Below are 450115 nucleotides of genomic sequence, written 5' to 3'. Positions count from 1 at the left end.
CCACCGCATCGGCCGCACCGGCCGCGCCGGCCGCAGCGGCGAGGCGATCCTGTTCATCACCCCGCGCGAAAAGAACCTGCTCAAATCGATCGAGCGCGCCACCCGCCAGCCGATCGGCATGCTGGAGCTGCCGACCATCCAGGCCGTCAACGACGTCCGCATCGCCAAGTTCAAGTCGCAGATCAGCGAAACGCTGGCCCAGGGCGAGCTGGAACAGTTCCAGTCGCTGATCGAGGACTTCGAGCGCGAACAGAACATCCCGGCGATCGAGATCGCCGCCGCGCTGGCCAAGATGGCGCGCGGCGACGTGCCGCTGCTGTTGGATAAAAAGCAGCAAGTGGCCGCCGCCACCTGGGACGAGCGTCCGGGCCGCCAAGTGGGCTTTGAACGCAACGACCGTGGCGACCGCGGTGACCGTTTCGAGCGCGGCGACCGCGCCGAACGTCCGGATCGCAGCGAACGCTTCCCGAAAAAGGAGCGCATCGTGCGCGCCGCCGATCCTGGCATGCAGACCTTCCGCATCGAAGTGGGCTACCAGCACGGCGTCAAGCCGGGCAACATCGTCGGTGCCATCGCCAACGAGGGCGGCATCGACTCCAAGCACATCGGCCGCATCGAGATCTACGACGACTACAGCGTGCTCGATATGCCGGACAACCTGACCGGCGACGTGCTCGATCATCTGGCCGGCATCAAGGTCGCCGGCCAGCAGCTGCGTATCAGCCGCGATGGCGGCGAGGGCGCACCGTCTTCGGCGCCAGCGCCGGTTGCGGCCCGTCCGGTACCGGCGCGCGCGCCGGCCGCCAAGGCCGCACCATCGGCAGCACCATCGGCCGCGCCGGCAGCTTCGCCGCTGGCCAAGGCCACGCGTGTGGAATCGGCCGAGGTGGAAGCGGAAGCCGCGCCGAAGAAGAAAAAGGACAAGCCGGGCAAGGTCACCCTGCCGATGAGCGCATTCCGCATCGAAGTGGGCAGCAACCATGCGGCCACGCCGTCCAACATCGTCGGCGCCATCGCCAACGAAGCGGGACTGGAAGCCAAGCATATCGGCCGCATCGAGATCTTCGACACCTACAGCATGCTGGAGCTGCCGGACGGGATGCCGCCGGAACTGTTCAAGCACCTGGGCAAAGTGTGGGTCGGCGGCGCGCAGCTGAAGATCAGCCACGCCGAGCGCATGCCGCCGGAGTCCGGCAAATCGACGCCGCCTAAAAAGCCGGCGCCGGGAGCCAAGGACAAGTTCAAGAAGAAGTATTGATCGCTTAGTTCCAGATCGTTTCACACCACAGGGCCGCAAGGCCCTGTTTTCATATGGCCCCCGCACGTGCACGCGCACGGTGCGCCCCGGCCGCCCCTTGCACCACAAGCACGCCTGGCACCAGCTCCGGCGGGTCCATCTGGCATCGTTTTCATAGGAGCGCACCTGCTGGCCCGTTTATTGCATTGAGGACGAGGTAAGCCGACAAGCCGTTGAGCAAGGAGCACGGAATGACCCCATTGTTTCTACACTCCCGCACACGAGGCCCCGATGCTGCTGCGGAATGACCTGCTGCACTACACGCACCCGTCTCCGCGCACCGTCCGCGTCCTGTGGATCGCCCCCGAGCAAAGCCACGCCTACGTGTTCGACGTGGCGGCGCGGTCGGCCGACGTCGAGCTGGTGGAGCTGCCGGCGCTGCACGCCGACATCCGCGCCGGCCACGCGCGCGTGCTGGCCACCGATCCCTACCTGATGGTGGTCAGCCAGGAGCTGCTGCCGCCCAAGCACCTGCAGCTGCGCGCCCGCGCCTGGCAGATCGTCGAGGCGCTGGTGGCGCTGGAGCCGGGCATCTACGAAGCGCGCCTGCGCGGCCAGCTGGTCGCCCAGGCCACCGCCACGCACGGCGTCTCCCATCCCACCATCTACCGCTACCTGCGCCGCTACTGGCAGCGCGGCCAGACACCCAACGCGTTGCTGCCCGACTACGCCAACTCCGGCGGGCGCGGCAAGGTGCGCCAGGCCTCGGCCGGCGTCAAGCGCGGGCGCCCGCGCAAGAACGGCGCCGACGACGGTCCCGGCATGAACGCCGACGAGGAAATCCGCCGCACCTTCCGGGTCGCCATCGCGCACTACGCGGCCGGCCACCCCAGGTTCTCGCGGCTGCGCGCCTACCAGCAGATGCTGGCCGACTTCTTCGGCGGGCGCCGCATCGACGCCGACAGCGGCCGCGTATTGCCGGCGTCCGGTGCGCAGGCTGCCACGCTGCCGACCTTCGGCCAGTTCAACTACTGGCTCGATCATGACGACGACCGGCCGCCGGAAGTGGCGCGCCGCAGCGCCATCGCCGCGCGCGGCTCCCGGGCCGCCGGCTTCGGCGACCACGCGCACCCGCATCCGCAGGCCTTCGACCCTGCGGCGCTTGCCGGCCGCCCCGGCGCCGTCTTCCACCTGGACGTGGTGCGCGCCGAAGTGCAGCTGGTCTCGCGCGCCGACCGCCACCAGACCATCGGCCGGCCGCTGGTGTACGTGGCGGTCGATGCCTTCAGCCGCATGGTGGCCGGCGTCTATGTCGGCATGGGTGCGCCCAGCTGGCAGCACGCCATGCTGGCGCTGGCCAACTGCGGCGCCGACAAGCAGCGCTACAGCCAGCAGTTTGGCCGCAGCATCGAGGCCGGGCAGTGGCCCAGCCGCCACCTGCCGGAAACCCTGCACACCAACGCCGCCCTGAGCGGCGGCGCCCAGCGCGACACGCTGCTCAACAACTTCAACCTGCGCTGCGTCGCCGCCGACGAGGGGCCGGACGAATGGAAGGCGGTGCTGCAAAAGCGCTTCCTGCTGCTGCCGCCGGAAGCCGACGGCGCCGCCTGCCGGCTGGACGGTGTGCTCGACCTGGACCAGTTCACCCGCATCGTCATCGACTCCATCCTGTACCACAACAACAGCTGCCGCTTGCCCGACGCCGGCCACGCCACGCCGCGCGAGCTGTGGGAGTGGGGCGTGGCGCAGCGCGGCGGCAGTCTGAGGACCTACCCCGAACAGCTGCTGCGCTGCAGCCTGATGCCTGCCGCGCTGGCCACCGTCACCGGCGACGGCATCGTGCTGTTCGACAGCGCCTACACCTGCGCGCGCGCCATCGACGAGCGCTGGTTCGAGCGCGCGCGTCTGCGCGGGCAGTGGCCAGTGCGCGTCGCCTACGATCCGGCCGACATGGACATGATTTATTTATTGGACGCCAACGTACCCATGCAGTTCCACGCCTGCCACATGGTCGACGGCAGCAGCCCGCAGCGCCACCTTGCGGCGGCGGAAATCGCCTGCCTGCCACGGCCCATCCCCGCCGTCTCCGCAGCGCCCCTACGTAGCACTACGCACGCTTTCGCCAGCTTCGCTAACTGATTTCCCAAGCCGATAGCACGCGGCGCTGTTCAGCGCCGTGCATACCACTTCCCGTTAATTCAGTGCACGCATCCTGCTGGTGCGGCGCGCCGTTTTCGCTTTACCTGAACCGTGGTGGCGACAAATAAAGTCTGTCGCCGGAAGTGCGTTGTCCGATGTCGTATCGCCTTATTCCATAAGGATCGCTTCAACGGCGAAGCATGTTTATTTTGCTTGAATCCGTGGCACGGCGATTGCTTGATGAGGACTATGGATTCGCAAGTCACCGGAGGAAGTCGATGGATGGTAAAACAGTAAAATCGTTTAAATCGTTTAGTGCATTGACGCGCAGGGATTTCCTGTATCGGGCAGCTGCGGTGGGCGGCACCGGCCTGCTGCTCAATACCATGAACGCCTGGGGTATGGGCATAGGCTCGACCGCCTCCGAGCCGCCGGCCTTGAGCGGCAGCGGCAAAGGCAAGAAGGTGCTGATACTGGGCGCCGGCCTGGCCGGCATGACCGCCGCCTACGAACTGGGAAAGCTGGGTTACCACTGCCAGATCCTCGAAGCGCGCGCCTTCGCCGGCGGCCGCTGCCAGACCGCGCGCAAGGGCTTCAGCCTGACCGAGCTGGGAGGCGAAAAGCAGACCTGCGATTTCGACGACGGCCAGTACATCAACCACGGCCCGTGGCGCATCCCGCTGCACCACCAGTCGACGCTGCACTACACGCGGCTGTTCGAGGTGCCGCTGGAAGTCATGGTCAACGATAACGACCATTCCTTCGTCTACTCGGAAAACGCCGGCCCCTACGCCGGCAAGCGCATGCGGGTGGCCGAGATCAAGGCCGACATGCGCGGCCACGTCTCCGAACTGCTGGCCAAGTCGGTCAAGAGCAAGCAGCTGGACGCCGAACTGACCGCCGACGACCAGCGCCTGCTGCTGGACTACCTGGCGCATGAAGGCCAGCTGGCCGGCGCCGACCTGCAATACAAGGGCCGCAGCGGCCGCGGCTTCGCGGTCAATCCCGGCGCCGGCGTCTCGCCGGGAGCGGGCACGCCGTCCGACCCACTGGGATTCAAGGACCTGCTGGCCTCCAAGCTGGGCAACGTCTACAGCGCGGTGCAGGATTTCCCGATGCAGAACACCATGTTCCAGCCGGTCGGCGGCATGGACGCCATCGCCAAGGCGTTTGAAAAGCGCGTCGGCAAGAACATCCGCTACCGCTCGGAAGTGCAGACCATCCGCCAGAACGACAAGGGCGTCACCGTCACCTACAAGGACACCGGCAGCGGCAAGGCCTCCAGCATCAGCGCCGACTACTGCCTGGTGGCGATGCCGCTGTCGGTGCTGCGCCAGATCGATACCGACTTCTCGGACAAGTTCAAGAAGGCCGTCGCCACGGTGGCCTACGCGCCGGTCGGCAAGATCGGCCTGCAGATGAAGCGCCGCTTCTGGGAAGAGGACGAGCACCTCTACGGCGGCCACGTGCTCACCGACCTCAAAGGCATCAACACCATCTCGATGCCGTCCTACGGCTGGCAAAAGAAGAAGGGCGTGCTGCTCGGTTATTACCAGTACCAGACGGCCGCGATCGAGATCAGCGCGCTGTCGCCGAAGGAGCGCGCCGCGTTCGCGCTGGAGGCCGGGCAGAAGATCTTCCCGCAGTACACGGAGAACTTCGAGACCGCGTTCTCGGTCGCCTGGCACCGCGTGCAGTACAACCTGGGCGGCTGGGCCGAGTGGACCGACAAGACCCGCGCCGCCGCCTACCCGATCCTGGTGGAGGGCGAGGGCCGCGTGCTGCTGGCCGGCGAGCACCTGAGCTACCTGACTGGCTGGCAGGCCGGCGCCATCGAATCGGCGTGGCAGCAGATCGCCAAGATCCATGAAAGGGCCAGCGCATGAAGGAAGTATTGATCAAGGCGGCGATGGCGATCATCGCCGTGCTGGCCGCCGGCGCCACCGCGCCGTCGCGCGCGCAGCAGATGGATGGCAAGGCGCTGTTCCTGAAGAACTGCGCGGCCTGCCACCAGGCCACGGGCAAGGGCATACCGGGCGCCTTCCCGGCGCTGGCGGGGAACAAATTCGTACAGGGGAAGGGCGCGGAGGTCGCTGCGGTGCTGCTGAAAGGGCGGGGCGGCATGCCCGACTTCAGCGACAGCCTGAGCGACCAGGAGATCGCCACCGTTCTCAGTTTCGTGCGCAGCAGCTGGGGCAACCAGGCCTCGCCGCTGAGCGAGCCGGAGGTGCTGGCGCTGCGCGATGTACTGCAAGTCGACCATTTTAGCAACGGCCAGATGTCCAACAAACACTGAAAGAAGAACGCATGAATAAAGCACTCGTTTCCCTGTTGATCCCGGCCGCACTGGCGCTGCTGCCGGTCGCCGCCGGCGCCGCGCCCAAGGCCGCCGCCGCTGACATCGTCCGCCACAAGATCCCCGGCTCGGACTTCCCGATCGCCCTGGCCGTCACGGTGCCGTCCACCGCCACCATCCACTTCGTCAGCGGCCAGGTGCCGGCCATCGCCGACGCCAGCGCCGCGCCGGATTCCGTGGCCGCCTTCGGCGACACCAAGACCCAGTCCGAATCGGTGCTGAAGAAGATCAAGGAAGTCCTGGAGGGCATGAAGCTCGACATGACGGACGTGGTCAAGATGACCGTCTACCTGGTCGGCGATCCGGCCAAGGGCGGCAAGGCCGACACCAAGGGCTTCATGGAGGCCTACACCCAGCACTTCGGCGGCGCGCAGACCAAGCTGCCGGCGCGTGCCGTGGTGCAGGTGGCGGCCTTGAGCAATCCGGGCTGGCTGGTGGAAATCGAAGTGGTAGCAGCAAAAAAATAATTACGTAACAGGGTCGTACTTTCTTTTTTATTCAATGGGGATTAACTATGCATAAGGCCATACTCAAGACCGGCGTCTCCGCCGTGTTGTCCACCCTGGCGATGGGTTCCGCCTACGCCGCCGACGCAGCTGCAGCAGCGGCCGACGACGCTGCCGTCAGCTCAGTGATCGTCACCGGCACGCGCTCCAGCGGCATCAAGGTGGAGAACAGCGCCTCGCCGATCCAGGTGCTGGACTCGGCCTCCTTGCAGCGCACCGGCCAGCCGGACCTGATCCAGGCGCTGGCGCAGAACCTGCCGTCGTTCACCGCGCAAGCCTTCGGCGGCGATACCGCCAACCTGACGCTGTCGGCCCGCCTGCGCGGCCTGAGCCCGAACAACACGCTGGTGCTGATCAACGGCAAACGCCGCCACGGCACCGCCAACCTGGCCGTGCTGGGCGGACCATACCAGGGCGGCGCCGCGGCTGACCTGAACTACATTCCGGTATCCGCGATCGACCACATTGAAGTGCTGCAGGACGGCGCCGCCGCCCAATACGGCTCCGATGCCATCGCCGGCGTGATCAACATCATCCTCAAGTCGAACAACCACGGCGGCACCGCCAGCGCCACCGGTGGCGGCTACTCCGACGGCGGCGGCCGCACCGGCGACGGCGCCGCCAACATCGGCGTCGAACCGTTCAAGGACGCCTACCTGAGCCTGACCGCCGAATCCAAGTACCACGGCTACAGCGACCGTGGCGGCATCGATCCGCGCGTGATCACCGATGCCAACATGGCGGCCTGGCCCGGCATGTTCCAGCAGGCCGGCTACCCGCACGTCAACCACATCTCGGGCGACGCGCAATACCACCTGAACGTTTTGGCGGCCAACTTCGGCTACGACTTCGCGCCGGACAGCCAGCTGTACGCCATCGCCACCTGGGGCCACAAGGAAGCGCGCGCCTACGAGAACTATCGTCTGCCGAGCCGCCTGCCGAAGGTCTATCCGACGGGCTTCTCGCCGAAGGAAACCATGAAGCAGGACGACTACGCGCTGACCGCCGGCGTCAAGGGCGTGGTGGCCGGCTGGAATATGGACCTGAGCTCCACCTACGGCAAGGACAACAGCAAGATCGGCGTGGCCGATTCGGGCAACGTCTCGCTGTTCAAGGACACCGGCAGCACGCCGACCGTGTTCCACGCCGGTTCCTTCATCGCCAGCCAGCTGACCACGTCGCTGGAAGCGAGCCGCGAATTCGCGGTCGGCTGGGCCAAGCCGCTGAACGTGGCGGCCGGCCTTGAGCACCGCATCGACCAGTACGAGATCGAAGCGGGCGACGCCGCCTCGCGCTACAAGGAAGGCTCGCAGTCCTATCCGGGCTTCTCGCTGACCGACGCCGGCAGCCACCGCCGCACCAACGAGGCGGCCTACATCGACCTGGCCGGCAATCCGGTCACCGACCTGACGCTGGACCTGGCCGGCCGCTACGAGCACTTCTCCGACTTCGGCAACGCCAAGGTCGGCAAGTTCACGGCGCGCTACGACGTCTCGCCGATGGTGGGCCTGCGCGGCACCTTCAGCAACGGCTTCCGCGCGCCGACGCTGGCCGAGGAATACTACTCGGCCACCAACGTCAGCCCGACCAGCGCCTTCGTGCAGCTGGCGCCGAATTCGGCCGGCGCCAAGCTGGTGGGCGTCGACGGCCTGAAGCCTGAAAAATCGACCAACTTCAGCCTCGGCCTGGTGCTCAACCCGGCCGCCAACCTGGCCATCACGCTGGACGTCTACCAGATCAAGATCCGCGACCGCATCGTCGGTTCCGGCGCGCTGTACGGCTCGGGCGGATCGGACAACTCGCCGGCGGTGGTGGCGGCGATCAAGGCCAACGGCAATGTGCTCGACGACACCGTCAGCCAGACCGGCATCAACATCTTCTCCAACGCGGTCGACACCCGCAGCCGCGGGCTGGAGTTCGTCGCCACGCTGAACGAGAACTACGGCACGTGGGGCAAGGTGGATTGGTCGGTGGCCGCCAACTACAACAAGGTCGAAGTCACCAAGATCAACCAGGCGCCGGCCCAGCTGCTGCCGCAGACGCTGCTCGACAAGGCCGCCATTTCCGACCTGGAAACCGCCTCGCCGAAGATGCGCATCAACCTGGGTGCGCTGTGGAAGATCGGCGCCTGGACCATCAACCTGCGTGAAGCGCTGTATGGCAAATCGTCGGAGTACGGCAGCGAGGACGGATCGGTCTACCACCTGACCGAAATCTCGGCCAAGGCGATCACCGACCTGGAAGTAGGCTACAAGATCAACTCCGCCTGGTCGGTGGCGGCCGGCGCCAACAACCTGTTCAACAAGTATCCGAACGGCGTGAACCCGGCGCTGCTGGCCGACGAGCGCGCGGCCGGCGACAACGCGGCGGTGACGGTGCTGCCATCGTTCTCGCCGATCGGCATCAACGGCGGCTACTACTACGTCCGCGCCAACTACAAGTTCTAAGCACTCGGGGGTCAAGTCTGACATTCGGACACGAGCCCTGCCGTAGAAGTCGCTACGGCAGGGTTCGTGTCCGATTGACAGACTTGACCCTCGGGGTTTTATGTGTAGCATGACGCTATTGTCTAGCGGAGTGCATGCATGTTGAAACCTGGCGGTGGGACCTTGTCGGCGGTGCCGATGACTTTGCAGGATTATCTGGCGTTGGACGGTCCCGTGCCCACGCTGCACGTGGCCTATGGCGCGGCGCCGTCGCAGTTCGCGGAGCTGTTCCAGCCGGCCGGCGACGGCCCGTTCCCGCTCGCGGTGATCGTCCACGGCGGCTGCTGGACCAGGGAGTTCGGCGGCATCACCCAGATGCGCAATATGGCCGGCGACTTGCTGCGCCAGGGCGTCGCGGTCTGGAACGTCGAGTACCGCCGCGTCGACGAGGAGGGCGGCGGCTATCCCGGCATGTACCACGACGTCGCCACGGCGCTCGATCATCTGCGCGCCCTGGCCCCGCAGCGCCGGCTGGACCTGTCGCGCATCGTGCTGGTCGGGCATTCGGCCGGCGGCCACCTGGCGCAGTGGGCCGCCTCGCGCGCGCGCCTGCCGCGCAGCAGCCCGCTGTACGCGGCCGATCCGCTGCCGGTCCGCACCGTCATCAGCCTGGGCGGCCTGGCTGACCTGCGCCACGAGGAACAATTGATCAAGACCAGCTGCGAGCGCCACATGGCGCAGCTGTCCGGCACCGCCAGCGCGGCGCGGCCGGACATTTTCTCCGACACGTCGCCGGCCGAGCTGCTGCCGTCCGGCGTGCGCACGGTGCTGATCCACGGCGAGTTCGATACCATCTCGCCGCTGCGCGCGGGCCAGGACTATGCGCGCCGCGCCCAGGCGGCCGGCGACCACGCCGAGGTGATCGTGCTGCCGGGCGGCAGCCATTACGACGAAGTGGCGGCCACCTCGCCGTCATGGACCATCGTCTCGGCGCAGATCAGCAAGGCGCTGCAGCTGCCGCCACGCTGAGTGCCTGGCCTGCGCCGTGGCGCCAGGCCGGTGTATGCTGTCGCCATGGATTCCCTGATCGCCGCCTCCGCGCGCGCCCTCGCAGCCGGTGACGCGCTCGGCGCCCTCAAACGTGTCGCCCTGCGCGACGATCCGCCGGCGCTGGCGCTGCGCGGCATCGCGATGGCCCAGCTGGGCGAGCACGGACGCGCGCGCGAACTGCTGCGGCGCGCCGCGCGCGGCTTCGGCGTCCACGAGGAATTGTCGCGCGCCCGTTGCGTGATCGCCGAGGCCGAGGTGGCGCTGGCGGTGCGCGATTTCGCCGGCTCGCCGCGCGCGCTGGCGGCGGCGCTGGCCACGCTGGAGGCGCACGCCGACCGCGCCAACGCGCTGCATGCGCGCCTGATCGCGGTGCGCCGCCTGCTGTTGCTGGGGCGCCTGGAGCAGGCCGGAACGGCGCTGGCGCTGCTGGACGCGCGCGGCCTGCCGCCGGCGCTGGAAGCGGTGGCCGAACTGGCCGGAGCGGAACTGGCGCTGCGCTCCCTGCGCATCGCGCCGGCGCGCCTGGCGCTGGAGCGCGCGCAGGCGGCGGCCGGGCGCGCCGGCATTCCGGCCTTGCTGGCCGAAGTGGACGAGGCGCGCAGCGCGTTCGGCCGGCCCGCGGCCCGCCGCCTGGCGGCCGGCGTCGAACAGGTGCTGCGGCTGGACGAAGTGGCCGCGCTGCTGGCCTCCGACGTGCTGGTGGTGGACGCCTGCCGCCGCGGCATGGGCACCGGCACCGGTGCGGAATGGCGCTCGCTGGCGCGGCGGCCGGTGTTGTTCGCGCTGGCGCGCGCGCTGGCCGAGGCCTGGCCCGGCGACGTCTCCCGCGCCGTCCTGATCGAGGCGGCCTTCAACACCCGCGACCCCGACGACACGCACCGCGCCCGCCTGCGGGTGGAGATCGGCCGCCTGCGCGCGCTGGTCAAAGGGATGGCGACGATCGCGGCCACCGCCGGCGGCTTCGCGCTCAAGCCGCTGGCGGCCGGCGAGGTGGTGGTGCTGGCGCCGCCCATCGTCGGCGAGCAGGGCGCGCTGGTGGCGCTGCTGTCGGACGGTGCGGCCTGGTCGACCTCCGCGCTGGCGCTGGCGCTGGGCGCCAGCCAGCGCACCGTGCAGCGCGCGCTGGCCGAGCTGGAGTCGGCCGGCCGGGTACGGCCGATCGGCCAGGCCCGCACGCGGCGCTGGCTGGCGCCGCCGCTGGCGGGCTACATGGCACAATACACGACAATCTTGTTACTCCCCGCCGCGCTGCCGATGGCATAAAGTGCTCTTGCGGCGCCGATCCGCGGCGCACCCACCATCAGGAGGCAGCAATGAACGCGAACACCAACACAGCCCAGCTTCAACCCAAGGCGCGCCCGGCCGAAATCGTGCGCGAATACGGCCCCTTCGACGGCGTCGAGGGCGTCCACGGCGTCACGCATGACGGCCAGCGCGTGTGGGCCGCCACCGGCACCCGGCTGCTGGCCCTCGATCCGGCCAGCGGCGCCATCACCGGCACGCTGGACATCGCCTGCGACGCCGGCACCGCCTTCGACGGCACTTATCTGTACCAGATCGCCGAGAAGCGCATCGACAAGATCGATCCTGCCAGCGGCAAGGTGCTGGCCTCGATCCCGGCGCCGGGCGATGGCTACGATTCCGGCCTGACCTGGGCCGAGGGCAGCCTGTGGGTGGGCCAGTTCCGCGACCGCAAGATCCACCAGGTCGACCCGGCCACCGGCAAGGTCCTGCGCAGCATCGATTCCAACCGCTTCGTCACCGGCGTGACCTGGGTCGACGGCGAGTTGTGGCACGGGACCTGGGAGGGCGACCAGAGCGACGTCCGCCGCATCGATCCGGCCAGCGGCGCAGTGCTGGAACGGCTGGAGATGCCGGCCGGCGTCGGCGTCAGCGGCCTGGAGTCGGACGGCGCCAACCTGTTCTACTGCGGCGGCGGCGACAGCGGCAAGGTGCGCGCGGTGCGCCGGCCGAAGTGAAGGTAAAAGGAGAAGGCTGTCAGTATTCGCTGTACTTGCGGGCGTCGCCGCGCACCCGGTCGGCCGGGTACTTGGCGGCGTTGAGCGCCATCTTCTCCAGCGCGGCGGCGTGCAGGTCGACGCCGCTCTTGTCGGCCAGCTGCACCAGGTAGAGCAGCACGTCGGCCAGCTCGTGGCGGATGCCGGTGCGGCGCGCGTCATCGAGTTCGGCGTCGGCGCCGGTCTGCAGCCACTGGAAATGCTCGGCCAGTTCGGCCGCCTCCACCGTCAGCGCCATCGCCAGGTTCTTCGGCGTGTGGAACTGCTGCCAATCGCGCTCGGCGGCGAATTGGCGGGTCAGGTCGCGCAGGGCGATCAGGCTGTCGGTCGGGGTGGTGGCGGAGGTCATCGGCGGTGGCGGCGGGGTCAGTGGATGCCGTCATGATAGCACCGGCTTTGGGCGGCCTGCCCCCCGTTTTCTGCCGTTCGTCGCACGGCGCGGGCGGCGCGCGGACGGCGGCGCTACAGTGGCGGCACTATAACTTCAGGGACATCCCCATCATGCGTACCGCCATCTCCATCGCCGTCATCTCCGCCTTCGCCACTCTCGCCGGCTGCGCCGTCATTGTCGTCCCGGACGATGGCAGCGGCAACGGCGGCATGCATTACAGTTCCGCCTTCGGCAGCTCGGCGGTGCAGGGCAACGGCCAGCTGGCCACGGAACGCCGCGAGATCGCCGGCAGCGACGGCATCGACATCAACGGTCCGATGCTGGTCGAAGTGCGGGTCGGCAGCGCCGCCTCGCTGCAGGTGGAAGGCGACAGCAACCTGCTGCCGATGCTGCGCACCGACGCCAGCGGCGGCAGGCTGCGCGTCTGGATCGACGGCAATATCCAGAGCGCCAATCCGCTGCGCGTGATCTACACCACGCCGCAGCTGCGCCAGATCGACGCCAACGGCTCCGGGCGGCTGACGGTCAGCGGCTTGAACGGCGGCCCGCTGAGCCTGAGCCAGAAGGGGTCGCGCCAGATCCAGCTGTCGGGCAGCGTCAGCAGCTTCGATGTGCGCGTCAACGGTTCGGGCAGCGTCAGCGCCGCCGGCCTGCAAAGCGGCTCCACCGTCGCCAGCCTGGGCGGCTCCGGGCGGCTGGACCTGGGCCGCCTGAACGGCGACACGCTGAACCTGGACATTAATGGTTCGGGCGGCGTCAACGCCAGCGGCACCGTGCGCAGCATGAATGTGCGCGTGCACGGCTCCGGCAGCGCCGACCTGGCCGGCCTGTCCAGCCAGAGCGCGGAACTGGTGTCCTACGGCTCCGGCAGCATCTCGGCCGGCGTCAGCCAGTCGCTGGTGGCCGACGCCACCGGCTCCGGCCACGTCACCGTGTACGGCAATCCGGCCCAGCGCAGCATCAGCGGCAAGCGCGTCAGCGTGATGCAGTAAGCGCGCCGGCGCCAGCCGATCCCGGGCGCGCTCCGCTTGCGAGCGGCTCAGGCGGCCGCTGCGGCCGCGGTTGCCTGCAATCGTTCGATCAGCGCCGCCAGCGGCATCGGCCGCGCGTACAGATAGCCCTGCATGCTGTCGCAGGCGTGGGCGATCAGGAAGTCGGCCTGCGCCTGCGTCTCCACGCCCTCGGCCACCACCCGCAAGCCCAGGTGGCCGGCCATCGCCAGGATCGATTGCACCAGCGCCCGGCTGTTGGCGTGGTCCGGCGTGTCCATGATGAAGCTGCGGTCTATCTTCAGTTCATACAGCGGCATTTTTTTCAGGTAGGCCAGGCTGGAATAGCCGGTGCCGAAATCGTCGATCGAGAAGCGCAGCCCCAGTGCCGCCAGCTGGTGCATGCGGGCGATGGTCTGCTCCATCTTGTCGATCAGCAGGCCCTCGGTCACCTCCAGCACCAGCATGGCGGCCGGGGCGCCGGTGTCGGCCAGCGTGCGCCGCACCACCTCGACGAAATCGGCCTGGCGGAACTGGGTCGGGCTGACGTTGACCGACAGCGGCATGGCCAGCCCGGCGCGTTCGAGCTGCAGCACCGCCTCGCAGGCCTGGCGCAGCGCCCACGCGCCCAGTTCGACGATCAGCCCGGATTCCTCGGCCACCGGGATGAACACCGCCGGCGGCACCATCTCGCCGCCGGCCAGCGGCCAGCGCATCAGCAGCTCGCCGCCGACCGCGCGGCCGCCGCGGTCGACCTGGGCCTGCACGTGCATCTGCAGCTCGCCGGCGGCCAGCGCGGCGGCCAGGTCGCGCTCCATGCTCAGGCGCCGCTCGACCTCGGCCTGCATCGCCGTCTCGTAGAAGGCGATGCCGTTGCGGCCCTCGGCCTTGGCGCGGTACATCGCGGTGTCGGCCTCGCGCAGCAGGTCCTGCGCGCTCTGGCCGCCCTGCGGCAGCATGGTCACGCCGATGCTGGCGGTGGAGTTGTAGGTCTGGCCCTCGATCTCGACCTCCTGGCCGATGGCGGCGCGGATCTTTTCCGCCACCGTCGAGGCGGCGAGGGTGGCGCCGTGCAGCTCGGGCGACAGGTGGCCCAGCAGCACCACGAATTCGTCGCCGCCGATGCGCGCCACGGTGTCGGCCTTGCGCATCAGCCGCGACAGGCGGGCGGCCGCGTTGCGCAGCAGGGCGTCGCCGATGGCGTGGCCGCGCGCGTCGTTGATGGTCTTGAAGCGGTCCAGGTCGATGAACATCACGGCGCTGTAGGTGGCGCCGCGCTCGGAGCTGGCCAGCAGCTTGTCGATGCGGTCCATCAGCAGGCGGCGGTTGGGCAGGCCGGTGAGCACGTCGAAGAAGGCCAGGCGCGACACGTCGGCCGCCGTCATGCGCAGCTCGGCGTTGAGCGCCGACAGTTCCTGCTGCTGCTGCTGCAGCTCGTCGAAGGAGCGCGCCAGGTGTTGCAGCAGCACGGCGCAGGACAAGGTCAGCACCGCCGTCATGAACATGAAGTTGAGCGTGATGATGGCGGCCTTGAGGAAGCCGTAGTCCGGCAGGCCCGCGATGCGCAGCTGCGAATTCTGCTCGAAGCCGACCACCATCACCGCCAGCCCGGCCATGCCCAGCGTCCACAGCGCCGGGCGCAGGCCCAGCAGCAGCGCCGCCAGCACCGGGACGGCCATCAGGTAGATCTGGCTGACCGGCCCGACCTTGAGCAGCAGGCCGATGCCGACCACGAAGGCGACCAGCAGGAAGTTGATGACGCGCAGGGTGTAGGGCAGGTGGCGCAGGCGCCAGATGCCGGCCAGCCACAGCAGCGCGACCAGGTCGATGACGACGATGGACCACAGGCCCTCGCTGGCCGCCAGCAGGATGCTGGGAATGGCGGTGGCCGTGCCGAGCAGGAACACGACCAGCAGCAGCTTCGCAAAGATTTGCGCGCGCCAGTGCGCGATGTCGTTCGGCACAGCCACCGTGACAGCCTCCGAGGTGCGTTTGCGGTTCCCTGTCGTCGATAGTACCCGCAATCGCCCGGCGTGTCAGCAAGGCAAGTTATTACGCCGGCTCAGTCCTTGGCGTTGACGCTGCCGATGCCGGCCACCGACTTGTTGACGGTCTTCGGATGGCCGTAGTAGTCCAGCTCGCCCATGCCCTTGGCGACCGCGTTGAGCAGCTCGGTGGCGTGCACGCTGACGTGGCCCACGCCTTCGAAATTGACGTCGACCCGTTCGGCCACTAGCGATCTGGTATCGAGTTCGCCGACGCCCTTGGCGTTGACCCGCAGGTATTTGACCTTGCCGTTGGCCACCAGATGGCCGGCGCCCAGGTAGCCGATGTCCAGGCGGTCGGTGCTGACCTTGTTGAGGATGGTCTCGCCCGCGCCCTCGACCTTGACCCGGCTCAGCGAGGGCACCGTGATGGTGATGCGCGGATCGGACTTGCCGGACTTGAAGGACTTGTCCGGCATGGTGATCAGCAGCTCGTTGCCCACCACCTCGGTCTTGAGCGCGGCAACGAACTGCTGGTCGCCGCTGACCAGCACCGACTGGGCCTTGCCCACTTCCACCGTCATGGCGAAGGCGCCCTTGGCGTTGATGGCGACGAAGGAGGGCAGCTGGCGCGGGGATTCGGCGGCGGCGGCGGCGGCCGAGGCGCTCAGGGCGAACAGGGCAGGGATCAGAACGGCAGTGGCGGTGCGGCGCATGGATTTCCTCGATGGATTGTCATTTTGAACAGGATGAATTTTACTTAAGCTTGCCGCCGCTGCCGACAACTTTGCGATAAACGGTAAAAATCCGGGGTTGTGTTGCATTATGACTACGTTCAATGGCTGGGATGGGGCGCATGATTGAAGGCGAAATGAAAGCAAAGCGGCGTATGATCGCCAAAAAGCCCGGCGGACCTGCTCCGACCCGTATCAATAAAGTCACCACAGCGAGACACTCATGACTTCCTCCAGCTCCCCCCAACTCCAGCAGTCGCGCTTCAGCACGGTGTTCCGCGTCGTCAGCGGCAACTTCATGGAGATGTTCGACTTCTTCCTGTTCGGCTTTTACGCCAACGCCATCGCCAAGGCCTTCTTCCCCAGCGGCGATGAAGTGGCCTCGCTGATGATGACCTTCATGACCTTCGGCGCCGGCTTCCTGATGCGGCCGCTGGGCGCCATCATCCTGGGCGCCTACGTCGACCGCGTCGGCCGCCGCCAGGGCCTGATCGTCACGCTGGCGCTGATGGCGCTGGGCACCCTGCTGATCGCCTGCGTGCCGGGCTTCGCCAGCATCGGCTACCTGGCGCCGGCGCTGGTGCTGATCGGCCGCCTGCTGCAGGGTTTCTCGGCCGGCGTCGAGCTGGGCGGGGTGTCGGTCTACCTGTCGGAGATGGCCACGCCGGGCCGCAAGGGCTTCTATGTGAGCTGGCAGTCGGCCAGCCAGCAGGTGGCGGTGGTGGCCGCCGCCGCGCTGGGCTACGCGCTGAACCAGGCATTGACGCCGGCCGAGGTGGGCGCGTGGGGCTGGCGCATTCCGTTCTTCGTCGGCTGCCTGATCGTGCCGGTGCTGTTCGTGATCCGCCGCTCGCTGCAGGAGACCGAGGAATTCAAGGCGCGCAAGCACCGTCCTGAGCTGAAGGAGATCTTCCGCTCCATGCTCAACAACTGGGCGCTGGTGATCGCCGGCATGATGCTGGTGGCGATGACCACCGTGTCGTTCTACCTGATCACGGTCTACACGCCGACCTTCGGCAAGAATGTGCTGCACCTGTCGACCACCGATGCGCTGATGGTGACCTTGTTTGTCGGCCTGTCGAACTTCTGCTGGCTGCCGGTGATGGGTTCGCTGTCGGACCGCGTCGGCCGCCGTCCGCTGCTGATCTGCTTCACCGTGCTGGCGATCTGCACCGCGTATCCGGCGCTGCACTGGCTGGTGCAGGCGCCGAGCTTTGGCCGCATGCTGGGCGTGGAGTTGTGGCTGTCCTTCCTGTACGCCAGCTACAACGGCGCGATGGTGGTGGCGCTGACCGAGGTGATGCCGGTCGAGGTGCGCACGGTGGGCTTCTCGCTGGCCTACAGCCTGGCGACGGCGGTGTTCGGCGGCTTCACGCCGGCCATCGCCACCGGCCTGATCGAGTACACCGGCGACAAGAGCGCGCCGGGCTGGTGGATGACGTTTGCCGCAGTGTGCGGCCTGTGCGCGACGCTGATCCTGTACCGCCGCCAACAGCGGCAGCAGGAGCACTCGGCCGGCGTCGCGGCCTGACCCGCACGGCCGTGCGGGGTCTGACCCCGTACGGGGTCAGACCCCTAAGTGGCGGCGCTCGCCAGCCACTTAGGGCGTGCGGGGTTTATTTGGCGCTCAGGCATTCCTTCATGAAGCCCTTGCGCTCGTCGCCTTTCTTGCCGGTGGCGTCGGCATTACATTTCTTCATCTTGTCCTGCTGCGTCATCTTCGGCGCCGGAGCTTCCGCCTTGGCGCTCAGGCATTCCTTCATGAAGGCCTTGCGCTCATCGCCTTTCTTGCCGCTCGCGTCGGCGTTACAGGTTTTCATCTTGCTTTGCTGGGCCGTCGGCTCGGCCGCCAACACGGCGCCGCTCAGGGACAGGATCAGGCTGGCTACGAACAGTTTTTTCATTTTGGTTTCCCGAAAAGTTGAAGGCATGACGACTATACGTGAGTTGGCCTTCGCCAGCCACTCCCGCCGATATTGATTGACAGCACAGGCCGGCAACGCCAGACTGCTTGTTGATTTTATTGACAGCCCGAAGGCGGGACCAACGATGACAGGCAGACCTATCCTTATTGCCGCAACGCTGCGCCTGGCCGTCATGGCGTGCCTGCTGGCGCCGGCTGCCGCCGCGCTGGCCGCGCCGACGTCCGAACTGCGCTTCCGCAAGCTGGTGGCGCCGGGCGCGGACGACAAGACCATCGCCGCGCTGCTGCAGGACCGGCAGTCGTTCATCTGGGTCGGTGCGCTGAACGGCGGCCTGTACCGCTACGACGGCTACCGCGCCGTCAAATATGCCTACGATCCGGCCAACCCGCGCAGCCTGCCCAGCGACCGCGTCTCCATCGTCTACGAGGACAAGAAGGGCCGGATCTGGGTCGGCACCTACGACGGGCTGGCGCGCTTCGATCCGGCCACCAACGATTTCACGCGCTTCAAGATCGGCACGCTGGCCGGCATTCCCCGCCTGGTGCGCAACATCATCTCGGACGGCAAGGACGGCCTGTGGCTGGGCACCTGGGCCGGCATCCAGCATTTCGATCCGGACACCGGCGCCTTCGTCCAATACCTGCACCACGACGGCGACCCGGACAGCCCGCAGACCAGCGCCAGCGATTCGATGGCGCTCGATGCGCGCGGCGGCCTGTGGTTCGAGACCTGGCCGCGCGGCCTGGACTACCTGCCGCCAGGCGGCAAGGCGTTCCGGCATTTCCGCGTCGACAGCGACGCCGAGCCGGATGCCCAGGCCAACTCCGTGCACGCCTTGCGCATGGACCGCGCGCAGCGGCTGTGGATAGGCACCGGCAACGGCGTCTACCGCTGGACCGACGGCAGCGACTGGCGCATGCGCGCACGGGTCGAGTCGCCGGACAGCCGCGTCAGCAACTTCTTCGAGGATGGCGAGGGCACGATGTGGGCCGGCACCTGGACCGCCGGCCTGCTGCGCTGGCGTGCCGGCAGCGACCGGCTAGTGCAGTTCACCACCCGCGGCGGCGATCCGCACAGCCTGCACACACCGGGCGTGGCGGCGGTGATGCGCGACCGCGCCAACATGCTGTGGGTCGGCACCTTCAACGCCGGCATCAGCGTGTCCAATCTCGGCAGCCAGGGCTTTAGCCGCTTCGTGCTGCCGCTCGAGCACATCGCCGACGCCCAGCCCAACGTCACCACGCAGGCGATCGCGCCGGCCGGCGACGGCCGGCTCTGGGTGGGCGGGCTGAACGGCCTGTCGCTGAACGACGTCGCCAGCGGCACCATGTTGCGCAACCTGCGTATGCGGCCGGGACAGGCCGGCGCGCTGCCGTCGGACCGCGTCAACCATCTGTACCAGCAGCCCGGCGGGCCGCTGTGGATCGGCACCGATGCGGGCCTGGCCCGGCTCGACCGGCCCGACGGCCCGCTGCGGACCGTCCATTTCGGCGAGGGCGTGGCCGACCTGGTGGCCGTGGTCGCGCCCGGCCGCGACGGCATGCTGTGGCTGGGCACGGGCGACGCCGCCATCCATTACGACCCGCGCAGCGGCAAGCAGCGCGTCTACCGCGTCGAGCCAGGCCAGCCGCAGGGGCGGCGCGTGGCCGGCACCTCGACCATCCTGGAGGACCGGCAGGGGCGGGTGTGGATGGCGTCGCAGTGGCGGCGTGGGCTGGAGATGCTCGATCTGGCCAGCGGCCGCTTCCGTTTCTTCGAGCGCGGCGACGGCGGCCCCGGTGCGCTGTCGGACGATGCCGTCTCCAGCCTGCACGAGGACGGCCAGGGACGCATCTGGGCCGGCACCGCCAAGGGGCTGGACCAGATCGTGACCGGCGCCGACGGCGCCATCCGTTTTGTGCCGCAGTCGGCGCGCAGCGGCAGCGAGCGGGTGTTCGCGATCCAGAGCGAGGCCGGCGGCCGGCTGTGGCTCAGCACCGAGGAGGCGCTGATCCGCTACGACCCGGCCAGCGGCCAGGCCGACCGCTATACCGCGGTCGACGGCCTGATCGACAATTTCAAGGTGGGCGCGGCCTTCACCGCCGCCGACGGCACCCTGTATTTCGCCGGCGCGCCCGGCGTGAGCATCGTGCGGCCGCCGCTGGTGGCGGTGGCCTCGGTGGCGCCGGTGGCGGCGATCACCGACATCAGCGTGTTCAACCGCTCGCTGGCGGCCGGACTGCCGCCCGGCGTGCGGCTCGACGGCCCGCTGCATGCGCCGCGCGGCGTCGAGCTGCCGCCGGGCCAGTCGGTGCTGTCGATCGAATTCGCGGCGCTGCATTTCACCAGTCCGGGGCTGAACCGTTATGCCTACATGCTCGAAGGCTTCGACCGCGACTGGGTGCAGGCCGACGCGGCGCACCGTATCGCCACCTACACCAACCTGGCGCCCGGCAGCTACCGCTTCCGCGTCAAGGCCAGCAACGACCGCGGCGTCTGGAGCGCGCAGGCGGCCAGCCTGGCGGTGACGGTGCGGCCGGCGTTCTGGCAGACCTGGTGGTGCCGCGGGCTGGCCGCCGCCGCGCTGCTGCTGGCGCTGGCCGGCGCCTACTGGGCCAGGATCGGCGCGCTCAAGCGCATCCAGCGCAGGCTGGCCGCGCTGGTGGCCGAGCGCACCGGCGCGCTGGAACAGAGCAATGCGCGGCTGGCCGAGAGCAACGCCAAGCTGGCGCTGCTGTCGAACACCGACGGCCTGACCGGTGTGCACAACCGGCGCGCCTTCGACGGCGCGCTGGAGACGGCCTGGACGCGCGCGATGCGCGGCGGCGAGCCGCTGGCGCTGGCGCTCATCGACGTCGACCATTTCAAGCTTTACAACGATACCTACGGCCACCAGGACGGCGACCGCTGCCTGCAGGCGGTGGCGACGACGCTGGCGGCCCAGTGCCGCAGGCCGGACGATCTGGTGGCGCGCTACGGCGGCGAAGAATTCGCGCTGTTGCTGCCGCTGAACGACGAGGCCGGCGCCCGGCAGCTGGCGGCCGACGCCTGCGCCGCCGTGGCCGCGTTGCGGATGCCGCACGCGGCCTCGTCGCACGGCATCGTCACGGTCAGCATCGGCGTCGCCTTCATGGTGCCGCTGCCGGGGCAGGCGGCCGAGCTGCTGCTGCGGCGCGCCGACCGCGCGCTGTACCACGCCAAGCGGAACGGCCGCAACCACGTGCACATGGCGGCCGGCGGCCAGGCAACCACCGCCGGTGCGTCATGAGGGGCGCTGTGCGGTTTTAGTCGTCCTGCTTGTCGTGCGGGTCCGGTTCGACAAACACCACGGCGCTGCGCGCGGCAACGCTGAACTTGCCGCCGGCGCTGACGTAGTTGCCCAGGCGCGCGGCGTGGCCGCCGTCGGCGCCCAGCTGGATGCGGTGCACGCTGAGCTTGCGGCCGGCCAGCTCCGGCACGGCGATGGTCTTGCCCACCTTGTCGACGTTGAACAGCACCACCACCATCTTGTAGCGCGCGCCCTCGTAGCGGCTTGGCTGCTGGCCATCGATGCTCATGACGATCAGCCCAGGCACCTGCTGCGGCCCGGTGTTATAAAACCGCAGCCGCTCCGACACGTCCTGCGCCGTGCGCAGGCGGAACAGGCTGCTGTCCTGGCGGATCGCCAGCAAGTCGTTGACGGCGTTGCGGGCGCTGACGATGGCCACGCTGTCCGGCTTGAGCAGCGGGTTGGCCAGCAGCGGCGACATCAGCGGCCAGTTGTCCTGGTTCACGCCCGCCATCGGCAGGCCGACGCCGAAGTTGTTGGACTGGTAGCTGTAGTCGAGCTTGTTGAACCAGTCGCCGGCGTCGTAGCTGTCGCGGTCCATCGATTTCGAGCGCAGCATTTCCTGGCCGGCGTGCAGGAAGGGCACGCCCTGCGCCAGCACGTTGATGGCCGCGCCCAGGGTCTGCACCTTGACGCGGTCGGCCATGCTGGTGCCGAGCGGCAGCTTGTAGACGTTCAGGTCGTACAGGGTCTGGTTGTCGTGCGCTTCGACGTAGTTGATGGTCTCGGCCGGATTGGCGGCAAAGCCCGCCTGCTGGCCGAAGTAATCGATCTGCGAGTTCTTGCGCAGCGTGCCGGTGCGGTCGACGAAGCTGTAGTCGCGCAGCGTGCCCGACAGGCTCACCTTGACCAGGTCGCCCAGGCGCAGCAGGTCGTCCTTGTTCTGGGTCGACTGCGCGTTCGGATCGTAGTAGGCGCCGTTGATGAAGCCTTGCTGGCTGATCAGGCTGGAGCCGCTGTCGCAGCAGCCGCCGCCGCGCACGGTGTCGCGGATGCGGTCGTTGAACGAGCCGATGCCGCTGCCGTACATATTGGCCTGGCGCGCCTGCACGAAGCGGGCGTCGTTGCCGACCGTGCCGAAGTTCCAGGCCTCGCCGTACAGGTAGATGTCGCGCCCGGCCGCGCTGTTGACGGCGGTCTGCAGCTGCTTCATCACGGCCAGCGGCGTGAAGCCCATGATGTCGAAGCGGAAGCTGTCGACCTTGTAGTCGCGCGCCCAGGTGCTGACCGAATCGATCATCAGCTTGGCCATCATGGCGTTCTCGGAGGCGGTGTCGGCGCAGCAGCTGTCGTTGGTGATGCCGCCGCCGGCGTTGAGGCGGTAGTAGTAGGTCGGCACGATCTTGTCCAGCACCGACAGCGGGCCCTGCTGCGAGGCGCTGGTGTGGTTGTAGACCACGTCCATCGTCACCCGCAGGCCTTGCTTGTGCAGGCCCTGCACCATGGCGCGGAACTCGCGCACGCGCACCGCGCCGTCGTTGGCGTTGGTCGAGTAGCTGCCTTCCGGGGCCGTGTAGTGCACCGGATCGTAGCCCCAGTTGAAGCAGTCGGCGCCGCGCGTGGCTTCCACCGCCGCCTGCTGGTCGCTGGAATCGGCGGCGGCGTTGGGGATGGCCGGCGTGGTGCAGCCGGCCTCGTTGACGCTGGCGTAGTCGAACGACGGCAGCAGGTGGATGTGGGTCAGGCCGGATTTCTGCATCAGGCGCAGGTGGCGCATGCCGTCCGAGTCCTGGTCGGTGAAGGCCAGGTATTTGCCGCGGTGCGCGGCCGGCACGGTGGCGTCGCTGGCGCTGAAGTCGCGGATGTGCAGCTCGTACAGCGCGATGTCGGTCGGGCTGTCGAGGCGCGGCAGCGGATGGTGGTCCCAGCCGTCCGGCTTGAGCGCGGCGCTGTCCAGGTTGGCGACGAAGCTGCGCTGGCTGTTGGCGTTCAGGCTGAACGAATACGGATCGGTCACGCTGTTGTCGACCAGCGTGTTGCCGGCCCAGCGCGACAGCACCTGCACCTGGTAGGTGTAGTAGTAGCGGTTGACCCAGCTGGCGTCCGGCGCGGTGTAGCTCCACACGCCGCTGGCGGCGTCGCGGCTCATGGCGCGGGTCAGCGTGCTGGCGCTGGTGGCGTCCGGGTACAGCCTGAGGCTGACCGACTTGGCAGTCGGCGCCCACACGCGGAAGGTCGGCACGCCGTTGCGGTCGTAGCTCAGGCCCAGCGTGGCGCTGGCGGCGGCCGGCGCGAACACGCTGTCGAGCATGCCGCTCATCTGCAGCGAGGTCACTTGCACCAGCTTGCCGTTGGCGTCGAGCTGGGCCACGGCGAACTGGCCGCTGGCCTTGGCCGCGATGCCGGCCGCGTCGGCGTCCGCCATGGTCAGCGCGGTGGCGCCGGCCAGGTGCGGATACTTTTGCTGCAAGGCTGGCGGCAGGACGCCGGTGCTCAGCGCGATGCTGCCGTCGGCGCCGGTGACGCCGGCGCTGCTGGAGCCCAGCCCGCCATTGGCGGCGTAGTACAGCCGGTAGCTGCCGCCGGCGGCCGCGCCGGGCCAGGCCAGCGTCGAGGCCGACAGCCAGTGCGCGCTGGCGTTGTTGAGGTTGCCGTAGCTGATGGCCGGCGGCGCGCTGTAGACGGTGCAGTCGCCTTCCAGCATCCAGACTTCCTGGCCGTTGCTGGCGATGTCGGCGCTGAAGTTGGCCGACTGGTCGTTGCCGCAATTCTTGTTGCCGCTGCCGTCGGTGACCAGGAACCAGATCGCCGACTTGCCGGTGTTGACGGGGATGTCGACGTAGCCGCCGAAGTCGTCGCTCTGGGTCATCATGAAGCGGCCGCTGATCCAGCCGGGGCTGGGGTTGACCGGGCCGTCCCAGGAGTACACGCCCCATTGGTTGGCGTCGCCGGCGGCGCGGTGGAAGTGCATGCGGATGTTGGCCGGGGCCGGCGGCGTTGCCGCCACCGCCGCCAGCATCTTGTCGCCCAACAGTTTGGCGCTCGGGGCGGCGGTGCTGGCGCTGTCGCTGCCGCCGCAGGCGGCCAGCAGGGCGAGCACGCCCGTGGCCGTGATGTATTTCAATTGTGAAACTAAACTACAGTGCAGTTTCATACTGGTCTCCGTGTTTTATGGGTATAAGCCTCCAATCTTCTATGGACTGGATGGGTTTGTAATATTACTACTTAAAAAATGCGGAAAAGATAAATATTCCGCAGAGTGTTGCTGGACGTGGACAGGCAAAAAAAAACGCCACCCGAAGGTGGCGTCGATGGCGGCGGCTTGACGGTCAGGCGGCCTTGGCCGGTTCCGCGCGGCCGCAGTAGCGTTCCACGTAAGCCTGATGCGTCGGCAGCTGCACCACGATGCGGTCCACCCGCGACTTGATGTTGCCGAGGAAGTGCTTGAGTTCCTCGTCGCCCATCAGGTCGGCGGTCTGGTGGTGCGAGCGCGGCATGATGCCCTGGCCCAGCATCACCTGTATCCACGAGTTCTCGGCGAACAGCTCGTTCGGCACGCGGAACACGCGCCCCGTTTCGCGGAACAGCTCGATGCGGTGCCGCAGCGAGGCGGGAATGTCCATCTCGCGCGCAGCTATCCAGAACTGCGAGTCGGTGCGGTTGTTGACGTGGTAGTGCAGGATGATGAAATCGCGGATGTGCTCGATCTCGCTGTTGCACTGCTGGTTGTATTCGTCGATGTCGGCCTGGCTGATGCCGTCGGTGGGGAAGGTCTGCATCAGGCGCACCACGGCGCGCTGGATCAGGTGGATGCTGGTCGATTCGATCGGCTCCAGGAAACCGCTGGCCAGGCCGAGCGCCACCACATTGCCCTTCCACGTCTGCTTGCGCTGGCAAGGCTTGAACTTGATCACGCGCGGCGTGACCAGCGTCTTGCCCTCGATGTTGGACAGCAGCTGCCGCATGGCGGCGTCGTCGTCCAGATAACGGCTCGCATACACGATGCCGTTGCCGACCCGGTGTTGCAGCGGAATGCGCCACTGCCAGCCGGCCTGGTGCGCCATCGAGCGCGTCAGCGGCACGGCGTCGCCCACCGACTCGGTCTGCACGGCGATGGCGCGGTCGCAGAACAGCCATTGCGACCAGTCCTCCATCGGCTCCTGCATGGCCTCGCCGATCAGCAGGCCGCGGAAGCCGGTGCAGTCGATGAACAGGTCGCCTTCGATTTCCTGGCCCGATTCCAGCACCACCGAGCGCACGTCGCCGTTGTCCTCGTGCTTGGTGTAGCGCACGATCTTGCCCTCGATGCGCTGCACGCCGCGCGGCTCGCTCAGGCGGCGCAGGTACTTGGCGTAGCGGCCGGCGTCCAGGTGGTAGGCGTAGTTCATGCCGTTGTCCGGCAGGTGGGCGAAGCGGTTTTCCAGCGAGGCCTTCAGCTCCAGGCAGTAGTCGCCGTAGTCGCCGGCCAGGCCGCGCTCCACGCCCTTGTGCCAGAAGTGCTGGAAGCCGGCGGTCCAGTGGTCGGTGCCGGTGATGCCGAAGGAGTGGATGTAGTCCTCCTTGACGTTGCGCCAGCCCTCGAAGCTGATGCCGAGCTTGAAGGTGGCCTGGGTCTCGGCCATGAATTCCTGCTCGTTGATCTCCAGCAGGTTGTGGAAGTTCATCAGGGTCGGGATGGTGGCCTCGCCGACGCCCACCGTGCCGATCTCGTCGGATTCGATCAGCTTGATGTCGAGCCGCTTGCCCAGCACCTTGGCGATGCCGGCCGCCGCCATCCAGCCGGCGGTGCCGCCGCCGGCGATGACGACGCGGCGTACCGGCCGGCGGTGTTTGGGGTCTCGGTGGGTCGGGTTCATTGATGTCTCCTTAGCGGTTCATTTTTTTCAGTGTCTGCGCGCGCAGCACGCGCGCGGCATCGTCGTTGAGCGGCGCCAGCACATGGCGGGCGTGCTCGGGAATATGGGCTGCCGTGCTCTCGTCGGCCTCGAAGATGTAGTGGCGGAAGATCTCCTGCCACGCCTTGCGCTGCGCCGGCGGCAGGTCGCGCATGGTGAGGAAGGCCAGCATCAGCGCGCTGGTCGGCGTGTCCATGTAGTCCGGCGACTGGCGCCACCAGTAGTTGACCAGCACGTTGAACGGGTCCAGCGCCTCGATGTGGTGCCACCACATGCTGGGGATGAAGATGGCGTCGCCCGGTCCCAGCTCGGCGGTGCGCGCGTGCGCCAGCGCCTCGGCGAATTTCGGATACCTGTCGAAGTCCGGGTTCAGCAGGTCCACCAGGCTGACGGCCTGGCCGGCCGGCGTGAAGTCCAGCGGCCCGACGTACAGGTTCTTCAGCTGCGCCGGCGGGAACAAGGTGAAGCGGCGGCGGCCGGCCGCCACCACGGCCAGGTTGTCCGGCACGTCGTAGTGGGCGGCGATGCGGGTGCGGTTGCCGATCCAGATGCTGGCCAGCGCGTCGCGGTTGCCCAGCTTGATGTCGTTCTGCTCGCGGAAGCCGGGCAGGCAGGTGTCCACCGTGGTCGAGCCGACATAGACCGTGGCTGGATTGACGTGGTGGCGCTTGGCTTCGATCTCGTCCAGTACGGCGGTCAGCTTGGCGTGCACCGGGTAGAAGTTGAAGCCGCTCATGTCGGCGTTATAGAAGAAGCGGCCGCCCGCTTCCGGCGGGCCCAGCATGGCGCCCACGGTGGCGTCGCGGTAGTGGCTGCGCAGGTAGGCGTCGCCGCCGCGTTCGCCGGCCAGCGTGGCGCGCACCATCGGCCAGCTGGCGGCCAGGCCGCGCAGCACCAGCGGCTCGGTGGATGTCAGGATATCGTCGCCCAGGTCGTTGACGCCCAGGCCGCTGATCTCGCGCAGGGCTTCAGGCATGGGCTGCGTTCTTGCGGTCGATCAGCATGCGGAAGTTCGACAGCGAGGCCAGCACCATGTAGATCGCGTGCAGATGGCCGGCCTGGTGCAGCGCGGCCACGGCGTCGCCGCCCAGCGCCGACAGCTTGTCCTCGTTGATGGTGTAGAAGCCGACCAGGCGGTTCTGCGAGCCGTCGTTCAGCTGGATGTCGAGCACGAAGCTTTCCAGCAGCTCGTGCTGCAGCAGCGCCGACAGGAAGGCCGGCGTGGCCTGCAGGCCCTGGTGGATGGCCAGCAGCATCGAGCTGGCTCGCTCCAGGAACTCGCTGTTGCCGCCGTGCGGCAGGAACACCGGCTCGCCCTCTGTGCGGCTGATGCGCGGGCTGCCGGCGTCGATGTGCACCATCAGCTCGTCGCCGTTGACGCCGATCAGGAAGGGCTGGCGCTCGACCATCAGCGGCACGTAGGGCGCGTCCCAGCGCTCGCCGCCATCGTTCACGAGGAACAGGTTCTCCTCCTCCTGGAAGCCGAACAGCGCGATCGGCTCGAAGCCCAGGCCGTCCGTGGTCTTGCGGAAGACGATGGGGTAGCAGGCCTGCACATCGCGGAATTCGCCGGGGAAGGTGACGGCCGCCATCTGGCGGTCGCCGAACTGCGCGCCGTGGCGGGTGATGACGCGCAGATCCTGGTGGTCTACATTGTTGAGCAATACGATATCTGGCATGTGGTCTCTCAAGTTTTAGATGTTCTGCAAGCCGTGGTGCTTGATGTGGTTGATCAGTGTGCGATTGTCCGGCAGCGCGCCCAGCATCTTGTGGGTCAGCGCGGCCGTCTCGCGGAAATAGCCGTCGGCCAGCGCGGCCTGCCGCGGCTGCGGGTTGATGAATTCGCTGCGGAAGCCCATGCCGTACAACACGTACTGGTAGCTGGCCGTGGGGAACACTTCCTCGATGCGGTTGAAGTCGTTGCGCGACGGCGCGCGGTGGCGCCACAAGGTCAGCAAGTCGTTCAGCCGTCCGGGGACGGCGGCGGTGTTGTCGCGCCAGTAGTCGCTGTCGCGGCGCTGGCTCAGCACGTAGTGCAGCTTGAGGAAGTCGATCACGCGTTCCCAGCGGTAGCTAAAGGTGTCGTTGAAGCGGCCGGCGACGATGTCCATCGCCGCGCGCGTGGCCGGTAATTCGTCGCTGACCATGGCAGCCGACATTTCCACCAGCGCCAGGGCCGACGCCTCCAGCGGCTCGATGAAGCCGGCCGACAGGCCGATGGCCACGCAGTTGCGGTGCCAGAAGCGTTCGCGGTAGCCGGGGTTGAAGCTCAGCTTGCGCGGCTGCGGGATGTCCTGCGGGCCGCCGGTGTCGGCGATGTAGCGGCGCAGCTCGGCCTCGGCCTGCTCGTCGCCGATATGGGCGCTGGAGTACACGTGGCCGACGCCGCGCCGGGTCGGCAGGCCGATGTCCCAGATCCAGCCGGCGCTTTGCGCGGTGGAGGAGGTCTGCGAGGCGATCGGATGGTTGTCGTCGGGGTAGGGGACCTGCACCGCCAGCGCCGAGTCGTTGTACAGCACGTGCTTTTGCGACAGGAAGGGCACGGCGTAGTGCTGGCCCAGCAGCAGTGACTGCATGCCGGTGCAGTCGATGAACAGATCGCCTTCGAGCGCGCCGTGATGCTGCGTCTGCAGCGCGGCGATGTCGCCGTTGTCATGGCTGGCGATGCCGACCACGTTGTCCGGCACATGATGCACGCCCAGCTTTTCCAGGCAGTGCTTGCGCAGGAAGACGCCGAACTTGCCGGCGTCGAGGTGGTAGCCGTAGTTGGCCACCGAGGAAAATTCCGGCGTCACCACCTGCTTGGGCGCGCGGCCGTTGACGCACAGGTGCGGCTGGTAGCTGACCAGGTCGGCGAACGGAATGTCGGGATGCTGGGCCTGCCATTGCTCCGGCAGGTTCACTTCGCCGTAGCCTTGCGGCAGCACGAAGGGATGGAAGTAGTAGTCGTGATCCGCACCACTTATCCAGCGGTTGAAGCGCGAACCCTGCTTGAACGAGGCGTCGCACTCGCGGAGGAAATCGGACTCGGACACGCCGATGCGGCGCAGCGTGTCGCGCATGCTGGGCCAGGTGCCTTCGCCGACGCCGATGGGGGCGATGTCGGGCGATTCGATCAGGGTGATGTGCAGGGACCAGCCCTGGTGGTCGGCCGCGATCAGCCCGGCCGTGAGCCAGCCGGCGGAACCGCCTCCCACAATCACGATGCGTCGGACCATATTGCTCGCCTTAAGTCGAGGGAACTTCGAATACCGTCGTTCCCGCGCAGGCGGGAATCCATAGGACGGCTCTGCGCACGCGACGTATGGATTCCCGCCTGCGCGGGAACGACGAGTTTGGCTAAAGTTTAACCGAAAAGGGCCGCTGCCAGGCAGCGGCCCCCGGAATTGCTCAACTACCGGTTAAAACTTGTAGCGCGCACCGATCATGTAACGCGGACCCTGCTGCGTCACCGATTCCAGCTGCTGCTGCGTGCGGCTGTGCACGCGCTGGATCGAGTTGCCCACGTTGATGCCCTCGAACTGGAAGCTCAGCTTCTCGCTGAAGTTGTAGCCGATGCTGATGTCGACCTGGCCGTAGGCTTCCACGTACTGCGGATTCGGGCCGGAGCCGTCAAACGTCGACGACAGGAACTCGCCGCGCCAGTTGTAGGCCAGGCGGGCGGTGAAGTTCTTGTCCTCGTAGATGCCGACCACGTTCGACGAGTTCGACAGGCCGACCAGCGCGAACTGCTCGCCGATCCTGGCGTTGTCGTACTTCAGGCCCGAGTGCACATAGGTGTAGTTGGTCGACACGCCGAAGCCGCTGTTGCCGAACATATGCTGCAAGTTCACCTCCAGGCCGTTCAGGCTGGCCGCCTTCTGGTTGGAGAAGGAGTTGATCTTGAAGTTGGCGATCGGATCGCTCGGCTGGCCGACGATGGTGCCGGTGGCGTGGCCGTTGGCATCGTCCCCGCGCGTCACGCCCGGCGCGCCGTTGTGGTTCTTGAAGATGTAGTCGCGGATGCAGGTGGTGTCGGCGTTGCTGCAGCCGCTGGCCAGCGCCTCGTTCCAGAACTTGCCGCCCACCGGCGTGTGCAGGTTGAACGGCGTGGCGTCGAACTGCGACTGGCCGGCGTAGTTTTCCAGGTTCTTGCGGAAGTAGCCCAGCGAGAAGAAGTTCTGCTTGCCGTAGTACCACTCGTAGGACAGGTCCAGGTTCTTGGACTTGACCGGTTTCAGCGACGGGTTGCCCTGGCTGCCGGTGCCGCCGTTGGCGCGGGTGATCGAGTCCAGCGTGGTGCCGCCCTGGATCTGGTCGTAGCGCGGACGGCCGATGGTCTCGCCCAGGCTCAGGCGCACCTTCTGGTTCGGCGTCAGCTCGATGTCGGAGTCAAAGCTCGGCAGCAGGTTGTGGTACTTGCCGGTCAAGGTGGTGAAGGTCGGATCGCCAAAGGTGATTGGCAACTCGTTCTGCGACACCCAGCTGATGCCCACCGCGGCCGGCACCAGCGCGGTCGAGGTGACGTCGGTGGTTTCGTAGCGCAGGCCGATGGCGGTGCGCACCGGCAGCCTGGTGTCCCAGTCGGTATTGAACTGGAGGTAGGCCGACTTCGACTTCTCGGTGGTGCGCGAGTCGTTGTCGAAGCTGGTCTTCGGCAGGTACAGCGCCGGCTGGCCGGAGGCGGTGGCCGCCAGCTGGCGCACCTGGGCGAAGTTGAAGGTGTAGAACTGGTTGAACAGGTTGGGGCTGCCGCTGCCGTCGATATGGTCGAAGTACTGCGCCACCGAGGCCGGGTGGAACACGCTGCTTGGATAGTCGGACGGCTTGGTGGCGCCGCCCCAGGTGTCGCGCTGCTGGTTGGAGAAGGCCGAGCGGTTCTTGACCTCGGAGGCGGTGGCGCCGAATTTCAGCTCGGACGCTTCCAGCACTTTCCACGCGCCCTTGAGCTGGGTCTGGTCGACCTCGCCCTTCATGTAGCCGTTGGTGAACACCGAGCCGGTGACCTGCTGCGGCGCCTTGGCGAAGTTGGCGCCGGTAATGCTCAGCACCGGGAAGTCGTGGCTGAAGTCGGCCGTGGTGTCGCCGCGGCTGAAGCTGGCCGTGCCGAGCGTGTTGCTCGAACCGAAGGGGCTGTCGGCCTTGGACTCGGCGGTCGAATGGTGGGTGTCCAGCTCGAAGCGCAGCTCGTTGGTCGGCTTCCACACGGCGTTGAAGCCCAGCGACTTGTTCTGCGTCTTGGTGGCGAAGTCGGCGCCGCCCATGGCGATGTCGGAGGTGGCGATGCCGGTGTCCTTGTTGGGCGGGATGAGTTCCTTGTAGATCAGCGGGCTGGAGACGGGGCCGCTGGTCCACGAGCTGGTCGAGGGGCCGAAGTTGAACCAGGCCGAGATGTCGTTGCGCTTGGTCTGGATCTTGTTTTCCGAGTAGGTGTAGTCCAGCGTGGTGACCAGCTTGTCGACCGGCTTGTACTGCAAGGTCAGCTGGGCGTTGGTGCGCTGGCGCTTGACGCCGTTGAAGTTGTAGTTCAGGTTTTGCGGCACCGAGTACAGGTTGGCCCCGGTCGGGCGGTTGATCGCGCCATCCTGCGGGATCGTGCCCCAGCCGTTCTCGTCGCCGCGGAACGGGCCCTTCCAGCCATTGGAGACGGCGGCGGTGTTGTAGCCCAGGTTGCGCTCCTGGTAGCTGCCGGTCAGCGCCACGCCGACCTTGTTGTTGTCGAAGGTGTTCGAGTACAGGCCGGAGAGCTCCGGTGTGGTCGAGTGGCTGGCCTTGACGTCGCCCGGCAGGTTGCCGTTGGTGCTGTCGTACACGCCCTTGGCGCCGATGGTGGCATGCAGGCCGGGGCGCTCGAACGGACGCGCCGTCATCACGTTGACGGTGGCGCCGATGCCGCCGGTCGGCGTTTCGGCGCGGCTGGTCTTGTACACCTGCAGCTGCGAGATCGCTTCCGACGCCAGGTTGGCGAAGTCGAAGGCGCGGCCGTTGAGGTCGCCCAGGTTGGAGGTCGGCATCTGGCGGCCGTTCAGCAGCACCAGGTTGAAGTCGGGGCCGACGCCGCGCACGGTGATCTTCGAGCCTTCGCCGATCGAGCGGTCGATCGACACGCCGGAAATGCGCTGCAGCGATTCGGCCAGGTTGGTGTCGGGGAACTTGCCGATGTCCTCGGCCACGATGCCGTCGACGATGCCGTCGGAATTGCGCTTCAGGTTCATCGAGGACAGCAAGCTCTGGCGAAGGCCGGTCACGACCACGCTCTGGACTTCCGGTTCTGCTGCCTTGACGGACGCTTCCTGCGCCAACACCTGGCCGGCCGCCGCCGCGCAGGCGCTGGCCACCGCCAGGCTGATTAACTTCTGTCGTGCCTTTGGATCATGCATATCATCTCCTGTGTTTTTATGAACAGCTCGCTTGCCGCTTCTCCCGACTCAGATTTGGAAAGGTTTCCAATCCATCTGGCAAATATAGCACCGAACGAATTTCAAAGTCAATTTGCGATGCCGCATGAGTCGGGGCCGGTTTTCGTTGACAGAGGGAAGCAAGCCGTGCACCATGGCTGGGAACGTTTCCAAAATGAGACACTTTTCAACCAGCAGGGGACAGCACCAGCCGTGGCCACCATCAAAGACGTAGCCCGCCTCGCGGGCGTAGGACTGGGAACCGCATCGCGCGTGGTCAGCGGCAAGGGCTCGGTATCGCCGGCCACGCTGGCGCGGGTCAGGGCGGCCATCGAGCAGCTGGACTTCCGGCCCTCGCACGCGGCGCGCACGCTGCTGTCGGGCTCCAGCCAGATGATAGGGGTGTACATCCCCGTGCTCAGCGGCACCTTCTACACGCCCATCCTGCAGATCATCGACAACGAACTGCGCGCTGCCGGCCTGCACATGGTGGTGGCCTTCGGCGCCGGCCTGGGCGGCGCGCGCCAGCAGGCGCTCGAGGGCATCGCCTTCCTGATCGAACGCGGCTGCGACGGCCTGATCCTGATGACCAATGTGCTGCAGGAGGAAGACCTCGGCGCGCTGCGCATCCCGCAGCACCGCATGGTGCTGCTCAACCACAGCTTCGACAGCATCGCCGGCCAGTGCTTCACGGTCGACCACACGCTGGGCGGGCGGATGGCGGCGCGCGCCTTGCTCGACCACGGGCACCGGCAGATCGCGGTGGTGGCCGGCCCGGCCAGCCTGCCCGACAACGTGGTGCGGGTCCACGCCTTCCTCGACGAGCTGCGCGCCAACGGCGTCGACCCCGGCAAGCTGTGGCTGACCGAGCGCGACTTCTCGCCGGCCGGCGGCTGGTCGGCGGCCAAGGAACTGATGGACTCCGGGCACCCGTGCAGCGCGCTGTTCTGCGCCAACGACGAGATGGCGGTGGGGGCGCTGTCGTATTTCCAGGAGGCCGGCATCCGCGTGCCGCACGAGCTGTCGGTGATCGGCTACGACGACACGCCCAGCGCGGAATTCTCGGCCCCGCGCCTGACCACGGTGCACATGCCGTGGCGCGAAATGACCCAAAACGGCATCAACGCGCTGCTCAACAGCTGCTACGACCTGCAGCGCCCCGTCACGCGCGGCTATCCGGTGACGATGACCCTGCGCGCCTCGCTGGCGTCGCTGCCCGCGCCCGCCAAGCCCGCCCGCCGCCGCAAGCCGGCCTGAGCGCGACGCCCGGCGGCCCCTCCGTCCAGGCAACAATGCCAGGAATGCCACAGAAATACCTGGTGGTAGTTGTTAATTTGCCGCATGAATCTGGTTTCACGGCCAAGTTAGGGGGAAACAATAGACGTTCCGTAATGATGTCTATACATTCACCCGTAGCAACAATCATCACGTGGCACCCATGTTGCAAAAACAATCGAGACCCGATATTACGAAAATAAAGAGATCGCACAATGAAAAAGAATTTCCCATTCGCAGCGTTGTTGTTGTCCGCCAGCCCTTATGTCCTGGCCCAGGCCCAGGCAGAAGCGGCCGCCGTCGCCCAAACCGCCGCCGTGCAGCCAGCCGCCGCGGCCGACGCCGTCCCGGATGACATCCAGAAAGTGGTGATTGTTTCCACCGGCAGCCGCGGCGCCCAGCGCACGCTGGTCGATACGCCGGTACCGATCGACATCATCGGCGCCCGCGACCTCGGCAAGACCGGCCAGGCCACGCTCGACAAGTCGCTGCAATTCCGCGTGCCTTCCTTTAACACCGTGCAGACGCCGGTCAACGACGCCACCTCGCTGCTCGATCCTTACGAGATCCGCAACATGGGCCCGAGCCGGGTGCTGATCCTGGTGAACGGCAAGCGCAAGAATTCCAGCGCGCTGATCTACACCCAGACTTCCCCTGGCCGCGGCGAAAGCGGCGCCGACATTTCGGCGATTCCGGTCGACGCCATCAAGCGCATCGAAGTGTTGCGAGACGGCGCCTCGGCCCAGTACGGTTCCGACGCGATCGCCGGCGTGGTCAACATCATCCTGAAGGACAATGCCGAAGGCGGCTCGGTCACCGCGCGCGGCGGCATCACCCACGAGAACGACGGCAAGATGGGCGGCCTGTCGCTCAACCAAGGCGTGGCGCTGGGCGACCGCGGCTTCTTCAACTACACGGTCGACGTGTCCAAGGTCAACCTGTCCAACCGTCCCGGCGTGGTCGATCCGTATGGCGAGGCGCAGGACTTCAGCGATCCGACCCACGGCGTTCCGGCCTCGGCCGTGCTGGCGCAGGCACAGGCCTTCCTCAAGACCCATCCGGATGGCGGCAACATCAACGGCTCGCCGGCGACCCGCTCCGCCAAGGCCGAGTTCAACACCCGCTACGACCTCAGCGACACGACCAGCCTCTACGCCAACGCCGCGTACGTGAACAAGAAGGTCAACTCCTTCGCCAACTACCGCACGCCGTACTGGCGCCCGACCGACTACGGCCTGCTGCACGCGGCCGGCACCCCCTATGTCGGCTATGTCCCGACCTTTGTCGGCACGCTGGACGACTACAACGCCACCGGCGGCACCAAATTCCTGCTGGGCGACTGGAACGCCGACGTCAGCCTGACCTACGGCGGCAACAAGCAGGGCTACGCGGTCGGCAACTCGGTCAACCGCGGCATGCAGGAAGACTACCTGAACCACATCATCACCACGCCGTCGCCGACCAGTTTTGACGCGGGCGGCGTCAAGTTCAGCCACTGGGTGCTGAACGGCGACATCTCCAAGCAGCTGAGCAAGGACGTCAACTTCTACGCCGGCACCGAGCTGCGCCACGAGAATTACGAGACCATCGCCGGCGACGCCGCGTCCTACTACGGCAGCGGCGCCGATTCGTACGCCGGCAATGCGCCGGCCAATTCCTTCGGCTCGTCGCGCTCGAACTACGGCGCCTACGCCGGCGCCACCTGGGACATCAGCCCGGCCTTCCTGGTGGACGCCACCGGCCGCTACGAGAAATACACCGACTTCGGCAGCGCCTTCGTCTGGAAGACCTCGACCCGCTACAAGGTCAACGAGCAGGTCACGCTGCGCGCGTCGGCCTCGACCGGTTTCCGCGCGCCGTCGCTGGCGCAGATCTACACCCAGAAGGCGCAGTACTCCTTCGTGCCGGGCAAGGGCATCCTGGTGTCGGGCCTGGTCAACAACGTCTCGACCGCGGCCGCTGCCTTGCAGGTGCCCAAGCTGAAGGCCGAGAAGTCCAACAACATCACGCTGGGCCTGGGCTTCAAACCGGACAGCAACACCAGCATCACGATCGACTACTACAACATCAAGGTCAAGGACCGCATCGTCCTGAGCACCGAGATCAAGCCGATCTGCAATCGTGACGACTTTGCGTCGGATGACGCCTACAACGCCTGCGTCGCTGCCAGCCCGCTGGACCAGCAGCTGGGCAAAGCCAACATCGTCTCGGCCAGCTTCTTCGTCAACGCGCTGACCAGCCGCACCGAGGGCATCGACTACGTCGCCTCGCGCAAGAACATTCCTTTCGCGGACGGCAAGATGACGCTCAACCTGTCGGGTAACGTGTCGCTGAAGAACGAGCGCGATGGCGCGGTCAACAATCCCGGCCTGATCGCCTCGGCCGGCCAGTCGGTGCTGAACGCCACCACGGAAGCGCTGATGTTCACTTCGCGTCCGAAGTTCAAGACCATCCTCGGTGCCGATTGGGACTACAAGGCCCTGAACCTGTCGCTGAACAACACCGTGTTCGGTCCTACCCACTTCCGCAACGCCGGCCTGGACGACAATCTGGAAGTGGCGTTCAAGACCAAGGTGGTGACGGACTTCGCGGTCAGCTATGCGTTGACGCCGAGCACCTCGCTGTCGTTCAACATCAACAATGTGCTCAACACCACGCCAAGCTGGCACTTCAACGCCCGCAACGCCAAGGGTCAGGCCATCCTGGACAACAAGACCGTGGACCCGGCCACTGGCATGACGCCGACGCAGACGCAGACCAACCTGGTGACCTTCAACGGCCGCTACTCGATGGTGACCTACGATGGCTCGCAGTTCAGCCAGCTGGGCCGCACCTTCGCCGCCTCGCTGAACTATCGCTTCTAAGCGCTACGCCGCAGCTATAATGAGGTCCGCGGCTCCGCAAGGGGCGGCGGACCTTTTTTTATGGAGTGGTACACATGGTTTCGTTACAAGATCAATTGCTGAAGGCCGGCCTGGTGGCCAAGAACAAGGTCAAGGTCGCCAATCAGGAAAAGAGCAAGCAGAAGAAGGAAGAGCGCCGCTCCGGCACCCAGAGCGTGGACGAAGCCAAGCTGGCCGCGCAGGAGGCGCAGCGCAAGCTGGCCGAGCGCAACCGCGAACTGAACGCGCAACGCGACGCGGCGGCGCAGCAGAAAGCCATCCTGGCGCAGATCGCGCAGATGGTGCAGCAGAACCGCCAGAGCAAGGGCCACAACGGCGACATCGCCTACAACTACACGCACGGCAGCAAGATCGAGCGCATGTTCGTGACGGCGGCGGTGCGCGAGCACCTGGTGGCCGGCCGCCTGGTGATCGTGGTGCTGAACGGCGTGGCCGAACTGGTGCCGCGCGTGATCGCCGACAAGATCGCCGAGCGCGACGCCGCCATGGTGGTGCGCGTCAACAAGAGCACCACCGCGGTGGAGGAAGACGATCCCTACGCCGCCTTCCAGATTCCCGACGATTTGATGTGGTGATCAGGCGGCCGCTCAGGCCAGCAGCTTGAGCAGCGCGGCCGCCACCGCTTCCGACGAGGCCGGATTCTGGCCGGTGACCAGCAGGCCGTCGGTGAGCGCATACGGCTGCCAGTCGCCGGCCTTGGAATAGATGCCGCCGTGTTCCTTCAGCATGTCCTCGACCAGGAAGGGCACGATCTGGGTCAGCCCGACCGCTTCCTCCTCGGTGTTGGTGAAGCCGGTCACCTGCTTGCCGCGCACCAGCGGGCTGCCGTCCGCCGCCTTCACGTGGCGCAGCACGCCGGGCGCGTGGCACACCGCCGCCACCGGCTTGCCGGCCGCCAGCATGGCTTCGATCAGCGCGATCGAGGCGCGGTCTTCGGCCAGGTCCCACAGCGGGCCGTGGCCGCCCGGATAAAACACCGCGTCGAAATCGGCCGCCGAGACCTCGGCCAGCTTGCCGGTGTGGGCCAGCGCGGCCTGTGCCTCGGGGTCGGCCTTGAAGCGGACGGTGGACGGCGTCTGCGATTCCGGCGCGTCGCTTTTCGGGTCCAGCGGCGGCTGGCCGCCCAGCGGCGACACCAGCGTCAGCCTGGCGCCGGCTTCCTTCAGCGCGTAGTACGGGGTGGCGAATTCTTCCAGCCAGAAGCCGGTTTTGTGGCCGGTGTTGCCCAGCTGGTCGTGCGAGGTCAGTACCATCAAGATGTTCATGTCGATTCCTTGGTTAGAGAGGTTAGTTACAGTGCAGCTTCCAGAATGCGGCGGCTGCGCGCCAGATCGATGTCGCGGTGTTCGCCCAGGCTGGTCATGCCGTGCGCGGCCAGCTGCGCCAGCACGGCTTCGACCGCTTCCTGTCCCAGCTGGTAGGCCGACAAGCGGGTCGGGATGCCGAGGCCCTCGAAGAACGCGCGGGTGCGGGCGATGGCGGCGTCGATGCGTTGCTCTTCGCTGCCGTCGCGGATGCCCCAGACGCGCTCACCGTATTGCAACAGCTTGTCGTGCTTGGTGGCGCGCTGCACGTCCAGCAGCGACGGCAGCACCAGTGCCAGCGTGCGCGCGTGGTCGATGTCGTACAGTGCGGTGAGCTCGTGGCCGATCATGTGGGTGGCCCAATCCTGCGGCACGCCGGCGCCGATCAGGCCGTTCAGCGCCAGGGTGGCGGTCCACATCAGGTTGGCGCGGGTGGCGTAATCGTCCGGCGCGGCCAGCGCTTGCGGCGCGATCTCGACCAGCGTTTGCAGCAAGCCCTCGGCAAAGCGGTCCTGCGCCAGCGCCTGCACCGGATAGGTCAGGTATTGCTCGATCGTGTGGACAAAGGCGTCGACCAGGCCGTTGGCGACCTGCCTGGCCGGCAGCGTGAAGGTCTTGGACGGATCGAGCACGGAGAATTGCGGGAACAGCAGCGGGCTGCGGAACGGCAGCTTGGTGTGCGTGGCCTTGTGCGTGACCACGGCGCCGTTGTTCATTTCCGAGCCGGTGGCCGGCAAGGTCAGCACGGCGCCGAAGGGCAGGGCGCGGCGCACTTTGGCGCCGCCGCTCTGGGCGATCTCCCACGGCTCGCCGTCGTACAGCGCGGCGGCGGCGACGAACTTGGTGCCGTCGATGACGGAGCCGCCGCCGACGGCCAGCAGGAAGTCGATCTCGTCGCGGCGCACCTGTTCGACCGCACGCATCAGGGTTTCGTAGCTGGGGTTGGGTTCGATGCCGCCGAACTCGCGGCTGACGCGGGCGCCCAGCGCGCGGCGCACCTCGGCCAGGGTGCCGGTCTTTTCGGCGCTGGCGCCGCCGTACAGGATCAGCACGCGGGCGTTGTCCGGCACCAGCCTGGACAGCTGGGCAATGGTATCGGCGCCGAAGACGATCTTGGTCGGGTTGTGGAATTCAAAGTTCTTCATGCTTGCTCCTGTTATTAGACTGGTCGTCTAGCGATGCGGTAAAAAATGGGGTCAAGTCTGACATTCGGACACGTGCCCGGCCGTAGCGGCTACTACGGCTGGGTGCGTGTCCGAATGTCAGACTTGACCCCCGGGGTGTTGGCCGGCAGGTCCAGCATGGCGAGCGTGGACTGCCAGGCGGCGCGCAGCGCGCTTGGCTCGCGCCGCAGCTTGGTCAGCAGTGCCGCGCCCAGCCACAGTTGGTACAGGGCCAGCGCCGTCAGGCGGGCGTCGGCGATGTTGCGCAGCGAACCGTCGGCCAGCGCCTGCTCGACGCTGGCGGCCAGCCGCGCGACGATGCGGTTGGTGCCGTCCAGCAGGGTGACGCGCATGGCTTCGGACATGTCCGCCACTTCGCCGCTGAGCTTGACCACCAGGCAGCGGCAGTCGCAGCTGTCCGCGCCGAGGTCGTCCCAGCTGGCCCAGTAGTCCATCAGCGAGCGCGCGGCGCTTTGGCCAGGCTGACTCAGCGTGGTTTCCATCTGCGCCAGGTAGCGCTCGATATAGTCGTCCAGCAGCGCCTCGCCGAACAACTCCTTGGACTTGAAGTAGTGGTAGAAGGAGCCCTTGGGGACGCCCGCCGCCGTCAGGATCTCGTTCAAGCCCACGCCGGCAAAGCCTTTGCCGGTGATGATGGTCTTGCCCGTATCCAGGATGTGTTGGCGGACGTTGTTGTGTTCTGTGCTCATGATGGAGGCATCATGGCACAATTAGACCAGTCGTCTAGTTTAATTTTTAAACGCCCGGCGACGTCGGCTGACCGCGCCGACCACGCCCAGGCCGGCAAGCAGCATGGCATAGGCGTCCGCTTCCGGCACGGCGCGCACCACCAGCTGGTCCGCGTAAACGCGGGCGCCTGGCAAGCCGGCCCAGGGGCCGACCGGCTGGCCGCTGCCGTCCCGCCAGTCGCAATGGCTGTAGGTCTTGCTGAAGTACGGCGAGGCGCAGGCGGCGGCCCCGGTCAGCTGGTCGTTGACCACGGAGAAGTTGGCGCCGGTCATGGGATCCACGCCGCCCAGCGGCACATTGGCGCCGGCGAAGATGAAGTCGGTGGCCAGCGGGGCATGGGCCAGTTCGGCGGCGGTCGGCAGGCGCCAGCCGAATTGCGACTGGTAGGACAGGTCCAGGTCGTTCGCAGCGGGCATCGGCGACGCCCATGCCCAGTCCAGGTTGTTGAGGGTGATATAGGCGTTGCTGGCGACCGGCGCGTCGATCAGCGCCGCTTCGGCGGCGCCGACGGTGGCGCACAGTGCGATGGCAATGCACAGAGATTTGACAATTGTCATGGCTTCCTCAATTCAAATGGTGACGAAGGAGAAAAAATAGTACCTGACAACTGCCTAAAGACAATTGAATAATTAAAATAAAGCTAAGTTTTTGCCACAAAAGCAGGAAGCTGCATAAAAGCTGCATAAGGCCGGCGATTCAGCCGGCGTGGATCAGGCAGCCATGCGCGGCCAGCGTGCCGAGCGCCTCGTCCCAGCCGTCCGCGTACAGGGCCGGGGCGGCCGGCGCGGCCAGCGTGACCGGCTGTCCCGACAGGTTGGCCAGCACCGTGATGGCGCCGGCGCCGCTGCCGCGCCGCATGCCGATCACGCCTTGCGGCAGCGATTCGAGGAACGCGGTGGCCCCCTGGCGCAAGGCCGGATGCGCACGCCGCAGCGCCAGCAAGGCGCGGTAGTGGCTGTGCATGCCGGGGCAGAAAGCGCCCCAGTCGAGCCGGTAGCGGTTGAACAGCACCGTCCAGTCGCGCCAGCCGGGTTCGTCGAACTCCTGACCCATCAGGATGTGCGGCACGCCATCCATGGTCAGCATCAACGCCGCCGCCGCGCGGTGGACGCCGGCGCCGAGCACCTTGCTGGCGCGCGGCTGTTCCTTGTCTTCCAGCCAGCGCATGCGCAGCGCGCCGCGCGGGAAGCTGTAGGTCGATTCCTTCCAGTAGCGGGCAAAGGCGTGCGCGTCGGCCTGGCCGCAGGCGACGCGGCGCAGCATCTCGCGCGTGCCGCCTTCGTAGGTGAGGTCGCAGCTGTGCAGGTGATGGAATTCGTCGTAGGACTGCGAGATCAGCGCGATGTCGGGCCGCAGCGCCGCCAGCGCGATGCGGATTTCGGCCAGGAAATCGGTGGGCGTGATGTCGGAGTCATCGAAGCGCAGGCCGTCGAAGCCGTAGCGGCCCACCCAGCGCCGCATCGACGCGATCAGGCTGCTGCGCAGCGCGCGGTTGCCGAAGTCGAAGCCGACGAAGTACTCGCGCTGCGGCACCGCGTAGTAGACCTGGCCGTCGGCGTTGCGGGTGTACCAGTCGGGATGGGCGGTGGTCCACGCATGGTCGGCGCTGCTGCGGTTCAGCGTCCAGTCGAACACCACGCGCATGCCGCGCGCGTGGATGGCGTCCACCAGCGCGTGCAGGGCGGCCTCGTCGCCGAGCGCCGGATCGATCGCCTCGAAGTCGCGCACCGCATAGGGGTCGCCCAGCATGCCGCGCCGTCGCAGGGCGCCGATCGGGTGGATGGGCATCATCCAGATCACGTCGATGCCCAGTTGCTCCAGATAGTCGAGGCGGGCGCGCACGCCATCGAAATCGCCGCCGAACGCGGGCACCGACAGCTGGTAGATCACCGTATCGCGCAGCCACGCCGGGCTGGCCAGCGCCTGATGGCGGCGGTACAGCGGGCCGGCCGCGTCGGCGTCCAGGCCGCGCTGGCGCATCAGTACTTCGCCATGCTGGTCGACCGTCAGGCAGGAATTGTTCTGGCCATCCTCGGAGATCCAGGGATTGGCCGGATCCGGTATCCACTGCGTGCCATCGACCACCAGCTTGTACAGGTGGCGGCCGGCGGCGACCGGCAGCGTGCATTCCCAGCGGCCGGGCGCCACGCGCTCGAACTGGCAGGCATCACCCACCCAGCAGTTGAAAGTGCCGGCCAGTGCAACGCTGCGCAGCCCCGGCGCGCCTTCGTAACGGAAACGGATACCTTGCGCGCAGCGCTGGGGAAGCTGGTCTGGTGAGGCCTCGAATTGAATATCCATAATGTTATTTAACTACATAAATACATCATAGTAAATATTTCATGCTTGATTATGCTTGGTCCTGGGTTTTTTATTGTGTAGTTTTGGTACTTTGCGGTTGTCGGCGCCATCCCGTGTGATTATTTGAGAGTTTTTTTTGCCAGAAAACGCACATACTTGAACTCTTGCCCGGTAGATCAATCCGCGAGGTGACAACACATGTTCAGCAACTCGTCGGGACGCCGCCTTTGGCCGTCCTTCAACGCCCCTCCGCGATTGCCCGTCAAGCACCTGGCCATCTTCTTTGTGATCCTGGTGTGCTGCTCGCTGATTGGCGTCCAGCTATGGCTCACCGCGCACGCCAGGAGCGTGCAGCTGAACGAATCGGAAAACGCCGCCGCCAACCTGGCGGAAGCCGTGGCGCAGCATGCCTACGACACGATCAAGGAAGCCGATACGGTGCTGGTCGGATTGGTGGAGCGGCTGGAAAACGACGGCAAGCTCGAGTCCGAGCTTGGCCGCTTCCATGACTTGCTGGTGCGACGCGTCGAGGAGTTACCGCAACTTCACGGGATATTTGTGTACGGCGAGGATGGCCGCTGGCTGATCAATTCCCAACCCCAGCTGCTGAGAGGACAAAACAACTCGGACCGCGAGTATTTCATCTACCACCGGGAGCATGTGCAGCGGGGCGTGCATATCGGCCCGCCGGTGCGAAGCAAGTCGACCGGGGAGTGGATCGTCACGGTGTCGCGCCGCTTCAACCGGCCGGATGGCGCTTTTGGCGGGGTGGTGCTGGCGACCATCAAGATGGACTATTTCCAGAAGTTCTTCCAGCGCTTCAAGATCGGCGAGAACGGCGCCATTTTTCTGGCGCTGGATGACGGCATCATGCTGGTACGCCGGCCATTCAACGAAAAATCGCTGGGCAGGGATATTTCGAAGCTGCCGCTTTTCCACGATTACCTGCCCAGGGCGCCGGTCGACACCGTCACTTTCACGTCGGCGCAGGACGGCGTGGTGCGGATCAACAGCTACCGGCGCCTGGAACAATATCCGCTGGTGGTCTCCGCCGCGCTGTCCAGGGACGAGGCGCTGGCGCAATGGCGGGCCGATGCGTATCTGTACAGCGGCGGCGTCGTCATCCTGGCGCTGGGGATAGGCTTGCTGGGGCGGCGGCTGGTGCGGCAGATCAATCTGCGGATACAGGCGGAAGCGGAACTGGTGCGTGCGCGTAATTCGCTGGTGACGCTGAATCAGACGCTGGAGCGCCTGGCCATGCAGGATGGCTTGACCGGCCTGTCCAATCGCCGGCATTTTGACGCGTCGTTGAAAAACGAATTCAGCCGGGCCATGCGCAACGCCAGTTCGCTGGCGCTGGTCATGATCGATGTCGATTGCTTCAAGCAGTACAACGATCTGTTCGGCCACGCCGCCGGCGACGAGTGCCTGAAGGCGATCGCCAAGGTGGTGGCCGACAACAAGCACCGGCCGGGCGATGTCGCCGCCCGCTACGGCGGCGAGGAGCTGGCGGTGCTGCTGCCGGGGACGGACGTGGCGGGCGCGCTGGCCGTCGCCGAACATATCCGGGCGGAGATCGAAGCGCTGGACCTGAACCATCCCGGCAGCGTCAGCGGGCACGTGACGGTCAGCGCCGGCGTCGAAGCCTACACGCCGGTGCGCTTCGAGACCGAGCCGGTCGATCTGATCAAAGCCGCCGATCAGGCCCTGTACCGGGCCAAGTCGCAGGGCCGCAACCGGATCGCCTCGAACATCATCGATCGGGACGTGCGGTCGGCGTCCGGCCTGGGCGTGGCCGGGTAGGCTATCCCGTAAAGTGCGCCGAGATGGGCTGCCCGGTGACGTCGAGTACAAATTCGCGCGCGTCCGCAAACGCGGCGCCAAATGCCGGCCGCTTCGAGATGAGCGTGAGGTATCGCTGAAATATCTCGTCGCCACACAAGTCATAGCCGCGCGCCCATAAGACGGCATGGCCGACGATGCAATCGGCCGCGGTAAATTGCTGTCCGCAGACGAAGGGCGCCTGCGCCAACCGCGCGGCAAGCTGGGGTTCGATCTCCTCGCGGAACTTCCTGCGGTACCTCGCCACCGTGCGCGGGTCGCGCTCGGCTTCCGGCAAGACATGCTCGTGGGCGCGAATTTGCCACAGCATCATGTCCATCCAGGTCGACCCGAAGTGCAGCATTTGCAGGTAGTCGGCGCGCGCCGGCGATGCCTGCGGCGCGGGCGCCAGGCCGGCGTCGGGGAACGCGTCCGCAAGAAAAGCGACCATGGCGGCGCTTTCGAGCATGAGCTGCGACGCGCCGTTGTCCCAGGTAATCTCCAGCACCGGCACACCATGGTTGGGGTTCAGACGCAGGAACTCGGCGGAATACTGCACGGCGCCGCAAAGGTCCACCCTCTCGACTTCAAAGGCGTCGCCCACGACTTCATGCAACATCCATTTGGTCCGTGCGCTTCGGCTGGCCGGGTAGTGGTACAGCTTAAAGTGTTTAATTAACAAGATTTCCTCCTTCAGATAGAAGACCACAGTCTGGCGTTTTGCCGCAGGCCGGTGAAGTATCATATTTGACATTTTTTATGTCAAAATGGACAAATGAAGATCATCACGGTTCTGGCGTTGGATGGCATGTTTGACAGCGCTTTGTCGATAACGCTGGATACCCTGCATGCGGCCCAGTCCATCCATGCGGCGCGCGGCGGTACGTCGCAAGTGCAGATCAGGACCATCGCCGCCAAGGCTTTTATCACCAGCGGCGCCGGCATGCGCCTGAAGGCCGACTTGCAGATCAAGGCGGTAAAACGGGAGGTATCCGACTGGATCGTCATTCCAGGCCTGGGCCACCGTTCGGACCGGCAGCTCGGCGAGGCTTTTGCGCGCAGCGATACCAAGCAGGCGATGCGCTGGCTGGCCATGGCGGGAGCGGCGGGCAAGGCCAGGATTGCGGCCTCGTGCAGCGCGGTGTTTCTGCTCGCGCAAGCCGGCCTGCTCGACGGACGCAGGGCGACGACAGCGTGGTGGCTGGCCAAGGAGTTCCGCGCGCGTTATCCGGCGGTGACGCTCGACGAGGCGCGCATCCTGGTGCGCGACGGACCGTGCCTGACCGCGGGCGCGGCCTTGTCGCAGCTGGATTTGATACTGGCCGTTGTCTCGGACGTGTTTGGAGAATCGGTGGCGCATTTGTGTTCGCGCTATCTGCTGATCGATCAGCGCTCGTCGCAGGCGCGCTACATGATGCGCGACCATCTTCAGCAGGAAGATCCGACGGTGATCGCGGCGGAGCGCTGGATCGATGCGCATCTGGCGCAGCCGATGACGGTGACGGCGCTGTCGTCTGCGTTGGCGCTGTCGGCCAAGACGCTGGCGCGGCGCATCGAAGCCGCGACCGGCGCATCGCCGATCAAATTCATCCAGCGGCGGCGCTTGTCCTACGCCGCGCATTTGCTGGAGACGACGACGCTCTCGATCGAGGCGATCGCGGCGCAGGTCGGTTACCAGGACAGCACCGCCCTGCGCAAATTGATCAAACGCGAGTTTGGCGTGACACCGAGCACCCTGCGCTAAGCCGCCCGGACCATGGCAGGCGGTATATCATGGCTGTAGTTTAACGATAGGACATGGCATGATCATAGCGACTCACAGCGGCAAGTTTCACGCGGACGACGCGTGGGCGGTCGCCGTATTGAAGATATTATTCCCTGACGCGGACATTATCCGCACGCGCGACCCGGCGGCCATCGAGGCAGCCAACTTTGCGGTCGACGTCGGCGGCATCTGGGATCCGGCCACCGGCCGCTTCGACCACCATCAAAAGGGCTTCGACGGCGCACGCCAGAGCGGCGTGCCGTACGCCAGCGCGGGCCTGGTCTGGCGTGAGTACGGCGCGCGCTGCGTCGCGGCGCTGGCGCTGGCGCATTGCGGGCACCAGCTGTCGGACGATAAGGCGCGGGAAATGGCCTACGGCATCGATGCGGATGTCGTGCAGTACCTCGACCTGTCGGATGTGGGGGCGGCCAAGAGCGCACCGGGTGGGTATGGACTCTCGGCGGTGATCTCGGGCTACAACACCAACTGGCTCGACGAGCAAAGGCTGGGCTACGGCGAGGCGGCGGATGCCTACCGTCTGGCCCAGTTCCGCCGCGCGATGGCGGTGCTGACCGACGTCATGCTCAATGGCGTGAAATACCGGGTGGGCGCGTTGCTCGCGCTGGAGCAGGTCCGGCAGGGGGAGCTGCTGGAGGGCGGGAAAGTGCTGTTCCTGAAAAACGGGGCACTGCCGTGGGGCCAGGTGGTGCGCAAGGAGATGCCGAAGGTGCTGTTCGTCATCAGCCATAACCTCGCCGAGCAACGCCACATGCTGCACACCGTCTCGGTCAGCGCCGAAAGTTTCGAGGCCAGGGCTGACTTGCCCGAAGCATGGGCGGGGTTGCGCGATGCCGAGTTGGCGGCGGTAACCGGCGTGCCGGATGCGGGTTTCTGCCACAACGGCAGGTTCATCGCCTCAGCCAAGTCGTACGAGGGGATACGCGCGATGGCGACCCTGGCACTGCAAGCCGTCGTCGAGCAGGAGCGGCGTGCGGCGTCCGCTGTCGGGCTCAAAGCTTCAGCGTCAGCATCGTGACGCCGAATGCGAAAAACATGATGGCGCTCAGGCGTGACAGCAGGCGCGCGCTGCCGGGCCGGCTCAGCCAGGCGCTGGCCCGCGCGGCCAGCCCGGCGTACAGGCCGTGGATCAGGATGAGCACGAGGCAGTAGGTCGCGACCGCGAGCACCAGCCAGATCGGCTGCCCGGCCGCGCCGTGGGCCACCTGCGGCAGCACGGACAGAAAGAAGAACAGCGATTTGGGATTGCTGGTTTGTAGCAGCGCGCCTTCCAGCAGGCGCTTGCGCGCCGCCACGGCGGGGACGTCGCCTGCGCCCGTGTGGCGGCTGCGTTCAGGAGCCTGCGGCTTGCGTTGCCACGTCTTGAACGACAGGTAAAACAGATAGGCGACGCCAGCGTATTTCAGCAGCTGGAACAGCGCCGGCGAGGAGCGGATGAGCAGCCCGATGCCGGCCGAGGACAAGCCCGCCATCACCGCCGCGCCAAGCGCCAGCCCCAGCACGCCGTGCATCGCCGCCCGCCAGCCGCCGGCAATCGCGTTATCGAGCGTCATCAGTACGCCGGGGCCGGGGCTGGAGACGGTGAAGATGACCATGACCACAAACATAAAATACGCTTCGCCCATCGCGAATCCTTTATCGTGTGCTATTGCCGCCATCATGCGATGGCCGTTGCCGATGATCAAACGAGATTTTGGTATGATGCGTTGAGTATTCCTCAACACCACGGCGATGCCATGTCACTCCACCTTCCGCTCAATGCCCTGCATGTCTTTTGCGTCGTCGTGCAGGAGGGCGGCTTCCGTCAGGCCGCGCTGGCGCTGCATCTCACCCCGGGCGCGGTCAGCCGCCAGATCCAGGCGCTGGAAGCGCACCTGAGGCAGGTGCTGTTCGACCGCAATGCCGGCAGCCCGGCGACGCTGACGCCGGCCGGCCGCAAGCTGCACGACAGCGTGGGCGGAAAAATGGCGGCGATCAGGGAGGTGCTCGATGCCGGCGGCCGGGCGCGGCGGCAAAGCGCCATCCTGGTCGACACCAGCGTGACGCTGGCGATGCACTGGCTGATCCCGCAGCTGCCGGCATTTCGTGAGCGTTATCCTCAGCTGCAGGTGCAAATCCGGACCGTGGAGGGCGACATCAATCCCGCCTCGCCGGCCGACGTCTTCCTGCGGCGCGACGTGGCGGAATTGCGCGGCTTGCCGTTTCAGGTTTTCATGCAGGAGCGTTCCGTGCTGGTTGCAAGTCCCGCCTTCATGTCGGGCCTGGGCCAGCGCGCGTCGAAGGACCTGCGCTGGCTGCGCAAAGCACCACGCATCGGCACGCGTTCCCGGCCCGACCTGTGGCCATGCTGGAGCAGCGCGCACGGCCTGGATGCCGCCTTGCTGCAGCCGACGCTGGAGTTGGACAACACGGTGCTGGCGATACAGGCGGCGGTCCAGGGCTTGGGCGTGCTGGTGGTGCCCGAGGCGTTTATCGCCTCCATGCTGGCGATGAACGCGCTGCAGCGGCATTCCCGCGCTGTCGATACCGGTTCCTATTCGTTTGCAATCGGACGCAAGCAGGCCTCCTCGCGGGTGACCAGCTTCACGGACTGGTTGAAGGAGCGGGGCAGCCTGGAACTATCCGCAACATAGCGCACACATTAGTGCACACATAACAGGAATTCCCTGGCCTGGAAATTTCGATCGGCATAATATGCTATACAGAAACTGGACGGATAAAAAAAGTCCGCGGCCAGCGCGAGCGGGCCGCATCGCATGTTTTACAACGACCCCACGGAAATGGAGTAGTCATGAAAAGAACGAACATTCTGCTGATGAGCGCTATGCTCGCACTGTCGACCGGTTCCGCGTATGCCGAAGAGCACCCGCACTGGAGCTATCAAGGTAAAACCGCGCCGGCCCATTGGGCCGATCTGGAAGCGGGCAACACCGCCTGCAAATTGAGCAAGGAACAATCGCCGATCAATATCGAAGAGCGCAACGCCAAGAAAGCCGCGCTGGCGCCGCTCGACTTCAAATACGCGGCCGGCACCGCCGAGGTGGTCAACAACGGCCATACGGTGCAAGTGAATCTGCCGCCCGGCAGTTCGCTGAAGGTGGGCGACGATACCGTCAACCTGCTGCAGTTCCACTTCCACACGCCGAGCGAAGAAAAAATCAACGGCGTCAATTATCCGATGGTGGCCCACTTCGTCCACAAGGGCGCCGATGGCAAGCTGTCGGTAGTGGCCGTGCTGTTCAAGGAAGGCAGCGAGAACAAGACGCTGGCGCCGGTGTTCGACGCCTTGCCGGCGGAAGGCAAGCCGATGCAACTGGCCAGCTTCAACCCGGCCGACGTGCTGCCGGCCAACCATGCTTACTTCAAATTCATGGGCTCGCTGACGACGCCGCCATGCAGCGACGGCGTGCGCTGGCAGGTACTGCGTACGCCGGTCGAGCTGTCGAAGAAGCAGCTGGCCGAATTCCACAAGCTTTACAAGATGAATGCGCGTCCGGTGCAGCCCTTGAACGGCCGGGTGGTCGAGGTCAGCGAATAGCGCTTCTGCGTGCAAACTGCGCTATTCTGTCGGCATTGATCCCGATAATGCGTGGCTCCAATGCTGACTGAATCCTGCGTTTCAACCCACGATTTGCGCGGCGAGCAGCGTGTCGCCCTGGTCCGCGACACGGCCGCGTATTACTTCAACCTGGATGTCAACCTGGGCGGCGCAGCGCCAGCGGCGGTGTCGGCCGACATCCGCATCGCCCGCGGGCCGCTGGCCGGCGTGATGGATGTGGACACGTCGTGGAGCATCGTCGAGCGCAACCGGGCGCGGGCGCGGGCCGCGCCATCCAACAACCTGCTGGTGTACTTGATCAAGCAGGGCGGCAGCCGCTTCGAGAATGCCAAGGGCGAGCAATTCGTCACGGCGCCGGGGTCGGTGGTGGTCGGCAGCCAGGACTCGGTTTACAAAGGCGTTGCCGCCGAAGGCCAGCACTGGGGCTTCCATGCGTTGAGTATACCTGAACACCTGCTGGCGTTTTCCTCGCCGGCTATCCGCAACGGCGGCTTCCAGCTGGTGCGGCCTCAAGCCCCCTTGAGCGGCCTGCTGACATCCTATCTGACCGGCATGAGCCAGGAACTGCCGCGGCTGGACGCGCCGGCAGTGGCGGCCGCGCTGCGCGCGCTGGACCAACTGCTGGCCGGAGCGCTGACCTGCACAGCGGCGGCGCCGGAGGAGCTGGCCCGCGCGGTGGAGCAGGAGCGGTTGAAGCTCGCCCTGAAATATATCGACTGCCACCTGGAGTCGTATCGCCTCACGCCCGCCGCCATCGCGCTGGAGCTGGGCATCTCGCTGCGGCAATTGCACCGCGCCTTCGAAGGCGCGGGATACAGCGTTTCCGACGCAATCCGGCAGCGGCGCATCGAACGCGCCCGTGTCCTGGTCATGACGCGCCCTGAGATGTCGATTACCGACATCGCCTTGTGCTGCGGCTTCGATTCGCTGGCCACCTTCTACCGCCAGTTCAAGTCCCGCTTCGGCGTGACGGCGTCGGAACTGCGCACCTAGCCTTGTCGCGCACTGCAAGCCACGGTGGCGCGCAATGCGGCGCCGGCGGCAAGAATTCATGGCATTGTGGCAATGTCTTTCCATCCTTCAACGCGACGATTGAGGAGCATCCTCTATTGATGCTGTGGCTGCCGTGGATGCTGCTCTTTGGGACCTTGGGACCGCTGCTGGCCTTGTTCGCCCTGCGCTACCCGATCTGTACGAGTCGGCCTGGACGGGGCGCCTGTATTCGATCACCAGCATCCTGTTGCTGATCACCTTCGGCGTGGTCGAATGGCTGGTCGGGCATGTGGTCCATGTCGAAGGCCGCGAGAAAAACGTCTTGCTCGACGGCGAGGCCGATCCCAACTACAACGCGAGCATGCGCACCACCTGCGTCGCCACCCAGGTCGACGCCGGCCACGCCGCCAACGCCTTGCCGCAGCGCCCCCACGCCGCCGATCAATCCGCCGCTGATGCAGGCCATCGCGGCCGACATGTGGCCCGGCACGCCGATATTGCCGACGCTGTTCGTGGCGGGCAGCGACGGACGATTCCTCAACAGCGCCGGCATCTGGACCTATGGTGTCACCGGCATATTCGTCGGCGCCGACAAGGGCAATATGCATGGACTGAACGAAAACGTGTCGGTAAAATCGGTCCATGAAGGTCAGCAGTTCCTTTACCGTCTGGCCCGCAAGCTGGCCTCCGAATAGGATGCCGGCTCCCGCACTCTCTTTGACCCTCCAGGATTTCCTTATGCGCCTCCGCTCTCCCTTCTCGCTGCTTAAACGCGGCCTGCTGTTGCTTTGCCTGTGCAGCGCCGCAGCCCTTTCGCAATCGGCCGAACTGCGGGTGCAGGTTGCGCCCGAGGTCAGCGGCGCCTGGGTCACCCCTGACGGCGCGTGGGACGGCCGTGCGGTGCTGATGCTGCACGGCTTTGCCGATGATATGGACGGCGCCGGCGATCTCAGCAAGCGCATGGCCGAACAGCTCGCGAAAATCGGCATCGCCTCGCTGCGCATCAACTTCCGCGGCGAAGGCGACCGCATGCGCAGCAACATCGAATCGACGCTGCAGACGCGCGTGGCCGACACCGAAGCGGCGCACGCCTTTTTGCAAAAGCAGCAGGGGATCAGCGCCGGCCGCACCGCCGTGCTGGGCTGGAGCCTGGGCGCGAGCACTGCGCTGGTGGTGGGAGGCCAGCATCCCGACTGGTTCCGCAGCATGGTGCTGTGGTCGGCGCCGAGCGGCGAACAATTCTCGCAGATGACCGCCAATCCCGTGGCCCAGAAGGCGCTGCGCGAAGGCGTCGCCACCGATGTCGTTCCCGGCTGGAAGAGCATCACCACCAAGCGTGAGTACTACGAAAGCTTCCGCGGCGTGGATCTGGACCAGTCCCTGGCCAGGTATCCCGGCGCCTTTCTGACCGTACGCGGCAGCCGGGATTTCCTGCCTCAGCGCGATGCCCAGCTGCTGAAGATCGCACCAGGCAAGCGCAAGGAGGCCGCGCTGATCGGCGACGCCGATCATGTGTTCAACGTCTTCGAGCCCGGCAGCGAAGCGCCGCAGCGCGTGCTGGACCTGACTGCGGCCTGGCTGGGCCGCTCGCTGTAACAAGCCCGGCTGTGCGGGCAGGGGCCTAGCGTAGCCGGTGTTCGACGCCAGGCCGGGCTTCGCCTGCCGCTTTCAACGCGCCCCAATAGCTTGGCTTGGGATGTTGCTCTTGGTCGAAGAGCAAAGGCTGGTCGCTGCGCCACCAGTCCCAGCCGCTGTTGCGGGCGGTATGGAAATCGGAGATGCCCCACCATGTCACCGAGGTCAACTCGGGATGTGCAAGAAAGACCTTCATCAGCGATTCATATCGCTGGCCCTGCAGGGCCAGCAGCTGGGCCGAGGTGTCCTGCAGCAGATAGGCGTGACGGCGATACAGGCTCATGTCCATTTCGGTAATCTGGTTTTCCAGGCCTAGACGCGCAAACACCGACAGCGTCTCGTCAACCTCCGCCGCCGAGGGTTCGAAGATGGAAATGTGCATCTGATGTCCCACGCCGTGCACCGGAACGCCGCGTTCGAGCATGCCCTGAACAAGGTGCTGCAGACACTGCCGCTTGACGGGGTGGGTGGTGGAATAGTCGTTAATGATCAGGCGCGCGTCGGGATCGGCCGCGTGGGCGTAGCGGAAAGCCCAATCGATATAATCGGGACCAACCACCTGCAGCCATTGATCGTGGCGCAGGCAGTCGGGCTGGTCCGGGTCGATCACTTCATTGACCACGTCCCAGATATGAACGCTGGTTTTGTAGCGGCCCACGACGGCCTCGATATGCCGCTGCAGGCGCGACAGGACCAGGTCGCGGGAGGCCCGCTTGCCGTCCTGACCGGTCCAGAACCAGTCGGGCGTACGCTTGTACCACAAGAGCGTATGTCCCCTGACCGCCATGCCGTGCTGCTGCGCGAAATTCACGATCGCATCGGCCGGCGCAAAATTGAAGTCATTTTCATGCGGCTGGATGCGCGAAGGCTTCATGGCGTTCTCCGCCACGACGCTGTTAAATTGCGCGGCCAATAGACGTCCCTCGGACGTGTCCAGCTGGGATGGCTCGACGGCGGCGCCGATCCGGAATTTGCCCTGGTAGGCTTGCGCAAGGGATGGCGTTTCGGCCGATGGCGCCTGGTTCGGCGCGGCGCAGCCTGGCACGGTTGTCGCCAGCACGGCAAGCAGCGCGGTATAGAAGAGTGTCGTCGTGGACAGGCGCATGGAGCAGGGCGGCGAAATATAAGGATGGCAATTATATCCAATGGCTGCCGCCATGAGCCACGCCAGCACGCACGACCGTGCTGGCGCGTCTCCTGGGCCAACCTTATTCGCCTTTGCTGGCGCTGGTGCCGTTGGAGGTGCTACCGGCGCCGCTACCGCTACCGCTGCCACTACCCTGCGCAGAGCCGTTTGCTGCCAGTTGTGGCTGGGCGTTGACCGAACGGGCCGCACCGGCGATCTGCTTGCCATTGCCGATGACGTTCGCCTGGCCGGCAGTGTTCTTGGCATTGGCGCCGCTTGCCTGAGCAAAGGTTCGGGTGGTTTCAGCCTGAGCCTGTGCGCCGTGATGAACTGGCTGCGCGATATTACGGGCACCATCGGTGACGCTGCCGACCGCATGCCGTCCACCATGCATGCCCAAGCCGGCGCTGGCGTTGCCGTCGCCCGACGCGTCGGCATTGCCGCTTGCACGAGCCGCCGTGTTGGCGCTGTTGCCGATGCCTTTACCTGGGGTGGCTGCCGCTGTTGCCGGTGCCGCTGCGCCGGATGCGGCTGGCGTTGCCGATGGTGCAGCGCCATTCGACGGAGACAGTGCTGGCGCAGCCGGTGCGATGTTCGATACGTTGCCCAGCAAACTGGCCGATCCGCTGCTCTTGGCTTCACCGTCGGCGTCGGCCGATTTGCGCAGGTCGCCGCCGCGGGTGATCCCGGTGAGCGAATTGGCGTCGCCGCGGCCGGGCATCTGGACGATATTAGCCGGGCCAGTCAAGCCAAAGGCGCCGCCGCCACTGCCGCCGATCATGCCGCCGATGGCGCCTCGGCCACCGAGCAATTGGGCGTGGGCCGAGAAGGCCAGACCGAGGGTGGCGACAATGGTAAGTTGCTTCACGATGTAGACGGATTTCATGATCATTCTCCTTGTTGACACTACGGACCATCCGCAGTTGTTACAAGGAAAACGTCCCGGCAGCGGCGTTTAATCCCTGATCGAAAAATTTTTTTTCAGATCAGCGGAAATTGCCCGGTTCATTGCGAAAGGTGCGCCCGACGATGCCGTAGCCGAGCTCATTGCTGATGCCGTGCGCCGGTACGCCGGATGCCTGACGCGCCAGCGTGTCGATCGCCTGCCTGGCGGCCTGCGGCTCCGGCTTGTCCAGTTCGCCGGCCAGCATCGCGGCGACAATGGGCGCGGCAAACGAGGTGCCGCGGACCAGGCGGTAAGGCGGGGTGCCCAGGGCCGCGCTGACCATCTGGTTGCCGGGCGCGGCAAACATCACCTGCGGTCCGCGCGCCGCTTCCGGCAGCGCCCGGCCGTCACGATCGACGCCGCTGACCCCGACCACGCCGGGATAGCTGGCCGGATACAGCGGCGCGGCGGCCGGACCGTCGTTGCCCACCGCTGCGACCAGCAAGTGGCCCCGTCGCACCATCGCGCCGACGGCGTGCTCGAGTGTCAGGTTCGGTGGGCCGACCAGGCTGATGTTAATCACCGCCACTTGCTGTTTGGCCAGCCAGCCAAGTGCGGAGGCGATACGCTCGGCTGCCCCGCCGGTCGGCGCGTTGCAATACACATCGGCCGCGTACAGTTCGGCGTCCGGCGCCACGCCGTGAAAATGCGGGGAGCGACCGACCATCAGCGCGGCCACGGCGGTGCCGTGCGCGTCCGGGATCAGCTTTCCTTCACAGCCCCAGCGCCTGAGCGCCGCCTCGCGAAATACCGGGTGGTCGTCGGCCACGCCGCCATCGATGAGGCCTATCCGCACGCCGCTGCGCGCGGGCTTGGCGGGGCTCGCCGACGAGCTGTCCGGCGCCGGCAGGCCCATGGGGCGGGCCGCACTGGCGGTATAGACGTGGTTGAAGTCATATTGACCGCCTGGATCGAGCGCGCGCAATTTTTCCAGCATGACGGCGGTACTTATTCCGGCCGGCACCCCCAGCACGACGATGGTCGCGTCAAGCCCCTCGAGCGTGGTCACTTTGATGACTGTCAGTCCTGCCGCCTCGGCCGCCTGCAAGCTGGCGGCGCTGGGCGACCAGGCCAGAATCTGGCCACGGACCATCGGTTCGCCGTGCGGGTCCGGTTCGAGTGCATCGCGGTGCCGGTGCAGCAGCTCGCCCACCTGCAGCAGGCGCAGTTCGCCCAGCGCACGTGTATCAACACTGGCCAGCAGGCGCGTGCCACGGTCGCGCAGGGTTTCGGTATCGACCGGGCCCAATGGCTGCGGCAAGGGCAGGTTCAGCGACGGCAGGCGCAACTGGGCCTGCGCCGGCGCGACGCCGAGGAGGGCGCTCAGCAGCAGGATCGGGCGCAGCAGGCGCGCAAGGCGGATGTATGGTTGAGGCTTCATGCTGGCTTGATCATATAATGGTTTGAAAATATTAATAGGGAAAACGTTCGGGGCAGGGATTAAAGTCCCGCCGCGAAACGTTTAACAAGTAACGATGACAACTGCCGCCCCTCCGCTCCATGGTGAAATTGCTGCGCTGCTGCCGCGGCTGCGCCGTTTCGCCCGCAGTATCGTATTTAACCGTGACGATGCTGACGACCTGGTGCAGGTCACCGTCGAGCGGGCGCTGAACCGGCATGCGCAGTGGGAGGCCGGCACGCGGCTGGACAGCTGGATGTTCCGCATCATGAAGAATGCCTGGATCGATGAGGTGCGTTCGCGCATCCGGCGCGACAATCTCTTTGCGCCGGAGGAGGCGGGTGAGCATGTCGGCGATGGCTTTGCCGAAGCCCACCAGCAGCGGCTGGCGATACAGAAGGCGATCAGCCTGCTCTCGGAAGACCACCGGATGGTGGTCGGTCTGGTGCTGGTCGATGGCATGGCCTACCAGGACGCCGCCGATGTGCTGGAACTGCCCCTGGGCACCTTGATGAGCCGTCTGGCGCGCGCGCGTTCGGCCCTGCAAGCGACTTTATCCGATCAAACGAGGACCGTATGAGCAGTTTTTCCGATGAAACCTTGATGGCCTATGCCGATGGCGAGCTCGATGAAGCAACCCGGGCCGCTGTCGCACACGCCGTGGAGAACGATGGAGAGCTTGCGGCCCGCGTGCGCCAGCATCAAGCGTTGCGGGCGGACGTGTTTGCCGCTTTCCTTCCCATCATTGAAGAACCTGTGCCGGCACGCCTGGATGCTGTCGCGGCCGGGGCCGTCGACCTGCAGGCAGCGCGCGCAGCCCGGCTGAAAACCAATACGCGCCGGCGTTGGGCGTGGCCGGAATGGGGGGCGCTGGCCGCGACCCTGCTGATCGGCGTGCTGGGCGGTAGCCTCGGCTACCAGCGCCTGGGCGGCGATGCGGCGCTGGCGTCGGTCGCCGGTGCGGACGGCGCGCTTTACGCGCAGGGACAGCTGGCTACCGCCTTGTCCGGGCAGCTTGCCGGTGCGGGCCCGTCGGCCCAGGGTATCCGTATCGGTGTCAGCTTTGTCGGCCGCGATGGGCATTTCTGCCGCAGCTTCATCATGGGGACGCAGGCCGGCCTGGCCTGCCATGAGGGCGAGCGCTGGCGGTTGCCGGTGATGGCGCAAGTGGACAAGCAGGCCAGCGGCGATTATCAGCAAGCAGGCAGTGCAATGCCGGCCGCCGTCAGCGATGCGATCGATGCCCGCATCGCCGGCCAGACGCTGGATGCCCAGGCCGAACAGCTGGCTCGGCGCCGGGGCTGGCAGCGCTGATGCCAGCGCGCCTCCCGGAAACGCTTTACCGGGTGCCGATCTGCCGGTCCAGGAAGCTTTCGATCTGTTGCCACAAGTCGATGCGGTTCTTCTGCGTCCTCCAGTCGTCGACGGTCGAGGTGTATTCCAGCCATTCCGTCTGCGGGTTGCCGGCCTTGAGCGCCTGGTAGAACGCCTGCGCCTTGTGGATGTCCACCGCCTCGTCGTCCGTGCCGTAGGCTAGCAGGAGCGGGCGCTTGATATCCTTCAGCCTGGCGTCGTCCGGATTGTCCTGGTACGTCGTCAGACCGGACCAGCTGATGCCGCATTTGAAGGTGTCGGCATCCCGGAGCAAGGCCATCATGGCCGCATAGCCGCCGTAGCCCGTGCCGGCGATGCACACCCGCGACGGATCGGTGTGGCCTTCCGCCACGGCCCACTTGACGGCGTCGGCGAGGTCGTCCTGGACGGCGCGGCCCGTTTGGCCGATACCGGCCTGGAAATGGGCAAGGCCGAAGCCCTTGACGCCGCGCGGCTCGGGCTGCAGCACAGCGTAACCACGCGAGACGAGGAATTGTACTTCGGCATTCCATTTCCAGTAGACGTTGCGGGACGCCGGTTTCTCCCCCACCAGCACCACGGTCGGCAGCCTCTTTTTTACCGCGCCGTTCGGCAAGGTGAGCCAGGCCGGGATCGTCAGGCCGTCGCGCGCCTTGTAGCGCACCATCGTCATGCGGCCCATCCTGTCGGCAGGGATGTCCGGCGTGGTTTCGCCCAGCAGAATCTGTTCCTTGGTCTCGGTGTTGTAGAGGAGGAAGGCGTGGTTCTCGACGTCTGAATAGTTGTCGATCAACACAAAAGGCGTTTCGCTGGCGCGGCCGAGCGAGATGATGTTGACCATGCCGGGAAATAGCTGGTCGACCTCCCGCTGGACCGCTTTCATCCGCTCGTCGAACCAGACAGTAACGCTGGTCTCGGCGCTATAGCGGAAGCCCAGCATTTTCGACTCGCTGAGGATGAAATCGCCGGTGGTGTCGAAGCCGGGCGCGCTGATCAGCGGCGTGGGTACGATGGCGTTCTGCTCCAGGTCGTAGCGATAAATGCCGGCCTTGTCGTTGCCGTTGCGTGAGCTGACGTAAAGGGTATCGTCCACGTACAGCAGCGGCTCGAAGCTCGCCGCTTTTGCGTCGCGGCTGTCGATCTGGCGCCAGCCGTTTTTGCCGTGGTGGAGAGTGACGACGCGGCCGTCCCGCTTGGCGGTGGCGATCCGGATTTTGCCTTCGGCATCGATTAGCCAGCCGTAAGTGCCGAAAGGCGCCAGTAGCGGGAACCAGCGGCCGTTTTGGGTGTTGACGCGCACCGGTTTCGCCTCGTCGTTGATCTCGTAATGCGCGAAGACCAAGATGGACTCCCCTTTCGAGAACGGGAAGCCGTGGATGACGTGCTGCGAGGGGTAGCTGTGATCGACCAGATCGCTTTCGGAGAATGAGCGCTTGCGTACGAGGATCGTCTCCAGGAAGGTGCGGTCCTTGCCGTCGCGGCCGATCGCGTACAGGCCGGGCTTCCCGGCCTCGCCCTCGTGGTCGACGTTGATCAGGGTGAATGCCAGGCGTTGGTCGTTGAGCCAATAGAACATTTCGACGTCGGCGTTGCGAAAGCCGACGATCGCTTGCGATGTGCGCTCCTTCACATCGACCACCGTCAGCATGGTACGGCCTTGTGGTGACAGCTCGCGCACCGCGACAAAGCGGCCGTTGGGCGAGAGCATGGCGCCGGTGGTGGTTGATTTCTTGAAGAAGGTGGTGACGGGGATGGGCGGCGCCGCGGCCGCAGCCGCAGCTTTGGCCAGCGGCAGTGCCACGCAAGTGATGAGTAGCAGGGTTTTCAGGATGGATTTCATCAATTGTATTTGTTATATAAAAAACATAACAATAGCGGACATTTGCCTGATTTGCTGTTTTATTTATAACTATTTGGTCGCAGCTTGCCGACGGCTGCCACCGGCTGGCCCGGGGCGGAATCGAACCATCGACACAAGGATTTTCAATCCCCGGCCTTAATGATGCAATTCGGAGGCGACCGATGGTTGAGCCGCTGGTCCGGGCTGGAACGCTCGTTCGCTTGCCGCCGTGTCGTAAAACGCTACAAACCGGGCTACTTTGCCGTCCCGCAAAGTAAACACATGGACCCAGGAACTGTCGTACGTGCGGCCGGTTGGCTTGGCCAGCCAACTGGCCTCGCCGGTGACGACCACCTTGTCGCCCTCGGCGATAAACTGTGCCGGTTCAAACCGGAGGGTCTGCACGGCCGCATCGAGTTTGGCGAAGAACTGCGCAATGCCCGGCTTGCCGTGGAAGTCGCCGGAAAAAGGTATCAGCTCCGATTCCGGCGTGCTCCACTCGGCGTCTTCGTGATAACGGTCCAGCAGGTTCTGGATGTTGCCGTTTTGGTAGTCACGATAACCCTCCATCACCGCTTGCCTGTTTTCGTTCGCGATGCTTCCTGATGACGCGGGGCGGATGTTCAGGTTGGCGCGGAACAGATTGTCGGGATCGTATTGCCGCTTTATCTGCGCCAGGCGTTGATAGTTTTCGCCATAAGCGTCGGCGGTGCGCCCGCTTTCGTCCTGGGTCACGAAATTGACGTAGACACTGCCGGTCGCGTAGGGCGCGGTGGCGCCGAAAAAGTCGCGCGCCCAGTCGATGCAGCGGGCGTCGTCGGCCGGGTCTTCCCAGCGCGTGTGCACGTTCATCACGTACAGCGCGTCGCGGTGCGGGTAGGCCGTGTCGCTCGGCGCCGGGCGGCCCGCCTGCCCGCCCAGCAGTCCGAGGAAGATCTCGCATTGCGGCGTCGGCAGCGTGCCAGCGTAGCGGACGACGGTGTCGATGGCCTGATCGCTGAGCTGCGTGAAGTTATGCGATTTCCAGTAGTTGCGCGCCCCTGGCGTCAGCAGCGCATCGAACGCCTGCTGCCAGGCCACGTAGGGCTTGGCGCCGACATGCATGCCCAGCGGCTCGCCGAAACGGCTGATGCGATCGATCGCATGCTGCACCGCATCTGGTGGCAGGCGCGAGAAGATGGGCAGCACCAGCACATCCTGTCCATGCACGTCCGGTGGCAGAAAGGGCAGCGGCGGCGCCTTGCGCAAGACCGCCCAGACCGTGAGGTCGTCCGCCATCTCGTCGACGAAATCGCGGTACTGCGCCAGGACGGTTCGGGCCTGGGCCGAGGGGAAAACGATCAGCCCGGCCGTGACGTCGGGCCCGACCGGATGCAGTTGAAATTCAAACCGGGTGACCACGCCGAAGTTGCCGCCGCCGCCCCGTATGGCCCAGAACAGGTCGGGGTGTTCGGTGGCGCTGGCGTGCAGGCGCCGGCCGTCGGCCGTGATCAGGTCCGCCGCCAGCAGATTGTCCACCGTCAGGCCCAGCGTCCGGCTGAGCCAACCGAAACCGCCGCCGAGCGTGAGTCCCGCGACGCCGGTGGTCGAGTTGATACCCAATGGCGTGGCCAGCGCGTACGCCTGCGCTTCGTGGTCGAAGTCGTGCAACGTGGCGCCGCCTTCGACGTAGGCGCGGCGCTGCTCCGGATCGATCTGGACCGACCTCATGGCCGAAAGATCGATCACCAGTCCATCGTCGCACAGCGCGCTGCCGGCGATGTTGTGGCCGCCGCCGCGCACGGCGAGGCTGAGGCCATGGTCGCGCGCATAGGCCAGCGCGGTGAGGACGTCGGCCGTGCCGGCGCAGCGCACGATCAGGGCCGGGCGCCGGTCTATCATTCCGTTCCAGATCGCGCGCGTGGCGTCATAGCCCGCGTCGCCGGCTTGCAAAAGTTGTCCTCTGAGCGAGGAGCGAAGTCCATTGAGTTGATCATTCGTTGAAGTATTCATAGCGCATCTCCAGGTGGCCGCTTGCGATGATGTGTGGACGCGCAAGCCGGTGCTGACACGATCGGGCGGCGCGTCCTTCATGATAGGAAGCCGGGGTGCGCTCACGCAAGCACAGGTACGGAGACTGATCGTCCGGGCGTTACCAGCGCATGGTCGGGATAAAATCCGCAAACGCGCGCAGCGGCGCCGGCAGATAGCGCCGGCCGGGATAGTACAGCGAGGGACCGCTAAAGGCTGGCCACCAGCGCTCCAGCACCGGTTCCAGTTCACCGCGCTCCATATAGGGCTTCAGCCAATCTTCAAACAGGTACACCAGGCCGCTGCCGGCCACCGCCGCATCCACCTTTAAGTCGGCGCCAGCGCCCAGATTGACGATCAACGGACCGGCCGGTTTGATGACGACTTTCTTGCCTTTGTGCTCGAATTCCCAATCCGGCATGGCGCCGCTGGAAAAGCGCCCGCGCAGGCAGCTATGTTTCAGCAGGTCTTCCGGCCGCTTGGGCGTGCCGTGCTGTCGCAGATAGTCAGGCGACGCCGCCAGCGCAAAACGTTGCCGGCGCGGTCCAATCGGAATCGCCACCATATCCAGCTCCATGTGTTCTTCGTAGCGGACGCCGGCATCGCAACCGGAGCGCAGCAGGTCGACAAAGCTGTCATCGACGATGATCTCCAGGCAGATGTCCGGATACGCGGCGATAAACGGCGGAATGATGCGCGGCAGGATCAGTTTCGATACGCTCAGCGGCACGTTGAGCCGCAGCCTGCCAGCCGGCCGGTCGCGAAAACCGTTCACCACATCGAGCGCGGATTCGACCGCGTCAAGCGCCGGCGTCAGTTGCTCCAGCAAGCGCTGGCCGGCGTCGGTAGTGGCCACGCTGCGGGTGGTGCGATTCAGCAGGCGCATGCCAAGGCCTGCCTCCAGCCTTCGCACCGCTTCGCTCAGTTGTGACGCGCTGTTGCCCGTCATGCGCGCGGCGCCGCGAAAGCCGCCGTGTTTGGCGACCGCGACGAAGGCACCGATGTCCTGTAGATCAGCCATTGGTCATTGTCCTGTTTTCGGCACAAGTCGTGCCATTGAGAAGTATTGTCGCACAAAGTTTTAGCACCTAGACTGTGTTCACCAAGCCATCCTTCAGGAGAATATTTTGAGCACCTTCCAACTCGGCGATCTGACTGTCAACCGCATGGGCTATGGCGCCATGCAGCTTTGCGGCCCGCACGTCTTTGGTCCACCCAAGAACCGCGAGGAAGCGCTGGCGGTGCTGCGGGAGCTCGCTGCGCTGGACATCAACCACATCGACACCAGCGATTTCTACGGCCCGCATGTCACCAACCGGCTGATCCGCGAAGCGCTGCATCCGTACGCGGACGATCTAGTGATCGTCACCAAGATCGGCGCCTCGCGCGGCGCCGACGCTTCGTGGCTGCCGGCCCAATCGCCGAAGGAGCTGGAAGCGGCGGTGCATGACAACCTGCGCAGCCTCGGTCTGGAACGGCTGGATGTGGTGAACATGCGCCTCATGTTTGACGTCATGGGTCCGGCGGAGGGCGACATTGAAGCCCACATCACGGCACTGGCGGAATTGCAGCAACGCGGCCTGATACGGCACATTGGTTTGAGCAATGCGACCATGCAGCAAGTGAAGCAGGCGCGCGGTATCGCCCGCATTGTCTGTGTACAGAATCAATACAACCTGGTCCATCGCCACGACGACGCACTGATCGACGAGCTGGCAAAAGACGGTATCGCCTACGTGCCGTTCTTCCCGCTGGGGGGCTTTTCGCCGCTGCAATCGTCGATCCTGTCCGACGTCGCCGCGCAACTGGGTGCTACGCCTATGCAGACGGCGCTGGCCTGGCTGCTGCAACGTTCGCAGAATATCCTGTTAATTCCCGGCACCTCGTCGGTCGCCCACCTGCGTCAAAATGCCGCCGCTGCCGATCTCGCGCTGCCGCCGGAAGCTGTCCAGAAGCTGAATGGCATCATCACGTCGGCATAGCGGAAATAGACTGGAAACTTGTGTATCCACAAGGCGAAAACGCCAACCGGTGAGGGTTGGCGTTTTGTTTGATAATGTTTTTGGTGGGCCGGGGCGGAATCGAACCACCGACACAAGGATTTTCAATACGCGGCTCTACAGCACGGGCCAAAACACGGCATCCGCACTGAAGCGCTGCCCGCGCTCGCGGGCGGCGGCATGGCGACGCCGCGGCTCACCTTCCTTCCAGGATCTTGCCGGGGTTGAGGATGTCCTTGGGATCGAGCGTGCGCTTGATGGCGCGCATCATCTCGACGGCCTCGATACCGACCTCCTGCACCAGGAAATCCATTTTGTGCATGCCGATGCCGTGCTCACCCGTGCAGGTGCCGTCGAGGCGGATCGCGCGCGCCACCAGCTGTTCGTTGAGCGTCTCGGCCACGCGCCGTTCGTGCGCCGAGTTGGGATCGATCAGATAGCCGAAATGGAAGTTGCCGTCTCCCACATGGCCGACCAGGAAGTAGGGCAGGCCGGTGGCATCGGCTTCGTCGACCGATTCCAGCAGGCATTCGGCAAGCTTGCTGATCGGCACGCAGGTGTCGGTACTGATAGCGCGGCAGCCCGGGCGTGACTGGATCGCGGCAAAATAGGCATGATGGCGCGCCGCCCACAGGCGCGAGCGGTCTTCGGCGCTGGTGGCCCACTCGAAGGAGCCGCCGTCGAATTCGTCGGCGATCAGGCGCACCGTTTCGGCCTGTTCCCTGACCGCGCTGGCGGTGCCGTGGAACTCCATCAGCAACATGGGCGACTCGGGCAACGCCAGCTTGCTGTGGGCGTTGACCATGCGAATGCTGTTAGCGTCGAGCAGTTCGACGCGGGCGATCGGGATGCCGGCCTGGATGATGTGGATCGCCGTGCGCACCGCTGCTTCAATCGACGGGAAGGAGCACACGGCGGCCGACTCGGCCTCCGGCAGCGGATGCACGCGCACCACGATTTCGGTGAACACGCCAAGGGTGCCTTCGCTGCCAACCATCAGCCTGGTCAAGTCGTAGCCGGCGCTGCTTTTTTTTGCGCGGGTGCCGGTGCGCACCACCGCGCCGGTCGCGCTCACCACTTCCAGCGCCAGCACGTTTTCGCGCATGGTGCCGTAGCGCACCGCGTTGGTGCCGCTGGCGCGGGTGGCGCACATGCCGCCGATGGAGGCGTCGGCGCCGGGATCGACCGGGAAGAACAGGCCTGTGCCCTTGAGCTCGTTGTTGAGCTGTTTGCGCGTCACGCCTGGCTGTACCGTGACCGTCATGTCCTCGGCATTGATGGCCAGCACGCGGTTCATGCGGCTCAGGTCCAAGCTGATGCCGCCCTGCACGGCCAGCAAGTGGCCTTCGAGCGAGGAGCCGGCTCCGAACGCGATCACCGGCACGGCATGGGTGTTGGCAAAGCGGATCAGATCGATGACGTCCCCTGTGCTCTCGGCAAACAGCACCGCTTCCGGCGGTGGTACGTCAACGTAGGCTGATTCGTCGCGCCCGTGTTGTTCGCGCAGCGACAGCGCGGTGGACAGTTGCGCGCCGAAACGTTCGGCCAGTTGGGCCAGCAGCGCCGGCGTCAGGCGCGCGGTCGGTGAAGAAGGGGGAGTGAGCAGCGATGTCATGGTGAGTTTTAAACAAGGATCAGAAATTGAAGCGGGAGTGTCAGCGACGACTATAACGTAGCTCACGCTTAAAAAACGTTTTCACCCGGCTCCGTCGCGTCGCGCCTTGATGGCAAGCGCAGCGACGCGCCCATCCTGAATGTCCCGCCAGATCGTTTTGACGCGCGGATCGCCATCGCCTCAAAAGACCTAGGTTGTGGCTATCAAGGATGCAGCGGTCAGAAGTGTTTCGAGTTGTTACATTCTGATAGTTTTCTGTTTGACAATTATGCTATTTTGTACATTTCGCAATATGCATTTTTCCCGTAACGGAGGCATGGCATGTTTCAAGCCCTACGAACTAACGCGAGACGGGTGCTCACAACTGCGTCGCAACAGCGGTCATTCTCGGCTTCCAAACGCGGGAGTGATTTGGAGAAAAAATTTAACGCTATGCGTCACAGTAGCTTGGTACAAGCAAGTGGCACGAAGGATTGCGGATTTATTGCGGGGCTTCAAATAGCGAATTTCGCCAGTCCAGGTCCGATGTTATCGCTACAAAGTGCAAAAAAGCAGTTAGCCAAAAACTTGCAATGCTCCGATGAGGAGGTAAGCACAGGGCAATATGAGCTGGCGGATTATGAGACCTATGGGTTGGCACTGAAACTGAGCCGGTGGGCAGGCATGCAACCACTAAAGGGGAAAATCTACGCCAACGAGATCACCATTGCTGAAGCGATCAAGCAACGACAACACTCGACCCATAAACTACCACCTGACTGTCAGTTTCTCTGCACGATGAATAAGCATGCAATGGCAGTGCATTGCGATAACGAATCCGGTTCATTTTTAGTAACAGGCTTACCAGACGGGAATAACAATTATTTACCTCCGACTTTTATCAAGGGTGAGGTACTCCTCGGGCTAATGCCACTGGTTCTCCCGAGCGGGAAGGGCTTAATGCTGAAAGATATCTACGTCAAACATGCCATGTGGAACGAATAGCCCGAACACACTGCAAATACGGCGCACAGGAGTGAAACGGCCGGCGTAGCGCTACAGGAACAGCATCGCTGCGGGATAGGCGCTGATGCGATTTGTGATTGGCTGAGCCTCAAGGGTCCGGAAATGGACCGGAGCCGAGGACTACGAATCCTCCAAACAAAAACGCCAACCTGCAGGGGTTGGCGTTTGCTTTGGGACTGTTCTTGGTGGCCCGGGGCGGAATCGAACCACCGACACAAGGATTTTCAATCCTCTGCTCTACCAACTGAGCTACCAGGCCAAGGGCCGCAATTATAGCAGACGCTCCCAGGGGTTTGGCAAGGCCCCGGCACCACTTTTATTGACAGTAATAATTCCTGGGTATAAATTTAGTCGCTTTGGCATGACCATGATAGGAGCACTATGAAGCGGGCGACTTGGTTGATGGCGGGATGGGCGATGGCGGGTGCGGTGCATGGCGCCGATCTGACCCCGGTGCAAAAGCAGATGCGCGAGATTTACCAGGAACTGGTGGAAACCAACACCACCAATTCGACCGGCTCCTGCACGGTGGCGGCCAACAAGATGGCCAAGCGCCTCAAGGCGGCCGGCTATCAGGACGCCGACCTGCACCTGATCGTGCCGCCCGGCGGGCCCACCAAGGGCAACCTGGTGGCGCGCATCAAGGGCGACGGCAGCAAGAAGCCCCTGCTGCTGCTGGCCCACATCGACGTGGTCGAAGCCAACCGCGCCGACTGGGTGCGCGATCCGTTCAAGCTGATCGAGGAAGACGGCATGTTCTACGCGCGCGGCTCGTCCGACGACAAGGCCATGGCCGCATCCTTCGTTGCCAACATGATCCGCTACAAAAAGGAAAAGCTGGCGCCCAAACGCGACATCGTCATGGCGCTGACCTGTGACGAGGAAATGGTGCCCAGCAAATTCGACGGCGCCGAATACCTGTTCAACCACCATCGCGCGCTGATCGACGCCGAGATCGCGTTGAACGAAGGCGGCGGCGGCCTGCTGGACAAGCAGGGCAAGCCGGTACGTCATGGCATCCAGGCCGGCGAAAAAATCTACCAGAGCTTCCAGCTGGAGGTGACCAATCCCGGCGGCCACAGCTCGGCGCCGTATCGCGACAACGCCATCTATCATTTGGCCGAGGGCCTGTCGCGCCTGGGGCAGTTCTCTTTCCCGTTCAAGCTCTCGCCGGTCACGCGCTCCTACTACGAACGCATGTCCGCCGTGGAGCAGGGCCAGGTGGCCGCCGACATGAAGGCCATCCTCAGCGATCCGCCCGACCCGGCCGCGCTGGAGCGCCTGTACACGGTCAGCCCGGTGCACAACTCCACCGTGCGCACCACCTGCGTGGCGACCAAGGTCGATGCAGGCCATGCCGACAACGCGTTGCCGCAGCGCGCCCGAGCCACCGTCAACTGCCGCATCCTGCCGGACGAGAAGGTCGACAATGTGCAGGACACGCTGCAGCGCGTGGTGGCCGACGACCAGATCAAGATCACCCGCATCGGCGAAGGCCTGAGCGCGCCGATGCCGCCGCTGACGCCGGTCCTGATGAAGGCGGTGGAAGAGATCAGCAACGATATGTGGCCGGGCGTCCCGGTGATCCCGACCATGTCGACCGGCGGCACCGACGGCCGCTTCCTCAACAGCGGCGGCATCTGGACCTACGGCGTCAGCGGCATGTTCGCCGGCCCGGAGGGCAGCGGCGCCCACGGCCTGAACGAGCATATCCGCGTCAAGTCGCTGTACGATGGCCAGGAGTACCTGTACCGCCTGGGCAAGCGGCTGGCCACTGAGTAGTCCTTATTCCGGCACGACGATGCGCCAGCGCCAGGGCTTGAGCACGGCCTGGCCTTCGTCGCCGGCCAGCTTGTACTTCTGCAGCGTGGCGGTCGGGTTGACGATCACCCGCACGCTGTTCTTGCCCTGCTGGCGCTTGAAGGCAAACAGCTGCTCGTTGCCGACGTCGAGCAGCTGCACCGCGCCGCCGCTGGCGCCGTTCCACAGCGCCGGGTTTTCCTTCTTCAGCTGATTCAGGCCGGCGTAGAAGCCTTCCAGCTCGTAGCTCTTCCAGTCGATCGGATCTTTTTCGAAGAACTCCAGCTTCTTGTCCAGCCGCGCTTCCTGGCCGTTGTAGATCAGCGGGATGCCGGGCAGCGTGTAGCTCAGCACCGCCATCGCGCCGTAGGCCGGGCCGTACAGGTCCTTGTCCGTGCCCTGCCACGAGTTGATGTCGTGGTTGTTGGTGAACTGCAGGCGGTAGGCGTCGCGCGGATAAGCCTTGGGCGGATTGGCCACGAAGGCTTTCAGCTCAGCCGCTCCGGCCTGGCCCTTGCCGATCTTTTTCATGATCTCGTTGAACGGCCAGTCGTAGCTGGCGTCGAACGCCTTCTCGTGCAGCGCCGGCTCGCTCCATTCGGCCAGCATGAACACCGGCTTGATCTTGTCGAGCTGCGTGCGCGCCTGATTCCAGAACTCGGTCGGCACCAGGCCGGCCGCGTCGCAGCGGAAGCCGTCGATGCCGGCCTCGCGCACCCAGAACGCCATCGCGTCCGTCATGCCCTTCCACAGGTCCTTGTTGCCGTAATCGAGGCCGATCACGTCGGTCCATTCCTCCATCTCGCCCGCCTCGTTCTTGAAGCTGACGGAATGAATTTCACCCTTGTCGTTCTTCTTGTACCAGTCGGCATGCTGGGTGGCCCACGGATGGTCCCAGGCCGTGTGGTTGCCCACCCAGTCCAGGATCACGTGCATGCCCAGCGCGTGCGCCTGCTTGACCAGCTTGCGCAGGTCGTCCATGGTGCCGTAGTCCGGGCTGACGGCCGTGTAGTCCTTCACCGCGTAGTAGCTGCCCAGCGTGCCCTTGCGGTTCTGCTGGCCGATCGGGTGGATCGGCATCAGCCACACGATGTCCACGCCCATCTGCTTCAGGCGCGGCAGCGTGGCGGCGAAGGCGTTCAGCGTGCCCTCTTTGCTGTACTGGCGCAGGTTGACTTCGTAGATGTTGGAACTGCGGGACCAGGCCGGATGTTTCACGGTACTGGTTTCGGCATGGACCGCGAGCGGTCCATACATCAGCGCTACCAGTGGCAGCAGGGCGGCTAGTTTTTTCATGGGGCTCCTTATTGTTTCAGCGTGCGTTCAAACAGCTGGTAGATGCGGCGGTATTCGTCGTACCAGCTCTCCGGATGCACGAAGCCGTGACGCTCCATCGGATACGGCGCCAGTTCCCAGTTGTCCTTCTTCAGTTCGATGAAGCGCTGGGCCATGCGCACCGAGTCCTGGAAGAACACGTTATCGTCGATCATGCCGTGGGCGATCAGCAGGTTGCCCTTCAACTGATCGGCGTATTCGATCGGCGACGAGATCTTGTACGCGTCCGGGTCCAGCTCCGGCGTGTTGAGGATGTTGGCGGTGTACTCGTGGTTGTAGGTGGTCCAGTCGGTCACGGGACGCAGCGCGGCGCCGGACTTGAACTGCTCCGGCGCGCGCAGCATCGCCATGAAGGTCATGAAGCCGCCGTAGCTGCCGCCGTAGATGCCGACGTTCTTGGGATCGCCCTGATGGTTGGCCACCATCCAGTTCAAGCCGTCGATGTAGTCTTCCAGTTCCGGGTGGCCCATCTGGCGATAGATCGCGGTGCGCCAGTTGCGGCCGTAGCCCAGCGATGCGCGGTAGTCCATGTCCAGCACGATGTAGCCTTTTTCCACCAGCAGGTTGTGGAACATCTGCTCGCGGAAGTAGACCGGATAACGCTTGCTGACGTTTTGCAGATAGCCTGCGCCGTGTACGAACATCACCACCGGATATTTTTTACCCGTTTCCAGCGTGGCCGGGCGATACAGCTTGGCCCACACCGGATCGGCGCCATGCGTGGACGGCACGGCGACGATTTGCGGCGTGATCCACTCGCGCGCCTTGTAGTCGGCGTTGCGGGTGTCGGTCAGCTGGGTGGCGGTACCGCCGCTGCTGGCGACGGTGGCGATCTGGGTCGGCATGTAGGCGCTCGAGTAGCGCACCAGCAGCTTGCGGCCGTCCGGCGACAGCGCGAAGCTCTCGACGCCGCCCAGCGACGTCAGCTCGTGCAAGGCGCCGTCCTTGGTGCCGGCGGAGCACACCTCGTAGGTGCCCGGCAGTTTGGGATTGCAGAGGAAGTAGGCGATGCTGCCGTCGGCGTTCCATTCGATCTCGCTGGTTTCCCATTTGCCCGAGGTGAGCGCGCGTGCTTTGCCGTCCATCGTTTGCGTGTACAGATGGGCGTAGCCGCTTTCCTCGGACTGGTACCACAGCGTGCTGTTGTCCGGCCGCCAGCCGAAATCGTTGCCGCGGTTGTTGACCCAGGCGGCGTCGCTCAGGTGGTGCACCGGCTTCAGCTTGGCGCCGGCCAGGTCGACGGTGGCGATCCAGCGGTCCTTGTTGTCGATCGCCTGTGCCATCACGGCCACCTGCGCGCCGTTGGCGCTCCAGCGGATCGAGTCTTCGCGGTTTTCGAAGCGCAGGCCGCGATTGCCTTTGAGCGGATCGAGCTTGTGCGCGGCGCGCAGCTCGGCCAGCGGATCGACGGCGATGCCGGGCAGCGTGTCGAACGACAGCTCGGTTATTTTGCGGCTCGACAGTTCAACCAGTTTCAGTTGCTGCGGCAGCGGGCCGGCGTCGCTGACGCGCTTGCGTTGGTCGTCGCTTTCTTCGTAGCCCGATTCGGTCACGTACTTGGCCAGCTTGCCGACGCGGCGCTTGTCACCGTCCTTGGCGCTGGTGACCACCAGCAGGTAGCGGCCGTCCGGCGACAGCGAGCTGGTTTCGATGACCACCTTCTCGCCGAGGTAGACCGGCAGCGGTGCGCGGGTCGGGTCGGCGCTGCGTTCGGCGTTGCGGCGGTCGCGGGTGGCGTCCTTCTCGTCCTTCAGGCGCGCGAGCGTGGACAGCAGGCGCAGTTGCAGGTCGCGGCGGCTGTCGGCATCCGGCGCGGCGTCCGGGTCCTTGGCGGTGCGCAGCAGCGCCACCGGCGCCACCAGGCGCTCGGCGCGGCTCCAGCTGAACCAGTCGCTGCCGACGCGGAACTGCACATGGCCGCCGTCGGCGGCATACTGCGGATCGGCGGCCGGCGTGGTGCCGCGCAGGATCTGCGTCAGCGCGCCGGTCTTCAGGTCACGCTCGAACAGGTCGCCGTTGCGCAGCAGGATGGCGCGCGTGCGCTCACGGTTGTAGACCGGGGCGGCGGCGTCAAGGTTGGCCAGCTGCTTGTCGTCGACCAGTTTGGCCGCGCCTGGGGCGGCGATCTGGAAGGTGTCGCGCAGCGGCGAGCCGGCGCGTTTCTGTTTGTAGTAGATCTGGCGGCTGTCCCAGCCCCACCATGCGGCTTCCACCGGATTGCCGATCCAGTCGGGATTGGCCATCGCCTGGTCCAGCGTGATCGGGGTGGCGCTGGTGATGGATGCTGCGCCGGCGCTGGCGGCGAAAGAACCGCTTATGGCGGCGGCTAAAAAGGGCAAGACAAAACGCATCGGTAAGGTCGCTTTGAGGTTGGGTGAACGGGAGCGCCGGATCGCGGCGCGTCCACGATTCTAGCCCAAGCGTCAGTTGCGGGCCATCTTGTCGCTGCGGCCATGCCGCGCGTCCGGGCCGCCGTGGCGCGGCGCCAGCCGCAGGGCCAGCAGCAGGATGGCGCCGGCCGCCAGGTACATGGCGATCAGCACGGCCAGCATGGCGGCGCTGCCTCCCCATGCCAGCAGGCGCGCGCTCAGCACGGGGGCGAAGGCGCCGCCCAGCAGGCCCACGCTCAGCACCAGCGCGATGCCGGCCGGCGCGCGCCGGCGCGACAGCAAGTCGGTGACGATGGCGATCAGCAGCGGCGCGGCCGAGGCGATGCCCAGCGACGCCAGCGCCAGCCCGGCCAGCGACCAGGCCATGCCGTCGTTGGCGGCCAGGGCCAGCGCCAGGCCGCCGGCGGCCAGCACCATGCAGGCGACGAAGTGGCCGCGCCGCTCGCGCCGGCGGTCCGAATCGTAGCCGATGGCGATCATGCCGATCACCCCCGCCAGGTTGGGCAGGGCGGCTAGCAGGCCAGGCTGCATATGGCTTTCTTCGGCCCAGCGCTGCATCAGCGACGGCGCCCAGGACAGCAGCGCGTAGCTGGCGCCGATCAGCAGCAGGTTGGCGGCGGCCAGCAGGCACAGGGCGCGGTCGCGCAGCAGCGAGTCGATGACGGCGGCGGTGGAGGACGGCGCGGCGTCGTGCGGCGCGGCCGCCAGCAGCTGCGTTTCGTCGCGTTCCTGGTCTTGTTCTATCATCAGCTGCTCGAACGGCGACAGCCAGCCGGCATCGTCGGGACGTTCGTCCAGATAGGCGTAGACGACGGCGCCCAGCAGCACGGCCGGCAAGCCTTGCGTCAGCAGCAGCCACTGCCAGCCTTGCAGGCCGGCCGCGCCATGCAGGTAGTTCACCGTGACGTCGCACAGCGGACCGGCGGCGACGCCGGCCAGCAGCGCGGCCGAGGCAAACACCGCGAACGCGCGCGCGCGGCGCGGCGCCGGATACCACCAGCAAAGGTAGAGGATCACGCCGGGGAAGAAGCCGGCTTCGAACGCGCCCAGCGCGAAGCGCAGGACGTAAAGCTCGAACGGCGTGCGCACGAAGGCGGCGGCCGCCGACACCACGCCCCAGCACATCATCAGCCGCAGCAGCATGCGGCGGGCGCCGGTTTTTTCCAGCAGCAGGTTGGCGGGGAGGGCGAACAGGGCGCAGCCGGCGAAGAACAGGCCGGCGCCCCAGGCGTAGACCTGGTCGCCAAAGGGCAGGCTGAGCTGCATCTGCCGTTGCGCGTAGCCGAGGTTGATGCGGTCCAGGCTGGCGATGGCGTAGCACAGCATCAGCAGCGGCAGCAGGCGCCAGCTGATCTTGCGGTAAATGGCGTCCATGCCGGCGGCGCCGCGGAGGTGCAGTACGGTGGCGGAATGGGTCTGCATGCAGTTGATATTATCTGCACGATTTTGCTTAAGCAAGCTTTAGCGGCGCGCGACGGAAGCCAAAACAACAGTGTTCCGGCGCCGCGCTTGCGCCAGGTCAGGCAGTCGCTGTGCCGGAGCCCATGTCGTAGATGCGGGCGCGGCGCGGCCGCAGCTCCGGCTGGGTGGCGGCGCCGTTGTCTTCCTGCGCCAGGAACTGGCTGCCGATCTCGAACCACTCTTCGCTGGAGATCACTTTCTGCGCCAGCGGCAGGAGCTCCTGTTCCTCCTTGTCGAGGCGCTTGAGCAGGTTCTGGCAATACAGGTCCACCGTGCGGCACAGGAACTTGCCTTGCGAAGCGCTGCGGCGCATGGCGCGGCGCAGGCATTTGTGCACGGCGTTGAGCATGGCGCCGCCGAGCCGGCTCAGCGATTCGAGGTCGTTCAGCAGCGCGGCACAATTGGCGTCGGCCGCGCGCACGGCCGGCATCAGGCAGGCCTCGACCTTGCGTTGGTGGCGCGTCTCGGCAAAGGTGGTCAGTTCCTTGAGCTGGGTTTCGATGAACACAGGATCGATTTCCTGCGGGCGACGCGCAATCGTCTGCACGTATTGCAGCAGACGGGCGATGAAGTGGCGCTCTTTCTTTTGTTCGATGGACAGTGTCAATAAGACATAGGTGGCAGTAAGCATAACGTTTCCCGTATTTCGTCTGACTTCGGCTGCGCGGCAAGCGTTGGATGGCGGACGCGCCCGAGGTGAAGACTGCTACCTTAGCGCTGTGACGGACTCATTCAACGTCGATTTACAATTGTTCACAACTGGTCGTGTGGCAATAACAGTATCGAAATAAAATCGCGAAGATTACCGGCGGGGAAAATGAATGTACGCACATCAAGCCGGTCATGAACCTGCGTACTCTTCCTGACTGAGTGGGAAATTATGCACCCATTTTGCGCATGAAAATACGTGTTTTATTGCGTCGATCAAAAAATATTTTGTATCGCTTGCGACGGCCTTTCGCTGCGACAAAATTATTGTATTACGGTATCCGCAAAGCAACACATTGTTTGTCGGCCTCGTGTATCTTGGTATTGCTTGGCATTTGTCAATCAATTGCAAGGGGGGAAGGGATGAAGAAAATCATCGTCTTAACAGTCATCAGCGCCGCGCTGCACGCGACAGCGGCGGAGCCGGCGAAAACCATACAGCTGGCCAGCCTGGAGTGGATGCCTTTCACCGGAGCGACTTTGCCTGGCGATGGCTTGTCCGGCACCATAGTCGCGGAAGTGGAAAAGCGGCTGGGCAACAACATCAAGGTCAAATATTTTGAATGGAAGGAAACGGTCGCCAAAGGCGAGTCCGACCCCGAGTATTCCGGCTATTTTCCGGTGTATTACACGGCTGAAAGAGCAGAGAGCAAATGCTACTTGTCGCAGCCGATAGGCAAGAGCGAAATGGGTATTGGCTATCTGAAGGATACGCCGGTGCCATGGAAAAAAACCAGCGACCTGGCGGCGTTCAAGATCGGCGTGGTGGAAGGCTATGCCAACAGCGCCGAGTTCGACGCTGCCGTGAAGCAGGGCAAGCAGCCGGTAGAGGTGGTCAGCAGCGATACGAATAACGTACGCAAGCTGGTGGGCAAGAAAGTTCCAGGGATCGTCATCGACAAGCTGGTGCTGCGCTACCTGACCTTGCACACCGGTGCCAAGGACAGCGTGATGTTCAGCGACCATTTGCTGACTGAAAGTACGCTGCACGTCTGCTTCCGCCGCTCGCCTGCCGGCAAGGCCCTGCAGGAGGCCTTTGACGCCGAGCTGAAAAAAGTCGACAGCGCCAAACTCGAAGCGGCTTACCTGAAACGCCTGGAAGCGGGCGCCAAGTAAGACTCGATCAACATGGCGCGGCGCGGCAGCCGGAGGGAGGAGTCATGCATCTGAATTTGACCAGGGTTTTTCGGGCCGGCGCGTTGTGCGCGGCGGCGTTTGCCTGCGGCGCGGCCTGCGGCGAGGACGCGTTGCACATCGGCGGCGCGATACGGTTTAATTACGTCTACAAGAACTGGCAGCCCGACCATCCGCACGGTTTCTTCGGACTGGACACGGCGCGCCTGGACGTCAACTACGACGATGGCCGGTGGCTCGGTTCCGGGCAATATCGGTACAACGATTTTCCGCAAGGGCAGGGCGACTACACCGAGCACTTCCTGCATCACGGCTGGGTCGGCATGCGTTTTGACGACAAGAGCACCGTGCATGTGGGACTGGACAAGATCCCGTTTGGCCTGCAGCCGTTCGCCTCCAACAACTTCTACGAATCGATCGCGTTCTACACCGGCTTCGAAGACATGTACGACCTGGGGGTGACCTACGCCAGCAAGCCCGGCGCGCTGGAGTGGCAGCTCGGTTTCTATCCGCGCGATGGCGGATCGTATGGCGGCAGTTCCAACACGGCCGGGGCCTCGAACCGCTATTCGTTCAATATTGTGTCGGACGATAATGCGCAGGGCTACGCCACGGGCCAGAAGGACAGCGAGCACAATACCCTGGTCGGCCGCGTCGCCTGGCACGTCGGCCCCGGCGAAAAGCAGGAAGTCGGCCTGTCCGGGCTGACCGGCGAAATCCACAACGGCGCTGGCCAGACGTCCCGCCGCAATGCGTTCGCGGTCCACTATAAAGGCACTTTTGGCCCGGTCGGCGTGATGTTGGAAGCGTTGCGTTACGACTACCATACCCGGCATACGGCGACCCAGACCTACGGCGGCCTGGACCCGAACAGCTTCGTGATGCTGGGCGCGTTCGGCTATCCCTATCCGGTGGCGGCCAAGGGCGACATCCTGGTGGCCAACGTCAGTTATGACATCCCGGGATCGCTGGGGCCGTTCAGCGGCTTCAAGCTCTACAACGATTACAGCGTCCTGAACAAGCGCGTCGGCAATTACAAGGACGCGCAGCAGAATGTGACCGGGTTGAGCTTCGCCGCCGGAAAATGGTATTTCTACGCCGATTTCATGGCGGGCAAGCACCAGCCATATATGGGGCCGGATTTCGGCGGGCTGGGCTCGACCTCGACCAAGTATGATAGTGTCACCCATCGGGTCAATCTGCAGGCCGGATATTACTTTTGATTTTCCGACCCTGGAGATGGAACGATGCGTGGTACGGCGACTATCCTGTGGTGTCTTCTCGGCCTGACTTTTGCCGGGCTGGTTAGAGCGGAAACGGTCACCATCGCCACCGGTGAATTTCCGCCGTGGACCAGCGAAAGCGCCAAGTACGGCGGCTTCGTCAACCGCGTCGTCGCGGCGGCGTTTGCGCGGGTCGGGATCGACGTCAAATTCACCTACATGCCGTGGAAGCGCGCCGAAGCCGAGACCAAGGTGGGACGCTACGACGCCAGCGCGTTCTGGTTCGCCAGCCAGGCCAGCGAGGCCGACTTTATTTTGAGCGAGCCGATCTCCAGTCACAGGGAAGTATTTTTCCATTTGAAATCCAGACCGTTTCCCCACTGGGAAACCCTGTCCGATCTGCATGCCGTTAAAATCGGCGCCACCCTCGGGTATACCTACACCAGGGAATTCTGGGACATGGCACAGAGCGGGAAAATCAATGTGGAGGTCGCCGCCCGCGATCTGCTGAATCTGAAAAAAGTGGCCGTCGGCCGCATCGATGCCTTTCCCGTCGATGAGATGACCGGATGGCTGCTGCTTTCTAACCCCAAGTTTTTTCTCCCCGGGGTCAAGGAATTGTTTGCGACGGAACCGCGCCCCTTGCGCGCGACGGCCGGCTATCTGCGCTTCCCCAGACATCAGCCCCGCACCCCGTATTTGAAGGGGAAATTCAATGCCGGCCTGCTCGAACTCAAGAACGATGGCAGCTACGACAGGTTTTTGCAGGACATGATTTCGGGTGTCTATTGATCGGGTGACAGGCGGGGTGTGGACCGCCCCCCGCCAAGTCGGCGCCCCTCAGGCGGCGCGCGGCTCGCCCAGGTAGGCGCTGCGCGGCGCGGTGAAGGCTTGCTTGACGTAGCGCGCGGTCTCGTCGGTCAGCACTTCATCCTCGCCCGCTTCGAGCGCGGTGACGATGGCCAGCGCGACATCGGCCGGCGCCGCTTTCGGCGCGTCGACGCCGTCGGTCATGTCGGTATCCATATAGCCCATGTGGGCGCCCAGCACCTGCGTGTTTTGTGCCTGCAGTTCGCCGCGCAGGCCGTTGGTCATGGCCCACGCTGCGGCCTTGGAGACGCTGTAGGTGCCGCTGGTCGGCAGGCTGATCCAGCTTAGCGCGGACAGGATGTTGACGATGGCGCCGCCGCCGTTGCGCTTGAGGGTAGGGGCGAAGGCCTGGCTCAGCGCCATCGGGCCGAACAGGTTGGTCTCCAGCTCGGCGCGCGCCGAGGCGACGGCGTCCGGCGCGGCCACGCCGCTGCCGGTGAAGATGCCGGCGTTGTTGATCAGGATGGTCACGTCGGGCAGGGCTTGCGCGGCGGCAGCGATGTCGGCAGCGTTGGTGACGTCGATCTTGACCGGCGTCACGCCGGCCAGGGTGACGGTGGCGGGATCGCGGGCGCCCGCGTACACCTTGCGCGCGCCGGCGGCGAGGGCCGCTTGCGCCAGGGCTTTGCCCAGGCCACGGTTGGCGCCGGTGATGAAGACGACGGCATCTTTGAAGTTCATGGTAATTCCTTTCAGTGGGTAAAATTAAGGTAAAACAATATGACCGGTCATCTTAAAAATGGCCGAAAAAAAAGCATCACAGCAAAATACGGTTCAGCACCATGTCGGCAAAGCGGTCCAGCGGCGCGCGGCTGTGGGCCGCTTTGGCGTGCAGCACCGCGCCTTGCCAGGCGTCGATGATGAAATTGGCCAGGTCCAGCGCCGGCTGCGGCGCGGCGATGCTGCCGTCGCGCTGGCCTGCGGCGATCACCCCTGTCAGGCCGGCCGCCCAGTCGTCGAAAGTCAGGCGCAGCGCCTCCTGGATGGCCGGAATCTGGGTCGATAGCTCGGCGCTGAAGTTGCCCAGCATGCAGCCGCAGCTGTAGTCGGCGGCGGTGTTGACGCCGATCAGCAGGTCGAAATACGCCCGCAGCCTGGCCTTGGGCGCCAGCCGGGTGTCGCCCAGCACGTCGAGGTAGCCGGCCGCCGCCGCGCCATAACGTTGCAATACCTCCAGTCCCAGCGCTTCCTTGCTGGTGAAATGGTTGTAGAACGAGCCCTTCGGCACAGCGGCGGCGTCCGTGATGTCCTGGACGCTGGTGGCGTTGAAACCCTTGCTGTGAAGCAGGTTCAAGCCGGCGGTGACGATTTGCTCTTTGACGTTAGGTTTAGCCATGTGCTAAATATGACCGGTCGTCTTAAAAAAGTCAAGCTCTATTTTCTATCTGACGGTGGCGTTTCCCGGCCCCTGCTCACAAGCATCCCGCAGCGTGCTACTCTGCCGTTATATCCTTTCGGAATACCCCTGCCCATGTCGCTACGCATGTACACGTTCCCCGTCCTGGCGGCGCTGCTGATGGCGGCGGGCCAGCCGCTGCGTGCCCAGCCGCCCGGCATGTACGTGTACGAGGTGGCGCCCCTGTTCTATCGCGACAAGGGCGTGCCGCGCGGCGTGCTGTACGAGATGATGCTGGACCTGCGCAGCCGCACCGGTCATGCCGGCCCGGTCATCCCGGTGCCGCTGCGCCGCGAACTGGTGTTGCTGAACGACACGCCGGGTTCGGTTGGTACGCTGGGGCGCTCGCCGCTGCTGGAAAACCGGTACCGCTGGCTGTGCAAGCTATGGGAAGACCGCATTATGCTGGTCGCCAGCGAGGCGACCGACGTGGCCATCGCCACGGTCGACAAGGCGCGGACGTTGCGGTTGGGGGTGGTGATGGGCAGCCCGTCGGAGGAACTGGCCCGCGCGCTGGGCTTCACACGCATCGAGCCGGCGGTCAGTTCGGCCGCCAATGCGGGCAAGCTTGCCAGGGGACGCATCGATGTGTGGATGGTGGCGCAGAGCATCGCCGAGCACGAGCAGCGCCAGCTGGGTCCCGTCGCGCTGCGCCTGCGCCTGGGCGCGGTGCTACAGCCGGTCAACGTGTACCTGGCGGGCGGGCGCGGCATGGACGACGCCAGCGCCGCCAAGTGGGAAAAAGCATGTGCCGCCATGCAAAAAGATGGCACGCAGGCACGCATTCTGCAGCAATACGGTTATCGGGCCCTGGCGTCCGAGTGAGCCGTTAAGCCGGCGATCAGGCGGCGCATCTGCGCGTCGCCCCCGCCCCATCTGGCGCGCCTTGGCGTTCAGTTGGTGGATAGAAAGCAACGGTTTCATCAAAGTATTAATCTCAATCTTTCTGGTTGTCGCCTTCGCGACTATTATGATTGGGCAAGTACAGGCATCGCTGCCATGGGGGTTTCTCACCATTTTCGTGGCCGGTTTTCGCGTCGTCGGCAGTCAGCCCGAGATCAATGCCCCGCCCTCGACGTACTGCCCGACCTCGCTGCTGTAGACCGGCATCATCCTGTCCACTACCAAGGAGCAGTCAATGAAACTGAGTTTTTTCAAGTTGCTATTCGCCGTCCTGCTGTTGTCCTTCGGCCCGTGCGCAATGGCGGCCGATGCCGCCACCCGTGACGAAGCCGTGGCGATGGTGAAGAAAGCGGTCGCCTACGCCAAACAGAACGGCAAGGATAAGGCGATGGCGGAGTTCAACAACCCGCGCGGACAGTTTATCGACCGGGACTTGTACATCGCCGCGCTGGACTTGACCGGCTTGATGCTGGCCAGCGGGGTCAATCCCAAGCTGATCGGCAAGAACCTGTTCGACATCAAGGACATGAGCGGCAAGTACTTCGTGCGGGAAGAGATTGACCTGGCAAAAGGCAAGGGCAGCGGGTGGGTGGATTTCGAGTGGATGAATCCGGTCAGCCAGAAGATGGAGCACAGGTCGGCCTATCTGGAACGCATCGACGACTACATCATCCTGAGCGGCGTCTATAAAAAATAAATAATATAAACGATATAAACCATCAATAGATAGCGGAGACGCCACCATGAAAACAGGCACCCTCAAAGCCGGCCTCGCACTGCTTGCCGGCGCTGCCGCGCTCCCCGTCATGGCGCAGAGCAATGTCACCATCTACGGCATCCTCGACAGCGGCGTGGTGTACACGAATCATGCAAGCGCCACCGGCAATTCCATCGTCAAAGTACCTAGCCTGACCGGCAGCGTGCCGTCGCGCCTGGGCTTTCGCGGTACCGAAGACCTCGGCGGCGGCCTGCAGGCCGTGTTCGTGCTTGAGAGCGGTCTGGGCGTCGATACCGGGACCGCCGGCCAGGGCAACCGCCTGTTCGGGCGCCAAGCCTCCATCGGCCTGAAAAACGAATATGGCACGTTGACGCTGGGGCGCCAGATCAATATGACGTTCCTGGCCGCGATCAAGTCGGACGTGCTCGGCCCCAACCTGTTCAGCATGTCCAGCATCGATCCGTACATCCCGAACGCGCGCAGCGACAATGCGGTCGGCTATCTCGGCACGTTCTCGGACTTCACGCTGGGCGCCACCTACAGCTTCGGGCGCGACGCCTCGAGCGCCGGCGGGCCGGCTGCCACCAACTGCGCGGGCGAGGTGGCGGGCAACGCCAAGGCCTGCCGCCAGGTGACGGCCTTGCTGGGCTATGACAACAAGCGTTTCGGCGTCACGGCCAGCTACGACATCATGTACGGTAACACTGGCGCAGCTGCCGGCCTGACCACCAGCGACAGCAGCGACCGCCGCACCACGCTGAACGGCTACGCCATGGCCGGCGATGTGCGCATCGGCGCCGGCATCATGGCGCGCAAGAAGGTGGCGGCTACACTGGCCAACAACCTGGAGTCCAACCTGATCTACATCGGGGCCAGCTACCCGTTGATGCCTTTCATGACGCTGGATGGACAGGTGGCGCGCCACGACGTCAAGGACAGCGGCAACGACTCCACGCTGACGGCGCTGCGCCTGACCTATTACCTTTCCAAGCGCACCGCGGTCTACAGCTCGCTCGGCCATATGACGAACGCCGGCGCTGCGGCTCTGGCGCTCGACGCCGGCGGCACGGTGGGTGTCGGGATGAGCCAGTCGGGCATCTCGGCCGGCGTGCGTCACATTTTCTAATCGGTGGAGTGCGTCGCGGCGCGATGCAACGCAAGACCGGGTACATTTCCCTAAGGGCACTTCGAAAAACCACCAAATTGTCGTTCCCGCGCAGGCGGGAACCCATGCGGAGCCACTGGGCATGCGGGGTATGGATTCCCGCCTGCGCGGGAATGACGGTTTTTCGAGGTTCCCTAAATAACGTTTTGCTTGCTGCGCTGCGATCTTGGTATCATGCCGACAGCCGGCCACCAGCCGGTATTTTTCTTATAACGTCGGAGATCCCCGAATGAGACTATCACTGCTGCTGTTGGGAACCGCTGTCGCGGCTTCCAACGCCCTGGCCGCGCCGCGCGGCTTCACCGTTGAAGACATGGTCAAGATGGAGCGCGTCGGCAGCCCGGCCTTGTCGCCGGACGCCACCCGCGTCGTCTACACGGTGCGCTCCACCAACCTGGACAAGAACCGCGGCAACACCCAATTATGGATGCTGGACCTGCGCGCGCCCAAGGCCGCGCCGGTGCGCCTGACCCAGGCCGACGCCAGCAGCAGCGATCCCGAATGGTCGCCGGCCGGCGACGCTGTCTACTTCCTGTCGGCCCGCTCCGGCTCGCAGCAGGTATGGCGCTTGCCGCTGGCCGGCGGCGAGGCCGCGCGCGTGACCGACCTGGCGCTGGACGTGGAAAACTTCCGCCTGTCGCCGCAGGGCGACCGCCTGGCGCTGAGCCTGGCCGTGTTCCGCGATTGCGCCGACCTCGCCTGCAGCAAGGCGCGCCTCGACGCGCAGGCCAAGAACAAGGCCAGCGGCAAGGTCTACGACAAGCTGTTCGTGCGCCACTGGGATACCTGGGCCGACGGCCGCACCAACGTGCTGTACGCGGCGCCGATCGACGCCACCGGCAAGGTCAGCGCGCAGCCGGTGAGCCTGTCCGGCACGCTCGACGGCGACGTGCCGTCCAAGCCGTTCGGCGACCACGACGAATATCACTTCAGCCCGGACGGCAAGACCGTGGTCTTCTCGGCCCGCATCGCCGGCAAGACCGAAGCCTGGTCGACCAACTTCGACGTCTACACCGTGCCGGCCGAAGGCGGCGCGGTCAAGAACCTGACCGCCGACAACCCGGCCTGGGACACCAGGGCGATCTACTCGCCCGACGGCAAGACGCTGGCCTACCTGGCGATGGACAAGCCGACCTTTGAGGCGGACCGCTTCCACCTGGTGCTGATCGACGTCGCCAGCGGCAAGAAGCGCACCGTCGCCGACAGCTGGGACCGTTCGATCGCCGACTACCGCTGGACCCCGGGCAGCAAGACCCTGCTGGCCAGCGCCGACGATATCGGCCAGCACCGCCTGTTCTCCATCGACGCCGCCAGCGGCAAGGTGACGGCGCTGACCGGCAACGGCTACGTCAGCGGCTTCGACGTCGCGCGCGACACCGTCGTCATGGCGCAGGCCAACCTGGCGTCCGGCGCGCAGCTGTTCAAGTTCAAGCTGGGCACGATGGCTAATATGGCCGACAAGGCGCAGCAGCTGACCACGCTCAACGCGCAGGCGCTGGCCGACGTCAAGTTCGGCGAGTACGAGCAGTTCTCCTTCACCGGCGCCAACGGCGAGACCGTCTACGGCCACGTGATGAAGCCATGGAACGCCCAGCCCGGCGTCAAATATCCGATCGCCTTCCTGGTGCACGGCGGCCCGCAGGGCAGCTTCGGCAATGCCTGGAGCTATCGCTGGAATCCGCAGGTGTACGCCGGCGCCGGCTACGCCACCGTGTTCATCGACTTCCACGGCTCGACCGGCTACGGCCAGAAGTTCACCGATTCGATCAGCGGCGACTGGGGCGGCAAGCCGCTGGAAGACCTGCAAAAAGGCCTGGCCGCGGCGGTGCAGAAATTCCCGTGGCTGGACCGCGAGCGCAGCTGCGCACTGGGCGCGTCCTACGGCGGCTTCATGATGAACTGGATCGAAGGCAGCTGGTCCGACGGCTTCAAGTGCATCGTCAACCATGACGGCGTGTTCGACACGCGCGGCATGGCGTATGCCACCGAAGAGATCTGGTTCACCGAATGGGAAAACGGCGGCGCCTACTACGACGTGCCGGAACTGCACGAGAAGTTCAACCCGGCGCTGAAAGTGAAGAACTGGAAAACCCCGATGCTGGTGGTGCAGGGCGATATGGACTTCCGCATCCCGACCACGCAGGGCCTGGGCACCTTCACCGCGCTGCAACGGCGCGGCATCCCCAGCAAGCTGCTGATGTTCCCGGACGAGAACCACTGGGTGCTCAAGCCGGCCAACTCGCTGCTGTGGCACCACACGGTGATCGACTGGCTCGATACCTACCTGAAGAAATAACCCCATCGTTTGGGGTCAGACCCCGCCGGGGTCTGACCCCGGTTTGCCGTGCGGGGTCAAGGCAAGGGCCGCCGCGCCGCACACCTCAAAGGGCCGCCCCAGCTCCCCCATTCCAGGAACATACATGAAAAATACCCTGATCGCCGTCGCCATCGCGCTGACCTGCGGCGCCGCGCAGGCCGCTACCCCGCGCGCCGAAAACGCCTTCCTGTCGCAAGCCGACGCCGCCGCCCGTTCGGCGCGCGTGGCCAACGTCGACTACACGCTGGACTTCACGCTGACCGGCAAGGAAACCTTCTCCGGCACCACCACGTTGAGCTTCGACCTGAGCGACGCCAGCCAGCCGCTGACCGTCGACCTCGACAAGGCCACCATCCTCAGCCTGACCGTCAACGGCAAGCAGGTGACGCCGCAATACAACCAGTGGTTCATCACCATCGCCCCGGCCGAACTGAAGGCCGGCCGCAACAGCGTCACCATCAGCTACGCGCGCCCGCACAGCACTAACGGCGAAGGCCTGCACCGCATGGTCGACCCGGTCGACAACCGCGTCTACACCTACTCGCACTTCGAGCCGGCCGCCGCGCACCAGATGTTCCCGGTGTTCGACCAGCCCGACCTGAAGGGCACGTATGAAATCACCGTCACCGCCCCGGCCGACTGGGTGGTGTCGTCGACCCGGCGCGAGACCGGCATCCAGGACATCGGCAACACCAGGCGCTGGACCTTCCCGCGCACCAAGAAGCTGAGCTCGTACAACTTCTCCATGCACGCCGGCCCGTACAAGGTGTGGGAAGACCACGGCGGCCCGTACCCGATGCGCCTGTTCGCGCGGCAGTCGGTGGCGTCGCAGGTGTCGCCGCAGGACTGGTTCAACTACACCCGGCGCGGCCTGGCCTTCTTCGACCAGTACTTCGGCGTGCCTTACCAGTTCGAGAAATACGACCAGCTGCTGGTGCCGGACTTCCTGTACGGCGCGATGGAAAACGCCGGGGCCATCACCTTCGCCGAGCGCGGCTTCCTGTACAAGGACGAGATGACGGCGGCGCAGAAGCAAAACCTGGCCGGCGTCATCATGCACGAGATGGCGCACCAGTGGTTCGGCGACCTGGTGACGATGAAGTGGTGGAACGGCCTATGGCTGAACGAAAGCTTCGCCTCCTTCATGGGCACGCTGGCCACGGCCGAGTCGACCGAGTTCAGCAACGCCTGGCAGGGCTTCTACTCGGGCGCCAAGCAGGGCGCCTACGTGCAGGACCAGCGCGTGACCACGCACTCGATCGAGACGCCGGTGCCGTCCACCGCCAACGCCTTCGACAACATCGACGCCATCACCTACTCGAAGGGCGCGTCGACGCTGAAGCAGTTGCGTCACCTGCTGGGCGAGGAAGTGTTCCGCCAGGGCGTGCACAACTACCTGGTCAAGTACTCGTACCAGAACGCCAAGCTGGACGACTTCATCGGCAGCCTGGGCGAGGCCGCGCACCGCGACCTCAGCGGCTGGACCAGGCAATGGCTGTACGAGCCGGGCGTCAACACCATCGCGGCGGAATTCAGCTGCGCCGGCGGCAAGATCAGCCGCTTCAGTCTGCGCCAGAGCGCGCCAAGCAAGGCGATGCCGACGCTGCGCGAACAGCGCGTGCAGATCGGCCTGTTCAACCTGGGCGCGGACGGACTCAAGCTGGGCAAGAACGTGGCCGTCACCTACCAGGGCGCCAACACCGCCGTGCCGGAACTGACCGGCGCCGCCTGTCCGGACCTGGTCTATCCGAACTACCAGGACTGGGGCTATGCCCAGGTGCAGTTGGATAAAAAATCCTTCGCCACCGCGCAGACCAGCCTGGGCAAGGTGGACGATCCTCTGCTGCGCTCGATGCTGTGGCAAAGCCTGTGGGACGGCGTGCGCGCCGCCAAGCTGCCGCTCAACGACTTCCTGAACACCGCGCTGGCCAATGCGCCGGGCGAAAAGGACTACACGCTGCTGGGCGAGGTCACCAGCAAGATCCGCGCGGCCAAGGCTTATCTCGACCACATGGGACCGTCGGTTGCCGGCTACAACGCGCAGATGTCGGCGCAGCTGGAGCAGATGGCGTTCGCCGCCGCCCAGGCCGCCAGCGGCGACCACAACTTCCAGCGCCGCTGGTTCGCGACCTACCTGGACATCGCCAGCACGCCGGCCGCGATGGCCCAGCTGGCCGACATCCTCAGCGGCAAGCTGGTGGTGCCGGGTATGAATGTCAGCCAGGACGTGCGCTGGGATATCGTCAACCGCCTGAACCGCTACGCCTATCCGGGCGCGGCGGCCTTGCTGGCGGCGGAACAGGAGCGCGACAAGTCCGACAGCGGCCAGGCCGCCGCGCTGGGCGCGGCCGTGGTGCAGCCGGACGCCAAGGTCAAGGCCGAGTGGCTGGCCAATATCAACGACCTGCAAACCAAGCTGCCGTTCTCGAAAATCCGCCGGGCGATGGAGAACCTGTATCCGACCGAGCAGGGCGCGTTGGGCGAGCTGAGCGCACAGCAGCGCCTGGCGCAGCTGGCTCAGGTCGACAAGGCCGCCGGTCCGGTGTTCATGCGCTCCTATGCCAACGTGATGATACCGGCCAGCTGCACGCCGGCCAGCGTGCAGCGCCTGCAGGCGGCGGTGGGCAAGTTGAAGGACTTGTCGGCAGGCACCCGGCGCGCGCTGCTGGTGGCGCACCAGGAGGATGAGCGCTGTGTGGCCATCAAGAGGGCGATGACGGTCAACTAAAAGGTGCGCCGCGACGGGGTCGGGACTTGCCAGCCTTGATTCAGTATAGGTAATTTCACTAGGGGGGAAACAATGTGGCAAATTATTCGTTTTGGGAGGGCGCTCCGAACGCTGGCGGTACCCTTCATATTATTTGCCGGCGTGAGTAACGCTCATGCGGCAGACATTACAACACCGAAAATGAAGTGGCAATGCCGGCCGCATGCCCGTCTATGATCCGGGCGCGCCTGGAACGCCCCCCGAGGAGGAGTGCAAATGGCAAAACGGCGGCTGGACGTGCTCGGGGCCGAAACCATACGATGATTGTATTCGGGTCGCGGGCCCCAAGTGGTTCTGCAGGATTGCCAGCGAAATACCCGAACCGGAGCTTGATGCTGCCACTGAATAGGCAGCAGCGCGTTAAGCGGCTGAAGGTCCGCCAAGTATTCTCACTTGTCGATCATGTCCCTGTTCATTTTTGAACGAGGTACCGTCGAAATAATTGCCAGGAAATGGATGAAGCTATGTTTCAGAGAAAGTCGTTAATCGCTGTGCTGTTGATGGTGGCAGCCACCTCAGTTATCGCAGCCAATTCGGGTTTGACCGTTGACGACACGGATCGGGAGAAGGGAGTTAAGTTTTATTCCCTGGATCCTAAACTGGCCGAAATCGAAAGCAGACTTCCCGATGGCGTGCGGGGGTTCACCTCGTTCGAACATCCGGAGCCCGTAAGGATGAACGACCGCCCGTCATATCTGCGTCACTACGCTTGTGACTTTGCCATATTTGGCGTGGCTGAACTCCAGGATTCCAAATCATTCGTTGGAAAGCATGATGTTGGAATATTCACCAAGTTGCGTTTCAAGATGGTGGATAGCTGGAGGGTAGGTTCAAGCCCGAAGGATCAAATTTTCGACGTCATCGTTCCAGGGGGAGAGGTAGAGTATAAGGGGGAAATTTTTCGATTAGACAATCCTCTGGCTACCTATGTCAACGGCCGTAGGTACCTGATGGTCATTCAAGACGACGATACAGGAAAGATCGGCAAAAATAATTTTTCCGGGGTCCCACGTCTGCGTGAGGTTTCAAATGGAATCATCTATTCACCATTCAGCGCGCCGCCATTCGAGTCCGGAATGAGTCTGGACAGTGCAAAGGCGGCTGTGCAAGAAGCCCTAGAACAGAAGGGATGCGAATGAAATTGCTGAAAAAAATCCATGTCGCCGGCCTTGAATGCATCAGGCGTCGCGTACGTATTTGCGCCAAGAAATTGGGGCTGCTTGCCCAACTGCCGCGCTTCCGGCAAAAGTTGGGCGAAGTAATGGTTTATCGCTGGCTGGAGTCGACGTTCTGCACGCAGCGGCCGGCGCTGCAGACGGCGCCGGCGTCCACCGCCAGCATGCAGTTCGACAGCACGTGGCCACGCTTGTCCTCTTGGACGCGGGCGGCGGTGTGCTGCGCCACCAGTTGCTTGAGCCGGCCGCCGTCCTGCGCGCGGTCGGACCAGGCGATGTAGCGCTCCGGCCCGCCGCAAGCCTTGGCGCCGACGGCGATGGTGTGGCATTGGCTGTCGCGGTCGCAGCTGGTGTCGGCGTTCTGGGCCTCGATCTGTTTCCACAGCGACGCCGCGTTGGTGTTGGCGGGCGGCGCGCTCTGGCAGGCTGCGGAAATCATCAATGCGCCGGCGGCTGCCAGGCGCAGGAGGAGTAAGGTAGTTTTCATCCTCGCATCATGTGCCTGTTCCCCACGTTTTACAAGCGCTCGCCGAGGCGAGCCTTGCGCGCGATGCCGTCCGGGCCGAACAGGATAACGAAGTCGGCGTAGCGCGGCTGGCCGTCGGCGGCGCGTTGTTGCGAGGGGTAGCGGTAGCACCACACCTGGTAGCCACTGTCGAAGCGGACCACGGTGGCCGGCCCCAGCGCGGCCTGCATCTGCTGCGTGCTGCGGTGGTCGTCAGCCAGGTCGGTGTCGGCCGCGCCGGGCGGATCGTCCTGATAACTCAATTCCAGCAGCGTATCGTCGGACCAGCCGCGGTCCCACAGCGGCGCGTAGAAACTGCGGTCGAGCAGCACCTGGCAATCGCAGAACGGCAGCGTGGCCGGCGTCTGCGTGCCGCCGGCGTACAGCATGGAAAAAGGCAGCGCCTCGCTGCGCGCGCCGTCGCGCAGCGTGACGGCGAACAGCGGCCGTTCGCTGAAGAACAGGTAATTGCCTTGCGGCGAGGAGCAGACGCGGTCGGGATCGGCGAACAGCTCGCCCAGCCAGGCGAACAGCCGGGCGTTGTTGGATACCAGTCCGGCCTGCATGCCGACCAGGCACTCCAGCCGCAGATCGCCCAGCCGGCGCATATTGGGCGGCACGCCGGGGCTGCGCACCTGGGCGCGCCAGGTCAGCGTGCTGGTCTTGCTGCTGGCGATCAGGGCCGCGTCCTCCTTCAGCGCCTGGTCATTGAGCGGCAGCGTGAAGCTATGGTCCGGCGCCACCGGCACCGGCAGCGACAGCGTGTCACCGACCACGCGCAGGGTGATGCCGTCGAGCCGCGTGGTGGGCAGGCGCGGCAGCAGTTCAAAGCGCAGCGTGGCCTGCGGCGCCAACGCGTGGTCGCGCTCGAAGCGCTGCATGCCGGCGATCATCTTGCGGAAGGATTTGTCGACCGGGTCGCGCGTTGCCGTGACGGTCACGCGCGGCGGTTCGCCGTCCTGGGCGCGGACGCCACCGGCCACTGCAGCCAGCGCCGCCATCGCCGCGGCCAGCAGCCAGAGAGGGATTCGATTGCGCATCGCCTTTGCTCCCGGCTAAAGCTCCATGGTAGAGGCTAGGGCCCGGCCGCGGCGCACCGCTGGCCGCTGGTTCAGCGGGCCGTTACCGGCGCCACGTCCTCCGCCCGTGCTTCGGCGGACCGGTCTGCGGCGGGCCTGGGGATGTTTTGCTGCTCGATCCAGCGCAGCAGCTCGCGGCCGAACACGCGGGTGCGGGCGGTGTCGAGCTGGCGCTTCTTGTAGGCCTCGTGGCTGGCCGGGCCGGTCAGGCTGCGCTGGTAGCTGGCCTCGTCCATCAGCTGGATCTCGTACTCGAAGAAGAAGCCGACGTCGTAGTCCTGCTCCGGCCCGGCGTCGAGCTGCTGCACGTGGATCATCTTGCGCACCGTGACCTGAATGCTGTTGAAGCCGCTGCCGCTGTGCGGATTGTCGCAGCGGGTCTGCGGCTGCGCCAGCTCGGCCAGCTCGGCGTCCATGGTTTGCAGCAGCTCGGCCGGATAGTCGTCGCTGTGCTCCAGCTGGGCGCGGTACTTGTTGAAGATCTGCTTGGCCGCCTCCAGGTCCAGCAGGGTGTTGCGGGTGCGTTCGGCGTCGACGTTGGTGACCGACAGCAGGTGCGCCCGCTGCAGCGTGCGCAGCGCCAGCAGGCATTCGAATCGGGTGGCAAACACCAGCCGCACGCCCAGGTGGTCGAAGATGTCGGCCGCCAGGTAGGCGGCTTTTTGCAGCAGCTTGAGCAGGATGCTGTTGCGGCCCTTGTTGTCCTTGCGGTCGTAGTGCAGCATCGGCAGGCAGACCTCGCCGTCGGTCAGGTAGTGGCGGCCGCCGTCGTGGCGTATCACCTCGTCCAGCGTGCCGAACACCTGGGCGCGGATGGCGTGGAAGTGGCGCAGCTTGAGGTTGTTGTCGATGTAGAAAATGCCGTGCATGACCTTGAGCACCGCGCACGACCACATGCGCCGCGCGTCGACGTGCTGGCCACGCAGCGAGGCATGGACCAGCAGTTCCAGCGGATCGTCGGGATGGCTGACTTCGGGCGGGATCAGCGCCGCCTGTTCGGGCGTGAGGAAGCTGGCGGTGATGAAATCGATGGCCTCGCGATGGGCGCGCCGTATCAGCGCGATGGCGGCCGGCTGTTCGAGATCGAAGCCGTATTCGCGCACGAACTGGTGGGCGTCGTGCAGGTTGCGCAACGCCAGCGCGCCCAGGTCGATCGCCGACACGCCGTTGGCGATCGCGTTGAGATAACTCCAGTTGAGCGAGAACTTGCCCCCGCTCTTGAGCGAGGCTTTGAGTTCGGACATGGCATCAGGCAGAGGCTGCGATGATTCAGTATCGCAGCCTGTTTGATTAGCGTCAATGCTGCACCGCCGCAGCCGGCGCCGGGCCGCGCTCTGCTTTCAGGCCAGCTACGCCGATGCCGGTTTATCTCTACAATGAGCCGATCTCATTCAACTAAACGGAGCCCGCATGTCCTTCCTGATCGTGCTTGCCGCACTGGTGTTCCTGATGCTGGCCGCGTATCGCGGCTACAGCGTGATTTTGTTCGCGCCGGTGGCGGCGCTGGGGGCGGTCCTGCTGACCGATCCGGGCGCGGTGGCGCCGGTGTTCAGCGGCATCTTCATGGACAAGATGGTCGGCTTCGTCAAGCTGTACTTCCCGGTGTTCCTGCTGGGCGCGGTGTTCGGCAAGCTGATCGAGCTGTCCGGCTTTTCCGAATCCATCGTGGTGGCGGCGATCAAGTACATCGGCCGCTCGCGCGCCAACGCCGTCATCGTCGCCGTCTGCGCCTTGCTCACCTACGGCGGCGTGTCGCTGTTCGTGGTGGTGTTCGCGGTATATCCGTTCGCAGCCGAGCTCTACCGCCAGAGCAACATCCCCAAGCGCCTGATGCCGGGCGCGATCGCGCTGGGGGCGTTCTCGTTCACCATGGATTCGCTGCCGGGCACGCCGCAAATCCAGAACATCATCCCCACCACCTTCTTCAAGACCACCGGCTGGGCCGCGCCGTGGCTGGGCGTGATCGGTTCGCTGCTCATCGTCGCGGTCGGCTTGAGCTTCCTGGAATGGCGGCGCCGCTCGGCCATGGCCAAGGGCGAGGGCTACGGCGCCACCGCCGCCAGCGAGGCGGTCCACGCCGCCCGCAGCGGCCTGCCGCATCCGCTGCTGTCGGTGGCGCCGCTGATCCTGGTGGGCGTGGCCAACTTCACGCTGACCAAGCTGATCCCCGGCTGGTACGGCGACAGCTATGCGCTGACCGCCGACGCCTTGCCCGGCCTGCACGCGCCGGTGTCGGTGCCGATCAAGACCGTGATCGGCATCTGGGCGGTGGAGGGCGCGCTGCTGCTGGGCATCCTGCTGGTGGTGGCGACCGCCTTCGGCCGCGTCCGCACCACGTTTGCCGAGGGCACCAAGGCGGCGGTCGGCGGCGCGCTGCTGGCGGCGATGAACACCGCGTCCGAGTACGGCTTCGGCGGCGTGATCGCCTCGCTGCCGGGCTTCCTGGTGGTCAGCGACGCCCTGCGCAGCGTGCCCAATCCGCTGGTGAACGCGGCGGTGTCGGTCAGTTCGCTGGCCGGCATCACCGGCTCGGCCTCGGGCGGCATGAGCATCGCGCTGGCGGCGATGTCGGACGCCTTCGTCAAGGGCGCGCAGGCGGCCAATATTCCGCTGGAGGTGCTGCACCGGGTGGTGGCGATGGCCAGCGGCGGCATGGACACGCTGCCGCACAACGGCGCCGTCATCACGCTGCTGGCGGTCACCGGCCTGACGCACCGCGAATCGTACCGGGAGATTTTCGCCATCACGCTGATCAAGACGACGGCTGTGTTCTTTGTGATTGCCGTGTACTACCTGACCGGGCTGGTGTGAGGTATTGCTGCTGGCACTGGTCGCAGAAGAAGCTGCGCCGGTGCGTCCTGCCCAGGTGGGCGCGGTGGAAGGGGATGTGGCAGCGCGGACAGACCTGCCTGGTGTGGGCCAGCCAGTGCTGCTTGAGCTCGTAGGCCTTCTTCCATTTCAGGAAATCAAAGCTGTAGACGCGCGCCTGCTCGACCAGCTGGCGCAGCTTGGCGGCCGGCAGGTCGCCGACCCTGGCCAGCGGATGCAGGTGGATGCGGAACAGCACCTCGTTCTTGATGATGTTGCCGACGCCGGCAAAGATGGTTTGATCGAGCAGGGCGTCGCACACCAGCGTGTCCGGCGCGGCGCGCAGCTTGGCCAGCGCCCGCTGCGGGTCCCAGGCGTCGGACATGACGTCGCCGCTCCAGTCGTACTGGGCGTCGAGATCCGGATCGATCTGCTTGACCGAGCAGGCGTAGAAATTGAGTTCCTCGGCATCGTCGAAACCCAGGCTCAGGCGCGGGCTGGTGTCCTTGCGCTCGTTGATGCGATAGCTGCCGAACATCATCAAGTGGATGCGCAGCGCGGTCTCCGGCAGCTGGATCAGGAAGTGCTTGCCCCAGCTGCGCAAGGCCGTGACCGGACGGCCGGCGATGGCGTCGAAGTCCACCGCCTTGCTGTTGCCGCTGGCGGCGCGGATGGTGCGGCCGGCAAAGCCGGCGGCCTGCTCGCGCAGGATGACGATCGATGGTCCTTCGGGCATGGCGGTCTCCGGGCACGGTCTGGCATCCAGTGTGCGCCGCCGCGCGCGAGCGGACCGTGCGCTAGCTCACCGTGGCTTTCTTGCGGCCCAGCGCCTGGTACAGCCAGGCGCCGCAGGCGGCCAGCGCGACCAGTACGAGTTTCTTGAACGCCAGCAGCAGCGCCATCAGCTTGCCGAACAGGCCCAGCTTGGCCGCGACGCCGCCGGCCACCAGCGCCGCCAGGCCGTATTCGGCGACCTTGTCGGTCCTGCCGTCGAAGTCGGCGTAGCGCTTGCCCGGGGTGAAGCCGGCGACCGCGGTGAGGTTCTTCATCTCGCGCCTGACCTGATCGATCTGGTCCATGCCGGCCACGGCGTTGAGCACCAGCACGCCTTCGCGGCCCAGCATCCGCACATGGTAGTTCAGGCCGTTCTCGTTGCTGCCCTCGGTGTGCAGCTCCTTGGCCCAGTGCAGCGTGTGCCGGGCCGCGTCGTAGCCGGGCTGCTCGGCCCAGCCGATCAGCGTCATCGCCGCGTAGCCCTGCTCGCGGCGCGCGGTGTTGTTGTCGGCGACCGAGTCCTTCAGCTGCGCCAGCAGTTCGGCGTAGTCGATGCCGGCGGCGTCGTCGTCGCTGACATGGCCGCCCTGTTCATAGCTGACGATCACGCCCCAGCCGGCCGCGCCCAGCGGATCCACGCCGGCCGGCAGGATCATGCCCAGCGTCGGCGCGCCGGGCGGATTGCCCCAGCCGTCGACCAGCATCCTGTTGGTGTCCTGCGGATTCAGGTAGCGCAGGTGTGGCGGCAAGTCCAGCGTGGCGATGCCGCCCGGCAGCGCAACCTTGCCGGTCTGGAAATGCAGTCCAGCCACGAACCGTTCGGCCCAGCCTTGCGGCGCCGGCGCCGGATCGGCCGCCGCCGCCAAGGGCGCGCACAGGGTCAGGCACAACAGGGCGGTCAGGGCCAGGCGCATCGTTACTCCTTGCAAGAAAAGCCATATCCTACAGGAAAGTATTGCGTATTTGGTAATTATTTCAAATTGTGTGCGGTGTGGATAAAAGGCTACGCCCGGCATGCGCCTGTCTGATTGCCCGCTAGTTGATTTCATGTCAGTATTGCCTGGCAGTTTAATTAAAATAATTTCGGAGACAGATTTGAAAAACACCATGCTCATTTGTTCGCTGGTCGCCGCCGCTACCGCACAGGCAGCCAGCGTTCCGGAGTTCGATGCCAGGCATTTGTCGCAAGACGTCAAAGTGCTGGCGTCGGATGAATACGAGGGCCGCGGCCCGAATACGGCCGGCGAAACCAAAACCGTCAACTACCTGATCGAGCAATTCAAGGCCGCCGGTCTGCAGCCGGCCGGCGACCTGCTCAAAGGCCAGAAGACCCAGCGCAGCTGGACCCAGGATGTGCCGCTGGGCCGCTTTGAAATCAAGGGCCCGGTCAAGCTGGTGATCAGCAACGGCGACACCCGGCAGGAACTCAAGCAGGGCGACGACATGGCCGTGCGCGCCGCCATGAACGGCAGCAAGCAGGTCGACTTCCGCAACGCGCCGCTGGTGTTCGTCGGTTACGGCGTCAACGCGCCGGAGCGCAAGTGGGACGACTTCAAGGGCTTCGACCTGCGCGGCAAGCTGGCCGTGGTGCTGATCAACGATCCCGATTTCGAGACCGGCGTCGGCGACTTCGGCGGCAAGGCCATGACCTACTACGGCCGCTGGACCTACAAGTATGAAGAGATGGCGCGCCGCGGCGCGCTGGGCACCATCATCGTGCACGAGACCGCGCCGGCGTCCTACGGCTGGGCCACGGTGAAGAACTCCAACACCAACGTCATGTACGACATCGTGCGCAAGCAGCCCGCGTTGGCGCACGCGCCGATGGAAGCGTGGATACAGCGCGACCTGGCGGTCGACCTGTTCAAGCGCGGCGGCCAGGACTTCGAGGCGCTCAAGAAGCTGGCGCAGACCCGCAACTTCAAGCCGGTGCAGCTGAAGGGCGTCAACCTCAGCGCCAGCTACGCGGTCGACGCGCAGACCATCGTGTCGAAGAACGTGGCCGGCCGCGTGATCGGCAGCAGCGCGCCGGAGCAGACCGTGATCTACAGCGCGCACTGGGACCACCTGGGCGTCGGCCTGCCGGACGCCAAGGGCGACAAGATCTACAACGGCGCGATCGACAACGCCACCGGCATCGCCGCCTTGCTGGAACTGGCGCGCGCCTACGGCAAGGCGCCGGCGCCGCAGCGCAGCGTGGTGTTCCTGGCGGTGACGGCCGAAGAGAAGGGCTTGCTCGGCTCCGAGTACTACGCCGCCTATCCGCTGTATCCGCTGGCCGAGACGGCCGGGGTGATCAACATGGATGCGCTCAGCCCTTACGGCCCTGCGCGCAACTTCACCATCTCCGGCAGCGCCAAGCTGGACCTGCTGGACCAGCTGATCGCCAAGGCCAGGCAGATGGACATGGCGTACGCGCCCGATCCGAAACCGGAAGCGGGCCACTTCTTCCGCTCCGACCACTTCTCGTTCGCCAAGCGCGGCGTGCCGGCGATTTCCTTCGGCTCCGGCGACGACTGGGTCGACGGCGGCCTGGCGGCCGGCCGCAAGGCGGAAGAGGACTACAACACCAACAACTACCACCAGCCGTCGGACGAGTGGAATGCCGCCTGGCCGTTCACCGGCATGGCGCACGACCTCGGCCTGTTGTACGGACTGGGCCGCGACCTGGCCGATTCCAGCGCCTGGCCCAACTGGGCGCAGGACGCCGAATTCCGCGCCACCCGCGACGCCAGCTCGGCCAAGCGCAAATAGTCGCCAATTTAATTAAAAAGCAATAGAATGCTTGCGCACCCGCTTGAATGCCGGTGCGCTTTTTTTTTGCAGCCTGCTTTCCCTACCAAGGAGATTCCGCATGACCCTGTCACTACGCCGCACCATCCTCGCGGCTTCGATAGCGCTGTTGTCCACCGGCGCCGCGCTGCACGCCGCCGAGCCGGCCAAGTCCGCCAAAACCGATATCGCCATCCCCGATATCCCGTACACCAAGTTCGTGCTGAAGAACGGCCTCACCGTGCTGGTCCATGAAGACCACAAGACGCCGGTGGTGGCGGTCAACACCTGGTACCACGTCGGCTCCAAGAACGAGAAGGCCGGCAAGACCGGCTTCGCCCACCTGTTCGAACACCTGATGTTCAGCGGCAGCGACCACTTCAACCAGGGCACTTTCATCAACGCCATGGAGCGCATCGGCGCGACCAACCTGAACGGCACCACCAACACCGACCGCACCAACTATTTCGAGAACGTGCCGACCTCGATGCTGGACTACACGCTGTTCGCCGAGAGCGACCGCATGGGCCACCTGCTCGGCGTGCTGGACCAGAAGAAGCTGGACCTGCAGCGCGGCGTGGTGCAGAACGAAAAGCGCCAGGGCGAGAACCAGCCCTACGGCGTGACGCGCCAGCTGCTGACGGAAAACACCTGGCCGGCCGGCCATCCGTATTCGTGGACCGTGATCGGCTCGATGAAGGACCTGGACGCGGCCTCGATGAGCGATGTGCAGGAATGGTTCAAGACCAACTACGGTCCCAACAATGTGACCCTGGTGCTGGCCGGCGACATCACGCCGGAACAGGCTCGCGAGAAGGTCGAGAAATACTACGGCGAGATCCCGGCCGGCCCGCCGCTGGCCAAGCATGAGGCGTGGATCGCCAAGCGCACCGGCACCCATCGCGGCACCGTGCAGGACCGCGTGCCGCAGGCGCGCATCTACCGCGTGTGGAACGTGCCGGGCGCGAACACCGCCAACGAACCGCTGCTGGACCTGGCTGCCCGCGTGCTGGGCGGCGGCAAGACCTCGCGCTTCTACAAGCGCCTGGTGTACAAGGACCAGCTGGCCACCAGCGCCAGTGCCAGCAACTACTCGTCGGAAATCGCCGGCCAGTTCATGCTGGTGCTGACCGCGCGTCCCGGCGCCGACAGCCACAAGCTGGAACAGGCCGCCGACGAAGAGCTGCGCGCGCTGATGAAGTCCGGCCCCACGGCGGCCGAGCTGGAGCTGGCCAAGACCGGCATCCTGGCCGACTTCAGCCGCATTGTCGAACGGGTCGGCGGCTTCGGCGGCAAGAGCGACATGCTGGCCACCTGCGCCACCTACACCGGCAACCCCGACTGCTACAAGGATTACCTGAAGGCGGTCAAGGCCGCCACGCCGGCCGCCATCAAGCAGGCCATGAACGAATGGCTGGCCGACGGTGACTACGTGCTGGATGTGCAGCCGTTCCCGACCAACCTGTCCGCCACCGCCAAGCTGGACCGCAGCGCGCCGCCGGCGCTGGGCCAGCCTGAATCGCTGAAGCTGCCGCCGATGCAGAGCGCCACGCTGTCCAACGGCCTGAAGGTGGTGCTGGCCGAGCGCCACAGCGCGCCGGTGGTCAACCTGTCGATGATGGTCGATGCCGGCTATGCCTCCGATTCGCAGGACATGCCCGGCCTGGCCAGCCTGTCGCTGCGCATGCTGGAGGAGGGCACGCCGGCGCGCGGCTCGCTGAAGATCAGCGAAGAGTTCGAGGCGCTGGGCGCCGAGTACTCCGCCTACAGCAACCTGGACGGCGCCTTCGTCCAGCTCAACGCGCTCAAGGCCACGCTGCCGAAGGCGCTGGACGTGTACGCCGACGTGCTGCTGCATCCGGCCTACGCCCAGAACGAGCTGGAGCGCCTGAAGAAGGACCAGCTGGCGTCGATCGCGCGCGAGAAGTCCAATCCGCAATTGATGGCGCTGCGCGTGATGCCGAGCCTGATCTACGGCCAGGGCCACGCCTACAGCCTGCCGTTGACCGGCAGCGGCACCGAGGCGGCCGTGGCGCGCATCAGCCGCGACGACCTGGTCAAGTACCACCAGACCTGGTTCAAGCCCAACAACGCCACCCTGCTGGTGGTGGGCGACACCACGCTGGCCGAGATCACGCCGCTGCTGGAAAAAACCTTCGGCGGCTGGAAGGCTGGCGCGGTGCCGAAGAAGAACGTGGCCCAGGTCGCGCCGGCCGACAAGCCGGTGGTCTACCTGATGGACAAGCCGGGCGCGCTGCAAAGCGTGATCTACGCCGCGCAGCTGGCGCCGCCACGCAATGCGCCGGAGGCGGTGCCGCTGCAGGTGGTCAACAACATCTTCGGCGGCAGCTTCAGCTCGCGCATCAATATGAACCTGCGTGAGGACAAGCACTGGTCGTATGGCGTGAGCGCCGGTCTGCAGCCGGCGGTGGGCCAGCGCCTGTACCTGAGCACCTCGCCGGTGCAAACCGACAAGACCGGCGCGGCCTTGCAGGAACTGGTGCAGGAATACGCCAACATCGCCGGCGCCAAGCCCATCACCGCGGCCGAGCTGAGCAGCGCACAGGAAAACGAAACCCTGCGCCTGCCGGGTTCGTTCGAGACGTCGGGCCAGCTGGCCGGCGCCTACAGCGCCATCCTGCAATACAAGCTGCCGGCCGACTACTTCAACACCTTCACCGGCACCGTGCTGGCGATGACGCCGGAGCAGGCCAACGCGCTGGCGGCGCGCACCATCACGCCGGGCAAGCTGACCTGGCTGGTGGTCGGCGACCTGAGCAAGGTGGAAGCCGGCGTGCGTGCGCTGAACCTGGGCGAGGTGCGCAAGATCGACGCCGACGGCCATCCGGTGCAGTAAGGCCTAGTCCGGCAAAAAAGCCCGCCGGCGTTGCTGCGGCGGGCTTTTTTACGCTTGCGGGGGAAGCAAGGGGCGGGAATATTTATTGATTTATGTTACGATAATTGAAAAATTTATGTAAATATATCCAACGGGCAAGCAAGTCATGAAACTGCTGTACAAATTCAATTTGGTGCTGCTGCTGATATTCGGGCTGGGCTGGTTTGCCACGGCCAGCATGATGGGCAGTGTGCTGCGCGACAATGCCCGGCGCGAAGTGCTGGCCCATGCCAGCCTGATGATGGACGCCGCCATGGCCGCCCGCAACTACACCACCAACGAGGTCAAGCCGCTGCTGGTCGAACAATTGAAAACGACCTTCCTGCCGCAGTCGGTGCCGTCCTACGCCGCCACGCAAAGCTTTAGCAAGCTGCACCAGACCCATCCGGATTTCAGTTACAAGGAAGCCGTGCTCAACCCGACCAACCCGCGCGACCGCGTGGTCGACTGGGAGGCCGACGTGGTCCAGCAGTTCCGCGACAACACCGAGCTCAAGGAAGTGGTCGGCGACCGCCAGACCGCGTCCGGCCCGTCGGTCTACCTGGCGCGGCCGATCCGCATCACCGACGGCCGCTGCCTGGCCTGCCACAGCACGCCGGACGCCGCGCCGGCCACCATGAAGGCGCTGTACGGCGTCAACAACGGCTTCGGCTGGAAGCTGGGCGAGGCCATCGGCAGCCAGATCGTCTCGGTGCCGCTGGCGGTGCCGCAGCGCGCGGCCGACCGCGCCTACTCGCTGATCATGGGCGGCATGGCGCTGACCTTCGCCGCCATCCTGCTGGCCGTGAACCTGCTGTTCTACCTGCTGGTGCTGCGGCCGATGGGCCACATCAGCCGCATCGCCGACGCGATCAGCGCCGGCCAGCTCGATGTGGAGGAATTCAATGTGCGCGGCAAGGATGAAATCGCGACGCTCAGCAACGCCTTCAACCGCATGCGCCGCAGCCTGGAAAAGGCCATGGCCTTGCTGGCCTGAGCGATAGCCATGGGTGTGGACGTCTTCCTCAGTCATTCGCACGTCGACAAGGTCTTTGCCGACGCCATCTGCCATCGCCTGGAGGCGGCCGACATCCGCTGCTGGGTGGCGCCGCGCGACATCCGTCCCGGCGACGACTGGGCCGAGGCCATCATCGACGCCATGGACCAGGCCAAGATGCTGGTGCTGATCTTTTCCTCCAGCTCCAACAGCTCGCCGCAGGTGCGGCGCGAAGTCGAGCGCGCGGTCAACAAGGGCTTGATGGTGCTGCCGTTCCGCATCGAGAACGTGCCGCTGTCGAAAAGCCTGGAGTACTTCATCAGCACCCAGCACTGGCTGGACGCCATCACCGGCGATCTCGAAGTCCATCTGGATGAGCTGCGCCATTGTGTGTCGGTACTGCTCGAACGCATGCCGCCGGCCGCCGAGCCGGCCCCGGCGCCGGCTCCAGTCACAATCACAATCCCGGCCCCGGCCGCACCGCCCGTCGCGGCGGCGCCGGCCAGCGACATCGCGGCGGAGCAGCTGACCGCGATCGAGCGCGCGCTGGCGCAGGAACTGGGGCCGATCGCCCGTCATTTGCTGAAGCGCGCGCTGCTGGCCGGCCCGACCCGGAGCGAACTGGTGGCGACGCTGGCGCAGGAGATCGACAGCGCCAAAGAACGCCAGCGCTTCATCGCCCGCTGCCATGCAGCCTGAGGCCGCGTCGCCCTACGCCTTGCCCTTCGTGGTGGCCGTCTCCGGCCACCGCGACCTGCACCCGGACGATATGGCGGCGGTGGCCGAACACCTGTTCCAGACCCTCGAACTGATCGCCGCGGCCTTGCCGCACACGCCCATCCATTGCCTGTCGCCGTTGGCCGACGGCGCCGACCAGCTGTTTGCCGCCCAGGTGCTCCGCTTGCAGCGCCTGTGCGCCGAGCGCGAGGGCGGCGCCCGTCGCATCGAACTGGTGGTGCCGCTGCCGATGCCGTTCGACGCCTACTGCCGCGAGCAGGCCGGCGGCGAGGACGCGGCGCGGCGCGATCCGCAGCGGTTCGACGCCGAGCGCCTGGCCTTCAGCGCCCGCTTCCAGCACTACAGCGCGCAGGCCGGCAAGCTGTACGTGATACCGCAGCCGCCGGCCGCGACCCTGCTGGGCGAGCCGCTGGCACCGGCCGAAGCGGCCTACGCGCAGCTGACGCGCTATCTCGGCATCCATGCCCAGCTGCTGCTGGCCGTGTGGGATGGCCAGAGCGGCGGCGAGCACTTCCCGCGCCGTCCCGGCGGCACGCTCGACCTGGTGCACGCGCTGGCGACCGGCGTCGAGCGCAACCAGCACCGGCGCAGCCGCCACCGTTTCGCCGAACCGGCGCGCGGCAACCTGTTGCACATCTACAGCCGGCGCGCGCAGCCGTCGTCGGACGGCTTGCCGGCAGCCGCGTCGCTGGGCGCGGCGCGGCTGCTGCGCGACGGCGCGCTGGACGGCGAGGCGGTGGCCTACTGGCTCGCGCCGCAGCCGGAATGGCCGGGTGTGCAGGCGCCGCCGATGGACTGGTGGTTGCGCGCGCCGATCCGCGCCTGCGAGAGCTGGGCCGAGCACCGAGCCTGGCGCGGCGTGGTGACGCAGACCCAGCACCGGCTGGGCCGCGCGCTCGACGCGCCGGCCCTGGCCGTGCTGTACCGCGCGCAGGCGGCCGGGCGCGAGATCGAGCTGCTGAACCGGATGCACAGCCAGGCGCTGTCGGCCAGCGACGCCAGCGCCGCGCACCGCTACGCCCGCAGCCTGGAGGCCAGCGGCGCCAGCTTCCTGGCCGGCCTGGGCCTGGACGCCGGGGCCGCCTTGCCGGCCGGCCTGGAGCAGGGCATGGCGCCGTTGCTGCAGGGGTTTCGCGTGGCCGACGTGCAAGCCGAGCGGGCCCAGCGCTGGTGGCGTTACCGCTGGCGCTTCATGGCGCTGGCCGTGATACTGGCCTCGGCCGCGCCGTCGGTGCACCAGACCAGCGCGGAGCACGGCGAACTGCTGGAGGCGGTGACGTATTCGCTGGGCGCCGTGTGCGCGGTCGGCACCTATCTGTGGGTGTCCATGTCGCGCCAGCGCAATGCCTACCTGGACTACCGGGCGCTGGCCGAGGGCTTGCGCTGCCAGATGTACTGGCTGTGCGGCGGCGAGCCGTCGCTGGTGACCGACCATTGCGCGCAACGCGCCGGCGGCGGCATGGGCTGGGTGCGGCAGGCGCTGGATGGCTGTCTGGTGGCGCCGCCGGTATCGGCCCTGTCGGCGCGCGACGTGCTGCGCGGCTGGATCGACGACCAGCGCGGCTATCTGAACGGCAGTGGCCACCGCACGCGACGGCACAAGCATGCCCGCGCCGTCGCGCTCGGCAACAACCTGCTGGTGACCGGGTTGCTGATGTCGGCGACCGCGCTGGCGACGGCGCTGATCACCGGCCGCTGCTATGCGATGCTGCTGGTGGTGCTGTTGGTCGGCATGAAGCTGGCGACCGGCGTTGGCGTGGCCTGGCTGTCGCTGGCGACCAAGATCGGCCACGGCGAGGCGCTGGCCCAGGTGGAGCAGCTGAAGAAGTTGTACGGCCGCGCCGACGCGGCGCTGGCGCACAGCGAAGCGTCGGCCTGTTCGAATGTGGAGAAAGAGCACAACGCGCGCGACCTGCTGTTCGCCCTGGGCAAGGCCGTGCTGGATGAAAACGCCAGCTGGCTGGCGGCCTACCAGCAGCGCCGCCTGAACTGGCACGGACGCTAGGCCGCCGATACCGAAGCGCATATCGACGGCGGTAAAAATGTGATTGGAGGGATTTTCATTCGCCCCGTAGCATGGAATGAAAACATAACTAGATTTGCCCCTCAAATCACCGGAGACCACCATGAAGCGCCTATTGTCCTGCCTGGCCATGCTGCTCGGCCTGACCTGTTTCGCCCTTTCCGCGCACGCCGCCATCACCATGAACACCAGCGTGCAATACCAGATCAAGAACGTCAACAGCGGCCTGGTCCTGGGCATCGACGGCGCCAGCCAGGCCGCCGGTTCCAAGGTGGTCCAGTGGGCCGACAACGGCACCGCCGACCATCTGTGGCACTTCATGCCGATGGGGAATGGCCAGTACAACATCGAGAACATGTTGACGCACCAGGTGCTGGGCGTGGCCAACGCCGGCACCGCCGACGGCGCGCAAATCGTCCAGTGGGCCGACAACGGCACCAGCGACCACCTGTGGACCATCACCCAGGCCGCCAGCGGCAACTTCCTGATCCAGAACGTCAACAGCGGCAAGTATCTGGAGGTGTTCCAGGCCAGTAACCTGAACACCGCCACCATCGACCAGTGGGCGTCGACCGGCTGCACCTGCCAGGAGTGGCAGCTGGTGAACACCAAGGTCAGTCCGTATCCGGCGCCGCGCAGCGTCAGCGGCGAGGGCATCTTTGTCCACGATCCCTACATGCTGCGTGACGCCGGCGGCAAGTACTGGCTCTACGGCAGCCACCAGACGCTGGCCACCTCGACCGACCTCACCACCTTCACGCCTTACACCAACTGCACCACCACCCAGATGGGCGGCTACGCGCCGAACTGCCCGCCGATCGGGCCGGACTTCAGTTCCTGGAGCGGCCTGCAGACGCCGAAGGGATGGAACAACGGCGCCAACACCGATATCTGGGCGCCCAGCCTGCTGCTGGCGAACGGCACGTATTACCAGTACTACTCGATCCCCTACCTGCCGAGTTCGGGCGCCGAGGCGGTGATCGGCGTCGCCACCAGCAGCGCGCCGCAAGGGCCGTGGACCGACCGCGGCTTCGTCACCAAATCCTGGACCAGCACCAGCACGCCGCCGCCCGGCTTCACCGCCACCACCGACAACGCGATCGATCCGGCGCCGTTCACCGACGCCAGCGGCAACTGGTGGATGGCCTGGGGCTCGTGGACCGACGGCACCCATCTGATGCAGCTCAATCCCGCCACCGGCCTGCAGTCCACCACCAACACCACGGTGTACACGCTGGCGCGCCGGGGCTCGCCGACCTCGGCCGAGGAAGGCCCGTTCATCTACTACTACAACGGCTTTTACTATTATTTCGCGCCGATCAATGCCTGCTGCAGCAGCACCTCGCCGTACCGCACCATCGTCGGCCGCTCGACCAGCGTGACAGGACCGTACGTGGACCGCGGCGGCGTCGCGCTGACCGCCGGCGGCGGCACCATCCTGCTCAGCACCCACGGCAACGTCATCGGCCCTGGCGGCGGCAGCGTGTTCACCGACGCCGGCCACAGCAACCGGCCGACCTTTGTCTACCACTACTACGACGGCAACAACAACGGCCGGCCCACGCTGGGCATCAACCCGCTTGGCTTCACCGCCGACGGTTGGCCGTATGTGATGGCGAACTAGGCGCAGGCTACAGGTAGCGCGCCAGCAGCGCGCGGTCCAGCGCCGGGTCCAGCTCGATGCGCACTACGTGGCCGCTGCCCGGCGCCACGGTGATCTCGGAGCCGTCGTCGGCGCGCATGCGCGCCAGCGTCAGGTCGCGGTTGCCGCCGGGGTGGATCACCTCGATGCGGTCGCCGACCGCGAAGCGGTTCTTGACGTCCACCCTGGCCCAGCCGTCCTCGACGCCCAGCACGTCGCCGACGTACTGGCTGCGCTCGGCCTCCGAGGCGCCGCGCATATAGTTCTGGTGCGCCTGGGTGTGGTGGCGCTGGTAGAAGCCGTCGGTGTAGCCGCGGTTGGCCAGACCCTGCAACTGGCCCAGCAGGGCGATGTCGAACGGCCGTCCGGCCACCGCGTCGTCGATGGCCTGGCGGTAGACCTGGGCCGTGCGCGCCGCGTAGTACAGCGACTTGGTGCGGCCCTCGACCTTGAGCGAGGTGACGCCGATCTTCACCAGCCGCTCGATGTGCTCGACCGCGCGCAAGTCCTTGGAGTTCATGATGTAGGTGCCGTGCTCGTCCTCGATGATGGGCATCAGCTGGCCCGGCCGTTCGGCCTCCTCGATCAGGTAGGGCTGGTCGGCCAGCGGGTGGCGCGGCTGTTGGTGCAGCGACGACCACGGCCGGTTGGCCTCCTCCAGCGCCTGCTGGAAATGCAGCGGGATCACCTTGGTCGGACCGAGGTCGCCGCTGGCATCCTCGGCGGCCGGCTGCACCTTGTAGTCCCAGCGGCAGGAATTGGTGCAGGTGCCCTGGTTGGGATCGCGGTGGTTGAAGTAGCCCGACAGCAGGCAGCGGCCCGAGTAGGCGATGCACAGCGCGCCGTGCACGAACACCTCCAGCTCCATCTCCGGGCAGCGCTGGCGGATTTCCTCGATCTCGTCGAGCGACAGTTCGCGCGACAGGATCACCCGCGTCAGGCCCATGCGGTGCCAGAACTTGACGTCGGCCCAGTTGACGGCGTTGGCCTGCACCGACAGGTGGATGGGGATGTCGGGCCACTGGTCGCGCACCATCATGATCAGGCCGGGATCGGCCATGATCAGCGCGTCGGGCTTCATGGCGATCACCGGCGCCATGTCGCGCAGGTAGGTCTTGAGCTTGGCGTTGTGGGCGAAGATGTTGGAGGCGACGAAAAACTGCTTGCCGCGCGCGTGGGCGCCGTCTATGCCCTCCTGCAAGGCCTGCAGCGTGGAGAAATCGTTGTTGCGCACGCGCAGGCTGTAGCGCGGCTGGCCGGCGTAGACGGCATCGGCGCCGAAATCGAAGGCGGCGTGCATCTTGGCCAGCGAGCCGGCGGGGAGGAGGAGTTCGGGAGCGTGGAGCATGGCGGATGGGCAAAAGCCAGGCAGTCTAGGAGCCCTGCCGCGAAATTTCCTTGATCTATATCAAACCCCGCGTGCTTTGAACGCCATGCACGCGTTACCGCTTAGGGGTCGGACCCCGTACGGGGTCCGACCCCGCCTGGCCGTGCGGGGTCACAGCGACTTGCTGCACAGCTTGAAGTCCGGGTCCTCGTCATAGGGGCGGATCCGGAAGCCCAGGCTGGCCATCAGCTTGAGCATGCCGCTGTTCTTGCACAGCACCAGGCCGTCGATCTCGCTCAAGCCCTTGTCGCGCGCCACGTCCATGATGCCCAGCATCAGCCGCGTGCCCAGCCCCTGGCCGCTGTAGCGGTCGTCCACCAGCAGCGAGAACTCGCAGCTGCTGTGGTCGGGATTGGCGATGTAGCGCGACACGCCGATGATGCTGTCGGTCTCGACGAAGTCGCCGTCCGGCCCCGGCGCGCGCTGGGTCAGCACCGCCACCAGCGCCATCTCGCGGTCGTAGTCGATCAGCGTGTAGCGCGCCAGCATCGGCACCGACAGCTCGCGCAGCGAGGAGGCGAAGCGGTAGTAGCGCGACTTCTCCGACAGCCCGCGCACCAGCTCCTGCAGCATCGAGGCGTCGTCCGGCTGCACCGGGCGCAGCGTGTACTGGCCGCCGCCGCGCATCGGCCACTCCTGCGTGTAGCTGGACGGGTAGGGCAGGATGGCCAGGTGGTCGTAGTCGCGCGCCGACGGCGGCGCGCTGTCGATCACGATGCGGGCGTCGACCGCCAGCGCGCCGTGTTCGTCGACGATCAGCGGGTTGATGTCCATCTCGCGCAGCTGCGGCAGCTCGCACACCATCTCCGACACCCGCAGCAGCATCTGCTCGACCGCCTCGCGTTGCGCCGGCGGCGCGCCGCGCCATTCGCCCAGCATGCCGGCCGAGCGCACCCGGCCGATCAGGCGCTGCGCCAGGAACAGGTTGAGCGGCGGCAGCTCCACAGCGCGGTCGTCGATCAGCTCGATCATCGTGCCGCCGGCGCCAAAGGTGATGGCCGGGCCGAACAGCTGGTCGGTGACGACGCCGATGTACAGCTCGCGGCCGTGGCGCTTGCCGGCCATCTTCTGCACCGTGACGCCGTTGATGCGCGCCTGCGGCAGCAGGCGGCGCACGGTGGCCATCATGTCGCCGTAGGCGTCGCGCACGGCGGCGGCGTTGAGCAGGTTGAGCACCACGCCCTGCACGTCGGACTTGTGGGCGATGTCGGGCGAATCGATCTTCAGCGCCACCGGGTAGCCCAGCTGACTGGAGATCAGCATCGCCTCGGCGGCGCTGCGCGCCAGGATGGTCTGCGTGATCGGGATGTGGAAGGCCGCCAGCAGCGCCTTCGATTCCATTTCGGTGAGCACCTTGCGGCGCTCGGCCAGCACGCCCTCGATCAGCAGGCGGGCGCCGTCCAGGTCCGGCTGGGCCAGCTGCGACAGCGGCGGCGGGGTCTGGTGCAGCAGCTGCTGGTTCTGGTAGAACGAGGCGATGTTGGAGAAACCGTCGACCGCCGCCTCCGGCGTGCGGAAGGTGGCCACGCCGGCGGCGTTGAGCAGCCGGCGCGCCTCGGCCACCTGGCGTTCGCCCATCCAGCAGGTCAGCAGCGGCTTGCCGAGGCTGGCGTTGAGGGCGCCCACCGCCTGCGCCACCGCGGCCGGATCGCCGCCCAGCTTGGGGGAGTAGATCACCAGCACGCCGTCCACCTGGTGATCGTGGCCGCAGGCCTGGACCGCGGCGCGGAAGGCGTCGGCGTTGGCCTCCTCGCTCAGGTCGAGCAGGTTGGCCAGCGTGGCGTGCGGCGGCAGCGACGGCGCCAGCGCCCGCGCGCCCGCTTCCGACAGCGTCGCCAGTTGCAGGCCCAGCTCGGCGATCCAGTCGGCCGCCAGCACGCCGGGGCCGCCGCCGTTGGTGACCACGGCCAGGCGCGGGCCCACCGGGCGGTAGCGCGAGGCCAGGCACTTGGCGGCCGAGAACAGCTGCACAAAGGTTTTCACGCGCACCGCGCCGGTGCGGCGCAGCGCGGCGTCGAACACCTCGTCGCTGGCGACGATGGCGCCGGAGTGGGTCAGCGCCGCCTGCGAGGCGGCCGCCACCTTGCCGGCCTTGAGCACCACCACCGGCTTGGTGTTGGCGGCGCCGCGCAGGGCCGACAGGAAGCGGCGGGCGTCGGTCACGCCCTCCATGTAGATGACGATGCTCTGCGTGGCCGGATCGGTGGCCAGGAAGTCCAGCGTCTGCGCCAGGTCGACCGCGGTGTTGGCGCCCAGCGAGACCACGGTGGAAAAGCCCACCGCGTTCTGGCTGCCCCAGTCGAGGATGGCCGAGGTCAGCGCGCCCGACTGCGAGATCAGCGCCAGGCTGCCCGGCTGCGCCAGCTGGCCGGCGACGCTGGCGTTGAGGTTCAGGCGCGGCCGCTGGTAGCCCAGGCAGTTCGGCCCCAGCAGGTGGATGCCGTGCTTGCGGGCGATGCCGTGCAGCTCCCTGGCCAGCGCGCCGTCGACGCCGGCCGACAGGATCAGCGCCGCGCGGCACTGGATGCGGCCGGCCACCTCCAGCGCGAAGCTCAGCTCGGCGTTGGGCAGGGCGATCAGCGCCAGGTCGGCGCGCGAGTGGGCCAGGTCGGCCAGCGTGCCGCTCATGCCGACGTCGAGGTAGGTCACCGGCCCGCTGTAGCCGCCTTGCTCGAGCTGGGCGCGGATGCCGCGGCCGTAGCTGCTCTGGCTGTCGGGCTGGTCGGCCTGGCCGGCGAACACCACGATGGATTTGGGGGAAAACAGCGGCGTCAGGTAGTGGGTTTCCATGAGGGGGATCGTGAAGTGGTTAGTCGTCCATGCCCAGCAGGACTTTGACATGGGCGGCGGCGCTGCGCGCCAGCGACGACAGCTCGTAGCCGCCCTCCAGGCAGGAGACGATGCGGCCCTGGCTGTGGCGCGCCGCGACGGCGACGATCTGTCTGGTGATCCACGCGTAGTCCGCTTCGACCAGGCCGAGGTTGCCCATGTCGTCGTCGCGGTGGCCGTCGAAGCCGGCCGAGATGAAGATCAGCTGGGGCCGGAAGCGCTCCAGCGCCGGCAGCCATTGCGCGGTCACGGCCCGGCGCATCAGCTCGCCGCCGGAGCGGGCCGGCAGCGCCACGTTGACCATGTTGGCGCCGCGCGGCGTGTTGCCGCAGTACGGGTACAGCCTGTCCTCGAAGATGGAGCACATCAGCACCCGCTCGTCGTCGCGCAGGATGTCCTCGCTGCCGTTGCCGTGGTGGACGTCGAAATCGACCAGGGCCACCCGCTCGAGCCCGTGCACATTGAGCGCGTGGCGGATGCCGACGGCGACGTTGTTGAAGAAGCAGAAGCCGCCGGCGGCCGCGTATTCGGCGTGGTGGCCGGGCGGGCGCACGTTGCAGAAGGCGGTGCCGGCCCCTTCCGTCAGCACCAGGTCGGCCGCCAGCACGGCCGCGCCGGCGGCGCGCAGCGCGGCCCGGTAGCTGTGCGGGTTCATGCTGGTGTCCGGGTCGATCTGCACCGTGCCTTCGGACGGCGACAGCGCGGCGAGGTCGTGGATGTACAGGCTGGAGTGGGCCTGCGCCAGCTGCTTTTCGGTGGCCAGCGGCGCCTCGCAGGGTTGCATGAAGTCCAGCAGGCCCTTGATCAGCAACATGTCGCTGACCGCGCCGATGCGCTCGGGACATTCGGGATGCTGGGCGCCCATGGTGTGCTTCAGGCAGTCCGGGTGCGAAATGTAGGCTGGCAGCATCGTGGCCTTGCTTGGCATAGACGAGGATAGAACGAATATAACTTGAATCGAGTGTAATGAGCCCGATCAAATGTTTCGTTGATCCACGTCAAAATCCCCGTCATGCGGCCACTGGGTTGCGCAGCGCGGCTGGCTGGCGCTGCTTCGCGCCCAGCACCAGGATCCAGAAGGCAAACGCCACCTCGCCCAGTTGGCAAGGGAAGGCCAGGTTGGCGACCAGGTCGTTGTATTGCGGCTGCAGCAGACCGGCGTAGCTCAGCGCCAGGTAGGCAAGGCCGTTGATGGTCAGCCACACCGCCAGGAAGCGCGGCAGGAAGCCGGAGCGGTACACCAGCGCCGCCAGCGGGAACAGCCACAGGCCCCAGAAGATTTCTGACGCAAACGTCATCATGCTGTGCACCCGCAGGAACAGCGTCGCCAGTCCGGCGCGCTGGGCCTGGTCGAACGCGGCCAGGAAGTCGGGGCCCTGCACCAGGATCAGGGTGGCCATGTCGTTGAGGGTGTTGAAGAAGTACAGCGGCGTGTCCATGAAGCCCAGCATCAGCATCAGCAGGGCGGTGTTCTTGTGCACGTCCCGGAACAGCCGGTACAGCGTGAACGTCAGCACCAGGCTGACGGCGCCGGTCACCAGGTCGCCAGCTATGCCCAGGCGGAACAGCAGTTCATTGCTGGCGATGCCGTGGATGGTCGCCGCGGCATCGCCGCTGACGAACAGCTTGCCGGGGATGTAGACCAGGCGCAATGGCGCGATCAGTATCACCAGCAGGTAGAAGAAACCGGCGATCCTGGCGTTTTTGCCGAGTGTGTTCATGAGCTTGCCCCTTTCAGAGTGAATTTCAGATTTCATGTGTCAACAATATCTGACATATGAAAGCCAGACAAGCTAAATTTGATATTATTTAGTCATGTTGGCGGAAACGTGCTTTCCCGCTGCAAGTGGCAAATCTTGACGCTGTACTCGGAAAAGAAGCTGCCGCGCCCCATCTTTTTGGCGGCGACATGCTCCGGGTGCGTTGCCCACGTGCGCATCGCCTGCTCGGTTTCAAACTCGACGATGGTGACGCGCTCGCCATCCTGGGCCGTAAATCCCTTGTGCGAGACATGGCCGGGGATGCCCTTGGCCAGCATGCTCATCCGGGCTGCCCATTCCTGGTACTCGGCCTGATGCTCCGGGTTCAAACGCGATCTGAAGACAACGACGATCATTTCTGGCTCCTTGAAGTGAATGTTGCAAGAATGATAGGCAGCGGCGGCAAATAAGAAAAGCGAATGATTTTGATAGAATCCATCAATTGTCTTGATGGGATGCCGGCATGGAAAACGATATCGACATTGCGCTGCTGCGCGCCTTCCTCGCGATTGCCGAAGGGGGCAGCTTCACGGCCGCTTCGCGCAGGCTGAACCTGACGCAGTCGGCGGTCAGCATGCAGATCAAGCGCCTGGAGGACATCGCCGGCGGCGCGCTGTTCGAGCGCAATTCACGCAACGTGACCCTGAACCGGCGCGGCGAACTGCTGCACAACCAGGCCCGGCGCATGGTCTCGCTCAACGATGAAACGCTGGCCCGGATGCGCGACGAATCCTTTACCGGGCTGGTGCGGGTGGGCGCCATCGAAGACTACGCCGTGCATGCCTTGCCTGGCATCCTGGCGCAGTTCATGGCGGCCCATCCGACCGTGGCGGTGGAGGTCGAGACCGGCTTCAGCCGCGCCTTGCTCGATCGCCTGGGCGATGAATTCGACATGGTGCTGGCGATGCACCCGGCGGGCGCGGCGCGCGGCGAGCCGGTACGCAGCGAGCGCGCGGTATGGCTGGGCTCACGCCGGCATGGCTGCCATGCGCAGAGCGTGCTGCCGCTGGCCCTGCATCCGCCGGGCTGCCAGTTCCGGGCGGCCGCCCTGGCGGCGCTGGACCGGGCCGGGCGGCGCTGGCGCCTCGCCTACATGTCGCAGAGCCTGGGCGCCATCGACGGCGCGGTCGAGGCGGGGCTGGCCGTCACGGTGGGCAAGGCGGGATTCCAGGCCCCGGGCCTGGACATCCTGGGCGAGGCCGACGGCCTGCCGCCGTTGCCGTCGTTCGAGATCGCCCTGCATCGCGCGCCGCGCCGCGACAACGCCGGCGCGAACGCGCTGGCCGCGCTGTTGCTCGCGCGCTTGGCATCGGCATGAGAGCGGGGCGCCGGCGGATGAACGGCGCCGCTCAGGCCAGGGGGATATGGTGCGGCCGCACGGCGCCGTGCCAATCCTGATGTTCTTCCAGGATCACGGCCACCGCGTCCTGCACCGCCTCGGCCACGCTGTTGGCCCGGGGCGATTCGGACGTGAGGGTTTGCTCGACCTGCGCGATGACACGGGCGAGGTGCACCGCCAGCCGTTTGGAAGCCTGCTCCAGCCGGTACGCCTCCGATTGCGCCAGCGCCCCATGCAGGGCCGCGCCCAGGGCGGGGAAGAAGACCGTCACCATCGTCATCCATAAGCTGTGCCACAGCAGGTGCACGGCCGCGCCCGCTGCGGTCAGCGTGAACAAGGTGGTGCTGATCAGGTGCACGCGGTGTTGCAGCGCGTGCTGTTCGGCCTGGACGCGCAGATGATATTGGCACTGGCCGCGCAGCACGGAGATCGCCCACAGGCCATAGGCGCGCACTGCCGCCGGATCCGACCACAACGCCTGCTGCGCGGTGCGCGCCGGCTGCTCGAGCTGGGCGCACAGGGCGTCGATGTCGTTGGCCACGCGTAAGTCCTGGCCGGGGTTGAACACGCGCGCGTACCAGCTGTCCGAGGGATGGGCGCGGCCGAAGTCCACCAGCGGCGCCACCAGCGGCAGATACCAGCTCAGTTCCGCGTGGGTGCGCGCCACCAGCCACTGCCCCTGCCAATCCTGGTGATGGCCTTGCCAGTAGACCATGCCGACGCAGGCGATCACCAGCACTTCGCTCATGCCCCACCAGCCGGCGAAGGAGTGCAGGTTGTGGGTGTGCAGGTCCCAGCCCAGCGCAGCGGGCAGAGTGGCCAGCAAGGCCGCGACGGCGCTGAGCAGGTAGATCATCCAGTAGGCGCTGCGATAGCGGTCGCCGGCCTGGATCGCCCTGGCGTTGAAGCGGCGATGGCTGGGGGCGCAGGCGGCGCTCAGCCAGGCCAGGCAGGCCGGCGCCGGCGTCGACGGCCCGATGCTGCCTTGGGGGATGCCGCTGCCGGTCAGCAGCAGGCGCTTGATCAGCCCGTGCAGCGCCAGCGGCCTGGCGCGCCGCGCCGGCGCCGCCACTGGCTCATACAGCTGGCCGAACAAGGCTTGCGACACCACCCCCAGGCTGCGGTCGCCGTAGTCCAGCAGCCAGTCGCCGGGCTGGCCTTGCAGCCTGGTCACGCCATCGGCCAGCAGCACCGAGAACGCGGAGTCGAGCTGCAGCGCCAGCGCGCGCTGCCTCGGCAGCTGAGGCAGCTTGCAGGCAACGATGGCCTGGGGATGCGAGGCCAGGGTGTAGTCGCCGCTCACATAGGACGATCTGGCGGCCACCCCCGTATGCGGCGGACTGGATAGGTGTTCTTCACCGGAAAGCTGTGGCATATCAGTGGCGGTTGGTGATCACGAACATGGCAGGAGAGACCCCAGGCAAAATTCACCCCTTGTAAGTATGTCAGATAAATTGTTTTTTGGTAAATTAATTTTAAAAAATACAACAATTAAAGTTATTGCATGCTTGGCTGCATGCGCCCGGCGCGGGCGCGCCCGCGCCAGGCCAGCAGGTCGTCGACATAGGTGAACACCACCGGGATCACCAGCAGGCTGAGGAAGGTGGACGTGATCAGGCCGCCGATCACGGCGATCGTCATCGGGCCGCGGAAGCTGGCGTCGCCGCCGATGCCCAGCGCGGTCGGCAACATGCCGGCGCCCATCGCGATGGTGGTCATCACGATCGGCTGGGCGCGTTTGTGGCAGGCGTCCATCAGCGCCTCGATGCGACTCATGGCGTGTTCGCGCCGCGCCACCACCGCGTATTCCACCAGCAGGATCGAGTTCTTCACCGCCACGCCCATCAGCATCAGGAGGCCGATCAGCGACGGCATCGAGAACGCGCTGTGCGTCAGCAGCAGGGCGATGAAGGCGCCGCCGATGGCCAGCGGCAGCGCCGCCAGGATGGTGACCGGCTGCAGGAAGCTGCGGAACAGCAGTACCAGCACCACGTACACGCACAGCACCCCGGTCAGGATGGCCAGGCCGAAGCCGGTGAACAGATCCTGCATCGCCTCGGCGTCGCCCAGCTGGCCGCGCGTGACGCCCGGCGGCAGGTTCTTCACCGACGGCAGGGCGTTGACCTGGTCCGTCACGCGGCCCAGCGCCTGGCCGTTGAGCTCGACGTGCAGGATCACCCGGCGGCTGCGGTCCAGCCGGTCGATGCGCGCCGGGCCGCTGCCGACGCGCAGCGTGGCGACGTTGCCCAGCTCGACGTTGCCGTTCTTGCCCGGCACCTGCAGGCGCGCCAGCAGCGCCAGGTCCTGGCGGGCGCTGACCGGGAAGCGGGTGCGGATGGCGATCTGACGTTCCGGCAGGTTCAGCTTGGCCAGCGCCTGGTCGTAGTCGCCGGCGGTGGCGATGCGCATGGTCTCGCCGATGGCCGTCGTGGTCACGCCCAGGTCGGCCGCGCGGGCGACGTCCGGCGTGACGATCACCTCTGGCCGCACCAGGTTGATGCTGGAGGTGATGCCGCCCAGGCCGGGTATCGTGCGGATCTCGCGCTGCAGCTGCTGCGCCAGGTTCCCCAGCACCACCGCGTCGTCGCCATACAGCAGCAGGCTCATCTCCGAGCCGTTGCCGCCGCCGCCGACCTTGACGCGCGCGCCGGGCAGGCTGTCGAGGCGCTCGCGCAGCGCCGACTCGATCGCGGCCAGCTTGCGCCCGCGTGCCGCGCGCGGCGCCAGCACCAGGTTGAGCGTGGCATGCTGCGGCCCGCCGTCGCCGGCGGTGGTGAGCACCTCGCGCACATCCTGGTCGCGTTGTATCAGCAGGCGCGCGCGTTCGGCCAGCGCGCGCGTCTCGGCCAGCGTTGCGCCCGGCGCCAGTTCGAGCGTGACGCGGGTGCGGTCGCCGTCGGCCGCCGGGATGAAGTCGGTCTCGAGCAGCGGAATCAGCGCCAGCGACGCCAGGAAGAAGCCGCCCGCCAGCGCGCAGGTCAGCCGGCGGTGACGCAGGCACCAAGCCACCGTCGCCAGGTAGCGCGCCATCGTGCGGCCGGTCCGGGGCGACGGCTCGGAGTCCTTGAGCAGGTAGGCGGCCATCATCGGCGTAAGCAGCCGCGCCACCACCAGCGAGGCGAACACGGCGACCGACGCGGTCCAGCCGAACTGGCGGAAGAATTTACCGACGATGCCGCCCATGAAGGCGGTCGGCAGGAACACCGCCACCAGGGTCAGCGTGGTGGCCACCACCGCCAGGCCGATTTCGTTGGCCGCCTCCAGCGCCGCCTGGAACGGCGTCTTGCCCATGCGCAAATGGCGCACGATGTTCTCGATCTCGACGATCGCATCGTCGACCAGGATGCCGATCACCAGGGCCAGCGACAGCAGGGTCACGCCGTTCAGGGTAAAGCCCAGCAGGTACATCGCCAGGAAGGTCGGGATGATCGACAGCGGCAGCGCCGCGGCCGATATCAGGGTGGCGCGCCAGTCGCGCAGGAACACCCAGACCACCAGCACGGCCAGCAGCGCGCCCTCGTACAGCAGGCTCATCGAGCTTTGGTAGTTTTGCTGGACCGCGTCGACCTCGTTGTAGACCTCGCGGATCGTCAGGCCGGCGTCCTTTTGCTCCAGTGCGCGCACGGCTTGCCGCACCGCCGCCGCCACCTCGACCTCGCCGGCGCCCTTGCTGCGGGTGATCTCGAAGCCGACCAGCGGCTTGCCGTCCAACAGGGCGATCGATTCGCGCTCGGCGATGGTGTCGCTGACCCGCGCCAGCTGGTCGAGGCGCACGGCGCGCCCGCCCGGCAGGCTGAGTTCCAGCGCGGCGATGTCGGCCACCGTTGCCGCCGTGCCGACGATGCGCACCGACTGCTGCGCGCCGCTGACGTCGGTGCGTCCGCCGGCCGCCTCGCGTTGTACCCGTTGCAGCTGGCGCGAGACGTCGGCCGCCGACACGTTGAGCGCCGCCAGCCGCGACGGGTCCAGCTCGACCAGCACTTCGCGCGCGACGCCACCCAGGCGCACGACCTTGCCGACACCCTTGACCGAGGACAGCGCCTTCGACACCGTGTTGTCGACGTACCAGGACAGCGCCGCCTCGTCGAGCCGCGTGGAGCGCAGCGCGTAGCTCAGGATCGCGTTGCCGGAGGTGGACTGCCTGGTGAACGTCGGGTCGCGCAGCTCCGCCGGCAGGTCGCTGCGGACCCGGCTCAAGGCGTCGCGCGCCTCGGCTAGGGCCTCGTTCAAATCCTTCTCGAGGCGGAACTCCACGGTGACGTTGACGTAGCCGTCGCTGACCGTGGAGTAGATGTGGCGCACGTCCTGGATGTTGGCGATGGCGCCTTCGACCTTGCGCGCCACCTCGGTCTCGAGTTGCGACGGCGAGGCGCCGGGCAGGCTCAGGGCGATCGTCACGAACGGGAATTCGATGTCGGGCGAGTCCTGCACCACCAGCTTGTGAAAGCTAAACAGGCCGGCGATCGTCAGCAGGATGAACAGCATGATGGCCGGCAGCGGGTTCTTGATCGAAAGCGTGGAAAAATTCATGGAGCGGTCCTGTCAGGTCCTGTTAGTTGGAGGCCAGCTTGGCGGCGGCGGGAACGACGCGCACGGTGTCGCCGTCGCCGAGGAAGTCGGCGCCCGCTTCGACCAGCGTGGCGCCGGCGCGCAGGCCGTCGACCAGCTCGACGCGGTTGCCGACGCGGCGGCCCAGCGTCACGCGCGTCTGCGTCACCTTGCCGGCCTCGCCGATCTGGTAGACGTAGCTGTAGCCGTCGCGCACCACCACCGCGCTTTGCGGCAGCGTCAGCGCGGGCGAGCGCCCCAGCTCGAACTCGCCGGTGGCGAACATGCCGGCCTGTGCCTCGCCGCCGGCCGGCAGATCGACATACACCATGGCGTTGCGTGTGGCGGCATCGACGGTGGGCGCCTTGACGCGCACCTTGCCGTCCAGCGCCGCGCCGCCGGCCAGCCGCAGGCGCACCAGCTGGCCCGGTGCGATGCGCCGCAGCTCGGCGGAATTGACCTCGGCGCGCCATTCGAGGCGGTTGTCGCGGATCAGCCGGAACATCTCCTGGCCTTGGCCCATGACGGCGCCGGCCGTCGCGCTGCGCGCCGAGATGACGCCGTCGTCGGCCGCCACTACGCGCGTGTGGCGCAACCGGATCTGCTCCTGGCGTACGCGCGCCTGCGCCGACTGCACGCGCGCGGCGGTGCTGCGTTCGGCGGTGAGGTATTGCGCCATCTGCTGGGCGCTCAGCGCGCCGCTGCTGGCCAGGCTGCGGGCCCGCTCGGCGTTGCCGCCGGCCTCGGCCTGCGCGGCGCTGGCTTCCTCCAGCGCGGCTTCTTGCTGGGCGAGGTCGGCGCGCACGCTGTCGTCGGCGAATTGCGCCAGCACCTGGCCGCGCCGGACTTTGTCGCCGACGTTGACCAGCACGTGCTCAAGCCGCAGGCCGCCGACCTCGGCGCCGACAATGGCTTCCTGCCAGGCCTGGACGCTGCCGTTGGCCGACAGCGCCAGCGGCCAGGAGGCCTGCTCCGGCGTCACCGCCGTCACCGTCAGCGTGGGTTTGACCGCGGGTTTGACCGCTGCTGATGCGGCGGCGGACTTCTTGCCGTCGGCGCTGGCGGCGTGCAGCAGGCCGGCGCCGGCCAGCGCGACCGCCGCCACCGCGACGGCGGCTGCTGCGTGTTTGCGGGTCAGTCTTGGATGGGTCTTGTTCATGGCGATGGTCCGGTTCAGGATGTTGCGGAAGTGGGGACGGCGGCGTTACAGCCCCCCCCGAGGGCTTTGTAGAGGGCGATCCAGGCGGCCAGGCGCTCGCGCTGCAGCGCGATCAGGGTCTGGCGCGCGGCCAGTGCGCTGCGGCGCGCGTCCTCCAGTTCGAACAGGTTGCCGCTGCCGGCGCGATACTTGTCGTCGCTCACACGCAGGTAGCGCTCGTAGTCGCGCGCGGCGGCGCCGGCGTCGGCCTCGCGGCGGGCGGCGGCATCGAGCCGCACCAGCGCCTCCTCGATCTCGCGCACGGCGGCGCGCACCTTCTGGCGGTACAGCGCCTCGAGCTCGTCGAAGCGGGCCTGCGCCTGCGCGGCGTCGGCGCGGCGCCGGCCGGCGTCGAACAGCGGCAGGCTTAGTGACGGCCCGAACGACCAGCCGATGGCCGTGCCGTCCACGCCCCGCAGCGCGGTCGCGCCGATGCTGCCGGCGAGCGTGAGGCGCGGATAGCGGTTGGCCTCGGCCACGTTGATGTCGGCGCCGGCGGCGGCCAGTTCGCGTTCGGCCGCGGCGATGTCGGGGCGCTGGGCCAGCGCCTGCGCCGGCACCTGGGCGACGGTGAAACCACGCGGCACCGGCATGGCGGGCGCGTTGCCAGCGCCGGCGCCGAAGCGCAGCCGCAGCGCGGCCTCGTCGATGCCGGTCAGCGCGACCAGCGCCTTGATGTTGATGTCGCATTCGGCGCGCTGCGCGACCAGGCGCTGACGCGCATCCGCGCTGGAGGCGTCGATCAGCATGCCGTCGGCGGGCGCGCCCAGGCCGGCCTGGATCTTGCGCGCCGTGAGCCGCGCCGTTTGTTCGCGCGAGGCGGCGTCCTGCGCCAGCACCAGCGCGGTCGCTTCGCAGGCGCGCTGGCTGACCACGGCGCCGGCCACCTCGGCCGCCAGCGACACTTGGCCGGCGTGCCAGTCGGCGACGCGGGCCGCCAGCCGGGCCTGGGCGGCGCCCGCGCTGTTGCGGTGCGCGCCGAACAGGTCGATCTCCCAGCTGGCGTCGAGGTTGGCGTTGCTGGTGGTGCCGAGCACCTGGAGCGTTGGCGACAGATTGGTTTTGGCGCGCTGGCCGGCGGCGTCCAGGGTGAGCGAGGGCAGGGCGGCGGCGCGGGTGGACGTCAGCAGCGCACGCGCCTGCGCGATGCGTGCCAGCGCCTGGTCGAGGCCTGGATTGTGGCGTTGCGCCGCCGCGACCAGTTCGGCCGGCAGCGGATCGTCGAAGCGCGACCACCAATCGGCGGCGTCGCCGGCCTGCGCCGGCGGCAACGGCGCGTTGAAGCGCACCGGCGTTGCCGGCACTGGCGCCTGGTAGAGCGGGCCCACGCTGCAGCCGGCAAGGCACAACAGGGGAATGACTGCGCGCAGTCGCATCGTTTCGACCTTTCGAAGAATGAAGTGCTGGCATTCTATGAAAGGCCACCTTTGGCTTAGCTTAAGGTTACGGCCGCTATAATCGACGCATGCATATCCTCATCATTGAAGACGACCTCGATCTGGGCTTCGCGCTGCAGCAGGCGCTCAAGTCCGAAGGCATCAGCAGCGAATGGCTGCGCCGGATGGCAGACGCGCCGCAAGCGGCGGCCGACCTGGCCTACGACTGTGCGCTGCTCGACATCACGCTGCCGGACGGCAGCGGCCTCGATTTGCTGACGCGCTGGCGCCAGGCCGGCGTGACGCTGCCGATCATCATGATCACGGCCCGCGCGGCGCTCGACGACCGGCTGGCGGGGCTCGATGGCGGCGCCGACGACTTCATCATCAAACCCTTCGCGACGGCCGAGCTGCTGTCGCGCCTGCGCGCGGTGCTGCGCCGCTACGCGCAGCAGGCCAGCCAGGTGTGGACCTTCGGCGCGCTGCGCATCGAGCCGCGCAGCTACAAGGCCTGGCTGGACGGCGCCGCGCTGGAGCTGTCGCCGCGCGAATACCATCTGATGCTGGAGCTGGCGCGCGAGCCCGGCGTGGTGGTGCCCAAGGGGACGCTGGCGCAGCGCCTCGAACCGCTGGGCGACGCGGTCGATTTCGGCGCGATCGAAGTCCACGTCTCCAACTTGCGGCGCAAGATCGGGGCCGAGCGTATCCGCACCGTGCGCGGCATCGGCTATATGTTGGTCGCGTGAGGACGCGCCTGCGCCACCTGGCGCGCCCGACGCTGATGCGGCGCATCACGCTGGCGCTGGTGATCGCCTTAGGCCTGGTCTGGGCCGTGCTGCTGGCCTACGTGTATCTCAACGTCACCAGCCGCGACGCGGTCGACGACTTCCAGCGCGGCCGCGGCAACACGCTGCGCAATGTGCTGGCGCGGATCGACGATGAGGAGCGGGCCCGCAGCGTGGTCCAGGCCTATTCCGACGTCCTCAATGAAAGCTATAAGGTCCGGCACCTCCCCAGCATTGCGATGGTGCAGCTGGAAGACCGCCACGGCCGGCGGCTGTATCTGTCGCCGGAGGCCGGCGGCACCGTGCTGCGCGGCGAGACGGAGCGACTGATCGACCTGCAGATCCAGGGCGAGCAGGTGCACGTGTATCGGGGCGACACGCCGCGCTGGACCGTGTTGATCGGTTCGAGCCGCTTCGTGGACAGCTCGATGCTGTCTACCCTGAGCCATGACATGGCCATTTATGTGCTGATCGCGTTTCCGTTAGTGCTGCTGCCGATCTGGTTTGCTGTCAGCCGCGGCCTGCGTCCGCTGCGCAAGCTGTCGGACACGATTGCCGCGCGCGGCCCGGACGACCTGGCGCCGCTCAATGTCGACACGCGCTATGCCGAGCTGACCCCGGTCACGGCCGCGATCGACCGCTTGCTCGAGCAGTTGCGCATCAAGCTGCAGCGCGAAGGCGCCTTTGTGCAGGACGCGGCGCACGAGCTGCGCACGCCGATGGCCGTCATCGCGGCCCAGGCGCATGTGCTGCTCAAGGCGGAAGGCCAGGAGCAGCGGCACGCGGCCGGGGAGCGGCTCGAGCATGCCATCGCGCGCGCCTCGCACCTGGTGCAGCAGTTGCTCGACCTGGCCCATATCGACAGCGCGGCCGACGCCAGCAAAGTGGTCGACCTGGCGCAGCTGCTGCGCCAGGAGCTGGCCATCGCGGTGCCGCAGGCGATGGCACGCAACATCGACTTATCGCTGGAGGCCCCCGACGCGCTGACGCAGCGCCTCGATGTGCATGCTTTCCAGTCCATCACCCAAAACCTGATCGGCAATGCGCTGCGCTATGTGCATGAGGGCGGGCAGGTGGTGGTCGAGCTGCGCGCGCAGGCCGGCGCGCTGCTGTTGTCGGTGACCGACAATGGCCCCGGCATCGCCGAAGCCGACCGCTCACTGGTGTTCGAGCGGTTTTACCGCATCGCCGGCACCGACAGCGCCGGCACCGGCCTGGGACTGGCGATCGTCACGCAGGCGGTGGCGCGGCTGCACGGCACCGTCAGTCTGGAAGCTGGCCACGATGGGCGCGGCTGCCGCTTCCTGGTCGAGCTGCCATACTCGCAAGAACGTGGGTAAGACCAGGGCGTTCAGTTGACAAAGACAGTGTCGTCCTTGGCCTGTGGTGGAATTTTGATCGCGATGGCTTTGACCGGTCCACTGCTGACTATCGTCCCGGCATGCGGCGTGCCCTTGGGGATGACGATCAAGGTGCCAGGCTTGAACTCCCTGCGCTCGCCACCGAGCCACATGGCGCCGCTGCCTTCGATGATGTACTGGATCTCGTCCGTCTTCGCATGGACGTGCTTCGCGACATTCCCCGATTGAATGCCGACCGTGGCGCCGTCCGTCGCAACCAGCATCCTGGCGTTCAGCTCCGGGTTCGCGGTGGCAGGGAGGGTTGCGTGCGTGATCGCTGCAAGGTCGATCATCGCCGGCGCCAGCGATGGCGCTTCGGCATGGGCACTGGAAATGGCATGTTGCGCGAACGGCGACAGCGCAAGCCCTGCCACGAACGCGGTGCCGACGGCAAGAATGAAAACAGTGGTGTTGCGGCGCATGGTGACTTCCTTTTTAGTAGCACTTCCTGGCTGCGAGGGTGATCGCATCCTGTCCTGGATCGTACCCCGGATCGACCTTTAGCATCTCAACTTTCGCCCGGACAGCTCCGGCCGCTCAACGTCCTGACCGCGCGGCGCGCGATGAGATGCCAATGGCGTGCAATGCGACGCGCGGGCCGGACGTGACCGCTATATTTCCTGTTCAATCATTGGAAAGGAAAGAGCGATGACTATCGAGATTCCCGAGCGGATCCGGCATGCGCGCGCCCTGCATTCGAAATGGATGCTGGCAGGCGTGGCGGCGCTCATCGCGCTGTGCGCGGCGGTGGCCTGGCTGGCCTATCCACGCACCTATCTGGTCATGGGCGTGCAGCGCAGCAGCGTTGACGCCGACGGCAAGCCGCGTGCCGGCACCGTCTTTGAAAAGCTCAAGCTCAGCCTGGCCGAGAACGACATCAGCCTGCGATTCCGCGTCCAGCAGGACGACGTGAGCGAAAAGCCGATGATGGAATGGATGGCGGGGGAACCGGGGCTGGATTTCGTCATTGCTTCCAACACCGGCGCCAAACTGCCCGAGAAGGTTTTGGACGAGCACGTCTCGCTTGGTGTCGTCACCAGCGTCCCGATCGTCTTTTTCGTCCATGCCGGCGACGACCGGATCAAGCGCATGCATGACCTGCAGGGCAAGCGCCTGGTGTTCTGGTCCTCGCCCGAAGGCGCGGCGCCAGGCGCCGGGAAGGAAGGGCCGTCGATCTATTCGACCGACTACGTGCTCCATCGACTTTTGAAACAGGCCGGCGTCGACGCCAGCAATACCGAACTGGTCAATGTATGGAGCAAGCCGGTGTCGCTGGCGCAGCAATGGGATGTCTGGGTCTCGGTTGGCCTGCCTGCCAAGGGGGCGCTCAGTCACGATATGTGGCAGGAAATCGGCAACGCCCAGGTGGAAATGATCCGATTCGCAGATCTGGAAGGCATCGGTCGCGGCCTACCCGAGATGAGGCTGGGCGTGCTGCCCGCGTCGGCCTTCATGCCCCAGAAAGGCATTCCGGCCGCCAACATCAGCTACCTGGCCTTTACCCGCAGCGCGGTGGCCAAGAAAAACCTGGACCCCAGCCTGGCGCTGGCCTTGTCGGACGCCTTGAAGAAGGCCTATTCGCCGCAATCGCTGGTCAGCAACAAGGACAGCTATCCGACCTTCAGCCAGTCGGAAGCGTTCAAGCCCGAACCGGTGGCCGAAGACTACTACCGCAACGGCCAGCCCTTCCTGAGCAAATACCTGTCGCCGACGCTGGCCTCCTTCGTCTTCAAACTGCTGCTGGTCCTGGTGCCGGTGATCGCCATCGTCCTGCCCGCCTTCGGCTACCTGTCGCGGCTATACCAGTTCTACGTGGTTAATAAGGTGACGAAATGGACCAACGAACTCGAACGCATCGAGTCCAGCTATGCGCTGGCTGATGGGCCGGCCAAGGCGGCGATGCGCGACAAGATGGAGGAGATCCATGCCGACCTGCAGCACCTGCACTTTCCCATCCTGCACCGCTATTTTGCCTCGCAAGCGCATTCGGCGCGCGGCTACGCGGAGAAGGTCAAGGACAAGCTGGCCCAGCTTTGAGGGCCGGGCGCTGGCCGCTGAACAGCTCGGGCCAAAACAAGCGACTTGGCGTGCCTATTCGCGCACGCCGTCAAGCGCTGATAGACTGCCGCCGTAACATCATCGATATTTTAACGGAGAGACAGATGCAATTCTTATCGAAACCGGTGCTCACGTCTTTGTTCGTGCTGGCCGCCATGGCGACACTGGCCAGCGCGAAGGCCGCCCAATTCAATGTGCTCGTGTTCAGCAAGACGGCGGGTTGGCACCACGACTCGATCCCGGCCGGCGTGGCCGCCATCGAGCAGCTCGGCAAGCTGCACGACTTCAATGTCATGTGGACCGAGGATCCCAATCGCGTCATCAACGACAAGGAGCTGGCGAAATACCAGGCAGTGGTATTCCTGCTGACCACCGGTGATGTGCTCAACGGCGAACAGCGTGGAGCCTTCGAGCGCTACATCAAGGCGGGGGGCGGTTATGTGGGCGTGCACAGCGCATCCGACACCGAATACGGCTGGCCATGGTACCGCAAGATGGTGGGACACATGTTCCGTGCCCATCCCCCCATCCAGACCGCTGTGCTGAAGGTGGAGGACCGCAACTTCCCCGGCATGGACCGCTTCGCCCAGCGGGCGCTGGTCACCGAGGAATGGTACGAATTCACCGCCGCCGAATCGGACAAGTTGCATTATTTGCTCACGGTGGATGAATCGACCTACAAACCGAAGGACAAGGCGGTGCCCGGGGATGGCAAGGGCACGGAAGGCTTTCATCCGGTGAGCTGGTATCAGTCCTACGATGGCGGCCGCGCGTTCTACACCGCGCTTGGCCACCTTCCGGCCAGCTACAGTGATCAGACCTTCCTGCATCATCTGTATGGCGGCATCTACTGGGCCGCCACCGGCAAAGGTTTCAAGGCCGAGTAGCGGAGTACCTTAAACCGCACATTAAGTTGCCCAACAGGGCAGGCAGCTTGCTACGCTACAGCTCAGAAGAACGTCCTGTTCCTGAAACAAGAACGCCACCCGAAGGTGGCGTTTCCGCTATTCTTGGTGGCCCGGGGCGGAATCGAACCACCGACACAAGGATTTTCAATCCTCTGCTCTACCAACTGAGCTACCAGGCCAAGGAGCAGAATTATAGCAGGCTTAAGAGAAAATGCAAGGAGGAATTTCTCAGCCGCACAAACGCTATAATGTCCGGATGACTAATCCATCCTCCCCCGCTGCGCTGCGCGTTATCGAGAGTGATATTTGCATTGTTGGCAATGGCGCTATTGCCAAGACCGCCGCGCTGGGCTTGGCCCAGGCCGGCTTTAGTGTCACCCTGCTGGGTCCGCCGTCGCATCCGGCCGTGCCGGCCGCCGATGCCGGCTGGGATGCGCGGGTCTATGCGCTGAACCACACCGCCCATCATCTGCTGTCGTCGCTCAAGGTCTGGCAGGCGCTGGACCACGCCCGCGTGGCGCCGGTCGACGCGATGATCGTCCACGGCGACGGCGCCAACGCCGGCGGCCTGGCCTTCGACGCCTACGGCGCCCACACCGGCACGCTGGCCTGGATCATGGAGGACCGCAACCTGGGGCAGGCGCTGGACGCCGCCCTGAAGTTCGCGCAGAACGTGCGCTTCGTCGAAGGCCGCGCCACCGGCCTGCTGCGCGCCGACGACAGCGCCACCGTGCACCTGGACGACGGCAGCTGCATCAAGGCCGAACTGGTGGTCGGCGCCGACGGCGCCCAGTCCTGGGTGCGCGGCCAGTGCGACATCGGCCTCGATTACCGCAGCTATAACCAGCGCGCGGTGGTCTCCAACTTCGCCTGCGAGAAGCCGCACCACGGCGCCGCCTATCAATGGTTCACCGGTGCCGAAGGCATCGTCGCGCTGCTGCCGCTGCCGGGCAATCAGGTGTCGCTGGTGTGGTCGGCGCCGGAAGCGCTGGCCGATACGCTGCGCGCCGAATCGGCCCAGCAGATCGCCGACCGCCTGGCCGTCTACGCCGCTGAAAAACTGGGCGCGCTGACGCCTTTGCAGCCGGAGCTGGTGCGCGACTTCCCATTGCGCCTGCTGCGTCCGCACGCCATGAGCGCGCCGCGCGTGGCGCTGGTGGGCGACGCCGCCCACGTGGTGCACCCGCTGGCCGGCCATGGCATGAACCTCGGCTTCGCCGACGTCGCGCAACTGATCAAGACCCTGAGCGAACGCGAAGCGCAGCGCGGCATCGGCGATACCCGCGTGCTGGCCCGCTACGAGCGCGCCCGCAAGGAAGACGTTCTGCTGATGCAGCTCACCACCGACGGCCTGGCGCGCTTGTTCGGGGCGGATATGGAGCCACTGCGCGTGGTTCGCAATTTGGGATTAAACTTGCTGGATAAATTACCGGTGCTGAAGCGCCGCCTGATCTCCCACGCGATGGGTAAGTAGGCCGGCGCCAGTCGGTTCGTCTGTAGTCACTGGAGATGTTATGAGAATGAGTAAGACCGTTTTGCTGTTGTTGTCGGCGCTGATGGCGTCCTGCGTGGGCGCGGAAACCCCGTCCACGGATGCGATCAAGAAGCTGGTCGAGCCGCGCCTGGGATCGAACGTCAAGGTCGATTCGATCAAGGAAACGCCGTACGCCGGCCTGTATGAAATCCGCATCGGCAACGAGATCCTGTACACCGACAAGACCGGCACCTATCTGTTCTCCGGCCACGTCTTCAACCTGACCACCAGCACCGACCTGACCAAGGAACGCCTGGAAGAGATCAACAAGATCAAGTTCTCCGACCTGCCGCTGGATCAAGCCATCAAGACCGTCAAGGGCGACGGCAAGCGCGTGATCGCGGTGTTCGAGGATCCGAACTGCGGCTACTGCAAACGCTTCCGCCAGACCACGCTCAAGGAAACCGACAACATCACGGTCTACACCTTCATGTACAACATCCTGGCCGATGATTCGTTCACCAAGTCGAAGAACATCTGGTGCTCGCCGGACCGCAGCAAGGCCTGGGAGGACTGGATGGTCAACAACAAGGCGGCCCCTGTCGCGGCGGAGAAGTGCGAATCGCCGAACGAGCAGGTGCTGGAGCTGGGCCATAAGCTGGGCATCTCCGGCACCCCGGCCATCTTCTTCGCCGATGGCACCCGCGTGCCGGGTGCGATCGACAGCAAGGCACTCGAAGAGAAGTTCGCCAAGATCAAGCAGTAAGCCTTACCAAACCAGCGCATCGTCCACAGGAGAACTGAATGATTACATTGAACGTCAACGGTAAAGACATGCAGGTGGATGCCGATCCATCGACACCGATCCTATGGGCCTTGCGCGACAACCTGAATATGACCGGCACCAAGTTCGGTTGCGGCGCGGCGCTGTGCGGCGCTTGCACCGTGCACCTGGGCGGCCAGCCGATCCGCTCGTGCGTGACGCCGATTTCGGCCGCCGCCGGCCAGAAGATCACCACCATCGAAGCGATGGAGTCCGATAAAGTTGGCAAGGCCGTGCAGGCGGCGTGGGTCAAGATGGACGTGCCGCAGTGCGGCTACTGCCAGAGTGGCCAGATCATGAGCGCGACCGCTCTGCTGCGCACCAACAAAGCTCCTTCCGACGCCGACATCGACAACGCCATGAGCGGTAACATCTGTCGATGCGGGACCTACCAGCGCATCCGCGCAGCCATCAAAGACGCCGCCAAAACCATCGCCTAAAGGAGAACCTCATGCGTATCGAATGGCTTAACCAGGAATCGATGGCGGATGTGGAGACTTCAGGCGGCGTGTCGCGCCGCAGCTTCATGAAGGCTGGCGCGGTGGCGGGCGGTGGCCTGGTGCTGGGCTTCTTCATGCCGGGTGCGGGACGTTTCGCCAATGCGCAGCAGCCTCCGGCCAAGGTGTATGAACCAAACGCCTTCCTGCATATCGCCCCAGACAACAGCGTGACGGTGCAGGTCAACCGATTGGAGTTCGGCCAGGGCGTGCAAACGTCGCTGCCGATGCTGATCGCCGAAGAGCTGGACGCGGACTGGTCGAAGATGAACGGCGCGCTGGCGCCGGCCGGTGATCAATACAAGGACCCGCTGTTCGGCATCCAGATCACCGGCGGTTCGGGCAGCATCGCCCACTCGTACACGCAGTACCGCGAGATCGGCGCCAAGGCGCGCGCGATGCTGATCGCGGCGGCGGCCCAGGAGTGGAAGGTGGCGCCGGACCAGATCAAGACATCGAAAGGCACGCTGACCGGCCCCGCCGGCCAGAAGGCCACCTACGGCGCCATGGCCGATGCGGCGATGAAGCAGCCGGTGCCGGCCACCGTGAAGCTGAAGGATCCGAAGGACTTCAACTTTATCGGCAAGCCGATGAAGCGCCTCGACGCGGGCCTCAAATCGACCGGCAAGCAGCAGTTCGGCATGGATTTCAAGGCCCCCCACAGCAAGGTCGCCGTGGTGGCGCGGCCGCCGGTGTTCGGCGCCAAGGTCGCCAAGTTCGACGCCTCGAAAGCCAAGGCGATCAAAGGCGTGATCGAAGTGTTGGAAGTGAAGACGGATCGCGGCGGCAGCGGCGTGGCGGTGGTGGCCGACGGCTACTGGCCCGCCAAGATGGGCCGCGAGGCGCTGGTCATCGACTGGGACACCAGCGGTGTGGAAAAGGTCAGCAGCGGCAAGCAGCTGGCCGAGTTCAAGGCGCTGACGCAGAAGGCCGGCGTGTCGGCGCGCAAAGGAGATACCTCCAAGCTGGCCGGCGCGGCGAAGAAGATCTCCGCAGTCTATGAATTCCCCTATCTGGCGCACGCGCCGATGGAGCCGCTGAACTGCGTGGTCGATCTGCGCGCGGACGGCTGCACCGTGTGGGCCGGCTCGCAGTTCCAGACGATGGACCAAGGCGCGATCGCCGCCACCGCCGGCCTGAAGCCGGAGCAGGTGGTGCTGAACACGATGATGGCCGGTGGTGGTTTCGGCCGCCGCGCCGTGCCGACTTCCGATTATCTGGTGGAGGCGGTCAACGTCGCCAAGGCATGGAAGGCCGCCGGCAAGACGGAGCCGATCAAGGTGATCTGGAGCCGCGAGGACGACATCAAGGGCGGCTACTACCGGCCGTCGCACGTGCACCGCGCCGACATCGGCATGGACGACAAGGGCGATATCGTGGCATGGGATCATGTCATCGTCGGCCAGTCCATCCTCGCCGGCACGCCGTTCGAGCCGATGATGGTCAAGGACGGCATCGACGCGACCATGGTCGAGGGTATGGGCGAGCCGTATGCGGTGCCGTTGAACCTGAGCGTGCATAACGTCAAAACCAATGTGCCGGTACTGTGGTGGCGTTCCGTCGGCTCCACGCATACGGCCTTTGTGATGGAGACGCTGATCGACGAAGCCGCGCATGCCGCGAAGATGGACCCGGTCGCCTATCGCAAGAAGCTGTTGGGCGAGAAGGGCAAGCGCCATATCGACGCGCTGGATCTGGCGGTCGCCAAGTCCGGCTACGGCAAGAAGGCTTTACCTAAAGGCCAGGCGTGGGGTGTGGCGGTGCATGAATCGTTCAACACCGTGATCGCCTATGTGGTGGTGGCGTCCGTGAAGGATGGCACGCCCAAGTTGCACAAGGTGACAGCCGGCGTGCATTGCAACCAGGCGGTCAACCCGTTGACGATCGAAGCGCAGATCCAGGGCGCGGCCTTGATGGGCCTCGGCATGACGCTGCCTGGCGCCGCCATCACGCTCAAGGACGGCGTGGTGGAGCAGCAGAACTTCAGCGACTACACGGTGGCGCGCATGACGGAGATGCCGGTGATCGACGTGCACATCGTGCCGTCGAATGATCCGCCAACCGGCATGGGCGAACCGGGCCTGCCGCCGCTGGCACCGGCCTTTGCCAACGCGTTGTTCACGTTGACTGGCAAGCGTTTGCGCAAGCTGCCGTTCGATCTGGCCAGCGCCTGAGCTGCGCTGAATGGCACTGGTAGGGATATTGCTGGCAGCCGGGCGGGGTAGGCGGTTCGACCCGTCCGGCGTACAAAACAAATTGCTGCAACCGATGAAGGATGGCGACGTCGTCGTCGTCGCCAGCGCTAAAAACATGCTGGCCGTGTTGCCGCGCGTCGTCGCGGTGGTGCGCTCCGGCGACGACCAGGTGGCGGCGCTGCTGGGCAAGCTGGGATGCGAAGTGCGCGTCTGCGCGGATGCCGATCTGGGTATCGCCGCCTCGCTGACGATGGCGGTCGAATACACCAAAGGCGCGGAAGGCTGGCTGGTTGGCTTGGGCGACATGCCCCATGTGCAGCCGGATACGATGCGCGCGCTGGCCGCGACGATCGAACGGGGCGCGCGCATCGCGGCGCCCGTTTTTGAAGGGCGGCGCGGCAATCCGGTCGCCTTCAGCAGTTATCATTTGCCGTTGCTGCTGGCGCTGGAAGGCGACCAGGGGGCGCGCGACATATTAAAAAGCCATGCCGTGAGCGAGCTGATAGTCGACGATGTCGGCGTGGTGCGCGATATCGACACGCCGGGCGATTTGTAAAACAAGGATAGAGATGAAGAAAACGAACAAGAAGAATCCGGCGATCGCCTACAGCATCGTCGGACATGACCTGGCCGCCCACCTGTTCCACGTCACGCTGACGGTGGACGCGCCGGCCGAAGGCGGCCAGGTGTTCGCGCTGCCGGCCTGGATACCGGGCAGCTATATGATCCGCGAGTTCTCGCGCAACATCGTGCGCATCCGCGCCGAGTCGGACGGCCAGCCGGTGGCGCTGACCAAATTGGATAAGCACTCGTGGCAGGCCGCGCCGCTGAAGGATCATGCGGCATCGCTGACCGTGCATTACGAAGTCTATGCCTGGGATCTGTCGGTGCGGGCTGCGCACCTGGACCAGAATCACGCTTTCTACAACGGCACCAGCGTGTTCCTGCGCGTGCTGGGGCAGGAAGACCAACCGCACGTGGTCGACATCCAGCGGCCGGACGACGAAGCGGCCAAGACCTGGCGCGTGGCGACCTCGCTGCCGGAGCTGAAAGCGAAACGTTATGGTTTTGGCACTTACATCGCGTCCAACTACGACGAGTTGATCGATCACCCGGTGGAGCAGGGCGACTTTGCGCTGGCCACTTTCAAGGCGCACGGCATCCCGCACGACATCGTCGTCAGCGGCCGGGTGCCCAACCTGGACCTGCCGCGCCTGAGCGCCGACCTGAAAAAGATCTGCGAAACGCAAATCTCCTTCTTCGAACCGAAGGCCAGGAAAGCGCCGATGGACCGTTACGTCTTCATGACGCTGGCCGTCGGCGACGGGTACGGCGGCCTGGAACACCGCGCCTCGACGGCGCTGATCTGCGCCCGCGCCGACCTGCCAAGCACGGCCGCCGCGAGCAAGGATATCAGCGACGGTTATCTGCAATACCTCGGCCTGTGCAGCCATGAATATTTCCATACCTGGAATGTGAAGCGCATCAAGCCGGCCGCATTTGCCCCGTATAACCTGCAGGTCGAGAATTATTCACCGTTGTTGTGGCTGTTCGAAGGCTTCACCAGTTATTACGACGATTTGATGCTGGTACGTGCCGGCGTGATCGCTGAACCGGCCTATTTCAAATTATTGGGTAAAACCATAGGCAGCGTATTGCGTGGCAGTGGCCGTACCAAGCAAAGCGTGGCAGATTCCAGTTTCGACGCCTGGGGAAAATATTATCGCCAGGATGAAAATGCGCCGAATTCGATCATCAGCTATTACACCAAGGGTTCCTTGATAGCGTTGGCGCTGGATTTGAGCATACGCGCTAAAACCGGCGGCAAGAAATCGCTGGATGATGTGATGCGTGCATTATGGCAGCGTTATGGCCGCGATTTTTATCAGGGCGGTGGTCGTGGAGTTACTCCGGCTGAAGTGGAAGCATTATTCGATGAAATCAGCGGCGGCCGGTTCAAGCCGTTCTTCGATAAATATATCCGCGGCACCGAGGATTTGCCGCTGGCTAAAATGCTGGCGCCGTTCGGCATTAAATATAGCGACGAACGTAAATCAACCAAGCCTGGCCTGGATGTTAATCTCGGCAAGGATGGCAATGACTGCAAATTATCCAGCGTGCATGAGAATGGCGCTGCGCACCAGGCGGGATTATCGGCGGGCGATATATTGATGGCGGTGGATGGATTGCGTGTCACCGCCACCAATCTGGAAACGCTGCTTTCCCGTTATGGTGTGGGATCGGAAATAGAAATCCACGCCTTCCGCCGCGACGAGTTAATGACCTTCACCGCGACATTGCAAGGCGACCGGGTTCCCGGCATCAGCCTGTCGTTGGACCCGGCCGGCAAGAAATCCTCCGGCCCGTTGCGCCCCAGCGCCGCACGTTAATTTCTGAGTCCGGGGCGAGTCCCCGGATTTTTTTGCGCTATCCATGCTAGAAATTAGCACGTACTTGCCATATTCCGGCATGTGCTGGGACCTTGCAAGAGGGGCGGCGGTTTAATTTAACGCTGTGGTCTGGTTCTGGTTTAGAATTTGGCTGAGCTTTTCTGCCCGAGGATAGACCCGCAAGTGATACAGCTTGATTCCACCACGATTATCTTGATGTCGACGCTGATGGCCGGCGCGATGAGTGTCGTCCTTTATTCCGCCCACGTTAGTTTTCCAGCAGAGATCAAGGGCTTGAATTACTGGGCGGCGGGATTGATATCGTTGGCTTGCGGTGCGCTTTTATTCAGTCTGAGGCATAGCGTCGTCAACGGAACGCTGGTATTGCTTAGCGCTAATTCGGCCCTGGTTTGGGGTGTGGGTCTGGCGATGATCGGTACTCAAAAATTTTACGGGCGGGCGCCGGCTTGGTGGTTGTTTCATCTGGTCTGGTCCTTGGACATGCTGGGCGTCGGATATTGGCTGTTAATTCAACCGAACTTTGCCGCTCGCGTCGCCACATTCTCTTTTCTGATCTCCATATTTTATATAAATCAGGTTTTTTTGGTGTGGCGTCATGGGGAACGTCATTTCTCCACCATATTCTTTGGTTCATTATTGCTGTTTCAAACGCTGGTGGTATTAACGCGAGGCTTTCTGGCGATATTATTTGGCGGCGCCCAGGTTAATTTGACGACTGTCGGGCCGTTCCAGAGTCTTTATCTGGCAGCTGGCCAATTCATGGTATTACTGCTTGCCGTGGGTTTCAAGGCGGTGACCACCCGGCGCTTGCAAACCATACTGGAACGCCGCTCCACGCGCGATCCCTTGACCCAGGTATTAAACCGCCGCGGTTTCGCCGATATTTACGCTAAAGAACACGCGTTGATGCGGCGTGAATCCAGCGCCATGACGATGCTCAGCATTGACCTGGATTATTTTAAGAAGATTAATGACTGCCACGGCCATGCCACTGGCGACCGGGTTTTAATCGATGTGGCGGCTGTGATCGGCAAGGCGCTACGAGTATCCGATCACGTGGCGCGATTCGGCGGAGAAGAGTTTATTGTCCTGCTTCCAGCTACCGGCTTGGACCGTGCCCAGCATATCGCGGAGCGGATTCTGGGCGCTGTGCGCGAACCCGGACGGCCAGGATTGCCTGCCTACACCGTCAGCATTGGCATTGCTTGCCAGACAAGTGCAGACGAGGACCTGGATGGCATTCTGATGCGGGCGGACGAGGCGCTCTATCATGCCAAGGAGCGTGGACGCGACCGTATCGAAGTCGCGTCCGGGGCGGTGTCGCCAGTGCAGGCGATACGGGCTTAGTTGAACAGGCGCGCCAGTTCGGCGCCCGGATCGGTCGCGCGCATGAAGGCTTCGCCGACCAGGAAAGCGTGCACATTGGCTTCGCGCATGCGTTTGACGTCGTCCGGCACCATGATGCCGGATTCGGTAATCACCAGTTTTTCCTTCGGAATCCGGTCCAGCAGGGCCAGCGTGTTCTCCAGCGAGACCTCGAAAGTCCGCAAATTGCGATTATTGATGCCCAGCAGGGCGGTTTTCAGGCGCAGCGCGGCGGTCAGTTCGTCGCCGTCGTGGGTTTCCACCAGCACGCCCATGCCCAGTTCGTGGGCGCAGGCTTCCATTTCGGCCATCAGGCCGTGGTCCAGCGCCGAGACGATCAGCAGGATGGCGTCGGCCCCCATCGCGCGCGCTTCGTAGATCTGGTACATGTCGATCATGAAATCTTTACGCAGCACCGGCAGTGCGCAGGCGGCGCGCGCCTGCTGCAAATACGCCACCGAACCCTGGAAGAACTGCTCGTCCGTCAGCACCGACAGGCACGCGGAGCCATTGGCTTCGTAGCTGGCGGCGATGTCGGCGGGGCGGAAGTCGGCGCGCAGCACGCCTTTTGACGGCGAGGCCTTTTTCACTTCGGTGATCACACCGGCGTGGCCGGCGGCGATCTTCCCGCGCAGGCTCGCTTCGAAGCCACGCAGCCCGGCGCGCAGTTCGGCGTCGCTTTCGACGTCGGCGCGCAGGCTGGCCAGGCTGCGGTGTTTTTTTGCGGTGGCGACTTCGTCGGCTTTGACTGCGAGGATTTTGTTCAGGATGTCGGACATGATAAACCTTAAATTAATGTTGTTCGGCCAGCGCCAGGCGCAGGCCGAGTGCCAGGAACAGGGCGCCCGTCACGCGGTTCAGCCACAGCGCCACCAGCGGCTTGACCTTCAGGTGGGCGCTGGCGAAGGCGGTGAACACGGCCAGGCCGTTACACCACAACATACCGTTGAAATTGAAAATGCAGCCCAGGACGATGAAGGCCAGTGGCTTGCTGGTGGAGTCGGCCGAGATAAACTGCGGCACGAACGCCAGGAAGAACAAGGCCACCTTTGGATTCAGCACGTTGGTCAGGAACCCCTGGAAGAAGATTTTGCGATACGCCAGCGGCTGGGCTGCGGCGCGTGCGGCCGTTTCGGTAGCCGCCGCGTCATCGGCATCGGCACGCAGCTTCGCGCGCAGCATGCCGATGCCGACGTAGACGATGTACGCCGCGCCGACCCATTTCACGACCGTGAACGCGGCGGCGGACGTCGCCAGCAGCGCGGACAAGCCCAGCGCCGCAGCGACGATGTGGACCATGGTGCCGGCGCCGATGCCCAACGCGGCGGCCGAACCGGCGCGCCAGCCTTGCATCGCGCTGCGCGTCATGATGAGCAGCGAATCGGGGCCGGGCATGATATTCAGCAGCAGCCCGGAGATGATGAAGAGAGTTAGATCGTGTATGCCGAACATGGAGTGTCCTTGCGTCCTGTCGTCCCGCAGCGGCGGACCGCCGCCAAAGCGGGGATCCATACATAGCATGATATCGCATTGGCCGGTATGGATTCCCGCCTGCGCGGGAATGACGGGGCTGGGTTTAGTTGGTCTTGCCGAGGCTTTGCGTGACCTGCACGAATTGCTCGACCTTGCGCAGCGCATCGCCGGAGGTGATGGCCGCACGTGCGCGCGCCAGGCCGTCCTCGATCGAGCTGGCCACGCCGGCCGCATACAGCGCCGTGCCGGCGTTGAGCGCGACGATATCGTAGGCCGCGCCAGGCTCGCCGCGCAGCGCTTCCATCATCTTGGCTTTCGATTCGACCGCATCGGCCACCTTCAGGTTGCGGCTGGCGATCATCTGCAGGCCGAAGTCTTCCGGATGGATTTCGTATTCGCGGATCTCGCCGTTCACCAGTTCGCCGACCAGCGTGCCGGCGCCCAGCGAGACTTCATCCATATTGTCGCGGCCATAGACCACGATGGCGTGCTGCGCACCCAAGCGCTGCAGCACGCGCACCTGAATGCCCACCAGGTCGGCGTGGAACACGCCCATCAGGATATTCGGCGCGCCGGCCGGATTGGTCAGCGGTCCCAGGATGTTGAAGATGGTGCGCACGCCCAGCTCGCGGCGCACCGGCGCCGCATGCTTCATCGCCGCGTGGTGGTTGGGCGCGAACATGAAGCCGATGCCGGTCTGCGCGATCGATTGTGCGATCTGCTCAGGCTTCAGGTTGATGTTGGCGCCCAGCGATTCGATCACGTCGGCGCTGCCGGACGACGACGACACGCTGCGGCCGCCGTGCTTGGCCACGCGCGCGCCGGCGGCGGCGGCGACAAACATCGAGGCGGTGGAGATGTTGAAGGTGTGCGCGCCGTCGCCGCCGGTGCCGACGATGTCGAGCAGGCCGGTGGTGTCGGCCATCGGCACCTTGGTGGAGAACTCACGCATTACCTGCGCGGCGGCGGCGATTTCGCCGATGGTTTCTTTTTTCACGCGCAGGCCCATAGTCAGGGCGGCAATCATGGTCGGCGACATTTCGCCGGACATGATCTGGCGGAACAGGTGCAGCATCTCGTCGTGGAAGATCTCGCGGTGTTCGATGCAGCGCAGCAGTGCTTCTTGATGGGTGATAGGCATGGCTATTCCTTCTTTAATTTTGGCATGGCGGCGCAGGGCGCACGCCGGTACGAACTGCGCTGGTTAGCGGACCAGGAAGTTCTTCAACAGTGCGTGACCGTGCTCCGACAGGATGGACTCGGGGTGGAACTGCACGCCCTCGATGTCGTATTCCTTGTGGCGCACGCCCATGATTTCACCGTCGTCTGTCCATGCCGTCACTTCCAGGCAGGACGGCAACGAGCTGCGCTCGATAGCCAACGAGTGATACCGGATCACCGTGAAGGGGGAGGGCAGACCCTTGAAGACGCCCACGCCCGTATGTGCGATTAAAGAAGTTTTGCCATGCATGACCTGCTTGGCGCGAATCACCTTGCCGCCGAACGCTTCGCCGATGGCCTGGTGGCCAAGGCACACGCCCAGTATCGGCTTCTTGCCGGCGAAGTGCTTGAGCACCGCGATCGAGATACCGGCTTGCGACGGATCTTTCGGACCTGGCGATATACAGATGTGGTCCGGGTTCAGTGCTTCGATTTCCGCAATCGTGATTTCGTCGTTGCGGTACACGCGTACATCCTCACCCAGCTCGCCGAAGTACTGCACGATGTTGTAGGTGAAGGAGTCGTAGTTGTCGATCATTAGCAGCATCTCAGAACTCCCCATCCAGGCCATCTTGCACTTGTTCGGCGGCGCGCAGCACGGCGCGCGCCTTGTTTTCAGTTTCCTGCCATTCCATCTCCGGTATCGAGTCGGCGACGATGCCGGCGGCGGCCTGCACGTACAGCATGCCGTCCTTGATCACGCCGGTGCGGATCGCGATTGCCACGTCCATCTCGCCGCCGAAGGAGAGGTAGCCGCAGGCGCCGCCGTAGATGCCGCGCTTGGAGATTTCCAGTTCGTCGATCACTTCCATCGCGCGCACTTTCGGTGCGCCGGTCAGCGTGCCGGCCGGGAAGGTGGCGCGCAGCACGTCCAGGTTGGACAGGCCGGATTTCAGCTTGCCCTCGACGTTGGAGACGATGTGCTGCACATGCGAGTATTTTTCGATGACCAGGCGGTCGGTGACCTTGACGCTGCCGATCTCGGAGATGCGGCCCAGGTCATTGCGCGCCAGGTCGATCAGCATCACGTGTTCGGCGATCTCTTTCGGATCGGCCAGCAGTTCCTTGGCCAGTTCGGTGTCGCGCTCCGGCGTCGAGCCGCGCGGGCGGGTGCCGGCGATAGGGCGCAGCGTGACTTTCTTCTCGCCGTCAGGCAGCGTCTCGTTGCGGACCAGGATCTCCGGCGAGGCGCCGACGATCTGCATGTCGCCGAAATTGTAGAAGTACATATACGGCGACGGGTTCAGCGAGCGCAGCGCACGGTACAGCGTCAGCGGCGAATCGACGTAGGGCTTGCGGAGGCGCTGGCCGATCTGCACCTGCATCAAGTCGCCGGCCATCACGTATTCGTGGGCCTTGGCGACGGCCTTCAGGTATTCCTCTTTCGGGAAGTCGCGTGTGATGTCGGTGCGTACCGAGGCGCTGGTCACCGGCGCGTCGACACCGCGGCGCAGCATCATGCGCAGGTCTTTCAGGCGCTGGCGCGCTTTGGAATACGATTCGGGCTGCGTGGTGTCGGCGTAGACGATCAGATACAGCTTGCCGGACAGGTTGTCGATGACGGCCAGTTCCTCGGTCACCATCAGCTGGATGTCGGGCAGGCCCAGGTCGTCCTTCGGCTGGGTGTTGGCCAGCGTTTTTTCGATGTGGCGCACGGTGTCGTAGCCGAAGTAGCCGGCCAGGCCGCCGCAGAAGCGCGGCATGCCGGGACGCAGCGCGACCTTGAAGCGCTTCTGGTAAGCCTCGATGAATTCTAGCGGATTGCCTTCGTGGGTCTCGATCACGGCGCCGTTCTTGACGATCTCGGTGCGCGCGCCGAAGGTGCGCAGCACGGTCGTCGCCGGCAGGCCGATGAAGGAGAAGCGGCCGAAACGCTCGCCGCCCACCACCGATTCAAGCAGGAAGGTGTTCTTGCCGGCGTTCTGGGTCTGGGCCAGTTTCAGGTACAGCGTGAGCGGGGTTTCGAGATCGGCAAAGGCTTCGGCGATCAGCGGGATGCGGTTGTAGCCGTCGGTGGACAACGATTTGAATTCGAGTTCGGTCATGTCTTCTCTCCATGCCGCCAAGGGTGTGGGTGTGGGTTTGGCGGTGGTTTGTCAAAAAACCTGTCGGGTGCGCGCGCGCAAACGACAGCAATCAGTTCGGCTTAGTTTTGCCAGGATTGCCAGCGTCGCCAAAGCCAGGCCTCAATCGAGCCGGTTTGGATGACATTGTGTTTTTTGGTGAAAGACATTTCGGTCAGAGTAGTTCAGCTAACGGTTAATTATGCGAACGGATCAAAATAGCGGCATCGAGCAGCGTGGCTACTATACCATCGGAATCGGTTTTGTGTATAGCCTCTCCGTGATTGTAACCGTAAGGCACCGTCAACACCGGGCAACCCGCTGCCCGTGCGGCTTGCGCGTCGTTCGAGGAGTCGCCGATGGCCACCACCTGCGCCGGCGCCAGGCCGAAATCGGCGCACACCGTCTGCAGCGGCAGCGGATCGGGCTTCTTGCGCGGCAGCGAATCGCCGCCGTAGACCACCTCGAAGAAACCGTCCAGGCCCTTGAGCTTGAGCAGCGGCGTGGTGAAGGAAATGGGCTTGTTGGTTACACAGGCCAGGCGCAGGCCCTGTGCCTTCATCGCCGTCAGGCCTTCGATCACGCCCGGATACAGGGCGCTGTAATTGCCGTTGATGCTCAGGTAGTGGCGCTGGTAGGCGTCCATCGCGGTCTCGAAATGCGCTTCCACGCGGGCCGCGTCCCAATCCAGCCCCAGTACGGAGCGGATCAGGTTTTCCGAGCCTTTGCCCACCATCAGCGCGATCTGGTCCTGCGAGATCGGCTGCAGGCCCAGCTCCGCGCGCATGCCGTTGAGCGCGACGTGGAAGTCGGGAATCGTATCCAGCATGGTGCCGTCGAGATCGATGATTGCGGCGCGTACGCCTGCCAGCACACTCATGGTTACACCGTCGCCAGTTGGGCGCGCATGGCGTCGATGACGGCCTTGTAGTCCGGCTTGCCGAAGATGGCGGAGCCGGCCACGAAGGTGTCCGCGCCTGCCGCAGCGGCGGCGGCGATGTTGTCGATCTTGATGCCGCCGTCCACTTCCAGCAGGATGTCGCGGCCGGATTCGTTGATCAGGCGGCGCGCCTCGGCGATCTTCTTCAGCGCCTGCGGGATGAAGGACTGGCCGCCGAAGCCCGGGTTGACCGACATGATCAGGATCATGTCGATCTTGTCCATCACGTGTTCCAGGTAGCTCAGCGGCGTGGCCGGATTGAACACCAGGCCGGCCTTGCAGCCGTGGTCGCGGATCAGCTGCAGCGAGCGGTCGATGTGGTCCGACGCTTCCGGGTGGAAGGTGATGATGTTGGCGCCAGCCTTGGCGAAGTCGGGGATGATGCGGTCGACCGGCTTGACCATCAGGTGTACGTCGATCGGCACCTGCACGTGCGGGCGGATGGCTTCGCATACCAGCGGGCCGATGGTCAGGTTGGGAACATAGTGGTTGTCCATCACGTCGAAGTGGATGATGTCCGCACCGGCGGTGACGACGTTGCGGACCTCTTCACCCAGGCGGGCGAAATCGGCGGACAAAATGCTGGGAGCGATGCGGAATGTGGTCATGGCTTTGGGCTGGCAAGAAAAAAGATGCGCTATTTTACGCTGCCCGGCGCGACTGTACCGGTTTTGCGGTGGTTTTCAGCCGCGCCGTCCTTGCATACGGGGCGGATTTGCGGTGCAATGGGGGACTGACGATATACAATCGCCAATTTTGTATAGAGCGATTACGCTTTTACCAAGCTTTAAGGAATTTCGATGGCCACTTACGAATTTACTGTGTCGGTCAGAACTCAGTACCTGCCGGATCAGTCGGACCCGGAGCGCACCAACTTTGTGTTTACCTATTCGATCACGATCAAGAACACCGGCACGGTGGCTGCGCAGCTGATCTCGCGCCACTGGGTTATCACCGACGCCAACAATCGTGTGGAAGAGGTGCGCGGACTGGGCGTAGTCGGGCATCAGCCGCTGCTGCAACCGGGTGAGCATTTTGAATACACCAGCGGCACCGCGCTGCAAACCCAGCAGGGCTCGATGTTCGGGGAGTACTTCTGCGTGGCCGAGGACGGCCACCAGTTCGAAACCAAGATCCCGGAGTTCGTGCTGTCGCTGCCGCGCACGCTGCACTGATTACTCTTGTTCGTTTTCCTTGGCCGGCGGGGGCAGCTTTTTAGTCTTGCCCTTGCCTTGGTACATGGTCCACCAGACGATGAACACCAGCAGGAAAAACGCCACGCATGCTTCTATCATCAATACCCACATAGCCATCCTTATGTCATTAACACGCCGTAGTCTACTCGTTCCGCTGACCGTCGTCGCGGTTTCGCTGGCCGCCTGTACCACCACGCCGCTGCCGCCGGATAAAACGCAGGCGCCGACCGTGACGCCGCCGGCGCCTGTCGTGCCGCCGACGCCTGTTGTGCCGCCGGTTCCGCCGAAGCCGACCGCGCTGCAAATGGTGCCGACCACCTTTGCCTCGCTGCCGGGCTGGGACAAGGATGACGTGCGCGCGGCCTGGCCGGCGTTCATGGCCTCGTGCTCGGTGCTGGTCAAGCAGCCGAACTGGAAGGAATCGTGCAGCATCGCGCGCACCGTCAACGCCAGCGACGAGCAGGCGATCCGCACTTTCTTCGAGGCCTTCATGGAGCCGAACCAGGTGATCGCGCCGGACGGCGCCACCGACGGCCTGATCACCGGCTACTACGAGCCACTGCTGCGCGGCGCGCGCAAAAAGGGCGGTCCGTATCAGACGCCTTTATATAAGGTGCCGGACGATATGCTCACCATCGACCTGGCCAGCGTGTATCCGGAGCTGAAGGGCATGCGCCTGCGCGGCAAGCTGGTCGGCAAGAAAGTGGTGCCGTATGCGACCCGCGCCGACATCGAGAAGGCCGATTTCGGCGGCAAGGAGCTGCTGTGGGTGGACGATCCGGTGGAGTCCTTCTTCCTGCAGGTGCAGGGCTCGGGCCGCGTGCAGCTGACCGATACCCAGGAAACCGTGCGCGTGGCGTACGCGGACCAGAACGGCCATCCGTACAAGTCGATCGGCAAATACCTGGTGGAGAAGGGCGAGCTGACGCTGGAGCAGGCGTCGGCGCAGGGCATCAAGGCGTGGATCGCCGGCCATCCTACGCGCATGCAGGAGCTGTTCAATGTGAATCCGAGCTATGTGTTCTTCAGGGAGGAGCGGTTGCCGGATCCGAAGGTGGGGCCGAAAGGTTCGCTGGGCGTGCCGTTGACGCCGTCGCGCTCGGTGGCGATCGACGCCTCGCAGCTGCCGCTGGGCGCGCCGGTGTTCCTGTCGACCACGATGCCGAACAGCGATATCCCCTTGCAGCGCCTGGTGATGGCGCAGGATACCGGCGGCGCGATCCGTGGCGCGATCCGTGTGGACTACTTCTTCGGCTTCGGCACCGAGGCTTCGGAGAACGCGGGCCGCATGAAGCAGCGCGGCAATGTCTGGGTGCTGCTGCCGAAGCAGCCGCACTGACTTTAACGTAGCACCATCACGGGCAGCGTGGTATGGGCGAGCACCTTCTGTGTCTCGCTGCCCAAAAACAGCCGGTTCAGGCCGCGCCTTCCGTGCGACGCCATCATGATGATGTCGCATTCAAACTTCTTCGCCGCCTCGACGATCTCTTCGTACGGACTGGGCGACATCGTGATCACTCCCTCGAACGGAATCTCTTCGGCATGCGCGGCGGCGGCGACCTTGTCGATATGGTGGCGCGCCGCGTTTTGCATCTGGGCGGCGAACTGGCCGGAATCGATCACCGCGCCGCTGTCGCCCATGGAGGAAAATGGCAGCGGCGTGATGACCGTGATGGCGACGATGCGGGCGCGATTGAGTTTGGCAAACTGGACCGCCATCGCGGTCGCTTTGTCCGACAGTTCCGAGCCGTCGGTGGGCAGCAGGATGGACTTGAACATGGCGCACTCCAATGATGGGACACTGAATCCAGCCTAATGATTTAGTTGGATCGGCGGCGCACGTTAGGAGACGGCCGGCGCCGCCTGATGCTGCGCATTGCGCATCGACGAGGACATCGCCATCGCCGCCGACAGCGCGATGCCGCCCACGGCCACGCAGGCCATGCCGGTGCGGATGCTGAAATGCTCGCCGATGTAGCCGGCGGTCAGCGCGCCGAGCGGCGCCGTCGCCACCGTCAGGAAGCGCATGGTCGAGACCATGCGGCCCAGGTAGGCGTCCGGCGTGACCTTCTGGCGCATCGTCATATAGGGCATGAAGAACAGCATCACGCCGCAGTCGAGGAAGAGCGACAGGCCGCTGCACGCCACCGCGCTGGCGGTCGGACTGCCGAACAGATTGGCCGGAATCATCGGCATGGCGGCGAACGCGAACGCGGTCAGGCCCAGGCCGATCTGCATGGTGACGCCGGCGCCGAAGCGCGTGTTCAGCGGTTTCAGCAGCAGGGAGCTCATCAGCACGCCTATGCCGCCGACCATTTGCGCCGCGCCCAGCATGCCGGCCGTCATGCCCAGTTCACGGGTGCTGAATAGCACGCTGAGCGCGGCAAAGCCGTAGAACAGCATATGCCAGATGCCCGCGCCCCAGGCCAGCGTGCGCAGCAGCGGCTGGCCCCAGATGAACAACAGGCCGTCGTGGATGTCGCGCAGCGGGTGCTTGTTGGACGGCGCCGGCTTGGGATCGGTGGCGTTCAGGTTGCGCAGCAACAGGATGGAGATGACAAAGCCGATGGCGTTGAGCAGCACCGCGAACGGCGCCGTCAGCCATTGGATCAGGATGCCAGCGATGCCGGGCGCGATCAGCCGGGCGGCCGAATCGGTGGCGGCGAACTTGGATTGCGCGTCGGTCAGGCGGTCGCGGCCGATCAGGTTGGTGAGGAAGATCTGCTCCGCGCCGCCGCCCACCACCGAGCACGCGCCGCTGATAAAGGAGACCACATACATCCATTCGATAGATAGCAGGCCCAGCCAGTAGGCCAGCGGGATGCTGCCCAGCGTCGTGGCCATGATCGCTTTGCTGCCGAGTAGTACCGGCAGTTTGCGGTTGCGGTCGAGGAACACGCCGGCCGGCAGGGCCAGCAGCGCAAACGGAATCGCCGCCGACGCGCCCAGCATGCCCATCTGCGCGGGCGTCGCGTGCAGCAGCAGGACAGAACACAGTGGCAGGGCCAGCGAACTGATGTAGGCGCCGAAGCCGTTGAGAATGGAGCTGGACCAGTAGCGCATGAAGTCGCCGTTGCGCAGCAAGGCGTCATGGTTGAGCTTGTTGCTCAGGCGGCGGCGTAAGGCGGTAAAAATAGGAGGCTCTTTAAAGCAGGTTGCTGTCTTTCAATGATACCAGCGCGGGAGTTAGGCGCTACAATCCTTCAGGAATATTTCACTATGAAGGAGACACCGTATGCAATATGAAGATCTGATCGTTGAAGTGCACGACAAAGTTGCCCTGATCCGCCTGAACCGCCCGAAGGCGCTGAACGCGCTGAACGACCGCATGATGAACGAGCTGGGCGATGCCTTATATAAGTTCGACGCCGATCCGGCCATCGGCTGCATCGTGCTGACCGGCAGCGAGAAAGCCTTCGCCGCCGGTGCCGACATCGCCGCCATGGCGGACTACACCTATGTGGATACGTATCGCGACAACTACATCACCCGCAACTGGGAGCACATCCTGCGCATCCGTAAGCCGGTAGTGGGCGCTGTGGCCGGCTACGTGCTGGGCGGTGGCTGCGAGTTGGCGATGATGTGCGATTTCCTGATCGCGGCCGATACCGCCAAGTTCGGCCAGCCGGAAATCAAGGTTGGCGTCACGCCTGGCGCGGGCGGCACGCAGCGCCTGCCGCGCACCATCGGCAAGGCCAAGGCGATGGACATGCTGCTGACCGCGCGCACCATTGACGCGGCGGAAGCGGAGCGCATTGGTCTGGTGTCGCGCGTCGTCCCTGCCGACAAGCTGATCGAAGAAGTGCTGACTGCGGCGAAGCAGATCGCATCGATGCCGACGTCGGTGGCGATGATGATCAAGGACTCCGTCAACCGCGCCTTCGAAACCACGCTGACGGAAGGTGTCAATTATGAACGCCGCCTGTTCCAGGCTGCCTTTGGCACGCCTGCGCAGAAAGAAGGCATGCATGCCTTCCTTGAAAAGCGCTTGCCAAACTTCGACGGCCTTTGATATAGTTCGCCTCCCCGCAAAACGGTGCATGCAAATGCAGTGTTAAGTGGGGAGAAAAAAAGTAGGGGTTGACGAAACGATCTAAACGCTTCATACTCTTCCTTCTTCGCTGACGGACACAACGCTCCGCAGCAAACGCAGTACCGAATAAGTTCTTTAAAAATTAACAGTCGATAAGTGTGGACGTTTGATGAAAGTGCACACGCTGCTTCGGTAGCGTGAAACTTAAAATATCAAATGTTCACAAGAAGTAATGAAATAGGCGCTATGAAAATAGTGGCCTGTCAGTATTTTGAGTGAGCGACCCGTCAGCAATGACGGTGACACGCAAGTGTCAAATAAACAGAGATTAAACTGAAGAGTTTGATCCTGGCTCAGATTGAACGCTGGCGGCATGCCTTACACATGCAAGTCGAACGGCAGCGCGGGGCAACCTGGCGGCGAGTGGCGAACGGGTGAGTAATATATCGGAACGTACCCTGGAGTGGGGGATAACGTAGCGAAAGTTACGCTAATACCGCATACGATCTAAGGATGAAAGCAGGGGACCGCAAGGCCTTGTGCTCCTGGAGCGGCCGATATCTGATTAGCTAGTTGGTAGGGTAAAAGCCTACCAAGGCATCGATCAGTAGCTGGTCTGAGAGGACGACCAGCCACACTGGAACTGAGACACGGTCCAGACTCCTACGGGAGGCAGCAGTGGGGAATTTTGGACAATGGGCGCAAGCCTGATCCAGCAATGCCGCGTGAGTGAAGAAGGCCTTCGGGTTGTAAAGCTCTTTTGTCAGGGAAGAAACGGTGAGGGCTAATATCCCTTGCTAATGACGGTACCTGAAGAATAAGCACCGGCTAACTACGTGCCAGCAGCCGCGGTAATACGTAGGGTGCAAGCGTTAATCGGAATTACTGGGCGTAAAGCGTGCGCAGGCGGTTTTGTAAGTCTGTCGTGAAATCCCCGGGCTCAACCTGGGAATGGCGATGGAGACTGCAAGGCTAGAGTTTGGCAGAGGGGGGTAGAATTCCACGTGTAGCAGTGAAATGCGTAGATATGTGGAGGAACACCGATGGCGAAGGCAGCCCCCTGGGTCAAAACTGACGCTCATGCACGAAAGCGTGGGGAGCAAACAGGATTAGATACCCTGGTAGTCCACGCCCTAAACGATGTCTACTAGTTGTCGGGTCTTAATTGACTTGGTAACGCAGCTAACGCGTGAAGTAGACCGCCTGGGGAGTACGGTCGCAAGATTAAAACTCAAAGGAATTGACGGGGACCCGCACAAGCGGTGGATGATGTGGATTAATTCGATGCAACGCGAAAAACCTTACCTACCCTTGACATGGCAGAAACCTCCGAGAGATTGGAGGGTGCTCGAAAGAGAATCTGCACACAGGTGCTGCATGGCTGTCGTCAGCTCGTGTCGTGAGATGTTGGGTTAAGTCCCGCAACGAGCGCAACCCTTGTCATTAGTTGCTACGAAAGGGCACTCTAATGAGACTGCCGGTGACAAACCGGAGGAAGGTGGGGATGACGTCAAGTCCTCATGGCCCTTATGGGTAGGGCTTCACACGTCATACAATGGTACATACAGAGGGCCGCCAACCCGCGAGGGGGAGCTAATCCCAGAAAGTGTATCGTAGTCCGGATTGTAGTCTGCAACTCGACTGCATGAAGTTGGAATCGCTAGTAATCGCGGATCAGCATGTCGCGGTGAATACGTTCCCGGGTCTTGTACACACCGCCCGTCACACCATGGGAGCGGGTTTTACCAGAAGTAGGTAGCTTAACCGCAAGGAGGGCGCTTACCACGGTAGGATTCGTGACTGGGGTGAAGTCGTAACAAGGTAGCCGTATCGGAAGGTGCGGCTGGATCACCTCCTTTCTAGAGTAGCACTGGTCTTCGGACTGCTCATCAAGCGTTCACACTTATCGACTGTCAATATTAAAGAACAGCATTTGGGGCTGTAGCTCAGCTGGTTAGAGCACCGTGTTGATAACGCGGGGGTCGTTGGTTCGAGTCCAACCAGCCCTACCAGTTTCTGCCTTGTAGTAAATCTCAGGGGGATTAGCTCAGCTGGGAGAGCACCTGCTTTGCAAGCAGGGGGTCGTCGGTTCGATCCCGTCATCCTCCACCAAGAGTTCAAATGTAAGGGTAAGCCTTTAGATTTGATCTTTTAGAGATCAAGTGCTGTACGTTCTTTAACAATCTGGAAGAAGTAAGTAAATTTTTATGTACCCATGCGGGGAACTGCGTGGGTGGGTAATGATTGTATGTATCAACAAACGCAACAACGTAGTACTTCTTATTCCTATGACCGCTCCTTTGTTTAGTCGCAAGGGGCTAACGTTATAGGGACAAGTGAATAAGTGCACATGGTGGATGCCTTGGCGATTACAGGCGATGAAGGACGTAGTAGCTTGCGATAAGCTGCGGGGAGCTAGCAAACAAGCTTTGATCCGCAGATTTCCGAATGGGGAAACCCGGCCTTTTAGGTCATTGCATACTGAATACATAGGTATGCAAAGCGAACGCGGCGAACTGAAACATCTAAGTAGCTGCAGGAAAAGAAATCAACCGAGATTCCCAAAGTAGTGGCGAGCGAAATGGGATGAGCCTGCACGTTTTAGCATGACGCATAACAGAATCCACTGGAAATTGGAGCCATAGCGGGTGATAGCCCCGTATGTGAAATGCGATGTGTGGAACTAAGCGTGCGACAAGTAGGGCGGGACACGAGAAATCCTGTCTGAATATGGGGGGACCATCCTCCAAGGCTAAATACTCGTAATCGACCGATAGTGAACCAGTACCGTGAGGGAAAGGCGAAAAGAACCCCGGGAGGGAGTGAAATAGATCCTGAAACCGTGTGCATACAAACAGTAGGAGCGGACTTGTTCCGTGACTGCGTACCTTTTGTATAATGGGTCAGCGACTTACATTCAGTGGCAAGGTTAACCAGATCGGGAAGCCGTAGAGAAATCGAGTCCGAACAGGGCGATAGTCGCTGGGTGTAGACCCGAAACCAAGTGATCTACTCATGGCCAGGATGAAGGTGCGGTAACACGCACTGGAGGTCCGAACCCACTAATGTTGAAAAATTAGGGGATGAGCTGTGGGTAGGGGTGAAAGGCTAAACAAACTTGGAAATAGCTGGTTCTCTCCGAAAACTATTTAGGTAGTGCCTCAAGTATCACCATCGGGGGTAGAGCACTGTTATGGCTAGGGGGTCATCGCGACTTACCAAACCATTGCAAACTCCGAATACCGATGAGTGCGAGCTTGGGAGACAGACGTCGGGTGCTAACGTCCGGCGTCAAGAGGGAAACAACCCAGACCGCCAGCTAAGGTCCCAAAGATTGGCTAAGTGGAAAACGAAGTGGGAAGGCTAAAACAGTCAGGATGTTGGCTTAGAAGCAGCCATCATTTAAAGAAAGCGTAATAGCTCACTGATCGAGTCGTCCTGCGCGGAAGATGTAACGGGGCTAAGCCAGTCACCGAAGCTGCGGATATGCGTAAGCATATGGTAGGAGAGCGTTCTGTAAGCCTGCGAAGGTGTCTTGTAAAGGATGCTGGAGGTATCAGAAGTGCGAATGCTGACATGAGTAGCGATAATGGGGGTGAAAAGCCCCCACGCCGTAAGCCCAAGGTTTCCTGTTCAACGTTCATCGGAGCAGGGTGAGTCGGCCCCTAAGGCGAGGCAGAGATGCGTAGCTGATGGGAAGCAGGTTAATATTCCTGCACCGTCGTATGATGCGATGGGGGGACGGATCGCGGAAGGTTGTCTGACTGTTGGAATAGTCAGTTTCTGGTTCATAGAAGGCGCTTAGGCAAATCCGGGCGCGTAATTCAAGGGACTGGGACGAGGTGCTTAGGCACTGAAGCAATCGGAAGTGGTTCCAAGAAAAGCCTCTAAGCTTCAGTCATACGAGACCGTACCGCAAACCGACACAGGTGGGCGAGATGAGTATTCTAAGGCGCTTGAGAGAACTCGGGAGAAGGAACTCGGCAAATTGGTACCGTAACTTCGGGAAAAGGTACGCCCTTGTAGCTTGGCTGATTTACTTCAGTAGGGTGAACGGGTTGCAATAAACTGGTGGCTGCGACTGTTTAATAAAAACACAGCACTCTGCAAACACGAAAGTGGACGTATAGGGTGTGACGCCTGCCCGGTGCTGGAAGATTAAATGATGGGGTGCAAGCTCTTGATTGAAGTCCCAGTAAACGGCGGCCGTAACTATAACGGTCCTAAGGTAGCGAAATTCCTTGTCGGGTAAGTTCCGACCTGCACGAATGGCGTAACGATGGCCACACTGTCTCCTCCCGAGACTCAGCGAAGTTGAAGTGTTTGTGATGATGCAATCTACCCGCGGCTAGACGGAAAGACCCCATGAACCTTTACTGTAGCTTTGCATTGGACTTTGAATCAATCTGTGTAGGATAGGTGGGAGGCTTTGAAGCGGGGACGCCAGTTCTCGTGGAGCCATCCTTGAAATACCACCCTGGTTCATTTGAGGTTCTAACCTTGGCCCGTTATCCGGGTCGGGGACAGTGCATGGTAGGCAGTTTGACTGGGGCGGTCTCCTCCTAAAGTGTAACGGAGGAGTTCGAAGGTACGCTAGTTACGGTCGGACATCGTGACGATAGTGCAATGGCATAAGCGTGCTTAACTGCGAGACTGACAAGTCGAGCAGGTACGAAAGTAGGACATAGTGATCCGGTGGTTCTGTATGGAAGGGCCATCGCTCAACGGATAAAAGGTACTCTGGGGATAACAGGCTGATTCCTCCCAAGAGTTCATATCGACGGGGGAGTTTGGCACCTCGATGTCGGCTCATCACATCCTGGGGCTGTAGCCGGTCCCAAGGGTATGGCTGTTCGCCATTTAAAGTGGTACGTGAGCTGGGTTTAAAACGTCGTGAGACAGTTTGGTCCCTATCTGCCGTGGGCGTTGGAAATTTGAAGGGGGCTGCTCCTAGTACGAGAGGACCGGAGTGGACAGACCTCTGGTGTACCGGTTGTCACGCCAGTGGCATTGCCGGGTAGCTAAGTCTGGAAGAGATAACCGCTGAAAGCATCTAAGCGGGAAACTTGCCTTAAGATGAGATTTCCCAGAGCCTTGAGCTCTTTGAAGGGTCGTTCGAGACCAGGACGTTGATAGGTCAGGTGTGGAAGTGCAGTAATGCATTAAGCTAACTGATACTAATTGCCCGTACGGCTTGTCCCTATAACCTTAGCAGGTTGTGGTGAATGAGAAGTACGTTGTAACGTTCGTTGATACAACTTCATTACCCCATTACTTACTTTTTCCAGATTCGGAGCGTCGCTGAAAGCGTCGCTCGTACAAGTCAATGCCTGATGACCATAGCAAGTTGGTCCCACCCCTTCCCATCCCGAACAGGACCGTGAAACAACTCTGCGCCGATGATAGTGCTGCAACCAGTGTGAAAGTAGGTTATCGTCAGGCTAGTTATATTAAAAAGCCCCTTCCAATGATTTGGTCGGGGCTTTTTTTCGTCTAGAGATTTTGTCCCAACCGTTTGCCGAGGCATAGCAAGGTGAGCGTCGGCGGCAAACCCCACGGTTGTGGAATCACCGATGCATCGCAGACGTACAGATTGGCGGTGCTGGTTTGCAGCGTACTGTCCACGCCTTCGCCGATGCGCACGCTGCCGCCTGGATGCGCGGCGAAATGCCAGCTCTTGAATATCTTCCTGGCGCCGGCCGCACGCAATACGCCGCGCGCCATATCCACGCCGGCCACCAACTTGCGCCGGTCGGCTGGCGTCAACGTTTTGTCGACCCATCGCGGACCGATGCCACCACCGATATCGTCACGTATCTTGACCATCAATGTCAGCGTCTTCGCGTGCGCCATCAGCCGGTCCACACGTCCGACCTGTGCGGCAAAGGCCTGGTACATCGGCTTCGGCAGTGTCATGTCCGCCAATGCGATGCCCTCTTCCTGCAAGTACAGGCCGGACGCCATAGGCACCTCGGCGCCGCCGTCGATGTCGCCCACCTCGCCCATGACGGCGATCACCGGATCGCTGAAGAATGGACTGCTGGCTGGATGCAGACCTGAACGATGCAGCAGCCGCGGTGTGCCGATGCCGCCGGCGGCCAGAATCACATTCTCTGCAAACGCCAACTGCAAGGCGCCGTCCCGGCGATAGCGCACGCCGGTCGCCCGACCGCTTTCGACAACGATCTCTTCAACTTTAGCCTGGTCGATCAGTGTCGCGCCGAGCTGCTGCGCTTCGTCCAGGAAGTCGCGCGCGGTCCACTTGGCACCGAACGGACAGCCGTACACGCAACGCCAGCAACCGGTGCGACAAATCTGGGGCCGTATCATCTTGTCGAGTTTGCGCCATGCCAGCTGTTGCACTTCGGCGCCCAGTTGAATGCGACGGGCCATAGGCCCTATCAGCTCATCGGGCAAAGGCCCCATCCGCAGCTCGGCGCGCAATGCTTCCAGTGCAGGCGCGAGGTCGATGTCATGCGCCGCAAACATCGCCAGAGGTGGCGGCGCGGCAGTGGCAAAGTTGATCGTCGATGTACCGCCAGCTGCGATGCCGCTCACCAGCAGTGAAGCGTCGCGATGAATGAAGGCGCCCTTGCCAGGCACGGCGGCAATGCCGGCCATCTGCGACAGCGTTCCTTGCAGTGGCGAAGCGCTGCCTTGTTCCAGCACCAGTACACGCAACTGCCGGCGCGCCAGTTCCCGCGCGACGCTGGCGCCGCCCGGCCCGCTGCCAACGACGATGGCGTCATATTTCGGCGATGTTGAGGATGTCATGTCAGCCGCTGCGCTGTAGATTGAGTATGAAGGATACGCCATCGGCCAGGTTTTGCGCGACGATGGTGCCGCCCATTTTGGCCATGTAGGTCTTGGCGACAAACAGGCCCTGGCCACGATTGCCGTTGGCGCCGGATTCCGGCTGATCCGACACGCCGTATTCAAATATCTTGGCGATCATATCGAATGCAATCTGTGGGCCGCGATTGTGGATGGTGATCGTCGCGCCGGTGTCGCTGCCTTCCAACGTGATGGTGATCCCACTACCCGGCACACGATAGCGCTCGGCGTTGCGCAGCACATGAGTGACGACATCCTCCAGCGAGTACTCGTCGGCCCGCGCGATCAACGCTTGGGCCGCTCCCTGAAACACCACGTTGTGAATGCCAACGCATGAGGCATTCTCGGCGACTTTCTGCAGAAAGGCTGTCAAATCAATCTCCGTGACCTGGAGCTCGGAGGACTGGAACGCCTCGCTTGGCGATGCACGCCCGTACAGCACGCGGATCGCCTGCTGCATACGGGTGATGTAGCGATGGCTTTCGTCCTCAGGTCCGCCGTGCAGTACCATCAGCGACTGCAAGGGCGACATGATTTCGTGGCCAACCGCATGCCACATGTCGCGTTCCTGTTCGGCGCGGATGTTCTCGCGCTCGACATCTTCGCGCACCCGGCGCAGCAGATCGTGCAGGCCGGTCGCCAGTACCCCCAGCTCATCCTCGCCGCGCAGATCCGCCAGGTCGGCTTCGGAAAATCCGCGCGCGGCTTTCACCCGTTCACCCACATCGTCAGCGCGCTTGATCAGCACCTTGATGCGGCGGATGATACCGATTTCAATCACCAGCCAGGCCAGCATCAGCGCCGCCAGCATTGCGCCGACAAACCATACCAGCCGGCTGGCGACCACGCTCAGGCTTTTGCTGACGCTGCGGACATCTCCTTTGAGCAGAACCTCGTAGCTGCCGGCCGGCGTGGCGATGACTTCCTTTGCTTCCAGCGGCACGTCGTACGCGTCCACCGGCAGATGACGGATCAGCGTTGTCACAAAATGCCAGGACTGGTCTTCGGGATCGACCGCGCCGACCAGCAGAGGCAGTGCGGCGGCCGAGGATGCGCCATCTGTCAGGCGGCGGATTTGCAGGCTCTCGCCCGGCAGCAGCATGGACTTCAAGTCCTTCAGCGAGAACGGCGGCGTGCTCGGACCGGTGGCGCTGTCGAGCAACGGCGGACCTTCGCCCGGCGGCAGCATGGCGATGCGGACATCGATGCGGTCCAGGTCTTCGGGCGGCCAGACGGGGCGGCGTTTTTCGAACAGCGCATCCTGCAGCACGCCGACCGGCAATCGCAGCGAGAAGAAAGCGCTGCGCATGCAGGTCGGGTCCTCATCGGCAGCGGTTTGGTCGGTGCAGCGCGGATTCTGCCAGATCCAGCCGCGGAAATCCTTGACCGCCGGCGCCTTGGCCCGCGCCACATCGGCTGCGGCGAAGCCGGTCAAACGTCCGCGCATGCCGCCGAAACGGCGTCCGGGCGTTTGTGGTTCGGTGCTTTCCTCGAACGGCGCGATCCATTCGTAAGTTTGGCCGCGCAAGCTGACCTTGACCCTGACGCGGTGCGCCTGATCCACCACCTGATCGCCGCGCGTATGCGGCACCAGCCGTGCACCGTCGAATGTGCCGGCGACATAAATGAACCCTCCAGCCCATGGATTATTACCGATGCCGACGCACAGGGAACCGTTATTGCCGTATTGCGCAAGGCAGCCAGACATGGCCACGGCTTGCTGCACTTTTTGCAGGTCGTCGAAATCGAGCGCCGCAAACGGCAGCAGCAGCGGATGCAGCGCAGCGCCATTGGCCACCGGCTGCGGATTCAGCAACGCCAGCTGCCCGGTAGGATGGCGCAGCGTCGCCGCCACCTGCACGCGCGTCTTATGGAAGCTGCCTTGATAGTTTTTGTAACTGAGCTGTTTCTCCTGCTGGAGCACCGACAACGCCAAACCCACCGTCGCCGCCATCAGGAATACGAAGGCCGCGCGCAGCAGCAGCCGCAGGCGATAGGGGACGAGGCTGAGCCGGCGCCAGTTCACAGTCAGCGGCTTTCCGTGTCGGCCCAGCGGAAGCCGCGCATGGGGATGTTCTCGATGCAGGCGAAGCTGGGATCGATCTCGCGGAAGGCGTCGCGGATGGTGCTGACATGCTTGCGGATGTTGTCGCGATTACGGCCGCTCTTCACCACCTCGAACAACTCATCGTAGGACACCACTTGGCCACGCCGCGCAAACAGGGCCGCCAGGATGCGCTGTGCCGTCAGCGGCAGATTGATGCGGTGGCCGCGCCAGGTCGGCGTGCGCTGGCGCAGTGGGTCCATGCTCAGCTCATCGCTGGCGGCGACGGAGGCCGGCTCCGGCTTTTCCTTCACCGAGCGCAGGATTTCGAGGAAGGTTTCGATGAAGTCGGCTTCTTCGAAAGTCGCTTTCTGCAGATAGTCCCACGCGTCCAGCGCCTTCATGATGCTGCGGTAAATGGTGGCGGGCATGGCCGACACCACCAGCACCGGCGTGGCGTGCCGCTTGTTGATGGCGTTGATGATGGCGACGCCCGCATGGCGCTCGCGCCCCAGTTCGATGTCGAGCACCACCAGGTCGTAGCGTTCGCGCGCGATGGCCGCCTCGGCGTCGTCGCGACTGAACCACTGGTCGACCACGATGCCGGGCCGCGCCGATTCTATCCACGTCCGCAGCTGATTGCTGGTCGGCAGATCGTCCTCGATGACGGCGACTTTGGCCATGCTGTACTCCACTGACTGTCAATGCAGCGAGTATCCACGCTTTTACGGGAAAAGTCACAAATCGGCTGTGAGGATTTCTTCACGCGGGCGGAGGATAGCCGGACGGCGGCAGCGTTGATACTTCCGCCACATCCGGCGCACCATTCGTCTCAGGGATAGGCCCTGAACTTAAACAACCAGCAGAAGGTGAATATCATGGCAGAACGGATCAAACGGATGGTGCAGGCGGTGCGCGCGACTTTGAGCGGCGGCGCCGGCGCTATGGCAAACGGCATGCGCCGCAACGGCGCGATGCTGGTGGCGCTGGGCCTGGCCGGCGCCGCCGTCTATGGCCTGGTCACGCATCCGCCGATGGCCAAGGTGGCGACCGGCAGCCTGGGTATCCGCATCAATCAGTTGACCGGTTCCGCCATCACGGTGCGCGATGGCGCCGTCTTCATGGTGCCCGGCGTGCATGTGCTGCGTCAGGTGTCGCTGCGCGACCAGGTGTACCGCCCGGCCGGCAATGACAATGCACCCTTCCAGTCGGTCGAGGGACTGGCGTTGGGCGTGGATATGTCGGTGCGCTACGCGCTGGATGCGAACCGCGTGACAGCCATGGCGCAGTCGCTGCCGCCGGATATCAACGGCTCCATCGTCGAGCCGGCGGTGCAGGGCGTTATCTACAAGGTGTTCACCCGCTACACCGTGCGCGAGATCTTCTCGACCAAGCGCGCCGAGATCCAGCAGGCGATCGAGGCTGAGCTCAAGCCCAAGCTGGCGGCCGATGGCATTACCCTGCGCGGTATCACCATCGGTAAGATCACGCTGCCGGAAGAGTACCAGGCAGGCATGGAAAAGCTGCTGGCCGAAGAACTGGAAACCGAAAAAATGCGCTACACGCTGGAGCTGAAGGAGAAGCAAGTCAAGCAGACCGCGCTTGAAGCCGATGCGGACAAGATCCGCCGCGAAAAGGCCGCCGAAGCAGCCGGCAACGAACAGATAATCGCGGCCAGGGCGCAGGAGCAGGCGATGGCGCATGTGCTACCGTTCAAACAGAAGCAGATCGAGCAGCGCAAGCTGGAAGCGGAAGCGGAAAAAATGGCGCGCATCAAAACCTCGGAGGGCAATGCGCAGGCGCGCGTGATCGAAGCCGCAGGCGAAGCCGATTCGCGCCGCAAGCTGGCGGATGCGGAAGCCTATCGCCAGGAGCTGGTCGGCAAGGTGGCTGCCGCGCAGATGGAGCGCGAGGGCGATCTGATTACCCGCAATCCGCTGCTGATCCAGAAAACGATGGCGGACAAACTGTCGGACAAGGTGTCGGTCATTATCGCGCCGTCGCCGACCGATGGTGGCTTTATCGGCTCGGCCCTATTGGGCAGCCAGCATGGCAAGCAGCCGCGTATGGCGACAGTTGGCGGCGAAGCCGTGGACAGCGTCAAGGAAGGACAATAATCATGTCGATGATTGCAGCCGCCGCCATACTGGCGATTGTCACGCAGGACCAGGCCGCGCTGCGCGCAGCGCCCAAGGACACAGCCCAGCAGCAGGCCGTCCTGTGGCAGGGCGACAGCCTGGAGATACGCGGCGAGAAGCAGGACTTCTTGCAGGTCTACGATTATCGCCGTGAGCGCGCTGGTTACATACGTGCGTCGCAGGTGCGCAGGGTCTCCCTGGCACCGGCCGACGCGCCGGAGCTGCTGGCGGTGGCGCGCTTCTTGCGCGACTCGCCGGGTGCGGAATCGCTGGGCATCAGCTACGCGGCGGCTTATTTGAAGGCGGCGCCTGCGGCCGCGATCACGGCGGAGCCCTTCGATGCGCTGGGCACCATGGCCGACCGGTTGGCACGGCGTGCCTCTTCCAAGCAGAGCAAGCAAGGGGATATTACTATCGCCGCGCATCTGGAGGTGGTGGCTAACTACGGTGTCGGTATCCGCAGCTTTGAACGCGAAGGGCGCATGCAGCTGTGCTACGACGGCGAGGCTTTCAGGCGCGTACTGGCGATGCTGTCGGAGCCACAGCAGCGCGCGACGGCGGTGCTGGGACTGACGCGGCAGGAATGCGTCGACCCGGCCTTGCGTCCCGGTGCGCGTGTAGCGCTGGACGATTGGCGTGCCGAGGTGCTGGAGCGTGTCGACATGAAGGAACTGCCGCCCCATGTACGTAATCGCATTCATATGCGGCGCGCAGCCGTGTGGTCGTCGGTGGCGTTTGCGCGGGCGCGCAAGGGTGAACAAGCATCGCCAGCCGCGCAGCGTGCGCTGGATGAACTGGGCATGGTGGATCCGGTGGAATTGACCGAGGACGACGCTGCGGCCTTTGCCGAAGCAGGCGTGCGCGCAGGCAGCGTGCGCTGGGCTGCCGAAGGACAGGCGGTATCGGTACCGCCGGCGGGCTTGCGCGTGCTGGCGATGGCCGGGCAGCCGGGCGAAACCTGCGTTGCGCTGGTCGATGCCAAACACGATCAGCAGCATGCGCTGGCCCGTCGTTGCAGCTACGGCGTTGTGTGGCCGGCGTCGGCGCGCGTCAATGCACAGGGTACGGCGTTGTCGCTGGCGGTACAGCCGATGGATGGCTGGCGCGAGATGTGGCTGTTCCACCAGACCAGCGCCGGCTGGCTGGTCGACGTGCTGCCGCCGGCGGCGACCGATCCCGATATCGGCTACGCCGAGTTTGCCGGCTGGGTGCCGGGCTCGCAGAACATGCTGGTGGCGCGGGAGGCCCGTGTCGACGGCAAGTTCAAGCGCAGCTTCGAACTGGTGGAGATCAACACGCTGGCGACGCTGAAGACTGCAGATAAGCCGTCGTCGCTCAGCATGTTCTATCGCTGGCAGGACCCGGCCTGGAAACGCCAGACCGTCAGCCTGCGTTAGAACTGATACCTGGCGCTGGCGCCCAGCAGCCAGTTGCGTCCCGGCGCCGCTTCGTAATAACGTTTGTTGGCGTCGCCGACGATCAGTGAGCCGATGTACTGCTTGTCCAGCAGGTTATTCAAGCGCGCAAACTGCTTGAAGCGCCAGCCTCGCCACTGCTGGCTGGCGCTGACGCGCGCATTGAGCACGCCGTAGCCTGGCGCCGCCTGATCGGCGTTGGCGTCCTCCGCGTAGATTCTGCTGCTGGCGACCGCTTCCAATGCGGCGCCGTAGCGATCACCCGTGTCTTTCCATGCCAGCTCGCCGTATGCGTTGGCGTTGGGGACGCCGGGCAGTCGGCTGCCTTCCGCCACTGCGCCATAGCTTGTGTCGTAGATCGCCCGCAAAGTGGTGAGTGCCAGCCGGGTGCTCAGGCCATTGCTCCATGATGAATCGAACGACAATTCCATTCCCTGGCGCAGCGTACTGCCGGCATTGCGATAGCTGGTGCGGCCGCCGCTGCTGGTGTCGACAACCAGTTCATCGCTGGTGCGGACCTGGAACAGGGCGGCGTTGATGCGGGTGCGCTCGTCCAGGCGGGCCTTGATGCCGGTCTCCAGATGGGTGCTTTGCGCCGCCTGGAGGCCAAAGTTGAAGCCGCCGCCAGCGCCGGAATAAAACAGCTCGTTCAGCGTCGGCGTTTCGAAACCGCGCGCGGCGCTGGCGTACAAGTTGAGTGCCGGCGACCAGTGGTACAACACACCGAGCACCGGCGTGGTGTGGCTGTAATCGAGACGGCCGCTGTCATTGCCGTTGCCGAGGAAGTGGTCGTCGACCGAGAATCTGACGCTGCTATGGCGCAGGCCCGCGCTCAGCATCCATGCCCCGGATTGCCATTCGGCCTGCAGGTAGGGATCAAGGTTGGATACCTTGTCGCTTTCATCGCGCCGCAGCGCGCCTTTTACACCGAACTGCGTGCCGATGAAGTTCTCAAAGCCCTTGCGGCCGTCGGTGGAGCGGCCATATTCCACGCCCATCGTGGTACTTAGCTTGCCGCCAGCAAGTCGGCTGACGTGCAGCCAGTTCATATCCGCGCCCTGGAAGTCGCGGTCGAAATCGACCACTCCGCCGGAGTGCGTCAACGGCGCTTGGAAAGCCTTGGAAAACGCCTGGTACTGGACCACTTGCCGGTTGCCGCCGTAAGCGGTCAGGCGCAGGCTGTCGTCGCCGAAGCGCTGTTCCCAGCTGGCGCCGATCTGCTGGTGGTCTATGCTTTTGCGGGTGTTGTAGCGGTCGGCCAGCGTGCGCTTCGGCGTCTGGGGATCGGCGGCGTCGATTTCTCCGGCGCGTGGATCGCGCCGATAGCTGGTCCAGGTCACGCCCAGTGGATCCTGCGTATCGTCCTGGCGTAGTGCGTTGGCGACGATGGCCAGCTTGGCACCGGCCATGGGGGCCAGCGTCAGCTTGGCGAAGGCCTGCTCGCGGGTGGCGGCGCTGTGGGCGCGGTAGCCATCGGTTTCGAAGCGCGACGCGTCCAGCACGTAGCCGATGCCCGCCTGCTTGCCTTGTGCGTTGACGTCGGCCTTGCGGCTGCCGTAGCTGCCGGTTGTCAGGCTGGCTTCCACCGTAGGCGCGCCATCGCCGTCGCGGGTGAACAGCTGAATGACGCCACCGGAGTGATTGCCGTAGATCGCGGAGAACGGTCCGCGCAGCACTTCGATGCGTTCGGCGATGTCGAGATTGAAGGTGGCGGCCTGGCCTTGGCCGTCCGGCATGCTGGTCGGGATGCCGTCAGCGATCAGCCGCACACCGCGCACGCCGAAGGCGGAGCGGGCGCCAAAGCCGCGCGAAGAGATTTGCAGATCCTGCGCATAGTTCTGCCGGTTCTGGGCCACCAGACCAGGCACCGCCGCCAACGCCTCGGATACGTTGACGCCTGGCTGACTTGCATGCATGCGGTCGGCGTCGACGACGTCGATCGCGGCGGGCATTTCGAAGACAGCGTGGCCAACGCGGGTGGCGCTGACGACGACCACCTCGGGCGCCTCATCGGCCGCTGCCAGCGTGGCGGCACCGGCCAGGTACAGCGCGGCGGCTGCGTGGTGTTGAAAAGAGCGATGCTTCATGTGTTCTCCAGTCGTGCAGACAGCAATATACCGTGCCACGCGAAGGCCGTACTGTACTTCAGGACCAGACACCTGTGTCAAAAGTGAACAGTTGTCACAGCCGGGGAAGGCGTGAAGCGCGGTTTTCCCCGGCATTGCGGCTGGCACGATGCTTGCGAAAAGAACGTGGCGTACTACTCCGCCGCACCGCGCGGCTTATAACCACAGCAGAAAGAGGATGACATGAATCTTGCAGACATCAGCAAACTGGGCGTCGCCAATCCCTTCAAGCAGCGCTACGACAATTACATCGGCGGTAAATTCGTCGCGCCGGTCAAGGGCGAATACTTTGGTAACGTCACGCCGATCACCGGTCAGGTATTTTGCGAAGTGGCGCGCTCCACGGCCGAAGACATCGAGCTGGCGCTGGACGCCGCTCACGCCGCCAAGGATGCCTGGGGCAAGACCTCGCAAACCGAGCGCGCCAACATCCTGAATAAAATCGCCGACCGCATGGAAGCGAACCTGGCGCTGATCGCCACCGCCGAGACCATCGACAACGGCAAGCCTATCCGCGAAACCACGGCCGCCGACATCCCGCTGGCGATTGACCACTTCCGCTACTTCGCCGGCTGTATCCGCGCGCAGGAAGGTTCGGTTGCGCAGATCGACGCCGAGACCTACGCCTATCACTTCCACGAGCCGTTGGGCGTGGTCGGCCAGATCATCCCGTGGAACTTCCCTATCCTGATGGCGGTATGGAAGCTGGCGCCGGCACTGGCCGCCGGTAACTGCGTGGTGCTGAAACCCGCCGAGCAGACGCCGGCGTCGATCATGGTGTTGATAGAGCTGATCGCTGACCTTCTGCCGCCCGGCGTATTGAACGTGGTGAACGGCTTTGGCCTGGAAGCAGGCAAGCCGCTAGCCTCCAACAAGCGTATCGCGAAGATCGCTTTCACCGGCGAGACGGGCACCGGTCGCCTGATCATGCAATACGCGGCGCAGAACCTGATTCCGGTGACGCTGGAACTGGGCGGCAAATCGCCGAACATCTTCTTCGCGGACGTGATGGATGCAGACGACGCCTTCTTCGACAAGTGCCTGGAAGGCTTTGCGATGTTCGCGCTGAACCAGGGCGAGGTATGCACCTGCCCATCGCGTGTGCTGATCCAGGAATCGATTTACGAGAAGTTCATCGAACGCGCGCTGGCCCGCGTGGCCGCGATCAAGCAGGGCAACCCGTTGGATGCCAGCACCATGCTGGGTGCGCAGGCTTCGCAGGAGCAGCTGGAAAAAATCCTGTCGTATATCGACATCGGCAAACAGGAGGGCGCGGAACTGCTGGCCGGCGGCGCGCGCAATGTCCAGGCGGGAGACATGAAGGACGGCTACTACGTGCGTCCGACCGTGTTCAAGGGCGATAACAAGATGCGCATCTTCCAGGAAGAGATCTTCGGGCCGGTGGTGTCGGTGACGACTTTCAAGGATGAAGCGGACGCGCTGCGCATCGCCAACGATACGCTGTACGGTTTGGGTGCTGGTCTCTGGACCCGCGACGGCTCGCGCGCTTTCCGTGTCGGCCGCGCGATCCAGGCTGGCCGCGTCTGGACCAATTGCTATCACCTGTATCCGGCGCACGCGGCGTTCGGTGGCTACAAGCAGTCGGGCATCGGCCGCGAGAACCACAAGATGATGCTGGACCACTATCAGCAGACCAAGAACCTGCTGGTCAGCTATAACCCCAACGCCATGGGCTTCTTCTAGCCATGAGCCACATCATCGCCCGTGTTATGGCCACGCCTGCGGCGCTCGAGTTGATCGCCGCGCTGCGTAGCCGTCACGGGCCGCTGATGTTCTTCCAGTCCGGCGGCTGCTGCGACGGCAGCACGCCGATGTGCTATCCGGTGGGAGAGTTCAACATCAGCGATACCGATGTCTATCTCGGCAATCTGGATGGGGCGCCGTTCTACATGGGCTGCGAACAGTTCGAGTATTGGGAGCATACGCAGTTGATCATCGACGTCGTCGTCGGCAACGGCGGCATGTTCTCGCTCGATAACGGCACGGGCAGGCGCTTCCTGACCCGCTCGCGCCTGTTCACCGACGATGAAATGGCCGTGTTGAAGCAGTCGGCCTAGCTATTTCAGGTTGGGCACCTTGCGGTAGATGGTGTTACGTGACACACCGAGGGCGCGCGCGGTGGCGGAGACATTGCCGCCGTGCGCCGCCAGCGATTTCAAGATCGCCGACTGCTCCATCTCTTCCAGATTGGTGCCGCTGGCGATCGTCTCTTCCTGCGCCGGCGTTTGTTCCATATCGTCGAGGAAGTCGTCCGGCATGTGGGACAGGCAGATCTCGTGCTCGTCGCCTGCCATCACGATGGCCGTGCGCAGCAGATTGGTCAGCTGGCGGAAATTGCCAGGCCAGCGATGGCGCCGGAACAGCATGAGCAATTCCTGCGAGACGTAATAGCGGCCGTTGTTCGATTCGGTCGCCAGGATTTTCTTGACCACGGTCTCAAGGTCGCTGCGTTCGCGCAGCGGCGGCAGCTTCACCACCAGTCCATTCAAACGGTAATACAAATCCTCGCGGAACAGCCCCTGTGCGATGCGGTTGCGCAGATTATGGTTGGTCGCGCAGATCAGCTCCACGTTCACTGGTATGGATTTGTCGCTGCCCAGTGGCGTCACCATGCGTTCCTGCAGCACCCGCAGCAGGCGCGCCTGCAGGCTGAATGGCATGTCGCCGATCTCGTCGAGGAACAGCGTGCCGCCGTTCGCCTGCAGGATCTTGCCGACCGCGCCTTTCTTGCGGGCGCCGGTGAAGGCGCCGTCTTCATAGCCAAACAATTCGGATTCGATCAGCGTCTCGGGTATCGAGGCGCAGTTGACAGCCACAAAGGGATTCATGGCGCGCGGCGAATCGCTGTGTATCGCTTGCGCCAGCAGTTCCTTGCCGGTGCCGGTTTCGCCCATGATCATGATAGGGATGTCGTGTCCCAATACGCGGGTGACTTTATCGATCACCAGTTCCAGCTGCGGATCGCCAGTGCGCAGGTAGCGCAGGCCGGACAGGCGGCGCTTTGCCGCAGCCGCCTGGTTGGCGGCGACGGCGCTGGTGCGTTCGGGCGTCAGCGATTGCTGGAACACGCTGTTGGCGAGCCGCAGTTGCGCGCGGCCAGCCACGCGCACGCCGCTATGCATGCATAGGTTCAGCAAGCCAGGGGATGCCGCGCGATAGTGCTCATACAGCGCGGACACCGGCAATCCAAACAGGGAGCTGAATGTGTGCGATTGCAGCTCCCTGTACGACAGTCCCAGCTGGAACAGGCCATTGCGATTGGCGGCCAGGAAGCGGCCACCGGGCGAGAAGGATGCGATACCTTCCATCAGCGTGCCGATAAACTCAGGCCGCGCATGGAAGTGCAGCGTGATCGCATCCTCGAAGGTGGAGGAGAATAGCTGATTCTCGATCATCAGCGCCGACATGCGCACCAGCGCCATGGTGTGCTTGTGGAAGCTGCGCTGGTCGCCGGAGACATCCAGCACGCCGATGACGTTCCCGAGATGGTCGGCGATCGGTGCGGCGGAGCAGGTCAGGAAGTGGTTGGCGGTCAGGTAGTGCTGGTCGGCGTGGACCAGCACCGCTGCCTGTTCCGCAATCGCGGTGCCGATCGCGTTGGTGCCCTTGCTTTGTTCAGACCAGGCGGCGCCGGGGCTTAGGGCGACGCGGCTGGCTTTCTCCAGGAAGTCGTCGTCGCCGAGGGAATGAACGATCACGCCATTCGCATCAGTGAGCAGAACCATGTTGTGGGTGTTGACGATTTGCTGATACAGCGTCTCCATTGCCGGCACGGCGTGCGTGTGCAGCAGGCGGTTCTGCTCCAGCAGTAGCGACAGGTCGGTTTTCGGCAGCGGGCCGACGTCGACAGAGGAGTCGGGGCGCAGCCCATACTTCTGCGATCGCTGATGCGAGGTTTCGATAATCAGTGGCATGCTGTCTTCCCATGCCGTGGTGCGATGTGGCGCGGTCTGGCGTTCCATATTGTCTCCGGCTGGCCGTTATCGGCTCTGTCGCCTAATGTAGCGCAAACGAAGCGCGAGTGGAAAATAAACCTTGGCAGTTTCGCCCAGCCTTTGCTATAGTTCGCCTCCCCGCAAAACGGTGCATGCAAATGCACTGTTGAAGTGGGAAGTTTTTTAGTGAGATGGAACCACACTAAAAAAAACAGGCTTGACGAGATAAACGAAACACTTCATAATCTTGCCTCTTCGCTGATGAACACAACGCTTCTTCAGTAAGCAGTACCGAATAAGTTCTTTAAAAATTAACAGTCGATAAGTGTGGACGTTTGATGAAAGTGCACACGCTGCTTCGGTAGCGTGAAACTTAAAATATCAAATGTTCACAAGAAGTAATGAAATAGGCGCTATGAAAATAGTGGCCTGTCAGTATTTTGAGTGAGCGACCCGTCAGCAATGACGGTGACACGCAAGTGTCAAATAAACAGAGATTAAACTGAAGAGTTTGATCCTGGCTCAGATTGAACGCTGGCGGCATGCCTTACACATGCAAGTCGAACGGCAGCGCGGGGCAACCTGGCGGCGAGTGGCGAACGGGTGAGTAATATATCGGAACGTACCCTGGAGTGGGGGATAACGTAGCGAAAGTTACGCTAATACCGCATACGATCTAAGGATGAAAGCAGGGGACCGCAAGGCCTTGTGCTCCTGGAGCGGCCGATATCTGATTAGCTAGTTGGTAGGGTAAAAGCCTACCAAGGCATCGATCAGTAGCTGGTCTGAGAGGACGACCAGCCACACTGGAACTGAGACACGGTCCAGACTCCTACGGGAGGCAGCAGTGGGGAATTTTGGACAATGGGCGCAAGCCTGATCCAGCAATGCCGCGTGAGTGAAGAAGGCCTTCGGGTTGTAAAGCTCTTTTGTCAGGGAAGAAACGGTGGGGGCTAATATCCCTTGCTAATGACGGTACCTGAAGAATAAGCACCGGCTAACTACGTGCCAGCAGCCGCGGTAATACGTAGGGTGCAAGCGTTAATCGGAATTACTGGGCGTAAAGCGTGCGCAGGCGGTTTTGTAAGTCTGTCGTGAAATCCCCGGGCTCAACCTGGGAATGGCGATGGAGACTGCAAGGCTAGAGTTTGGCAGAGGGGGGTAGAATTCCACGTGTAGCAGTGAAATGCGTAGATATGTGGAGGAACACCGATGGCGAAGGCAGCCCCCTGGGTCAAAACTGACGCTCATGCACGAAAGCGTGGGGAGCAAACAGGATTAGATACCCTGGTAGTCCACGCCCTAAACGATGTCTACTAGTTGTCGGGTCTTAATTGACTTGGTAACGCAGCTAACGCGTGAAGTAGACCGCCTGGGGAGTACGGTCGCAAGATTAAAACTCAAAGGAATTGACGGGGACCCGCACAAGCGGTGGATGATGTGGATTAATTCGATGCAACGCGAAAAACCTTACCTACCCTTGACATGGCTGGAATCCCTGAGAGATTGGGGAGTGCTCGAAAGAGAACCAGTACACAGGTGCTGCATGGCTGTCGTCAGCTCGTGTCGTGAGATGTTGGGTTAAGTCCCGCAACGAGCGCAACCCTTGTCATTAGTTGCTACGAAAGGGCACTCTAATGAGACTGCCGGTGACAAACCGGAGGAAGGTGGGGATGACGTCAAGTCCTCATGGCCCTTATGGGTAGGGCTTCACACGTCATACAATGGTACATACAGAGGGCCGCCAACCCGCGAGGGGGAGCTAATCCCAGAAAGTGTATCGTAGTCCGGATTGTAGTCTGCAACTCGACTGCATGAAGTTGGAATCGCTAGTAATCGCGGATCAGCATGTCGCGGTGAATACGTTCCCGGGTCTTGTACACACCGCCCGTCACACCATGGGAGCGGGTTTTACCAGAAGTAGGTAGCTTAACCGCAAGGAGGGCGCTTACCACGGTAGGATTCGTGACTGGGGTGAAGTCGTAACAAGGTAGCCGTATCGGAAGGTGCGGCTGGATCACCTCCTTTCTAGAGTAGCACTGGTCTTCGGACTACTCATCAAGCGTTCACACTTATCGACTGTCAATATTAAAGAACAGCATTTGGGGCTGTAGCTCAGCTGGTTAGAGCACCGTGTTGATAACGCGGGGGTCGTTGGTTCGAGTCCAACCAGCCCTACCAGTTTCTGCCTGTAGTAAATCTCAGGGGGATTAGCTCAGCTGGGAGAGCACCTGCTTTGCAAGCAGGGGGTCGTCGGTTCGATCCCGTCATCCTCCACCAAGAGTTCAAATGTAAGGGTAAGCCTTTAGATTTGATCTTTTAGAGATCAAGTGCTGTACGTTCTTTAACAATCTGGAAGAAGTAAGTAAATTTTTATGTACCCATGCGGGGAACTGCGTGGGTGGGTAATGATTGTATGTATCAACAAACGCAACAACGTAGTACTTCTTATTCCTATAAACGCTCCTTGTTTAGTCGCAGGGGCTAACGTTATAGGGACAAGTGAATAAGTGCACATGGTGGATGCCTTGGCGATTACAGGCGATGAAGGACGTAGTAGCTTGCGATAAGCTGCGGGGAGCTAGCAAACAAGCTTTGATCCGCAGATTTCCGAATGGGGAAACCCGGCCTTTTAGGTCATTGCATACTGAATACATAGGTATGCAAAGCGAACGCGGCGAACTGAAACATCTAAGTAGCTGCAGGAAAAGAAATCAACCGAGATTCCCAAAGTAGTGGCGAGCGAAATGGGATGAGCCTGCACGTTTTAGCATGACGCATAACAGAATCCACTGGAAATTGGAGCCATAGCGGGTGATAGCCCCGTATGTGAAATGCGATGTGTGGAACTAAGCGTGCGACAAGTAGGGCGGGACACGAGAAATCCTGTCTGAATATGGGGGGACCATCCTCCAAGGCTAAATACTCGTAATCGACCGATAGTGAACCAGTACCGTGAGGGAAAGGCGAAAAGAACCCCGGGAGGGGAGTGAAATAGATCCTGAAACCGTGTGCATACAAACAGTAGGAGCGGACTTGTTCCGTGACTGCGTACCTTTTGTATAATGGGTCAGCGACTTACATTCAGTGGCAAGGTTAACCAGATCGGGAAGCCGTAGAGAAATCGAGTCCGAACAGGGCGATAGTCGCTGGGTGTAGACCCGAAACCAAGTGATCTACTCATGGCCAGGATGAAGGTGCGGTAACACGCACTGGAGGTCCGAACCCACTAATGTTGAAAAATTAGGGGATGAGCTGTGGGTAGGGGTGAAAGGCTAAACAAACTTGGAAATAGCTGGTTCTCTCCGAAAACTATTTAGGTAGTGCCTCAAGTATCACCATCGGGGGTAGAGCACTGTTATGGCTAGGGGGTCATCGCGACTTACCAAACCATTGCAAACTCCGAATACCGATGAGTGCGAGCTTGGGAGACAGACGTCGGGTGCTAACGTCCGGCGTCAAGAGGGAAACAACCCAGACCGCCAGCTAAGGTCCCAAAGATTGGCTAAGTGGAAAACGAAGTGGGAAGGCTAAAACAGTCAGGATGTTGGCTTAGAAGCAGCCATCATTTAAAGAAAGCGTAATAGCTCACTGATCGAGTCGTCCTGCGCGGAAGATGTAACGGGGCTAAGCCAGTCACCGAAGCTGCGGATATCTAGCAGTAAGCATATGGTAGGAGAGCGTTCTGTAAGCCTGCGAAGGTGTCTTGTAAAGGATGCTGGAGGTATCAGAAGTGCGAATGCTGACATGAGTAGCGATAATGGGGGTGAAAAGCCCCCACGCCGTAAGCCCAAGGTTTCCTGTTCAACGTTCATCGGAGCAGGGTGAGTCGGCCCCTAAGGCGAGGCAGAGATGCGTAGCTGATGGGAAGCAGGTTAATATTCCTGCACCGTCGTATGATGCGATGGGGGGACGGATCGCGGAAGGTTGTCTGACTGTTGGAATAGTCAGTTTCTGGTTCATAGAAGGTGCTTAGGCAAATCCGGGCACGTAATTCAAGGGACTGGGACGAGGCACTTAGGTGCTGAAGCAATCGGAAGTGGTTCCAAGAAAAGCCTCTAAGCTTCAGTCATACGAGACCGTACCGCAAACCGACACAGGTGGGCGAGATGAGTATTCTAAGGCGCTTGAGAGAACTCGGGAGAAGGAACTCGGCAAATTGGTACCGTAACTTCGGGAAAAGGTACGCCCTTGTAGCTTGGCTGATTTACTTCAGTAGGGCGAACGGGTTGCAATAAACTGGTGGCTGCGACTGTTTAATAAAAACACAGCACTCTGCAAACACGAAAGTGGACGTATAGGGTGTGACGCCTGCCCGGTGCTGGAAGATTAAATGATGGGGTGCAAGCTCTTGATTGAAGTCCCAGTAAACGGCGGCCGTAACTATAACGGTCCTAAGGTAGCGAAATTCCTTGTCGGGTAAGTTCCGACCTGCACGAATGGCGTAACGATGGCCACACTGTCTCCTCCCGAGACTCAGCGAAGTTGAAGTGTTTGTGATGATGCAATCTACCCGCGGCTAGACGGAAAGACCCCATGAACCTTTACTGTAGCTTTGCATTGGACTTTGAATCAATCTGTGTAGGATAGGTGGGAGGCTTTGAAGCGGGGACGCCAGTTCTCGTGGAGCCATCCTTGAAATACCACCCTGGTTCATTTGAGGTTCTAACCTTGGCCCGTTATCCGGGTCGGGGACAGTGCATGGTAGGCAGTTTGACTGGGGCGGTCTCCTCCTAAAGTGTAACGGAGGAGTTCGAAGGTACGCTAGTTACGGTCGGACATCGTGACGATAGTGCAATGGCATAAGCGTGCTTAACTGCGAGACTGACAAGTCGAGCAGGTACGAAAGTAGGACATAGTGATCCGGTGGTTCTGTATGGAAGGGCCATCGCTCAACGGATAAAAGGTACTCTGGGGATAACAGGCTGATTCCTCCCAAGAGTTCATATCGACGGGGGAGTTTGGCACCTCGATGTCGGCTCATCACATCCTGGGGCTGTAGCCGGTCCCAAGGGTATGGCTGTTCGCCATTTAAAGTGGTACGTGAGCTGGGTTTAAAACGTCGTGAGACAGTTTGGTCCCTATCTGCCGTGGGCGTTGGAAATTTGAAGGGGGCTGCTCCTAGTACGAGAGGACCGGAGTGGACAGACCTCTGGTGTACCGGTTGTCACGCCAGTGGCATTGCCGGGTAGCTAAGTCTGGAAGAGATAACCGCTGAAAGCATCTAAGCGGGAAACTTGCCTTAAGATGAGATTTCCCAGAGCCTTGAGCTCTTTGAAGGGTCGTTCGAGACCAGGACGTTGATAGGTCAGGTGTGGAAGTGCAGTAATGCATTAAGCTAACTGATACTAATTGCCCGTACGGCTTGTCCCTATAACCTTAGCAGGTTATGGTGAATGAGAAGTGCGTTGTAACGTTCGTTGATATAACTTCATTACCCCATTACTTACTGATTCCAGATTCGGAGCGTCGCTGAAAGCGTCGCTCGTACAAGTCAATGCCTGATGACCATAGCAAGTTGGTCCCACCCCTTCCCATCCCGAACAGGACCGTGAAACAACTCTGCGCCGATGATAGTGCTGCAACCAGTGTGAAAGTAGGTTATCGTCAGGCTAGTTATATAAAGAAGCCCCACCAAGTGATCTTGGTGGGGCTTTTTTGCGTTTGGAGTGCGGGAAATTAGCTGCGACGGCGGCGTGCCGCAACGCCGGCTACCAGCAAGCCAGCCATCAACATGGCGTAAGTGGTGGGTTCAGGTACTGAAGTGATCGTTGAATTGTTCTTAACGAGAATATCCAGCGTACCGTTGAAGTTGCTGGAGCCAGTGTTTGAATATTCCACATCGAAATATTCATTGTAGGTGCTGTAGTACGATCCCCATGGAGCCAGCGGAGCGGACGTCAGAATGTGGCTGTAGGAGTCGACTGTCGTGAGCGAGCCAGGCGCGGTGCCGCTAGATAAGGTCACGCTGTTGCCTACCAGATTAGAGCCGGTGTCGGTTGCGCCGCGACTCCAAGATGCGCTGGCCGTGCCGAAAAATACCAGTTTGGTGTTGGCAGACAGCGAGAAGTGCAACACGGTTTCGGTGCTGGCGCTGAAACTGCCAGCCCATCCTTGCGCATAGAGGTAGTACTGCGATGAGTCTGCGCCGGTTGAAACTTGCGAATAATGAGAGTTGGATGCCGTGGCAACGTATGGCGGGTTGGCGGCGCTGTAGGAATTGCCGACCATCACGCCGCACATGCATGGATCCGCGATACCGTGGCTGTTCGCTGCCGTGACGGTCAGGGTGGGCGTGATGCCGTCGTTCACATCGAGATCAACCAGTTTGTAGCCGTAGTTTTTAATGAAAGCGCTATTCTCAATCTGTGCGTAAGCCGATGTGCTAGCGGTAACGGCCAAGGCTGCGCAGATTAGTGTCATCGATTTTGCAAGTTTCATACAATTTCCAATTGAGTAATAAAATAACAATATAACATTAAATTGTTGCTAAGTGGCGCGCTCCTGGATGGCGCCGTGGAGAATCATGATCCGCCGCCGCAAGCAAGGTTGTTAAGCGGAGCTGCCTTTGCTGATGCTCTCGCCATCCTCCACGCGCAAGGACCAGAAGGTCAGCGAGGACAGGATGGTGAGCACCGCCAGCGTCAGGAAGGCGTGATGCAGCGCGCCAGCGAGTGCCAGACGGTTCGATTGGGGCAGGTCGCCCAGGAACCAGCCGGTGATCAGCGAGCCTGTCGCCAGGCCAAAGCTCATCGACAGCTGCTGCATCGAGCTGGCCATCGTACTGGCCATGCTGGAATCGGCGCTATCGACATCGGCATAGGCGATGCTGTTCATGGCGGAGAATTGCAGCGAATTGAAGAAGCCCAGGCACAGGCTGATCATCACGATCATATACAACGGCGTGCCCTGCTGGACGAATGAATACAGGCTGATGGTCAATCCGATCAGCACCGTGTTGACGGTCAGGACCTGGCGGTAACCGAAGCGACCCAGCACCCGCACCGAGATGAACTTCATGCCCATGGCCGCAGCAGCGGACGGCATCATCAGCAAGCCTGATTGCCATGCTGGCAGTCCCAATCCCAGTTGATACAACAGCGGCAGCAGGAAGGGCAGGCCGCCGACGCCGATGCGCGTGATGAAGCCGCCGGCCACGGACACGCGGAAGGTGCGTATCTTGAACAACGCCAGTCGCAGCAAGGGAAACGCCGCGTCCCTGGCGTGCCACACATAGGCCGCCAGCAGGCTGCAAGCGATGAGCAGCAGCACCGTTGCGGACGTGATATCGATCCGGTGTTCGCCGAAAATCTCCAGCAGCCATGACAACAGCGCCACGCCGGTGCCGAACAAAACGAGACCGATCAGGTCCAACGGCCGCGCACCATCGCCGCGATAGTCCGGCATGTAGCGGTGCGCAAGGCAGATCGCCACCGCGCCAACCGGCACGTTGACGAAGAAGATGTCCCGCCACGTCAGCCAGTGCACAATCAAGCCACCGACCGTGGGGCCGAGCAGGGGGCCGATCAGCGCCGGGATAATCACAAAGTTCATCGCCGCCAGCAGCTCGGCTTTGGGGAAGGTGCGAACGATGGTCAGGCGCCCGACCGGCATCATCATCGCCGCGCCCAGACCTTGCAGCAGCCGCGCCGCCACCAGCATCGGCGAGTTGACGGAGAGCCCGCACAGCACCGACGCCACTGTGAATATCGCCACGGCGCTCATGAATACGCGGCGGGTGCCGAAGCGGTCGGCCATCCAGCCACTGATCGGGATCGACACCGCCAGGCTCAGAATGTAGCTGGTGACGACCGCTTTCAAACTGAGGGGAGTTACTTGCAGGCTGGCCGCCATGCTGGGGATAGCCGTGTTGACGATGGTGGAGTCCAGCTGCTCCATGAACAAGGCAGTAGCGACCACCCACGGAAGGTAGCTTTTGGCGGCGGAGGTATTCATGCCCGCGATTGTCACACAAAAGCCACAGGGCGGTCATAAGGGCGTCATGAATCGGGCGTAAGTTGGCGCACATCGAAATGGCCGATGGAGTTGATATGGACGCTAAGTCGCTGTTCCCTGGTCGTCGCGGTTTTATCCGTCAAATGGGGGCCACCGCCTTGCTGGGCGTTGGAGCTGGTGCGGGCCTGAGCGGCTGCAGCAGCACCGCAGCCAGCATCGCCGATGGCGCCGCAGTCGGTTTCGATCATGGCGTGGCCAGTGGCGATCCGCTCGGCGACCGCGTGATACTGTGGACCCGCGTGACGCCGCGCCGCAGCGACGAAAGCGGCGACATCGCCGTGCGCTGGCAGATGGCCACCGATCCGGCCATGCAGGCGGTGGTCGCCAATGGCAGCGTGATCACGTCGGCGCAAAAGGACTACACCGTCAAGGTGGACGCCGCGGGCCTGCTGCCGGGCCATGTCTACTACTATCAGTTCGCGGTCGACACGGTGAAGTCGACTGTCGGACGCACCAAGACGCTGCCGCGCACTGATGTGCGCCAGGTCCGGCTGGCGGTGTTCTCCTGCTCGAATTATCCGTCCGGGTATTTCAATGTCTACGCCGATGCGGCGCGCCAGGATGATATCGACGCGGCGCTGCACATCGGCGACTATATCTATGAATACGAAAGCACCGGCTACGCCTGCGGCAATGCGGAGGCGCTGGGCCGCGTGTCCGAGCCGCGCGAACTGCTGCTGCGGCTGGAGGACTATCGCCGCCGCTACGCACAATACCGCACCGATCCCGATTTGCAGGCAGTGCATGCGGCGATGCCGTTCATCGCTGTGTGGGACGACCACGAATTCGCCGACGATACGTGGCGTGACGGCTCGGCCGAACACAAGGCCACCGAGTATGGTCCCTTCACGCTGCGCAAGATGGCGGCGATGACCGCTTACCACGAGTGGATGCCGATCCGCGCACCCGACCCGGCCGCGCCGGAGAAGATCTACCGCTCCTTCGACTTTGGCGGCGTGGTGTCGCTGCATATGCTCGATACGCGCCTGATCGGCCGCGACCAGCAGCTGATGATGTCCTCCTACTACGACGAGCATAAGCGCTTCGACATCGAGAAGTACAAGCATGATGTCTGCTCGCCGCGCCGGCAGATGATGGGGGCCGAGCAGATGGCGTGGCTGGAGCGTCAGGTCAAGGACTCCAATGCGCGCTGGCAGATGCTGGGCCAGCAGGTGCTGATGGCGCGCATGGAGTACCCGGCCGCCGTCGCCATGGGCGAATGCAATTGCACCGACTATTCGGCGCTGAAGAAGCGCGCAGCCGCCGACCCATCCTGCATCACCGGCCGGGAAAAGCGGTGGCTGTCGGCGCCAACGCTGCCCTGCTATATGGATTCATGGGACGGCTATCAGAATGACCGCGAGCTGGTGTTCGCCATGATGCAGCGCCATCGCAAGAACATGGTGGTGCTGGCCGGTGATACGCATAACGCCTGGGCCAGCGACCTGCACGATGCGCAAGGGCGCCAGGTGGGAGTGGAGTTTGCGACATCGTCGGTGTCGTCGCCAGGGATGGAGGGCGCTTACCCCGACCGCGATCCCGATGATGTGGCAAGCATGATGCTGGATTTGATTGAGCCGCTGTACTATGCGCAAACCAGCAAGCGCGGTTACATGATCGTCACCGCCAGCCACGAGCAGGTGCGCTGCGACTGGCGCTTCGTCGACACCGTCTTCAAGCACGAGTTCACGGCCGCGACGGAGCGCAGCCTGCGCACCTTGCCGGGACCGGGCAACCGCAAGATCGAGGAGTGCGGCGGCGCTTAAGCGCCGCTTGCGGGATTGTCCCAGCGGTCTTCAAACATGATATCGGACAGCGGCCGGCGCTTGTCCCATTTTTCGAGTTCCAGCATCGGTGCGGTGTAGAACTCGTCCACCTGGCCGACGCATAGCACGGCGATCGGCTGGCTGCCACCGGGCATGCCGCAGATGTCGCGCAAGGTCTGTGGATCGAACATCGAAACCCAGCCTGCACCGATGCCTTCCGCGCGCGCCGCCAGCCAGAAGTTCTGCAACGCGCAAGCGGCGGAGGCCAGGTCCATTTCAGGCATGGTACGGCGGCCGAACACATATTGGTCGCGCTTATCGATCAGGCCTACCACCAGCACTTCGGCGCAAGCCAATATGCCTTCCACTTTGAGTTGCATGAACTCCTCGGCGCGCTTGCCCAGCGCTTCGGCGGTCTTGATGCGTTCCTCGTTCACGTGCTTGTGTATCTGCGCGCGCAACGCGGGATTGGTGATGCGGATGAAGCGCCATGGCTGCATCAGGCCGACGCTGGGCCCGTTGTGGGCTGCGCTGATGAAGCGTTCCAGCTGTCCCGGTTCCAATGGGCCTGGTTTGAAATGGCGGACGTCCCGCCGTTCGCGGATGGCGCGGTAGACGCCGTCGATTTCGGCCGGAGTGAAGGCGTGCGGGCTGGTGGCGCTCATGCGGATGACCTCTTATCGTGCAAAGCCAGCAAAGCATCCAGCAGCGGCTGGGTGGCGTCGGCTATGCGGTCCAGGCTTGCCTCGCGCAGTGCGCTGGTGTCTACGGTGTTTTGTGTGTGCAGTCCGGCCCAGCGCAGCAGCGCGCTGTTGGCTTGTGGCGTGTCGAACAGGCCGTGCAGGTAGGTGCCGAGGATCTGGCCGTCCGCCGAGAGCGCGCCTTCGGGCCGGCCGTCGATGATGAAGGCCGGCGTATCGAGCGCGCTGCCGGTCGAGGTGCCCATGTGGATTTCATAGCCGCTGACGCTGGCCGTGTCCTCGCCGAAGGCACACACGCCCTGAACCTGAACCAGCCGTTTGTCGGTGGTCATTTCAGTGTTCATGTCGAGCAGGCCGAGTGCGGGTGACGTGCCGGCCTTGCCCTCTATGCCCAGCGGATCGGTCACGCTCTGGCCCAGCATCTGGAAGCCGCCGCAGATGCCGATCACCTTGCCGCCGTAGCGCAGATGGCGGGCGATCTGCTCCGGCCATCCCTGCGCGCGCAGCCAATCGAGATCGCCGCGTGTGTTCTTGCTGCCGGGGAGGATGATCAGGTCGGCCGCAGGTATCGGTTCGCCTTGGCGCACGAAGTGCAGGTCCACGTCCGGGTGGGCGCGCAGGGCGTCGAAATCAGTGTGGTTGCTCATGCGCGGCAGGCTCGGGACGACGACGCGGAAGGCGCCGCGCGACGCTTGTACCGGCTGCACTGCGTCTTCGGCGTCGAGGAACAGGCCGTGCAGATAAGGCAGCACCGCCAGTACCGGCTTGCCGGTTTGCTGTTCCAGCCATTCCAGTCCTGGTTCCAGCAGCTTGATGTCGCCACGGAAGCGGTTGATGACGAAGCCGATAGTGCGGGCGCGTTCGCTCTCCGACAGACAGGACAGCGTGCCGACAATGTGCGCGAACACGCCGCCACGGTCGATGTCCGCCACCAGTATCACCGGGCAGTCGACTTTTTCGGCGAAGCCCATGTTGGCGATGTCGCGATCGCGCAGGTTGATCTCCGCCGGGCTGCCCGCGCCTTCGACAACCACGCTGTCGTACTGCGCCAGCAGGCGTTGGTGCGATTCCAGCACCGCCTGCATCGCCACGGTCTTGTATTGATGGTAGTCGCGCGCGTTCATCTCGGCGCGTACCTTGCCGTGGATGATGACTTGCGCACCGATGTCGCTCGACGGTTTGAGCAGCACCGGATTCATGTCGGTATGCGGTGCCACGCCGGCGGCGATGGCTTGCAGTGCCTGGGCGCGGCCGATCTCGCCGCCGTCCGCCGTGACGGCGCTGTTGAGCGCCATGTTCTGCGGCTTGAACGGCGCCACGCGCACGCCTTGGCGCTTGAGCAGCCGGCACAGGGCGGCGACGACGGTACTCTTGCCGGCGTCGGAGGTGGTGCCCTGAACCATCAGGGTCGAATAAGGGAATTTCATATCAATTCTTGCGGTGCTGACGCGCCAGTTCCAGTTTTTCGCACAGGGCGGTGGTGCCGGCGACCATGCGCGGGCCGGCGCGGTTCAGCAGTTCGCCGTCGAGGGTGAACAGGTTGTCGTTGCGGACCGCCTTCATCATTGTGTAAGGACGCCATAGGCCTACGCCGCCGTAGTTCTTTTCGCTGGTGCCGAAGATGGCTTCGGGGTCGGCTTGCAGTACTGCTTCGTTGCTGACCACCGGAGCCGTCACCTTCAGGTCGGCGAAGATGTTCACGCCGCCGCACAGGCGCATGGCGTCGCTGACGATGGAGCTGCCGTTGAGGGTGTAGAGCGGCTTGTCCCATACCTGATAGAACATCCGCACCGGAGGACGGTTGCCATACTGTTTGGCCAGTGCGGCGAAGTGCTGGCGGATCTCGGCCGCCACAGGTTGCGCGACGCTTTCGGTGCCCATCAACTGGCCGAGGCGCAGCACGTTGTCGGCGATGCCGTCCAGTTTTGTCGGCTCGCTGTGGAACATCGGGATGTTCAGCTGGCGCAGCGTTTCGATCTGGCGCTCGGAGGCGCCATGCAGCCAGACGACGATCAGGTCCGGCTTCATGGCGATCACGCGCTCCATGTCGACCTGACGGTTGTCGCCGATGCGTGGCAGTTTTTTTGCCGCTTCCGGGTAGTCGCTGTAGGTGACCGCACCGACGATCTTGTCGCCGCCGCCGGCCGCGTACAGCAGCTCCGTCACATGCGGCGCCATGGCGATGATGCGCTGCGCAGGCTTTTGCAGTGTGACGACGTTGCCGTCGTCGTCGCGCACCGAGATGGCGGCGCTGGCGGTGGCGGCTATCGCCAATGTCGTCAGGCCTGCCAGGAGTTTGATCGTCAGTTTGTTCATGCGGATTCCTTGTTGTTCCATTCTTTTAGCGCTGTCTCCAATCTCTGCCATCCCGTTTCGTCGGGCGGCAGGCCGAGGCGGATGCCGCGTGCCGCCTGTTTGAACAGCCGCACCCAGATACCGCGTTCCGCCATGTGCTGCCAGAAGCCTTCCGCGTGGTCCTCTCCCCACCACTGGAACAGGGCGGCGCCGGTAGAGCGAATGTCGTGTGCCGCCAGCAGTTTTTGCAGGCGTTCTCCGCTCGCCAGTAGCTGCCGGAGTGTGTTTGCCTGCCAGGCCTGGTCGCGCAATGCGGCGAGGGCGATGTGTTGTGCGGGGCCGCTGACGGCCCAGGGCCCCAGCAGGTCCGACAGATCGCGCAAAAGGTCCGGGTGCGCGGCCACAAAGCCCAGCCGGATGCCGGCCAGTCCGAAGAATTTTCCAACCGATCGCAGGACGATCAAGCCTGGACGGCCACTGTGCGCCGCCACGCTGTTGTGCTGCGCCGTGTCGCCAAAGGCTTCGTCGACCACCAGCCAGCCGCCGCGTGCCGCCAGCTGGTCCGCCCATTGCAGCAGCTGGGCGGCGGACACGCTGGCACCGGTCGGGTTGTTGGGATTGCAGACGACCATGACGTCGCTGTTCGTCACCGCTGCGTCCAGCGCCTCATATGGCGTTTGCGTCAGCGTATGTCCGTGGTCGTTCCAGTGGTGCGCATGCTCCGCGTAGGATGGCGCGGCGACGGTCACGCGTGAAGGCTTGCGCAACCGGGGCAGTGCCTGGATGGCGGCCTGCGTGCCGGCGACCGGCAGCATCAGCGGCGCGCCATAGAAGGCGGCTGCGGCCAGCGCCAGATCGGGATCGGCCTCTGGCAGCCGGTGCCACGCATTGCCCGGCAGCGCAGGCGCCGGATACCAGTGCGGGTTGATGCCAGTCGAAAGGTCGAGCCAGTCGTCGCGGCCGAAGCGACGCGCGGCGTCGCGCAGATTGCCGCCGTGTTCAAGCATGCGCGATCTCCATCCATGCAGCGACTGTGCAGGCGATGGCCAGCCACAGCGCCGTGGTGCGCGCGACCAGGCGCCATGCGCGGCTGATATCGGCGCCGGTGGCGGGTTGTCCTTCGCCTAACGGCGGTCTCTCTTCCACTTCGCCGTCGTAGATGGCGGCGCCGCCCAGCTGCACGCCGAGCGCACCGGCGCCGCTGGACATCACTGGTCCGGCGTTCGGGCTGCTCCAGGCCGGGGCCTGTGTGCGCCAGCACTGCCAGGCGCGCAGCTTGCCCTGGAGACCGGGCGCCAGCACCACGTAGGAGAGGGCGGTGAGGCGCGCCGGGATGTAGTTAAGTGCGTCGTCGATGCGGGCGGCGGTGCAGCCGAATTGCAGCAGGCGCGCGGTGCGGTAGCCCCACATCGCGTCCAGCGTGTTCGCCATGCGGAACAGCACCGCGCCGGGGCCACCTGCGACGATGAACCAGAAGAGCGTGCCGAAGACGGCGTCGTTGCCGTTTTCAAGCAGGGATTCGGCGCTGGCCTTGGTCAGTTCGACCTCGCTGGCGCTGGTGGTGTCGCGGCTGACGATGCGGGCGGTCAGCAGGCGGGCGTTGGGCAGATCGCTTTGCGCCAGCGCATCGGCGATGGGCAGGTTGTGGTCGCGCAGGCTGCGCAGACCGAGGCAGAAGTAAAGCATGACGGCGTGCGCAATCCACGGCAGCGCCCCGTGCGCGCCTGGCAGCAGGACCAGCAGCGTGGCCAGGCCGGTCAACGGCAGAACCGCCAGCACCCACGCCAGCGCGCCGCGCCAGAAGCGCAGGCCGCCGCGATTGAGGCGGCGCTCCAGCGTCATCGCCAAGTTGCCGAAGCCGACCAACGGATGCCAGCGGCGCGCTTCGCCCAGCATCAGGTCGAGCAGCACGCCCGCCACCATCAGCAGGGCGATGACGCCAAAACTCAAGCCTGTCAGCACGGCGTTCCTTTTAAGACCAGCGGCAGGCCGGCGGCGACGAATACCGCGCGGTCGCATATGGCGGCCATCGCCTGGTTCAGGCGCCCCTGTTCGTCCACGAAGCAACGCGAGATCGCGCCGAACGGCATGATGCCCATGCCGACTTCGTTCGATACCAGCACCACGTCGCTGGTGCATTTGGTCAGCGCGCTGGCCAGCATGTCCTGCTGCTCGTGGAACAGCGCGGGCAGGGTGATCTCGCCGACGTCCGGGTAGGTGTCGCCACTGCTGAACAGCAGGTTGCTGAGCCATAGCGTCAGGCAGTCGACCAGGATCAGGCGGTCCGGCGAGGACCAGCGCAGCAGCTGGTTGCCCAGTGCCAGCGGCTCTTCGACTGTGATCCATTCGCTGGGCCGGCCGGCGCGGTGATGTGCGATACGGGCCATCATTTCGGCGTCGCCGGCGGTGGCGGTGGCGATATAAACGACTTCCTTGCCAGACTCGATGGCCAGGCGATCGGCGTATCCGCTTTTACCGGAGCGTGCGCCCCCCAGAACTAGTGTACGTGTCATGCTTCGCTCCTGGAAAACAGGGCGGCAACCGCCGCCGGGTTGGATGGAAAATAAGCGTGAAAATAAGAAGCCGTCAGGGAGCCGACGCGATACCAGGCTTCACCCTGAACGGCCGACGGATGCTTGATAGTGTACGCCGCTGGCGCCACGGTTGTCTCCAGCTTGGAGTAGTGGAATGTGTGGCCACGCAGGACGCCTTGTTCCGTTGGCAGTCCTTGCGATCCGAGGCCTGCCAGGCGCGCCTGCATTGCCACGGCGCCTGGCAGCAAGCTGGCCATTGCCCATGCCGCGCCGGCTTGGTCGGCAAGGGTGTCGGCCAATGCCATCATGCCGCCGCATTCGGCGACGATGGGCGTGCCGGCTGCATGGGCCGCGCGGATCGACGCCTGCCACACGCTGGCCTGCGACAGTGCCTCGGCGTGCAGCTCCGGATAGCCGCCCGGCAGATACACGGCGTCCGTTTCGGCCGGTATCGCTTCGTCGGCCAGCGGCGAGAAGAATTTCAGTGTTGCGCCCAACTGGCGCAGCGTATCCAGGTTGGCCGGATAGATAAACATGAAAGCAGGATCGCGGGCGATGGCGATGGTGCGGCCAGCGAGCAGCGGCGCCTGCGGCTCGGCTGCTGGCGGGATCTCGATGCGCACAGAACGCAGGTGTTCCCAGGCCGCTTCGTCGAACACCAGTTGGTCCGCCAGATTGTCGAGTAGTTGGTCGATGTCGCCGACTTCGCCGGGCAGCACCAGGCCGAGGTGGCGCTCGGGCAGCGATTTGGCCTGGCGTGGCAAGGTCGCAAACAGCGGAATGTCGCGCAGCGAAGCTGCCACCATTTTGGCGTGGCCTTCACTGGCAACGCGGTTGGCGATAACGCCGGCCATTTCCACCGGGCCGTAGTCGCGCAGGCCGTGTACCAGCGCACCGGCGGTTTGCGCCATGGCGCCGGCGTCGATCACCGCCATCACCGGCACGCCGAACTCGCGCGACAGGTCGGCCGACGATGGCGTACCGTCGTATAGCCCCATGACGCCTTCGATCAGGATGACATCCGCTTCTGCGGCGGCCTGCGCCAGCTGGCTGCGGCACAGATCAAGGCCGACCATCCACAGGTCCAGCGAGCGCACCGGCGCGCCGCTGGCGCGTTCCAGCAGCATCGGATCGATGAAATCCGGGCCGCATTTGAACACGCGCACGCGCTTGCCCTGGCGCGCCAGCTTGCGCGCCAGCGCGGCGGTGACCGTGGTCTTGCCCTGGCCGGAGGCGACAGCGGCCACCAGCAGGGCCTTTACTTCGATATGCGTAGTCATTACCACTCGGTGCCGAGTTGCGCGCCGATGCCGGCCTTGAAGGCGTGCTTCACCACTTCCATTTCGGTGACGGTGTCGGCGATGGCGATCAGCTCCGGTGGAGCGCCGCGACCGGTGATGACGACGTGCTGCATCGCCGGGCGGGCCAGCAGATCGTTGATGACCGTCTCCACGTCCAGGTAGCGGTACTTCAGGGCGATATTCAGTTCGTCGAAGACCACCAGGCCGATGTCGGGATCGGCCAGGAAGCGTTTCGCCTGTTCCCAGGCCAGCTGCGCCTTTTCGATATCGCGTTCGCGGTTCTGGGTTTCCCAGGTATAGCCTTCCCCCATCGAGTGGAAGCTGATCTCTTCCGGGAAGCGGCGCAGGAACAGCTCCTCGCCAGTCTGCATCGCGCCTTTGATGAACTGCACCACGCCGACCTTCATGCCGTGGCCCATGGCGCGTATCGCCATGCCGAAGCCGCTCGAGCTCTTGCCCTTGCCGTTGCCGGTGTTGACGATGATGATGCCGATCTGCTTGTCGGCGGCGGCGATCTTGGCGTCGATGATGGCCTTCTTGCGCTCCATGCGCACGCGGTGACGCTCGTTCAGCGCCGCGGTTTGTTCGTCGATGTCGCCGGTATTCTGTTGGGTCATTCCAGGTCCTCTTTGGGGATGAAGATGCTGCGTTTTCCGTGTTGGATGATGTCAATCGGGTGGCCCAGGTAATCGCCCAGGAGGTCGGCCCGCATCACCTCTTCCGTGGTGCCGGCCAGCCAGCGGCCATCGCCCATCAGCAGCAACGCGTGGGTGGAGACGCTGTGCGCCAGCGTCAGGTCGTGTCCTATCATGACGGCGGTCTTGCCCTGCTCGCGGCAAAGGCGCGCCAGCAGCCCCATGACGCTGACCTGATGCGCCAGGTCCAGCGCATTGGCCGGTTCGTCGAGCAGCAGCAGTGGTGTGTCCTGCGCCAGCATCGCGGCGATGGCCACGCGCTGGCGTTCGCCGCCGGACAGCGTGCGCACGTCGCGCTCGGCCAGGTCGGCCACTTCCATCGCCTCCAGCGATGTCAGCGCGATGGCGTGGTCGTCGCTGCCTTCCCAATAGCGCTTGCCGTGATAGGGGTGGCGAGCCGACAGCACGGTTTCGATCACGCTGTAGGCGAAAGCGTCGCTGCGGCTTTGCGCCAGGAAGGCGCGCTGACGCGCCAGTTCGGCCGGCGGCCAGTCGGACAGTTCGCGTTTGCGGATGGCGACGTAGCCGCCGTCCGGCTCACGCAGGCCGGCCAGGGTCTTCAGCAGGGTGCTCTTGCCCGCTCCGTTGCGGCCGATGACGCTCCAGCATTCGCCTTCGCGCACTTGCCAGTCCAGATCCGTAATCAGCTGGCGGCCGCCGATTTTCAGCGAGAGTTGATGGGTGTTGATCATTATTTACGCAGCCGGTGCAGTTGATACAGGAAGACCGGCGCGCCGATCAGCGCCGTCAGCACGCCCACTGGCAACTGCTGCGGCGCGATGATGGTGCGGGCCAGCGTGTCTGCCAGCAGCAGGAAGGTGCCGCCAGCCAGCATGGCCGCAGGGATCAGCACGCGGTGATCGGCGCCGACGGCGAAGCGGCAGGCGTGCGGCACGATCAGGCCGACGAAGCCGACGCTGCCCGCGCTGGTGACTGCGCTGGCGGTCAACAGGCCCGATGCGAAGAACAGGCCCTTGCGCAGCGCGCCGACGCGGACGCCTAGCGTGGCGGCGGCTTCGGCGTGCAGCGCCATCACGTTCATGGAACGGGCGCTGCGCAGGGCGAACACCAGGCCTCCGGCCAGCACGATCCAGGGCAATGCACGCATCGGCGCACCGGCCAGGTCGCCGATCATCCAGAACACCATGCTGCGCAAACGGCTTTCGGGGGCGATAGAGAGCATCAGCGTCACCAGCGCCATACAGGCGGAGGACATGATCACTCCGGTCAACAGCAGCAGTGCGGTGCCGCCTTCGGCCGCCGCGCCGCCGCGCAGGTCGCGCCGGGCCAGCAAGTACAGCATCATCGCGACGGCGATGGCGCCGCCGAAGGCCGAGGCGTCGACCATCCCGATGGCGCAACCGAACAGCATCGCGGCCAGGGCACCGACGGAGGCGCCGGCGGAAATGCCCAGCACATAAGGGTCGGCCAGCGGGTTGCGCAGCAGCGCCTGCATCATCACGCCCGTCAGCGACAGGGCGGCGCCGGTGACGAAGGCGGTCAGCGCGCGGCTCAGTCGCAGATCGAGCAGCGTCGAGGCCAGCGTCTGGCTTTGGCCATGCATCAGGTCATTGAGCGCAGCGGGGATATCGGAAAGGGGAATCGAGACCGAACCGGTCATGCCTGAAAAAATCAGACTGGCAAACGTGAACAGCACCAGGCCCGTCAAGGTCACGGCGGCACGCTGTCGCAGATTGCGGGAGAAAGAATGCATGCACTGCTTTCAAAAAAGAGAGACTGCCGGGCGCGTGGCATATGCGCCCCACGCCCGGCAGGTTACACCATTACGCTTACTTGTAGCCGTAGCGGATGCCGGCAAACAGCTTGGACATCGGCGTGGCGTAATTACGCGCCAAGTCGTACTGCTTGTCGCCGATATTATTCCAGCGGACCAGCGCCGACCAGTCGTGGTTGAAGTGGTAGGTCGCGTACAAATTGACCAGGCCATAGCCGCCCAGACGGACCCTGTTGGCGGTGTCTTCGTAGCGGTCGCCGGACAGTTCCACTTCCACGCCGGCCTTCAGGGCGCCGGCGCTGTAGTCGGCCATCAGGTTGCCGTGCTTTTTTGCGCGGCGCTGCAGGCGCTTGTCGTTGGTTTCGTCCTTTGGATCTTGCAGGTCGACGTTGGCGGCAAGGTTGAAGCGGCCCAGTTGCTGGCTGGCCCCCATGGTCAGGCCTTCAAGCAGTGCGTGGTTGACGTTGTAGGCGCAACCGTTCTTGTAATTCGCTGTGCCGAACGGGCATGGATTGACGTTGACCAGCAGGTCGGTCAGGCGGTTGTGATAGTAACTGGCGCTCAGCGCGGTGGCGCCGCTGTCGTAGCGCAGGCCGATTTCGGCGTTCTTGCCCTGTTCCGGTTTGTTGGCCGGGTTACCGTAGGACGGGTAGTACAGTTCATTGTAGGTCGGCGCGCGGAAGCTGGTGCCGTAGCTGGCGGTGGCGCGCAGTGCCTGCGTGAAGTTGTAACCATAGCCCAGCGAGCCGGTATTTTTCGAGCCGTAGAGCGATTTGTCACGACGCACGCTGGCGTTGAACAGGTTATCGCCGCGACGGGCGTTGTACGAGGCGGCGACGGAGTTGGTGGTACGTTCTGGATTACGCAGGTCGAAACCGTTGGTCTCGACTTCTTCCTTGCGATGGTCGTACAGCAGTTGCAGCACGTCGGCGCCGATCTGCACGTCATTCTGCCAGGTGAAGTCGGTTTGCTTGGTATTGATCTTCGAATAGCCCGATGCCAGCGCGCTGGTGTAGGTGGCGCCGTCATCCCTGGACTGCGAATACTGGACCAGGCTTTGCCAGATCGGCAGGATCTGGTTCTTGCTGTAGATGGCGGCGTTTTCGAGCTTGGCCTGCGAGTGCGTATCGTAGGCCGATGAACCGCTGTCGTACTGGGAAGCGAGTTTGCTATGCAGGAGCAGCGCGCCGATTTCATGGCCTTCGGCCAGGCGCAGGCCGAATTGTGCTGCCGCGTTTTCGCGGTCATAGCCGTCTTTGTCGGCGTTGTAGGAGAGGTTGCCAGGGCGGGTGGATGAGAAGCCGTCCGATTTTTCCTTGCCGGCGCTGATCGCGTAGCTGAAGCTGTGCTCACCGCCGGTGGCGCCGGAGAGCGACACATCGCCTTCGCGGGTGTTGTCGGTGCCATAGCCGGCGAAGGCGGTGAATGCTGGCGCGCCCTTGCCCTTCTTGGTGAAGATCTGGATCACGCCGCCGATGGCGTCCGCGCCATACAAGGAGCTCAGTGGACCGTAGACGATTTCGATATGGTCGATGGCGGTCAGCGGGATGGCGCTCCAGTTGGCGGCGCCGGTGGTCGACGATCCGATACGCACGCCGTCGACCAGCACGAGGTTCTGGTTGCTGTTGGCGCCGCGGATAAACACGGTGGAGTTGGTGCCCGGGCCGCCGTTGCGGGCGATCTCGATGCCGCGCTGGCGCTGCAGCAGGTCGACGATGGAGCCGACGCCGGATTCGGCGATCTGTTCGGCGCTGATGGTGATGCTGTCGCTGATCACGTCGGCCAGGGCCTGCGGGCTGCGGGTGGCGGTGACCAGTACCGTGCCGGCGACTGGTTCTGCGTAAGCGTAGGAGGCGGCCATTGCCAGCGCCAGCGACGTCAGGGCCGCGGGACGGGAGATACGAAGGGTCATGATGTAATTTTTCTGTTAACAGCAACCGGCCGACGTCCCCGTGGGCCAGATTGAACAGAAGCAGAGAATTGAGAGATGCATGCAGCGCAGCCGTTGTTGTCGGCTTCATCCGCTCGCGCACATCCCGTTCGCTCGCTTCCACCTGATTTGGCCGGTATCCGGGCTGGCAAGTTAGACCACCTCACCTTCCCATGCAGAGCACAGTGGTTTGTCAGAGGAGGTTTGTCGCGCATCTGCTGCGACACTTGCTTACCGTTGCGGGGGCAGCACATGTGGGCTCTTACAGAGCTTCATGTTTCCCGTTTAACTGCGCATCTGGACAGACGCGCGGGCACCAAAACCCCGTCATTATACGGGTTTGTGCGGCGGTGGTCATGGAGTGGCGGTTTAGTTTTGCAGTACCAGCGTAGCGCCGTAAGCGATTTGATGCGGCTGGCGGGCGGCTTGCAGCGCCATGTCGGCGGGCGTCAGGCCGGTGTGGCAGGCCGACAGCAGGCGCATTGCACCGGCGTGGCAGATCACGATGGCGTCTCGCTGCTGGCGCTGGAGGTCGGCGTAAAAGTCGGCGATGCGGCCGGCCATTTGCAGCACGCTCTCGCCGCCGCCCGGGTGGTAGTTGACCAGGTCAGCAGCCCAGGCGTCGATGTCGGCGCGCGCGATGTCGTCCCAGCGGCGCAGTTCCCAGTCGCCGAAGTCGATCTCCGCGATGCGGGCGTCCAGCAGCGGGGAGGGGGATGACAGCGGCGCCGCCAGTTGTGCCGCCAATGTGGCGCAGCGCTGTAGCGGGCTGCTATATATGGGCAGGCGGTGGGGCAGTGTGGCCGACAGGTCGGCCAGCGTTTGCGCCAGTTGTTCCGGCGCCGCGGCGAGATCGCTGCGACCGTAGCAGACGCCGGGCGCGATTTGCGGCTGCGGATGGCGGACCAGTATCAGCCGCATGGCGCTACCAGGGCAGGGCGCCGTGGTGCATGCAGGCCAGCACGCACAGGTAGAACGCCACTTCGCTGAGCTGCTGTACCGCGCCCAGGCAGTCGCCCGTATAGCCGGCGATGCGGCGGACGAATTTGCGGGCCAGCCAGGCGGTGGCGACGGCGGCGGTGATGAGGCCCGTTGCCAACGCGCTCCACGTCAGCCATCCGCAGGCGATCATCGCTAGTGCGGGAACGGCAGCGGTGGCGGCGGCCAGCGCGAATTCGGCGGTGCTCATCTTTTGCGCAAGTGGCTTGGCCTTGCCTTCTGCTCGTGCGTAGTCGAGGCGCCAGATCAGCGAGGTCGCCATCAAGCGCGATAGGGGATGGGAGGCGAAGAGCGCGGCAATTGCCTGCAGCGGCGGCAGCATGGACAGCGTCGCGCACTTGGTGGCGAGCAGGCAGATGATGCCGATGGCGCCGTAAGCACCGATGCGCGAGTCCTTCATGATCTCCAGTATGCGCTCCGGCGTCATGCCGCCACCGAAGCCGTCGCACATGTCGGCAAAGCCGTCTTCGTGAAAGGCGCCGGTGGCGTAGATGCCGGCGGCGGTTGATAGCAGCACGGCGATCGGCGCGGGCAGGAACCACGTGGCCAGCGCATACACGCCGGCCGTAATGGCCGCAACCACCGCGCCGACCAGCGGAAAGTAGCGCGATGCCTGGTTCAGCCACGCAGGATCGAAGCCCACCCAGCCGGGAATCGGCAGGCGGGTGAAGAACTGGAGCGCGGTGAAGAACAGGCGTAGTTGGTGCACGACGCTTACTCGGACTTTTCGCTGACGTGGGCCGATTCGAACGTGGCCATCCGGTTCAGGAAGTTGACCGCCGCATGCAGCAGCGGCAGCGCCAGCGCGCAGCCGGTGCCTTCGCCCAGGCGCAGGCCCAGGTTCAGCAGCGGCTTCGCTTCCAACGCGGCCAGCATCTGCTGGTGGCCGTTTTCGTCGGAGCAGTGTGCGAATACGCAGTAGTCCAGGATGGCTGGCTGCATGCGTGCTGCAACCAGCAGCGCGCTGGTGACGATGAAGCCGTCGATCAGCAGCACCTTGCGCAATTCGGCTGCCTTCAACATGGCGCCGGTCATCATGGCGATTTCCAGGCCGCCGAAGGTGGCCAGCACGTCCAGCGGCTCGACCGCGGCTGCGTGCTTGGCCACCGCAGCCTCGATCACACGCTGCTTGCGCAGTATGCCTTCCGCCGACAGGCCGGTGCCGGCGCCCACGCATTGCGCGGCCGGGATGCCGGTCAGTTTGTGCATCAGCGCGGCGGCGGCGGTGGTGTTCCCGATGCCCATCTCGCCGAAGCCGACCACGTTGCCATCCAGCTCGGCGACCAAGGCCATGCCTGCGGCCAGCGCGGCCTCGCACACGCTGCGGCTCATCGCCGGTTCCTGTGCGAAGTTCCGGGTGCCGGGCGCCAGCTTGCGGTCGGTCAGGCCAGCGCGCGGTCCGAAGTCGTGATTGACGCCGGCGTCGATGACGCGCAGTTGGCAGTTGCTCTGTGTGGCGAAGACGTTGATGGCAGCGCCGCGCGCGAGGAAGTTCTCGACCATCTGCCAGGTCACGTCCTGCGGGTAGGCGGAGATCCCTTCCGCGACGATGCCGTGATCGGCGGCGAATACCAGGATGGCTGGTTGGGTGATCGCGAGTTCGCGTGTGTTCTGTATGAGGCCGATTTGTTTGGCCAGCGATTCCAGCACGCCCAGGCTACCCAGCGGTTTGGTTTTATTGTTGATGGCATTGTCCAACAGGGCCGCCAGCGTCTCGTTGTTGGTAGTAGGGATAGTTGGAATGAACATGTGGACGGCCTATAAATCGGTGAAGTCGCTATTTTACCCTTGCCAGTGTGGTTGGCCTTTGCTATAGTTCGCCTCCCCGCAAAACGCAGCATGTAAATGCACTGTTGAAGTGGGAAGTTTTTTAGTGAGATGAAACCACACTAAAAAACAGGCTTGACGAGATGTTTGAAACGCTTCATAATCTTGCCTCTTCGCTGATGAACACAACGCTTCTTCAGCAAGCAGTACCGAATAAGTTCTTTAAAAATTAACAGTCGATAAGTGTGGACGTTTGATGAAAGTGCACACGCTGCTTCGGTAGCGTGAAACTTAAAATATCAAATGTTCACAAGAAGTAATGAAATAGGCGCTATGAAAATAGTGGCCTGTCAGTATTTTGAGTGAGCGACCCGTCAGCAATGACGGTGACACGCAAGTGTCAAATAAACAGAGATTAAACTGAAGAGTTTGATCCTGGCTCAGATTGAACGCTGGCGGCATGCCTTACACATGCAAGTCGAACGGCAGCGCGGGGCAACCTGGCGGCGAGTGGCGAACGGGTGAGTAATATATCGGAACGTACCCTGGAGTGGGGGATAACGTAGCGAAAGTTACGCTAATACCGCATACGATCTAAGGATGAAAGCAGGGGACCGCAAGGCCTTGTGCTCCTGGAGCGGCCGATATCTGATTAGCTAGTTGGTAGGGTAAAAGCCTACCAAGGCATCGATCAGTAGCTGGTCTGAGAGGACGACCAGCCACACTGGAACTGAGACACGGTCCAGACTCCTACGGGAGGCAGCAGTGGGGAATTTTGGACAATGGGCGCAAGCCTGATCCAGCAATGCCGCGTGAGTGAAGAAGGCCTTCGGGTTGTAAAGCTCTTTTGTCAGGGAAGAAACGGTGAGGGCTAATATCCCTTGCTAATGACGGTACCTGAAGAATAAGCACCGGCTAACTACGTGCCAGCAGCCGCGGTAATACGTAGGGTGCAAGCGTTAATCGGAATTACTGGGCGTAAAGCGTGCGCAGGCGGTTTTGTAAGTCTGTCGTGAAATCCCCGGGCTCAACCTGGGAATGGCGATGGAGACTGCAAGGCTAGAGTTTGGCAGAGGGGGGTAGAATTCCACGTGTAGCAGTGAAATGCGTAGATATGTGGAGGAACACCGATGGCGAAGGCAGCCCCCTGGGTCAAAACTGACGCTCATGCACGAAAGCGTGGGGAGCAAACAGGATTAGATACCCTGGTAGTCCACGCCCTAAACGATGTCTACTAGTTGTCGGGTCTTAATTGACTTGGTAACGCAGCTAACGCGTGAAGTAGACCGCCTGGGGAGTACGGTCGCAAGATTAAAACTCAAAGGAATTGACGGGGACCCGCACAAGCGGTGGATGATGTGGATTAATTCGATGCAACGCGAAAAACCTTACCTACCCTTGACATGGCTGGAATCCTCCGAGAGATTGGAGGAGTGCTCGAAAGAGAATCAGTACACAGGTGCTGCATGGCTGTCGTCAGCTCGTGTCGTGAGATGTTGGGTTAAGTCCCGCAACGAGCGCAACCCTTGTCATTAGTTGCTACGAAAGGGCACTCTAATGAGACTGCCGGTGACAAACCGGAGGAAGGTGGGGATGACGTCAAGTCCTCATGGCCCTTATGGGTAGGGCTTCACACGTCATACAATGGTACATACAGAGGGCCGCCAACCCGCGAGGGGGAGCTAATCCCAGAAAGTGTATCGTAGTCCGGATTGTAGTCTGCAACTCGACTGCATGAAGTTGGAATCGCTAGTAATCGCGGATCAGCATGTCGCGGTGAATACGTTCCCGGGTCTTGTACACACCGCCCGTCACACCATGGGAGCGGGTTTTACCAGAAGTAGGTAGCTTAACCGCAAGGAGGGCGCTTACCACGGTAGGATTCGTGACTGGGGTGAAGTCGTAACAAGGTAGCCGTATCGGAAGGTGCGGCTGGATCACCTCCTTTCTAGAGTAGCACTGGTCTTCGGACTACTCATCAAGCGTTCACACTTATCGACTGTCAATATTAAAGAACAGCATTTGGGGCTGTAGCTCAGCTGGTTAGAGCACCGTGTTGATAACGCGGGGGTCGTTGGTTCGAGTCCAACCAGCCCTACCAGTTTCTGCCTTGTAGTAAATCTCAGGGGGATTAGCTCAGCTGGGAGAGCACCTGCTTTGCAAGCAGGGGGTCGTCGGTTCGATCCCGTCATCCTCCACCAAGAGTTCAAATGTAAGGGTAAGCCTTTAGATTTGATCTTTTAGAGATCAAGTGCTGTACGTTCTTTAACAATCTGGAAGAAGTAAGTAAATTTTTATGTACCCATGCGGGGAACTGCGTGGGTGGGTAATGATTGTATGTATCAACAAACGCAACAACGTAGTACTTCTTATTCCTATAAACGCTCCTTGTTTAGTCGCAGGGGCTAACGTTATAGGGACAAGTGAATAAGTGCACATGGTGGATGCCTTGGCGATTACAGGCGATGAAGGACGTAGTAGCTTGCGATAAGCTGCGGGGAGCTAGCAAACAAGCTTTGATCCGCAGATTTCCGAATGGGGAAACCCGGCCTTTTAGGTCATTGCATACTGAATACATAGGTATGCAAAGCGAACGCGGCGAACTGAAACATCTAAGTAGCTGCAGGAAAAGAAATCAACCGAGATTCCCAAAGTAGTGGCGAGCGAAATGGGATGAGCCTGCACGTTTTAGCATGACGCATAACAGAATCCACTGGAAATTGGAGCCATAGCGGGTGATAGCCCCGTATGTGAAATGCGATGTGTGGAACTAAGCGTGCGACAAGTAGGGCGGGACACGAGAAATCCTGTCTGAATATGGGGGGACCATCCTCCAAGGCTAAATACTCGTAATCGACCGATAGTGAACCAGTACCGTGAGGGAAAGGCGAAAAGAACCCCGGGAGGGGAGTGAAATAGATCCTGAAACCGTGTGCATACAAACAGTAGGAGCGGACTTGTTCCGTGACTGCGTACCTTTTGTATAATGGGTCAGCGACTTACATTCAGTGGCAAGGTTAACCAGATCGGGAAGCCGTAGAGAAATCGAGTCCGAACAGGGCGATAGTCGCTGGGTGTAGACCCGAAACCAAGTGATCTACTCATGGCCAGGATGAAGGTGCGGTAACACGCACTGGAGGTCCGAACCCACTAATGTTGAAAAATTAGGGGATGAGCTGTGGGTAGGGGTGAAAGGCTAAACAAACTTGGAAATAGCTGGTTCTCTCCGAAAACTATTTAGGTAGTGCCTCAAGTATCACCATCGGGGGTAGAGCACTGTTATGGCTAGGGGGTCATCGCGACTTACCAAACCATTGCAAACTCCGAATACCGATGAGTGCGAGCTTGGGAGACAGACGTCGGGTGCTAACGTCCGGCGTCAAGAGGGAAACAACCCAGACCGCCAGCTAAGGTCCCAAAGATTGGCTAAGTGGAAAACGAAGTGGGAAGGCTAAAACAGTCAGGATGTTGGCTTAGAAGCAGCCATCATTTAAAGAAAGCGTAATAGCTCACTGATCGAGTCGTCCTGCGCGGAAGATGTAACGGGGCTAAGCCAGTCACCGAAGCTGCGGATATCTAGCAATAGATATGGTAGGAGAGCGTTCTGTAAGCCTGCGAAGGTGTCTTGTAAAGGATGCTGGAGGTATCAGAAGTGCGAATGCTGACATGAGTAGCGATAATGGGGGTGAAAAGCCCCCACGCCGTAAGCCCAAGGTTTCCTGTTCAACGTTCATCGGAGCAGGGTGAGTCGGCCCCTAAGGCGAGGCAGAGATGCGTAGCTGATGGGAAGCAGGTTAATATTCCTGCACCGTCGTATGATGCGATGGGGGGACGGATCGCGGAAGGTTGTCTGACTGTTGGAATAGTCAGTTTCTGGTTCATAGAAGGTGCTTAGGCAAATCCGGGCACGTAATTCAAGGGACTGGGACGAGGCACTTAGGTGCTGAAGCAATCGGAAGTGGTTCCAAGAAAAGCCTCTAAGCTTCAGTCATACGAGACCGTACCGCAAACCGACACAGGTGGGCGAGATGAGTATTCTAAGGCGCTTGAGAGAACTCGGGAGAAGGAACTCGGCAAATTGGTACCGTAACTTCGGGAAAAGGTACGCCCTTGTAGCTTGGCTGATTTACTTCAGTAGGGCGAACGGGTTGCAATAAACTGGTGGCTGCGACTGTTTAATAAAAACACAGCACTCTGCAAACACGAAAGTGGACGTATAGGGTGTGACGCCTGCCCGGTGCTGGAAGATTAAATGATGGGGTGCAAGCTCTTGATTGAAGTCCCAGTAAACGGCGGCCGTAACTATAACGGTCCTAAGGTAGCGAAATTCCTTGTCGGGTAAGTTCCGACCTGCACGAATGGCGTAACGATGGCCACACTGTCTCCTCCCGAGACTCAGCGAAGTTGAAGTGTTTGTGATGATGCAATCTACCCGCGGCTAGACGGAAAGACCCCATGAACCTTTACTGTAGCTTTGCATTGGACTTTGAATCAATCTGTGTAGGATAGGTGGGAGGCTTTGAAGCGGGGACGCCAGTTCTCGTGGAGCCATCCTTGAAATACCACCCTGGTTCATTTGAGGTTCTAACCTTGGCCCGTTATCCGGGTCGGGGACAGTGCATGGTAGGCAGTTTGACTGGGGCGGTCTCCTCCTAAAGTGTAACGGAGGAGTTCGAAGGTACGCTAGTTACGGTCGGACATCGTGACGATAGTGCAATGGCATAAGCGTGCTTAACTGCGAGACTGACAAGTCGAGCAGGTACGAAAGTAGGACATAGTGATCCGGTGGTTCTGTATGGAAGGGCCATCGCTCAACGGATAAAAGGTACTCTGGGGATAACAGGCTGATTCCTCCCAAGAGTTCATATCGACGGGGGAGTTTGGCACCTCGATGTCGGCTCATCACATCCTGGGGCTGTAGCCGGTCCCAAGGGTATGGCTGTTCGCCATTTAAAGTGGTACGTGAGCTGGGTTTAAAACGTCGTGAGACAGTTTGGTCCCTATCTGCCGTGGGCGTTGGAAATTTGAAGGGGGCTGCTCCTAGTACGAGAGGACCGGAGTGGACAGACCTCTGGTGTACCGGTTGTCACGCCAGTGGCATTGCCGGGTAGCTAAGTCTGGAAGAGATAACCGCTGAAAGCATCTAAGCGGGAAACTTGCCTTAAGATGAGATTTCCCAGAGCCTTGAGCTCTTTGAAGGGTCGTTCGAGACCAGGACGTTGATAGGTCAGGTGTGGAAGTGCAGTAATGCATTAAGCTAACTGATACTAATTGCCCGTACGGCTTGTCCCTATAACCTTAGCAGGTTGTGGTGAATGAGAAGTACGTTGGAACGTTCGTTGATATAACTTCATTACCCCATTACTTACTGATTCCAGATTCGGAGCGTCGCTGAAAGCGTCGCTCGTACAAGTCAATGCCTGATGACCATAGCAAGTTGGTCCCACCCCTTCCCATCCCGAACAGGACCGTGAAACAACTCTGCGCCGATGATAGTGCTGCAACCAGTGTGAAAGTAGGTTATCGTCAGGCTAGTTATATAAAAAAACCCCACCCGGTGATCCAGGTGGGGTTTTTTGCGTTTGTGCATTAGAATGGCTTGCATCTCGGAGACGCAGCCCTATGCCAGGTTACGCAATACGATCTATCGTCCTATGTGGCTTGCTCTTGCTGGCGCTCATGCCTGGCGGCCGCGCCGCGCCTCTCAGCCTGCGGTTTGAGCACCTGGGTATCGAACAGGGATTGACCCAGGAATCCATCACCGCCATCCTGCAGGACCGCCACGGCTACATGTGGCTGGGTACGCAGGCCGGACTGAACCGCTACGACGGCTATCGCACCACCGCGTTCAAGAACGATCCAGCCAACGCTCACAGCCTGCTCGACAACTACATCCATGCGCTGTATGAAGACGGCAACGGCATCATCTGGATCGGCAGCAAGGGCGGGCTGGATCGTTACGAGCCGGCCACGCAGTCCTTCGTTCATCAATTCAGCAAGATCGGCAACCTCACCGTGTTCAGCATTATCGGCGACGGCAAGCAAGGACTGTGGCTGTCCACCAGCGAAGGCTTGCAGCACCTGGACCCCGTCAGCGGCCAGGTGCGGACGCTGCGCCACGTGGCTGCCGATCCGGACAGCCTGGGCGACGACCGCATCGGCGCGCTGGCGCGCGACCCGCTCGGCAACCTGTGGGTAGGCACGGCCAGCGGCCTGGAAGTGATGAAGGCAGGCGGCCATCAGTTCAAGCATTTGACGTCGCGTGACGGCGCCGCGCCATCCAACAATATCCTGTCGTTGTCGATCGGCGCCGACGGCGTGTTATGGGCCGGCACCATGCAAGGCTTGCAGGCCTGGCGCCTGGCCGGCGCCAGCGCCGAGCGCATTGCGCTGGCGCCGGCCGATGATCTGCACGAGCTGCGCATCACCGCGCTGCTGCACGACAGCGATGCCGTGCTCTGGGCCGGCAGCTATACCGACGGCTTGAAGCGGCGCGATCCGGTCTCGCGGCATTTCTACACCTATCGGCACAACAGCCAGGACCGCCACGGCGTCGGCGACAATCAGATCAGCGCGCTGTATCAGGACCGCACCGGCACGCTGTGGGTCGGCAACTGGTACACCGGCCTGGACTGGGTAGACCTGACCAGCGGCGGCTTCGAGCGCTACACCGAATACCCCGGCGTGATGCCCAGCATTAGCAACAACAAGGTGCGCGTCATCACCGGTGCCGGGCCCAACAAGTTCTGGCTGGGCACCGGCAACGGCCTGACCTTGCTCGATACCGTCAAGGGCGACACCCAGGTCTGGCATCACAACGAGCGCGATCCGGCCAGCCTGCCGGGCGACCAGATCCAGGCGCTCCAGACCGACCGGCGCGGCCGCCTGTGGGTCGGCAGCGCGACCGGCCTGGCCTGGCGCGACGCGGCCGGCGGTCCGTTCACGCGGCTGGTGCTGGACGCCGACCCAGCCGCGGAGACGATACAGCGCATCCTGCTCGACCGCGACGGCGTCATCTGGGTGGCCTCGCGCGCCGGGCTGCACCGCGTCGATCCGCATACCAGCGCGGTCCGCACCTGGCGCCACGACGCCACCGACCCGGACAGCCTGGACGGCCGCATCTATTCCCTGATGGAGGACAGCCGCGGTGTGCTGTGGGTCGGCACGGAAAACGGCCTCGATCGCTTCGACCAGGCCAGCGGCACGTTCCGCCACTATCACCACGAGCCCGGCAAGGCGGACAGCCTCAGCCACAAGCGCGTGCACTACACCTACGAGGACGACAAGGGCCGGCTATGGATAGGCACGGCGGCCGGCCTGTGCCGCGCCGAGCACGGCGCCGACGGCACGCTGCATTTCCGCTTTTATCCGACCAGCAGCGGCCGCGCGCCGGATCCGGTCGGCGCCATCCTCGGCGACGAACATGGCCGCCTGTGGATCAGCAGTACATCCGGCGTGGCGATGGTCAATCCCGACACCGGCGCGTTCAAGGAATACACGTCGCGCGACGGCTTGATCGACGGTTCCTACTTCATCGGCGCCGGCTACAAGGCGGCCGACGGCATGCTGTTCTTTGGCGGCCTGTCCGGCGTGACGGCGTTCCAGCCGGCGCGCATCCACGACAACCCGCATCCGCCGCCGGTGTCGATCACCGATTTTTCCATCTTCAACCAGTCCATCCTGACCGGCCAGCCGCGCAGCGACGTGCTGGAAAAGGGGCCGATCTACGAAGCGAAGACGCTCAAGCTGGGCTACCGCGACGCCGTCTTCTCGTTCGAGTTCGCCGGCCTGCACTACGCCGATCCGCAGCGCAACCGCTTTGCCTACCAGCTGGAAGGCTTCGATCCGCAGTGGGTAACGGCCGACGCCGGCAAGCGCTTCGCCACCTACACCAACCTCGACGCCGGCCGCTATGTGTTCCGCGTCAAGGCCGCCAACAAGGACGGGGTCTGGAGCAGCGAGCCGGTGGCGATGGAGGTGATCATCGCGCCGCCGCTGTGGAAGACCTGGTGGTTCCGCATGCTGGCGCTGAGCCTGGTGCTGGGCAGCGTGTACCTGCTGTTCCGCATCCGCATCCGCATGCTGGTGAGGCAGAAGCATGCCCTGGAAGTCGAAGTGGGCAACCGCACGCGCGAGCTGGTGCAGCAGAAGGAATCGATCGAACGCCAGAAGCGCGAGGTCGAACGCCAGAAGGAGAGCGTGGAGCTGGCGCACCGGAATATCTCGCTGCTGTCCGATATCGGCCGCCGCATCACGGCCAACCTGGACAGCGAGGTCATCATGGCGATGCTGTACCAGCAGGTGCATGCGCTGATGGATGCCAGCGTGTTCGGCATCGGCATCTACCGGCCCAAGGAAGAGGTGATCGAGTATCCGTTCGCGATGGAGAAGGGCAAGCGCTACGCGCCCTACACCCGCAGCATGCGCGAGCCCAACCAGCTGGCGGTGTGGTGCATCACGCACGCGCAGGAAGTGTTCATCAACGATCTGGAGCAGGACTACCAGCGTTACATCGATCACCTGGAGCTGGTCTCCGGCGTCGACGACATGGGCACGCTGGAAGACGGCTCGCTGCCGACCGAGCCGCGCTCGCTGATCTATGTGCCGATTTCGGTGGCCGGCCAGGTGCGGGGCGTGATCACGGTGCACAGCTACCGCGTCAACGCCTACCAGCGCATCGACCTCGACATGCTGACCACGCTGGCGTCCTACGTGGCGGTGGCGTTCGCCAACGCCGATTCCTACCGCCAGCTGCGCGACACGCAGCAGCAACTGGTGGAGCGCGAGAAACTGGCGGCACTGGGGGCGCTGGTGGCGGGCGTGGCGCACGAATTGAACACGCCGATCGGCAACAGCCTGGTGATCGCCAGCACGCTGGAGGACAAGACGGCGGAGATCGACCTGCGCCAGTCGCAGAACACCTTGCGCCGCTCCGACCTGACCAGCTTCATCGAGGCGTCGCGCGAAGCATCGCTGCTGCTGATGCGCAGCCTGCGCAACGCGGCGGAACTGGTGAACAGTTTCAAGCAGGTGGCGGTGGACCAGGCCAGCGCCAAGCGGCGCCATTTCAATCTGCACCAGGCCAGCCAGGAAATCGTCACGACGATGAAGAACCAGATCCGCAAGGCCGGCCACCAGGTCGAGCTGGAAATGCCGGACGATATACAGATGGACAGCTTCCCCGGCCCCTATGGCCAGGTCATCATCAACCTGATCAACAACGCGCTGCTGCATGCGTTTGAGGGACGCAGCGGCGGTGTCATCAAGTTATGGGCGGTGCGGCTGGGGCCTGACCATGTACGCATCGTGTTCCAGGATGACGGCAAGGGCATTCAGCTGGAACACCAGGCGCGCATCTTCGATCCGTTCTTCACCACCAAGCTGGGACAGGGCGGCAACGGCCTGGGGCTGAGCATCACCTACAACATCGTCACCTCGCTGCTGGACGGCACCATCCGGGTCGACAGCGCGCTCGATGTGGGCACGCGCTTTACGCTGGACCTGCCGCTGAAGGCGACGCTGTTGGGCGATTAGGCGGCGAGGCTCAGATGCCCCAGATGATGCTCTCGTTTTCCTGCTTGGCCGAACGCAGCATTTCCAACAGCGGGAAGGCGCGGGCGGCGAAGCCGACCCGTTGCATCACCGCGTGTTCCATCGTTTCGCCATCTTCCTTCTCCGGGGTGTGGATGTCGTGCTCGATGTCCGTCTCCGGATGCAATTTACTTGCAGCAACTTCACCCTCCAGCAAGGACAGCGCGTGCGCCGCTTCCTCGGCGGTGATGACGCCGCGCGTAGGATTTTTGTGGAGCAAGTCCAAGATACGCTGGGCGTGTTCCTGATACATCAGGACTTCGGGGCTGGACTTTGATTTGAAGGAAATTAACATAGAGTGCTTTCTTAATCTTGTAGTTGGAACGATAGCACGACGCACTGTTTCTTGCCTGAGCGGCCTGTCGTAATCAAGACATCAGGCCTCGGGTGCCACTATACAAGAGGCGAGCCGGTCTGTATGAGCGGTAGCGTACACTGGATTAAGCATTTCCTAAGCCTGGGGCCCGGTTTCAGTTCAGTTTGAACGAGCTCAGATAGGTTTCAACGGTGTCCTGCACGATATGCTTGTCGCGCCCCATGACGATCACCTGGTAAATCCGCTTGTCCCTGGCGATGAAGCGACCGGTCAGGCGCATCGCCTCGCCGTTCTGGCTGCCCTTGGCCTCGACGTCGAGCACGGCCTGCTTGCCGTCGGTGGATGATTTGCTGCTGGTGACGGTGGCGCCGATATTGTTGACCAGCGCGGTCTTCATGGCTTCGATGGCGGCCGGGCCCTGGGCTGCCTCCGGCACTTGGGCGCTGCCGACCGCGAACACCACGCCGTCCACTTCGGTGGCCGTCATGGTCATGTTCAAGGCCAGTGTGTCGAGCTGGATGCTGCGGGTCTGGCTGGCCGGCTTGCCGGGGAAGAGCACGGCGTAGGGCGCGTCATTGCTGCGGTAGTCGCGCCAATCGTATTGCGGGCTGCAAGCCGACAGGGAGGCCGCCAGCAGCAGCGCCAGGGAGATTTTTTTCATCAGGACTTTGCTTTCTTCTTGTGGTTTTCTTCCTGGCGCTTCCAGTCGTCGATGTGGACTTGCTGGCGCAGCACGCGGGAGTTCGGATCGATAGTGTAAAGCGCTTGCGGCGGCAGCGTCAGTTCGCCTTTGCCGTCGGTCATGGCCAGCTTTTCGATCTGGCCGTTGACGCGCACTTCGACCGGCATCGGGAAGGCGCCGCCGTCCTTCAGCTTCCAGCTCAGTTTGAGCTGATTGCCGCTGCGCTCCTCGACCAGTTCCGGCAGCGCCGCGTGATACAGGTAGGCATCGAAGAACCAGCCCAGGTCGCGGCCGCTGGTTTCGTTGGCGATGGCGATGAATTCCCTGGTGCTGCTGTAGCGCGGCGTGAAGTTGCCCGGCTTGGGTGTCTCGGTGCCGTAGACCATGCGGCGCGTGGCGCGGAAGAAGGCGTCGTCTCCGATCAGGTTGCGCAGCGTGTGCAGGATCAGCGAGCCCTTGGCATAGATGTCGTTGCCGGGGCCACCGCGTTCGCTTTCGTAGACATCTTCGATGCGCTTCGATGTTCCGCTGACCACGGCAACCTTGTTGAGCAGCGCCTTGCGCTGGGTGAACAGCTCGGCCTGGAATTCGCTTTCTCCTCGCAGGTGCTCCAGGTACAGCGGCTGCATATAGCTGCCGAAGCCTTCATGCAGCCACATATCGTCCCAGTCGGCGTTGGTCATCTGGTTGCCGAACCATTCGTGCGACAGCTCGTGGTGCAGCAGCCAGTCGTAACCGAACGGCGACTTGGTGTAACCATTGCCGTAGGCGTTGATGGTCTGGTGCTCCATGCCCAGGTGCGGGGTTTCGACCACGCCCATCTTCTCGTCGCCGAACGGATAGGGGCCGATGCGGGCCTCGAAGAAATCCAGCATCGGCGCGAATTCGGCGAACAGGCCCCGGGCCTGTTTGTCGTGGCCCTTCAGGTACCACATGCGCAGAGGGATCTTGTTGCCGTAGCGGCTGTCGTAGTCGCCGGACAGCATGTCGTACGGGCCGATATTCAGGGCGACGCCGTAGGTGCTGGGGTTCTTCGCGCGCCAGTGGTAGGTGCGCCAGCCGTCTTTTTCATCCATGCCGAGCGCGACGCCGTTGCCCGCCACCACCAGCGGTGACGGTACGCTGATGTGCAGGTCGATCAGCTTGGGCTTGCCTTGCGGATGGTCGATGCAAGGCCAGAACAGGTCGCAGCCTTCGCCTTCGACGGTGGTGGAAATCCACGGCTGGCCGTCTGCGGTTTTGCTCCACATGAAGGCGCCGTCCCACGGCGCGTGCGAGGCCACGTGCGGCACGCCGTGGTAGCGGATGCGCACGGTCGTGCGGGCGCCGGCCGCCAGCGGCATCGGCAGGGTCAGGTAAAGGCGGCCGTCCGGGTTGCTGATCGCCGCCGGCGCCAGCTGCACGCCGTCGACGCTGGCGTAATCGATGGGCAGGTTGCGGTCCAGCTCGACCGCGATGCGGGTCAGCGGCGTGCTGGCCAGGAAGGTCAGCGCGGCGTCGCCGCTGATGCTGCGGGTGGCGGGATCGACGCGCAGCGCCAGGTCGGCTTTTTCAAACGTCACGGCCAGCTGTTCCGGCGCGCGCGGGCTGCCGGAGTTGGCAGTGAAGTCGGTCAGCGGCAGCTGGGAGGTGGCGCAGCCGGCCAGCAGCGCGCTGGCGGCAAGGTAGAGGGGCAGGCGTGTCATTGATTTCCCGGCGGGTTGTAGGGCACCAGGCAATATAGCAGCAAGGCTCATGAAGAGGTGACGCTTAGCGCCGGGCTTGGCAGAATTAAGCACGGCCTTTGGGTGTGTGGCCTCTGCTTCGGAGATCGGGGCGCTCAACGGTCGCGCAGTGCGCGCCGGTACTGAATGGCTTCGCTCACATGGGGTTCAAGGATGCGCTCGCTGCCGGCCAGGTCGGCGATGGTGCGCGCCACGCGCAGGATGCGGTGGTAGGCGCGGCCGGACCAGTGGAAGCATTCCATGCTGAGTTTCAGGCTGGCCTTGCCGGGACGGTCGAGCTTGCAGTACTGGTCGATCTCGCGCGTGCTCAGGTATTGGTTGCGCTTGCCCTGGCGTTGCAGCTGGCGGTTGGTGGCCGCCTGCACGCGGGCGGCGATCACGCGCGTCGGTTCGCCGTCGGCGTCCGCCGCCAGGATCTCGGGATCGACCGCTCCCACTTCCATCTGGATGTCGATGCGGTCCAGCAGCGGCCCGGAGACGCGGCCCTGGTAGCGATTGATGATGTCCGGCGAGCAGCGGCAGATGCCGCTGACGTGGCCGTCATAGCCGCAGGGGCAGGGGTTCATCGCGGCGATCAGCTGGAAGTGCGCGGGGAAGTCGGCCTGCCGGGCGGCGCGCGAGATGGTGATGCGGCCCGACTCCATCGGCTCGCGCAGCACATCGAGCACGCTGCGGGCGAACTCCGGCAGCTCATCAAGAAACAGCACGCCCCGGTGCGCCAGCGAAATCTCCCCCGGCCTCGGCACGCTGCCGCCGCCGACCAGCGCCACGCCGGACGAAGTATGGTGGGGCGAGCGGAAAGGGCGGCGCTTCCATTGCTCGATGCGGAAGTTGCCGGTCAGCGAATGCACGGCGGCCGCTTCCAAGGCCTCCTCGTCCGTCATCTCCGGCAGCAGGCCGGCGAAGCGCGCCGCCAGCATGGTCTTGCCGGCGCCCGGCGGACCGACCAGCAGAACCGAGTGATTGCCCGCGGCCGCCACCTCCAGCGCCCGCTTGACGAGCAGCTGGCCCTTGACGTCGGCAAAGTCGGGATACTCCAGCTGCGTCACCAGCGGCGCCGCGTCATGGCGCGACAGCATGGACTCGACCGACTTGGCCGCGAAGTGACCGCACACCTGCAGCAGCGACTGCGCCGGGTAGATGGCGGCGTTGCCGACCAGCGCCGCCTCGTCGGCGTTGGCCAGCGGCAGGATGAAGGCCAGCGTGCCGCCGTCGCGGCGCGTGGCCAGCGACATCGCCAGCGCGCCGCGTATCGGCCGCAGCTCGCCGGACAAGGACAGCTCGCCGGCGAACTCATACTGATGCAGGCGGTTGGAGGGGATCTGTTTGGAGGCGGCAAGTATGCCCAGCGCGATGGGCAAATCGAAGCGGCCGGACTCCTTCGGTAAATCCGCCGGCGCCAGATTCACGGTGATGCGTTGTGCGGGAAATTCGAAGCCGCCGTTCTGGATGGCGGCGCGGACACGGTCCTTGGCTTCCTTGACCTCGGTGTCGGCGAGCCCGACGATGGTGAAGGCCGGCAGCCCGTTGGCCAGATGCACTTCGACGCTGACCTCCTGCGCCTCCATGCCCGCCAGGGCGCGGCTTTTGAGTACGGCTAGGCTCATGGGTTAGCGGACGACCAGTGGATATCAGCGGCCAGCGTAGCCCAGGCCCGCAACCGTGCCTTGCGCTAGCCCAAACGGGCGCAGCGTTGGCCTGAGGCGAGTTTACAAAATGCAACAGTGCGCAGGGTGTTTCTGAACGAATTGTTTATAATATTTAAAGAACAAAGCGCCATGGCAGGTGCCGGCGGTCCAGTTGCAGCAAATCCAATAGAAAGTGGGTCATATGAAAGCAGCACGAACAGTCAGGATGTCCTTGCAGTGTCTTGCCGGCGCAATCGTCGGTCTGGTCATCGCCATCGGCAGCGCCCAGGCGGCACCGGCCAGGGCGGCCAGCGCGACTTGCTCCAATCCACAACCGATGACCTTGCCGACCGTCTTGAATGGCGCCGCCAACGTCTGCCTGGTCACGGCCGGCACCATCGACAGCGTCGTGTCCAAGGGAGCGAGCACGTTCACGATCAACGGCGTGTCGTACGCCAATGTGTCGTCGACCCAGATGCCTGCTCGCGTCAACGGTAACTATTACCTGCGCTACGTGGCCAGGCAGAGTGGGGCACAATTGCAGGTCAACGGCAGCAACAACAGCGGTGCCGTCAACTACACCCTGGCGCTCGCTCATGGCGGCAGCGGCAGCGGTTCCACCAGCCCGGCGCCAGGCAACTACAGCTACAAGGCCGGCAGCGCGGTCACGATCACGGCGACGCCGCTGCAGGGTTCCGTCTTTTCCGGCTGGAGCGGCTCCGTCTCCTCCAGCACCAGTCCGCTGACGATCACCATGGACGGCAACAAGTCGCTGACCGCGTACTTTGCCACGGCGAGCAGCGACGCCGGCTTGAAGTCGCTGGCGAGCTTCCCGATCGGCGTGGCTGTGAATGCGGGCTTCGAGAACAACAGCATCATCAGCAGCGGCACCAGCGCCCAGCAGCAGGCCGTGGTGTTCCCCAATTTCAACCAAATGACGGCCGGCAACATCATGAAGATGAGCTACCTGCATCCGCAGGAGAACACCTTCACATTCAGCCAGGCCGATGAGTTCGTTGGTTTCGCGAGCGCCCATGCCATGAATGTGCATGCGCATACGCTAATCTGGCATGCCGATTATCAGGTGCCTGGTTTCATGACGAACTACAGCGGCGACTTTGCCGCCATGCTGAAGACCCACGTCCAAACCATCGTGTCGCACTTCCAGGGCAAGGTGGTGAGCTGGGACGTGGTCAATGAGGCTCTGGCCGACGATGGGCAGCCAACGATCGATAACATCCTGCGCAGCACCGTGTTTAGCCAAAAGATGGGCCAGGCCTTCATCGATCAGGCCTTCCTCAATGCGCGCGCGGTCGATCCGCAAGTCGACCTGTTCTACAACGATTACAACATCGAAGCCGGCGGACTGAAGACGACGAACCTGCTGTCCCTGGTCGACGGCATGCGCTCGCGCGGCGTTCCTATCACCGGCGTGGGCTTCCAGATGCACGTGACCATCGACTGGCCGAGCATCAACGCCATCGAGGCGTCGCTGAAGGCGGTGGCGGATCGCGGCTTGAAGGTGAAAATCAGCGAAATGGACGTGAGCATGAGAAGCGCCTATTCCAGTTTCACGACGGACGCTGCCACCCGCCAGCAGCAGCGCTATCACGACATCGTTGCCGCCTACCTGCGGGCGGTGCCGGCGGCGCAGCGGGCCGGGATCACGGTGTGGGGCGTGTGGGATGCCGACAGCTGGATCAACCAGCCCGGATTGCCCGACTGGCCCTTGTTGTTTGATGGTAACTTCCAACCCAAGCCTGCCATGCAAGGCTTCAAGGACGCCTTGCTGGGGAACTGAGCGGGCGCCAGCCCCAACGAGGCTACAACTCCTTGAGTTCCGTATGGAGCTCCTCGATGCGGATCAGGCGCTGCCGCCCGGCGACGCCGGCCTTGTCGATCACTTGCGAGGCCAGCACGTGGCACAGCGCCATCACGGCGGCATGGTTGTCGAGCGGCGTGGTGCTGGTGGTGTCGCACTTCAGCACCCATGTCGCGCCGAGGTCGCTGCGGTTGGCGGAATCGGTGATCAGCAGGGTGCGCACGCCGGCCCGGCTGACCGCCGTGATCAGCGCCGCCAGCCCCGGCGTGCGGCGGCGTAGTCCAAACACGATGAACAGATCGTCCGGCTGCAAACCCACCAGGTACTCGCCCATGGTCTCGCCCGAGACCGGCAACAGGTAGACATTGTTGCGGAACTGGATAAATTGCCAGCGCAAATAGGCGGCGAAGAAATAATTGTTGCGCTGGCCGAATACCCGCACCTGCCGCGCCCCGGCGATCGCGGCGCCGATGACGTCGACGTCGGCGGCCGACATGCCGGCGAACGTGCCCTGGATGTTTTGCACGCTGGCCGCGACGTGTTGTTCAAACGGGCCCTGCGCCTCGGCCGCCTCATCGTCCGCCCCCTTGCGGTCCAACAAGTACAGCGGCGATCCCCAATCCATGTTCTGCCGCGACAGCCGCCGCATCTGGTCGTAGTTCTCGTAGCCCAGTCGCTGCACCAGCCGCGTCATCGTCGCGTTCGAGACGCCGGCCATCCTGGTCACCTCGGAGGCGGAATAACTGGCCAGCTGGCCTGGCGCTTCCAGGATGACAATCGCCAGCCGCCTTTCCGCCTGCGGCAACTGGTCCAGATGTTGCTGTATCCAGCTCGACAGGTCGTCGGCGGAGGAGGTTTCTTTTGTCATGGCAGGCATTTTAAAGCCATCCAGTCGTCGCGTGTGGACGTCACGCGACTATCCGGCCCCTATTTCCACGACGTGCGTGTGAAATGATTGACTCGACATGAAAAAAGATTTTCAATGGTTAAAAATAAGAGAAAATAATTTACCGGAGATCCCTATGAACATGTCAGACTGCAACACAAGTACTGGATATACCGAACTGGGCGCCGGCGTGATGGCGCGTGCGCAAGCGTTGGCCGCTTGCACCGAAGCGCCAGGCATGATGACGCGCAGCTTTCTCACGCCGGCCCACCACGCGGCCGCGGCCCAGCTGGCCGCATGGATGGTTGAAGCCGGCATGAGCGTGCGCCGCGATGCCGTCGGCAACGTCATCGGCCGTTACGAGGGCCTCGAGCCGGGTGCGCCCGCGCTGCTGACCGGCTCGCATTTCGACACCGTCCCCAACGGCGGCATCTACGACGGCAACCTGGGCATCCTGCTGCCGATCGCCTGCGTCGCCCGCTGGCATGCGCAGGGACGGCGCTTCGCCCACGCCATCGAGGTGATCGGTTTCGCCGAGGAGGAGGGCGTGCGCTTCAAGGCCACCCTGCTGGGTAGCCGGGCGATCGCCGGTGCCTTCGACCTGCGCGTGCTCGACAACACCGACGCCGCCGGCGTCACCATGCGCCAGGCCATCGACAGTGCCGGCCTGGGCTACAGCTGCGCCGACCTGGCCGCCGCCGCGATGGCGCCGGAGCGCATGCTGGGCTTTCTGGAAGTGCATATCGAGCAGGGCCCGGTGCTGCTGGACGAAGGCCTGGCGCTGGGCATCGTCACCGGCATCGCCGGCGCCACGCGCATGCAGGTGGAGGTGACGGGCGTGGCCGGCCACGCCGGCACCGTGCCGATGGCCGGACGCCGCGATGCCGCGATGGCGGCGGCGGAAATCTCACTGGCGATCGAGCAGCGCTGCAGCGGCGTCGCGGGGCTGGTGGGCACGGTCGGCCAGTTCGACGTGCCGGGCGGCGCGGCCAACGTGGTGCCGGGCCGCGCGCTGTTCTCCATCGACGTGCGCGCCGAGCAGGACGCGCAGCGCGAAGCGGCGGTGGCGGACATCCTCGCCGCCATCGAACGCATCGCCGCGCGGCGGGACGTGACCACGCAGGTGCGCCAGACGCACGAGGCGCGCAGCGTGCCGTGCGCGCCCGCGCTGTGCGGGCAACTGGAGGCGGCGCTGCAACGCGCCGGCCTGCCCGCGCGCCGGCTGCCGTCTGGCGCCGGCCATGACGCCATGGTGATGGCCGCCCGCACCGACATGGCGATGCTGTTTATCCGCTGCGGCAACGGCGGCATCTCCCACAATCCGCTCGAAACCATGACCGCCGAAGACGCCGCGCTGGCAGCCCGCGTGGTGAGCGATTTCATCGAACACTTCCAGCCATCCGGCAATCACAAGGACCGCACGCTATGACACTCACCCCCATCCAGTCCCGCCTGGCCAGCTGGATCGACGACCACTTCGACGCCGAGGTGGCCTTCCTGCAAGACGTCGTCCGCATCCCGACCGACACGCCGCCCGGCAACAACGCGCCCCACGCGCACGCGGTGGCCGCGATGCTGGACGGGCTAGGCTGGGCGGTCGAGCGTCATGCGGTGCCGGACGACGCGGTCCGCGCCTACGGCATGGAGACCATCACCAACCTGATCGTGCGCCGCCGCTACGCCGCGCCAGGGCCGACGCTGGCGCTCACCGCCCACGGCGACGTGGTGCCGCCGGGCGAAGGCTGGACCCGTCCGCCCTACGGCGGCGTGATCGAGGACGGCCGCCTGTACGGCCGCGCGGCCGCCGTCTCGAAAAGCGACTTCGCCACCTATGTGTTCGCGGTGCGCGCGCTGGAGGCGCTGGGCATCGCGCTGCGCGGCAGCCTGGAGCTGCATTTCACCTACGACGAGGAGTTTGGCGGCTTGCTCGGTCCCGGCTGGCTGCTGGAGCAGGGGCTGAGCCATCCGGATTTCGTCATCGCGGCCGGCTTCAGCTACCAGATCGTCACCGCCCACAACGCCAGCCTGCAACTGGAGGTCACCGTGCACGGCAAGTCCGGCCACGGCGCGATGCCGGAGACCGGCCACGACGCCCTGCAGGCCGCCACGCGCATCCTCAACGCCGTCTACGCGCAGTTGCCGGTGCTGCGCGACATCCGCTCGCAAGTGCCGGGCATCACCTCGCCGACCATGCTGGTGGGGCGCATCGACGGCGGCACCAACACCAACGTCGTGCCCGGCAAGGTGGTGATGAAGCTCGACCGCCGCATGATCCCCGAGGAAGACCCGGTCGCGGTCGAGGCGCAGCTGCGCGAGTTGATCGCCGCCGCCGTCGACGGCGTGCCGGGCATACGGATCGAGATCAAGCGGCTGCTGTTGTCGGAAGCGCTGCGGCCGCTGCCGGCGGTGGCGCCGCTGGTCGCCAGCCTGCAACGCAACGCGCAGCACGTCATCGGCGAGGCGATCCCGGCGGTGGGCACGCCGCTGTACGCCGATGCCCGGCTGTACGGAGCGCAGGGCATACCGGCCGTGCTGTACGGCGCCGGCCCGCGCACGGTGCCGGAGTCGAACGCCAAGCGCGGCGACGAGCACCTGGTGCTGGAGGACTTGCGGCGCGCCACCAAGGTGGTCGCCATGACCCTGCTCGATTTCCTGCAAGCCGACGCGACGCGATAAGCGCCCGCCCCGGTCAAAAACTTTTCAGTTCAACGTAGACAACAAGGGGTAACAGCAATGCGATTTTTCAAATCACTATTTGGCCAGATCGTGCTGGCGATGTGTATCGGTGTGGTCGTGGGCATGGCGTATCCGGCGTTCGGCCAGAGCCTCAAGCCGCTGGGCGACGGCTTCATCAAGCTGATCAAGATGCTGATTCCCTGCATCGTATTCTGCGTGGTGGTGCAGGGCATCCACGGCGCGGGCGAACTGAAAAAAGTGGGCCGGGTCGGGCTCAAGGCGCTGATCTATTTCGAGGCCGTCACCACCGTGGCGCTGGCGCTGGGCCTGTTGCTGGCATATGTGTTCCATCCCGGCGCCGGCATGAACATCGACGCCGCCACACTCGACGCCTCGGCGATGAGCAACTACGTCAGCACCGCCAACACCGTCCGGAACACCGGCTTCAGCGAGTTCATCATGAAGCTGATTCCGAGCACCGCGGTGAGCGCGTTTACCTCGGGCGATGTGTTGCAGGTATTGCTGTTCTCGGTGCTGTTCGGCTGCGCGCTGTCGCTGGTCGGCGACAGGGCCGCGCCGGTGGCCACGCTGATCGACGGCCTGGCCGCCGCCTTCTTCAAGTGCATGTCCTTCATCATCAAGCTGGCGCCGCTGGGCGTGTTCGGCGCGATCGCCTTCACCGTCGGCAAATACGGCATCGGTTCGCTCAAGCAGCTGGGCATGCTGGTGCTGCTGTTCTACGGCGCGGTGGCCATCCTGGTGTTCGGCATCCTCGGCACGATTTTGCGGCTGGCCGGCTTCAACATCCTGAAGCTGATCGGCTACCTGCGCGAGGAACTGCTGATCGTGCTGGGCACCGCCTCGTCCGACAGCGTGCTGCCGCAGGTGATGCGCAAGCTGAAATACCTGGGCATCAAGGACGCCACCGTCGGCCTGGTGATCCCGACCGGCTACTCCTTCAACCTCGACGCCTTCTCGATCTACCTGACGCTGGCGGCGGTATTCATCGCCCAGGCCACCAACACGCCGCTGGCGGGCGGCGACCTGCTGGCGATCCTGGCCATCGCGCTGATCACCTCCAAGGGCGCGCATGGCGTGCCCGGCTCGGCGATCGTGATCCTGGCGGCCACGCTGACGGCGATCCCGGCGATTCCCGTGGTCGGCCTGGTGCTGGTGCTGTCGGTGGACTGGTTCATGGGCATCGCCCGCGCCGCCGGCAACCTGCTGGGCAACTGCGTGGCCACCGTGGTGGTCGCCGCATGGGAGAAGGACATCGACCACGAGCGGGCCCATGCGGTATTGAACGACAACCGCGCCGCCATCGAGCGCTACGACGCTGAGCAGGTCAAGCTTAACGCGGCAGCGGGACAGCCGGGCTGATTTATCCATCGCATCACCACTTCCAAAAAACCAAAGGGATCTATGAAAAAATCGTATAAATCGTTTACCGCATTGGCCGCGCTGGCCGCCAGCACCGGCCTGGCGCAGGCGCAATCGGCCGTCACGGTGTATGGCAACATCGACCTTGGCGTGTTCAAGAAGACCGGCTCCACGCTCAGCGAAGGGCGCCGCGACAACAACCGGCTAGGTTTCAAGGGTGTCGAGGATCTGGGCGATGGCCTGAAGGCGCTGTTCCAACTGGAGATCCGCTACGACCCGGACGTCGGTACCATCGAGGGCACGACCCGTCCGCTGTTCCAGGGCCAGAGCCGGGTGGGGCTGCAGGGCAGCTTCGGTACGGTGCGCATCGGGCGCGGCCTGACGGCGCTGCAGGATTCCAACGTGGCGTTCGAACCGTTTCGCGGCACGCCCAGCACGGCGGGCTTTGTCACCGACCTGATGGTGGCCGGCTACACCAGCCAGCCGCTCGATCCGGCCGGCTCGTCGGCCAACCGCTTTTCCAATGCGGTGTTCTACAATTCGCCGGAGATCGCCGGCCTGCAACTCAATGTCACGGTCGCTACCCGCGAGGGCAATGGCAATCCGGCGCTGATCGGCCGCGGCACGCAGGCCGCGCCGCAATACGCGGCCAACGCCACCTTGACCAGTAATCCCTACTCGGTCTCGGCCACCTACCGCGCCGGCATATTCGCCGCGATGCTGGCGGCCGAGCGCAACGCGGCCGAAACCAAGCTGTGGTCGGTTGCCGGTTCGGTGCAGGCGCGGGGGGATCTGAAGCTGGTGGCGTCCTACCAAAGCCAGGACCAGGAGCACACGGTGGCGGTCAATTCCGTCACCAAGGCCTGGGTGGTTGGCGCCAATCTGGATATTGGTCCGGGGACATTGTTGGCGGGCTACGGCCGCAAGACGCCAGACGGCGCCGTGCCGACCAAGCAGATAGGGCTGGGCTACGAATACTATCTGTCGAAGCGGACCTTCCTGTACACGGATGTTTCCAACCGCAAGACCGCGACGTCGGTCAATTTCTACGGCGTGGGCATCCATCACAAATTCTGAGGCCGCCCGCCGCCGCGTTCTGGCGCCTGCCTGCACGGGCGGGCGCCAGCTTGCATCACTGTTGGCCGGCTTTGGCTTCCAGTTCCGCCAGGCGCGCTTCCAGCGCTTCCAGCTTGGCGCGGGTCTTGGCCAGGACTTGCGCCTGCACATCAAACTCCTCGCGCGTCACCAGGTCCAGCTTGGCAAAGCCCTGGGTCATCATCGACTTCACATTCTTCTCGATGTCCTTTGCTGGTGAGTTTTCGATGGCCTGATTGATCTTGCTTTGCAAGTCGTTGAAAAAAGTGTTCATATCCATAATATTCCTTGATCTGCGCGCCCAGGCGATGCACCATCGTAGTGCGCCATGGCCCTAATATGGTGCGAAATTCGGCAAAATCACCGTCGCACCCCTCTCATTCTCACATTCTTCCCAATACGGTGCCGTTGCCCTAGTCAAAACGGCAGCTAGCACCTAGGCAACATTAGCTGGCACGCATTCTGCTAAAGAAGCTATGAACGCCTACACAGCTTCGCTTCATACAAGATTTTAAACCGCAACTGCTAAATAAGTTCAACTACACAAGGAAAACAACGATGAAAAGCTTGAGCAAGAACTTCACCCTGATCGCAGCGTTGACTTTAGCATTCGCCTCCATGAGCGCCGGCATGGCGCGCGCCGAAGACGCGACACCCGCGCCGGAAGCGAAACCGGACAATGAAGTCAGCTTCAACGCTGCCATTGTCAGCGACTACCGCTACCGCGGCGTATCGCAAACTCGCCTGAAACCTGCACTGCAGGGCGGCGCAGACTACACCCACAACCCGACCGGCCTCTACGCCGGCACCTGGCTGTCGACCATCAAGTGGACCAAGGACGCGGGCGGCGACGGCGATATCGAATGGGATCTGTACGCCGGCAAACGCGGCGAGATCGTCAAGGACGTGAGCTATGACGTCGGCGGCCTCTACTACTTCTACCCATCCAACGGCCTGCATCCGAACGCCAACACCTTCGAATTGTACGGCCAGATCGGCTATGGCCCGGTCTCGCTGAAATACTCGCAATCGACCACCAACCTGTTCGGCACGCCAGACAGCAAGAACAGCGGCTACCTCGACGCATCCGGCAACTTCGAACTGACCGATGGCTATGTGCTGAACGTGCACGCCGGCCACCAGAACGTAAAACACACCAGCGCTGCCAGCTATACCGACTACAAGCTGGGCGTGACCAAAGATTTCGGCGTCGTCACGGTGGCATTGGCCGCGATCTATGCCGACCTGAAAATCGCCGTCGCACCGGACGGGAAAAACCTGGCCAAAACCGGGGCTGTCCTGACCATTTCCAAAACCTTCTAAGCGAGGCCAGCATGAAAATGATTACCGCCATTATCAAGCCGTTCAAGCTCGACGAGGTCCGCGAGGCCCTGTCGGCGATCAACGTGCAAGGCATCACCGTGACCGAGGTCAAAGGCTTCGGTCGCCAGAAAGGCCACACCGAGCTGTACCGCGGTGCTGAATACGTGGTGGACTTCCTGCCCAAGACCAAGATCGAAGCGGCGGTGGACGATTCCATCGTCGAGCAGGCGATCGAAGCGATCGAAGGCGCTGCCCGCACCGGCAAAATCGGCGACGGCAAGATCTTCGTGTACAACCTGGAACAAGTAATACGTATTCGTACCGGCGAAACCGGCAACGAAGCTCTTTAAGGGGAAGCTTGATGAAGAAAACTATAACAACGTTGCTGGCTGGGGTTTCCATCCTGTTCGCGCTGTCCGCGCCGCTGCACGCCGAGGACGCCAAACCGGCCGCATCGGCTCCGGTCGCCTCCGCTGCCGCGCCTGCCGCGTCGGCGCCTGAAGCGGCTCCTGCCGCCGCGCCGGCCGCCGCCCCAGCTGCTGCTGCGCCGGCCGCCGCCGCGCCAGCGGAAGCAGCTCCGGCCGCTGCACCGGCCGCAGCACCTGTCCCGAACAAGGGCGACACCGCCTGGATGATGGTGTCGACCATCCTGGTCATCATGATGTCGATTCCCGGCCTGGCGCTGTTCTACGGCGGTCTGGTCCGTTCCAAGAACATGCTGTCTATCCTGCTGCAAGTGTTCACCATCTTCGCGCTGATCATCGTGCTGTGGTGCGTGTACGGTTACTCGCTGGCCTTCACCGAGGGCAACGCCTTCGTTGGTAAATTCGACCGCCTGTTCCTGAACGGTATCTGGGATCCGGCCAAGGCCACCTTCGCCACCGCCGCCACCTTCAGCAAAGGCGTGGTCATTCCGGAGTTCGTGTACGTGGTGTTCCAGGCGACCTTCGCCGCCATCACCTGCGGCCTGATCGTCGGTTCCTTCGCCGAACGCGCCAAGTTCACCGCCGTGCTGGCCTTCGTCGTGCTGTGGTTCACCTTCGCCTACCTGCCGGTCGCTCACATGGTCTGGTTCTGGACCGGTCCTGATGCGATCAAGGATGCCGCAACGCTGGCCACCGAAACCGCCAAAGCCGGCTTCCTGTGGCAAAAAGGCGCGCTGGACTTCGCCGGCGGCACCGTGGTGCACATCAACGCCGCTGTTGCCGGCCTGGTGGGCGCTTACATGATGGGCAAACGCGTTGGCTACGGCCGCGAATCCATGGCGCCGCACTCGCTGACCATGACCATGATCGGCGCTTCGCTGCTGTGGGTGGGCTGGTTCGGTTTCAATGCCGGTTCGGCACTGGAAGCGGGCGACGTCGCCGCACTGGCCTTCGTCAACACGCTGCTGGCTACCGCTGCCGCCACCATGTCTTGGCTGCTGGGCGAGTGGATCGTCAAGGGCAAGCCTTCGATGCTGGGTGCCGCTTCGGGCGCCGTTGCCGGCCTGGTGGCCATCACCCCGGCTTGCGGCTACGTCGGTCCGATGGGCGCGCTGATCATGGGCCTGCTGGCCGGTGTGGTCTGCCTGTGGGGCGTGAACGGCCTGAAGCGCCTGCTGGGCGCGGATGACTCGCTGGACGTGTTCGGCGTGCACGGCGTCGGTGGTATCCTGGGCGCGCTGCTGACCGGCGTGTTCGCTTCGCCATCGCTGGGCGGTCAAGGCATCTTCGACTACGTCACCAACAAGATGTCGGCCGATCCATACTCGATCGTCAGCCAAGTGACGATCCAGGGCACCGCCATCGGCACCACCGTCATCTGGTCGGCCGTCGTATCGCTGATCGCTTACAAGCTGGTTGATATCGTCATCGGCCTGCGCGTGCCGGAAGAAGAGGAACGCGAAGGCCTGGACATCACCAGCCATGGCGAGTCCGCTTACCACGCCTGATTAACCTTCTCGTAGTTCAAAATGCCGTTCAGCCTGAGCTGAGCGGCATTTTTTTTGGGGGCTTGCAAACAGCTGCGGCAGGCCGGTTCGGAATCCGCGATAGATGTTCGCTTCCCGCCCGCTGACGCCGTCCCCCCGGCGATACAGTACCACTCATGGACCGGGGCACTTCGCTTCGGAGCGCATCGAGGAGTGGGTACATGATCAAGGAAATCCGCATTTTGTCGGGACGCCATCGCGGCGCGACGCTGCGCCTGGCGCCGGGCATCTGGAGCATCGGCGACGACGAGGCGGCCTGCGTCCACCTCAGCGACTGGCGCCATGAAGCGGTCAGCCTGAGCATTGCCGAGGACGGCCGCATCGGCTGGAGCGCCGGCGGCGACACCCACCCGGTCAACGAACACCAAGTCCTGCATTTCGGCGACATCGCGCTCAGCGTCGGCGATCCCGATGCCGTGCCAGTCCCCGCCACGCAGTCCGGCGCGCCCGCGCCGGACCTGGCGCGCCAGCCGGCGCGGCGCAACATGAAACGCTGGCTGGCCTTCGGCGCGGTGGCGGTGCCGGGCGCTTTGCTGAGCACGGCGCTGCTGGCGATGCAGCCAGGCCACATGCGTCCCGCGTCGGCGCTCGACGGCCTGTCGCGCCAACTGCCGCCGCTGCTGGCAGGCATCGGCCAGGCCGGCCTGCAGGTCGGCGAACACGACGGGCTGATCGTGGTGCGCGGCGTGGTCCGCAACGGCGCCGAAGCCGGCGCGGTGCGCGATCTGCTGCGCCGGTTCGCGCCCGACCGTTCGGTGGCGCACCTGGCCATCGTCAACGACGTGCTGGCCGGCATCAGCGAATCGCTGCGCGAACCCAATCTCCAGGCCAGCTACCAGGGCGACGGCGATTTCCTCGTCTCCGGCACCACCCGCGACCGCGCCGCAGTCCAGCGCAAGCTGACCCAGCTGGCGGCCGACTTCGGCCCCGCCGTGCGCCGGCTCGACACCCGGCTGACCGAGGTGCGCCCCGGCTGGAGCGTGGCCGACAGCGACTCGGCGCTGGATGCCGGCGGGCTGCGCTATGTGCAGTCGACCGACGGCAGCAAACACTTTCCGGCAACCGCGATGGGCGATACCAGCCCGTTGACGATGGCCACCTCTCCCTGATCAACCCCGGAGTCCGACATGTTTCCATCATTGACTAACGACATCCTCACCGACATGGACAGCTTCCAGGTTCTGGCCGAGGTCCCGTCCAACGATCCGCGCTGCCACGCCGTGGTGCAGGCCCTGCAGCGCAGCGCGGTCGAGTTCGCCAACTGGCCGGCCGAAGCCGACCCGGTGCTGCGCAAGGAAAAGCAGACGCTGCACGCCGGCCTGCTGGCCGCCGCGCAGATCTGCCAGGCCGTGCGGCAGTAATCAGTTTCATCGCAGTTTCCGTAGTACTTGCAGTGCCGTTGTTCACCCGTTTTGGGATATTTGATTTCTTTTAAGGAGTTACACCATGAGCACCAAAACCGCCGCTTCGAACGCCGCTTCCACCGCCGCCAACTTCGGTGACGCCGCCGGTACCATCAGCGCCATGCAGGCCAACGCCGCCGCCACCATGGCCGCGCAGGACGCGCTGGCCAAGATCCAGAATGACATCGCGCTGAACCAGGCCAAGAACTCGGTTATCGAGGAACTGGGCAAGGGCCTGAAAGCGCTGGCGCAGTAAGCCCGCCGGCGCGCGCGGCCGGGACCGAGGTCACGTCGGTCCAGTCCGCGGCGCCCGCCGTATCGCATTGTTGCAGGCACGATCCGCCATTCCGGCACTTTTTAATTTTTAAGGAGTCACACCATGAGCACCAAAACCCAAGCTTCGAACGCCGCTTCCACCGCCGCCAACTTCGGCGACGCCGCAGGCACCATCAGCGCCATGCAAGCCAACGCCGCCGCCACCATGGCCGCGCAGGACGCGCTGGCCAAGATCCAGAACGACATCGCGCTGAACCAGGCCAAGAACTCGGTCATCGAGGAACTGGGCAAGGGTCTGAAGGCGCTGGCGCAGTGATGCCGCAGTGGCTGCCGCGCCCAACGGCGCGGCGGCCTCGCACGGGAAGCCCGGGTGCAATGCCCAGGCATTCCGCACCTTACAACCGGCGCCAGCCGGTTTTTTTTCATCGCAGGCATCAGGGCCACCATGAGTGCAGAACGCTACGCCGACGTTGTTCATGAACTGTGCGCCAGCCTGGGCATCCCGGACGCCGACGCCGTGCTGGAGCATGGCCTGCTCGACGTCGAGGGCTTCGACGTGCTGATCGATCATCTGGAAGCCGACCCCGGCGCGCTCTACCTCCATTTCAATTACGGTATCGTCAGCAGCGGCCGCACGCTCAAGGCTTACCGCCTGCTGCTGGAAGCGAACCTGGTGGTGTACGCGCAGGACCAGGCCCAGCTGGGCATGGACGCCGAGACCGGCGGCATCGTCATGATCGTGCGGGTGGAGTTCTGCGACGAGGTGGGGGGCGACTGGCTGATCGAGCTGCTGGCGCATTACGCCGAGCACGGCCGCTACTGGCGCGACAACATCTTTCAGACCGACGACGAGATGTACGAGCAGATCGCCAACGGTTCTTATCTGTGGATTAAAGCCTGAGGCGTTTCAGCCGCGCGCACCGCGCAGCAGCACGTCGATCTTGGCGAGGGCCAGGGCGCGCTGGCGGTCGGTGCGCGGACGCGCCGCGTTCAACAGCAGCACCGGCAGGAACAGGTGGAGTTGCCGCAGCGGCGGCGCCGCTTGCGGCATGGGCGCAGGCAGCAGCACGGTCAGCTGCTGGCGCACCGCGGCCAGCGTGCCCGGACTGCCGCCGGGACCGGCCGGCAGGCTCAGATAGTCGCGCATGGCACGCAGCACCGGCGCCGTCAGCGGCGTGCCGGGAGCGGGATTGCGCTGCGCCGCGTGCAGCGTCATCAGCGCCCCGGTCAGTGTGGGAAAATGCGCGCGATCGCCCGGCGCCGGCAGCGCTGGCGCCGCAGCGCCATGCTTCAGCCGCGCCAGCGCGTCCCGTCCCGGAGCGGCCGCAGCACTGGGGGCCGTCTGGTCCGTTTGGTCGCCGCGCCCGGCGTCGTGCTGGGGCGGGCGCCATGGCTGCTGGCCCGCCTGGCCATCGCGTTTCTTGATGCCCGCCTGTATCCTGGGCCGCGCCGGCGATTGCGACTGCGCCTGCGTCTGCGCCTGGGATTCCAGCAACAGCAGCAGTTCCTCGATCTCGCCGGCGGTGTCGTGGACGTTGCCGGCGCCGCGCTTCTGGCGCGCCTGCAGTTTGGCCAGCAGCGCGGCCACGCGCGAGTGCAGCGGCGTTAGCACCACGTCGGACTGCGCGGCGGCATCGGCGCTGCCGGCAAAATGATGATGGCCGGCGCGGCGGCCGGCCAGACTGCGCTGGGCCGCCGCGGCCGCGCTGAGGGTGGGACGATTGGCGGCCTCGACTTCGGCCTGCGCCATCAGCTGCTGCAGCGCGCCGGGGCCGGACGGATCGATTCTCATGCGAAGATCGACTGCATGACGCTGCGCGCGAACTGCAGCACGGCCGAGGCGCCCCAGGGCGCGGCCAGCATGACGGTCACCGACACCGCCACCAGTTTGATGCTTTGCGAAATGCTCGAATCCTGCAGCGAGGTGACCGCCTGCAGGAAGGACACCACCAGCCCCACCAGCGCGGCCACCAGCACCGCCGGCAGCGAGATGAGCAGGCACAGCATCATGGCGTTGGAGGTCATGCGTCCGATATTGTCAAAATCCATAAGTCACCTGTAAGTGAGCACCAGCCCGTGGATCAGCGTGGACCAGCCGTCCATCACCACGAACAACAGCAGTTTGAAGGGAATGGCGACGTTGCTGGGCGTGACCTGCGACAGCCCCATCGCCATCAGGATGTTGGCCACCACCAGGTCGATGACCACGAACACCAGGTACAGCAGGAAGCCGATCTTGAACGCGGCGGTCAGCTCGGTCAGCGCGAAGGCCGGCGCCAGCACCATCAGGTCGTTGGGCTTGAGCTGGGCCGCCTTGTCGGCCGGCCAGATCTGCGCCGCCGAGCGCAGGAAGAAGGTCTTCTCGCGCTCGTTGGTGTGCTTGACCAGGAACTGGCGGAACGGGTCGCGTGCGCCGTCCAGCAGCTGCACCACGCTGTTGCCGCCGGCCTCGCCGCCGTGCGACTGGGCCTGCTTCATGGCCTCCATGCCGACCGGCGCCATCACATAGCACGAGACGATGATGGCGATGCCGTTGAGCACCGTGTTGGGCGGCACCTGCTGCACGCCGATGGCGTTGCGCAGCAGGCCCAGCACCACCACGATCTTGGTGTAGGAGGTCACCACCATGGCGGCGAACGGCAGCAGCGCCAGCGTGAAGACCGCCAGGATCAGCGAGGCGAAATCAGGCGTCTGGTTCATGGGCGTGGCTCATCGCGCTGATCTGGAAACCGAGCTGTTCGCCCACCACCACCAGCGTGCCGTGGCCCAGCGTCTGGCCGCAGGCCACCATGCGCACGCGGGCGTCGGCCAGCGACAGCGGCAGTTCCAGCACCTGGCCGGGCTGCATGGCGCCGATCTGGTGCAGCGGCATGGCGAGGGTGACGATTTCCAGCGTGACGGGCAGTTCCAGCGCGGCGACATCGGTCAATGGGCTGTCGGCGCCGGGGGAGAGGTGGTCCATGGTCGATGGCTCCAGGCTAAGGGTGGGGGAAGTGTCCAGGGTGACGGCGCGGCCGTCGATGGCGGCCGCGGCGCGGTAGTGCAGGCCGTGGCGCGCGGCCCAGCGCAGCGTGACGCCGGCCAGCGCGGCGGCATCGCTCACGCCGCCGCGCCAGCCCAGCAGCACGTCGCCGGGACGCAGCGAGGCCAGCAGCGCGGTGGCGCAGCGGCGCTCGCCCAGCACGGCGGCGCCGGCCAGCGGCAGCGCGCCCAGCCAGTCCGGCAGGATGGTGGCCGGACGCGGCGTGGCCTCCAGCGCGGTCAGCAGGCCGGGGTCGATCGCGGTCAGCACCAGCATGGCGCCGTGGCCGGCATCGTCGGCGCGGTGGCCGTGGTGCAGCCGCAGTGCCAGGCCGCCGGCGATGGCCTGGCCGGCGTCGTCATCGTCGAGCGGCGCCAGGTCCGTCACCGACAGCGGGGACAGGCCCAGTTGCTGCAATCGGTCGAGGCAGGGCTGCAGCAGCGCGCCGGCCAGCATGGCGCGCCACTGGCCCGGCGGACCGAGCGCGGCGCAGTCGAGCGCGGGATGGTCCTGCAGATCCAGCACGCAGTGCAGGGCGCCGTGCGCGCTGCGCAATGTGAGGCGGGCGGGACGGGTGAGCTGGTCGGCACGGCACGGCGTCGGCGCGAGCACGATGTCCAGCATGGCTGCCAGCGCGGCGCCGCGCTGGTCGAACACGGCGCGGCTCAGCCGCGCCAGCGGCGGCGCCAGCGACGGCAGGCGCGACTGCAACGGCTCTATGGGTTTGTGATCTCGGGGCATGGCGGTTCCTGGTTGTCGGCGCCGGCGTCACCAGCAGACGATGTCCACCTCGATCCGGGCCGGCAGCAAGGCGCCCAGGCGTCGGGCCAGTTCCTTGCTGTTGTCTAAGATTACGTGGCGGGCGTCGCGGTCGCCGCTCTCAAAGCGAAGCAACAGCCGACAGGACGAAAGGATCAGGTGCAGCCGGGTGGCCGGCAGCAGGCGCGGATCGAGCGCGATGCGCAGCTCCCAGTTGCCGCTGTCGAGGATGGTTGGGGCGTTGCAGAACTGCGCGATCAGGGCCGCCAGCCGCGCGGTGCGCAGGCTGGCCTGCTCGTCGCGCATGCAGGCGCGGGCGATGCGGCTGGACAGGGCCGGGCCGTCGCCATCATCGGCGGGCGGGCGGCCGGCCGCGTCGGGGGCCTCGGCTGGCTTGGATGCTTCGGCGGCCTCGGCCGGATCGGCCGGCGCTGCATGGTCGGCATGGGCCGGGCCGGAGGCGAAGGCGCCTGCCGCCGCCGCATCGGCGTCCGTGGCGTCCGCCGGCGCTTGGCCGTCGTCGTGCGGCGCCGCTTCGCCATCCGGACCGGCGTTCAGGGCGGCATAGCGGGCGCCGAATTGCTGGCGCTGGGAGGCGCGCTGGCGGCCACCGCCGGCCGGCGCCGTTTCGCCGCGCGGCAACAGCCGCACCGTCTGTGGCGCCTGGGATTTGAGCGTCATGGCCGGCCCGCCTTACAGCACCAGCCTGCCCAGCGGCTGCAGGTCGACGTCGCCGCCCAGCTCCTGGAACGAATACACGTCCAGCCAGTCCAGCTTGTGCTCGATCATGCGCCGCACGTAGCGCCGGATGTCCATCGACGTCACCACCGCCAGCAGCGGCGCCGGCGCCGGGCCGGCGATCTGCTCGATGCGGGCGACGATGGCCTGCACCTGGTCCGGCGCCAGCGTCAGGTAATTGCCGGCCGGCGTGGCCTTGATGGCCTGGCGGATCAGCTGTTCGACGCTGGTGTCGAGCAGGATGGCCGGCAGCTTGCGCTGGCCGCCGGTGGCGCGGTGCGCGATGAAGCGGCCGAGATCGCCCCGCACATATTCGCTCAGCGTCAGCATGTCCTTTTCCTTCGGCCCCCAGGACACCAGGCTCTCCAGGATGGCGCGCATATTGCGGATCGGGATGCGCTCCTCCAGCAGGCGGCGCAGCACGTCGGCGATGCGCTGCGCCGGCAGCGCCTTCTTGACCTCTTCCACCAGGCCCGGATAGTCGGCGCCCACGCGGTCCAGCAGCCATTGGGTTTCCTGCAGGCCGATGAACAGCTGGGCGTGCGCGCGCAGCGTGGCCGCGGTGCGCTCGACCAGGACCGCCTCCAGCGCGCCGGGCGCGTCCGGCGGCGCCAGCTCGGCCTGGGCCACCGGCACATCCTGCAGCGACAGCTCGTAGCTCAGCCCGGACAACGCCGCGCTTTTCCAGATCGCCAGGCCGGGGAAGGGCAGGCCCAGCTCCTCGACCAGGCCCTGGCGCGCGGCCTCGAAGGCGCGGTCCAGCACGGCGGGGTCGAGCTGGCCGGCCAGCTGCGGCGACAGCTTGATCGCGATCGGCGGCGAGAACGGCGGCGCGTTGTCGGCGATGGTCGGCATGTCCTGCTTGTCGTCGGCGCCGGCCAGGCGCTTGAGCGAGGGCAGGCCGGGGCCGCCGGCCGCCACCGCCTTTTCCTTCTTGCGCAGCACTAGGCCGGACGCGCACACCATGGCCGCCAGCAGCAGGAACATGGTGGACGGGAAGCCCGGCACGAAGGCGAACGCGCCCAGCAGCGCGCTGGCGGTGAACAGGGCGCGCGCGTTGCCGGTCAGCTGGCGCGCGATCTCGGCGCCCAGCGACTGCTCGCCCTCGCTGTGCTCGTCGGCCACGCGGGTGATCATGATGCCGGCCGCCACCGAGATCAGCAGCGACGGGATCTGCGACACCATGGCGTCGCCCACCGACAGCACGGCGAAGCGGTTGGCGGCCTCGCCGGCGCTCATGCCGTGGTAGCTGACGCCGACCACGATGCCGGCCAGGATGTTGACCAGCGTGATGATCAGGCCGGCGATGGCGTCGCCCTTGACGAACTTCATGGCGCCGTCCATGCCGCCGTGCAGCTGGCTCTCGGTGGCCAGCAGCGCGCGCTTGCGGCGGGCCGCGTCGGCCGTCAGGTTGCCGGCCCGCAGGTCGGCGTCTATGCTCATTTGCTTGCCCGGCATGGCGTCCAGCGTGAAGCGCGCGCCGACCTCGGCCACCCGCTCCGAACCCTTGGCGATGACGATGAACTGCACCGTGGCGATGATCAGGAACACCACCAGCCCGACCACCAGGTTGCCGCCCACCACCAGCTGGCCGAAGCTCTCGATGATGTGGCCGGCGTCCGCGTGCAGCAGGATGGACTTGGTGGAGGCGATGTTGAGCGACAGCCGGAACATGGTGGTAAACAGCAGCAGCGACGGGAACGACGAGAACGACACGGCGCTGGGAATGTACATGGTCATCATCAGCAAGATCACGCTGATCGAGATGTTGACCGCCAGCAGGGTGTCGATGGCGAACACCGGCAGCGGCAATATCATCAGCGCGATGACGGCCACCACCACGCCGGAGATGGCGATCTCGCCGCCGAGTTCCATTTTTTTAAGCACGTTCATATTGAGTCCACAAGGTGAGAGGAGGGCGGCGCGCCGGCGTCGGAGGTGCCGATGTCGCGCACCCATTTCAGGATCACGGCGACGGTGTCGAACAGGGCTTCCGGGATGGCGCCGCCCAGCGGCACGGTGTACAGCGCGCGCGCCAGCGGCGGATTGCCGACGATGGGAATGGCCAGCTCCTGCGCCAGGCGGCGGATCTCCAGCGCCTGCTCGTCGAGCCCCTTGGCCACCACCTGCGGCAGGCCCAGCCCGTGCGGGTCGTAGCACAGCGCCACCGCGTAGTGGGTCGGGTTGACGATCACGGCTTGGGCGCGCCGCAGCTGGTCGCGGCTCGGCGGCGCCGGGCCGATCGCGATCTCCTTGGCCAGCTGCTTGCGCTGGCCCTTCAGGTGCGGATCGCCGTCGGATTCCTTGTGCTCGCGCTTGACCTCGTCCTTGCTCATGCGCTGGTCGCGCAGGAACAGCCAGCGCTGGATGCCGAAGTCCGCCGCGCCGATCAGCAGGAACAGCGCGCCGCCGACCAGCATGAAGCGCGTCAGCACGGTCCAGCCCAGTTGGGCGATGCCGGCCGCCGGCTGGTAGGCCACGCCCACGATCAGCGGTACCAGCAGCACGGTGGTCTTCCACATCACGACAAAGATCAGCACCGCCTTGACCAGCATCTTGCCCAGGTCGACCATCGAGCGCATCGAGAAGATGCGGGTCAGGCCGGCGCCGGGATTGACGGCGTCGAACTTGAGCTCGACCGGCTTGGTCGAGAAGTTGACGCCGGTCTGCAGCAGCGTGCCGGCCACCGCCGCCAGCACGCTGACCGCCAGGAACGGCGCCAGCAGCATCAGCCCCTGCAGGCCGATGCGGCGCGCGTGCAGCAGCAGGTCGGCGCCGGGCTGGCCGACGGCCGCCAGCGCCCCGGCCAGCAGCGCGCGCAAGCCGTCGGCCAACGCCGGGCCGGCCATGATCATCAGCGCCGCGTTGGACAACAGCACGGCCGCGCCGGTGAGGTCGGTGCTCTTGGGCGACTTGCCGTCGCGCCTGGCGTCTTCGAGCTTCTTTTCACTGGGTTCTTCGGTTTTTTCGTCTGACATGGGGCCGCCGGGTTGGGGGAGAGACTCGGGGCCGATTGTCGCCGCCGCCCGTGCTGCGGCCCTGGCGTCAAACGAAAGCGCGGCGCGGCGGACGAAGCGGGGACGGCGCTTTCGTTTGGCGCGCCGCCGGTTCGCTCCGTCGCTCTTCGCTCCGGCCCCGGCACGCTATCGTGCTCCCCAGTACACCCCATGACTCCACAAGGTAGGACATACCATGAACGATTACAGCACCTGCGACCGCAAGGTCGTCACCGGCCTGATCGAAATCCTGATGGCGGGCATCAAGCACGACAAACTGGCCGACGCCGATGCGCTGCTGGCGGCGCTGCGCGTGCTGCGTCCGCAGTTCCGCGAACTGGACACCTTCGACGCCTGGCTGCTCATCAAGCGCAAGCAGTACATCGAGGCGACCCACGTGCTGCGCAATCTGCATGGCAGCAGCGTCGAGATGCAGAACCTGCCGATCTGCACCGCGCTGCAGGCGCTGTGCCTGTACGCCTCGGGCGATCCGTCCTGGCGCATCAGCGCCAACGAGGTGCTGGTGCGCAATGACGACCCGGAGGCGGTGGGCCTGGTCAACCTGTTGTTCGGCAAATTGCCGGAGGCGGCGGACGGCACCCCGGAACTGGCCTGGACGCCGCCGGAGCCGGTGCCGGTGCAGGAAGCGCCCAGCCATCACTACTACCTGCGCGCCTGAGGAGAACGCCATGATCAGCCCCATCCCTCCCGTGCCGCCGGTCAGCCACGTGCCGGCCGCCGCGCCCGTCGCCGCAGCGGCCGCCGCTCCCGTTCCACCGCCGCCCGAGCCGGCCCTGGTCGACCGCTTCGCCGCGCTGATGCGCGACGGCGGCCCGCACGCGCACCACGCGCACGGCCCGTCTCAGCTCGAGCGCATGGTGGCCGCCGAGGACCAGTCGGCCAAGGACACCATCGACACCATCCGCACCTTCTCGATCGCCGACGTGCCCGACGCGCCCGCCGCGGCGGCGGCCGCCGTCAAGATGCAGACCGAGATGGCGATGCTGTCGTTCAAGCTGAACGTCGTCAACACGCTGGCGGAGTCCGGCAAGACGGCGGTCCAGACCCTGATGAAGAACCAATAAGCGCCACGGAGCCCGATGTGAAACGCCCCCTGCAACACCTGAAGACCGTCGCGCTGGCGCTGTGCCTGGCCGCGGCCCTGGCCGGCTGCGGCAAGCAGCTGTTCGCGCAGTTGAGCGAGGTCGACGCCAACGACATGCTGACCGTGCTGCTGGAGGCCGGCATCGACGCGGCCAAGAGCTCGCCCGACGACGGCAAGAGTTGGCTGATCACGGTGGACGACGACGACTTCGCGCACGCCATGGAGGCGCTGCACGCGCACGGCCTGCCGCACGCCAAGTACACCAACCTGGGCGAGATGTTCAAGAAGGACGGCCTGATCTCGACCCCGACCGAGGAGCGGGTGCGCTTCATCTTCGGCGTGTCGCAGCAGCTGTCGCGCACGCTCAACGACATTGACGGCGTGGCCCTGGCCCACGTCGAGATCGCGCTGCCCAACAACGATCCGCTGGCCACCGTGGTCAAGCCGCCCAGCGCCTCGGTGTTCATCAAGTACCGCGCCAACACCGACGTCGCCTCGCTGGTGCCGGGCATCAAGAACCTGGTGGTGCACAGCGTCGAGGGGCTCAGTTACGAGAACGTCTCGGTGGTGCTGGTGCCGGGCGCGCCCGCCGCCGCGCCGCGTCCGCGCCCGCCGCGTCTGCCGCGCGGCCTGCTGTGGGGCGCGGCGGCCGCGCTGGGTGCGCTGCTGCTGGGATCGGCCGCGCTGGTGCTGCGTCGGCGCGGCGCCACGCCTGCCACGTTGCTGGCGGCGGCCCGCCGGCTGCGGCCGGTCAGCCAGGGGGCGCGATGATGGACGCCGACGCGGCCGCGCTGCTGCCGCTGCCCCAGCTGGCGGCGCTGCTGCAGGCTTACCAGGGCCGCCTGACGCGGCTGGCCGAGGACATGGATCCCGGCTGGCTGGAGCGGCTGCGGCGCGACAACGGCCTGCCGCAGGCCTCGCCGGCGATGGCGCCGGTCCTGCACGGCGTGCGGCTGCGGCTGGCGCCGGTGGCCCCTGCCGGCTTCACGCCGCCGGCGCACCGGCTGGCGGTGCTGGACAAGTCCGCGCTGCTGCGGGTGCTGGCGGCACGCGCGCTGTACGCCCACCGCGCGCCGCTGTGCCGCTGCGTCGACGGCGTCCTGCTGGCGCAGCTGCGGGCGCTGGTCGGTGCTGCGGCGCTGGCCGGCCTGCGCGAGGCCGGTGCGGCACAGGCCGGGCCCTCCGGGTTCGCCGGCGACGATGACCGCGCACCGCTGCCGGCCCACGCCGGTCTGCTGGACTGGGCGCTTGAAGGCTACGCCCATTTCGAGCGCGACGCGGTCTGGCAGGACGTGCGCCTGCGCCGCCTGATCCAGCTGACCCTGCCGCCCGTCGCGGCCGGGGCCGCCGCCGGGCCGGACTGCCCGGCCACCAACGACAGCGCCGCCCTGCTGGCGCTGTTACCGACATTGTTCCCGGAGCTGACATGGTTATTTGGCTGAGAGGCGAGTCCGGCCCGCTGGGCCTGGGCGGCGACGTGGTGCGGCGCGAGGCGCTGGCGCAGGTGCTGGCGCTGGACCAGGGATGGCAAGCCATCGAGCGGCGCGGCGCCGCCCTGCTGGCCGACGCCGGCGCGCGCGCCGAAGCCGTGGTGGCCGAGGCCGAGGCGCGCGCGGCCGCCATCGTGGCCGAGGCCGAACGGCACGCCGCCGGCAGCGCCCGCCTGGGCTACGCCGCCGGCCGCCGCCGCGCGGTGGAGGAGGTGCACGCGCGGATGCGCGAGCGGGCCGGCGACGACCAGGCGCTGCTGATGGCGATGGGCGAACGCCTGACCGCCATCGTCCACGCCGCGGCCAGCCGGCTGCTGACCGAGACCCCGCGCGAGGCGCTGTGGCGCCGCGCCGCCGAGCTGGTCGGCGCCGAGCTGGCCGAGGCCTCCTTCCTGACCGTGACGGTGCATCCGGACGACGCCGCCGCCGCGCGCCAGTTGTTCGACCAGCCCGGCTGGACGCTGCGCCCCGTCATCGTCGAGGACGCGGCAGCCGGCCCCGGCGCCTGCCTGTGCGAGTGGGACTACGGCGTGCTCGACGCCGGCCTGCCGGCGCAGCTGGCGGCGCTGCGCGCGACGCTGGGCCAGGCGCTGAGCCAGGTGCTGAATCAAACGCTGAGTCAGCCGCTGGCATCGGGCGCGGCGGACGAGGGAGCGCAGCCATGAAGCGCGACTGGCTGCACGCGCTGGCCGACCGCGTCGACGCCGGCCTCGCGGCCCAGCCGGCCGCGCCGCGCATGGGCAAGGTGCTGGAAGTGACCGGCACGCTGCTGCGGGTGGGCGGCCTGGATGCCAGGCTGGGCGAGCTGTGCGACCTGCGCCAGCCCGACGGCACGCTGCTGCAGCGCGCCGAGGTGGTCGGCTTCAACCGCCGCCAGGCGCTGCTGGCGCCGTTCGGCGCGGTCGAGGGCCTGGGCCGCCAGACCCGCGTCAGCGGCCACGGCGCGCCGCTGTCGGTGGCGGTCGGCGACGGCCTGCTGGGCCGGGTGCTGGACGGCTTCGGCCAGCCCATCGACGGCGCCGGACCGCTGCCGTGCACCGAGCGCGTCGGCATCCACGCGTCCGCGCCCAACCCGATGACGCGGCGCATGATCGAGACCCCGCTGCCGACCGGCGTGCGCGTCATCGACGCCCTGGCCACCCTGGGCGAGGGCCAGCGCGTGGGCCTGTTCGCGCCGGCCGGGGTCGGCAAGAGCACGCTGCTGGGCATGCTGGCGCGCGGCACCGACGCCGACCTCAACGTGATAGTCCTGATCGGCGAGCGCGGCCGCGAGGTGCGTGAATTCCTGGAGCTGGTGCTGGGCCCGGAGGGCCGGGCGCGCAGCGTGGTGGTGTGCGCCACCTCGGACCGCTCGGCGATCGAGCGTGCCAAGGCCGCCTTTGTCGGCACCGCCATCGCCGAATACTTCCGCGACCGTGGCCTGCGGGTGCTGCTGATGATGGATTCGCTGACCCGCTACGCCCGCGCCCAGCGCGAGATCGGCCTGGCGGCCGGCGAGCCGCCGACCCGGCGCGGCTTTCCGCCGTCGGTGTTTGCCGAGCTGCCGCGCCTGCTGGAGCGGGCCGGCATGGGCGAGCGCGGCTCGGTCACGGCGCTGTACACCGTGCTGGCCGAGGACGACAGCGGCGGCGACCCGGTCAGCGAGGAGGTGCGCGGCATCCTGGATGGCCACCTGATCCTGTCGCGCCGGATCGCGGCCCGCAACCAGTACCCGGCGATCGACGTGCTGGGCAGCCTGAGCCGGGTGATGAGCCAGATCGTCGCGCCCGCGCACCGCGAGCAGGCCGGCCGCCTGCGGCGCCTGATGGCGCGCTACGACGAGATCGAGCCGCTGCTGCAGATCGGCGAATACCAGGCCGGCGGCGATCCGCTGGCCGACCAGGCGATCGCCCGCCACGACCAGATCGACGCCTTCCTGAACCAGGCCACCGATGAACACGCCGATCCGGGCGACACGCTGGGGCGGCTGGCCGCCATCGCGGCATGAGCGCGGCCAGCGTGCCGCATGCGGCCGCGCTGCGCGCCTGGCGCACCCTGCGCGACGCCAGGACGCGCGCCATCGGCCGCCTGGAGGGCGCGCTGGCGGCGCAGCGCGCGGCGCTGGCGGAGGGCGTCGACGCGGCGGCCCGCCGCGCGGACGAGCTGGCCCGGGCGGACGCGGCGCTGGCGGCCCAGGCCGGGCAGCTGGCCGCGCTGCTGGCCGCGCCGGCCGGGCTGTCGCCGCAGCGCTACCTGGAACACGACGCCTGGCGCGCCCGGCTGGCCGAGGCGCTGGCGGCGGCGCGCGCCGCGCGCGCGGACGCCGAGCAAATAGTCTTGGACAAACAAGGCGCGATTCGGCAAACTCGGCAGGATATCGCGGCCGCCACCGCGCGCCGCGACGCCATCGTCGGCCGGCTGGCCGCCGCCGCGCTGGCCGCCGACCTGGCGCAGCAGGACGCCCAGGACGACGAATCGTCCGAAACCGGGCTGGCGCGCGCGCTGGGCCGGCGCGCGGCAGGGGCGGGCGCATGAACGGGCTGGGCGACGGCCTGGCCGCGCTGTGGACCGCGCACGAGGGCCTGCACACGCTGCTGATGCTGCTGGCGCTGTGCAGCATCCGCCTGCTGGTGGTGTTCGTGGTGCTGCCGGCGGCCTCGGACCAGGTGCTGTCGGGCGGGGTGCGCAACGGCGTGGTGTATGTGGTGGCTTGGTTCATCGCGGCCGGCCAGCCGGCCGACACCCTGGCCAGGCTGGACGGCATGACCGCCCTGATCCTGGTCGGCAAGGAGATGTTTATCGGACTGGTGCTCGGCTACGCGGCCTCGCCGGTGTTCTGGATTGCGCAAAGCGTGGGAGTGGTGATCGACAATATGGCGGGCTTTAACAATGTACAGACCAGCAATCCGCTGCGGGGCGAGCAGAGCACGCCCATCTCCAACGTGCTGATCCAGATGGCGATCGTGCTGTTCTACGTCTCCGGCGGCATGTTGTTCCTGCTGGGGGCGCTGTTTGAATCGTTCCGCTGGTGGCCGCTGACGGCCACGCTGCCCTCGTTCGACGCCATGGCCCAGAGCTTCATGATCAGCCGGGTGGACGGCATCGCCAGCGCCACCGTCAAGCTGGCCGCGCCGGTGATGCTGGTGCTGGTGCTGATCGACCTGGGCTTCGGGCTGGTGGCCAAGGCCGCCGACAAGCTCGAACCGAACTCGCTGAGCCAGCCGGTGCGCGGCGCCGTGGCGCTGCTGATGCTGGTGGTGCTGACCGGCGCCATGGTGGACCAGGTCAAGAGCGAATTCACCTTCGAGCATTTCCGGGCCCTGATACGGCACGGTACGCTGGGCGCGGTGCGGCCATGAGCGGGCGCCCTCTGAAACGGCCAGCGCCGCTGGCGGGGATCGCGTTGCTGTCGCTGTGCCTGGCCATGGGCGCGGCGCGCGCGGCCGATCCGGCCCCGACCCCGGTGTACACCGAACTGCTGCGCATCAACCAGCTGTTCCAGCGCGACCGCCCGGCCGCCATCGGCGCACTGCAGGCGCTGCACGACCACATGCCGGCCAGCGCCACCTTCAACGACCGCAGCAAGGCCTTGATGACGCTGGCGCGTTTCTACCTCGACAGCGGCGACCCGCGCGCGCGCCGCTACATCGACGAGCTAAGCGCGCTGGGCGAGGACGTGCACGACATCGAGACCACGCTGTGGGCGCAAAACTACCGCGCCCGCCTGCTGTCGCTGTTCGACGCCAAGCCGGCCGAGTGCGCGGCCCTGATCGAGCCGGCGCTGGAGCGGGCGGGCGGCGTCAACCACCGGCTGGCCGGCGCGCTGCACGACACCGCCGCCATGTGCCTGGAGGAGCAGGGCGACTTCCAGGGCGCGCTGCGGCACCAGAAGGCCGCGCTGGGGCTGCTGGACGGCCGCAGCGAGAGCGACCAGATGCACCGCGCGATCGCCTTCAACAACATCAGCGCGCTGTACCGGCAGATGGACGACCAGCCGCAGGCGCTCGACTACAACGGCCAGGCCCAGTCGGTGGCGGAGGGCCTGCACGCGCAGGGCGTGCTGGCCTCGCTGGCGCTGGGCCGCTGCGAAAGTTACAGCAAGCTCAAACAGCCGGAGCAGGTCGAGCGGGCGTGCCAGCAAAGCGTGGCGCTGGCGCGCATGGTGGGCGATCCGTCGATCGAGGCCAGCGCCCTGGGCCTGCTCAGCAACGCCGCCTGGCAGGCGCGCCGCTACGGGGAGTGCCTGAGCCTGGCCGAGCGCGCGCTGGAGCTGCGGCGGCCCCTGGACAACGAGCGCGACACCGCCGACGCCCGCGCCGACATCGGCCTGTGCCACATCGGCCTGGGCGCGGTGCAGCAGGGCGTGGGCGAGATCCGCGCCGCGCAGGCGGTCTACCGCGCCGGCAAGAACGACCGCGCCGAGGCCGAGACGCTGGACGCGCTGGCGTCGGCCTACGAGCGCGCCGGCCTGTACAAGGAGGCCTACGCCGCGCTGGGCGAGCTGGGCGAGCTGCGCCAGGGCGTCGCGCGCCGCGAGCTCGACCGGGCCACCATCCAGGTGCGCGCCGAGTTCGAGGCGGTGGCGCGGCAAAAGGAAATCGTGGCGCTGCGGGAAAAGACCCAATTGCAGCAGGTCGAGCTGACCAACGAAAAGCTGGAGCTGGCGGTCGGCGTGCTGCTGGCGCTGCTGGCCGGCATGGCCGGCCTGTTCAAGGTCCGGGAGAAGGAGCGCGCCCGCCGCCGGGCCCAGCAGGACAACCACCGCAAGTCGCAGTTCGTGGCCGAGGCGGCGCACGACCTGCGCCAGCCGATGCAGGCCATCGGCAACCTGCTGGGCGCGGCCGCGCACGCCATCGGCCGGGGCGACATCGACAAGAGCGGCGCCCTGATCGACACCGCGCAAAAGGCCACCAACGCCATGCGCTCCTCGTTCAACGCGGTGCTGGAGCTGTCGCGGCTGGAGTCGGGCGCCATCGCCGCCGAGATCAGCTGCTTCGACCTGGCCGAGCTGGTCAACGAGACCGTGTTCGCGCTGCGGCCGCTGAGCGAGCCGCGCCAGGTGGCGATCCGGGTACGCATGCGCCAAGACGGCACGCTGGTGGTGCGCAGCGACCGCCAGCTGCTGGGGCGGGTGCTGGCCAACCTGCTGTCGAACGCGATCAAGTACAGCGACCGCTCGCGCCCGCGCGGCGCGCGGGTGGTGGTGGGCGTGGTGGGGCTGGGCTGCCAGTGCCGGATCGACATCGTCGACAACGGCGTCGGCATTCCCGAGGCGCTGCAGCGCGAGGTGTTCAAGCCCTTCTTCCAGGCCCACAATCCGGGCCGCGACCGCAAGCGCGGCATCGGCCTGGGCCTGGCCATCGTCGAGTCCATCATGACGCTGCTGGAGCGCCACAGCGTGACGCTGCATTCCACGCCGGGCGTGGGCAGCCGCTTCTCGGTGCGGCTGCCGCGGGCGCCGGAGCAGGCCGTCGCGCTGGCGGCGCCGGTGCCGGTCGCGGGCGCGCCGATGGCCGACGTCGCCGGCCTGTACGTGCTGTATGTGGAGGACGACCGGCTGGTGCGGCAGTCGACCGAGGCGCTGCTGCGCGAATACCGGGTGCTGTGCGAGACGGCCGGCTCGCTGGCCGAGCTGGAGGCCCTGCTGCCGGGCCTGGAGCGCATGCCGGACCTGCTGCTGACCGACTACACCCTGCCGGACGGGCGCACCGCGCGCGACGTGGTGCGGGCGGTACGGGCCGAGTTCGACACCACGCTGCCGGTCATCGTGCTGACCGGCGAGAGCGCCGCGCTGCCGCAGGTGCCGGAGCTGGAGGGCGCCGTCGTGCTGCGCAAGCCGGTGGCGGCCGACGCGCTGCTGGCGCAGATCCGCGCGCTCAGCGCGGCAGCGGCGGGATGATCACGCCGCGGCGCGCCACCTCGACCAGCAGCTCGGTGCGGCGCGCCACCTGGAAGATGCGGAACAGCTTGGGCACGTAATCCTTGCGGATGGTGCCTTCCTCGACCTGCATGCGGCTGGCGATCGATTTGTTGGGCAGGCCCTGGCACAGGTAGTACAGCACCTCCAGGCAGCGGCCGGACACCCCCAGCGCGGCCGCCGGGATGCTGGGCGCGGGCGCGACGGCCGGCGCCGGCGTGCCGTCGCGCGCCATGGCGGTCACCGGCAGGAAGATGCCGCCCTGGAAGACGGTGTCGAGCGCGCGCTCGAACAGGCCCTCGCTGCTCATGTCCTTGGGGATGTAGCCGCAGGCGCCGGCGCTCAGGCAGTCCAGCACCAGCTGGCGCTCGGTGCTGCCGGAGAGCATGATGGCGCGCGTTTCCGGATAGTGCTCCCGCAGGTGGGTCAGCAGGTCGAGCCCGGTCAGCGCGGCCTTCAGGTCGATGTCCAGGAAGGCCAGGTCGAACGGCCGCGCCGCCAGCCTGGCCACCGCTTCCTCGTAGCTGCCGGCCTCCTCGATGCGCGCGCGCGGCTGGGCGATCCGGATCAGCTCGCGCATGCCGGCCCGCACCAGTCCCTGGTCCTCCAACAGCAATATCGTCAACTCCGCGTCCTGCGTCATCTTCTCTCCTTGTCGGGGCCGCTATCGGCACGGGCGCATGGTAACAGAGCTAAGGTTTCCATGTTGCACTGTCCGGCAGGCTCCGACAATTGTCGGTAAGACGATTCCTACCGCCCGACATCTGCGGGATCGAAATCAAGGGCGGGCTCTGCCACTATCTGCTCATCCGCTGACGGCGCCCAGGCGCCGACGGTTTCCGCAGTCCGACCGCTCTTCCGATGAGGTGCCACCATGTTCCAGATCTATTTCGCGCTCGTGTCGTCGCTGGCGCACGCCGACGATATGCCGGCTTATTCGCGCGCCATGCAGGACGGCGATTTCGAGGCTGCGTTGCGCCAGGCCCAGCGCTACGGCGCGGACGACGGCGGCGTCGGCGTCGTGTTCCAGGCCATGGCCGACGCCGCCCTGCTGCTGGGCCACGAGGCCGACGCCGAGGAACATTACCGGCGCGCGCAAAAGCTGCTGCTGAACGACCACGAGGAGCTGCGCCTGCTGTCGTGCCGCAACACCGGCTGGCAGGCGCTGAGCCTGCACCGCTACAGCGCGGCGATGCACTGCTTCTCGCGCATCGCCCAGGACGGCGCGGCCACGGCGCCGCAGGCGATCGAGGCGGCGCTGGGCGTGGCGCTGATCCACCATCAGCTGGGCCAGCAGGGCGCCTGCGACGAGGCGCTGGGCCACGCGGCCCGCCTGGCCGCCGGGCTGGACGACGGCCGCTGGGCGCTGCTGGGCGGGCTGCTGGCGCTGGACTGCGCGGTGCAGCTGCGGGTGCGCTGCTCGGCCGGGCTGCGCGACCACGTGTTCTGGCAATCGGCCGGCGCCCGCGGCGACCAGCGCGAGCAGCTGCGCCGCTACGCCGCCGCGATGGCCGCCTCCGACGCGCGGCGGCCGGCGCCGGAGCTGGCGGCCCAGCGCCACGGCTACCTGGCCCTGCTGCTGCGCCTGGCCGACGGCGAGCGCGACGTGATGGCCGCGCTGCAGCGCCACATCGAGCAATCGCACCGTTGGCGCTGCCAGTCTTACGCCAGCGGCGTGCACATCGAGATCGTGCTGGCGGCGCTGGCCGGCGGCCACGCCGACCTGGCCGAGCAGGTCATGCAGCGCGGCCAGCGCGCCGACAGCCGCGCCCAGCGCTGGAGCCTGGACCAGCGTTATTGCCAGGCCAAGCTCGCCATGTTGCGCGGCCACAGCGGCGACGCGCTGGCCTTCTACGCCGGCTACACCAGCGAGGCGCTGCAGTGCCTGCGCCTTGAAACCCAGGTGGTCAAGGCGCTCGACGGCGTGGTGCGCGAGGCGGGCTGCGCGCCCAGCGACGACGTCAGCGCGCGCCTGCCGGCCAAGTACCGGCGCGCCTACCGCTATCTGGTCGAGCATTACCGCAAGGACGACCTCAGCACCGGCGAGATCGCGGCCCACATCGGCGTCACCGAGCGCGCGCTGCAGCTGGCTTTCCGCGAGCACCTGGGCATGCCGCCCACCGCCGTGCTGCGGCGCCTGCGGCTGGACGCGGTGCGCGCCGAGCTGCTGGCCGAGGACGGCGGCGGCGAGGGCATCCTGAAGACCGCGCACCGGGTCGGCCTGAAAAGCCGCTCGTCGCTGATCCGCGGCTACCGCAAGCAATTCAACGAGGCGCCCTCGGCCAGCGCGTGCCGCTGAACCGCCTCTTCCACCATAGGACCCTCATGAAGATGATGACCCCGGCCCGCCGCGCGCTGCTGGCGGCCTGGCTGGCCTGCGCCGCAGCCGGCGCCGGCGCCGCCGACCACGCGCGCGCCACCGCCCGCATCCCCTGGAAGACCGCCAGCCTGAAATACGTGGCCGACCACAAGGACCTGAAGGAGATGCTGCGCGAGCTTGCCGCCAGCCAGAACGTGCTGGCCTCGATCTCGCCCCAGGTCGAAGGCAACGTCACCGGCACCTTTGCCGAGGCGCCGCAGCAGCTGTTGGAACAGCTGGCGGCCTCGTTCGGCTTTGTCTGGTATTACGACGGCACCGTGCTGTACCTGGCCGGCGCCAACGAGGTGCGCAGTACTTCGATCGGCCTGGCTCACGCCGGCGCGGCCGACCTGCGCGACGCCATCGCGCGGCTGCGCATCGCCGACCCGCGCTTCGCCATCGTGTACGACGACCCGACCAACACCGTGCTGGTGTCGGGGCCGCCGCGCTACCTCGAACTGATCGGCGAGCTGGCGCGCAAGCTCGACGCCGACCACCAGCAGAAGAAGGGCGCGCTGGAGGTGCGGGTGTTCCCGCTGCAGTACGCCTGGGCCAGCGACCATCCGCTGCGGGTGGGCGGGCAGCAGGTCACCATCGTCGGCGTGGCCAACATCCTGCGCGGCATGTACCAGAAGGGCGCGCCGACGCCGCAGCTGCCGCCGCTGGCGCCGCCCAGCGTGGCGCGGGTCGGCAGCGTGGCGCAGAAAAGCGAGCCGCCGGCCGCCGGCGGCTTCTGGAGCGCGGCGCTGCCGGGGCTGGGCGGCGGCGCCGACCACTCCGCCCGCAAGCCGCCGCTGCCCGGCGCCGTCCAGGGCGCGCCGGCCGACGCGGCGACGGCGCTGAACAGCGGCGCGGCGGCCGGCTATCCGCCCGACGACGACAGCCCGACCATCCAGCCCGATCCGCGCACCAACGCCATCCTGATCCGCGACCTGCCGGAGCGCATGGCGGCCTACCAGCGTCTGATCGCCGAGCTCGACACGCGGCCCAAGGTGCTGGAGATCAGCGCCAGCATTATCGATGTGACCGAGAACGGACTGGAGCAGCTGGGCGTGGACTGGCGCCTGCACGGCAGCCATCTGGATCTGGAGACCGGCAACGGCAATATGGCGCAGGCTGGCTTCCCCGGCTCGCTCAACCCGAACGGCTTCGCCAATCCTAACAGCGCCGCCAGCGGCAGCGCCACGGGCGCGCCGCCGTCCACGCCGACCGGCGGCGTGCTGACCGCCGTGCTGGGCGGCGCCGGCCGCTACCTGCTGACCCGCGTCAGCGCGCTGGAGCAGGCCAGCGAGGCTCGCATCACGGCCAGTCCCAAGGTCGCCACGCTGGACAACGTCGAGGCGGTGATGGACAACAAGACCACCTTCTACGTGCCGGTGGCGGGCTACCAGTCGTCCGACTTGTACAGCGTGTCGGCCGGCACCTCGCTGCGGGTGCTGCCGATGGTGGTGCCGCGGCCCGGCGCGGACGGCGACGGCCAGATCCGGCTGACCATCCACATCGAGGACGGCCAGCTGACCGGCCAGATGGTGGGCCAGCTGCCGGTGGTGAGCAACAGCGAGATCGATACCGAGGCGCTGATCCGCAATGGCGAGAGCCTGCTGATCGCCGGCTATTCGGTCGAGCAGAGCAGCAAGGAGCACACCGATGTGCCGCTGTTGTCGCGCCTGCCGTTGCTGGGCGGGCTGTTCAAGAACAAGCAGGACCAGAAGCAGAAGTTCCAGCGGCTGTTCCTGCTGACGCCGCGCATCGTCACGCCGCAGTGAGGCACTGCGGCCGCGCCGCTTCGTCCGCGCGGCGCGGTGTTCGTTTGCGGCCCGCCGGCGGCGGCGGCGGGCGCTACGCTGAGTGACCAATCTAGCCGGGAACCGGCATCGTTATCCGACCTTATTCGCAGGAGCATATCCATGACCCGTAGCGGCAGCATTTCCCGAACTGCGCAGCATCAGACCGATGTCTCACACACCGACGTGCTGCCCGACCCGCGCAGCGCGCACACCACGCCGCCGGCTTCGCCGCGTGGCGGGCAGGGCGCCGTGCCGGCCCAGCTGGCGGCGCTGAAGTCGTCGCGCCTGCAGCGCAGCAGCAGCGACGGCAGCGGCACCCGCGCGCCGGGCGCGGCGGTCCAGCGCAGCCACAGCGCGCGCAGCGAACCGGCGGCAACGCACGGCGCGGCGTCGACGCCGGCGCGTAGCGCGTCGCCGTCGCCCGACCCGCGCAGCGCCCGCTCCAGTCCGGCGATCTCGCCCAGCCACAGCGCGGCCGGCTCCAGCGTGCTGCCCGATCCGCGCAGCGCCCACTCCAGCCCGGCGATTTCGCCCAGTCACAGCTTCGCCGGCTCCAGCGTGTTGCCAGACCCGCGCAGCGCCCGTTCCAGCCCGGCGGTATCGCCCCGCCACAGCTCTGCCGGCTCCAGCGTGCTGCCCGATCCGCGCAGCGCCCACTCCAGCCCGGAGATATCGCCCAGCCGCAGCTTTGCCGGTTCCAGCGTGTTGCCCGACCCGCGCAGCGCGCACACCACTCCGCCGGCCTCGCCGCGCGCCGGCGCGTTGCCGCCGCCACCGATCGCGGCCTCATCGCGCCGGCCGACGGTGGGCGATATCGCCCACACCATCCGCCATCCGAATCCGAAGAAGGAATCGACGACGACGTCCGGTTTCTTCAGCCGCGTGCGGGTCCGTCCGGGCAAGGGCATGCAGTTGCCGACCTCCGGTCCGGCATTGGCCAAGGCACCCGCCGCGCAGCGCAGCGACCCGGCGCCGCCGGCGCTGGGCAAGCCGCTGGACAAGGGCCTGCTCAACAGCGATCACACGAAGATGTTGAAGACCATGCGCCACGCGGTCACGCAGATCGCCCCCGATGTGCCGAAGCCGAAAAAGACCGATGCCCCGGCCGAGGCGCCGTCCGCGCTGACCGACCGGGCGGCGATGGAAGGCCATCTCGACCAGCTGTTCCCGCAACCGACTCGCGCGCTGGGCGCGATGCTGGCGCTGGAGGACCTGAAGACGAATATCCCCGAGGCGCTGGCCGGCCCCGTGCGGCACGGCCCGGCGACCGCCTTCCCGCATACGCTGCATCTGCTGGTGGGCGAGCATCTGGCGCAGGCCTGCGGCGGCGACGCGGTGCGGGCCTCGGCGGCGCTGGCGGTGCTGCGCTCCGGACCGGAGGTGTCGCAGATGCTGCACACGCTGGGCGCCGGCCCCGTGTCCGGCGCCGCGCTCGACGCCCTGCGCACGGCGGCCGGCATGGCGCATACCGCGTCCGGCTTCCAGGCGCTGATGACGATGATGCAGCCGCCGCCGGGCGCCGACCGCCAGGCCGGCCTGCAGCGCCTGCTGACCGCGGCCGCCAAGGTGGCGCAGGAGGGCGTGGCCGCGCACGGCCCGGCCGCCCTGGCCGATTGCGGCAAACGCGCGTCGCTCAAGGTGGCGGTGTCGCCCGCGCGGGCCACGCTGGCCGAGCACGTGCTGGCCATCGAGCTGCGTCTGCACAACGCGCCGCCGGCCGCCGTCGGCGCCCCCAGCGCGTACGCCGCCTTGCCGCCGGCCGAGAAGGCCGCGGTGTTCACCTGGAAGCAGGGCTTCCGCGAGAGCGGGCCGGGCACCGAGCTGTCCAAGGTCCAGGGCCGCCTGGCGAAGATGGGCAAGTACGTGGCGCGCGCCGCCAAGTACGAGCAAAACAAGGCGGTCAAGTTCGACCACAAGAATCCGCTCAACAACGGCAAGTTCGTGAAGGCCCAGGCCAAGCTGGCGATGACCAACCTGAACCAGGTGTTCGGCCGCAAGAAGTCGCCGCTGTCGCCGCTGCGCGCGATGGGCCTCAACAACGCCGCCCAGTTGCACCCGGACGACAACATCACCAAACTGGACGAGAGCGTCGGCACCGCCATGGGCGAGCTGAGCGCGAAGCTGAGCAGCCAGATGCCGGCCCCGGGCGGGGCGGCGCACGCCACCATGGTGAGCCAGCTGTCCGATCCCAGGACCGCGCTGCCGCCGGCCATCGAGCGCTCGGCGCTGCTGAACCACGTGCGCGCCAGCGCGGAGCAGGTGCGGCCGCTGGGGCACAAGCTCGGCAAGGAAGCGCTGCTGCAGGTGGCGATCAACATCGCCGACCATCACGGCGTGCCGGGCGCCAGCGCCACCATCGCCGGCAAGCTGGCGCATTGGGAGGGCAAGAGCGTGACGCTGCCGCATCTGCAGCAATGGGCCAAGGACTGCGGCCTGGCTGAAACCGTGCCGACTGCGCACGCCGGCGGCGGCGTCCCGGCGGCCGGCGAGCCGCCGACGCTGAGCAAGGAGACCGCGTTCGGCACGGCGATGCGCCACGCCACCGGCATCACCGACCCGGCGCACAACCTGCCGGCCAACGTCACGGCCGACGGCGTGCACCAGTACGTGCGCACCTTCATCGAGGAGCAGACCTGGGGCAATGCGGTGACCGCCGCCAGCGGCGGCACCGCAGGCGTGAACGTGGCGCCGCTGACGGTCGGCCTGCGCAAGCTGAGCCAGGAATTGAGCGCGCTGGTGACCGGCGGCGCGGTCACCGGATCGGTCACGCCGGTGATCGACGCGCGCGGCACCCGCAGCCACACCGCGCAGATCGGCTTCGGCAGCAGCCACCACGGCGGCGAGCTGTTCCTCGGCACCCAGAAGCAAAAGGCCGGTTCGCTCGGCGGCGGCATCGGGGCGTCGATCCGCGCCGGCTGGCATAAGCTGGGCGGCCAGGCCGGGGCCTCGGCCTCGGTCAGCCCGCTGGCCGGGGACGCCACCCACACGCGCGGCGTCATGGTGCGCACCGCGCGCCCGGAAGCCGCCGACGGCCGCAGCTGGGATACCGCCCACGCGCGCAAGGAGCTGGTGCACGTGGTCGACTTCATGTTCGCCATGGCCAAGGAGGACAACGGCGGCAAGCAGGTGCCGGCGCAGACGTGGGAAAAAATCGCCAACGAGTTCTTCGACAGCGAGACCATCTCGATCGGCTGGCACAACCAGTCGGCCGAAAGCCTGAAGCACACCGCCACCGGCTCGGCCAACGTGCGCGCCGGCGTGATCGCGCACGCCAAGCCGTACGAGGCGGTGGGCGTGGGCGCCACGGCCACCCTCAACACCGACTGGGCCTCGGCCGCCAACAACAAGCGCACCGAGACCAGCGGCGACAAGCGCCTGATACGCAACCACCACCTGTCGCGCCTTCAGGTCAATGGCACGCTGGGGGCGGCCGTCACCAGCCCGTCCATTCCGGTGGCCGTCGGCGCCACCACCTCCGAGTCGCTCAACGTGCCGACGCCGCTGGCGGCCAAGCAGGCCAACTTCAGCCTGGTGGACCAGGGCGCGAGCGTGACCTTCCGCGCCATCGTCGATGCCGGCCGCCTGTCGGAGACCTACACCCTGCGCGAGGTCGAGCACCGCGACCCCCAGCAATTCAAGGCGCTGCTGACCGAGCCGAGCCGCCGGGCCCAGTTCGAGCAGGTGTTCGCGGCCGTGCACGGCCCGGTCGAGGCCAAGCGGGAACTGGACAAGTTCGTCCAGAAGCTCGACACCTGGGCCGGTCCTGGCCAGCACTACGCCCTGCGTTCGCGCCTGCGGGCCGACGTGCGCCGCGGGCTCGACGAGAGCGCCGCGCTGGCCAAGACCATCCACCAGCGCAACCCCAACGATCCGCAGCTGCAGCAGATCTCGGCCCACATGATGGCCAGGATGAGCGACGAGGCGTCGTGGGTGCCGATGCAGATCCAGTCGAACGAGGCGCAGACCGCCAGCGACGTGGCCGGCCTGAATTTCGGCGCGGTGATGACCTCCAACTTCAGCGTCAGCAGCGAGCGCGAGCTGTTCGCCACGGCGGCGCAGCCCAATGTGGTGCGGGCCTGGGCCGACCATCCGGCGCCGGCGCCGGCCGCCGGGACGCGTCCAGAGGGCGCCTGATGTTGCGCCTGACAGCGCGCCGGCCGGCCTCGGCCTGTCTGGCGCTGGCCTGCGCGCTGGCCCCGGCCGCGCGCGCCGACTGCTTCGACGAGGCCGCCGCCTACCAGCACGTCAACCCGCTGGTGTTGCGTGCCATCGCCTGGCAGGAGTCGCGCGGGCGCGCGGCGGCGCTGCACCGCAATGCCGACGGCTCGACCGACTACGGCCTCATGCAGATCAATTCCATCCATGAGGCCGAGCTGCGCAACTGGGGCATCGCGTCGGACGAGCTGACGCGGCAGCCCTGCGTGGGCGTCTACGTGGCGGCCTGGCATCTGCGCAAGATGATGCTCAAGTACGGCAACACCTGGGACGCCGTGGGCGCCTACCACTCCGAGACGCCGGCCCTGCGCGACCGCTACAAGGAGCAGGTGCGGCGCATCGTCGAGGCCCACAACGGCCCGTGATAGCGCCGGCTTCGGCCCGTAGCGTATCGCTTCGTTTTAACCGGCGGCGGAGGCGCCGGCGCTGGTTAAGCTGGAGTCTGACCTTGTTGCGCGCGCCGGCCCGCCGGTGAACAAGGGCGCGGAGCGTGACCCTCCCGCCACGCATCTACTCAGCCGGCTGCGCCCCGACCTGTCCGCGCAGCCCTGTTCCATTGTCACTTCATTGGAGGGAATTATCATGAGTATCAAGAGTTTTTTTAAGCACCTGGGACATGCGATCGAGCATGGCGTCGAGGATGTGGTGCATGGCGCCGAACACGCCGTCAAGGACATCGGCCAGATGGCAAAGGATGCCGGCCACGTGATGGATGATCTGGTTCATGGCAAGTTCAAGGCGGCGCTCAACGACGCCGTGAGCTGCGCCTCGAACGGTGTCAAGGCCTTCACCGAGATGCCCAAGGCGGAGATGGCGGCGGTGTGCGATGCCACCTCGGACCTGCACCTGAACAAATCGCTCGACAAGATTGCGCAGAAGGTCAAGGGCCTCGGCGACAAGGTGGTCGACGGTGAGCGCGCGATCGCCGGCAAGGTGATCTCGGACGTCGGCAACGGCATCGAAGGCACGGTGGCCGGCACCATCAACGCCGCCAAGGATGTGGCGCACGGCGATTTCGGCAAGGCGTTCAAGGACGGTGTGGGCGCGGCCGGCAGCGCGCTGCAGGTGGCGGCCGACATGACGCCGGAGGGCCTGGCGGCCACCGCGGCGGTGGGCGCCATGCAGGTCGGCCATATCGGCGGCGAGAAGCTGCAGGGCTTTGTGGGCGACGTGGTCGGCGGTCCCAAGGGCCTGCTCAAGCGCGCGGCGGAAAGCGGCGCCGGCCTGGCGGCCAACGAGGTGGCCGGGAAGGTGGGGGCGGCGCTGGCCGGCACGGGCGGCGGCGCGACGGGCGCGGTGGCGTTGGGCGCCGTCGCGGCCGCGCCGATGCTGGCCGACGCCATCCCCAGCCGCCGAGGCCACCGCGGCCACGAGGGCGCGCCGCACACCGTCAACCGCGAGCTGACGCCGCCGGCCGGCGGCCATGACGGCCGGTCGCCCGGCGTGGCGCCGGAGCACCGGTCCGGTCCGTCGGCCGAAAGCCATGACGGCACGGTCCGGCATGACCAGCGCGACCAGCATGACCGGCGCGACGGGCGCGACCAGGGCGCCGGTTCCGCCGGTTCCGCCGCCGGTTCCGCCGCCGCCTCCTACGGCGAAGCCGCGTCGACCATCGCGGCGGCGCGGGCTTCGGCCGCCAGCACCATGGCGGCCCAGGATGCGCTGGCGGCGATCCAGAACAAGATCGCGCTGAACCAGGCCAAGAACTCGGTGGAGGACGAGCTGGGTAAAGGCGTGAAGGCGCTGGCGCAGTAAGCGCAGTAAGTTCTGTCGCCGGGCGGGCCGGCACCGGCGTCGGCGCCGGTCCGCGTTACATTAATCAATATTGCAAGGAGTACCATTGTGGCCGTCAATTCGATCTCGCACGCGGTGCCCCATGCGGTGCCGGAATTGCCGCCGGCGGCGCTCAAGCCCGCTGCACTCCCGGATGGCGGGGCCGGCGCCAGTAAAGCCAGACCGGCCGTCAGCGGTCCGCTGGCGGCGTTGAAGCCGGCCGCCGCCGGGGCCAGGCCGACCCGCGCCGGCGCCGCTCCGCGACCGCTGGGCATGCCGGCGCAGCGCTTGAAGGTCGCGGGCCTGCCCGCCGGCGGCGCCCCGGCCGGGGCCCCGGCCAAGCCGGTGTCCGCCGCGCCTTCGCCGGCGCCGGCCGCCAACACCTTTGCGGCCAAGGCCCACAGCGCGGAAAGCACGATCGCCGCAATGCAGGCGTCGGCGATGGAGACCATGCTGGCGCAAAACGCCATTGCCCAGGTACAGAACGAGATCGCGCTCAACCAGTCGAAAAACTCTGTCAAGGAAGAATTAGGCAAGGGCCTGAAAACGCTTTCCCAGTAAGACCGATACCGTACAGGCGTGTTGTTCCTCCCCTCGACGCAGAAAGGGGCGGATAATTAACCGCCCGCCTATCAATTTCCACCTTTAAAATAGGGTTTTCGCCCCGATTTGGGGTATCTGCACGGTAATATCTGATGTTCTGCGTGCCTGGAGGGTCGTCCTCCCGCATCATTTAAGGAAGTAATCATGGTTCCCCACCTCGTCACGGCCCTGACCGGACCGCTGCTCGACCTCGAAGAAAAAATCCTGGCCGCCACGCCAGCCATTGAGCGCTGGTTCCGCCTGGAGTGGCAGGAGCACACGCCGCCGTTCTATTGCTCGGTCGATATGCGCAACGCCGGCTACAAGCTGGCGCCGGTCGATACCAATCTGTTCCCAGGCGGCTTCAATCACCTGGCGACGGAAATGTTGCCGCTGTCGGTGCAGGCGGCCATGGCCGCCATCGACAAATATTGCCCGGACGCCCGCAACCTGCTGCTGATCCCGGAAGTGACCCAGCGCCATCCGACCTACTGGCAGAACGTTGCGCGGCTGATGCAGATCTTCCGCCAGACCGGCCTGCACGTGCGCCTGGGCTCGTTGTCGCCGGAGATCACCCAGCCAACGCCGCTGGCGCTGCCCGACGGCAACATGCTGGTGGTCGAGCCGCTGGTGCGCTCGGCCAACGGCCGCCGCCTGGGCCTGAAGGATTTCGATCCGTGCACGATCCTGCTGAACAACGACCTGTCGGCCGGCATTCCTGACATTTTGCAGAACATCCACGAGCAAAGCCTGCTGCCACCGCTGCACGCCGGCTGGGCCGTGCGCCGCAAGAGCAACCACATGAACGCCTACGACGAGGTGGTCAAAAAGTTCGGCAAGCTGATCGGTGTGGATCCGTGGATGCTCAATCCCTTCCACGCCAAGTGCGACGCCGTCAATTTCCGCACCGGCGAGGGCTATGAGTGCCTGGCCGCCAATGTCGACGCGCTGCTGTCCAAGATCAAGAAGAAGTACAAGGAATACGGCATCAAGGACCAGAAGCCCTTCGTGATCGTCAAGCCGGACGCCGGGACCTACGGCACCAGCATCCTGACGATCAAGGATTCCAGTGAAATCAAGGACTTAAGCCAGGCCCAGCGCGACAGGATGATCGTCGTCAAGGATGGCAAGGAAGTGACCGACTTCATCATCCAGGAAGGCGTGCCGACCTTCGAGAGCATCAAGGACGCGGTGGCCGAGCCGGTGGTCTACATGATAGACCGCTACGTGGTGGGCGGCTTCTACCGCGTGCACGCGGAAAAGGGCATCGACCAGAACCTCAACGCGCCCGGTTCGCAGTACGTGCCGCTGGCGTTCGCCCAGCAGCACGCGGTGCCGGACCTGAAGGCCAAGCCGGGCACGGCGGCGCCGAACCGGTTCTACGTCTACGGCGTGGTGGCGCGGCTGGCCCTGCTGGCGGCGTCGCTGGAAATGGAACGCACCGATCCGAACCCGGAAGTCTATTGACGTCGTTCCCGCGCAGGCGGGAACCCATAGAACGCGTCATCGCACGCTCAGTATGGATTCCCGCCTGCGCGGGAATGACTCCGGCGGGCTCGGCCGGTGCCAGAGGCGAATCTCGGCTAAAATCAGGCATTACCCAGAATGGATGCGCCCATGAAAATAGCTTTCCTCGCCGATCCCTTGGCCAGCTTCAAAACCTACAAGGATTCGACCTACGCCATGATGGTGGAAGCGGCCAAACGCGGCCACACCGTCTACGCCTTCGAGCAAAAAGACATGGCGCTGGACAACGGCGTGGTCTACGCCAACGCGGCCGCGATCACCATGACCGGCGACAGCCACGACTGGTACCGCGCGGCGCCCGCCCACGAAACCAACCTGGGCGACTTCGACGCCATCATCCAGCGCAAGGACCCTCCGTTCGACATGGAGTACATCTACGGCACCTACCTGCTGGAGCTGGCCGAAAAGCAGGGCGCCAAGGTCTTCAACAAGCCGTCCGCGATCCGCGACCACAACGAAAAGCTGTCCATCGCCCAGTTCAACCAGTTCACCTCTCCCACCCTGGTGACGGCCGACGAAGCGCGCATCCGCGCCTTCCACAAGCACCACGGCGACATCATCCTCAAGCCGCTGGACGGCATGGGCGGCGCCGGCGTGTTCCGCGTGGCGGCCGACGGCATGAACCTGGGCTCCATCATCGAAACCCTGACCGATAACGGTGCTCGCACCATTATGGTGCAACGCTATATCCCGGAGATCGTCAAGGGCGACAAGCGCATCCTGGTGATCGCCGGCAAGCCGGTGCCGTTCTCGCTGGCGCGTATCCCGCAGAACGGCGAAGTGCGCGGCAACCTGGCGGCCGGCGGCATGGGCGTGGCCCAGCCGCTGACCAAGCGCGATGAGGAAATTGCCAACACCCTGGGGCCGATACTGGCCGCCCGTGGCTTGTTGCTGGTAGGATTAGACGTTATCGGTGATTGCCTCACGGAAGTGAATGTCACCAGTCCAACCTGCTTCCAGGAAATTACCCAGCAAACGGGCTTCCAGGTGGCGGCGATGTTCATCGACGCCGTCGAAGCGGCCGTGCAGGGCAAATAACTCCAATACACCCGCGCGTGACGTTAAAAAAACGTCCGCGCTCACTGGCGGTTTAAGAATATGGTTGGCATACTGCTTATGACGCACGCACCACTGGGACAGGCCTTCATTGCCGCCTGCGCCCATGTGTTCCGTGGTCCCACCGAGCGGCTGGAGGCGATCGACGTGATCGCCGACCAGGACCTCGGCGAAGTCCAGGCACTGGCGGCGGCGGCAATCCAACGTCTCGACGAAGGCGACGGCGTGCTGGTCATCACCGACGTCAAAGGCGGCACGCCCGCCAATTGCTGTAACCGTCTGGCCGATGCCGGCCGGGTGGAGGTGATCGCGGGCATCAGCTTGCCGATGCTGCTGCGCGCCATCACCTATCGCCGCGACACGCTGGACGTGGTGGTGGAAATGGCCCTGGCCGGCGCGCAGAGTGGGGCCGTGCGCGTCGATAACCGAATCCGGGTCGGGCAGTCCTGACTCCGGAATTATTTTTTGCAGTGCGCATTTCTGATTGAGACAAAAGAAAAATGATTCAACAAGAACTTGAGATTATCAACAAGCTTGGTTTGCATGCGCGTGCCTCCGCCAAATTCACCCAACTGGCAGCAAAATTTCAAAGCGACGTCTGGCTGACCCGCAACGCGCGCCGTATCAACGCCAAGTCCATCATGGGCGTGATGATGCTGGCCGCCGGCAAGGGCGCCAAGGTCACGCTGGAAGCCGACGGCGCCGATGAAGGCGATTGCATCGCCGCGCTGACCGCGCTGGTCAACGACAAGTTCGGCGAAGGCGAGTAATGCCCGCGGAACGCAGCCGTCCCCGTACCCCGACAGGGCCGCCCATGGCTTCCTTTACCTTGCACGGCATCCCGGTGTCGCGCGGCATCGCCATCGGCCGCGCGCACAAGCTGGCGCCGGCCGCGCTGGACGTCAAGCATTACCTGGTGGCGGAAGAGCATCTGGAAGCCGAAGTGTCGCGCCTGCAGCAGGCGCTGGTCCAGGTGCACAAGGAACTGCAGACCCTGTGGAACGAACTGCCGAAGGATGCGCCGACCGAACTGGGCGCCTTCATCGACGTCCACGCGCTGATCCTGTCCGACCCGATGATCTCGGAAGCGCCGCTGGACATCATCCGCACCCGCCACTACAACGCCGAATGGGCGCTGCTGACCCAGATCGACGAGCTGTCGGCGCAGTTCGACGAAATCGAAGACCCCTACCTGCGCGAGCGCAAGGCCGACATCCAGCAGGTCGCCGAGCGCGTGCTGAAGGTGTTGATGGGCACCGCCCAGATCCTGCCCGCCACCACCGGCGAGGACGGCTTCCAGGCGCAGATGATCATCGTCGCCCACGACATCTCGCCGGCCGACATGCTGCAGTTCCGCGACCGCTCCTTCATCGGCTTCGTCACCGACGTCGGCGGCCAGAACTCGCACACGGCCATCGTCGCCCGCAGCCTGGACATCCCGGCGGCGGTCGGCATGTCCGGCGCCTCGACCCTGATCGAGCAGGACGACTGGCTGATCATCGACGGCGACGCCGGCGTGGTGATCGCCAACCCCAGCGCACTGGTGCTGGAGCAGTACCGCGAACGCCAGGGCGCGGCCGCGCGCGCGCGCAAGAAGCTCAGTAAGCTGAAGAAGACGCCGGCCATCACCAAGGACGGCGTCGAGATCCAGCTGATGGCCAACATCGAGCTGCCGGACGACTGCCCGGCCGCGATGGAGGCGGGCGCCAACGGCGTCGGCCTGTTCCGCTCCGAGTTCCTGTTCATGGGCCGCAACAGCCGCATCCCGTCCGAGGACGAGCAGTTCGAACAGTACAAGAAGGCCGTGGTGGCGATGAAGGGCCGGCCGGTGACCATCCGCACGCTCGACATCGGCGCCGACAAGCCGCTCGACCAGACCGAGCACACCGCGCTCAATCCGGCGCTGGGTTTGCGGGCGATCCGCTACTGCCTGGCCGAACCGCAGATCTTCCTGACCCAGCTGCGCGCCATCCTGCGCGCGTCGGCGTTCGGCAAGGTGCGCATCCTGATCCCGATGCTGGCGCACGCGTTCGAGATCGACCAGTCGCTGGCCATGATCGCCCAGGCCAAGGCCGAGCTGCGCGAGCAGAACGTCAAGTTCGACGAGCAGGTCGACGTCGGCGCCATGATCGAGATTCCGGCCGCCGCGCTGGCGCTGCCGATGTTCGTCAAGCGCATGGACTTCCTGTCGATCGGCACCAATGACCTGATCCAGTACACGCTGGCGATCGACCGGGTTGATTATGAGGTCGCACACCTTTACAATCCGCTGCATCCGGCTGTGCTGCAATTGATCTCGATGACGATTGCGGCCGGGCATAAAGCCGGGATCGACGTGGCGGTATGCGGCGAGATGGCGGGCGATATCAAGCTCACGCGCCTGCTGCTGGGCATGGGCTTGCGCGAGTTCTCGATGCACCCGGCACAGCTGCTGTCGGTCAAGCAGGAAATCCTGAACAGCGACCTTGCGCGCATCATGCCGCAAACGCGCAAGATCATGCGCTCGATGGAACCAAATGTGATTGCAGACGCGGTCGAACAATTGCAGTTGATGTAGTAAGTGGTGGGACCCATCCTCGCGGTCCCACCTTGATAGATGGCCCGCGGGGCCGACCCCTATAAAAATTAAACCACATGCCATCCTTAGGATACGTTACTCCGCAAACCATGCATTTTGCGCAGCCGCTGCCGCTGCAAAGCGGCGCATCGCTGCACGACTACATGCTGGTGTATGAAACCTACGGCACCCTCAACGCCGACAAATCCAACGCGGTGCTGGTCTGCCACGCGCTCAACGCCTCGCACCACGTGGCTGGCGAATACGAGGGCAAGCCGAAGAGCCAGGGCTGGTGGGACAATATGGTCGGTCCCGGCAAGCCGCTCGACACCGACCAGTTCTTCGTCATCGGCATCAACAACCTCGGCTCCTGCTTCGGCTCGACCGGGCCTATGCACGTCAATCCCGCCACCGGCAAGCCCTATGGCGCGGCCTTCCCGGTGGTGACGGTGGAGGACTGGGTCAACGCCCAGGTGCGCCTGGCAGACCAGCTGGGCATCACGCAGTTCGCCGCCGTCATGGGCGGCTCGCTGGGCGGCATGCAGGCGCTGGCCTGGTCCATCATGTACCCGGACCGTTTGCGCCACTGCGTGGTGATCGCCTCCACCGCCAAGCTGTCGGCGCAGAACATCGCCTTCAACGACGTCGCCCGCCAGGCCATCCTGTCGGATCCCGATTATCGCGGCGGCGACTTCTATGAGCACGGCGTGGTGCCGAAGAACGGCCTGCGCGTGGCGCGCATGGTGGGCCACATCACCTATCTGTCGGACGACGACATGGCCGAGAAGTTCGGCCGCAAGTTGCGCGCGGTCGCAGATAACCCGGCGGAGGCGGGCGACTACAAATTCGGCTTCGGCGTCGACTTCGAAATCGAATCCTACCTGCGCTACCAAGGCGACAAGTTCAGCGAATACTTCGACGCCAACACCTACCTGCTGATCACCAAGGCGCTCGATTACTTCGACCCGGCACGCAAGCATGGCGGCGACCTGGCCAAGACGCTCGCGGGCACCAAGGCCAAGTTCTTCCTGGCCTCGTTCACCACCGACTGGCGCTTCTCGCCGGAGCGCAGCCAGGAGATCGTCAAGGCGCTGATCTGCAACCGCCGCCAGGTCACCTACGCGGAAATCGACGCGCCGCACGGCCACGACGCCTTCCTGCTGGAGGACCCGCGCTATATGAGCCTGGTGCGCGCCTACTACGGCCAGGTGTGGAACGACATTAACCAGAAAGCGGCAGCATGAACTTCAACGATTTAAGCGGCGCCCGGCCGGACCTGGCCTTCATCGCCCACTGGGTGCCGAAGAATGCACACGTGCTCGATGTCGGCTGCGGCGACGGCGTGATGATGGACTACCTGCAAAGCGACAAGCAGTGCAGCGGCTACGGCATCGAGATCGCCGACGACAAGGTGCTCGACTCCACCAAACGCGGCGTGCGCGTGATCCAGCAGGACATGGAGAAGGGCCTGGCCCTGTTCGGCGACAACAGCTTCGACACGGTGCTGTGCCTGTCGTCGCTGCAGATGATGAAGCATGTGGAGCCGCTGCTGCGCGACATCGTCCGCGTCGGCAAGGAGGCGATCGTCTCGTTCCCCAACTTCGCCTACTGGCCGCACCGCGTGGCCTTGCTGAAGGGCCGCATGCCGGTGTCGGAATCGCTGCCCTACGAGTGGTACGACACGCCCAATATGCGCTGCGCCACCATCACCGATTTCCGCGACCTGGCCGAAGAGTGCGGACTGGAAGTGATCGACTGCGTGGCGCTGGCGGAAGGCCAACGCGTCTCGTTCCTGCCCAATCTGCGCGGCGACCTCGCCGTGTTCCGCCTGCGTAAAAAGGCCAGCCACTAATGACCATCCAGGAACAGCCAACGAGCGCGCCCGGCTGGCGCACCTACCTGAACGGCCGCACCGTCTCCATCCTGTTCCTGGGCTTCAGCTCCGGACTGCCGCTGTACACGCTGATCTACCTGATGCAGGCGTGGCTGGCCAAGTCCGGGCTGGACGTGAAGGCGCTGGGCCTGTTCGCGCTGGTGACCTTTCCGTACACCTTCAAGTTCCTGTGGGCGCCGTTCATGGACCGCTACGCCATCGGCTCGCTGGGCCGGCGGCGCGGCTGGATGGCGCTGACGCAGCTGTCGCTGTTCCTGGTGATCGGTGGCCTCGGCATGCTGAACCCGAAACTGGAGCTCACGCTGATCGCCGGCACGGTGTTCCTGATCGCCTTCATGTCGGCCAGCCAGGACGTGGTGATCGACGCCTACCGCCGCGAGATCCTGGCCGAGAATGAACAGGGCCTGGGCGCGGCCATCATCGTCAACGCCTACAAGGCCGCCAGCCTGATACCGAGCGCGCTGGGGCTGGTGCTGGCGGACAGCATGTCGTGGCAGGCCGTGTTCTGGATCGTCGCCGCCTTCATGCTGCCGGGTTTTGTATGCACGCTGCTGGCCAGGGAGCCCGCCGTGTATGGCGCGCCGCCGAAGAACCTGCAGGAGGCCGTGGTGCTGCCGTTCCGCGAGTTCGTGCAGCGCGACGGCTGGAACCAGGCCTTGCTGATCATCGGCTTCGTGCTGCTCTACAAAATCGGCGACAGCATGGCGACCGCGCTGTCGACCAAATTCTTCCTCGATATCGGCTTCACCACCAAGCAGATCGGCCTGGCGGCCAACGCTACGGGCTGGTGGGCGGCGCTGGCCGGCGGCGCGGTCGGCGGCATCTGGATGATCAAGCTGGGCATCAACCGCGCCTTGTGGGTGTTCGGCGTGTTGCAGGCGCTGGCGATCCTGGGCTTCGCCTGGCTGGCCCGCACCGGACCCGATCCGCTGCTGCTCAGCGCCGTCTTCGGCTTCGAAGCCTTCGCCAGTTTGGGGCTGGGCGCGGCGGCGCTGGTGGCGTTCATGTCGCGCGCCACCGATCCGCGTTACACTGCCACCCAATACGCATTGTTTTCCAGCCTGGCCGCGGTGCCGCGCACATTCATCAACTCCTCGGTAGGATATATTGTGGCGGAAACCGGCTGGTTCTGGTTCTTTATTGTGTGCTTCATCCTGGCGTTTCCTGCCATGATGATGCTGCCGAAAATCGCCCCATGGAATACCAGGAATGAACAAGCTTAAACTCAACGCCGCCTTGCTGGCGCTGGTCTGCTGCGCCGGCGCTGTCGCGCCCGTAGTCGCCGGCGGCCAGGACGACGGCATCCCCGTCAGCAGCATGTCGCGCCTGCGCGGCCTGGGCGGCGACGCCCGCCAGTTCGACCAGCAATCGAAGCTGCAATACGACCAGATGCTGGCCCAGGCCCACCAGAAGGACGCCGTCGCCACCGAGCGCAACCCGCAGCTGATACGGCTGCGCGCCATCGCCAAGCGCCTGATCCCGTTCACCGCGCGCTGGAACCCGGACGCCGCCAACTGGAAGTGGGAAGTCAACCTGCTCAACTCGCCGACGGTGAATGCCTTCTGCATGCCGGGCGGCCGCATCGCCTTCTACAACGGCATCCTGACCAAACTGAACCTGACCGACGACGAAGTGGCGATGGTCATGGGTCACGAGATCGCCCACGCGTTGCGCGAGCACGCGCGCGAGCAGGCGGGCAAGAACACCATCACGTCGGTCGGCACGCGCATCCTTGGCGCGGTGGGCTCGGCCTACTTCGGCGTCGATCCGCGCCTGGGCGACGCCGCCGCCGGCATGGTGGCGCAGGGCGCCGCGCTGAGCTTCTCGCGCGGCGACGAAAGCGAAGCTGACCTGGTCGGCCTGGATCTGGCGGCGCGCGCCGGCTACGATCCACGCGCCGGCATCGCGCTGTGGCAGAAGATGAGTGCGGTGAACAAGAGCCAGCCGCTGCCCTTCCTGTCCACGCACCCCAGCGGCAGCAAGCGCATCGAGGACATGAACAAGAATATGTATCTGGTGTTACCGGTGTACGCGCGAGCCAAGGGACTGGACCCGAACGCGCTGCCGCCGTATCACTCGCTGGCGCTGCCGCGCTCATAATGTCGCGCACGCCGCTGCCGATGCGCGACGGTGTCGCGCCCAGCTATCTGTGGCTGCCGGAAGGGCGGTGGCCGGACCTGCTCACCTTCCTGGTCGCGCGCTATCCCGACGTGACGGAAGCGTCCTGGCGCGACCGCATGGCGCGCCGCGAGGTGGTGGACGGCGACGGCAACGCGCTGGCGCCGCACAGCGCCTACCGGCGCGGCATGCGCATCTTCTACTACCGCGAGCTGGATGCCGAGACGCCGATTCCGTTCCAGGAGGAGGTGCTGTTCATGGACGAGCATCTGGTGGTGGTCGACAAGCCGCACTTCCTGCCGATGATACCGACCGGCCGCTTCCTGCACGAGACGCTGCTGGTGCGGCTGAAGAAAAAGCTGGGCGAGCAGGATCTGACGCCGATCCACCGCCTGGACCGCGAGACGGCCGGCGTGGTGATCTTCTCGCGCCGGCAGGACAGCCGGGGCGCCTACCAGTCGATGTTCCAGAAGCGCGTGATCGAGAAAGAGTACGAAGCGCTGGCGCCGCGCCTGCACGGGCGCGAGTTCCCTTTTACTTACCGCAGCCGGATGGTCGACGGCGACAAATTCTTCATCATGAAGGAAGAGGCGGGCGAGCCGAATTCGGAAACGCTGATCGACGTCATCGAGCACCGCGCCGATTGCACCTTGTACCGGCTGCATCCGCACACCGGCCGAAAGCACCAACTGCGCGTGCATCTGGCGTCGCTGGGCATCCCCATCATCAACGACGCCTTCTACCCGGTGGCGCTGCCCTGCAAGCAGGACGATGTTTCGCAGCCGCTGAAACTGCTGGCGCGCCGCATCGCCTTCACCGACCCGCTAAGCGGCGAGCGCCGCGAATTCCGCAGCCGCCGCAGCCTGTAATAAAGCGGGGGTCAAGTCTGACATTCGGACACGAGCTCTTCCGTAGCAGCCGCTACGGAAGAGCTCGTGTCCGAATGTCAGACTTGACCCCCGAGGGGTTAGGCGTAGGTGATCGTCAACGGCGCGTGGTCGGAGAACTTTTCTTCCTTGTAGATCGCCACCGTGGTGGCCTTGGCGGCGATGCCCGGGGTGGCGACGTGGTAGTCGATGCGCCAGCCGACGTTCTTGGCGTAGGCCTGGCCGCGGTTGCTCCACCACGTGTATTGCTCCTCGCGCGGGTCGAGGCCGCGGTGCACGTCGACGTAGCCGACTTCGTCGAAGATGCGCGTCATCCATTCACGCTCCTCCGGCAGGAAGCCGGAGTTCTTCTTGTTGCCCTTCCAGTTCTTCAGGTCGATTTCCTTGTGGGCGATGTTCCAGTCGCCGCAGATGACCACTTCGCGGCCCTCGGCGTGCAAGGCTTGCAGGTGCGGCAGGAACAGGTCCATGAAGCGGAACTTGGCTTCCTGGCGCTCCGGACCGGACGAACCGGACGGGCAGTACACCGAAATCACCGTCAGGTTGCCGAAATCGCAACGCACGTAGCGGCCCTCGGCATCGAACTCCGGCGAGCCGAAGCCGATCACCACGCGGTCCGGCTCGACCTTGCTGTAGACGCCGGTGCCGGAATAGCCTTTTTTCTCGGCATAGTGGAAGTGGCCGTGGTAGCCGCCCGGGTTGAGGAATTCCGGCGTCATGTCCGGCGCTTGCGCCTTCAATTCCTGGACACAGACGAAGTCGGCGTCCTGCGTGGCCATCCATTTGAAAAAGCCCTTGCTGGCGGCGGAGCGGATACCGTTCAGGTTGGCGGAGATGATTTTTGGCATGGTCGATTCGATGCGTAAATTTTGGAATGCGCTAGTGTAGCGTTAAAATACAGGCACTTTATAGAAATGAGGCAGTATGGATAACTTACGTCAGGAATTTATTGCATTTTCGGTCAAGACCGGTGTGTTGCGCTTCGGCGAATTCACCACCAAGGCCGGGCGCCAGTCGCCATACTTCTTCAACGCCGGCCTTTTCCACGACGGCGCCACGCTGGCCCAGCTGGCGCAGTTCTACGCGCAGACGCTGCTGGACTCCGGCGTCGAGTTCGACATGCTGTTCGGCCCCGCCTACAAGGGCATCACGCTGGCCTCGGCCACGGCGGTGGCGCTGGCCGGCAAGGGCCGCAACACCTCGTTCGCCTTCAACCGCAAGGAAGCCAAGGACCACGGCGAGGGCGGCACCATTGTCGGCGCCAAGCTGCAAGGCAAGGTCGTCATCATCGACGACGTGATCTCGGCCGGCACCTCGGTGCGCGAATCGGTGGACATGATACGCGCCGCCGGCGCCGAACCGTGCGCCGTGCTGATCGCGCTGGACCGCATGGAGCGCTCGGGCAAGGACGGCCAGCTGTCGCCCAACTCGGCGGTGCAGGAAGTGGCCCAGACCTACAACATCCCGGTGATCTCGATCGGCAACCTGGACGACCTGTTCAGCTACCTGAACGGCGCCGGCGCCGACCCGCAACTGTTGCAATACAAGGACGCCGTGGCCGCCTACCGCACCCGCTACGGTATTGCCTAAATTGCCATATTGCTAGACTTTGAAATTTCTTTGATGTAACCTCACTCGGTATATCGGAGACAAAAGGGGCAAACCCATGAACATCGCAACACTGAAGGTGCACGGCGACGACGACGGCCTGTTCGACATCCGCGATGGATTGCCGACCGAGCCGGACAGCGACTGGGAAAAGGGCGACGTCAAACCCGACGGCCGGGTACGCCTCGATTCGGGTTTCTATGTGGCCATCGGCGCCGACCAGAATCCGGACGAACTGCTCAAGCAGATCCGCCACTACCTGGCCGAGTGCCAGGCGCGCGGCATCCACTTCGAGCGTTCGGATGTGGCGGCCGAGCTGCGCATCTCCTTCACCACCGAGCGTGGCGAAGCGACCCCCAGCCTGGACTTCACGCTGGCCGACCTGAATCTGCTGGTCGAGATGGGCATCAACCTGAGCATCACGGCTTGATGCGGTTCTCCGAAGACCGCCTGGCCAGCTTCCGCGCCGGTCCGCAGGCCGAGCGCCGCATCCACATCTGGGAACCTGCCGCGCCGCGCGCGGTGATCCTGGCCATCCACGGCGGCATGGCGCACGCCGGCGACTACGTCACGCCGGCGCTGTACTTCCGCCAGCACGGCATCGCCACCGTGGCCTACGACCTGTGCGGCCACCAGGACGCGCGCCGGGTCGACATCCCCGGCTTCGGCGTCTTCCTGGACGATAGCGTGACCTTCCTGCAATGGGTCAAGCAGCAGTATCCGGGCTTGCCGATCTATGTGATGGGCCATTCGATGGGCGCGCTGATCGCCACCCATCTGGGCCTGGGCCATTTCGCCGGCGACGCCGCCATCAAGGGCTTCATCCTGTCGTCGCCGTACTACGTGAACGCGATCAAGGTGTCGCCGGTGCTGCTGGCGCTGGCCGGCGTGCTGGGCGCGCTGGCGCCGCGCATGAAGGTGCCGCTGGCGCCGCTGACCGATATGCTGACCCACGACAGCGCCATCACCGCCCGCCACCACGACGATGAGCGCGACGGCATCCGCGCCACTGAGATCACGGTCCGCTTCGGCAACGCGCTGACCCATGCGCAGCAAGGGCTGGCGCCGCGCATGCCGGCGTGGTCGCACCGGCTGTTCGCGGTGGTGGCCGGCGACGACAAGCTGGCCGACGCCGATGCGGCGGAGCGGATGCTGAAATCGGTGCCGGCCGCGCTGCTGACGTACCAGCGGCACGCGCACAACTACCACGAGAATTTCAACGAGCTCAATCGCGAGCAGATCTTCGCCGACATCCTGAACTGGATGGGGGCCGACGCTACAAGGTAATGGTGACGCGGGCGCCGCCCAGCGGCGACTCGTCGATGGCGATGGCGCCGCCGTGCAGCTGCACGGCCTTGGCGGCGATGGCCAGACCCAGGCCGTAGCCGCTGGCGGCGTAGTCCTGTTCGCGGGACAGCCGGTAGAACGGCTCGAACACGCGCTCGCGGGCGTCGGGCGGGATGCCGGGGCCGTCGTCCTCCACCGTGATGCGCACGGCCGCGCCATCGCGCACTGCCGACAGCACGATGCACGACGCCGCGTACTTGGCGGCGTTGCCCAGCAGGTTGTTGACGGCGCGCGCCAGCAGGCGGGGATCGCCTTGCAGCTCTCCCAAATCGTCCGTGATGCCGGCGCTGAACTCATGCGCCGACGGTTGCGGCGGCGCGCAGCCCAGCAACAGCGGCGCCAGCGCGAACAGCTGGCGCGGCATGGATTGCGCCTGGTCGAGCTGCGTCAGGCCTAGCAGCTCGTTGACCAGCGTTTTCAATTCCTCGACATCGGTCTCCATCGCCACGATGCGCTTTTGCAGCGCCGGATCGTCGACCGCGTGGCGTTCGCGCAGCAGCTCCAGGCCGAACGCCAGCCGCGCGATCGGCGTGCGCAGTTCGTGCGATACCGAATGCAGCAGGTTCTTGTGCGCTTCCATCAGCAGGCCGATACGCTCGGCCATGTCGTTGATGCGGCCGGCCAGCGGCGCAATGCTGGACGCCGGCCGCACCGTGGCCCGCGCCGCCAGGTTGCCCTGGCCGAAATCGTCGGCCACCTTCGACAGCGCCAGCAAGCCGCGCCAGTGCCGGCGCGACCACCAGCCTATCGGCACCAGCAGGAACAGCGCGATCACGCCGAAGCGGATGGCCTCCATGCCCAGCGCCTGGCCGATGTCGATCGGCAGGCGCTGGGCGTGGATCACGTCGTCGTCGCTGCCGATGTAGCGCGCGCCGGTGGTGTCGACGCGGCGGTAGAACGCCTTGCCGCCGACGTCGATGACCACCGCGCCCTGCCGCAGCTGGTCGCGCTTGGAGGAGGGCAGCGCCGCCAGCGCCGCCTGCAGCGGCTGCAGTTCCAGCGTGGCCTCGGATACCTCGCGCACCTTGTTCAGGCGCGGCAGCCATTCGTCGGCGGGCGCCTTGTCGATGTACTGCTCCAGCAGGAAGATCTGGCCGGCCGCCTGGCGGCGCGCGATCTCCTCCAGCGGATCGCCGAACAGGCGGCTGAAGGTGAAGTAGATCGCGCAGGTCGCCAGCGTGATGGCCAGCACCACCAGCAGTGCGAAGCGCCAGAAGAGACGGTTCATTCCCAGGCCGAGGGGCTGAACAGATAGCCTTCGCCCCAGACGGTCTTGATGCGTTCCGCGCCGCCGTCGCCGAACTTGCGGCGCAGGCGCGAGATGCAGTTGTCGATGCTGCGATCGAGGCCGTCGAATTCGATGCCGCGCATCTTGACCAGGATGTCGTTGCGCGACATGACCTTGCCCGATGCATCGGCCAGGATCACGAACAGCTTGAACTCCGCGCTGTTCATCGCCACTTCCTCGCCGCGCCAGTAGACGGCGCGGTTCTCGCGCGAGATGCGCAGCTGGCCGATGACGATGTCGCTGTTGGCGGCGCCGCTGCCGCGCCGCTGCAGCGCGCGCAGGCGGGCCAGCAGCACGCGCGGCTGCACTGGCTTGTTGACGTAGTCGTCGGCGCCTTGTTCGAGGCCGGAGACCTCGTCGAAGCTGTCCTCGCGCGCCGTCAGTATCAGGATCGGCACGGCGCTGAGCTGGCGCAGCTGGCGGCACACCACCAGGCCGTCGACGCCGGGCAGGGTCAGGTCCAGTATCACCAGGTCCGGCTGGGTATCGCGGAAATGGTCGAGCGCGCGGTCGCCGCGTGTCACCACGTCGACTGCGTAATCGTATTCGTCCAGGTATTCCTTGATCAGCGCGGCAAGCCGCGCATCGTCTTCCACCAGCATTACACGCTGCATCGCGCCTCCATTTCGCAGGTATTGTAGTGGAGCGCGGCGCCGAAGTGGCATTTTCGACAATCGGGTACATATTCGTACACTTTCTATACAAATGCCGCCTACAAATTGAGGACAATTCCACGACAGACCGAGGCGGATTCCGCGGCGACGGGTGCCTAACATTGGAGGCTCCTACTTCAACCTGGAATTCGAACATGAAAAAAATTGTCTGCAGTGCCCTGATCGCCCTCTCCGCAAGCTCGCTGGCGCAGGCCGAAGGGTTGTATGTCGGCGCCAATGTCAGCTCCCAGACCAGCGGCAATATCAAATTTACCGACAATGGTGTGACGACGGAGCGCGGCGCGGCCAGGAAGGCGACGCCATTGGGTGTGTTTGCGGGATATGATCTGTCGCCGGTATGGGCGCTGGAAGCCGGTTACCGCGCCGACGCCGGCTCGACCAGCTTCGACCTCACCCCTGGCTACCAGCTCAAGGCGCGCGTCAGCACGGCCTATCTGGCGGCACGGGGAACCTGGAAGCTGAGCGAAGATTGGTCGTTGTTCGGCAAGGCGGGCATCGGACAGGGCCGCATGAAGATGGACATCAGCGGCAAGGACGCTCCGGCTGGCGAGTCGGTGAACAAGACCGGCTTGTACCTGAGCGTGGGCGCTTCCTACCTGATCACCAAGGACGTGGCGCTGCAACTGGAATTAGAGCATACCAATAAACTCGAACACGAAGGCTTCACCGCCAAGACCGATCGTATCTCCCTGGGTGTGCGCTTCGGTTTTTAAGGAATACAGAAAGAGGACATGAGCAAGCTATCCCCGTTATTTTTGCTGTTGGCCGCGTGCGGTCCGGCGCTGGCCGACAACACCACCGAGTTGATGATGCCCGATGGGAGCAAGGATATGTATGCGGGGGTGGCGTTCACCACCAAGACGGCGGCGGCGGAGGGCGAGAAGCGCCCGGTGATCCTGCGGCCGTTGTTCCAGGTCCAGTGGAGCAATGGCATATTTGTGTCGGCCAATGGCGTGGTGGGCATGCACCTGTCTGAAACGGCGGGCGTGGAATATGGGCCGCTGATCTTCGCCAGCGACTCGCGCAATCCGGGCGACAGCTGGCGCCTGCGCGGCACGCATCCGGTCAGGGGTTCGGTGGATGTCGGTGGCTTTTATAACTACTACCTGGGCGATGAGGCGCGCGTGACGTCGAACCTGATGTACGACACCAGCGCGCACGGTTTTCGTGGCCAGGTCGGGCTGCAGAAAACCCTGCCGGCGCCGGCACCGCATCACACGGTGACTTTGTCGGCCGGCGTTTCGCTGGCCAGCGATCCGGTGATGCGCGAGTTGTATGAGGTGAGCACCGCCACCGGCGGCGTGCGCGACTACCGTCCTTCCGCCGGCGTGATGGGCGTGAGCGCGGGCGTCAACTGGAACTGGGCCTTGAGCAGCAAGTGGCTGATCAACAGTTCGGTGACCGGCATGCGGCTGGGCAGCGGGCCGGCCGGTGCGCCGTTCGTCGATCGCCGCAACTTCATCACCTGGTCCAGCGGACTGGCGTACCGGTTTTAAGCGGCATGTTCAAACTCCTCCTATTAGTTCTTGCCTTGCTGCCGGCGTTCGCCAGCGCGCAGGAGGACTCCGACTGGATCGAGTATCGCGACGCCTATCGCCAGATGATCTGGTTTGAAAAATACGGCAAGCCCAAGCAGTTTTTGCAGAACCACTTCCGCATCCGTCCGCGCGACAAGAGCGTGGCCATGGATGGCTTGCGGCTGACCCTCAACAGCAAGACTGCGCACCTGTCGCTGCCGCTCGACGCGCTGGGGCGCGCCGTGTTCCCGTTTTCCAAGGCGGCCTATGACGACAACGCGGAGCTGACGGTGAACCGCAAGGCGGGGCAGCTCAAGTCCGGCGCCTGGGTGTCGATCGTGACGCGGCCGGACGGCGTCTACGCGGCCGCCGATCTGCGCACCGCCTGCGATCAATTGCTGGCCTACCTGCGCTATTCCGGCGAGGCTGCCGGAAAAAGCTGCGCCGGGGTGCAGTTCTCGTATCCGAAGAACGACACATCGCAGGTGCAGTTCCACGCGGCCGGCGGCGCCGTCACCATGCTGGCCGCGAAAGAGGGGCCGGCCTTCACGGGCGATGTCGTCGCCAGTTTCAGGGTATTCGTTTATCGCTTCGCCGCGCTGCCGGAGGCGGGGCAGGTCATCACCAGCAGCACGCCGCTGGCGATCGCCGCGCTGCTGGAATGATCCTAGTAGGCCGCCCTGACGGGAACCGTTGCGATCACTGCGGTTCCCGCACCCGGCGTGCTGACGATTTCCAGGCTGGCGCCGATGCCGCTGGCGCGTTCCTTCATCCCGACCAGACCCCAATGGCCAGGCCGGTGGCCTGCTGCGGCGACGGCGTCGTCCAGCCCCCTGCCGTTGTCGCGAATGCGCATGACGAAGGCTGTGGCGGCATATTCCAGTTCAAGCTCGATCCGGCTGGCGTCGGCGTAGCGTGAGGCATTGAACAGCGCTTCCCGTGCGATGGCGTAGACCTCTTCGTGCACGGCGGGGCGCAATTGTCTCGGCACGCCGGTGACCTTGATCTCAAACGCATGCGCGCGATGTTCGGCCAACCCTTTTCCGAACTGCTCGAGGGTCAGCTCCAGCGCGTCCGGCGAGGCCGACGCCCGCAGGTCCATGACCTGATCTCTTCCTTCTACCAGCAGTTGTTCCGCCAGGTGGAGCGTCTGGTCCAGGTGCGTGCGCTCCTTGGTGCCTTTCTTCAGGCTCCGGCTATGCGAGTCGAAAGTTATGAGCAAGGCCTGCATGCTTTGTAACAGGTTATCGTGCAGGGCGCGCGCGATGCGCGTGCGTTCCGCCAGCCGCGCATGCAGTCGTTCCTGCATTCGCTGCGTCAGGTGGCGGATCCGCATTGCGTAGGCGGAGTACAACAGCAATAGGCCCAACGCCGCCAATAACAGTTTGAACCAGCCGCTTTGCAAGAACGTCGGCGGTATCTCTATCTCCAGCGCTGCGCCTTTGGTATTCCAGACGTTGTCCTCGTTGGATGCGATGACTTCAAAGCGATATTTGCCCGGCGCCAGATTGGTGTAATAAGCTTGCCGGCGGCCTGTTGCTTCCTGCCACGCGCGATCCAGTCCGACCAACCGGTAGCGCACGCGCACGCGCTCGGGAATCGACAGGCTGGGCGCGGTGAAGTCGATCTGCAGATTCTGCGTTCCCGCCAGCAGGCCGAGGCCAGGTCCGGCTGGGATGGCGTAGCGCGCGCCGTCGGCGATTACGCTGACGATTTCCACCGGCGGAGCCAGCGGATTGCGCAGTATGTGGGCCGGATCGATGGTGCCGACCGAGCCCGTTGTCGCGTACCACAACACGCCGTCGCTGGCGCGCCGCAGCGAAGGCACCGGCCGCAGCTGCGGTGCGTGGCCTTGCATGCCATCCTGCGCGTCGAAACGTTCGAACGGCACGGCGGCGCTGGCGTCTCTCAACCATGCCTCGACATCGGCGGCGATGACGTGATACAGGCCATCCGCGCCATGCAGCCACAGGTCGCCGCCTGGCAGCCTGACGATGCCGGATACGCCTCGAAAATCTTCGCTACGCTCGCCATGCAGGGTGACGAAGCGGCCGTCGCGATACAGGGCGACGCCGTTTTCTCCGCCAGCCCACATTGCCTTGCCATCGAAGTAGACCTGCATGACCGTGCCCAGTTGCAGACCATTCTTCGAACCCAGCGTGCTGACCGCGTTGCCGTTGACGACGGTGATCTGGCTGCGCAGATGCGCCATCCAAAGGGCCCCCTGGCCATCCAGTGTCATGGACGTGGTTAACAGATCGGAGAGGCCCTGCAATCCGCCCGACTTGATCCACTGGCCGTCGACAAGCTTGTAGACGCCTTTGCCGGCGGCGAACGAAGCCCACAAGGCGCCGTCGCGATCCTGCTGCAACGCGTGGACGCGCAGACCTTTCAGTTCGGCGGGATAGGGAATCGACGTCACGGCGCCATCGCGGCCGCGCCGTTGCAGGCTCTCCGTCCCACCCAGCCACAGGATGCCGTCCGCTCCCGTGTAGCTGGCTGTCAGCGGTCCCGCCACTTCGCGGCTGACGCGTCCGGCGGGACTGAACTTCCAGAGATCGCTTGCATAGTCTCCCACCCAGACATCTCCGGAAGGCCCGGCAACGAGTGCCGGATACTCCAGTTGTTTATCCACCGGGATGGTTCTCAGGCGATTCGGGCGTAGCCGGTCTATCCCGCGCGATGTGCCTATCCACAGATTGCCCTCGCGATCCTGGAACCTTGTGGTGAGCATCGGACCGCTGATGCCGTCCTCCTTCGACAAGCGCTGCTCTGGCAGGCTGGGGCGCCCGGGTGGCGCCAGCTTGCGCTCCAGGCCATCGATATGCATCATCCACATCGTTCCCTGGTGATCGAAGTGCATGCCGTAGCCCTCAAGTTCGGGCTTGAGCGGCTCGCCGGCGGGCGGCTGCGTGGCGCGCACCCGGTAGTAGCCGTCTTTGAAGTCGTTGCCCCATATCGTGCCGTCCGGCGCCTCGCATAGCCAGACTAGCGCATGACGTGGCCAAGCCCGGTCGAAGCGGGTTTCGCCTGGTCTGCGAAAGTAAGCGCCCGTGTTGGTGCCGATCCAGGTCGTGCCATCGCGTGCGAACAAGATCTGGAACACGCCCAGGGCCGGCAGCCCCAGCTCGGGCCCCAGGTACTGGAAACGACTGCCGCCGGCCGGCAGCACCGTCAGGCCGTCGCGCATCGCCGCCCAGATCGCGCCATCGGGCGCCGCTTCGATGTGCATGGCGCCGACCGGATGCAAGCCGTCCGCCTCCGCATAGGTATGCGCCGCGCCATGCTTCCTGAACACGGATACGCCGCCGACGCGGTAGCCTACCCAGACCGCGCCATCGGGCGCGGTGGTCAGCGCCATGATGTTGCTGGACTCAAGCGGCTGGCCGTGGACCTTGTCGGTGCGCTCGAAATGCACGCCGTCAAAGCGATACAGGCCGGTTGGCGTGGCGATCCATAGCCAGCCGTCGGGACCTTGTGCAAACTTGGTTACGCTGGTTGGCGCGCCATCCAGTTCGGTCCACGCCGTGTGGGTGTAGTCGATCAGCAGGGGGGCCGGCTCTGCGGCGTGGATGAAGTTAAACCCGGCAATCAGAAGTAAGAAAAACGATGCTTTGAATGCGCGTAGAGTCATAGTGAGATGTTGCGTTATGCAGAGCTACCGATCGTCCGCCAGATCATCTAATAGCTTCTGGAATCGGGGAAGGTAAGCGCCCCTATTATTTGTGCGGAAAAACTCAAGATAGATTCTTTTCAAGTCTTCGTAGCGCGGATCATTTGACAGCTTTGCTGCGATAAGCCCGTAGTGGCAGCGATTCTGCGGATTCGCATGATAGCGGCATTGAGCGGATTCCGGACTGCAATTTAACAGATCGGAGTACGCCGCGTAGGAATACTGCTGCTCTATGAAAGGGATGGCGGTGTCGTTGATAAACGCGTTTGCCCTGGCGATAAACAGATCGACGTCTTGTTCAGAGTCGATCGTCATCGTGTCCACTGTAGAAAAATTGATCGTTGTATAAACGGATTGAGACCGTTTGTCGACCGCCGATGTTTTGTGGAAAATGCTGTCGATGGCGTCATTCCTGACGCTGCACCAGATACTCATCCAATGATTGCCGACATTGGAGCCGGTAAACAGGAAATTGACGGCCCGCCGTTCACCCGGTGACGATTTTTCGAAGGCCGAGCGCGACTTGACATATTTGTAGGATAAAGCGAGCAGCCGTTCACTGCATGCCTGGACTACCCGTGCCTTCGTATTTTCCCAATCACCGATCATAAAATCTCAGGTTCGGATAAGAATTTCATTGGGCTTCCGTAAAGAGACGCTTGAGCTTACGGCCGCCGGTGATCTCGAAGCCGTGGCGCTCATAGAACGCCAGGCTACGATCGAATTCCGGCAGCGGCGGCGTGCAGACCTCCAGCCGGTTCCAGCGGCGCTTGCGCGCCAGTTCGGCGGTGGCGTTCAGCAGCAGGCCGCCGACGCCGTTGGCGCGGAACGGCGGGGCGACGAAGAACTCCTGCATGGTCGCCAGGGCACCTTCCGCATACAACGCGCGGCCTTCGGAGATGCCGACGAAACCGATTGCCTCACCTTCCGCAATTGCGATCAGCGCGAGATATTTTTCCTCGCGCAGCAGGGCGTGGCACAAGCTGGCGGTTTTTTGCGGGTCCAGGTTGAAGGTCTTCACGCCCAGGCGCCGGGAAATCTCTTCGGTCAGCGCCACGGCCATCGCCGCGATGGCGGCAGCATCTTCAGGAACGGCCAGGCGTATTCTCGTATCGGTCATTGATTTGTTCTTTAGTCGTAAGGTTGAACAGGATAGCAGTTTGCGATCCGTGAATACTCGCGCTTTCTCACAGCGTCTGCTTTTCACCGCGAAGGCTCCAGTTCTGAGTTCAAGCGATTCTGGTGAGAGTGAAAGGTAGCAGGCTAGCTAGCGTTTGCAAGAGACTGGGAACTAGCGGCAACAATGTAGCCAAGGTGTTCGAAGGAGTTTCACTTACGGTAAAAACCGTATGGTTGGGCAGATAGCGGCGTAGCCCGGCGGGGACAGATTCATCAAGCAGCACGCGCATGATCGAGCAGTCGACTCTTCGCCGCCTCGATAACTGCCACGGCCATTTCCCTGGAAACGGTAGGGAAATCTGTCAAGAATTCATCAAGCGAGGAGGGGCCAACCAAATAATCGAAAAGGTTCTGCACGGGAACCCGCGTCCCTTGAAAGCAGGGAACGCCGCTCATGATTTCTGGATCGCTCTTGATGTACCGGATATCCATTGCCGACTCCTGTATGGAAAGTCTAGCATATTCGGGCGCCAATAAAAACGCCTCACAAGTTGGCTAACTGTGAGGCGTCCGCGAACATATCGCAGAAGGCTTTAGCCGGCCAGCTTGGCCTTCAACAGCTCGGTCAACTGCGCCGGGTTGGCCTTGCCGCGCGAGGCTTTCATCGCCTGGCCGATCAGCGCGTTGATCGCCGCTTCCTTGCCGGCGCGGTACTGTTCCACCGACTTCTCGTTGGCGGCTATGACGTCGTTGACGATCGCTTCCAGCGCGCCGGTGTCGGAGATCTGCTTCAGGCCCTTGGTGTCGATCAGCACGTCCACCAGGTTGTCGTCGGCCGACTTGGCCGCCCACATGTCACCGAACAGTTCTTTCGCGGTCTTGTTGTTGATGGTGCCGTCGGCGATACGCTTCAGCATCAGCGCCAGTTGCGCCGGCGAGACCGGCGCGTCGGCGATGTCCACGCCTTCGCGGTTCAGCGTCGACGAGACGTCGCCCATCAGCCAGTTGGCTGCTGCCTTGGCGTTTTCCTTGCCGGCTTTTTCCACCACGGCGACGAAGTAGGTCGCCATCGCTTTCGACGCGGTCAGCACCAGCGAGTCATATTCCGGCAGGGCGTATTCGCTGACGAAGCGTTCGCGCATCGCGGCCGGCAGTTCCGGCATCGAGGCCTTGACCTTGGCGATCCACTCGTCGGAGATGACCAGCGGCGGCAGGTCCGGATCAGGGAAGTAGCGGTAGTCCTGCGCGTCTTCCTTGCTGCGCATTTCGCGCGTCTCTTTGCGGTCCGGATCGTACAGGCGCGTGGCTTGCACCACCTTGCCGCCGTCTTCGATCAACTCGATCTGGCGGCGCACTTCGACGTGCACCGCTTCCTCGATGAAGCGGAACGAGTTCAGGTTCTTGATCTCGCAGCGGGTGCCGAATTCCTTCTGGCCTTTAGGGCGCACGGAGACGTTGACGTCGCAGCGGAACGAGCCTTCCTGCATGTTGCCATCGCAGACGCCCAGCCACATCACCAGCGAGTGCAGGGCCTTGGCGTAGGCCACCGCTTCGGCGGCGCTGCGGATTTCCGGCTCGGAGACGATTTCCAGCAGCGGCGTGCCGGCGCGGTTCAAGTCGATGCCGCTCATGCCGGCGTAGTCTTCGTGCAGCGATTTGCCGGCGTCTTCTTCCAGGTGGGCGCGCGTCAGGTTGACGGTCTTGGTGACGAATTCGCCATCCTTCTCGTAGCCGAACGTCAGCGAGCCGCCGATGACCACAGGGTCTTCGAATTGGCTGATCTGGTAGCCCTTCGGCAGGTCGGGGTAGAAGTAGTTCTTGCGGGCGAAGATGGATGCCGGCGCGATCTTCGCGCCCACGGCCAGGCCGAAGCGGATCGCGCGGTCCACCGCCTGCTTGTTCATCACCGGCAGCACGCCTGGCAGCGCCAGGTCCACAGGGCTGGCCTGCGTGTTGGCTTCAGCGCCGAACTTGATCGGCGATCCGCTGAAAATTTTAGATTCGGTCGTGAGCTGCACGTGGTTCTCAAGACCGATGACGACTTCCCATTCCATATTGTTCTCGCTTATGTTTGCTTGTCGTTCCCGCGAAAGCGGGAATCCATACTCAGCATGGATTCCCGCTTTCGCGGGAATGACGTTGATCTTAGATGCCGGCGGGTGCGCGGGTGTGCCAGTCGGTCGCCAGCTGGTACTGGTGGGCGACGTTCAGCAGTTTCGCTTCGCCGAAATGCTTGCCGATGATCTGCAGGCCCACAGGACGGTTCTTGGCGCCGAAGCCGACCGGGATCGACATGCCGGGCAGGCCGGCCAGGCTGGTGGACAGCGTGTAGATGTCGGCCAGGTAGGCGGCCACCGGGTCGTCGGACTTGTCGCCCAGGTCCCAGGCTACGGTCGGCGCGACCGGTCCCATGATGACGTCGCAGACGGCGTTCGGGCCGTTCAGCACCGCTTCGAAATCCTGCGCGATCAGGCGGCGGATCTTTTGCGCCTTCAGGTAGTAGGCGTCGTAGTAGCCGTGGCACAGCACATAGGTGCCGACCATGATGCGGCGTTTGACTTCGGCGCCGAAGCCTTCGGCGCGGGTCTTGCGGTACATGTCCGACAGGTCCTTGTACTCCGCGGCGCGGTGGCCGTAGCGCACGCCGTCGAAACGCGACAGGTTGGACGAGGCTTCTGCCGGCGCGATCATGTAGTAGGCAGGGATGGACAGCGCGGTGTTCGGCAGCGAGATGTCGACCAGCGTCGCGCCCATCTCGACGTACTTGGCCAGCGCGGCGCGCACGGCGTCTTCCACGTCCTTGGCCAGGCCTTCGCCGAAGTATTCCTTCGGTACGCCGATGCGCAGGCCCGCCAGCGGCTGGCCCAGTTCACGGGTGTAGTCTTCGTCGATGCCGCCCATTTCAGGCGTCAGCGAGGTCGAGTCGCGTTCGTCGAAGCCGGCCATGGCGTTGAGCAGCAGCGCGCAGTCTTCGGCGGTTTGCGCCATCGGGCCGCCCTGGTCCAGCGACGAGGCGAAGGCGATCATGCCGAAGCGCGATACGCGGCCGTAGGTCGGCTTGATGCCGGTGATGCCGCAGAAGGCGGCCGGCTGGCGGATCGAGCCGCCGGTGTCGGTGCCGGTGACGGCCGGCGCCAGGCGCGCGGCCACGGCGGCGGCGGAACCGCCTGAGGAGCCGCCAGGCACGGCGTTCTTGTCCCACGGGTTTTTCACCGCGCCAAAGGCCGAGTTTTCATTGGCCGAACCCATGGCGAATTCGTCGCAGTTCAATTTGCCCAGCGTGACCATGCCGGCCGCGCGGAATTTCTCCACCACGGTGGCGTCGAACGGGCTGACGTAGTTGGCCAGCATTTTGGAGCCGGCGGTCGAGCGCCAGTCGCGGGTGACGAAGATGTCCTTGTGGGCGATCGGCACGCCGGTCAGCGGGGTGGCGGTGCCGGCGGCGATGCGGGCGTCCGCTTCGGCCGCTTGCGCCAGGGTCAGCGCGCGGTCCACGTGCAGGAAGGCGTTCAGGTCGCTCTGCTCGATGCGGTCGAGGAAGTGCGTGGCCAGTTCGGTGGCGGTGATGGCTTTGCTTTGCAGCAGCGCGGACAGCTCTTTAATGGTTTTGGTGTGCATGGCGTTTCAATTCAGATTCGTTGCGGCGTCGTCCTCGCGCAAGCGGGGACCCATGGGACGCTGGCCAAATCGGCTCAGCATGGATTCCCGCCTGCGCGGGAACGACGGTGTTACTCGATCACCTTCGGCACCAGGTACAGGCCGTCCTGGGTCTTGGGCGCGACGGCCTGGTAGTCTTCGCGGCGATTGGCCTCGGTGGCCACGTCTTCGCGCAGGCGCAGGGCGATGTTGTTCATGTGCGCCGCCAGCGGGTGGCTCAGCGGGGCGACGCCGTCGGTGTCGACCGCCTGCATCTGTTCGGCCAGCGCGAAAATGCCGTTCAACTGGTCCAGCGCCGTGGCGCTCTGCTGCTCGCTCATCTCAAGTTGTGCCAGTTTGGCAATGCGGGTTACGTCGGATAGGGTCAGGGACATGGCGAATGGCGCGGATGGGCCGCGCAAGGTTTAATTGTAATATTGATAAAAAACTGGAAATTCTGCCTATTCGCTGGCAAAAGCAAAGGATTACCGCTTAATTCGCGGACTCAACCGATACACTTTTGGCGGGATTTTCGGCAAATCGCATTCAAATTATAAGGTAGAATGGCGGGTTGATGCGTTGCTGGCGCCGAATCATTGCAGCCGCCGCGTCTCCACAGGATTTCTTTCTAACGGCTTACGCGCACATCAGTAGCGCCACAGGACACACATGTTTGGTTTTTTACGCAGGTATATTTCCACCGATCTGGCCATCGACTTGGGCACGGCCAACACTCTGATCTACGTTCGCGGCCAGGGCATCGTCCTGGATGAGCCGTCGGTCGTGGCGATTCGCCAGGAAGGCGGCCCTAACGGCAAGAAGACGATCCAGGCGGTCGGTAAAGAAGCAAAACAGATGCTGGGCAAGGTCCCCGGCAACATCGAGGCCATCCGCCCGATGAAAGACGGCGTGATCGCCGACTTCACCGTCACCGAGCAGATGCTGAAACAGTTCATCCGCATGGTGCACGATTCCAAATTCTTCCGTCCTTCGCCGCGCATCATCATCTGCGTGCCGTGCGGCTCGACCCAGGTCGAGCGCCGCGCGATCCGCGAATCGGCGCTGGGCGCTGGCGCCTCGCAGGTCTACCTGATCGAAGAGCCGATGGCGGCGGCGATCGGCGCCGGCCTGCCGGTGTCGGATGCAACCGGCTCGATGGTGGTCGACATTGGCGGCGGCACCACCGAGGTGGGCATCATCTCGCTGGGCGGCATGGTGTACAAAGGTTCGGTGCGCGTGGGCGGCGACAAGTTCGATGAAGCCATCGTCAACTACATCCGCCGCAACTACGGCATGCTGATCGGCGAACAGACCGCGGAAGCGATCAAGAAGGCCATCGGTTCGGCCTTCCCGGGTTCGGAGGTGAAGGAAATGGAAGTCAAGGGCCGCAACCTGTCCGAAGGCATTCCGCGCTCGTTCACGATTTCGTCCAACGAGATCCTGGAAGCGCTGACCGACCCGCTGAACAACATCGTCTCGGCCGTGAAGAACGCGCTGGAACAGACGCCGCCGGAACTGGGCGCCGACATCGCGGAAAAAGGCATGATGCTGACCGGCGGCGGCGCGCTGCTGCGCGACCTGGATCGCCTGCTGATGGAGGAAACCGGCCTGCCGGTGCTGGTGGCGGAAGATCCGCTGACCTGCGTGGTGCGCGGCTCCGGCATGGCGCTGGAGCGGATGGACCAGCTGGGCTCGATCTTCTCCTACGAATGATCTGACAAAGACGGGGCCGCGAAACAGCGGCCCCGATGCATTGGGATGAGTTGACAGTCTCGTTGGCGCGCGAGCGCCGGATTATTGGAAGTCATGGAATACAGTCCTCCGCCACTTTTCAAGCAAGGCGCCTCCGCCCGCGTCAAGATGACGGTGTTCGCGTGCATATCGATTGGACTGCTGTTGGTCGATTCGCGCATGCACACCCTGACGACCGTGCGCAAAGCGGCAGCCACCGTGCTGTATCCGCTGCAAATGGCAGCCCTGCTGCCGCGCGACGCCATCTACGGCGTCGGCGATTATTTCTCTACCTTGTCGTCGCTGGAAAAGCAGGTGCGCGAGCTCAAACGCCAGCAGATCGCCGGCGCGCTGGTGCTGCAGCAAGCCCAGCTCCAGACCGCTGAAAACGGCCAGCTGCGCCGCCTGATGGACGCGCGCGAGCATCTGCCGGTGAAATCGATGCTGGCCGAGATCCTGTACGACGCGCGCGACGTCAACAGCCGCAAGGTGATCCTCGACCGCGGCACCCAGCAAGGCGTGGCCCTCGGCCTGCCGGTGATCGACAACCAGGGCGTGGTCGGCCAGGTTACGCGCGTGTTCCCCTTTACTTCCGAGGTGACGCTGCTGACCGACAAGGAGCAGGCCATTCCCGTGCAGCTGCTGCGCAACGGCTTGCGCAGCGTGGCCTATGGCCGCGGCAAGTCCGGCGCGCTGGAGCTGCGCTTCACGGCGCCCAACGCGGACATCCAGGTCGGCGACATCGTCGTCACCTCGGGCCTGGATGGCGTTTATCCGGCCGGCCTGGCGGTGGCCCGTGTGAGCCAGGTGGAAAACAGCGCGGCCGGTTCCTTCGGCGGCGTGGTGTGCCAGCCGCTGGCCGGCATCTCCAACAATACGCAGCTGTTGATCCTGATGTCGACGCCCGATATGCCTCCGCGTCCGCCGGACGAAGAGGCGCGCGCGCTCAAGAAGCACAATAACAAGATGGCGCCGATCAAGGAGGCGCCGAAAGACGGCGTCGACCCGGCGCCTGCAGGTACCGCACCCGCGCCTGCGCCGGCCGGTCCGCCCGGCCTGATGCCGGTGATGCCGCCGCCCGCGCCGAAACCGGCGCCCGCCGCCGCCACGGCGACGCCTGCCGCTGCGACGCCGGCCGCCGCATCGCCGGCCGCGCAGGGGGCTGCACCTGCCGCCGCACCAGCCGCTGCCGCTGCCGCTGGCGCGCCTGCCGTCACCAAACCGAAGGAACCGGCACGATGAATCGTCCCCACTATATCCTGCTGCCGGTCAGCCCGCTGTTCATCGCCTTCAGCCTGTTCTGCGCGTTCCTACTGAACCTGCTCCCCTGGGGGAACTTCATCGGCGTGCCCGACTTCGTGGCGCTGGTGCTGGTGTTCTGGGGCGTGCACCAGCCGCGCAAGGTCGGCATCGGCACCGCCTTTTTCCTCGGTCTGCTGATGGACGTGCACGACTCCACGCTGCTGGGCGAGAATGCGCTGGCCTACACGCTGCTGTCCTACTTCGCGATCATGCTGCACCGCCGGGTGCTGTGGTTCCCGCTGCTGACGCAGGCCATGCACGTGTTCCCGCTGCTGCTGATGGCGCAGTCGGTGCAGCTGGTGGTGCGCTTCTTCGTGTCCGGCAAATTCCCAAGCTGGTTCTACTTCATCGAAAGCGTGATCGCCGTGGCCCTGTGGCCGCTGGCGACCTGGCTGCTGCTGGCGCCGCAGCGCCGCGCGGTCGACCGCGACCACACCCGCCCGATCTGACGCCCCGGTCGCTTGTGTATGTGTGCCCGAATAACCTATATCTTGTCATTCCCGCGCAGGCGGGAATCCATGCGACGTCGCTGCGGATGCTGCGTATGGGTTCCCGCCTGCGCGGCGGTCCGCCGACGCGGAACGACGGTGCTGTATGACTGAACTCAAGGACAACCAACGCGAGCTGCACCAGTTCCGCCTGCGCCTGACGGTGCTGGGGGGGCTGGTGTTCCTCTGCTTCGCCGCGCTGCTGGCGCGCTTCATCTGGCTGCAGGTCTACAAGCATAGCGACTACGTCGCCCAGGCCGAAGAGAACCGCATCGCCATCGTCCCCATCGAACCGAATCGCGGCCTGATTTTGGACCGCAACGGTGTGGTCCTGGCGCGCAACTACTCGGCCTTCACGCTGGAGATCACGCCGTCCAAGCTGAGCGCCACGCTGGACGAAACCATCGACGAGCTGTCCAAGCTGATCACGGTGGAGACCAAGGACCGCAAGCGCTTCAAGAAGCTGCTAGAGGAATCCAAGGGCTTCGAAAGCGTGCCGCTGCGCACCCGCCTGACCGACGAGGAAGTGGCGCGCTTTTCGGCGCAGCGCTTCCGCTTCCCCGGCGTGGAAGTGCAAGCGCGCCTGTTCCGCCAGTATCCGCTGGGCGAGATCGCCTCGCACGTGATCGGCTACATCGGCCGCATCAACACCTCGGAAGCCAAGGCCATCGCCGACACCGAGGACGCCGCCAACTACAACGGCACCGACCATATCGGCAAGGAAGGCCTGGAGAAGAGCTACGAGAGGCAGCTGCACGGCGTCACCGGCTACGAGGAGGTGGAGAAGTCGGCCGGCGGCCGCGCCATCCGCACCTTGTCGCGCACCGCCGCCACGCCGGGCAGCAATCTGATCCTGTCGATCGACATCGAACTGCAAAAGGTGATCGAGGAAGCCTTCGGCGAATGGCGCGGCGCGCTGGTCGCCATCGAGCCGGAGACGGGCGACATCCTGGCCTACGTCTCGCGCCCCGGTTACGATCCCAACCTGTTCGTCGACGGCATCGATTCGCAAAGCTGGAACGACCTCAATACCTCGCTGGACAAGCCGATGGTGAACCGTCCGCTGTCGGGCACCTATCCTCCCGGTTCCACCTTCAAGCCCTTCATGGCGCTGGCCGCGCTGGAACTGGGCAAGCGCACGCCCGGCCAGACCATCTTCGATCCGGGTTCGTTCACGCTGGGCGGCCACAAGTTCCGCGACGATAAACCGGGCGGCCACGGCACGGTCGACATGTACAAGTCCATCGTCGAATCCTGCGACACCTACTACTACATGCTGGGCAACGAGATGGGCATCGACGCCATCCACGATTTCATGCAGCCATTCGGCTTCGGCCAGCTGACCGGCATCGACCTGGAACACGAGAAGCAGGGCGTGCTGCCGTCCAAGGAATGGAAGCGCAACCGCTTCAAGAAGAATCCGGCGGCGCAGAAGTGGGTCGGCGGCGACACCATCTCCATCGCCATCGGCAATGGCTTCAACACCTACACGCCTTTGCAGATGGCGCACGCGGTCTCCAACCTGGCCAACAACGGCATCGTCATGAAACCGCACCTGGTGAAGATCATCGAGGACAGCGTCACGCGCGCGCGCAAGCTGACGGTGCCCAAGGAAAGCTACCGCATCCCGCTCAAGCAGGAGCATATCGACATCATCAAGAACGCCATGGTGGGCGTGACCACCGGTGGCACGGCGGCGCGCGCCTTCGCCGGCGCCGGCTACACCTCCGGCGGAAAGACCGGTACCGCGCAGCTGGTGGCGATCAAGAAGAACGAGAAGTACAACGCCAACCTGATCGCCGAGCGCCTGCGCGACAACGCGCTCTACACCGCCTTCGCCCCGGCCGACAAACCGCGCATCGCCATCGCGGTGGTGGTGGAGAACGGCGGCTTCGGCGCCGGCGTGGCCGCGCCCATCGTGCGCAAGGCGCTGGACTACTACCTGCTGGGCAAACGCCCGAACGAAAAAGAAACCACCCGTGTGCCGAAGGAGGACGCCGAGCTGCGCTCCGTGCCGGACGTCCAGGCCGAACAGGGCGTCAGCGACGACAAGAAGCCGGGCGCCGAAACCCCCGGCAACAAGGAATAAAGGACCAGCATGCGCATCAACGAAAGGCGTTCCCTGGGGCGCCGCCTTCGCCCGTACTTCACCGTTTTCGACGTGCCGCTGATGCTGATCATCTGCGCGCTGCTGTCGGTCGGCCTGGTCACGCTGTACTCGGCCGGCATCGGCATTCCCGGCAAGGTGGAAGACCAGCTGCGTAACATCTTCCTGGCCTTCATCGTAATGTGGTTCGTGGCCAATGTCACGCCGCAGATGATGATGCGGATCGCCGTGCCGGCGTATGTGATCGCGGTGGCGCTGTTGATCGGCGTGGCGCTGTTCGGCACCATCAAGCTGGGTGCGCGGCGCTGGCTGCACGTGGGCGTCGATATCCAGCCGTCCGAGTTCATGAAAATCGCCATGCCGCTGATGCTGGCCTGGTTCTTCCAGCAGCGCGCCGGCCACCTGCGCTGGCAGGACTACGGGATCGCCGCCGTGCTGCTGGCGATACCGGTAGGCCTGATCGTCAAGCAGCCGGACCTGGGCACCGCCTTGCTGGTGGTGGCCGCCGGCTTCTGCGTGATCTTCCTGGCAGGCCTGGCATGGAAGGCGCTGATCGCGCTGTTCGTGGCCGCCGCCGCCAGCCTGCCGGTGATCTGGTCGGTGATGCACGACTATCAGCGCGAGCGCGTGATGACGCTGATCGATCCGACTTCCGACCCGCTGGGCAAGGGCTTCCACATCATCCAGTCCACCATCGCCGTGGGTTCGGGCGGCATGACCGGCAAGGGCTGGACTCACGGCACCCAGGCCCACCTTGAGTTCATCCCCGAACGCACCACCGACTTTATCTTCGCCGTGTTCTCCGAGGAGTTCGGCCTGACCGGCAACCTGGTGCTGATGTTCCTGTACCTGCTGCTGATCGGCCGCGGCCTGATGATCGCCGGGAATGCGCCCAACTTCTTCACGCGCCTGCTGGCCGGCGCGATCACGATGATTTACTTCACCTACGCCTTCGTCAACATGGGCATGGTCAGCGGCATCCTGCCGGTGGTTGGCGTGCCGCTGCCGTTCATGAGCTACGGCGGCACCGCGCTGTTGACGCTGGGCCTGGGCGCCGGCATCCTGATGAGCATCCAGCGCCACCGCAAACTGGTGCAGACCTGATGCGCGTGCATGACGGGCGCACGCTGTGGCAACGCGTGCGGCCTTATTTCGCTGTGTTCGACGCGCAGCTGGCCATCATCATGTTGTTGCTGCTGTCGGTGGGGCTGGTCACGCTGTACTCGGCCGGCATCGCGATTCCCGGCAAGGTGACGGACCAGCTGCGTAATATCTGCATGGCCTTCCTGGTGATGTGGGTGGCGGCCAACACGCCGCCGCAGATGATGATGCGCGTCGCCGTGCCGGCCTACGCGCTGGGCGTGGCGCTGCTGGTGGCGGTGGCGCTGGTGGGCACCATCAAGGGCGGCTCGCGCCGCTGGCTCACTGTCGGCATGCAGCTGCAGCCGTCCGAGTTCATGAAGATCGCCATGCCGTTGATGATGGCCTGGTTCTTCCAGCGGCAGCAGGGGCAGCTGCGCTGGCATTCCTACCTGATCGCGGCGCTGCTGCTGGCGATACCTGTCGGCCTGATCGCGCGCCAGCCCGATTTGGGTACGGCGATGCTGGTGGTGGCGGCCGGCGCCTGCGTGATCTTCCTCGGCGGCCTGTCGTGGAAGGCGATGGCAGTGCTGGGCGCGACGGCTTGCGCCGGCCTGCCGGTGCTGTGGGCCGTGATGCACGACTACCAGCGCGACCGCGTGCTGACGCTGATCGATCCCTATCATGACCCGCTGGGCAAGGGCTTCCACATCATCCAGTCGATGATCGCCATCGGCTCGGGCGGCGTAAGCGGCAAGGGCTGGACCCACGGCACCCAGGCGCACCTGGAGTTCATCCCCGAGCGCACCACCGACTTTATCTTCGCCGTGTTCTCCGAGGAGTTCGGCCTGACCGGCAACCTGGTGCTGCTGGTGCTGTACCTGCTGCTGATCGTGCGCGGCCTGAATATTGCGGTCAACGCTTCCACCTTCTTTACGCGCCTGCTGGCGGGCTCCATCACCATGATCTACTTCACCTACGCCTTCGTCAACATGGGCATGGTCAGCGGCATCGTGCCGGTGGTCGGCGTGCCGCTGCCGTTCATGAGCTACGGCGGCACCGCATTGATGACGCTGGGCCTGGGCGCCGGCATCCTGATGAGCATCCAGCACCACAGCCGCGGCGTGCGCGGCGGCGCCACCGCGCGCGCCTGGGGAGCGACCGCATGACGGAGATTAAGGACACGGAGCGCGAGCTCCAGGAGTTCCGCGCCCGCGTCACGGTACTGGGCGCGATGGTGTTCATCTGTTTCGGCCTGCTGCTGGCGCGCTTCATCTGGCTGCAAGTGGTCAAGTACAACGACTTCGCCGTCAAGGCGGAGGAGAACCGCATCGCCATCGTGCCCATCGTGCCCAATCGCGGCCTGATCTTGGACCGCAACGGTGTGGTCCTGGCGCGTAACTACTCGGCCTTTACGCTGGAGATCACGCCGTCCAAGCTGGTCATGACGCTCGATGAAACCATCGACGAGCTGTCCAAGCTGATCGAGATCGAGGTCAAGGACCGCAAGCGCTTCAAGAAGCTGCTGGAGGAATCGCGGGGCTTCGAGAGCGTGCCGCTGCGCACCCGCCTGACCGACGAGGAAGTGGCGCGCTTTTCGGCGCAGCGCTTCCGCTTCCCCGGCGTGGAGGTGCAGGCGCGCCTGTTCCGCCAGTATCCGCTGGGCGAGACGGCGTCGCACGTGATCGGCTTCATCGGCCGTGTCAGCCGCGCCGAGGCCAAGGCCATCGAAGACACCGACGATGCCGCCAACTACAAGGGCACCGACCATATCGGCAAGGAAGGCCTGGAGAAGAGCTACGAGAAGCAGCTGCACGGCGCCACCGGCTACGAGGAAGTGGAAGTATCGGCCGGCGGCCGCGCCATCCGCACCTTGTCGCGTACACCGGCGGTGGCGGGCAGCAACCTGATCCTGTCGATCGACATCGAACTGCAAAAAGTGGTCGAGGAAGCTTTCGGTGAGCGGCGCGGCGCGCTGGTGGCGATCGAGCCGTCGACCGGCGACATCCTGGCCTATGTGTCGCGGCCCGGCTACGATCCCAACCTGTTCGTCGACGGCATTGACGCGCAAAGCTGGAACGACCTCAATACCTCGCTGGACCGGCCGATGGTGAACCGTCCGCTGTCCGGCACCTACGCGCCGGGTTCCACCTTCAAGCCCTTCATGGCGCTGGCAGCGCTGGAGCTGGGCAAGCGCACGCCCAGCCAGGTGACCTACGATCCGGGCTTCTACAACCTGGGCGGCCACCAGTTCCGCGACGACGTGGTCGGCGGCCACGGCTCGGTCGACATGCGCAAGTCCATCGTCGTCTCCTGCAATACCTACTACTACGCGTTGGGCCACGACATGGGCATCGACGCCATCCACGGTTTCATGCAGCCCTTCGGCTTCGGCCAGCAGACCGGCATCGACCTGGAAAACGAAAAGACCGGCGTGCTGCCGTCGCAGGACTGGAAGCGCAAGCGTTTCAAGGGTGCGGCGGGTAAGTGGGTGGGTGGTGATACCATCTCGGTCAGCAATGGATCGGGCTACAACGCCTACACGCCTTTGCAGATCGCGCACGCGGTGGCCAACCTGGCCAACAACGGAGTGGTGATGAAGCCGCACCTGGTCAAGATCGTCGAGGACAGCAAGACGCGCGCCCGCACGCTGACCGTGCCGAAGGAGAGTTATCGGATTCCGCTCAAGCAGGAGAATATCGATTTTATCAAGGGCGCGATGGTCGGCGTGACCACCGAGGCGGGCGGCACGGGTGCGCGCGCCTTCGCCGGCGCCGGCTACACGGTGGGCGGCAAGACCGGCACCGCGCAGGTGATCACGATCCGCTCCGGCGAGAAGTACAACGCCGCGCGCATAGCCGAACGCCTGCGCGACAACGCGCTGTTCACGGCGTTCGCGCCGGCCGACAAGCCGCGCATTGTGCTCGCGCTGGTGGTGGAAAACGCCGGCAAAGGCGGCGCCGAAGCGGCGCCTATCGCGCGCAAGGCGCTGGATTACTACCTGCTGGGCAAACGCCCGGCCGAAAAAGACACCACCAAGGTGCCGAAAGAAGATGCGGAAACGGTGCTGCCGGTCGAAGGGCAGACGCTGGAAGAACAAGCCGCGGCGGCCGAATTCGAACGGCGCGCGCCGACGCAGCCCGATGGCGCTGTGCCGGCGGCACCTGCCGCCCCGCTGCCGTCGGCACCGACTGCGCCCGTGCCGGCAAACGCCGCGCCGGCCACGCAGCCAGTGCCGCCGACGCGGAAAAAACTGTAAGGAAGAACGCAATGCGCATGAACCGTATTTTGAACGTCTGCACCGGACTCGCCATGCTGGCGCTGGTCGGCTGCGGCACTGCGCCTACCGTTACCGATACCACCACGACGCCGAAGGCGCCCCGTACCTCCGGCCCGGTCATCAAGGCGCCGTCCAGCGGTAAGCCGGATGCCGGCCTGCCGGTGCTGCCGCCGGCGAATTCGGGACGCGGCGGCTACTACCAGGACGATGGTCCCGGCGATGCGCCGCCAGCCAATCTGGCCGACGTGCCGGACGCCGACGTGCGCAACGATCCGCTGCTGCCGTACTCCAACCGTCCCTACGTCGTCTTCGGCAAGACCTATACGCCGATCACCGGCAACCAGCCGTTTACGCAGATTGGCGTCGGCAGCTGGTATGGCAAGAAGTTCCATGGCCAGCGTACCTCGTCCGGCGAGATCTACGATATGTACAAGATGACGGCCGCGCATCCGACGCTGCCGATTCCATCCTATGCGCGCCTGACCAATCTGGTGAGCGGCGCGGTGGTCATTGTGCGCATCAACGACCGCGGGCCGTTCCATGCCAACCGCGCCATCGACGTGTCGTACACGGCGGCGCTGAAACTGGGCTTGCTGGGCAAGGGCAGCCACGAACTCCAGATCGAACGCATCCTGCCGGATGAGGTGGACCGCATGCTGGCCACGCGGGCCGGCGTCTCGGGCACGGTGTCGCCGCGCTTGCAGTCGCAGTCCTCGCAGAGGAAGACGTCTTCGGGCGGCTTGGGTGGCGGCCCGCTGATGTTGACGCCGTCGACAACGCTGAGCGAGCCGCTGGTGCTCGCGCCGAAGGCCATGCCTGGTGCGTCGTCCTCCGAAGCGGAAGCCTTGATGCTGACCGACCGCGCGCCGGCCAGCGCCGAAACGCTGGCGGCCAGCACTGCCAAGGGCGGCTTCTACCTGCAACTGGGCGCTTACTCGCGCGCGGAGAATGCTGAGGTAGTGCGCAACAAGCTGTCCGGCAGCGGCTTGAATGGATTGGAAGTGGTGCAGGGCGGCTCCGTGCACCGATTGTTCACTGGCCCGTTCTCGACCCGTCAGGAAGCGCTCCAGGCGGCGCAAGGCTTGCCGTCATCGTTGCATCTTAAGCCTATCGTCGTCCAGCGCTGATCCGGTCACAGGGCAGGCCACAACACCAGCGCCGTCGTCACCACTTCGACCATGTCGATGACCAGCATCCAGGCGGCCGACAAGCGCCCCTGCATGTATGCGCCCAAGGCCCAGAAGCCTCCCATCGCCGCCGTGATCGCCAACGCGGAGCGGGCGTAGGAGAGCGCCGCCGAATGCCACAGGCACGCTGCGGCGACCGTTACGCAAAGGCCGAACTGGGCCAGCGCGAGGTATTGGCTTCGAGCGGTCAGTGGCGGATCGTAGCTTGATCGGGCGGCATCCAGGTCGAACGGCTTGCAAGGTAGTGCAAGATCGGCGGGCCGCCAGCCCGGATGTTTCAGCCAGATCTTTACCTTGTCGGACCAGCGCTTGGCCTGCCGCGAGAGGTTCAACAAAACCCAGTATTCCGACACGATGGCCCAGGCGGGATCCCAGCTGTTCAAGGGACTGCGCGTGCCGTACACGCACGGCTCATCTTCCTCGGCGAAGGTGCCGAACATCCGGTCCCAGATGACCAGCATGCCGCCGTAGTTTTTGTCCAGGTACTGATCGTTGACGGCGTGATGCACGCGGTGGTTGGACGGCGAAGAGAATATCCGGTCGAACCAACCCAGTTTGCCGATGTGCTCCGTATGTATCCAGAACTGGTACAGCAGCACGATCAAGCCCGCCACCGCGAACTGCTCCGGTTGCACGCCCAGCAGCGCCATCGGCAGATAGAAGGCCCAGCCGATGAAGATCACGGAACTCTCCTGCCGCAGCGCGGTGGAGAAATTGAAGTCCTGGCTTTGATGATGGACCTGGTGGGCGGCCCACATGACGGCGCATTCGTGGCCCATGCGGTGCAGCCAGTAATCGCAGAAATCGAACAGCACGACGGCGGCGATCCAGCCATACCAAGAGGACCAGAAATCCGTCAGCGACACCAGGCGAACCTGATCGAACGCCAAGGTGTACAGGCCGATTTGAAATAGCTGGGTGAGCACCGCGACCAGCTGGCTGATCAAGCCCTGGCTAAGACTGCTCAAGGCGTCGTTGAGGCGATACGTATTGCGCTGCTTCAGCCACCCGTAGGCAAATTCCGCCACGATCAGCAGAAAAAACACAGGGAAGATCAGGACGATGAATTGTTCCATATAGAAGGGGCGTTGATGGTTAGCCGATAGTTTGCCAGATTCTCTTGAATGCCGTATCGGGCGAATATATTCAAAGGCCGGGCTGTATAATTTTCTCTTTCGATCGACTACCAGAGACCATGCGACAGAAAATTCGAGACGAAATCTTATCGATCTCTCCTGGCGACGATTTGGAGCGCCATGATATTCTCGGTTGCCTTGCGTGGGTGGACTCTGGCGTGGACTTGTGCCGTGTAACGAAGCCGGCAACGCCGCCGATGCATCTCGTGTCGTATTTTGCCGTCATCGACGATGGGCATGTGCTGCTGGTCGATCATCGCAATGCCAGGCTATGGCTGCCGCCGGGTGGGCACGTCGAACCCGGTGAGCACCCTCGCGTGACGGTTGCTCGTGAGCTGGAAGAGGAGCTTGGCTTTGCGGCGCCACATCCCATTGGGCCGCCGCTGTTTGTGACAGTGACCGAGACAGTCGGGCTGACCGCTGGGCATACAGACGTCTCGTTATGGTACGTAGTCCGCGCGAGCCGACATCAAAGCATCAAGTTTGACGAGCGCGAATTTGAGGGCGTTCGATGGTTCCCGTTCGATGAAGTTCCGCTTGAACGCGCAGACCCGCATATGAAGCGGTTCCTGATCAAATTGGCATTTGACGAAAGGTACTCATGAGTTTCGGGAATTTCTATGAAGTCGATGACAGCGCACGCCGCCTGCTGACAGGCTGCACAAGCAAGAGTGAGTGGTACGGCGCCTTGGGGCAGTTGGCTCTTGAAGCCTGCCCGACCTTGGAAGCGGAAGAATCTCTTCCAGCATGGGAGTCGGTATTGCAGGGGATGGACGGATCCTTAGCCACGATTTTTTCCGGCGAATCACGCGCCGAGAGGGATGGATTCGCCGATCCAGATGTGGTCTTTCTCGGTGCTGTTATGGTGAAATCAATCGCCGAAGAACTGGGTAAGAAAGACCAAGCCTTTTTTGAAGACATCCTAGATGAAGCTGGTTTTGATGAAGAGGCGTGGCTGTATGAACCGATGCGCCGCTTCTTTGATGACGCGGCGGCAGGCCATAAGGGGGTAATCATTTTATGGGGCGGATGAGCTTTCAACGAGAAAACTGCAAGCCTGTCGTTGCGCCGGGTGAGCGTAAATTGGCGCTCGAGCTGTCGCGTACCCGAATGTCCTTCGCGAGTCTCGCCAGCGATGCGGGCGAATACGTTCAGGTGGCAGGTGGGCCTGGCCTGTTTCTGCTGGAGCGCCATCAAGCCGACGGCACCCACTACCGCGCGTCGCAGGATACACCGGTGGTATCGCATCCCGATGGAACGAAATTGGCATTTAGCGGCGGGAGCGTACCGATGGCCCAGCGCGACTGGTTTCTCCTGCAGCAGGTGATAGAAGTCTTTCTTGCCTTTGCAGAGAACCGTGAATGGCCGCCATATGTTTGCTGGAACCAGGTGGAGCTTCACGCGCTTAGTCGCAAGTCCGCCGTCGGTTAGCGCTAATTTCCCGGTTGATCGTGTTAGACCGGATGAACGATCAGGACCACCAAAGTATTATTCAGTACGTGCGGAATAAGGCCCACAATATACGCGTGTTTGAAACCCTTCTCGCGCCATGCGATGAAGGCGCACGACAGCACGAAGAATATCCAGGCCGTGCCGGCAAACCTGGCGAGGCCCAAGGTCGCGTGAAGCGCGCCCCACACCAGACCCGAGATCATGGCCATAAGGCCTTTGTTCGATATGAAAGTGGACAAGACGGCCAGCAGTCCAGCCAACATGAAGGTTTCGATGACCGGGGAAATAACGATGGCGCCGATGGCGTCGCCAACCGACGTGCTGACAGCCGGCGGGACGGATCGCGAGGCGTTAAGTGGAGTGAGTGATAGTCCCAGCTGCCATAGGCCTGCAATGGCTATCGCGGGCAAGGTCGCCAACATGGATGTCGTGAAGATGTACTTCCAGAGCGGCGTATTGGTATTGAAAAGATACTGCGTTAGCTTATGCATCAGGGACCTTGAACAAGTGCGGATGCTAATCCGCCGACAGCAATTGCGCCAGCCGCTCGGTGCGGAAGCGCTCGACGACAAATTCCACGAAGGCCCGGGTCTTGGCCGGCAGCAGCTTCTGCGCCGGGTAGTAGATCGATACGGCCCCGCCGTCCACATGCCAGCTTGGCAGCACTCGCACCAGCGTGCCCGCGTCCAGATGCGCCAGCGCTTCCGAGTAGTTGATCAAGGCGATGCCCAGGCCGAGGGCCGCCGCGTCGCAGGCCGCGCCGGGATCGCTCATCGTCATGCGCACGCGCAGCGTGACGGGCGCCTGCTGCTTGCTGCGATTGATTAGTGCCCACGGACGTATCCGGCCCGTTTGCGGTGAGCGAATCAGAATGCCGTCATGCTCATGCAGGTCGGCGGGCGACTTCGGCGCGGGATGTTCGGCCAGGTAGGCCGGCGACGCCACCAGCACCCGGTTCGCCGGCGCCAGCTTGCGCGCGACCACGCCGGGCGACAGGTCGATGCCGCCGCCCAGCGCGGCGTCGAAGCTTTGCGCGATCAGGTCCACTGGACGGTTGTCGAAAGCCCAGTCGGGCGAGATGGCGGGATAGCGCTCCAAGAAATCGCCCAGCATTGGCACGATGTACTTGCGGCCGAAATTGGTCGGCATGCTGACCCGCAGCGTGCCGGCGGGCTGGCCGCCGGCGCTGGCCAGGTTGGCGACCGCGTTCTGTATCGTCGACAGGCTGCCGCCCACTTCATCAAGGAACTGCCGTCCCGCTTCCGTCAGCGACAGGCTGCGCGTGCTGCGCTGGAACAGGCGCACGCCCAGCCTAGCCTCCAGCCGTGCGATGTTCTTGCCGACTGCGGCCGGCGTCAGCCCGAGCCGGCGCGCGGCTTCCGAGAAGCTTCCCGCTTCGGCGCTGCGCACGAAACACTCGATGCTGATCATGGTTTCCATGATTTTTATTTTAAACCAATTGGATCAACTGCTTATAGTAATTACAGTCTAGTCGCAACATAATCTGCGGAGGATTCTGAAGGCTCCAACTCACCAACCAGGAGCTTCAAATGATCAACGGTAAAATCGCATTTGTACAAGGCGGCTCGCGCGGCATCGGCGCAGCTATCGCAAAACGGCTGGCGCGCGACGGCGCCACTGTGGTACTGACGTATTCCAGCTCGGCCGACCGAGCCGCGCAAGTTGTGGCGGAGATTGAAGCCGCCGGCGGCAAGGCGCAAGCCGTGAAAGCCGACAGCGCCGACGCCTCCGCGCTGAAAGCCGCCATCCGCAACGCGGCGGAGGCCCACGGCCGCATCGACATCCTGGTCAACAACGCCGGCGTGCTGGCGATCGCGCCGCTGGAAGAATTCACGCTGGAAGATTTCGACCGCACGCTGGCCGTCAACGTGCGCAGTGTGTTCGTGGCGACCCAGGAAGCGGCACGCCACATGGGGCAGGGCGGACGCGTGATCACCATCGGCAGCACCAACGCCGACCGTGTGCCTTTCGCCGGCGCCGCGACCTACGCCATGAACAAATCGGCGCTGGTCGGCCTGACCAAGGGCATGGCGCGCGACCTCGGCCCGCGCGGGATCACCGTCAACAACGTGCAGCCAGGCCCGGTCGATACCGAGATGAACCCGGACGGCAGCGATTTCGCCGGCGCCCTGAAAGCCATGATGGCCTTGCCGCGCTATGGTTCGGTGGAGGAAATCGCCAGCTTCGTGTCTTATCTGGCGGGGCCGGAAGCCGGTTACATCACCGGCGCCAGCCTGTCGGTTGACGGCGGCTTCGGCGCGTGACGCGATAGGCAGCAGCTGACGCTATTTGCAGGCGTGGCTTTCCGCGTTCGGGTAAGCGGCGCGGAGTTGTTCCAGCTTGGCCTTGAGCTCCGTATCCACATCGCGGAACTGGAAGGCCAGCAGTTTGCTGCCGCTCATGCGCGGCGCCACGCGCGCGGTGCGCACGCCTTGCTTCATCAGCGCGGCCAGCTGGTTCTGCGCCGCGTTTTCGGTCTTGAACACGCCCAGCGAAATCCCCCAGCGCAGCGGCGAGTTGTCGTTCATGATGAAGTAGTTGGTCACGCCGAGCGCGCGCAGTTCGCCGGCTTTCTTGTCGGCGCCTTCCTTGCTGCCCTGCGGCGGCATATAAACGATATAGCTCGATACTTCGGTGCCCGGCAGGTTGTGGCGCGACTGGCGGTCGCCCAGGTTCAGCGGCGCCAGCTGGGCTTCGAAGCGGCGCGCGTCGGCCAGCACGAAGCTGCCGATTTCCACGCAGGCCAGCACTTCCGGCGCCGGCTTGGCGCTGGCGGCGGCGCTGGCCGCAGCGGCGGTCGCGGCCGAGGCATCATTGGCCTTGTCGGCGGAGATGATGGCCAGCTTGTTGGCGTTGAGTTGGTTGAGCAGGCGCTCCGGTTCGCGCTCGTTGCCGCTGAAATGGCCGAGATAACCTTTGCCGTACGCGAACAGCGCGGCATTGATGGCGACCAGCGACCAGAAAATAAATTTCAGCACGGCGTTTCCTTGGTTTCTATTGCGCGATTCGATATCACGTCATTCCCGCGCAGGCGGGAATCCATACTGAGCTACTGCGCATGCCGGCCATGGATTCCCGCCTGCGCGGGAATGACTGCTATTCGGCGGCAGCATGCAAACCGATTAACACGATATTCTCGACGATACGGTAAGGCACCTTCAGCATCGGCGCGATATACGGCGCCGCGCCGCCGGAGATGATGCACTCCGCCGCACCATGCCGCGCGAACGCGTGCTCGATGGCGCCGCTCTGCGCGGCCAGGCAGCCGCTCAGGATGGCGTCGTCGGTATTGTCGGCGAATCCGTCCGGCAGCTTACCGTCTTGCGCAATTTGCGGCAACTGCGCCGTGTTGCGCGCCAGCGAACTGGCCATCAGGCCCAGTCCCGGCAGTATCATCCCGCCCAAGAACATGCCGTCGGCGGTGATGGCGTCGATGGTGGTGGCGGTGCCGCAGTTGGCGACGATGACTTCCTGTCCGGCCGCCAGCGCGTGGCCGGCGATGGCGGCGGCGAAGCGGTCGCACCCCAGTTGCGCCGGGTTGCGGTAGCCGTTGGTCACGCCGGCCAGCGCCGGCAGCGAGGCAAACCATTCGATCGCCTGCTGCGGCAGGATCATGGCCGGGAAGGTCCGTTGCAGCACGTATTCCAGCTGCACGCGCAGCGCGCCGCCGGCCACGTTGGCGATCAGGATGCGGTCGACGCCGCGGTCGGCCACCGCCTCGCTCAGGTGCAGCTCCAGCTGTTGCAGGTCGGCGTGCATGACGGCGCCGTGGGCGATCCATGCGCCCAGTTCAGCGTCGGTTTCGGTCAGCGCCCATTTGACGCGGGTGTTGCCGGCGTCGATCAGTAGAATCATGATAGTCCGATAGAGTTGGATAAACGCAGCGAGACGTCGCCGGACAGCACTTCGGCGCGGCCCTGCTCCGTGTCGAGCATCAGGCGGCCGATGGCGTCGACGCCGGCGGCGCGGCCTTGCTGCAGCACCTTGCCTTGGTCGAGGATGACGACTTCCTGGCCCTGCCACGCATGCAGCAGGTTCCAGCGCTCGGCGAAGGGCGCGAAGCCGGTGTCGTCGAATTCGGCCAGCACGGCGGCCAGGCGGCTGAGCAGGGCGGCCATCAGCTGGTTGCGGTCCATCTTGGCCAGCCATGGCGCGGCGGCCACTTCGCGGCCGATCTGCGCTTCCAGCTCGTCCGGCATGAGCAGGTTGATGCCGACGCCGATCACGGCCCAGATGGCGCCGTCGCCGTCCTTGCGGGCGGCCTGGGTTTCGACCAGGATGCCGGCCAGTTTTTTACCGTCGCGCAGCAGGTCGTTGGGCCACTTGATCTGCACCGGCACGCCCAGCGAGGCGATGGTCTCGGCCAGCGCCACGCCCACCGCCATCGGCAGGCCGGACATGCGGTGCAGCGGTCCCTTGAAGCGCCAGGCCAGCGAGAACATCAGCGCGGCGCCGGGCGAGGACAGCCAGCTGCGGCCGGCGCGGCCGCGTCCCGCGGTCTGGTTGGCGGCGATGCGCAGCACCGGGCCATCGAGCGTGTCGATGCGGGCCAGCAGGTCGGCGTTGGTGGAGCCGGTTTCGGCGACGGTTTCTATCGCCACGTGCGAGGCGCTGGTGGCGCAGTGGAGGCGGATGGCGTCCGCAGCGAGGATGCTCATGTCATGGCCTTGCGTGGCTTGTGCGGCGCCTTGGCGAAGGCCAGGTCGTAGAGTGGATTCGGCAGCATGCGCAGCAGCTTGGCGACGACGCCCATCTGCCACGGGATCACCTTGTAGCTGCTGCCGGCGGCGATGGTGCGCGCGGCCTTGGCGGCGAATTTGGCTGGCGCCATCAGGAACGGCATCGGGTAGGGATTCACCTGCGTCATCGGCGTGTCGATGTAGCCTGGGCAGAGGGTGACGACGCGGATGCCGTAGGGCTTCATCTCCAGCCGCAGCGATTCGCAGTAGCTGATCACGGCCGCCTTGGAGGCACTGTACGCCTCGGCGCCGGGCAGGCCGCGGATGCCGGCCACGCTGCCGATGCCGACCAGCCGCGCCGGCGTGCGTTGTGCCTTCATCGCCGGGATAAACGGCGCGAACGTGGCGGCGGTGGCGACCACGTTGGTGGCGATGACGGCTTCGAATACGGGGATGTCTTCGGCGAACTCGGTCAGCGTGCCGACCGAGATGCCGGCATTGGCGATCACCACGTCGATGCCGCCGGCGTGCGCCATGAAGGCTTGCGCGGCGGCGGCGATGGCGGCGTGGTCGCGCACATCGACCGCGTAGGCGCGGTGGCGTTCAGGATTGGGGAGAGTGGCGATCAGCTGGTCCAGCATCGCGCTGCGGCGGGCCAGCAGGCCCAGTGTGGCGCCTTGCGCCGCATATTCGGCGGCGAGGGCCGCACCCAGGCCGCTTGAGGCGCCGGTGATGAAGATCCGCTCCGGCCCGGCGCCCTGTTTGTCCATCTTTATTTCTTTTCCGCTTTCGCCTTGGCGACCAGGAAGTCCATCACTTGCGTGGCTTGGGCGTGCAGTTCCGCCTCGGTGGTGGCCGACTTGGTGCCTTCGTTGGCCATGGTCGGCGAGGTGACGTATTTGCCGTCGATGGCGATCATCGGCCACGAGTCGACGCCGTAGGTATCCATCAGCGAAGTCGCGCGGCGCACGCTGCCGGCGACGCCCAGGCCGCGATAGGTCTCGATGAACTTCTGGCGGTCCACGCCCTGCTTGGCGATGAAGTCGAACACCATTTCATCGCGGCTCATGCGGTTGTGGTTGACGTGCATCTCGGTGAAGATCTTGGTGTGCATGGCGTCGGTCAGCAGGCCCATGGCGCTGAGCGTGAAGAACAGCTTCTGCTGCGGCAGGTCGGTGCCGCTGCGCGAGATGTGCACGCGTTTGAAGGCGATGGCGTCGCCCTGTTTCTTGACCCAGGCCGACAACGACGGATCGAAAGCGAAGCAATGCGGGCAGGCGTAGTCGAAGAACTCGATGACTTCGACCTTCTTGCCGCTGTCGACCGCTTGTGGCGTCGGCAGCGTTTTGTATTCGACGCCGTTTTTCGGATCGGCAGGGGAGGCCGACGACAGGGCTGCAACGCTCAACATTACTGCACCAATAATGAATTTCATGAATCGCATCTGGATACTCCTGGTTTATTTCTGCTTATTTCTGCTTATTTCTGCTTATTTCTGATTACGCACGACGGCGACGTCGATGCCGTTTTCGGACAACTTGCTACGAACCTTGTTCATCGCTTCGACCTGGTTGAACGGGCCAAGGCGCACGCGGTGCAGCACGCCGGTGTCGGTGGCGCGGTCCGAGACGTTGGCCTCGAAGCCCAACAGGGCCAGCTTGGCGCGGGCGCTTTCGGCGTCGCCGATCTCGCGGAACGCGCCGGCTTGCAGGTAGTAGATGAATTTGTCGTCGCCGCTGTCGGCTGCAGGCGCCGGCTTGGCCGGCGTCGGCGTGATGTTGGCGGCGGCAGGGATGGCCGCCGGCGCTGCAGCCTTGGGCTTTTCAACCGGAGCGGACGCCGGTGCAGGCGCAGGTGCCGCTGGCGCGGCCTGGATCTTGTCGACCACCGCTTGCAGCGGATCGGACGGAGGCGGCGCCTTCGGCGTCTCCTTGGCAAAGTCCTTGGCCGCTTCGCGTACCGCGTCCTTGTTGCCGTACATAGGCTTGTTCGGATCGGCCGCTTGTCCCGCAGTCGGTTCCGCAACCTTGCTGGCACGCCCCTTGTCGGTGAACGGCGTCGAGCCCTTGTTGATCACCAGCGCGACGACGACGGCGATCGCCAGGCCGATGACCAGGCCGATGACGATGCCGATGATGGTGTTGCCGTGCTGGCGCGAACGTGGAGTGGTGCGAGGGCTGGTGCGGAAATTCATTGTGCGGGATGTCCTTCGCAATTACATTTTGTTGGGAGCGGAGACGCCGATCAGCGCCAGGCCGTTGCGCAGCACCTGGCGGGTGGCCACCATCAGCGCGATACGGGCGGCCTTGAGCGCCTCGTCGTCCACCAGCACGCGCTCGGCGAAGTAGAAGCTGTGCAGGTTGGCGGCCAGGTCGCGCAGGTAGAACGCGATCTGGTGCGGGCCCAGTTCCGCTTGCGCGCGCGCCAGCGTCTCAGGGTAGGCGGCCAGGGTGGCGAGCAGCGTCGCTTCGGTCGGCGCGGTCAGCGGCGACAGGTCGACGTTGGCCAGGTCGGCTTCGGCGCCGGTCCACTGCTCCAGCATGCGGCAGATGCGCGCGTGGGCGTACTGCACGTAATACACCGGGTTCTCGTCCGAGGTTTTCAGCGCGACGTCGACGTCGAACACGAATTCGGTGTCGGCCTTGCGCGAGATGAGGAAGAAGCGCACCGCGTCGCGGCCTTTTTCGATGTCGCCGCCGCCCGACCATTCGATCAGGTCGCGCACGGTCACGTAGGAGCCGGCGCGCTTGGAGATCTTGACCTCTTCGCCGCCCTTCATCACGGTGACCATCTTGTGCAGCACGTAGTCGGGGTAGCCCTGCGGGACGCCGACGTTGACCGCCTGCAGGCCGGCGCGCACGCGGGCGATGGTGCCGTGGTGGTCCGAACCCTGGACGTTGATCGCCTGGGTAAAGCCGCGCTGGAACTTGACGATATGGTAGGCCACGTCCGGCACGAAGTAGGTGTAGGTGCCGTCCTTCTTGCGCATGACGCGGTTCTTGTCGTCGCCGTAGTCCTCGGTGCGCAGCCACAGCGCGCCTTCTTCCTCGTAGGTCTTGCCGGACTTGTTGAGCATGTCGACGGCCGCGTCGACCTTGCCGTCGGCGTACAGCGACGATTCGAGGTAGTAGTTGTCGAACTTGACGCCGAAGGCTTGCAGGTCGATGTCCTGCTCGTTGCGCAGGTAGGTCACGGCGAAGTGGCGGATCGATTCGATGTCTTCGACGTCGCCCGAGGCGGTGGCCGGCGAGCCGTCCGAGGCCGACACGGTTTTCTTGAGCATGAAGTCGGCGGCGATGTCGGCGATGTAGTCGCCGTTGTAGGCCGATTCGGGCCACTGGGCGTCGCCCGGCTTGTAGCCACGCAGGCGCGCCTGCACCGAGTTGGCCAGGGTCTGGATCTGCACGCCGGCGTCGTTGTAGTAGAACTCGCGGATGACCGCGTAGCCCTGGGAGCCGAACAGCGACGACAGCGCGTCGCCCAGCGCCGCCTGGCGGCCGTGGCCCACGTGCAGCGGGCCGGTCGGGTTGGCGGAGACGAATTCGATGATGACGCTCTTGCCCTTGCCGGCATCGGCGCTGCCGAAGGCCGCGCCCTGGGCCAGCACGGTCTTGACCACGGCCTGCTTGGCGGCGGCGCTCACGTGCAGGTTGATGAAGCCCGGGCCGGCGATGTCCGCCGATTCGACCAGGCCTTTGCCGGCCGGATTGGCCAGCAGCGCGTCGACCACTTTGGTGGCCAGTTCACGCGGGTTCATTTTCAGCTGCTTGGCCAGTTGCATGGCGATGTTGCAGGCCACGTCACCGTGCGACGGGTCACGCGGTCGCTCCAGCACGACGTTGGCGGAAACGTCGGTTCCGGCCAGGATGGGGGCGAGGGCGGCCTGGAACAGGGCGGCGATATCTTGTTTTTGTTGGGCGAGCATGAGCAAAAAGGCGGCTGAACCGCGTGTGTGAATACATCCGAAAGCGAAAACGGCCGGCACGCTGGCACCGGCCAAACAGCGGTAATTATACTGGTTTGCCGCAGCGAGGTCACCGCAGGCGGACGCGGACGTTACAAGCGTTACAATCCGCTTCATCCCCTTGTCATATGCACTGCTGTATACTGCGCGATCACGCCCGCCGGCCATACCTGGAATTAGCATATGAACAAGCGTCCGACGCTCTCTTTAAAGTCCCCCGCCAAGGCGGCAGCGCCCAAGCTGCGCGCCAGCCATGCGCGCGACCTGAAACCGGCGCTGCAAACCAGCTTCCAGACCGGCCTCAAGCCCGATTCGCTGGCCTACAGCCTGATCGGCGCCGCCCAGGCGGTGGCCCAGGTCCGCACCGGCACCAACCTGCCGCAGGCGCTGGCCCAGGTCTGGACCAAGGGCGACGCCAGCCCGCAGGCGCGCGGCGCGATGCAGGACATCGCCTACCGCTGCATGCGCCAGCTGGGCCAGAGCGAGGCCCTGATCGGCCTGATGGCGCCGAAGGCGCCGGAGCCGCTGGTGGCGGCCCTGCTGGCCTGCGCGCTGGCGCTGATGACGGCGCCGGACGAAGTCGCGCCCTACGAAGAATTCACCGTGGTCGACCAGACCGTGACGGCGGCCGACGCCCATCCGGACACCGCGCGCGCTAAGGGCATGGTCAACGCCGTGCTGCGCCGCTTCCTGCGCGAACGCAAGGCGCTGCTGGACACCGCGCTGCTGCAGCCGGTGGCCAAGTGGAACTACCCGCAATGGTGGATCGACGCCGCCAAGGCCGCATGGCCGCAGGACTGGCAGGGCGTGCTGGCGACCGGCAACACCGCGCCGCCGCTCACTTTGCGCATCAACGCCCGCAAGACATCGATGGAACAATACCTGGCCACGCTGGAGGCCGCCGGCATGGCGGCCACGCAGATCGGCCCGTACGCGGTGCGCCTGGCCAAGCCGGTCGGCGTGGCGCTGATCCCCGGCTTTGCCGACGGCCTGGTGTCGGTGCAGGACGCCGGCGCCCAGCTGGCCGCGCCGCTGCTGGACGTGCGCGACGGCATGCGCGTGCTGGATGCCTGCGCCGCGCCCGGCGGCAAGACCTGCCACATCCTGGAGCTGGCCGACGCCAGCGTGACGGCGCTGGACGCCGATCCCAAGCGCCTGGCGCGGGTCGGCGAGAACCTCGAGCGCCTCGGCCAGCAGGCCACGCTGCGCACCGCCGACGCCCAGAGCGCAGGCTGGTGGGACGGCAAACCGTTCGACCGCATCCTGGCCGATGTGCCGTGCACGGCGTCGGGCATCGTGCGCCGCCACCCGGATATCCGCTGGCTGCGCCGCAAGGGCGACACGCTCCAACTAGCAACACTTTCGTCCAAAATCCTCGACAACCTTTGGCAGATGCTGGCACCGGGTGGTAAATTGCTATTCGTGACATGTTCCTTGTGGCCGCAGGAATCCGAGGCGCAGGCGGCCGCGTTTGCAGTACGCAACCAGGCCGTGCGGTTGGATGCGCCCGGCCAGTTGCTCCCCGCCGGTGGCGCAGGGCAGGATCACGATGGTTTGTTCTACGCGCTGTTCCAGAAAAATGCGTAACCGTTTTGCCTGTTTATTTGCCAATACGCTACCGACGGACCTTTTGAGCACCGGCCCACACGTGACATCACGATTTTTCCGCCTCCTGATCGGACCACTGCTGCTGATAATGGCCTGCCTGCTGCCGCAGGTGGCCAGCGCCGCCGACGGCGTGGAAATCCGCCGCTGGCAGATCGAGGCCAGCGATGAGGGCTACCGCCTCAACGCCAAGTACAGCTTCGAGCTGACCCACGACATGGAGGACACGCTGCAGTACGGCGTGACCCTGTACTTCACCACCGAGATCGAATTCACCCGCCCGCGCTGGTACTGGTTCGACGAGAAAGCCATCGTCAAGCGCCAGACCATCAGCCTGTACTACAACGTGCTGACGCGCCAGTACCATGTGACCATCGACGGCAATGTGCGCCAGACCTTCTCGACGCTGGACGACGCGCTGTTCCTGATCCGCAGCCCCAACCGCTGGGTGGTGGCGCCGCGCGGCGCGCTGGAGGTCGGCAAGACCTACAACGTCAAGCTGAGCATGGGCCTGGACCCGAACTATGTCTCCAAGCCGCTCAAGGTCACGGCCCTCAACAGCGCGGAATGGCGGCTGGCGTCCGACAAGAAAACCTTCCAGTACAAGGCGGAGTAAGTGAGCACTGCCCTGCGGTATTTTTCCGTCGTCGGCGGCGCCATCATCAGTATCCTGCTGTTCCTGCTGGCTTCGGCCTCCGACAACTCCGGCTTCTTCGACCGCTACTACGCCTGGCTGCTGGGCCTGAACGCGGCGGTGGCCGGCGCGCTGCTGCTGCTGGTGGCGGTGTCGCTGTTCCGGCTGTACGGCCGCTACAAGAGCGGCAAGTTCGGCTCCAAGCTGATGACGCGGCTGGTGCTGCTGTTTGCCGCCATCGGCGTGCTGCCGGGACTGGTGATCTTCCTGGTGTCGGTGCAGTTCGTCTCCCATTCGATCGAGTCGTGGTTCAACGTGCCGGTCGAGGAGGCGCTGGAGTCCGGCATCAACCTCAGCCGCGCCGGCCTGGACGCGGCGCTCAAGGAGCTGACCGCCACCGCCGGCAAGACCGTGCAGCAGCTGGCCGAACAGCCCTACGGCACCGAGCGCGCCGCGCTGGCCGGCCTGGTCAAGGAACAGGCCGGCATGCAGAACGCCATCATCGTCGACGCCGAGGGCGGCCTGATCATCAGCGCCCGCGCCAGCCGCAGCGGCAACCTCAGCGCCGACCTGCCGACCCGCGAGATGATGGCCAAGGCCAAGGAGGGCGACAGCTACGGCGCGCCCGAGGGCGGCAACGAGCTGCGCAGCAACCTGATCAACGCCCCCGTCACCACCGTCGACAGCACCAGCCAGCTGCGGCTGCGGGTGGTGATGGCGATCCCGGACCGGGTGCAGGCCAACGGCACCCACCTGGCGCCGCGCTACCTGCAGCTGATCCAGCTGGCGCCGGCGCAGCTGGCCGCCGACGGCGAGACCATCCGCAGCGCCTACTCGGACTACAAGGAACGCTTCGTGGCCCGCGTCGGCCTGCGCAAGATGTACATCGTCACCCTGACATTGACCCTGCTGCTGGCGGTGTTCGGCGCCATCGCCAGCGCCTTCCTGATCGCCAGCGACCTGGCCCAGCCGCTGCTGCTGCTGGCCGAGGGCACGCGCGCGGTGGCCGAGGGCGACCTGTCGCCGCGGCCCATCGTCGCCACCTCGGACGAGCTGGGCACGCTGACGCAGTCGTTCAACACCATGACGCGCCAGCTGTCGGACGCCCGCAGCGCCGTCGAGCGCAACCGCGCCGCGCTGCAGAACGCCAAGGCCCACCTGGAATCGGTGCTGGCCAATATGTCGGCCGGGGTGATGGTGCTGGACCATGAGTTCCACCTGATCAGCTGCAACGACTCGGTCGAGCGCATCCTGCAGCAGGCCGGCGTGACGATGATCGGCCAGAAGCTCGACGAGATCGAGGGCCTGCAGGAGTTCGGCGGCGCCATCGTGGCCGCGTTCGCGGCGCAGAGCGCGCAGTCGGCGGCCGGACGCAACCTGCAGCGCATGCACTGGCAGCGCCAGATCGAGGTGCCGCGCCGCTCCGCCAACCTGGACGACAACGACCAGACCCTGCTCACGCGCGGCTCGCGCCTGCCGGTCGAGAGCGGCGGCAGCGGCTACCTGGTGGTGTTTGACGATATTTCCGACGTCATCTCGGCGCAGCGCTCGATCGCCTGGGGCGAGGTGGCGCGCCGTTTGGCGCACGAGATCAAGAATCCGCTGACGCCGATCCAGCTGTCGGCCGAGCGATTGCAGATGAAACTGGAAGGCAAGCTGTCGCCGGCCGACCATGAGCTGCTCAACAAGGGCACCGCCACCATCGTCAACCAGGTGGCGGCCATGAAGCGCATGGTCGACGATTTCCGCGACTACGCCAGGACCCCGCCGGCCGTGCTGGAGCCGCTGGACCTGAACGCGCTGGTCGAGGAGATCCTGCACCTGTACCTGCGCGGCGAAGGCGACGACATCATCCACCCGCAACTGGCACCCGGCCTGCCGATGGTGATGGGCGATACCACCCAGCTGCGCCAGGTCATCCACAACCTGCTGCAGAATTCCCAGGACGCGATGGCCGAGCGGCCGGAGGGCGCGCCGCAAGCGCACATTGACGTGATCAGCGAAGCCATTCATTATCAGGGCGCTGACGGCAGCACGCGCACGGCGGTGCGGCTGGCGATCTCCGACAACGGGCCGGGGTTCGCGCCCAAGATCCTGGCGCGGGCGTTCGAACCGTATGTCACATCGAAGGCCAAGGGCACCGGCCTGGGCCTGGCGATGGTGAAAAAAATTATCGATGAACATGGCGGCCGGATCGATATCCAGAACCATGTCGATAGAAGTGGCGCGTCGGTATTGATTTTGCTGTTAAAGTTAGCACCGACGTCGCAAAATACCTAAGTATCACTGATTAAAAAAATCATTGCCGGCCATGAGCGGGCGAAATGAGGAAGGCAGGGAAGATGGCAAACATTCTGGTAGTGGACGATGAAATGGGTATCCGCGAGTTGCTCTCGGAAATCTTGAGCGACGAGGGACACGCAATACAACTGGCGGAAAACGCCCAGCAGGCGCGCGAGGCGCGGGCCGGCGGCGCGCCCGACCTGGTGCTGCTCGATATCTGGATGCCGGATACCGATGGCGTCACCTTGCTCAAGGAATGGCAGCGCGACGGTCTGCTGACCATGCCGGTGATTATGATGTCGGGCCATGCGACGATCGACACGGCGGTCGAGGCCACCCGCATCGGCGCGCTGAACTTCCTGGAAAAGCCGATCGCCCTGCAAAAGCTGCTGAAGGCGGTCCAGCAAGGCCTGACCCGCGCGCAGGAGACGGTGCGCGCGCCGGCGCTGGCGCCGCGTCCGGTCGCGGCGGCCCAGGTCGAGGAGGCGCAGAACGCCGGCTTCAACCAGCCGAACCCGGCTGCGGCGATCTCGGTGCGCGGCGGCGCCACCGTGGCCGGCGCCGACAACCACATGTTCAACCTGTCGTTCGACCTGCCGCTGCGCGAGGCGCGCGACGCCTTCGAGCGCATGTACTTCGAGCACCATCTGGGCCGCGAAGGCGGCAGCATGACGCGCGTGGCCGAGAAAACCGGGCTGGAACGCACCCACTTGTACCGCAAGCTCAAGCAATTGGGCGTGGAGCCGGGCAAACTCGCAAAAAAGGGCGTCTGAGCCCGTGACCGGACCCATGTCCACCGGTGCAGCGCCGCCGGTGCCGACCTGGCTGGTCATTGGCTCCCGCGCCCGCGAGCGCGAAAACGCCATCGCCGCCCACCTGCAGCCAGGTGTGGCCAGCGTCGTTATCCTGGAAGGCCTGTCGGACGGCGGTTCGGCACTGGCCTTCGATCCTGCCGACAGTCCCCTGTCAATAAATTCCCTACCGCAAGTGTTGCGTATTGCCCCAGGCTGTCTTCATTGCAGCGGCAATCTCATTTTGCGAGTAACATTGAATCGGGTGTTGCGCCGACCTCCCGCGCGGCTCTACATCAGCCTGGCTTCCGCCGAGCACCTCGAACTGCTGCGTTCCTGGCTGTCCGAGGCGCCCTACGGCGAATTGCTGGATTTGCAACCCGATATCGCGGCCTAAGACCCTGCCCGCTGACCGGCCTTGATTTGGCCTTGAATCGTCCGCTTTCAGCCCCATTTCGGGACTGAAGGCGCAACCGATAGTGTTACGCCCCTTGTGAAAGGAAGCAACATGAACCTGATCTATAACAGCGAGCAATACAGTGTTGTCGAATTTGGCGCGGACCGTACCCTGGATGCGCTGCGTTTCGGCGGCTATGAAATTGTGGACAAAGGCGGCAAGCGCGAGATCTTTATCAACGGCATCCTGGCCCAGCATTTCCGCCGCGACGTCAATGAACTGATCGCCGGCGAGCCGACGATGGCGGAAATCGATGAATTCTTGGGCAGTTATGATGAGCTGATGAGCCATCCGGTGCTGCTGCACTAACAAAGCGGGCGGCGCGTGGTATGGTTCTGCTGTAACAACAGAGAACCAGACCATGTGCCAACTTCTAGGAATGAACTGCAATGTCCCGACCGACATTGTGTTCAGCTTTACCGGCTTCGCCATGCGCGGCGGCCAGACCGATACCCACCATGACGGCTGGGGCATCGCCTTTTTCGAAGGCGCCGGCGTGCGCCACTTCGTCGACCACCAGGCCGCGATCGCCTCGCCGATCGCCGAGCTGATCAAGCGTTATCCGATCAAGTCCACCAACGTCATCGCCCACATCCGCAAGGCCACGCAGGGCCAGGTGGCGCTGGAGAATTGCCATCCCTTCGTGCGCGAGCTGTGGGGCCAGTACTGGGTGTTCGCCCACAACGGCGACCTGAAGGAATTCGCGCCGGTGCTCAACGGCGCCTACCACCCGGTCGGCAACACCGACAGCGAACAGGCGTTTTGCTACATCCTGCAGCACTTGCGCGCCCGCTTCGGCGAGCAGCGCCCGCCGCTGGCCGAGCTGCGCGCGGCGCTGGCCGACATGGCGCGCGAGATCGCCGGCTACGGCACCTTCAACATGCTGCTGTCGTCCGGCGGCGAGCTGTTTGCCCATTGCTCGACCAATCTGTACTACCTGGTGCGGCAATATCCGTTCGACACGGCCAAGCTGTCGGACGAGGATGTCAGCGTGGACTTTTCGCAGGTGACCACGCCCAACGACCGGGTCGCCATCATCGTCACCCAGCCGTTGACGACCAACGAACAATGGACGGCGTTTGGCGCCGGCGAGCTGAAACTGTTCATCGACGGGTTGCCGCAGTCGGCGGACTGAGCCAAATTATCCGAGACAGGGGCAAGTATTGCTGTCAAAATATTGGTACGGCGAAATATCAGCCCCATGTTTTGTACTGATAGAAGCGATGATCGATCTCTCCCTACACGATACCGGCCCCCGAAGCCTGCGCGTGCGCGAATTCTATCTGGGCCGCCAGCCCATCCTGGACCGCAACCAGACCCTGTTTGGCTATGAGTTGCTTTTCCGCAACGCCCCGGTGGGTCCGGCGCAGATCAGCAATGAATTGTCGGCCACGGCGGCCGTGATCGCCCACGCCTCGCAGCTGGGCATGGAAAAGACCATCGGCGACGTCCTCGGCTTCGTCAATGTGGATGCCGACGTCCTGATGACCGACATCTTTTCCTTCCTGCCGCGTGAAAAAGTGGTGCTGGAGGTGGCCGCCACCATGCCGCTGACGCCGCAGGTGCTGACGCGCATGACGGAGCTGGCCGGCCACGGCTTCCGTTTCGCGCTGGACGACGTCACCGCCGACAGCCCCAACGTGGCCGCGCTGTTGCCGCTGACCGAATACGTCAAGATGGACATGCGCAATATTCCGCCGGCCACGCTGATGAAGCTGGCCCCGCGCCTGCGCCAGGACCAGAAGAAGCTGCTGGCGCAAAAGGTCGAGACGCGCGAGGAATTCAAGAATTGCCTGGACCTGGGCTTTGACTACTTCCAGGGCTATTACTTCGCCAAGCCGGTCATCATGAGCGGCAAGAAGCTGTCGCCGTCGCAACTGGCGGTGATGGAGCTGATGACCCTGGTCACCTCGGAAGCGGACAACCTGGAGATCGAGCGCGCCATCAAGCGCGACGTGTCGCTGGCGCTGAACCTGCTGCGCCTGGTGAACACGCCGGCCGTCGGCGCCCGCCAGCGCATCGATTCGCTGAGCCAGGCCGTGACGATACTGGGCCGCCGCCAGCTGCAGCGCTGGCTGCAGATCATGCTGTACGCCGAGCCGAGCAAGCGCGGCCACAGCATGACGCCGCTGCTGATGCTGGCGACCACGCGCGGCCGCCTGCTGGAGCTGTTGGCCGGCAAGCTGCGTCCGAGCCAGCGCCAGGCCGCCGATGTGGCTTTCACGGTCGGCATCATGTCGCTGATGGACACGCTGTTCGGCATTCCGATGGCCGAGATCCTGTCGCAGATCCCGGTCAACGAGGAAGTGTCGGAAGCGCTACTGTACCGCGGCGGCTTCTTCGGCGACCTGCTCAAGCTGGCCGAATGCATCGAACGCATCGAAGAAATGGACGACCACATCGTGCCCACGCTGCGCGACCTCGCCATGTCCACCGACGAACTGGTGGAGCTGGAGATGGCCGCCTTCGAATGGAGTGACAACGTGGTGCGCTACGCGCTCTAAGCAACCCCGCAAACAAGGGGTCTGACCCTGCGGGGACTCGGCGCCCCCGTCAGACCCCGGCCGCCGTGCTGTGCGGGGTCACGTGGCGTGACCCGCGCCCGGCCAGTGCTTGTGCAGTTCCGGATCGGTCCGCATCTCCCACAGCGCCAGCACCACCACGGCAATGCCCACCGCGACCGAGTTCCACATCAGCTCGCGGTTGTCGGCGATTTTCAGCACCCACGGGGAAACCGCCACCCATATCCCCACCAGCAGATTGAGCACCACGGCCCAGAAGTAGGTCTTGTACAGATCGAACGCCGCCAGCAGCGCCAGCACCGCGCCGGAGATGAACGCGGTCCATGCCTGGATCGACGGTATCGGATATGCAAACACCCATGGTGAAATAAAGAACCACAGCCCCAGTAGCAAGATCACCTGATCCTGCCAGCGTTTGACGGATGGATTGGTTGCCATATGCACCTCCCTGGTCATTAGTCATCATGCCGCCGGATGGCGACCATCACCCTTAGGCCGCGCAACAACGCAAAAGTTCACGCCCATCGCCATGGTCTTGCCATTCAGGCATGAGCCCGCTATGCTTGCCGCTTATCGAAAACACATGACGGGATGGCGTATGGCGTCGGTTTTACTCAGCGTGAATCAGGTCTCCAAATCCTACGGCGCGCGCAAGGCGGTGGACGGCGTGTCGTTCCAGGTGCAGCAGGGCCAGACCGTCGGCCTGATCGGCCCCAACGGCGCCGGCAAGTCCACCACGGTCGGCATGATCTGCGGCGTGCTCAGCGCCGACAGCGGCAGCATCGTCATGGACGGCGCGGCCATCGGCCAGGGCTCCAGCGAGGCCAAGCGCAAGATCGGCTTTGTGCCGCAGGACCTGGCGCTGTACGAGGACCTGTCGTCGCTGGAAAACCTCAAGCTGTTCGGTGCGCTGTACGGCCTCAAGGGCGCGCTGTTGAAGCAGCGCTGCGAGCAGGCGCTGGCGCTGGTCAACCTGGCCGACCGCGCCAACGACAAGCCGTCCACCTATTCCGGCGGCATGAAGCGGCGCCTGAACATCGCCGCCGCGCTGCTGCACGATCCGCAGCTGTTGATCCTCGACGAACCCACCGTCGGCGTCGACCCGCAAAGCCGCAACGCCATCTTCGATACGCTCGAAGCATTGAAGACGCAGGGCCGTTCGCTGATCTACACCAGCCACTATATGGAGGAGGTCGAGCGCCTGGCCGACCACATCGTCATCATCGACCACGGCAAGGTGCTGGCCGACGAAACGCCAGCCGCGCTGTACCGGCGTCTGCCGGCGCAGGCCGCCTTGCACGCCGAGCTGGCGGCCGCGCCGTCGGCCGCGCTGCTGGCCGGCGTGCAGACGCTGCCCGGCGTGACCGGCGTGCAGAGCGACGGCAACGCGCTCGACATCGGCCTGGCCGACGCCTCCCACGCGCCGGCCGCGTTGGCCTGGCTGGCCGCGCAGGATGTGGCGCTGCTGCACTTCGCCACCGCCAAGACCTCGCTGGAAAACATCTTCCTCAACCTGACCGGCCGCAGCCTGCGCGACTGATAGGAACCCTATGATTGCCTTGATCGCCCTGGTCCGCAAGGACCTGATCCTCTATCTCAACGACAAGCGCGCGCTGATGCTGCACCTGCTGATGCCGGTGGTGCTGGCGGCCTTCTTCGGCTCGCTGTTCGGCGGCGGCTCGGAAGCCAGGACCAGCAAGATCGAGGTTGGCCTGGTGCTGCAGGACCAGTCCGATAGCGGCCGGAAAATCGCCGCCGGGCTGAAAGCCGACAGCACGCTCAAGATCATCGAGCTGAGCGACGCCGAGGCGCAGGCCAAGGTCCGCGCCGGCAAGCTGTCGGTGGCGGTGGTGATCCCCGCCGGCTTCGGCGAGCGCGCCGCCGACGCGCTGTTCAGCGGCCACGACAAGCCGCAGCTGCCGGTCTACTACGACCCGTCGCAATCGACCATGCTGGCGATGGTGAAGGGCTTGCTGACGCAGCAGGTGATGCAGGTGACCAGCGCCGCGGCCATGAGCCCCAGGGGTAACAAGACCACGGAAAAACAGCTGGCCCAACTGCGCGACCAGGTCGGCAAGAATCCCGAGGCGGCGCAACTGAGCGAGTTCCTCACCAGCCTGAAGAAATACCAGGACCAGCGCGCCGCCGTCGACGCCGGGAAGGAAGCCGCCGCCAAGGCTGGCGGCAAGCCGGCGCCGGCCGACGCGCCGGTCGGCATGAGCATGCCTTACACCACGCAGGACCAGGCGCTCAGCAGCGGTCCCAGGTACAACGGCTATGCGCATTCGTTTGCCGGCATGGGCGTGCAGTTCATCCTGTTCATGGGGATCGACATGGGCATCGGCATCCTGCTGGCGCGCCGCATGGGCATCTGGAACCGCCTGCTGGCGGCGCCGGTCTCGCTGACCACCGTGCTGCTGGGCCGCGCCATTTCCGGCGCCCTGATCGCCATGGGCCTGATGTGTGCGATGTTCGCGTGCGCCATGCTGATCTTCAAGGTGCAGATCAGCAGCCCGGCCGGCTTCCTCGGCATGGCGGCCAGCTTCGCGCTGATGACGGCGGCCTTCGGCCTGCTGGTGGCAGCCTTCGGCAAGACGCCGGAAGCGGCGCGCGGCATCGCCACCTTCGCCACGCTGATCATGGTGATGCTGGGCGGCGCCTGGGTGCCGTCCTTCGTCTTCCCGGAGTGGATGCAGCGTGTCACGCTGGTGGTGCCGACGCGCTGGGCGGTGGACGGCTTCGACGCCGTCACCTGGCGCGGCCTGGGCCTGGACGGCGCGCTCGCGCCGATCGCGGTGCAACTGGGCTTTGCTGTCGTGTTCGGCGGCATCGCCGGCTGGAAGTTCCTTCGCGACCAAAAATAGTGGACGCGTAATACCGTTCAGTTAAGCTTGAGTCGCCCGCCGTCATTCCCGCGAAAGCGGGAATCCATACGGCGCCTGCGAGACAAGCTCCGCATGGGTTCCCGCTTTCGCGGGAACGACCACCCTTAACTGAACGGCATTAGGACGCGGAGGCCTATTTGGCGACCGGGGTCGAGACCCAGTGCTTGCTCTTTTTCCCGCTCGAGCGCGTTGCGGGTGAGTACCGTCCGACCGGTCACGAATGCCGTCGCGGCGATAATCGAGTCGGGTAGGCGCTTTTTGCCACGCCCGTAGCCAGTGACTGGGTTTTTGCTGAACGCCGCCGCCAGTTCGGCGGGCTCGCAGCCAGAGGCGACTTCAGCATAGGTGATGGCACTCATGGCAATGTCGATGTAGCTGTCAAGCACGTACTTTGCGTCTGGAACCCCGGCCAACGCATCAATCCATATGTTGGTGTCGATGATGACTGGATTGTCGATTACCATGCTTTGCGTATCTGATCCTGGTATTCAATGCCATATCGCTATGGACAATACAGTATCATCTATACATAGGCATGTGTGCCATTTGAAGAAAATCAAGCACTTGCGCGGCGACCACGCCCGGTAGGCGTTACACCCGGCTCCGACAGGATGGCAGCTAAAGTTTCCACGAAACAATCCGATACATAAGGATACAAATCGTTTCGTGAGCTTTTTAATGGCGCTATCTGCCAGGGCCCTGATCGCGCATTGCGTGAACCAAGTGATCCGCCAGTACTATCCTGAACAATATTGTTCGCTGTGCCATGTCTACGCCATTGTCGGCTCCAACCTGATCAGCATCGTGCTGGACCGGGTGTACCGGCCGGTGGCGGGCCTGGCCGCGGTCGATTGCGGCGGTGGCCAGCTGATGCGCATGATGGACAACGACGCCTTCGCCAATCCGGCCGGCGGGGCGTATCACTGCTGGATCGAATCGGCCGACGACCTGATCGGCGAGCGCGAGGTGGTCGACCTGACCTTTCGCCACAACCACACTTACGCGGTCAAGAACGGCTACGGCTGGCAGCGCGAGCTGCCGCCGGATTTTTTATGGGGACCGCAAAGCAGCATCGTGGTGCGGGCGCGGCCTGACGCGATACCGGATGCCTTCCCGGACGGCACGGTATGGCTGCTTGAAACCGACGAAGGCTGGCAGTGGATGACGCAGCAGTTGCTGGCCCATCAGAACGCCTTTGTGGCGTTGACGGCGGAGGCCCTGAAGCTGTTCCAGGCCAGCCTGCCGCCGCAGTCCACGCTGCTGGCGCCGAAGGCGCCGGACGTGATCACGCCGGCCACCGTGGTGATGGCCGCGCTGTAGATCAGGACAGGTTGGGGGCTAGCCAGCGCTCCATGTCGGCCTTGTCCACCTGACGGCGCGCGGCCATGTCATTCAACTGGTCCTCGCCGATCTTCCCGACCACGAAGTACTTCGATTCCGGGTGCGCAAAGTAGAAGCCCGACACCGCGGCTCCCGGGTACATCGCAAACGATTCGGTCAGCACCATGCCGATGTCTTCGGCCTGCATGGTGTTGAACATCTCGCGCTTGACGGTGTGTTCCGGGCAGGCCGGGTAACCCGGCGCCGGACGGATACCGACATACTTCTCGGCGATCATGTCGTCGTTGCTCAGCGCCTCGCCGGCGGCATAGCCCCACAGGTCGGTGCGCACGCGCTCGTGCAGGTATTCGGCGAAGGCTTCGGCCAGGCGGTCGGCCAGGGACTTGAGCATGATCGACGAGTAGTCGTCGTGCGCGTCCTCGAAGCGCTGCTCGTACTTCTCGATGCCCAGGCCGGCCGTCACGGCGAACATGCCGATGTAGTCCTTGATACCCGATTCTTTCGGCGCGATGAAGTCGGCCAGGCACTGGTTCGGGCGCTGCACGCCGTCCACCACCGGTTTGACGCCTTGCTGGCGCAGGCCGTAGTAGGTGAAGTCGACGGTGCTGCGGGTGTCGTCGGTGTAGATCTCGATGTCGTCGTCGTTGACCGTGTTGGCCGGCAGCAGGGAGACCACGCCGTTGGCGGTCAGCCAGCGGCCGTCGATCAGCTTCTTCAGCAGCGCCTGGCCCTCGGCGTACACCTTGCTGGCCGCTTCGCCCACCACTTCATCGGTCAGGATGGCGGGGAAGGGACCGGCCAGGTCCCAGGTCTGGAAGAACGGGCCCCAGTCGATGTACTTGGCGATGGCGGCCAGGTCGACGTTCTTGAACTCGCGGCGGCCGATGAACTTCGGCTTGACCGGCGCGAACGACAACTTCATCTTGTTGGCGCGCGCATCCTTCAGCGACAGCATCGGCAGCGCCTTCTTGTTGGCGTGCTGTTCGCGGATGCGCACGTAGTCCTGCTCGATCTCGTCGATGTACTGCTGGCGGCTCTCGGGCGTGAGCAGCGACTGCGCCACCGACACCGAACGCGAGGCGTCCGGCACGTACACCACCGGGCCCTCGTAGTTGTGGGCGATCTTGACGGCGGTGTGGGCGCGGCTGGTGGTGGCGCCGCCGATCAGCAGCGGGACCTTCATCATGCGGAAGTGTTCGTCGCGCTGCATTTCCTTGGCCACGTGGGCCATCTCTTCCAGCGACGGCGTGATCAGTCCGGACAGGCCGATGATGTCGGCGTTTTCCAGCTTGGCGCGCGCCAGGATCTCGGAGCAGGGCACCATCACGCCCATGTTCACCACTTCGAAGTTATTACACTGCAGGACCACCGAGACGATGTTCTTGCCGATGTCGTGCACGTCGCCCTTGACGGTGGCGATGACGATCTTGCCCTTCGGCTTGGCGACGATGCCGGTGCGCGCTTCCTCGGCCTTCTTCTCTTCCTCGATGTAGGGGATCAGGTGGGCCACGGCCTGCTTCATCACGCGCGCCGACTTGACCACCTGCGGCAGGAACATCTTGCCCTGTCCGAACAGGTCGCCGACGATGTTCATGCCGTCCATCAGTGGGCCTTCGATCACGTGGATAGGACGGCCGTTGGCGGCCAGCACCTGCTGGCGCATCTCTTCGGTGTCGTCGGTGATGAACTGGGTGATGCCGTGCACCAGCGCGTGCGCCAGGCGCTTCTCGACCGGCGCGTTGCGCCATTCCAGGTTCTGCGCATCCTGCTTGCCGGCGCCGGCCTTCAGGGTGCCGGCGATGTCGATCATGCGTTCGGTGGCGTCCTCGCGGCGGTTCAGCACCACGTCCTCGACGCGCTCGCGCAGCTCGGCCGACAGGTCGTCGTACACGCCCACCATGCCGGCGTTGACGATACCCATGGTCATGCCGGCCTTGATGGCGTGGTACAGGAACACGGTGTGGATCGCCTCGCGCGCCGGGTCGTTGCCGCGGAAGGAGAACGACACGTTGGACACGCCGCCCGAGATCTTCGCGTGCGGCAGGTTGTCCTTGATCCAGCGGGTGGCGTTGATGAAGTCCACCGCGTAGTTGTTGTGCTCTTCGATGCCGGTGGCGATGGCGAAGATGTTCGGGTCGAAGATGATGTCTTCCGGCGGGAAGCCGACCGTGTTCACCAGCAGCTTGTAGGCGCGCTCGCAGATTTCGATCTTGCGCTCGAAGGTGTCGGCCTGGCCTTTTTCGTCGAAGGCCATGACGATGACGGCGGCGCCGTAGCTCAGGCACAGCTTGGCCTGGCGGATGAATTCCTCCTCGCCTTCCTTCATCGAGATCGAGTTGACGATGGACTTGCCCTGCACGCACTTCAGGCCCGCCTCGATCACCGACCATTTCGACGAGTCGATCATGATGGGCACGCGCGAGATGTCCGGCTCGGAGGCGATCAGGTTCAGGAAGCGCGTCATGGCCGCCTGCGAATCGAGCATCGCCTCGTCCATGTTGATGTCGATGACCTGGGCGCCGTTTTCCACCTGCTGGCGCGCCACGCTGAGCGCCTCGTCGTACTGCTCGTTGAGGATCATGCGCGCGAAGGCCTTGGAGCCGGTGACGTTGGTGCGCTCGCCCACGTTGACGAACAGCGAGTCGTCGTCGATGGTGAACGGCTCCAGGCCGGACAGGCGCTGCGCCACCGGCACATGCGGCACGGTGCGCGGCGGGACCTTGGCGAGGATTTCGCCGATGGCCTTGATGTGGTCCGGCGTGGTGCCGCAGCAGCCGCCGGCGACGTTGATGAAGCCCACCTCGGCGAACTCCTTCAGCAGCGCGGACGTATCGGCCGGCAGCTCGTCGAAGCCGGTGTCGCTCATCGGGTTGGGCAGGCCGGCGTTGGGGTAGATGCAGACGTGGGTGTCGGCGATCTGCGACAGCTCTTCGGCGTAGGGGCGCATCAGTGCCGCGCCCAGCGCGCAATTGAGGCCGATGGTCAGCGGCTTGGCATGGCGTACCGAGTTCCAGAACGCCGGCACGGTCTGGCCGGACAGGATGCGGCCGGAGGCGTCGGTCACGGTGCCGGAGATCATCAGCGGCAGGCGCGGCACCTCCGGGTTTTCTGCGTAGAACTTGTCGATCGCGAACAGCGCGGCCTTGCAGTTCAGGGTGTCGAAGATGGTTTCGACCAGCAGCACGTCGACGCCGCCTTCGATCAGGCCCTTGGTCTGCTGGTGGTAGGCCTCGACCAGCTGGTCGAAGGTGATGTTGCGGGCGGCCGGGTCGTTGACGTCCGGCGAGATCGACGCGGTCTTGGGCGTCGGTCCGAGCGCGCCGGCGACGAAGCGCGGCTTGTCGGCGCTGCTGTACTTGTCGCAGGCCGCGCGCGCCAGCTTGGCTGCCTGCACGTTCATCTCGTAGGCCAGATGGCCCATGTGGTAGTCGTCCTGGGCGATGGTGGTGGCGCCGAAGGTGTTGGTCTCGATCAGGTCGGCGCCGCCGGCCAGGTAGCGCTCGTGGATCTCCTGGATCACCTGCGGCTGGGTCAGCGTCAGCAGCTCGTTGTTACCCTTGACGAACAGCTCACGCGCGCCGCTATCTGCGGGCGCCGCGAAGTCGATGAACCGGCCGTTGGGGCCGCCGCGGTAGGCGGTTTCATCGAGCTTGTACTGCTGGATGATGGTGCCCATCGCGCCGTCGAGGATCATGATGCGGCGCGCCAGGATCTCGCGCAGCTGGGCATCGGTCTTGGACATGACGGGGCGGGACACGTTGTTATTCATTTGTTACTTTCTGTGGTCGTGGGCGAGCGCGCCGGGAGTTGCTGGCGGTCTAAAATTATACGGCATCACGGAACTTGCTTCAGCAGACTGCCGCGCCGCAGCAACAATCTGCCAAATTTGCCTGTTTTTTTCATCACGCAGCTTTACGACACACAACGATACTCTAGCGCTACAGTGCGCAATTCGCCTGCAACATGGTGTCGGGAGAATAAGGTTTCCTTTATTCACTACGCGCCACGATGAAAATCTCCGTCATCATTTCCGCGCACTGCAAAGGCCGCGAGCTGGAATACGTGCTGACCGGCTACGCCATGCAGACCCGCAAGCCCGATCAGGTCATCATTGCCCAGGACGGGCGCGATCCGGCGATCGGCGCCGCGCTGGAGGCGGTGCGGCGGCGCGGCTGGACCATCCCGCTGCTGTACCAGAACCAGGAGCAGCGCGGCTTCGGCAAGTACCCCGCGCTGAACCGCGCCATCCTGGCCGCCAGCGGCGACCTGTTGCTGTTCACCGACGGCGACTGCATACCGCGCGACGACTACGTGGCCAACTACCTGCGGCTGATGCGGCGCGGGATGTTCCTGTCGGGCGGCAGCCATGTCAGCATCCCGCAGGCCTATCACCTGCGGCATGACCTGCTGGAGGCGGTGCGCGACCAGAGTTTATTCGACTATCGCTACCTGAGTGCGATACCGGGCTTTTGCAAGAGCGCCAACCGGCTCACCCGCAACCGCTGGCTGGCGCGCGCGCTGGACCTGCTCACGCAGCGCAATGCCTTCAGCGGCTCCAACAGCTGCGCCTGGCGTGACGACGTGCTGGCCGTGGGCGGCTTCGACGAGCAGATGGCATACGGCGGCGGGGACCTGAACATGGGACTGCGCTTGAATAACATCGGTGTGCGCGGCGTGCGGGCAAGGCATACGCTGGTCAGCCTGCACCTGGACCATGACCGCAGCTACTACTGCGCCGACAAAGAGCGCGACAACCACGACTGGAACCGGCAAGTGCGGCACGGCCGCCTGGTGCTGCCGCGCGAGTCGCGGATTTGCACGAGTTTTGCCCAGGTTATCTGAGCCGTGAGGCTGATCCATCGCAAGTGATCTCTCCGTAGCCACGCGCACACTTCGGTGAGCGCCTTGCAGCGGCGCGTTCTATACTGTGATGGAGCGGATATGCTCTATGAATGGGACGAGGGCAAAAATCAGCGGAACATTAGGAAACACGGGGTCAGCTTCGAAGAAGCATCAGCTATCTTTGAGCGCCCAACGTTGACCTATTTCGATCCCAATGCCGGGCATGAAGAAGATCGTTATATTGCTATCGGCCTTAGCGGCGTTCGAATGCTGACAGTTGTTTTTACAGAGCGGGGCGGCGACACCGTCAGAATTATCTCGGCTAGAAGGTCTTCGCCGTCCGAGGAGAAGAAATATGAACGAGGCTATTGATTTCAGCGACATCCCTGAACTTGATGACGAGTTCTTCAAGAACGCCAAGATGCGGGAACCGCTGACTCAGAAAGACACCATACTTTTGGATCACGATATCTATGAGTGGTTTAAGAGCAAGGGGCCGGATTTTCAGCAGCGGATCAATCTACTCTTGCGTAGCCATATGGGCAAGTAGCAACAAAGTGAAACATTGTGTAATCCGCCTCAGCTTCCTGATGTTTTGCGGCCGGAAAGATCCTATACTTCCCTGATTGAAAAAATTAAGGAAGTTCCGATGTCCATTACCTCTTCATGCCGCCTGATCGCTGTGGCCGGCGCGCTGGCCGTTTCGCTGACGGCGCACGCTGACAGTTTCGTTTCCTCCGCCTCCAGCGCCGGCTCCGCGTCCAGCGGCAGCATTTCGGATTCGCTCAACGGTTCGAGCAACAGCTCGGGCGGCGACAAGCGCAAAGTCGCCGACGGCGAGTATCGCATCATCCAGATCGCCGCCACGCCGGAGCGTGCCGACCGCACCCGCATCACCATGCAGGCCAACGATCCTGCACAGCGCATCGTGCTCGATCTGCCGCAGACCACCTTCGACAAGCAGCAGCTGGCCGTCGGCGACGCGATGTATGCGCAGAACCGCGTCTACGGCATCGAGTTCGGTCGCGGCGATACGCATCAACCGTTCTACCTGGTGCTGGCCGACGAGTGGTACGGCGAGCTGGCCTCGCGTCCCGTCAGCCTTTGAGGCCAGCCCGCGCGCTGGCGCTGGCCGCGTTGACCTGCGCCGCGCTGGCCGGGGCCGGGGCGGCGCAAGCCGGCGGCTCGTCCGGTGCTTCGCGCTTCTGCGATCGCGGCCAGCCGCTCTCCGCCGCCGAGCAGGACCGCCTGCTGCGCTTTGCCGCCGTGCTGCGCGAGGAACTGGCCGGCGTCGACGATGGCGTGGCGCTGGTCAGCCGTTCGGGCCTGGACTTGTCGCGCTTCGATATCCGTTATTCGCATGCGGCGCTGGCGTGGCGCTCGGAGGCTGGCGCCTGGTCCGCGCGCCAGCTGTACTATGCCTGCGATGAAAGCCGTCCCCGCATCTTCGACCAAGGCCTGGCCGGCTTCGCGCTCGGCACCGACGATCCGGCGCTGGGTTATATCTCCGTGGTGCGCCTGCCGGCCGAGGCGATCGCCGCGCTGCGTCCGGCGCTGCTGGACGGACCGCGCGTGCAGCATCTGCTGGCGTCGCAGTACAGCGCCAGTGCCTACGCGTTCAGCGTGCGCTACCAGAATTGCAATCAGTGGGTGATGGAGATGCTGGCCGCCGGCTGGGGCGATCTGCCCGACGGCGACGACTTGCGCGCCCGCGCGCAAACCTGGCTGCGCGATGAGCGTTATACGCCGCAGCCGGTGCAGGTAGGCTCGCGCTTCCTGATGCTGGCGTCGCGCTTCGTGCCGCTGCTGCATCTGGACGATCACCCGGACGAGGACCGCTCGGCCATGCAGCTGCGTATCAGCCTGCCGTCCACGGTGGAGGCGTTTGCGCAGCAGCGCTATCCGGCCAGCGAGCGCGTCGAGCTGTGCCACGACGATGAGCGTATCGTCATCCATCGCGGCTGGACGCCCATCGCCGCTGGCTGCAAGCCGGGCGAGGGCGACCGTGTGGTGTCGCTGCGGGACTAGTGAACTAGGCGACTTCGGTGATCAGGTTCGGACGCGAACGGCGCACCTTCTTGAGGTTGACCAGCCAGTCGCCTTCCGGCTGGCGGTAGCCGATCGGCAGCATCACCACGCTGCGCAGCTTGCGCTCCTTCAGCGACAGGATCTCGTCGACGGCGGCCGGATCGAAGCCTTCCATCGGCGTGGCGTCGACGCCTTCAAACGCGGCGGCCACCATCGCCACGCCCAGCGCGATGTACGCCTGGCGCGCGGCCGAATCGAAATTCCCCTGCGTGCCACGCGCGGCCACAATGCCCAGCAGCTGCTTGCGATAGGCTTCCCAGCCTTCGTTGATGAAGCCGCGCTGCTCGTTGGTCAGGTCGAACATCATGTTGACGCGGTCGGCGGTGATGTCGTCCCACGCCGCGAACACCAGCAGGTGCGAGCTCTCGGTGATCTGCGCCTGGTTCCAGCCCACTGCCTGGATCTTGGCGCGGAGGTCCGGGTTGGTGACGACGAAGACTTCGAACGGTTGCAGGCCGCTGGAGGTCGGCGCTAGGCGGATCGCCTCCAGGATGCGCTCCAGTTTTTCGTCGGCCACCTGTTTTGCGGGATCGAACTTCTTGGTGGCGTAGCGCCAGTTAAGCTTGTCAATTACATCGGTCATGGGTGAACTCCAGTGTGAAATCGTTAATGCGCCTCCAGCCAGCAAGCTCTGGAGTACCGATCTATAATAAGTTTCAAGCTAACTTGAGAGTCAAGGCAAAAAATGAAAATAGGTGAACTGGCCCGTAGAACGGGCCTGACCCCCTCCGCAATCCGGTTTTATGAGGAGCAGGGCTTGCTGTCGCCGATTTCGCGCACCGCCAGCGGCTATCGTGAGTACGCCAGCAATGCCACCGAGCGCCTACATATGATCCAGGCTTCGAAGCGGTTGGGATTCTCGCTCGATATCATCCGCGGCATGTTCACGGAAAGCGGGCAGTGTTCGAAGGTGAAGACGCTGGCGCTGACGGAGGTCCGCTTGCGCGAGATTGAGGAGGAGCAGGCCGCGCTGGCGCAGCAGCACAGCGACCTGCTGGCGCTGCGCGTGCTGCTGAAGGACGACAGCGTCAGCTCGCCGTGCCGTAAGAACTTTGCGGTGAACTGAGCGCCATCGCCAGCGCGTCGTCCAGCCGGTCGTTCCCCCAGAACATGGCGTCGCCGACCAGGAAGGTGGGGGCGCCGAAGATGTGGCGGGTCTTGGCCTGTTCGGTGCGATCGCGCAGCCTGGCCTTGTTCTCGTCTGTTTGCGCGGCGCGCAAGATGGCGGCGGCATCCTGGCCCAGCGCGGACAATATCTCCGTCATGCATTGCTCGCTGCCGATGTCGCGGTCCTCGGCGAAGTTGGCCAGCATGGTGCGCTCGCAGAAGTCGGTCATCCACGGCTGCTCCTCGCACAGGATGCCGATGCGCGCGGCCAGCAGCGAGTTGCGCGGGAAGGTGGTCGGCTGCCGCCACGGCAGGCCGTACTTGGCGCATTGGCGCGGCATGTCCTGCCACACGTAGGCGCCTTTGTCCTTCTGCAGCACGAAGGGCGAGTTGTTCCAGCCGGCGTCCTTGAAGATGGGGCCGAGCAGGAAGGGCCGCCACACCACGCCTGCCGGCGCCAGCTGGCGGATGCGCATCACGCTCAGGTAGCTGTAGTTGCTGGCGAAGTCGAACCAGAATTCCATCTTCATTTTTATCTCCCCTTGTAGATCAACAGGCAGCGGATTTCTATGCTTTCCCGCAGCGGTGCGTCGGCCGGCGCGTCGGCATGTTCGAAGGCGGCGTGCGGCGTGTACCTGGCGACCGGACCGGGCGCGGAATCGAACTGCTTGAATACCAGCACCTCGTCGCGCGTCATCGCCGGGAAGTACGACCATGCGTGATCCGTATTGTGCACCGCCTGGTAGATTTCGCCGTTCCGGTCGGGATAAAAAATATCGCTGGCCACCAGGTCGGCGGGCGTGGCGCTGCGGGCGTCGCACACGGCCAGGGGAGCGTCGAGCACCGGGTGGCGGATTGAACGCCACAGGTTAATGATGCTGTAGCGCTGCACGGATGCAGTGTCGCCTTGCAGTTCCAGTTCCAGCCGGCGTCGCGCGGATGCCGGCGTGAAGTCGCAATGCACGCGGCCGGCCGCGCCGGGGCGCTGGCCTTCGATGCGGCCGAACGCCTGCGGCTTACCAGGGACGCGTTTGCGCACCAGGTGGTCGAATACGAAGGCCTGGCTGGCGCCGGTTAATGCCAGGGCCAGCTCCGCCACTTCGGGGTAGTAGAGCCGCACGACTTCTTCCTTGTCCGTGAAGTCGCGCACGGCGCTGGGGGCGTGGCGCAGCAGATAGCCTTCGCGGTCCAGCGACAGGTGCGTGTCGGCGCGGGCGTCGCGTATGGTCACCGGCACCTGCTCGTAGCTGGCGTTCTGCCACGGCTGGCCCTCCGGTGGCGGGTACATATAGGTGTATGGACGGTCCGTTGTCGGCCGCAGGTACTCCAGCGCGGCGTTGGTTGTGCGTGTCATCGCTTCCTCCCTGAAAGCTCCATTGAATCCGATCGCCGTGCCGCGCTCAAACGATATCTGCGGCGCGTTCGCATTCTGGATTCGCATGCGTGATACATTCATATCATGGCTAATCGTCTTCTGGATCTTCCACCGCTGGACTTGCTGCGCAGCCTGGTCGCAGTCGGCCGGCGCATGAGTATCACGCTCGCGGCGCAGGACATGTGCGTGACCCAATCGGCCCTCAGCCGGCAGATACAGGCGCTGGAGGCCTCGCTGGGCTATCGCGTGCTGGTGCGCGGCCATCGTTCCATCGAGTTCACGGCCGAGGGGCGGCGGCTGTTCCGGCATGCCGATGCGATGCTGGAGCAATTGGGCGAAGTGGTCGCCAGCCTGCGGCCGGGCGATGCGCGCCAGGCGGTGACGATCAGCGCCAGTATCGGCGTGACGGCCTTGTGGATACTGCCTCGCCTGAATGCCTTCCAGCAGGCGGCGCCGCAGGTCGATGTGCGCGTGGCGGCCAGCAACCGCTTCGTCGACCTGGAGCGCGAGCAGGTGGATCTGTCGCTGCGTTATTGCCGGCCGCAGGATGCGCCCGAAGCTGCGCTGCGGCTGTTCGATGAGGCGCTGGTGCCGGTCGCGCATCCGGCGTTGGCGGTGGCGGCGATTGAAGACCCGGCGCAGCTGCGCCAGCAGGTGCTGCTGGAGTTTGACGACGTCTCGCGTCCCTGGCTGCAATGGGCGGCCTGGTTGCGCGGCGCGGGTGCGGGGCGCGTCAAGCCCAAGGGCGTACTGCGTTTCAATCAGTACGATCAGGTGGTGCAGGCGGCATTGGCGGGGCAGGGTGTGGCGCTGGGCCGGCTGGAATTGGTGCGGCCCTTGCTGGAGCAGGGCAAGCTGGCGCTGGCCAGCGCGCTGCCGCCGACAGCCAGCGATTATGCGTACTGGCTGATCGCCCGTAGCGCGCTCAGCGCGGATGCTGTCGTGGTGCGGGATTGGATACGGGAGGAGGCAGCCCGCAGCGGCGGTCCGCTCAAAGCAGGACGCGCGACGCGGCGCAAGGCCGCAGCACGCGCCGGCGCCAGCTAAACCATCAGGCGAAGCTCAAGCCGTCAAGCGGGAAGCCTTTGATGAACTCCGCCGCCGGCAAGCGTTTGCCGCCCGGCTTTTGCAGTTCCGTCAGGCGCAACGAGCCGCTGCCGCAGGAGACCACGATGCCATGCTGCGCATCGGCCGCCAGCACCTGGCCGGCCGGCACCTTGCTGTCGGCTTCCAGCACTTCGGCGCCCCACAGCTTGACGTTGACGCCGTTGACCGCCGCATGCGCGCCGGGGAAGGGATTGAAGGCGCGGATCTTGCGGCTGATTTCCTGCGCCGATTGCGTGAAGTCCAGCGCCGCTTCTTCCTTGCTGATCTTGGCGGCGTAGCTGACACCCGCTTCCGGCTGCGGCACGGCTTCCAGCTGGCCGTGCTGCATCTTGCGCAGCGCTTCGACGATCATCTTGCCGCCCAGCGCGGCCAGCTTGTCGTGCACCGTGCCGGTGGTGTCCTGTTCGCCGATGGCGATGCGCTCGATCAGCAGCATCGGGCCGGTGTCCAGGCCTTCTTCCATTTCCATGATGGTGATGCCGGTCTCGCTGTCGCCGGCTTCGATGGCGCGGTGGATGGGCGCGGCGCCGCGCCAGCGCGGCAGCAGCGAACCGTGGATATTCAGGCAGGGCTTGATGTCCAGCGTGGCGCGCGGCAGGATCAGGCCGTAGGCCGCCACCACCGTCACGTCATACGGCGTGGACAGCAGGCGCGCATGCGCTTCCTTCGCCTGCTCGGCGCGCACCGGGTCCTTGCTGTCGGTGCGCAGCGACAGCGGCTGCAGCACCTCGATGCCTTGCGTCAGCGCGTACTGCTTGACGGCCGATGGCTGCAGATGCATGCCGCGGCCGGCCGGGCGGTCCGGCTGGGTCAGCACCAGCGGAATCTCGAAGCCCGCCTCGTGCAAGGCTTGCAGCGCCACGGCGGCAAATTCCGGCGTGCCGGCGAAGATGACTTTCATGCGTTGTCCCTATGCGGCTTAGAAACGGCGGCCGGCGGCGCGCAGCTGGGCTTCGCGCGCCATGCCGCGCTCTTCCTTGACGAGCTTGGCCTTGATGCGGTTGCGCTTCAGCGGCGACAGGTATTCGACGAAGACCTTGCCCAGCAGGTGATCCATTTCGTGCTGGATGCAGACCGCCAGCAGGCCGTCGGCTTCCACTTCGAAAGGCTGGCCCTTGACGTCCAGCGCGCGCACCTTGATCTGGGCATGGCGTTCGACGCCGTCGTAGATGCCAGGCACCGACAGGCAGCCTTCGTCGTAGACCTGCTTCTCTTCGCTGGCCCAGATGATTTCCGGATTGATGTAGGCGACCAGCGCGTCCTTGGTTTCGGAGATGTCGATCACGACCAGCTGCTCGTGCACGTCGACCTGCGACGCGGCCAGGCCGATGCCGGGCGCCTCGTACATGGTCTCGGCCATGTCGGCGACCAGTTGCTCCAGTTTCGCGTCGAAGACGGTGACTGGCGTGGCGACTTTATGCAGACGCGGATCGGGGTAACGCAAAATATTTAAGATGGCCATATGCTGTGACTGTGTTGATAACGAAGTGAAAACTAAGTGAGTGCCTTGATAACGCGCGTCGTCTCGATGGCGCCGTCGCCGTCATTTCCCCGATCAAAAACGCAACAACCGCGCGGGCTGCCATTGCGCGGTTTCGCTTGCTAGTTCAGGGTTTTATGGGCAGAATTTGATTCAATTTAGCAAGCCTTTTCCGTTGAAGGGGCGCTTCTTGCTATCGTGTGCCTGCGCACTTTATGGCGCATTTACTGGATCTACTAATGAAAAATTTTAGCACAGTCGGCACCCGCTTAGTATTAGCGGCTCTTTTTTCCGGCTTGAGCGCCGCTTCCGCCGATCCACTGAAATGCGAGTTTCGCGCCGATGCGCCGGACCAGCACCTGGTGGTCAAGGGCGATACGCTGTGGGACATCTCCGGTAAATTCCTTGAGCGCCCCTGGTGCTGGCCCACCGTCTGGGGCATGAACCGCGAGGAAATCGCCAATCCGCACTGGATTTATCCGGGCCAGATCATCTGGTTCGACCGCGCCGCCGGCCGCCTGCGCCTGGGCAATAAGATCGACGTCAGCAACGACGGCAGCAGCAGCGCCTCCAACCTGCGGCTGAAGCCGCAGCTGCGCACCGAGGGCCTGGGCAAGGACGCCGTGACGTCGATCCCGGCCGGCGTCATCGAACCCTTCCTGACTCAGCCGCTGATCATCGAAAACGACGAACTGGCCGGCGCGCCGCGCGTGGTGGCCACGCAGGACGGCCACGTGTTCCTGGGCAAGGACGACAAGGCCTATGTGCGCGGCGACCTCAAGGGCGGCAGCTCGTTCCAGGTGTTCCGTCCCGGCAACCCGCTGAAAGATCCGGTCACCAAGGCCGTCATCGGCTACGAGGCGTTTTACCTCGGCACGCTGAAATTGCAAACCGAGGCCCAGCCCGGCGGCGGCAGCGACATCCACACCTTTGTGGTGGCCAGCGCCAAGGAGGAGATGGGCAAGGGCGACCAGCTGCGCGCGATTCCGCCGATGCCGATGCAAAACTACGTGCCGCATCCGCCTGAGCAGAAAGTCGGCGCGCGGGTGGTGGCGATTTACGGCGGCGTCACGCACGCCGGCCAGAACCAGGTTGTCAGCATTAATCGCGGAAAGCTTGATGGACTCGACATTGGCTCCGTGCTGCAGTTGTACCATGCGGGGAAGACTGTCAGCGACGGCACGGCGGCGAAAAGCTGGCTGGGCATGCGCGAACAGCAGGTCAAGCTGCCGGACGAGGAAGTGGGCAGCTTGTTTATCTTCCGCGTGTTTAAGCATATTTCCTACGGCTTGATCATGCAGGTGTCGGCGCCGGTGGAAGTGGGCGACGTCGCCAAGTCGCCGGAGTGAGCCGCGCCGTGCAAGCCACGGATACCCCTACCGCAGCCTCCCAGCCAGTCAGCGCCGCCGCGCTGGCCGGTTGGTTGCGCTTGCAGATGACGGACGGCGTCGGCTTGGCGACGGCGCACCGGCTGCTGGAGCGCTTTGTCACGCCCGAGGCGATCTTCAGCGCCGGCCGCGGCGCGCTGCTGGAGGAGGTCAAGCCCGCCCAGGCCGATGCGCTGCTGCAAGCGCCGCCCGACCAGCTGGCCGCGCTGGTCGAGGCCACGTTGGCCTGGCAGCAACAGCCCGGCAACTTCCTGCTGAGTTGCGACCAAGCCGATTATCCTGAAGCGCTGCGCCACATCGCCGCCGCGCCGTTGCTGTTGTACGTCAAAGGGCGGGTCGAGTTGCTGAAACGGCCATCGCTGGCGGTGGTGGGTGCGCGCAACGCCAGCGCGCAGGGCATGCTGACCGCCGAGCGCATGGCGCAGGCCTTGTCCGAGGCCGGGCTGACCATTGTCTCCGGGCTGGCGCTGGGCATCGACGCGGCCGCGCACACCGGCGGCCTGAACGGGCCGGGCAGCACCGTCGCCGTGATCGGCACCGGCCCCGACCGCATTTATCCGGCGCGCAACAACGCGCTGGCCCGGCGCATCGCCGAGGAGGGCTGCATCGTCAGCGAATACGCGCTGGGCACGCCGCCGCTGCGCGACAACTTTCCGTGCCGTAACCGCGTCATCAGCGCGCTGGCGCGCGGGGTGCTGGTGGTGGAGGCGGCCGCCAAGTCCGGTTCATTGATTACCGCGCGGCTGGCGATGGAGCAGGGCAAGGAGTTGTACGCCATACCCGGTTCCATCCACGCCACGCTGGCCAAGGGCTGCCATGCACTGATCCGCGAGAACGGCGCCAAGCTGGTCGAATCGGCCGCCGACATCCTGACCGACCTGCGGCTGCTGACACCCGGCGCGCCCGGCAGCCGGCCGCCGCTGGACGACACTTTCGTCGACCGTGTGCTGGCGGCGCTGGGCGATCATCCGGCCGCGGCCGACCTGCTGGCCGTGCGCCTGAACCAGTCCGCCGCCGATTTGCAGGGGCAGTTGCTGGCGCTGGAGCTGGCCGGCCTGGTCGAGCGTTTGCCGGGTGGCATGTTCCAGCGTTTGCGCGCGTGACGGCCTGAAAAAAGCTCATCTGTCCGGCACTTGTGTCCGATCTGTTTTAACTGATAGAGTAGAGCCATGTTCGACATCCTTGTTTATCTCTACGAGACTTATTATCGTCCCGATGCCTGCCCGGAACCGGCGGCATTGGCCAAGAAACTGTCGGCTGTCGGTTTTGACGATGTCGAGATTTCCGAGGCGCTGGTCTGGTTGAACGACCTGAACGCGATGGCCGAGGTGGAGCACACCCTGACCGCGGCCTCCACCGGCACCCGGTTCTACGTGGAAGAAGAGCAGGATGTGCTGGGTCCGGCCGCCATCGGCTTCATCCAGTTCCTGGAGTCGGCCAAGGTGCTGTCGCCGTTGCAGCGCGAAATCGTCGTCGAGCGCGCGCTGGCGCTGGAAGAGGCGCCCGTGTCGCTGGGCAAGCTCAAGGTCATCGTGCTGATGTTGCTCTGGAGCCAAGGCAAGGAGCCGGACGCGCTGATGTTCGACGACCTGTTCGGTTCCGACGAGGACCAGGCGCCGCGCCTGTTGCACTAATAAAGACCGCCGCAGCGGTTTGCGCCTCCCCTTTAGTAACGAATGAGCAACATTCGGCTGCGCGATACGCTGCATTGCCGCTGTACGGCGCTGTTTGCTTGCAGCCGGGCCGGCAACGCGCTTATCATTGGCGCTTTGACAAGACTGTGACGCCTCGGGCTTGCCATCCGCATCGCAAAAGTGCAGACTGCGACGCGATCCATGTATGATGCGCATGCTGCACCCATCCCAAGTGTTAAAAAACGAGATACAAAATATGACCAAAACCCTCATCATCGCCGAGAAGCCTTCTGTCGCGAACGACATCGCGAAGACGCTTGGCGGCTTTACCAAGCACGATGAGTACTTTGAATCCGACGAGTACGTGCTGTCCTCCGCCGTCGGCCACCTGCTGGAAATCGCCGTACCGGAAGAGCACGACGTCAAGCGCGGCAAATGGAGCTTCGCCCACCTGCCGATGATCCCGCCGTACTTTGCGCTGAACCCGATCGCCAAGACCGAGGCGCGCCTCAAGGTGCTCAACAAGCTGATCAAGCGCAAAGACGTCACCACCCTGATCAACGCATGTGACGCGGGCCGCGAAGGCGAGTTGATTTTCCGTTTGATCGCGCAGAACGCCAAGGCCAAGCAACCGGTCAAGCGCCTGTGGCTGCAATCGATGACGCCCGGCGCGATCCGCGAAGGCTTCACCCACCTGCGCAGCGACGAGGACATGATGCCGCTGGCCGACGCCGCTCGCTGCCGCTCGGAAGCGGACTGGCTGATCGGCATCAACGGCACCCGCGCGATGACCGCGTTCAACTCGAAAGAGGGCGGCTTCTACCTGACCACCGTGGGCCGCGTGCAGACGCCGACCCTGTCGATCGTGGTCGAGCGGGAAGAGAAGATCAAGAAATTCGTCTCGCGCGACTTCTGGGAAGTGCGCGCCGAGTTCGTCTGCGCGGCCGGCGTCTACGAAGGCCGCTGGCTGGACACCAAGTTCAAGAAGGACGAAACCGACCCCGAGAAGCGCGCCGAGCGCCTGTGGAGCAAGGCTGCGGCCGACTCCATCGCGCTGGCGGTGCGCGGCAAGCAGGGCAACGTCACCGAGGAAGCCAAGCCGACCACGTCGATGGCGCCCGCGCTGTTCGACCTGACCAGCCTGCAGCGCGAGGCCAACTCGCGCTTCGGCTTCTCGGCCAAGAACACGCTGGGCCTGGCGCAGGCGCTGTACGAAAAGCACAAGGTGCTGACCTACCCGCGTACCGATTCGCGCCACCTGCCGGAAGACTACATGCCGACCGTGATGCAGGCGCTGGAAGTGGTCAAGGAAAACCCGAACTACCACCAGTTCGCCAAGCAGATCCTGGACAAGAAGTGGGTCAAGCCGAACAAGCGCATCTTCGACAACACCAAGATCTCGGATCACTTCGCGATCATTCCGACCACCATCGCACCGAAGAATTTGTCCGAGCCGGAACAGAAGCTGTACGACCTGGTCACGCGCCGTTTCATGGCCGTGTTCTTCCCGCCTGCCGAGTTCCAGGTCACCACCCGCTACACCGAAGTGTCCGGCCATCAGTTCAAGACTGAAGGCAAGGTCATGACCAATCCGGGCTGGCTGGCGATCTACGGCAAGGAAGCCTCGTCGGACGACGACAAGGAAGGCAACGCCAACGGCAACCTGGTGCCGGTGGCCAAGGGCGAGAAGGTGCTGACCGACACGGTCAACGCCAATGGCCTGGTCACCAAGCCGCCCGCACGCTACACGGAGGCGACGCTGCTGTCGGCGATGGAAGGCGCGGGCAAGCTGGTCGAGGACGACGAGCTGCGCGATGCGATGGCCGGCAAGGGCCTGGGCACGCCAGCAACGCGCGCCGCCACCATCGAGGGTCTGCTGACCGAGCGCTACCTGCTGCGCGAAGGGCGCGAACTGATGCCGACCGCGAAAGCGTTCCAGCTGATGACGCTGCTGCGCGGCCTGGGCGTGAACGAACTGACCGCGCCGGAGCTGACCGGCGAGTGGGAATACAAGCTGTCGCAAATGGAGAAGGGCAAGATCTCGCGTGACGAGTTCATGCGTGAAATCGCCCAGATGACGCAGATCATCGTCAAGCGCGCCAAGGAATACGACAACGATACGATCCCGGGCGACTACCACACGCTGCACACGCCGTGCCCGAACTGCGGCAGCGTGGTCAAGGAAAACTACCGCCGCTTCGCCTGCACCAAGTGCGATTTCTCGATGAGCAAAACGCCGGGCAGCCGCCAGTTCGAGATCGAGGAAGTGGAGCAGTTGCTGAAGGACCGCACCATCGGCCCGCTGCAAGGTTTCCGCTCGAAGATGGGACGTCCGTTCGCGGCCATCCTGCGCATCGTGCGCGACGAAGAGATCAAGAACTTCAAGCTGGAGTTCGACTTCGGTCAGAACGACGATGCGGAAGGCGCGGAGCCGGTCGACTTCACCGGCCAGACCGCGCTGGGCCCGTGTCCGAAGTGCGCCGGCGGCGTGTACGAGATGGGTCTGGCGTATGTGTGCGAAAACAGCGTCGCCAAACCGAAGACCTGCGATTTCCGCAGCGGCCGCATCATCCTGCAACAGGAGATTCTGCCTGAGCAGATGGCCAAGCTGCTCAACGACGGCAAGACCGACCTGCTGCCGGGCTTTGTCTCGCAGCGCACGCGCCGTCCGTTCAAGGCCTTCCTGGTGAAGGGCAAGGACGGCAAGATCAGCTTCGAGTTCGAAGAGCGCAAGGCCAAGGCTCCGGCCAAGGGCAAAGCGGCCGCGGTAGCGGACGAGGGCGCGGACGGTGCAGCCGAAGACGCGGCGCCAGCGAAGAAAGCTCCGGCCAAGAAGGCGGCCGCAGTCAAGGCTCCGGCCAAGGCTGCAGCGGTCAAAAAGCCGGCGGCCAAGAAAGCGCCAGCCAAAAAAGCAGCACCTAAAAAAGCTGCCGCCACCGCTGAGTAATCTTCAGCTGCACCAACAAAAACGGGACCTTGAGGGTCCCGTTTTTGTTTCGTAACGTCCGGGGTCAAGTCTGACATTCGGACACGAGCTCGACCATAAACCGCAAGCTACCGCTCAGTCAGTGTCCGAATGTCAGACTTGACCCCGGCTGGGGTTAGACGCGCCAGGCAGTGCCCGGCTTCATGGACACTTCGATCAGTTGGCCGGCCTGCCATTGCAGAGCATCCTTCTTGCTGAGCGCGATCGCGGGCGTGGTCGTGGCCACGTTGGAGGCGATGGCGATCCATTGCTGCTGCTCGCGCCGGTAGACGGTGATCTCGCAGGCGCCCTTCGGGCTGCCGCAGGCCCAGGCTAGCCAGTCGTCGCTGATCAGCAGGTAGGCTAGTTGATCGCTGTGCGGATCTTCTAGCCGCTGGCCGTGCATGGCGCCGCTGGCCTCGCGATACCAGTCTTCCTCGTAACTGTTGTCGAGGCCGGTTTCGTGCACGTGGTCGGCATCGTCGAAGCGCATCCAGCCGGCGTCGAGCTCGCTGCTGAGGGCGGGATAGGCGATGGCGGGATGCCAGGTGCAGCGCTCGCCTTCCACCACGGTCTCGCCGGCGAAGCCGTTGATGCCGTTGCGGTCGACGGGAATGCGCAGGTCGATGTGATAGCGCTCTGCCTGGAACCACCACACTTGAGTGGTCAGGTCGCTGCTGCCGTTGCTGCGCCAGATGCCGCTGCGGCGCCACACGCCTTCGTATTCTGCTGGAACCATGTCACTTCAAGTCGTCGGTATAAAAGTAGACCGTACCACGAATCGAGCTGGCGGGCACATGCAGCGCTGCCGCCAGCGACCGCGCGTCCGGCTGCTGCAAGGCTTGCTTGTTCAGCGTGATCGCCGCTGTCGATGCGCCACCCGCCGCCGTGTACGAAACGATGTGATCGAAATCCGGCCGGCTGTCGATCTGCTTGACCAGGTAGCGTTGTTTGCCCGTTCCGATCTGCACGTAGCTGGCGTCGGCGCTGGTCTTCTGCGCCGGCGACAGTTGGCGGTACATCAGCACCTTGTCGACCACGACGGTGGAGGCGGCGAACTGCGTCTTGCCGCCTTGCTCGAAATGACCCAGCACCAGGTCGGCCTTGAACTGCCGCAGCGGCGCCGCGCTCGATGGCGCCAGGCGCGACAGTTCGAACTTCTCCGGTGCGACGGTCCACAGCGCGGTCTTGCCGTCGAGACGACGGCGCAGCGCCGCGTCGGTGGCGGGATCAGCCACGTGCACTTGCAGGATCACCTGGTAGTCGTGCGGCGCATGGAACATCGGCAGGTGCGATGCGTACAGACCTTCCTCGCCCCCGAACAGCGCCATACCGTGCTCGCCGTAGCTGGCATCGGCCGCACCGGCGCTGCCGGCTATCAAGGCCAGCGCTAGCAGCGCGGCCCTCATGCCTTCACCAGCAGCTTGCCGCGATGCTCACCGGTGAACAGCGAGTTCAGTGCCGACGGCAGTTGCTCGAAGCCGTCGATCACCGTTTCCTCGAACACGATCTCGCCCGCCTTCACCCACGGCGCGACGATGCGTATCATCTCGTCCATGCGGTGCAGGTAGTCGCGCGCCAGCATGCCCTGGATCGTGGCGCGCTGGTACAGCATGTGATGCAGCAGGCGCGGCCCCAGTTCCGGCGTCTCCAGGCCGCCGCTGTACTGGCTGATCTGGCCACAGATGACGATGCGCGCGCGGCGGTTGATCAACGGGATCACCGCATCAGTCACCATGCCGCCGACGTTATCGAAATACACATCGACGCCGCCGGTCAGGCGCTTGATTTCCGCGCCGAGCGCGTCGGCGTCGGCATAGGCCTTGTAGTCGATGGCCCAGTCCGCGCCCAGCGTATCGCGCAGCCAGCCGCACTTGGCCGCGCCGCCGGCGATGCCGAGCACGCGCGCGCCGTGGCGCTTGGCGAACTGCACCACCAACGATCCCACCGCGCCGGCCGCGCCGGACACCACCACCACCTCGCCCGCATGCGGCTTGCCCGATTCCGTCTGGCCGAACCAGGCCGTGCGGCCCGGCATGCCCAGCACGCCGAGCGCGGTGGTCACCGGCGCCAGTTCCGGATCGATGCGCTTCAGGCCGCTGGCGTGGACGCGTGCATGCGTTTGCCAGCCGGTGTAGCTTTGCACCCAGTCGCCGATGGCGAAGCCGGCTGCGTTCGACGCCAGCACCTGCGCCACCACCGCGCCTTGCTGCACAGTGTCGAGTGGATGGGGATCGGTGTCGTACGTCGGCTTGCTGGACTGGCCGATGCGCATGTACGGATCGACGCTGAACCAGCGCGCTTCGATCAGCACCTCGCCGTCGCCCAGCGCGGTCGATAGTTGTTGTTCAACGAGCTCGTAGTGCTCGGCCGTGATCTGGCCGACGGGCTGCCGGCGATAGATCCATTGTTGTTGGGTGAGTGTCGTCATGCTGCAGATGGTAAGATGCTCTTCGTATCCAGTAAAGCAACTTAAATTCATCTTTCATATCCTGTTTGGACATCATGAATCTTTCCGACCTGCGTGTTTTTGTCAGCGCTGCCCGCCGTCCGTCGCTGGGCGCGGCCGCGCTGGAGCTGCATTTGACGCCGTCGGCGGTGTCCAAGGCGCTCAAGCGGCTGGAGGATGGCCTGGGCAAGCCGCTGTTCGACCGCAGCGCCAAGCAGCTGGTGCTGAATGACAGCGGCCAGTTGCTGCTGGCTCGCGCCCAGACCCTGCTGGCGCTGGCCGACCAGGCCAAGGCCGACCTGATGGGTGAACGCGCCGCCGTGGACAGCCGCGTCGCCGGTCCGGCGATCCTGCTGTGGAGGCATGGGCAAATGTTGTCGCAGGCGTTGCGCGCCTATCCGGAAGCCAGCCTGCGCATGCAGGCCATGTTCGAGGATGAGGCGCTGGCGGCGTTGCTGCGTGGCGATATCAACGCCGCCATCGTCACCGGCGACGTCATCGAGGGACGCGGCGAACATTGGTCGGACGAATGGCAGGTCACGCCGCTGGGCAGCGTGACCTTGCATCTGGTGGCGGGGCTGCGCCATCCGTTGGTTACGTCGCTGTCGCCGGCACCGCTGCTGGAGGCGGATACGGCGCAAGTGCTGGCGCACGATTTCGCCTGCCCGTCGCGCTCGCTGTTTTGCGGCGTGCAGCGCGGCGCCCGTTCCGACGGCTGGCGCGACGACCAGCTGCCGCGCAAGATCCGCTACTGGACCGACGATCTGCAACTGCTGCTGGCGCTGGTCAAGTCCGGCGAGGCGCTGGCCTACCTGCCGGACTTCGCGCTGGCCGATCCCGAGCTGCGCCGCATCCGCGTCACCGATTGCGCGTTCGAATGCGTGGAGCAGGTGGCCTTGGTGTGGAACGGCGCGAAGGCCAGCACCTGGCAGCGCGAGCTGGCGGCCGCGCTTGCAGGATACAACTCGTAACTTTTCTTACGGAACTGTGGTCGTCTGTCGCGAGGGCGGTCGCGTTAATTGCTCAAGACGCTGATGAACAGCGATCTGCCAACCACTAGAAAAGGAACATAATCATGAAAACCAAATCCCTGATGATCGCCGGCGTGCTTTCCATGATCAGCGCCGCAGCTTTCGCGCAAACCAATCCAGTGGCACAAGTCCATCAGGACAATGCTCAGATCCGCCGGGACGTCAAAGAGATCCACCAGGATACTCGCCAGATCAAGCGCGACAACGCGGTGATCGCGGCCAAGCAAAGCCAGGTGGCGGCAGGTCAGCAGCAACTGCAAGCGGAACGCGGCGAACGCAACGCGCTGGCCCGCGCCGAACACACCGACATCAAGAAGGGCGACCTGGCCGGCGCCCAGCAGCTGGACCAGGCGCGCCGTGCCGAGCAGCAAAACATCAAGGTGGAGAAGCAGGCCATCCAGCATGACGAAAAAGTGATCGCCCGCCGCAGCGCCGACAAGCACCAGGAGCAACTGGCGCGCCACGACGAGAAGCTGGAACGCCATGCGGACAAGGTCAAGCGCGACCACGACGCTGCCAAAATCTGATTGCTGAAATTTCAAGCAAGCCGGGCGCCTCCAAAACGCCCGGCTTTTTTACGCTTGCGCCACGTGCGGCGAGCAACTATATTGAAGTTATCATGACCATCGCCCTCAACTCCGTTAGCGCAAGTCCGGCTTACCAGCCGTATGTGCCCGTCGTCTCCAGTACGGCGGCGGGGGCCTTGTCGTCCGCGGCTGTCAGCCTCTCGGCGGAGTCGGCCGTGGTGGCGTCGCTGGGCGGATCGACCGGGGCCGCGGTCTACACGCCGTCCGGCTTGCTGGATACCTTGCAACAGGCCGGCACGACGGCCGAGCCGGTCACTGTTCCCGCCGACGGCAGCAATGTCGATACTTCCGCCACGGCGCAGCAAGCGCAGGATCAGGCGATTCTTTCCTCGCTGGCCTCGGCGCCGTCGGCGTCGGGCGTCTACACCGGCGCCGGGACGGTCAGCGGGCTGTCGGAGCAGGCCTCGGCCAATTGGGCGGACCTGCTCAAGGCCAATCCCAGCCTGGCCGGCACCCTCATCGAAGACTCCTACAACGCCGGGCTGGTCAGCTCCCTGCAAGTCACCGCCTAAAACAGTGGGGTCAAGTCTGACATTCGGACACGAGCTCTGCCGTAGGCAGGCGCCTACGGCAGAGCTCGTGTCCGAATGTCAGACTTGACCCCAGTCGTATTTACTGGGCCAGCAGCTCGACGTTGATCATGTTGTCGTCGGGCTTGCGGTCGATCAGCTTGTTGTCGGGATCGATGCCGGCCTTGCCCGGACGGCCGTTGATGATCACCGTGTACAGATTGTCCTTGCGCTCGATGAGCTTGCGTTCGCGGTACAGGGCGTTGCCGTCCTTGTCGTCGATGCCGATGTCGATCCAGTCCTTCAACGGCGTATCTTTTTCCGCGCCCTGGTCGTCGGCCCGCACCTTGGCGGCGCTGACCGCGAACGTCACTTCGTACTTGCCGTCCGCCAGCTTGCGCGCGGTGGCCGAGACCGCATGGTTCTCGTACAGCACGATGCTGTTGAACAGGTCGTCGATCAGGTAGGCCTGCTCGGGCGGCGTGATCTTGCGCAGCGCGTCGACCAGCACCGTGACGCTCGGATACGGCCCGCTCTTGCGGCCATACTGCGTCAGCAAGTCCTTCAGCACGGCGTTGATCCTGGCCTCGCCCAGGATGTCCTGCAACTGGTACATCGCCAGGCTGCCCTTGCGGTACTGGATGTAGTTCTGGTTTTCGTTGTCCGCCAACGGCAGTTCTTTCTTGCGCTCCATCGCCCGGCCCATCAGGTACAGGTCCAGGTCGTAGTGCAGGAAGCGCCGCATCTTGTCCGCGCCGAAGTTCTTCTTCATCACCATCAGCGCCGAGTATTCGGCCAGCGTTTCGCTCAGCACCGTGCTGCCGCGGGTGTTGCCGCCGACCAGCTGATGGCCCCACCACTGGTGCGCCACTTCATGCGCGGTGACGTAGAACGGGTAGTCGATGTCCTTCGGGCTCTTGTCGTTGACCTTGGCGATGAAGCCTATCGATTCCGCATACGCTATCGTGGTCGGCAGCGATTGCGCGAAGGTGGCGTAGCGCGGGAACTCGACAATGCGCACCAGCTTGTGCTGGTAGGGCCCGAAGTTGCGGGTGTAGTAGTCCAGCGATTCCTTGATGCCCTTGTCCATACGGTCGAGGTTGTACTCGTGGCCGGGATGGTAGTACAGCTCGATGCCGACGTCCTGCCACCAGTCGCGCTTGACCAGGTAGCGCGCCGACTGGATGGCGTAGTAGTTCAGGATGGGCTGGTCCATCTTGTAGTGATAGTAGTGCCGTCCCTGCTTGCTCCATTCCTTGACCAGCGTGCCGGGCGCGACGGCGATCTGGTCGGCGCTGGTGCTGACGGTGGCGTCAAAGCTGATCCAGTCGGCGTCGTTGCCGGCGACGTTGTTGGCCAGGCCGGCCGGGTCGTCGCGCGGCAGCATGCGTTCGCGTGCCGGCAGCCTGTGCCGCTTGCGGTCGCGCGCGTCGTTCAGTTCCATCGCCTGCTGGTAGCCGATGTGCGGCAGCACGCCGTTGTTGAAGAAGGTGCCGTTGCCGACCACCGGCGTGTCCTGGCCCATGCCGAGGATGCCTTCGGGCAGGTAGACCACGTCGAAGTCCATCGTCAGCTGCGCGCCCGGCGCCAGCGGCTTGGCCAGCTTGTAGCTGTAGAAACCGAGGTCGTCATCCTGGAAGCCCGGCCGCGCGTCCTGGCTGAAGCGCACCTTGAATTGGGTGGTGGTGTTGTCCTGGTAGACCAGCACATCGCTGATCGGCTGCGCGGTCTTGTTCTCCAGCAGGTAGCGGCCCTTGACAACCAGGCTGCGCTGGCTCGGCGCGATGGCGACGTCCAGCTTGACGTCGGTGATGCGTGGCTGCGGCACCACGGCGAACTTCTTGTACTTGCGCTCGTAGTCGGCGTGTTCGGCATCCTTCTGGTAGGCCGACTTGAAACAGTGGGCGATGTGGGTGTTGTAGAACACCACGCTGCCGGCGCCGAGGAACACCAGCAGGCCGGCCGCCACCGTGCTCAGCACCGGCACCGTCAGCGCGTGGCGCGCCAGTTGCAGGCGCTGGCGCCAGCCGTCGTTGGTGCCGCGCGCCCAGAACAGCAGCGACAGCACCACCAGCAGCACGGCGGCGCCGGCCCAGTACAGCTCGAACCAGCGCTCGCGCGCCAGGTAATGGCCGTAGCCGTTCATGGCGGAATAGATGAAGCTCGGCGTGTTGCCGTAGATGAGCATGGGATCGTCGACGCCGATCGTGCCCAGCGTGATGCTGGCCAGGTAGTAGACGATCATCGCGAAGTAGGCCAGGTATTTCTGGTTGATCAGCACTTGCAGCGCGATCGCCAGCACGGCCGACAGCGCGTAGGCCGGCAGCTGCAGCAGGAACAGGTGGTACAGATACAGCCCCGGCTCCAGGATGAAATAGCCTTTGGCGATCTGGATCGCCATGCCGCACACCATCACCACCACCATCAGCAGGGTCTGCAGGCCGATCAGCGCGATCAGCTTGGACAGCATCGGCAGCCAGCTGGGAATCGGCAGCGCGTCCAGCATCTGCGCCATGCGCGCTTCGCGCTCGCGCCACACCAGCTCGCCCGCGTAGAAGGTGGTGATGACGAACATGAACAGCGCGAAGGTTTCCGACACCGACTCCAGCACCAGGTAGGTGACCGGGTAGGTGGTGGTGCCGAACATCGAGCCCATGTCCAGCGCGCTGGCCAGCATCATCAGCACGCCGGCCAGCACCAGCACCAGGAAGTAGATGTTCTTGGTGGTTTCGCGCAGGCTCAGCCAGCTCATCTTGAACAGCAGCGCGGCCAGGCTGCGCGACTGGAAGTCCGGCGTTTCCTGGGTGCTGGTGGACTGGGTCGACAGGTGCAGCGGCGCCTCGCCTTCGCCGCGGCTGGTGCTGCCGGCGCCGCTGTCGATGGTGGCGATGAAGTGGAAGCGCCAGTAACCCAGCAGCAGGCCGGCCAGCGCGAACGAGCACCACAGCACGCGGTTGAGCAGGTACACGCCCTCCGGCCAGAACATGCGGCTGTTGCGCTCGATGATGGGCCAGTATTCGGTCAGGCGGATCACGGCGGTGGTGCCGAAGGGGTCGATCAGCGCGGCCAGCGTCTTGTAGTCGAGGTCGCGCGCCAGGCCGGGGGCGACGATGTAGCCGATCAGCATGACCACGCTGGAGATGTAGACCGGCAGCATGCGCCGCGTCAGCGCGGCCAGGATGAAGAACACGGCGCCGAAGATGAAGATGTCGGGCAGGATGACGATCAGGTAGGGGATCACGTAGCCCAGCAGGCCAGGCTGGCCCAGCCGTTCGGCGTCGATGCCGGGAATGTAGCTGCCCAGCCAGGCGCCCAGCAGGATGCTGGTGAAGATGATGGCCAGCGTCAGGTAGGCGCCGAGGAAGCGGCCGAACATGTACTGGTGCTTCTTGATCGGCGCCGAGAAGAAGAAGTGCTGCATGTCGTATTCGAAGTCCTGCTGCACCGAGCGGCCCATCATGGCGGCCATCACCACCACGCCCAGCGAGGCCAGCACGCTGGTGGTAAACATCAGCGAGCGCGGCGAGTCGATCAGCTGGCTGCCGAAGGCGACCGAGGCGCCCTTGAAGACGCCGCCGGCGGCGGCCATCCACAGCAGCGACAGCGCCAGGAAGCCGAGGAAGTAGACCCAGGTGGACAGCAGCTTGAGGCGCTGGCGCGCTTCAAAGTAGGCGATGGAAAACATGCGGCCGCCTTAATCGCAGGTGGCCGCGGCGCGATGGCGGCCGGCGATGGTGGCGAAGTAGACATCTTCAAGGTCGCCGATGGCTTCCTCGAAGCCGTCGCCGGGATCGGTCTCGCTGTAGACGTGGATGAGGGTGCGGCCGGACAGCAGGCGCGACGAGATGACCGGATGGCGCAGCTGGAACGACGGCAGGTCGCGCTTGTCGATGAAGCGGGCCCAGATCTTGTCGCTGACGTCGTGGATCAGTTCCTGGGTCGGGCCGCACAGCAGCAGATGGCCCTTGTTGATGATGGCCATGTTGGCGCACAGGTCGGCCACGTCGCTGACGATGTGGGTCGACAGGATCACGGTCTTGTCGTCGCCGATGTCGGACAGCAGGTTGTGGAAGCGCACACGTTCCTGCGGGTCGAGGCCGGCGGTCGGCTCGTCGACGATGATCAGCTTGGGATCGCCCAGCAGCGCCTGGGCGATGCCGAAGCGCTGGCGCATGCCGCCGGAGAAGCCGCCCAGGCGCTGGTTGCGCACGTCGAACAGATTGGTTTGTTGCAGCAGGCCGTCGACCACCTCGCGCCGGCGGTTGCGGTTGGACAGGCCCTTGAGCACGGCGAAATGGTCCAGCAGTTCATAAGCCGTCACTTTCGGGTACACGCCGAAGTCCTGCGGCAGATAGCCCAGCAGGCGGCGCACTTCGTCCTTTTCGTCCAGCACATCGATGTCATCCAGGAACACGGAGCCGGAATCGCACTCCTGCAAGGTCGCCAGCGTCCGCATCAGCGTGGACTTGCCGGCGCCGTTGGGGCCGAGCAAGCCAAACATCCCGGCCGGGATGGTGAGCGAAATATTGTCCAGCGCCACGACGCCATTGCCGTAGGTTTTAGACAAGTTGCTGATGCGTAATTCCATGCTAACTCCTGAATGATTCTGCCGGTGTCTGCTCCGCGTTTCTGCACGGCCATACACTTTTCACATGATGGCATTGTATTGAATTTGTTCTATACATGGGGCGCCATTGCGATAGGCGGCGCAAACGGCGCGCCAGAGTGCAAAAATGGCCGACCAGACGGCAGCGCGAAACGGCCGGATTCATGCTGGTTGAATAGACAACTTATTCAATTTCTAAACAAAACCTGCTCGCGGTTGAACCACCAGCGGCACAGGGCCAGCAGGGCGCCGGCAGTCAGCGTGGTCGACAGCAGGATGACCCAGAACATGCTGTAGTCCATCGTTCCTTTCACCAATTCCTTCATCGCGAGGGAAACATTGGTCATCGGAACCATCGCCCATTTCCAGTTCAGCTCGACACCGGGCAGCAGCGCCACCAGGGTTGGCAGCACGGTCACGATGATCAGCGGCGAGATCAGGCCGGCCGCCTCCTTGTAGCTTTTGGCGTAGACCGAGATCGACAGCAGGATGGCGGCGAAGATGGCGGCGGTGGGCACCAGCATCAGCGCCACCATGGTCAGGTCCAGCAGGCCGATGGCGCGCACCATCTGCACCAGGTCGCCGCCCAGCATGGGGCCGAAGAAAGTCAGCAGCATGCCCATGCTGCCTATCATCAGCAGCGCCGAGGTCAGGCCCACCGTGAACAGCATCAGGAACTTGGCCATCACCAGCGCGGTGCGCGAGACCGGCGCCAGCAGCAGGGTCTCCAGCGTGCCGCGTTCCTTCTCGCCGGCGCCGGTGTCGATCGCCGGATACATAGCGGCCATCAGGCACACCATCAGCAGGATGTAGGGCAGCATGCCGCCGACCACGGCGCCCATCTGCTCGCGCTTGTCGGCGGTGGAGTGGTCTTCCAGCGTGATCGGGTCGAGCGCGTAGCGCAGCTGCTCCTTGTTGAGGTTGAGCGCGGACAGCGCCTGTTCGCGCAGCAGGCGGTTCTGGCCGCCAATCACCGACATCACGCGCTTGCGCGTCAGGTCGACCGTGACCGCGCTGTTGTAGTGCAGCGCGATCACCGCTTGCTGATGCTGGGCAAGGCTCGCTTCGAAGCCGGCCGGTATCACCAGCGCGAACTTGATGCGGTCGTCGCCGATGGCGGTCTTGATGTCGGCCGGGCTGCCCAGCACCACTTCGCGGAAGCCTTTTTCCCTGGCGAAGCGTTCGGCCAGCCTGGGCGCGTTGTCCTTGCCGAAGATGGAGTAGGTCATCTCGGCCTGGCTGGCCTGCTTGAACATGCTCTGCGAAACGTAGCCGAATCCGGTGAAGATCAGCGGCATCGCGAACACCGGGATGAACACGGTGAAGAAGAAGGTGCGGCGGTCGCGCGCCAGTTCCAGCAATTCCTTGAGGTAGATGATCCACATGGCTCAGGCCTCCTGGTTGATGACGCCGACGAAGGCGTCGTACAGGTCGGCGCTGCCGCCCAGGTGACGCAGCTCGTCGACCGTGCCGTGGAAGGCGGTCTTGCCGTGGTTGATGACGCAGACGCGGTCGCACAGCTTTTCCACCTCGTGCAGGTGGTGGGTGGAGAAGATCAGCGGCACGCGCAGCGCCTTGTAGCTGGCGATAAAGTCCAGCAGGATCTTGGCCGACATCACATCCAGGCCGGTGGTCGGCTCGTCGAGGATGACGATCTGCGGTTCGTGCACCACGGTGCGGGCGATCGAGCATTTCTGCTTCATGCCGGTGGACAGCTGGTCGGCGCGCTTGTTGCCGTACTCGGTCATCTGCAGCAGTTCGAACAGCTCGTCGCAGCGGCGCTTCAGGTAGGGCGGGCTCATGCCGTGCAGGCGGCCGAAGTATTCGACGTTTTCGCGCGCGGTCAGGCGGCCGTAGAGGCCGGTGGTGCCGGATAAAAAGCCGATGTGCTGGCGCGCCGCCACGGGATCGTGCAGCAGGTCGACGCCGTTGGCGTGTATGCTGCCTGCGTCGGGTTTCAGTGCGGTGGACAGCAACCGCAGGGTGGTGGTCTTGCCGGCGCCGTTGGGACCAAGCAGGCCCAGCACCTCACCGGGGGCGCAGCGGAAGCTGACGTCGCGCACCGCGTGGAACCAGCCGTCGTGATCGCGCGGATCGCGCGCCTGGGCCGGCTTGCCGCCGCGCGACGGCAGGCGAAAACGCTTGGCGAGACCCCTGACCTCGATCATTGTTCTGTCCCTTGTTAAAAATATTTCAAGAGTAGCATGTAAAAATTCTCGCGCGCAAGCCACTCGCTGTACAAATGTCTTGCTATAGTCGGATATGGGAGAACAACAAAAAATGCATCCTCAATTGCAGGAAAAAATTCTGGCGGTCACCCATTGCGGCGTCGACCGCAGCGAGTCCACCGGCTTCTTTCGCGTGGCGCTGGGCCTGTTTTACCTGTCGGGCCTGATGACCAAGGAAACGCTGGACTTCGCCAAGCTGGACCGCGACTTCAACCGCTTCATCTATCACAGCATCGGCAAGGGCCACAGCATCACTAGCATCCTGCAATACATGAGCGGGGAGAAGGTGGTGCCGGTGGTGGAATCCAAGCGCTTCCTGCGCGCGTTTGCCGAGCACTGCCCGGAAGTGCCCGTCGAGAACATCCCCTTCCTGCTGGGCTTGAACCTGAGCGTGGCGAAAGACATTTCCAAGATCGATGTGCGCGGCCCGGTGGCTGACTACATCGAACGCCAGCGCCAGTTGCGCGAAGCGGCCGAGGCAAACTGAGGCGCTCACCTCTATAATATTGCTTTCGTCCGAATTCGAGTTTTCCTATGGCCGCACATCACCACACTCCGCTGGACCGATTGATTGCCGGCGCCGACAAGGCGCTGCGCGTGATCACCGGCGTCGCCTCGGCATCGCGGCCGACGCCGGCGCTGCACGCGGCCGACGCCCAGATGAGCGAGGCGGAAACCCGCCACAGCGCCGGGCTGATGCGCGTGAACCATGTGGGCGAGGTGTGCGCGCAGGCGCTGTACAACTCGCAGAGCCGCTTTGCCAAGACCGAGCAGATGCGCGCGCAGTTCGAGCAGGCGGGCAGGGAAGAGGAAGACCATCTGGCCTGGACCGCGCAGCGGCTGGGCGAACTGAACTCGCATATCAGCGTGCTCAATCCGCTGTTCTATGCCGGCGCGTATGCGCTGGGCACGGTGGCGGCGGTGCTGGGCGACGCGCGCAGCCTGGGCTTTGTGGTGGAGACGGAGCGGCAGGTGGAGGCGCATCTGGCCAGCCATCTGGACAAGTTGCCGCCGCAGGACGCCAAGTCGCGCGCCATCGTTGAACAGATGCGGCAGGATGAGATCGAGCACGGCGCCGCAGCCCAGGCACTGGGCGCCTCGCAGACGCCGGCCCCGGTGCAGACGGTGATGGCGGTGATGGGCAAAGTCATGACCAGCACCGCCTACTATATCTGACTCCGCCGCCGTCGCTGCCCCCATTGGGGGCAGCGACTTCCCGCGCAGGCGGGAATCCATACTCAGCATGGATCCCCGCCTGCGCGGGGACGACGTCAAGCCTCGATAATCTCGAACGAATGGGTGATCTCGGCAGTCTTGCCGAGCATGATGGACGCCGAGCAGTACTTGTCGTGCGACAGCGTGATCGCCCGTTCCACCGCTTCAGGCTTCAAGTCCTTGCCGGTCACGGTGAAGTGGAAATTAATCTTGGTGAACACCTTCGGCTCCGTGTCCGCGCGCTCGGCGGTCAGCGTGCACTCGCAGCCGCGGATGTCGGCGCGGCCCTTCTTCAGGATCAGCACCACGTCATAGGCCGTGCAGCCGCCGGTGCCCAGCAATACCATCTCCATCGGACGCGGCGCCAGGTTGTGGCCGCCGCCCTCCGGCGCACCATCCATGTTGACCATGTGGCCGGAGCCGGTCTGGGCCAAGAAACTCATGCCCGACGGGCCATTCCAGCTGACTTTGCATTCCATCATTCTCTCCGTTAAAAATCGTTGCGCATATTGTAAAGGAGTCCGGCCAGACTGGCTTGCATGAGGTTTTTTTGCTTGCCGTGACCGCCAACGGCTTGCATACTTTGTGATCCAGATCAAGGAGGCATGATGAACCAGGCCATCAAGTACCTTTGTTCCTATGGCGAGCTGACGGAGCCGGGCACCACCCCGCTGGGGCCGCTGGCCGACGATTTCACGCTCAATTCGCCGGTCGGCGTGCATGCCGATAGCTTCGGCAGGCTGTGGGTGTGTGATACTGGCAACAGTCGCGTGCTGGTCTTCAATGCCGATCTGTCCGCACTGCTGCACGTGATCGAGGGCCCTGGCGACGACACGCCCGACGCGCCGCGCCTGCTGATGCCCTTCCACGTCTGCCCGCATCCCACCCACCAGCTGATGTATTGCACCGACATGGGCCACGGCCGCGTGGTGGCCTTCGCTTACGACGAACACGAGATCTGGTTCAGCTATGCCTTCGGCGAGGGCGACAGTCATTACCTGCCATTGTCCGATCCGAACGGCATCACCGTGGTGCGCGAGCGCGACGGCGTCGACTACCTGTATGTCTGCGACGAGTTCTTCCACACGACCGACAGCCTGGCCAGCCGCTGCGTCAAGTTCACGCTGGACGGTGAGTTCATCAGCCAGTTCCGCCACGTCGCCGGGCCGCAAGCCAGCCATGAACTGCTGTGGCCGCAAGGCCTGGCCAGCGACGCGCAAGGCAATCTCTACCTCGCCAACACCGGCCACTACGAAGTGCTGAAGATCAGCACCGACTGGCCCGTCGTCGACGAATGCGTGCAGGCGCCGCACGATATGGTGATGCTGCACCAGCACGGCAAGCCCACCGGCATCGGCAAGTTCAACGTGATGCGCTCGGTGTGCGTGATCGGCGACCGCGTGTTCGTGCCGGGACATATCGAGAACGCCATCACGGTGTACGACCTGGAGGGCAAGCAGGTCAACGTGGTCAGCGGCCTGCTGCCTTTGTGGAACCACAAGCTGGAGCCGGTGCACAGCCTGTCCGATTTCGCCTACGGCGCGCTGGAGGACGTGGTGTTTGTCGGGCCGTACCAGATCTGCGAAGCGGAAGGCGAGCCGGACGTGTATTTCATCAGCGAGCCGTTCGCGTCCAGCGTGATCAAGGTGCGCATTCCGCGCATCCAGGGCGAGGAGGAGGCCTTGCTGATCGAGTCGGTCGGCCACCGGCGCGATGGCCAGAGCCGCCAGAACCGGTTGCGTTCGACCTCGCAATTCAATTGCATGACGTCGGTGATCGGCTTCAAGCGCGAACGCCGAATCGTGCCGCGCGAACCTGTGGCCGGCGGCAACTGGATCGATCAATGGGCCAGTGCCACGACCAGCATCTACAAGTACTGGTACGACCAGTTCCGCACCCACATGGGCATCGATCCGCTGGCGCGCATGGCCAACGCATCGCTGAACATCGATTCCGGCAACTGGTGCATGAAGACCTTCAACACCGAGAGCGATCCCTACCATCAATTGCAGGACATGATGCGCGGCTTCTTCGTGCCGGGCGACCTGGCGATGGACGTCTACTATCCACACACGCCGCCGCTGGGGCAGATCTGTCCCGGCACGCCGATCGTGTTCGTCACCAACTTCAATCTGTGCACGGTGACGATGTACCAGTTCAACCCGGCCGGCTACCTGATCAACTACGGCGTGCCGTTCGGTCGCGAGGGTATAGGCGGCGACGGCACGCTGAAGGCGCCGCAGGGCATCGCCGTCAACAGCCAGGGCGAGATCTACATCGCCGATTCGCTCAACAACCGGATCTCGATGTGGCAGATCCAGCCGACCGGCTACGTGGTGTTCCGCAAAAACTTTCGCTGGCACTCGGACGACGATTTCACGCCCTGCGACATCGCCATCGACGCCCAGGACCGCTTGTTTGTCTGCGACCAGTTCAACAACTGCCTGCGCGTGTTCGACCGCGAGGGCAAGAGCCTGTGGAGCTACGGCCAGCTTGGCTATTGCGATGATGTTAATGTTGACTACGAAAAGTTCATGCTGCCGGCCAGCGTCTGCATCGACGGCGACCGCCTGATCGTCAACGACCTGGTCAATCGCGCGCTGAAAGTGTTCCGCATCGGCGACGATACGCTGACTTACGAAACCGGCATTTCCGTGTTCAAGAAGTACCCGGACGCCGGCGGCGTCTGGATGCCGTACTTCATTTACGCCGACCGCGGCCGCCTGTACGTGCCCGACACGACTTTCAATGTGGTCAATGTTTTCCGCTACGGGGCCGCGGAGCCTGATTCCGTCGGCATTGCGGCTTGACTCGGCAGGGCGTTCCCGCTTATACTTGTCGGCTTTCCGTTCGCTCAGGAAAGTAAATAAGAAGGCCGAGTCCGCTGAAGCCATGGCGGAACCACCATTTGAGCGTGTTTTATTATTTAGGAAGTCAACATGAAAACTTTTTCCGCTAAGGGCCATGAAGTCCAGCGCGATTGGTTCGTGATTGACGCGACGGACAAAGTCCTCGGACGTGTTGCCAGCGAAGTGGCACTCCGACTGCGCGGCAAACACAAGCCAGAATTTACTCCTCACGTCGACACCGGCGATTTCATCGTCATCGTCAACGCAGGCAAACTGCGCGTGACCGGCACCAAAGCAACCGAGAAGACCTACTACCGTCACTCGGGCTACCCAGGTGGCATCTATGAGACCAACTTCCTGAAAATGCAACAGCGTTTCCCAGGCCGTGCTCTGGAAAAAGCCGTCAAAGGTATGCTGCCGAAGGGCCCACTGGGCTACGCAATGATCAAGAAGCTGAAAGTGTACGCTGAAGGTTCGCACCCGCACGCTGCTCAGCAACCTAAAGCACTCGAAATCTAAGGAACTGACATGATCGGTAACTACAATTACGGCACCGGCCGTCGCAAGAGTGCAGTAGCTCGTGTGTTTATCAAAGTTGGCACTGGCCAAATCATCGTTAACGGCAAGCCAGCGGCTGAGTACTTCTCCCGCGAAACCGGCCTGATGGTTATTCGTCAACCGCTGGAACTGACCGGCAACGTCGAACGTTTTGACATCAAAGTCAACGTTCACGGCGGCGGCGAGTCCGGCCAGGCAGGTGCTGTGCGTCACGGCATCACCCGCGCTCTGATCGACTACGATGCAGCGCTGAAGGGCGATCTGGCACGCGCCGGCTTCGTTACCCGCGATGCACGTGAAGTTGAACGTAAAAAAGTTGGTCTGCGCAAAGCACGTCGCGCAAAGCAATTCTCGAAGCGTTAATTTTTACGCTGTGGTGCGCTGCTTGCGGCGCGCCAAGAAAAAAGCCGCCGGCCCTGTGTCGGGCGGCTTTTTTGCTATCTGGCAGGCGTGTTTTGCAGCGTCACACGTCTGTCGCATATGCCTGATAAAATGGCAGTCCCTTCTACGCATTACCTCATTCAAGGAAAGAACATGATCAAAGTTGGCATCGTCGGCGGCACCGGATACACCGGAGTGGAATTGCTGCGACTGTTGGCAGTCCACCCTGATGTGCAGCTGACGGCTATCACGTCGCGCAAGGAAGATGGCCTGCCGGTTGCCGATATGTTCCCTTCGTTGCGCGGCCGCGTGGACATCGCCTTCTCGTCGCCGGACAAGGCCGACCTGAGCAAGTGCGACGTGGTGTTCTTCGCTACCCCGCACGGCGTCGCCATGGCGCAGGCGCCCGCGCTGCTGAAGGCCGGCGTCAAGGTGATCGACCTGGCGGCGGACTTCCGCATCAAGGACAAGGCTGTCTTTGAAAAATGGTACAAGATCGACCACACCTGCCCGGAGCTGCTGGAAGAGGCAGCCTACGGCCTGGCCGAACTGAACCGCGACGCCATCAAGGGCGCGCGCCTGGTCGCCAATCCGGGCTGCTATCCGACCACCATGCAACTGGGTTACTACCCGCTGCTGAAGGCCGGCCTGATCGACGCCGGCGCGCTGATCGCCGACTGCAAGTCCGGCGTGTCCGGCGCCGGCCGCAAGGCTGAGATCGGCACGCTGTTCTCGGAATCGAGCGACAACTTCAAGGCCTACGGTGTGGCCGGCCACCGCCACACGCCGGAAACCTCGGCGCAGCTGCAGAAGTTCACCGCCGACAAGGTCGGCCTGGTGTTCACGCCGCATCTGGTGCCGATGATCCGCGGCATGCATTCGACCCTGTACGGCCGCCTGACCAAGGATGTCAGCAACGAACAGCTGCAGGCTTTGTTCGAAGAACAGTACAAGGACTCGCCGTTCGTCGACGTGATGCCGTTCGGTTCGCATCCGGAAACCCGTTCCACGCGCGGCTCCAACATGCTGCGCCTGGCGCTGCACCGTCCGGACAACGGCAACACCGTGATTGTGCTGGTGGTGCAGGACAACCTGGTCAAGGGCGCGTCCGGCCAAGCGGTGCAGTGCATGAACCTGATGTTCGGCCTGGAAGAAACCACCGGCCTGACCCAGATCGCGCTGCTGCCGTAAATCAAAGTGCGGCAGGGCGGGGATAGTAAATTAGTAATTCCCGCCCACTCCGCTTGCAGAAAGCCGCACATGATAGCTATGGACAGCCTGATCGGGGCCGCCACCCGCATACGAGGTAATTTGTTGTTTCGCGGCGGTCTGCGCGTTGATGGCGAGGTCATCGGCAACATTGTCGCGGATGCAGGACATCCCAGCTATCTCGTCATTGCCGAGCATGCGCGTGTGGAAGGCGAGATACGCTGCGATCATCTGGTGGTCAACGGCGAGGTGCAGGGTTGCGTTTTCAGCGCGGATTTGCTTGAAATTCAACCGAGTGCCCGTATCATTGGAGATGTCAGCTACAAAGTCCTGGAAATGCACGGCGGCGCACAGGTGTTGGGTACATTGACCCATCGCGACAGCTCCGGCGTGGGATCGCTTTTGGCGGTCTCTGGAGCATAAATTACGCCAACGGTCTATAATGGACCAAATGTTTTCACGTAGGAGTCTGAAATGAATGCTGTCGCCGAATCGCTAGATGTAATCCCGTCGCCTATTATCTTCACCGATAGCGCGGCTGAAAAGGTCGCCCAACTGATCGAGGAAGAGGGCAATCCTGACCTGAAGCTGCGCGTGTTTGTGCAGGGTGGCGGCTGCTCCGGCTTCCAGTACGGCTTCACGTTTGACGAAATCGTCAACGAAGACGACACCACGATGGTCAAGAACGGCGTCCAGCTGCTGATCGATTCGATGAGCTACCAGTACCTGGTCGGCGCGGAAATCGACTACAAGGACGACCTGGAAGGCGCTCAATTCGTCATCAAGAACCCAACCGCGACCTCGACCTGCGGCTGCGGCTCTTCGTTCTCGGTATAAATTGCGCACAGCCGGCCTCGGCCGGCTGCGTTAAACGGCGGACAACTCCGGTTGTGCCGCCGTTTTTGTTTGGGCGGCGCGATTGAGCGTTAACCCGCAACCCGGCCACCGGGGTCTGACCCCGGACGGGTCAGACCCCTATCGGCCGCAGTGCGGGGTCAGCGGGGGTAGAGCGCGCCCAGCACGCGCTCGCCTGCGGAGCCCGTCACGCCCGGCAGATTGCCCGCCAGCCGCTCGGTGAAACGGTAGCCCAGCCAGGCGAAGGCCATCGCCTCGACCCGGTTCGGCGCCACGCCCAGCGCTTGCGTCGATGCCACCACCACTTGCGAGCCCAGCGCCGCGCCCAGCTCATCCATCAGCACGCCGTTGTAGGCGCCGCCACCGCAGACGTAGACCGCGTCCGTGCCCGCGCCATAGGCTTGTATCGCCTGCGCCAGCGTGAGGGCTGTCAGGCGCGTCAGCGTGCGCTGCACGTCTTCCGGCCCGGCGCCTGGGAACGCCGCCAGATGCCGCTCCAGCCAATCGATGTGGAACAGGTCGCGCCCGGTGCTCTTGGGCGCCGGCAGCGCGAAATATGGCTCGGCCAGCATGTTCGCCAGCAGGCCCGGAATTTCCTTGCCGCTGGCAGCCCAGGCGCCGTCCAGGTCGAATTCCTTGCCTTGGTGGCGGGCTATCCACGCATCCATCAGCACGTTGCCCGGGCCGGTGTCGAAACCGGTCACCTTGCCATCGGCCAGCACGCTGATGTTCGAGATGCCGCCGATATTGGCCACCACCCGCGTCTGCCCGGCCTTGCCGAACAGCGCCTGGTGGAAGGCCGGCACCAGCGGCGCGCCCTGGCCGCCGGCGGCGATGTCGCGGCTGCGGAAGTCGGCGATCACGTCGATGCCGCACAGCTCGGCCAGCAGGGCGGGGTTATTGGTCTGACGCGTAAAGCCCAGTTCTGGACGGTGGCGGATGGTCTGGCCATGCGCCGCCACCGCGCGGATGTCCTGCGCCTGCAGCGAGGCGTCGTCCAGCAGCGCCTTGACGCACTCGGCGTAGCACCGGGCCAGCTGATTGGCGGCCAGCGCCTCGCGCTCGATCTCGTTGTGGCCGGCCGCCTGCAGGTCCATCAGCTCGACGCGCAGCGCGGGCGGGAAGGGCACGTAGGCGGCCGCCAGCGTGTCGATGGCGTCGCCGGTGAAGCGCGCCAGCGCGCCGTCCACACCGTCCAGGCTGGTGCCGGACATCAAACCGATATACAGAGACATTGTGGCATCCAGAAACAGAAAAACGTATTTTGCCTGAGTCGGCGTGTGCTGTCGCACAGAAGAAGTGGCCTCGACGGCGCATGCTGATAAAAAAACAGGCCGCTGGCGCGACCTGTTTTGATGAAGCTGAATTGAAACCTTACTTCGCCGCGACGCGGGTGCCGCCGGAGCCGCCCGGCTGCAGCAGCGCGAAGCGGTGCGACATGTCGGAGGCGTAGGTTTTGAAGCGCGACATCTCGGCTGCCGTCAGCGGCGCCTGAGCTTGCACGTTCATCGTGCTTGGATCCTTGGCTTCGCCGCCGACGCGGAATTCGTAGTGCAAGTGCGCGCCGGTCGACCAGCCGGTGGTGCCGACGTAGCCGATCACGTCGCCCTGGCTGACCTTGCTGCCTTTTTTGATGCCAGGCGCAAAGCGGCTCATGTGGGCGTAAGCGGTGGTGTAGTTGGCCCAGTGCTTGATCATGACGAAATTGCCGTAGCCGTTCTGGGTGCCGGCGAAATCGATCACGCCGTCGCCCGATGCGCGGATAGGGGTGCCGGTCGGTGCCGGGAAGTCGATGCCTTTGTGCTGCTTCCACTGGCCGGAAATCGGATGCACGCGCATCGCGAAGCCTGAGGAAATACGGGAGAATTCAACCGGGGATTTGAGGAAGGCTTTCTTGAGGGCTTTGCCGTCAAAGCTGTAGTAACCGCCGCCCTGCTTGCTTTGTGGATCTTCGAACCAGACCGACTGATACGTCGTGCCCTTGTTGGTGAACTCGCCCGCCAGGATGCGGCCCGCTCGCACAAACTCGCCGTCCTGCCAGAACGTTTCGTAGACCACGTTGAAATGGTCGCCGCGCTTCAGGTCGCCGCGGAAGTCGATGCTGGTCGAGAACATCTCGACGATCTGCTTGACGATGGTGTCCGGCAGCTTGGCGCCGTCTTCGCTGGAATCGGTGGCCGCATACAGCGTCGAGCTGATGGTACGCGCGTGCATTTCCACGCGGCGCTCCAGCTTGGCCGCTTCTTCTTCCGCGACAAAACCGTCGCCCTTGCGGGTGACCTTGATGTTCTTGACCGGATTGTCCTTGCCATCGACCACCACGGCGCGCAGCCATTGCAGATTGCCCTCGTCGTCGGTCTGCGCCTGTACGCGCTTGCCGGTCTTGAGCTGCATGACGCCTTTCGCGACCTTATCTTTTTTGATAAAGTTCTCGGCCGCTTCATCGTCGATGCCCAGACGGGTCAACAGCGCGGCCAGCGTATCGCCGGCGCGGATTTTTTCTTCGTGGACGAAGTGTTCGTTGGACGATTGCTGTTCCAGCGCGGAGATCTGCGAGCTGAGATCCGGCAGTGCGACCGATTCCTGCACCGATTTCACCGGCAGGTCGGAAGCGTCGGGGGCGAGCGGCGCCACGCCGGCGGCACCAAAAGCACACACTGCGAGAAACAGTGCAGACGCGCTGATGATGCGCGCCTTGCGCGTGGAACCTAGCAGACTGAACAAGCGTGAGCTCGTGAATTTATGTATTTGGTTCATGCAATCAGTTAAAATTTGCCGCTTGAACTATTCAGGAACGTTTTATTTCTTCTAATTGTTATTAAAGTTCGTTTTCGTACGGCAAGATTGATGGATCGAGGATTATAACAAACTCCTGAAGCTGCCTACCTTTTTCTGAAAAATACCGCAAAAAAATATGACTACCTCTTCTTCGACACCGCCGGCCCCCTCTAAAGCATTGCCGCTGAGCGACAGCGTTCTGGAGGCCCTCGCCATCACCAAACGTGGTGTCGACGAGTTGCTGATTGAAAGCGAGTTCGCGCAAAAGCTGGCGCGTTCCGAGCAAAGCGGCGTACCGCTGCGCATCAAGCTCGGCCTGGATCCTACCGCACCTGACCTGCACCTTGGCCACACCGTTGTGCTGAACAAGATGCGCCAGCTGCAGGACCTGGGCCACCAGGTGATCTTCCTGATCGGCGATTTCACCTCGATGATCGGCGATCCGTCCGGCCGCAACGCCACCCGTCCGCCGCTGACGCGCGAGCAGGTCGAGCAAAACGCCATGACCTACTTCAAGCAGGCCTCGCTGGTGCTGGACCCCGCCAGGACCGAAATCCGCTACAACTCCGAATGGTGCGATCCGCTGGGCGCGCGCGGCCTGATCAAGCTGGCCTCGCACTACACCGTGGCCCGCATGATGGAACGCGACGATTTCAGCAAACGGTTCAAGAGTGGGACTCCGATTGCGGTTCATGAGTTCCTGTATCCGTTGATGCAAGGCTACGATTCGGTCGCTTTGAAGGCAGACCTTGAGCTAGGTGGAACAGACCAGAAATTTAACTTGCTTGTTGGCCGGGAGCTGCAGAAGGACTACGACCAGGAACCGCAGTGCATCCTGACCATGCCGCTGCTGGAAGGCCTGGACGGCGTCGACAAGATGTCCAAGTCGAAGAACAACTACATCGGCATCACCGAACCGGCCAACACCATGTTCGCCAAGATCATGAGTATTTCCGACGTGATGATGTGGAAATATTACGAACTGCTGTCGTTCCGCTCGCTCGCCGACCTGGCCGCGCTGAAGGCCACCGTCGACGGCGGCGCCAATCCGCGCGACGCCAAAGTGGCGCTGGCGCAGGAAATCGTCGCCCGCTTCCACTCGCAGGCGGCGGCGGACGAGGCGCTGAACGACTTCGTCAACCGCTCCAAAGGCGGCATCCCGGACGACGTGGCGGAAATCGCGCTGCCGGGCGCGCCGGCCGGCATCCAGCAACTGCTGAAATCGGCGGGCCTGTGCGCGTCGGTGTCCGAGGCGGGCCGCATGATCGACCAGGGCGGCGTGCGCATCGACGGCACCGTCGTCAGCGACAAGACGGTGAAGATCGAGGCCGGCACCTTCGTGCTGCAAGTGGGCAAGCGCAAGTTCGCGCGCGTCACGCTGACGGCATGATAGGCCTGCTGCAACGCGTCAGCAGCGCCAGCGTGGTGGTCGACGGCGCCACCGTCGGCGCCATCGACGGCGGCCTGATGGTGCTGGTGTGCGCCGAGCGCGGCGATACCGAGAAGGAAGCCGATGCGCTGCTGACCAAATTGCTGGGCTATCGGGTGTTCGCCGACGACGCCGGCAAGATGAACCGCAGCGTCACCGACGTCGGGGGCGGCCTGTTGCTGGTGCCGCAGTTCACGCTGGCGGCCGACACCAAATCCGGCACGCGGCCCTCGTTCACGCCGGCCGCGGCGCCGGCCGATGGCCTGCGCCTGTTCAATTATTTTGTCGGGCAGGCACGCCAAAAGCATAAAGTAGTGGAAACCGGCCAGTTTGGCGCGGACATGAAGGTAGCGCTAACCAACGACGGGCCGGTCACATTCTGGCTGCAAACAAACGCAAAATAAAACAGGTGCTTGGGAGAAGAGCATGAAACTATCGAGCGACAGCTTTCGCGATGGCGGCGTGATTCGGGCTGATTTTGCCTTGGGCAAGCTGGACGCCGACGGACAAGTCGTCCTGTCCGCCAACCGCAATCCCCATCTGGCGTGGCGCGAGGTGCCGGCGGGCACCGAATCGCTGGTGCTGCTGTGCATCGACGGCGATGCGCCGCTGGACGCCAGCAACGTCAACCGCGCTGGCTGCCTGCTGCCGGAAAGCCAGCCGCGCGGCGACTTCTTCCACTGGAGCCTGGTCGACATCCCGCTCAGCCTGCAATCGATCGCCGAAGGCGCGCTGGCGCGCGGCGTGACCGCGCACGGCAAGCCCGGCCCGGAAGCGACGCTGGACGGCGTGCCGCTGCGCCAGGGCATCAACGACTACAGCGGCTGGTTTGCGGCCGACCCGGCCATGGCCGGCGACTATTACGGGTATGATGGTCCCTGTCCGCCGTTTAACGATGAGCGCCTGCATCACTATATTTTCCGCCTCTACGCGCTGGACACCCCGCGCCTGGCGCTGGAAGGGCGCTTCACCTGCGCCGACGTGCTCAACGCCATACATGGCCACATCCTCGATGAAGCCCAATTGATCGGCAGCTACACCCTGAACCCGGCGCTGGCCGTCCAGGTGCGCCGGTCCAGAAAAAAGACCGCATGAAGAACACCACTATTTTGCTGATCCGCCACGGCGAGACCGCCTGGAACGCCGTGCGCCGCCTGCAGGGCCATACCGATATTCCGTTGAATGAAGAGGGCGCCCGCCAGGCCAACGCGCTGGCGCAGGCGCTGGCCGCCGAGCGGGTGGAGGTGCTGGTCTCCAGCGACCTGCAACGCGCGATGCAGACCGCGCAAGCCGTGGCCAACCAGTACGACGGCCTGGACGTGCAGACCGACAGGCAACTGCGCGAGCGTTGCTACGGCGTGTTCGAAGGCATGCTGTACGCCGAGATCGAGCGGCAATACCCGGCCGAGTACGCGCTGTGGCAGGCGCGCGAGATCGACGCCGTCATGCCGGCCGGTGAGCGCGAGGCGGAAAGCTTCCGCCAGTTCTACCAGCGTTCCACCGACAGCATCGCCGGCTGGGCGCAACGCCACCCCGGCCGCACCATCGCCATCGTCGCCCACGGCGGCGTGCTGGAGTGCGCCTATCGGGAGGCGGTCGGCATGTCGCTCGACAGTCCGCGCGACTTCCAGGTCAAGAACGCCAGCATCAACCGTTTCACCTGGGCCGACGGTAAGTTGGCGCTCACCAGCTGGGGCGAAGTGGAGCATCTGAGTCTGGCCGCGATGGACGATATCATCTGATGTCAAGACTGTACGGCCGCCGTCCACATAAAAAATAGTGCTTATTAATTGAGCACCCCTTCGGTTAAAATAGAGGGTTCCTTCTTCCCGTTCAGGTATCGCCAGTGCAAATCGGCCCTCATTTACTGCGCAACAACGTTTTCGTCGCCCCCATGGCCGGCGTCACCGACCGCCCCTTCCGCCAGCTGTGCAAACAGCTCGGAGCGGGCTATGCGGTGTCCGAAATGGCGGCCTCGAATCCGCGCTTGTGGGCGACCGAAAAAAGCTCGCGCCGTACCGACCATGCGGGCGAGATGGAGCCGAAGGCGGTGCAGATCGCCGGCGCCGACCCGCAGGACCTGGCCGATTGCGCCCGTTTCAACGTCGAGCGCGGCGCCCAGATCATCGACATCAACATGGGCTGCCCGGTCAAGAAGGTCTGCAACGCCTGGTGCGGTTCGGCCCTGTTGCAGGACGAGGTGCTGGTCAGGCAGATCGTCGAGGCCGTGGTCGGCGCGGTCGACGTGCCCGTTACGCTGAAGTTCCGCACCGGCTGGGACCGCGCGCATAAAAACGCGCTGAACATCGCCCGCATCGCCGAGGACGCCGGCATCGCCATGCTGACCCTGCACGGCCGCACCCGCGCCGACGGCTACACCGGCGACGCCGAGTACGACACCATCGCGGCGGTCAAGCGCTCGGTCGGCATCCCGGTGGTGGCCAACGGCGACATCACCACGCCGGAGAAGGCCAGGTTCGTGCTCGACTACACCGGCGCCGACGCCGTCATGGTCGGCCGCGCCGCCCAGGGCCGTCCGTGGATCTTCCGCGAGATCGACCATTACCTGCGCACCGGCACCCATCTGCCGGCGCCGTACGTGGACGAGGTGCGCGCGCTGATGGACGAGCACCTGCGCGCCCACTACGCCTTCTACGGCGACTACCTGGGCGTGCGCACCGCGCGCAAACACATAGGCTGGTATGTGCGCGACCTGCAAGGCGGCGAGGCATTCCGCCAGAAAATGAACCTGCTGGAATCCACCGAAAAACAACTGATTGCCGTCGATCAATTTTTCGAATCCCAGTGGAGTTACGGCGAGCGGTTACAATACCGCCTCCCCGAAGAATTGGAAGCGGCATAAGACGGCGTAGAGAGCCTAAAAAAGTCGGATCAGAAGGGTAAGCGCCTGGGTCATAAGCCCCGCAGCGATTTACCAGCGTCAACAGATTAAAAGCGAACGATATAAAATGAGCAAAGAAAGCATCCAGGAAGTAGTCCAGAAGAGCCTCGAAGATTACTTCAACGACCTGGGCGAGCAGCAGGCATCGAACATCTACGACATGGTCGTGCTGACGGTGGAAAAGCCGATCCTGGAAGTAGTCATGACGCGCGCCGACGGCAACCAGTCGCATGCCGCGCAAATGCTGGGCATCAACCGCAATACCTTGCGCAAGAAACTGCAAGAACACGGCCTGCTGTAACAGCGCGCGTTTTTCCGGCATGAGTGGCTGGGGACGGCCGCTGTTGCCGCACCTGCAATACCGAATACGTCATCCCCTCCATATTCAACCACTAGCCTCTCATAGCCATGATTAAACAAGCTCTCATCTCCGTCTCCGACAAAACCGGTGTGCTGGACTTCGCCCGCGCGCTGTCCGCCATGGGCGTCAACATCCTGTCGACCGGCGGCACCGCCAAACTGCTGGCCGACAACGGCGTGGCCGTGACCGAAGTGGCCGACTACACCGGCTTCCCGGAGATGCTCGATGGCCGCGTCAAGACGCTGCACCCGAAAGTCCACGGCGGCATCCTGGCGCGCCGCGATTTCCCCGAGCACGTGGCCAAGCTGGAAGAGCACAACATCCCGACCATCGACATGGTGGTGGTCAACCTGTACCCGTTCCAGGCCACCGTGGCCAAGGACAGCTGCACGCTGGAAGACGCGATCGAGAACATCGACATCGGCGGCCCGGCCATGCTGCGTTCCGCCGCCAAGAACCACAAGGACGTGGTCGTGATCTGCGATCCGAGCGACTACGGCGTGGTGCTGGCTGAAATGAAGGCCACCGACAACGCCCCCGGCTACGTCAGCTACGACACCCGCTTCACGCTGGCCACCAAGGTCTACGCCCACACCGCGCAGTACGACGGCGCCATCGCCAACTACCTGACCAGCCTGGACGCGACCCGCGCCCACGCCAGCCGCAACGCCTATCCGAAGACGCTGAACGTGGCGTTTGAAAAAGTGCAGGACATGCGCTACGGCGAAAACCCGCACCAGTCGGCCGCGTTCTACCGCGACGTCGTCAAGACCGACGGCGCGCTGGCCAACTACCGCCAGCTGCAGGGCAAGGAACTGTCGTTCAACAACATCGCCGATGCGGACGCCGCATGGGAATGCGTGAAGAGCATGGGCAGCTTCGACCAGAGCGCAGCCTGCGTGATCGTCAAGCACGCCAATCCGTGCGGCGTGGCGCTGGGCGCCAACGCGGCCGACGCGTACAAGCGCGCGCTGCAGACCGACCCGACCTCGGCTTTCGGCGGCATCATCGCCTTCAACGTCGAAGTGGACGCCGCGGCTGCCACCGAGCTGGCCAAGCTGTTCGTCGAAGTGCTGATCGCGCCGGTGTTCACCGCCGAGGCCAAGCAGATCCTGTCGGCCAAGCAGAACGTGCGTTTGCTGGAAATCCCGCTGGGTAACGGTGTCAACGCCATGGACTTCAAGCGAGTCGGCGGCGGCCTGCTGGTGCAGTCGGCCGACTCCAAGAACGTGCTGATCGGCGACCTGAAGGTGGTCAGCAAGCTGCAGCCTACGCCGCAGCAGCTGCAGGACATGATGTTCGCCTGGCGCGTGGCCAAGTACGTCAAGTCCAACGCCATCGTCTTCTGCGGTAACAACATGACCCTGGGTGTGGGCGCCGGCCAGATGAGCCGTATCGACTCGGCCCGCATCGCCTCGATCAAGGCGCAGAACGCCGGCCTGTCGCTGGCCGGTTCGGTGGTGGCGTCGGACGCGTTCTTCCCGTTCCGCGATGGCCTGGACGTGGTGGTTGACGCCGGCGCGACCTGCGTGATCCATCCGGGCGGCTCGATGCGCGACCAGGAAGTGATCGACGCCGCCGACGAGCGCGGCGTGGTCATGCTGTACACCGGCACCCGCCACTTCCGCCACTAACATGTCGTTCCCGCGAAAGCGGGAACCCATGCTGAGTCTCTCCCCCAGCGGCGCAAGCTGTGCATGGATTCCCGCTTGCGCGGGAATGACGTGCATCCGTGCTTGCCGCCGCTTGCCTTAGTGCATACAATTCCCCAATGATTATTCTCGGCATCGACCCAGGCTTGCGCACGACCGGCTTTGGCGTCATCCACAAGCAAGGTGCGAAGCTGCGCTACATCGCCTCCGGCACCATCAAGAGCGGCGAGGGCAGCCTGCCGGTGCGGCTGAAGGTGATCCTGGACGGCGTGGCCGAAGTGGCGCGCCTCTACCAGCCTGAATGCGCGGCCATCGAGCAGGTCTTCGTCAACGTCAATCCGCAATCGACTTTGCTGCTGGGCCAGGCGCGCGGCGCGGCCATCTGCGCGCTGGTGTCGGCGGACCTGAGCGTGGCCGAGTATTCGCCGACCCAGGTCAAGCAGGCGGTGGTGGGCACGGGCCGCGCGCTCAAGGCGCAGGTGCAGGACATGGTGGCGCGGCTGCTGTCGCTGCCCGGCCTGCCCGGCACCGACGCCGCCGATGCGCTGGGCATCGCCATCTGCCATGCCCACAGCCGCGAAACGCTGACCCTGATCGCCGGTGCCGGCAAGGGCACGACCACCGCCGCCCGCGGCCCGCTGGCCGGCCTGCGTATGAAAAACGGCCGCCTGGTCGGCTAAACATTCCTCTTTAAAGGCAATCACACGATGATCGGTCGTCTCTCCGGTATTCTGCTTGAAAAAAATCCGCCGCAACTGCTGGTCGACTGCGGCGGCGTCGGCTACGAAGTCGATGTGCCGATGAGCACCTTCTACAACCTGCCCGGCGTGGGCGAGAAAGTGGTGCTGTTCACGCACCAGGCGATCCGCGAGGATGCGCACCTGCTGTTCGGCTTTGGCAACGCCGAGGAGCGCGCGGTGTTTCGCCAGCTGATCAAGATCACCGGCGTCGGCGCGCGCACCGCGCTGTCGATTTTGTCCGGCATGTCGATTGCCGACCTGGCGCAGGCGGTGACGTTGCAGGAATCGGGCCGCCTGATCAAGGTGCCGGGCATCGGCAAGAAGACCGCCGAGCGATTGCTGCTGGAACTGAAGGGCAAGCTGGGCGCGGATATCGGCGCCGGCGGCGCGCACGCGGTGCCGGACTCGCAATCCGATATCCTGAACGCGCTGCTGGCGCTGGGCTACTCCGACAAGGAAGCCTTGCTGGCGCTGAAGACCGTCCCCGCCGGCAGCGGCGTCTCGGACGGCATCAAGCAGGCGCTGAAAGCGCTGTCGAAAGGCTGATCCGCCTCAATCGGATCGCAGGCGGCCCCGCCTATGCGGCTGCAACGGCAGGTGATTTTTCGCGGGGCGGTGGTAATTGGTCTAAACTATTTGTTGGTGGATAGCTTTGTCTGTCACGGCGGAACGCTTGCCAATTTTCGAGGTCATATTCTTGCGCAGAATGGATTTGTTATTGGCGCAACGGCATTAACCGGCAAGGACTATTCCGCCGAGCTGGCCCTTACAAGTGAACAATTGTCTGAGCTGAGGAGCAAACATGGACACATCGAATACTGGTGGCGACAACGGTTCGGGTTCGGGTTCGAATGCCTTACCGCGTCAGAAGCCCGATATCTCAGCCGGGCTCGTACAGCTGAAAGCATCATTGAAAGCCTGGAAGCAGTTGATCGATGAAGGCAAGGTAGAATCACTGATATTGAAAATCGATTCGCCGCCGGAACTGGCGGGCGTCCCTAATCGCATGCTGACTGAGCCAGAATTGCAACAGCTAATACTGAGCAAAAAACTGCAAAGCGATTACATGCAGCGAATACGGAAAACCCCGAGACTTGATTAAATAGGCAACCAGCAACTGCATGAGCATCCAGACCGACAGCTTCACCGAACAACGCATCATCGACGCGGCGCCGTCGTCGCCGAATGAGGAGGCGATCGAGCGCGCCTTGCGCCCCAAGCACCTCGATGAATATGTCGGGCAGTCCAAGATCCGCGACCAGCTGGAAATCTTCATCGCCGCCGCCCGCAACCGCAAGGAGGCGCTGGACCACACGCTGCTGTTCGGCCCGCCCGGCCTGGGCAAGACCACGCTGGCCAACATCATCGCGCGCGAGATGGGTGTGAACCTGCGCCAGACCTCCGGCCCGGTGCTGGAGCGCCCCGGCGACCTGGCCGCCATCCTGACCAACCTGGAAGCCAACGACGTGCTGTTCATCGACGAGATCCACCGCCTGTCGCCGGTGGTCGAGGAGATCCTGTACCCGGCGCTGGAGGACTACCAGATCGACATCATGATCGGCGAAGGCCCGGCCGCGCGCTCCGTCAAGCTGGACCTGCAACCGTTCACGCTGGTCGGCGCCACCACCCGCGCCGGCATGCTGACCAACCCGCTGCGCGACCGCTTCGGCATCGTCGCCCGGCTGGAGTTCTACAACACCGAGGAACTGACCCAGATCGTCACGCGCAGCGCCGCGCTGCTGAAGGCCAACATCGCCCCCGACGGCGCGGTCGAGATCGCCCGCCGCGCGCGCGGCACGCCGCGTATCGCCAACCGCCTGCTGCGCCGCGTGCGCGACTACGCCGAAGTCAAAGGCAACGGCGACATCACCAAGGCCGTGGCCGACGCCGCGCTGGTCATGCTCGACGTTGACACCGTCGGCTTCGACGTCATGGACCGCAAGCTGCTCGAAGCTGTACTGTACAAGTTCGGCGGCGGCCCGGTCGGCATCGGCAACCTGGCGGCGGCCATCGGCGAAGCGGCCGACACCATCGAGGACGTGCTCGAACCCTACCTGATCCAGCAAGGCTATTTGCAACGCACGCCGCGCGGCCGTGTGGCCACGCCGGCCGCCTACAAGCACTTCGGCGTCACACCGCCGCGCACCAATCCCAACGGCGAATTGTGGGACCTGTGATGCAGATCTGGGTCGATGCCGACGCCTGCCCGGCGGTCATCAAGGAAATTTTGTACCGCGTGGCCGACCGCGTGCCGCTGCAGGTCACGCTGGTGGCCAACCAGTTGCTGCGGGTGCCGCCGTCGCGCCACATCCGCTCGGTGCAGGTGCCGTCCGGCGCCGACGTGGCCGACCAGGAAATCGTGCGGCTGCTGGAGCCGGGCGACCTGGTGGTCACCGGCGATATCCCGCTGGCGTCGGATGTGCTGAAGAAGGGCGGCTACGCGCTCAACCCGCGCGGCGAGTTCTACACCAACGACAACATCGCGCAGATGCTGACCATGCGCGCCTTCATGGATGAGCTGCGCGGCAGCGGCGTCGACACCGGCGGCCCGGCCGCCTTCAGCCAGGGCGACCGGCAGAGCTTCGCCAACAGCCTGGACCGCCACATCAGCAAGATGCAGCGCAAGGCCTGACTATTTCATTCAAGCTACCTGCGAAAACCACCCCCAGCTATCCGCGGCGCTGATGCAGCGCGGATAGTTGGGGGCGGCCCGCCGTGGCTTACTTCGCGGCGGTACGGGTACCGACCACCTCGACCGTCACACGACGGTTCTTGGCGCGGCCCTCAGCCGTGCCGTTGTCGGCCAGCGGCTGGGTTTCGCCCTTGCCCTCGGTGTAGATGCGCGAGGCATCCACGCCCTTGCTCACCAGATAGGCCTTGACCGCTTCGGCGCGGCGCAGCGACAGCTTCTGGTTGTAGTCGTTCGAGCCCACCGAGTCGGTATGGCCGACGGTGACCATCACCTCGGTGTCCATGCCTTGCAGCTTGCCCAGCAGGTCATCCAGTACGGCCTTGCCGTCCGGCTTGACGGCCGATTTGTCGAAGTCAAACAGCGCTGCGGCGGCGAATGAGACTTTCTCCGACGCCGGCTGCGGCGCCTTCTGCGGCGGTGGCGGTGGCGGCGTTACCACCGGCGGCGGTGCCGGTGCCGGCTCAGCGGCAGGCGGCGGCACATAGACCGGCGCGCTGTGCGCAGGCCGGCCCAGCTTGTAGACTAGGCTGACCGACAGCAGATCGACGTTGCCACGGTTGCCGACGGCATCGTTGACGCGGTAGCGTTCCACCTCGCCGCGCAGCGCCAGGGCTTCGTTCAGCTTGTATTCCAGGCCCAGGCCGGCCTTGGGGTTGAACTTGTGCTCGCTCTGATCGGGGCCGGTAACCGCCGCCAGGCGGTTGCCGCTGAAATGCGTGCTGGTCTTGGCGTAGTTCGCGCCGACCCGGCCCAGCAGCGAGAGCCGCTCGGACAGCGGCAGCTGCGCCAGCAAGTCCAGGTTGGCGCCGCGGAAGCCCGCCTCGCCGTTGAGCACGCCGTTGCCGGACGTGGTCGCGTTGAAGCCGAATTTACCCAGATCGAAGTAACCCAGCTCCAGCGCCAGGTAGCGGTTCAGCTGTTTGCCGACGAACAGCTTGTAGCCGGTGTCGCGTTCGTCCGTGTTGAACGCGGTGACGCTGGCGCCGTTCGCTTGCAGGCTGGCCGTCAGGCGCGGCTGGTCGATATTGGCGCGCGAGCGGCCGACCCCGGTGCCCAGGTACCAGGCGCTGTTGGCCCAGTCCGGGTTGACGAAAGGTTCTTCGGCCTGCGCGGCCTGCATGGCGAGGATGGCGCACGCGAGCGCGCTCAGGGTTCCGATTTTTTTGGCAATGGTCATGATGGTGTCCTTGAGAGGTGAGCGTTTATTTGGCGATCTGGTTGTTGCGCAGCGTGACGGCGGCGGCGGTCAGCACGCGGCCGTTGAGCAGCGTGGTGTTGTCGCCGACGGTGATCGCGGCGGCCTGGCCGAGGATCGAGCCCTTGAAGACGCTGTTGGCGCCCAGCGTGGTCGGGCCGACCGGCAGCCAGTTGACGTTGGCCGCGGTGGCGCCGTTGCTCAGCGCGACGATGGAATTGGCGGTCGAATTCAGCGTCAGCGCGGTGCGGAAGATGTAGACGCCCGGGCCGTTCAGCGTGACGGTGCCGGTGATGTTGATGGCGCCGGCGTAGCAGTAGACGCCCGGTGCGAAGGTCTGACCGCCGAGGTCGACGCCGCCGGCAAAGCTGACGTCGCAAGTGCGGCCGTTGGCGTTGCTGATTGCGGTTTGCAGATCGGCCAGGGCGCCGGCCAGGATGGCGCCGGATTTATAGTTGGTGAAGCCGGCCACCAGGGTTGGATCGGTGGTTTGCGACGGCGAGCCGACATCGCCGGTGATCAGCGTGGTGCCGCCGGCGTTATTGGTCAGCGAGGTGCCGGCCAGCACGGCAAAGCTGGCAGCGCTGCCCAGCGGAACCGGTTGCGCTGCCGGCGGTACTGGCGGCAGGATGACGGCAGAAGAAACGGTCAGCGCGGCGCTGCCCGATTGGGCGCCGACGGTGGCGGTCACGCTGGTGGTGCCGGCGGCGACGCCAGTGGCCATGCCGGTGCTGGCGATGGTGCCGATGGTCGGGCTGGCGGTAGTCCAGGCGGCGCTGCCGGTGACGAAGGCGGTGGTGTTATCCGAATAGGTGGCGGTGGCGATGAATTGCTGCTGGCCGCCGACCAATACGGTCGATGTGGCCGGCGTGACGGCGATGCTGGTGAGCGTGGCAGCGGGCACGGTGACGGTGGTGGTGGCGCTCATGCCGTTGCTGGTGGCGGTGACTACCGAGGTGCCGAGTGCGACGCCGGTGACCAGGCCGCGGGCGTTGACGGTGGCGTTGGCCGGAGTGGCCGAGACGAAGGTCGAACCGGCGGTCAGGTCCTGAGTGGTGGCGTCGGTGTAGGTGCCGATGACGGCCAGCTGGCGCGTGGCGGCGATCTGCACGGTCGGCGCTTGCGGCGTGACGGCGATGCTGGCGAGCGTGGCGGAGGGCACGGTTACGGTGGTGGTGGCGCTCTTGCCGCCACTGGTGGCGGTGACCACCGAGGTGCCGATCGCGACACCGGTGACCAGGCCGCCGGCGTTGACGCTGGCGTTAGCCGGCGTGGCCGACGCGAAGGTCGAGTTGGCGGTCAGGTCCTGGGTGCTGGCGTCCGAATAGGTGCCGACGACAACCAGCTGGCGCGAGGCGGCGATCCGCACGGTCGGCGCTTGCGGCGCGACGGCGAGCGACACCAGCACGGCCGGCGTGACGGTCAGCGTGGCCGAGGCGGTCTTGCCGCTGAAGGCTGCGCTGATGACGGAGGTGCCGACGCTGGCGCCGGTGGCCAGGCCGGTGCTGGGGGCGACGCTGGCGACGGCCGGCGTGGCCGAGCTCCAGGCTGCGGTGACCGCTTGCGTGGAGCCGTCGCTATAGGTCGCGCTGGCGCTGAACTGCTGCGTCGCGCCAAGGGCGATGCTGGGCGCCGGCGGCGTCACCGCCAGCGACACCAGCGTGGCGGCCGGCAGGCCGAGAAGGGGATCGCGTCCCTGGTCGCCGCCGCCGCATCCTGCCAGCAGGGCGGCCGCAAGCAGGCCGATGGAACAGAAGAGTGACTGGATGGATCTCGGTGGGAATTTCATGATGTTTCCTTTGTGCTGAAACAGTGGACCAACTGGCAGCCCGCGCTGGGTGCGCAAGGCAAGTGGTCCACGATGTCATGCCCGGCGGGGCCGGTATGTGCGCTGTCGCGCACAACACATTGAAGTTAGGAAACTTTGTGGAAATTAAACCCGCTTTAGTCGTTTACCGCCCCCGCGACCTTACAGCGGATACAAAAAATATAAAAATGAAATCATTGTAATGATGAGCTGATGTCATGTGACTAACACGTGCCGCGCATCCGTGCGGCGTTCCGTTCACATCACCAAGGAAGACATCAGATGAAACCTTATATTCTCGCCAAGGCCGTGCTGGCCGCTTGCGTCAGCCTGTCCGCCTGCGCCGCCCAGGCGGCCGACGTCACCTTCACCTTCACCAACACCGCGCCGGTGGGCGGCGTCGGCGTCGCGCCGTTGTGGCTGGGGCTGCACAACGGCAGTTTCGACAGCTTCGATGTGGGCAGCGCGGCGTCGGTGGCGATCGAGCGCGCCGCCGAAGACGGCAACGCCAGCGTACTGACCAGCAACTTCGCCAGCCAGGTGGCCGGCGGCCTGCAGACCACGCTGCCGAACGGCCCGCGCTTCCCCGGCGCCAGCAGCACGTTCACGCTGCACAACGTCGACTTGAACGGCGCCAACCGCTACCTGAGCTACGCCGCGATGGTCGTGCTCAGCAACGATTTCTTTATCGGTAATGACAACGCGAAAGCGATCGACCTGTCGTCGCTGGCCGGTGGCGGCAAGCTGTCGCTGGCGCTGGGCGGCGCCGGCCATGTGTACGACGCGGGCACCGAGCAGAACAACTTCGCCTACTCGCTGGCCAACGGCGCCTACGGCATCGGCGGCGGCCAGACCGGCCCCAACCAGGGCATCGACGAGCATGGCGTGGTGCACGTGGCCACTGGCAATCCCTATCTGAGCTTTGTCGACAGCGGCAATTATGTGCCGGCCAACTTTGACTGGACCGCGTTGAATTTCAACAACCAGCAATCCATCGGACGACTGGATATCTCGGTGGCGGCCGTGCCTGAGCCGGAAACCTATGCGATGTTGTTTGCCGGCCTCGGATTGCTGGGCTTTGTCGCCCGTCGCCAGCAGAAAACCGGCGCCTAAAGTATAAGGCAGGCAGCGCCGGGAATGTCGTGAGGGTTTATTCCTGGCGCACCCACACCTGCGAGCGGCCCAGCATCGGTACGCCGATGTAGCCGCGCACGCTCAGCTTCTTGCCGCCGTCGGTCAGGTGCATCTTGCTGCGGTAGACCTTGCCGTTGTCCGGATCGAGGATCTCGCCGCCGTTATATTCGTCGCCGTCTTTTTTCAGGCCGGTCATGATCACCAGGCCGATCACCGGCTGGTTCTTGCGCGCGTCCTCGCACTTCTCGCATTTGGGATTCTGGTCTTCGGTCGGCGCGCGGAACAGTTGCTCGATCTTGCCTTGCAAGACGCCGTTGCTGTCGGTGATGCGTATCAGCGCTTTCGGCTTGCCGCTGACGTCGTCGATGTTTTTCCACAGGCCGACCGGGGAGCTGTCGTCGGCGAAGGCCGGGGCGATGGACAGCGCCGCGGTGATGATCAAAGCGAGGAATTTCATGGGGGATCTCCAGGGTTATTTTTTGTCCAACGAGTGTAGCAAATAAATGACCGGTCGTACTATTTTTACGATAATTACACATATTGTCTAAAATAAGATAATATGTACGAATGAAAAAGACAGCCGAACAGCAGAATCTCCTGGAGCAGATGAAGCAGGTCGCCGACGGACTGGGCCAGACCCTGGCGCCGTTTTGCGAAGTGGTCCTGCACGACCTGACCGATCCGGAGCACGCCATCGTGGCGATTCATAATAACTTGTCCGGCCGCGGCGTCGGCGCACCGGCCACGGAGCTGGGGTTGGCGCGCGCGGCCGATGCCGGCGTCGCCCAGGTCATCGCCAACTACCCGAACACTTTTGCCGACGGCCGCCGCGCCAAAAGCACCTCGATCGGCATCAAGGACAGCGAGGGCCGGTACGTCGCCGCGCTGTGCATGAACGTCGACCTGACGGTGTTCCGCAGCCTGAACACTTTGCTGACGCAGTTCAGCACCGTCGACAAGGACGCCGCCGTGCGCGAGACGCTGGAACCGGCCGGGGCCGACGCCATCCGCGCCCGCATCGACCAGTTCGCCGCGCGCCTGGCCACCACGCCGCGCGCGCTGAAGGCCGACGAACGCAAGGCGCTGATGCGCGAGCTGAAGGAGTCCGGCCTGGGCGACGTGCGCCGCGCGATGGATATCGTCGCCAACTACCTGAACGTCTCGCGCGCCACGGTGTACAACGATGTCCGCGATGTCCAATAACGCCGCCCGCCTGCTGTTACTGGACCGCGACCAGGCCGCCGCGCTGCTGCAGCCGGACGAGGTACTGGCCGCCGTGCGCGTGTCCTTCCTGCAGCACGCCAGCGGCGACGGCCGCAACTTCCCGCTGGTGCGCGAGGCGCTGCCGGCCGGCGTGTTCGGCATCAAATCCGGCGGCGTGATGACGCAGGACCTGCTGGGCATGAAGGCGGCCGGCTTCTGGCCGGGCAACCGCCAGCATGGCGCCGACGGCCACCAGGCCACGATCATGCTGTTCGACCCGGCCAGCGGGCGGCCGCAATGCCTGATCGACGGCAACGCCGTCACCACCACACGCACCGCCGCCGCCGGCGCCTTGGGCCTGCTGGCGCTGGCGCGGCCGGACAGCGCGACGCTGTGCGTGTTCGGCACCGGCGTGCAGGGCACGGCGCATGTCGACTACGCGCTGCGTGTGCTGCCCGGCCTGCGGCGCGTGCGCTACCTGACTTCCGACGGCCGCCGCGATCCGCATTTTGAAGCGCGCTTCGCGCAACGCTGCGATGTCGCGCCCGGCGCCAGCCCGGATGCCGCGGTGGCCGAGAGCGACATCGTCATCACCGCCACCACCGGACGCGGGCCGCTGTTCTCGGCGCACGCCGTGCGTCCCGGCACCCATTTGAATTGCGTCGGCAGCGATACGCGCGGCAAGCGCGAACTGCCGGAAGGCATGCTGGCGCTGGCGCACATCTGGGTCGACGATCTGGCGCAAGCGCTCGCCATCGGCGAGCTGCAGTGGGCGCCGCAAACGGCGGCACAGGAATTCGGCACGCTGCTCGCTGCCGGGACGCCCGCGCGCCACGGCATCGCGGCGGAGGCCGTGACCATCTTCGACATGACGGGCATCGCCCTGCAGGATCTTTCGGTGGCGCGCATGCTGCAACGGCGCGCTTTGGCAACTGGCACGGGCACCAACATCGCCTGGCCCTGGTAAGACAATCAAGAAGAGGAATACGATGAACGAACTGACCCTCCCAACCTACGCCGACGTGGTCGCCGCCTCGGAACGCATCGCCGGCCACGCCCATCACACGCCGGTGGCCACCTCGCGCACCGCCAACGAGGAACTGGGCGCCGAGGTGTTCTTCAAGTGCGAGAACATGCAGCGCATGGGCGCGTTCAAATTCCGCGGCGGCTACAACGCATTGGCCCGCTTCACGCCCGAGCAGCGCCGTGCCGGTGTGGTGGCGTTTTCGTCGGGGAACCATGCGCAGGCGATCGCGCTGGCGGCCAGGCTGCTGGGCATTCCGGCCACCATCGTCATGCCGCACGACGCGCCTGCCTCCAAGGTCGCGGCCACCCGTGGCTACGGCGCGCAAGTGGTGAGCTACGACCGCTACACCGAAGACCGCGAACAGATCGGCCGCGACCTGGCGCACAAGCACGGCCTGACGCTGATTCCGCCCTACGATCACCCGGACGTGATCGCGGGGCAGGGCACGGCGGCCAAGGAATTGCTGGAGGCGGTCGGCCATCTGGACGCGCTGTTTGTCTGCCTGGGCGGCGGCGGCTTGCTGAGTGGCTCGGCGCTGGCGGCGCGCGCGATCTCGCCGTCTACCAGGATCTACGGCGTGGAGCCGGAGGCGGGCAACGACGGCCAGCAATCGTTCCGCAGCGGCAGCATCGTGCATATCGAAACGCCGAAGACCATTGCCGACGGCGCGCAGACCCAGCACCTGGGCCATCTGACCTTCCCCATCATCAAGCGCGATGTGGACGATATCCTGACCGTCAGCGACGAGCAGCTGCGCCACGAAATGCGCTTCTTCGCGGGGCGCATGAAGATGGTGGTGGAGCCGACCGGCTGCCTGGGCTTCGCCGCCGCGCGGGCCATGAAGGATCAGCTGCAGGGCAAGCGGATCGGCGTGATCATCAGCGGCGGCAACGTCGACATCGACCGCTACGCCGCCTTGCTGGCGCATTGATCAGGCATATTTTTTCTGCTTGAAGTCGCGCAGGATCTCGTGCGCCGCGTTGTGCCCCGGCGCGCCGGTCACGCCGCCGCCGGGGTGGGTGCCGGCGCCGCAGGTGTACAGCCCGGCGATGGGGCCGCGATAGTCGGCGTGGCCCAGCATCGGGCGCGCCGAGAACAGCTGGTCCAGTCCCAGCGCGCCATGGAAGATGTCGCCGCCGACCAGGCCGAAGGTGCGTTCCAGGTCGAGCGGACTCATGATCTGCCGGCCCAGCACGGACTGCTTGAAGTTGGGCGCGTAGTTGTTGACGGTGTCTATCATCAGGTCGGCGACGGTGTCGCGGTGCTCATCCCAGCTGGCGCCGTCGGGCAATTGCGGCGCCACGTGCTGGCAGAACAGGCTGGCCACATGCTGGCCGGGTGGCGCCAGCGTCGGGTCCAGCGTGGAGGGGATCAGCACTTCGACGATGGGCTTGCGCGCCCAGCCCAGCGCGCGGGCGTCGTGGTAGGCCCGCTCCATGTAGTCGAGGCTGGGGGCGATGATGATGCCGCTGCCGTGATGTTCCGCCATTGCCTTGCCGGGCAGGCAGCTGAAGTCCGGCAGTTCGGACAAGGCCACGTTCATGCGGAAGGTGCCGGAGCCGCAGCGCCAGCCCTCCATGCGGCGCAGGAAATCGGCCGGCAGGGCGGCCGGATCGACCAATGACGTGTACAACAGGCGCGGATTGAGGTTGGAGACCACCACCCGCGTATCTAGCCGCTCGCCCTGCGCGGTGACGACGCCGACCGCGCGGCCCTTTTCCAGTAGCACTTCGCGCACGCCGCAACCGGTTCGGATCTCGACCCCGCGCGCTTCGGCCGAGCGGGCCATGGCCTGCGTGATGGCGCCCATGCCGCCGATGGCGTGGCCCCACGCGCCTTTCTTGCCGTTCACCTCGCCGAACACATGGTGCAGCAGCACGTAGGCGGAACCGGGAGTGTAGGGGCTGGCGTAGTTGCCGACGATGCTGTCGAAGCCGAAGGCGGCCTTGATCGGCGCGCTCTCGAACCAGCCGTCCAGATAATCGCCGGCCGATTTGGTGAACAGGTCGAGCAGTTCGCGCTGGGTGGCCAGCGGAAGCTTGCGCATGCGATTGCCCAGGCCGCCGGCCTTGATCAGTTCAGGCAGGGCGCTGAGCCAGTTGCCCTGGACCAGGTTGGGCGGCGTTTGCAGCACGGTGTCGCGCAGCAGTTCGGCGGCGACTTCCAGATGTTCGCCATAGGCTTGCAGGCGGTCCGCGTCGCGCTGGGAGAACTTTGCCACTTCCCCGGCGGTTTTACCGGGGCCGATTTTCAGATAGCGGCCGTCGTCCAGCGGCAGGAAGTTCGACAGCGGGCGTTCGACTATCTTCAGTCCGTGTTTGATCAGCTCCAGATCGCGGATCACTTTGGGATTGAGCAGCGACACGGTGTACGCGGCCACGGAATTGCGGAAGCCCGGATGGAATTCCTCGGTCACCGCCGCGCCGCCGACCACGCTGCGTTGTTCCAGTACGGTTACCTTCAGGCCAGCCCTGGCCAGATAGTGGGCGCACACCAGGCCGTTGTGGCCGCCGCCGATAATGATCACGTCGCGCATCAATACTCTCCTCGAATTCAGTAGCATCATTGTGCGGACGGTTTCGGCAAATTGCATTGCACAAGCCGACGAATTGCGGGAATATACTGAGCAAAATGACGAACTTATCGGCAAAAGGAAAAGATGGACGATATCGACCAACAACTGCTGGCCCTGCTGCGCGAAAACGCGCGCGCCACCACGAGCGAGCTGGCGCGCAAGCTGGGCCTGTCGCGCACGACGGTGCAAAGCCGGATCGAGCGGCTGGAGCGCTCGGGCGTCGTGATCGGTTACACGGTGCGCACCAGCGCCGACTACCAGGCGGGACTTGTGCGGGCTTTGGTGATGATCACGGCCACGCCGAAGCTGACGCCGGCCATTGAAAGCGCCTTGCGCAAGCTCGCCCATGTGCGCACGCTGCATTCGGTGAACGGGATATATGACTTCATCGCCGGCGTGGAAGCCGGCTCGGTGGAGGAGCTCGATGGCGTGGTGGACCGCATCGGCGCGCTCGACGGCGTGGAGCGCACCACGACCTCGATCCTGATGACGACCCGTATCGACCGCTAGTGGCAATGTAGAGCGTCGTCATTCCCGCGCAGGCGGGAATCCATAGAACGCTTGGCGGCTTAGTCAGCATGGATTCCCGCCTGCGCGGGAATGACTGCGAAAAAAAAGCCGCGCGGCTTGCACCGGGCGGCTTTTGCTTGGTGGCTGACCTGATCAGGCTGCCGGCAGCTTGGCGAACTGCTCGCGCATCTTGTCCAGCGTGGCCGAGAAGTTGGCGACGCGTTCCTTCTCCTGCGCCACCACCTCGGCCGGCGCGCGGGCGACGAAGCTTTCGTTCGACAGCTTGCCGTTGGCCTTGTTGATCTCGCCTTCAACGCGGGCGATCTCCTTGGCCAGACGCTCGCGCTCGGCCTTCACATCGATCTCCACCTTCAGCATCAGCTTGGTCGTGCCGACGATCGACACGGCAGCCGGCGATTCCGGCAGCGCGTCGACGATCTGCACTTCGGCCAGCTTGCCCAGCGACTGGATGTACGGCGCGAACACTTCCATCGCCGCCTTGTCGGCCGCATTGGTCGGCTCGACGATCAGCGGCACGCGCAGCGATGGCGCCAGCTGCATTTCGCCGCGCAGGTTGCGGGTGGCGTCGGTCAGCGCCTTCAGCTGCTGCATCCAGGCCTCGGCCGATTCGTCGATGGCGGCGGTGTTGGCGATCGGGTAAGGCTGGGTCATGATCGAATCACCGGTCTTGCCGGCCAGCGGCGCGACAGCCTGCCACAGCGCTTCGGTAACGAATGGAATGACCGGATGCGCCAGGCGCAGCACCACTTCCAGCACGCGCAGCAGCGTGTGGCGGGTAGCGCGTTGCTGGCCTTCGGTGCCGCTCTGCACCTGCACTTTGGCCACTTCCAGATACCAGTCGCAATACTCGTCCCAGACGAACTTGTAGATGGTCGAGGCGATGTTGTCGAAGCGGTAGTCCTCGAAGCCCTTGGCCACGTCCTGCTCGGCCTTCTGCAGCAGCGAGATGATCCACTTGTCGGCGTTCGACAGGTCGGCCACGCTGGCGCTGCAATCCTTCTCCTCGGTGTTCATCAGCACGAAGCGGGTGGCGTTCCACAGCTTGTTGCAGAAGTTGCGGTAGCCTTCGGCGCGACCCAGGTCGAAGTTGATGTTGCGGCCCAGCGAGGCGTACGACGCCATCGTGAAGCGCACCGCGTCGGTGCCGTAGGCGGCGATCCCCTCCGGGAACTCCTTGCGGGTGGCCTTGGCAATCTTCTCTGCAGCTTTCGGGTTCATCAGGCCGGTGGTGCGTTTCTCCACCAGCGCATCGATGCCGATGCCGTCAATCAGGTCGATCGGGTCCAGCGTGTTGCCCTTGGACTTGGACATCTTCTGGCCGGTCGAGTCGCGCACCAGGCCGTGCACGTACACCGTCTCGAACGGCACCTTGCCGGTGAAGTGCGCGGTCATCATGACCATGCGTGCCACCCAGAAGAAGATGATGTCGAAGCCGGTCACCAGCACCGACGACGGCATGAAGGCCTTGATATCAGGCGTTTCTTCCGGCCAGCCGAGCGTGGAGAACGGCACCAGCGCGGACGAGAACCACGTGTCGAGCACGTCGTTGTCGCGGCGCAGCGGGCCGGTGCTGCCCTTGGCGACCGCTTGCGCGATCGCTTCGGCTTCGGTCTTGGCGACGAAGATGTTGCCGGCGTCGTCGTACCATGCCGGGATCTGGTGGCCCCACCACAGCTGGCGCGAGATGCACCAGTCCTGGATGTTGTTGAGCCACTGGTTGTAGGTGGTGCTCCAGTTTTCCGGCACGAACTTGATCTCGCCGTTGGCGACCTTGTCCAGCGCGGTTTCGGCGATCGATTTGCCCGGGAAGAAAGTGCCTTCCGGCGCCGGCTTGCTCATGGCGACGAACCACTGGTCGGTCAGCATCGGCTCGATGATGACGCCGGTACGGTCGCCGCGCGGCACCATCAGCTTGTGCGGCTTGACCTGCTCCAGCAAACCCAGCGCGTCCAGGTCGGCGACGATCTGCTTGCGCGCCACGAAGCGGTCCATGCCGCGGTAGGCGACCGGCGCTTCGTCGTTGATCTTCGCTTCCAGCGTCATGATGGTCAGCAGCGGCAGCTTGTGGCGCTGGCCGACGGCATAGTCGTTCAGGTCGTGCGCAGGGGTGATCTTGACGCAGCCGGTGCCGAATTCCTTGTCGACGTATTCGTCGGCGATGATCGGGATTTCGCGGTCGGTCAGCGGCAGCTTCAGCATCTTGCCGACCAGCGGCAGGTAGCGCTCGTCGGTCGGGTCCACCGCCACGGCGACGTCGCCCAGCATGGTTTCAGGACGGGTGGTGGCCACGGTCAGCGTGCCGCTGCCGTCGGCCAGCGGGTACTTGATGTACCACATCGAGCCGTCTTCCTCTTCCGACACCACTTCCAGGTCGGAGACGGCGGTGCCCAGCACCGGATCCCAGTTGACCAGGCGCTTGCCGCGGTAGATCAGGCCCTGCTCGTGCAGGCGCACGAAGACGTCGGTGACGACTTTCGAGCGCGGCTCGTCCATCGTGAAGTATTCGCGCTTCCAGTCCGGCGAGGTGCCCAGGCGGCGCATCTGGCCGGTGATGATGGAGCCGGATTTCTCTTTCCACTCCCAGACTTTCTTGACGAACTCTTCGCGGCCCAGGTCGTGGCGCGAGATCTTCTGCGCGTCCAGCTGGCGCTCCACCACGATCTGCGTGGCGATGCCAGCGTGGTCGGTGCCGGGAATCCAGGCGGTGTTGTGGCCCAGCATGCGATGGTAGCGGGTCAGGCCGTCCATGATGGTCTGGTTGAAGGCATGGCCCATGTGCAGGGTGCCGGTCACGTTCGGCGGCGGCAGCTGGATGCTGAAAGAAGGTTTGCCGGCGTCGAGGGTGGCGGTGTAGTAACCGCGCTGTTCCCACTCGGTACGCCAGAATTGTTCAATGTCGGCAGGCTCGAAAGACTTGGCTAATTCCATGATTTGGCAGATTAAATTTGGAGAAACAACCATTATAGATGACGCAGCAAGCCATGAGCAGATCGCCGCTTGTTAAACCCTGGACATTTCCCGCCCGGATGTCGAATTCCGCAAGTTTTTTGACTCGCCCCGCCGAAGAGCATACCGTTGGCCGTCCCAATAATGTTTTTTTGACATGGAGACGGAAATGACAACTCGACTCATTGCTGTGCTGGTCGCTGGCCTACTGGCCGGCGCATCGGCTTCCGCGCTGGCCCAGTCCGACAAGGTCTGGATCAGCGTCGGCGACGCCGCCTATGCCCAATTGCAGAAAATCGCGCCGCAGGTGCAGGCGCGCGAAAGCCGCGCCAGCTTAGCCGTCCGGCCCGGCCAGGAGCGGGTGCACCTGGTCGAGGTCGACGAGCAGCAGATGCTGTCATTGTCGGCCGCCGTGCACCGCAAGCTGCGCCGCTGCGGCGGCTTCATGTTCCACGCCAGCGAGGCGGCCGGCATCGCCGCGTTGACGCCGTCCAAGGCCAGCACCGCACAACTGGCCGTGGCGCGGCCGTCGTACGTGATCGACCAGCAAAGCGTGGTCAACCCCATGCTGACGCAAATGCAGGCCAGTAACATCGGCCAGACCATCGTCGACATGTCGGCCTACGCCAACCGCTACTACACCACCAACAACGGCGTGAACGCGTCGAACTGGCTCCTGCAGCGCTGGACCACGATGGCGGCCGGCCGCAGCGACATCGCCGTCACCCAGTACACGCACGCCTCCTGGCCGCAGAAGTCGGTGATCCTGACCATCACCGGCACCGACAACCCGAGCGAAGTGGTGGTGCTGGGCGGCCACCTGGACTCGATCAACCAGGCCGGCACCAGCGAGACCACCAAGGCGCCCGGCGCCGACGACGACGCCTCCGGCATCGCCAGCCTGACCGAGGTGCTGCGGGTAATGATCGCCAGCGGCTACAAGCCGCGCCGCACCATCAAGCTGATCGGCTACGCCGCCGAGGAAGTGGGTCTGCGCGGCTCGCAGGACATCGCCCAGAACTACAAGGCCAACAACGTCAACGTGGTCGGCGTGATGCAGCTCGACATGACCGACTACCAGGGCTCGGCCGATGACATCTACCTGTTCACGGACTACACCGACAGCGCCCAGAACACCTTCGTCGCCAACCTGATCACGACCTACCTGCCGACCTTGAAGATCGGCCACGACCAGTGCGGCTACGCCTGCTCCGACCACGCCTCGTGGAACTCGGCCGGCTACTGGACGTCGATGCCGTTCGAGACGGCCATGGGCGAGGACAATCCCTACATCCACACCGCCAACGACACCTACGCCAACACCGGCAGCCAGGCCGACCACGCGCTCAAGTTCGCGCGCATGGCGCTGGCCTACGCGGTCGAGCTGGGCAGCGACGGTCCTGGCGTGACGCCGCCGGCCGACCACACCGAGACCTATACCGGCAGCCTGACCAGGGGCCAGACGCGCGCCTACGGTCCGTTCGCGGTCGCGGGCGGTGGCAGCTTCAAGGCCGCGCTCAGCGGCAGCGGCGACACCGACCTCTATGTGCGTAAAGCCGGCGCGGCCAGCACCACCAGCTATGACTGCAAGTCCGACGGCCCGAGCAGCACCGAGAGCTGCACCGTGTCCTACGCCGCCAACGGCAACGCCTACGTGCTGCTGAACGGCTACGTCGCGTCCAGCTACACGCTGACCGTGACTTACCCGCCGCAGTAATGCCCGGCTCGCCCCACGCTGCCCGCGAGTCTCGTCATTCCCGCGAAAGCGGCGGTCCGCCGTCGCGGAATCCATAGAATGCATCAATCCCCTGCATGCTGCCGGCGTTCCATGGGTTCCCGCCTCCGCGGGAACGACGGGCCAACGGCGTGGCGCCTGCCGGGACCCTGGCTTGTTACGGTTGCCCCATCTGGAGTATTCTGGAACGATACATAACAGGAGCCCCCGATGCCCAGCTTTGAAACCGTCACCCTCAGCGTTGAAGACCACATCGCCACCGTGCGTCTGAACCGGCCGGAGAAACTCAACGCCATGAACCTGGCGATGTGGAACGATATCCGCAGCGCCTTCCAGCACATCGACGCGACGCCGGAGATCCGCGTGGCGATCGTGGAAGGCGAGGGCAAGGCCTTCACCGCCGGCATTGACCTGCAGATGATGATGGGCCTGGGCGCGCAGATCCGCGACGAGTGCGATGGCCGCACGCGCGAGAACCTGCGCCGCATCATCCTCGACCTGCAGGACACCTTGACCAGCCTGGAGCGCTGCCGCAAGCCGGTGCTGGCCGCCGTGCACGGCGCCTGCGTGGGCGGCGGCATCGACCTGATCTGCTGCGCCGACATGCGCTACTGCGCGGCCGACGCCTGGTTCAGCATCAAGGAAATCGACATCGGCATGACCGCCGACGTCGGCACCTTGCAGCGCCTGCCGCGCCTGATCGGCGAAGGCATGGCGCGCGAGCTGGCCTACACCGCGCGCAAGGTCGACGCCGCCGAGGCGAAGGAGATCCGCCTGGTCAACCGCGTGTTCGAATCGCCGGAGGCCCTGCGCGCCGGCGTGCGCGCGATCGCGGCCGAGATCGCGGCCAAGGCGCCGCTGGCCATCCGCGGCGTGAAGGAAATGATCAGCTACGCGCGCGACCACTCGGTGGCGGACGGCCTCAACTACAACGCCACCTGGAACGCCGCCATGCTGATGTCGGCCGACCTGCAGGAAGCCATGATGTCCGGCATGAGCAAGCGCCCGCCGGTGTTCAGGGACTAGCCGCCCAGCGCGGCCTGGGCCAGCGCGTCGAGCTCGCGCTGCATGGCTGCGATTGGCGGCGGCTCGGGCGCATCCACCCACCAGGCCATCGCCTCGACGACGCCGCCGGCCACGAAGCGGGCCACCCAGGGATGCGCCGCCGCCGGATGGTCCCGCCGTTTCAGTTCGATCTCCACCAGCTGGCACACCATGTGCCTGAAGCGGCGCGCGACGCCGTGGCCGCCGCGCCGGCCGATGGCGGCGCGGAAGACGTCGCGCTGCTGCGCCATGTGCTCCAGCAGGCCGGCCAGGAAAGGGCCGCCCGCATGCTCCGCCTGCGCCGCGATCATGTCGCGCAGGTCGCTCAGCCCTTCTGACAACAGATCGTCCTTGCTCTGGTAGTGCACATAGAAGGTTGAACGGCCTACGTTGGCGCGGTCGCAAATCTCCTGGATGGTCATCTGGTCCCAGCCGTGCAGCGCCATCAGGTCCAGCATCGCGTCGCGCAAGGCGGCCTTGGTCTTGAGGACGCGGCGGTCCGGTTCGGGTGTACGGTCGGGCATGGCGTTCCTGGACATAAAAGGGCGGGATGTCTGCTAACGGACATCGCCCCGGCCGGCGCGCTGTCGCGGATGGCGGGCGGGGACGATCATGGACACCTGTCCACTTCAGGAGTGTAATCCATGTCCGATTCCCGTGTTGCCGCGCGCTGGCCGCGCTATCTGTTTTATCCGCTCGCGCTGGCCGCCACGCTGGCCTTCATCGATGCCTCGGTCGGCGGCTGGCTCGGGCCGCTCGGCAAGGCCTATCCGCTGTATCTGCTGGCCATGATCGCGACGATGGTCACGCTCGAACGCCTCATGCCGATGCGCCGCGAATGGAACATGACCAGCACCTCGTTCTTCACGCGCGACCTGCCCATGCTGGTCGTCAACGGCGCGACCATTGCCGCGACCACCTGGGCCGTGACCTGGCTGGCCACCCATCACGGCGGGCTGCCGGTGTTGCGCAGCAGCTTGCCCTGGCAGGCCGAAGCGGTCTGCGCGGTGCTGCTGTCGGATTTCCTGTGGTACTGGGTGCATCGCTACAGCCACGAAGGCCACGGCCCGCTGGCGCGCTGGTTGTGGAAGACTCATGCGGTCCACCACTTGCCCGGCGAGGTCTACGTCTTCATGCATGTGGTGGGGCACCCGATCAACAGCGCCTACGTGCGCGTGCTGCTGATGCTGCCGGCCATCCTGTTCGGCTTCTCGCCGGAGGCCGTGTTCGCGGCTTCGGTGTTCAACGGCTTCCAGGGGCTGGTGTCACACTTCAACGTCGATGCCAGGGCGGGATGGTTCAACCGCCTGCTGAGCGGCACCGAGCTGCACCGCTTCCACCACAGCGCCGACCGCGACGAGGCTGGGAACTACGGCGCCACCGTCTCGGTATGGGACCAGTTGTTCGGCACCTTCCGCCTGCCGGCCGCCGCGCCGAGGCAGCTCGGCGTCGACGACCGCGCGCAATATCCCGGCGACCGCCAGTTGGCCAAGCTGCTGGGCTTGCCCTTTAAGTAGCAGGGCAAGAATTTCTAGGCGGTTTTGCTCTTTCTGGCTCCACTGTGTGGGGCTGGAACAGGCAGGTTTTCCAGTTGCAGAGCTGTGATAGTCGCGATTAAGGCATCGCGCCCATTGACGATGGCTTCTTCCACCGTTTCGCCGTCGGAAATGCAGATCGAGAAATCTGGATAGCTGATCAGAAAACCTCCGCCCTCGTCCGGTGTCAGCGGGCGGATTTCATAAGGATAATCATCCAGGTTGTTCATAGTGAGCGCAGCAAATAGCTTTTCCGCAGTGTTCATCGTATTGTTCTCGATTGGGCAGGTCAAGCTCTGCACAGAGCTCGGACGTGGTTTATCAGAACCGATTTTTCGAGAACGTGATTTGCTGTGGCGCAGAGCGCCTTAAGCAGGGGATACGTCCCCCGGCTTGCCCTTCAGCTAGCAGGGCAAGCCGGCGTGGGCGCGCTTATGGCTTCAGGCTGAAGTTGACGTTGCTTTGGTTGGCCAGCGAGATATCGACCAGCGGCACGCTGGACGTGGTGTAACCCTCGGCGGCCGCCTCGGCCATGTATTTACCCGCTCCCGGCAACACCGTGGCGGCGCTGGCGAATTGCAGCGGCAGCGTGGCGCTGTACACCGCGTACTGCGGCGCGCTGACCGGCAGGCCGGCCAGCGTGTAGCTGCCGCTGGCCAGGTCGGCGCCCTGGTACTTGACGGTCACCGTCGGTCCGGCCACGAAGCTTTGCTTGGCCGCGACATAGGCGGTGGCGGTGCTGCTGGCCGGGGTCAGTGTGACGGTGCCGCCGATGCTGCCGGTGACGCTCGCCGGCAGCGCGATCGGTGCGGCGGCCGTGCTGATGGCCACCGTGGCCGAGGTGCTGGTGACCGGCACCGCGCCGACCACGGCGGCGGCGCTGCTGTCGGCCGTGACCACCACGTCGTAATTACCCAGCGGCAGGCGGCTCAGCGCGAATTCGCCGGTGGTGGCGTTGGGCGCGGTGGCGCTGACGATGGCGCCGTTCTGCTGTGCCGACACCATCACGTGGCGGGTCAGCAGCGCGGTCGAGACAAAGCCGCCGATGCCGTTGAGCGTGGTCGGTATCACCTTCACCACCGGCTTCAGCGCATACTTGCCGTTGCCCTTGGTGACGATGGACTTGCAGGCGTCGAAGTCCAGCACCAGGTCGACGTGCTGGCCGGCGGCGACGTCGAAGGCGTTGGTCAGCTTGATGCCGCTCTGTACCGCGCTCGGGGTGTCGAGCGACAGCTCGGTGGTGCTGCCGCTGACCACCACCGAATTGGCCAGGCCGTTGCCGGTGTTGGGGTCGAGCACCAGCCGCAGCTGGTTGTAATGCCCCGCGCTCAGCGAGGTCTGGCCCAGCGCCTCCAGCGCGCCGTTGGTCAGGTTCAGTAGGTTGATCTTGCGGGCTGGACTGAGCGTGATGTCGGTCCAGCCGGCGTCGGTGTCGCTGGCCGTGCTGCTCTGGTTGACGCGCACCTTGTTGACGGTGACGTTGACGGCGTCGAAACCGCACGACGGCGCATCCGTCATCGATACGGACAGCGTGCCCAAGGTGCTGACCGGCGTGCTGTCGCCACTGCCGCCGCCACCGCCGCCACAGGCGCTCAGCCCGGCTGCGGCGAGGGCCGCGATCGCGGCCAGGTAAAGGGTTGGGTGTGCTGGCTTCATGGTTCATCTCCCGATAGTCGCGCCTGCAGCGCTTGTTGTGGCGACGAGAATCTCGCTGTCGGGATATTGTGCATGCTTTCCAGTAACTTCTATGTGTGATGCCGCACATAGTGCGCAACTCAGCAGTTCGGCGTGACGCGCCGGCCGGCTGTTGTGCCGTGGCGACAGCGCGGCGGGTTTTCGCCCGGTGCCGGGTGGCCCGGCGCGATCAGTGCGCGCCGTCGTTGCGCCGCGCCTGCGCCGGCACTAGACTGGACGGCAGGCCGCACCACGAGACGCGGCCTTCCTTTGAGACCACTGCGGAGGCGATGATGACGCGATCGACAACGGGGTGTGCGGTGATGGCGCCGACGCGCTAGTCCCCATCGTCCGCATACCATGCGCTTTCTCTCGTTGCCAGGCTTGTTATGTGCGCTGTGCTGGTGCGTGGCGGCGGCTGCGCAACCGGGTTTTTCGGTGCGGCCCGAAGCGATCGAAGCGTTGCAATTGACCGTGACGCGGCAGGACAGCGTCAGCGTCGCGGAGACCGAACAAGTCTATTTCCTACGGCGCGCGACCAACACCGTCGCCACGCCAACCGAGCCGGGCGCCGTGCTGGCCGCGCTGGTCGGCGGCGCGCGGCCGGCGCTTGGCATGCGGCATTGCGAGTCCGATCCGGCCGGCGGCGCGCAGGCGCCGCTGTATCTGGCGATCGAATTGCGGGTCTGGGTCGCGGGCCAGCCGCCGCTGCGGCTACGCTCGGACAGCCGCTGCGCCTTCATGTTGCCGTGGCAGGTGACGGACGGCAGCCGCCTGGCGGTGCTGGACCAGGCCGGCGCCGGCCTGGCGTTGATGCGCGTGATCCAGGGCTGGTGCCGCGCCTGTCTGCCGGAATGGCGGCAGGCGCCGCCGGACGCGCCGCCGCCGGCTGCGCGCAGCGAGTTCGAACTGCATTACGAGGCCTTGCTGGCCGCGTGGCGGCGGCTGGGCCGTCGCCACGGCGCCACTGATATCAAGCTCGCCACGCTGTCGTTGACCGAGGCGCTGGACTGGATGGACCATGACCGCTTCGAACGCCTGCTGCGCGCCACGGCTGGGAGCAGGGAGCGCACGCGCGCCGCGCTGGCGGCGGACCTGCTGCGCACCTTGCAGGTGGCGCGCTGGGGCTATATCGACCGTCAGGGGCGGCTGCAACTGCGGCGCCGCTTCGAGCAAGCCACACCCTTTGTGGCGGGGCAGGCAATGGTCCGTGTCGATGGCGGCTGGCAGCAGATCGACCGGCTCGGCCAGCGCGTGGCGCCGGAACCGGCCGGCGGGCCGCTGGCGCCCCCGGCCGCGGCTGACGCCTCCGCTGCGCCCGCTGTTTCCGCTGCGGACTACTCCGCCGCCCCCGCATCCGCGCCCGTCACCTGCGCCGGTGGGCGGCGCGCCAGTGTCGTGCGTCCGTACGCCGAGGGCCGGGCGGCCGCCCGCTGCGGCCTGCTGTGGGGCTATCTCGACCGCGATGGACGGTTCGTCATTCCACCCCGTTACCTGGAGGCCGGCGATTTCGCCGACGGCCTGGCACCGGTGCGCTAAGGCCACCGACCGCGCCATAGTATTTCTTAATGGAATTTATTATTGTCAACTGACAATAATCTGTGGGCGTTAAGCAGGCATCCCCCGTCGAAGCACCCACCGAAGGAGTCCAGCATGAAACTGCACCTCACCCTGTGTCTACTCGTGGCGGCCGGCGCCGCGACCACGGTCCAAGCGGCCGAACCCGTGTCGCTGTATCAAGGCTTGATCTCGTTCCGCGACGGCCCCGACCCGGCCGGAAAAACCCCGGTGTACTGGGCCACCAGCAAGACCCTGTACATGATCGACAGTCCGCGCACGGCGACGCTCAAGTTCGGCGCCAACTGGGTAGGGGAAATCCGCTGGTGCGGCGACCGCAACGGCCGGCCGCTGCCGGGCGAATGCTCGGACATTTACTACAATTTCCGGCATGGCGTCGACGTCACGGAATACACCGCCAACCTGCTGCATCCCTGAACCACCCACCATGCCCGGAGACTGTGATGAAAAAACCGCTATCGATGCTGGCCGCACTGCTGGTGCTGCCTTGCCTGTGCGCCGCCCAGGGCGCCGAGCCGTGGGGCGTGTGGGCCAACCGCATGAATCCCAACTTGCCGTGGAGTGATCCTTGCAATATCCAGTACGTGATCTCGCCCAGTCCGGCCCGCTTCGATCGCCAGCCCGAGTATGTGCGGGTGCGCGTTGCCGCCAACCGTAACGATGCCGACCAGTTTCAGCGTTTGTTCAGCCCCTTCTTTGACGATATGCCGGACAAGGTGGTCAAGATGTCGCGCTGCCATGGCGGGGGCACGGACGGCGGGGCGGGCGGCAGCGGTGGCGGGGGCGGCTCCATTCAGGGCTTGCAGCCCGGGATCAACCTTTACGGCGGCGACTACAACGATGCCTGGAGCGAACCCGGCGGTGGCGACGCCGGCAGTTGCGCCGCGCGCTGCGAACAGGATGCCCAGTGCCGCAGTTTCAGCTGGGTCAAACCGGGCGTGCAGGGAAGGGTCTCGCGTTGCTGGCTGAAACGCACGGTGCCGCAAGCCAGCCATAACGACTGCTGCATTTCCGGCGTCAAATCGTCCGATTGAGCGCGCGAGGGGATATCATGAACTTCGTCGTCGCGCCCCGTTGGCTAAGGGGCTTGAAACGCCTGGCCGCGTTCATCCTGGCATGCTGTTTCTTCCTGCCGCTGTATAGCTGCAGCACGCAGGGCAAGCTGCCCGTCGCGGCTTCGGTCCACGCCCCGGCGTCGGCCGTCGCCGCGCCGCACGCCCCCTCGCCGGCCCCCCCGAAACTGCCCAAGCGGCTGGAATTCAGCGCATACGCGGCGTTTTCCTGGGGCGATTCCTACAGCATGGCCACCTTGCTCGTGTTCTTCTGGCCGGCCGCGCTGCAACTGGCCGTGGCGGTGGCGCCGGCGGCGGGCGTCCGTACGGCGAAGGCCGAGCCGCTGCTGTGCCTGGGCAGCGCGGCCGCCTTGGCCTGGCTGTTGTGGCAGGCGCATTTCCTGCCGGGCTATCAGCTGGAAGTTGGCATGCCGCTGGCGGCGCTGGCGTTGTTGGTCTACGCTGCGCCGCGATTCGCCCATGGCGCCCCGCCGGCATCGGGCTAGCCCGCGCGGCGTTATACCGGGTATGGCGGGTTTTTTTTGTGCGGACGTTGTCCGCGCGGCGCGGCGGAGCGTATAATCAGCCCCGCTGCCGCAAGGTGGCACACGCTAGGGGTCCTGTGCATTGAATGCGCGGGTGAGAAATACCCTCCGAACCTGATCTGGATAATGCCAGCGAAGGGAAGCTTAGGACATCGCCGCCACGCTCCGCTGTATCCGTGAACCGGCCGTCCAACCTCCTTTGCTGGCTCCTGTAGCCTACCAAGGAGCCAAATGAACGCCAACCTTAAATTCCTCTCCGCCACCGCCACGGTGGACGAGGCAGCCATCAAGCCCTTACCGAATTCCCGCAAAGTCTACGTCGAAGGCAGCCGTCCCGACATCCGCGTGCCGATGCGCGAAATCACCCAGGCCGACACGCCGGCCTCGTTCGGCTTCGAAGCCAATCCGCCGATCTACGTCTACGACACCTCCGGCCCGTACACCGACCCGGACGCGGTGATCGACATCCGCTCCGGCCTGGCCGCGACGCCGCGCCTGCCGTGGATCCTGGAGCGCAACGACACCGAGGAACTGGACGGCCCGACCTCCGAATACGGCCAGGCGCGCCTGGCCGATCCGGCGCTGGCCGAGCTGCGCTTCAACCTGCACCGCAAGCCGCGCCGCGCCCAGGCTGGCAGGAACGTCACGCAGATGCACTACGCGCGCCAGGGCATCGTCACGCCGGAGATGGAGTTCGTCGCCATCCGCGAAAACCTGCGCCGCCAGGAATACCTGCAGAACCTGAAGGACTCCGGCCCGATGGGTCAGCGCCTGGCCGACCTGATGGGCCGCCAGCATCCGGGCCAGTCGTTCGGCGCCAGCATCCCGGCCACCATCACGCCCGAATTCGTGCGCGAGGAAATCGCCCGCGGCCGCGCCATCATCCCGGCCAACATCAACCACCCGGAAATCGAACCGATGATCATCGGCCGCAACTTCCTCGTGAAGATCAACGCCAACATCGGCAACTCCGCCGTCACCTCGTCGATCGGCGAGGAAGTCGAGAAGATGACCTGGGCTATCCGCTGGGGCGGCGACAACGTCATGGACCTGTCGACCGGCAAGCACATCCACGAGACGCGCGAGTGGATCATCCGCAACAGCCCGGTCCCGATCGGTACCGTGCCGATCTACCAGGCGCTGGAAAAGGTCAACGGCAAGGCCGAGGACCTGACCTGGGAAATCTTCCGCGACACGCTGATCGAGCAGGCCGAGCAGGGCGTCGACTACTTCACCATCCACGCCGGCGTGCTGCTGCGCTACGTGCCGATGACGGCCAAGCGCCTGACCGGCATCGTCTCGCGCGGCGGCTCGATCATGGCCAAGTGGTGCCTGGCGCACCACAAGGAATCGTTCCTGTACACGCACTTCGAAGAGATCTGCCAGATCATGAAGGCCTACGACGTCTCGTTCTCGCTGGGCGACGGCCTGCGTCCCGGCTCGATCTACGACGCCAACGACGAGGCCCAGCTGGGCGAGCTGAAGACCCTGGGCGAACTGACCCAGATCGCCTGGAAGCACGACGTGCAGGTGATGATCGAAGGCCCCGGCCACGTGCCGATGCAGCTGATCAAGGAGAACATGGACCTGCAACTGGAGCAGTGCCACGAGGCGCCGTTCTACACGCTGGGCCCCTTGACCACCGACATCGCGCCCGGCTACGACCACATCACCTCCGGCATCGGCGCCGCGCAGATCGGCTGGTACGGCACGGCCATGCTGTGCTACGTCACGCCCAAGGAGCACCTGGGCCTGCCGGACAAGAACGACGTCAAGGACGGCATCATCACCTACAAGATCGCCGCCCACGCGGCCGACCTGGCCAAGGGCCATCCGGGCGCGCAGATCCGCGACAACGCGCTGTCCAAGGCGCGCTTCGAATTCCGCTGGGACGACCAGTTCAACATCGGCCTGGACCCGGACAAGGCGCGCGAATTCCACGACGAGACCCTGCCCAAGGATTCGGCCAAGGTGGCGCACTTCTGCTCGATGTGTGGCCCGCATTTCTGCTCGATGAAGATCACCCAGGAAGTGCGCGAGTTCGCGGCGGCCAACGGCATGTCCGACGGCGCGGCGCTGGAGCAGGGCATGCAGGTCAAGGCGGTGGAGTTCATCAAGAACGGCGCCGAACTGTATCGCAAGCTGTGAGGCCGGCATGATCCACATCGAACTGAACGGCGCCCCTTACCAGGTGCCGCCGCAGCAGACGCTCGACCAGCTGGTCGACGCGCTGTCGCTCACCGGGCAGGCGCTGGCGCTGGCGGTCAACCGCGCGGTGGTGCCGCGCCAGCAGTGGCCGCAGCGCGAGCTGCAGCCGCAGGACAAGGTCGACATCGTGCGCGCCATCGGCGGCGGCTAATCTTTTTTAACCCGCACGGCCAGGCGGGGTCGGACCCCGTACGGGGTCCGACCCCTAAGCCGGGACGCAGGCGCCCAGGCAAAAGCGCGCGGGGTAGAGCTTAACAAGGATACCAACATGAACGCATCATCCCAAGACCTGCTGACCATCGCGGGCAAGAGCTATAAGTCGCGGCTGCTGGTGGGCAGCGGCAAGTACAAGGACCTGCAGCAGACCCGCGAGGCGACCGACGCCGCCGAGGCGGAGATCATCACCGTGGCGATCCGCCGCGTGAACATCGGCCAGGACCCGAAGGCGCCCAGCCTGCTGGACGTGCTGCCGCCGTCGCAGTACACCATCCTGCCCAACACGGCCGGCTGCTATACCGCCAAGGACGCGGTCTACACGCTGCAGATGGCGCGCGAACTGCTCAACGGCCACAAGCTGGTCAAGCTGGAAGTGCTGGGCGACGAGAAGACCCTGTTCCCGCACATGCCGGAAACCCTGGTCGCCGCGGAGGCGCTGGTCAAGGACGGCTTCGATGTCATGGTGTATTGCAGCGACGATCCGATCCAGGCCAAAATCCTGGAGGACATCGGCTGCGTGGCCGTGATGCCGCTGGCCTCGCTGATCGGCTCCGGCATGGGCATCCTCAACCCGTGGAACCTGTCGCTGATCATCGAGCAGGCCAAGGTGCCGGTGCTGGTCGACGCCGGCGTCGGCACGGCCTCGGACGCCGCCATCGCCATGGAGCTGGGCTGCGACGGCGTGCTGATGAACACCGCCATCGCCGGCGCGTGCGATCCGGTGCGCATGGCGCGCGCCATGAAGCTGGGCGTGCAGGCCGGCCGCGAGGCTTATCTGGCGGGCCGCATCGCCCGCAAGTTCGCCGCCTCGCCGTCCTCGCCGATGGCCGGCCGGCTGGCATGAGCGAGCGCCTGGCCTCGCAAGTGACGGCGCAGCTGATGGCGCAACTGGTGGCGCGGCGGTGCGTGCTGGTGTTTGCCGGACTCGATCCGTCCGGCGGCGCCGGCATCGCCGCCGACCTGCAGGCGGTGGCCGGGCAGGGCGCGCACGCGTTCACCGTGGCCACCGCGCTGACGGTGCAGGACAACGACCGCGTCTACGGCGTGCAGCCGGTCGACGCCGCCATGGTGCGGCGCCAGGCGCAGGCGCTGGTCGACAAGGTGACGGTGCGCGCGGTGAAGATCGGCATCCCCGGCAGCGCCGCCAACGCGCAGGCCATCGCCGACGTCATCGCCGGGCTGCGCAGCCGCCAGCCGGAGCTGCCGGTGGTGCTGGACCCGGTGCTGGCCAGCGGCCACGGCGACCTGCTGTCGCGCGACGACGCGGTGCAGGCGCTGGCGCCGCTGCTGCCGCTGGTCACCGTGATCACGCCCAACGGCCCGGAAGCGCTGGCGCTGACCGGTGCCGGCGAGCCGTCCGCGCAGGCGCAGGTCTTGCGCGCGCGCGGCTGCCGCCATGTGCTGATCACCGGCGGCCACGGCGAGGGCGAAACGGTGGTCAACCGCTGGTTCGGCCCCGGCGCCGCGCCGGCGCCACGCATGTCCGACCCCGGACCGGCCGAACACGGGCACGAATGGAACTGGCCGCGCCTGGCCGGCGAGTTCCACGGCAGCGGCTGCACGCTGGCCTCGGCCATCGCCGGCCAGCTGGCGCTGGGCATGTCGATGGAACGCGCGCTGGAACTGGCGCAACAGTATTGCTATCGCGCGCTGCGCGGCGCCTACACGGTGGCCGCCGGCCAGCGCATCCCGCAACGCTTACCATTGATCTGAGAGCACATCATGCAAGGACTTTATTTGGTTACCCCCAACTGGGACGACACCAGCCGGATGCTGGAACTGAGCGAGCGGGCGCTGGCCGCGGCCCAAGGCGCGCAGCCCGGCGTCGCGCTGCTGCAATACCGCCACAAGGAAGCCGGCCCGCAGCAGCGGCTGGATCAAGCCGGCGCCTTGCTGGCGTTGTGCCGGCGCTACGGCGTGCCCTTCCTCGTCAACGATTTTGTCGAGCTGTGCGAGCAGCTCGATGCAGACGGCGTCCACCTCGGCGGCACCGATGCCGACGTGGCGCAGGTGCGCGCCCGGCTGGGCGCGGACAAGATCATCGGCGCCTCCTGCTATGGCGACCTGCCGCGCGCGCTGGCGGCCCAGGCGGCCGGCGCCAGCTATGTGGCCTTCGGCGGTTTCTACCCGTCGCGCGTGAAGCAATACGCAGTCACTACCAAGATGGAGATCCTCGACCAGGCGCGCGCGGCGATCCGCGTGCCGACCGTGGTGATCGGCGGCATGACGCCGGAGAACGCCGCGCCGCTGGCGGCGCGCGGCGCGTCCATGGTGGCGGCCATCAGCAGCGTGTACCAGGCCGACGACGTGGGCGCCGCCGTGGCCGCCTTCCTGCGGCTTTATGCTGATGAAAAAACGGGCAGATAAAACGCTAGCATGATGGGCGGTTTTCCGCCTTATAATTGGTGCGTTAGCTTAAGCCCAAGGTTGCCGCCACATGAATGTCCCTTCCAGCCCGAAGCGTCTGATTCTGATCGTCGACGATGACCCACTGCTGCTCGATTTCCTGGGCGAAGTGCTGGGTCACGCCGGCTACGACATCCTCAAGGCCTCGTCGGCCGAGCAAGCGCTGCAACAGATCGCCCAGCGCGAACCGGACCTGGCCCTGCTCGACATCCACATGCCCGGCATGAACGGCCTGGAGCTGGCCAGGCAGTTGCACGCCACCAGCTCGGTGCCGTTCATGTTCCTGTCCGGCCGCGGCGACGCCGACGCCGGCAAGCAGGCCGCCTCGTATGGCGCGGTGGGCTTCCTGGTCAAGCCGGTCGACGAGAAACACCTGATGCCGGCGTTTGCCGCCGGCCTGGCGCGCGCCGACGAGATCCGCCAGCTGCGCCGCACCGAGCTCAATCTGAACGCCGCGCTGGCCGCCGGCCGCGAGACCAGCCTGGCCGTCGGCCTGCTGATGTGCAAGTTCCAGACCGACCGCAACACCGCCTTCGAGGTGCTGCGCGACCACGCCCGCTCCAACCGCCGCAAGGTCAACGAGGTGGCCGACCAGTTGCTGGCCGCCGAAGAAACCTTGAACAGTTTGCACGTTGCGTTCAACCAGCGTCTGAAAAAGTAAACGCCGGCGTTTTTTTTTCGACATGTTCTTGCTTTGTAGCACTCTTCATGTAGACTGTGTCCATGAGCGGCGGGGTGACCCGCCCGCTTTGTAGCGCGGCGGGGCCTCCAACCTGCGCCTGCCGCCTCTCCGGCCGCCTGCTCCCTGCGACCGTCCATATCCCTTCGGCCCAACTCCGCCGACCTTTGCGTTGTCCTGCCAGCCCCGCGCTGCCGGCGCCGCATTTTCCTTAGTTTTGTGTGCGGAGACACTTATGACGAACGACTATTCCCAGGATAGCTACCGCCCCTTCAGCGAGCAGGACGGCGGCGGCGCAATCGGCTTTTCCATCTTTGCGGAAGCGCCCCGCGTGCTGCACATCGACAAAGATTTCGACGCGGCGCTGGTGCTGTCCACGCTGCTGGTGCCGGAAACCAGGGTCACCCACGTGTCGACGCTGGCCGCTGCGGAGGACATGTTGCGGCACCAGCAGTTCGCGCTGGTGGTGATCGATCCCGACCTGCCCGACGGCGACGGCGTCGGCCTGCTGGCGACGCTGCATCAGCACCAGGCCGACGTGCGCGTGCTGATGTACTCGGCGCGCCATCCCGAGCGGCACACGGCCGGCGGGGCCTTCCTGCCCAAGCCGTGGACCTCGCCGCGCCAGCTGTGGCGCACGGTGTCCGACCTGCTGGGCATAGGCCAGGCCATGCCGGTCGAACCGCAGTAGCCGCACGCGCCACAGATCGTCCCCGGCTTGCTATCATGGCGGACCACCGGAACGGCCCCCCGTTCCGGTGCCCCGAACAACGCAGCCACAGGACGAAACAATGAAAACCAAAGCAGCTATTGCATGGCAGGCGGGCAAACCGCTGACGATCGAGGAAGTCGAACTGGGCGGCCCGCGCGAGGGCGAGGTGCTGGTCGAGATCAAGGCCACCGGCATCTGCCACACCGACTACTACACCTTGTCCGGCGCCGATCCGGAAGGCATCTTCCCGGCCATCCTCGGCCATGAGGGCGCGGGCGTGGTGGTCGACGTCGGCCCCGGTGTCAAGTCGCTCAAGAAGGACGACCACGTCATTCCGCTGTACACGCCGGAATGCCGCCAGTGCAAATTCTGCCTGTCGCAGAAGACCAACCTGTGCCAGTCGATCCGCTCGACCCAGGGCCGCGGCCTGATGCCGGACGCCACCAGCCGCTTCTCCCTCGACGGCAAGCCCATCTACCACTACATGGGCACGTCGACCTTCTCCAACTACATCGTGGTGCCCGAGATCGCGCTGGCCAAGATCCGCGAGGACGCGCCGTTCGACAAGGTGTGCTACATCGGTTGCGGCGTCACCACCGGCGTCGGCGCGGTGCTGTTCACGGCCAAGGTCGAGGCGGGCGCCAACGTGGTGGTGTTCGGCCTGGGCGGCATCGGCCTGAACGTGATCCAGGCGGCCAAAATGGTGGGCGCGGACAAGATCATCGGCGTCGACATCAACCCGGCCCGCCAGGAAATGGCGCGCAAGTTCGGCATGACCCACTTCATCAATCCGAAGGAGGTGGAGAACGTGGTTGACGCCATCATCCAGCTGACCGACGGCGGCGCCGACTACAGCTTCGAATGCATCGGCAACACCACCACCATGCGCCAGGCGCTGGAGTGCTGCCACAAGGGCTGGGGCCAGTCCATCATCATCGGCGTGGCGGCGGCCGGGCAGGAGATCTCGACCCGACCGTTCCAGCTGGTCACGGGCCGGGTGTGGAAGGGTTCCGCGTTCGGCGGCGCGCGCGGCCGCACCGACGTGCCGAAGATCGTCGACTGGTACATGGAAGGCAAGCTCAATATCGACGACCTGATCACCCATCGCCTGCCGCTGGAGCGCATCAACGAAGGCTTCGACCTGATGAAGAGCGGCGAATCGATCCGTTCGGTCGTCATCTACTGACGTCTGTCGCGGCGGAATGCAGCTGGCTCCGGTCAACCTGCATTCCGTCGCAATCCGCGGGCGTCCGGTGGCCTGCTTGGCTACAGTGGGATCATGGAAGCACGGCGTCAAACCCGGCTGGATGATGTAGAAAAAAAGTTCTAGACATCGTCATCTAGATAATTTATTCTACATTCATCAACTCGGGAGTGCGGAATGGAAGCAATACGCAGTCATAAGATTTCACGGCAGGCAGGACGCTCATGAGCAGCGTCCTGGCCGCCCTGGTGCCCGCCGTCGGCTGGGCGCTGCTGCACTTCATCTGGCAAGGCCTGTTGATCGGCTGGGCCGTGGCGCTGGCGATGTATGCGCTGCGCGGCGCCCGCCCGCAGACCCGTTATGCCATCGCCTGCGCCGGCATGCTGCTGTGCGCGGCGCTGCCGCTGGCCAGCATCCTGGTGCAACTGGCCGACGCCTCCAGCGGCAGCGGTTCCGCGCCATTGCTGCGCGTGCTGGCCGGGCAGGGTGCCGATATCGCGGGCGCCGCCGGCCAGGGCTCGGCCGCCGCCGTGCCGGCCCTGTTGGGCGACGGCACGCTGTCCACCGTTGAAACCGTCTTGCGCCGCCAGCTGCCGTGGGTGGTCGGCCTGTGGCTGGCCGGTGCCGCGCTGATGTCGCTGCGGCTGGCGCTGGGCCTGCAATGGGTGGCCGAGCGTACCCGTGCCGGGCAATACACCGTCAATCACTACTGGCAGCGGCGCTTGTCCGAACTGGCGCGCCGCTTCGACATCGAACGCCATGTGCGGCTGGGCGTGGCCGATCTGCTGGACAGCCCGATCACGGCCGGCTGCTGGCGTCCCATCGTGCTGGTGCCGACGGCGCTGGTGAGCGGCATGCCGCCCGATCTGCTGGAGGCCTTGCTGGCGCACGAGCTGGCGCATATCAAGCGGCACGACTACCTGGTCAACCTGATTCAAAGCGCGATCGAGATCGTGCTGTTCTATCACCCTAGTGTTTGGGCCCTGTCACGCAGGATACGGATCGAGCGGGAACAAATCGCCGACGACCTCGCGGTGGACATGCTTGGCCAGCCCCAGAGGCTGGCAAAGGCCCTGTCGGAACTGGATCGGTTTCAGTTCGACACCACACAACTAGCCCACGCGGCTCACGGAGGAAATCTCATGTCTCGTATTAAACGCCTGCTGCGTCCCGATGTTGAACCGGTCAGCTGGAAAATGGCCTTGCCCCTGATGGGATTGTTTGCCGCCGGTGCGGTGTTCTACGCGCACGCCGCGCCGCAGCCGCCGGCCGCGGCCGCCATCGCGCAGGTTGAGCAGGTGGCCGACGTCGCGCAAGTCGAGCCGATAGAGCCGCCAGCAGCACCGGAAGCTGCCGCGCTTGCCGCTCCGGCTGCGCCGGCCGCACCGGCAGCGGCCGCCGAACCGGCCCGACCTGCCGAGGCCGCTGCACCGGCAGCGCCTGCCGAGCCTGCGGCAGCCGCGGAGCTGCCCGAGCCGCCCAAGCCTCCTCGCGTGGCGGCAGCCGCTCCCGCGATGCCTGCCTTGCCGGCGGTTCCTGCAGTCCCGGCGGTTCCTGCAGTTCCTGCAGTTCCGGCGGTGCCAGCGCCACCGGCACCGCCAGCGCTTCCGGCCGGCGCGCAGGTTTATCACTTTGACCACTACTCCTCGCCAGGGCGCGACGGCCAGCGTTCCGGCTATGCGCTGGTACACGCCAACAAGGAAAACATCACCGTCTCGGCAGCGCACCAGGACCTCTCCAAAATCGAGAACGCACGCCGCGCCGTCAAGGGCGACTTCATCTGGTTCCGCGACGGCGACAAGGCCTATCTGATCCAGGATCCGGCCGCCATCGCCAAGGCCGACGAAGCGTGGGCCGCCGTCAACCGCATCGGCGAGAAGATGGACGCTCAGGGCAAGAAAATGGATGCCCAAGGCAAGGTCATGGACGCGCTGGGCCGGCAGATGGAAAAGCTGGGCCGGGATACCGAAGGCAAGACCCAGCTGGACATGGATCGCCAGCAGCGCCTGATCGAACGGGTCGGTCGCCAGCAGGAAGCGATCGGCCGCCGCATCGAGCAGGCCGCGCGCGAACTGGGTGACGACCCGACCCCGGAAAAGCTGCGGCGCTTCCACGAGCGCCAAGCCGCGTTGCAGGCGGAAATGGCGCCGTTGCAAAGCCAGATCGCGCAATCGCAACGCGAGCTGGCGCCGCAGCTGGAGAAAATCCAGGCCATGCAAGCGCCGATGCAAGCGCTGAGCAAGCAGATGTCCGAAGTCGGCAAGCCGATGGCGGAGCTGGGCCAGGTCATGGGCGAGCTGGGCCGCGAACAAGCCAGGGCCAGCCGCGAAGCCGAGCGCACCATGAAAGAGCTGATCAAGGACGCCATCAAGGCCGGCAAAGTGGTCCCCGCACCGTCCGCATAAAACTGGGGTCAAGTCTGACATTCGGACACGGCCTCTGCCGTAGCGAACGCTACGGCAGAGGTCGTGTCCGAATGTCAGACTTGACCCCAAGGCCGGTATAATCACGGGATGCACAATCTTCTTCATAATCTCAACGACGAACAACTCGCCGCCGTGACCCTGCCGGCACAAAGCGCCCTGATCCTGGCGGGCGCCGGCTCCGGCAAAACCCGCGTACTGACTACCCGCATCGCCTGGCTGATCCAGACCGGCCAGGTGTCGCCGTCCGGCATCCTGGCGGTGACCTTCACCAACAAGGCCGCCAAGGAAATGATGACGCGTTTGTCGGCCATGTTGCCGATCAATACACGCGGCATGTGGATCGGCACCTTCCACGGCCTGTGCAACCGCCTGCTGCGCACCCATCACCGCGACGCCGCGCTGCCGCAGACCTTCCAGATCCTCGACAGCCAGGATCAGCTGTCGGCCATCAAGCGCCTGATCAAGGCCAACAACATCGACGACGAGAAGTTTCCGCCCAAGGAGGTGATGTACTTCATCAACGGTGCCAAGGACCAGGGCCTGCGCGCCGACAAGATCGAACCCTACAACGCCGACGAGCGCAAGAAGTGCGAGCTCTACCAGCTGTACGACGACCAGTGCCAGCGCGAAGGCGTGGTTGATTTCGCCGAGCTGCTGCTGCGCACCTACGAGCTGCTCTGCCGCAACCAGCCGCTGCGCGAGCATTACCAGCAGCGCTTCAAGCACATCCTGGTCGACGAGTTCCAGGATACCAATGACCTGCAATACAAGTGGCTCAAACTGCTGGCCGGCCACGGCGAACGCGACGGCGGCAGCGCGCTGTTCGCCGTCGGCGACGACGACCAGAGCATCTACGCCTTCCGCGGCGCCAACGTCGGCAACATGAGCGCCTTCGAGCGCGAGTTCAAGGTGCAGAACCTGATCAAGCTGGAGCAGAACTACCGCTCCCACGGCCACATCCTGGACGCCGCCAACGTGCTGATCGCCAACAACAGCAAGCGCCTGGGCAAGAACCTGCGCACCGACGCCGGCCACGGCGAGCCGGTGCGCGTGTACGAGGCCAGCTCCGACCTGGCCGAGGCGCAGTGGATCATCGAGGAAACCAAGAACCTGATCGCCGACGGCGCCGCCCGCAGCGAGATCGCCGTGCTGTACCGCTCCAACGCACAGTCGCGCGTGATCGAGCATGCGCTGTTCTCGGCCGGCATCCCGTACCACGTGTACGGCGGCCTGCGCTACTTCCAGCGCGCCGAGGTCAAGCACGCGATCGCGTATCTGCAGCTGATGGACAATCCGCACAACGATTCGGCCTTCCTGCGCGTGGTGAACTTTCCGACGCGCGGCATCGGCCTGCGTTCGATCGAAGCCTTGCAGGCGGCGGCCGACCAGCACCGCATTTCCCTGTACGCGGCCGTGCCTTATGTGGCGGGCAAGGCCGGCTCGTCGCTGGGCGGCTTCGTCAAGTTGATCGAGGGCGCGCGCTTTGAAACCCAGCAGATGGCCTTGCCGGAACTGGTGCGCGTGGTGCTGGAGGCGTCCGGCCTGCTGACCCACTACCAGACCGAAAAAGAAGGCGCCGACCGCATCGAGAACCTGGAACAGATGGTCAGCGCGGCCACCCAGTTCGTGTCCGAGGAAGGCTACGGCCAGGGCGCCCCGGCGCATCTGGGCCCGCAGGCCCAGGCACAGGCGGGCGCGCCCATCGTCAACCAGGACGGCTTCGAGATCCTCGACGCCGACGCCGCGCTGCCGACCGTGATGTCGCCGCTGTCGGCCTTCCTGTCGCACGCGTCGCTGGAGGCGGGCGACAACCAGGCCACCGCCGGCCAGGAAGCCGTGCAGATGATGACGGTGCACTCGGCCAAGGGGCTGGAGTTCAACAACGTCTTCATCACCGGGCTGGAGGAGGGCTTGTTCCCGCACGAGAGCAGCTCGCGCGAGCACGACGGCGTGGAGGAGGAGCGCCGCCTGATGTACGTGGCGATCACGCGCGCGCGCCAGCGCCTGTACATGTGCTTTGCGCAGACCCGCATGCTGCACGGCCAGACCCGCTACAACATGAAGTCGCGCTTCTTCGACGAGTTGCCGGAGGAATCATTGAAGTGGCTGTCGCCCAAGGTGCAGTCGCATTGGTTCGCCAACAAGAAGTCGACCTGGGACGCGGCGCCGCTGGTCGGTTCGGACAACGCCATCGCGCAGAAGATCGCTCAGAAGTCGTCGGGCTCCGGCTGGCGCATCGGCGAGTCCGTCGCGCACGGCAAGTTCGGCGAGGGCGTGATCGTCAACATCGAGGGCAGCGGCAACAACGCCCGCGCGCAGATCAACTTCGGCAGCCACGGCATGAAGGTGCTGGACCTGAGCATCGCCAAGCTGGACCGGCTGGGCCGCTAGCCGGCGGACTCAGGCCGCGGCGCCGGCCAGTGCGCGCCGGCGCTGCAGCGCGGCGCGCACATACGCCAGCGCCGGCGCTTCCACGCAATGCCAGCTGAACACCGACAACGGCAGCACGATCGCCAGCGTGGCCGCCAGCAGGGTCCAGATGCCGGACGGCGGCAGCACGTTTTTCAGCATGATCATCACCGGCCAGTGATAGATGTAGATGGCGTAGGAGTAATCGTGGCGCTGCAGATGGCGCCAGCGCAGCAGCTGCGAACTGCCCACCCACAGCGCCAGCGTGATGCAGACCAGGTTGACGCCGAACACGGTCAAGGCCTGGTGTTCCAGGGCCAGCCAGCGCGTCGAATTCAAGGCCAGCAGCACGCAGGCGGCGATGAACGGGCGCGGGCCGCAGCGCACGTCGGCGGCCAGCGTTTGCAACAGCATGCCGCTCAGGAACAGCGTCCACAGCCGCGCTTCCCACACATAGCCGGCCAGCACGGTCGGAAACTGAAACGCCGCCACCGCCAGGATCAGCGACATCGCCATCATCCAGCGCCGCATCGGCAGGATCGCTGCGAAGCCGATCAGCGCCACCATCACATACATGCGGCCTTCCCAGTACACCGTCCACAGCGAGCCGTTCAGCGCCGCGCCGCCCAGCACCTTGGGCAGCGCCAGCTCGGTTGGCGGGATGATGTAGACCAGCCAGTGCAGCATGGCGCCGTTGAAGATGTAGCGCCACGGCGCCGGGTCGGCCAGGCCGGCGATGCCTTCGGCCGAGAAGAAGACCACGGCGACGACGGTGGTCAGCGCCAGGCAGACGAACAGGCCCGGCACCAGGCGCGTGACGCGGCGCGCGATGAAGCGCGGCAGGTCGGGATCGCGCATCCAGCTTTGCGTGATGAACAGGCCGCTCAGGACGAAGAAGACGTCCACCGCCAGCGCGCCGATGTCGGCGGTCGGCGGCAGCAGCGCGCTGAACGGATCCGGCCCCGGCGCCACGGTGCGGTGTACGCCGGCGTGGTACAACACCACCAGCAAGGCGGCCACCAGCCTCACCAAATTGAAACTGTTGTCGTTCGATTCGATGGCGGCGGCCAGCGTGCGCGGTATAGTCATGGGGCGGAAAAAGATTAAGGAGCGGGTGGCGCGGCCGGCGGCGCGCTGGCCTCGGGCGTGCCGAAGATCTGGCGGTAGCAGGTGTACAGCGTGCAGTGCATCAGCACCACCATGATCAGGAAGATGGTGAAGATGGCTGTCACTTCCAGCTGCGCCGAATCGAACACCAGCATCGGGATCATGCTGCCGACCTGGAACATCAGGAACAGCACGATGGCCGCCGTCAGGAACGCCCGGATGTCGCGGCACACCGCCACCACGCTGAAGAACAGCGCCTTGGCCAGCGTCATGTTCTGCCAGTAGATCAGCGGCGCGGCCAGGCAGGTCAGCATCCAGCCCAGCATGTAGATAGCGGACGAGACAAACAGGGCGCTGCGGGAATTTTCCAGCAAGTCCTTGTCCATCGGGATCTGACGCGTGGCCATCTGGATCAGCACGCCGTCATCGAGCCAGCTCAGCACCGCCAGCGCGAGCAGCATCACCAGCAGGTACAGCGCGCCCAGGCCCAGCAAGGCGTTGCGCGCCGGCTTGCGGAAGCCGCTGAACACCAGGTTCGGCATGGCGCGCTTGTCGTGGTCGATGTCGGCGCAGGCCTGCAGCATGGCGATGGTGAACATCGGCGCCAGCAGGGTCGGCGCCACCGAGCCGAGCAGGGGCACCACCAGCGAGAACAGCGACATGAACATGCAGCAGAAGAACAGCGCCATCAGCGCGCCCGGCTGCCTGCGGAACAGCTGCATGGCCTGCTTGACCCAGTGCCAACCGGCCTTGGCGGGGAGTTTGTTCATCCGCGCAATCCCGGCGCCGGCGTGGCGATGCGTTCGCGCAGGATGCGTTCGAAGTGGGTCGGGTCGTGCGGCGTCAGCATCTCCGCTTCGCGCGGCTGGTGGAAGTCGTACAGGCGCGACAGCCAGAAGCGCAGCGCCGCCGCCCGCAGCATCGGCTGCCAGGCGGTCTGTTCGGCGTCGGTGAACGGCCGCACGGCGTGGTAGGCGTCCAGCATGGCGCGCACGCGGGCGGTGTCCAGCACGCCGGTGTCGAGGTCGATGCACCAGTCGTTGACGGTGACCGCGACGTCGAACAGCCAGGTGTCGCAGCCGGCGAAGTAAAAGTCGAAGAAGCCGGTCAGGCGTTCGCCGTCAAACATGACGTTGTTGCGGAACAGGTCGGCGTGCACCGGGCCGCGTTGCAGCTGGTGGTAGGTGTCGCAGCCGGCAAACGCCTCCTGGAAATGCATCTCGGCGCGCAGCAGGTGGGCGCAGCCGTCGTCCAGGAAGGGCAGCACCAGCGGCGTGGTCTGGTTCCACCAGTCCAGGCCGCGCAGATTGGGCTGCTGCAGCGGATAGTCGACGGCGGCCAGGTGCATGCGCGCCAGCATGGCGCCGACGGCGGCGCAATGCACCGGCTGCGGGTCCATCTGCGACTTGCCTTCCAGCTTGCTGACGATGGACGCCGGCTTGCCGTGCAGCGCGACGATCAGCTCGCCCTGGTCGTTGGCGACCGGCGCCGGCACCAGCACGCCGCGGTCGGCCAGGTGGTGCATCAGTTTGAGGTAAAACGGCAACTGTTCAAAAGACAGGTTCTCGAAGATGGTCAGGACGTAGTCGCCCGCTTCCGTCGTCAGGAAAAAGTTGCTGTTCTCGATGCCGCTGGCGATGCCTTTGAGCGCCAAGGGCTGGCCGAGGGGGAATTGCTTGATCCACTGGGTAAGGTCGTCCAGGCTGACCGGGGTAAACACTGCCATGAGAAAACTTGATGAGGTTCGGTGAACGGCGCCGCCGTCGGGGCGGGCGCCGGGGGACGCCCGCGCAGGGCGGGCGCTCGCTTTATTTCACGGCAGGCGGCGCGGTGGTGTCCGTCGAGCCGTCTTCTTCCGTGGTTTTTTTCTTTTTCTTGCCGATGTCGAATTCCATCACTGTCCATTGGGGGCCGCGGTTGGCGCTCCCCATGGCATCGCCGGGTAGGGCGGTGCCGGCCGGGCGGTTCGGCTTCAGCGTGTAGGTGCTGGGACCACTTTTGACGGTCGCTTCCACCACCTGGCCGCTGTTGTCGCGCTTTTCGGTGATTTTGTGCTCCGGCGTCGGCTTGGCGGTCACGGTGATCGGATCGTCGGCCACTTCCTCGATTTTTTCCAGTTTTGGCGGCGCCTGGCTCGGGGTCGACTGGGCGAACGCGGTGTGGGCGCTGAGCGTCAGGAGGAGGGCCGGCCAGAGGATGGAGGTGCGCGTCATGATGGATCGCCTTAGGGTAAGGAACGGGTGTGAAAAACCGTCAAAATTTTATGTATGATCCATTGTAACAAACAGACACGCCTCGCTGTTTTTAAAAGCCGATTTCCCCACGGCGCCGGTGGGATATTGTTGTTTTGAAAAGACCGTGGCGGGCAGGCGGAAGCGCCGCCAAAACCTGCGATAATGCGGCATTCGTGGCCTTGCCGCCATTGTTGCGCGGCGCCCTCACCCATATCTAGTGTCTATGCAAAATACCCTGCTGTTAGTTGACGGTTCCAGTTACCTCTATCGCGCCTTCCACGCGCTGCCCGACCTGCGCAGCCCGGACGGCCATCCGACCGGCGCCATGCACGGCATGGTCAATATGTTGCGCCGTCTGCGCGCCGACTACCCGGCCGCCTACATCGCCTGCGTGTTCGACGCCAAGGGCAAGACCTTCCGCGACGATATGTACCCGGAATACAAGGCCACGCGGGCCTCGATGCCGGACGACCTGCGCCTGCAGATCGAACCCATCCACGAGGCGGTCAAGGCCATGGGCTGGCCCATCCTGATGGTCGAGGGCGTGGAGGCGGACGACGTCATCGGCACGCTGTCGGTGCAGGCGGCGCAGGCCGGCATGAACGTGGTGGTGTCGACCGGCGACAAGGACCTGGCGCAGCTGGTCAACGACAAGGTCATGCTGATCAACACCATGACCAACGAGAAAATGGACGAGGCCGGCGTGCTGGCCAAGTTCGGCGTGCCGCCGAACCGCATCATCGACTACCTGACCCTGATCGGCGACACCGTCGACAACGTGCCGGGCGTGTCCAAGTGCGGCCCGAAGACCGCGCTCAAGTGGCTGAGCGCCTACGACTCGCTGGATGGCGTGATCGCCAATGCCGCCCAGATCGGCGGCGCGGTCGGCGAGAACCTGCGCAGTGCGCTGGAATGGCTGCCCAAGGGCCGCGAACTGATCACCGTGAAGCTGGACTGCGACCTGTCGGCCCACATGGCGACGATCAGCGAATCGCTGGTGGCGCGCGGCGAAGACCAGGAAACGCTGCTGGCCTTCTTCAGCAAGTATGGCTTCAAGACGCTGCTGCGCGAGCTGGGCGCGGCCACGCCGCAGGCGCCGGTCGGCAAGGCGGCCGCCGAGCCGGCGGCCGGCGGCGCCGTCTCCGCCAACCTGGACATGTTCGGCGAAGCGCCCAAGCTCGACACCCATTACGAAACCGTGCTGACCGACGCCCAGCTGGACAAGTGGATCGCGCTGATCGACGCCGCCAAGCTGACCGCGGTCGACACCGAAACCACCTCGCTGGAGCCGATGACGGCGCAGATGGTTGGCATTTCGCTGTCGGTGGAGCCGGGCGTGGCCTGCTACATCCCGGTCGCGCACAGCTACCAGGGCGTGCCGGAGCAGCTGTCGCGCGAGCACGTGCTGGCCAGACTGAAGCCGTGGCTGGAAGACGCCGGCAAGCTCAAGGTCGGCCAGAACCTGAAGTACGACAGCCACATCTTCGCCAACCACGGCGTCCAGCTGCAGGGCATCTATCACGACACGCTGCTCGAATCGTATGTCTTCGAATCGCACCGCACGCACGACATGGACAGCCTGGCGCTGCGCCACCTGAACCACACCACCATCCCGTTTGTGGACGTGTGCGGCAAGGGCGCCAGCATGATCACCTTCGACAAGGTGGAGATCGGCCGCGCCACCGAGTACGCGGCGGAGGACGCCGACATCACGCTGCGCCTGCACCTGGCCATGATCGGCGAGGTGGAAAACGACGCCAAGCTGAGCTTCATCTACCGCAACATCGAACTGCCGACCGCCGTGGTGCTGCAAAAGATCGAACGCAACGGCGTGCACATCGACGCCGAGCTGCTCAACATCCAGTCGGCCGAGCTGGGCGCGCGCATCGTCGAGCTGGAGGCGAAGGCGCACGAGCTGGCCGAGCAGCCGTTCAACCTCGGCTCGCCTAAGCAGATCGGCGAGATCTTCTTCGAGAAGCTGAAGCTGCCGGTGGTGAAGAAGACCCCGAGCGGCGCCCCGTCCACCGACGAGGAAGTGCTGCAAAAGCTGGCCGAGGACTATCCGCTGCCGAAAGTGCTGTTGGAATACCGCAGCCTGTCGAAGCTGAAATCGACCTACACCGACAAGCTGCCGAAGGGGATCAACCAGGACACCGGCCGCGTGCACACCAACTACGCGCAGGCGGTGGCGGTGACGGGGCGGCTGGCCTCCAACGATCCCAACCTGCAGAACATCCCGATCCGCACCAAGGAAGGCCGCCGCATCCGCGAAGCCTTCATCGCGCCGCCGGGCAGCCACATCGTCTCGGCCGACTATTCGCAGATCGAGCTGCGCATCATGGCCCACATCTCGGGAGACGAGAACATGCTGCGCGCGTTTGCCGAGGGCGTCGACATTCACCGCGCCACGGCCGCCGAGATTTTCGGCGTGCCGCCGGAAGAAGTCAGCAGCGAGCAGCGCCGCTACGCCAAGGTCATCAACTTCGGCCTGATCTACGGCATGAGCGCCTTCGGCCTGGCCGGCAACCTGGGCATCGAGCGCAGCGCCGCGCAAAGCTATATCGACCGCTACTTCGCGCGCTTCTCGGGCGTCAAGCAGTACATGGACGACACCCGTTTGCAGGCCAAGGCGCGCGGCTACGTTGAGACGGTGTTCGGCCGCCGCCTGTGGCTGCCGGAGATCAATTCGCCCAACGGCCCGCGCCGCCAGGGCGCCGAACGCGCCGCGATCAACGCGCCGATGCAGGGCACGGCGGCCGACCTGATCAAGCTGGCCATGGTGGCTGTGCAGGATTGGCTGGAAAAGGATAAGCTTGGCACCCGGATGATCATGCAGGTGCATGATGAACTGGTGCTGGAAGTGCCGGACGCCGAACTGGCGCTGGTCAAGGAAATGCTGCCGAAGCTGATGGCTGGCGTGGCGGAGCTGAAGGTTCCGCTGACCGCCGAAGTGGGTGTCGGCAAAAACTGGGACGAGGCACACTAACCGCCGTCGTTCCCGCGTAGGCGGGAACCCATAGTACGCTGGGCGGCATGCTCGGCATGGATTCCCGCCTGCGCGGGAATGACGGTGCTTTCTACTATCGGAGGAATCGCATGGATGATTTGAGGCAGGACGCAGAGAGTTTGCTGACCAAAACCAGTCTGTCGGACGGTGTCGACCGCCGTGACTTCCTGAAGGTGGCGCTGGGCACCGGCTTTGCCGCCGCCGCGCTGCCGGTGGTGGCGCAAAACGTCATCAAGACCGACACCGCCGGCCTGACCGCCGGCACCATCACCCTCACGGTCGATGGCGTGCAGGTGCCGGTCTACCGCGCCCAGCCGGAAGGCAAGACCAAGCTGCCGGTGATCCTGGTGGTGTCGGAAATCTTCGGCGTGCACGAGCACATCGCCGACGTCGCCCGCCGCTTCGCCAAGCTGGGCTACCTGGCGCTGGCGCCGGAGCTGTTCGTGCGCCAGGGCGATCCGCAAAAGGCCGCCTCGATCGCCGAACTGCAACGCGACATCATCTCCAAGACGCCGGACGCGCAAGTGATGGCCGACCTCGACGCGACCGTGGCCTGGGCCAAGGCCAACGGCGGCGACGGCGACCGGATCGGCATCACCGGCTTCTGCTGGGGCGGGCGCATCACCTGGATGTACGCCGCGCACAACCCGAGCATCAAGGCCGGCGTGGCCTGGTATGGCCGCCTGGTGGGCGAGAGCAATCCGGTGACTCCCAGGCACCCAATTGATATCGCTGGATCTCTGACCGTGCCGGTGCTGGGCCTGTACGGCCTGAAGGACACCGGCATCACCCAGGACTCGATCGCGGCGATGAAGGCCGCATTGGCCAAGGGGCCGAATAAGGCAACCTTCGTGGTCTATCCGAATTCCGGCCACGCCTTCCACGCCGACTACCGCCCCAGCTACGTCGAGGCGGACGCCAAGGACGGCTGGAACCGCGCGCTGGCCTGGTTCAAGCAGAACGGCGTCGCCTGAGCGCTGTTTCAGGGGCTTTTGGCCAAAGATGAGCATAAAACCGGGCCGGGCGGTAAAATAACGCCCCCGGCCTGCGCGCAGCTACGCGGTCCCTGCTACAAGAGGCTATAACATCGATCCCGTACTCATCTCCATCCTACTGGCCACCACGGTCGCCGGCGTCGTCAGCATCACCGCTGCCGCGGCGTTCTCGTTTACGCTGCTGTCGAAAGTGGTGGAGCGCATGGTCAGCCTGTCGGTGGGCATCATGCTGTCGACCTCCCTGCTGCACGCCTTGCCGGAAGCGTTTGAATCGCAAGCCAGCGCGCGCAGCCTGTTCGGCACCTTGCTGGGCGGGCTGCTGGCCTTCTTCCTGCTGGAGAAGATGGCCATCCTGCGCCATTCGCACCACCACGAGGGCGACGGCCACCACCATCATCACGGCCACGACAAGCGCGAGGCGGGCAAGGCCGGCTGGATGATCCTGGTCGGCGACGGCATGCACAACTTCACCGACGGCATCCTGATCGCGGCGGCCTTCCTGGCCAATCCGGAGCTGGGCCTGGTGACGGGGCTGGCCATCATCGCGCACGAGATTCCGCAGGAGATCGGCGACTTCATCGTGCTGCTCAACGCCGGCTTCACGCGCACGCGGGCCTACGTCTACAACTTGCTGTGCAGCCTGTTGTCGATCGCCGGCGGCTTGCTGGGCTACTACACGCTGGACCGCGCCAGCAGCATGATCCCGTACGTGCTGGTGTTTGCCTCGTCGGGCTTCATCTACATCGCCGTCAGCGATTTGATGCCGCAGATGCAGCGCCGCGCCACGCTGCGCGAAACCATCCCGCAAGTGCTGCTGATTGCGCTCGGCGTCGCCATCGTCCTGTTCCTGACCCACGGCCACTGAGGCTTGTGACCGCTCAATCCGGCGCGCTTGCACCAGGCGGCGCCGGGAGTATCATGGTGGGATGAACTCCAGAAAAAAAAAGCAAGCTGAGGCATTAGCGGCATTATCCGCCGCCGACCGCGCGCGGCTGGAACGGCTGGCCAGTCTCGCAGACGTGACTCCGGAACACCTCTGGCCTGATGTATGGCTCTACGGGTTCGAGGATGTAGAGGACGGGGTGCGGGCCGATCTTGAAGCTGAAGAAGATATTGCCGCTGGCCGTACCATTCCAAATGACGAAGTCATGGCGGAAGCACGGCGCATAGTGGAGAGTTATGCCAAGCGGAAGCGGAACGCCGGCTAAGCTTCCGGTGCGCTGGAATTCGCGCGCGCGAACCTCGCTGAATAACTCGCTGCATCGCATCGGGGCACAAGATCCCGGCACCAGCATTCTGATTCAGCAACGAGTTTCCGCCGCGTTGGATGCCATCGCCATACAGCCGGGGATAGGCACGCTCACGCGGCGCCGCAATACCCGACGATTTCTAATTGCCAAAACCGGGCATACGATCGAATACACCGTTGTTGGCGGTGAAATCACAATTACGCGCTGGGTGCGGCAGGCGCGCGTGCGAAAAATCTAGGCAGCGCCAGTGGCGACCGGCCGGGCCGGGTCGGCGCACCATTCGCTCCAGGAGCCGGGGTAGAGCGCGGCGCCGGGCAGGCCGGCCACTTCCAGTGCCAGCAGGTTGTGGCAGGCCGTCACCCCCGAGCCGCATTGCATGATCGCCTGCGGCGCGCTGGCGAACAGCGGTGCGAATTCCTCCTTCAACCGCGCGGCATCCTTGAAGCGGCCGTCGGCGTTCAGGTTGTCCTTGAAGAAGCGGTTTTTCGCGCCGGGAATATGGCCACCGACCGGATCGATGGTCTCGTTCTCGCCGCGATAACGGTCGGCCGCGCGCGCGTCAACCACGGTGCGCGCCTGCGTCGCCAGGTTGGCCACCACGTCCTCCACCGATACCGTCGGCGCCAGCGATGGCTGCTCGTGGATCGTGCCGCGCGCGCGGGGCGCCTCCGGCGTCACCATCGGCAAGCCCTGCGCCTGCCATGCGGCCAGGCCGCCGTCCAGCACCGCCACCGCCGGATGCCCCACCCAGCGCAGCAACCACCACAGGCGCGCCGCGAACATGCCGCCGTGCGCGTCATACGCCACCACCTGCGTGTTGTCGTTGATGCCCCAGCTGCGCAGCGTGTCGATCAGCGCGGCGCGCTCCGGCAACGGATGGCGGCCGCGGAACTTGCCGTCCGCTCCCTGCTTGGCGCCCGACAGATCGGTATCGATGTTGGCGAACTGCGCGTTCTGGATATGGCCGATGGCAAAGCCGTCGCGGCCCGCGTTCGGGTTCATCAGGTCATGGCGGCAATCGAGTATCACCCAATTGTCGTCGGTCAGGTGCTGGGACAGGTCGGTGGCGCTGATCAGGGTGGTGTGCATATTCCGGGTTTCCTTAGACTTCGCTGGCGATCGGATCGGTAACGGCAATGGCCTTACCGCGCTCGGTGTTACGCGTATTGTAAAACGTTGTGGCCACACCGGACACCAGTATCACGCCGATGCCCGTCCAGCTAAGCCAGCTGAACACGTCGCCGAACACGAACACGCCCCAGACGCTGGAAAACACGATGCCGGTGTATTGCAGGTTGGCCACCACCAGCGTCTGGCCCAGGCGGTAGGCGCGCGTCATGGCGACCTGCGCGCTGGTGGCGCAGATGCCGATGCCCAGCAACAGCAAGCCGCCGTGCACGCTGGTGACCGGATGCCACACCGCGCCCCGGCCGCCGGCCTGCGCATAATTGCCGGCGATGCCTGCCACCAGGTTCATGATCGCGAAATAGAACACCACGCGGTTCTCGGGCTCGCCCGCCAGCCCCAGCTTGCGCACCTGCAGGTAAGCCATGGCCGACAGCACGCTGGAAGTGAGCGCGATCAGCGCCGGCGTCAGTTGATTGGAATGGAAGGCCGGCTGCAGCAGCAGCGTGACGCCGACAAAGCTCATGCCGACTGCCGCCAGCAGCGGCCACCTGACCTGGTTCCTGGCGTGCCACCAGCCCATCGCGAACAGCCACACGGCGATCCAGATCGGCGCCATGTAGTTGAGGGTCATGGCGGTGGCCAGCGGCAGCTTGGCGATGGCGTAGAACCACAGCCACAGCGACACCACGCCGACCAGTCCGCGCCACAGGTGGGCGCCCGGCATGGTGGTGGTGAATTTGCCGCCTTGAAGTTTGATGATGGTGAACAGCATGATCACGCCGACCACGCCGCGGTACATCACGATTTCGGATGTGGAGAACTGCTCCGAGGCCAGCTTCACGCACACCCCCATCGCGGCGAACATGAAACTGGCGAACAACATCCAAAGTGACTGCATCGGCTTCCTAGAGATCGATATTGGCCCGGTACCACTCGTGGAAGTGCTGCATGCCATCTTCCATCGGCGACTGGTAGGGACCGGCGTCGGTGGTGCCGCGCTTCATCAGCGCCTTGCGGCCGGCGTCCATGCGCTGGCCGATCTCGTCGTCCTCGACGCAGGTTTCCATGTAGGCGGCGCGCTCGGCCTCGATGAACTCGCGCTCGAACAGCACGATCTCCTCGGGGTAGTAGAACTCCACCACGTTCCTGGTGCGCTGCGGGCCGTCCGGCCACAGCGTCGAGACGATCAGCACATGCGGATACCACTCGACCATGATGTTCGGATACAGCGTCAGCCAGATCGCGCCGTACGGTGGCGGTTCGCCGCCGCGGAACTTGAGCACCTGCTCCTGCCAGCGCTTATAGATCTCGGAGCCGGACTTGCGCAAGCCCTTGTTGACGCCGACGGTCTGCACGCTGTAGTCGCGGCCGAATTCCCAGCGCAGGTCGTCGCAGCTGACGAAGCCGCCCAGGCCCGGGTGGAAGGGCTCGACGTGATAATCCTCCAGATAGACTTCAATGAAAGTCTTCCAGTTGTAGTCGCAGTTGTGCACCTCGACGTGGTCGAACATATAGCCGGAGAAATCCAGGTCCCTGGTCACCGACAGCTCCTTGAGCTTGTCCATGACGTCGTAGCCGTTCTGCTCGAACAGCAGGCCGTTCCAGCTTTGCAGCCGGGTCTTGGGCAGGTTCAGGCAGGGCGTCTCCGGGAAGTGCGGCGCGCCGATCAACTCGCCCTTGAGGTCGTAGGTCCAGCGGTGCAGCGGGCAGACGATGTTGTTGGCGTTGCCGCGGCCATTGAACATCAGCGCCTGGCGGTGGCGGCAGACGTTGGAGAGCACCTCCAGCCCATTGGCGTTGCGCACCAGCATACGCCCTTCGTCTTCAGAGACGAGGGTCGCGAAGTCGCCGACGTTCGGCACCATCAGCTCGTGCCCGATGTAGCGCGGGCCAGCCTGGAATAATTGCTGCATTTCGCGCTGCAACAGCGCTTCGTCAAAATAGACGTCTACCGGAAGTTGCGCGTTTGAACGCGCCAGCTTGGCGTGGGTACCCAGATCGGACATCCCAACCCCCCTTAATATGTACATCAAACCAAAGAGAGACAGAATCCGTAAAGACCTGAATTCAAAGTTGTTGAAAATGGTATTTCGGACAGAACCGGCGATTATACCGTGTTTTGCCCCTGCCCAGCGGATGGATGTGCTCGTTCCGCGCGCAAATCATTGTGAAAATCGCATGCTTGCACGGGATCTGGGGGCGATTGCGATAAAATCCATAGTTCACGCCCCCGGCCGGGCAGCTATAGTTCCACCGGATAAGGTGGTTTGTTCTAAAATAACGGGCTACACTGCGCTGGCACGTGTTTTTGCCTTGAAACCTGAGTGACTATGTCTAACAAATTAACTGCCGACGCGACCGCCGCCGCCCCCGTCTCGTTTGAAGAAGCGATGGCGGAACTGGCGCAGCTGGTTGCGCAAATGGAGGCAGGCCAACTGCCGCTGGAAGCTTCGGTGGCCGCCTATGCGCGCGGCTCGGAGCTGGTGAAGTTCTGCGCCGCCCAGTTGGAAAAAGTGGAATCCCAGGTCAAGGTGCTGGAAGGCGACATGCTCAAGCCTTTCGCGGAAGCCGGCGAGGCCGAACAATGAGCGGCGCCTTCGACGACTGGATGAAGACCGTGCAGGCGGCGTCGGAAAACGATTTATCCGCTTTCCTGCCCGCCGCCACCACGGTGCCGACCAAGCTGCACGCGGCGATGCGCTATGCGCTGCTGGGCGGCGGCAAGCGCGTGCGTCCGCTGCTGGTGTACGCGGCCGGCGCGCTGTTCGGCGCCGACGCGGCCATCCTGAGCCGCGCCGCCGCCGCGGTGGAAATGATCCACGCCTATTCGCTGGTGCACGACGACATGCCGTGCATGGACGACGACGAACTGCGCCGCGGCAAGCCGACGGTGCACGTGGCCTACGACGAAGCCACCGCGCTGCTGGTGGGCGACGCGCTGCAATCGCAGGCCTTCCTGGTGCTGGCCGAGGCCGACAGCATCCCCGCGGTGCGCCAGGTGGCGATGCTGCGGCTGCTGGCGCACGCGTCCGGCTCGGCCGGCATGTGCGGCGGCCAGGCGATCGATCTCGACAGCGTGGGCCTGAGCCTGACGCTGGCCCAGCTGGAGCAGATGCACCAGCTCAAAACCGGGGCGCTGCTGCGCGCCGCCGTGGTACTGGGCGCGCTGGCCGGCAAGGATCTCGATCCGGCCGAGCTGAGCGCGCTGAACGACTACGCACGCGCCATCGGCCTGGCCTTCCAGGTGGTGGACGACGTGCTCGACGCTACGGCCGATTCGGCCACGTTGGGCAAGACCGCCGGCAAGGACGCCGCCGACAACAAGCCGACCTATGTCTCGATCCTGGGTCTGGAACCGTCGCGCGCGCTGGCGCAAACATTGCGGCTCGACGCGCACGCAGCGCTCGCGCCGTTTGGAGAAAAAGCTCTGCGGTTACGCGAACTCGCGGATTTGATCGTGCAGCGGAAGGCATAAATGAAATTGCTCGAAAACATAGATTCACCAGCGGATGTGCGCAAGCTGTCGCGCACCCAGCTGACGCCGCTCGCGCATGAACTGCGCGGCTACCTGCTGGATTCGGTATCGAAGACCGGCGGCCACCTGTCGTCCAACCTCGGCACGGTCGAGCTGACCGTGGCGCTGCACTACGTGTTCAACACGCCGCACGACCGCATCGTCTGGGACGTGGGCCACCAGACCTACTCGCACAAGATCCTCACCGGCCGCCGCGAGCGCATGCACACGCTGCGCCAGCTCAACGGCATCTCCGGTTTCCCCAAGCGCGACGAAAGCGAATACGACACCTTCGGCACGGCGCACTCGTCGACGTCGATCTCTGCCGCGCTGGGCATGGCGCAGGCGGCCAAGATCAAGGGCGAGCACCGCCACGCCATCGCCGTCATCGGCGACGGCTCGATGACCGCCGGCATGGCCTTCGAGGCGCTCAACAACGCCGGCGTGCAGGAAGACCTGAACCTGCTGGTGATCCTGAACGACAACGACATGTCGATCTCGCCGCCGGTGGGCGCGCTGAACCGCTACCTGGCGCGCCTGATGTCGGGGCAGTTCTACGCCGCCGCCAAGAACGTCGGCAAGTCGGTGCTGCCCGGCCCCGTGCTGGAGCTGGCCAAGCGGCTGGAGGAACACGCCAAGGGCATGGTGGTGCCTGCCACCATGTTCGAGGAATTCGGCTTCAACTACATCGGCCCGATCGACGGCCACGACCTCGAATCGCTGGTGCCGACGCTGCAGAACATCAAGCAGCTCAAGGGCCCGCAGTTCCTGCACGTGGTCACCAAGAAGGGCCAGGGCTACAAGCTGGCCGAGGCCGACCCGGTGCTGTACCACGGCCCCGGCAAGTTCAACCCGGCCGAGGGCTTCAAGCCGGCCGCCGCGCCAGGCAAGATGAGCTACACCGAGGTGTTCGGCAACTGGCTGTGCGACATGGCCGCCGCCGACAAGAAGCTGGTCGGCATCACGCCGGCCATGCGCGAAGGCTCGGGCATGGTGCGCTTCGAGCAGCAGTTCCCGGACCGTTACTTCGACGTCGGCATCGCCGAGCAGCATGCCGTGACTTTTGGTGCCGGCCTGGCCTGCGAAGGGCTCAAGCCGGTGGTGGCGATCTACTCCACCTTCCTGCAGCGCGGCTACGACCAGCTGATCCACGACGTCGCGCTGCAGAACCTGGACGTGACCTTCGCGCTGGACCGCGCGGGCCTGGTGGGCGCGGACGGCGCCACCCACGCCGGCAACTACGACATGGCGTACCTGCGCTGCATTCCGAACATGGTGGTCATGGCCGCCTCGGACGAGAACGAATGCCGCCAGATGCTGACCACCGGCTACCAGTACAAGGGACCGGCGGCGATCCGCTATCCGCGCGGCGCGGGCACCGGCGCGGCGGTCAAGCCGGAGCTGACCGCGATAGAAATCGGCAAGGGCGAAATCAAGCGCAAGGGCCAGAAGATTGCGATCCTGGCCTTTGGCTCGATGGTGGCGCCGGCCATGGCCGCCGGCGAGGCGCTGGACGCTACGGTCGCCAACATGCGCTTCGTCAAGCCGCTGGACGTGGCGCTGGTGAAGCAGCTGGCCGCCGAGCACGACTACCTGGTGACGGTGGAAGAGGGTTGCATCATGGGTGGCGCGGGCGCCGCCGTGGCCGAGGCACTGGCCGCCGAAGGCATCGTCAAGCCATTGCAGATGCTGGGCCTGCCGGACAAGTTCATCGACCATGGCGATCCCGCCAAGCTGCTCGCCAGCGTGGGCCTGGACGGCGCCGGCATCGCCGCCTCGATCAAGCAACGCCACGCCGGCGCCGAGCCGCGCCTGGTGGTCAACAACGGCTAAACCCATCCCTCGTCATTCCCGCGAAAGCGGGAATCCATACAACGTCGCTGGGGCAAGCTCAGTATGGATTCCCGCCTGCGCGGGAATGACTCGCGGTTAATTCTCTTGCCTATCTCAAGAACGCATCCTATATTGATATAAACAGTTTATTCGGTTTATATCGCCATGCATGCCGCCTGTTTTCTTACCGGTTTGATGTTCGCCTGCGGGACGGCGGGCGCACAGGTGCCGGAATCGGGCAGGGTGCAGGACATGGGTTTCAGCGCCGAGGAAGTGGCCAGCACGGTGGAAGACCGTTACATCGACCGCGTGGTCGGCCTGGCGGCCGCCGGCCGGCTGGATGACGACCGCGTCCTGCTGGCGCGCCTGCAGTCGATCGGCGCGGGCCTGATCCGCGCCGCCGTGGCGCTGAAGCCGGAGGCGGCCGGGTGGGAGTGGGAGTTCCATACCACCAGCGATACCGAAGTCGACGCCATCTGCATGGCCGGCGGCAAAATCCTGGTGGGCAGCGCCTTCGTGCGCCAGCTGGCGCTGAGCGACGGCGAGCTGGCGACCCTGCTGGGCCACGAAGTCGCCCACGCGGTGGCCGAACATCACCGTGAAACCTTGTCGGAAGCGCTATTCCTGAACCGTTATCCGGCGGTGCCGCTGGAGGTGGTGATGGAGCGGCTGGAGAGCGACCTGTCGGTGCAGATCCGGCTGTCCAAGCTATCGAGCATGCAGGAATCGGAGGCGGACCAGCTGGGCATGGTGCTGGCGCACCGCGCCGGCTGGCCGGCGGCCGACATGGTCAGCTTCTACCGCAAGCTGTCCACCGGCGACCAGGCGGCGCTGGTGTCCAGCGCCTATCCGCCCAGCGCCTCGCGCCTCAGCATGGCCAAGGGCATGGCGCTGTTGTTCCAGTCCGACCGGTGAACGCCTAGCCGCGCTTGCGCTCGTGCTGCCACAGCACGTCGCTGCCGCCGCCAAAGCGGTTCAACACTCGCGACAGCACAAACATCAGATCCGACAGGCGGTTCACATACTGGCGCGGATGCTCGTGGATGGTCTCGGTCTTGCCCAGCGTGACGATGGCGCGTTCGGCGCGGCGGCACACGGTGCGGCACACATGCGCCTGCGAGGCCGCGCGCGAGCCGGCCGGCAGGATGAATTCCGTCAGCGCCGGCAGGGTGGCGTTGTACTTGGCCAGCAGCGCGTCCAGGCGCTCGACGTGCGCCTCGGTGATCATCTGGTAGCCGGGGATGCACAGTTCGCCGCCCAGGTCGAACAGGTCGTGCTGGATGGTGACCAGCTCTTCGCGCAGGTCGGCCGGCATGTCTTCGCACAGCAGCAGGCCGATGTGCGAGTTCAGCTCGTCGACCTCGCCGATCGAATGGATGCGCACGCTGTCCTTGTCGGTGCGGGTGCCGTCGCCGAGGCCGGTGGTGCCGCCGTCGCCGGTGCGGGTGGCGATTTTGGAGAGTCGATTGCCCATGTTGTTTCCTCAGTGGTTATTTGGTCGCCACGCCGGCCGGTTCCAGATGGCTGATGGGGTCGAAGCATACGCCAAGGCGGCCTGCCGTGTCAGCAGTTTTCGCGCTACCAGGCGTGCCGCGGGTGGCGCTGGCCGAATATGGCGCTCTGGCCGGTGAGCGCGAGTTCGTCGATCCCGTCGAAATTGCCGTGCCGGCGCCGGGCCTGCGACAACTGCCGGTATAGCGGCTCCGGCAACTCGAAACTGCGCTGGCGGTCGACGTCCAGGAGGTAGCGGCCGGCTGCCACCTTGAACAGCAGATAGGCGTCGTGCCGCCGGTCGTTGCGGAAAAACTTGTGCAGGTCGAACATGCGGTCGAAGTAGTAGGGGTGGGCGGCCACGCGCTGCTCCAGCGCGCGCAGGCAGTCCCGTTGGGACAGCGGGCCGAGATCGGTGATCACGCAGCCATCCGGCGCGGGATCGGCAAACAGCAGCCGGTGCGGCAGCCGCATGCGCTCGGCCAGCGTGAACAAGGCCGGCTTGGCCACGATGTGCCCGTCGAGGAAGGCATGGCTGGTGTCGGCCGGCGAGCCGCTGCCCCATGGCCGGTCGATCAGCACGAAAATCGGCGCCCGCTCGGCCTGCGCGCGGCGCATGCCTTTAATCAGCGGAAGGCCGCCGAGGATGAACTCGATACTGAAGCCGTGCCGGTGCGCCAGCCGGTGCAACATCTGCGCATGCTCGTCGCTTTGCGTGCTCATGCAGCAATAGACCTTGCGCGCCGGCGATGCGTCGGCCAGCGCCTTGACCAGCACCGGGTAGCTGCCGTAGTGGCAGGACATGTACAGCGTCGCGACGCTGGCGTCGGGCGCCGGGCCCAGGTGGCGGTAGCGCGCGTCCATGTCTTCGTTGGCCAGCAGGCTGTCCTGGTAGCGGCGCCATTTGCGGATGTGCGCATAGGCGGCGGGGCGCGGAATGCCCAGCCGCAGCATGTTGGTCAATGCCATGACGGTGCGGGATTTTTGCATAAAAAAAAGCAAAGGCGTTGGCGCGCCTTTGCAAAACAACGGGAGTTGAGTTGAGCGAAAGGTGCTGCTTAGTACGCTTCCTGCGTCGGGCAAGTCCATTCCAGAGCCACCGGCGGCGTCTCGATCTGCTCGAAAATGACTTCCTTGATCTGGGCGAGTTTCTGCTCGATGTGGTCGGCCATTGTCGGTACGCCGTGAAGTACGAGGTCCATGCGATTTCCTTCATTGTTGCTGTGCCTACTCTAGATCAGTTTTCGGCGGCCCTGAGCAGCCGGACGGCTGCGTATTTTTTACCGCCTGCCGGCGGGCACGAAGCGGCCGGCGTCGCGCGCCAGTGTCAGCAACACCAGCCCCAGCACGGTGCACACCGCCACGGCGGCCAGCGAGGCTTCGGCGCCGAAGCGCCCGCCCGTCAGCCAGTCCGGTCCCTCCAGCCTGCCGATCAGGAAGCCTTGCTGGGCATAACCGGACACGGCCACCGAGCACACCGGCCCCTGCACGAAATTCCAGGCGAAGTGGATGGCGATGCACAGCCACAGCCGGCCGGTCAGCATGTAGGCGGCCGCCAGCATCAAACCCGCCTCGACGGCAATCGCGGTGGCGTTGAACAGGGTGGCGGCGGGATTGCTCAGATGTAGCGCGCCGAACAGCAGTGCCGACGCCAGCAGCGCCGCGATGCTGCCGTAGCGCCGCTCCAGGATGCGGAACAGGATGGCGCGGAACAGGATCTCCTCGGTCACCGCGCCCTGGACGAAGCCGGGCACGTTCAGCGCCAGCTCGGCCCAGTGGTTGTGGCCTTCGACCTGGTAGGTGCCGGAGATGGCCAGCACCGATATCACCAGGCCGAACGCCAGCGTACCGATCAGCAATCCGGCGCCGCCCTCGGCCCAGGCGCCCGCCACCGCCAGCTCGTCGGGACGGCGCCGTTCGACCAGGTACACATAGCCGCCGTAGGCGCTCAGCGTCAGGGCCGTTACCAGCAGCGGGCGCAGCAGCCGCGACCACGGCGCCGCATCCGCGCCCAGCAGCGCGGTCAGCCCGAACGCGGGCAGGCCCACCACGCACCAGGCCAGCGCGATGCGCGCCATCGGCCAGCGCAGCGCCCGCGGGCCCCAGGGTTGGAGCCGGCGCATGATACGGGCTATGGCACTCGACAGTTGCATGGTGTGCGCGTCCTCAGTCGGTCAGGAAGTCGGCCGCCAGCGGACGCGCCGACAGCAGGATTTGCGCATTGGCGGCCAGCAGCGCCTCATCCAGCTTGAGCCGGATGCGCGCCTGCGCGTCGGCGCGCACCTGGCGTACGCCGTCGCGCGTCTGCAGCTCCAGCGTCGGCGCGGCGGCGGCCGCGAACTGCAGCTCGATGCCGGTGAAGGTCGGCATGAAGAAGCGCATCGGCCCGGCGCCGGCGCGCATCATGGCGTTCATCTGGCGCACGCTGAGCATCAGGCTGGCGTAGCTGAAGCGCAGTCCGTCGGGCAGCGTCGGCCGGGCGCTGAAGGAAAACGCCGACTTCTCGTCCGCCGCCAGGCTGGTGTAGACCATCGGGTTGGCCTTGAGCCAGCGCGGCTCGGACTTCAGGTCGAAGCCGCCGTCGGCGCTGACGGGCAGGCGCGTGCGTTCGTCGCCGTCAACCAGCAACAGGCGTACTTCCTCGGGCCGGATGGTGGCGTTGCGCGGCTTCATGCTGGCGCGGATGACCAGCTTGTCGCGCTGCTCGGCGGGAAACTCGTACACCTTGTCCAGGTGGGTGATTTTCAGCAGCGTCTGGTAGTCGACCAGTTCGCGCTCGGCGGCGACCGCGCTCAGGCTCAGGCAAGCCAGCAGCGCGGCCAGGGCGGGGTGGGGCATCGGGCTTCTCCGGTTGATCATGGCATGGCGGCCGGAGCCGATGGCGCCATGTCCTGCAGCAGTTGCGGGAATTCAGGGAGCGTGTCGCGGAAGGCCGGCGCGGCCGACTGCAGGCGCGCCAGCCATTCCTGCGGCGAGCCGTTGTCCACGCGCAGGCGCCGCTGCAGCAGCTCGCCGCAGCCGGGCAGATACACCCAGTGCTGCGGCGCGCGCCGTATCTGCGCCTCGATGTCGCGGAAGATGGCGGCGGTCAGCGCGGCGATGTCGGCCTCGAGGTCGCCGCTGCGCTGCACCGTCAGCGGCGCGCCCAGCCTGACCGTCGTGTCCAGCCCGTCGCCGGGACAGCTGTAGCCGACGATGACGGTGGCGTTGCTCTTCAGCGCGAACAGGCTGGTGCCTGCCATCGCCGGCACCAGCCGGTTAAAGAAGGGCACATACAGCGCATGGCCGCTGATGTCGAACACGTCCGGCATCATCGTCAGCGCTTCGCCCCGGCGCAGCACGCGCAGGGCCTTGAGCACGGCGCTGTCGTCATTGAACAGCGCGTTGAAGCCGTAGCCCAGGCGCTGGAACAGTTCCTCGAAGCCGCTGGAACTGCTGCTGACCGACGGCGGGTTGTAGAACGCGTTGACGGTCTTGTGGCGGCCGATTTCCTGGATCAGCTTGAGGCAGCCGAGCTGGAAGTTGCCGTAGTGCGGCGTGACAAAGATGACGGGCTTGTCGTCCCGCTTGAGCTGATCGAGACTGGCCTCGCCTTCCACGCGCACATGGCGCGCGACGAAGGACTCGAGCCGCGCCGCGTCGAGCCCGGCCAGGTGGGTCTTGATCAGATGGAAATTGCGCATGGACAGGCGATAGCGCGAGTACAGGCGGTCCAGCTCGGCGGCGGACAGCTCGGGCAGCGCGACGCCGACGGCCTGCGCGAACTGGCGGCGGCCGTCGCGTTCGGTCAGGCTGCTCAGTTCCAATTGCGCGCGCGCCAGGCGCAGGCGCAGGTGCAGCAGCAGTTCGGTCATGGGTGGCATGGCTATCCCCGCGCCGGCAGGCCGGCTTCTTGAGGGGCGGGCGCGACAGGTTGGGCGGCCCAGGCGGCCAGCCGCGCGCGGGCCGTCGCGTAGGCGCCCCTGTCCAGCTCGCCGCCGTGGCGATGCCAGGCGTCGAGGTAGGCGTTCAGCTGTTTGAGCTGGTCGTCGCGTTCGACTTGCAGATAGGCCGCGCTGGCGCGGTACAACTGCGACCAGGACAGGGTCTGTTCCGGCAGCGCGCTGGCGGCCGCCTGCAGGTGCCCGGTCAGCCAGCTGGCGACGCCGTTGAGGACCAGCTTGGCGTCGCGCGGCGTCGGCTGCGTCAAGCCCATCGCCGCCAGCTCGGGCTCCGCGGCCGGCGTCAGCGTGTACAGCGTATCGAGCCCCAGGCAGCACAGCAGGGGCTCCAGCAGCGACATGCCGTGGCGCATCTCGTTGAAGCTGACCCAGGTGCGGGTGCCGTCGCTGCCGGTGTGCAGCTCCGGGAAGGAAATGTAGAGCGTCGGCTGCGGCGTTCCGGCCTTGATCATCCGCACCACCTGGTTGGTGGCGACGCTGGGGAGGCTGCCGGCGGGCAGTCCGATCTCGGCCAGCATCTGCTCCACCACCGGCGTGGTGACGACCACGAGGGGCAGGCCGGACGCGGCGAGCTGGCGCAGCAGCCGCAGCCCGGGCAGGCTGTACGGCAGGGCCAGCAGGCAGGCGTGATGCGCCAGCTTGTCGCTCAGCGTGCGCAGCAGCGCCGGCGGCGTGTTGCCGGGCGCGCGCTGCGCGCACAGCTGGCGGTAGGCCGCCTGCGCGGCGCCGGCGATGCGCATCGCCTCGTCGTTGCCCAGCGCCAGGGCGTGCTGCAGGCCCTTGGCGGCGAGCCGGGTGGTGTTGGCCTCGGCGCGCTGGCGCTGCAGGCGTGCCGCGTAGGAGGCGGCCGGCGGCCGGCGCAACAGGGCGGCAAGGAATGGGAAGCGAAGGAACATGGCGGCGTCTCCGTGGCGGTGTCAGGCGGCGTAGCGGGCGTGCATGACGGCGTCGCGCAGCCCCGCCAGCGCCCGCAGTGTTTTCATGGCGAGCATGACGCAGGCCGAGATGATCACCAATGGCCACAGCAATTCGCCCAGCAGGCCCCAGGCGGACCAGCCGGCGTCCGCCAGCCGGGCGGTGCCGGCGGCCGCGCCCAGCTGGTGCAGGCTGCTGGCCAGCGCGGCCGGCAGCGTCCGGACCAGCCGCAGCACTTCGGTCGCCAGGAAGCTGGCGAAATACAGCGTGTAGGCGCCGCTCAGCAGGCCGTAGGCGTACAGCACCGGCGGGCGCGCGGCGGCCCGGGCGCGGCCGAACAGCGGCATCAGCATGTCGGCGCTGGCCTGGCGCACCTGGCGGTGCAGGTTGTGCAGGCCGCTGAGGTCGGACAGCAGCCAATAGCCGTCGAACTTGAACACGGGGTTGAGCGTAAACAACATGGTGAAGGTGACCAGCCAGATCAGCTTGAGCGCGTCGGGGCTGTCGCTGACCAGCGCGTACACATCGACGCCGATCAGCATCAGCGCCTGGAAATACACGCCGCCCAGGTCGACCACCGCGCGCTGGCGGCGCTGCAGGCGCCAGGCCTTGCTGACGTCGGCGTACCAGGCGGGAAAGATCACATACAGGCCGAAGCCGATGGCGCCGTGCGGGCAATTGAAATAGCGGCAGGCCGCCGTGTGGCCCAGTTCGTGGATCAGTCCGCTCAGCAGCAGCAGGGCCACCAGGCGCGGGCCGCCGCTGCCGCTCCAGCCCTCGTGGGCAGCGTGCATGGCGGCCGGCAGCACGCAAACGTGCAGCATGGCGAAGATGGCCACCAGGCTCCATGCCAGCGACGGCTTGAACAGCCAGGCCAGGCGGCTGGTCAGCAGCCCGGCATACCACGGCGACAGCAGGTCGATGCTGATGGTGAAGGGGTTGCCGCGCGCGGCCGGGGCGGCGTCGCTGAACAGCGCGGCGGGCAGGGTGCCGGCGGCCAGCGCGATCAGCTCGTCAGCGGGCAGCGCGGCGCCGCTGCGTTGCAGGTATTCGCGCTCCAACTCGTCCGGCGTGGCCGGTGCCGTCAGCAGCGCTTCGATCAGCGCGCGCGATTTGGCGGTAATCAGGAAATGGCGGTTGCCCAGCTCCAGCAGGAAGCGTTGTGCGGCGCCGGCGTCGCGGTATGGCGAGATCCGGATGCCTTCTTTGAGCGTGGGTATGGCGGCCATGTGGGGGAACGCGGAATGAGGGGAGTGAGGCGGAGAGAAACGGGAGCGCGGCGTGTGTGCAGCTCCCATTTCCCGCTCTGTATTACTTGTCGGACACCGAGCAGGTGTAGGTCCAGTCCGGTGCTGGAACGCTAGGCACGGCTTCCATTTCGAAGCGGGCTTCCAGTTCTTCGACGACGAATTCTACTTGGGTGATTTCGATATTTTCCATTTGAAACTCCATGTGTGTGGTTATCAAGGTAGCTGTGAGATCGACACTGCAGCATAGTTCCCGGTTCAGCTGGAATAAATAATAAATCGATCATATTTTTGTGTCAATCAGTAATTTATTATTGTTTTGCGATATTTTTAAACGTTGTTTTTTTGTTATATCGACGGCAGGCGGGCGCGCCGCCGCCTGCGCGGGGAGCGCATCGGCAGCGTGTGGGCAGTGGCAGGGCAGGTTTAGAAGTCGTCGCCGCCGGCGTCGTCGGCGGGGGCGCCTTCGTCCGGGCGCCATTCGAGGATGTCGGACGGCTGGCAGGCCAGCCGCTCGCAGATCTTGTTGAGCGTGGTGAAGCGGATGCCGCGCACCTTGCCGGACTTGAGCAGCGACAGGTTCTGTTCGGTGATACCGACGAAGGCCGCCAGCTCCTTCGACTTGATCTTGCGCTTGGCCAGCATGACATCCAGGTTGACGATGATAGTCATCAGATGAAGCCTTCGTTTTCCTCGCCCAGGCGGCGGCCTTCATGCATGATGGCCGCGATCAGGTAGAACAATCCGCACACCAGCAGCAACAGCACCTCGTTGGAGGTGACGTCGAAGGCGATGCGGAAGGCGCGGGTATTGGAAACCAGGTTGAAGACGAGGGCGCGCAGCGCCGGTTCCAGGCTCGACAGTGTGACCGAGGCGAACACGGCGCCGGCAAACGCCCGCATGTAGCCGATGGTGCGGGCGGCGAAGATGGCGCCGCGCTGCAACTCGCGCAGCGTCTGCCGCAGCCGGATCACGCCGAATACCAGAAAGCTCAGCGGCAGCAGGCCGATGAACGCGCCCAGCAGCCGATACAGCGAAGACAGCTGCCGCATGTCGTCCAGGCCCATGCCGTCGGGCAGCACCTGCATCACCCACCACAGCAGCGAGAACGGCATCGGCACCATCCAGGCGAGAATGAAGAACGATACCTGGACCGCCAGGAAGACCTGCAGCACGATCTGCAGCACGATGCACAGGTAGCGGATGTGGTGGTGACCGGGAGTGGAGAACAGCATAGGTTTTATTTTTATAAGGTAGAAAATGATTGTACAGCCACAAAAAATTCTTGTATCAACGACATTTTAGCGTAAGAGCCGTCGCCGCAGTCCCTGTGGTGCTGTGCACAACAGCCTGGATTAGGCGGCGCCGGGTTTTGTGCTTACAATCGACTCTCGACCATACGCCGCCCAAAACAGCCGCCCATGAATACTGCCTCCGCCGCTTCCGCCACCGTCCGGCTCCAGGTTGCCGATGCCCTGCGCGCGGCGCTGCCGGCGCGCTGCGTGCTGTCCGACCCCGAGGATACCCGGCCCTATGAATGCGACGGCCTGGCCGCCTACCGCCAGCTGCCGATGATCGTCGTGCTGCCCGACAGCGAGGCGCAGATCGTCGCCGTGTTGCGGGTGTGCCGCGAGCTGAAGGTGCCCGTCGTGCCACGCGGCGCCGGCACCGGCCTGTCCGGCGGCGCCATGCCGATCGCCGACGGCGTGGTGCTGTCGACCGCGCGCCTGAACCGCATCGTGCGCATGGATGCCTATTCGCGGACCGCCGTGGTGCAGCCGGGCGTGCGCAACCTGGCGATCTCGGAGGCGGCGGCGCAGCATGGCCTGTACTACGCGCCCGATCCGTCGTCGCAGATCGCCTGCACCATCGGCGGCAACGTGGCCGAGAACTCTGGCGGCGTGCACTGCCTCAAATACGGTCTGACCGTGCACAACGTGCTGCGCGTGCGCATGGTGACCATCGACGGCGACGTGGTGGAACTGGGCAGCGAGGCGCTCGACGCGCCTGGGTTGGACCTGCTGTCGGTGTTCATCGGCTCCGAGGGCATGCTGGGCATCGTCACCGAGGTGACGGTCAAGCTGGTGCCCAAGCCGGCCACGGCGCGCGTGATCATGGCCTCGTTCGACGAGGTGACGGCGGGCTGCCACGCGGTGGCGGCGCTGATCGCGGCCGGCATCATCCCGGCCGGGCTGGAGATGATGGACCAGACCTCGTCGCGCATGGTCGAGCCCTTCGTCAAGGCCGGGTACGACACCGAGGCCGCCGCCATCCTGCTGTGCGAGGCCGATGGCACCGTCGAGGAAGTGGAAGAGGAAATCGCCCGCATGTCGGCGGTGCTGAACACGGCCGGCGCCAGCGCCATCGCGGTATCGCAGTCGGAGGCGGAGCGGCTGAAGTTCTGGTCCGGCCGCAAGAACGCCTTCCCGGCGGCGGGCCGCATCTCGCCCGACTACTACTGCATGGACGGCACCATCCCGCGCAAGCGCCTGGGCCAGGTGCTGGAAGGGATAGCGCAGATGGAAACCAGGTATGGTCTGCGCTGCGCCAATGTGTTCCATGCCGGCGACGGCAACCTGCATCCGCTGATCCTGTTCAACGCCAACATCCCCGACGAATTCGAGCGCGCCGAGGCCTTCGGCGCCGAGATCCTGGCGCTGTGCGTGGAGGTGGGCGGCACCATCACCGGCGAGCATGGCGTCGGCATCGAGAAGATCAACTCGATGTGCGCGCAGTTCGCGCCGGCCGAGCTGGAGGCCTTCTTCTCGGTCAAGCGCGCCTTCGACACGGCGGGCCTGCTCAATCCGGACAAGGCCATTCCCACCCTGAACCGCTGCGCCGAATTCGGCAAGATGCGCGTCAGCGGCGGCATGCTGCCGTTCTCCCATCTGCCGCGCTTTTAAACGGAGCGACATGACGACCGCATCGTATTCCCACATCGCCACGCAGTTCAGCGAACGCATACGCGTCGCCACGGAGGCCGGCACGCCGCTGCGCTTGCGCGGCGGCGGCACCAAAGACTGGTACGGCCAGGCGCTGCAGGGCGAGGTGCTCGACACGCGCGCTTACTCCGGCATCGTCTCCTACGAGCCGACCGAATTGGTGATCACCGCGCGCTGCGGCACGCCGCTGGCGGAGATCGAAACGCTGCTGGCGCAGCACCAGCAGATGCTGGCCTTCGAGCCGCCGCGCTGCGGCGCCGCATCGACCATCGGCGGCGTGGTGGCCAGCGCCTTGTCCGGCCCGCGCCGCGCCAGCGCCGGCGCGGTGCGCGATTTCGTGCTTGGCGCGGTGCTGATGGACGGCCGGGGCGAGGCGCTGCGCTTCGGCGGCCAGGTGATGAAGAACGTGGCGGGCTACGACGTCTCGCGCCTGCTGGCTGGTTCGCTGGGCACGCTGGGGTTGATACTGGAGGTGTCGCTCAAGGTGCTGCCGCTGCCGCTGCGCGAGGCCAGCCTGCGCTTCGAGATGAGCGAGATCGACGCGTTACGCCATCTGAACGAGTGGGCCGGCCAGCCGCTGCCGATATCGGCCAGCTGCTGGCACCAGGGCGTGTTGTCGCTGCGCCTGTCCGGCGCCGAGGCTGCGGTGGAAGCTGCGCAGCGCAAGCTGGGCGGCGCGCCGCTGCAGGATGACGCGGCGTTCTGGACCTCGCTGCGCGACCAGACTCACGGCTATTTCGACGGCGGCAGCTTGTGGCGTTTGTCGGTGCCGCCGGCGGCCAGCGCCATCATCCTGCGCGGCGAACAGCTGATCGAGTGGGGCGGCGCGCAGCGCTGGCTCAAGGTGGAGTCCACCGATGCGGAGCAGGCGGCCGGCATCCGCCGCACCGTTGCGGCGGCGGGTGGCCACGCAACGCTGTTCCGGGGCGCGGACAAGAGCATCGGCGTATTCCATCCCCTGGCCCCGGCTGTGGCGAAGATTCACGAGCGGCTGAAACAGTCCTTCGATCCGGCGGGGATCTTCAATTCCGGCCGCATGTATTAGTGGACTAGCGAACCCCATGCAAACCAATCTGGCTGACTTCATCAAGAACACCCGCGAAGGCGAAGAGGCCGACGCCATCCTGCGCGCCTGCGTCCACTGCGGCTTCTGCACCGCCACCTGTCCGACCTATCAGCTGCTGGGCGACGAGCTGGATGGCCCGCGCGGCCGCATCTACCTGATCAAGCAGGTGCTGGAAGGCGCGCCGGTGACGGCCAAGACGCAGACCCACCTGGACCGCTGCCTGACTTGCCGCAACTGCGAGACCACCTGTCCGTCCGGCGTCAAGTACGGCCGCCTGATCGACATCGGCCGCAAGGTGGTGGAGCAGCGCGTCGAGCGGCCCTTCATCGAGCGCATGAAGCGGCTGGTGCTGAAGGAAGCCTTGCCGCGCAAGGCCGTCTTCACTGCGGCATTGCGCGCGGGGCAGCTGTTCCGGCCGCTGCTGTCGCCCGCCATGCAGGACAAGATCCCGGCGCTGCAAAACGCCGGCGCGTGGCCGACGCGCGCGCATGCGCGCAAGATGCTGGTGCTGGAAGGCTGCGCGCAGCCGGCGATGGCGCCCAACATCAACGCCGCCACCGCGCGCGTGCTCGATGCGCTGGGCGTGCAGCTGATCGTCGCGCCCAAGGCCGGCTGCTGCGGCGCGCTGCGCCATCACCTGAACGACCAGGAGGCGGCGCTGGACGACATGCGCCGCAACGTCGACGCCTGGTGGCCGCACTTGCAGGACGGCGCGGTGGAGGCGATCGTGATGACCGCTTCCGGCTGTGGCGTCACCGTCAAGGAATACGGCCACCTGCTGGCGCACGACAGCGCCTACGCCGCCAAGGCACAGCGCATCTCCGCGCTGACGCGCGACCTGAGCGAAGTGATGCCGGAGTTCGAGGAAGAGTTGAAGCGGCGCGCCAGCGTCAGGGAGCGCGTGGCCTACCATCCGCCATGCACGCTGCAGCACGGCCAGCAGATCCGTGGCAAGGTGGAGGGCGTGCTGCGCGCGGTCGGCGTCGACGTCGTGCTGTGCGCGGACAGCCATCTGTGCTGCGGCTCGGCGGGTACCTACTCGCTGCTGCAGCCGGAATTGTCGCTGCAACTGCGCGACCTCAAGCTGGCCAGCCTGGCCGACACCGGCGCCACCACCATCGTCTCGGCCAACGTCGGCTGCACCGCGCACCTGCAATCGGGCACGGACACGCCGGTCAGGCACTGGATAGAACTGATCGACCGCGCTCTCTAGCGTCATTCCCGCGCAGGCGGGAATCCATACACAGGTGGCCCAGAAGCTCAGCATGACAAGGTTGGGCTAGCCTTGAATAAATAAGGGCATCTGCGTGCTGCCGCCGGCCGGCTCGCCGTGCAGGCTGAGGATGGGCGGCAGCTGCGCGGCGGCCTGCCACACGGCCGCCGTGTCGAAGCTGGCGACCCAGGCCAGCACCTCGTCCGCCGGCATCGGCCGGGCGATGCCGTAGCCCTGCACCAGATCGCAGCCCAGGCGCATCAGCATGGCGCCATGCTCCATGGTCTCCACGCCCTCGGCGATTACACCCAGGCCGAAGGACCTGGCCAGGCCGATGACGGCGCTCACCAGGTGCAGGTCATCGCGGTCCACCAGCATATTGCGCACGAAGCTCTGGTCGATCTTCAGCATGTCCGCCGGCAGTCGCTTCAGGTAGGACATCGACGAATAGCCGGTGCCGAAATCGTCCAGCGCGAAGCTGATGCCCAGCGCCTGGCAATCGAGCATGATGCTGCGCACGTGGGCGATGTCGCTCAGCGCGGACGACTCCAGTATCTCCAGCTCCAGCATATGCGGCGGCACGTCCGGGAACTCGGCCAGGATGGCGGTCAGGCGCTCGACAAAGTCGATGCGCTGGAAATGGCGGGCGGCGATGTTGACGCTGATGACCCAGCGCGCATCGAAGGCGCGCCAGTCCTGCAGCTGGCGCAGGGCTTCGCGCAGCACCCATTCGCCGATGTCGACGATGATGTCGCTGTGCTCGACGATGGGCAGGAAGTCCGCCGGTCCGACCACGCCGCGCAGCGGATGCTCCCAGCGCAGCAGCGCTTCCATGCCGACGATGCGGGCCTTGCGCATGTCCAGCTTTGGTTGGTAGTAGAGCCGCAGTTCGCCGTCGCGCAGGGCGGCGCGCACCTCGGTGCGGCGGTTGTGGTGGGTGCGCACCTGCTCGTCCAGGTCGGCGTCGAAGAAGTGATAGCGGTTGCGGCCCGTGATCTTGGCCTGGTACAGCGCCTGGTCGGCGTGGCGCAGCAGGCTGTCGGCGCTGCTCTCGTTGCCGGTGTAGACCGCCACGCCGGCGCTGGCCGACATGCTCACCGCCTCGCCCTCGCACACGTAATCGCGCGACAGCGCCGCCATCAGGCGGTCCAGCGCCTGCTCGACGGCGGCGCGGCTGTCCATCTCCGGCAGCAGCAGCACGAATTCGTCGCCGCCCAGGCGCGCCACGTAATGGCGCTGGCCGGCGAAGTCGTGCAGGCGGCTGGCGGCCTGCTTGAGGATCTCGTCGCCGATGTCCTGGCCCAGCGTCTGGTTCACGTGCTGGAAGTGATCGAGGTCGAACAGGCAGACGGCCAGCAGGTAATCCTCTTCGCGCGCGCGCAGGACTTCCTGCTCGAAGCGGGCGGCCAGCGCCGTGCGGTTGGGCAGGCCGGTGAGGATGTCGTGATGGCTTTGCCAGGAGATCTGCTGCATCAGCTGGCGGCGCTCGGTCACGTCGCGGAACACCAGCACCGAGCCCTGCACCTCGTTGCGCGCGGAACGGATCGCGTTGGCGGTGTATTCGACGGTGACGATCTGGCCGGTGCGGTTGCGCAGGCTCTGGTTGCCGACCTTGATCACCTCGCCGCCGGCGTAGATCGCCGCCATCGTCTTGAGCAGCGAGTGCTGGCCGAAATTATTCGCCAGCACGAACACCTGGTGCAGCTCCATGCCGCGCGCGTGCGCTTCCTGCCAGCCGGTGAGCTGCTGGGCGACATCGTTGATGGTGGCGATCTTGCCGCTTAAATCGGTGGTGATGACGGCGTCGCCGATGGAGGCCAGCGTGACTTCGATGCGCTCCTTCTCCACTTGCAGCAGCGCCTGCGCCTCCAGCGTCTGCGCCAGTTGTTCGCTCAGCTTGCCCTGGCTTTGCTGCAGCTTGTGCACCAGCGCCTGCACGCGCTGCGCCATGTTGTTGAAGGTGAGCGCCAGCATGCGCGCCTCCAGCGTGCCGCCGACCGGCAGGCGCACGCCCAGGTCGCCGTTCTGGAAGCAGGTGGTGGCGTCGGCCACGCGCCTGAGCATGCGCTTGTTGGCGAAGATGATGATGCCCAGCAGCGTGTAGATGATGGAGATGTTGATCAGCGAGATTGTCGCCTGCTGGTGCAGCGTGCGCCACACCTGCGCCAGCGGCAGCGTGGGTTCGAAGCCCAGCACCAGGCTGGCGCTGCCGATGTAGATGGTGCGGTTGATCGGTTGCAGGCCTTGCAGCTTGGGGAACCAGCCGGGATAGTCCGGCGGCGGCGTGCTGCGCAGCGCCTCAAGGTGGCCGCCGGCATAGTCCAGCCGCGCCGAGACCAGGTCGGCCTCCAGCAGCAGGGCGCCGGACAGGATGTTGTCGAGGGCGGCGCGGTCCGGCGTGGTTAGCGAGGGCAGCAGGGCCTTGTGCAGGTAGACGCCCAGTTCGCCCGCGTCCTTCTGGTAGCGGGCGTTGGCGTAGGCGGTTTCGGACTGAAACAACAGGGTATATCGCACGCCCACCACGATGGCGATGATGAGGAAGATGGGGACGAACAGGCGGGAGTACATCCCCATCCGCATCCAGTGCGATAGTATTTTTCCAAACAACGACATAGGCGACTGATTCGATTCTTGGAAATGACCAGCGGCCATTATTACCGAAAGGTTAACCTAGCGCACGGTTTTTGGAAAACGTTTTCACCCTTTTTACAATTTTTTATAAACCACCGGTTACGCGCGCTTATTCGGCCAGCAGTTTAGTAATGTCGTCCGCCAGCTCTTCGGGTTTGGTGGCGGGGGCGTAGCGCTTGTAGACGGTGCCATCCTTGCGGATCAGGAACTTGGTGAAGTTCCATTTGATGGCCTTGGTGCCGAGGATGCCGGGGGCGTCCTTCTTCAGTTTAGTAAACAGCGGGTGGGCGTGGTCGCCGTTGACGTCGATCTTGGCGAACAGGGGGAAGGTGACGCCGTAGTTTTTTTCGCAGAAGGCGCCGATTTCCTCGGCCTGGCCCGGCTCCTGCGCGCCGAACTGGTTGCAGGGGAAGCCCAGCACCACCGCGCCCCGGTCCTTGAACTGCTCGTACACGGCCTCCAGTCCCTTGTACTGCGGTGTGAAGCCGCATTTGCTGGCGGTGTTGACGATCAGCAGAACCTGGCCTTTGTACTGGCCCAGGTTGACGGGGGCGCCGGACAGGTTGTCGGCGGTGATGTCGTAAATGGTGGTCATTGTGTTAGACGAGTCCTAAATGTTCGGTTCCGGCCGAGAGATCCCGGTTCTTGGCGGCTTTGCCTTCAAGCTTGATGGCCAGCCGCAGGTCGTTGACGGAGTCGGCGTTGCGCAACGCGTCTTCGTAGGTAATGATATCCGCTTCGTGCAGATCGAACAGCGACTGGTCGAAGGTCTGCATGCCGAGCTCGCGGGATTTCTTCATCAGCTCCTTGATCTCGTGGACTTCGCCCTTGAAGATCAGGTCCGAGATCAGCGGCGAGTTGAGCATGATTTCGATCGCCACCGCGCGGCCCTTGGATTCCTTGCGCGGGATCAGGCGCTGCGAGATCATGCCCTTCAGGTTCAGCGACAGGTCCATCAGCAGCTGCTGGCGGCGTTCCTCGGGGAAGAAGTTGATGATGCGGTCGAGCGCCTGGTTGGCGCTGTTGGCGTGCAGGGTGGCCAGACACAGGTGGCCGGTCTCGGCGAAGGCGATCGCGTGGTCCATGGTTTCGCGGTCGCGGATCTCGCCGATCTGGATCACGTCCGGCGCCTGGCGCAGCGTGTTCTTCAGCGCCACCGCCCAGTCGTCGGTGTCGACGCCCACTTCGCGCTGGGTCATGATGCAGTTCTTGTGCGGGTGGACGTATTCGACCGGGTCCTCGATGGTGATGATGTGGCCGTAGCTGTTCTCGTTGCGGTAGCCGACCATGGCGGCCAGGGTGGTCGACTTGCCGGAGCCGGTGGCGCCGACCATGATGACCAGGCCGCGCTTGGACATGACCACGTCCTTGAGCACCTCGGGCAGGCCGAGGTCTTCCAGCTTGGGGATTTCGCTGGTGATGGTCCGCAGCACCATGCCGACCGAGCTCATCTGCACAAACGCCGACACCCGGAAGCGGCCCAGGTCGCCGGGACTGATGGCGAAGTTGGCTTCCTTGGTCAGCTCGAACGAGGCGGTCTGCTTGTCGTTCATGATGGAGCGCGCCAGGTCCATGGTGTGGGCGGAGGTGAGCACCTGCGACGACACCGGCGTCATCTTGCCGTCGATCTTGATGGCGGGCGGGAAGCCGGCCGTGATGAACAGATCCGAGCCCTTCTTGCTGGTCATCAGCCGCAGCAGGTCGAACATGAATTTGGATGCCTGGTCGCGTTCCATGATGTGTCCTTTTCTCTAAACGTCATTCCCGCGCAGGCGGGAATCCATAGAACGCGTCCTGACACGCTCAGCATGGATTCCCGCTTTCGCGGGAATGACGGCGCGGCGTTTTAACCGGGGAAGTTGTCCGGCGTCTTGGCGGCGTTGCGGGCGGCGGCGGCGCTGATGACGTTGCGCCGCACCAGGTCCGTCAGGTTCTGGTCCAGCGTCTGCATGCCGACGTTGCTGCCGGTCTGGATCGCCGAGTACATCTGCGCGATCTTGGCTTCGCGGATCAGGTTGCGGATCGCCGGCGTTGCCACCATGATTTCGTGCGCCGCCACCCGGCCGTTGCCGTCCTTGGTCTTCAACAGCGTCTGCGAGATCACCGCCTGCAGCGATTCGGACAGCATCGCCCGCACCATCTCCTTTTCATCGGCCGGGAAGACGTCGACGATACGGTCGATGGTCTTGGCGGCCGACGAGGTGTGCAGGGTGCCGAACACCAGGTGGCCCGTCTCCGCCGCCGACAAGGCCAGGCGGATGGTCTCCAGGTCGCGCAGCTCGCCGACCAGGATGCAGTCCGGGTCTTCCCGCAGCGCCGAGCGCAGCGCGTTGTTGAACGACAGCGTGTGCGGCCCCACTTCGCGCTGGTTGATCAGGCATTTCTTCGATTCGTGCACGAACTCGATCGGGTCCTCGATCGTCAGGATGTGGCCGTATTCGTTTTCGTTGAGGTGGTTGACCATCGCCGCCAGGGTGGTCGACTTGCCGGAGCCGGTCGGCCCGGTCACCAGCACCAGGCCGCGCGGCTTGAGCGCGAACTCGGCGAAGATCTTGGGCGCGTTCAGGTCTTCCAGGCTGAGGATCTTGGACGGAATCGTCCGCAGCACCGCCGACGCGCCCCGCTCCTGGTTGTAGGCGTTGACGCGGAAGCGCGCCAGGCCCGGGATCGCGAACGAGAAGTCGCATTCGAGCATCTCTTCGTAGGCCTTGCGCTGGCCGTCGTTCATGATGTCATAGATCATGCCGTGCACGTCCTTGTGCTCCAGCGGCGGCAGGTTGATGCGGCGCACGTCGCCGTGCACCCGTATCATCGGCGGCAGGCCGGCAGACAGGTGCAAGTCCGAGGCCTTGTTCTTGACGGAGAATGCGAGAAGTTCGGAGATGTCCATTTATAATCCCTGTGCCTGGCGTTTATTAACGATTTTTACTCAATGATTATGTCCCTGATCCCCCAGAACTTGCAAGCAATCACCTCGACAATTGTTGCCGCAGCCCAAGATGTTGGCCGTGCGCCGCAGTCGGTGCAGTTGCTGGCCGTGTCCAAGACCTTCGGGCCGGACGCGGTGCTGGAGGCGGTGCAGGCCGGCCAGCGCGCCTTCGGCGAGAATTACCTGCAGGAGGCGCTGGACAAGATCCAGGCGCTGAAGGCGGCCGGCGCGCCCGCGCTGGAGTGGCACTTCATCGGCCCGATCCAGAGCAACAAGACCCGCCCCATCGCCGAGCACTTCGATTGGGTGCACACGGTCGAGCGCGAGAAGATCGCGCAGCGGCTGTCCGAGCAGCGGCCGGCCGGCATGGCGCCGCTGCAAATCTGTTTGCAGGTGAATATCAGCGGGGAAGCCAGCAAGAGCGGCGTGGCCCCGGCGGAACTGGCGGCGCTGGCCCACAAGGTCGCCGCGCTGCCGAACCTGACGTTGCGCGGCCTGATGGCGATCCCGGAGCCGGCCGAAGACTTTGCGCAGCAGCGGGCGGCCTTCGCCCAGCTGCGCGTGCTGTACGAGCAGTTGCGCGCCGAAGGCCTGGCGCTCGACACGCTGTCGATGGGCATGTCGGCCGACATGCGCGCCGCGATCGTCGAAGGCGCGACCATCGTGCGCGTCGGCAGCGCCATTTTTGGTTCACGAAACTACAACAAGGTTTGACGATGAAAATAGCATTTATCGGCGGCGGCAATATGGCCTCCGCCCTGATCGCGGGACTGGCCAACAAGCTCACCGCCGGCGCCAACATCCACGTGGCAGATCCGAACGCGGAAGCGTTGGCCCGCCTGCACCAGCAGTTCGGCGTGACCACAGCCAGCGGCGCAGATGCCGCCGTCTCCGCGGCGGACGTGATTGTGCTGGCGGTCAAGCCGCAAAGCATGCGCGAGGTGGCGGCCCAGCTGCTGCCGCTGATCGACCAGGCCAGGCAGCCGGTGATCGTTTCGATCGCGGCCGGCATCCGCATCGCCGACCTGTCGCGCTGGCTGGGCGGCTACGGCGCCATCGTGCGCTGCATGCCGAACACGCCGGCGCTGATCGGCATGGGCATCACCGGCATGGCGGCGACGGCCGGCGTGACGGCGGCGCAGAAGCAGGCGGCGGACGATATCCTGCGCGCGGTCGGCCCGACGGTGTGGCTGGACGACGAGTCGCAGATCGATGCGGTGACGGCGGTATCGGGCAGCGGCCCGGCGTACGTGTTCTACTTCATCGAGGCGATGCAGCAGGGCGCGGTGGACATGGGGCTGAGCGCGGAGCAGGGCAAGCAGCTGGCGCTGGCCACCTTTGCCGGCGCCGCGCAACTGGCGGTGCAGTCGGACGAGCCAGTGTCGCTGCTGCGCGAGCGCGTGACGTCGAAGGGCGGCACCACCTACGCGGCGCTGACCAGCATGGAGGACAGCGGCGTGAAGGCGGCGATCATCAAGGCGATGAAAGCGGCCCAGCTGCGCGGCAAGGAAATGGGCGACGAACTGGGTTCTTCCAACTAAGACGAAAGGCTGCATGATGACGGTAACACGGTTTTTCCCCTTGATTGCAGCCTGCACCGCCTTACAGGCCGGCGCCGCGACCATCGTCTCTGAAACGGTACAGCGGCCGGAAGGGGCGCGGCATTATCTGCTGGCGCAGCCGGCGTCGCCGGTGGCGGGCAAGCTGCCGCTGGTGATTCTTCTTCATGGCCACGCGGCTACCGCCAACCTGACTTTCGGCAGAGGGCGGATCGACGATCCGGCTGCCGCCTGGCTGACCGTGGCCGACCGCGAGGGCTTGCTGGTCATCGCGCCGGACGGCGCCAAAGGCAGCGACGACAAGCAAGGCTGGAATGACTGCCGCGGCGATGCGCCTACCAATCCCAAGACCGACGATGTCGGCTTCATCGCCGCGCTGATCGACCAGGCGGTCGCGCAGCACAATGCGGATCCGTCCCGGGTGTATCTGTCCGGTGCCTCCAATGGCGGCGGCATGGTGTATCGCGCTGCGATCGAGTTGGGGCCCCGGTTGGCGGCGGTGGCCGTGTCGAGCATGCTGATGCCGGTTAAGAATTTGTGTCCGGCGCCCAAGCGCGCCTTGCCGATACTGGTGGCGCATGGAACCGAAGACAAGATCGCGCCCTACGCTGGGGGCGAAGTGGGGCACTTCCTGTTGACGGGGCGTGGCTCTGGCCTGAGCGCCGAGGAATCGGTGAAGTACTGGCGCGAGCTGGCGCAGTTGCCGCCCACGCCGGTCGTCACCAACGTGCCGCATCGCGACGCGGCCGACAAGACGTCGGTGGTGCGTTATGTCTGGGGCAGCGATCCGAAACAGACGCAGGTCGAATTCCTGAAAATGGAAAACGCCGGTCACGTGCAACCCAGCATTGCACACAGCCTGTCTTGGCTGGTGTTGGCGGTGCTGGGCAAGCAAAACGGCGACCTGGAATACGCCGACGAAACCTGGGCCTTCTTCAAGGACAAGCGCGTAGCGCCCTGACGCCAACGTCATTCCCGCGCAGGCGGGAATCCATACGCCGTCTCCCGGCACGTTCGGCATGGGTTCCCGCGTGCGCGGGAACGACTCAGCCGCCGCCGCAGCCTTGCTTCATCGCGACGATCCATGCGCGTATGAGGTCCACGCCTTCCTTGTGCACCGAGCCGCGTCCCAGTTCCGGCATCATGATGCCGGTCTGGTCGGAGCTGAGCCGGTAGACCATGATCGATTCATCCGGCTTGCCTGGCGCGATGCCGTAGCCATGGCCGCCGGTGCCCGCGCCCGCCGCCACCGGCGGCTTGCACAAGCCCAGATGCAGGTCGGCCGGCGCGCCCATGTTCAGATGCAGCGCGGTGGTGTTGGCCGCGCCCTTGTCGCTGTGGCAGTGGGCGCAGTTGATATCGAGATAGGCGCGGGCGCGCGCGTCCAGCGTCTGGCCTTGGTCGCGCCAGTTGGCGTTGTGCGGCGCGGTGCTCGCTGCATTGGCCGGTACACCACTCAGGTAGCCGATGCGCGCCAGGTAATCGAGCTGGTTGACGGTCACGCCGTCGTAGCTGTAGCTGCGGTTCATATGCCGCGCCTTCGGGCCGATGGGCTGGAACTGGCGCGACTTCACGTCGGCCACGTGGCAGGATGCGCATTGGTTCACGTTCGGCACCACGTAGGTCAGCGGCTTGCGGGTCTGGTCCTCATGCACCACTTCCAGCGGTATCTGGTCGCCGGTGCGCGACAGCACGGCTTCGGTCTGCTCGGCGTTCCACACGTAGGGCAGGGCGATCCAGCCGTCGGCGCGGCGCACCAGCAGGCGGGTTTCGATTAGCCGCACATTGGCCAGATCGAGCTTGTCGCCGCCGGTCTTGCTGGTGTCGTAGGTGGCCAGCACCGCCTTGGCGGGGCCGTCCGCCTTCGGATAGTAGAAGGTCTTGCTGATGATGGTCCCGACCGGGAACTCGAAGGTGGTGTCGGCGTTGTAGACGGCGCTCTGGCCCTTCGGCATCCAGACGGTGCGCAGCTTCTGCGCGTAGTCGGTGAACAGCTGCGTGTTGAGGTCATAGGACACCACGCCAGTGTTCAGGTTCAGGCGTCCGCCGGAGACGGCCATCAGGTGCCAGTCGCTCAACTTGGCCGGATTGCCTTCGGCGATAAAGCTCACCGGGGCCTGGTTCTGCGTGCACGCCGCGAGCATCAGTGCGCAGCTGATTGCTGCGAATCTCACCATCATGACTGCGCGGCGAGTTGGGTGATCGTCACCGGCGGCAGCTTGGCCAGCGCGCAGCGGAACGGCGCGGTGTCCTTGCTGGGGTTCTTGTATTTATTGGGGCCGTCGGCATTCAGTACTTCCACGCCTTCCTGGATGCAGATGCGCTGCTCGGCCGGCATCACGCCCTTGACCAGCAGCTTGGTGTCGACGTAGCCGTCCCACAGCACGTCGGGCAGGTGGCCGCCGATGCCGTACATGGCGATCTTCAGCGCCTTCAGATCAAGGCCGTCGGGCGAATCGCCGCCGCCCTTGAAGCGGTTGTCGTACACGTAGATCGCCTTGGGATACGGATCGTAGCCGGCGGCCACGCCCTTCTCGGTGTAGTAGCCGGTGGAGTGGTAGCTGGAGATGATGACGTTGGCGGTCTGGTTGTCGGTGACGTCGTTGTCGAAGATCTCCACCTTTGAATTGGAGTTGATGACGATGCCGGAACCGGCCGGCACGCTGGCCACCGCCGTGCCGCGCGCGGCGAAGTTGCCGAGGTTGTTCTTCTCGACCTTGTTCTTGTACACGCGCGTGCTATGGCCGGGCTGCGACAGGTTGGGCATGTTGAACACCAGGATGCCGCCGGTGTTGTTGGTGGCGACGTTGTCGTAGACGTCGGCGTTGATGGTGTTCTCGATCTCGATGCCGGCCACGTTCTGCTCGGCGCGGCAGCGGCGCACCACGACGCCGTTGGACTGGCCGACGTAGATGCCGGCGTCGGAGGCGGCGATCGCCACGCTGTCCTCGATCAGCACGTTGCGGGTCTTGACGGGGTAGATGCCGTAGGCGCCGTTGCTGACCTTGGAGCCGCCGGTCCACTGCACCTTGACCTTGCGGATGGTGATGTTGTCGCCATCGTTGATCTTCAGGCCGTCGCCCTTGGAGTCCTCGATGGTCAGGCCTTCGATGGTGAAGTTGCTGGCATAGACCAGCATGCCTTCCGGCCCGGTGACCTGGCCCTTGAACGAGAGGATGGTCTGGTCCATGCCGGCGCCACGTATGGTGACGCCGTTGCCGCGCAGAGTGAGGCCGCTAGTGAGATGATAGGTGCCGGCCGGGATCTCGACCACGCTGCCGGGCTTGGCGTCGAGCAGCTGCTCCTGCAGCTTTTTCTGGAACGCCGCGTCGGCGCTGGCCTGCGCGGCCCTGCTGGGCGCCTCGGACTTGCCGCAGGCGCCCAGCAGGGCGCCGATGGTGCCGCAAAGAGCTAGTGTGCGCATGGCCTTGTACATGTCGTCCCCTCATTCTATTGGTTAGAATTTGTCAGATGTAGAGTGCTTGGCAACATTGAGTATAGCAGCATGTTTTCGGCTGTAAGCGCGTATCATGGTGGGGTTCGTACCATGTGGCGCGACAGCGACGGAAAGGAAAAAAGATGACGAATCGCCGGGTATTTATTCTGAACACTTGCGTCGGGCTGGCCGCTGCCACGCTGGGCCGCATGGCCTGGGCCGAGGACCGCGTGCCGCTGAAGGAAGACGAGCCGCAGGCCAAGGAGTTCCACTATGTGGTTGACGCCGCCAAGGTCGACGGGCACAAATTCCCCGACTTCAAGGCCGGCGACCGCTGCAGCAAGTGCCAGATCTACGAGGACGGCCCGAACAACATGGGCGGCTGCGCCATCTTCCCCGGCAAGCTGGTGGCGGCCGCCGGCTGGTGCACTTCGTTTGGCTGACGTGGGCCTCGACGCTTTCAAGGTCGGTCACCATGGGCTGCCCGATGAAGAGCCGGCAGCTCAATACGGAGGGCATCAAAGCGTTAGCAAACCTAAATGTTCAGAGAACGGGACGAAATCCCGATCGTTATGCAAAAGATGAACCTCGTTCTCGATACACCAGGTCGCAATGATAGTGTCTATTGTTTTGCGAGGCGTTATTCCTTGGACTCGCAGTTTGCGATAATTTCGCGCGGCCTGAATCGCTATTTTTTTTCCGCCGAGACGGGCCATCCGCAGCGCTGACAGAAGCTGTTGAGCGGTTTTGAAATCACGTTCGTCGCGAAAACCTTGTAATACCTCAGTCAGGATCAGGTCGCCGATGAGAAGTGGATCGCTTTGCAAAAGACGATCTAGTATCTGAGTTTGCGGGGTCTGTTGGCCAGAGCGGAAATAATCGATCCATACGCTGGAATCAACCAGGATCATGATCAAGTCTCATTGAGTCGAGATCGCCTTCCCAGTTCAGTTTGCCGCGTTGTTGGCGAAGCTGTTCCTGATGATGAAGACGTATCAATGTGCGCAAGCCAAGCTCTATCGCTTGCTTTTCGCTTTTCACACCTGGAACTTGCAACGCCAGCCGCATCAACTTGTCGTCGATGACGAAGTTCGTTTGCATGATCGCTCCTCGCAAATATCTGCAAATTCTAGCGCGATTTGCCGGCTATTTACGTGCGATCAGCAGGCCGACCACCACGCCGATCGCCGCGCCCAGCCCCACCGATTTCCACGGATTGTCGCGCACGTAGACGTTGGCCGATTCGGCCGCGCCGCGGCCGCGGGCGAGGAGGCTGTCTTCCAGCTTGCGCAGGTCGGTCCTGGCGGTGCGCAGCGTGTCGTCGAAGCGGGCGCGGGTTTCGGAGCCGGGCGCCGGGTCGTTGGCGGCATCCTTCAGCCATTCCTCGGCCTCGCCGATGGCATGCTTCAATTCGTCCATCAGCTTGTCGCGCGCGCTGGCGCTGGCGGCCTGGTTGTCGGCGATTCCTTTTCCGTTTGCTTGTGTCTGATCCATGATGACCTCGTCGAATATCGGAGTGGCAGGGGATAGCCATTGTAGGTAGCGCAGGCGTGGTCGCCTTGCGCTGCCTCAATCGTGTCACCGCAGCGCGTAGTCCAGCGCCACGCCCGCGAACACGGCCGCGCCCAGCCAGTTGTTGTGGCGGAAGGCGTAGAAGCAGGGATCGCGCTCGCGGCCACGGATCAGCGTGTAGTGATAGCAGGCGATGCCGGCCGCCACCACCACGCCGCCGGCGAACCACTTGCCCATGCCCAGCTGCCAGCCGCAGGCCAGCAGCAGGCCCAGGTGCACGGCGTAGCACAGCATCACCGCCGCCACGTCGTGGCGGCCGAAGGTGATGGCCGAGGTCTTGATGCCGATCTTCAGGTCGTCGTCACGGTCGACCATGGCGTACTCGGTGTCGTAGGCCACGGCCCAGAACACGTTGCCGAGCAATAGCACCCAGGCCGCCATCGGCACCGTGTTCTGGACCGCGGCAAACGCCATCGGGATGCCGAAGCCGAAGGCGATGCCCAGGTAGGCTTGCGGGATCGCGAAGAAGCGCTTGAAGTAGGGGTAGGTGCCGGCGATGATGACGGCCGCCACCGACAGTTGTTTGGTCAGCGCGTTCAGCGGCAGAATCAGGCAGAACGACAGCACCGCCAGCGTGCCGGCGATGGCCAGCGCTTCCTTGCCGCTGATGCGGCCGCTGGTGATGGGGCGCTGCGCCGTGCGCTTGACGAACTTGTCGATATCCTGGTCGGCGTAGTCGTTCATCGCGCAGCCGGCCGAGCGCATCAGCAGCGTGCCGAGCGAGAAGATGAGCACCAGCGTCAGGCTGGGCTTGCCGTTGGACGCCAGCCACAGCGCGCACAGCGTCGGCCACAGCAGCAGCAGCGTGCCGATGGGTTTGTCCAGCCTGACCAGGCGAAAGTAGAGCTCCAGCTTGTTCATGGAAAGTGCCGCTTGAAGGGAAAGATCAGGATTATCGCAAATCCTGGCGCTGCCGGCGCAGTGGCGGCATTAGTCGCCGGCGCAGAGGGTGGTGATGCCGGGCAGCTTGCAGGCGGCCACCACTTCGCACACGGCGTCGATGGCGGCCTTGCGGGTGAAGCTTTTACGCCACACGATGACCACCCGGCGCGACGGCTGCGGCGCGTCGAACGGGCGGAATTGCAACATGCCTTCCTTGGTGCCCATGTCCGGCACCGAGGCGCGCGGCAGCACGGTCAGGCCGATGCCGCTGGCCACCATGTGACGGATGGTTTCCAGCGACGAGCCTTCGAAGGTGCGCTGCATGCCATTGCCCGGCGCAGAGAAACGGGCCATCTCGGGACATACTTCCAGTACCTGATCGCGGAAACAGTGTCCGTTACCAAGTAACAGCATATTTTCGGTTTTCAGGTCGTCGGCGGGGATGCTGTGGCGTTTGGTCCACGGGTGTTGCGAGGGCATCGCCACCACGAACGGCTCGTCGTACAGCGCCTGCATCGCCATGCCGTGCTCGGGCAAGGGCAGCGCCATGATGGCGGCGTCCAGCTCGCCCTGGCGCAGCATCTCGATCAGGCGCACGGTGAAGTTCTCCTGCAGGATCAGCGGCATCTGCGGGACTTTGTCGATCATGCCCTTGACCAGCGGCGGCAGCAGGTAGGGGCCGATGGTGTAGATCACGCCCAGGCGCAGCGGGCCGGCCAGCGGGTCCTTGTTCTGCTTGGCGAGTTCCTTGATGGCGGCGGTCTGTTCCAGCACGCGCTCGGCCTGGGCGACGATCTGCGCGCCCAGCGGGGTCACTGAAATCTCGGCGCCGCCCCGTTCGAACAGGACCACGCCCAGTTCATCTTCCAGTTTCTTGATGGCGACCGACAGCGTCGGCTGGGCGACGTAACAGGCTTCGGCCGCATGTCCGAAGTGTTTCGCTCGTGCAACGGCGACGATGTATTTCAGTTCGGTCAGTGTCATAAATGTATTTGAACACAGGCGATGCTGGGATGCAATAATTAGAAAAGGTATTGTAGCGAATGCTGTCGATATAATGCAGCGTATGTTGGTACCACCCATCGAAAGGCAAGCATGTCCTCCACATTTGGTCCAGAAGAAGCGCAAGCCTATCTGCACAAGCTGCTCAAGGTGATGCACCACACGGGCGGGTCGGATTTGTTCATTTCCGCAGATTTCCCGCCGAGTATGAAATCGCAGGGCGCGATGAAGCCGCTGAGCCAGCAGAAGCTGACCGGCAGCGTGACGCGCGCGCTGGCGCTGTCCATCATGAACGACAAGCAGAAGCGCGAGTTCGAGGCCGAGCTGGAATGCAATTTCGCGATCTCGCTGCCGGAGGTGTGCCGCTTCCGCGTCAACGTCTTCGTGCAGCAGCAGAACGTGGCCATGGTGATACGCACCATCGCGTCGGAAATCCCGAACTTCGAAAAGCTGGACCTGCCCGAGGTGCTCAAGGACGTCATCATGACCAAGCGCGGGCTGGTGCTGGTGGTGGGCGGCACGGGCTCGGGCAAGTCGACCACGCTGGCGGCCATGATCGACTACCGCAACGCCAATTCGGCCGGCCACATCATCACGGTCGAGGATCCGGTCGAGTACGTGCACAAGAACAAGGGCTGCCTGATCACGCACCGCGAGGTGGGCGTGGACACGCTGTCGTGGCACAACGCGCTGAAGAACACGCTGCGCCAGGCACCGGACGTGATCCTGATCGGCGAGATCCGCGACACCGAGACCATGGAGCACGCGATCGCGTTTGCCGAGACCGGCCACCTGTGCCTGGGCACGCTGCACGCGAACAACTCCAACCAGACCATGGACCGCATCATCAACTTCTTCCCGGAGGAGCGGCGCAACCAGCTGCTGATGGATCTGTCGTCCAACCTGCGCGCCATCGTCTCGCAGCGGCTGGTGCGCACCGAGGACGGCAAGGGCCGCAAGGCGGCCATTGAAATCCTGCTCAACACGCCGACCATCGCCGAGATGATCTTCAAGGGGAACTTCCAGGCGATCAAGGAAATCATGCACAAATCGCGCGAGCTCGGCATGTGCACCTTCGACCAGGCGCTGTACGAACTCTATAATAAGGGCTACATCGCCTACGAAGAGGCGATCCGCAACGCCGACTCGGCCAACGGCCTGCGCCTGCAGATCAAGCTGCGCGGCGACCGCAAGGAGCCGGGCGACAACAGTCCGAGCACCGCCGATACGCTCAGCATGCAGATCGACGAAGAGCCGGAAGACGAAGAACCCAAATAAACCAGAAAAACCTTATGCCTCAATTTGAAACCAAGATCTGCCCCCGTGAACAACTGGCCGCGCGCGTTGCCGCCCTGCCCAAGCCGGTGGTGCTGACCAACGGCGTGTTCGACATCCTGCACCGCGGCCACGTCACCTACCTGGCGCAGGCGCGCGCGCTGGGCGCCTCGCTGGTGGTGGCCGCCAATACCGACGCCTCGGTCAAGCGGCTGGGCAAGGGCGACGACCGTCCGCTCAACAACTGCGCCGACCGCATGGCGGTGCTGGCCGCGCTGGAAGCGGTGAGCCTGGTGGTGGACTTCGACGAAGACACCGCGCTGGAGGTGGTGCAGCAGGCGCGGCCGGAAATCTACGCCAAGGGCGGCGACTACCAGATGGACGCCATCCCCGAAGGCCAGGCCGTGCTGGCCTACGGCGGCCAGGCCATCGCCATCGATTTCGAGCACGACCGCTCGACCACCAAGCTGCTGACCAAGGTGCGCGCCCAGCGGCCTTAACCTGAATATGCGCCTGCTGATCGCCGCCTTCGCCGCGCTGCTGTTCCTCGGCGTGTTGTGGGGCCCCGCGTTCGCGATCGCGCTGCGCTACTGGCGGCGCGGCGACGCGCGCGCCTTCCGCCAGCTGCGCTTCCTCTATCCGGCCCAGCTGATCGCGACGGTGTCGCTGGCCTTCGCCGCCGACCTGCTGGGCCTGCGCAACCCGGCCGCGCTGGCGGCCGCCAGCACCGTCTGCGTGAGCCTGGCCGGCGCCGGCGCGCTGGCCTTGCTGCTGGCTTTCTCCCCGCGTTCCAATCGCGCGCGGGCTGACAGGGCCTGAAAAAGCTCCTAGACTGAATCTCCCAAAAATGCTCGGGAGGACGTCATGGAACTGCATCTGCAATCGCATCGCTGGCAGGCGCGCCTGCCGGATTGGGCCGCCGCTGCGGTCGCGGGCTTCGGCGCCGGCGGCGTGCTGATGCTGCTTGAACTCAGCTGGTCCGCGATAACCAACGCCGCCGATCCCTGGCTGGCCACGCACGTGATCGCCGCACTGGTGATGAGCTGGGACGTGCTGCAAACCAATGGCTACAGCCTGGGCGTGACGGCCGCCGCGCTGCTGGTGCATTACGCGCTGGGCGTGGTGTTCGGCGTCATGCTGGCGGCCATCATGGCGCCGTTCCGGCTCGATTCCAGCACCGCCCTGGCGCTGGCGACGGGCGCCGTGTTCGGCCTGCTGCTGTATGTGCTGAACTTTTACGGCATGACCGGTGTCTATACATGGTTCGTAGCGCTGCGGGGCTGGCCGACGGCCATTGCCCACGTCGTCTTCGGGATGGCCGCAGCCTACATTTATCTCAAGCTGGAAAGGCCGGGTCGGCCGCGTTAGCTTCTGGAACCCATTATGGCGCTAGCACTGATACTGATACTGATCGTCGTTGGCGCCCTGGAATTTCATTATATGAGTCCGTGGTGGCTCACGCCCATCGCCTCCAACTGGCAGCAGATGGACGATGCGCTGCTGCTGACCTTTGCCTTCACCGGCGTGGCCTTCGTTGCCATCAACCTGTTCATCGCCTACGCGGTGGTGACGTTCAGGCATCGGGACGGCGTGCGCGCGGCGGCCACGCACGGCGGCGCCGCGCTGGAGTGGTGGCTGGTCGGCGCGACTACGCTGGGCATCGTCGCACTGCTGGCGCCGGGCTTGTCGGTGTACGCCAAGCTGATCGATCCGCCGGCCGACGCGATGGTGTTCGAGGTACTGGGCCAGCAGTGGCAATGGCATTACCGCCTGCCGGGCAAGGACGGCAAGCTGGGCGGCACCGACATGCGTTTCATCAGCAACGCCAACCCCTACGGCATCAATCCCGCCGACCCCGGCGGCCAGGACGACCTGCTGGTGCAAGGACAGGAGGTGCACATCCCCGTCGGCCGGCCGGTGCGCGTGCTGCTGCGCGCGCAGGACGTGCTGCATGATTTTTATGTGCCGGAATTCCGCACGCGGATGAACATGGTGCCGGGCATGGTGACGTCGTTCTGGTTCACGCCGTCGCGCGTCGGCCGGTTCGAGGTGATGTGCGCGCAGCTGTGCGGCATCGGCCATTTCAATATGCGCAGCTATGTGGTGGTGGACGATGGGCCGGCCTACCAGGCCTGGCTGGCGGCGCAGCCGACCTTTGCCGCCACCGCGACGGCCGTGGCCCGGGGCGACGAGCCGCGCAAGCAGGGGCGCCTGCTGGCGCAGTCGCGCGGCTGCGCGGCCTGCCACAGCATCGACGGCAACTCCGGCGTGGGGCCGACGTGGAAAGGATTGTTCGGCAAGAACGAGATCATGAACGACGGCGCCACCGTGCACGTGGACGAGGCGTATCTGCGGGAGTCCATCACCAGGCCCGCCGCGCGCATCGTCAGGGGCTATCAGCCCATCATGCCGGCGCAGCAGCTGAGCCCGACCGAGGTGGCGCAGCTGGTCGACTACATCAAGACCCTCAGATAGGGAGACCGGCATGAGCTACGGCGGCGCGCATCCTCACAGCTTCTGGACCCGTTATGTATGGAGCCAGGACCACAAGGTGATCGCGATCCAGTACACCATCACGGCGCTGCTGATCGGGCTGGTGGGGCTGGTGTTGTCGGACCTGATGCGCCTGCAGCTGGGCTTTCCCGGCAGGTTCGCCTTTATCGACGCCAGCCGCTACTACCAGTTCATGACCATGCACGGCATGATCATGGTGGTGTACCTGCTGACGGCGCTGTTCCTGGGCGGCTTCGGCAACTACCTGATCCCGCTGATGGTGGGCGCGCGCGACATGGTGTTTCCCTTCCTGAACATGCTCAGCTACTGGTTCTACCTGCTGGCGGTGCTGATCCTGGCGGCCAGCTTTTTCGTGCCCGGCGGGCCGACCGGCGCCGGCTGGACCTTGTATCCGCCGCAGGCAATACTGCCCGGCACGCCGGGCACGGAGTGGGGCATCGTCGTGATGCTGGTGTCGCTGCTGGTGTTCATCGCCGCCGCCACCATGGGCGGGTTGAACTATGTCACCACCGTGCTGCAGGCGCGCACGCAGGGCATGACGCTGATGCGCATGCCGCTGACGGTGTGGGGGATCTTCACCGCCACCATCCTGGCGCTGTTCGCGTTCCCGGCGCTGTTCGTCAGCGGCGTGATGATGCTGCTCGATAAAACGCTGGGCACCAGTTTCTTCATGCCGGCGGTGGTGTCGATGGGGCTGCACTTGCCGCACCAGGGCGGCAGCCCGCTGCTGTTCCAGCACCTGTTCTGGTTTTTCGGCCACCCGGAAGTGTATATCGTGGCCTTGCCGGCGTTCGGCATCATTTCCGACCTGATCAGCGTGCACGCGCGCAGGCAGATCTTCGGCTACAAGATGATGGTGTGGGCCATCGTGGTGATCGGCGGACTGAGCTTCGTCGTCTGGGCCCACCACATGTACGTGAGTGGCATGCATCCGTATTTCGGCTTCTTCTTCGCCACCACCACGCTGGTCATCGCCGTGCCCACCGCGCTCAAGGTCTACAACTGGACGCTGACCTTGTGGCGCGGCGATATACACCTGACTGTGCCGATGCTGTTCGCGGTCGGCTTCATCAGCACCTTCGTCATCGGCGGGCTGACCGGGCTATTCCTGGGCAATGTCAGCGTCGATATCCCGCTGTCGAACACCTATTTCGTGGTCGCACACTTCCACATGGTGATGGGCGTGTCGCCGGTGCTGGCGGTGTTTGGCGGCCTGTATCACTGGTTCCCCAAGGTGAGCGGGCGCATGTACGACGTCATGCTGGGCCGGCTGCATTTCTGGATCACCTTTGTCGGCACGTATCTGATTTTCTTCCCCATGCATTACCTGGGCTTGCTGGGCATGCCGCGGCGCTACTATGCCTACGACCACTACGCCTTCATTCCCGCATCGGCACAGTCGCTGAACGCCTTCATCACCGTCGTGGCCTTGTTCGTCGGCGTATCGCAGCTGCTGTTCGTGTTGAACCTGTGGTGGAGCACCTTCCGCGGCAGGGAGGCGGGCGGCAATCCCTGGCGCGCGGCCAGCCTGGAGTGGCATACGCCGCAGACGCCGCCGGTGCATGGCAACTGGGGCGAGCACACGCCGGTGGTGTATCGCGGCGCCTACGAGTACGGCCTGCAGGATGGCGACAGCGACTATGTGGCGCAGGACCAGGCGCCGAACGACGAGGTGGCCCGGCGGCCGGTCCCGCTGCCGGAGGCGCCATGAGCCCCAGCCTCTACCTGGTGGCCAAGCACGCCGACACGCTCAGGCGGAGCACCGGCCTGTGGGTGTTCATGGGCGTGATCGGCATGCTGTTCTTCCTGTTCAGCAGCGCCTACGTGATGCGCATGGCGGCCCCGGACTGGCGGCCGCTGCCCTTCATTCCCCGGCAGCTGTGGCTGAGCACCGCGCTGCTGGCCGCCGCGAGCGTGGCCTGGCAACGCGCTTGGCTGGCCGCGCGCGCGTACGGGCTGCATGCGTTGCGCGCGGCGTACACGATTGCCTGCGTCTGCTCGCTGGCCTTCCTGGCATCGCAGCTGGCGGCCTGGCGGGAGCTGGACGCGGCCAGGCTGACGCTGGACGCGAATCCAGCCAACAGCTTCTTTTACCTCATCACCGGCCTGCACGGCCTGCATGTGATCGGCGGGCTGGTGGTGGCGGCCTGGGCGCGCCGCGACCTCGGCCGCGACAGCGTCACCCTGCAGCTGTGCGCGCGCTACTGGCACTTCCTGCTGGGCTTGTGGCTGGCCATGTTCGGCCTGCTGTTCGGCGTGACGCCCGCGCTGGTCAATCAAATCTGCGGAGGCGGACCATGAGCAAACAGGGCGACACGGCCGGCTGGCAAGGCATGATGGCGGACTGGTCGGGAGACCGCGCCGCCTTCCGCGTGCCGTGGGGCAAGGCGATGATGTGGATCTTCCTGCTCAGCGACACCTTCATCTTCGGCAGCTTCCTGACCGGCTACATGTCGGTGCGCATCGCCACCACGGCGGCCTGGCCCGATCCCAGCCAGGTGTTCGCGCTGACGATAGGCGGCACCAGGCTGCCGCTGCTGCTGATCGCCATCATGACCTTCGTCCTGATCACCAGCAGCGGCACCATGGCGATGGCGGTCAACTACGCCTACCGGCGCGAGCGGGCCCGCTGCGCGGCGCTGATGCTGCTGACCGCCGCGCTGGGCGCGACCTTTGTCGGCATGCAGGCCTTCGAGTGGACCACGCTGATCGGGGAGGGCGTGCGGCCGTGGATCAATCCCGACGGCGCGGCGCAGTTCGGCGCCTGCTTCTTCATGATCACCGGCTTCCACGGCCTGCACGTGACGGCCGGCGTGATCTACCTGAGCATTGTCGCCCGGCGCGTGCGGCGCGGCCACTACGAGCGCGGCGGCAACTACGACATCGTCGAGATCGCCGGCCTGTACTGGCACTTCGTCGACCTGGTGTGGGTGTTCATCTTCGCGTTGTTTTATCTTTGGTAGGAGCCGCCATGGAAGCTGCCACTCATCCGATCGGCTTGTACCTGAAGGTCTGGCTGCTGCTGTTCGTGCTCAGCACGTTTTCCTACCTGGTCGACTTCTTCCACGCCCAGGGCTATCTGCGCTGGACGCTGATCCTGCTGCTGATGGTGGCCAAGGCCGGCCTGATCGTGGCGGTGTTCATGCACCTGCGCTGGGAGCGGGCGGCGCTGATCTACGTGGTGCTGGCACCGCCGCTGTGCCTGCTGGTGCTGGCCTTGCTGATGTGGGTGGAGTCGGACTACACCTTCTTGACCCGCCTGCTGTATTTCCGTTAAGGCTGCTACACTGTCGTCACCATGCCGACCGAACTCGATCTCCGCAGCTACGCCGCCGAACCCTTGTCCGACGTGCACAGCTTCGCCCAGCTGGTGCTGCCGATCAAGGGCAGGGTGATCATGGATATCCGGGGCGCCGGCGCCGTGGTCCATCCGCAGCGTGCCGCCTTTGTCGAGCCGGGTGCGGTGCACGTGGCGTCCGCCACCGGGCCGAACCAGTCGTTGATACTGGACTTCGACCTGGCCGCCGTGCCGCAGGCCACCGCCGCCCGGCTGGCCGAACGGCCGTTCGTGCCCATCAGCGCGCCCGCCGCCAAGCTGATCGACTTCATCGGCCTGGCGCGCGCGCAGTCCGGCGCCAGCGAGGCGACCCTGGCCCATTGGGTGCCGCTGCTGCTGGAGGCGCTGGCGCAGCAGGAGATCCGCCCGGCCTCGCGCCTGCTGGCCGCGCTGGGCCAGATCGAAGCCCATCCCGGCCAACCGTGGAGCACCGCGACCATGGCCAAGGCCGCGCACATGAGCGTGAGCAGCCTGCACCGCGCGTTCCGCGGGCAGATGCAGACCACGCCGCTGGCCTGGCTGACCGATATGCGCCTGCGCTGGGCTTGTCGCCAGCTGGCGCAAACCGAGCTGCCGATCGCCCGGCTGGCAACGCTGGCCGGTTACGCCGACCAGAGCGCGCTGACGCACGCGATGCGCCGCGCGATGGATGTCACGCCGCTGGCCTACCGCAAGCGCGAACGGCAGAACCAGACAAAAAGCTGAGCGTCACGCACAATCCCTGAGTCCGGCGCACGCCGACAATGACCGCTTCGATGACAGGAGGCGGCATGTGGTATGGCATGATGTGCGGGGTGGTGGCCGGGGCGATGTGGGGCGCGGTGTTTGTGATGCCGAAGTGGCTGGCGGAATTTTCCCCGTTCGAGCTGATGTTCGGGCGCTATGTGGCCTACGCCCTGATCTCGCTGGTGCTGCTGGCGCCGCGCCTGGGCGGCCTGCTGCGGCGGCTGACGCGCGCCGATTGCCTGCGTCTGCTGCGCTACGCGCTGGCCGGCAATGTGGTCTACTACCTGCTGCTGTCGTGCGGCGTGCAACTGGCCGGGGTATCGGCAGCATCGCTGATGATCGGCATGCTGCCCCTGACCATCTCCGTGTCGGGCTGGCGCGACCATGGCGCGGTGTCGCTGCGCCTGCTGGCGTGGCCGCTGGCGCTGGTGGTGGTGGGCATGGTGTGCATCAACGTCGAAGTGTTTGGCGCGGCGGATGGCCGCGGCGCCTGGCCGGGCGTGGCCAGCGGCATGCTGTGCGCTGCCGGCGCGCTGGTCAGCTGGACCTGGTATGCCATCGATAACACGCGCTTCCTCAAGCGCAATCCGCGTTACAGCAGCGGAGATTGGTCCGGCCTGTTCGGCATCGCCAGCGGCCTGGTGGCGCTGGCGATGGGGCTGGTGGTGTCGGGCTTGGGCGGCGCCGGGCCGGTCCTCCCGCAGCCGCGCGACTGGGCGCATTTCTGGACCGTGGTCACGCTGGTGGCGGCCGGCGCCTCGGTGATCGGCAACCAGTTGTGGAATATGGCGTGCCGCCGCGTGCCGGTCACGCTGTCCGGACAGCTGCTGCTGTTCGAGATCCTGTTCGGCCTGTTGTACGGCTATCTCTACCAGCACCAGGCGCCGCGCCCGCTGGAGGTGCTGGCCATCGTGCTGCTGATCGGCGGCGTGGCCTGGTCGGTGTGGCTGCACGCCGAGCAGCGCGGGGGTCAAGTCTGACATTCGGACACGGTCTCTGCCGTAGCGGCCGTTACGGCAGAGACCGTGTCCGAATGTCAGACTTCGTATATTGAGCATACCGCATCTCCATCGGATAATAAGGAGGTAGGTGCGGCCAGGCGGAGTGACGCTGATCAGACTTAGTGCCGTGGAGCACGTGGGTCAGATAGGTGCCTCTGCCTGTTTCATTTGATAAGTCCGAACGGTATCTGGGGCCATCGCGCCAGCGCGTAAGCCCGCATACGAGGAAGGTCAAAAATGGATACGATATGCGCAGCGGTAGGTATTGATGTCAGCAAGAAGAAGTTAGATATTGCACTGCTGGTCAACGGAAAAACCAAGACCAAAGTGCTGGAAAATTCCGCCGAAGGCCATCGGGCAATGGTCGACTGGCTCACCAAATCCAAAGTTCCCCTGTCGGCAATGCATGCTTGCATGGAGGCGACCGGGGTCTATTCCGAGCCGTTGGCATTGGCGCTCCACCAGGCCGGGCTGGTGGTGAGCGTGGTCAATCCAGTCTGCATCAAGGGCTTCGGCCACAGCGAAAATATTCGCAACAAGAACGATACGATCGACGCCGGGCTGATTGCACGCTACTGCGTCGCGATGAAGCCCGCGCCCTGGAGTCCGCCGCCGCTGGAGCAGCGCCAGTTGCGGGCTTGGTCGCTGCGCGTCCAAGCCTTGAAGGACATTCGCCAGCAGGAAGAAAATCGGTTGGAGGCATTGATCATCAGCGGGATGGAGGACGTCGCGCAGCATGTGCGACAGCATGTCGCTTGGCTCAGCGTAGAAATAGAGAAGCTCGAAGGCGACATCGACGATCACATAGATCGCCATCCTGGCCTCAAGCACGATGCCGATCTGCTCGCCACCATACCTGGCGTCGGAACGACGACCGTGGCAAAAATACTGGGGCATTTGGGGGATATTCGCCGCTTTGACAGCGCGAAAACCTTCGCTGCCTTTCTTGGGGTAACGCCCAAACAACGCAGCTCTGGAAGCTCGCTGAGGGGACGAACGACGATCAGTCGAACCGGCAGCACCTCAATGCGCGCTGCCCTGTACATGCCGAGCTTGGTGGCGCGCCGACATAACCCCATCCTGCGGCAATTCGCCGAACGGCTTGCCGCGACCGGAATGGCAAAGAAAGCCGTGATCGGGGCAGTCATGCACAAGCTGGCTCACTTGATTTATGGGGTGATACGCAATGACAAGCCTTTCGATCCTAATTACTTATCGAAAGGGCTTGCCATTCAAGACGGTATCTGACCCCCGCTTGAGCGGACGAGCATGGGACTAGGCTCCGCCGGCGTAGCCGTTCTGGCGCCAGGCTTCGAACACCACCACGGCGACGGTGTTCGACAGGTTCAGGCTGCGGTTGTCAGGCCGCATCGGCAGGCGGATGCGCTGGGCCGGCGGGAAGGTCTCGCGGAAGGCCGGATCGAGGCCGCGCGTTTCCGAACCGAATACGAACACGTCGCCCGGCCGGAAGGCGGCGTCGGCAAACGGCGAGGAACCGTGCGTGGTCATGGCGAACATGCGGGCCGGGTCCGGCTGCACCTCGGCCAGGAAGGCTTGCCAGTCCTTGTGCACTTTCATCTGCGCGTATTCGTGGTAGTCCAGGCCGGCGCGCTTGAGCTTGGAATCCTCCAGCGGGAAGCCCAGCGGCTCGATCAGGTGCAGCTGCGCGCCGGTGTTGGCGCACAACCGGATCACGTTGCCGGTGTTCGGCGGAATTTCGGGTTGGACTAGTACGACGTGAAACAAAGTGCTTCTCCTCTATCAAATTCAGTCAGGGCGTCAATGCGGCGGCGTGCGGGCAAACACCAGGTTGCTCACGCGCGCGGCGCCGTGGCGCTTCAGCGTTGCCGCCAGTTCGTCCAGCGTGCGGCCGCTGGTCATGACGTCGTCGACGACGCCGATGTGGCGGCCCTGCACCAGCGCGGCGTCCGGGATCGCAAACGCGCCGGCGATGTTGTGCCGCCGCTGCTCGGGTGCGACGCTGCTCTGGGCCGCGGTCTCGTGCACGCGGCTGACCAGCCGCGGATGCAGCGCCACGCCCAGGCTGCGCGCCAGCGGCCGCGCGATTTCCAGGGCCTGATTGTAGCCGCGTTCGGCCAGGCGCCGGCGACCCAGCGGCACCGGGCACAGCACGGCGGGCAGGGTGAAGCCGGGCTGCTGCAGGACGGCGTCGCGCAGCAGGCGGGCAAACAGCGTCGCCAGCGCCAGGCGGTGGCCGAATTTCAGCTGCAATACCAGCTGGTCCAGCGGCATGGCGTAATCGGCGGCCACCAGCGTGACGTCGAAGGCCGGCGGCTCGGCGTGGCAGCTGCCGCACAGCTGGCCTTGCGCCGCGTCCGGCAGCGGGTTGGCGCAGCGCGGGCATCGAGGCGCGGCGGCCTCGGCGCTGAAGTACTGGGCGGCGCAGGCGGGGCACAGCAACTCGCCGCTGGCGGCGGCGCACAGTGCGCATGAGGCCGGCAGCAGGCCGCGCAGCAAGGCCGAGCCGCCGCGATGGAGCAGGGCGCGCATTGTGCCGATTGTCGGAGTGGCAAGCATCAAAGCTCCAGGACGCGTTTGCGTTCAACCATGTACACTGCCGACATTATCGCATTACACCGAACCACATCATGCAAGTCCCCGCAAATCCCCCGAAGCTGAGCGCCCCGATCGACCAGCTGCGCGTGCGCGCGCTGTTCAGCCGCCCGGAGCGCATCGCGCCATCCGATTTCCTGCGCCGCGAAGTCGCCGCGCGCATGTTCGACCGGCTGGAGCTGATCAAGGTCGCGCCGCAGCGCGTGCTGGACGCCGGCTGCGGCGCCGGTGCCGATCTTTCACTATTGCAGAAATCCTATCCCGCCGCCCACATCCTCGGCATGGATGGGGCCGAAGCCATGGTGCGCGCCGCCCAAGGTCCGGCGGCCAGGCAATCGTCGCTGAACCAGTTGTTGAGCAAGCTGCTGCCGGCCAAGACCGGCGTCGACCTGCTGTGCGGCGATTTCGCCGAACTGCCGCTGGGACCGAACTCGCTGGACCTGGTCTGGTCCAACCTGGCGCTGCACTGGCATCCGCAGCCGGACCGCGTGTTTGCCGAGTGGCGCCGCGTGCTGCGCGTGAACAGCCTGCTGATGTTTTCCTGCTTCGGCCCGGACACCTTCCGCGAACTGCGCGCCGCCTTCGCCGAGGCCGATCTGGCACCGCACGCGCTGCCTTTCGTGGATATGCACGATTTTGGCGACCAGTTGGTGGAAGTTGGCTTTTCGACACCGGTGCTGGACATGGAAGTCATCACCGTCACCTACGACACGCCGCAGGCGCTGCTAGTCGATGTGCGCGCGCTGGGCGGCAACCCGCTGGGCACGCTGCGACGCGGTTTGATGGGCAAACAGGCCTGGCAGCGCATGCTGGCCACGCTGGAAAAAGGCCGCCGCGCCGATGGCAAGCTGGGCCTGACTTTCGAGGTGATTTACGGCCACGCCTTCCGTCCGGCGCCCAAAATGACCTCCAGGGGCGAGGCGATCATCCGATTTGATTTACCACGAAAGCCGCGCCAGTAGCGGGTTTGCGGGCACACTGTGGTGCCACGGGCTACGCCATAGTTGTGATATGGATTATTTCTTGAGCGGGACGTTGTTGTTATATATAATCATTGACTAATTTTGCCAGCTAGTCACGTCGCCAGCTATAAACCAGCGAGCGGAGCAATAAGCGGGCAAATACGAGCACGAACGAGCAGTTGAATTAAGCAGAATCAGGCTTTTGCGTTGTCTCTGGGCAGTATCTGGGGATGAGGCGGAAAGCCTCAAGGTCCCGCCGGGGTCGCGTCATGAAGAATTTTTTCGGACGAGGCTGGCATGGGGCCTGAAGTTGTTTAAGGAGCGGCGCCGGTTCAGTTCACCGAAATCCGGAGTCGTTAAAAAAATATTTTAATTTCTTGGGTGGTTGGGGAAAACATGAAACATGCGAAGCGACTTCAATCGTTGATGCTCGGGCTGTCGGTAACGGCGGCAAGTATCCCAGCGTGGGCGGCTGACACGGCGGCAACTGCGGCAGGTACCTACACTGCGGCGACCGGCGGTACCGGCGGTCCCGTTGCCGGCGAGCTTAATCTGCAACCTCCAGCGACCCAGATCGCGACCGAAATCTACAGCCTGCACACCTGGATGATGCTGGTCTGCCTGGTCATCTTCATCGGCGTGTTTGGCGTGATGTTTTACTCCATCTTCAAGCACCGCAAATCGCTGGGCCACAAGCCGGCCACCTTCCACGAATCGACCGCGGTTGAAATCGCCTGGACCGTGGTGCCCTTCCTGATCGTCATCGGGATGGCCTTGCCCGCGACCCGCACCGTGGTCGGCATGAAGGACACCTCCAACGCCGACATCACCATCAAAGTGACCGGCATGCAGTGGAAGTGGGGCTATGACTACCTGAAGGGCGACGGCGAAGGCATTTCCTTCCTGTCCAACCTGTCGACCCCGCGCGCGCAAGTGGGCGCCCCCGGCTTCGAGCCGACCGAGAAGCGCGGCGACAACTACCTGATGGAAGTGGACAACGAAGTCGTCGTTCCGGTGAACAAAAAAATCCGCATGGTCACCACCGCCAACGACGTGATCCACTCGTGGTCGATCCCGGCCTTCGGCGTCAAGCAGGATGCCATCCCGGGCTTCGTGCGCGACACCTGGTTCAAGGCTGAGCACACCGGCACCTATCGCGGCTACTGCTCCGAGCTGTGCGGCAAGGAACACGCCTTCATGCCTATCGTGGTCAAGGTCGTCACCGACGACGAGTACAAGACCTGGGTCGACGGCAAGAAAAAAGAAATGGCCGCGCTGGCTGACGATCCGAGCAAGACCTGGACCATCGACGAGCTGAAGACCAAGGGCGAAAAAGTCTACTCCACCAACTGCGTGGTCTGCCACCAGGCCAACGGCAAGGGCGTGCCAGGCACCTTCGCGCCGCTGGACGGTTCGGAAGTGGTCAACGGTCCCAAGGCAGAACAGATCAACGTTCTGCTGCACGGTAAGAAGAGCGGCAAGTTCAGCGCTGAAATGCCGGCATGGAAGCAACTGTCGGATACGGATATTGCGGCTGTCATCACCTACACCCGTAACAGCTGGTCGAACAAGGCCGCCGAAAACATCGTTCAACCAGCCGAAGTTGTGGCTGCACGTAAGTAATCAGGAGCGTTACAAATGAGCACTAGCACCTTGGATCACGCACACGATCACGATCACGCTCACGACCATCCCCACGGTCTGTCGCGCTGGTTGTTCGCCACCAATCACAAAGACATCGGTACCCTGTACCTGTGGTTCTCGTTCATCATGCTGCTGTCCGGCGGCGTGCTGGCACTGATGATCCGCACCGAGCTGTTCAAGCCGGGCCTGCAGTTCTTCCAGCCCGAGTTCTTCAACCAGCTCACCACCATGCACGGCCTGGTGATGGTGTTCGGCGCCATCATGCCGGCCTTCGTCGGCTTCGCCAACTGGATGATCCCGCTGCAGATCGGCGCGTCCGACATGGCCTTCGCCCGCATGAACAACTTCTCGTTCTGGCTGCTGCCACCGGCGGCCATCCTGCTGGCGACCTCCTTCCTGGTCCCCGGCGGCGCCACCGCGGCCGGCTGGACGCTGTACGCGCCGCTGTCGACCCAGATGGGCCCAGGCATGGACATGGCGATTTTCGCGATGCACCTGATGGGCGCCTCGTCGATCATGGGTTCGATCAACATCATCGTCACCATCCTCAACATGCGCGCCCCTGGCATGACCCTGATGAAGATGCCGATGTTCTGCTGGACCTGGCTGATCACCGCCTACCTGCTGATCGCCGTGATGCCGGTCCTGGCTGGCGCCATCACCATGACCCTGACCGACCGCCACTTCGGCACCTCGTTCTTTAACGCTGCCGGCGGCGGCGACCCGGTGATGTACCAGCACATCTTCTGGTTCTTCGGCCACCCCGAGGTCTACATCATGATTCTGCCGGCCTTCGGCATCGTCTCGCAGATCCTGCCGGCCTTCGCCCGCAAGCAGCTGTTCGGCTACGCGTCGATGGTGTACGCCACCGCGTCGATCGCGATCCTGTCGTTCATCGTCTGGGCCCACCACATGTTCACCACCGGCATGCCGGTGACCTCGCAGCTGTTCTTCATGTACGCCACCATGCTGATCGCGGTGCCGACCGGCGTTAAGGTGTTCAACTGGATCGCCACCATGTGGAAGGGTTCGATGACCTTCGAAACCCCGATGCTGTTCGCGGTCGGCTTCATCTTCGTGTTCACCATCGGCGGCTTCACCGGCCTGATCCTGGCTGTGACCCCGATCGACATCCAGCTGCAGGACACCTACTACGTGGTGGCGCACTTCCACTACGTGCTGGTGGCGGGTTCGCTGTTCGCGCTGTTCGCCGGCTTCTACTACTGGTCGCCGAAGTGGACCGGCCACATGTACAACGAAGCGATGGGCAAGACCCACTTCTGGCTGTCGCTGATCACCTTCAACATCACCTTCTTCCCGATGCACTTCCTGGGCCTGGCGGGCATGCCGCGCCGCTACGCCGACTACTCGGCGCAGTTCACGGACTTCAACATGATCGCCACCATCGGTGCGTTTGGTTTCGGCCTGTCGCAGGTGTTCTTCCTGTTCTTCGTGGTCCTGCCGACCATCCGTGGCGGCAAGAAGGCCGCGGACAAGCCATGGGATGGCGCGGAAGGCCTGGAGTGGACCGTGCCGTCGCCGGCGCCGTTCCACACCTTTGAAACGCCACCGCAGTTCAAATAATCATGGCCGAACAGAAGAAGCCGAATAACGCGAGGACCGGCCTGCTGTTGGCCGGCGTGGCCCTGTTCTTTTTCCTGTCCGTGTTTGTCAAGCGGATGTGGCTGAGCTGACGTGAAAGACGATCAACACTCGGACAAGGAAACCGGCGGGCTGAACCGCACGCTGCTGGGCAAGCTGATCGTGGTGGCGGTGCTGATGTTCGGGTTTGCGTACGCGCTCAACCCGTTCTACCGCCAGATCTGCGAGGCGCTGGGCATCAACGTGCTGACGCAGAAGGATGGCACGGTCAGCGCCGACACCAACACGCAGATCGACAAGACGCGCGATGTGGTGATTGAGTTTGACGGCAATGCGCAGGGCCCGTGGCGTTTCCGTCCCGTGACGCGCAGCATGACGGTGCATCCGGGCGAGCTGGCGACGGTGATGTATGAGGTGGTCAACACCCAGAACCGCGAAGTCAGCGCGCAGGCGATACCGAGCTACGCGCCGCAAAGCGCGATGCCGCATTTTAAGAAGGTCGAGTGTTTCTGCTTCAAGCAGCAGACCATGAAGCCGAACGAAGCACGGCAGATGCCGGTGGTGTTCTTCATCGATCCGGCGCTGCCGAAGGAAGTGAAGACCATCACGCTGTCGTACACCTTCTTCGAGGTGGGCGGTCTGGATAAAACCAAGACTGCATCCAGGTAAAGGAGGGCGTCATGGAAGAGAAAAAGAAGCAAGCGTCGTTCATGTATTCGATGAAAGCGGTGTTCTGGTCGTTCTTCGGCCTGCGCCGCAAAAGCGATTTCGACACCGATTCGGCCAAGCTGAACCCGGTGCACATCATCATCGCGGCCTTGATCGGCGTGGCGTGTTTTATTGGACTGCTGATCACTATCGTTAAGGTTGTAGTTTCAAAATAAATTTAGGGAGATGAAGATGAGTTCACATAACGCCTCGGCACCGTACTACTTCGTGCCTGGTCCATCCAAATGGCCGCTGCTGGCAGGCATGTCCCTGCTGACCACCATGATCGGCGCTTCGGCCTGGGTCAATGATGTGTCGTGGGGCCCGGCCGTGAACTTCGTGGGTCTGGCCGCCATCATTTCGGTGCTGTACTTCTGGTTCGGCGACGCCATCAAGGAATCCGAGGGCGGCCAGTACGGCCTGCGCGTCGACCATTCCTACCGCTGGTCGATGGCCTGGTTCATCTTCTCGGAGGTGATGTTCTTCGGTGCCTTCTTCGGCGCGCTGTTCTATGCGCGTTCGATCTCGATGCCGTGGCTGGGCGACCTGGACCACAAATTCATCTGGCCTGACTTCGCCGCGCACTGGGGTAACACCGGTCCGGCCGGCACGGTGCAGGAATTCAAGACCATGGGTCCGTTCCCTATCCCGACCATCAACACCGCGCTGCTGCTGACCTCCGGCCTGACCTTGACCATCTCGCACCACGCGCTGCGCGCCGGCCACCGTGCGCAGACCGCGTTCTGGTTGTTCGCCACCATCGCGCTGGGCGCGGTCTTCATGGGCTTCCAGGCCTTCGAATATCACCACGCCTACACCGAGCTGAACCTGAAACTGACCTCGGGCATCTACGGTTCGACCTTCTTCATGCTGACCGGCTTCCACGGCTTCCACGTGACGATGGGTGCGATCATGTTGTCGGTGGTGCTGTTCCGCGTGCTCAAGGGCCACTTCACGGCCGACAACCACTTCGCCTTCGAAGGCGCGGCCTGGTACTGGCACTTTGTGGACGTGGTCTGGCTCGGCCTGTACGTGGTCGTGTACTGGCTGTAACGAGGGCAGTAAGAACGATATAATGCCGCAGCGATGCTGCTGCGGCGCTGAAGAAAAAGCCGCATCGGGTAGACACCGGATGCGGCTTTTTTTGCAATTCGTCGTTCCCGCGAAAGCGGGAATCCATACTGAGTTTGCCACTCACAGCTTGCATGGATTCCCGCTTTCGCGGGAGTGACGCTTAGCCGCGGATACCGGTGGGCTGGATGTAGCCGAGCTTGTACGCGACCAACAGGGCGATGAACAGGGCGATCGACAGCCCGACCCGCACCGCCAGCGCGCGCACGGTGTTGTTGCTCTTGCCTTTGTCGCGCATCAGGAAGAAGAACGCGGAAGCCAGGCTGCCGATGATCAGGATGAACGCGATGGCGACAGCAATTTTCATGGCGGGGCTGGAAAGTGAATTGATGAGGGTTCCATTGTAATGGGTATTGCGTTCCGTTTTAAACTGATCCCTTTCGTGGCGACCGTAGTGGTGGTCGCGCTCGGCATCCAGCTGGGCAACTGGCAGGAACGCCGCGCCGCGCAAAAGATCGTGTTGCAGGCCAAGCTGGCGCAGGGCAACGCCAGCGCGCCCCTGCCGCTGGACGGCGCGCCGCTGGCGGCCCAGGCGGTGGAGTTCCGCCGCGTGTCCGTGACCGGCGAATTTGTCGCCAACTGGCCGCTGTATCTGGATAATCGCCCGTCGGCGGGCCGCTCCGGTTTTTATCTGCTGATGCCGTTTAAAATTGCGGGAACGGGCATGCATGTGCTGGTGGCGCGCGGCTGGCTGCCGCGCGATCCGGCCGACCGCGCCAGACTGCCGGCCTACGCCACGCCGAGCGGCACGGTGACGCTGCAGGGCATGGCGCGGCTGGACGCCGGCCACGTGATGGAGCTGGGCAAAACGCCGACGCTGACGCCCAAGGCCATCGTGCAGAACGCCGATCCGCTGCAGGTGGCCAGGGACAGCGGCCTGACCATGCAGCCCTTCGTGATCGAGCAGACCGCCGCGGCCCTGCCGGCCGGCGACGACACGCAGATGGTGCGCGACTGGCCGGCGCCGGCGCTGGGCGTGGAAAAACATCAGGGCTATGCCTTCCAGTGGTATGCACTGTCGGCGATGGCTGTTATCTTCTTTGTGGTGAACGGATTCAGACGTGGAAAACAAAAGTAATCAAGGCCGTGGTCGTTGGAAGCTGTTGCTGGTGCTGGCCGTGTGCGCGGCGCCGCTGGTGGGTTCTTATCTCACTTACTACGTCATCAAGCCCAAGGGCGGCGTGACCAACTACGGCGCGCTGATCGATCCGCGCGACCATCCTATCCCGGCCATGAGCAGCACCACGCTGGACGGCAAGCCGGCCACGCTGGACAACTACAAGGGCAAGTGGATCATGCTCAAGGTCGGCCCGTCCGACTGCCAGCAGGATTGCCAGGACCAGCTGTTCGCCATGCGCCAGCTGCGCACCATGCAGGGCAAGGAGATGGAGCGCATCGAGCGCGTGTGGATGATCACCGACGACCAGCCGCTCGATACGCTGCTCATGCGCGTCAACGACGGCACCCGCATGCTGCGCGCGCCGGCCGCCGTCATTGACAAGTGGCTGCCGCTGGAGCAGGGCGCCGGCGACCGCGTGTCCGACCACGTCTACCTGATCGACCCGCTGGGCAACCTGATGATGCGCTTCCCGAAAGGCGCCGTCTCCAGCGACACCGAGAAGGTCAAGAAGGTGCACAAGGACATCAGCAAGCTGCTGAAGGCTTCGGCGATAGGCTGACCCCATGCACTCGACCACTCTCGCTCAAATGGCCGTGACGGCGCTGCTGGTGGCGCTGCTGCCGCTGTCGCTGGTGTGGACCTCGTCCGACGCCAACAAATACCGCAAGCTGGTCTGGGTCTGCGTGTTCCTGACCTTCGACCTGATCGTGTTCGGCGCCTTCACGCGCCTGACCGATTCCGGCCTCGGCTGCCCGGACTGGCCGGGCTGCTACGGCGCCGCCAATCCCTTCCTGGCGCACGAGCAGATCACGGCGGCCGAAGCGCTGCTGCCGACCGGCCCGGTGACCGTGTTCAAGGCCTGGATCGAGATGATCCACCGCTACCTGGCGATGGCGATCGGCGTGCTGATCGTGGCGATGATGGCGCAGTCCTGGTATCAATGGCGCAAGTCGCAGGGCGCGCGCGCGGAGTACGCGCCGTGGCTGCCGACCGTGCTGTTCCTGTTTGTCTGCCTGCAGGGCGCGTTCGGCGCCTGGACCGTGACCTTGAAATTGCAGCCGGTAATCGTCACCACCCACCTGTTGCTGGGCATGGGCCTGCTGGCGCTGCTGGCCTGGTACGGCGGCCGCCAGAACCAGCTGATCGCGCCGGTGCGCACGGTGACGGCCTCGCCGCCGGCGATGCGCAACATCCGCCTGCTGGCCGGCGCCTCGGCCGTGCTGCTGCTGGTGCAATTGGCACTCGGCGGCTGGACCAGCACCAACTACGCGACCCTGGCCTGCACCGATTTCCCGCTATGCGGCGGCAAGCTGGTGCCGGAGATGGACTTTGAACACGGCTTCACCCTGTGGCGCGAGCTGGGCAAGACCGCCGCCGGCCACTACCTGCCGTTCGCCGCGCTGACGGCGATCCACTGGGTGCACCGCAACTTCGGCCTGCTGGTCGCGCTGGTGGCCGGCTACACGGCCTGGCGCGCGTGGGAGCACCGGGCGCTGCACAAAACCGCACGTTACATCGCGCTGGCGCTGGCGGCGCAGATCGCCACGGGTGTCGCCACCATCTACCTGAGCTTCCCGCTGGCGATCGCGGTGCTGCACAATGCCGGTGCGGCGCTGCTGGTCCTGTTACTGACCATGTTAAACTACAAGGCTAAGTACCAGTACGATATTGCCAAAAAGGCAGCCTCTGGCGCAGGAGCGGCGCACGCTTCCTCCGCCCGGCAAAAGTAAGCACAAGTCAGCTAAAGTCAGCATCACTAAGCCCCACTAATGACCACACACACCGCCACATCCAAATCCGCCAGCCGCGCCTCCCAATACTGGGCGCTGACCAAGCCCCGCGTCACGCAGCTGGCTGTTTTCTGCGCCGTGATCGGCATGTTCCTCGCCAGCGACGGCATGCCGGACTGGCGCCTGCTGGTGGCCGCCACCGTCGGCATCTGGCTGCTGGCCGGCGCGGCCTTCGCCGTCAACTGCCTGGCCGAGCGCGAGATCGACGCCCGCATGGCGCGCACCGCCCGCCGCCCGATGGCGATGGGCGAGATCACCGTCATGCAGACCGTGGTGTTCGCCACCGTCATCGGCGGCGCCGGCATGTGGATCCTGTACTTTCTGGTGAACCCGCTGACGATGTGGCTGACCTTTGTCACCTTCGTCGGCTACGCCATCATCTACACCATGATTTTGAAGCCGGCCACGCCGCAGAACATCGTCATCGGCGGCCTCTCGGGCGCGATGCCGCCGGCGCTGGGCTGGGCCGCCGTCGCCAACGACGTGCCGATGCAAGCCTGGTTGCTGGTGCTGATCATCTTCGTCTGGACCCCGCCGCACTTCTGGGCGCTGGCCATGTACCGCCGCGACGACTACGCCAAGTCCGGCCTGCCGATGCTGCCGGTCACACACGGCATGAAGTTCACGCAGTTCCACGTCTGGCTGTATTCGATCGCGCTGGCCGCCACCACCTTGCTGCCGTACGCGGTGCACATGAGCGGCCTGATCTACCTGGCCAGCGCCGTCGCGCTGAACGCCGTTTTCCTGTACTACGCCTGGAAAATGTACCGCCACTACACCGACCTGATCGCCCGCAAAGCCTTCACCTGGTCGATCATCTACCTGTCGCTGCTGTTCGTGGCGCTGCTGGTGGACCACTATTTCAAATTCCAATGAAAAAACTGCTCGCTGTCGGCCTGATGGCCCTGTCCGTATTGCTGACCGCCTGCGAGCGCCGCCCCGCCGCGCCGCGCCTGGAGTTCACCAACACCGACCTGACCGGCCTGCCATACGCCAAGGACTTCGCGCTGACCGACCACAACGGCAAGCCGCGCACCCTGGCCGACTTCAAGGGCAAGGTCGTGCTGATGTTCTTCGGCTATACCCAATGCCCGGACGTGTGTCCGACCACGATGGCCGAGATGTCGGCCGCGATGAAGGAGCTGGGCCCGCTGGCCGACCAGGTGCAAGTGCTGTTCGTCACCGTCGACCCGGAGCGCGACACCCAGCAGCTGCTGGCCGAGTACGTGCCGGCCTTCGACAAGCGCTTCCTCGGCCTGTACGGCACCGCCGAGCAGACCGCCGCGGTCGGCAAGGAATTCAAGGTGTTCTACGCCAAGGTGCCGGGCAAGACGCCGGGCAGCTATACGATGGACCACACGGCCGCCAGCTATGTGTTCGACAAGCAGGGCAAGATCCGCCTGCTGGTGCGTTCCGGCCAGGGCCCTGCGCCCATCGTGCATGACCTGAAGCTGTTGCTGGCCCAGCCCTGACCGCGCGCGCATGCAACAGCGCTTCCAACCCTACACCCGCCTCGCTGCCGCCATCCTGCTGGTGATCGGCTGTTTGACCGTGCTGCGGCCGTTCCTGGCCGCGATCCTGTTCGCCGCCGCCATCACCATCTCCAGTTGGCCGCTGTACCTGCGCTTGCTGGCGCGCTGCCGGCAGCGCCGCTGGCTGGCCGCCGCCATCATGAGCGTCGGCCTGACCGTAGTGATCATCGTGCCGCTCGCGCTGGTGACATGGAACGTCGCCGACAATGCCGGAGAATTCTACGACCAGATCAAAGCCAGCCTCGATAGCGGCACGCTGACCCCGCCAGCCTGGCTGAAGCAGCTGCCATTGCTGGGCGAGGCGGCCGACACCTATCTGCGCAAGCTGCTGGGCAGCCGCGAGGAATTGCTCAACGTCGCCAAGAACCTGCTGGAGCCGGCACGCCGCTTCCTGCTGGGCGGCGGCATGGTGCTGGGCAGCGGCGTGGCGCAGGTCAGCCTGGCGGTGTTCGTCAGCTTCTTCCTGTACCGCGACGGCCAGGCGCTGCTGGCTGCGCTGGCCACCCTGATGAACAAGCTGATCGGCGAGCAGGGCGCGGCCGTGGCCGACACCGTCAGCCGCACCGTGCGCGGCGTCATGTACGGCCTGCTGGGCACGGCGCTGGCGCAGGCCGGCGTGGCCGCCATCGGCTTCCTGATCGCCGGCGTGCCGGCTGTGGCGCTGCTGTCGGTGGCGACTTTCCTGTTTTCGCTGATCCCGGTCGGCCCGCCCTTGATCTGGGGCGGCGCGGCGATCTGGCTGTTCAATGAGGGCAGCACCGGCTGGGGCGTCTTCATGCTGGTGTGGGGACTGTTCGTGATCAGCGGCGTCGACAATGTCGTCAAGCCCATGCTGATCAGCCGCGGCAGCAGCCTGCCGTTTATCCTGGTGCTGCTGGGCGTGATGGGCGGGGTGCTGGCGTTCGGCTTTGTCGGCCTGTTCATCGGCCCGACCTTGCTGGCGGTCGGCCAGGGCCTGCTGCGCAACTGGACCGGCGGCGACACCGCCTAGTCCCATCGGCTTAGTCCAGGTCGGCGTTATCCTCGGTGTCATCCTTGGGAATGACCTTGACCAGCAGGATGCGCGGGCCGTTCATTTTCTTGGCGACGATGTCGAAACCGCGGAAATTGATGCGTTGGCCCTGTTTCGGGATATCGCCCAGTTTCAGCATGATCAGGCCACCTACCGATTCTACCTCTTCCAGGCCCAGCTCTTCGTTTTCGATGTCTATGCCCAGCGTGCGCTCCAGCGAGAAGATGGGGAGGCTGGCCTTGCCGATCAGCGTGCCGTCGGACTGCTTGAGCCAATCGTTCTCGTTGAGGCGGAACTCGTCGTGGATTTCGCCCACCATCGCGCCCAGCAGATTGTCGAGCGTGATGAAGCCCAGCGGACGCTTGCCTTTTTCGCCGATCAGCGCGAAGTGGGGCGCGCCGTCGCGGAAGCGGCGGAACTGCTCCAGCGCCGGCGTGCGGGCGGAAATCGTCTCCACCGGGCGCAGGAAGGGCACCAGGTCGGTCACCGGCTTGCCGGACTGCTGGGCGAAGAACAGGTCCTTCAGGTGCACCACGCCCAGCACGGTCTCGCCGTCCTTGTCGTAGTAGGGATAGCGGCTGAAGCGGTTGCGCAGCATGGTTTGCAGGTTGTCGTTCAGCGGGCGGTTGGCATACAGGCCGATCACCTCGTTAATCGGGCGCATCAGGTCGGACACCGCCAGGTCGCTGAAGTCGAGCGAATGGGCCAGGATGTTGCGCTCGTCCTCGTTGAATTTCTCGCCCGGCTGGCTGGTTCGCAGGATCAGTTTGAGTTCGTCGACCGAGTAATGGCTGTCGTGGCCGCCCTTGCCGGACAGGCCGGCCAGGCCCAGCACCATGTTGGCGCTGGCGTTGAGCACCCAGATGAAGGGATACATGGCCCAGTAGAAGCCATACAGCGGCAGCGCGCTCCACAGGCCGATCACTTCCGGCATGCGGATCGCCAGCGACTTCGGCGCCAGTTCGCCGACCACGATGTGCAGGAAGGAGATCACGCAGAAGGCGAACACGAAGGCGATGCCGTGGACGATTTCCGGCGAGGTGACGCCGACCACCCGCAACAGCGGCTCCAGCAGGCCGGCGAAGGCCGGCTCGCCGATCCAGCCCAGGCCCAGCGAGGCGAGGGTGATGCCGAGCTGGCAGGCGGACAGGTAGGCGTCGAGCTGGCCGTGGACCTTGCCGAGGATGCGGCCCTTGAGTCCCTGCGTCTTGGCGATGGCGCGCACGCGCGTCTTGCGCAGTGTGACGATGCCGAATTCGGCCGCCACGAAGAATCCATTGAGCGCGACCAGTAAGACGGCGAGCACGACAAGCAGAAGGTTTTGCATAGGGTCCGAGCGGGAGCTCAGGTAGTCAAAACAAGCATCTTAAACGACTGTGCCGCAATGCAGCGCAAAAACCGGAGTTCGGTGGGGGAATGATCGCTTGTGCCGTGCGATCGGTTGACTGGCGGGGGAGGGGTGGAATCATCGATTGCATAGGGAAATTTATTATGTCAGCATGAATGCCCTTACACACGCCCGATCGCCGTCACTCAACAAGTGAAAGTGAACTATGAAAACGCCACCAGACGATTTGCCCGTTTATCGAGTGTTAACTGGGCCAGATGATGCAAAGTTTTGCCGTCGCGTTAGCGAGGCGCTTGCGAAAGGATATGTGCTTTACGGCTCTCCATCGGTGACGTTCAATGGTGAAAGCGTTATCGTGGCTCAAGCAGTGGTCTGGCCCGCCATTGACGTTTAGTCGTCCTTTTGTTGCGATGAACCGAAAGGAAAAACGTGAGACATCTATTAACATTTGGCTTACTTGCCACTGCACTGGCACTTTACACTTTGGGTGCAGAAAGAAGTTCTACTGCGTTGATGCTTATAGGTGCTTGTTTTGAACTAGTTTCCTGGAAGCGCATGCGCTCGCCAAAGGCACCTTGAGTTCGCCTTCCGGCTAACAGCAAACGCGATCTTAACCTTCATCAGGAGCGATGCTTTGAAAGCTGATGCGCTGGGTGTCTGGTTTTGGCAGGGCTAATTGTCGTGATTTCGGCCGTACCTTTCGTACGCCAGAACATGGATGTAGTGGGATGGCTGCTGATATACATAGTTGGAGCAGCTTGTGCCGCGTTCGTATGGCGTCACGAAAAGGCACCCAAGACGCCCAAGAAATGGCTTATTAGAAGCTGAGCGCAGGGGGGCGATGTCGCATTCTGGCCAGAAGCCGACCTTCAGTTGAATCGTGATTGGTGAGGTAAATTCGATATGTCGAGAGCAAAGGGCTTTCTGATGACCGCAATTTTTGCCATCATTTCCGCCGGAGGTACTTACTGGCTCAGCGCAGAGTTCCGAGCAGATGGCCTACTTGGTACGCTACAGACGTTAGCGCAACCGTTCGTTTTCTTGCCTTACTTGGCTAGTACAATTTTTGGCGGCAACGCTCATTCTCTGAATGAGGCGTGCTTTGCGGTTGCACTTTTCGTACAGTATTTTTTATTGTTCACGGTGCTTTTGAAAATGCTTAGGCGCGTGAGTACTTAGTTTTTAGTTTTTGGCAGAAATTGAATACCTATAAACTAGGCCCTGCCTTACCCGACCAGAGAGCTATGTTAAACCGAACTTTGAATGTTTTACTTTCGTGTACCCTCGTAATTTCTTGCGACATGGTCAGTGCACAGGCGGTCTCTCCAAAACCTTGTGAGCATGACCACGCGCGTCTTCTCGCTTTGGACGAGAGCCAATTTGACCAAGACATGTCTGGAGGATGGCGACAGCTTTCGTCAATACCGGGATGCACCCGAGTTGCAGCCGACGTGCTGCACGATTATCGGGAAGTGCATCACATAGAGTCGGGTTTGCTGTTTTGGCACGAGGCCCAGGTGCGGGCTGAGGATGGACAATATGTGGAAGCTATCGCCCTGATGAAGCGAGCGTACAAACCGCCTGAGGAAGACAAGGCCGGGTGGAATCTATACGTCGACGCAACGATAGCCTTCCTCAGTAGAGATAGGGCAGCGCTAGAGCGGTCAAAATCAAAACTTGCTGCGGTGCCGCCACCGATGGGTGCGGACATACCACCTGTCATTAATGGTTATATGGAATTAGGATTTGCTGACGGCTCAAAGAGGAAGCTTCGCTGGCCAATAAACATTGAGGTTGTGGAGGGGTTGGAGAATTGTTTCGACAAACCCTATGCCGAAGCGTACAGCGATGTATGTCGGGAAAACAAACATTGAGGTCACCCAAGTTTATCCCTTCAGATACGCGGCGACAACAATCGGCCATAAGCCGCCGCAGGCGCTATCACCGCATGCTAAATTTCCGATTCTCAATCTCATCTGTTGGAAGCATATGTATTTTCGCGCGATAGTGTTCAGCATTTCGTTGTTTGCTCCGATGGTGGCCAGCGCATCTGAAGGGCTCATCTTTGCAGCTGTCTATGAGTGTAATGCGGATGAAGTAAATCGAGAAATGGTACAGACCTGCACGGACAACTATCCAGAATTATCGACGGTCGCATCTGAAGCTTTGGTCAAATGGCGTGTCCGTAACGCAGTCAAAGCAAAGCTGGCAAAAGAAGCTTGCGAATCCGAGTTGCAGGAGAAAGCAAAGACTGAGGCTACCTCTGAAATCGACGCTGTCCGGGAGCAAATGGCAGATGTGAAGAAAAAAATCAGAAATGGATTTCTTGCGCGACTTCAAGAGGAGGGAAAAAATGCCTGCACTGGGGTGCTGCATCAGCTTGCTGCGGGGACTGGGGCAATGGATTTGAGATAAACAAATCAGTGGTCAAGACGACTTCGACCATCCGTTTTGTGGTGTACCCGAGCTTCCGCTTTGGAGCGATAACGGACATCGCATTGGCTATCTCGGTGGCATCCTTATCGTCTTGTAAATGGCGATATGGCGTGGCGCGAGGGCGCTTGCTGTCGCTTCCGGCTATATCGCGTTCCCCACCCTGGTCTTACTCGGCGATCGCGAAGGGTCCGCTGTGCACGGCCGACAGGATCGCTTCAATCGCCGGATGGGTGATCTTGCGCGCGTTGGAGATGGCGTAGAACTGTTCTCGCAATTCCGGCGCATCGCCGACCAGCACGGCGCCGAACTGCTCTTCGATGTCCTGCGCCAGCGCGGACGGCGCGAAGAACAAGCCCAGCCCATTGCGGCCGAAAGTGTTGAGCATGGCGTTGTCCTCGAACTCGCCGACGATGTCCGGCCGCACCTTGTGTTGCACGAACCAGGCGTCGATGCGGCCGCGCAGTGCGTTGTTGCGGGTCGGTAGCAGCAGTGGCGCGCCGTGCAGGCTCGCCGGGAAGTTGCGCCGGTACTTGCGCGCCAGTTTGTGCACGCCGTACAGCTTCATGTCGCTTTCGCCCAGCAAGTGGCTGAACACCTTCAGGCTGCCGCCGGCGCGCACGGTGCGGTCGGTCAGCACCACGTCCAGCTTGCCCAGCGCCAGATCGGCCAGCAGCGATTCGAATTCATTCTCCATGCACACCAGCCGCACCTGCTGCTCCAGCTGCTGCGTTGCTTGCAGCAGGCGGTAGGCGATCAGCTTGGGCAGCGAGTCGGAGATGCCGACCGTTAGCCGCATCTTGTCCGCCTCCGCTTCGTCCAGCGCGTCCTGCAACTGGTCGCCCAGCAGGAAGATCTGGTCGCAGTAGCTGAGCGCCAGCTTGCCCGCCTCGGTCGGCACCAGGCGCCGGCCCTGCGGCTCCAGCAGCTGCTTGCCTATCGATTGTTCCAGCGATGCCAGTTGCATGCTGATGGTCTGCACGGCCAGCCCAAGGCGCTCGGCCGCGCGCGTGACGCCGCCTTCCTTGGCCACCATCCAGAAGAAATACAGATGCCGGAAATTGAGTCCACTGGTTTTCATGATCTTCTGTTTTTACGAAGTAATACTTCAATTATCTTCTATTTTTAAAAATCCGTTTGTTCTCTACAC

400 protein-coding genes, 8 tRNA genes, 9 rRNA genes, 3 pseudogenes and 2 riboswitches (1 of these 422 cut by a window edge) are annotated in these 450115 nt (G+C 64.6%); of the genes and pseudogenes, 247 read left to right on the top strand and 173 right to left on the bottom strand.

Annotated features, from left to right (window positions below; translation table 11 throughout):
- The 9 genes from ACEN9O_RS05810 to ACEN9O_RS05770 form a co-directional block, all read left to right on the top strand.
- Window positions 1-1258, top strand: partial view of a DEAD/DEAH box helicase gene (locus tag ACEN9O_RS05810; protein ID WP_495616677.1) — the 3' portion only. 1001 nt of this gene lie to the left of the window's left edge; the window shows 1258 of its 2259 coding nt (coding positions 1002-2259); the start codon falls outside the window, past its left edge; it ends in the stop codon at window positions 1256-1258.
- 270 nt (window positions 1259-1528) lie between these two features.
- Window positions 1529-3376 (top strand): TnsB C-terminal domain-containing protein, encoded by a 1848-nt coding sequence (locus ACEN9O_RS05805; RefSeq protein ID WP_495616676.1) that lies wholly within the window; start codon window positions 1529-1531, stop codon window positions 3374-3376.
- Between the two features lie 320 nt (window positions 3377-3696).
- Window positions 3697-5262, top strand: coding sequence for a flavin monoamine oxidase family protein (locus ACEN9O_RS05800; RefSeq protein ID WP_495616675.1), 1566 nt, complete (start codon window positions 3697-3699; stop codon window positions 5260-5262).
- Window positions 5259-5672 (top strand): c-type cytochrome, encoded by a 414-nt coding sequence (locus tag ACEN9O_RS05795; RefSeq protein ID WP_495616674.1) that lies wholly within the window; start codon window positions 5259-5261, stop codon window positions 5670-5672. Before ACEN9O_RS05800 ends, ACEN9O_RS05795 begins: the two co-directional genes overlap by 4 nt.
- A gap of 11 nt (window positions 5673-5683) precedes the next feature.
- On the top strand, window positions 5684-6199 hold the full coding sequence (locus ACEN9O_RS05790) for a RidA family protein (RefSeq protein ID WP_495616673.1): 516 nt from the start codon (window positions 5684-5686) through the stop codon (window positions 6197-6199).
- 47 nt (window positions 6200-6246) lie between these two features.
- On the top strand, window positions 6247-8685 hold the full coding sequence (locus ACEN9O_RS05785) for a TonB-dependent receptor plug domain-containing protein (RefSeq protein WP_495616672.1): 2439 nt from the start codon (window positions 6247-6249) through the stop codon (window positions 8683-8685).
- 138 nt (window positions 8686-8823) lie between these two features.
- On the top strand, window positions 8824-9693 hold the full coding sequence (locus ACEN9O_RS05780) for an alpha/beta hydrolase (RefSeq protein WP_495616671.1): 870 nt from the start codon (window positions 8824-8826) through the stop codon (window positions 9691-9693).
- A gap of 45 nt (window positions 9694-9738) precedes the next feature.
- A complete protein-coding gene (locus tag ACEN9O_RS05775) occupies window positions 9739-10977 on the top strand; it encodes a helix-turn-helix domain-containing protein (RefSeq protein WP_495616670.1) in 1239 nt (412 codons plus the stop codon).
- Between the two features lie 50 nt (window positions 10978-11027).
- The gene (locus ACEN9O_RS05770; RefSeq protein WP_495616669.1) at window positions 11028-11693 is read left to right on the top strand and encodes a Vgb family protein; all 666 of its coding nucleotides are present in this window, start codon (window positions 11028-11030) and stop codon (window positions 11691-11693) included.
- Between the two features lie 19 nt (window positions 11694-11712).
- On the opposite strand, the gene ACEN9O_RS05765 is transcribed toward ACEN9O_RS05770, so the two are convergent.
- Entirely contained in the window at window positions 11713-12081 is a 369-nt protein-coding gene (locus tag ACEN9O_RS05765) for a nucleotide pyrophosphohydrolase (protein ID WP_495616668.1), read from the bottom strand.
- 152 nt (window positions 12082-12233) lie between these two features.
- On the opposite strand from ACEN9O_RS05765, the gene ACEN9O_RS05760 reads away from it, so the two are divergent.
- A complete protein-coding gene (locus tag ACEN9O_RS05760) occupies window positions 12234-13115 on the top strand; it encodes a head GIN domain-containing protein (protein ID WP_495616667.1) in 882 nt (293 codons plus the stop codon).
- Window positions 13116-13162: 47 nt separating this feature from the next.
- On the opposite strand, the gene ACEN9O_RS05755 is transcribed toward ACEN9O_RS05760, so the two are convergent.
- Both ACEN9O_RS05755 and ACEN9O_RS05750 read right to left on the bottom strand, forming a co-directional pair.
- Entirely contained in the window at window positions 13163-15082 is a 1920-nt protein-coding gene (locus ACEN9O_RS05755) for a putative bifunctional diguanylate cyclase/phosphodiesterase (protein ID WP_495616666.1), read from the bottom strand.
- Window positions 15083-15174: 92 nt separating this feature from the next.
- Complete coding sequence (locus ACEN9O_RS05750; RefSeq protein WP_495616665.1) at window positions 15175-15813, bottom strand: GIN domain-containing protein; 639 nt, start codon at window positions 15811-15813, stop codon at window positions 15175-15177.
- 241 nt (window positions 15814-16054) lie between these two features.
- Here ACEN9O_RS05750 and ACEN9O_RS05745 point away from each other — a divergent pair, with 241 nt between their 5' ends.
- Window positions 16055-17362 (top strand): MFS transporter, encoded by a 1308-nt coding sequence (locus tag ACEN9O_RS05745; RefSeq protein ID WP_495616664.1) that lies wholly within the window; start codon window positions 16055-16057, stop codon window positions 17360-17362.
- A gap of 85 nt (window positions 17363-17447) precedes the next feature.
- On the opposite strand, the gene ACEN9O_RS05740 is transcribed toward ACEN9O_RS05745, so the two are convergent.
- Window positions 17448-17735, bottom strand: coding sequence for a PsiF family protein (locus ACEN9O_RS05740; protein WP_495616663.1), 288 nt, complete (start codon window positions 17733-17735; stop codon window positions 17448-17450).
- A gap of 145 nt (window positions 17736-17880) precedes the next feature.
- Between ACEN9O_RS05740 and ACEN9O_RS05735 the strand changes: the two genes are divergently transcribed.
- Window positions 17881-21003: a ligand-binding sensor domain-containing diguanylate cyclase gene (locus tag ACEN9O_RS05735; protein WP_495616662.1), complete on the top strand. Its 3123-nt coding sequence runs from the start codon at window positions 17881-17883 to the stop codon at window positions 21001-21003.
- Window positions 21004-21019: 16 nt separating this feature from the next.
- On the opposite strand, the gene ACEN9O_RS05730 is transcribed toward ACEN9O_RS05735, so the two are convergent.
- From ACEN9O_RS05730 to ACEN9O_RS05705, 6 genes are all read right to left on the bottom strand, one after another.
- Window positions 21020-24157: an alpha-1,6-glucosidase domain-containing protein gene (locus ACEN9O_RS05730; RefSeq protein ID WP_495616661.1), complete on the bottom strand. Its 3138-nt coding sequence runs from the start codon at window positions 24155-24157 to the stop codon at window positions 21020-21022.
- A gap of 175 nt (window positions 24158-24332) precedes the next feature.
- Window positions 24333-25859 (bottom strand): tryptophan halogenase family protein, encoded by a 1527-nt coding sequence (locus tag ACEN9O_RS05725; RefSeq protein ID WP_495616660.1) that lies wholly within the window; start codon window positions 25857-25859, stop codon window positions 24333-24335.
- Window positions 25860-25869: 10 nt separating this feature from the next.
- Window positions 25870-26874 (bottom strand): cupin-like domain-containing protein, encoded by a 1005-nt coding sequence (locus tag ACEN9O_RS05720; RefSeq protein ID WP_495616659.1) that lies wholly within the window; start codon window positions 26872-26874, stop codon window positions 25870-25872.
- Window positions 26867-27577 (bottom strand): SapC family protein, encoded by a 711-nt coding sequence (locus ACEN9O_RS05715; RefSeq protein ID WP_495616658.1) that lies wholly within the window; start codon window positions 27575-27577, stop codon window positions 26867-26869. The genes ACEN9O_RS05720 and ACEN9O_RS05715 overlap by 8 nt, the downstream gene beginning before the upstream one ends.
- 15 nt (window positions 27578-27592) lie before the next feature.
- Window positions 27593-29116, bottom strand: a complete 1524-nt coding sequence (locus tag ACEN9O_RS05710; RefSeq protein ID WP_495616657.1) for a tryptophan halogenase family protein — start codon at window positions 29114-29116, stop codon at window positions 27593-27595.
- A gap of 183 nt (window positions 29117-29299) precedes the next feature.
- Window positions 29300-32257: a TonB-dependent receptor gene (locus ACEN9O_RS05705; protein WP_495616656.1), complete on the bottom strand. Its 2958-nt coding sequence runs from the start codon at window positions 32255-32257 to the stop codon at window positions 29300-29302.
- Window positions 32258-32488: 231 nt separating this feature from the next.
- Between ACEN9O_RS05705 and ACEN9O_RS05700 the strand changes: the two genes are divergently transcribed.
- The 3 genes from ACEN9O_RS05700 (at window position 32489) to ACEN9O_RS05690 (ending at window position 37028) form a co-directional block, all read left to right on the top strand.
- Window positions 32489-33532, top strand: coding sequence for a LacI family DNA-binding transcriptional regulator (locus ACEN9O_RS05700; RefSeq protein ID WP_495616655.1), 1044 nt, complete (start codon window positions 32489-32491; stop codon window positions 33530-33532).
- Between the two features lie 233 nt (window positions 33533-33765).
- On the top strand, window positions 33766-36414 hold the full coding sequence (locus ACEN9O_RS05695) for a TonB-dependent receptor plug domain-containing protein (protein WP_495616654.1): 2649 nt from the start codon (window positions 33766-33768) through the stop codon (window positions 36412-36414).
- Window positions 36415-36488: 74 nt separating this feature from the next.
- Complete coding sequence (locus ACEN9O_RS05690; protein WP_495616653.1) at window positions 36489-37028, top strand: DUF2058 domain-containing protein; 540 nt, start codon at window positions 36489-36491, stop codon at window positions 37026-37028.
- A gap of 12 nt (window positions 37029-37040) precedes the next feature.
- On the opposite strand, the gene ACEN9O_RS05685 is transcribed toward ACEN9O_RS05690, so the two are convergent.
- The 5 genes from ACEN9O_RS05685 to ACEN9O_RS05665 all read right to left on the bottom strand — a co-directional run bounded on the left by ACEN9O_RS05685 (window position 37041) and on the right by ACEN9O_RS05665 (window position 41971).
- Window positions 37041-37718, bottom strand: coding sequence for a type 1 glutamine amidotransferase domain-containing protein (locus tag ACEN9O_RS05685; protein ID WP_495616652.1), 678 nt, complete (start codon window positions 37716-37718; stop codon window positions 37041-37043).
- A gap of 26 nt (window positions 37719-37744) precedes the next feature.
- Window positions 37745-38902 carry an iron-containing alcohol dehydrogenase gene (locus tag ACEN9O_RS05680; protein ID WP_495616651.1) on the bottom strand — a complete coding sequence of 386 codons (1158 nt, stop codon included), beginning with the start codon at window positions 38900-38902 and terminating at the stop codon, window positions 37745-37747.
- Window positions 38903-38994: 92 nt separating this feature from the next.
- Window positions 38995-39630, bottom strand: a complete 636-nt coding sequence (locus ACEN9O_RS05675; protein WP_495616650.1) for a TetR/AcrR family transcriptional regulator — start codon at window positions 39628-39630, stop codon at window positions 38995-38997.
- Between the two features lie 39 nt (window positions 39631-39669).
- Entirely contained in the window at window positions 39670-40227 is a 558-nt protein-coding gene (locus ACEN9O_RS05670; RefSeq protein WP_495616649.1) for a PEP-CTERM sorting domain-containing protein, read from the bottom strand.
- 139 nt (window positions 40228-40366) lie between these two features.
- Window positions 40367-41971, bottom strand: a complete 1605-nt coding sequence (locus tag ACEN9O_RS05665; RefSeq protein WP_495616648.1) for an alpha-amylase family glycosyl hydrolase — start codon at window positions 41969-41971, stop codon at window positions 40367-40369.
- 198 nt (window positions 41972-42169) lie between these two features.
- Between ACEN9O_RS05665 and ACEN9O_RS05660 the strand changes: the two genes are divergently transcribed.
- The gene (locus ACEN9O_RS05660) at window positions 42170-43774 is read left to right on the top strand and encodes a sensor domain-containing diguanylate cyclase (RefSeq protein ID WP_495616647.1); all 1605 of its coding nucleotides are present in this window, start codon (window positions 42170-42172) and stop codon (window positions 43772-43774) included.
- Between the two features lies 1 nt (window position 43775).
- Here the strand turns inward: ACEN9O_RS05660 and ACEN9O_RS05655 are convergent, their stop codons facing one another.
- Complete coding sequence (locus tag ACEN9O_RS05655) at window positions 43776-44546, bottom strand: glutathione S-transferase family protein (RefSeq protein WP_495616646.1); 771 nt, start codon at window positions 44544-44546, stop codon at window positions 43776-43778.
- Between the two features lie 21 nt (window positions 44547-44567).
- On the opposite strand from ACEN9O_RS05655, the gene ACEN9O_RS05650 reads away from it, so the two are divergent.
- Both ACEN9O_RS05650 and ACEN9O_RS05645 read left to right on the top strand, forming a co-directional pair.
- Window positions 44568-45536: a GlxA family transcriptional regulator gene (locus tag ACEN9O_RS05650; RefSeq protein WP_495616645.1), complete on the top strand. Its 969-nt coding sequence runs from the start codon at window positions 44568-44570 to the stop codon at window positions 45534-45536.
- Window positions 45537-45594: 58 nt separating this feature from the next.
- Complete coding sequence (locus ACEN9O_RS05645) at window positions 45595-46593, top strand: MYG1 family protein (RefSeq protein ID WP_495616644.1); 999 nt, start codon at window positions 45595-45597, stop codon at window positions 46591-46593.
- Here the strand turns inward: ACEN9O_RS05645 and ACEN9O_RS05640 are convergent.
- A complete protein-coding gene (locus ACEN9O_RS05640; RefSeq protein ID WP_495616643.1) occupies window positions 46568-47200 on the bottom strand; it encodes a LysE family translocator in 633 nt (210 codons plus the stop codon). The two genes, ACEN9O_RS05645 and ACEN9O_RS05640, sit on opposite strands and share 26 nt — an antisense overlap.
- A gap of 111 nt (window positions 47201-47311) precedes the next feature.
- Here ACEN9O_RS05640 and ACEN9O_RS05635 point away from each other — a divergent pair, with 111 nt between their 5' ends.
- The 3 genes from ACEN9O_RS05635 (at window position 47312) to ACEN9O_RS05625 (ending at window position 50127) form a co-directional block, all read left to right on the top strand.
- The gene (locus ACEN9O_RS05635; protein WP_495616642.1) at window positions 47312-48208 is read left to right on the top strand and encodes a LysR family transcriptional regulator; all 897 of its coding nucleotides are present in this window, start codon (window positions 47312-47314) and stop codon (window positions 48206-48208) included.
- Between the two features lie 158 nt (window positions 48209-48366).
- Window positions 48367-49113, top strand: a complete 747-nt coding sequence (locus ACEN9O_RS05630) for a carbonic anhydrase (RefSeq protein ID WP_495616641.1) — start codon at window positions 48367-48369, stop codon at window positions 49111-49113.
- A 60-nt stretch (window positions 49114-49173) separates the two neighbouring features.
- Entirely contained in the window at window positions 49174-50127 is a 954-nt protein-coding gene (locus tag ACEN9O_RS05625) for a helix-turn-helix transcriptional regulator (protein WP_495616640.1), read from the top strand.
- 187 nt (window positions 50128-50314) lie between these two features.
- On the opposite strand, the gene ACEN9O_RS05620 is transcribed toward ACEN9O_RS05625, so the two are convergent.
- Window positions 50315-50605, bottom strand: coding sequence for a hypothetical protein (locus ACEN9O_RS05620; RefSeq protein ID WP_495616639.1), 291 nt, complete (start codon window positions 50603-50605; stop codon window positions 50315-50317).
- Here ACEN9O_RS05620 and ACEN9O_RS05615 point away from each other — a divergent pair.
- Together ACEN9O_RS05615 and ACEN9O_RS05610 are read left to right on the top strand one after the other, a co-directional pair.
- Window positions 50583-50822, top strand: a complete 240-nt coding sequence (locus ACEN9O_RS05615) for a M20/M25/M40 family metallo-hydrolase (protein WP_495616638.1) — start codon at window positions 50583-50585, stop codon at window positions 50820-50822. The genes ACEN9O_RS05620 and ACEN9O_RS05615 overlap by 23 nt on opposite strands.
- 43 nt (window positions 50823-50865) lie before the next feature.
- A complete protein-coding gene (locus ACEN9O_RS05610; protein ID WP_495616637.1) occupies window positions 50866-51723 on the top strand; it encodes an alpha/beta hydrolase family protein in 858 nt (285 codons plus the stop codon).
- A gap of 25 nt (window positions 51724-51748) precedes the next feature.
- Here the strand turns inward: ACEN9O_RS05610 and ACEN9O_RS05605 are convergent, their stop codons facing one another.
- From ACEN9O_RS05605 to ACEN9O_RS05595, 3 genes are all read right to left on the bottom strand, one after another.
- On the bottom strand, window positions 51749-52921 hold the full coding sequence (locus ACEN9O_RS05605; protein WP_495616636.1) for an endo-1,4-beta-xylanase: 1173 nt from the start codon (window positions 52919-52921) through the stop codon (window positions 51749-51751).
- 49 nt (window positions 52922-52970) lie between these two features.
- The gene (locus ACEN9O_RS05600; RefSeq protein WP_495616635.1) at window positions 52971-53774 is read right to left on the bottom strand and encodes a hypothetical protein; all 804 of its coding nucleotides are present in this window, start codon (window positions 53772-53774) and stop codon (window positions 52971-52973) included.
- 100 nt (window positions 53775-53874) lie between these two features.
- Window positions 53875-55215: a S8 family serine peptidase gene (locus ACEN9O_RS05595; protein WP_495616634.1), complete on the bottom strand. Its 1341-nt coding sequence runs from the start codon at window positions 55213-55215 to the stop codon at window positions 53875-53877.
- Between the two features lie 94 nt (window positions 55216-55309).
- Between ACEN9O_RS05595 and ACEN9O_RS05590 the strand changes: the two genes are divergently transcribed.
- Together ACEN9O_RS05590 and ACEN9O_RS05585 are read left to right on the top strand one after the other, a co-directional pair.
- Window positions 55310-55813 carry a sigma-70 family RNA polymerase sigma factor gene (locus ACEN9O_RS05590; protein ID WP_495616633.1) on the top strand — a complete coding sequence of 168 codons (504 nt, stop codon included), beginning with the start codon at window positions 55310-55312 and terminating at the stop codon, window positions 55811-55813.
- Complete coding sequence (locus tag ACEN9O_RS05585; RefSeq protein WP_495616632.1) at window positions 55810-56547, top strand: anti-sigma factor family protein; 738 nt, start codon at window positions 55810-55812, stop codon at window positions 56545-56547. Before ACEN9O_RS05590 ends, ACEN9O_RS05585 begins: the two co-directional genes overlap by 4 nt.
- A 25-nt stretch (window positions 56548-56572) precedes the next feature.
- On the opposite strand, the gene ACEN9O_RS05580 is transcribed toward ACEN9O_RS05585, so the two are convergent.
- From ACEN9O_RS05580 to ACEN9O_RS05565, 4 genes and pseudogenes are all read right to left on the bottom strand, one after another.
- On the bottom strand, window positions 56573-58426 hold the full coding sequence (locus ACEN9O_RS05580) for an alpha/beta hydrolase family protein (protein ID WP_495618429.1): 1854 nt from the start codon (window positions 58424-58426) through the stop codon (window positions 56573-56575).
- Window positions 58427-58582: 156 nt separating this feature from the next.
- Window positions 58583-58975 (bottom strand): annotated as a pseudogene (locus ACEN9O_RS05575) (nuclear transport factor 2 family protein); the annotation flags it as partial.
- A gap of 60 nt (window positions 58976-59035) precedes the next feature.
- Window positions 59036-60418 (bottom strand): annotated as a pseudogene (locus tag ACEN9O_RS05570) (FAD-binding oxidoreductase); the annotation flags it as partial.
- Window positions 60419-60557: 139 nt separating this feature from the next.
- Window positions 60558-61457, bottom strand: coding sequence for a LysR family transcriptional regulator (locus ACEN9O_RS05565; RefSeq protein ID WP_495616631.1), 900 nt, complete (start codon window positions 61455-61457; stop codon window positions 60558-60560).
- Window positions 61458-61563: 106 nt separating this feature from the next.
- On the opposite strand from ACEN9O_RS05565, the gene ACEN9O_RS05560 reads away from it, so the two are divergent.
- On the top strand, window positions 61564-62418 hold the full coding sequence (locus ACEN9O_RS05560; RefSeq protein ID WP_495616630.1) for an aldo/keto reductase family oxidoreductase: 855 nt from the start codon (window positions 61564-61566) through the stop codon (window positions 62416-62418).
- 214 nt (window positions 62419-62632) lie between these two features.
- Here the strand turns inward: ACEN9O_RS05560 and ACEN9O_RS05555 are convergent, their stop codons facing one another.
- Window positions 62633-64051: an FAD-binding oxidoreductase gene (locus ACEN9O_RS05555; protein ID WP_495616629.1), complete on the bottom strand. Its 1419-nt coding sequence runs from the start codon at window positions 64049-64051 to the stop codon at window positions 62633-62635.
- 321 nt (window positions 64052-64372) lie between these two features.
- On the opposite strand from ACEN9O_RS05555, the gene ACEN9O_RS05550 reads away from it, so the two are divergent.
- Complete coding sequence (locus tag ACEN9O_RS05550) at window positions 64373-65035, top strand: hypothetical protein (RefSeq protein WP_495616628.1); 663 nt, start codon at window positions 64373-64375, stop codon at window positions 65033-65035.
- A gap of 204 nt (window positions 65036-65239) precedes the next feature.
- On the opposite strand, the gene ACEN9O_RS05545 is transcribed toward ACEN9O_RS05550, so the two are convergent.
- Window positions 65240-65315: transfer RNA gene (locus tag ACEN9O_RS05545), tRNA-Phe, on the bottom strand.
- 122 nt (window positions 65316-65437) lie between these two features.
- Between ACEN9O_RS05545 and ACEN9O_RS05540 the strand changes: the two genes are divergently transcribed.
- Window positions 65438-66838, top strand: a complete 1401-nt coding sequence (locus tag ACEN9O_RS05540) for a M20/M25/M40 family metallo-hydrolase (protein ID WP_495616627.1) — start codon at window positions 65438-65440, stop codon at window positions 66836-66838.
- A 3-nt stretch (window positions 66839-66841) separates the two neighbouring features.
- On the opposite strand, the gene ACEN9O_RS05535 is transcribed toward ACEN9O_RS05540, so the two are convergent.
- The 4 genes from ACEN9O_RS05535 to ACEN9O_RS05520 all read right to left on the bottom strand — a co-directional run bounded on the left by ACEN9O_RS05535 (window position 66842) and on the right by ACEN9O_RS05520 (window position 72673).
- Window positions 66842-68152, bottom strand: coding sequence for an alpha-amylase family glycosyl hydrolase (locus ACEN9O_RS05535; RefSeq protein ID WP_495616626.1), 1311 nt, complete (start codon window positions 68150-68152; stop codon window positions 66842-66844).
- Window positions 68153-68160: 8 nt separating this feature from the next.
- Window positions 68161-70542 carry a S9 family peptidase gene (locus ACEN9O_RS05530; RefSeq protein WP_495616625.1) on the bottom strand — a complete coding sequence of 794 codons (2382 nt, stop codon included), beginning with the start codon at window positions 70540-70542 and terminating at the stop codon, window positions 68161-68163.
- A 72-nt stretch (window positions 70543-70614) separates the two neighbouring features.
- Window positions 70615-72003, bottom strand: a complete 1389-nt coding sequence (locus ACEN9O_RS05525; RefSeq protein ID WP_495616624.1) for an MFS transporter — start codon at window positions 72001-72003, stop codon at window positions 70615-70617.
- 97 nt (window positions 72004-72100) lie between these two features.
- Window positions 72101-72673: a hypothetical protein gene (locus tag ACEN9O_RS05520; protein WP_495616623.1), complete on the bottom strand. Its 573-nt coding sequence runs from the start codon at window positions 72671-72673 to the stop codon at window positions 72101-72103.
- A gap of 440 nt (window positions 72674-73113) precedes the next feature.
- On the opposite strand from ACEN9O_RS05520, the gene ACEN9O_RS05515 reads away from it, so the two are divergent.
- From ACEN9O_RS05515 to ACEN9O_RS05505, 3 genes are read left to right on the top strand one after another with little or no spacing between them, the layout of a single operon-like run.
- On the top strand, window positions 73114-73866 hold the full coding sequence (locus ACEN9O_RS05515; RefSeq protein ID WP_495616622.1) for a substrate-binding periplasmic protein: 753 nt from the start codon (window positions 73114-73116) through the stop codon (window positions 73864-73866).
- Window positions 73867-73910: 44 nt separating this feature from the next.
- Window positions 73911-75107 carry a hypothetical protein gene (locus ACEN9O_RS05510; protein ID WP_495616621.1) on the top strand — a complete coding sequence of 399 codons (1197 nt, stop codon included), beginning with the start codon at window positions 73911-73913 and terminating at the stop codon, window positions 75105-75107.
- Window positions 75108-75131: 24 nt separating this feature from the next.
- Window positions 75132-75899: a substrate-binding periplasmic protein gene (locus ACEN9O_RS05505; protein ID WP_495616620.1), complete on the top strand. Its 768-nt coding sequence runs from the start codon at window positions 75132-75134 to the stop codon at window positions 75897-75899.
- 48 nt (window positions 75900-75947) lie between these two features.
- Here the strand turns inward: ACEN9O_RS05505 and ACEN9O_RS05500 are convergent, their stop codons facing one another.
- Window positions 75948-76658, bottom strand: coding sequence for an SDR family oxidoreductase (locus ACEN9O_RS05500; protein WP_495616619.1), 711 nt, complete (start codon window positions 76656-76658; stop codon window positions 75948-75950).
- 76 nt (window positions 76659-76734) lie between these two features.
- Window positions 76735-77313, bottom strand: a complete 579-nt coding sequence (locus ACEN9O_RS05495) for a TetR/AcrR family transcriptional regulator (protein WP_495616618.1) — start codon at window positions 77311-77313, stop codon at window positions 76735-76737.
- A 135-nt stretch (window positions 77314-77448) separates the two neighbouring features.
- Between ACEN9O_RS05495 and ACEN9O_RS05490 the strand changes: the two genes are divergently transcribed.
- From ACEN9O_RS05490 to ACEN9O_RS05465, 6 genes are all read left to right on the top strand, one after another.
- Window positions 77449-78198, top strand: a complete 750-nt coding sequence (locus ACEN9O_RS05490; RefSeq protein ID WP_495616617.1) for a substrate-binding periplasmic protein — start codon at window positions 77449-77451, stop codon at window positions 78196-78198.
- A gap of 313 nt (window positions 78199-78511) precedes the next feature.
- Complete coding sequence (locus ACEN9O_RS05485) at window positions 78512-78973, top strand: cache domain-containing protein (protein ID WP_495616616.1); 462 nt, start codon at window positions 78512-78514, stop codon at window positions 78971-78973.
- Between the two features lie 46 nt (window positions 78974-79019).
- On the top strand, window positions 79020-80120 hold the full coding sequence (locus ACEN9O_RS05480; RefSeq protein ID WP_495616615.1) for a porin: 1101 nt from the start codon (window positions 79020-79022) through the stop codon (window positions 80118-80120).
- Window positions 80121-80388: 268 nt separating this feature from the next.
- Window positions 80389-82455 carry a prolyl oligopeptidase family serine peptidase gene (locus tag ACEN9O_RS05475; protein ID WP_495616614.1) on the top strand — a complete coding sequence of 689 codons (2067 nt, stop codon included), beginning with the start codon at window positions 80389-80391 and terminating at the stop codon, window positions 82453-82455.
- Window positions 82456-82579: 124 nt separating this feature from the next.
- Entirely contained in the window at window positions 82580-85204 is a 2625-nt protein-coding gene (pepN, locus tag ACEN9O_RS05470) for an aminopeptidase N (protein WP_495616613.1), read from the top strand.
- Window positions 85205-85695: 491 nt separating this feature from the next.
- Entirely contained in the window at window positions 85696-86382 is a 687-nt protein-coding gene (locus ACEN9O_RS05465) for a hypothetical protein (RefSeq protein ID WP_495616612.1), read from the top strand.
- Window positions 86383-86509: 127 nt separating this feature from the next.
- On the opposite strand, the gene ACEN9O_RS05460 is transcribed toward ACEN9O_RS05465, so the two are convergent.
- From ACEN9O_RS05460 to ACEN9O_RS05450, 3 genes are all read right to left on the bottom strand, one after another.
- On the bottom strand, window positions 86510-86905 hold the full coding sequence (locus ACEN9O_RS05460) for a hypothetical protein (protein WP_495616611.1): 396 nt from the start codon (window positions 86903-86905) through the stop codon (window positions 86510-86512).
- Between the two features lie 29 nt (window positions 86906-86934).
- Entirely contained in the window at window positions 86935-87963 is a 1029-nt protein-coding gene (locus ACEN9O_RS05455; RefSeq protein WP_495616610.1) for a hypothetical protein, read from the bottom strand.
- Window positions 87964-88034: 71 nt separating this feature from the next.
- Entirely contained in the window at window positions 88035-89246 is a 1212-nt protein-coding gene (locus ACEN9O_RS05450) for a TIGR04552 family protein (RefSeq protein WP_495616609.1), read from the bottom strand.
- 166 nt (window positions 89247-89412) lie between these two features.
- Here ACEN9O_RS05450 and ACEN9O_RS05445 point away from each other — a divergent pair, with 166 nt between their 5' ends.
- Window positions 89413-90813 carry a GntP family permease gene (locus tag ACEN9O_RS05445; RefSeq protein ID WP_495616608.1) on the top strand — a complete coding sequence of 467 codons (1401 nt, stop codon included), beginning with the start codon at window positions 89413-89415 and terminating at the stop codon, window positions 90811-90813.
- Here the strand turns inward: ACEN9O_RS05445 and ACEN9O_RS05440 are convergent.
- Window positions 90755-91546: a DNA-formamidopyrimidine glycosylase family protein gene (locus ACEN9O_RS05440; RefSeq protein ID WP_495616607.1), complete on the bottom strand. Its 792-nt coding sequence runs from the start codon at window positions 91544-91546 to the stop codon at window positions 90755-90757. The genes ACEN9O_RS05445 and ACEN9O_RS05440 overlap by 59 nt on opposite strands.
- A 61-nt stretch (window positions 91547-91607) precedes the next feature.
- Window positions 91608-92498: a DUF2167 domain-containing protein gene (locus ACEN9O_RS05435; protein WP_495616606.1), complete on the bottom strand. Its 891-nt coding sequence runs from the start codon at window positions 92496-92498 to the stop codon at window positions 91608-91610.
- Between the two features lie 193 nt (window positions 92499-92691).
- Between ACEN9O_RS05435 and ACEN9O_RS05430 the strand changes: the two genes are divergently transcribed.
- The 6 genes from ACEN9O_RS05430 to ACEN9O_RS05405 all read left to right on the top strand — a co-directional run bounded on the left by ACEN9O_RS05430 (window position 92692) and on the right by ACEN9O_RS05405 (window position 102613).
- Complete coding sequence (locus ACEN9O_RS05430) at window positions 92692-94338, top strand: M28 family metallopeptidase (RefSeq protein WP_495618428.1); 1647 nt, start codon at window positions 92692-92694, stop codon at window positions 94336-94338.
- Window positions 94339-94438: 100 nt separating this feature from the next.
- On the top strand, window positions 94439-97213 hold the full coding sequence (locus ACEN9O_RS05425; RefSeq protein ID WP_495616605.1) for a M16 family metallopeptidase: 2775 nt from the start codon (window positions 94439-94441) through the stop codon (window positions 97211-97213).
- Window positions 97214-97358: 145 nt separating this feature from the next.
- Entirely contained in the window at window positions 97359-98228 is an 870-nt protein-coding gene (locus ACEN9O_RS05420) for a Tll0287-like domain-containing protein (protein WP_495616604.1), read from the top strand.
- Window positions 98229-98237: 9 nt separating this feature from the next.
- The gene (locus ACEN9O_RS05415; RefSeq protein ID WP_495616603.1) at window positions 98238-98927 is read left to right on the top strand and encodes a toll/interleukin-1 receptor domain-containing protein; all 690 of its coding nucleotides are present in this window, start codon (window positions 98238-98240) and stop codon (window positions 98925-98927) included.
- A complete protein-coding gene (locus ACEN9O_RS05410; RefSeq protein WP_495616602.1) occupies window positions 98917-100971 on the top strand; it encodes a hypothetical protein in 2055 nt (684 codons plus the stop codon). Before ACEN9O_RS05415 ends, ACEN9O_RS05410 begins: the two co-directional genes overlap by 11 nt.
- Window positions 100972-101092: 121 nt before the next feature.
- Window positions 101093-102613: a family 43 glycosylhydrolase gene (locus ACEN9O_RS05405; protein ID WP_495616601.1), complete on the top strand. Its 1521-nt coding sequence runs from the start codon at window positions 101093-101095 to the stop codon at window positions 102611-102613.
- 7 nt (window positions 102614-102620) lie between these two features.
- Here ACEN9O_RS05405 and trhP read toward each other — a convergent pair whose 3' ends face one another.
- From trhP to ACEN9O_RS05380, 5 genes are all read right to left on the bottom strand, one after another.
- A complete protein-coding gene (gene trhP, locus ACEN9O_RS05400; RefSeq protein WP_495616600.1) occupies window positions 102621-103979 on the bottom strand; it encodes a prephenate-dependent tRNA uridine(34) hydroxylase TrhP in 1359 nt (452 codons plus the stop codon).
- A gap of 150 nt (window positions 103980-104129) precedes the next feature.
- Window positions 104130-106808 (bottom strand): bifunctional acetate--CoA ligase family protein/GNAT family N-acetyltransferase, encoded by a 2679-nt coding sequence (locus ACEN9O_RS05395; RefSeq protein ID WP_495616599.1) that lies wholly within the window; start codon window positions 106806-106808, stop codon window positions 104130-104132.
- 19 nt (window positions 106809-106827) lie between these two features.
- Window positions 106828-107757: a histone deacetylase family protein gene (locus tag ACEN9O_RS05390; RefSeq protein WP_495616598.1), complete on the bottom strand. Its 930-nt coding sequence runs from the start codon at window positions 107755-107757 to the stop codon at window positions 106828-106830.
- A gap of 100 nt (window positions 107758-107857) precedes the next feature.
- Window positions 107858-108568 (bottom strand): DUF4386 domain-containing protein, encoded by a 711-nt coding sequence (locus tag ACEN9O_RS05385; RefSeq protein WP_495616597.1) that lies wholly within the window; start codon window positions 108566-108568, stop codon window positions 107858-107860.
- Between the two features lie 92 nt (window positions 108569-108660).
- Window positions 108661-108963: an antibiotic biosynthesis monooxygenase family protein gene (locus ACEN9O_RS05380; protein WP_495616596.1), complete on the bottom strand. Its 303-nt coding sequence runs from the start codon at window positions 108961-108963 to the stop codon at window positions 108661-108663.
- Window positions 108964-109070: 107 nt separating this feature from the next.
- On the opposite strand from ACEN9O_RS05380, the gene ACEN9O_RS05375 reads away from it, so the two are divergent.
- Window positions 109071-109925, top strand: a complete 855-nt coding sequence (locus ACEN9O_RS05375; protein ID WP_495616595.1) for a LysR family transcriptional regulator — start codon at window positions 109071-109073, stop codon at window positions 109923-109925.
- Window positions 109926-109956: 31 nt separating this feature from the next.
- Here ACEN9O_RS05375 and ACEN9O_RS05370 read toward each other — a convergent pair whose 3' ends face one another.
- The 4 genes from ACEN9O_RS05370 to ACEN9O_RS05355 form a co-directional block, all read right to left on the bottom strand.
- Window positions 109957-111270 (bottom strand): hypothetical protein, encoded by a 1314-nt coding sequence (locus tag ACEN9O_RS05370; protein WP_495616594.1) that lies wholly within the window; start codon window positions 111268-111270, stop codon window positions 109957-109959.
- A gap of 173 nt (window positions 111271-111443) precedes the next feature.
- Window positions 111444-114476, bottom strand: a complete 3033-nt coding sequence (locus tag ACEN9O_RS05365) for an efflux RND transporter permease subunit (protein WP_495616593.1) — start codon at window positions 114474-114476, stop codon at window positions 111444-111446.
- Between the two features lie 22 nt (window positions 114477-114498).
- Window positions 114499-115653, bottom strand: a complete 1155-nt coding sequence (locus tag ACEN9O_RS05360; protein WP_495616592.1) for an efflux RND transporter periplasmic adaptor subunit — start codon at window positions 115651-115653, stop codon at window positions 114499-114501.
- A gap of 14 nt (window positions 115654-115667) precedes the next feature.
- Window positions 115668-117068 (bottom strand): efflux transporter outer membrane subunit, encoded by a 1401-nt coding sequence (locus tag ACEN9O_RS05355; RefSeq protein ID WP_495616591.1) that lies wholly within the window; start codon window positions 117066-117068, stop codon window positions 115668-115670.
- An 89-nt stretch (window positions 117069-117157) separates the two neighbouring features.
- On the opposite strand from ACEN9O_RS05355, the gene ACEN9O_RS05350 reads away from it, so the two are divergent.
- Window positions 117158-117814 carry a response regulator gene (locus ACEN9O_RS05350; protein ID WP_495616590.1) on the top strand — a complete coding sequence of 219 codons (657 nt, stop codon included), beginning with the start codon at window positions 117158-117160 and terminating at the stop codon, window positions 117812-117814.
- The gene (locus ACEN9O_RS05345) at window positions 117811-119193 is read left to right on the top strand and encodes a sensor histidine kinase (RefSeq protein WP_495616589.1); all 1383 of its coding nucleotides are present in this window, start codon (window positions 117811-117813) and stop codon (window positions 119191-119193) included. Before ACEN9O_RS05350 ends, ACEN9O_RS05345 begins: the two co-directional genes overlap by 4 nt.
- An 11-nt stretch (window positions 119194-119204) precedes the next feature.
- On the opposite strand, the gene ACEN9O_RS05340 is transcribed toward ACEN9O_RS05345, so the two are convergent.
- Entirely contained in the window at window positions 119205-119675 is a 471-nt protein-coding gene (locus ACEN9O_RS05340; RefSeq protein ID WP_495616588.1) for a cupin domain-containing protein, read from the bottom strand.
- A 226-nt stretch (window positions 119676-119901) separates the two neighbouring features.
- Here ACEN9O_RS05340 and ACEN9O_RS05335 point away from each other — a divergent pair, with 226 nt between their 5' ends.
- Both ACEN9O_RS05335 and ACEN9O_RS05330 read left to right on the top strand, forming a co-directional pair.
- On the top strand, window positions 119902-121290 hold the full coding sequence (locus ACEN9O_RS05335; protein ID WP_495616587.1) for a periplasmic binding family protein: 1389 nt from the start codon (window positions 119902-119904) through the stop codon (window positions 121288-121290).
- A gap of 125 nt (window positions 121291-121415) precedes the next feature.
- Window positions 121416-122198, top strand: a complete 783-nt coding sequence (locus ACEN9O_RS05330) for a ThuA domain-containing protein (protein WP_495616586.1) — start codon at window positions 121416-121418, stop codon at window positions 122196-122198.
- 124 nt (window positions 122199-122322) lie between these two features.
- On the opposite strand, the gene ACEN9O_RS05325 is transcribed toward ACEN9O_RS05330, so the two are convergent.
- Window positions 122323-122398 (bottom strand) — tRNA-Phe (locus tag ACEN9O_RS05325).
- Window positions 122399-122475: 77 nt separating this feature from the next.
- Between ACEN9O_RS05325 and ACEN9O_RS05320 the strand changes: the two genes are divergently transcribed.
- The 7 genes from ACEN9O_RS05320 (at window position 122476) to ACEN9O_RS05290 (ending at window position 130966) form a co-directional block, all read left to right on the top strand.
- Window positions 122476-123693: a UbiH/UbiF family hydroxylase gene (locus ACEN9O_RS05320; RefSeq protein ID WP_495616585.1), complete on the top strand. Its 1218-nt coding sequence runs from the start codon at window positions 122476-122478 to the stop codon at window positions 123691-123693.
- Window positions 123694-123733: 40 nt separating this feature from the next.
- Window positions 123734-124459, top strand: a complete 726-nt coding sequence (locus ACEN9O_RS05315) for a DsbC family protein (RefSeq protein WP_495616584.1) — start codon at window positions 123734-123736, stop codon at window positions 124457-124459.
- Window positions 124460-124497: 38 nt separating this feature from the next.
- Complete coding sequence (locus tag ACEN9O_RS05310) at window positions 124498-124956, top strand: (2Fe-2S)-binding protein (protein WP_495616583.1); 459 nt, start codon at window positions 124498-124500, stop codon at window positions 124954-124956.
- A gap of 11 nt (window positions 124957-124967) precedes the next feature.
- A complete protein-coding gene (locus tag ACEN9O_RS05305; RefSeq protein WP_495616582.1) occupies window positions 124968-127187 on the top strand; it encodes a xanthine dehydrogenase family protein molybdopterin-binding subunit in 2220 nt (739 codons plus the stop codon).
- Between the two features lie 10 nt (window positions 127188-127197).
- Window positions 127198-127764: a nucleotidyltransferase family protein gene (locus ACEN9O_RS05300; RefSeq protein ID WP_495616581.1), complete on the top strand. Its 567-nt coding sequence runs from the start codon at window positions 127198-127200 to the stop codon at window positions 127762-127764.
- 13 nt (window positions 127765-127777) lie between these two features.
- Window positions 127778-129598, top strand: a complete 1821-nt coding sequence (locus ACEN9O_RS05295; RefSeq protein ID WP_495616580.1) for a M61 family metallopeptidase — start codon at window positions 127778-127780, stop codon at window positions 129596-129598.
- 216 nt (window positions 129599-129814) lie between these two features.
- Window positions 129815-130966, top strand: coding sequence for a GGDEF domain-containing protein (locus ACEN9O_RS05290; RefSeq protein ID WP_495616579.1), 1152 nt, complete (start codon window positions 129815-129817; stop codon window positions 130964-130966).
- Here ACEN9O_RS05290 and trpC read toward each other — a convergent pair.
- The 7 genes from trpC to rpe form a co-directional block, all read right to left on the bottom strand.
- Complete coding sequence (gene trpC / locus ACEN9O_RS05285) at window positions 130963-131763, bottom strand: indole-3-glycerol phosphate synthase TrpC (protein ID WP_495616578.1); 801 nt, start codon at window positions 131761-131763, stop codon at window positions 130963-130965. The two genes, ACEN9O_RS05290 and trpC, sit on opposite strands and share 4 nt — an antisense overlap.
- A gap of 13 nt (window positions 131764-131776) precedes the next feature.
- The gene (locus ACEN9O_RS05280) at window positions 131777-132436 is read right to left on the bottom strand and encodes a LysE family translocator (RefSeq protein WP_495616577.1); all 660 of its coding nucleotides are present in this window, start codon (window positions 132434-132436) and stop codon (window positions 131777-131779) included.
- Window positions 132437-132560: 124 nt separating this feature from the next.
- On the bottom strand, window positions 132561-133598 hold the full coding sequence (gene trpD, locus ACEN9O_RS05275) for an anthranilate phosphoribosyltransferase (protein WP_495616576.1): 1038 nt from the start codon (window positions 133596-133598) through the stop codon (window positions 132561-132563).
- A 63-nt stretch (window positions 133599-133661) separates the two neighbouring features.
- Window positions 133662-134225: an anthranilate synthase component II gene (locus ACEN9O_RS05270; protein ID WP_495616575.1), complete on the bottom strand. Its 564-nt coding sequence runs from the start codon at window positions 134223-134225 to the stop codon at window positions 133662-133664.
- Between the two features lies 1 nt (window position 134226).
- Window positions 134227-135723: an anthranilate synthase component I gene (gene trpE, locus ACEN9O_RS05265; RefSeq protein ID WP_495616574.1), complete on the bottom strand. Its 1497-nt coding sequence runs from the start codon at window positions 135721-135723 to the stop codon at window positions 134227-134229.
- A 214-nt stretch (window positions 135724-135937) separates the two neighbouring features.
- The gene (locus ACEN9O_RS05260) at window positions 135938-136621 is read right to left on the bottom strand and encodes a phosphoglycolate phosphatase (RefSeq protein ID WP_495616573.1); all 684 of its coding nucleotides are present in this window, start codon (window positions 136619-136621) and stop codon (window positions 135938-135940) included.
- Window positions 136622-136623: 2 nt separating this feature from the next.
- Complete coding sequence (gene rpe / locus ACEN9O_RS05255; RefSeq protein ID WP_176362606.1) at window positions 136624-137289, bottom strand: ribulose-phosphate 3-epimerase; 666 nt, start codon at window positions 137287-137289, stop codon at window positions 136624-136626.
- 192 nt (window positions 137290-137481) lie between these two features.
- Between rpe and apaG the strand changes: the two genes are divergently transcribed.
- Both apaG and mltA read left to right on the top strand, forming a co-directional pair.
- Window positions 137482-137856 carry a Co2+/Mg2+ efflux facilitator ApaG/CorD gene (gene apaG, locus ACEN9O_RS05250; protein WP_495616572.1) on the top strand — a complete coding sequence of 125 codons (375 nt, stop codon included), beginning with the start codon at window positions 137482-137484 and terminating at the stop codon, window positions 137854-137856.
- A 142-nt stretch (window positions 137857-137998) separates the two neighbouring features.
- On the top strand, window positions 137999-139216 hold the full coding sequence (gene mltA, locus ACEN9O_RS05245; protein WP_495616571.1) for a murein transglycosylase A: 1218 nt from the start codon (window positions 137999-138001) through the stop codon (window positions 139214-139216).
- Window positions 139217-139218: 2 nt separating this feature from the next.
- Here mltA and ACEN9O_RS05240 read toward each other — a convergent pair whose 3' ends face one another.
- Together ACEN9O_RS05240 and ACEN9O_RS05235 are read right to left on the bottom strand one after the other, a co-directional pair.
- The gene (locus ACEN9O_RS05240) at window positions 139219-139656 is read right to left on the bottom strand and encodes a universal stress protein (protein ID WP_495616570.1); all 438 of its coding nucleotides are present in this window, start codon (window positions 139654-139656) and stop codon (window positions 139219-139221) included.
- A 63-nt stretch (window positions 139657-139719) separates the two neighbouring features.
- The gene (locus ACEN9O_RS05235) at window positions 139720-140961 is read right to left on the bottom strand and encodes an MFS transporter (RefSeq protein ID WP_495616569.1); all 1242 of its coding nucleotides are present in this window, start codon (window positions 140959-140961) and stop codon (window positions 139720-139722) included.
- A 151-nt stretch (window positions 140962-141112) separates the two neighbouring features.
- On the opposite strand from ACEN9O_RS05235, the gene ACEN9O_RS05230 reads away from it, so the two are divergent.
- From ACEN9O_RS05230 to rrf (ACEN9O_RS05205), 6 genes are all read left to right on the top strand, one after another.
- Window positions 141113-141889, top strand: coding sequence for an enoyl-CoA hydratase (locus ACEN9O_RS05230; RefSeq protein ID WP_495616568.1), 777 nt, complete (start codon window positions 141113-141115; stop codon window positions 141887-141889).
- Between the two features lie 351 nt (window positions 141890-142240).
- A 16S ribosomal RNA gene (locus tag ACEN9O_RS05225) occupies window positions 142241-143769 on the top strand.
- A gap of 76 nt (window positions 143770-143845) precedes the next feature.
- A tRNA-Ile gene (locus ACEN9O_RS05220) sits at window positions 143846-143922 on the top strand.
- Window positions 143923-143946: 24 nt separating this feature from the next.
- Window positions 143947-144022: transfer RNA gene (locus tag ACEN9O_RS05215), tRNA-Ala, on the top strand.
- A gap of 218 nt (window positions 144023-144240) precedes the next feature.
- Window positions 144241-147112: ribosomal RNA gene (locus tag ACEN9O_RS05210) — 23S ribosomal RNA — on the top strand.
- 127 nt (window positions 147113-147239) lie between these two features.
- Window positions 147240-147352: ribosomal RNA gene (gene rrf, locus ACEN9O_RS05205) — 5S ribosomal RNA — on the top strand.
- The 16S, 23S and 5S rRNA genes sit together here with 2 tRNA genes alongside, the layout of an rRNA operon.
- Before the next feature lie 51 nt (window positions 147353-147403).
- On the opposite strand, the gene ACEN9O_RS05200 is transcribed toward rrf (ACEN9O_RS05205), so the two are convergent.
- The 3 genes from ACEN9O_RS05200 to ACEN9O_RS05190 are packed head-to-tail and all read right to left on the bottom strand — an operon-like array spanning window position 147404 to window position 151471.
- A complete protein-coding gene (locus ACEN9O_RS05200) occupies window positions 147404-148684 on the bottom strand; it encodes a GMC family oxidoreductase N-terminal domain-containing protein (protein WP_495616567.1) in 1281 nt (426 codons plus the stop codon).
- Between the two features lies 1 nt (window position 148685).
- Window positions 148686-150770 carry a sensor histidine kinase gene (locus ACEN9O_RS05195; RefSeq protein ID WP_495616566.1) on the bottom strand — a complete coding sequence of 695 codons (2085 nt, stop codon included), beginning with the start codon at window positions 150768-150770 and terminating at the stop codon, window positions 148686-148688.
- Between the two features lie 2 nt (window positions 150771-150772).
- Window positions 150773-151471, bottom strand: a complete 699-nt coding sequence (locus ACEN9O_RS05190) for a response regulator transcription factor (protein ID WP_495616565.1) — start codon at window positions 151469-151471, stop codon at window positions 150773-150775.
- A gap of 195 nt (window positions 151472-151666) precedes the next feature.
- On the opposite strand from ACEN9O_RS05190, the gene ACEN9O_RS05185 reads away from it, so the two are divergent.
- Both ACEN9O_RS05185 and ACEN9O_RS05180 read left to right on the top strand, forming a co-directional pair.
- Window positions 151667-152905 carry a prohibitin family protein gene (locus ACEN9O_RS05185; RefSeq protein WP_495616564.1) on the top strand — a complete coding sequence of 413 codons (1239 nt, stop codon included), beginning with the start codon at window positions 151667-151669 and terminating at the stop codon, window positions 152903-152905.
- 2 nt (window positions 152906-152907) lie between these two features.
- The gene (locus tag ACEN9O_RS05180) at window positions 152908-154323 is read left to right on the top strand and encodes an SH3 domain-containing protein (RefSeq protein WP_495616563.1); all 1416 of its coding nucleotides are present in this window, start codon (window positions 152908-152910) and stop codon (window positions 154321-154323) included.
- On the opposite strand, the gene ACEN9O_RS05175 is transcribed toward ACEN9O_RS05180, so the two are convergent.
- On the bottom strand, window positions 154320-156428 hold the full coding sequence (locus ACEN9O_RS05175; RefSeq protein WP_495616562.1) for a TonB-dependent receptor family protein: 2109 nt from the start codon (window positions 156426-156428) through the stop codon (window positions 154320-154322). The two genes, ACEN9O_RS05180 and ACEN9O_RS05175, sit on opposite strands and share 4 nt — an antisense overlap.
- Before the next feature lie 222 nt (window positions 156429-156650).
- Here ACEN9O_RS05175 and adh point away from each other — a divergent pair, with 222 nt between their 5' ends.
- A complete protein-coding gene (gene adh, locus ACEN9O_RS05170; protein WP_495616561.1) occupies window positions 156651-158171 on the top strand; it encodes an aldehyde dehydrogenase in 1521 nt (506 codons plus the stop codon).
- Between the two features lie 2 nt (window positions 158172-158173).
- Window positions 158174-158545 carry a DUF779 domain-containing protein gene (locus ACEN9O_RS05165; RefSeq protein ID WP_495616560.1) on the top strand — a complete coding sequence of 124 codons (372 nt, stop codon included), beginning with the start codon at window positions 158174-158176 and terminating at the stop codon, window positions 158543-158545.
- On the opposite strand, the gene ACEN9O_RS05160 is transcribed toward ACEN9O_RS05165, so the two are convergent.
- A complete protein-coding gene (locus ACEN9O_RS05160; protein ID WP_495616559.1) occupies window positions 158546-160450 on the bottom strand; it encodes a sigma-54-dependent Fis family transcriptional regulator in 1905 nt (634 codons plus the stop codon).
- A 472-nt stretch (window positions 160451-160922) separates the two neighbouring features.
- Here ACEN9O_RS05160 and ACEN9O_RS05155 point away from each other — a divergent pair.
- The 5 genes from ACEN9O_RS05155 (at window position 160923) to rrf (ACEN9O_RS05135) (ending at window position 166036) form a co-directional block, all read left to right on the top strand.
- Window positions 160923-162451: ribosomal RNA gene (locus tag ACEN9O_RS05155) — 16S ribosomal RNA — on the top strand.
- A 76-nt stretch (window positions 162452-162527) separates the two neighbouring features.
- Window positions 162528-162604 (top strand) — tRNA-Ile (locus ACEN9O_RS05150).
- 23 nt (window positions 162605-162627) lie between these two features.
- Window positions 162628-162703: transfer RNA gene (locus tag ACEN9O_RS05145), tRNA-Ala, on the top strand.
- Between the two features lie 216 nt (window positions 162704-162919).
- Window positions 162920-165796, top strand: a 23S ribosomal RNA gene (locus ACEN9O_RS05140).
- A 127-nt stretch (window positions 165797-165923) separates the two neighbouring features.
- A 5S ribosomal RNA gene (gene rrf, locus ACEN9O_RS05135) occupies window positions 165924-166036 on the top strand.
- A 66-nt stretch (window positions 166037-166102) separates the two neighbouring features.
- Here rrf (ACEN9O_RS05135) and ACEN9O_RS05130 read toward each other — a convergent pair.
- Window positions 166103-166864: a PEP-CTERM sorting domain-containing protein gene (locus tag ACEN9O_RS05130; RefSeq protein ID WP_495616558.1), complete on the bottom strand. Its 762-nt coding sequence runs from the start codon at window positions 166862-166864 to the stop codon at window positions 166103-166105.
- Between the two features lie 111 nt (window positions 166865-166975).
- Window positions 166976-168379: a DHA2 family efflux MFS transporter permease subunit gene (locus ACEN9O_RS05125; protein WP_495616557.1), complete on the bottom strand. Its 1404-nt coding sequence runs from the start codon at window positions 168377-168379 to the stop codon at window positions 166976-166978.
- Between the two features lie 95 nt (window positions 168380-168474).
- Between ACEN9O_RS05125 and ACEN9O_RS05120 the strand changes: the two genes are divergently transcribed.
- Window positions 168475-170205, top strand: a complete 1731-nt coding sequence (locus ACEN9O_RS05120) for an alkaline phosphatase D family protein (RefSeq protein WP_495616556.1) — start codon at window positions 168475-168477, stop codon at window positions 170203-170205.
- Here ACEN9O_RS05120 and bluB read toward each other — a convergent pair.
- The 14 genes from bluB to cobT all read right to left on the bottom strand — a co-directional run bounded on the left by bluB (window position 170202) and on the right by cobT (window position 184144).
- Window positions 170202-170870: a 5,6-dimethylbenzimidazole synthase gene (gene bluB / locus ACEN9O_RS05115; RefSeq protein ID WP_495616555.1), complete on the bottom strand. Its 669-nt coding sequence runs from the start codon at window positions 170868-170870 to the stop codon at window positions 170202-170204. The two genes, ACEN9O_RS05120 and bluB, sit on opposite strands and share 4 nt — an antisense overlap.
- Entirely contained in the window at window positions 170867-172333 is a 1467-nt protein-coding gene (locus ACEN9O_RS05110) for a cobyric acid synthase (protein ID WP_495616554.1), read from the bottom strand. The genes bluB and ACEN9O_RS05110 overlap by 4 nt, the downstream gene beginning before the upstream one ends.
- Before the next feature lies 1 nt (window position 172334).
- Window positions 172335-173222 (bottom strand): cobalamin-binding protein, encoded by an 888-nt coding sequence (locus ACEN9O_RS05105; RefSeq protein ID WP_495616553.1) that lies wholly within the window; start codon window positions 173220-173222, stop codon window positions 172335-172337.
- Window positions 173219-174208, bottom strand: a complete 990-nt coding sequence (gene cobD / locus ACEN9O_RS05100; RefSeq protein ID WP_495616552.1) for a threonine-phosphate decarboxylase CobD — start codon at window positions 174206-174208, stop codon at window positions 173219-173221. Before cobD ends, ACEN9O_RS05105 begins: the two co-directional genes overlap by 4 nt.
- The gene (cbiB, locus tag ACEN9O_RS05095; RefSeq protein WP_495616551.1) at window positions 174201-175163 is read right to left on the bottom strand and encodes an adenosylcobinamide-phosphate synthase CbiB; all 963 of its coding nucleotides are present in this window, start codon (window positions 175161-175163) and stop codon (window positions 174201-174203) included. The genes cobD and cbiB overlap by 8 nt, the downstream gene beginning before the upstream one ends.
- Window positions 175157-175714 (bottom strand): bifunctional adenosylcobinamide kinase/adenosylcobinamide-phosphate guanylyltransferase, encoded by a 558-nt coding sequence (gene cobU / locus ACEN9O_RS05090; protein ID WP_495616550.1) that lies wholly within the window; start codon window positions 175712-175714, stop codon window positions 175157-175159. Before cobU ends, cbiB begins: the two co-directional genes overlap by 7 nt.
- Window positions 175711-177015: a cobyrinic acid a,c-diamide synthase CobB gene (locus ACEN9O_RS05085; protein ID WP_495616549.1), complete on the bottom strand. Its 1305-nt coding sequence runs from the start codon at window positions 177013-177015 to the stop codon at window positions 175711-175713. Before ACEN9O_RS05085 ends, cobU begins: the two co-directional genes overlap by 4 nt.
- On the bottom strand, window positions 177015-177653 hold the full coding sequence (cobO, locus tag ACEN9O_RS05080) for a cob(I)yrinic acid a,c-diamide adenosyltransferase (RefSeq protein WP_495616548.1): 639 nt from the start codon (window positions 177651-177653) through the stop codon (window positions 177015-177017). Before cobO ends, ACEN9O_RS05085 begins: the two co-directional genes overlap by 1 nt.
- A complete protein-coding gene (locus ACEN9O_RS05075; RefSeq protein ID WP_495616547.1) occupies window positions 177650-178423 on the bottom strand; it encodes an ABC transporter ATP-binding protein in 774 nt (257 codons plus the stop codon). The genes cobO and ACEN9O_RS05075 overlap by 4 nt, the downstream gene beginning before the upstream one ends.
- A complete protein-coding gene (locus tag ACEN9O_RS05070; RefSeq protein ID WP_495616546.1) occupies window positions 178423-179445 on the bottom strand; it encodes a FecCD family ABC transporter permease in 1023 nt (340 codons plus the stop codon). Before ACEN9O_RS05070 ends, ACEN9O_RS05075 begins: the two co-directional genes overlap by 1 nt.
- Window positions 179446-179521: 76 nt before the next feature.
- Entirely contained in the window at window positions 179522-181378 is a 1857-nt protein-coding gene (locus ACEN9O_RS05065) for a TonB-dependent receptor domain-containing protein (RefSeq protein WP_495616545.1), read from the bottom strand.
- Window positions 181379-181510: 132 nt separating this feature from the next.
- Window positions 181511-181732, bottom strand: a riboswitch (cobalamin riboswitch).
- A gap of 33 nt (window positions 181733-181765) precedes the next feature.
- On the bottom strand, window positions 181766-182317 hold the full coding sequence (locus ACEN9O_RS05060; protein ID WP_495616544.1) for a histidine phosphatase family protein: 552 nt from the start codon (window positions 182315-182317) through the stop codon (window positions 181766-181768).
- Window positions 182318-182321: 4 nt separating this feature from the next.
- A complete protein-coding gene (locus tag ACEN9O_RS05055; RefSeq protein ID WP_495616543.1) occupies window positions 182322-183104 on the bottom strand; it encodes an adenosylcobinamide-GDP ribazoletransferase in 783 nt (260 codons plus the stop codon).
- A 5-nt stretch (window positions 183105-183109) separates the two neighbouring features.
- The gene (gene cobT / locus ACEN9O_RS05050; RefSeq protein WP_495616542.1) at window positions 183110-184144 is read right to left on the bottom strand and encodes a nicotinate-nucleotide--dimethylbenzimidazole phosphoribosyltransferase; all 1035 of its coding nucleotides are present in this window, start codon (window positions 184142-184144) and stop codon (window positions 183110-183112) included.
- A gap of 435 nt (window positions 184145-184579) precedes the next feature.
- On the opposite strand from cobT, the gene ACEN9O_RS05045 reads away from it, so the two are divergent.
- The 6 genes from ACEN9O_RS05045 (at window position 184580) to ACEN9O_RS05020 (ending at window position 193696) form a co-directional block, all read left to right on the top strand.
- Window positions 184580-186110: ribosomal RNA gene (locus ACEN9O_RS05045) — 16S ribosomal RNA — on the top strand.
- A 76-nt stretch (window positions 186111-186186) separates the two neighbouring features.
- Window positions 186187-186263, top strand: a tRNA-Ile gene (locus ACEN9O_RS05040).
- 24 nt (window positions 186264-186287) lie between these two features.
- Window positions 186288-186363 (top strand) — tRNA-Ala (locus tag ACEN9O_RS05035).
- Window positions 186364-186579: 216 nt separating this feature from the next.
- Window positions 186580-189454 (top strand): 23S ribosomal RNA (locus ACEN9O_RS05030).
- 127 nt (window positions 189455-189581) lie between these two features.
- Window positions 189582-189694 (top strand): 5S ribosomal RNA (rrf, locus tag ACEN9O_RS05025).
- 135 nt (window positions 189695-189829) lie between these two features.
- Complete coding sequence (locus tag ACEN9O_RS05020) at window positions 189830-193696, top strand: sensor histidine kinase (RefSeq protein WP_495616541.1); 3867 nt, start codon at window positions 189830-189832, stop codon at window positions 193694-193696.
- 10 nt (window positions 193697-193706) lie between these two features.
- On the opposite strand, the gene ACEN9O_RS05015 is transcribed toward ACEN9O_RS05020, so the two are convergent.
- The 4 genes from ACEN9O_RS05015 to ACEN9O_RS05000 form a co-directional block, all read right to left on the bottom strand.
- Window positions 193707-194048 (bottom strand): DUF1840 domain-containing protein, encoded by a 342-nt coding sequence (locus tag ACEN9O_RS05015; RefSeq protein ID WP_495616540.1) that lies wholly within the window; start codon window positions 194046-194048, stop codon window positions 193707-193709.
- Window positions 194049-194223: 175 nt separating this feature from the next.
- Window positions 194224-194730: a hypothetical protein gene (locus ACEN9O_RS05010; protein ID WP_495616539.1), complete on the bottom strand. Its 507-nt coding sequence runs from the start codon at window positions 194728-194730 to the stop codon at window positions 194224-194226.
- Entirely contained in the window at window positions 194730-196436 is a 1707-nt protein-coding gene (locus tag ACEN9O_RS05005) for a M1 family metallopeptidase (protein ID WP_495616538.1), read from the bottom strand. Before ACEN9O_RS05005 ends, ACEN9O_RS05010 begins: the two co-directional genes overlap by 1 nt.
- Window positions 196437-196570: 134 nt before the next feature.
- Complete coding sequence (locus ACEN9O_RS05000; RefSeq protein ID WP_495616537.1) at window positions 196571-198082, bottom strand: YifB family Mg chelatase-like AAA ATPase; 1512 nt, start codon at window positions 198080-198082, stop codon at window positions 196571-196573.
- A 247-nt stretch (window positions 198083-198329) separates the two neighbouring features.
- Here ACEN9O_RS05000 and ACEN9O_RS04995 point away from each other — a divergent pair, with 247 nt between their 5' ends.
- Window positions 198330-199904, top strand: coding sequence for an endo-1,4-beta-xylanase (locus ACEN9O_RS04995; protein WP_495616536.1), 1575 nt, complete (start codon window positions 198330-198332; stop codon window positions 199902-199904).
- A 22-nt stretch (window positions 199905-199926) separates the two neighbouring features.
- Here ACEN9O_RS04995 and ACEN9O_RS04990 read toward each other — a convergent pair whose 3' ends face one another.
- Complete coding sequence (locus ACEN9O_RS04990) at window positions 199927-200793, bottom strand: MurR/RpiR family transcriptional regulator (RefSeq protein ID WP_495616535.1); 867 nt, start codon at window positions 200791-200793, stop codon at window positions 199927-199929.
- 160 nt (window positions 200794-200953) lie between these two features.
- Between ACEN9O_RS04990 and ACEN9O_RS04985 the strand changes: the two genes are divergently transcribed.
- From ACEN9O_RS04985 to ACEN9O_RS04970, 4 genes are read left to right on the top strand one after another with little or no spacing between them, the layout of a single operon-like run.
- Window positions 200954-202240: an allantoate amidohydrolase gene (locus ACEN9O_RS04985; RefSeq protein ID WP_495618427.1), complete on the top strand. Its 1287-nt coding sequence runs from the start codon at window positions 200954-200956 to the stop codon at window positions 202238-202240.
- Window positions 202237-203487 (top strand): M20/M25/M40 family metallo-hydrolase, encoded by a 1251-nt coding sequence (locus tag ACEN9O_RS04980; protein WP_495616534.1) that lies wholly within the window; start codon window positions 202237-202239, stop codon window positions 203485-203487. The genes ACEN9O_RS04985 and ACEN9O_RS04980 overlap by 4 nt, the downstream gene beginning before the upstream one ends.
- Window positions 203488-203544: 57 nt before the next feature.
- Window positions 203545-204867, top strand: a complete 1323-nt coding sequence (locus tag ACEN9O_RS04975; RefSeq protein WP_495616533.1) for a C4-dicarboxylate transporter DctA — start codon at window positions 203545-203547, stop codon at window positions 204865-204867.
- A 42-nt stretch (window positions 204868-204909) separates the two neighbouring features.
- Window positions 204910-205944 (top strand): porin, encoded by a 1035-nt coding sequence (locus tag ACEN9O_RS04970; RefSeq protein WP_495616532.1) that lies wholly within the window; start codon window positions 204910-204912, stop codon window positions 205942-205944.
- A 55-nt stretch (window positions 205945-205999) separates the two neighbouring features.
- Here ACEN9O_RS04970 and ACEN9O_RS04965 read toward each other — a convergent pair whose 3' ends face one another.
- Window positions 206000-206242, bottom strand: a complete 243-nt coding sequence (locus ACEN9O_RS04965) for an accessory factor UbiK family protein (protein WP_161088022.1) — start codon at window positions 206240-206242, stop codon at window positions 206000-206002.
- Between the two features lie 278 nt (window positions 206243-206520).
- Between ACEN9O_RS04965 and ACEN9O_RS04960 the strand changes: the two genes are divergently transcribed.
- From ACEN9O_RS04960 to ACEN9O_RS04925, 8 genes are all read left to right on the top strand, one after another.
- Window positions 206521-207285, top strand: coding sequence for a TorF family putative porin (locus ACEN9O_RS04960; protein ID WP_495616531.1), 765 nt, complete (start codon window positions 206521-206523; stop codon window positions 207283-207285).
- Between the two features lie 11 nt (window positions 207286-207296).
- Window positions 207297-207635, top strand: coding sequence for a P-II family nitrogen regulator (locus ACEN9O_RS04955; RefSeq protein ID WP_008444920.1), 339 nt, complete (start codon window positions 207297-207299; stop codon window positions 207633-207635).
- A gap of 11 nt (window positions 207636-207646) precedes the next feature.
- Complete coding sequence (locus ACEN9O_RS04950) at window positions 207647-209218, top strand: ammonium transporter (RefSeq protein WP_495616530.1); 1572 nt, start codon at window positions 207647-207649, stop codon at window positions 209216-209218.
- 200 nt (window positions 209219-209418) lie between these two features.
- The gene (locus tag ACEN9O_RS04945; RefSeq protein WP_495616529.1) at window positions 209419-210366 is read left to right on the top strand and encodes a hypothetical protein; all 948 of its coding nucleotides are present in this window, start codon (window positions 209419-209421) and stop codon (window positions 210364-210366) included.
- Between the two features lie 18 nt (window positions 210367-210384).
- Entirely contained in the window at window positions 210385-210618 is a 234-nt protein-coding gene (locus ACEN9O_RS04940; protein WP_495616528.1) for a hypothetical protein, read from the top strand.
- Window positions 210619-210703: 85 nt separating this feature from the next.
- Window positions 210704-210916, top strand: coding sequence for a hypothetical protein (locus ACEN9O_RS04935; protein ID WP_495616527.1), 213 nt, complete (start codon window positions 210704-210706; stop codon window positions 210914-210916).
- A gap of 123 nt (window positions 210917-211039) precedes the next feature.
- Window positions 211040-211252, top strand: coding sequence for a hypothetical protein (locus tag ACEN9O_RS04930; RefSeq protein WP_495616526.1), 213 nt, complete (start codon window positions 211040-211042; stop codon window positions 211250-211252).
- A gap of 129 nt (window positions 211253-211381) precedes the next feature.
- A complete protein-coding gene (locus ACEN9O_RS04925) occupies window positions 211382-211837 on the top strand; it encodes a CesT family type III secretion system chaperone (RefSeq protein WP_495616525.1) in 456 nt (151 codons plus the stop codon).
- Between the two features lie 6 nt (window positions 211838-211843).
- On the opposite strand, the gene ACEN9O_RS04920 is transcribed toward ACEN9O_RS04925, so the two are convergent.
- From ACEN9O_RS04920 to sctU, 7 genes are read right to left on the bottom strand one after another with little or no spacing between them, the layout of a single operon-like run.
- Window positions 211844-212728 carry a hypothetical protein gene (locus ACEN9O_RS04920; protein ID WP_495616524.1) on the bottom strand — a complete coding sequence of 295 codons (885 nt, stop codon included), beginning with the start codon at window positions 212726-212728 and terminating at the stop codon, window positions 211844-211846.
- On the bottom strand, window positions 212725-212985 hold the full coding sequence (gene sctS / locus ACEN9O_RS04915) for a type III secretion system export apparatus subunit SctS (RefSeq protein ID WP_495616523.1): 261 nt from the start codon (window positions 212983-212985) through the stop codon (window positions 212725-212727). Before sctS ends, ACEN9O_RS04920 begins: the two co-directional genes overlap by 4 nt.
- Before the next feature lie 3 nt (window positions 212986-212988).
- On the bottom strand, window positions 212989-213636 hold the full coding sequence (gene sctR / locus ACEN9O_RS04910) for a type III secretion system export apparatus subunit SctR (RefSeq protein WP_495616522.1): 648 nt from the start codon (window positions 213634-213636) through the stop codon (window positions 212989-212991).
- A complete protein-coding gene (gene sctQ / locus ACEN9O_RS04905) occupies window positions 213620-214699 on the bottom strand; it encodes a type III secretion system cytoplasmic ring protein SctQ (protein WP_495616521.1) in 1080 nt (359 codons plus the stop codon). Before sctQ ends, sctR begins: the two co-directional genes overlap by 17 nt.
- Before the next feature lie 27 nt (window positions 214700-214726).
- Window positions 214727-215398, bottom strand: coding sequence for a type III secretion system protein SctP (sctP, locus tag ACEN9O_RS04900; protein ID WP_495616520.1), 672 nt, complete (start codon window positions 215396-215398; stop codon window positions 214727-214729).
- A gap of 12 nt (window positions 215399-215410) precedes the next feature.
- Window positions 215411-217348, bottom strand: coding sequence for an FHIPEP family type III secretion protein (locus ACEN9O_RS04895; protein WP_495616519.1), 1938 nt, complete (start codon window positions 217346-217348; stop codon window positions 215411-215413).
- Complete coding sequence (gene sctU, locus ACEN9O_RS04890) at window positions 217345-218433, bottom strand: type III secretion system export apparatus subunit SctU (RefSeq protein WP_495616518.1); 1089 nt, start codon at window positions 218431-218433, stop codon at window positions 217345-217347. The genes ACEN9O_RS04895 and sctU overlap by 4 nt, the downstream gene beginning before the upstream one ends.
- A 214-nt stretch (window positions 218434-218647) precedes the next feature.
- Between sctU and ACEN9O_RS04885 the strand changes: the two genes are divergently transcribed.
- The 9 genes from ACEN9O_RS04885 to ACEN9O_RS04845 are packed head-to-tail and all read left to right on the top strand — an operon-like array spanning window position 218648 to window position 226924.
- On the top strand, window positions 218648-219130 hold the full coding sequence (locus ACEN9O_RS04885; RefSeq protein ID WP_495616517.1) for an HrpB1 family type III secretion system apparatus protein: 483 nt from the start codon (window positions 218648-218650) through the stop codon (window positions 219128-219130).
- Window positions 219131-219140: 10 nt separating this feature from the next.
- Entirely contained in the window at window positions 219141-219536 is a 396-nt protein-coding gene (locus ACEN9O_RS04880; RefSeq protein WP_495616516.1) for a hypothetical protein, read from the top strand.
- Between the two features lie 17 nt (window positions 219537-219553).
- Window positions 219554-220327 carry a type III secretion system inner membrane ring lipoprotein SctJ gene (sctJ, locus tag ACEN9O_RS04875; RefSeq protein WP_495616515.1) on the top strand — a complete coding sequence of 258 codons (774 nt, stop codon included), beginning with the start codon at window positions 219554-219556 and terminating at the stop codon, window positions 220325-220327.
- Entirely contained in the window at window positions 220324-220998 is a 675-nt protein-coding gene (locus tag ACEN9O_RS04870; RefSeq protein WP_495616514.1) for a type III secretion protein HrpB4, read from the top strand. The genes sctJ and ACEN9O_RS04870 overlap by 4 nt, the downstream gene beginning before the upstream one ends.
- Window positions 220983-221711, top strand: a complete 729-nt coding sequence (gene sctL / locus ACEN9O_RS04865; RefSeq protein WP_495616513.1) for a type III secretion system stator protein SctL — start codon at window positions 220983-220985, stop codon at window positions 221709-221711. Before ACEN9O_RS04870 ends, sctL begins: the two co-directional genes overlap by 16 nt.
- A complete protein-coding gene (gene sctN, locus ACEN9O_RS04860; protein WP_495616512.1) occupies window positions 221708-223033 on the top strand; it encodes a type III secretion system ATPase SctN in 1326 nt (441 codons plus the stop codon). Before sctL ends, sctN begins: the two co-directional genes overlap by 4 nt.
- A complete protein-coding gene (locus ACEN9O_RS04855; protein WP_495616511.1) occupies window positions 223030-223560 on the top strand; it encodes a hypothetical protein in 531 nt (176 codons plus the stop codon). Before sctN ends, ACEN9O_RS04855 begins: the two co-directional genes overlap by 4 nt.
- The gene (sctT, locus tag ACEN9O_RS04850) at window positions 223557-224384 is read left to right on the top strand and encodes a type III secretion system export apparatus subunit SctT (protein WP_495616510.1); all 828 of its coding nucleotides are present in this window, start codon (window positions 223557-223559) and stop codon (window positions 224382-224384) included. The genes ACEN9O_RS04855 and sctT overlap by 4 nt, the downstream gene beginning before the upstream one ends.
- Window positions 224381-226924, top strand: coding sequence for an ATP-binding protein (locus tag ACEN9O_RS04845; protein ID WP_495616509.1), 2544 nt, complete (start codon window positions 224381-224383; stop codon window positions 226922-226924). Before sctT ends, ACEN9O_RS04845 begins: the two co-directional genes overlap by 4 nt.
- Here ACEN9O_RS04845 and ACEN9O_RS04840 read toward each other — a convergent pair.
- The gene (locus ACEN9O_RS04840; protein WP_495616508.1) at window positions 226902-227585 is read right to left on the bottom strand and encodes a response regulator; all 684 of its coding nucleotides are present in this window, start codon (window positions 227583-227585) and stop codon (window positions 226902-226904) included. The genes ACEN9O_RS04845 and ACEN9O_RS04840 overlap by 23 nt on opposite strands.
- Before the next feature lie 231 nt (window positions 227586-227816).
- Between ACEN9O_RS04840 and ACEN9O_RS04835 the strand changes: the two genes are divergently transcribed.
- The 16 genes from ACEN9O_RS04835 to ACEN9O_RS04760 all read left to right on the top strand — a co-directional run bounded on the left by ACEN9O_RS04835 (window position 227817) and on the right by ACEN9O_RS04760 (window position 247679).
- Window positions 227817-229241, top strand: coding sequence for a helix-turn-helix transcriptional regulator (locus ACEN9O_RS04835; RefSeq protein ID WP_495616507.1), 1425 nt, complete (start codon window positions 227817-227819; stop codon window positions 229239-229241).
- Between the two features lie 26 nt (window positions 229242-229267).
- Entirely contained in the window at window positions 229268-231067 is a 1800-nt protein-coding gene (gene sctC / locus ACEN9O_RS04830; RefSeq protein WP_495616506.1) for a type III secretion system outer membrane ring subunit SctC, read from the top strand.
- A 141-nt stretch (window positions 231068-231208) separates the two neighbouring features.
- Window positions 231209-235222, top strand: a complete 4014-nt coding sequence (locus tag ACEN9O_RS04825; protein WP_495616505.1) for a hypothetical protein — start codon at window positions 231209-231211, stop codon at window positions 235220-235222.
- Window positions 235222-235668, top strand: a complete 447-nt coding sequence (locus tag ACEN9O_RS04820) for a lytic transglycosylase domain-containing protein (RefSeq protein WP_495616504.1) — start codon at window positions 235222-235224, stop codon at window positions 235666-235668. The genes ACEN9O_RS04825 and ACEN9O_RS04820 overlap by 1 nt, the downstream gene beginning before the upstream one ends.
- Before the next feature lie 217 nt (window positions 235669-235885).
- Complete coding sequence (locus ACEN9O_RS04815) at window positions 235886-237058, top strand: hypothetical protein (protein ID WP_495616503.1); 1173 nt, start codon at window positions 235886-235888, stop codon at window positions 237056-237058.
- A gap of 87 nt (window positions 237059-237145) precedes the next feature.
- On the top strand, window positions 237146-237637 hold the full coding sequence (locus ACEN9O_RS04810; RefSeq protein WP_495616502.1) for a hypothetical protein: 492 nt from the start codon (window positions 237146-237148) through the stop codon (window positions 237635-237637).
- 186 nt (window positions 237638-237823) lie between these two features.
- Window positions 237824-239125 carry a glutamate--cysteine ligase gene (gshA, locus tag ACEN9O_RS04805; RefSeq protein WP_495616501.1) on the top strand — a complete coding sequence of 434 codons (1302 nt, stop codon included), beginning with the start codon at window positions 237824-237826 and terminating at the stop codon, window positions 239123-239125.
- Between the two features lie 150 nt (window positions 239126-239275).
- Window positions 239276-240223, top strand: a complete 948-nt coding sequence (gene gshB, locus ACEN9O_RS04800; protein ID WP_495616500.1) for a glutathione synthase — start codon at window positions 239276-239278, stop codon at window positions 240221-240223.
- Between the two features lie 60 nt (window positions 240224-240283).
- On the top strand, window positions 240284-240691 hold the full coding sequence (locus ACEN9O_RS04795) for a PTS sugar transporter subunit IIA (protein ID WP_495616499.1): 408 nt from the start codon (window positions 240284-240286) through the stop codon (window positions 240689-240691).
- A 50-nt stretch (window positions 240692-240741) separates the two neighbouring features.
- The gene (locus ACEN9O_RS04790) at window positions 240742-241011 is read left to right on the top strand and encodes an HPr family phosphocarrier protein (RefSeq protein ID WP_008444930.1); all 270 of its coding nucleotides are present in this window, start codon (window positions 240742-240744) and stop codon (window positions 241009-241011) included.
- Window positions 241012-241055: 44 nt separating this feature from the next.
- Complete coding sequence (gene ptsP / locus ACEN9O_RS04785; RefSeq protein ID WP_495616498.1) at window positions 241056-242798, top strand: phosphoenolpyruvate--protein phosphotransferase; 1743 nt, start codon at window positions 241056-241058, stop codon at window positions 242796-242798.
- A 77-nt stretch (window positions 242799-242875) separates the two neighbouring features.
- On the top strand, window positions 242876-244042 hold the full coding sequence (metX, locus tag ACEN9O_RS04780) for a homoserine O-succinyltransferase MetX (RefSeq protein ID WP_495616497.1): 1167 nt from the start codon (window positions 242876-242878) through the stop codon (window positions 244040-244042).
- On the top strand, window positions 244039-244650 hold the full coding sequence (gene metW, locus ACEN9O_RS04775) for a methionine biosynthesis protein MetW (RefSeq protein WP_495616496.1): 612 nt from the start codon (window positions 244039-244041) through the stop codon (window positions 244648-244650). Before metX ends, metW begins: the two co-directional genes overlap by 4 nt.
- The gene (locus ACEN9O_RS04770) at window positions 244650-245915 is read left to right on the top strand and encodes an AmpG family muropeptide MFS transporter (protein ID WP_495616495.1); all 1266 of its coding nucleotides are present in this window, start codon (window positions 244650-244652) and stop codon (window positions 245913-245915) included. The genes metW and ACEN9O_RS04770 overlap by 1 nt, the downstream gene beginning before the upstream one ends.
- Window positions 245902-246792: a M48 family metallopeptidase gene (locus ACEN9O_RS04765; RefSeq protein ID WP_495616494.1), complete on the top strand. Its 891-nt coding sequence runs from the start codon at window positions 245902-245904 to the stop codon at window positions 246790-246792. The genes ACEN9O_RS04770 and ACEN9O_RS04765 overlap by 14 nt, the downstream gene beginning before the upstream one ends.
- On the top strand, window positions 246792-247679 hold the full coding sequence (locus tag ACEN9O_RS04760) for a pseudouridine synthase (RefSeq protein ID WP_495616493.1): 888 nt from the start codon (window positions 246792-246794) through the stop codon (window positions 247677-247679). Before ACEN9O_RS04765 ends, ACEN9O_RS04760 begins: the two co-directional genes overlap by 1 nt.
- A gap of 98 nt (window positions 247680-247777) precedes the next feature.
- Here ACEN9O_RS04760 and ACEN9O_RS04755 read toward each other — a convergent pair whose 3' ends face one another.
- On the bottom strand, window positions 247778-248545 hold the full coding sequence (locus ACEN9O_RS04755) for an exodeoxyribonuclease III (protein ID WP_495616492.1): 768 nt from the start codon (window positions 248543-248545) through the stop codon (window positions 247778-247780).
- Between the two features lie 76 nt (window positions 248546-248621).
- Here ACEN9O_RS04755 and pyrE point away from each other — a divergent pair, with 76 nt between their 5' ends.
- From pyrE to ACEN9O_RS04740, 3 genes are all read left to right on the top strand, one after another.
- Window positions 248622-249287 (top strand): orotate phosphoribosyltransferase, encoded by a 666-nt coding sequence (pyrE, locus tag ACEN9O_RS04750; RefSeq protein ID WP_495616491.1) that lies wholly within the window; start codon window positions 248622-248624, stop codon window positions 249285-249287.
- Window positions 249288-249363: 76 nt separating this feature from the next.
- Window positions 249364-249735 (top strand): hypothetical protein, encoded by a 372-nt coding sequence (locus tag ACEN9O_RS04745; RefSeq protein WP_495616490.1) that lies wholly within the window; start codon window positions 249364-249366, stop codon window positions 249733-249735.
- Entirely contained in the window at window positions 249735-250592 is an 858-nt protein-coding gene (locus ACEN9O_RS04740) for an alpha/beta fold hydrolase (RefSeq protein ID WP_495616489.1), read from the top strand. The genes ACEN9O_RS04745 and ACEN9O_RS04740 overlap by 1 nt, the downstream gene beginning before the upstream one ends.
- On the opposite strand, the gene ACEN9O_RS04735 is transcribed toward ACEN9O_RS04740, so the two are convergent.
- Window positions 250582-251880 carry an ATP-binding protein gene (locus ACEN9O_RS04735; RefSeq protein ID WP_495616488.1) on the bottom strand — a complete coding sequence of 433 codons (1299 nt, stop codon included), beginning with the start codon at window positions 251878-251880 and terminating at the stop codon, window positions 250582-250584. The genes ACEN9O_RS04740 and ACEN9O_RS04735 overlap by 11 nt on opposite strands.
- Complete coding sequence (locus tag ACEN9O_RS04730) at window positions 251877-252554, bottom strand: response regulator (protein ID WP_495616487.1); 678 nt, start codon at window positions 252552-252554, stop codon at window positions 251877-251879. Before ACEN9O_RS04730 ends, ACEN9O_RS04735 begins: the two co-directional genes overlap by 4 nt.
- Before the next feature lie 194 nt (window positions 252555-252748).
- Here ACEN9O_RS04730 and ACEN9O_RS04725 point away from each other — a divergent pair, with 194 nt between their 5' ends.
- From ACEN9O_RS04725 to ACEN9O_RS04715, 3 genes are read left to right on the top strand one after another with little or no spacing between them, the layout of a single operon-like run.
- Window positions 252749-253327 carry a porin family protein gene (locus tag ACEN9O_RS04725; protein ID WP_495616486.1) on the top strand — a complete coding sequence of 193 codons (579 nt, stop codon included), beginning with the start codon at window positions 252749-252751 and terminating at the stop codon, window positions 253325-253327.
- Between the two features lie 18 nt (window positions 253328-253345).
- Entirely contained in the window at window positions 253346-254110 is a 765-nt protein-coding gene (locus ACEN9O_RS04720; RefSeq protein ID WP_495616485.1) for a MipA/OmpV family protein, read from the top strand.
- 5 nt (window positions 254111-254115) lie between these two features.
- A complete protein-coding gene (locus ACEN9O_RS04715; protein ID WP_495616484.1) occupies window positions 254116-254796 on the top strand; it encodes a hypothetical protein in 681 nt (226 codons plus the stop codon).
- A 2-nt stretch (window positions 254797-254798) separates the two neighbouring features.
- Here ACEN9O_RS04715 and ACEN9O_RS04710 read toward each other — a convergent pair whose 3' ends face one another.
- From ACEN9O_RS04710 to gatC, 7 genes are all read right to left on the bottom strand, one after another.
- On the bottom strand, window positions 254799-257765 hold the full coding sequence (locus ACEN9O_RS04710; RefSeq protein WP_495616483.1) for a sensor histidine kinase: 2967 nt from the start codon (window positions 257763-257765) through the stop codon (window positions 254799-254801).
- A gap of 24 nt (window positions 257766-257789) precedes the next feature.
- Window positions 257790-258413, bottom strand: coding sequence for a hypothetical protein (locus tag ACEN9O_RS04705; RefSeq protein WP_495616482.1), 624 nt, complete (start codon window positions 258411-258413; stop codon window positions 257790-257792).
- 25 nt (window positions 258414-258438) lie between these two features.
- Window positions 258439-258924: a GNAT family N-acetyltransferase gene (locus ACEN9O_RS04700; protein WP_495616481.1), complete on the bottom strand. Its 486-nt coding sequence runs from the start codon at window positions 258922-258924 to the stop codon at window positions 258439-258441.
- 272 nt (window positions 258925-259196) lie between these two features.
- Window positions 259197-259415: a DUF433 domain-containing protein gene (locus ACEN9O_RS04695; protein ID WP_495616480.1), complete on the bottom strand. Its 219-nt coding sequence runs from the start codon at window positions 259413-259415 to the stop codon at window positions 259197-259199.
- A gap of 101 nt (window positions 259416-259516) precedes the next feature.
- Window positions 259517-260992, bottom strand: a complete 1476-nt coding sequence (gene gatB / locus ACEN9O_RS04690; RefSeq protein WP_495618426.1) for an Asp-tRNA(Asn)/Glu-tRNA(Gln) amidotransferase subunit GatB — start codon at window positions 260990-260992, stop codon at window positions 259517-259519.
- 76 nt (window positions 260993-261068) lie between these two features.
- The gene (gene gatA / locus ACEN9O_RS04685; RefSeq protein WP_495616479.1) at window positions 261069-262541 is read right to left on the bottom strand and encodes an Asp-tRNA(Asn)/Glu-tRNA(Gln) amidotransferase subunit GatA; all 1473 of its coding nucleotides are present in this window, start codon (window positions 262539-262541) and stop codon (window positions 261069-261071) included.
- Window positions 262542-262651: 110 nt separating this feature from the next.
- Complete coding sequence (gene gatC, locus ACEN9O_RS04680) at window positions 262652-262954, bottom strand: Asp-tRNA(Asn)/Glu-tRNA(Gln) amidotransferase subunit GatC (protein ID WP_492932086.1); 303 nt, start codon at window positions 262952-262954, stop codon at window positions 262652-262654.
- A 274-nt stretch (window positions 262955-263228) separates the two neighbouring features.
- Here gatC and ACEN9O_RS04675 point away from each other — a divergent pair, with 274 nt between their 5' ends.
- From ACEN9O_RS04675 to ACEN9O_RS04640, 8 genes are all read left to right on the top strand, one after another.
- Window positions 263229-264272: a rod shape-determining protein gene (locus ACEN9O_RS04675; RefSeq protein ID WP_008445008.1), complete on the top strand. Its 1044-nt coding sequence runs from the start codon at window positions 263229-263231 to the stop codon at window positions 264270-264272.
- Window positions 264273-264365: 93 nt separating this feature from the next.
- Entirely contained in the window at window positions 264366-265532 is a 1167-nt protein-coding gene (gene mreC / locus ACEN9O_RS04670; protein ID WP_495616478.1) for a rod shape-determining protein MreC, read from the top strand.
- A complete protein-coding gene (mreD, locus tag ACEN9O_RS04665) occupies window positions 265529-266041 on the top strand; it encodes a rod shape-determining protein MreD (RefSeq protein WP_495616477.1) in 513 nt (170 codons plus the stop codon). The genes mreC and mreD overlap by 4 nt, the downstream gene beginning before the upstream one ends.
- A gap of 145 nt (window positions 266042-266186) precedes the next feature.
- Window positions 266187-268169 (top strand): penicillin-binding protein 2, encoded by a 1983-nt coding sequence (mrdA, locus tag ACEN9O_RS04660; RefSeq protein WP_495616476.1) that lies wholly within the window; start codon window positions 266187-266189, stop codon window positions 268167-268169.
- Between the two features lie 9 nt (window positions 268170-268178).
- Complete coding sequence (gene rodA, locus ACEN9O_RS04655) at window positions 268179-269291, top strand: rod shape-determining protein RodA (protein WP_495616475.1); 1113 nt, start codon at window positions 268179-268181, stop codon at window positions 269289-269291.
- Window positions 269291-270436 carry a rod shape-determining protein RodA gene (gene rodA, locus ACEN9O_RS04650; RefSeq protein WP_495616474.1) on the top strand — a complete coding sequence of 382 codons (1146 nt, stop codon included), beginning with the start codon at window positions 269291-269293 and terminating at the stop codon, window positions 270434-270436. Before rodA (ACEN9O_RS04655) ends, rodA (ACEN9O_RS04650) begins: the two co-directional genes overlap by 1 nt.
- Window positions 270433-272526 (top strand): penicillin-binding protein 2, encoded by a 2094-nt coding sequence (gene mrdA / locus ACEN9O_RS04645; protein WP_495616473.1) that lies wholly within the window; start codon window positions 270433-270435, stop codon window positions 272524-272526. The genes rodA (ACEN9O_RS04650) and mrdA (ACEN9O_RS04645) overlap by 4 nt, the downstream gene beginning before the upstream one ends.
- An 11-nt stretch (window positions 272527-272537) precedes the next feature.
- Window positions 272538-273674: a septal ring lytic transglycosylase RlpA family protein gene (locus ACEN9O_RS04640; RefSeq protein ID WP_495616472.1), complete on the top strand. Its 1137-nt coding sequence runs from the start codon at window positions 272538-272540 to the stop codon at window positions 273672-273674.
- A gap of 5 nt (window positions 273675-273679) precedes the next feature.
- Here the strand turns inward: ACEN9O_RS04640 and ACEN9O_RS04635 are convergent, their stop codons facing one another.
- A complete protein-coding gene (locus tag ACEN9O_RS04635; protein WP_495616471.1) occupies window positions 273680-274810 on the bottom strand; it encodes a sterol desaturase family protein in 1131 nt (376 codons plus the stop codon).
- Window positions 274811-274929: 119 nt separating this feature from the next.
- On the opposite strand from ACEN9O_RS04635, the gene ACEN9O_RS04630 reads away from it, so the two are divergent.
- From ACEN9O_RS04630 to ACEN9O_RS04620, 3 genes are read left to right on the top strand one after another with little or no spacing between them, the layout of a single operon-like run.
- On the top strand, window positions 274930-275475 hold the full coding sequence (locus ACEN9O_RS04630) for an NUDIX hydrolase (RefSeq protein WP_495616470.1): 546 nt from the start codon (window positions 274930-274932) through the stop codon (window positions 275473-275475).
- On the top strand, window positions 275472-275903 hold the full coding sequence (locus ACEN9O_RS04625) for a hypothetical protein (RefSeq protein ID WP_495616469.1): 432 nt from the start codon (window positions 275472-275474) through the stop codon (window positions 275901-275903). The genes ACEN9O_RS04630 and ACEN9O_RS04625 overlap by 4 nt, the downstream gene beginning before the upstream one ends.
- Window positions 275900-276301, top strand: a complete 402-nt coding sequence (locus tag ACEN9O_RS04620) for a hypothetical protein (protein WP_495616468.1) — start codon at window positions 275900-275902, stop codon at window positions 276299-276301. The genes ACEN9O_RS04625 and ACEN9O_RS04620 overlap by 4 nt, the downstream gene beginning before the upstream one ends.
- Window positions 276302-276324: 23 nt before the next feature.
- Here ACEN9O_RS04620 and ACEN9O_RS04615 read toward each other — a convergent pair whose 3' ends face one another.
- Together ACEN9O_RS04615 and ACEN9O_RS04610 are read right to left on the bottom strand one after the other, a co-directional pair.
- Window positions 276325-276813: a hypothetical protein gene (locus ACEN9O_RS04615; protein ID WP_495616467.1), complete on the bottom strand. Its 489-nt coding sequence runs from the start codon at window positions 276811-276813 to the stop codon at window positions 276325-276327.
- Window positions 276814-276838: 25 nt separating this feature from the next.
- A complete protein-coding gene (locus ACEN9O_RS04610) occupies window positions 276839-277762 on the bottom strand; it encodes a LysR family transcriptional regulator (RefSeq protein WP_495616466.1) in 924 nt (307 codons plus the stop codon).
- Window positions 277763-277872: 110 nt separating this feature from the next.
- Here ACEN9O_RS04610 and ACEN9O_RS04605 point away from each other — a divergent pair, with 110 nt between their 5' ends.
- The gene (locus tag ACEN9O_RS04605) at window positions 277873-278607 is read left to right on the top strand and encodes a 3-oxoacyl-ACP reductase family protein (protein ID WP_495616465.1); all 735 of its coding nucleotides are present in this window, start codon (window positions 277873-277875) and stop codon (window positions 278605-278607) included.
- Window positions 278608-278628: 21 nt separating this feature from the next.
- On the opposite strand, the gene ACEN9O_RS04600 is transcribed toward ACEN9O_RS04605, so the two are convergent.
- From ACEN9O_RS04600 to argS, 7 genes are all read right to left on the bottom strand, one after another.
- Window positions 278629-279321, bottom strand: coding sequence for an SPOR domain-containing protein (locus ACEN9O_RS04600; protein WP_495616464.1), 693 nt, complete (start codon window positions 279319-279321; stop codon window positions 278629-278631).
- 118 nt (window positions 279322-279439) lie between these two features.
- Window positions 279440-280198, bottom strand: coding sequence for a type III pantothenate kinase (locus ACEN9O_RS04595; RefSeq protein WP_495616463.1), 759 nt, complete (start codon window positions 280196-280198; stop codon window positions 279440-279442).
- On the bottom strand, window positions 280195-281001 hold the full coding sequence (locus tag ACEN9O_RS04590) for a biotin--[acetyl-CoA-carboxylase] ligase (protein ID WP_495616462.1): 807 nt from the start codon (window positions 280999-281001) through the stop codon (window positions 280195-280197). The genes ACEN9O_RS04595 and ACEN9O_RS04590 overlap by 4 nt, the downstream gene beginning before the upstream one ends.
- Window positions 280998-281792, bottom strand: a complete 795-nt coding sequence (locus ACEN9O_RS04585) for an SDR family oxidoreductase (protein WP_495616461.1) — start codon at window positions 281790-281792, stop codon at window positions 280998-281000. The genes ACEN9O_RS04590 and ACEN9O_RS04585 overlap by 4 nt, the downstream gene beginning before the upstream one ends.
- 2 nt (window positions 281793-281794) lie before the next feature.
- The gene (locus ACEN9O_RS04580) at window positions 281795-282433 is read right to left on the bottom strand and encodes a thiol:disulfide interchange protein DsbA/DsbL (RefSeq protein ID WP_495616460.1); all 639 of its coding nucleotides are present in this window, start codon (window positions 282431-282433) and stop codon (window positions 281795-281797) included.
- Between the two features lie 78 nt (window positions 282434-282511).
- Entirely contained in the window at window positions 282512-283216 is a 705-nt protein-coding gene (locus tag ACEN9O_RS04575) for an SPOR domain-containing protein (protein WP_495616459.1), read from the bottom strand.
- A 21-nt stretch (window positions 283217-283237) separates the two neighbouring features.
- A complete protein-coding gene (argS, locus tag ACEN9O_RS04570) occupies window positions 283238-284947 on the bottom strand; it encodes an arginine--tRNA ligase (protein ID WP_495616458.1) in 1710 nt (569 codons plus the stop codon).
- A 222-nt stretch (window positions 284948-285169) separates the two neighbouring features.
- Between argS and rsmB the strand changes: the two genes are divergently transcribed.
- The 8 genes from rsmB to ACEN9O_RS04530 all read left to right on the top strand — a co-directional run bounded on the left by rsmB (window position 285170) and on the right by ACEN9O_RS04530 (window position 293260).
- Window positions 285170-286573, top strand: a complete 1404-nt coding sequence (gene rsmB, locus ACEN9O_RS04565; RefSeq protein ID WP_495616457.1) for a 16S rRNA (cytosine(967)-C(5))-methyltransferase RsmB — start codon at window positions 285170-285172, stop codon at window positions 286571-286573.
- Window positions 286566-287207, top strand: a complete 642-nt coding sequence (locus tag ACEN9O_RS04560; protein WP_495616456.1) for a DUF4390 domain-containing protein — start codon at window positions 286566-286568, stop codon at window positions 287205-287207. Before rsmB ends, ACEN9O_RS04560 begins: the two co-directional genes overlap by 8 nt.
- A complete protein-coding gene (locus ACEN9O_RS04555; protein WP_495616455.1) occupies window positions 287208-289505 on the top strand; it encodes a sensor histidine kinase in 2298 nt (765 codons plus the stop codon). It abuts the gene before it with no gap.
- Window positions 289506-289567: 62 nt separating this feature from the next.
- The gene (locus ACEN9O_RS04550) at window positions 289568-290281 is read left to right on the top strand and encodes a response regulator (RefSeq protein ID WP_495616454.1); all 714 of its coding nucleotides are present in this window, start codon (window positions 289568-289570) and stop codon (window positions 290279-290281) included.
- Window positions 290282-290297: 16 nt separating this feature from the next.
- The gene (locus ACEN9O_RS04545) at window positions 290298-290696 is read left to right on the top strand and encodes a GTPase (protein WP_495616453.1); all 399 of its coding nucleotides are present in this window, start codon (window positions 290298-290300) and stop codon (window positions 290694-290696) included.
- Window positions 290697-290807: 111 nt separating this feature from the next.
- Window positions 290808-291065, top strand: coding sequence for a BTH_I0359 family protein (locus tag ACEN9O_RS04540; RefSeq protein ID WP_008445042.1), 258 nt, complete (start codon window positions 290808-290810; stop codon window positions 291063-291065).
- A gap of 52 nt (window positions 291066-291117) precedes the next feature.
- Window positions 291118-291891 carry a class II glutamine amidotransferase gene (locus ACEN9O_RS04535; RefSeq protein WP_495616452.1) on the top strand — a complete coding sequence of 258 codons (774 nt, stop codon included), beginning with the start codon at window positions 291118-291120 and terminating at the stop codon, window positions 291889-291891.
- A gap of 88 nt (window positions 291892-291979) precedes the next feature.
- Window positions 291980-293260 carry an EAL and HDOD domain-containing protein gene (locus tag ACEN9O_RS04530; protein ID WP_495616451.1) on the top strand — a complete coding sequence of 427 codons (1281 nt, stop codon included), beginning with the start codon at window positions 291980-291982 and terminating at the stop codon, window positions 293258-293260.
- 78 nt (window positions 293261-293338) lie between these two features.
- Here the strand turns inward: ACEN9O_RS04530 and ACEN9O_RS04525 are convergent, their stop codons facing one another.
- Window positions 293339-293716 carry an SPW repeat protein gene (locus ACEN9O_RS04525; RefSeq protein ID WP_495616450.1) on the bottom strand — a complete coding sequence of 126 codons (378 nt, stop codon included), beginning with the start codon at window positions 293714-293716 and terminating at the stop codon, window positions 293339-293341.
- Window positions 293717-293876: 160 nt separating this feature from the next.
- Here ACEN9O_RS04525 and ACEN9O_RS04520 point away from each other — a divergent pair, with 160 nt between their 5' ends.
- Window positions 293877-294818 (top strand): ABC transporter ATP-binding protein, encoded by a 942-nt coding sequence (locus tag ACEN9O_RS04520; protein ID WP_495616449.1) that lies wholly within the window; start codon window positions 293877-293879, stop codon window positions 294816-294818.
- Between the two features lie 10 nt (window positions 294819-294828).
- Window positions 294829-296142 (top strand): ABC transporter permease, encoded by a 1314-nt coding sequence (locus tag ACEN9O_RS04515; RefSeq protein WP_495616448.1) that lies wholly within the window; start codon window positions 294829-294831, stop codon window positions 296140-296142.
- A 125-nt stretch (window positions 296143-296267) separates the two neighbouring features.
- Here ACEN9O_RS04515 and ACEN9O_RS04510 read toward each other — a convergent pair whose 3' ends face one another.
- A complete protein-coding gene (locus ACEN9O_RS04510) occupies window positions 296268-296627 on the bottom strand; it encodes a PIN domain-containing protein (protein ID WP_495616447.1) in 360 nt (119 codons plus the stop codon).
- A gap of 250 nt (window positions 296628-296877) precedes the next feature.
- On the opposite strand from ACEN9O_RS04510, the gene ACEN9O_RS04505 reads away from it, so the two are divergent.
- A complete protein-coding gene (locus ACEN9O_RS04505) occupies window positions 296878-297483 on the top strand; it encodes a hypothetical protein (protein WP_495616446.1) in 606 nt (201 codons plus the stop codon).
- 1 nt (window position 297484) lies between these two features.
- On the opposite strand, the gene metH is transcribed toward ACEN9O_RS04505, so the two are convergent.
- Window positions 297485-301246, bottom strand: coding sequence for a methionine synthase (metH, locus tag ACEN9O_RS04500; protein ID WP_495618425.1), 3762 nt, complete (start codon window positions 301244-301246; stop codon window positions 297485-297487).
- A gap of 266 nt (window positions 301247-301512) precedes the next feature.
- Between metH and ACEN9O_RS04495 the strand changes: the two genes are divergently transcribed.
- The 5 genes from ACEN9O_RS04495 (at window position 301513) to ACEN9O_RS04475 (ending at window position 304374) form a co-directional block, all read left to right on the top strand.
- Window positions 301513-302346 (top strand): glycosyltransferase, encoded by an 834-nt coding sequence (locus ACEN9O_RS04495; protein ID WP_495616445.1) that lies wholly within the window; start codon window positions 301513-301515, stop codon window positions 302344-302346.
- A 99-nt stretch (window positions 302347-302445) separates the two neighbouring features.
- Window positions 302446-302718: a BrnT family toxin gene (locus ACEN9O_RS04490; RefSeq protein WP_495616444.1), complete on the top strand. Its 273-nt coding sequence runs from the start codon at window positions 302446-302448 to the stop codon at window positions 302716-302718.
- On the top strand, window positions 302702-302896 hold the full coding sequence (locus ACEN9O_RS04485; RefSeq protein ID WP_495616443.1) for a BrnA antitoxin family protein: 195 nt from the start codon (window positions 302702-302704) through the stop codon (window positions 302894-302896). Before ACEN9O_RS04490 ends, ACEN9O_RS04485 begins: the two co-directional genes overlap by 17 nt.
- A 99-nt stretch (window positions 302897-302995) precedes the next feature.
- Entirely contained in the window at window positions 302996-303454 is a 459-nt protein-coding gene (locus tag ACEN9O_RS04480; protein ID WP_495616442.1) for a hypothetical protein, read from the top strand.
- Complete coding sequence (locus ACEN9O_RS04475; protein WP_495616441.1) at window positions 303451-304374, top strand: DUF2145 domain-containing protein; 924 nt, start codon at window positions 303451-303453, stop codon at window positions 304372-304374. Before ACEN9O_RS04480 ends, ACEN9O_RS04475 begins: the two co-directional genes overlap by 4 nt.
- A 4-nt stretch (window positions 304375-304378) precedes the next feature.
- Here ACEN9O_RS04475 and ACEN9O_RS04470 read toward each other — a convergent pair whose 3' ends face one another.
- The gene (locus ACEN9O_RS04470; protein ID WP_495616440.1) at window positions 304379-305017 is read right to left on the bottom strand and encodes an NAD(P)H-dependent oxidoreductase; all 639 of its coding nucleotides are present in this window, start codon (window positions 305015-305017) and stop codon (window positions 304379-304381) included.
- Between the two features lie 102 nt (window positions 305018-305119).
- Between ACEN9O_RS04470 and ACEN9O_RS04465 the strand changes: the two genes are divergently transcribed.
- Complete coding sequence (locus ACEN9O_RS04465) at window positions 305120-305500, top strand: MerR family transcriptional regulator (protein ID WP_495616439.1); 381 nt, start codon at window positions 305120-305122, stop codon at window positions 305498-305500.
- Here ACEN9O_RS04465 and ACEN9O_RS04460 read toward each other — a convergent pair.
- Window positions 305463-306071, bottom strand: a complete 609-nt coding sequence (locus tag ACEN9O_RS04460; protein WP_495616438.1) for a 2-hydroxychromene-2-carboxylate isomerase — start codon at window positions 306069-306071, stop codon at window positions 305463-305465. The two genes, ACEN9O_RS04465 and ACEN9O_RS04460, sit on opposite strands and share 38 nt — an antisense overlap.
- A 2-nt stretch (window positions 306072-306073) precedes the next feature.
- Window positions 306074-306895 (bottom strand): CmcJ/NvfI family oxidoreductase, encoded by an 822-nt coding sequence (locus tag ACEN9O_RS04455; protein ID WP_495616437.1) that lies wholly within the window; start codon window positions 306893-306895, stop codon window positions 306074-306076.
- A 105-nt stretch (window positions 306896-307000) separates the two neighbouring features.
- Here ACEN9O_RS04455 and ACEN9O_RS04450 point away from each other — a divergent pair, with 105 nt between their 5' ends.
- Window positions 307001-307963, top strand: a complete 963-nt coding sequence (locus tag ACEN9O_RS04450; protein WP_495616436.1) for a LysR substrate-binding domain-containing protein — start codon at window positions 307001-307003, stop codon at window positions 307961-307963.
- Window positions 307964-307967: 4 nt separating this feature from the next.
- Here ACEN9O_RS04450 and fmt read toward each other — a convergent pair whose 3' ends face one another.
- Window positions 307968-308924: a methionyl-tRNA formyltransferase gene (gene fmt, locus ACEN9O_RS04445; protein ID WP_495616435.1), complete on the bottom strand. Its 957-nt coding sequence runs from the start codon at window positions 308922-308924 to the stop codon at window positions 307968-307970.
- 18 nt (window positions 308925-308942) lie between these two features.
- Window positions 308943-309485, bottom strand: a complete 543-nt coding sequence (def, locus tag ACEN9O_RS04440) for a peptide deformylase (RefSeq protein ID WP_116992290.1) — start codon at window positions 309483-309485, stop codon at window positions 308943-308945.
- A gap of 257 nt (window positions 309486-309742) precedes the next feature.
- On the opposite strand from def, the gene ACEN9O_RS04435 reads away from it, so the two are divergent.
- The 4 genes from ACEN9O_RS04435 (at window position 309743) to ACEN9O_RS04420 (ending at window position 315472) form a co-directional block, all read left to right on the top strand.
- Entirely contained in the window at window positions 309743-310852 is a 1110-nt protein-coding gene (locus tag ACEN9O_RS04435) for a LysM peptidoglycan-binding domain-containing protein (protein ID WP_495616434.1), read from the top strand.
- A gap of 8 nt (window positions 310853-310860) precedes the next feature.
- Window positions 310861-311994 carry a DNA-processing protein DprA gene (gene dprA / locus ACEN9O_RS04430; protein WP_495616433.1) on the top strand — a complete coding sequence of 378 codons (1134 nt, stop codon included), beginning with the start codon at window positions 310861-310863 and terminating at the stop codon, window positions 311992-311994.
- Window positions 311995-312060: 66 nt separating this feature from the next.
- Window positions 312061-312525 carry a Smg family protein gene (locus tag ACEN9O_RS04425; RefSeq protein WP_495616432.1) on the top strand — a complete coding sequence of 155 codons (465 nt, stop codon included), beginning with the start codon at window positions 312061-312063 and terminating at the stop codon, window positions 312523-312525.
- Between the two features lie 256 nt (window positions 312526-312781).
- Window positions 312782-315472 (top strand): DNA topoisomerase III, encoded by a 2691-nt coding sequence (locus ACEN9O_RS04420; protein WP_495616431.1) that lies wholly within the window; start codon window positions 312782-312784, stop codon window positions 315470-315472.
- 154 nt (window positions 315473-315626) lie between these two features.
- Here ACEN9O_RS04420 and ACEN9O_RS04415 read toward each other — a convergent pair whose 3' ends face one another.
- The 3 genes from ACEN9O_RS04415 to ACEN9O_RS04405 are packed head-to-tail and all read right to left on the bottom strand — an operon-like array spanning window position 315627 to window position 317921.
- Window positions 315627-316229, bottom strand: a complete 603-nt coding sequence (locus ACEN9O_RS04415) for a hypothetical protein (RefSeq protein ID WP_495616430.1) — start codon at window positions 316227-316229, stop codon at window positions 315627-315629.
- A gap of 1 nt (window position 316230) precedes the next feature.
- Window positions 316231-316899, bottom strand: coding sequence for a hypothetical protein (locus ACEN9O_RS04410; protein ID WP_495616429.1), 669 nt, complete (start codon window positions 316897-316899; stop codon window positions 316231-316233).
- Complete coding sequence (locus tag ACEN9O_RS04405) at window positions 316896-317921, bottom strand: NADP-dependent oxidoreductase (protein WP_495616428.1); 1026 nt, start codon at window positions 317919-317921, stop codon at window positions 316896-316898. The genes ACEN9O_RS04410 and ACEN9O_RS04405 overlap by 4 nt, the downstream gene beginning before the upstream one ends.
- Before the next feature lie 74 nt (window positions 317922-317995).
- On the opposite strand from ACEN9O_RS04405, the gene ACEN9O_RS04400 reads away from it, so the two are divergent.
- From ACEN9O_RS04400 to ACEN9O_RS04390, 3 genes are all read left to right on the top strand, one after another.
- Window positions 317996-318910 (top strand): LysR family transcriptional regulator, encoded by a 915-nt coding sequence (locus ACEN9O_RS04400; RefSeq protein ID WP_495616427.1) that lies wholly within the window; start codon window positions 317996-317998, stop codon window positions 318908-318910.
- 104 nt (window positions 318911-319014) lie between these two features.
- Entirely contained in the window at window positions 319015-319497 is a 483-nt protein-coding gene (locus ACEN9O_RS04395; protein ID WP_495616426.1) for a hypothetical protein, read from the top strand.
- Window positions 319498-319589: 92 nt separating this feature from the next.
- Window positions 319590-320069 carry a hypothetical protein gene (locus tag ACEN9O_RS04390; protein ID WP_495616425.1) on the top strand — a complete coding sequence of 160 codons (480 nt, stop codon included), beginning with the start codon at window positions 319590-319592 and terminating at the stop codon, window positions 320067-320069.
- Window positions 320070-320169: 100 nt separating this feature from the next.
- Here the strand turns inward: ACEN9O_RS04390 and ACEN9O_RS04385 are convergent, their stop codons facing one another.
- The 4 genes from ACEN9O_RS04385 to ACEN9O_RS04370 all read right to left on the bottom strand — a co-directional run bounded on the left by ACEN9O_RS04385 (window position 320170) and on the right by ACEN9O_RS04370 (window position 326840).
- Entirely contained in the window at window positions 320170-323751 is a 3582-nt protein-coding gene (locus ACEN9O_RS04385; protein ID WP_495616424.1) for an ABC transporter permease/M1 family aminopeptidase, read from the bottom strand.
- A 9-nt stretch (window positions 323752-323760) separates the two neighbouring features.
- Window positions 323761-324654 (bottom strand): ABC transporter ATP-binding protein, encoded by an 894-nt coding sequence (locus tag ACEN9O_RS04380; protein ID WP_495616423.1) that lies wholly within the window; start codon window positions 324652-324654, stop codon window positions 323761-323763.
- Between the two features lie 206 nt (window positions 324655-324860).
- Window positions 324861-326057: an ABC transporter permease gene (locus ACEN9O_RS04375; RefSeq protein ID WP_495616422.1), complete on the bottom strand. Its 1197-nt coding sequence runs from the start codon at window positions 326055-326057 to the stop codon at window positions 324861-324863.
- A gap of 3 nt (window positions 326058-326060) precedes the next feature.
- Window positions 326061-326840 (bottom strand): ABC transporter ATP-binding protein, encoded by a 780-nt coding sequence (locus tag ACEN9O_RS04370; RefSeq protein ID WP_495616421.1) that lies wholly within the window; start codon window positions 326838-326840, stop codon window positions 326061-326063.
- 112 nt (window positions 326841-326952) lie between these two features.
- Between ACEN9O_RS04370 and ACEN9O_RS04365 the strand changes: the two genes are divergently transcribed.
- Both ACEN9O_RS04365 and coq7 read left to right on the top strand, forming a co-directional pair.
- Window positions 326953-327387, top strand: coding sequence for a hypothetical protein (locus tag ACEN9O_RS04365; RefSeq protein WP_495616420.1), 435 nt, complete (start codon window positions 326953-326955; stop codon window positions 327385-327387).
- A gap of 47 nt (window positions 327388-327434) precedes the next feature.
- A complete protein-coding gene (coq7, locus tag ACEN9O_RS04360) occupies window positions 327435-328076 on the top strand; it encodes a 2-polyprenyl-3-methyl-6-methoxy-1,4-benzoquinone monooxygenase (protein ID WP_495616419.1) in 642 nt (213 codons plus the stop codon).
- 95 nt (window positions 328077-328171) lie between these two features.
- Here coq7 and ACEN9O_RS04355 read toward each other — a convergent pair whose 3' ends face one another.
- Window positions 328172-328594 carry an OsmC family protein gene (locus ACEN9O_RS04355; protein ID WP_161083897.1) on the bottom strand — a complete coding sequence of 141 codons (423 nt, stop codon included), beginning with the start codon at window positions 328592-328594 and terminating at the stop codon, window positions 328172-328174.
- A 126-nt stretch (window positions 328595-328720) separates the two neighbouring features.
- Here ACEN9O_RS04355 and ACEN9O_RS04350 point away from each other — a divergent pair, with 126 nt between their 5' ends.
- The 6 genes from ACEN9O_RS04350 (at window position 328721) to erpA (ending at window position 333949) form a co-directional block, all read left to right on the top strand.
- The gene (locus ACEN9O_RS04350) at window positions 328721-330925 is read left to right on the top strand and encodes an NHL repeat-containing protein (RefSeq protein ID WP_495616418.1); all 2205 of its coding nucleotides are present in this window, start codon (window positions 328721-328723) and stop codon (window positions 330923-330925) included.
- Window positions 330926-331054: 129 nt separating this feature from the next.
- The gene (rplM, locus tag ACEN9O_RS04345; protein WP_008445136.1) at window positions 331055-331483 is read left to right on the top strand and encodes a 50S ribosomal protein L13; all 429 of its coding nucleotides are present in this window, start codon (window positions 331055-331057) and stop codon (window positions 331481-331483) included.
- Between the two features lie 9 nt (window positions 331484-331492).
- The gene (gene rpsI / locus ACEN9O_RS04340; RefSeq protein ID WP_008445137.1) at window positions 331493-331885 is read left to right on the top strand and encodes a 30S ribosomal protein S9; all 393 of its coding nucleotides are present in this window, start codon (window positions 331493-331495) and stop codon (window positions 331883-331885) included.
- A 171-nt stretch (window positions 331886-332056) separates the two neighbouring features.
- Complete coding sequence (argC, locus tag ACEN9O_RS04335; protein WP_495616417.1) at window positions 332057-333094, top strand: N-acetyl-gamma-glutamyl-phosphate reductase; 1038 nt, start codon at window positions 332057-332059, stop codon at window positions 333092-333094.
- Between the two features lie 69 nt (window positions 333095-333163).
- A complete protein-coding gene (locus tag ACEN9O_RS04330) occupies window positions 333164-333535 on the top strand; it encodes a bactofilin family protein (protein WP_495616416.1) in 372 nt (123 codons plus the stop codon).
- 51 nt (window positions 333536-333586) lie between these two features.
- On the top strand, window positions 333587-333949 hold the full coding sequence (gene erpA / locus ACEN9O_RS04325; protein WP_008445143.1) for an iron-sulfur cluster insertion protein ErpA: 363 nt from the start codon (window positions 333587-333589) through the stop codon (window positions 333947-333949).
- A gap of 158 nt (window positions 333950-334107) precedes the next feature.
- Here erpA and ACEN9O_RS04320 read toward each other — a convergent pair whose 3' ends face one another.
- Together ACEN9O_RS04320 and ACEN9O_RS04315 are read right to left on the bottom strand one after the other, a co-directional pair.
- Entirely contained in the window at window positions 334108-335202 is a 1095-nt protein-coding gene (locus tag ACEN9O_RS04320; RefSeq protein ID WP_495616415.1) for an anhydro-N-acetylmuramic acid kinase, read from the bottom strand.
- Between the two features lie 139 nt (window positions 335203-335341).
- Window positions 335342-336724 (bottom strand): M23 family metallopeptidase, encoded by a 1383-nt coding sequence (locus tag ACEN9O_RS04315; protein WP_495616414.1) that lies wholly within the window; start codon window positions 336722-336724, stop codon window positions 335342-335344.
- 157 nt (window positions 336725-336881) lie between these two features.
- Between ACEN9O_RS04315 and tyrS the strand changes: the two genes are divergently transcribed.
- From tyrS to ACEN9O_RS04255, 12 genes are all read left to right on the top strand, one after another.
- The gene (tyrS, locus tag ACEN9O_RS04310; RefSeq protein WP_495616413.1) at window positions 336882-338135 is read left to right on the top strand and encodes a tyrosine--tRNA ligase; all 1254 of its coding nucleotides are present in this window, start codon (window positions 336882-336884) and stop codon (window positions 338133-338135) included.
- Window positions 338132-338578 (top strand): D-aminoacyl-tRNA deacylase, encoded by a 447-nt coding sequence (gene dtd, locus ACEN9O_RS04305; protein ID WP_495616412.1) that lies wholly within the window; start codon window positions 338132-338134, stop codon window positions 338576-338578. The genes tyrS and dtd overlap by 4 nt, the downstream gene beginning before the upstream one ends.
- A 22-nt stretch (window positions 338579-338600) precedes the next feature.
- Window positions 338601-339269 (top strand): YbhB/YbcL family Raf kinase inhibitor-like protein, encoded by a 669-nt coding sequence (locus tag ACEN9O_RS04300; protein WP_495616411.1) that lies wholly within the window; start codon window positions 338601-338603, stop codon window positions 339267-339269.
- Window positions 339266-339916, top strand: coding sequence for a histidine phosphatase family protein (locus ACEN9O_RS04295; RefSeq protein WP_495616410.1), 651 nt, complete (start codon window positions 339266-339268; stop codon window positions 339914-339916). Before ACEN9O_RS04300 ends, ACEN9O_RS04295 begins: the two co-directional genes overlap by 4 nt.
- A 104-nt stretch (window positions 339917-340020) precedes the next feature.
- Window positions 340021-341037, top strand: a complete 1017-nt coding sequence (dusB, locus tag ACEN9O_RS04290; protein WP_495616409.1) for a tRNA dihydrouridine synthase DusB — start codon at window positions 340021-340023, stop codon at window positions 341035-341037.
- Between the two features lie 106 nt (window positions 341038-341143).
- Window positions 341144-341377 (top strand): helix-turn-helix domain-containing protein, encoded by a 234-nt coding sequence (locus ACEN9O_RS04285; protein ID WP_008445162.1) that lies wholly within the window; start codon window positions 341144-341146, stop codon window positions 341375-341377.
- A 107-nt stretch (window positions 341378-341484) separates the two neighbouring features.
- Complete coding sequence (gene purH / locus ACEN9O_RS04280; protein ID WP_495616408.1) at window positions 341485-343071, top strand: bifunctional phosphoribosylaminoimidazolecarboxamide formyltransferase/IMP cyclohydrolase; 1587 nt, start codon at window positions 341485-341487, stop codon at window positions 343069-343071.
- 137 nt (window positions 343072-343208) lie between these two features.
- On the top strand, window positions 343209-343769 hold the full coding sequence (gene ruvC, locus ACEN9O_RS04275; RefSeq protein WP_495616407.1) for a crossover junction endodeoxyribonuclease RuvC: 561 nt from the start codon (window positions 343209-343211) through the stop codon (window positions 343767-343769).
- Window positions 343770-343796: 27 nt separating this feature from the next.
- Complete coding sequence (gene ruvA, locus ACEN9O_RS04270; protein WP_020704911.1) at window positions 343797-344375, top strand: Holliday junction branch migration protein RuvA; 579 nt, start codon at window positions 343797-343799, stop codon at window positions 344373-344375.
- Between the two features lie 256 nt (window positions 344376-344631).
- Window positions 344632-344931, top strand: coding sequence for a hypothetical protein (locus tag ACEN9O_RS04265; protein WP_495616406.1), 300 nt, complete (start codon window positions 344632-344634; stop codon window positions 344929-344931).
- Between the two features lie 19 nt (window positions 344932-344950).
- On the top strand, window positions 344951-346006 hold the full coding sequence (gene ruvB / locus ACEN9O_RS04260) for a Holliday junction branch migration DNA helicase RuvB (RefSeq protein WP_495616405.1): 1056 nt from the start codon (window positions 344951-344953) through the stop codon (window positions 346004-346006).
- Window positions 346006-346461: a YaiI/YqxD family protein gene (locus ACEN9O_RS04255; RefSeq protein WP_495616404.1), complete on the top strand. Its 456-nt coding sequence runs from the start codon at window positions 346006-346008 to the stop codon at window positions 346459-346461. Before ruvB ends, ACEN9O_RS04255 begins: the two co-directional genes overlap by 1 nt.
- 88 nt (window positions 346462-346549) lie before the next feature.
- Here ACEN9O_RS04255 and ACEN9O_RS04250 read toward each other — a convergent pair whose 3' ends face one another.
- Window positions 346550-347698 (bottom strand): OmpA family protein, encoded by a 1149-nt coding sequence (locus ACEN9O_RS04250; protein WP_495616403.1) that lies wholly within the window; start codon window positions 347696-347698, stop codon window positions 346550-346552.
- Between the two features lie 25 nt (window positions 347699-347723).
- On the bottom strand, window positions 347724-349505 hold the full coding sequence (locus ACEN9O_RS04245) for an Ig-like domain-containing protein (protein ID WP_495616402.1): 1782 nt from the start codon (window positions 349503-349505) through the stop codon (window positions 347724-347726).
- Between the two features lie 300 nt (window positions 349506-349805).
- On the opposite strand from ACEN9O_RS04245, the gene ACEN9O_RS04240 reads away from it, so the two are divergent.
- The gene (locus tag ACEN9O_RS04240; protein WP_495616401.1) at window positions 349806-350636 is read left to right on the top strand and encodes a spondin domain-containing protein; all 831 of its coding nucleotides are present in this window, start codon (window positions 349806-349808) and stop codon (window positions 350634-350636) included.
- A 37-nt stretch (window positions 350637-350673) separates the two neighbouring features.
- On the opposite strand, the gene ACEN9O_RS04235 is transcribed toward ACEN9O_RS04240, so the two are convergent.
- Window positions 350674-351114, bottom strand: coding sequence for a DUF2147 domain-containing protein (locus ACEN9O_RS04235; protein ID WP_495616400.1), 441 nt, complete (start codon window positions 351112-351114; stop codon window positions 350674-350676).
- 110 nt (window positions 351115-351224) lie between these two features.
- On the opposite strand from ACEN9O_RS04235, the gene ACEN9O_RS04230 reads away from it, so the two are divergent.
- Genes ACEN9O_RS04230 through ACEN9O_RS04220 form a run of 3 tightly spaced genes read left to right on the top strand, consistent with a single transcriptional unit; the run spans window position 351225 to window position 353818 of the window.
- Entirely contained in the window at window positions 351225-351860 is a 636-nt protein-coding gene (locus ACEN9O_RS04230) for a helix-turn-helix transcriptional regulator (RefSeq protein WP_495616399.1), read from the top strand.
- Entirely contained in the window at window positions 351841-352827 is a 987-nt protein-coding gene (locus ACEN9O_RS04225) for an ornithine cyclodeaminase family protein (RefSeq protein WP_495616398.1), read from the top strand. Before ACEN9O_RS04230 ends, ACEN9O_RS04225 begins: the two co-directional genes overlap by 20 nt.
- A 22-nt stretch (window positions 352828-352849) precedes the next feature.
- Window positions 352850-353818, top strand: a complete 969-nt coding sequence (locus ACEN9O_RS04220; RefSeq protein WP_495616397.1) for a threo-3-hydroxy-L-aspartate ammonia-lyase — start codon at window positions 352850-352852, stop codon at window positions 353816-353818.
- On the opposite strand, the gene ACEN9O_RS04215 is transcribed toward ACEN9O_RS04220, so the two are convergent.
- The gene (locus ACEN9O_RS04215) at window positions 353819-355423 is read right to left on the bottom strand and encodes a phytoene desaturase family protein (RefSeq protein ID WP_495616396.1); all 1605 of its coding nucleotides are present in this window, start codon (window positions 355421-355423) and stop codon (window positions 353819-353821) included. It abuts the gene before it with no gap.
- A 123-nt stretch (window positions 355424-355546) separates the two neighbouring features.
- On the opposite strand from ACEN9O_RS04215, the gene ACEN9O_RS04210 reads away from it, so the two are divergent.
- On the top strand, window positions 355547-355972 hold the full coding sequence (locus ACEN9O_RS04210; protein WP_495616395.1) for an Lrp/AsnC family transcriptional regulator: 426 nt from the start codon (window positions 355547-355549) through the stop codon (window positions 355970-355972).
- Window positions 355973-356125: 153 nt separating this feature from the next.
- Here the strand turns inward: ACEN9O_RS04210 and ACEN9O_RS04205 are convergent, their stop codons facing one another.
- On the bottom strand, window positions 356126-358921 hold the full coding sequence (locus ACEN9O_RS04205) for a valine--tRNA ligase (RefSeq protein WP_495616394.1): 2796 nt from the start codon (window positions 358919-358921) through the stop codon (window positions 356126-356128).
- A gap of 187 nt (window positions 358922-359108) precedes the next feature.
- On the opposite strand from ACEN9O_RS04205, the gene ACEN9O_RS04200 reads away from it, so the two are divergent.
- Window positions 359109-360656: a M20/M25/M40 family metallo-hydrolase gene (locus tag ACEN9O_RS04200; RefSeq protein ID WP_495616393.1), complete on the top strand. Its 1548-nt coding sequence runs from the start codon at window positions 359109-359111 to the stop codon at window positions 360654-360656.
- 228 nt (window positions 360657-360884) lie between these two features.
- Window positions 360885-361700, top strand: coding sequence for a crotonase/enoyl-CoA hydratase family protein (locus tag ACEN9O_RS04195; protein WP_495616392.1), 816 nt, complete (start codon window positions 360885-360887; stop codon window positions 361698-361700).
- Here ACEN9O_RS04195 and ACEN9O_RS04190 read toward each other — a convergent pair.
- Window positions 361697-362242 (bottom strand): TetR/AcrR family transcriptional regulator, encoded by a 546-nt coding sequence (locus tag ACEN9O_RS04190; protein ID WP_495616391.1) that lies wholly within the window; start codon window positions 362240-362242, stop codon window positions 361697-361699. The two genes, ACEN9O_RS04195 and ACEN9O_RS04190, sit on opposite strands and share 4 nt — an antisense overlap.
- A 120-nt stretch (window positions 362243-362362) precedes the next feature.
- Between ACEN9O_RS04190 and ACEN9O_RS04185 the strand changes: the two genes are divergently transcribed.
- Window positions 362363-363235 (top strand): sterol desaturase family protein, encoded by an 873-nt coding sequence (locus ACEN9O_RS04185; protein ID WP_495616390.1) that lies wholly within the window; start codon window positions 362363-362365, stop codon window positions 363233-363235.
- 14 nt (window positions 363236-363249) lie between these two features.
- Here the strand turns inward: ACEN9O_RS04185 and ACEN9O_RS04180 are convergent, their stop codons facing one another.
- Both ACEN9O_RS04180 and ACEN9O_RS04175 read right to left on the bottom strand, forming a co-directional pair.
- Window positions 363250-363519 carry a type II toxin-antitoxin system HicB family antitoxin gene (locus ACEN9O_RS04180; RefSeq protein ID WP_495616389.1) on the bottom strand — a complete coding sequence of 90 codons (270 nt, stop codon included), beginning with the start codon at window positions 363517-363519 and terminating at the stop codon, window positions 363250-363252.
- 166 nt (window positions 363520-363685) lie between these two features.
- On the bottom strand, window positions 363686-364909 hold the full coding sequence (locus ACEN9O_RS04175; protein WP_495616388.1) for a DUF4382 domain-containing protein: 1224 nt from the start codon (window positions 364907-364909) through the stop codon (window positions 363686-363688).
- Between the two features lie 378 nt (window positions 364910-365287).
- Here ACEN9O_RS04175 and ACEN9O_RS04170 point away from each other — a divergent pair, with 378 nt between their 5' ends.
- From ACEN9O_RS04170 to ACEN9O_RS04105, 14 genes and pseudogenes are all read left to right on the top strand, one after another.
- Window positions 365288-366466: a WG repeat-containing protein gene (locus ACEN9O_RS04170; RefSeq protein WP_495616387.1), complete on the top strand. Its 1179-nt coding sequence runs from the start codon at window positions 365288-365290 to the stop codon at window positions 366464-366466.
- Between the two features lie 114 nt (window positions 366467-366580).
- The gene (locus ACEN9O_RS04165) at window positions 366581-366922 is read left to right on the top strand and encodes a hypothetical protein (RefSeq protein ID WP_495616386.1); all 342 of its coding nucleotides are present in this window, start codon (window positions 366581-366583) and stop codon (window positions 366920-366922) included.
- 26 nt (window positions 366923-366948) lie between these two features.
- A complete protein-coding gene (locus ACEN9O_RS04160) occupies window positions 366949-367539 on the top strand; it encodes a PAN domain-containing protein (protein ID WP_495616385.1) in 591 nt (196 codons plus the stop codon).
- On the top strand, window positions 367536-368063 hold the full coding sequence (locus ACEN9O_RS04155; RefSeq protein ID WP_495616384.1) for a hypothetical protein: 528 nt from the start codon (window positions 367536-367538) through the stop codon (window positions 368061-368063). Before ACEN9O_RS04160 ends, ACEN9O_RS04155 begins: the two co-directional genes overlap by 4 nt.
- Window positions 368064-368160: 97 nt before the next feature.
- Window positions 368161-368260: riboswitch (TPP riboswitch) on the top strand.
- Window positions 368261-368333: 73 nt separating this feature from the next.
- Entirely contained in the window at window positions 368334-370250 is a 1917-nt protein-coding gene (gene thiC / locus ACEN9O_RS04150; protein ID WP_495616383.1) for a phosphomethylpyrimidine synthase ThiC, read from the top strand.
- Window positions 370251-370257: 7 nt separating this feature from the next.
- The gene (gene thiS / locus ACEN9O_RS04145) at window positions 370258-370461 is read left to right on the top strand and encodes a sulfur carrier protein ThiS (RefSeq protein ID WP_495616382.1); all 204 of its coding nucleotides are present in this window, start codon (window positions 370258-370260) and stop codon (window positions 370459-370461) included.
- 117 nt (window positions 370462-370578) lie between these two features.
- Window positions 370579-371370, top strand: coding sequence for a thiazole synthase (locus ACEN9O_RS04140; RefSeq protein ID WP_495616381.1), 792 nt, complete (start codon window positions 370579-370581; stop codon window positions 371368-371370).
- Complete coding sequence (gene thiD / locus ACEN9O_RS04135) at window positions 371367-372239, top strand: bifunctional hydroxymethylpyrimidine kinase/phosphomethylpyrimidine kinase (protein WP_495616380.1); 873 nt, start codon at window positions 371367-371369, stop codon at window positions 372237-372239. The genes ACEN9O_RS04140 and thiD overlap by 4 nt, the downstream gene beginning before the upstream one ends.
- 9 nt (window positions 372240-372248) lie before the next feature.
- Window positions 372249-372893, top strand: coding sequence for a thiamine phosphate synthase (gene thiE, locus ACEN9O_RS04130; RefSeq protein ID WP_495616379.1), 645 nt, complete (start codon window positions 372249-372251; stop codon window positions 372891-372893).
- A 70-nt stretch (window positions 372894-372963) separates the two neighbouring features.
- Window positions 372964-373593 carry an ANTAR domain-containing response regulator gene (locus tag ACEN9O_RS04125; RefSeq protein ID WP_495616378.1) on the top strand — a complete coding sequence of 210 codons (630 nt, stop codon included), beginning with the start codon at window positions 372964-372966 and terminating at the stop codon, window positions 373591-373593.
- Between the two features lie 253 nt (window positions 373594-373846).
- Window positions 373847-374302: a response regulator gene (locus tag ACEN9O_RS04120; protein WP_495616377.1), complete on the top strand. Its 456-nt coding sequence runs from the start codon at window positions 373847-373849 to the stop codon at window positions 374300-374302.
- A 100-nt stretch (window positions 374303-374402) separates the two neighbouring features.
- Window positions 374403-375509, top strand: coding sequence for an S-(hydroxymethyl)glutathione dehydrogenase/class III alcohol dehydrogenase (locus ACEN9O_RS04115; protein WP_495616376.1), 1107 nt, complete (start codon window positions 374403-374405; stop codon window positions 375507-375509).
- Between the two features lie 242 nt (window positions 375510-375751).
- A pseudogene (locus ACEN9O_RS04110) lies at window positions 375752-376528 on the top strand (M56 family metallopeptidase); the annotation flags it as partial.
- A 1512-nt stretch (window positions 376529-378040) separates the two neighbouring features.
- Window positions 378041-380344 (top strand): UvrD-helicase domain-containing protein, encoded by a 2304-nt coding sequence (locus tag ACEN9O_RS04105; RefSeq protein WP_495616375.1) that lies wholly within the window; start codon window positions 378041-378043, stop codon window positions 380342-380344.
- Window positions 380345-380353: 9 nt separating this feature from the next.
- Here the strand turns inward: ACEN9O_RS04105 and ACEN9O_RS04100 are convergent, their stop codons facing one another.
- The 4 genes from ACEN9O_RS04100 to ACEN9O_RS04085 all read right to left on the bottom strand — a co-directional run bounded on the left by ACEN9O_RS04100 (window position 380354) and on the right by ACEN9O_RS04085 (window position 383682).
- Entirely contained in the window at window positions 380354-381451 is a 1098-nt protein-coding gene (locus ACEN9O_RS04100) for an acyltransferase family protein (protein ID WP_495616374.1), read from the bottom strand.
- Window positions 381452-381465: 14 nt separating this feature from the next.
- A complete protein-coding gene (locus tag ACEN9O_RS04095) occupies window positions 381466-382239 on the bottom strand; it encodes a BPSS1780 family membrane protein (RefSeq protein ID WP_495616373.1) in 774 nt (257 codons plus the stop codon).
- Entirely contained in the window at window positions 382236-383195 is a 960-nt protein-coding gene (locus ACEN9O_RS04090; RefSeq protein ID WP_495616372.1) for a homoserine kinase, read from the bottom strand. Before ACEN9O_RS04090 ends, ACEN9O_RS04095 begins: the two co-directional genes overlap by 4 nt.
- Window positions 383196-383277: 82 nt before the next feature.
- Window positions 383278-383682: a hypothetical protein gene (locus ACEN9O_RS04085; protein WP_495616371.1), complete on the bottom strand. Its 405-nt coding sequence runs from the start codon at window positions 383680-383682 to the stop codon at window positions 383278-383280.
- 244 nt (window positions 383683-383926) lie between these two features.
- Here ACEN9O_RS04085 and polA point away from each other — a divergent pair, with 244 nt between their 5' ends.
- The 5 genes from polA to ACEN9O_RS04060 all read left to right on the top strand — a co-directional run bounded on the left by polA (window position 383927) and on the right by ACEN9O_RS04060 (window position 389193).
- On the top strand, window positions 383927-386689 hold the full coding sequence (gene polA, locus ACEN9O_RS04080) for a DNA polymerase I (RefSeq protein WP_495616370.1): 2763 nt from the start codon (window positions 383927-383929) through the stop codon (window positions 386687-386689).
- Window positions 386690-386799: 110 nt separating this feature from the next.
- Window positions 386800-387684: a dienelactone hydrolase family protein gene (locus tag ACEN9O_RS04075; RefSeq protein ID WP_495616369.1), complete on the top strand. Its 885-nt coding sequence runs from the start codon at window positions 386800-386802 to the stop codon at window positions 387682-387684.
- 127 nt (window positions 387685-387811) lie between these two features.
- On the top strand, window positions 387812-388570 hold the full coding sequence (locus ACEN9O_RS04070; RefSeq protein ID WP_495618424.1) for a ZIP family metal transporter: 759 nt from the start codon (window positions 387812-387814) through the stop codon (window positions 388568-388570).
- 61 nt (window positions 388571-388631) lie between these two features.
- A complete protein-coding gene (locus tag ACEN9O_RS04065; RefSeq protein ID WP_495616368.1) occupies window positions 388632-388913 on the top strand; it encodes a hypothetical protein in 282 nt (93 codons plus the stop codon).
- Window positions 388885-389193, top strand: a complete 309-nt coding sequence (locus tag ACEN9O_RS04060; protein ID WP_495616367.1) for a hypothetical protein — start codon at window positions 388885-388887, stop codon at window positions 389191-389193. Before ACEN9O_RS04065 ends, ACEN9O_RS04060 begins: the two co-directional genes overlap by 29 nt.
- Here the strand turns inward: ACEN9O_RS04060 and ACEN9O_RS04055 are convergent.
- Genes ACEN9O_RS04055 through ACEN9O_RS04045 form a run of 3 tightly spaced genes read right to left on the bottom strand, consistent with a single transcriptional unit; the run spans window position 389190 to window position 392089 of the window.
- Window positions 389190-390044, bottom strand: a complete 855-nt coding sequence (locus ACEN9O_RS04055; RefSeq protein ID WP_495616366.1) for a sulfurtransferase — start codon at window positions 390042-390044, stop codon at window positions 389190-389192. The genes ACEN9O_RS04060 and ACEN9O_RS04055 overlap by 4 nt on opposite strands.
- Before the next feature lie 13 nt (window positions 390045-390057).
- Complete coding sequence (locus ACEN9O_RS04050) at window positions 390058-390981, bottom strand: DMT family transporter (protein ID WP_495616365.1); 924 nt, start codon at window positions 390979-390981, stop codon at window positions 390058-390060.
- A gap of 7 nt (window positions 390982-390988) precedes the next feature.
- Complete coding sequence (locus ACEN9O_RS04045; RefSeq protein WP_495616364.1) at window positions 390989-392089, bottom strand: aromatic ring-hydroxylating oxygenase subunit alpha; 1101 nt, start codon at window positions 392087-392089, stop codon at window positions 390989-390991.
- A 324-nt stretch (window positions 392090-392413) separates the two neighbouring features.
- Between ACEN9O_RS04045 and ACEN9O_RS04040 the strand changes: the two genes are divergently transcribed.
- The 4 genes from ACEN9O_RS04040 (at window position 392414) to ACEN9O_RS04025 (ending at window position 396345) form a co-directional block, all read left to right on the top strand.
- Window positions 392414-392671 carry an exodeoxyribonuclease VII small subunit gene (locus tag ACEN9O_RS04040; protein WP_495616363.1) on the top strand — a complete coding sequence of 86 codons (258 nt, stop codon included), beginning with the start codon at window positions 392414-392416 and terminating at the stop codon, window positions 392669-392671.
- Window positions 392668-393558 (top strand): polyprenyl synthetase family protein, encoded by an 891-nt coding sequence (locus tag ACEN9O_RS04035; RefSeq protein WP_495616362.1) that lies wholly within the window; start codon window positions 392668-392670, stop codon window positions 393556-393558. Before ACEN9O_RS04040 ends, ACEN9O_RS04035 begins: the two co-directional genes overlap by 4 nt.
- On the top strand, window positions 393559-395430 hold the full coding sequence (dxs, locus tag ACEN9O_RS04030; RefSeq protein WP_495616361.1) for a 1-deoxy-D-xylulose-5-phosphate synthase: 1872 nt from the start codon (window positions 393559-393561) through the stop codon (window positions 395428-395430).
- Between the two features lie 165 nt (window positions 395431-395595).
- Entirely contained in the window at window positions 395596-396345 is a 750-nt protein-coding gene (locus tag ACEN9O_RS04025; RefSeq protein ID WP_495616360.1) for a M48 family metalloprotease, read from the top strand.
- A 4-nt stretch (window positions 396346-396349) separates the two neighbouring features.
- Here the strand turns inward: ACEN9O_RS04025 and ACEN9O_RS04020 are convergent, their stop codons facing one another.
- The 11 genes from ACEN9O_RS04020 to ACEN9O_RS03970 form a co-directional block, all read right to left on the bottom strand.
- The gene (locus ACEN9O_RS04020; protein ID WP_495616359.1) at window positions 396350-396904 is read right to left on the bottom strand and encodes a cob(I)yrinic acid a,c-diamide adenosyltransferase; all 555 of its coding nucleotides are present in this window, start codon (window positions 396902-396904) and stop codon (window positions 396350-396352) included.
- A gap of 104 nt (window positions 396905-397008) precedes the next feature.
- On the bottom strand, window positions 397009-397911 hold the full coding sequence (locus ACEN9O_RS04015; RefSeq protein WP_495616358.1) for a hypothetical protein: 903 nt from the start codon (window positions 397909-397911) through the stop codon (window positions 397009-397011).
- A gap of 68 nt (window positions 397912-397979) precedes the next feature.
- Window positions 397980-398123, bottom strand: coding sequence for a hypothetical protein (locus ACEN9O_RS04010; protein ID WP_495616357.1), 144 nt, complete (start codon window positions 398121-398123; stop codon window positions 397980-397982).
- Window positions 398124-398201: 78 nt separating this feature from the next.
- A complete protein-coding gene (locus ACEN9O_RS04005; protein ID WP_495616356.1) occupies window positions 398202-399074 on the bottom strand; it encodes a CPBP family intramembrane glutamic endopeptidase in 873 nt (290 codons plus the stop codon).
- Between the two features lie 13 nt (window positions 399075-399087).
- The gene (locus ACEN9O_RS04000; protein WP_495616355.1) at window positions 399088-399759 is read right to left on the bottom strand and encodes a DUF2987 domain-containing protein; all 672 of its coding nucleotides are present in this window, start codon (window positions 399757-399759) and stop codon (window positions 399088-399090) included.
- A gap of 17 nt (window positions 399760-399776) precedes the next feature.
- Window positions 399777-400784, bottom strand: a complete 1008-nt coding sequence (locus ACEN9O_RS03995) for a lysophospholipid acyltransferase family protein (protein ID WP_495616354.1) — start codon at window positions 400782-400784, stop codon at window positions 399777-399779.
- 2 nt (window positions 400785-400786) lie between these two features.
- Window positions 400787-401758 (bottom strand): hypothetical protein, encoded by a 972-nt coding sequence (locus tag ACEN9O_RS03990; RefSeq protein ID WP_495616353.1) that lies wholly within the window; start codon window positions 401756-401758, stop codon window positions 400787-400789.
- Window positions 401759-401779: 21 nt separating this feature from the next.
- Entirely contained in the window at window positions 401780-403006 is a 1227-nt protein-coding gene (locus ACEN9O_RS03985; RefSeq protein ID WP_495616352.1) for a hypothetical protein, read from the bottom strand.
- 82 nt (window positions 403007-403088) lie between these two features.
- Complete coding sequence (locus tag ACEN9O_RS03980; RefSeq protein ID WP_353399589.1) at window positions 403089-403217, bottom strand: hypothetical protein; 129 nt, start codon at window positions 403215-403217, stop codon at window positions 403089-403091.
- Between the two features lie 233 nt (window positions 403218-403450).
- Window positions 403451-403696, bottom strand: coding sequence for a helix-turn-helix domain-containing protein (locus ACEN9O_RS03975; RefSeq protein ID WP_495616351.1), 246 nt, complete (start codon window positions 403694-403696; stop codon window positions 403451-403453).
- Complete coding sequence (locus ACEN9O_RS03970) at window positions 403696-404259, bottom strand: hypothetical protein (RefSeq protein ID WP_495616350.1); 564 nt, start codon at window positions 404257-404259, stop codon at window positions 403696-403698. Before ACEN9O_RS03970 ends, ACEN9O_RS03975 begins: the two co-directional genes overlap by 1 nt.
- 186 nt (window positions 404260-404445) lie before the next feature.
- On the opposite strand from ACEN9O_RS03970, the gene ACEN9O_RS03965 reads away from it, so the two are divergent.
- Genes ACEN9O_RS03965 through glcF form a run of 3 tightly spaced genes read left to right on the top strand, consistent with a single transcriptional unit; the run spans window position 404446 to window position 408245 of the window.
- Window positions 404446-405927 carry an FAD-linked oxidase C-terminal domain-containing protein gene (locus ACEN9O_RS03965; protein ID WP_495616349.1) on the top strand — a complete coding sequence of 494 codons (1482 nt, stop codon included), beginning with the start codon at window positions 404446-404448 and terminating at the stop codon, window positions 405925-405927.
- A gap of 10 nt (window positions 405928-405937) precedes the next feature.
- On the top strand, window positions 405938-407011 hold the full coding sequence (glcE, locus tag ACEN9O_RS03960) for a glycolate oxidase subunit GlcE (protein WP_495616348.1): 1074 nt from the start codon (window positions 405938-405940) through the stop codon (window positions 407009-407011).
- Between the two features lie 16 nt (window positions 407012-407027).
- A complete protein-coding gene (gene glcF, locus ACEN9O_RS03955; RefSeq protein WP_495616347.1) occupies window positions 407028-408245 on the top strand; it encodes a glycolate oxidase subunit GlcF in 1218 nt (405 codons plus the stop codon).
- Window positions 408246-408311: 66 nt separating this feature from the next.
- Here glcF and ACEN9O_RS03950 read toward each other — a convergent pair whose 3' ends face one another.
- From ACEN9O_RS03950 to ACEN9O_RS03935, 4 genes are all read right to left on the bottom strand, one after another.
- Window positions 408312-410813: a putative bifunctional diguanylate cyclase/phosphodiesterase gene (locus ACEN9O_RS03950; protein ID WP_495616346.1), complete on the bottom strand. Its 2502-nt coding sequence runs from the start codon at window positions 410811-410813 to the stop codon at window positions 408312-408314.
- A 172-nt stretch (window positions 410814-410985) separates the two neighbouring features.
- Window positions 410986-411471, bottom strand: coding sequence for a glutathione peroxidase (locus tag ACEN9O_RS03945; protein WP_495616345.1), 486 nt, complete (start codon window positions 411469-411471; stop codon window positions 410986-410988).
- A 4-nt stretch (window positions 411472-411475) separates the two neighbouring features.
- Window positions 411476-412612 carry a PilT/PilU family type 4a pilus ATPase gene (locus tag ACEN9O_RS03940; RefSeq protein WP_495616344.1) on the bottom strand — a complete coding sequence of 379 codons (1137 nt, stop codon included), beginning with the start codon at window positions 412610-412612 and terminating at the stop codon, window positions 411476-411478.
- A 110-nt stretch (window positions 412613-412722) separates the two neighbouring features.
- Entirely contained in the window at window positions 412723-413766 is a 1044-nt protein-coding gene (locus ACEN9O_RS03935; RefSeq protein ID WP_116992371.1) for a type IV pilus twitching motility protein PilT, read from the bottom strand.
- A 48-nt stretch (window positions 413767-413814) separates the two neighbouring features.
- Between ACEN9O_RS03935 and ACEN9O_RS03930 the strand changes: the two genes are divergently transcribed.
- Genes ACEN9O_RS03930 through ACEN9O_RS03920 form a run of 3 tightly spaced genes read left to right on the top strand, consistent with a single transcriptional unit; the run spans window position 413815 to window position 416325 of the window.
- Window positions 413815-414519, top strand: coding sequence for a YggS family pyridoxal phosphate-dependent enzyme (locus ACEN9O_RS03930; RefSeq protein WP_495616343.1), 705 nt, complete (start codon window positions 413815-413817; stop codon window positions 414517-414519).
- A gap of 2 nt (window positions 414520-414521) precedes the next feature.
- Window positions 414522-415346 (top strand): pyrroline-5-carboxylate reductase, encoded by an 825-nt coding sequence (gene proC, locus ACEN9O_RS03925; RefSeq protein WP_495616342.1) that lies wholly within the window; start codon window positions 414522-414524, stop codon window positions 415344-415346.
- A 13-nt stretch (window positions 415347-415359) separates the two neighbouring features.
- Window positions 415360-416325: a CE1 family esterase gene (locus ACEN9O_RS03920; protein ID WP_495616341.1), complete on the top strand. Its 966-nt coding sequence runs from the start codon at window positions 415360-415362 to the stop codon at window positions 416323-416325.
- An 85-nt stretch (window positions 416326-416410) separates the two neighbouring features.
- On the opposite strand, the gene ACEN9O_RS03915 is transcribed toward ACEN9O_RS03920, so the two are convergent.
- Both ACEN9O_RS03915 and ACEN9O_RS03910 read right to left on the bottom strand, forming a co-directional pair.
- Complete coding sequence (locus ACEN9O_RS03915) at window positions 416411-417544, bottom strand: SO2930 family diheme c-type cytochrome (RefSeq protein ID WP_495616340.1); 1134 nt, start codon at window positions 417542-417544, stop codon at window positions 416411-416413.
- Entirely contained in the window at window positions 417541-418788 is a 1248-nt protein-coding gene (locus ACEN9O_RS03910; RefSeq protein WP_495616339.1) for a parallel beta-helix domain-containing protein, read from the bottom strand. The genes ACEN9O_RS03915 and ACEN9O_RS03910 overlap by 4 nt, the downstream gene beginning before the upstream one ends.
- 155 nt (window positions 418789-418943) lie before the next feature.
- On the opposite strand from ACEN9O_RS03910, the gene ACEN9O_RS03905 reads away from it, so the two are divergent.
- The gene (locus ACEN9O_RS03905; RefSeq protein WP_495616338.1) at window positions 418944-419243 is read left to right on the top strand and encodes a high-potential iron-sulfur protein; all 300 of its coding nucleotides are present in this window, start codon (window positions 418944-418946) and stop codon (window positions 419241-419243) included.
- Window positions 419244-419318: 75 nt separating this feature from the next.
- Here the strand turns inward: ACEN9O_RS03905 and vapC are convergent, their stop codons facing one another.
- The 5 genes from vapC to ACEN9O_RS03880 form a co-directional block, all read right to left on the bottom strand.
- The gene (vapC, locus tag ACEN9O_RS03900) at window positions 419319-419711 is read right to left on the bottom strand and encodes a type II toxin-antitoxin system VapC family toxin (RefSeq protein WP_495616337.1); all 393 of its coding nucleotides are present in this window, start codon (window positions 419709-419711) and stop codon (window positions 419319-419321) included.
- On the bottom strand, window positions 419698-419901 hold the full coding sequence (locus tag ACEN9O_RS03895; RefSeq protein ID WP_495616336.1) for a type II toxin-antitoxin system VapB family antitoxin: 204 nt from the start codon (window positions 419899-419901) through the stop codon (window positions 419698-419700). The genes vapC and ACEN9O_RS03895 overlap by 14 nt, the downstream gene beginning before the upstream one ends.
- 45 nt (window positions 419902-419946) lie before the next feature.
- The gene (locus ACEN9O_RS03890) at window positions 419947-420294 is read right to left on the bottom strand and encodes an ElaB/YgaM/YqjD family protein (protein WP_495616335.1); all 348 of its coding nucleotides are present in this window, start codon (window positions 420292-420294) and stop codon (window positions 419947-419949) included.
- Window positions 420295-420378: 84 nt separating this feature from the next.
- Window positions 420379-421233 carry a 4-hydroxybenzoate octaprenyltransferase gene (ubiA, locus tag ACEN9O_RS03885; RefSeq protein WP_495616334.1) on the bottom strand — a complete coding sequence of 285 codons (855 nt, stop codon included), beginning with the start codon at window positions 421231-421233 and terminating at the stop codon, window positions 420379-420381.
- Between the two features lie 69 nt (window positions 421234-421302).
- A complete protein-coding gene (locus ACEN9O_RS03880) occupies window positions 421303-422238 on the bottom strand; it encodes a hydrogen peroxide-inducible genes activator (protein WP_495616333.1) in 936 nt (311 codons plus the stop codon).
- A gap of 111 nt (window positions 422239-422349) precedes the next feature.
- Between ACEN9O_RS03880 and ACEN9O_RS03875 the strand changes: the two genes are divergently transcribed.
- From ACEN9O_RS03875 to ACEN9O_RS03820, 12 genes are all read left to right on the top strand, one after another.
- Window positions 422350-423534 (top strand): PilT/PilU family type 4a pilus ATPase, encoded by a 1185-nt coding sequence (locus ACEN9O_RS03875; protein ID WP_495616332.1) that lies wholly within the window; start codon window positions 422350-422352, stop codon window positions 423532-423534.
- A gap of 14 nt (window positions 423535-423548) precedes the next feature.
- Window positions 423549-424031 (top strand): D-glycero-beta-D-manno-heptose 1-phosphate adenylyltransferase, encoded by a 483-nt coding sequence (rfaE2, locus tag ACEN9O_RS03870; protein ID WP_495616331.1) that lies wholly within the window; start codon window positions 423549-423551, stop codon window positions 424029-424031.
- A gap of 7 nt (window positions 424032-424038) precedes the next feature.
- A complete protein-coding gene (locus ACEN9O_RS03865; RefSeq protein ID WP_495616330.1) occupies window positions 424039-424350 on the top strand; it encodes a hypothetical protein in 312 nt (103 codons plus the stop codon).
- Between the two features lie 45 nt (window positions 424351-424395).
- A complete protein-coding gene (locus ACEN9O_RS03860) occupies window positions 424396-424899 on the top strand; it encodes a hypothetical protein (protein WP_495616329.1) in 504 nt (167 codons plus the stop codon).
- Between the two features lie 15 nt (window positions 424900-424914).
- Entirely contained in the window at window positions 424915-426006 is a 1092-nt protein-coding gene (locus ACEN9O_RS03855) for a c-type cytochrome (protein WP_495616328.1), read from the top strand.
- Between the two features lie 10 nt (window positions 426007-426016).
- On the top strand, window positions 426017-427756 hold the full coding sequence (ctaD, locus tag ACEN9O_RS03850; RefSeq protein WP_495616327.1) for a cytochrome c oxidase subunit I: 1740 nt from the start codon (window positions 426017-426019) through the stop codon (window positions 427754-427756).
- Window positions 427753-428346 (top strand): cytochrome c oxidase subunit 3, encoded by a 594-nt coding sequence (locus tag ACEN9O_RS03845; protein WP_495616326.1) that lies wholly within the window; start codon window positions 427753-427755, stop codon window positions 428344-428346. Before ctaD (ACEN9O_RS03850) ends, ACEN9O_RS03845 begins: the two co-directional genes overlap by 4 nt.
- On the top strand, window positions 428343-429008 hold the full coding sequence (locus ACEN9O_RS03840; RefSeq protein ID WP_495616325.1) for a heme-copper oxidase subunit III family protein: 666 nt from the start codon (window positions 428343-428345) through the stop codon (window positions 429006-429008). Before ACEN9O_RS03845 ends, ACEN9O_RS03840 begins: the two co-directional genes overlap by 4 nt.
- 8 nt (window positions 429009-429016) lie before the next feature.
- Complete coding sequence (locus tag ACEN9O_RS03835; RefSeq protein WP_495616324.1) at window positions 429017-429322, top strand: cytochrome C oxidase subunit IV family protein; 306 nt, start codon at window positions 429017-429019, stop codon at window positions 429320-429322.
- 21 nt (window positions 429323-429343) lie between these two features.
- A complete protein-coding gene (locus tag ACEN9O_RS03830) occupies window positions 429344-430087 on the top strand; it encodes a helix-turn-helix domain-containing protein (RefSeq protein ID WP_495616323.1) in 744 nt (247 codons plus the stop codon).
- Between the two features lie 65 nt (window positions 430088-430152).
- Window positions 430153-431088, top strand: a complete 936-nt coding sequence (locus ACEN9O_RS03825; protein WP_495616322.1) for a DMT family transporter — start codon at window positions 430153-430155, stop codon at window positions 431086-431088.
- Between the two features lie 258 nt (window positions 431089-431346).
- Window positions 431347-432357 (top strand): IS110 family RNA-guided transposase, encoded by a 1011-nt coding sequence (locus tag ACEN9O_RS03820; RefSeq protein ID WP_495612909.1) that lies wholly within the window; start codon window positions 431347-431349, stop codon window positions 432355-432357.
- 27 nt (window positions 432358-432384) lie between these two features.
- On the opposite strand, the gene trmL is transcribed toward ACEN9O_RS03820, so the two are convergent.
- Together trmL and ACEN9O_RS03810 are read right to left on the bottom strand one after the other, a co-directional pair.
- The gene (gene trmL, locus ACEN9O_RS03815) at window positions 432385-432855 is read right to left on the bottom strand and encodes a tRNA (uridine(34)/cytosine(34)/5-carboxymethylaminomethyluridine(34)-2'-O)-methyltransferase TrmL (RefSeq protein ID WP_495616321.1); all 471 of its coding nucleotides are present in this window, start codon (window positions 432853-432855) and stop codon (window positions 432385-432387) included.
- 33 nt (window positions 432856-432888) lie between these two features.
- Window positions 432889-433620: a ComF family protein gene (locus tag ACEN9O_RS03810; protein ID WP_495616320.1), complete on the bottom strand. Its 732-nt coding sequence runs from the start codon at window positions 433618-433620 to the stop codon at window positions 432889-432891.
- Between the two features lie 98 nt (window positions 433621-433718).
- On the opposite strand from ACEN9O_RS03810, the gene ACEN9O_RS03805 reads away from it, so the two are divergent.
- The 7 genes from ACEN9O_RS03805 (at window position 433719) to ACEN9O_RS03775 (ending at window position 439652) form a co-directional block, all read left to right on the top strand.
- Entirely contained in the window at window positions 433719-434645 is a 927-nt protein-coding gene (locus ACEN9O_RS03805) for a methyltransferase domain-containing protein (RefSeq protein ID WP_495616319.1), read from the top strand.
- 396 nt (window positions 434646-435041) lie between these two features.
- Window positions 435042-436268 carry a cytochrome c oxidase subunit II gene (coxB, locus tag ACEN9O_RS03800; RefSeq protein ID WP_495616318.1) on the top strand — a complete coding sequence of 409 codons (1227 nt, stop codon included), beginning with the start codon at window positions 435042-435044 and terminating at the stop codon, window positions 436266-436268.
- Window positions 436269-436283: 15 nt separating this feature from the next.
- Complete coding sequence (ctaD, locus tag ACEN9O_RS03795; RefSeq protein WP_495616317.1) at window positions 436284-437873, top strand: cytochrome c oxidase subunit I; 1590 nt, start codon at window positions 436284-436286, stop codon at window positions 437871-437873.
- Window positions 437874-437875: 2 nt separating this feature from the next.
- Window positions 437876-437983 (top strand): cytochrome oxidase small assembly protein, encoded by a 108-nt coding sequence (locus ACEN9O_RS03790; protein WP_217431321.1) that lies wholly within the window; start codon window positions 437876-437878, stop codon window positions 437981-437983.
- Between the two features lie 85 nt (window positions 437984-438068).
- The gene (locus tag ACEN9O_RS03785; protein WP_495618423.1) at window positions 438069-438560 is read left to right on the top strand and encodes a cytochrome c oxidase assembly protein; all 492 of its coding nucleotides are present in this window, start codon (window positions 438069-438071) and stop codon (window positions 438558-438560) included.
- A gap of 11 nt (window positions 438561-438571) precedes the next feature.
- On the top strand, window positions 438572-438775 hold the full coding sequence (locus ACEN9O_RS03780) for a DUF2970 domain-containing protein (RefSeq protein ID WP_116992540.1): 204 nt from the start codon (window positions 438572-438574) through the stop codon (window positions 438773-438775).
- A gap of 16 nt (window positions 438776-438791) precedes the next feature.
- Window positions 438792-439652 carry a cytochrome c oxidase subunit 3 gene (locus ACEN9O_RS03775; RefSeq protein WP_495616316.1) on the top strand — a complete coding sequence of 287 codons (861 nt, stop codon included), beginning with the start codon at window positions 438792-438794 and terminating at the stop codon, window positions 439650-439652.
- A gap of 181 nt (window positions 439653-439833) precedes the next feature.
- On the opposite strand, the gene ACEN9O_RS03770 is transcribed toward ACEN9O_RS03775, so the two are convergent.
- Window positions 439834-440037, bottom strand: a complete 204-nt coding sequence (locus ACEN9O_RS03770) for a twin transmembrane helix small protein (RefSeq protein WP_161082547.1) — start codon at window positions 440035-440037, stop codon at window positions 439834-439836.
- A 39-nt stretch (window positions 440038-440076) separates the two neighbouring features.
- Between ACEN9O_RS03770 and ACEN9O_RS03765 the strand changes: the two genes are divergently transcribed.
- The 6 genes from ACEN9O_RS03765 to ACEN9O_RS03740 are packed head-to-tail and all read left to right on the top strand — an operon-like array spanning window position 440077 to window position 445163.
- Window positions 440077-440808 (top strand): SURF1 family protein, encoded by a 732-nt coding sequence (locus tag ACEN9O_RS03765; protein ID WP_495616315.1) that lies wholly within the window; start codon window positions 440077-440079, stop codon window positions 440806-440808.
- A complete protein-coding gene (locus ACEN9O_RS03760; RefSeq protein WP_495616314.1) occupies window positions 440792-441409 on the top strand; it encodes an SCO family protein in 618 nt (205 codons plus the stop codon). The genes ACEN9O_RS03765 and ACEN9O_RS03760 overlap by 17 nt, the downstream gene beginning before the upstream one ends.
- 4 nt (window positions 441410-441413) lie before the next feature.
- Window positions 441414-442580 (top strand): COX15/CtaA family protein, encoded by a 1167-nt coding sequence (locus ACEN9O_RS03755; protein WP_495616313.1) that lies wholly within the window; start codon window positions 441414-441416, stop codon window positions 442578-442580.
- Between the two features lie 39 nt (window positions 442581-442619).
- Window positions 442620-443516 (top strand): heme o synthase, encoded by an 897-nt coding sequence (gene cyoE / locus ACEN9O_RS03750; protein ID WP_495616312.1) that lies wholly within the window; start codon window positions 442620-442622, stop codon window positions 443514-443516.
- Window positions 443513-444112, top strand: a complete 600-nt coding sequence (locus tag ACEN9O_RS03745; RefSeq protein WP_495616311.1) for an SCO family protein — start codon at window positions 443513-443515, stop codon at window positions 444110-444112. The genes cyoE and ACEN9O_RS03745 overlap by 4 nt, the downstream gene beginning before the upstream one ends.
- A 10-nt stretch (window positions 444113-444122) precedes the next feature.
- Entirely contained in the window at window positions 444123-445163 is a 1041-nt protein-coding gene (locus tag ACEN9O_RS03740; protein WP_495616310.1) for an AI-2E family transporter, read from the top strand.
- A gap of 10 nt (window positions 445164-445173) precedes the next feature.
- On the opposite strand, the gene ACEN9O_RS03735 is transcribed toward ACEN9O_RS03740, so the two are convergent.
- Window positions 445174-446511 carry a hemolysin family protein gene (locus ACEN9O_RS03735; protein ID WP_495616309.1) on the bottom strand — a complete coding sequence of 446 codons (1338 nt, stop codon included), beginning with the start codon at window positions 446509-446511 and terminating at the stop codon, window positions 445174-445176.
- A 226-nt stretch (window positions 446512-446737) separates the two neighbouring features.
- Here ACEN9O_RS03735 and ACEN9O_RS03730 point away from each other — a divergent pair, with 226 nt between their 5' ends.
- The 3 genes from ACEN9O_RS03730 to ACEN9O_RS03720 all read left to right on the top strand — a co-directional run bounded on the left by ACEN9O_RS03730 (window position 446738) and on the right by ACEN9O_RS03720 (window position 448947).
- On the top strand, window positions 446738-446926 hold the full coding sequence (locus tag ACEN9O_RS03730; protein WP_495616308.1) for a DUF1737 domain-containing protein: 189 nt from the start codon (window positions 446738-446740) through the stop codon (window positions 446924-446926).
- A 1057-nt stretch (window positions 446927-447983) separates the two neighbouring features.
- Window positions 447984-448406, top strand: coding sequence for a hypothetical protein (locus ACEN9O_RS03725; RefSeq protein ID WP_495616307.1), 423 nt, complete (start codon window positions 447984-447986; stop codon window positions 448404-448406).
- The gene (locus ACEN9O_RS03720; RefSeq protein ID WP_495616306.1) at window positions 448363-448947 is read left to right on the top strand and encodes a hypothetical protein; all 585 of its coding nucleotides are present in this window, start codon (window positions 448363-448365) and stop codon (window positions 448945-448947) included. The genes ACEN9O_RS03725 and ACEN9O_RS03720 overlap by 44 nt, the downstream gene beginning before the upstream one ends.
- Before the next feature lie 187 nt (window positions 448948-449134).
- Here ACEN9O_RS03720 and nhaR read toward each other — a convergent pair whose 3' ends face one another.
- Entirely contained in the window at window positions 449135-450046 is a 912-nt protein-coding gene (gene nhaR, locus ACEN9O_RS03715) for a transcriptional activator NhaR (RefSeq protein WP_495616305.1), read from the bottom strand.
- Window positions 450047-450115 lie beyond the last annotated feature (69 nt).

It is taken from the genome of Duganella sp. Dugasp78 (genome assembly GCF_059491455.1).
This window is presented reverse-complemented; position numbering and strand designations above follow the sequence as displayed.

Excerpts from the sequence above, each read along its gene's own strand:
- ACEN9O_RS05805 (WP_495616676.1), top strand. The coding sequence starts at position 1,529 with ATGCTGCTGCGGAATGACCTGCTGCACTACACGCACCCGTCTCCGCGC.
- ACEN9O_RS05795 (WP_495616674.1), top strand. The coding sequence starts at position 5,259 with ATGAAGGAAGTATTGATCAAGGCGGCGATGGCGATCATCGCCGTGCTG.
- ACEN9O_RS05790 (WP_495616673.1), top strand. The coding sequence starts at position 5,684 with ATGAATAAAGCACTCGTTTCCCTGTTGATCCCGGCCGCACTGGCGCTG.
- ACEN9O_RS05785 (WP_495616672.1), top strand. The coding sequence starts at position 6,247 with ATGCATAAGGCCATACTCAAGACCGGCGTCTCCGCCGTGTTGTCCACC.
- ACEN9O_RS05780 (WP_495616671.1), top strand. The coding sequence starts at position 8,824 with ATGTTGAAACCTGGCGGTGGGACCTTGTCGGCGGTGCCGATGACTTTG.
- ACEN9O_RS05775 (WP_495616670.1), top strand. The coding sequence starts at position 9,739 with ATGGATTCCCTGATCGCCGCCTCCGCGCGCGCCCTCGCAGCCGGTGAC.
- ACEN9O_RS05770 (WP_495616669.1), top strand. The coding sequence starts at position 11,028 with ATGAACGCGAACACCAACACAGCCCAGCTTCAACCCAAGGCGCGCCCG.
- ACEN9O_RS05765 (WP_495616668.1), bottom strand. The coding sequence starts at position 12,081 with ATGACCTCCGCCACCACCCCGACCGACAGCCTGATCGCCCTGCGCGAC.
- ACEN9O_RS05760 (WP_495616667.1), top strand. The coding sequence starts at position 12,234 with ATGCGTACCGCCATCTCCATCGCCGTCATCTCCGCCTTCGCCACTCTC.
- ACEN9O_RS05750 (WP_495616665.1), bottom strand. The coding sequence starts at position 15,813 with ATGCGCCGCACCGCCACTGCCGTTCTGATCCCTGCCCTGTTCGCCCTG.
- ACEN9O_RS05745 (WP_495616664.1), top strand. The coding sequence starts at position 16,055 with ATGACTTCCTCCAGCTCCCCCCAACTCCAGCAGTCGCGCTTCAGCACG.
- ACEN9O_RS05740 (WP_495616663.1), bottom strand. The coding sequence starts at position 17,735 with ATGAAAAAACTGTTCGTAGCCAGCCTGATCCTGTCCCTGAGCGGCGCC.
- ACEN9O_RS05735 (WP_495616662.1), top strand. The coding sequence starts at position 17,881 with ATGACAGGCAGACCTATCCTTATTGCCGCAACGCTGCGCCTGGCCGTC.
- ACEN9O_RS05730 (WP_495616661.1), bottom strand. The coding sequence starts at position 24,157 with ATGAAACTGCACTGTAGTTTAGTTTCACAATTGAAATACATCACGGCC.
- ACEN9O_RS05725 (WP_495616660.1), bottom strand. The coding sequence starts at position 25,859 with ATGAACCCGACCCACCGAGACCCCAAACACCGCCGGCCGGTACGCCGC.
- ACEN9O_RS05720 (WP_495616659.1), bottom strand. The coding sequence starts at position 26,874 with ATGCCTGAAGCCCTGCGCGAGATCAGCGGCCTGGGCGTCAACGACCTG.
- ACEN9O_RS05715 (WP_495616658.1), bottom strand. The coding sequence starts at position 27,577 with ATGCCAGATATCGTATTGCTCAACAATGTAGACCACCAGGATCTGCGC.
- ACEN9O_RS05710 (WP_495616657.1), bottom strand. The coding sequence starts at position 29,116 with ATGGTCCGACGCATCGTGATTGTGGGAGGCGGTTCCGCCGGCTGGCTC.
- ACEN9O_RS05705 (WP_495616656.1), bottom strand. The coding sequence starts at position 32,257 with ATGCATGATCCAAAGGCACGACAGAAGTTAATCAGCCTGGCGGTGGCC.
- ACEN9O_RS05695 (WP_495616654.1), top strand. The coding sequence starts at position 33,766 with ATGAAAAAGAATTTCCCATTCGCAGCGTTGTTGTTGTCCGCCAGCCCT.
- ACEN9O_RS05690 (WP_495616653.1), top strand. The coding sequence starts at position 36,489 with ATGGTTTCGTTACAAGATCAATTGCTGAAGGCCGGCCTGGTGGCCAAG.
- ACEN9O_RS05685 (WP_495616652.1), bottom strand. The coding sequence starts at position 37,718 with ATGAACATCTTGATGGTACTGACCTCGCACGACCAGCTGGGCAACACC.
- ACEN9O_RS05680 (WP_495616651.1), bottom strand. The coding sequence starts at position 38,902 with ATGAAGAACTTTGAATTCCACAACCCGACCAAGATCGTCTTCGGCGCC.
- ACEN9O_RS05675 (WP_495616650.1), bottom strand. The coding sequence starts at position 39,630 with ATGAGCACAGAACACAACAACGTCCGCCAACACATCCTGGATACGGGC.
- ACEN9O_RS05670 (WP_495616649.1), bottom strand. The coding sequence starts at position 40,227 with ATGACAATTGTCAAATCTCTGTGCATTGCCATCGCACTGTGCGCCACC.
- ACEN9O_RS05665 (WP_495616648.1), bottom strand. The coding sequence starts at position 41,971 with ATGGATATTCAATTCGAGGCCTCACCAGACCAGCTTCCCCAGCGCTGC.
- ACEN9O_RS05660 (WP_495616647.1), top strand. The coding sequence starts at position 42,170 with ATGTTCAGCAACTCGTCGGGACGCCGCCTTTGGCCGTCCTTCAACGCC.
- ACEN9O_RS05655 (WP_495616646.1), bottom strand. The coding sequence starts at position 44,546 with ATGTCAAATATGATACTTCACCGGCCTGCGGCAAAACGCCAGACTGTG.
- ACEN9O_RS05650 (WP_495616645.1), top strand. The coding sequence starts at position 44,568 with ATGAAGATCATCACGGTTCTGGCGTTGGATGGCATGTTTGACAGCGCT.
- ACEN9O_RS05645 (WP_495616644.1), top strand. The coding sequence starts at position 45,595 with ATGATCATAGCGACTCACAGCGGCAAGTTTCACGCGGACGACGCGTGG.
- ACEN9O_RS05640 (WP_495616643.1), bottom strand. The coding sequence starts at position 47,200 with ATGGGCGAAGCGTATTTTATGTTTGTGGTCATGGTCATCTTCACCGTC.
- ACEN9O_RS05635 (WP_495616642.1), top strand. The coding sequence starts at position 47,312 with ATGTCACTCCACCTTCCGCTCAATGCCCTGCATGTCTTTTGCGTCGTC.
- ACEN9O_RS05630 (WP_495616641.1), top strand. The coding sequence starts at position 48,367 with ATGAAAAGAACGAACATTCTGCTGATGAGCGCTATGCTCGCACTGTCG.
- ACEN9O_RS05625 (WP_495616640.1), top strand. The coding sequence starts at position 49,174 with ATGCTGACTGAATCCTGCGTTTCAACCCACGATTTGCGCGGCGAGCAG.
- ACEN9O_RS05615 (WP_495616638.1), top strand. The coding sequence starts at position 50,583 with ATGCAGGCCATCGCGGCCGACATGTGGCCCGGCACGCCGATATTGCCG.
- ACEN9O_RS05620 (WP_495616639.1), bottom strand. The coding sequence starts at position 50,605 with ATGTCGGCCGCGATGGCCTGCATCAGCGGCGGATTGATCGGCGGCGTG.
- ACEN9O_RS05610 (WP_495616637.1), top strand. The coding sequence starts at position 50,866 with ATGCGCCTCCGCTCTCCCTTCTCGCTGCTTAAACGCGGCCTGCTGTTG.
- ACEN9O_RS05605 (WP_495616636.1), bottom strand. The coding sequence starts at position 52,921 with ATGGCGGCAGCCATTGGATATAATTGCCATCCTTATATTTCGCCGCCC.
- ACEN9O_RS05600 (WP_495616635.1), bottom strand. The coding sequence starts at position 53,774 with ATGAAATCCGTCTACATCGTGAAGCAACTTACCATTGTCGCCACCCTC.
- ACEN9O_RS05595 (WP_495616634.1), bottom strand. The coding sequence starts at position 55,215 with ATGAAGCCTCAACCATACATCCGCCTTGCGCGCCTGCTGCGCCCGATC.
- ACEN9O_RS05590 (WP_495616633.1), top strand. The coding sequence starts at position 55,310 with ATGACAACTGCCGCCCCTCCGCTCCATGGTGAAATTGCTGCGCTGCTG.
- ACEN9O_RS05585 (WP_495616632.1), top strand. The coding sequence starts at position 55,810 with ATGAGCAGTTTTTCCGATGAAACCTTGATGGCCTATGCCGATGGCGAG.
- ACEN9O_RS05580 (WP_495618429.1), bottom strand. The coding sequence starts at position 58,426 with ATGAAATCCATCCTGAAAACCCTGCTACTCATCACTTGCGTGGCACTG.
- ACEN9O_RS05565 (WP_495616631.1), bottom strand. The coding sequence starts at position 61,457 with ATGGCTGATCTACAGGACATCGGTGCCTTCGTCGCGGTCGCCAAACAC.
- ACEN9O_RS05555 (WP_495616629.1), bottom strand. The coding sequence starts at position 64,051 with ATGACATCGCTGCTCACTCCCCCTTCTTCACCGACCGCGCGCCTGACG.
- ACEN9O_RS05550 (WP_495616628.1), top strand. The coding sequence starts at position 64,373 with ATGTTTCAAGCCCTACGAACTAACGCGAGACGGGTGCTCACAACTGCG.
- ACEN9O_RS05540 (WP_495616627.1), top strand. The coding sequence starts at position 65,438 with ATGAAGCGGGCGACTTGGTTGATGGCGGGATGGGCGATGGCGGGTGCG.
- ACEN9O_RS05535 (WP_495616626.1), bottom strand. The coding sequence starts at position 68,152 with ATGAAAAAACTAGCCGCCCTGCTGCCACTGGTAGCGCTGATGTATGGA.
- ACEN9O_RS05530 (WP_495616625.1), bottom strand. The coding sequence starts at position 70,542 with ATGCGTTTTGTCTTGCCCTTTTTAGCCGCCGCCATAAGCGGTTCTTTC.
- ACEN9O_RS05525 (WP_495616624.1), bottom strand. The coding sequence starts at position 72,003 with ATGCAGACCCATTCCGCCACCGTACTGCACCTCCGCGGCGCCGCCGGC.
- ACEN9O_RS05520 (WP_495616623.1), bottom strand. The coding sequence starts at position 72,673 with ATGCTTACTGCCACCTATGTCTTATTGACACTGTCCATCGAACAAAAG.
- ACEN9O_RS05515 (WP_495616622.1), top strand. The coding sequence starts at position 73,114 with ATGAAGAAAATCATCGTCTTAACAGTCATCAGCGCCGCGCTGCACGCG.
- ACEN9O_RS05510 (WP_495616621.1), top strand. The coding sequence starts at position 73,911 with ATGCATCTGAATTTGACCAGGGTTTTTCGGGCCGGCGCGTTGTGCGCG.
- ACEN9O_RS05505 (WP_495616620.1), top strand. The coding sequence starts at position 75,132 with ATGCGTGGTACGGCGACTATCCTGTGGTGTCTTCTCGGCCTGACTTTT.
- ACEN9O_RS05500 (WP_495616619.1), bottom strand. The coding sequence starts at position 76,658 with ATGAACTTCAAAGATGCCGTCGTCTTCATCACCGGCGCCAACCGTGGC.
- ACEN9O_RS05495 (WP_495616618.1), bottom strand. The coding sequence starts at position 77,313 with ATGGCTAAACCTAACGTCAAAGAGCAAATCGTCACCGCCGGCTTGAAC.
- ACEN9O_RS05490 (WP_495616617.1), top strand. The coding sequence starts at position 77,449 with ATGTCGCTACGCATGTACACGTTCCCCGTCCTGGCGGCGCTGCTGATG.
- ACEN9O_RS05485 (WP_495616616.1), top strand. The coding sequence starts at position 78,512 with ATGAAACTGAGTTTTTTCAAGTTGCTATTCGCCGTCCTGCTGTTGTCC.
- ACEN9O_RS05480 (WP_495616615.1), top strand. The coding sequence starts at position 79,020 with ATGAAAACAGGCACCCTCAAAGCCGGCCTCGCACTGCTTGCCGGCGCT.
- ACEN9O_RS05475 (WP_495616614.1), top strand. The coding sequence starts at position 80,389 with ATGAGACTATCACTGCTGCTGTTGGGAACCGCTGTCGCGGCTTCCAAC.
- pepN (WP_495616613.1), top strand. The coding sequence starts at position 82,580 with ATGAAAAATACCCTGATCGCCGTCGCCATCGCGCTGACCTGCGGCGCC.
- ACEN9O_RS05465 (WP_495616612.1), top strand. The coding sequence starts at position 85,696 with ATGGATGAAGCTATGTTTCAGAGAAAGTCGTTAATCGCTGTGCTGTTG.
- ACEN9O_RS05460 (WP_495616611.1), bottom strand. The coding sequence starts at position 86,905 with ATGAAAACTACCTTACTCCTCCTGCGCCTGGCAGCCGCCGGCGCATTG.
- ACEN9O_RS05455 (WP_495616610.1), bottom strand. The coding sequence starts at position 87,963 with ATGCGCAATCGAATCCCTCTCTGGCTGCTGGCCGCGGCGATGGCGGCG.
- ACEN9O_RS05450 (WP_495616609.1), bottom strand. The coding sequence starts at position 89,246 with ATGTCCGAACTCAAAGCCTCGCTCAAGAGCGGGGGCAAGTTCTCGCTC.
- ACEN9O_RS05445 (WP_495616608.1), top strand. The coding sequence starts at position 89,413 with ATGTCCTTCCTGATCGTGCTTGCCGCACTGGTGTTCCTGATGCTGGCC.
- ACEN9O_RS05440 (WP_495616607.1), bottom strand. The coding sequence starts at position 91,546 with ATGCCCGAAGGACCATCGATCGTCATCCTGCGCGAGCAGGCCGCCGGC.
- ACEN9O_RS05435 (WP_495616606.1), bottom strand. The coding sequence starts at position 92,498 with ATGCGCCTGGCCCTGACCGCCCTGTTGTGCCTGACCCTGTGCGCGCCC.
- ACEN9O_RS05430 (WP_495618428.1), top strand. The coding sequence starts at position 92,692 with ATGCTCATTTGTTCGCTGGTCGCCGCCGCTACCGCACAGGCAGCCAGC.
- ACEN9O_RS05425 (WP_495616605.1), top strand. The coding sequence starts at position 94,439 with ATGACCCTGTCACTACGCCGCACCATCCTCGCGGCTTCGATAGCGCTG.
- ACEN9O_RS05420 (WP_495616604.1), top strand. The coding sequence starts at position 97,359 with ATGAAACTGCTGTACAAATTCAATTTGGTGCTGCTGCTGATATTCGGG.
- ACEN9O_RS05415 (WP_495616603.1), top strand. The coding sequence starts at position 98,238 with ATGGGTGTGGACGTCTTCCTCAGTCATTCGCACGTCGACAAGGTCTTT.
- ACEN9O_RS05410 (WP_495616602.1), top strand. The coding sequence starts at position 98,917 with ATGCAGCCTGAGGCCGCGTCGCCCTACGCCTTGCCCTTCGTGGTGGCC.
- ACEN9O_RS05405 (WP_495616601.1), top strand. The coding sequence starts at position 101,093 with ATGAAGCGCCTATTGTCCTGCCTGGCCATGCTGCTCGGCCTGACCTGT.
- trhP (WP_495616600.1), bottom strand. The coding sequence starts at position 103,979 with ATGCTCCACGCTCCCGAACTCCTCCTCCCCGCCGGCTCGCTGGCCAAG.
- ACEN9O_RS05395 (WP_495616599.1), bottom strand. The coding sequence starts at position 106,808 with ATGGAAACCCACTACCTGACGCCGCTGTTTTCCCCCAAATCCATCGTG.
- ACEN9O_RS05390 (WP_495616598.1), bottom strand. The coding sequence starts at position 107,757 with ATGCTGCCAGCCTACATTTCGCACCCGGACTGCCTGAAGCACACCATG.
- ACEN9O_RS05385 (WP_495616597.1), bottom strand. The coding sequence starts at position 108,568 with ATGAACACACTCGGCAAAAACGCCAGGATCGCCGGTTTCTTCTACCTG.
- ACEN9O_RS05380 (WP_495616596.1), bottom strand. The coding sequence starts at position 108,963 with ATGATCGTCGTTGTCTTCAGATCGCGTTTGAACCCGGAGCATCAGGCC.
- ACEN9O_RS05375 (WP_495616595.1), top strand. The coding sequence starts at position 109,071 with ATGGAAAACGATATCGACATTGCGCTGCTGCGCGCCTTCCTCGCGATT.
- ACEN9O_RS05365 (WP_495616593.1), bottom strand. The coding sequence starts at position 114,476 with ATGAATTTTTCCACGCTTTCGATCAAGAACCCGCTGCCGGCCATCATG.
- ACEN9O_RS05360 (WP_495616592.1), bottom strand. The coding sequence starts at position 115,653 with ATGAACAAGACCCATCCAAGACTGACCCGCAAACACGCAGCAGCCGCC.
- ACEN9O_RS05355 (WP_495616591.1), bottom strand. The coding sequence starts at position 117,068 with ATGCGACTGCGCGCAGTCATTCCCCTGTTGTGCCTTGCCGGCTGCAGC.
- ACEN9O_RS05350 (WP_495616590.1), top strand. The coding sequence starts at position 117,158 with ATGCATATCCTCATCATTGAAGACGACCTCGATCTGGGCTTCGCGCTG.
- ACEN9O_RS05340 (WP_495616588.1), bottom strand. The coding sequence starts at position 119,675 with ATGCGCCGCAACACCACTGTTTTCATTCTTGCCGTCGGCACCGCGTTC.
- ACEN9O_RS05335 (WP_495616587.1), top strand. The coding sequence starts at position 119,902 with ATGACTATCGAGATTCCCGAGCGGATCCGGCATGCGCGCGCCCTGCAT.
- ACEN9O_RS05330 (WP_495616586.1), top strand. The coding sequence starts at position 121,416 with ATGCAATTCTTATCGAAACCGGTGCTCACGTCTTTGTTCGTGCTGGCC.
- ACEN9O_RS05320 (WP_495616585.1), top strand. The coding sequence starts at position 122,476 with ATGACTAATCCATCCTCCCCCGCTGCGCTGCGCGTTATCGAGAGTGAT.
- ACEN9O_RS05315 (WP_495616584.1), top strand. The coding sequence starts at position 123,734 with ATGAGAATGAGTAAGACCGTTTTGCTGTTGTTGTCGGCGCTGATGGCG.
- ACEN9O_RS05310 (WP_495616583.1), top strand. The coding sequence starts at position 124,498 with ATGATTACATTGAACGTCAACGGTAAAGACATGCAGGTGGATGCCGAT.
- ACEN9O_RS05305 (WP_495616582.1), top strand. The coding sequence starts at position 124,968 with ATGCGTATCGAATGGCTTAACCAGGAATCGATGGCGGATGTGGAGACT.
- ACEN9O_RS05300 (WP_495616581.1), top strand. The coding sequence starts at position 127,198 with ATGGCACTGGTAGGGATATTGCTGGCAGCCGGGCGGGGTAGGCGGTTC.
- ACEN9O_RS05295 (WP_495616580.1), top strand. The coding sequence starts at position 127,778 with ATGAAGAAAACGAACAAGAAGAATCCGGCGATCGCCTACAGCATCGTC.
- ACEN9O_RS05290 (WP_495616579.1), top strand. The coding sequence starts at position 129,815 with ATGTCGACGCTGATGGCCGGCGCGATGAGTGTCGTCCTTTATTCCGCC.
- trpC (WP_495616578.1), bottom strand. The coding sequence starts at position 131,763 with ATGTCCGACATCCTGAACAAAATCCTCGCAGTCAAAGCCGACGAAGTC.
- ACEN9O_RS05280 (WP_495616577.1), bottom strand. The coding sequence starts at position 132,436 with ATGTTCGGCATACACGATCTAACTCTCTTCATCATCTCCGGGCTGCTG.
- trpD (WP_495616576.1), bottom strand. The coding sequence starts at position 133,598 with ATGCCTATCACCCATCAAGAAGCACTGCTGCGCTGCATCGAACACCGC.
- ACEN9O_RS05270 (WP_495616575.1), bottom strand. The coding sequence starts at position 134,225 with ATGCTGCTAATGATCGACAACTACGACTCCTTCACCTACAACATCGTG.
- trpE (WP_495616574.1), bottom strand. The coding sequence starts at position 135,723 with ATGACCGAACTCGAATTCAAATCGTTGTCCACCGACGGCTACAACCGC.
- ACEN9O_RS05260 (WP_495616573.1), bottom strand. The coding sequence starts at position 136,621 with ATGAGTGTGCTGGCAGGCGTACGCGCCGCAATCATCGATCTCGACGGC.
- rpe (WP_176362606.1), bottom strand. The coding sequence starts at position 137,289 with ATGACCACATTCCGCATCGCTCCCAGCATTTTGTCCGCCGATTTCGCC.
- apaG (WP_495616572.1), top strand. The coding sequence starts at position 137,482 with ATGGCCACTTACGAATTTACTGTGTCGGTCAGAACTCAGTACCTGCCG.
- mltA (WP_495616571.1), top strand. The coding sequence starts at position 137,999 with ATGTCATTAACACGCCGTAGTCTACTCGTTCCGCTGACCGTCGTCGCG.
- ACEN9O_RS05240 (WP_495616570.1), bottom strand. The coding sequence starts at position 139,656 with ATGTTCAAGTCCATCCTGCTGCCCACCGACGGCTCGGAACTGTCGGAC.
- ACEN9O_RS05230 (WP_495616568.1), top strand. The coding sequence starts at position 141,113 with ATGCAATATGAAGATCTGATCGTTGAAGTGCACGACAAAGTTGCCCTG.
- ACEN9O_RS05200 (WP_495616567.1), bottom strand. The coding sequence starts at position 148,684 with ATGACATCCTCAACATCGCCGAAATATGACGCCATCGTCGTTGGCAGC.
- ACEN9O_RS05190 (WP_495616565.1), bottom strand. The coding sequence starts at position 151,471 with ATGGCCAAAGTCGCCGTCATCGAGGACGATCTGCCGACCAGCAATCAG.
- ACEN9O_RS05185 (WP_495616564.1), top strand. The coding sequence starts at position 151,667 with ATGGCAGAACGGATCAAACGGATGGTGCAGGCGGTGCGCGCGACTTTG.
- ACEN9O_RS05180 (WP_495616563.1), top strand. The coding sequence starts at position 152,908 with ATGTCGATGATTGCAGCCGCCGCCATACTGGCGATTGTCACGCAGGAC.
- ACEN9O_RS05175 (WP_495616562.1), bottom strand. The coding sequence starts at position 156,428 with ATGAAGCATCGCTCTTTTCAACACCACGCAGCCGCCGCGCTGTACCTG.
- adh (WP_495616561.1), top strand. The coding sequence starts at position 156,651 with ATGAATCTTGCAGACATCAGCAAACTGGGCGTCGCCAATCCCTTCAAG.
- ACEN9O_RS05165 (WP_495616560.1), top strand. The coding sequence starts at position 158,174 with ATGAGCCACATCATCGCCCGTGTTATGGCCACGCCTGCGGCGCTCGAG.
- ACEN9O_RS05160 (WP_495616559.1), bottom strand. The coding sequence starts at position 160,450 with ATGGAACGCCAGACCGCGCCACATCGCACCACGGCATGGGAAGACAGC.
- ACEN9O_RS05130 (WP_495616558.1), bottom strand. The coding sequence starts at position 166,864 with ATGAAACTTGCAAAATCGATGACACTAATCTGCGCAGCCTTGGCCGTT.
- ACEN9O_RS05125 (WP_495616557.1), bottom strand. The coding sequence starts at position 168,379 with ATGAATACCTCCGCCGCCAAAAGCTACCTTCCGTGGGTGGTCGCTACT.
- ACEN9O_RS05120 (WP_495616556.1), top strand. The coding sequence starts at position 168,475 with ATGGACGCTAAGTCGCTGTTCCCTGGTCGTCGCGGTTTTATCCGTCAA.
- bluB (WP_495616555.1), bottom strand. The coding sequence starts at position 170,870 with ATGAGCGCCACCAGCCCGCACGCCTTCACTCCGGCCGAAATCGACGGC.
- ACEN9O_RS05110 (WP_495616554.1), bottom strand. The coding sequence starts at position 172,333 with ATGAAATTCCCTTATTCGACCCTGATGGTTCAGGGCACCACCTCCGAC.
- ACEN9O_RS05105 (WP_495616553.1), bottom strand. The coding sequence starts at position 173,222 with ATGAACAAACTGACGATCAAACTCCTGGCAGGCCTGACGACATTGGCG.
- cobD (WP_495616552.1), bottom strand. The coding sequence starts at position 174,208 with ATGCTTGAACACGGCGGCAATCTGCGCGACGCCGCGCGTCGCTTCGGC.
- cobU (WP_495616550.1), bottom strand. The coding sequence starts at position 175,714 with ATGACACGTACACTAGTTCTGGGGGGCGCACGCTCCGGTAAAAGCGGA.
- ACEN9O_RS05085 (WP_495616549.1), bottom strand. The coding sequence starts at position 177,015 with ATGACTACGCATATCGAAGTAAAGGCCCTGCTGGTGGCCGCTGTCGCC.
- cobO (WP_495616548.1), bottom strand. The coding sequence starts at position 177,653 with ATGACCCAACAGAATACCGGCGACATCGACGAACAAACCGCGGCGCTG.
- ACEN9O_RS05075 (WP_495616547.1), bottom strand. The coding sequence starts at position 178,423 with ATGATCAACACCCATCAACTCTCGCTGAAAATCGGCGGCCGCCAGCTG.
- ACEN9O_RS05070 (WP_495616546.1), bottom strand. The coding sequence starts at position 179,445 with ATGCATTCTTTCTCCCGCAATCTGCGACAGCGTGCCGCCGTGACCTTG.
- ACEN9O_RS05065 (WP_495616545.1), bottom strand. The coding sequence starts at position 181,378 with ATGACCCTTCGTATCTCCCGTCCCGCGGCCCTGACGTCGCTGGCGCTG.
- ACEN9O_RS05060 (WP_495616544.1), bottom strand. The coding sequence starts at position 182,317 with ATGCGGCTGATACTGGTCCGCCATCCGCAGCCGCAAATCGCGCCCGGC.
- cobT (WP_495616542.1), bottom strand. The coding sequence starts at position 184,144 with ATGTTCATTCCAACTATCCCTACTACCAACAACGAGACGCTGGCGGCC.
- ACEN9O_RS05015 (WP_495616540.1), bottom strand. The coding sequence starts at position 194,048 with ATGTTAATTTCCTTCAAATCAAAGTCCAGCCCCGAAGTCCTGATGTAT.
- ACEN9O_RS05010 (WP_495616539.1), bottom strand. The coding sequence starts at position 194,730 with ATGAAAAAAATCTCCCTGGCGCTGCTGCTGGCGGCCTCCCTGTCGGCT.
- ACEN9O_RS05005 (WP_495616538.1), bottom strand. The coding sequence starts at position 196,436 with ATGACACGCCTGCCCCTCTACCTTGCCGCCAGCGCGCTGCTGGCCGGC.
- ACEN9O_RS05000 (WP_495616537.1), bottom strand. The coding sequence starts at position 198,082 with ATGAGCCTAGCCGTACTCAAAAGCCGCGCCCTGGCGGGCATGGAGGCG.
- ACEN9O_RS04995 (WP_495616536.1), top strand. The coding sequence starts at position 198,330 with ATGTCCTTGCAGTGTCTTGCCGGCGCAATCGTCGGTCTGGTCATCGCC.
- ACEN9O_RS04990 (WP_495616535.1), bottom strand. The coding sequence starts at position 200,793 with ATGACAAAAGAAACCTCCTCCGCCGACGACCTGTCGAGCTGGATACAG.
- ACEN9O_RS04985 (WP_495618427.1), top strand. The coding sequence starts at position 200,954 with ATGTCAGACTGCAACACAAGTACTGGATATACCGAACTGGGCGCCGGC.
- ACEN9O_RS04980 (WP_495616534.1), top strand. The coding sequence starts at position 202,237 with ATGACACTCACCCCCATCCAGTCCCGCCTGGCCAGCTGGATCGACGAC.
- ACEN9O_RS04975 (WP_495616533.1), top strand. The coding sequence starts at position 203,545 with ATGCGATTTTTCAAATCACTATTTGGCCAGATCGTGCTGGCGATGTGT.
- ACEN9O_RS04970 (WP_495616532.1), top strand. The coding sequence starts at position 204,910 with ATGAAAAAATCGTATAAATCGTTTACCGCATTGGCCGCGCTGGCCGCC.
- ACEN9O_RS04965 (WP_161088022.1), bottom strand. The coding sequence starts at position 206,242 with ATGGATATGAACACTTTTTTCAACGACTTGCAAAGCAAGATCAATCAG.
- ACEN9O_RS04960 (WP_495616531.1), top strand. The coding sequence starts at position 206,521 with ATGAAAAGCTTGAGCAAGAACTTCACCCTGATCGCAGCGTTGACTTTA.
- ACEN9O_RS04955 (WP_008444920.1), top strand. The coding sequence starts at position 207,297 with ATGAAAATGATTACCGCCATTATCAAGCCGTTCAAGCTCGACGAGGTC.
- ACEN9O_RS04950 (WP_495616530.1), top strand. The coding sequence starts at position 207,647 with ATGAAGAAAACTATAACAACGTTGCTGGCTGGGGTTTCCATCCTGTTC.
- ACEN9O_RS04945 (WP_495616529.1), top strand. The coding sequence starts at position 209,419 with ATGATCAAGGAAATCCGCATTTTGTCGGGACGCCATCGCGGCGCGACG.
- ACEN9O_RS04940 (WP_495616528.1), top strand. The coding sequence starts at position 210,385 with ATGTTTCCATCATTGACTAACGACATCCTCACCGACATGGACAGCTTC.
- ACEN9O_RS04935 (WP_495616527.1), top strand. The coding sequence starts at position 210,704 with ATGAGCACCAAAACCGCCGCTTCGAACGCCGCTTCCACCGCCGCCAAC.
- ACEN9O_RS04930 (WP_495616526.1), top strand. The coding sequence starts at position 211,040 with ATGAGCACCAAAACCCAAGCTTCGAACGCCGCTTCCACCGCCGCCAAC.
- ACEN9O_RS04925 (WP_495616525.1), top strand. The coding sequence starts at position 211,382 with ATGAGTGCAGAACGCTACGCCGACGTTGTTCATGAACTGTGCGCCAGC.
- ACEN9O_RS04920 (WP_495616524.1), bottom strand. The coding sequence starts at position 212,728 with ATGAGAATCGATCCGTCCGGCCCCGGCGCGCTGCAGCAGCTGATGGCG.
- sctS (WP_495616523.1), bottom strand. The coding sequence starts at position 212,985 with ATGGATTTTGACAATATCGGACGCATGACCTCCAACGCCATGATGCTG.
- sctR (WP_495616522.1), bottom strand. The coding sequence starts at position 213,636 with ATGAACCAGACGCCTGATTTCGCCTCGCTGATCCTGGCGGTCTTCACG.
- sctQ (WP_495616521.1), bottom strand. The coding sequence starts at position 214,699 with ATGCCCCGAGATCACAAACCCATAGAGCCGTTGCAGTCGCGCCTGCCG.
- sctP (WP_495616520.1), bottom strand. The coding sequence starts at position 215,398 with ATGACGCTCAAATCCCAGGCGCCACAGACGGTGCGGCTGTTGCCGCGC.
- ACEN9O_RS04895 (WP_495616519.1), bottom strand. The coding sequence starts at position 217,348 with ATGAACGTGCTTAAAAAAATGGAACTCGGCGGCGAGATCGCCATCTCC.
- sctU (WP_495616518.1), bottom strand. The coding sequence starts at position 218,433 with ATGTCAGACGAAAAAACCGAAGAACCCAGTGAAAAGAAGCTCGAAGAC.
- ACEN9O_RS04885 (WP_495616517.1), top strand. The coding sequence starts at position 218,648 with ATGAACGATTACAGCACCTGCGACCGCAAGGTCGTCACCGGCCTGATC.
- ACEN9O_RS04880 (WP_495616516.1), top strand. The coding sequence starts at position 219,141 with ATGATCAGCCCCATCCCTCCCGTGCCGCCGGTCAGCCACGTGCCGGCC.
- ACEN9O_RS04870 (WP_495616514.1), top strand. The coding sequence starts at position 220,324 with ATGATGGACGCCGACGCGGCCGCGCTGCTGCCGCTGCCCCAGCTGGCG.
- sctL (WP_495616513.1), top strand. The coding sequence starts at position 220,983 with ATGGTTATTTGGCTGAGAGGCGAGTCCGGCCCGCTGGGCCTGGGCGGC.
- sctN (WP_495616512.1), top strand. The coding sequence starts at position 221,708 with ATGAAGCGCGACTGGCTGCACGCGCTGGCCGACCGCGTCGACGCCGGC.
- ACEN9O_RS04855 (WP_495616511.1), top strand. The coding sequence starts at position 223,030 with ATGAGCGCGGCCAGCGTGCCGCATGCGGCCGCGCTGCGCGCCTGGCGC.
- sctT (WP_495616510.1), top strand. The coding sequence starts at position 223,557 with ATGAACGGGCTGGGCGACGGCCTGGCCGCGCTGTGGACCGCGCACGAG.
- ACEN9O_RS04845 (WP_495616509.1), top strand. The coding sequence starts at position 224,381 with ATGAGCGGGCGCCCTCTGAAACGGCCAGCGCCGCTGGCGGGGATCGCG.
- ACEN9O_RS04840 (WP_495616508.1), bottom strand. The coding sequence starts at position 227,585 with ATGACGCAGGACGCGGAGTTGACGATATTGCTGTTGGAGGACCAGGGA.
- ACEN9O_RS04835 (WP_495616507.1), top strand. The coding sequence starts at position 227,817 with ATGTTCCAGATCTATTTCGCGCTCGTGTCGTCGCTGGCGCACGCCGAC.
- sctC (WP_495616506.1), top strand. The coding sequence starts at position 229,268 with ATGAAGATGATGACCCCGGCCCGCCGCGCGCTGCTGGCGGCCTGGCTG.
- ACEN9O_RS04825 (WP_495616505.1), top strand. The coding sequence starts at position 231,209 with ATGACCCGTAGCGGCAGCATTTCCCGAACTGCGCAGCATCAGACCGAT.
- ACEN9O_RS04820 (WP_495616504.1), top strand. The coding sequence starts at position 235,222 with ATGTTGCGCCTGACAGCGCGCCGGCCGGCCTCGGCCTGTCTGGCGCTG.
- ACEN9O_RS04815 (WP_495616503.1), top strand. The coding sequence starts at position 235,886 with ATGAGTATCAAGAGTTTTTTTAAGCACCTGGGACATGCGATCGAGCAT.
- gshA (WP_495616501.1), top strand. The coding sequence starts at position 237,824 with ATGGTTCCCCACCTCGTCACGGCCCTGACCGGACCGCTGCTCGACCTC.
- gshB (WP_495616500.1), top strand. The coding sequence starts at position 239,276 with ATGAAAATAGCTTTCCTCGCCGATCCCTTGGCCAGCTTCAAAACCTAC.
- ACEN9O_RS04795 (WP_495616499.1), top strand. The coding sequence starts at position 240,284 with ATGGTTGGCATACTGCTTATGACGCACGCACCACTGGGACAGGCCTTC.
- ACEN9O_RS04790 (WP_008444930.1), top strand. The coding sequence starts at position 240,742 with ATGATTCAACAAGAACTTGAGATTATCAACAAGCTTGGTTTGCATGCG.
- ptsP (WP_495616498.1), top strand. The coding sequence starts at position 241,056 with ATGGCTTCCTTTACCTTGCACGGCATCCCGGTGTCGCGCGGCATCGCC.
- metX (WP_495616497.1), top strand. The coding sequence starts at position 242,876 with ATGCCATCCTTAGGATACGTTACTCCGCAAACCATGCATTTTGCGCAG.
- metW (WP_495616496.1), top strand. The coding sequence starts at position 244,039 with ATGAACTTCAACGATTTAAGCGGCGCCCGGCCGGACCTGGCCTTCATC.
- ACEN9O_RS04770 (WP_495616495.1), top strand. The coding sequence starts at position 244,650 with ATGACCATCCAGGAACAGCCAACGAGCGCGCCCGGCTGGCGCACCTAC.
- ACEN9O_RS04765 (WP_495616494.1), top strand. The coding sequence starts at position 245,902 with ATGAACAAGCTTAAACTCAACGCCGCCTTGCTGGCGCTGGTCTGCTGC.
- ACEN9O_RS04760 (WP_495616493.1), top strand. The coding sequence starts at position 246,792 with ATGTCGCGCACGCCGCTGCCGATGCGCGACGGTGTCGCGCCCAGCTAT.
- ACEN9O_RS04755 (WP_495616492.1), bottom strand. The coding sequence starts at position 248,545 with ATGCCAAAAATCATCTCCGCCAACCTGAACGGTATCCGCTCCGCCGCC.
- pyrE (WP_495616491.1), top strand. The coding sequence starts at position 248,622 with ATGGATAACTTACGTCAGGAATTTATTGCATTTTCGGTCAAGACCGGT.
- ACEN9O_RS04745 (WP_495616490.1), top strand. The coding sequence starts at position 249,364 with ATGAACATCGCAACACTGAAGGTGCACGGCGACGACGACGGCCTGTTC.
- ACEN9O_RS04740 (WP_495616489.1), top strand. The coding sequence starts at position 249,735 with ATGCGGTTCTCCGAAGACCGCCTGGCCAGCTTCCGCGCCGGTCCGCAG.
- ACEN9O_RS04735 (WP_495616488.1), bottom strand. The coding sequence starts at position 251,880 with ATGAACCGTCTCTTCTGGCGCTTCGCACTGCTGGTGGTGCTGGCCATC.
- ACEN9O_RS04730 (WP_495616487.1), bottom strand. The coding sequence starts at position 252,554 with ATGCAGCGTGTAATGCTGGTGGAAGACGATGCGCGGCTTGCCGCGCTG.
- ACEN9O_RS04725 (WP_495616486.1), top strand. The coding sequence starts at position 252,749 with ATGAAAAAAATTGTCTGCAGTGCCCTGATCGCCCTCTCCGCAAGCTCG.
- ACEN9O_RS04720 (WP_495616485.1), top strand. The coding sequence starts at position 253,346 with ATGAGCAAGCTATCCCCGTTATTTTTGCTGTTGGCCGCGTGCGGTCCG.
- ACEN9O_RS04715 (WP_495616484.1), top strand. The coding sequence starts at position 254,116 with ATGTTCAAACTCCTCCTATTAGTTCTTGCCTTGCTGCCGGCGTTCGCC.
- ACEN9O_RS04710 (WP_495616483.1), bottom strand. The coding sequence starts at position 257,765 with ATGACTCTACGCGCATTCAAAGCATCGTTTTTCTTACTTCTGATTGCC.
- ACEN9O_RS04705 (WP_495616482.1), bottom strand. The coding sequence starts at position 258,413 with ATGATCGGTGATTGGGAAAATACGAAGGCACGGGTAGTCCAGGCATGC.
- ACEN9O_RS04700 (WP_495616481.1), bottom strand. The coding sequence starts at position 258,924 with ATGACCGATACGAGAATACGCCTGGCCGTTCCTGAAGATGCTGCCGCC.
- ACEN9O_RS04695 (WP_495616480.1), bottom strand. The coding sequence starts at position 259,415 with ATGGATATCCGGTACATCAAGAGCGATCCAGAAATCATGAGCGGCGTT.
- gatA (WP_495616479.1), bottom strand. The coding sequence starts at position 262,541 with ATGCACACCAAAACCATTAAAGAGCTGTCCGCGCTGCTGCAAAGCAAA.
- gatC (WP_492932086.1), bottom strand. The coding sequence starts at position 262,954 with ATGTCCCTGACCCTATCCGACGTAACCCGCATTGCCAAACTGGCACAA.
- ACEN9O_RS04675 (WP_008445008.1), top strand. The coding sequence starts at position 263,229 with ATGTTTGGTTTTTTACGCAGGTATATTTCCACCGATCTGGCCATCGAC.
- mreC (WP_495616478.1), top strand. The coding sequence starts at position 264,366 with ATGGAATACAGTCCTCCGCCACTTTTCAAGCAAGGCGCCTCCGCCCGC.
- mreD (WP_495616477.1), top strand. The coding sequence starts at position 265,529 with ATGAATCGTCCCCACTATATCCTGCTGCCGGTCAGCCCGCTGTTCATC.
- mrdA (WP_495616476.1), top strand. The coding sequence starts at position 266,187 with ATGACTGAACTCAAGGACAACCAACGCGAGCTGCACCAGTTCCGCCTG.
- rodA (WP_495616475.1), top strand. The coding sequence starts at position 268,179 with ATGCGCATCAACGAAAGGCGTTCCCTGGGGCGCCGCCTTCGCCCGTAC.
- rodA (WP_495616474.1), top strand. The coding sequence starts at position 269,291 with ATGCGCGTGCATGACGGGCGCACGCTGTGGCAACGCGTGCGGCCTTAT.
- mrdA (WP_495616473.1), top strand. The coding sequence starts at position 270,433 with ATGACGGAGATTAAGGACACGGAGCGCGAGCTCCAGGAGTTCCGCGCC.
- ACEN9O_RS04640 (WP_495616472.1), top strand. The coding sequence starts at position 272,538 with ATGCGCATGAACCGTATTTTGAACGTCTGCACCGGACTCGCCATGCTG.
- ACEN9O_RS04635 (WP_495616471.1), bottom strand. The coding sequence starts at position 274,810 with ATGGAACAATTCATCGTCCTGATCTTCCCTGTGTTTTTTCTGCTGATC.
- ACEN9O_RS04630 (WP_495616470.1), top strand. The coding sequence starts at position 274,930 with ATGCGACAGAAAATTCGAGACGAAATCTTATCGATCTCTCCTGGCGAC.
- ACEN9O_RS04625 (WP_495616469.1), top strand. The coding sequence starts at position 275,472 with ATGAGTTTCGGGAATTTCTATGAAGTCGATGACAGCGCACGCCGCCTG.
- ACEN9O_RS04620 (WP_495616468.1), top strand. The coding sequence starts at position 275,900 with ATGAGCTTTCAACGAGAAAACTGCAAGCCTGTCGTTGCGCCGGGTGAG.
- ACEN9O_RS04615 (WP_495616467.1), bottom strand. The coding sequence starts at position 276,813 with ATGCATAAGCTAACGCAGTATCTTTTCAATACCAATACGCCGCTCTGG.
- ACEN9O_RS04610 (WP_495616466.1), bottom strand. The coding sequence starts at position 277,762 with ATGGAAACCATGATCAGCATCGAGTGTTTCGTGCGCAGCGCCGAAGCG.
- ACEN9O_RS04605 (WP_495616465.1), top strand. The coding sequence starts at position 277,873 with ATGATCAACGGTAAAATCGCATTTGTACAAGGCGGCTCGCGCGGCATC.
- ACEN9O_RS04595 (WP_495616463.1), bottom strand. The coding sequence starts at position 280,198 with ATGATTCTACTGATCGACGCCGGCAACACCCGCGTCAAATGGGCGCTG.
- ACEN9O_RS04590 (WP_495616462.1), bottom strand. The coding sequence starts at position 281,001 with ATGAGCATCCTCGCTGCGGACGCCATCCGCCTCCACTGCGCCACCAGC.
- ACEN9O_RS04585 (WP_495616461.1), bottom strand. The coding sequence starts at position 281,792 with ATGGACAAACAGGGCGCCGGGCCGGAGCGGATCTTCATCACCGGCGCC.
- ACEN9O_RS04580 (WP_495616460.1), bottom strand. The coding sequence starts at position 282,433 with ATGTTGAGCGTTGCAGCCCTGTCGTCGGCCTCCCCTGCCGATCCGAAA.
- ACEN9O_RS04575 (WP_495616459.1), bottom strand. The coding sequence starts at position 283,216 with ATGAATTTCCGCACCAGCCCTCGCACCACTCCACGTTCGCGCCAGCAC.
- argS (WP_495616458.1), bottom strand. The coding sequence starts at position 284,947 with ATGCTCGCCCAACAAAAACAAGATATCGCCGCCCTGTTCCAGGCCGCC.
- rsmB (WP_495616457.1), top strand. The coding sequence starts at position 285,170 with ATGAACAAGCGTCCGACGCTCTCTTTAAAGTCCCCCGCCAAGGCGGCA.
- ACEN9O_RS04560 (WP_495616456.1), top strand. The coding sequence starts at position 286,566 with ATGCGTAACCGTTTTGCCTGTTTATTTGCCAATACGCTACCGACGGAC.
- ACEN9O_RS04550 (WP_495616454.1), top strand. The coding sequence starts at position 289,568 with ATGGCAAACATTCTGGTAGTGGACGATGAAATGGGTATCCGCGAGTTG.
- ACEN9O_RS04545 (WP_495616453.1), top strand. The coding sequence starts at position 290,298 with ATGTCCACCGGTGCAGCGCCGCCGGTGCCGACCTGGCTGGTCATTGGC.
- ACEN9O_RS04540 (WP_008445042.1), top strand. The coding sequence starts at position 290,808 with ATGAACCTGATCTATAACAGCGAGCAATACAGTGTTGTCGAATTTGGC.
- ACEN9O_RS04535 (WP_495616452.1), top strand. The coding sequence starts at position 291,118 with ATGTGCCAACTTCTAGGAATGAACTGCAATGTCCCGACCGACATTGTG.
- ACEN9O_RS04530 (WP_495616451.1), top strand. The coding sequence starts at position 291,980 with ATGATCGATCTCTCCCTACACGATACCGGCCCCCGAAGCCTGCGCGTG.
- ACEN9O_RS04525 (WP_495616450.1), bottom strand. The coding sequence starts at position 293,716 with ATGGCAACCAATCCATCCGTCAAACGCTGGCAGGATCAGGTGATCTTG.
- ACEN9O_RS04520 (WP_495616449.1), top strand. The coding sequence starts at position 293,877 with ATGGCGTCGGTTTTACTCAGCGTGAATCAGGTCTCCAAATCCTACGGC.
- ACEN9O_RS04515 (WP_495616448.1), top strand. The coding sequence starts at position 294,829 with ATGATTGCCTTGATCGCCCTGGTCCGCAAGGACCTGATCCTCTATCTC.
- ACEN9O_RS04510 (WP_495616447.1), bottom strand. The coding sequence starts at position 296,627 with ATGGTAATCGACAATCCAGTCATCATCGACACCAACATATGGATTGAT.
- metH (WP_495618425.1), bottom strand. The coding sequence starts at position 301,246 with ATGTCCAAGACCGATGCCCAGCTGCGCGAGATCCTGGCGCGCCGCATC.
- ACEN9O_RS04495 (WP_495616445.1), top strand. The coding sequence starts at position 301,513 with ATGAAAATCTCCGTCATCATTTCCGCGCACTGCAAAGGCCGCGAGCTG.
- ACEN9O_RS04490 (WP_495616444.1), top strand. The coding sequence starts at position 302,446 with ATGCTCTATGAATGGGACGAGGGCAAAAATCAGCGGAACATTAGGAAA.
- ACEN9O_RS04485 (WP_495616443.1), top strand. The coding sequence starts at position 302,702 with ATGAACGAGGCTATTGATTTCAGCGACATCCCTGAACTTGATGACGAG.
- ACEN9O_RS04480 (WP_495616442.1), top strand. The coding sequence starts at position 302,996 with ATGTCCATTACCTCTTCATGCCGCCTGATCGCTGTGGCCGGCGCGCTG.
- ACEN9O_RS04470 (WP_495616440.1), bottom strand. The coding sequence starts at position 305,017 with ATGACCGATGTAATTGACAAGCTTAACTGGCGCTACGCCACCAAGAAG.
- ACEN9O_RS04465 (WP_495616439.1), top strand. The coding sequence starts at position 305,120 with ATGAAAATAGGTGAACTGGCCCGTAGAACGGGCCTGACCCCCTCCGCA.
- ACEN9O_RS04460 (WP_495616438.1), bottom strand. The coding sequence starts at position 306,071 with ATGAAGATGGAATTCTGGTTCGACTTCGCCAGCAACTACAGCTACCTG.
- ACEN9O_RS04455 (WP_495616437.1), bottom strand. The coding sequence starts at position 306,895 with ATGACACGCACAACCAACGCCGCGCTGGAGTACCTGCGGCCGACAACG.
- ACEN9O_RS04450 (WP_495616436.1), top strand. The coding sequence starts at position 307,001 with ATGGCTAATCGTCTTCTGGATCTTCCACCGCTGGACTTGCTGCGCAGC.
- fmt (WP_495616435.1), bottom strand. The coding sequence starts at position 308,924 with ATGAAAGTCATCTTCGCCGGCACGCCGGAATTTGCCGCCGTGGCGCTG.
- def (WP_116992290.1), bottom strand. The coding sequence starts at position 309,485 with ATGGCCATCTTAAATATTTTGCGTTACCCCGATCCGCGTCTGCATAAA.
- ACEN9O_RS04435 (WP_495616434.1), top strand. The coding sequence starts at position 309,743 with ATGAAAAATTTTAGCACAGTCGGCACCCGCTTAGTATTAGCGGCTCTT.
- ACEN9O_RS04425 (WP_495616432.1), top strand. The coding sequence starts at position 312,061 with ATGTTCGACATCCTTGTTTATCTCTACGAGACTTATTATCGTCCCGAT.
- ACEN9O_RS04420 (WP_495616431.1), top strand. The coding sequence starts at position 312,782 with ATGACCAAAACCCTCATCATCGCCGAGAAGCCTTCTGTCGCGAACGAC.
- ACEN9O_RS04415 (WP_495616430.1), bottom strand. The coding sequence starts at position 316,229 with ATGGTTCCAGCAGAATACGAAGGCGTGTGGCGCCGCAGCGGCATCTGG.
- ACEN9O_RS04410 (WP_495616429.1), bottom strand. The coding sequence starts at position 316,899 with ATGAGGGCCGCGCTGCTAGCGCTGGCCTTGATAGCCGGCAGCGCCGGT.
- ACEN9O_RS04405 (WP_495616428.1), bottom strand. The coding sequence starts at position 317,921 with ATGACGACACTCACCCAACAACAATGGATCTATCGCCGGCAGCCCGTC.
- ACEN9O_RS04400 (WP_495616427.1), top strand. The coding sequence starts at position 317,996 with ATGAATCTTTCCGACCTGCGTGTTTTTGTCAGCGCTGCCCGCCGTCCG.
- ACEN9O_RS04395 (WP_495616426.1), top strand. The coding sequence starts at position 319,015 with ATGAAAACCAAATCCCTGATGATCGCCGGCGTGCTTTCCATGATCAGC.
- ACEN9O_RS04390 (WP_495616425.1), top strand. The coding sequence starts at position 319,590 with ATGACCATCGCCCTCAACTCCGTTAGCGCAAGTCCGGCTTACCAGCCG.
- ACEN9O_RS04385 (WP_495616424.1), bottom strand. The coding sequence starts at position 323,751 with ATGTTTTCCATCGCCTACTTTGAAGCGCGCCAGCGCCTCAAGCTGCTG.
- ACEN9O_RS04380 (WP_495616423.1), bottom strand. The coding sequence starts at position 324,654 with ATGGAATTACGCATCAGCAACTTGTCTAAAACCTACGGCAATGGCGTC.
- ACEN9O_RS04375 (WP_495616422.1), bottom strand. The coding sequence starts at position 326,057 with ATGTGGATCATCTACCTCAAGGAATTGCTGGAACTGGCGCGCGACCGC.
- ACEN9O_RS04370 (WP_495616421.1), bottom strand. The coding sequence starts at position 326,840 with ATGATCGAGGTCAGGGGTCTCGCCAAGCGTTTTCGCCTGCCGTCGCGC.
- ACEN9O_RS04365 (WP_495616420.1), top strand. The coding sequence starts at position 326,953 with ATGCATCCTCAATTGCAGGAAAAAATTCTGGCGGTCACCCATTGCGGC.
- coq7 (WP_495616419.1), top strand. The coding sequence starts at position 327,435 with ATGGCCGCACATCACCACACTCCGCTGGACCGATTGATTGCCGGCGCC.
- ACEN9O_RS04355 (WP_161083897.1), bottom strand. The coding sequence starts at position 328,594 with ATGGAATGCAAAGTCAGCTGGAATGGCCCGTCGGGCATGAGTTTCTTG.
- ACEN9O_RS04350 (WP_495616418.1), top strand. The coding sequence starts at position 328,721 with ATGATGAACCAGGCCATCAAGTACCTTTGTTCCTATGGCGAGCTGACG.
- rplM (WP_008445136.1), top strand. The coding sequence starts at position 331,055 with ATGAAAACTTTTTCCGCTAAGGGCCATGAAGTCCAGCGCGATTGGTTC.
- rpsI (WP_008445137.1), top strand. The coding sequence starts at position 331,493 with ATGATCGGTAACTACAATTACGGCACCGGCCGTCGCAAGAGTGCAGTA.
- argC (WP_495616417.1), top strand. The coding sequence starts at position 332,057 with ATGATCAAAGTTGGCATCGTCGGCGGCACCGGATACACCGGAGTGGAA.
- ACEN9O_RS04330 (WP_495616416.1), top strand. The coding sequence starts at position 333,164 with ATGATAGCTATGGACAGCCTGATCGGGGCCGCCACCCGCATACGAGGT.
- erpA (WP_008445143.1), top strand. The coding sequence starts at position 333,587 with ATGAATGCTGTCGCCGAATCGCTAGATGTAATCCCGTCGCCTATTATC.
- ACEN9O_RS04320 (WP_495616415.1), bottom strand. The coding sequence starts at position 335,202 with ATGTCTCTGTATATCGGTTTGATGTCCGGCACCAGCCTGGACGGTGTG.
- ACEN9O_RS04315 (WP_495616414.1), bottom strand. The coding sequence starts at position 336,724 with ATGAACCAAATACATAAATTCACGAGCTCACGCTTGTTCAGTCTGCTA.
- tyrS (WP_495616413.1), top strand. The coding sequence starts at position 336,882 with ATGACTACCTCTTCTTCGACACCGCCGGCCCCCTCTAAAGCATTGCCG.
- dtd (WP_495616412.1), top strand. The coding sequence starts at position 338,132 with ATGATAGGCCTGCTGCAACGCGTCAGCAGCGCCAGCGTGGTGGTCGAC.
- ACEN9O_RS04300 (WP_495616411.1), top strand. The coding sequence starts at position 338,601 with ATGAAACTATCGAGCGACAGCTTTCGCGATGGCGGCGTGATTCGGGCT.
- ACEN9O_RS04295 (WP_495616410.1), top strand. The coding sequence starts at position 339,266 with ATGAAGAACACCACTATTTTGCTGATCCGCCACGGCGAGACCGCCTGG.
- ACEN9O_RS04285 (WP_008445162.1), top strand. The coding sequence starts at position 341,144 with ATGAGCAAAGAAAGCATCCAGGAAGTAGTCCAGAAGAGCCTCGAAGAT.
- purH (WP_495616408.1), top strand. The coding sequence starts at position 341,485 with ATGATTAAACAAGCTCTCATCTCCGTCTCCGACAAAACCGGTGTGCTG.
- ruvC (WP_495616407.1), top strand. The coding sequence starts at position 343,209 with ATGATTATTCTCGGCATCGACCCAGGCTTGCGCACGACCGGCTTTGGC.
- ruvA (WP_020704911.1), top strand. The coding sequence starts at position 343,797 with ATGATCGGTCGTCTCTCCGGTATTCTGCTTGAAAAAAATCCGCCGCAA.
- ACEN9O_RS04265 (WP_495616406.1), top strand. The coding sequence starts at position 344,632 with ATGGACACATCGAATACTGGTGGCGACAACGGTTCGGGTTCGGGTTCG.
- ruvB (WP_495616405.1), top strand. The coding sequence starts at position 344,951 with ATGAGCATCCAGACCGACAGCTTCACCGAACAACGCATCATCGACGCG.
- ACEN9O_RS04255 (WP_495616404.1), top strand. The coding sequence starts at position 346,006 with ATGCAGATCTGGGTCGATGCCGACGCCTGCCCGGCGGTCATCAAGGAA.
- ACEN9O_RS04250 (WP_495616403.1), bottom strand. The coding sequence starts at position 347,698 with ATGACCATTGCCAAAAAAATCGGAACCCTGAGCGCGCTCGCGTGCGCC.
- ACEN9O_RS04245 (WP_495616402.1), bottom strand. The coding sequence starts at position 349,505 with ATGAAATTCCCACCGAGATCCATCCAGTCACTCTTCTGTTCCATCGGC.
- ACEN9O_RS04240 (WP_495616401.1), top strand. The coding sequence starts at position 349,806 with ATGAAACCTTATATTCTCGCCAAGGCCGTGCTGGCCGCTTGCGTCAGC.
- ACEN9O_RS04235 (WP_495616400.1), bottom strand. The coding sequence starts at position 351,114 with ATGAAATTCCTCGCTTTGATCATCACCGCGGCGCTGTCCATCGCCCCG.
- ACEN9O_RS04230 (WP_495616399.1), top strand. The coding sequence starts at position 351,225 with ATGAAAAAGACAGCCGAACAGCAGAATCTCCTGGAGCAGATGAAGCAG.
- ACEN9O_RS04225 (WP_495616398.1), top strand. The coding sequence starts at position 351,841 with ATGTCCGCGATGTCCAATAACGCCGCCCGCCTGCTGTTACTGGACCGC.
- ACEN9O_RS04220 (WP_495616397.1), top strand. The coding sequence starts at position 352,850 with ATGAACGAACTGACCCTCCCAACCTACGCCGACGTGGTCGCCGCCTCG.
- ACEN9O_RS04215 (WP_495616396.1), bottom strand. The coding sequence starts at position 355,423 with ATGCGCGACGTGATCATTATCGGCGGCGGCCACAACGGCCTGGTGTGC.
- ACEN9O_RS04210 (WP_495616395.1), top strand. The coding sequence starts at position 355,547 with ATGGACGATATCGACCAACAACTGCTGGCCCTGCTGCGCGAAAACGCG.
- ACEN9O_RS04205 (WP_495616394.1), bottom strand. The coding sequence starts at position 358,921 with ATGGAATTAGCCAAGTCTTTCGAGCCTGCCGACATTGAACAATTCTGG.
- ACEN9O_RS04200 (WP_495616393.1), top strand. The coding sequence starts at position 359,109 with ATGACAACTCGACTCATTGCTGTGCTGGTCGCTGGCCTACTGGCCGGC.
- ACEN9O_RS04195 (WP_495616392.1), top strand. The coding sequence starts at position 360,885 with ATGCCCAGCTTTGAAACCGTCACCCTCAGCGTTGAAGACCACATCGCC.
- ACEN9O_RS04190 (WP_495616391.1), bottom strand. The coding sequence starts at position 362,242 with ATGCCCGACCGTACACCCGAACCGGACCGCCGCGTCCTCAAGACCAAG.
- ACEN9O_RS04185 (WP_495616390.1), top strand. The coding sequence starts at position 362,363 with ATGTCCGATTCCCGTGTTGCCGCGCGCTGGCCGCGCTATCTGTTTTAT.
- ACEN9O_RS04180 (WP_495616389.1), bottom strand. The coding sequence starts at position 363,519 with ATGAACACTGCGGAAAAGCTATTTGCTGCGCTCACTATGAACAACCTG.
- ACEN9O_RS04175 (WP_495616388.1), bottom strand. The coding sequence starts at position 364,909 with ATGAAGCCAGCACACCCAACCCTTTACCTGGCCGCGATCGCGGCCCTC.
- ACEN9O_RS04170 (WP_495616387.1), top strand. The coding sequence starts at position 365,288 with ATGCGCTTTCTCTCGTTGCCAGGCTTGTTATGTGCGCTGTGCTGGTGC.
- ACEN9O_RS04165 (WP_495616386.1), top strand. The coding sequence starts at position 366,581 with ATGAAACTGCACCTCACCCTGTGTCTACTCGTGGCGGCCGGCGCCGCG.
- ACEN9O_RS04160 (WP_495616385.1), top strand. The coding sequence starts at position 366,949 with ATGAAAAAACCGCTATCGATGCTGGCCGCACTGCTGGTGCTGCCTTGC.
- thiC (WP_495616383.1), top strand. The coding sequence starts at position 368,334 with ATGAACGCCAACCTTAAATTCCTCTCCGCCACCGCCACGGTGGACGAG.
- thiS (WP_495616382.1), top strand. The coding sequence starts at position 370,258 with ATGATCCACATCGAACTGAACGGCGCCCCTTACCAGGTGCCGCCGCAG.
- ACEN9O_RS04140 (WP_495616381.1), top strand. The coding sequence starts at position 370,579 with ATGAACGCATCATCCCAAGACCTGCTGACCATCGCGGGCAAGAGCTAT.
- thiD (WP_495616380.1), top strand. The coding sequence starts at position 371,367 with ATGAGCGAGCGCCTGGCCTCGCAAGTGACGGCGCAGCTGATGGCGCAA.
- thiE (WP_495616379.1), top strand. The coding sequence starts at position 372,249 with ATGCAAGGACTTTATTTGGTTACCCCCAACTGGGACGACACCAGCCGG.
- ACEN9O_RS04125 (WP_495616378.1), top strand. The coding sequence starts at position 372,964 with ATGAATGTCCCTTCCAGCCCGAAGCGTCTGATTCTGATCGTCGACGAT.
- ACEN9O_RS04120 (WP_495616377.1), top strand. The coding sequence starts at position 373,847 with ATGACGAACGACTATTCCCAGGATAGCTACCGCCCCTTCAGCGAGCAG.
- ACEN9O_RS04115 (WP_495616376.1), top strand. The coding sequence starts at position 374,403 with ATGAAAACCAAAGCAGCTATTGCATGGCAGGCGGGCAAACCGCTGACG.
- ACEN9O_RS04105 (WP_495616375.1), top strand. The coding sequence starts at position 378,041 with ATGCACAATCTTCTTCATAATCTCAACGACGAACAACTCGCCGCCGTG.
- ACEN9O_RS04100 (WP_495616374.1), bottom strand. The coding sequence starts at position 381,451 with ATGACTATACCGCGCACGCTGGCCGCCGCCATCGAATCGAACGACAAC.
- ACEN9O_RS04095 (WP_495616373.1), bottom strand. The coding sequence starts at position 382,239 with ATGAACAAACTCCCCGCCAAGGCCGGTTGGCACTGGGTCAAGCAGGCC.
- ACEN9O_RS04090 (WP_495616372.1), bottom strand. The coding sequence starts at position 383,195 with ATGGCAGTGTTTACCCCGGTCAGCCTGGACGACCTTACCCAGTGGATC.
- ACEN9O_RS04085 (WP_495616371.1), bottom strand. The coding sequence starts at position 383,682 with ATGACGCGCACCTCCATCCTCTGGCCGGCCCTCCTCCTGACGCTCAGC.
- polA (WP_495616370.1), top strand. The coding sequence starts at position 383,927 with ATGCAAAATACCCTGCTGTTAGTTGACGGTTCCAGTTACCTCTATCGC.
- ACEN9O_RS04075 (WP_495616369.1), top strand. The coding sequence starts at position 386,800 with ATGGATGATTTGAGGCAGGACGCAGAGAGTTTGCTGACCAAAACCAGT.
- ACEN9O_RS04065 (WP_495616368.1), top strand. The coding sequence starts at position 388,632 with ATGAACTCCAGAAAAAAAAAGCAAGCTGAGGCATTAGCGGCATTATCC.
- ACEN9O_RS04060 (WP_495616367.1), top strand. The coding sequence starts at position 388,885 with ATGCCAAGCGGAAGCGGAACGCCGGCTAAGCTTCCGGTGCGCTGGAAT.
- ACEN9O_RS04055 (WP_495616366.1), bottom strand. The coding sequence starts at position 390,044 with ATGCACACCACCCTGATCAGCGCCACCGACCTGTCCCAGCACCTGACC.
- ACEN9O_RS04050 (WP_495616365.1), bottom strand. The coding sequence starts at position 390,981 with ATGCAGTCACTTTGGATGTTGTTCGCCAGTTTCATGTTCGCCGCGATG.
- ACEN9O_RS04045 (WP_495616364.1), bottom strand. The coding sequence starts at position 392,089 with ATGTCCGATCTGGGTACCCACGCCAAGCTGGCGCGTTCAAACGCGCAA.
- ACEN9O_RS04040 (WP_495616363.1), top strand. The coding sequence starts at position 392,414 with ATGTCTAACAAATTAACTGCCGACGCGACCGCCGCCGCCCCCGTCTCG.
- ACEN9O_RS04035 (WP_495616362.1), top strand. The coding sequence starts at position 392,668 with ATGAGCGGCGCCTTCGACGACTGGATGAAGACCGTGCAGGCGGCGTCG.
- dxs (WP_495616361.1), top strand. The coding sequence starts at position 393,559 with ATGAAATTGCTCGAAAACATAGATTCACCAGCGGATGTGCGCAAGCTG.
- ACEN9O_RS04025 (WP_495616360.1), top strand. The coding sequence starts at position 395,596 with ATGCATGCCGCCTGTTTTCTTACCGGTTTGATGTTCGCCTGCGGGACG.
- ACEN9O_RS04020 (WP_495616359.1), bottom strand. The coding sequence starts at position 396,904 with ATGGGCAATCGACTCTCCAAAATCGCCACCCGCACCGGCGACGGCGGC.
- ACEN9O_RS04015 (WP_495616358.1), bottom strand. The coding sequence starts at position 397,911 with ATGCAAAAATCCCGCACCGTCATGGCATTGACCAACATGCTGCGGCTG.
- ACEN9O_RS04010 (WP_495616357.1), bottom strand. The coding sequence starts at position 398,123 with ATGGACCTCGTACTTCACGGCGTACCGACAATGGCCGACCACATCGAG.
- ACEN9O_RS04005 (WP_495616356.1), bottom strand. The coding sequence starts at position 399,074 with ATGCAACTGTCGAGTGCCATAGCCCGTATCATGCGCCGGCTCCAACCC.
- ACEN9O_RS04000 (WP_495616355.1), bottom strand. The coding sequence starts at position 399,759 with ATGCCCCACCCCGCCCTGGCCGCGCTGCTGGCTTGCCTGAGCCTGAGC.
- ACEN9O_RS03995 (WP_495616354.1), bottom strand. The coding sequence starts at position 400,784 with ATGCCACCCATGACCGAACTGCTGCTGCACCTGCGCCTGCGCCTGGCG.
- ACEN9O_RS03990 (WP_495616353.1), bottom strand. The coding sequence starts at position 401,758 with ATGTTCCTTCGCTTCCCATTCCTTGCCGCCCTGTTGCGCCGGCCGCCG.
- ACEN9O_RS03985 (WP_495616352.1), bottom strand. The coding sequence starts at position 403,006 with ATGGCCGCCATACCCACGCTCAAAGAAGGCATCCGGATCTCGCCATAC.
- ACEN9O_RS03980 (WP_353399589.1), bottom strand. The coding sequence starts at position 403,217 with ATGGAAAATATCGAAATCACCCAAGTAGAATTCGTCGTCGAAGAACTG.
- ACEN9O_RS03975 (WP_495616351.1), bottom strand. The coding sequence starts at position 403,696 with ATGACTATCATCGTCAACCTGGATGTCATGCTGGCCAAGCGCAAGATC.
- ACEN9O_RS03970 (WP_495616350.1), bottom strand. The coding sequence starts at position 404,259 with ATGCTGTTCTCCACTCCCGGTCACCACCACATCCGCTACCTGTGCATC.
- ACEN9O_RS03965 (WP_495616349.1), top strand. The coding sequence starts at position 404,446 with ATGAATACTGCCTCCGCCGCTTCCGCCACCGTCCGGCTCCAGGTTGCC.
- glcE (WP_495616348.1), top strand. The coding sequence starts at position 405,938 with ATGACGACCGCATCGTATTCCCACATCGCCACGCAGTTCAGCGAACGC.
- glcF (WP_495616347.1), top strand. The coding sequence starts at position 407,028 with ATGCAAACCAATCTGGCTGACTTCATCAAGAACACCCGCGAAGGCGAA.
- ACEN9O_RS03950 (WP_495616346.1), bottom strand. The coding sequence starts at position 410,813 with ATGTACTCCCGCCTGTTCGTCCCCATCTTCCTCATCATCGCCATCGTG.
- ACEN9O_RS03945 (WP_495616345.1), bottom strand. The coding sequence starts at position 411,471 with ATGACCACCATTTACGACATCACCGCCGACAACCTGTCCGGCGCCCCC.
- ACEN9O_RS03940 (WP_495616344.1), bottom strand. The coding sequence starts at position 412,612 with ATGGAACGCGACCAGGCATCCAAATTCATGTTCGACCTGCTGCGGCTG.
- ACEN9O_RS03935 (WP_116992371.1), bottom strand. The coding sequence starts at position 413,766 with ATGGACATCTCCGAACTTCTCGCATTCTCCGTCAAGAACAAGGCCTCG.
- ACEN9O_RS03930 (WP_495616343.1), top strand. The coding sequence starts at position 413,815 with ATGTCCCTGATCCCCCAGAACTTGCAAGCAATCACCTCGACAATTGTT.
- proC (WP_495616342.1), top strand. The coding sequence starts at position 414,522 with ATGAAAATAGCATTTATCGGCGGCGGCAATATGGCCTCCGCCCTGATC.
- ACEN9O_RS03920 (WP_495616341.1), top strand. The coding sequence starts at position 415,360 with ATGATGACGGTAACACGGTTTTTCCCCTTGATTGCAGCCTGCACCGCC.
- ACEN9O_RS03915 (WP_495616340.1), bottom strand. The coding sequence starts at position 417,544 with ATGATGGTGAGATTCGCAGCAATCAGCTGCGCACTGATGCTCGCGGCG.
- ACEN9O_RS03910 (WP_495616339.1), bottom strand. The coding sequence starts at position 418,788 with ATGCGCACACTAGCTCTTTGCGGCACCATCGGCGCCCTGCTGGGCGCC.
- ACEN9O_RS03905 (WP_495616338.1), top strand. The coding sequence starts at position 418,944 with ATGACGAATCGCCGGGTATTTATTCTGAACACTTGCGTCGGGCTGGCC.
- vapC (WP_495616337.1), bottom strand. The coding sequence starts at position 419,711 with ATGATCCTGGTTGATTCCAGCGTATGGATCGATTATTTCCGCTCTGGC.
- ACEN9O_RS03895 (WP_495616336.1), bottom strand. The coding sequence starts at position 419,901 with ATGCAAACGAACTTCGTCATCGACGACAAGTTGATGCGGCTGGCGTTG.
- ACEN9O_RS03890 (WP_495616335.1), bottom strand. The coding sequence starts at position 420,294 with ATGGATCAGACACAAGCAAACGGAAAAGGAATCGCCGACAACCAGGCC.
- ubiA (WP_495616334.1), bottom strand. The coding sequence starts at position 421,233 with ATGAACAAGCTGGAGCTCTACTTTCGCCTGGTCAGGCTGGACAAACCC.
- ACEN9O_RS03880 (WP_495616333.1), bottom strand. The coding sequence starts at position 422,238 with ATGACACTGACCGAACTGAAATACATCGTCGCCGTTGCACGAGCGAAA.
- ACEN9O_RS03875 (WP_495616332.1), top strand. The coding sequence starts at position 422,350 with ATGTCCTCCACATTTGGTCCAGAAGAAGCGCAAGCCTATCTGCACAAG.
- rfaE2 (WP_495616331.1), top strand. The coding sequence starts at position 423,549 with ATGCCTCAATTTGAAACCAAGATCTGCCCCCGTGAACAACTGGCCGCG.
- ACEN9O_RS03865 (WP_495616330.1), top strand. The coding sequence starts at position 424,039 with ATGCGCCTGCTGATCGCCGCCTTCGCCGCGCTGCTGTTCCTCGGCGTG.
- ACEN9O_RS03860 (WP_495616329.1), top strand. The coding sequence starts at position 424,396 with ATGGAACTGCATCTGCAATCGCATCGCTGGCAGGCGCGCCTGCCGGAT.
- ACEN9O_RS03855 (WP_495616328.1), top strand. The coding sequence starts at position 424,915 with ATGGCGCTAGCACTGATACTGATACTGATCGTCGTTGGCGCCCTGGAA.
- ctaD (WP_495616327.1), top strand. The coding sequence starts at position 426,017 with ATGAGCTACGGCGGCGCGCATCCTCACAGCTTCTGGACCCGTTATGTA.
- ACEN9O_RS03845 (WP_495616326.1), top strand. The coding sequence starts at position 427,753 with ATGAGCCCCAGCCTCTACCTGGTGGCCAAGCACGCCGACACGCTCAGG.
- ACEN9O_RS03840 (WP_495616325.1), top strand. The coding sequence starts at position 428,343 with ATGAGCAAACAGGGCGACACGGCCGGCTGGCAAGGCATGATGGCGGAC.
- ACEN9O_RS03835 (WP_495616324.1), top strand. The coding sequence starts at position 429,017 with ATGGAAGCTGCCACTCATCCGATCGGCTTGTACCTGAAGGTCTGGCTG.
- ACEN9O_RS03830 (WP_495616323.1), top strand. The coding sequence starts at position 429,344 with ATGCCGACCGAACTCGATCTCCGCAGCTACGCCGCCGAACCCTTGTCC.
- ACEN9O_RS03825 (WP_495616322.1), top strand. The coding sequence starts at position 430,153 with ATGTGGTATGGCATGATGTGCGGGGTGGTGGCCGGGGCGATGTGGGGC.
- ACEN9O_RS03820 (WP_495612909.1), top strand. The coding sequence starts at position 431,347 with ATGGATACGATATGCGCAGCGGTAGGTATTGATGTCAGCAAGAAGAAG.
- ACEN9O_RS03810 (WP_495616320.1), bottom strand. The coding sequence starts at position 433,620 with ATGCGCGCCCTGCTCCATCGCGGCGGCTCGGCCTTGCTGCGCGGCCTG.
- ACEN9O_RS03805 (WP_495616319.1), top strand. The coding sequence starts at position 433,719 with ATGCAAGTCCCCGCAAATCCCCCGAAGCTGAGCGCCCCGATCGACCAG.
- coxB (WP_495616318.1), top strand. The coding sequence starts at position 435,042 with ATGAAACATGCGAAGCGACTTCAATCGTTGATGCTCGGGCTGTCGGTA.
- ctaD (WP_495616317.1), top strand. The coding sequence starts at position 436,284 with ATGAGCACTAGCACCTTGGATCACGCACACGATCACGATCACGCTCAC.
- ACEN9O_RS03790 (WP_217431321.1), top strand. The coding sequence starts at position 437,876 with ATGGCCGAACAGAAGAAGCCGAATAACGCGAGGACCGGCCTGCTGTTG.
- ACEN9O_RS03785 (WP_495618423.1), top strand. The coding sequence starts at position 438,069 with ATGTTCGGGTTTGCGTACGCGCTCAACCCGTTCTACCGCCAGATCTGC.
- ACEN9O_RS03780 (WP_116992540.1), top strand. The coding sequence starts at position 438,572 with ATGGAAGAGAAAAAGAAGCAAGCGTCGTTCATGTATTCGATGAAAGCG.
- ACEN9O_RS03775 (WP_495616316.1), top strand. The coding sequence starts at position 438,792 with ATGAGTTCACATAACGCCTCGGCACCGTACTACTTCGTGCCTGGTCCA.
- ACEN9O_RS03770 (WP_161082547.1), bottom strand. The coding sequence starts at position 440,037 with ATGAAAATTGCTGTCGCCATCGCGTTCATCCTGATCATCGGCAGCCTG.
- ACEN9O_RS03765 (WP_495616315.1), top strand. The coding sequence starts at position 440,077 with ATGGGTATTGCGTTCCGTTTTAAACTGATCCCTTTCGTGGCGACCGTA.
- ACEN9O_RS03755 (WP_495616313.1), top strand. The coding sequence starts at position 441,414 with ATGCACTCGACCACTCTCGCTCAAATGGCCGTGACGGCGCTGCTGGTG.
- cyoE (WP_495616312.1), top strand. The coding sequence starts at position 442,620 with ATGACCACACACACCGCCACATCCAAATCCGCCAGCCGCGCCTCCCAA.
- ACEN9O_RS03745 (WP_495616311.1), top strand. The coding sequence starts at position 443,513 with ATGAAAAAACTGCTCGCTGTCGGCCTGATGGCCCTGTCCGTATTGCTG.
- ACEN9O_RS03740 (WP_495616310.1), top strand. The coding sequence starts at position 444,123 with ATGCAACAGCGCTTCCAACCCTACACCCGCCTCGCTGCCGCCATCCTG.
- ACEN9O_RS03735 (WP_495616309.1), bottom strand. The coding sequence starts at position 446,511 with ATGCAAAACCTTCTGCTTGTCGTGCTCGCCGTCTTACTGGTCGCGCTC.
- ACEN9O_RS03730 (WP_495616308.1), top strand. The coding sequence starts at position 446,738 with ATGAAAACGCCACCAGACGATTTGCCCGTTTATCGAGTGTTAACTGGG.
- ACEN9O_RS03720 (WP_495616306.1), top strand. The coding sequence starts at position 448,363 with ATGCCGAAGCGTACAGCGATGTATGTCGGGAAAACAAACATTGAGGTC.
- nhaR (WP_495616305.1), bottom strand. The coding sequence starts at position 450,046 with ATGAAAACCAGTGGACTCAATTTCCGGCATCTGTATTTCTTCTGGATG.